Origin of the sequence: Roseibium sp. (genome assembly GCF_965232425.1) — a bacterium.
Taxonomy (GTDB): Bacteria; Pseudomonadota; Alphaproteobacteria; order Rhizobiales; family Stappiaceae; genus Roseibium.
In genome coordinates, this window is the sequence record NZ_OZ246971.1 from 3,980,743 (window position 1) to 4,432,681 (window position 451,939).

At 60.3% G+C, this 451,939-nt stretch carries 414 protein-coding genes, 2 tRNA genes, 2 other RNA genes, 2 pseudogenes and 1 riboswitch (2 of these 421 running past the window's edge); of the genes and pseudogenes, 224 read left to right on the top strand and 196 right to left on the bottom strand.

Annotation, left to right across the window (positions count from 1 at the left end):
* The 4 genes from ychF to ACO08A_RS18120 all read right to left on the bottom strand — a co-directional run.
* Positions 1-311 carry the beginning of a redox-regulated ATPase YchF gene (gene ychF / locus ACO08A_RS18105; RefSeq protein ID WP_422037363.1) on the bottom strand. The gene continues 790 nt to the left of window position 1, outside the view, so 311 of the gene's 1,101 nt are visible here — the first part of the coding sequence; the start codon lies at positions 309-311; its stop codon lies beyond the left edge, outside the window.
* A gap of 141 nt (positions 312-452) precedes the next feature.
* Positions 453-1,472, bottom strand: a complete 1,020-nt coding sequence (locus ACO08A_RS18110; protein ID WP_422037364.1) for a ribonuclease T2 family protein — start codon at positions 1,470-1,472, stop codon at positions 453-455.
* A gap of 136 nt (positions 1,473-1,608) precedes the next feature.
* A complete protein-coding gene (pth, locus tag ACO08A_RS18115) occupies positions 1,609-2,349 on the bottom strand; it encodes an aminoacyl-tRNA hydrolase (protein ID WP_422037365.1) in 741 nt (246 codons plus the stop codon).
* A 104-nt stretch (positions 2,350-2,453) separates the two neighbouring features.
* Positions 2,454-3,095 carry a 50S ribosomal protein L25/general stress protein Ctc gene (locus tag ACO08A_RS18120; protein ID WP_422037366.1) on the bottom strand — a complete coding sequence of 214 codons (642 nt, stop codon included), beginning with the start codon at positions 3,093-3,095 and terminating at the stop codon, positions 2,454-2,456.
* A 528-nt stretch (positions 3,096-3,623) separates the two neighbouring features.
* Here ACO08A_RS18120 and ACO08A_RS18125 point away from each other — a divergent pair.
* Both ACO08A_RS18125 and ACO08A_RS18130 read left to right on the top strand, forming a co-directional pair.
* Positions 3,624-4,196 carry a hypothetical protein gene (locus ACO08A_RS18125; protein WP_422037367.1) on the top strand — a complete coding sequence of 191 codons (573 nt, stop codon included), beginning with the start codon at positions 3,624-3,626 and terminating at the stop codon, positions 4,194-4,196.
* A 178-nt stretch (positions 4,197-4,374) separates the two neighbouring features.
* Positions 4,375-6,375 carry a methyl-accepting chemotaxis protein gene (locus tag ACO08A_RS18130; RefSeq protein ID WP_422037368.1) on the top strand — a complete coding sequence of 667 codons (2,001 nt, stop codon included), beginning with the start codon at positions 4,375-4,377 and terminating at the stop codon, positions 6,373-6,375.
* Positions 6,376-7,018: 643 nt separating this feature from the next.
* On the opposite strand, the gene ACO08A_RS18135 is transcribed toward ACO08A_RS18130, so the two are convergent.
* The 11 genes from ACO08A_RS18135 to lgt all read right to left on the bottom strand — a co-directional run bounded on the left by ACO08A_RS18135 (position 7,019) and on the right by lgt (position 19,117).
* Positions 7,019-8,311, bottom strand: a complete 1,293-nt coding sequence (locus ACO08A_RS18135) for an amidohydrolase family protein (protein WP_422037369.1) — start codon at positions 8,309-8,311, stop codon at positions 7,019-7,021.
* An 11-nt stretch (positions 8,312-8,322) separates the two neighbouring features.
* Entirely contained in the window at positions 8,323-9,267 is a 945-nt protein-coding gene (locus tag ACO08A_RS18140) for an ABC transporter permease (protein WP_422037370.1), read from the bottom strand.
* Positions 9,264-10,346 carry an ABC transporter permease gene (locus ACO08A_RS18145; protein ID WP_422037371.1) on the bottom strand — a complete coding sequence of 361 codons (1,083 nt, stop codon included), beginning with the start codon at positions 10,344-10,346 and terminating at the stop codon, positions 9,264-9,266. The genes ACO08A_RS18140 and ACO08A_RS18145 overlap by 4 nt, the downstream gene beginning before the upstream one ends.
* A complete protein-coding gene (locus tag ACO08A_RS18150) occupies positions 10,343-11,887 on the bottom strand; it encodes an ABC transporter ATP-binding protein (RefSeq protein WP_422037372.1) in 1,545 nt (514 codons plus the stop codon). The genes ACO08A_RS18145 and ACO08A_RS18150 overlap by 4 nt, the downstream gene beginning before the upstream one ends.
* Before the next feature lie 84 nt (positions 11,888-11,971).
* On the bottom strand, positions 11,972-12,979 hold the full coding sequence (locus tag ACO08A_RS18155; protein WP_422037373.1) for a BMP family protein: 1,008 nt from the start codon (positions 12,977-12,979) through the stop codon (positions 11,972-11,974).
* A 387-nt stretch (positions 12,980-13,366) separates the two neighbouring features.
* Positions 13,367-14,299 (bottom strand): ribose-phosphate pyrophosphokinase, encoded by a 933-nt coding sequence (locus ACO08A_RS18160; RefSeq protein ID WP_421979079.1) that lies wholly within the window; start codon positions 14,297-14,299, stop codon positions 13,367-13,369.
* 237 nt (positions 14,300-14,536) lie between these two features.
* Entirely contained in the window at positions 14,537-15,058 is a 522-nt protein-coding gene (locus tag ACO08A_RS18165; RefSeq protein WP_422037374.1) for a hypothetical protein, read from the bottom strand.
* A gap of 91 nt (positions 15,059-15,149) precedes the next feature.
* Positions 15,150-16,307: a M24 family metallopeptidase gene (locus tag ACO08A_RS18170; protein WP_422037375.1), complete on the bottom strand. Its 1,158-nt coding sequence runs from the start codon at positions 16,305-16,307 to the stop codon at positions 15,150-15,152.
* A gap of 29 nt (positions 16,308-16,336) precedes the next feature.
* Positions 16,337-17,104: a peptidoglycan editing factor PgeF gene (pgeF, locus tag ACO08A_RS18175; RefSeq protein ID WP_422037376.1), complete on the bottom strand. Its 768-nt coding sequence runs from the start codon at positions 17,102-17,104 to the stop codon at positions 16,337-16,339.
* Positions 17,105-17,198: 94 nt separating this feature from the next.
* Entirely contained in the window at positions 17,199-18,287 is a 1,089-nt protein-coding gene (locus ACO08A_RS18180; protein WP_422037377.1) for a class I SAM-dependent methyltransferase, read from the bottom strand.
* Positions 18,284-19,117, bottom strand: coding sequence for a prolipoprotein diacylglyceryl transferase (lgt, locus tag ACO08A_RS18185; protein WP_422037378.1), 834 nt, complete (start codon positions 19,115-19,117; stop codon positions 18,284-18,286). The genes ACO08A_RS18180 and lgt overlap by 4 nt, the downstream gene beginning before the upstream one ends.
* A gap of 184 nt (positions 19,118-19,301) precedes the next feature.
* On the opposite strand from lgt, the gene ACO08A_RS18190 reads away from it, so the two are divergent.
* The 5 genes from ACO08A_RS18190 to ACO08A_RS18210 all read left to right on the top strand — a co-directional run bounded on the left by ACO08A_RS18190 (position 19,302) and on the right by ACO08A_RS18210 (position 22,501).
* The gene (locus tag ACO08A_RS18190; protein WP_421979073.1) at positions 19,302-19,568 is read left to right on the top strand and encodes an accessory factor UbiK family protein; all 267 of its coding nucleotides are present in this window, start codon (positions 19,302-19,304) and stop codon (positions 19,566-19,568) included.
* Between the two features lie 346 nt (positions 19,569-19,914).
* Positions 19,915-20,415, top strand: coding sequence for a YbjN domain-containing protein (locus ACO08A_RS18195; protein ID WP_306141401.1), 501 nt, complete (start codon positions 19,915-19,917; stop codon positions 20,413-20,415).
* On the top strand, positions 20,412-21,230 hold the full coding sequence (gene proC / locus ACO08A_RS18200) for a pyrroline-5-carboxylate reductase (RefSeq protein ID WP_422037379.1): 819 nt from the start codon (positions 20,412-20,414) through the stop codon (positions 21,228-21,230). Before ACO08A_RS18195 ends, proC begins: the two co-directional genes overlap by 4 nt.
* 161 nt (positions 21,231-21,391) lie before the next feature.
* Entirely contained in the window at positions 21,392-22,093 is a 702-nt protein-coding gene (locus tag ACO08A_RS18205; RefSeq protein WP_422037380.1) for a TetR/AcrR family transcriptional regulator, read from the top strand.
* 66 nt (positions 22,094-22,159) lie between these two features.
* Positions 22,160-22,501: a tRNA-binding protein gene (locus tag ACO08A_RS18210; protein WP_421979070.1), complete on the top strand. Its 342-nt coding sequence runs from the start codon at positions 22,160-22,162 to the stop codon at positions 22,499-22,501.
* A gap of 18 nt (positions 22,502-22,519) precedes the next feature.
* Here ACO08A_RS18210 and ACO08A_RS18215 read toward each other — a convergent pair whose 3' ends face one another.
* From ACO08A_RS18215 to ACO08A_RS18225, 3 genes are read right to left on the bottom strand one after another with little or no spacing between them, the layout of a single operon-like run.
* The gene (locus tag ACO08A_RS18215; protein WP_422037381.1) at positions 22,520-23,914 is read right to left on the bottom strand and encodes an ATP-binding protein; all 1,395 of its coding nucleotides are present in this window, start codon (positions 23,912-23,914) and stop codon (positions 22,520-22,522) included.
* A 10-nt stretch (positions 23,915-23,924) separates the two neighbouring features.
* Positions 23,925-24,623, bottom strand: coding sequence for a response regulator (locus tag ACO08A_RS18220; protein ID WP_422037382.1), 699 nt, complete (start codon positions 24,621-24,623; stop codon positions 23,925-23,927).
* A gap of 34 nt (positions 24,624-24,657) precedes the next feature.
* The gene (locus ACO08A_RS18225) at positions 24,658-25,215 is read right to left on the bottom strand and encodes a MarR family winged helix-turn-helix transcriptional regulator (protein WP_422041775.1); all 558 of its coding nucleotides are present in this window, start codon (positions 25,213-25,215) and stop codon (positions 24,658-24,660) included.
* Between the two features lie 244 nt (positions 25,216-25,459).
* Between ACO08A_RS18225 and ACO08A_RS18230 the strand changes: the two genes are divergently transcribed.
* Positions 25,460-26,362: a branched-chain amino acid aminotransferase gene (locus ACO08A_RS18230; RefSeq protein WP_422037383.1), complete on the top strand. Its 903-nt coding sequence runs from the start codon at positions 25,460-25,462 to the stop codon at positions 26,360-26,362.
* 52 nt (positions 26,363-26,414) lie between these two features.
* Here ACO08A_RS18230 and ACO08A_RS18235 read toward each other — a convergent pair whose 3' ends face one another.
* The 11 genes from ACO08A_RS18235 to ACO08A_RS18285 form a co-directional block, all read right to left on the bottom strand.
* The gene (locus tag ACO08A_RS18235; protein ID WP_422037384.1) at positions 26,415-27,710 is read right to left on the bottom strand and encodes a multidrug effflux MFS transporter; all 1,296 of its coding nucleotides are present in this window, start codon (positions 27,708-27,710) and stop codon (positions 26,415-26,417) included.
* Positions 27,711-27,816: 106 nt separating this feature from the next.
* A complete protein-coding gene (locus ACO08A_RS18240; protein ID WP_422037385.1) occupies positions 27,817-28,284 on the bottom strand; it encodes a molybdenum cofactor biosynthesis protein MoaE in 468 nt (155 codons plus the stop codon).
* A complete protein-coding gene (gene moaD / locus ACO08A_RS18245) occupies positions 28,281-28,532 on the bottom strand; it encodes a molybdopterin converting factor subunit 1 (protein ID WP_422037386.1) in 252 nt (83 codons plus the stop codon). Before moaD ends, ACO08A_RS18240 begins: the two co-directional genes overlap by 4 nt.
* A gap of 45 nt (positions 28,533-28,577) precedes the next feature.
* Positions 28,578-29,150 (bottom strand): CDP-diacylglycerol--glycerol-3-phosphate 3-phosphatidyltransferase, encoded by a 573-nt coding sequence (gene pgsA, locus ACO08A_RS18250; protein ID WP_422037387.1) that lies wholly within the window; start codon positions 29,148-29,150, stop codon positions 28,578-28,580.
* A gap of 127 nt (positions 29,151-29,277) precedes the next feature.
* Positions 29,278-29,571: an HlyU family transcriptional regulator gene (locus ACO08A_RS18255; RefSeq protein WP_422037388.1), complete on the bottom strand. Its 294-nt coding sequence runs from the start codon at positions 29,569-29,571 to the stop codon at positions 29,278-29,280.
* A gap of 197 nt (positions 29,572-29,768) precedes the next feature.
* On the bottom strand, positions 29,769-31,529 hold the full coding sequence (locus tag ACO08A_RS18260; RefSeq protein ID WP_422037389.1) for a TRAP transporter permease: 1,761 nt from the start codon (positions 31,527-31,529) through the stop codon (positions 29,769-29,771).
* A gap of 112 nt (positions 31,530-31,641) precedes the next feature.
* On the bottom strand, positions 31,642-32,598 hold the full coding sequence (locus ACO08A_RS18265; RefSeq protein WP_422037390.1) for a TAXI family TRAP transporter solute-binding subunit: 957 nt from the start codon (positions 32,596-32,598) through the stop codon (positions 31,642-31,644).
* Between the two features lie 181 nt (positions 32,599-32,779).
* Positions 32,780-33,358: a thymidine kinase gene (locus ACO08A_RS18270; RefSeq protein WP_422037391.1), complete on the bottom strand. Its 579-nt coding sequence runs from the start codon at positions 33,356-33,358 to the stop codon at positions 32,780-32,782.
* A 99-nt stretch (positions 33,359-33,457) separates the two neighbouring features.
* Positions 33,458-34,561: an endonuclease/exonuclease/phosphatase family protein gene (locus tag ACO08A_RS18275; RefSeq protein WP_422037392.1), complete on the bottom strand. Its 1,104-nt coding sequence runs from the start codon at positions 34,559-34,561 to the stop codon at positions 33,458-33,460.
* A gap of 78 nt (positions 34,562-34,639) precedes the next feature.
* Positions 34,640-36,625: an excinuclease ABC subunit UvrC gene (uvrC, locus tag ACO08A_RS18280; protein ID WP_422037393.1), complete on the bottom strand. Its 1,986-nt coding sequence runs from the start codon at positions 36,623-36,625 to the stop codon at positions 34,640-34,642.
* Between the two features lie 68 nt (positions 36,626-36,693).
* A complete protein-coding gene (locus ACO08A_RS18285; RefSeq protein ID WP_422037394.1) occupies positions 36,694-37,707 on the bottom strand; it encodes a calcium/sodium antiporter in 1,014 nt (337 codons plus the stop codon).
* A gap of 345 nt (positions 37,708-38,052) precedes the next feature.
* Between ACO08A_RS18285 and ACO08A_RS18290 the strand changes: the two genes are divergently transcribed.
* The 3 genes from ACO08A_RS18290 (at position 38,053) to ACO08A_RS18300 (ending at position 43,656) form a co-directional block, all read left to right on the top strand.
* On the top strand, positions 38,053-38,721 hold the full coding sequence (locus ACO08A_RS18290; protein WP_319383414.1) for an outer membrane protein: 669 nt from the start codon (positions 38,053-38,055) through the stop codon (positions 38,719-38,721).
* Between the two features lie 183 nt (positions 38,722-38,904).
* Positions 38,905-40,407, top strand: coding sequence for an efflux RND transporter periplasmic adaptor subunit (locus ACO08A_RS18295; RefSeq protein ID WP_422037395.1), 1,503 nt, complete (start codon positions 38,905-38,907; stop codon positions 40,405-40,407).
* A 54-nt stretch (positions 40,408-40,461) separates the two neighbouring features.
* A complete protein-coding gene (locus ACO08A_RS18300; RefSeq protein WP_422037396.1) occupies positions 40,462-43,656 on the top strand; it encodes an efflux RND transporter permease subunit in 3,195 nt (1,064 codons plus the stop codon).
* Between the two features lie 281 nt (positions 43,657-43,937).
* On the opposite strand, the gene ACO08A_RS18305 is transcribed toward ACO08A_RS18300, so the two are convergent.
* From ACO08A_RS18305 to ACO08A_RS18335, 7 genes are all read right to left on the bottom strand, one after another.
* Positions 43,938-44,588, bottom strand: coding sequence for a glutathione S-transferase family protein (locus ACO08A_RS18305; RefSeq protein ID WP_422037397.1), 651 nt, complete (start codon positions 44,586-44,588; stop codon positions 43,938-43,940).
* A gap of 66 nt (positions 44,589-44,654) precedes the next feature.
* The gene (locus ACO08A_RS18310) at positions 44,655-45,305 is read right to left on the bottom strand and encodes a ribonuclease T2 family protein (protein WP_422037398.1); all 651 of its coding nucleotides are present in this window, start codon (positions 45,303-45,305) and stop codon (positions 44,655-44,657) included.
* A 10-nt stretch (positions 45,306-45,315) separates the two neighbouring features.
* Positions 45,316-45,762 (bottom strand): cytoplasmic protein, encoded by a 447-nt coding sequence (locus tag ACO08A_RS18315; protein WP_422037399.1) that lies wholly within the window; start codon positions 45,760-45,762, stop codon positions 45,316-45,318.
* 96 nt (positions 45,763-45,858) lie between these two features.
* Complete coding sequence (locus ACO08A_RS18320; protein ID WP_422037400.1) at positions 45,859-46,707, bottom strand: 23S rRNA (adenine(2030)-N(6))-methyltransferase RlmJ; 849 nt, start codon at positions 46,705-46,707, stop codon at positions 45,859-45,861.
* Positions 46,708-46,731: 24 nt separating this feature from the next.
* Complete coding sequence (locus tag ACO08A_RS18325) at positions 46,732-47,241, bottom strand: GNAT family N-acetyltransferase (protein ID WP_422037401.1); 510 nt, start codon at positions 47,239-47,241, stop codon at positions 46,732-46,734.
* Positions 47,242-47,372: 131 nt separating this feature from the next.
* Complete coding sequence (locus ACO08A_RS18330) at positions 47,373-48,209, bottom strand: cold-shock protein (protein ID WP_422037402.1); 837 nt, start codon at positions 48,207-48,209, stop codon at positions 47,373-47,375.
* A gap of 213 nt (positions 48,210-48,422) precedes the next feature.
* Positions 48,423-49,520 (bottom strand): DUF1176 domain-containing protein, encoded by a 1,098-nt coding sequence (locus tag ACO08A_RS18335; RefSeq protein ID WP_422037403.1) that lies wholly within the window; start codon positions 49,518-49,520, stop codon positions 48,423-48,425.
* Positions 49,521-49,723: 203 nt separating this feature from the next.
* Between ACO08A_RS18335 and ACO08A_RS18340 the strand changes: the two genes are divergently transcribed.
* Positions 49,724-50,362, top strand: a complete 639-nt coding sequence (locus ACO08A_RS18340; protein ID WP_422041776.1) for an MBL fold metallo-hydrolase — start codon at positions 49,724-49,726, stop codon at positions 50,360-50,362.
* A 56-nt stretch (positions 50,363-50,418) separates the two neighbouring features.
* Here ACO08A_RS18340 and ACO08A_RS18345 read toward each other — a convergent pair whose 3' ends face one another.
* The 4 genes from ACO08A_RS18345 to ACO08A_RS18360 form a co-directional block, all read right to left on the bottom strand.
* Complete coding sequence (locus tag ACO08A_RS18345) at positions 50,419-51,360, bottom strand: DUF1402 family protein (protein ID WP_421984511.1); 942 nt, start codon at positions 51,358-51,360, stop codon at positions 50,419-50,421.
* Between the two features lie 305 nt (positions 51,361-51,665).
* The gene (locus ACO08A_RS18350) at positions 51,666-52,016 is read right to left on the bottom strand and encodes a DUF6665 family protein (RefSeq protein ID WP_422037404.1); all 351 of its coding nucleotides are present in this window, start codon (positions 52,014-52,016) and stop codon (positions 51,666-51,668) included.
* 64 nt (positions 52,017-52,080) lie between these two features.
* Positions 52,081-53,421: an MFS transporter gene (locus ACO08A_RS18355; RefSeq protein WP_422037405.1), complete on the bottom strand. Its 1,341-nt coding sequence runs from the start codon at positions 53,419-53,421 to the stop codon at positions 52,081-52,083.
* Positions 53,422-53,447: 26 nt separating this feature from the next.
* Entirely contained in the window at positions 53,448-54,011 is a 564-nt protein-coding gene (locus tag ACO08A_RS18360) for a chalcone isomerase family protein (protein WP_422037406.1), read from the bottom strand.
* Positions 54,012-54,446: 435 nt separating this feature from the next.
* Here ACO08A_RS18360 and clpS point away from each other — a divergent pair, with 435 nt between their 5' ends.
* Complete coding sequence (clpS, locus tag ACO08A_RS18365) at positions 54,447-54,749, top strand: ATP-dependent Clp protease adapter ClpS (RefSeq protein ID WP_319383400.1); 303 nt, start codon at positions 54,447-54,449, stop codon at positions 54,747-54,749.
* Between the two features lie 286 nt (positions 54,750-55,035).
* Here clpS and ACO08A_RS18370 read toward each other — a convergent pair whose 3' ends face one another.
* The gene (locus ACO08A_RS18370) at positions 55,036-57,207 is read right to left on the bottom strand and encodes a cation:dicarboxylate symporter family transporter (protein ID WP_422037408.1); all 2,172 of its coding nucleotides are present in this window, start codon (positions 57,205-57,207) and stop codon (positions 55,036-55,038) included.
* 172 nt (positions 57,208-57,379) lie between these two features.
* The gene (locus ACO08A_RS18375) at positions 57,380-58,873 is read right to left on the bottom strand and encodes a hypothetical protein (protein ID WP_422037409.1); all 1,494 of its coding nucleotides are present in this window, start codon (positions 58,871-58,873) and stop codon (positions 57,380-57,382) included.
* A gap of 530 nt (positions 58,874-59,403) precedes the next feature.
* Between ACO08A_RS18375 and ACO08A_RS18380 the strand changes: the two genes are divergently transcribed.
* Positions 59,404-59,691: a GIY-YIG nuclease family protein gene (locus ACO08A_RS18380; protein ID WP_422037410.1), complete on the top strand. Its 288-nt coding sequence runs from the start codon at positions 59,404-59,406 to the stop codon at positions 59,689-59,691.
* A 204-nt stretch (positions 59,692-59,895) separates the two neighbouring features.
* Here the strand turns inward: ACO08A_RS18380 and ACO08A_RS18385 are convergent, their stop codons facing one another.
* Both ACO08A_RS18385 and ACO08A_RS18390 read right to left on the bottom strand, forming a co-directional pair.
* On the bottom strand, positions 59,896-60,888 hold the full coding sequence (locus ACO08A_RS18385) for an agmatine deiminase family protein (protein ID WP_422037411.1): 993 nt from the start codon (positions 60,886-60,888) through the stop codon (positions 59,896-59,898).
* A gap of 30 nt (positions 60,889-60,918) precedes the next feature.
* Positions 60,919-62,091 (bottom strand): DUF1176 domain-containing protein, encoded by a 1,173-nt coding sequence (locus ACO08A_RS18390; RefSeq protein WP_422037412.1) that lies wholly within the window; start codon positions 62,089-62,091, stop codon positions 60,919-60,921.
* A gap of 178 nt (positions 62,092-62,269) precedes the next feature.
* On the opposite strand from ACO08A_RS18390, the gene ACO08A_RS18395 reads away from it, so the two are divergent.
* Positions 62,270-63,580, top strand: a complete 1,311-nt coding sequence (locus tag ACO08A_RS18395) for an adenylate/guanylate cyclase domain-containing protein (RefSeq protein WP_422037413.1) — start codon at positions 62,270-62,272, stop codon at positions 63,578-63,580.
* 308 nt (positions 63,581-63,888) lie between these two features.
* Here the strand turns inward: ACO08A_RS18395 and ACO08A_RS18400 are convergent, their stop codons facing one another.
* The 6 genes from ACO08A_RS18400 to ACO08A_RS18425 form a co-directional block, all read right to left on the bottom strand.
* Entirely contained in the window at positions 63,889-64,176 is a 288-nt protein-coding gene (locus ACO08A_RS18400) for a GIY-YIG nuclease family protein (protein WP_422037415.1), read from the bottom strand.
* A gap of 406 nt (positions 64,177-64,582) precedes the next feature.
* Positions 64,583-64,870 (bottom strand): GIY-YIG nuclease family protein, encoded by a 288-nt coding sequence (locus ACO08A_RS18405; protein WP_422037416.1) that lies wholly within the window; start codon positions 64,868-64,870, stop codon positions 64,583-64,585.
* Positions 64,871-65,160: 290 nt separating this feature from the next.
* Positions 65,161-68,283, bottom strand: coding sequence for an excinuclease ABC subunit UvrB (gene uvrB, locus ACO08A_RS18410; RefSeq protein WP_422037417.1), 3,123 nt, complete (start codon positions 68,281-68,283; stop codon positions 65,161-65,163).
* 174 nt (positions 68,284-68,457) lie between these two features.
* Complete coding sequence (locus ACO08A_RS18415) at positions 68,458-70,440, bottom strand: TIGR02594 family protein (protein ID WP_422037418.1); 1,983 nt, start codon at positions 70,438-70,440, stop codon at positions 68,458-68,460.
* 45 nt (positions 70,441-70,485) lie between these two features.
* Complete coding sequence (locus tag ACO08A_RS18420; protein ID WP_422037419.1) at positions 70,486-71,826, bottom strand: hypothetical protein; 1,341 nt, start codon at positions 71,824-71,826, stop codon at positions 70,486-70,488.
* A gap of 399 nt (positions 71,827-72,225) precedes the next feature.
* Entirely contained in the window at positions 72,226-73,758 is a 1,533-nt protein-coding gene (locus tag ACO08A_RS18425; RefSeq protein WP_422037420.1) for a diguanylate cyclase domain-containing protein, read from the bottom strand.
* 230 nt (positions 73,759-73,988) lie between these two features.
* Between ACO08A_RS18425 and ACO08A_RS18430 the strand changes: the two genes are divergently transcribed.
* On the top strand, positions 73,989-74,840 hold the full coding sequence (locus tag ACO08A_RS18430; protein WP_422037421.1) for a hypothetical protein: 852 nt from the start codon (positions 73,989-73,991) through the stop codon (positions 74,838-74,840).
* A gap of 11 nt (positions 74,841-74,851) precedes the next feature.
* Here the strand turns inward: ACO08A_RS18430 and betC are convergent, their stop codons facing one another.
* Positions 74,852-76,369 (bottom strand): choline-sulfatase, encoded by a 1,518-nt coding sequence (gene betC / locus ACO08A_RS18435; RefSeq protein WP_422037422.1) that lies wholly within the window; start codon positions 76,367-76,369, stop codon positions 74,852-74,854.
* A gap of 167 nt (positions 76,370-76,536) precedes the next feature.
* Here betC and ACO08A_RS18440 point away from each other — a divergent pair, with 167 nt between their 5' ends.
* Positions 76,537-77,025: a MerR family transcriptional regulator gene (locus ACO08A_RS18440; RefSeq protein ID WP_422037423.1), complete on the top strand. Its 489-nt coding sequence runs from the start codon at positions 76,537-76,539 to the stop codon at positions 77,023-77,025.
* Positions 76,967-77,350 carry a carboxymuconolactone decarboxylase family protein gene (locus ACO08A_RS18445; protein ID WP_422037424.1) on the top strand — a complete coding sequence of 128 codons (384 nt, stop codon included), beginning with the start codon at positions 76,967-76,969 and terminating at the stop codon, positions 77,348-77,350. Before ACO08A_RS18440 ends, ACO08A_RS18445 begins: the two co-directional genes overlap by 59 nt.
* Before the next feature lie 49 nt (positions 77,351-77,399).
* Here the strand turns inward: ACO08A_RS18445 and ACO08A_RS18450 are convergent, their stop codons facing one another.
* Positions 77,400-77,693, bottom strand: coding sequence for a SelT/SelW/SelH family protein (locus ACO08A_RS18450; RefSeq protein WP_422037425.1), 294 nt, complete (start codon positions 77,691-77,693; stop codon positions 77,400-77,402).
* Positions 77,694-77,735: 42 nt separating this feature from the next.
* Between ACO08A_RS18450 and ACO08A_RS18455 the strand changes: the two genes are divergently transcribed.
* Positions 77,736-78,629, top strand: coding sequence for a choline kinase family protein (locus tag ACO08A_RS18455; RefSeq protein ID WP_422037426.1), 894 nt, complete (start codon positions 77,736-77,738; stop codon positions 78,627-78,629).
* On the opposite strand, the gene ACO08A_RS18460 is transcribed toward ACO08A_RS18455, so the two are convergent.
* The 4 genes from ACO08A_RS18460 to ACO08A_RS18475 form a co-directional block, all read right to left on the bottom strand.
* The gene (locus tag ACO08A_RS18460) at positions 78,619-79,581 is read right to left on the bottom strand and encodes a heparan-alpha-glucosaminide N-acetyltransferase (protein WP_422037427.1); all 963 of its coding nucleotides are present in this window, start codon (positions 79,579-79,581) and stop codon (positions 78,619-78,621) included. The genes ACO08A_RS18455 and ACO08A_RS18460 overlap by 11 nt on opposite strands.
* Before the next feature lie 466 nt (positions 79,582-80,047).
* A complete protein-coding gene (locus tag ACO08A_RS18465) occupies positions 80,048-80,458 on the bottom strand; it encodes a DUF3775 domain-containing protein (protein WP_319383382.1) in 411 nt (136 codons plus the stop codon).
* Between the two features lie 520 nt (positions 80,459-80,978).
* The gene (locus ACO08A_RS18470) at positions 80,979-82,619 is read right to left on the bottom strand and encodes a hypothetical protein (protein ID WP_422037428.1); all 1,641 of its coding nucleotides are present in this window, start codon (positions 82,617-82,619) and stop codon (positions 80,979-80,981) included.
* 211 nt (positions 82,620-82,830) lie between these two features.
* Positions 82,831-83,568: a GntR family transcriptional regulator gene (locus ACO08A_RS18475; RefSeq protein WP_422037429.1), complete on the bottom strand. Its 738-nt coding sequence runs from the start codon at positions 83,566-83,568 to the stop codon at positions 82,831-82,833.
* 236 nt (positions 83,569-83,804) lie between these two features.
* On the opposite strand from ACO08A_RS18475, the gene ACO08A_RS18480 reads away from it, so the two are divergent.
* The 9 genes from ACO08A_RS18480 to ACO08A_RS18520 all read left to right on the top strand — a co-directional run bounded on the left by ACO08A_RS18480 (position 83,805) and on the right by ACO08A_RS18520 (position 91,012).
* A complete protein-coding gene (locus tag ACO08A_RS18480) occupies positions 83,805-84,794 on the top strand; it encodes an ABC transporter ATP-binding protein (RefSeq protein ID WP_422037430.1) in 990 nt (329 codons plus the stop codon).
* Between the two features lie 63 nt (positions 84,795-84,857).
* The gene (locus ACO08A_RS18485; RefSeq protein ID WP_306145679.1) at positions 84,858-86,150 is read left to right on the top strand and encodes an ABC transporter substrate-binding protein; all 1,293 of its coding nucleotides are present in this window, start codon (positions 84,858-84,860) and stop codon (positions 86,148-86,150) included.
* Positions 86,150-87,097 (top strand): ABC transporter permease, encoded by a 948-nt coding sequence (locus tag ACO08A_RS18490; RefSeq protein WP_422041777.1) that lies wholly within the window; start codon positions 86,150-86,152, stop codon positions 87,095-87,097. The genes ACO08A_RS18485 and ACO08A_RS18490 overlap by 1 nt, the downstream gene beginning before the upstream one ends.
* Positions 87,098-87,102: 5 nt before the next feature.
* The gene (locus ACO08A_RS18495; RefSeq protein WP_421984327.1) at positions 87,103-87,942 is read left to right on the top strand and encodes an ABC transporter permease; all 840 of its coding nucleotides are present in this window, start codon (positions 87,103-87,105) and stop codon (positions 87,940-87,942) included.
* A gap of 7 nt (positions 87,943-87,949) precedes the next feature.
* Positions 87,950-88,678 carry an aspartate/glutamate racemase family protein gene (locus tag ACO08A_RS18500; protein ID WP_422037431.1) on the top strand — a complete coding sequence of 243 codons (729 nt, stop codon included), beginning with the start codon at positions 87,950-87,952 and terminating at the stop codon, positions 88,676-88,678.
* 109 nt (positions 88,679-88,787) lie between these two features.
* Positions 88,788-89,114, top strand: a complete 327-nt coding sequence (locus tag ACO08A_RS18505; protein WP_422037432.1) for a hypothetical protein — start codon at positions 88,788-88,790, stop codon at positions 89,112-89,114.
* A 113-nt stretch (positions 89,115-89,227) separates the two neighbouring features.
* Positions 89,228-89,755: a L,D-transpeptidase gene (locus ACO08A_RS18510; protein WP_421984509.1), complete on the top strand. Its 528-nt coding sequence runs from the start codon at positions 89,228-89,230 to the stop codon at positions 89,753-89,755.
* Between the two features lie 21 nt (positions 89,756-89,776).
* Positions 89,777-90,454 carry a L,D-transpeptidase gene (locus ACO08A_RS18515; protein WP_422037433.1) on the top strand — a complete coding sequence of 226 codons (678 nt, stop codon included), beginning with the start codon at positions 89,777-89,779 and terminating at the stop codon, positions 90,452-90,454.
* A 57-nt stretch (positions 90,455-90,511) separates the two neighbouring features.
* On the top strand, positions 90,512-91,012 hold the full coding sequence (locus ACO08A_RS18520; RefSeq protein ID WP_422037434.1) for a hypothetical protein: 501 nt from the start codon (positions 90,512-90,514) through the stop codon (positions 91,010-91,012).
* A 37-nt stretch (positions 91,013-91,049) separates the two neighbouring features.
* On the opposite strand, the gene ACO08A_RS18525 is transcribed toward ACO08A_RS18520, so the two are convergent.
* Positions 91,050-92,489: a helix-turn-helix domain-containing protein gene (locus ACO08A_RS18525; RefSeq protein WP_422037435.1), complete on the bottom strand. Its 1,440-nt coding sequence runs from the start codon at positions 92,487-92,489 to the stop codon at positions 91,050-91,052.
* Positions 92,490-92,618: 129 nt separating this feature from the next.
* Here ACO08A_RS18525 and ACO08A_RS18530 point away from each other — a divergent pair, with 129 nt between their 5' ends.
* Positions 92,619-92,924 carry a helix-turn-helix domain-containing protein gene (locus ACO08A_RS18530; RefSeq protein WP_422037436.1) on the top strand — a complete coding sequence of 102 codons (306 nt, stop codon included), beginning with the start codon at positions 92,619-92,621 and terminating at the stop codon, positions 92,922-92,924.
* Between the two features lie 142 nt (positions 92,925-93,066).
* Positions 93,067-93,498, top strand: a complete 432-nt coding sequence (locus ACO08A_RS18535; protein ID WP_422037437.1) for a YqaA family protein — start codon at positions 93,067-93,069, stop codon at positions 93,496-93,498.
* Here the strand turns inward: ACO08A_RS18535 and ACO08A_RS18540 are convergent.
* Together ACO08A_RS18540 and ACO08A_RS18545 are read right to left on the bottom strand one after the other, a co-directional pair.
* Positions 93,495-93,734, bottom strand: a complete 240-nt coding sequence (locus ACO08A_RS18540; protein WP_422037438.1) for a hypothetical protein — start codon at positions 93,732-93,734, stop codon at positions 93,495-93,497. The two genes, ACO08A_RS18535 and ACO08A_RS18540, sit on opposite strands and share 4 nt — an antisense overlap.
* Positions 93,735-93,797: 63 nt before the next feature.
* Positions 93,798-94,025: a hypothetical protein gene (locus tag ACO08A_RS18545; RefSeq protein WP_319383366.1), complete on the bottom strand. Its 228-nt coding sequence runs from the start codon at positions 94,023-94,025 to the stop codon at positions 93,798-93,800.
* 254 nt (positions 94,026-94,279) lie between these two features.
* Here ACO08A_RS18545 and ACO08A_RS18550 point away from each other — a divergent pair, with 254 nt between their 5' ends.
* On the top strand, positions 94,280-95,416 hold the full coding sequence (locus ACO08A_RS18550) for a hypothetical protein (protein ID WP_422037439.1): 1,137 nt from the start codon (positions 94,280-94,282) through the stop codon (positions 95,414-95,416).
* Between the two features lie 133 nt (positions 95,417-95,549).
* Positions 95,550-96,749, top strand: coding sequence for a pyridoxal phosphate-dependent aminotransferase (locus ACO08A_RS18555; RefSeq protein ID WP_422037440.1), 1,200 nt, complete (start codon positions 95,550-95,552; stop codon positions 96,747-96,749).
* 52 nt (positions 96,750-96,801) lie between these two features.
* Here the strand turns inward: ACO08A_RS18555 and ACO08A_RS18560 are convergent, their stop codons facing one another.
* The 4 genes from ACO08A_RS18560 to ACO08A_RS18575 are packed head-to-tail and all read right to left on the bottom strand — an operon-like array spanning position 96,802 to position 101,005.
* Positions 96,802-97,698 carry a hypothetical protein gene (locus ACO08A_RS18560; RefSeq protein ID WP_422037441.1) on the bottom strand — a complete coding sequence of 299 codons (897 nt, stop codon included), beginning with the start codon at positions 97,696-97,698 and terminating at the stop codon, positions 96,802-96,804.
* Positions 97,699-97,717: 19 nt separating this feature from the next.
* Entirely contained in the window at positions 97,718-98,485 is a 768-nt protein-coding gene (locus tag ACO08A_RS18565) for a class I SAM-dependent methyltransferase (protein WP_422037442.1), read from the bottom strand.
* Positions 98,482-100,011 carry a hypothetical protein gene (locus ACO08A_RS18570; protein WP_422037443.1) on the bottom strand — a complete coding sequence of 510 codons (1,530 nt, stop codon included), beginning with the start codon at positions 100,009-100,011 and terminating at the stop codon, positions 98,482-98,484. The genes ACO08A_RS18565 and ACO08A_RS18570 overlap by 4 nt, the downstream gene beginning before the upstream one ends.
* Complete coding sequence (locus tag ACO08A_RS18575) at positions 99,998-101,005, bottom strand: glycosyltransferase family 2 protein (RefSeq protein WP_422037444.1); 1,008 nt, start codon at positions 101,003-101,005, stop codon at positions 99,998-100,000. The genes ACO08A_RS18570 and ACO08A_RS18575 overlap by 14 nt, the downstream gene beginning before the upstream one ends.
* Positions 101,006-101,252: 247 nt before the next feature.
* On the opposite strand from ACO08A_RS18575, the gene ACO08A_RS18580 reads away from it, so the two are divergent.
* The gene (locus ACO08A_RS18580) at positions 101,253-101,858 is read left to right on the top strand and encodes a hypothetical protein (RefSeq protein WP_422037445.1); all 606 of its coding nucleotides are present in this window, start codon (positions 101,253-101,255) and stop codon (positions 101,856-101,858) included.
* Between the two features lie 122 nt (positions 101,859-101,980).
* On the top strand, positions 101,981-102,460 hold the full coding sequence (locus ACO08A_RS18585; RefSeq protein ID WP_422037446.1) for a DUF992 domain-containing protein: 480 nt from the start codon (positions 101,981-101,983) through the stop codon (positions 102,458-102,460).
* Between the two features lie 92 nt (positions 102,461-102,552).
* Here ACO08A_RS18585 and ACO08A_RS18590 read toward each other — a convergent pair whose 3' ends face one another.
* Complete coding sequence (locus ACO08A_RS18590; protein ID WP_422037447.1) at positions 102,553-102,849, bottom strand: hypothetical protein; 297 nt, start codon at positions 102,847-102,849, stop codon at positions 102,553-102,555.
* A 414-nt stretch (positions 102,850-103,263) separates the two neighbouring features.
* Between ACO08A_RS18590 and ACO08A_RS18595 the strand changes: the two genes are divergently transcribed.
* Entirely contained in the window at positions 103,264-105,330 is a 2,067-nt protein-coding gene (locus ACO08A_RS18595) for an elongation factor G (RefSeq protein WP_422037448.1), read from the top strand.
* 112 nt (positions 105,331-105,442) lie between these two features.
* On the opposite strand, the gene ACO08A_RS18600 is transcribed toward ACO08A_RS18595, so the two are convergent.
* Positions 105,443-106,576 (bottom strand): serine hydrolase domain-containing protein, encoded by a 1,134-nt coding sequence (locus ACO08A_RS18600; RefSeq protein WP_422037449.1) that lies wholly within the window; start codon positions 106,574-106,576, stop codon positions 105,443-105,445.
* A 299-nt stretch (positions 106,577-106,875) separates the two neighbouring features.
* Here ACO08A_RS18600 and msrP point away from each other — a divergent pair, with 299 nt between their 5' ends.
* Entirely contained in the window at positions 106,876-107,838 is a 963-nt protein-coding gene (gene msrP, locus ACO08A_RS18605) for a protein-methionine-sulfoxide reductase catalytic subunit MsrP (protein ID WP_422037450.1), read from the top strand.
* Between the two features lie 463 nt (positions 107,839-108,301).
* Here the strand turns inward: msrP and ACO08A_RS18610 are convergent, their stop codons facing one another.
* From ACO08A_RS18610 to ACO08A_RS18620, 3 genes are read right to left on the bottom strand one after another with little or no spacing between them, the layout of a single operon-like run.
* Complete coding sequence (locus ACO08A_RS18610; protein WP_306145653.1) at positions 108,302-109,198, bottom strand: LysR family transcriptional regulator; 897 nt, start codon at positions 109,196-109,198, stop codon at positions 108,302-108,304.
* A gap of 31 nt (positions 109,199-109,229) precedes the next feature.
* Complete coding sequence (gene trxB, locus ACO08A_RS18615; RefSeq protein WP_422037451.1) at positions 109,230-110,198, bottom strand: thioredoxin-disulfide reductase; 969 nt, start codon at positions 110,196-110,198, stop codon at positions 109,230-109,232.
* Between the two features lie 54 nt (positions 110,199-110,252).
* A complete protein-coding gene (locus ACO08A_RS18620) occupies positions 110,253-111,248 on the bottom strand; it encodes a mitochondrial fission ELM1 family protein (RefSeq protein ID WP_422037452.1) in 996 nt (331 codons plus the stop codon).
* Positions 111,249-111,447: 199 nt separating this feature from the next.
* On the opposite strand from ACO08A_RS18620, the gene ACO08A_RS18625 reads away from it, so the two are divergent.
* On the top strand, positions 111,448-111,918 hold the full coding sequence (locus ACO08A_RS18625; protein WP_421984299.1) for an Lrp/AsnC family transcriptional regulator: 471 nt from the start codon (positions 111,448-111,450) through the stop codon (positions 111,916-111,918).
* 12 nt (positions 111,919-111,930) lie between these two features.
* On the opposite strand, the gene ACO08A_RS18630 is transcribed toward ACO08A_RS18625, so the two are convergent.
* The 4 genes from ACO08A_RS18630 to ACO08A_RS18645 form a co-directional block, all read right to left on the bottom strand.
* Complete coding sequence (locus ACO08A_RS18630) at positions 111,931-112,410, bottom strand: hypothetical protein (protein ID WP_422037453.1); 480 nt, start codon at positions 112,408-112,410, stop codon at positions 111,931-111,933.
* Positions 112,411-112,527: 117 nt separating this feature from the next.
* Positions 112,528-113,001, bottom strand: coding sequence for a transcription elongation factor GreA (gene greA, locus ACO08A_RS18635; protein ID WP_420333448.1), 474 nt, complete (start codon positions 112,999-113,001; stop codon positions 112,528-112,530).
* Between the two features lie 128 nt (positions 113,002-113,129).
* On the bottom strand, positions 113,130-116,492 hold the full coding sequence (carB, locus tag ACO08A_RS18640; RefSeq protein WP_422037454.1) for a carbamoyl-phosphate synthase large subunit: 3,363 nt from the start codon (positions 116,490-116,492) through the stop codon (positions 113,130-113,132).
* 172 nt (positions 116,493-116,664) lie between these two features.
* Positions 116,665-116,943 carry a helix-turn-helix domain-containing protein gene (locus tag ACO08A_RS18645; RefSeq protein WP_422037455.1) on the bottom strand — a complete coding sequence of 93 codons (279 nt, stop codon included), beginning with the start codon at positions 116,941-116,943 and terminating at the stop codon, positions 116,665-116,667.
* A 937-nt stretch (positions 116,944-117,880) separates the two neighbouring features.
* Here ACO08A_RS18645 and ACO08A_RS18650 point away from each other — a divergent pair.
* A complete protein-coding gene (locus ACO08A_RS18650) occupies positions 117,881-118,318 on the top strand; it encodes a MerR family transcriptional regulator (RefSeq protein WP_306145645.1) in 438 nt (145 codons plus the stop codon).
* 165 nt (positions 118,319-118,483) lie between these two features.
* Here the strand turns inward: ACO08A_RS18650 and carA are convergent, their stop codons facing one another.
* Complete coding sequence (gene carA, locus ACO08A_RS18655; protein WP_422037456.1) at positions 118,484-119,665, bottom strand: glutamine-hydrolyzing carbamoyl-phosphate synthase small subunit; 1,182 nt, start codon at positions 119,663-119,665, stop codon at positions 118,484-118,486.
* A 246-nt stretch (positions 119,666-119,911) separates the two neighbouring features.
* Between carA and ACO08A_RS18660 the strand changes: the two genes are divergently transcribed.
* From ACO08A_RS18660 to ACO08A_RS18675, 4 genes are all read left to right on the top strand, one after another.
* Positions 119,912-120,415: a GatB/YqeY domain-containing protein gene (locus ACO08A_RS18660; protein ID WP_422041778.1), complete on the top strand. Its 504-nt coding sequence runs from the start codon at positions 119,912-119,914 to the stop codon at positions 120,413-120,415.
* A gap of 212 nt (positions 120,416-120,627) precedes the next feature.
* Positions 120,628-122,556, top strand: a complete 1,929-nt coding sequence (dnaG, locus tag ACO08A_RS18665; protein ID WP_422037457.1) for a DNA primase — start codon at positions 120,628-120,630, stop codon at positions 122,554-122,556.
* 492 nt (positions 122,557-123,048) lie between these two features.
* The gene (gene rpoD, locus ACO08A_RS18670) at positions 123,049-125,046 is read left to right on the top strand and encodes an RNA polymerase sigma factor RpoD (protein WP_422037458.1); all 1,998 of its coding nucleotides are present in this window, start codon (positions 123,049-123,051) and stop codon (positions 125,044-125,046) included.
* 149 nt (positions 125,047-125,195) lie between these two features.
* The gene (locus tag ACO08A_RS18675) at positions 125,196-126,593 is read left to right on the top strand and encodes a DUF930 domain-containing protein (RefSeq protein WP_422037459.1); all 1,398 of its coding nucleotides are present in this window, start codon (positions 125,196-125,198) and stop codon (positions 126,591-126,593) included.
* Positions 126,594-126,610: 17 nt separating this feature from the next.
* Here ACO08A_RS18675 and ACO08A_RS18680 read toward each other — a convergent pair whose 3' ends face one another.
* The 3 genes and pseudogenes from ACO08A_RS18680 to ACO08A_RS18690 form a co-directional block, all read right to left on the bottom strand.
* On the bottom strand, positions 126,611-127,174 hold the full coding sequence (locus ACO08A_RS18680; RefSeq protein ID WP_422037460.1) for a hypothetical protein: 564 nt from the start codon (positions 127,172-127,174) through the stop codon (positions 126,611-126,613).
* 84 nt (positions 127,175-127,258) lie between these two features.
* Positions 127,259-127,999: a M91 family zinc metallopeptidase gene (locus ACO08A_RS18685; protein WP_422041779.1), complete on the bottom strand. Its 741-nt coding sequence runs from the start codon at positions 127,997-127,999 to the stop codon at positions 127,259-127,261.
* Between the two features lie 30 nt (positions 128,000-128,029).
* A pseudogene (locus ACO08A_RS18690) lies at positions 128,030-128,215 on the bottom strand (hypothetical protein); the annotation flags it as partial.
* A 546-nt stretch (positions 128,216-128,761) separates the two neighbouring features.
* On the opposite strand from ACO08A_RS18690, the gene ACO08A_RS18695 reads away from it, so the two are divergent.
* Positions 128,762-129,211, top strand: coding sequence for a ketosteroid isomerase-related protein (locus ACO08A_RS18695; protein ID WP_422037461.1), 450 nt, complete (start codon positions 128,762-128,764; stop codon positions 129,209-129,211).
* Positions 129,212-129,225: 14 nt separating this feature from the next.
* Here ACO08A_RS18695 and ACO08A_RS18700 read toward each other — a convergent pair whose 3' ends face one another.
* The gene (locus ACO08A_RS18700; RefSeq protein WP_422037462.1) at positions 129,226-131,067 is read right to left on the bottom strand and encodes a hypothetical protein; all 1,842 of its coding nucleotides are present in this window, start codon (positions 131,065-131,067) and stop codon (positions 129,226-129,228) included.
* Between the two features lie 554 nt (positions 131,068-131,621).
* Here ACO08A_RS18700 and ACO08A_RS18705 point away from each other — a divergent pair.
* Positions 131,622-132,311, top strand: a complete 690-nt coding sequence (locus ACO08A_RS18705; protein ID WP_422037463.1) for an SDR family NAD(P)-dependent oxidoreductase — start codon at positions 131,622-131,624, stop codon at positions 132,309-132,311.
* Positions 132,312-132,328: 17 nt separating this feature from the next.
* Here the strand turns inward: ACO08A_RS18705 and ACO08A_RS18710 are convergent, their stop codons facing one another.
* Positions 132,329-132,655: an ArsR/SmtB family transcription factor gene (locus ACO08A_RS18710; protein WP_422037464.1), complete on the bottom strand. Its 327-nt coding sequence runs from the start codon at positions 132,653-132,655 to the stop codon at positions 132,329-132,331.
* Between the two features lie 79 nt (positions 132,656-132,734).
* Between ACO08A_RS18710 and ACO08A_RS18715 the strand changes: the two genes are divergently transcribed.
* The gene (locus ACO08A_RS18715) at positions 132,735-133,205 is read left to right on the top strand and encodes a DUF6428 family protein (protein WP_422037465.1); all 471 of its coding nucleotides are present in this window, start codon (positions 132,735-132,737) and stop codon (positions 133,203-133,205) included.
* A gap of 11 nt (positions 133,206-133,216) precedes the next feature.
* Here the strand turns inward: ACO08A_RS18715 and ACO08A_RS18720 are convergent, their stop codons facing one another.
* Positions 133,217-134,125: a LysR family transcriptional regulator gene (locus ACO08A_RS18720; protein WP_422037466.1), complete on the bottom strand. Its 909-nt coding sequence runs from the start codon at positions 134,123-134,125 to the stop codon at positions 133,217-133,219.
* Between the two features lie 124 nt (positions 134,126-134,249).
* Here ACO08A_RS18720 and ACO08A_RS18725 point away from each other — a divergent pair, with 124 nt between their 5' ends.
* The 8 genes from ACO08A_RS18725 to ACO08A_RS18760 all read left to right on the top strand — a co-directional run bounded on the left by ACO08A_RS18725 (position 134,250) and on the right by ACO08A_RS18760 (position 142,331).
* Positions 134,250-134,552 carry a DUF1330 domain-containing protein gene (locus tag ACO08A_RS18725; protein ID WP_422037468.1) on the top strand — a complete coding sequence of 101 codons (303 nt, stop codon included), beginning with the start codon at positions 134,250-134,252 and terminating at the stop codon, positions 134,550-134,552.
* Between the two features lie 112 nt (positions 134,553-134,664).
* Positions 134,665-135,633, top strand: a complete 969-nt coding sequence (locus ACO08A_RS18730; protein WP_422037469.1) for an LLM class oxidoreductase — start codon at positions 134,665-134,667, stop codon at positions 135,631-135,633.
* A gap of 12 nt (positions 135,634-135,645) precedes the next feature.
* Positions 135,646-136,446, top strand: coding sequence for an SDR family NAD(P)-dependent oxidoreductase (locus tag ACO08A_RS18735; RefSeq protein ID WP_422037470.1), 801 nt, complete (start codon positions 135,646-135,648; stop codon positions 136,444-136,446).
* Positions 136,447-136,958: 512 nt separating this feature from the next.
* Positions 136,959-137,825 carry a helix-turn-helix domain-containing protein gene (locus ACO08A_RS18740; RefSeq protein WP_422037471.1) on the top strand — a complete coding sequence of 289 codons (867 nt, stop codon included), beginning with the start codon at positions 136,959-136,961 and terminating at the stop codon, positions 137,823-137,825.
* 225 nt (positions 137,826-138,050) lie between these two features.
* Positions 138,051-139,853 (top strand): caspase family protein, encoded by a 1,803-nt coding sequence (locus ACO08A_RS18745; RefSeq protein WP_422037472.1) that lies wholly within the window; start codon positions 138,051-138,053, stop codon positions 139,851-139,853.
* A 183-nt stretch (positions 139,854-140,036) separates the two neighbouring features.
* Positions 140,037-140,333, top strand: coding sequence for an ArsR/SmtB family transcription factor (locus ACO08A_RS18750; protein WP_422037473.1), 297 nt, complete (start codon positions 140,037-140,039; stop codon positions 140,331-140,333).
* 23 nt (positions 140,334-140,356) lie between these two features.
* Positions 140,357-141,472 (top strand): permease, encoded by a 1,116-nt coding sequence (locus ACO08A_RS18755; protein ID WP_422037474.1) that lies wholly within the window; start codon positions 140,357-140,359, stop codon positions 141,470-141,472.
* A gap of 10 nt (positions 141,473-141,482) precedes the next feature.
* Complete coding sequence (locus ACO08A_RS18760; RefSeq protein ID WP_422037475.1) at positions 141,483-142,331, top strand: transglutaminase-like domain-containing protein; 849 nt, start codon at positions 141,483-141,485, stop codon at positions 142,329-142,331.
* 4 nt (positions 142,332-142,335) lie between these two features.
* Here ACO08A_RS18760 and ACO08A_RS18765 read toward each other — a convergent pair whose 3' ends face one another.
* From ACO08A_RS18765 to ACO08A_RS18795, 7 genes are all read right to left on the bottom strand, one after another.
* Positions 142,336-143,028 carry a dimethylsulfonioproprionate lyase family protein gene (locus tag ACO08A_RS18765; RefSeq protein ID WP_422037477.1) on the bottom strand — a complete coding sequence of 231 codons (693 nt, stop codon included), beginning with the start codon at positions 143,026-143,028 and terminating at the stop codon, positions 142,336-142,338.
* Between the two features lie 214 nt (positions 143,029-143,242).
* Positions 143,243-143,629: a RidA family protein gene (locus tag ACO08A_RS18770; protein ID WP_306145621.1), complete on the bottom strand. Its 387-nt coding sequence runs from the start codon at positions 143,627-143,629 to the stop codon at positions 143,243-143,245.
* A gap of 62 nt (positions 143,630-143,691) precedes the next feature.
* On the bottom strand, positions 143,692-144,750 hold the full coding sequence (locus ACO08A_RS18775; RefSeq protein WP_422037478.1) for a D-TA family PLP-dependent enzyme: 1,059 nt from the start codon (positions 144,748-144,750) through the stop codon (positions 143,692-143,694).
* The gene (locus ACO08A_RS18780; protein ID WP_422037479.1) at positions 144,747-146,213 is read right to left on the bottom strand and encodes a M81 family metallopeptidase; all 1,467 of its coding nucleotides are present in this window, start codon (positions 146,211-146,213) and stop codon (positions 144,747-144,749) included. Before ACO08A_RS18780 ends, ACO08A_RS18775 begins: the two co-directional genes overlap by 4 nt.
* Positions 146,214-146,282: 69 nt before the next feature.
* Positions 146,283-147,329 carry a DctP family TRAP transporter solute-binding subunit gene (locus tag ACO08A_RS18785; RefSeq protein ID WP_422037480.1) on the bottom strand — a complete coding sequence of 349 codons (1,047 nt, stop codon included), beginning with the start codon at positions 147,327-147,329 and terminating at the stop codon, positions 146,283-146,285.
* A gap of 27 nt (positions 147,330-147,356) precedes the next feature.
* Complete coding sequence (locus ACO08A_RS18790) at positions 147,357-148,643, bottom strand: TRAP transporter large permease (RefSeq protein WP_422037482.1); 1,287 nt, start codon at positions 148,641-148,643, stop codon at positions 147,357-147,359.
* Entirely contained in the window at positions 148,640-149,143 is a 504-nt protein-coding gene (locus ACO08A_RS18795) for a TRAP transporter small permease (protein WP_422037483.1), read from the bottom strand. Before ACO08A_RS18795 ends, ACO08A_RS18790 begins: the two co-directional genes overlap by 4 nt.
* 164 nt (positions 149,144-149,307) lie before the next feature.
* Here ACO08A_RS18795 and ACO08A_RS18800 point away from each other — a divergent pair, with 164 nt between their 5' ends.
* Positions 149,308-150,222 carry a MurR/RpiR family transcriptional regulator gene (locus ACO08A_RS18800; protein ID WP_422037484.1) on the top strand — a complete coding sequence of 305 codons (915 nt, stop codon included), beginning with the start codon at positions 149,308-149,310 and terminating at the stop codon, positions 150,220-150,222.
* Between the two features lie 44 nt (positions 150,223-150,266).
* On the opposite strand, the gene ACO08A_RS18805 is transcribed toward ACO08A_RS18800, so the two are convergent.
* Positions 150,267-150,989 (bottom strand): NAD(P)-binding domain-containing protein, encoded by a 723-nt coding sequence (locus tag ACO08A_RS18805; RefSeq protein WP_422037485.1) that lies wholly within the window; start codon positions 150,987-150,989, stop codon positions 150,267-150,269.
* Between the two features lie 536 nt (positions 150,990-151,525).
* On the opposite strand from ACO08A_RS18805, the gene ACO08A_RS18810 reads away from it, so the two are divergent.
* Complete coding sequence (locus tag ACO08A_RS18810) at positions 151,526-152,623, top strand: NAD(P)/FAD-dependent oxidoreductase (RefSeq protein ID WP_422037486.1); 1,098 nt, start codon at positions 151,526-151,528, stop codon at positions 152,621-152,623.
* Positions 152,624-152,729: 106 nt separating this feature from the next.
* Here ACO08A_RS18810 and ACO08A_RS18815 read toward each other — a convergent pair whose 3' ends face one another.
* Positions 152,730-153,644 (bottom strand): OmpA family protein, encoded by a 915-nt coding sequence (locus ACO08A_RS18815; RefSeq protein ID WP_422037487.1) that lies wholly within the window; start codon positions 153,642-153,644, stop codon positions 152,730-152,732.
* Between the two features lie 102 nt (positions 153,645-153,746).
* Positions 153,747-154,775: a hypothetical protein gene (locus ACO08A_RS18820; protein ID WP_422037488.1), complete on the bottom strand. Its 1,029-nt coding sequence runs from the start codon at positions 154,773-154,775 to the stop codon at positions 153,747-153,749.
* Positions 154,776-154,972: 197 nt separating this feature from the next.
* Here ACO08A_RS18820 and ACO08A_RS18825 point away from each other — a divergent pair, with 197 nt between their 5' ends.
* From ACO08A_RS18825 to ACO08A_RS18850, 6 genes are all read left to right on the top strand, one after another.
* Positions 154,973-158,095: an AAA family ATPase gene (locus tag ACO08A_RS18825; protein ID WP_422037489.1), complete on the top strand. Its 3,123-nt coding sequence runs from the start codon at positions 154,973-154,975 to the stop codon at positions 158,093-158,095.
* A gap of 90 nt (positions 158,096-158,185) precedes the next feature.
* Positions 158,186-158,412: riboswitch (cobalamin riboswitch) on the top strand.
* 202 nt (positions 158,413-158,614) lie between these two features.
* Complete coding sequence (locus ACO08A_RS18830) at positions 158,615-158,752, top strand: hypothetical protein (RefSeq protein ID WP_422037490.1); 138 nt, start codon at positions 158,615-158,617, stop codon at positions 158,750-158,752.
* Positions 158,752-159,510 carry a metal ABC transporter ATP-binding protein gene (locus tag ACO08A_RS18835; RefSeq protein ID WP_422037491.1) on the top strand — a complete coding sequence of 253 codons (759 nt, stop codon included), beginning with the start codon at positions 158,752-158,754 and terminating at the stop codon, positions 159,508-159,510. Before ACO08A_RS18830 ends, ACO08A_RS18835 begins: the two co-directional genes overlap by 1 nt.
* On the top strand, positions 159,503-160,405 hold the full coding sequence (locus ACO08A_RS18840; RefSeq protein ID WP_422037492.1) for a metal ABC transporter permease: 903 nt from the start codon (positions 159,503-159,505) through the stop codon (positions 160,403-160,405). Before ACO08A_RS18835 ends, ACO08A_RS18840 begins: the two co-directional genes overlap by 8 nt.
* Positions 160,402-161,295, top strand: coding sequence for a metal ABC transporter solute-binding protein, Zn/Mn family (locus tag ACO08A_RS18845; RefSeq protein WP_422037493.1), 894 nt, complete (start codon positions 160,402-160,404; stop codon positions 161,293-161,295). The genes ACO08A_RS18840 and ACO08A_RS18845 overlap by 4 nt, the downstream gene beginning before the upstream one ends.
* 406 nt (positions 161,296-161,701) lie before the next feature.
* On the top strand, positions 161,702-162,937 hold the full coding sequence (locus ACO08A_RS18850) for an MFS transporter (RefSeq protein WP_422037494.1): 1,236 nt from the start codon (positions 161,702-161,704) through the stop codon (positions 162,935-162,937).
* A 37-nt stretch (positions 162,938-162,974) separates the two neighbouring features.
* Here the strand turns inward: ACO08A_RS18850 and speE are convergent, their stop codons facing one another.
* Both speE and speD read right to left on the bottom strand, forming a co-directional pair.
* Positions 162,975-163,847, bottom strand: coding sequence for a polyamine aminopropyltransferase (speE, locus tag ACO08A_RS18855; RefSeq protein WP_422037495.1), 873 nt, complete (start codon positions 163,845-163,847; stop codon positions 162,975-162,977).
* Positions 163,844-164,401 carry an adenosylmethionine decarboxylase gene (speD, locus tag ACO08A_RS18860; RefSeq protein WP_319383304.1) on the bottom strand — a complete coding sequence of 186 codons (558 nt, stop codon included), beginning with the start codon at positions 164,399-164,401 and terminating at the stop codon, positions 163,844-163,846. The genes speE and speD overlap by 4 nt, the downstream gene beginning before the upstream one ends.
* A 183-nt stretch (positions 164,402-164,584) precedes the next feature.
* Between speD and ACO08A_RS18865 the strand changes: the two genes are divergently transcribed.
* Positions 164,585-165,172: a GNAT family N-acetyltransferase gene (locus ACO08A_RS18865; RefSeq protein WP_422037496.1), complete on the top strand. Its 588-nt coding sequence runs from the start codon at positions 164,585-164,587 to the stop codon at positions 165,170-165,172.
* Between the two features lie 42 nt (positions 165,173-165,214).
* On the opposite strand, the gene ACO08A_RS18870 is transcribed toward ACO08A_RS18865, so the two are convergent.
* Together ACO08A_RS18870 and ACO08A_RS18875 are read right to left on the bottom strand one after the other, a co-directional pair.
* Complete coding sequence (locus ACO08A_RS18870; RefSeq protein WP_422037497.1) at positions 165,215-165,976, bottom strand: SIMPL domain-containing protein; 762 nt, start codon at positions 165,974-165,976, stop codon at positions 165,215-165,217.
* 147 nt (positions 165,977-166,123) lie between these two features.
* The gene (locus ACO08A_RS18875; protein WP_422037498.1) at positions 166,124-167,170 is read right to left on the bottom strand and encodes an AI-2E family transporter; all 1,047 of its coding nucleotides are present in this window, start codon (positions 167,168-167,170) and stop codon (positions 166,124-166,126) included.
* 846 nt (positions 167,171-168,016) lie between these two features.
* Between ACO08A_RS18875 and ACO08A_RS18880 the strand changes: the two genes are divergently transcribed.
* A tRNA-Ile gene (locus ACO08A_RS18880) sits at positions 168,017-168,093 on the top strand.
* A gap of 650 nt (positions 168,094-168,743) precedes the next feature.
* On the opposite strand, the gene ACO08A_RS18885 is transcribed toward ACO08A_RS18880, so the two are convergent.
* Positions 168,744-173,876 (bottom strand): RecQ family ATP-dependent DNA helicase, encoded by a 5,133-nt coding sequence (locus ACO08A_RS18885; RefSeq protein ID WP_422037499.1) that lies wholly within the window; start codon positions 173,874-173,876, stop codon positions 168,744-168,746.
* 772 nt (positions 173,877-174,648) lie between these two features.
* Here ACO08A_RS18885 and ACO08A_RS18890 point away from each other — a divergent pair.
* On the top strand, positions 174,649-175,290 hold the full coding sequence (locus ACO08A_RS18890) for a hypothetical protein (RefSeq protein ID WP_422037500.1): 642 nt from the start codon (positions 174,649-174,651) through the stop codon (positions 175,288-175,290).
* A 48-nt stretch (positions 175,291-175,338) separates the two neighbouring features.
* A pseudogene (locus tag ACO08A_RS18895) lies at positions 175,339-175,576 on the top strand (integrase core domain-containing protein); the annotation flags it as partial.
* A gap of 261 nt (positions 175,577-175,837) precedes the next feature.
* Here the strand turns inward: ACO08A_RS18895 and ACO08A_RS18900 are convergent.
* Together ACO08A_RS18900 and ACO08A_RS18905 are read right to left on the bottom strand one after the other, a co-directional pair.
* Positions 175,838-177,154: a hypothetical protein gene (locus ACO08A_RS18900; protein ID WP_422037501.1), complete on the bottom strand. Its 1,317-nt coding sequence runs from the start codon at positions 177,152-177,154 to the stop codon at positions 175,838-175,840.
* A gap of 1,132 nt (positions 177,155-178,286) precedes the next feature.
* Positions 178,287-179,192: a LysR family transcriptional regulator gene (locus ACO08A_RS18905; RefSeq protein ID WP_422037502.1), complete on the bottom strand. Its 906-nt coding sequence runs from the start codon at positions 179,190-179,192 to the stop codon at positions 178,287-178,289.
* A 126-nt stretch (positions 179,193-179,318) separates the two neighbouring features.
* On the opposite strand from ACO08A_RS18905, the gene ACO08A_RS18910 reads away from it, so the two are divergent.
* The 4 genes from ACO08A_RS18910 (at position 179,319) to ACO08A_RS18925 (ending at position 184,523) form a co-directional block, all read left to right on the top strand.
* On the top strand, positions 179,319-180,191 hold the full coding sequence (locus tag ACO08A_RS18910; protein ID WP_422037503.1) for a DUF4437 domain-containing protein: 873 nt from the start codon (positions 179,319-179,321) through the stop codon (positions 180,189-180,191).
* A gap of 106 nt (positions 180,192-180,297) precedes the next feature.
* A complete protein-coding gene (locus tag ACO08A_RS18915) occupies positions 180,298-181,662 on the top strand; it encodes an adenylate/guanylate cyclase domain-containing protein (RefSeq protein ID WP_422037504.1) in 1,365 nt (454 codons plus the stop codon).
* Between the two features lie 152 nt (positions 181,663-181,814).
* Entirely contained in the window at positions 181,815-183,638 is a 1,824-nt protein-coding gene (locus ACO08A_RS18920; RefSeq protein WP_422037505.1) for an AMP-binding protein, read from the top strand.
* 3 nt (positions 183,639-183,641) lie between these two features.
* Positions 183,642-184,523 carry a bile acid:sodium symporter family protein gene (locus ACO08A_RS18925; protein ID WP_422037506.1) on the top strand — a complete coding sequence of 294 codons (882 nt, stop codon included), beginning with the start codon at positions 183,642-183,644 and terminating at the stop codon, positions 184,521-184,523.
* Positions 184,524-184,589: 66 nt separating this feature from the next.
* Here ACO08A_RS18925 and ACO08A_RS18930 read toward each other — a convergent pair whose 3' ends face one another.
* From ACO08A_RS18930 to ACO08A_RS18940, 3 genes are all read right to left on the bottom strand, one after another.
* Positions 184,590-187,760 (bottom strand): hypothetical protein, encoded by a 3,171-nt coding sequence (locus ACO08A_RS18930; protein WP_422037507.1) that lies wholly within the window; start codon positions 187,758-187,760, stop codon positions 184,590-184,592.
* Between the two features lie 51 nt (positions 187,761-187,811).
* A complete protein-coding gene (locus ACO08A_RS18935; RefSeq protein ID WP_422037508.1) occupies positions 187,812-188,294 on the bottom strand; it encodes a toxin-activating lysine-acyltransferase in 483 nt (160 codons plus the stop codon).
* 645 nt (positions 188,295-188,939) lie between these two features.
* Positions 188,940-190,103, bottom strand: a complete 1,164-nt coding sequence (locus ACO08A_RS18940; protein WP_422037509.1) for a M20 aminoacylase family protein — start codon at positions 190,101-190,103, stop codon at positions 188,940-188,942.
* Positions 190,104-190,378: 275 nt separating this feature from the next.
* On the opposite strand from ACO08A_RS18940, the gene ACO08A_RS18945 reads away from it, so the two are divergent.
* From ACO08A_RS18945 to ACO08A_RS18955, 3 genes are read left to right on the top strand one after another with little or no spacing between them, the layout of a single operon-like run.
* A complete protein-coding gene (locus tag ACO08A_RS18945) occupies positions 190,379-191,035 on the top strand; it encodes a TetR family transcriptional regulator C-terminal domain-containing protein (protein ID WP_422037511.1) in 657 nt (218 codons plus the stop codon).
* 2 nt (positions 191,036-191,037) lie between these two features.
* Complete coding sequence (locus tag ACO08A_RS18950; RefSeq protein WP_422037512.1) at positions 191,038-192,237, top strand: pyridoxal phosphate-dependent aminotransferase; 1,200 nt, start codon at positions 191,038-191,040, stop codon at positions 192,235-192,237.
* Positions 192,225-193,838: a 5-guanidino-2-oxopentanoate decarboxylase gene (locus ACO08A_RS18955; protein ID WP_422037513.1), complete on the top strand. Its 1,614-nt coding sequence runs from the start codon at positions 192,225-192,227 to the stop codon at positions 193,836-193,838. Before ACO08A_RS18950 ends, ACO08A_RS18955 begins: the two co-directional genes overlap by 13 nt.
* A gap of 100 nt (positions 193,839-193,938) precedes the next feature.
* On the opposite strand, the gene ACO08A_RS18960 is transcribed toward ACO08A_RS18955, so the two are convergent.
* Complete coding sequence (locus ACO08A_RS18960) at positions 193,939-195,537, bottom strand: GMC family oxidoreductase (RefSeq protein WP_422037514.1); 1,599 nt, start codon at positions 195,535-195,537, stop codon at positions 193,939-193,941.
* A gap of 177 nt (positions 195,538-195,714) precedes the next feature.
* On the opposite strand from ACO08A_RS18960, the gene ACO08A_RS18965 reads away from it, so the two are divergent.
* The 7 genes from ACO08A_RS18965 (at position 195,715) to ACO08A_RS18995 (ending at position 203,535) form a co-directional block, all read left to right on the top strand.
* Entirely contained in the window at positions 195,715-196,878 is a 1,164-nt protein-coding gene (locus ACO08A_RS18965; RefSeq protein ID WP_422037515.1) for a TRAP transporter substrate-binding protein, read from the top strand.
* Positions 196,879-196,970: 92 nt separating this feature from the next.
* Positions 196,971-197,639, top strand: coding sequence for a TRAP transporter small permease (locus ACO08A_RS18970; RefSeq protein WP_422037516.1), 669 nt, complete (start codon positions 196,971-196,973; stop codon positions 197,637-197,639).
* Positions 197,639-198,997, top strand: a complete 1,359-nt coding sequence (locus tag ACO08A_RS18975; RefSeq protein WP_422037517.1) for a TRAP transporter large permease — start codon at positions 197,639-197,641, stop codon at positions 198,995-198,997. The genes ACO08A_RS18970 and ACO08A_RS18975 overlap by 1 nt, the downstream gene beginning before the upstream one ends.
* Positions 198,998-199,006: 9 nt before the next feature.
* Positions 199,007-199,786 (top strand): IclR family transcriptional regulator, encoded by a 780-nt coding sequence (locus tag ACO08A_RS18980; protein ID WP_422037519.1) that lies wholly within the window; start codon positions 199,007-199,009, stop codon positions 199,784-199,786.
* Positions 199,787-200,364: 578 nt separating this feature from the next.
* A complete protein-coding gene (locus tag ACO08A_RS18985) occupies positions 200,365-201,012 on the top strand; it encodes a glycine-rich domain-containing protein (protein ID WP_422037520.1) in 648 nt (215 codons plus the stop codon).
* Positions 201,013-201,415: 403 nt separating this feature from the next.
* The gene (locus ACO08A_RS18990) at positions 201,416-202,351 is read left to right on the top strand and encodes an alpha/beta hydrolase (protein ID WP_422037521.1); all 936 of its coding nucleotides are present in this window, start codon (positions 201,416-201,418) and stop codon (positions 202,349-202,351) included.
* Positions 202,352-202,530: 179 nt separating this feature from the next.
* On the top strand, positions 202,531-203,535 hold the full coding sequence (locus tag ACO08A_RS18995) for an AraC family transcriptional regulator ligand-binding domain-containing protein (RefSeq protein WP_422037522.1): 1,005 nt from the start codon (positions 202,531-202,533) through the stop codon (positions 203,533-203,535).
* 82 nt (positions 203,536-203,617) lie between these two features.
* On the opposite strand, the gene ACO08A_RS19000 is transcribed toward ACO08A_RS18995, so the two are convergent.
* Both ACO08A_RS19000 and ACO08A_RS19005 read right to left on the bottom strand, forming a co-directional pair.
* Positions 203,618-204,526 carry an isocitrate lyase/PEP mutase family protein gene (locus ACO08A_RS19000; protein ID WP_422037523.1) on the bottom strand — a complete coding sequence of 303 codons (909 nt, stop codon included), beginning with the start codon at positions 204,524-204,526 and terminating at the stop codon, positions 203,618-203,620.
* A gap of 64 nt (positions 204,527-204,590) precedes the next feature.
* Entirely contained in the window at positions 204,591-205,265 is a 675-nt protein-coding gene (locus ACO08A_RS19005; RefSeq protein ID WP_422037525.1) for an IclR family transcriptional regulator, read from the bottom strand.
* Between the two features lie 89 nt (positions 205,266-205,354).
* On the opposite strand from ACO08A_RS19005, the gene acnA reads away from it, so the two are divergent.
* From acnA to rraA, 3 genes are read left to right on the top strand one after another with little or no spacing between them, the layout of a single operon-like run.
* Entirely contained in the window at positions 205,355-207,934 is a 2,580-nt protein-coding gene (gene acnA / locus ACO08A_RS19010) for an aconitate hydratase AcnA (RefSeq protein ID WP_422037526.1), read from the top strand.
* Positions 207,934-209,088: a PrpF domain-containing protein gene (locus ACO08A_RS19015; RefSeq protein ID WP_422037527.1), complete on the top strand. Its 1,155-nt coding sequence runs from the start codon at positions 207,934-207,936 to the stop codon at positions 209,086-209,088. The genes acnA and ACO08A_RS19015 overlap by 1 nt, the downstream gene beginning before the upstream one ends.
* Entirely contained in the window at positions 209,085-209,585 is a 501-nt protein-coding gene (rraA, locus tag ACO08A_RS19020) for a ribonuclease E activity regulator RraA (RefSeq protein ID WP_422037528.1), read from the top strand. Before ACO08A_RS19015 ends, rraA begins: the two co-directional genes overlap by 4 nt.
* A 169-nt stretch (positions 209,586-209,754) precedes the next feature.
* On the opposite strand, the gene ACO08A_RS19025 is transcribed toward rraA, so the two are convergent.
* The 4 genes from ACO08A_RS19025 to ACO08A_RS19040 form a co-directional block, all read right to left on the bottom strand.
* Positions 209,755-210,213: a type II toxin-antitoxin system PemK/MazF family toxin gene (locus tag ACO08A_RS19025; RefSeq protein WP_422037529.1), complete on the bottom strand. Its 459-nt coding sequence runs from the start codon at positions 210,211-210,213 to the stop codon at positions 209,755-209,757.
* Positions 210,214-210,348: 135 nt separating this feature from the next.
* Positions 210,349-211,389 (bottom strand): ABC transporter substrate-binding protein, encoded by a 1,041-nt coding sequence (locus tag ACO08A_RS19030; RefSeq protein ID WP_422037530.1) that lies wholly within the window; start codon positions 211,387-211,389, stop codon positions 210,349-210,351.
* A complete protein-coding gene (locus ACO08A_RS19035; protein WP_422037531.1) occupies positions 211,359-212,744 on the bottom strand; it encodes a sensor histidine kinase N-terminal domain-containing protein in 1,386 nt (461 codons plus the stop codon). Before ACO08A_RS19035 ends, ACO08A_RS19030 begins: the two co-directional genes overlap by 31 nt.
* Positions 212,741-213,406 (bottom strand): response regulator transcription factor, encoded by a 666-nt coding sequence (locus ACO08A_RS19040; protein WP_319383244.1) that lies wholly within the window; start codon positions 213,404-213,406, stop codon positions 212,741-212,743. The genes ACO08A_RS19035 and ACO08A_RS19040 overlap by 4 nt, the downstream gene beginning before the upstream one ends.
* A 114-nt stretch (positions 213,407-213,520) precedes the next feature.
* On the opposite strand from ACO08A_RS19040, the gene ACO08A_RS19045 reads away from it, so the two are divergent.
* The 5 genes from ACO08A_RS19045 to ACO08A_RS19065 all read left to right on the top strand — a co-directional run bounded on the left by ACO08A_RS19045 (position 213,521) and on the right by ACO08A_RS19065 (position 218,635).
* Positions 213,521-214,501, top strand: coding sequence for a tripartite tricarboxylate transporter substrate binding protein (locus ACO08A_RS19045; protein WP_422037532.1), 981 nt, complete (start codon positions 213,521-213,523; stop codon positions 214,499-214,501).
* Positions 214,502-214,585: 84 nt separating this feature from the next.
* Positions 214,586-215,077 (top strand): tripartite tricarboxylate transporter TctB family protein, encoded by a 492-nt coding sequence (locus tag ACO08A_RS19050; RefSeq protein ID WP_422037533.1) that lies wholly within the window; start codon positions 214,586-214,588, stop codon positions 215,075-215,077.
* A gap of 1 nt (position 215,078) precedes the next feature.
* Positions 215,079-216,602: a tripartite tricarboxylate transporter permease gene (locus ACO08A_RS19055; protein ID WP_421984217.1), complete on the top strand. Its 1,524-nt coding sequence runs from the start codon at positions 215,079-215,081 to the stop codon at positions 216,600-216,602.
* Between the two features lie 27 nt (positions 216,603-216,629).
* Positions 216,630-217,823 carry a CaiB/BaiF CoA transferase family protein gene (locus ACO08A_RS19060; RefSeq protein WP_422037534.1) on the top strand — a complete coding sequence of 398 codons (1,194 nt, stop codon included), beginning with the start codon at positions 216,630-216,632 and terminating at the stop codon, positions 217,821-217,823.
* Positions 217,820-218,635, top strand: a complete 816-nt coding sequence (locus ACO08A_RS19065) for a citryl-CoA lyase (protein WP_422037535.1) — start codon at positions 217,820-217,822, stop codon at positions 218,633-218,635. Before ACO08A_RS19060 ends, ACO08A_RS19065 begins: the two co-directional genes overlap by 4 nt.
* A 30-nt stretch (positions 218,636-218,665) precedes the next feature.
* Here ACO08A_RS19065 and ACO08A_RS19070 read toward each other — a convergent pair whose 3' ends face one another.
* Positions 218,666-219,718 carry a LacI family DNA-binding transcriptional regulator gene (locus ACO08A_RS19070; RefSeq protein WP_422037536.1) on the bottom strand — a complete coding sequence of 351 codons (1,053 nt, stop codon included), beginning with the start codon at positions 219,716-219,718 and terminating at the stop codon, positions 218,666-218,668.
* 155 nt (positions 219,719-219,873) lie between these two features.
* On the opposite strand from ACO08A_RS19070, the gene ACO08A_RS19075 reads away from it, so the two are divergent.
* The 11 genes from ACO08A_RS19075 to ACO08A_RS19125 all read left to right on the top strand — a co-directional run bounded on the left by ACO08A_RS19075 (position 219,874) and on the right by ACO08A_RS19125 (position 229,316).
* Positions 219,874-220,053, top strand: coding sequence for a hypothetical protein (locus ACO08A_RS19075; protein WP_421984213.1), 180 nt, complete (start codon positions 219,874-219,876; stop codon positions 220,051-220,053).
* Between the two features lie 31 nt (positions 220,054-220,084).
* Positions 220,085-221,227, top strand: a complete 1,143-nt coding sequence (locus ACO08A_RS19080; protein WP_422037537.1) for a TRAP transporter substrate-binding protein — start codon at positions 220,085-220,087, stop codon at positions 221,225-221,227.
* A gap of 111 nt (positions 221,228-221,338) precedes the next feature.
* The gene (locus ACO08A_RS19085) at positions 221,339-221,854 is read left to right on the top strand and encodes a TRAP transporter small permease (protein ID WP_319383235.1); all 516 of its coding nucleotides are present in this window, start codon (positions 221,339-221,341) and stop codon (positions 221,852-221,854) included.
* 11 nt (positions 221,855-221,865) lie between these two features.
* Complete coding sequence (locus ACO08A_RS19090) at positions 221,866-223,197, top strand: TRAP transporter large permease (protein ID WP_422037539.1); 1,332 nt, start codon at positions 221,866-221,868, stop codon at positions 223,195-223,197.
* Positions 223,198-223,204: 7 nt separating this feature from the next.
* Positions 223,205-224,518 carry a histidinol dehydrogenase gene (gene hisD, locus ACO08A_RS19095; RefSeq protein WP_422037540.1) on the top strand — a complete coding sequence of 438 codons (1,314 nt, stop codon included), beginning with the start codon at positions 223,205-223,207 and terminating at the stop codon, positions 224,516-224,518.
* A 4-nt stretch (positions 224,519-224,522) separates the two neighbouring features.
* Complete coding sequence (locus ACO08A_RS19100; RefSeq protein ID WP_422037541.1) at positions 224,523-225,275, top strand: SDR family NAD(P)-dependent oxidoreductase; 753 nt, start codon at positions 224,523-224,525, stop codon at positions 225,273-225,275.
* Positions 225,272-226,267: a zinc-dependent alcohol dehydrogenase gene (locus ACO08A_RS19105; protein WP_422037542.1), complete on the top strand. Its 996-nt coding sequence runs from the start codon at positions 225,272-225,274 to the stop codon at positions 226,265-226,267. The genes ACO08A_RS19100 and ACO08A_RS19105 overlap by 4 nt, the downstream gene beginning before the upstream one ends.
* A gap of 10 nt (positions 226,268-226,277) precedes the next feature.
* Complete coding sequence (locus ACO08A_RS19110; protein WP_421984207.1) at positions 226,278-226,568, top strand: UxaA family hydrolase; 291 nt, start codon at positions 226,278-226,280, stop codon at positions 226,566-226,568.
* Positions 226,569-226,580: 12 nt separating this feature from the next.
* On the top strand, positions 226,581-227,762 hold the full coding sequence (locus ACO08A_RS19115; RefSeq protein ID WP_421984206.1) for a UxaA family hydrolase: 1,182 nt from the start codon (positions 226,581-226,583) through the stop codon (positions 227,760-227,762).
* 48 nt (positions 227,763-227,810) lie between these two features.
* The gene (locus ACO08A_RS19120) at positions 227,811-228,824 is read left to right on the top strand and encodes an Ldh family oxidoreductase (RefSeq protein ID WP_422037543.1); all 1,014 of its coding nucleotides are present in this window, start codon (positions 227,811-227,813) and stop codon (positions 228,822-228,824) included.
* 72 nt (positions 228,825-228,896) lie between these two features.
* On the top strand, positions 228,897-229,316 hold the full coding sequence (locus ACO08A_RS19125; RefSeq protein WP_422037544.1) for a universal stress protein: 420 nt from the start codon (positions 228,897-228,899) through the stop codon (positions 229,314-229,316).
* A gap of 25 nt (positions 229,317-229,341) precedes the next feature.
* Here the strand turns inward: ACO08A_RS19125 and ACO08A_RS19130 are convergent, their stop codons facing one another.
* The 3 genes from ACO08A_RS19130 to ACO08A_RS19140 are packed head-to-tail and all read right to left on the bottom strand — an operon-like array spanning position 229,342 to position 231,777.
* Complete coding sequence (locus ACO08A_RS19130) at positions 229,342-230,268, bottom strand: hypothetical protein (protein ID WP_422037545.1); 927 nt, start codon at positions 230,266-230,268, stop codon at positions 229,342-229,344.
* A 4-nt stretch (positions 230,269-230,272) separates the two neighbouring features.
* A complete protein-coding gene (locus ACO08A_RS19135) occupies positions 230,273-230,707 on the bottom strand; it encodes a hypothetical protein (protein WP_422037546.1) in 435 nt (144 codons plus the stop codon).
* A complete protein-coding gene (locus tag ACO08A_RS19140) occupies positions 230,704-231,777 on the bottom strand; it encodes a glycosyltransferase (protein ID WP_422037547.1) in 1,074 nt (357 codons plus the stop codon). Before ACO08A_RS19140 ends, ACO08A_RS19135 begins: the two co-directional genes overlap by 4 nt.
* 150 nt (positions 231,778-231,927) lie before the next feature.
* Between ACO08A_RS19140 and ACO08A_RS19145 the strand changes: the two genes are divergently transcribed.
* The 4 genes from ACO08A_RS19145 to ACO08A_RS19160 are packed head-to-tail and all read left to right on the top strand — an operon-like array spanning position 231,928 to position 237,926.
* Positions 231,928-232,221, top strand: a complete 294-nt coding sequence (locus ACO08A_RS19145) for a hypothetical protein (RefSeq protein WP_422037548.1) — start codon at positions 231,928-231,930, stop codon at positions 232,219-232,221.
* Positions 232,222-232,230: 9 nt separating this feature from the next.
* Complete coding sequence (locus ACO08A_RS19150) at positions 232,231-235,146, top strand: caspase family protein (protein ID WP_422037549.1); 2,916 nt, start codon at positions 232,231-232,233, stop codon at positions 235,144-235,146.
* An 18-nt stretch (positions 235,147-235,164) separates the two neighbouring features.
* Positions 235,165-235,626: a hypothetical protein gene (locus ACO08A_RS19155; protein ID WP_421984198.1), complete on the top strand. Its 462-nt coding sequence runs from the start codon at positions 235,165-235,167 to the stop codon at positions 235,624-235,626.
* 14 nt (positions 235,627-235,640) lie between these two features.
* A complete protein-coding gene (locus ACO08A_RS19160) occupies positions 235,641-237,926 on the top strand; it encodes a glycosyltransferase (protein WP_422037550.1) in 2,286 nt (761 codons plus the stop codon).
* A gap of 81 nt (positions 237,927-238,007) precedes the next feature.
* Here the strand turns inward: ACO08A_RS19160 and ACO08A_RS19165 are convergent, their stop codons facing one another.
* Both ACO08A_RS19165 and ACO08A_RS19170 read right to left on the bottom strand, forming a co-directional pair.
* On the bottom strand, positions 238,008-238,682 hold the full coding sequence (locus ACO08A_RS19165; RefSeq protein WP_422037551.1) for a VPLPA-CTERM sorting domain-containing protein: 675 nt from the start codon (positions 238,680-238,682) through the stop codon (positions 238,008-238,010).
* A 254-nt stretch (positions 238,683-238,936) separates the two neighbouring features.
* A complete protein-coding gene (locus ACO08A_RS19170) occupies positions 238,937-239,482 on the bottom strand; it encodes a TlpA family protein disulfide reductase (protein WP_422037552.1) in 546 nt (181 codons plus the stop codon).
* Positions 239,483-240,338: 856 nt separating this feature from the next.
* Between ACO08A_RS19170 and ACO08A_RS19175 the strand changes: the two genes are divergently transcribed.
* The 5 genes from ACO08A_RS19175 to ACO08A_RS19195 all read left to right on the top strand — a co-directional run bounded on the left by ACO08A_RS19175 (position 240,339) and on the right by ACO08A_RS19195 (position 246,320).
* The gene (locus tag ACO08A_RS19175; RefSeq protein WP_420333343.1) at positions 240,339-240,599 is read left to right on the top strand and encodes a DUF4212 domain-containing protein; all 261 of its coding nucleotides are present in this window, start codon (positions 240,339-240,341) and stop codon (positions 240,597-240,599) included.
* Positions 240,600-240,610: 11 nt separating this feature from the next.
* The gene (locus ACO08A_RS19180) at positions 240,611-242,398 is read left to right on the top strand and encodes a sodium:solute symporter family protein (protein WP_421984194.1); all 1,788 of its coding nucleotides are present in this window, start codon (positions 240,611-240,613) and stop codon (positions 242,396-242,398) included.
* A 103-nt stretch (positions 242,399-242,501) separates the two neighbouring features.
* Complete coding sequence (locus ACO08A_RS19185) at positions 242,502-244,331, top strand: DUF294 nucleotidyltransferase-like domain-containing protein (protein WP_422037553.1); 1,830 nt, start codon at positions 242,502-242,504, stop codon at positions 244,329-244,331.
* Between the two features lie 55 nt (positions 244,332-244,386).
* Positions 244,387-244,908 (top strand): hypothetical protein, encoded by a 522-nt coding sequence (locus tag ACO08A_RS19190; protein WP_422037554.1) that lies wholly within the window; start codon positions 244,387-244,389, stop codon positions 244,906-244,908.
* 5 nt (positions 244,909-244,913) lie between these two features.
* A complete protein-coding gene (locus ACO08A_RS19195) occupies positions 244,914-246,320 on the top strand; it encodes an exonuclease domain-containing protein (RefSeq protein ID WP_422037555.1) in 1,407 nt (468 codons plus the stop codon).
* A gap of 20 nt (positions 246,321-246,340) precedes the next feature.
* Here ACO08A_RS19195 and ACO08A_RS19200 read toward each other — a convergent pair whose 3' ends face one another.
* Positions 246,341-247,597: a hypothetical protein gene (locus tag ACO08A_RS19200; protein WP_422037556.1), complete on the bottom strand. Its 1,257-nt coding sequence runs from the start codon at positions 247,595-247,597 to the stop codon at positions 246,341-246,343.
* Between the two features lie 271 nt (positions 247,598-247,868).
* The gene (locus tag ACO08A_RS19205; protein ID WP_421984188.1) at positions 247,869-248,180 is read right to left on the bottom strand and encodes a hypothetical protein; all 312 of its coding nucleotides are present in this window, start codon (positions 248,178-248,180) and stop codon (positions 247,869-247,871) included.
* Positions 248,181-248,674: 494 nt separating this feature from the next.
* Between ACO08A_RS19205 and ACO08A_RS19210 the strand changes: the two genes are divergently transcribed.
* Positions 248,675-249,154, top strand: coding sequence for an RNA polymerase sigma factor (locus ACO08A_RS19210; RefSeq protein WP_422037557.1), 480 nt, complete (start codon positions 248,675-248,677; stop codon positions 249,152-249,154).
* A gap of 32 nt (positions 249,155-249,186) precedes the next feature.
* Here ACO08A_RS19210 and ACO08A_RS19215 read toward each other — a convergent pair whose 3' ends face one another.
* The 10 genes from ACO08A_RS19215 to ACO08A_RS19260 form a co-directional block, all read right to left on the bottom strand.
* Entirely contained in the window at positions 249,187-250,125 is a 939-nt protein-coding gene (locus ACO08A_RS19215) for a 3-keto-5-aminohexanoate cleavage protein (RefSeq protein WP_422037558.1), read from the bottom strand.
* Positions 250,126-250,127: 2 nt separating this feature from the next.
* A complete protein-coding gene (locus ACO08A_RS19220) occupies positions 250,128-251,156 on the bottom strand; it encodes a branched-chain amino acid ABC transporter permease (protein WP_422037559.1) in 1,029 nt (342 codons plus the stop codon).
* Positions 251,156-252,019 (bottom strand): branched-chain amino acid ABC transporter permease, encoded by an 864-nt coding sequence (locus ACO08A_RS19225; protein WP_422037560.1) that lies wholly within the window; start codon positions 252,017-252,019, stop codon positions 251,156-251,158. The genes ACO08A_RS19220 and ACO08A_RS19225 overlap by 1 nt, the downstream gene beginning before the upstream one ends.
* 92 nt (positions 252,020-252,111) lie before the next feature.
* Entirely contained in the window at positions 252,112-252,816 is a 705-nt protein-coding gene (locus ACO08A_RS19230) for an ABC transporter ATP-binding protein (protein ID WP_422037561.1), read from the bottom strand.
* The gene (locus ACO08A_RS19235; RefSeq protein WP_422037562.1) at positions 252,809-253,537 is read right to left on the bottom strand and encodes an ABC transporter ATP-binding protein; all 729 of its coding nucleotides are present in this window, start codon (positions 253,535-253,537) and stop codon (positions 252,809-252,811) included. Before ACO08A_RS19235 ends, ACO08A_RS19230 begins: the two co-directional genes overlap by 8 nt.
* A 68-nt stretch (positions 253,538-253,605) precedes the next feature.
* Positions 253,606-254,892, bottom strand: a complete 1,287-nt coding sequence (locus tag ACO08A_RS19240; RefSeq protein ID WP_422037563.1) for an ABC transporter substrate-binding protein — start codon at positions 254,890-254,892, stop codon at positions 253,606-253,608.
* Between the two features lie 42 nt (positions 254,893-254,934).
* Positions 254,935-255,858 (bottom strand): 3-hydroxyacyl-CoA dehydrogenase family protein, encoded by a 924-nt coding sequence (locus tag ACO08A_RS19245; protein WP_422037564.1) that lies wholly within the window; start codon positions 255,856-255,858, stop codon positions 254,935-254,937.
* Between the two features lie 3 nt (positions 255,859-255,861).
* Positions 255,862-256,662: an SDR family NAD(P)-dependent oxidoreductase gene (locus tag ACO08A_RS19250; protein ID WP_422037565.1), complete on the bottom strand. Its 801-nt coding sequence runs from the start codon at positions 256,660-256,662 to the stop codon at positions 255,862-255,864.
* Entirely contained in the window at positions 256,662-257,009 is a 348-nt protein-coding gene (locus ACO08A_RS19255; RefSeq protein ID WP_422037566.1) for a cupin domain-containing protein, read from the bottom strand. The genes ACO08A_RS19250 and ACO08A_RS19255 overlap by 1 nt, the downstream gene beginning before the upstream one ends.
* A 62-nt stretch (positions 257,010-257,071) precedes the next feature.
* On the bottom strand, positions 257,072-257,911 hold the full coding sequence (locus ACO08A_RS19260; protein ID WP_421984176.1) for a cyclase family protein: 840 nt from the start codon (positions 257,909-257,911) through the stop codon (positions 257,072-257,074).
* Positions 257,912-258,088: 177 nt separating this feature from the next.
* Here ACO08A_RS19260 and ACO08A_RS19265 point away from each other — a divergent pair, with 177 nt between their 5' ends.
* Positions 258,089-258,844 carry an IclR family transcriptional regulator gene (locus tag ACO08A_RS19265; protein WP_422037567.1) on the top strand — a complete coding sequence of 252 codons (756 nt, stop codon included), beginning with the start codon at positions 258,089-258,091 and terminating at the stop codon, positions 258,842-258,844.
* Between the two features lie 43 nt (positions 258,845-258,887).
* Here ACO08A_RS19265 and ACO08A_RS19270 read toward each other — a convergent pair whose 3' ends face one another.
* Positions 258,888-259,211 carry a hypothetical protein gene (locus ACO08A_RS19270; RefSeq protein WP_422037568.1) on the bottom strand — a complete coding sequence of 108 codons (324 nt, stop codon included), beginning with the start codon at positions 259,209-259,211 and terminating at the stop codon, positions 258,888-258,890.
* A 154-nt stretch (positions 259,212-259,365) separates the two neighbouring features.
* Positions 259,366-260,091: a LexA family protein gene (locus ACO08A_RS19275; RefSeq protein ID WP_422037569.1), complete on the bottom strand. Its 726-nt coding sequence runs from the start codon at positions 260,089-260,091 to the stop codon at positions 259,366-259,368.
* A gap of 498 nt (positions 260,092-260,589) precedes the next feature.
* Between ACO08A_RS19275 and ACO08A_RS19280 the strand changes: the two genes are divergently transcribed.
* The 4 genes from ACO08A_RS19280 (at position 260,590) to ACO08A_RS19295 (ending at position 262,294) form a co-directional block, all read left to right on the top strand.
* Complete coding sequence (locus ACO08A_RS19280) at positions 260,590-261,012, top strand: hypothetical protein (protein ID WP_422037570.1); 423 nt, start codon at positions 260,590-260,592, stop codon at positions 261,010-261,012.
* 162 nt (positions 261,013-261,174) lie between these two features.
* Positions 261,175-261,354 carry a ribosome modulation factor gene (locus ACO08A_RS19285; protein ID WP_422037571.1) on the top strand — a complete coding sequence of 60 codons (180 nt, stop codon included), beginning with the start codon at positions 261,175-261,177 and terminating at the stop codon, positions 261,352-261,354.
* Positions 261,355-261,454: 100 nt separating this feature from the next.
* Complete coding sequence (locus tag ACO08A_RS19290) at positions 261,455-261,829, top strand: DUF6362 family protein (protein ID WP_422037572.1); 375 nt, start codon at positions 261,455-261,457, stop codon at positions 261,827-261,829.
* 96 nt (positions 261,830-261,925) lie between these two features.
* On the top strand, positions 261,926-262,294 hold the full coding sequence (locus ACO08A_RS19295; protein WP_422037573.1) for a hypothetical protein: 369 nt from the start codon (positions 261,926-261,928) through the stop codon (positions 262,292-262,294).
* Between the two features lie 80 nt (positions 262,295-262,374).
* Here the strand turns inward: ACO08A_RS19295 and ACO08A_RS19300 are convergent, their stop codons facing one another.
* Positions 262,375-263,223: a LysR family transcriptional regulator gene (locus ACO08A_RS19300; protein ID WP_422037574.1), complete on the bottom strand. Its 849-nt coding sequence runs from the start codon at positions 263,221-263,223 to the stop codon at positions 262,375-262,377.
* A 117-nt stretch (positions 263,224-263,340) separates the two neighbouring features.
* Between ACO08A_RS19300 and ACO08A_RS19305 the strand changes: the two genes are divergently transcribed.
* The 14 genes from ACO08A_RS19305 to ACO08A_RS19370 all read left to right on the top strand — a co-directional run bounded on the left by ACO08A_RS19305 (position 263,341) and on the right by ACO08A_RS19370 (position 275,081).
* Positions 263,341-263,940, top strand: a complete 600-nt coding sequence (locus ACO08A_RS19305) for an amino acid synthesis family protein (RefSeq protein ID WP_422037575.1) — start codon at positions 263,341-263,343, stop codon at positions 263,938-263,940.
* The gene (locus tag ACO08A_RS19310; protein ID WP_422037576.1) at positions 263,912-264,691 is read left to right on the top strand and encodes an alpha/beta fold hydrolase; all 780 of its coding nucleotides are present in this window, start codon (positions 263,912-263,914) and stop codon (positions 264,689-264,691) included. The genes ACO08A_RS19305 and ACO08A_RS19310 overlap by 29 nt, the downstream gene beginning before the upstream one ends.
* Positions 264,688-265,611 carry a flavin reductase family protein gene (locus ACO08A_RS19315; RefSeq protein ID WP_422037577.1) on the top strand — a complete coding sequence of 308 codons (924 nt, stop codon included), beginning with the start codon at positions 264,688-264,690 and terminating at the stop codon, positions 265,609-265,611. The genes ACO08A_RS19310 and ACO08A_RS19315 overlap by 4 nt, the downstream gene beginning before the upstream one ends.
* Before the next feature lie 2 nt (positions 265,612-265,613).
* A complete protein-coding gene (locus tag ACO08A_RS19320; protein WP_422037578.1) occupies positions 265,614-266,648 on the top strand; it encodes an LLM class flavin-dependent oxidoreductase in 1,035 nt (344 codons plus the stop codon).
* 9 nt (positions 266,649-266,657) lie between these two features.
* The gene (locus ACO08A_RS19325; RefSeq protein WP_422037579.1) at positions 266,658-268,127 is read left to right on the top strand and encodes an aldehyde dehydrogenase; all 1,470 of its coding nucleotides are present in this window, start codon (positions 266,658-266,660) and stop codon (positions 268,125-268,127) included.
* A gap of 128 nt (positions 268,128-268,255) precedes the next feature.
* Entirely contained in the window at positions 268,256-268,936 is a 681-nt protein-coding gene (locus ACO08A_RS19330; protein WP_422037580.1) for a GntR family transcriptional regulator, read from the top strand.
* Between the two features lie 26 nt (positions 268,937-268,962).
* Positions 268,963-269,979: an ABC transporter substrate-binding protein gene (locus tag ACO08A_RS19335; protein WP_422037582.1), complete on the top strand. Its 1,017-nt coding sequence runs from the start codon at positions 268,963-268,965 to the stop codon at positions 269,977-269,979.
* 81 nt (positions 269,980-270,060) lie between these two features.
* A complete protein-coding gene (locus ACO08A_RS19340) occupies positions 270,061-270,828 on the top strand; it encodes an ABC transporter ATP-binding protein (RefSeq protein WP_422041780.1) in 768 nt (255 codons plus the stop codon).
* On the top strand, positions 270,821-271,645 hold the full coding sequence (locus ACO08A_RS19345) for an ABC transporter permease (RefSeq protein ID WP_422037583.1): 825 nt from the start codon (positions 270,821-270,823) through the stop codon (positions 271,643-271,645). Before ACO08A_RS19340 ends, ACO08A_RS19345 begins: the two co-directional genes overlap by 8 nt.
* Before the next feature lie 425 nt (positions 271,646-272,070).
* The gene (locus ACO08A_RS19350; protein ID WP_422037584.1) at positions 272,071-272,643 is read left to right on the top strand and encodes a hypothetical protein; all 573 of its coding nucleotides are present in this window, start codon (positions 272,071-272,073) and stop codon (positions 272,641-272,643) included.
* A gap of 210 nt (positions 272,644-272,853) precedes the next feature.
* Complete coding sequence (locus tag ACO08A_RS19355) at positions 272,854-273,111, top strand: hypothetical protein (protein WP_422037585.1); 258 nt, start codon at positions 272,854-272,856, stop codon at positions 273,109-273,111.
* A 6-nt stretch (positions 273,112-273,117) separates the two neighbouring features.
* Entirely contained in the window at positions 273,118-273,759 is a 642-nt protein-coding gene (locus ACO08A_RS19360) for a hypothetical protein (RefSeq protein WP_422037586.1), read from the top strand.
* A 91-nt stretch (positions 273,760-273,850) separates the two neighbouring features.
* Positions 273,851-274,327 carry a hypothetical protein gene (locus tag ACO08A_RS19365; protein ID WP_422037587.1) on the top strand — a complete coding sequence of 159 codons (477 nt, stop codon included), beginning with the start codon at positions 273,851-273,853 and terminating at the stop codon, positions 274,325-274,327.
* 91 nt (positions 274,328-274,418) lie between these two features.
* Entirely contained in the window at positions 274,419-275,081 is a 663-nt protein-coding gene (locus ACO08A_RS19370) for a hypothetical protein (protein WP_422037588.1), read from the top strand.
* On the opposite strand, the gene ACO08A_RS19375 is transcribed toward ACO08A_RS19370, so the two are convergent.
* Positions 275,024-275,929: a hypothetical protein gene (locus ACO08A_RS19375; protein WP_422037589.1), complete on the bottom strand. Its 906-nt coding sequence runs from the start codon at positions 275,927-275,929 to the stop codon at positions 275,024-275,026. The two genes, ACO08A_RS19370 and ACO08A_RS19375, sit on opposite strands and share 58 nt — an antisense overlap.
* 267 nt (positions 275,930-276,196) lie before the next feature.
* On the opposite strand from ACO08A_RS19375, the gene ACO08A_RS19380 reads away from it, so the two are divergent.
* Entirely contained in the window at positions 276,197-276,814 is a 618-nt protein-coding gene (locus tag ACO08A_RS19380; protein WP_422037590.1) for a sulfotransferase family 2 domain-containing protein, read from the top strand.
* A 179-nt stretch (positions 276,815-276,993) separates the two neighbouring features.
* Here the strand turns inward: ACO08A_RS19380 and ACO08A_RS19385 are convergent, their stop codons facing one another.
* The gene (locus ACO08A_RS19385) at positions 276,994-278,940 is read right to left on the bottom strand and encodes a multiheme c-type cytochrome (protein ID WP_422037591.1); all 1,947 of its coding nucleotides are present in this window, start codon (positions 278,938-278,940) and stop codon (positions 276,994-276,996) included.
* Between the two features lie 199 nt (positions 278,941-279,139).
* Positions 279,140-280,087 (bottom strand): GlxA family transcriptional regulator, encoded by a 948-nt coding sequence (locus tag ACO08A_RS19390; protein ID WP_422037592.1) that lies wholly within the window; start codon positions 280,085-280,087, stop codon positions 279,140-279,142.
* 77 nt (positions 280,088-280,164) lie between these two features.
* Here ACO08A_RS19390 and ACO08A_RS19395 point away from each other — a divergent pair, with 77 nt between their 5' ends.
* From ACO08A_RS19395 to ACO08A_RS19425, 7 genes are all read left to right on the top strand, one after another.
* On the top strand, positions 280,165-281,325 hold the full coding sequence (locus ACO08A_RS19395; RefSeq protein WP_422037593.1) for an acyl-CoA dehydrogenase family protein: 1,161 nt from the start codon (positions 280,165-280,167) through the stop codon (positions 281,323-281,325).
* A gap of 3 nt (positions 281,326-281,328) precedes the next feature.
* On the top strand, positions 281,329-283,365 hold the full coding sequence (locus ACO08A_RS19400; protein ID WP_422037594.1) for an acetate--CoA ligase family protein: 2,037 nt from the start codon (positions 281,329-281,331) through the stop codon (positions 283,363-283,365).
* Positions 283,358-284,140 carry a carnitinyl-CoA dehydratase gene (locus tag ACO08A_RS19405; protein WP_422037595.1) on the top strand — a complete coding sequence of 261 codons (783 nt, stop codon included), beginning with the start codon at positions 283,358-283,360 and terminating at the stop codon, positions 284,138-284,140. The genes ACO08A_RS19400 and ACO08A_RS19405 overlap by 8 nt, the downstream gene beginning before the upstream one ends.
* Positions 284,141-284,150: 10 nt before the next feature.
* Positions 284,151-285,062, top strand: coding sequence for a 3-keto-5-aminohexanoate cleavage protein (locus ACO08A_RS19410; protein ID WP_421984147.1), 912 nt, complete (start codon positions 284,151-284,153; stop codon positions 285,060-285,062).
* The gene (locus ACO08A_RS19415; RefSeq protein WP_422037596.1) at positions 285,059-286,477 is read left to right on the top strand and encodes a carnitine 3-dehydrogenase; all 1,419 of its coding nucleotides are present in this window, start codon (positions 285,059-285,061) and stop codon (positions 286,475-286,477) included. Before ACO08A_RS19410 ends, ACO08A_RS19415 begins: the two co-directional genes overlap by 4 nt.
* Before the next feature lie 173 nt (positions 286,478-286,650).
* Positions 286,651-287,247, top strand: coding sequence for an FMN-dependent NADH-azoreductase (locus ACO08A_RS19420; protein ID WP_422037597.1), 597 nt, complete (start codon positions 286,651-286,653; stop codon positions 287,245-287,247).
* A 749-nt stretch (positions 287,248-287,996) separates the two neighbouring features.
* On the top strand, positions 287,997-289,142 hold the full coding sequence (locus ACO08A_RS19425) for a DUF2336 domain-containing protein (RefSeq protein WP_422037598.1): 1,146 nt from the start codon (positions 287,997-287,999) through the stop codon (positions 289,140-289,142).
* A gap of 12 nt (positions 289,143-289,154) precedes the next feature.
* Here ACO08A_RS19425 and ACO08A_RS19430 read toward each other — a convergent pair whose 3' ends face one another.
* The gene (locus ACO08A_RS19430; protein ID WP_422037599.1) at positions 289,155-289,781 is read right to left on the bottom strand and encodes a LysE family translocator; all 627 of its coding nucleotides are present in this window, start codon (positions 289,779-289,781) and stop codon (positions 289,155-289,157) included.
* A gap of 88 nt (positions 289,782-289,869) precedes the next feature.
* Here ACO08A_RS19430 and ACO08A_RS19435 point away from each other — a divergent pair, with 88 nt between their 5' ends.
* A complete protein-coding gene (locus tag ACO08A_RS19435) occupies positions 289,870-290,631 on the top strand; it encodes an extensin family protein (protein WP_422037600.1) in 762 nt (253 codons plus the stop codon).
* A gap of 247 nt (positions 290,632-290,878) precedes the next feature.
* Here ACO08A_RS19435 and ACO08A_RS19440 read toward each other — a convergent pair whose 3' ends face one another.
* Positions 290,879-291,001, bottom strand: coding sequence for a BA14K family protein (locus tag ACO08A_RS19440; RefSeq protein ID WP_422037601.1), 123 nt, complete (start codon positions 290,999-291,001; stop codon positions 290,879-290,881).
* An 869-nt stretch (positions 291,002-291,870) separates the two neighbouring features.
* Between ACO08A_RS19440 and ACO08A_RS19445 the strand changes: the two genes are divergently transcribed.
* From ACO08A_RS19445 to ACO08A_RS19455, 3 genes are read left to right on the top strand one after another with little or no spacing between them, the layout of a single operon-like run.
* Positions 291,871-293,505, top strand: a complete 1,635-nt coding sequence (locus ACO08A_RS19445) for a recombinase family protein (protein ID WP_422037602.1) — start codon at positions 291,871-291,873, stop codon at positions 293,503-293,505.
* Between the two features lie 32 nt (positions 293,506-293,537).
* Positions 293,538-294,341 carry a hypothetical protein gene (locus tag ACO08A_RS19450; RefSeq protein WP_422037603.1) on the top strand — a complete coding sequence of 268 codons (804 nt, stop codon included), beginning with the start codon at positions 293,538-293,540 and terminating at the stop codon, positions 294,339-294,341.
* A gap of 33 nt (positions 294,342-294,374) precedes the next feature.
* Entirely contained in the window at positions 294,375-294,902 is a 528-nt protein-coding gene (locus tag ACO08A_RS19455; RefSeq protein WP_422037604.1) for a hypothetical protein, read from the top strand.
* A gap of 325 nt (positions 294,903-295,227) precedes the next feature.
* Here ACO08A_RS19455 and ACO08A_RS19460 read toward each other — a convergent pair whose 3' ends face one another.
* On the bottom strand, positions 295,228-295,956 hold the full coding sequence (locus tag ACO08A_RS19460; RefSeq protein WP_422037605.1) for a hypothetical protein: 729 nt from the start codon (positions 295,954-295,956) through the stop codon (positions 295,228-295,230).
* Between the two features lie 59 nt (positions 295,957-296,015).
* On the bottom strand, positions 296,016-296,591 hold the full coding sequence (locus ACO08A_RS19465) for a helix-turn-helix domain-containing protein (RefSeq protein WP_422037606.1): 576 nt from the start codon (positions 296,589-296,591) through the stop codon (positions 296,016-296,018).
* 571 nt (positions 296,592-297,162) lie between these two features.
* Here ACO08A_RS19465 and ACO08A_RS19470 point away from each other — a divergent pair.
* The 4 genes from ACO08A_RS19470 to ACO08A_RS19485 all read left to right on the top strand — a co-directional run bounded on the left by ACO08A_RS19470 (position 297,163) and on the right by ACO08A_RS19485 (position 300,852).
* A complete protein-coding gene (locus tag ACO08A_RS19470; protein WP_422037607.1) occupies positions 297,163-299,265 on the top strand; it encodes an alkyl/aryl-sulfatase in 2,103 nt (700 codons plus the stop codon).
* A 360-nt stretch (positions 299,266-299,625) separates the two neighbouring features.
* Complete coding sequence (locus ACO08A_RS19475; protein WP_422037608.1) at positions 299,626-299,913, top strand: hypothetical protein; 288 nt, start codon at positions 299,626-299,628, stop codon at positions 299,911-299,913.
* 20 nt (positions 299,914-299,933) lie between these two features.
* Positions 299,934-300,185, top strand: coding sequence for a hypothetical protein (locus ACO08A_RS19480; RefSeq protein ID WP_422037609.1), 252 nt, complete (start codon positions 299,934-299,936; stop codon positions 300,183-300,185).
* 73 nt (positions 300,186-300,258) lie between these two features.
* Positions 300,259-300,852, top strand: coding sequence for a hypothetical protein (locus tag ACO08A_RS19485; protein WP_422037610.1), 594 nt, complete (start codon positions 300,259-300,261; stop codon positions 300,850-300,852).
* Positions 300,853-301,542: 690 nt separating this feature from the next.
* Here ACO08A_RS19485 and ACO08A_RS19490 read toward each other — a convergent pair.
* A complete protein-coding gene (locus ACO08A_RS19490; protein WP_422037611.1) occupies positions 301,543-302,130 on the bottom strand; it encodes a hypothetical protein in 588 nt (195 codons plus the stop codon).
* Positions 302,131-302,368: 238 nt separating this feature from the next.
* Between ACO08A_RS19490 and ACO08A_RS19495 the strand changes: the two genes are divergently transcribed.
* Positions 302,369-302,746: a Rap1a/Tai family immunity protein gene (locus ACO08A_RS19495; protein ID WP_422037612.1), complete on the top strand. Its 378-nt coding sequence runs from the start codon at positions 302,369-302,371 to the stop codon at positions 302,744-302,746.
* A 424-nt stretch (positions 302,747-303,170) separates the two neighbouring features.
* On the opposite strand, the gene ACO08A_RS19500 is transcribed toward ACO08A_RS19495, so the two are convergent.
* The gene (locus ACO08A_RS19500) at positions 303,171-303,554 is read right to left on the bottom strand and encodes a BA14K family protein (RefSeq protein WP_422037613.1); all 384 of its coding nucleotides are present in this window, start codon (positions 303,552-303,554) and stop codon (positions 303,171-303,173) included.
* Positions 303,555-303,735: 181 nt separating this feature from the next.
* Here ACO08A_RS19500 and ACO08A_RS19505 point away from each other — a divergent pair, with 181 nt between their 5' ends.
* Both ACO08A_RS19505 and ACO08A_RS19510 read left to right on the top strand, forming a co-directional pair.
* On the top strand, positions 303,736-304,512 hold the full coding sequence (locus ACO08A_RS19505) for a HugZ family protein (protein WP_422037614.1): 777 nt from the start codon (positions 303,736-303,738) through the stop codon (positions 304,510-304,512).
* A gap of 562 nt (positions 304,513-305,074) precedes the next feature.
* The gene (locus tag ACO08A_RS19510; RefSeq protein ID WP_422037615.1) at positions 305,075-305,719 is read left to right on the top strand and encodes a DUF1062 domain-containing protein; all 645 of its coding nucleotides are present in this window, start codon (positions 305,075-305,077) and stop codon (positions 305,717-305,719) included.
* A 55-nt stretch (positions 305,720-305,774) separates the two neighbouring features.
* On the opposite strand, the gene ACO08A_RS19515 is transcribed toward ACO08A_RS19510, so the two are convergent.
* From ACO08A_RS19515 to ACO08A_RS19525, 3 genes are all read right to left on the bottom strand, one after another.
* Positions 305,775-307,532: a methyl-accepting chemotaxis protein gene (locus tag ACO08A_RS19515; RefSeq protein WP_422037616.1), complete on the bottom strand. Its 1,758-nt coding sequence runs from the start codon at positions 307,530-307,532 to the stop codon at positions 305,775-305,777.
* A gap of 217 nt (positions 307,533-307,749) precedes the next feature.
* Positions 307,750-311,334 (bottom strand): hydantoinase B/oxoprolinase family protein, encoded by a 3,585-nt coding sequence (locus tag ACO08A_RS19520; protein WP_422037617.1) that lies wholly within the window; start codon positions 311,332-311,334, stop codon positions 307,750-307,752.
* A 165-nt stretch (positions 311,335-311,499) separates the two neighbouring features.
* The gene (locus ACO08A_RS19525) at positions 311,500-312,996 is read right to left on the bottom strand and encodes a glycosyltransferase family 39 protein (protein ID WP_422037618.1); all 1,497 of its coding nucleotides are present in this window, start codon (positions 312,994-312,996) and stop codon (positions 311,500-311,502) included.
* A gap of 223 nt (positions 312,997-313,219) precedes the next feature.
* On the opposite strand from ACO08A_RS19525, the gene ACO08A_RS19530 reads away from it, so the two are divergent.
* From ACO08A_RS19530 to arsH, 7 genes are all read left to right on the top strand, one after another.
* Positions 313,220-314,215 carry a TRAP transporter substrate-binding protein gene (locus ACO08A_RS19530; protein ID WP_422037619.1) on the top strand — a complete coding sequence of 332 codons (996 nt, stop codon included), beginning with the start codon at positions 313,220-313,222 and terminating at the stop codon, positions 314,213-314,215.
* A 76-nt stretch (positions 314,216-314,291) separates the two neighbouring features.
* On the top strand, positions 314,292-314,849 hold the full coding sequence (locus ACO08A_RS19535) for a TRAP transporter small permease (RefSeq protein WP_422037620.1): 558 nt from the start codon (positions 314,292-314,294) through the stop codon (positions 314,847-314,849).
* Positions 314,849-316,153, top strand: a complete 1,305-nt coding sequence (locus ACO08A_RS19540) for a TRAP transporter large permease (RefSeq protein ID WP_422041781.1) — start codon at positions 314,849-314,851, stop codon at positions 316,151-316,153. The genes ACO08A_RS19535 and ACO08A_RS19540 overlap by 1 nt, the downstream gene beginning before the upstream one ends.
* A 104-nt stretch (positions 316,154-316,257) precedes the next feature.
* Entirely contained in the window at positions 316,258-316,716 is a 459-nt protein-coding gene (locus ACO08A_RS19545) for a winged helix DNA-binding protein (protein WP_319387692.1), read from the top strand.
* 65 nt (positions 316,717-316,781) lie between these two features.
* The gene (locus ACO08A_RS19550) at positions 316,782-317,120 is read left to right on the top strand and encodes an ArsR/SmtB family transcription factor (RefSeq protein ID WP_422037621.1); all 339 of its coding nucleotides are present in this window, start codon (positions 316,782-316,784) and stop codon (positions 317,118-317,120) included.
* 13 nt (positions 317,121-317,133) lie between these two features.
* Positions 317,134-317,547, top strand: a complete 414-nt coding sequence (gene arsC / locus ACO08A_RS19555; RefSeq protein ID WP_421984131.1) for an arsenate reductase (glutaredoxin) — start codon at positions 317,134-317,136, stop codon at positions 317,545-317,547.
* The gene (arsH, locus tag ACO08A_RS19560) at positions 317,540-318,280 is read left to right on the top strand and encodes an arsenical resistance protein ArsH (RefSeq protein ID WP_421984130.1); all 741 of its coding nucleotides are present in this window, start codon (positions 317,540-317,542) and stop codon (positions 318,278-318,280) included. The genes arsC and arsH overlap by 8 nt, the downstream gene beginning before the upstream one ends.
* A 54-nt stretch (positions 318,281-318,334) precedes the next feature.
* Here arsH and ACO08A_RS19565 read toward each other — a convergent pair whose 3' ends face one another.
* Positions 318,335-320,416, bottom strand: a complete 2,082-nt coding sequence (locus ACO08A_RS19565) for a putative bifunctional diguanylate cyclase/phosphodiesterase (protein ID WP_422037622.1) — start codon at positions 320,414-320,416, stop codon at positions 318,335-318,337.
* 350 nt (positions 320,417-320,766) lie between these two features.
* On the opposite strand from ACO08A_RS19565, the gene ACO08A_RS19570 reads away from it, so the two are divergent.
* The 3 genes from ACO08A_RS19570 (at position 320,767) to ACO08A_RS19580 (ending at position 323,345) form a co-directional block, all read left to right on the top strand.
* Positions 320,767-321,459, top strand: coding sequence for a J domain-containing protein (locus ACO08A_RS19570; protein ID WP_306142996.1), 693 nt, complete (start codon positions 320,767-320,769; stop codon positions 321,457-321,459).
* On the top strand, positions 321,456-322,220 hold the full coding sequence (locus ACO08A_RS19575; protein ID WP_422037623.1) for an N-acetylmuramoyl-L-alanine amidase: 765 nt from the start codon (positions 321,456-321,458) through the stop codon (positions 322,218-322,220). The genes ACO08A_RS19570 and ACO08A_RS19575 overlap by 4 nt, the downstream gene beginning before the upstream one ends.
* A 480-nt stretch (positions 322,221-322,700) precedes the next feature.
* A complete protein-coding gene (locus tag ACO08A_RS19580; RefSeq protein ID WP_422041782.1) occupies positions 322,701-323,345 on the top strand; it encodes a transglycosylase SLT domain-containing protein in 645 nt (214 codons plus the stop codon).
* 91 nt (positions 323,346-323,436) lie between these two features.
* Here the strand turns inward: ACO08A_RS19580 and ACO08A_RS19585 are convergent, their stop codons facing one another.
* A complete protein-coding gene (locus ACO08A_RS19585) occupies positions 323,437-324,111 on the bottom strand; it encodes a pyridoxamine 5'-phosphate oxidase family protein (RefSeq protein WP_422037624.1) in 675 nt (224 codons plus the stop codon).
* 81 nt (positions 324,112-324,192) lie between these two features.
* Here ACO08A_RS19585 and ACO08A_RS19590 point away from each other — a divergent pair, with 81 nt between their 5' ends.
* Entirely contained in the window at positions 324,193-325,662 is a 1,470-nt protein-coding gene (locus ACO08A_RS19590; protein WP_422037625.1) for a PLP-dependent aminotransferase family protein, read from the top strand.
* 24 nt (positions 325,663-325,686) lie between these two features.
* Here the strand turns inward: ACO08A_RS19590 and ACO08A_RS19595 are convergent, their stop codons facing one another.
* The 4 genes from ACO08A_RS19595 to ACO08A_RS19610 all read right to left on the bottom strand — a co-directional run bounded on the left by ACO08A_RS19595 (position 325,687) and on the right by ACO08A_RS19610 (position 328,309).
* A complete protein-coding gene (locus ACO08A_RS19595) occupies positions 325,687-326,337 on the bottom strand; it encodes a 3-oxoacid CoA-transferase subunit B (RefSeq protein WP_422037626.1) in 651 nt (216 codons plus the stop codon).
* A complete protein-coding gene (locus tag ACO08A_RS19600) occupies positions 326,327-326,989 on the bottom strand; it encodes a CoA transferase subunit A (RefSeq protein ID WP_422037627.1) in 663 nt (220 codons plus the stop codon). Before ACO08A_RS19600 ends, ACO08A_RS19595 begins: the two co-directional genes overlap by 11 nt.
* Before the next feature lie 116 nt (positions 326,990-327,105).
* Positions 327,106-327,690, bottom strand: coding sequence for a TetR/AcrR family transcriptional regulator (locus ACO08A_RS19605; RefSeq protein WP_422037628.1), 585 nt, complete (start codon positions 327,688-327,690; stop codon positions 327,106-327,108).
* Positions 327,691-327,742: 52 nt separating this feature from the next.
* Positions 327,743-328,309, bottom strand: coding sequence for a carboxymuconolactone decarboxylase family protein (locus ACO08A_RS19610; protein ID WP_422037629.1), 567 nt, complete (start codon positions 328,307-328,309; stop codon positions 327,743-327,745).
* A 394-nt stretch (positions 328,310-328,703) separates the two neighbouring features.
* Between ACO08A_RS19610 and rnpB the strand changes: the two genes are divergently transcribed.
* An RNA gene (gene rnpB / locus ACO08A_RS19615) (RNase P RNA component class A) lies at positions 328,704-329,100 on the top strand.
* Between the two features lie 6 nt (positions 329,101-329,106).
* Here the strand turns inward: rnpB and ACO08A_RS19620 are convergent.
* Positions 329,107-330,594: a flavin-containing monooxygenase gene (locus ACO08A_RS19620; protein WP_422037630.1), complete on the bottom strand. Its 1,488-nt coding sequence runs from the start codon at positions 330,592-330,594 to the stop codon at positions 329,107-329,109.
* A 31-nt stretch (positions 330,595-330,625) separates the two neighbouring features.
* Positions 330,626-331,072, bottom strand: a complete 447-nt coding sequence (locus ACO08A_RS19625; RefSeq protein ID WP_422037631.1) for a cupin domain-containing protein — start codon at positions 331,070-331,072, stop codon at positions 330,626-330,628.
* Positions 331,073-331,234: 162 nt separating this feature from the next.
* On the opposite strand from ACO08A_RS19625, the gene ACO08A_RS19630 reads away from it, so the two are divergent.
* From ACO08A_RS19630 to ACO08A_RS19745, 24 genes are all read left to right on the top strand, one after another.
* Complete coding sequence (locus ACO08A_RS19630) at positions 331,235-332,230, top strand: helix-turn-helix domain-containing protein (RefSeq protein WP_422037632.1); 996 nt, start codon at positions 331,235-331,237, stop codon at positions 332,228-332,230.
* 233 nt (positions 332,231-332,463) lie between these two features.
* A complete protein-coding gene (locus tag ACO08A_RS19635) occupies positions 332,464-335,511 on the top strand; it encodes a hypothetical protein (protein ID WP_422037633.1) in 3,048 nt (1,015 codons plus the stop codon).
* Between the two features lie 449 nt (positions 335,512-335,960).
* The gene (locus ACO08A_RS19640; RefSeq protein ID WP_422037634.1) at positions 335,961-336,428 is read left to right on the top strand and encodes a division/cell wall cluster transcriptional repressor MraZ; all 468 of its coding nucleotides are present in this window, start codon (positions 335,961-335,963) and stop codon (positions 336,426-336,428) included.
* Positions 336,425-337,465 (top strand): 16S rRNA (cytosine(1402)-N(4))-methyltransferase RsmH, encoded by a 1,041-nt coding sequence (gene rsmH, locus ACO08A_RS19645; RefSeq protein WP_422037635.1) that lies wholly within the window; start codon positions 336,425-336,427, stop codon positions 337,463-337,465. The genes ACO08A_RS19640 and rsmH overlap by 4 nt, the downstream gene beginning before the upstream one ends.
* 2 nt (positions 337,466-337,467) lie before the next feature.
* The gene (gene ftsL / locus ACO08A_RS19650) at positions 337,468-337,824 is read left to right on the top strand and encodes a cell division protein FtsL (RefSeq protein WP_319383137.1); all 357 of its coding nucleotides are present in this window, start codon (positions 337,468-337,470) and stop codon (positions 337,822-337,824) included.
* A gap of 9 nt (positions 337,825-337,833) precedes the next feature.
* Entirely contained in the window at positions 337,834-339,546 is a 1,713-nt protein-coding gene (locus tag ACO08A_RS19655) for a peptidoglycan D,D-transpeptidase FtsI family protein (RefSeq protein WP_421984116.1), read from the top strand.
* A gap of 93 nt (positions 339,547-339,639) precedes the next feature.
* A complete protein-coding gene (locus tag ACO08A_RS19660; RefSeq protein ID WP_422037636.1) occupies positions 339,640-341,109 on the top strand; it encodes a UDP-N-acetylmuramoyl-L-alanyl-D-glutamate--2,6-diaminopimelate ligase in 1,470 nt (489 codons plus the stop codon).
* Positions 341,106-342,536, top strand: a complete 1,431-nt coding sequence (locus tag ACO08A_RS19665) for a UDP-N-acetylmuramoylalanyl-D-glutamyl-2,6-diaminopimelate--D-alanyl-D-alanine ligase (RefSeq protein WP_422037637.1) — start codon at positions 341,106-341,108, stop codon at positions 342,534-342,536. The genes ACO08A_RS19660 and ACO08A_RS19665 overlap by 4 nt, the downstream gene beginning before the upstream one ends.
* Positions 342,537-342,546: 10 nt before the next feature.
* Complete coding sequence (mraY, locus tag ACO08A_RS19670) at positions 342,547-343,632, top strand: phospho-N-acetylmuramoyl-pentapeptide-transferase (protein WP_421984113.1); 1,086 nt, start codon at positions 342,547-342,549, stop codon at positions 343,630-343,632.
* A 5-nt stretch (positions 343,633-343,637) separates the two neighbouring features.
* On the top strand, positions 343,638-345,038 hold the full coding sequence (gene murD, locus ACO08A_RS19675) for a UDP-N-acetylmuramoyl-L-alanine--D-glutamate ligase (protein WP_422037638.1): 1,401 nt from the start codon (positions 343,638-343,640) through the stop codon (positions 345,036-345,038).
* Positions 345,038-346,195, top strand: coding sequence for a putative lipid II flippase FtsW (gene ftsW / locus ACO08A_RS19680; protein WP_421984111.1), 1,158 nt, complete (start codon positions 345,038-345,040; stop codon positions 346,193-346,195). Before murD ends, ftsW begins: the two co-directional genes overlap by 1 nt.
* Positions 346,196-346,213: 18 nt before the next feature.
* A complete protein-coding gene (murG, locus tag ACO08A_RS19685; RefSeq protein ID WP_422037639.1) occupies positions 346,214-347,320 on the top strand; it encodes an undecaprenyldiphospho-muramoylpentapeptide beta-N-acetylglucosaminyltransferase in 1,107 nt (368 codons plus the stop codon).
* Positions 347,317-348,717, top strand: coding sequence for a UDP-N-acetylmuramate--L-alanine ligase (gene murC / locus ACO08A_RS19690; RefSeq protein ID WP_422037640.1), 1,401 nt, complete (start codon positions 347,317-347,319; stop codon positions 348,715-348,717). The genes murG and murC overlap by 4 nt, the downstream gene beginning before the upstream one ends.
* Positions 348,718-348,726: 9 nt before the next feature.
* On the top strand, positions 348,727-349,698 hold the full coding sequence (gene murB, locus ACO08A_RS19695) for a UDP-N-acetylmuramate dehydrogenase (protein ID WP_422037641.1): 972 nt from the start codon (positions 348,727-348,729) through the stop codon (positions 349,696-349,698).
* Positions 349,699-350,625, top strand: a complete 927-nt coding sequence (locus tag ACO08A_RS19700; RefSeq protein ID WP_422037642.1) for a D-alanine--D-alanine ligase — start codon at positions 349,699-349,701, stop codon at positions 350,623-350,625.
* A 209-nt stretch (positions 350,626-350,834) separates the two neighbouring features.
* Positions 350,835-351,527: a cell division protein FtsQ/DivIB gene (locus tag ACO08A_RS19705; protein WP_421984106.1), complete on the top strand. Its 693-nt coding sequence runs from the start codon at positions 350,835-350,837 to the stop codon at positions 351,525-351,527.
* A complete protein-coding gene (ftsA, locus tag ACO08A_RS19710; RefSeq protein WP_421984105.1) occupies positions 351,524-352,846 on the top strand; it encodes a cell division protein FtsA in 1,323 nt (440 codons plus the stop codon). The genes ACO08A_RS19705 and ftsA overlap by 4 nt, the downstream gene beginning before the upstream one ends.
* A 115-nt stretch (positions 352,847-352,961) precedes the next feature.
* Positions 352,962-354,749: a cell division protein FtsZ gene (gene ftsZ, locus ACO08A_RS19715; protein WP_422037643.1), complete on the top strand. Its 1,788-nt coding sequence runs from the start codon at positions 352,962-352,964 to the stop codon at positions 354,747-354,749.
* 254 nt (positions 354,750-355,003) lie between these two features.
* Entirely contained in the window at positions 355,004-355,948 is a 945-nt protein-coding gene (gene lpxC / locus ACO08A_RS19720) for a UDP-3-O-acyl-N-acetylglucosamine deacetylase (RefSeq protein WP_422037644.1), read from the top strand.
* 258 nt (positions 355,949-356,206) lie between these two features.
* Positions 356,207-357,019 carry an outer membrane protein assembly factor BamD gene (locus ACO08A_RS19725; protein ID WP_421984102.1) on the top strand — a complete coding sequence of 271 codons (813 nt, stop codon included), beginning with the start codon at positions 356,207-356,209 and terminating at the stop codon, positions 357,017-357,019.
* Between the two features lie 69 nt (positions 357,020-357,088).
* Entirely contained in the window at positions 357,089-358,756 is a 1,668-nt protein-coding gene (recN, locus tag ACO08A_RS19730; RefSeq protein WP_422037645.1) for a DNA repair protein RecN, read from the top strand.
* An 8-nt stretch (positions 358,757-358,764) separates the two neighbouring features.
* Complete coding sequence (gene ligA, locus ACO08A_RS19735) at positions 358,765-360,933, top strand: NAD-dependent DNA ligase LigA (protein WP_422037646.1); 2,169 nt, start codon at positions 358,765-358,767, stop codon at positions 360,931-360,933.
* Positions 360,934-361,249: 316 nt separating this feature from the next.
* On the top strand, positions 361,250-363,322 hold the full coding sequence (locus tag ACO08A_RS19740; RefSeq protein ID WP_422037647.1) for a methyl-accepting chemotaxis protein: 2,073 nt from the start codon (positions 361,250-361,252) through the stop codon (positions 363,320-363,322).
* A gap of 638 nt (positions 363,323-363,960) precedes the next feature.
* A complete protein-coding gene (locus ACO08A_RS19745) occupies positions 363,961-366,396 on the top strand; it encodes an ATP-dependent helicase (protein ID WP_422037648.1) in 2,436 nt (811 codons plus the stop codon).
* A gap of 24 nt (positions 366,397-366,420) precedes the next feature.
* On the opposite strand, the gene ACO08A_RS19750 is transcribed toward ACO08A_RS19745, so the two are convergent.
* Positions 366,421-366,987, bottom strand: coding sequence for a tetratricopeptide repeat protein (locus ACO08A_RS19750; protein WP_422037650.1), 567 nt, complete (start codon positions 366,985-366,987; stop codon positions 366,421-366,423).
* A 132-nt stretch (positions 366,988-367,119) separates the two neighbouring features.
* Here ACO08A_RS19750 and ACO08A_RS19755 point away from each other — a divergent pair, with 132 nt between their 5' ends.
* The gene (locus ACO08A_RS19755; RefSeq protein WP_422037651.1) at positions 367,120-368,010 is read left to right on the top strand and encodes a 50S ribosomal protein L11 methyltransferase; all 891 of its coding nucleotides are present in this window, start codon (positions 367,120-367,122) and stop codon (positions 368,008-368,010) included.
* Positions 368,011-368,103: 93 nt separating this feature from the next.
* Here ACO08A_RS19755 and ACO08A_RS19760 read toward each other — a convergent pair whose 3' ends face one another.
* A complete protein-coding gene (locus tag ACO08A_RS19760) occupies positions 368,104-368,307 on the bottom strand; it encodes a hypothetical protein (RefSeq protein ID WP_422037652.1) in 204 nt (67 codons plus the stop codon).
* A 247-nt stretch (positions 368,308-368,554) separates the two neighbouring features.
* On the opposite strand from ACO08A_RS19760, the gene ACO08A_RS19765 reads away from it, so the two are divergent.
* A complete protein-coding gene (locus ACO08A_RS19765; RefSeq protein ID WP_422041783.1) occupies positions 368,555-370,369 on the top strand; it encodes an aminopeptidase P family protein in 1,815 nt (604 codons plus the stop codon).
* Between the two features lie 232 nt (positions 370,370-370,601).
* On the opposite strand, the gene ACO08A_RS19770 is transcribed toward ACO08A_RS19765, so the two are convergent.
* Both ACO08A_RS19770 and ACO08A_RS19775 read right to left on the bottom strand, forming a co-directional pair.
* Complete coding sequence (locus ACO08A_RS19770; protein ID WP_422037653.1) at positions 370,602-372,245, bottom strand: chloride channel protein; 1,644 nt, start codon at positions 372,243-372,245, stop codon at positions 370,602-370,604.
* Between the two features lie 113 nt (positions 372,246-372,358).
* The gene (locus tag ACO08A_RS19775; protein ID WP_422037654.1) at positions 372,359-372,856 is read right to left on the bottom strand and encodes a thioesterase family protein; all 498 of its coding nucleotides are present in this window, start codon (positions 372,854-372,856) and stop codon (positions 372,359-372,361) included.
* A 159-nt stretch (positions 372,857-373,015) separates the two neighbouring features.
* On the opposite strand from ACO08A_RS19775, the gene ACO08A_RS19780 reads away from it, so the two are divergent.
* Both ACO08A_RS19780 and ACO08A_RS19785 read left to right on the top strand, forming a co-directional pair.
* Positions 373,016-374,410, top strand: coding sequence for an FAD-binding oxidoreductase (locus tag ACO08A_RS19780; RefSeq protein WP_422041784.1), 1,395 nt, complete (start codon positions 373,016-373,018; stop codon positions 374,408-374,410).
* Between the two features lie 178 nt (positions 374,411-374,588).
* Positions 374,589-378,407, top strand: a complete 3,819-nt coding sequence (locus ACO08A_RS19785) for an AsmA family protein (RefSeq protein ID WP_422037655.1) — start codon at positions 374,589-374,591, stop codon at positions 378,405-378,407.
* Between the two features lie 16 nt (positions 378,408-378,423).
* Here ACO08A_RS19785 and ACO08A_RS19790 read toward each other — a convergent pair whose 3' ends face one another.
* The 4 genes from ACO08A_RS19790 to ssrA all read right to left on the bottom strand — a co-directional run bounded on the left by ACO08A_RS19790 (position 378,424) and on the right by ssrA (position 379,989).
* Positions 378,424-378,636 (bottom strand): ribbon-helix-helix domain-containing protein, encoded by a 213-nt coding sequence (locus tag ACO08A_RS19790; protein ID WP_422037656.1) that lies wholly within the window; start codon positions 378,634-378,636, stop codon positions 378,424-378,426.
* A 5-nt stretch (positions 378,637-378,641) separates the two neighbouring features.
* Positions 378,642-378,839 (bottom strand): DUF4169 family protein, encoded by a 198-nt coding sequence (locus ACO08A_RS19795; RefSeq protein ID WP_422037657.1) that lies wholly within the window; start codon positions 378,837-378,839, stop codon positions 378,642-378,644.
* 15 nt (positions 378,840-378,854) lie between these two features.
* Positions 378,855-379,433, bottom strand: a complete 579-nt coding sequence (locus tag ACO08A_RS19800) for an SspB family protein (protein ID WP_422037658.1) — start codon at positions 379,431-379,433, stop codon at positions 378,855-378,857.
* Positions 379,434-379,617: 184 nt separating this feature from the next.
* Positions 379,618-379,989: a transfer-messenger RNA gene (gene ssrA / locus ACO08A_RS19805) on the bottom strand.
* 159 nt (positions 379,990-380,148) lie between these two features.
* Between ssrA and ACO08A_RS19810 the strand changes: the two genes are divergently transcribed.
* Entirely contained in the window at positions 380,149-380,943 is a 795-nt protein-coding gene (locus tag ACO08A_RS19810) for a thymidylate synthase (RefSeq protein WP_422037659.1), read from the top strand.
* Between the two features lie 593 nt (positions 380,944-381,536).
* Here ACO08A_RS19810 and ACO08A_RS19815 read toward each other — a convergent pair.
* Positions 381,537-382,904, bottom strand: coding sequence for a multicopper oxidase family protein (locus ACO08A_RS19815; protein WP_422037660.1), 1,368 nt, complete (start codon positions 382,902-382,904; stop codon positions 381,537-381,539).
* A gap of 189 nt (positions 382,905-383,093) precedes the next feature.
* Here ACO08A_RS19815 and ACO08A_RS19820 point away from each other — a divergent pair, with 189 nt between their 5' ends.
* Complete coding sequence (locus ACO08A_RS19820) at positions 383,094-384,167, top strand: serine hydrolase domain-containing protein (protein ID WP_422037661.1); 1,074 nt, start codon at positions 383,094-383,096, stop codon at positions 384,165-384,167.
* A 204-nt stretch (positions 384,168-384,371) separates the two neighbouring features.
* Here ACO08A_RS19820 and ACO08A_RS19825 read toward each other — a convergent pair whose 3' ends face one another.
* A complete protein-coding gene (locus tag ACO08A_RS19825) occupies positions 384,372-385,052 on the bottom strand; it encodes a DUF2461 domain-containing protein (protein ID WP_422037662.1) in 681 nt (226 codons plus the stop codon).
* On the bottom strand, positions 385,052-385,423 hold the full coding sequence (locus ACO08A_RS19830) for a TfoX/Sxy family protein (RefSeq protein WP_422037663.1): 372 nt from the start codon (positions 385,421-385,423) through the stop codon (positions 385,052-385,054). The genes ACO08A_RS19825 and ACO08A_RS19830 overlap by 1 nt, the downstream gene beginning before the upstream one ends.
* Positions 385,424-385,578: 155 nt before the next feature.
* Here ACO08A_RS19830 and ACO08A_RS19835 point away from each other — a divergent pair, with 155 nt between their 5' ends.
* The 6 genes from ACO08A_RS19835 (at position 385,579) to ACO08A_RS19860 (ending at position 390,732) form a co-directional block, all read left to right on the top strand.
* Entirely contained in the window at positions 385,579-386,100 is a 522-nt protein-coding gene (locus ACO08A_RS19835; protein ID WP_422037664.1) for a dihydrofolate reductase, read from the top strand.
* 8 nt (positions 386,101-386,108) lie between these two features.
* Entirely contained in the window at positions 386,109-386,585 is a 477-nt protein-coding gene (locus ACO08A_RS19840; RefSeq protein WP_422037665.1) for a GNAT family N-acetyltransferase, read from the top strand.
* A 211-nt stretch (positions 386,586-386,796) separates the two neighbouring features.
* A complete protein-coding gene (gene hflK, locus ACO08A_RS19845; protein ID WP_422037666.1) occupies positions 386,797-387,993 on the top strand; it encodes an FtsH protease activity modulator HflK in 1,197 nt (398 codons plus the stop codon).
* A gap of 2 nt (positions 387,994-387,995) precedes the next feature.
* Positions 387,996-388,931 carry a protease modulator HflC gene (gene hflC, locus ACO08A_RS19850; protein WP_422037667.1) on the top strand — a complete coding sequence of 312 codons (936 nt, stop codon included), beginning with the start codon at positions 387,996-387,998 and terminating at the stop codon, positions 388,929-388,931.
* Positions 388,928-389,113, top strand: a complete 186-nt coding sequence (locus ACO08A_RS19855; RefSeq protein WP_421984076.1) for a DUF2065 domain-containing protein — start codon at positions 388,928-388,930, stop codon at positions 389,111-389,113. The genes hflC and ACO08A_RS19855 overlap by 4 nt, the downstream gene beginning before the upstream one ends.
* Before the next feature lie 128 nt (positions 389,114-389,241).
* Positions 389,242-390,732, top strand: coding sequence for a Do family serine endopeptidase (locus tag ACO08A_RS19860; protein ID WP_422037668.1), 1,491 nt, complete (start codon positions 389,242-389,244; stop codon positions 390,730-390,732).
* A 90-nt stretch (positions 390,733-390,822) separates the two neighbouring features.
* Here ACO08A_RS19860 and serB read toward each other — a convergent pair whose 3' ends face one another.
* Positions 390,823-391,722 (bottom strand): phosphoserine phosphatase SerB, encoded by a 900-nt coding sequence (serB, locus tag ACO08A_RS19865; protein ID WP_422037669.1) that lies wholly within the window; start codon positions 391,720-391,722, stop codon positions 390,823-390,825.
* Between serB and miaA the strand changes: the two genes are divergently transcribed.
* The 3 genes from miaA (at position 391,721) to ACO08A_RS19880 (ending at position 394,045) form a co-directional block, all read left to right on the top strand.
* The gene (gene miaA / locus ACO08A_RS19870; protein ID WP_422037670.1) at positions 391,721-392,671 is read left to right on the top strand and encodes a tRNA (adenosine(37)-N6)-dimethylallyltransferase MiaA; all 951 of its coding nucleotides are present in this window, start codon (positions 391,721-391,723) and stop codon (positions 392,669-392,671) included. The two genes, serB and miaA, sit on opposite strands and share 2 nt — an antisense overlap.
* 213 nt (positions 392,672-392,884) lie before the next feature.
* Positions 392,885-393,427 (top strand): GNAT family N-acetyltransferase, encoded by a 543-nt coding sequence (locus ACO08A_RS19875; RefSeq protein ID WP_422037671.1) that lies wholly within the window; start codon positions 392,885-392,887, stop codon positions 393,425-393,427.
* 93 nt (positions 393,428-393,520) lie between these two features.
* Positions 393,521-394,045, top strand: coding sequence for a GNAT family N-acetyltransferase (locus tag ACO08A_RS19880; protein WP_422037672.1), 525 nt, complete (start codon positions 393,521-393,523; stop codon positions 394,043-394,045).
* Positions 394,046-394,130: 85 nt separating this feature from the next.
* On the opposite strand, the gene ACO08A_RS19885 is transcribed toward ACO08A_RS19880, so the two are convergent.
* Positions 394,131-394,706, bottom strand: a complete 576-nt coding sequence (locus tag ACO08A_RS19885) for a TetR/AcrR family transcriptional regulator (RefSeq protein ID WP_422037673.1) — start codon at positions 394,704-394,706, stop codon at positions 394,131-394,133.
* A 121-nt stretch (positions 394,707-394,827) separates the two neighbouring features.
* On the opposite strand from ACO08A_RS19885, the gene ACO08A_RS19890 reads away from it, so the two are divergent.
* Both ACO08A_RS19890 and ACO08A_RS19895 read left to right on the top strand, forming a co-directional pair.
* Complete coding sequence (locus ACO08A_RS19890; RefSeq protein WP_422037674.1) at positions 394,828-395,244, top strand: 4-oxalocrotonate tautomerase; 417 nt, start codon at positions 394,828-394,830, stop codon at positions 395,242-395,244.
* 33 nt (positions 395,245-395,277) lie between these two features.
* Positions 395,278-395,748, top strand: coding sequence for a hypothetical protein (locus ACO08A_RS19895; protein ID WP_422037675.1), 471 nt, complete (start codon positions 395,278-395,280; stop codon positions 395,746-395,748).
* Between the two features lie 154 nt (positions 395,749-395,902).
* Here the strand turns inward: ACO08A_RS19895 and ACO08A_RS19900 are convergent, their stop codons facing one another.
* Positions 395,903-397,459, bottom strand: coding sequence for a 2-isopropylmalate synthase (locus ACO08A_RS19900; RefSeq protein WP_422037676.1), 1,557 nt, complete (start codon positions 397,457-397,459; stop codon positions 395,903-395,905).
* Between the two features lie 486 nt (positions 397,460-397,945).
* On the opposite strand from ACO08A_RS19900, the gene ACO08A_RS19905 reads away from it, so the two are divergent.
* Entirely contained in the window at positions 397,946-398,812 is an 867-nt protein-coding gene (locus ACO08A_RS19905; RefSeq protein WP_422037677.1) for a delta-class carbonic anhydrase, read from the top strand.
* A gap of 388 nt (positions 398,813-399,200) precedes the next feature.
* Positions 399,201-399,335 (top strand): hypothetical protein, encoded by a 135-nt coding sequence (locus tag ACO08A_RS19910; RefSeq protein WP_421984065.1) that lies wholly within the window; start codon positions 399,201-399,203, stop codon positions 399,333-399,335.
* 531 nt (positions 399,336-399,866) lie between these two features.
* On the opposite strand, the gene ACO08A_RS19915 is transcribed toward ACO08A_RS19910, so the two are convergent.
* From ACO08A_RS19915 to ACO08A_RS19930, 4 genes are all read right to left on the bottom strand, one after another.
* Positions 399,867-400,259, bottom strand: coding sequence for a hypothetical protein (locus ACO08A_RS19915; protein WP_422037678.1), 393 nt, complete (start codon positions 400,257-400,259; stop codon positions 399,867-399,869).
* A 334-nt stretch (positions 400,260-400,593) separates the two neighbouring features.
* Entirely contained in the window at positions 400,594-401,307 is a 714-nt protein-coding gene (locus ACO08A_RS19920; RefSeq protein ID WP_422037679.1) for a DUF899 domain-containing protein, read from the bottom strand.
* Positions 401,308-401,330: 23 nt separating this feature from the next.
* Positions 401,331-401,822, bottom strand: coding sequence for an SRPBCC family protein (locus ACO08A_RS19925; RefSeq protein WP_422037680.1), 492 nt, complete (start codon positions 401,820-401,822; stop codon positions 401,331-401,333).
* Positions 401,819-402,142 (bottom strand): ArsR/SmtB family transcription factor, encoded by a 324-nt coding sequence (locus tag ACO08A_RS19930; protein WP_422041785.1) that lies wholly within the window; start codon positions 402,140-402,142, stop codon positions 401,819-401,821. The genes ACO08A_RS19925 and ACO08A_RS19930 overlap by 4 nt, the downstream gene beginning before the upstream one ends.
* A gap of 152 nt (positions 402,143-402,294) precedes the next feature.
* Between ACO08A_RS19930 and ACO08A_RS19935 the strand changes: the two genes are divergently transcribed.
* Together ACO08A_RS19935 and ACO08A_RS19940 are read left to right on the top strand one after the other, a co-directional pair.
* Positions 402,295-402,945, top strand: a complete 651-nt coding sequence (locus ACO08A_RS19935) for a glutathione S-transferase family protein (RefSeq protein WP_422037681.1) — start codon at positions 402,295-402,297, stop codon at positions 402,943-402,945.
* Positions 402,946-403,081: 136 nt separating this feature from the next.
* On the top strand, positions 403,082-404,008 hold the full coding sequence (locus ACO08A_RS19940; RefSeq protein ID WP_422037682.1) for a DMT family transporter: 927 nt from the start codon (positions 403,082-403,084) through the stop codon (positions 404,006-404,008).
* 9 nt (positions 404,009-404,017) lie between these two features.
* Here the strand turns inward: ACO08A_RS19940 and ACO08A_RS19945 are convergent, their stop codons facing one another.
* The 3 genes from ACO08A_RS19945 to ACO08A_RS19955 form a co-directional block, all read right to left on the bottom strand.
* Positions 404,018-404,929 (bottom strand): PhzF family phenazine biosynthesis protein, encoded by a 912-nt coding sequence (locus ACO08A_RS19945; RefSeq protein WP_422037683.1) that lies wholly within the window; start codon positions 404,927-404,929, stop codon positions 404,018-404,020.
* Positions 404,930-405,255: 326 nt separating this feature from the next.
* Positions 405,256-406,407, bottom strand: coding sequence for a GNAT family N-acetyltransferase (locus tag ACO08A_RS19950; protein WP_422037684.1), 1,152 nt, complete (start codon positions 406,405-406,407; stop codon positions 405,256-405,258).
* 202 nt (positions 406,408-406,609) lie between these two features.
* Complete coding sequence (locus tag ACO08A_RS19955; protein WP_422037686.1) at positions 406,610-407,512, bottom strand: pirin family protein; 903 nt, start codon at positions 407,510-407,512, stop codon at positions 406,610-406,612.
* A 391-nt stretch (positions 407,513-407,903) separates the two neighbouring features.
* On the opposite strand from ACO08A_RS19955, the gene ACO08A_RS19960 reads away from it, so the two are divergent.
* The 5 genes from ACO08A_RS19960 to ACO08A_RS19980 all read left to right on the top strand — a co-directional run bounded on the left by ACO08A_RS19960 (position 407,904) and on the right by ACO08A_RS19980 (position 411,934).
* A complete protein-coding gene (locus tag ACO08A_RS19960) occupies positions 407,904-408,554 on the top strand; it encodes a pyridoxamine 5'-phosphate oxidase family protein (RefSeq protein WP_422037687.1) in 651 nt (216 codons plus the stop codon).
* A 241-nt stretch (positions 408,555-408,795) separates the two neighbouring features.
* Positions 408,796-409,719, top strand: coding sequence for an ABC transporter ATP-binding protein (locus ACO08A_RS19965; RefSeq protein WP_422037689.1), 924 nt, complete (start codon positions 408,796-408,798; stop codon positions 409,717-409,719).
* A 6-nt stretch (positions 409,720-409,725) separates the two neighbouring features.
* A complete protein-coding gene (locus ACO08A_RS19970) occupies positions 409,726-410,196 on the top strand; it encodes a GNAT family N-acetyltransferase (protein ID WP_422037690.1) in 471 nt (156 codons plus the stop codon).
* A 45-nt stretch (positions 410,197-410,241) separates the two neighbouring features.
* Positions 410,242-411,003, top strand: a complete 762-nt coding sequence (locus tag ACO08A_RS19975; protein WP_422037691.1) for an ABC transporter permease — start codon at positions 410,242-410,244, stop codon at positions 411,001-411,003.
* Between the two features lie 31 nt (positions 411,004-411,034).
* Positions 411,035-411,934 (top strand): D-alanyl-D-alanine carboxypeptidase family protein, encoded by a 900-nt coding sequence (locus ACO08A_RS19980; protein WP_422037692.1) that lies wholly within the window; start codon positions 411,035-411,037, stop codon positions 411,932-411,934.
* A gap of 21 nt (positions 411,935-411,955) precedes the next feature.
* Here ACO08A_RS19980 and ACO08A_RS19985 read toward each other — a convergent pair whose 3' ends face one another.
* Entirely contained in the window at positions 411,956-413,113 is a 1,158-nt protein-coding gene (locus ACO08A_RS19985; protein WP_422037693.1) for a GGDEF domain-containing protein, read from the bottom strand.
* Positions 413,114-413,566: 453 nt separating this feature from the next.
* Here ACO08A_RS19985 and ACO08A_RS19990 point away from each other — a divergent pair, with 453 nt between their 5' ends.
* Complete coding sequence (locus ACO08A_RS19990) at positions 413,567-414,874, top strand: tetratricopeptide repeat protein (RefSeq protein WP_422037694.1); 1,308 nt, start codon at positions 413,567-413,569, stop codon at positions 414,872-414,874.
* A 12-nt stretch (positions 414,875-414,886) separates the two neighbouring features.
* On the opposite strand, the gene ilvC is transcribed toward ACO08A_RS19990, so the two are convergent.
* The gene (gene ilvC, locus ACO08A_RS19995) at positions 414,887-415,906 is read right to left on the bottom strand and encodes a ketol-acid reductoisomerase (protein ID WP_421984047.1); all 1,020 of its coding nucleotides are present in this window, start codon (positions 415,904-415,906) and stop codon (positions 414,887-414,889) included.
* Between the two features lie 102 nt (positions 415,907-416,008).
* Positions 416,009-416,659, bottom strand: coding sequence for a TetR/AcrR family transcriptional regulator (locus ACO08A_RS20000; protein WP_422037695.1), 651 nt, complete (start codon positions 416,657-416,659; stop codon positions 416,009-416,011).
* A 715-nt stretch (positions 416,660-417,374) separates the two neighbouring features.
* Between ACO08A_RS20000 and ACO08A_RS20005 the strand changes: the two genes are divergently transcribed.
* The gene (locus ACO08A_RS20005) at positions 417,375-417,965 is read left to right on the top strand and encodes a DJ-1/PfpI family protein (RefSeq protein ID WP_422037696.1); all 591 of its coding nucleotides are present in this window, start codon (positions 417,375-417,377) and stop codon (positions 417,963-417,965) included.
* A gap of 758 nt (positions 417,966-418,723) precedes the next feature.
* A complete protein-coding gene (locus ACO08A_RS20010) occupies positions 418,724-419,074 on the top strand; it encodes a ribbon-helix-helix domain-containing protein (protein ID WP_422037697.1) in 351 nt (116 codons plus the stop codon).
* Positions 419,075-419,079: 5 nt separating this feature from the next.
* Here ACO08A_RS20010 and ACO08A_RS20015 read toward each other — a convergent pair whose 3' ends face one another.
* The 4 genes from ACO08A_RS20015 to gatC form a co-directional block, all read right to left on the bottom strand.
* Entirely contained in the window at positions 419,080-420,177 is a 1,098-nt protein-coding gene (locus tag ACO08A_RS20015) for an NAD(P)/FAD-dependent oxidoreductase (protein WP_422037698.1), read from the bottom strand.
* Positions 420,178-420,333: 156 nt separating this feature from the next.
* Positions 420,334-421,818: an Asp-tRNA(Asn)/Glu-tRNA(Gln) amidotransferase subunit GatA gene (gene gatA / locus ACO08A_RS20020; RefSeq protein WP_422037699.1), complete on the bottom strand. Its 1,485-nt coding sequence runs from the start codon at positions 421,816-421,818 to the stop codon at positions 420,334-420,336.
* The gene (locus tag ACO08A_RS20025; protein WP_422037700.1) at positions 421,815-422,303 is read right to left on the bottom strand and encodes a GNAT family N-acetyltransferase; all 489 of its coding nucleotides are present in this window, start codon (positions 422,301-422,303) and stop codon (positions 421,815-421,817) included. Before ACO08A_RS20025 ends, gatA begins: the two co-directional genes overlap by 4 nt.
* Before the next feature lie 13 nt (positions 422,304-422,316).
* Positions 422,317-422,604, bottom strand: coding sequence for an Asp-tRNA(Asn)/Glu-tRNA(Gln) amidotransferase subunit GatC (gatC, locus tag ACO08A_RS20030; protein WP_306142900.1), 288 nt, complete (start codon positions 422,602-422,604; stop codon positions 422,317-422,319).
* Between the two features lie 206 nt (positions 422,605-422,810).
* Between gatC and ACO08A_RS20035 the strand changes: the two genes are divergently transcribed.
* The 3 genes from ACO08A_RS20035 to ACO08A_RS20045 all read left to right on the top strand — a co-directional run bounded on the left by ACO08A_RS20035 (position 422,811) and on the right by ACO08A_RS20045 (position 425,036).
* On the top strand, positions 422,811-423,410 hold the full coding sequence (locus tag ACO08A_RS20035) for a TetR/AcrR family transcriptional regulator (RefSeq protein ID WP_422037701.1): 600 nt from the start codon (positions 422,811-422,813) through the stop codon (positions 423,408-423,410).
* A 151-nt stretch (positions 423,411-423,561) separates the two neighbouring features.
* Entirely contained in the window at positions 423,562-424,056 is a 495-nt protein-coding gene (locus ACO08A_RS20040; RefSeq protein ID WP_421984037.1) for a YHS domain-containing (seleno)protein, read from the top strand.
* A 182-nt stretch (positions 424,057-424,238) separates the two neighbouring features.
* Entirely contained in the window at positions 424,239-425,036 is a 798-nt protein-coding gene (locus tag ACO08A_RS20045) for a siderophore-interacting protein (protein ID WP_422037702.1), read from the top strand.
* 36 nt (positions 425,037-425,072) lie between these two features.
* On the opposite strand, the gene ACO08A_RS20050 is transcribed toward ACO08A_RS20045, so the two are convergent.
* On the bottom strand, positions 425,073-425,507 hold the full coding sequence (locus ACO08A_RS20050) for a DUF805 domain-containing protein (protein ID WP_422037703.1): 435 nt from the start codon (positions 425,505-425,507) through the stop codon (positions 425,073-425,075).
* 194 nt (positions 425,508-425,701) lie between these two features.
* On the opposite strand from ACO08A_RS20050, the gene ACO08A_RS20055 reads away from it, so the two are divergent.
* On the top strand, positions 425,702-426,052 hold the full coding sequence (locus ACO08A_RS20055; RefSeq protein WP_422037704.1) for a DUF3291 domain-containing protein: 351 nt from the start codon (positions 425,702-425,704) through the stop codon (positions 426,050-426,052).
* Between the two features lie 106 nt (positions 426,053-426,158).
* Positions 426,159-426,770: an MliC family protein gene (locus ACO08A_RS20060; RefSeq protein ID WP_422037705.1), complete on the top strand. Its 612-nt coding sequence runs from the start codon at positions 426,159-426,161 to the stop codon at positions 426,768-426,770.
* Positions 426,771-426,836: 66 nt separating this feature from the next.
* Here the strand turns inward: ACO08A_RS20060 and ACO08A_RS20065 are convergent, their stop codons facing one another.
* The gene (locus ACO08A_RS20065) at positions 426,837-427,316 is read right to left on the bottom strand and encodes an ester cyclase (protein ID WP_422037706.1); all 480 of its coding nucleotides are present in this window, start codon (positions 427,314-427,316) and stop codon (positions 426,837-426,839) included.
* A gap of 89 nt (positions 427,317-427,405) precedes the next feature.
* Here ACO08A_RS20065 and ACO08A_RS20070 point away from each other — a divergent pair, with 89 nt between their 5' ends.
* Positions 427,406-428,293, top strand: a complete 888-nt coding sequence (locus tag ACO08A_RS20070) for a LysR family transcriptional regulator (RefSeq protein ID WP_422037707.1) — start codon at positions 427,406-427,408, stop codon at positions 428,291-428,293.
* A 5-nt stretch (positions 428,294-428,298) separates the two neighbouring features.
* On the opposite strand, the gene ACO08A_RS20075 is transcribed toward ACO08A_RS20070, so the two are convergent.
* The 6 genes from ACO08A_RS20075 to ACO08A_RS20100 all read right to left on the bottom strand — a co-directional run bounded on the left by ACO08A_RS20075 (position 428,299) and on the right by ACO08A_RS20100 (position 432,147).
* A complete protein-coding gene (locus ACO08A_RS20075) occupies positions 428,299-428,922 on the bottom strand; it encodes a LysE family translocator (RefSeq protein WP_422037708.1) in 624 nt (207 codons plus the stop codon).
* A 53-nt stretch (positions 428,923-428,975) separates the two neighbouring features.
* On the bottom strand, positions 428,976-429,560 hold the full coding sequence (locus ACO08A_RS20080; RefSeq protein WP_422037709.1) for an HD domain-containing protein: 585 nt from the start codon (positions 429,558-429,560) through the stop codon (positions 428,976-428,978).
* Positions 429,561-430,310: a pyridoxine 5'-phosphate synthase gene (locus ACO08A_RS20085; protein WP_422037710.1), complete on the bottom strand. Its 750-nt coding sequence runs from the start codon at positions 430,308-430,310 to the stop codon at positions 429,561-429,563.
* A gap of 199 nt (positions 430,311-430,509) precedes the next feature.
* Positions 430,510-430,995: a hypothetical protein gene (locus ACO08A_RS20090; protein WP_422037711.1), complete on the bottom strand. Its 486-nt coding sequence runs from the start codon at positions 430,993-430,995 to the stop codon at positions 430,510-430,512.
* Between the two features lie 134 nt (positions 430,996-431,129).
* The gene (locus ACO08A_RS20095) at positions 431,130-431,747 is read right to left on the bottom strand and encodes a DUF4166 domain-containing protein (RefSeq protein WP_422037712.1); all 618 of its coding nucleotides are present in this window, start codon (positions 431,745-431,747) and stop codon (positions 431,130-431,132) included.
* On the bottom strand, positions 431,740-432,147 hold the full coding sequence (locus ACO08A_RS20100) for a thiol-disulfide oxidoreductase DCC family protein (RefSeq protein ID WP_422037713.1): 408 nt from the start codon (positions 432,145-432,147) through the stop codon (positions 431,740-431,742). Before ACO08A_RS20100 ends, ACO08A_RS20095 begins: the two co-directional genes overlap by 8 nt.
* A 222-nt stretch (positions 432,148-432,369) precedes the next feature.
* Between ACO08A_RS20100 and ACO08A_RS20105 the strand changes: the two genes are divergently transcribed.
* Both ACO08A_RS20105 and ACO08A_RS20110 read left to right on the top strand, forming a co-directional pair.
* Entirely contained in the window at positions 432,370-433,584 is a 1,215-nt protein-coding gene (locus ACO08A_RS20105; protein ID WP_422037714.1) for a GTP-binding protein, read from the top strand.
* Positions 433,581-434,204: a DUF1826 domain-containing protein gene (locus ACO08A_RS20110; protein WP_422037715.1), complete on the top strand. Its 624-nt coding sequence runs from the start codon at positions 433,581-433,583 to the stop codon at positions 434,202-434,204. The genes ACO08A_RS20105 and ACO08A_RS20110 overlap by 4 nt, the downstream gene beginning before the upstream one ends.
* Positions 434,205-434,232: 28 nt before the next feature.
* Here ACO08A_RS20110 and ACO08A_RS20115 read toward each other — a convergent pair whose 3' ends face one another.
* The gene (locus tag ACO08A_RS20115) at positions 434,233-435,042 is read right to left on the bottom strand and encodes a hypothetical protein (protein WP_422037716.1); all 810 of its coding nucleotides are present in this window, start codon (positions 435,040-435,042) and stop codon (positions 434,233-434,235) included.
* A gap of 386 nt (positions 435,043-435,428) precedes the next feature.
* Here ACO08A_RS20115 and ACO08A_RS20120 point away from each other — a divergent pair, with 386 nt between their 5' ends.
* The 3 genes from ACO08A_RS20120 to ACO08A_RS20130 all read left to right on the top strand — a co-directional run bounded on the left by ACO08A_RS20120 (position 435,429) and on the right by ACO08A_RS20130 (position 438,036).
* A complete protein-coding gene (locus ACO08A_RS20120; protein WP_422037717.1) occupies positions 435,429-435,935 on the top strand; it encodes a hypothetical protein in 507 nt (168 codons plus the stop codon).
* 268 nt (positions 435,936-436,203) lie between these two features.
* On the top strand, positions 436,204-437,538 hold the full coding sequence (locus ACO08A_RS20125; protein WP_422037718.1) for an MFS transporter: 1,335 nt from the start codon (positions 436,204-436,206) through the stop codon (positions 437,536-437,538).
* Positions 437,539-437,595: 57 nt separating this feature from the next.
* The gene (locus ACO08A_RS20130; protein ID WP_422037719.1) at positions 437,596-438,036 is read left to right on the top strand and encodes a hypothetical protein; all 441 of its coding nucleotides are present in this window, start codon (positions 437,596-437,598) and stop codon (positions 438,034-438,036) included.
* A gap of 22 nt (positions 438,037-438,058) precedes the next feature.
* Here the strand turns inward: ACO08A_RS20130 and ACO08A_RS20135 are convergent, their stop codons facing one another.
* From ACO08A_RS20135 to ACO08A_RS20160, 6 genes are all read right to left on the bottom strand, one after another.
* A complete protein-coding gene (locus ACO08A_RS20135) occupies positions 438,059-438,370 on the bottom strand; it encodes a DMT family transporter (protein ID WP_421984022.1) in 312 nt (103 codons plus the stop codon).
* 178 nt (positions 438,371-438,548) lie between these two features.
* Complete coding sequence (locus ACO08A_RS20140) at positions 438,549-439,601, bottom strand: hypothetical protein (RefSeq protein ID WP_422037720.1); 1,053 nt, start codon at positions 439,599-439,601, stop codon at positions 438,549-438,551.
* A 241-nt stretch (positions 439,602-439,842) separates the two neighbouring features.
* Entirely contained in the window at positions 439,843-441,087 is a 1,245-nt protein-coding gene (serA, locus tag ACO08A_RS20145) for a phosphoglycerate dehydrogenase (RefSeq protein WP_422037721.1), read from the bottom strand.
* A 213-nt stretch (positions 441,088-441,300) separates the two neighbouring features.
* The gene (locus tag ACO08A_RS20150; protein WP_422037722.1) at positions 441,301-442,107 is read right to left on the bottom strand and encodes an arylamine N-acetyltransferase family protein; all 807 of its coding nucleotides are present in this window, start codon (positions 442,105-442,107) and stop codon (positions 441,301-441,303) included.
* A gap of 426 nt (positions 442,108-442,533) precedes the next feature.
* The gene (gene ilvN / locus ACO08A_RS20155) at positions 442,534-443,106 is read right to left on the bottom strand and encodes an acetolactate synthase small subunit (RefSeq protein ID WP_319383040.1); all 573 of its coding nucleotides are present in this window, start codon (positions 443,104-443,106) and stop codon (positions 442,534-442,536) included.
* A gap of 25 nt (positions 443,107-443,131) precedes the next feature.
* Positions 443,132-444,907 (bottom strand): acetolactate synthase 3 large subunit, encoded by a 1,776-nt coding sequence (locus tag ACO08A_RS20160; protein WP_422037723.1) that lies wholly within the window; start codon positions 444,905-444,907, stop codon positions 443,132-443,134.
* 609 nt (positions 444,908-445,516) lie between these two features.
* On the opposite strand from ACO08A_RS20160, the gene ACO08A_RS20165 reads away from it, so the two are divergent.
* Positions 445,517-445,592: transfer RNA gene (locus ACO08A_RS20165), tRNA-Lys, on the top strand.
* 38 nt (positions 445,593-445,630) lie between these two features.
* On the opposite strand, the gene ACO08A_RS20170 is transcribed toward ACO08A_RS20165, so the two are convergent.
* The 3 genes from ACO08A_RS20170 to ACO08A_RS20180 form a co-directional block, all read right to left on the bottom strand.
* Positions 445,631-446,563: a cobalamin B12-binding domain-containing protein gene (locus tag ACO08A_RS20170; protein WP_422037724.1), complete on the bottom strand. Its 933-nt coding sequence runs from the start codon at positions 446,561-446,563 to the stop codon at positions 445,631-445,633.
* Positions 446,564-446,689: 126 nt separating this feature from the next.
* The gene (gene dxs / locus ACO08A_RS20175) at positions 446,690-448,585 is read right to left on the bottom strand and encodes a 1-deoxy-D-xylulose-5-phosphate synthase (protein WP_422037725.1); all 1,896 of its coding nucleotides are present in this window, start codon (positions 448,583-448,585) and stop codon (positions 446,690-446,692) included.
* A 220-nt stretch (positions 448,586-448,805) separates the two neighbouring features.
* On the bottom strand, positions 448,806-449,192 hold the full coding sequence (locus ACO08A_RS20180) for a c-type cytochrome (RefSeq protein ID WP_422037726.1): 387 nt from the start codon (positions 449,190-449,192) through the stop codon (positions 448,806-448,808).
* A 172-nt stretch (positions 449,193-449,364) separates the two neighbouring features.
* Between ACO08A_RS20180 and ACO08A_RS20185 the strand changes: the two genes are divergently transcribed.
* Complete coding sequence (locus tag ACO08A_RS20185; RefSeq protein ID WP_422037727.1) at positions 449,365-449,811, top strand: TspO/MBR family protein; 447 nt, start codon at positions 449,365-449,367, stop codon at positions 449,809-449,811.
* On the opposite strand, the gene ACO08A_RS20190 is transcribed toward ACO08A_RS20185, so the two are convergent.
* The 3 genes in view from ACO08A_RS20190 to ACO08A_RS20200 are tightly spaced (at most 44 nt apart) and all read right to left on the bottom strand, a layout consistent with a single transcriptional unit that may run on beyond the window.
* Positions 449,742-450,077: a hypothetical protein gene (locus tag ACO08A_RS20190; protein ID WP_422037728.1), complete on the bottom strand. Its 336-nt coding sequence runs from the start codon at positions 450,075-450,077 to the stop codon at positions 449,742-449,744. The two genes, ACO08A_RS20185 and ACO08A_RS20190, sit on opposite strands and share 70 nt — an antisense overlap.
* Positions 450,074-451,279, bottom strand: coding sequence for a geranylgeranyl diphosphate reductase (locus ACO08A_RS20195; RefSeq protein ID WP_422037729.1), 1,206 nt, complete (start codon positions 451,277-451,279; stop codon positions 450,074-450,076). The genes ACO08A_RS20190 and ACO08A_RS20195 overlap by 4 nt, the downstream gene beginning before the upstream one ends.
* 44 nt (positions 451,280-451,323) lie before the next feature.
* Positions 451,324-451,939, bottom strand: partial view of a BCD family MFS transporter gene (locus ACO08A_RS20200; protein ID WP_422037730.1) — the 3' portion only. It continues 755 nt past the right edge of the window; only the last 616 of its 1,371 coding nucleotides appear in the window; the start codon falls outside the window, past its right edge; the stop codon is at positions 451,324-451,326.

The window sequence follows — 451,939 nt, forward strand, 5'->3', positions numbered from 1 at the left end:
ACGTGCGCGATGGCGTCGACTTCGCGGATATTGGCGAGAAACTGGTTGCCGAGGCCCTCACCCTTGGACGCGCCGCGCACGAGGCCGGCAATATCGACGAAGGTGATCCGGGTGGGGATGACTTCCTTCGACTGGGCAATGCCGCGGATGGCGTCCAGCCGTGCGTCCGGTACGGCGACCTCGCCCGTATTCGGCTCGATGGTGCAGAACGGATAGTTGGCGGCCTGGGCCGCGGCGGTTTTTGTAAGCGCGTTGAAAAGCGTGGACTTGCCGACATTCGGCAGTCCGACAATGCCGCACTGGAATCCCATGGGAGATCGCTTTCGGTTCGTTTTTTGAAACTGTCGCCGCGCTACATGCCCGAGCGGGCCGGGCAGGTCAAGACTTGCTGCCAGTGAGGCTCCCAAATCGGCCGGTTTGCGGTCTCAGACGGAGAAAATCGGGGTGGTTCATCACTGCAGGCCGGCCGGGTCGACGATACCGCGCTTGCATCCGGCACCGGTCGGCGCCGCCGCGCGCATCAGTTCGCCAAGGTCCGAGGCCGGGGTGATCGTTCCGCCGAGGCTGATCCAGATCTCGTTGATCAGGGTCCTGCCGGCATCCGGCGTGCACTTGATCTGGACCCGTTCGCCGCTTCCGCTTCCGAAACTTGCGTCGAACGCGGCCCGGATCTCGGCTCCGGTGATCTCCTGGCCGACATTGTTGATGAAAAGATCGCCGACGGCGCTGTCGTTGACCAGTCCGGTCAGATACAGCGTGTCGTCGTAGTATTCGTCGGCACCGCCTTTGCCGAAATAGCAGGTGCCGTGCTTGATCCATTCATGGTGGTGCAGAAAGCTTGCGAAACCCGGCATGGCGGCCTGAAGCGCGTCGGCTGTTTCCGTATCGATTTGCGGCGCGGGCAGGCGGTGCCAGTTTCCCGGCGTGTCGAGGTTCCTGACGGAGGCCGGCACACCGCAATAGTCGTTGCCCCGCGGCTGGGGCCAAAGTCCGTGGATCGACAACTGTCGTGTCGTGTGGGGCAGGTTGCCGTCGTTCAGGTCCCGGCATTCTTGCTTGCCCGGCCGGGTCTCGCAGAAGGCGGGCTGCCAGCTCAGGGTCAGGAGGTTGTCGGTCGATTCCGTGCCGTTCGGCTCCAGCACCACCTCGTCGTCGTCATCTTCGTCTGCGCCGGTGTGCGTATCTGCCCGGACCGCATGAACGCCGCAATCGGTACTTACCCAGCGCGACGTCGCCACGGGCGCGCCCGGTATCTCGACCTGAAAGAAGTCGCCGCCCTCCTTGTTGATGCCGCGCATCGTGTAAGCCATGTGAGGGCGCGTGGTGATGTCGCCCGGATTCGTCTGCCGGTTCTTGCTGTGAAAGGCCTCGCAGGTTTTCTCGGCGATGAAGTATCCCTCCAGCTTGACAAAGGCCAGGGCAGGGCTTGACCACGAGAATGAAATCAATGCAAGAAACAGGATCCGAGACATGGCATCTCCCCCGATGCGCGCCAAGTAACACCCTGATTTTGCGTGGTTGTCATGGCCATTTTGTGACGCGAATCACATTTTTTATTCTCGTATTGGTTGTATTGCAAATCCGGAAAAACGGCGTCTGTCGCGGGTCTCAGCTGCCGCCAAGCAGCTTTTTCAGCATCTCGGCCATCGGCCCCGATTTGGGCAGTTCAGCCGGCTTTCCCTGCCGCGCCTGCCTGATGTGGCTCTCGCCCTTGGGCTTCTGGGTTTTCGCGGAAGTGTCAGAAGATTTACCGGTCTTGTCCTTCCGCTGGGCCTTTTCCGGTTCCAGCGCCAGGGTGAGCTTGTTGGCAAACTGGCTGTCCTTGCCCTCGGCGAGGAGAGCCGCTTGGTCAGCGATGTTGGAAAGGAGCGGTTCGAGCCAGTCCCTGTCTGCCTTTGCGAAGTCGCCGAGCACATAGTTCGAGACGAGCTTCTTGTCGCCCGGGTGGCCGATGCCAAGACGCAGCCTGCGATAGTCCGCACCGATATGGGCCGTGAGGGATCTCAGACCGTTGTGGCCCCCGTGACCGCCACCTTTCTTCATCCGGAATTTCGCGGGCGGCAAATCGAGTTCGTCGTAGAGGACAACGATGTCTTCCGGTTCGATCTTGTAGAAGCGCATAGCTTCGCCGACTGCACGGCCGGATTCGTTCATGTAGGTCGACGGCTTCAGCAACAGCACCTTCTCCGAGCCCAGGCGGCCCTCGGAAACCTGGCCCTGGAAACGCGCGCGCCATGGCTGGAAGCCGGAATGGCGGCGATGGATCTCGTCGACGGCCATGAAACCGATATTGTGCCGGTGCCCGGCGTATTTGGCTCCCGGATTGCCAAGTCCGACGATCAGTTTCATCTCGCACCTGCACCATCATGGCTGAAACGAAAAGGCAGCCGAAAACGGCTGCCAGGGCAGGGAGGCGGCGTCCGCCTCCCGTCGTGTCAAATCGAAGCGGAGACTTACTCGCTTGCTTCTTCTTCCGTGGCGACTTCCTCTTCAGAAGCTTCGCCTTCGGTTTCGTCTTCTTCCTGAACGCCGGCCGGCGCAGCGATCGTCGCGATGGTGAAGTCGCGGTCGGTGATCGTCGGCTGACAACCTTCGGGAAGTTCAACAGCCGAGATGTGCAGGCTGTCGCCCGGCTCTGCATTTGCCAGGTCAAGCTGGAGCGCTTCCGGAATGGAGTCGGCCGGAACCGTCATTTCAACGGTGTGGCGAACAATGTTCAGAACGCCACCCTTCTTGAGGCCCGGGCAGATTTCTTCGTTGAGGAACTGGACCGGAATTTCGACCGTGAGTGTCGCACCTTTTGCGACGCGCAGGAAATCGACGTGCAGGACATCGTCGCGCACCGGGTGCAGCTGATAGTCCTTCGCGATGACCTGGTGCTTTTCACCATCGACATCGATGATACCGATCTGCGCGGTGAAACCACCCTTGTGAAGGGTAAGGGTGGTTTCCTTCACCGGAATGGTGATCGGCATTGCAGGTTTCTTGTCGCCGTAGATCACGGCAGGTAGAAGGCCTTCGCGACGCAGTGCCCGTGCGGCCCCCTTGCCCACCCGGTCCCGTGCCGACGCCTTCAGCTCATAGCTGGCAGCCATGGCAAACTCCTTGAGTGTATGGTAGCGGACCGGCGAACCACCGTATCGACATGACCTGAGTTGTTCGGGATCGGTCCAGATGCGCCTCCTCCAGGGGTGCAGGCGCGAGCGCGCGTATAGCGGAAAAGCCTGCGCGATGCAACAGTCGGTGCCAAATCTGTGCCCGCGGCGACCGATTTTTCCGGCGATGTCCGGTCCGGCCGGATTCGGACATTCACCAGCAGCGGGATGGCTTCGCGTCATACGGGTATCTCCCGGGCGACCTTTCGCAGCGCAAATTCCTAGCGAACTGCTTTTGAAGCGGAAATTGGTTTCTTGTCCAGTGTTTTGAACTTTATCCTTCATTCTCAGATTGCATTTTTCAATCAAAAATAGAGTAGAGTGAAAAATATATTCGTTTAGTATATTAGTATTTTTCTCGGTTCTCGACTTAACATTTTGTTATTTTAAGCATTAAGTTCTTCATATACTGAATTTTAATCTGCTGAAGTCATGCTTTTCCCGGGTTGAAAACCTTGGGAGAGCAAAATGAAAAATCTCGTCTACACTACAACTGCACTTTGCTTCTTGTTTGCCGGTACAGCGACCGCAAATGAATTCGAAAGCGAACTGAAAACGCTGGCTGCAGGAAAGATCGCGGAGATCGCCACCTCCAGCGAAGTCATCGACGCCGTCCGCGCCCAGAACGGCGAAACGGCTGCCTTCGACCAGGCCAAGATCGATGAACTCGATAAAACCTGGCGCGCGGAAGCAGAGGCTGTCGACCAGCCCATGATCGATACGGTGCTTGAGCGCCCGCTGTCGACCTTCCTGGCTGATGTCCAGGAAAGCAGCGATGGTCTCTTCACTGAGATTTTCGTCATGGACGGCAAGGGCCTGAATGTCGGCCAGAGCGACGTCACCTCCGACTACTGGCAGGGCGACGAAGCGAAGTGGCAGGACACCTATTCCAACGGCAAGGGCGCCGTGCACATCAGTGAACTGGAAGAAGACGACAGCACGCAGACCCTTCAGAGCCAGGTCAGCGTTACGGTCGTCGACCCGGACAGCGGCGAAGCAATCGGCGCCGTCACCTTCGGTGTGAACGTCGAAAACCTCTGATCTACACACATGCGGGAAGGCAGCGCCTTCCCGCGAGACTTTGGAGAATTCCGTGAAGGTTGCGGCAAAACTTCCAGCGCTTGTCCTAGGGATAGCGCTTCTGTGTTCTGCGGGCGTCGGCATCGCAAGTTACGTTTCAAGCGCAAACACCGTCAAAGGACAGGCAGAACAGCGATTGATGGCATTGGCCGAGAGCCGCCGGGACAGCCTGCTGGAACTTTATCACGGGAAACAGAGAACAATCGAAGGGCATGTCCAGGGCAAGACGCTCAGGGCGGCCTACAGTGCTTTTGATGCCGCCTGGGCCAAGTACAAGGACAAGGCGTCCGCAACGCTCACGAAGATCTATGTGACGGACAACCCGCACCCGGTCGAAGAGCGGGACCAGCTGGTCAAGGCCGGGCGCAAGCCCTATGACAAGGCCCATGCCAAGCATCACACGCCGCTCCGCGACTTTGCGGACGCGAACAATTTTCCCGACCTGTTGCTCGTCAATCTCAATGGCGACGTCATCTACAGCGCGCGCAAGCTGGATGACTTCGGTGTGAACGTTCAGGCCGAAGCCTGGCAGACCACACCCCTGGCCGACGCCTACAAGACGATCGTCGTTGACGGCAACGAGGCGGTGGTTGCCTATGATCCGGAGCACTATCCGGGACGGAACAACGAGGCCACCGGATTTCTGGCCGCCCCGATCTCGGTCGGCAGCAAGACGATCGGCATGGTGGTCTACGAAGCGCCGACGGCCGAAGTCACGACATTGCTCGGCAAGTTTGCGGGCCTGGGAGACACCGGTGAGACCCTGCTCCTAAACGGGGATGGTCTCGCGATGAACGACAGCCTGCGCACGGCTGAGGTCTCCGAACTGCTCAGCGACAAGTTCAACGCGCCGGAAATCGCCGCCTCGATGGGAGGCGGGAACACCTTCACGCGCCTGCCGGACTTCAACGGGCAGGACGTCTTTGCAGCGATCGTTCCGGTCACCGCGTTCGGCCAGAATTATGCCGTCGTTGTCGTGCAGGCAGCCAGCGAGGTTCTGGCACCGCTGACGACGCTGCAGATCTGGATTTTCGCAAGCGCGATCGTCTGTGCACTGATCGCCGGACTGTTCGGCCTGGTCACGGCCAGGGGACTATCGGGGCGTATCACCGGTCTCAGTGATGTCATGAACAAGCTGGCCGGCGGCGACACGAGCGTCGATGTGCCGGCACAGGCGGCGCGCGACGAGATCGCCGAGATGGCCGCCTCGGTCCATATTTTCCGCGAAAATGCCCTCGAACGCGAGCGGCTGGAGCAGGAACAGCAGGAGACATCCGTCGAGCAGGCCCGGCAATCGGATGCGGTTGCCAGCCTGATTTCAGACTTCAGATCCGAAGTCACGCAGATGCTCGATGCCGTCTACAGCAACAGCGAGCAGATGCGAACCGCTGCAGAAGAACTCAACGGCGTTGCGGATGAGACAGCCGGTGAAGCCTCCAATGCGTCCAGCGCCTCGGAAGCGGCTTCAACCAACGTTCAGACCGTGGCCTCTGCTTCGGAAGAACTGTCGGCATCCATTCAGGAAATCCGCCGTCAGGTCCAGTCGACGACCGATATCGTGCAAAGCGCGACCGAGGCCGCGGTGCATACAAACACCAAGATCGAAGGTCTTGCGGAAGCGGCGCAGCGGATCGGCGATGTCGTTAACCTGATTTCGGCAATCGCGGAACAGACCAACCTTCTGGCGCTCAACGCCACGATCGAGGCCGCGCGGGCCGGTGAAGCCGGCCGCGGGTTCGCCGTCGTCGCCTCCGAGGTCAAGGAGCTTGCCACGCAGACGGCTAAGGCCACGGAAGAGATCGAGGGGCAGATCACCGAGGTCCAGGCGGCGACCAAGGAAGCCGTCTCCGCAATCGCCGGGATCACCGAGACGATGAGCCAGGTGGACGAATACACCGGCACGATCGCCGCGGCGGTCGAGCAGCAGGGCGCTGCGACGAACGAGATTTCCGGCAACGTCCAGGATGCTGCGAAAGGTACGCAGGAGGTCGCGCAGACCATCATCACGATCTCCGAAAAGGCCCAGGTGACCAGTTCTTCGGCAGGACAGGTGTTGAACGCATCCACGGACGTCAACGCCCGCACCACGGACCTGCGCGAGACCGTCGACCGTTTCCTCAAGGCAGTGGCGGCTGCCTGAGGCGGAACGGCGATACAGGCTTGCCTTGATGCGACAAAAAACAGGCCCCGGCGCTGCGCCGGGGCCTTTTTCATTTGATTGACGTTGCCGGGCGCAGCGCACGCCTGCATCAATTCGCAGGGCATGCCATGGCTCGACCCGCTCTCTTCCGGTTCAGCAAACACTGTCGAACATCTGTCTTGTAGAACGGAGAGAAATTTCTTCCTGTGCCAAGTCGGGATGCGAAATCGATTTCCGGATTTGTCATCCCGGTTTGCCGCGCAGCGGCAAGACCGGGATCCAGTATTCCGTGTTGCCGAAGAGCAATGTAAAACGGAGAAATGAGGGGGTACTGGGTTCCGGCCTTCCGCTGCGCTTCAGCCGGAATGACCAGTGCCTTGGCAGGGGATCGCCTCACCAGATCCAATTCGGGTAAAGCCGGGCGGAATTGGGTTCGGCTGAGGCATGGATTGCCGGATCAGGTCCGGCAATGACCGCGGCGGATCTTTTGCGCAACAGCGGCGTTGGTTTCCAGTTCCACCTCATCCTGAGGTGCGGAGCGAAGCGGAGCCTCGAAGGATGATGCGGTGTACTCGGCGCGCGGAGCGCTTCCTTCGAAACGGACCTTGCGGTCCCTTCTCAGGATGTGGAGCGCGTGCGAATATCAACCCTCGTTCGGTGCGTAGCTGCTTGGGTCGACTGCCGCGGGGCGGTCCGCAAGGAACAGGTCGGCCCTGCGCTCGGGCGTTGAGGCAATGATCCGGCCGCCCTTGATTACCTTGAGCCGGGTTGCCTTCAGGCGGATCGCCTCAATCGTGTCGCGTGCCTGCAGCACCACGAAATCGGCCTTGCATCCCCTGTCCAGCCCGTACCCGTCCAATCCCATTGCCTTTGCCGGATGCGAGGTGACACAGTCATAGGTGTAGCGGATGTCGTCACGGCTGGTCATCTGGGCAACATGCAGGCCCATGGAGGCAACCTCGAGCATGTCTCCCGAGCCCATGGAGTACCAGGGGTCCATCACGCAGTCGTGGCCGAAGGAGACGTTGACGCCATAGGCGCGCAACTCCGGTACACGGGTCTGGCCGCGCCGTTTGGGATAGGTGTCGTGGCGGCCCTGAAGGGTGATGTTGATCAGCGGATTGGCGATTGCGTGCACCCCGGCCTCGGCAATCAGCGGCAGAAGCTTGGAAACGTAGTAGTTATCCATCGAGTGCATGGAGGTGAGATGAGATCCGGCGACGCGTCCCTCAAGCCCGAGCCGCTGCGTCTGGTATGCGAGCGTTTCGATGTGGCGCGACATCGGATCATCAGTTTCGTCGCAATGCATGTCGACCATCAGGCCGCGGTCGGCGGCGATTTCGCACAACCTGGCAACCGACCTGGCGCCATCGTCCATGGTGCGCTCGAAATGCGGGATGCCGCCGACGATGTCGACACCCATGTCGAGCGCCGTCAGCAGGTTCTTTTCCGCGTTCGGTGACCTGTAGAGGCCATCCTGCGGAAAGGCGACCAGTTGCAGATCGATGTAGTCGCGGACTTTCTCGCGGACCTCCAGTAGGCCTTTGACACCCGTCAGGCGGTCGTCGCAGACATCCACATGGGTGCGGATGGCGAGCAGCCCCTGCGCAACGGCGAGGTCGCAGTACTTCAGGGCCCGCTCGACAACGGCCTCGACCGTGAGGATCTCCTTGAGTTCTCCCCAGAGCGCAATGCCTTCCAGCAGCGTGCCGCTGCGGTTCATGCGCGGCAGGCCGAGCGAGAGCGTCGCGTCCATGTGAAAATGGCTGTCGATGAAGGGCGGTGAAACAAGTTTTCCCGCGGCATCGATGATGTCGCCGGCATCGGCATCGATCCCGGCCTCGACAGCTTCGATGCGGCCGTTTCTGCAGGCGATGTCGATCCCCGTTCGACCGTCGGGCAGGTTGGCGTTCTTTACCAGAAGATCAAGACTCATGGGCTCTTACCTCAGCGTTGGCCCCGGAAATAGGGAACCAGCAGTGCGCGCGGATAGTCGGCACGTCTTGCCACCACGATCAGCGCCGCGATCGAAAGAATGTACGGCATCATCAGGAAAATCTGGCCGGGGATGAAGCTGCCGACTTCGGTCTGGAGCCGCACCTGGAAGGCATCGAACGCGCCGAAGAGCAGGGCGCCGATCAACGCCTTGCCGGGACGCCACGAAGCGAAGACCGTGAGCGCGATGCAGATCCAGCCGCGGCCGTTGACCATGCCGAAGAAAAACGCATCGAAAGCGGACATCGTCAGGAAAGCGCCGCCGAGGGCCATGATCGCCGACCCGGCGACAACGGTGCCCATGCGCACGGCGTAGACGGACAGCCCCTGGGATTCGACTGCGGCCGGGTTGTCGCCAACGGCCTGGATCGCCAGGCCAAGCGGAGTTCTGTAGAGCACATAGGCCGTCGCGAGCACCAGGAACAGGGCTAGAAAGGTCAGTGGCGTCTGCTGAAACAGGGCCGGACCGATGAACGGCAACTCGCTCAGAACCGGAACGTCCAGCGGCTGGAAGGCGTCGATCCTTGGCGGAGAAGAGACATCGGGCAGCGCCGTCCGGTAGATGAAGTAGCTCAGGGACGTGGCAAACAGCGTCACACCGATGCCCGAGACGTGCTGGGAAAGCCCCAGCGGCACGGTCAGGATCGCGTGGATCAGCCCGAAGACCGCGCCGGCAAACGCGGCGACCAGAACGCCGCCCCAAAGGCCGGCCCCGAGCCAGACCGCCATCCATCCGGCCATGGCGCCAGCGGTGAAAATCCCCTCGATGCCGAGATTGAGCACGCCTGCGCGCTCGCAGATCAGGGCTCCGATTACGCCGAAGATCAGCGGTGTGGCAATGCGCAGGGCCGCGGCCCAGAAATTGGCGGAGAAAAGAATGTCGATGATTTCGATCATCGTCCGGCCTCCCTGGCAGCGGGCGCGCTGATGAACTTCACCTTGAAGCGCAGGAACAGGCCGGAGACGAGGACACACAGGAGCGCCATGGCGACGATCAGATCCGCAAGATAGTTGGACACGCCGGTGGCGCGCGACATGGAATCCGCGCCGACAAAGATACTGGCGATGAAAAGGGCAGCGAAGACGACGCCGATGGGGGACAGGCCGGCCAGCATGGCGACAACGATACCGGAATAGCCGAAACCGGGCGACAGGTCGGCGGTGAGATAGCCTTTCAGTCCGGCGACTTCTCCGACACCGGCAATGCCGGCCAGCGCGCCCGAGAGAAGGCCGACGCGAATGAACGTGGCGGTGACCGGAATGCCCGCGTGGCGGGCCGCGGCCGCGTTTTCGCCGACGGCGCGGATCTCGAACCCCCAGACCGTTCGCTTCAAAATAAAATAGACACCGAGCGAGGCGGCCAGCGCAAGAACGAGGCCCCAGTGAATGCGCATGCGTTCCAGAAGCTTGGGCAGGGCGGCTTCATCGAGGATCGGTTCCGACTGCGGCCAGCCCATTCCCATGGGGTCCTGCATCGGGCCTTCCAGCATCATCTGCACGAAGAGCAGGACGATAAAGTTCAACAGGAGGGTGGTGACAACCTCGTCCACGCCCAGACGGGTCTTCAACAGGGTGGGGCCGAGCATCAGCAGGCCGCCCGCGAGGGCACCTGCCAGGACCACCATCGGTATGAGAACGAAAGCCGGAGCGGAAATGGCACCGGTGCCGACGGCGACGGCGGCCAGCGCCCCGATGTACAACTGACCTTCGGCGCCGATGTTCCAGAGCTTGGCCCGAAAGGCAACCGCCGCCGCGAGCCCGGTCAGGATCAGTGGTGTCGCGCGCGTGAGCATTTCGGTAAAGGCGAAAAGGGACCCGAAGGCACCCTTGACCATGAGGCCATAGGCTTCGAAAACCGATAGCCCGGCAAACAGCATTGGAATGGCGGCCAGCACCAGCGCGGCGACGGCTGCGGCCAGGGAGACGCCAAGCATGCGGGAAACGGACGCCGGCGGGCGGGGTTCAAACCGGATCATGCTGCTTCTCCACTCTGGCCGGCCATGCGTAATCCGAGCGTCCCGCGATCCAGGTCTTCGGTCGGGTCTGCCGCCGACAGTCTGCCCCGGTGCATGACGGCGATCCTGTCGGACAGGCGCATCAGTTCATCGAGATCCTCGGAGATCAGGATCACGCCTGCACCGCGGTCGCGCGCGGCCAGAAGGCGCTTGTGAACGTCAGAGGTCGCGCCGACATCCAGGCCACGGGACGGCTGCGCTGCGAGGACCACCTGCGGCTCAGGATCAAGGGTCCGTGCGAGCACGATTTTCTGGATGTTGCCGCCGGAAAGGAGCCGCGCCTGGCTGTCTTCTCCCTGGCAACGAATGTCATAAGCCGCTATCAGCCGCCTTGCGGTTTCGCGCATGGCCGAAAACCGCAGCAGACCGTAGCGCTGGTTCTGCGGTTTCCGGATGGCTTCGATGGCAAGGTTTTCCGAAACGCTCATGGCCCCGACGATGCCGTCGTGATGGCGGTCTTCGGGGATGCGGGCAAGACCCGCGTCGATCATCTTGCGCGCACTGGCACCGGTTTCGTCCGATCCAGCGAGGATCATCGTTCCCGATGTCGGGGCCTGCAGGCCCGAGATGACACGGGCGAGCATGGTCTGGCCATTGCCCGAAACGCCTGCGATTCCAAGGATTTCGCCCGCGTTCAGCGTGAGATCCACACCATGAAGGGCATCGCGCCCGCCGCCTGCCGAAACGCCATCGAGAGCGAGCAGGGGGGCTCCCGGTGTGCCTTTGCTGCGGACTGTTTCCACGATCTCGTGTCCGACCATGAGTTCCGCCAGCTTGCGCAGATCGCACTCGGCAGTGGCAAGATCGGCGACCTTGCGTCCGCCCCGCAGCACGGCAACGCGATGGGACGAGGCGATCACCTCGGCGAGCTTGTGGGATATGAAAATGATTGCCAGCCCGTCCGCCGCGAGCTTTTTCAGGGTCGCGAACAGGGTGTCGGATTCCTGCGGCGTGAGCACGGCGGTCGGCTCATCCAGAACGAGAACCCGGGCGTCGCGGTAAAGCGCCTTGAGAATTTCCACCCGCTGCTTTTCGCCGACGGACAGTTGCGAGATCCTGGCGTCCAGCGGAACGCTCAGTCCCGAGCGCGTGATCAGGTCTTCAAGCTTCTTGCGGGCCGGTTTTCGCGCCGAAGTTGCCGCCGTAAGCTTCTCGGTTCCGAGCACAATGTTGTCCAAGGCGCTGAGGTTCTCGGCCAGCGTGAAGTGCTGATGCACCATGCCGATGCCGGCTTCAAGCGCCGCGTGCGGCGATCCGGCTTCCAATTCGATCAGTCCCGTGCCGGGCGCGGCGACATAGACCTGGCCCTCGTCAGCGACATAGTGCCCGAAGAGGATGTTCATCAGGGTTGTCTTGCCGGCACCGTTTTCGCCCAGAAGGGCCAGAATTTCACCCCTTGCGAGGTCGAGCGACACGTCGCCGTTTGCCGTGAGATCGCCAAAACGCTTGGTGATGCCGTCCAGCCTGAGGACGGTCTCCGCCGCTTGCGTGGGTTCCGTCATGCGGAGCTCCGGAATTTGGTTTGTCGGCCGCAAGTGCGGCTTGGGCAGGAGATGCCGGCGGCAGGACGCCGCCGGCAGAGGGCGTTACATGGTCGATTTCGGTTCGCTGTCATTCACGTTGACGCGGAAGAGGCCATCCAGGATTTCCTGTTCCTTCTCCTTTGCGGCCGCAACGGCGGCCGGATCGGCCAGGCTTTCATCCACGATGAAGCTGCCGCCGCCGTAGGACATGAAGCTGAACGGGCCGTAGTCGGCGGGCTCAAAGCTGCCGTCGACGACCGCGGTCACGGCACGATCGATGGTCGGCTCCATGTGCCAGAGCGCGGAAGACAGGATCGTGCCGGGATAGTCCGCGGAGGTGTCGATCACGTTGCCGATCGCCAGGATTTCCTTTTCCTTGGCCGCGTCGGATACGCCGAAGCGCTCGGCGTAGAGAATGTCGGCACCCTTGTCGATCATGGCGAAGGCCGCTTCCTTGGCCTTGGGCGGGTCGTACCAGGAGTTGATGAAGGTCACGAGGAACTTCACGTCCGGATTGACGGCGGTGGCGCCATCCATGAAGGCGTGCATCAGACGATTGACTTCCGGAATGGCATAGCCCCCGACCATGCCGATCACGTTCGACTTGGTGCTGGCACCGGCAATCATGCCGGACAGGTAGCTGGGTTCGTGGATCCAGTTGTCGAAGACGGCAAAATTCGGTTTGGCGGGGCCGAAGGAAGAGCCCATGAGAAAGGCCGTGTCCGGATATTCCGCGGCAACCTTGCGCGCGGCACGTTCCACCGCGAAGGCTTCCCCGACCACGAGGTCCATGCCCTGTTCGGCATATTCGCGCATCACGCGTTCATAGTCGGTGTTGGCGACGTTTTCGGAGAAGGTGTAGGTGATTTCACCCCGCTCCTGCGCCGCCTTCAGGGCCTTGTCGATACGGCTGACCCATTGCTGTTCCACCGGCACCGTGTAGATCGCAGCCACCTTGATCGGATCGGCGGCCAACACACCGGCAGACGGCAGGGCGACAGTGGCTGTGACGGCCAATGCAGCCGACAACAGGGCCCTGCGGACCCTGGAAAATTGTTTTGATACGAGCATTGGAATCCCCTGGAAGTATTTTTAGCCCGAAAAGTTGATCACAAAATATGCGTGCTCACAAGCTGTGCACGCGGTCTCAGAGTGAATTTTTTGATCATTTGGGAAAATTTTGGGGCCGCAGGGTCAGCCCGTAGTGCAGTTGGCGCAGCCCGTGTTGTGGAGCAGACAAAAAAACGCCGGTCGGACCGGCGTTTTCAAGACGTCTTTGCCTAGGGTACGGACCCATAAATGAAGCCATTTTGCCGTCCTCCGGATTTGGCCGTTTTGGCCATCTGCCGCGTCGCGAAAGGCTTGAAAATGAACCACATTTCCTGCGCTTTCGCTCCTCGCAGCTGGTCAAAACGATCCAAACCAAATTGACTTCACTTATGTGTCCGTACCCTAGCCTCAGCTGAACAGGCTTGAGACCGATTTTTCCAGTGCCGTCCGGTTGATTGCCTCGCCGATGAGGGGCGCAATCGAGATCGTGCGAATGTTGGCGGCGGCGGTGATCGCTGCCGTGGGCTCGATCGAGTTGGTGATCACGAGCTCTTTCAGCTTCGACGACGTCACCCGGGCAACGGCGCCGCCCGACAGCACGCCGTGCGTGATGTAGGCCGTCACGGATTCCGCGCCCTGGGACAGCAACGCCTCGGCCGCGTTGCAGAGCGTGCCGCCGCTGTCGACGATGTCGTCGACCAGGATGCAGTCATAGCCCTTTACTTCCCCGATGATGTTCATGACTTCCGATTCCCCGGGCTTGTCGCGGCGCTTGTCGACGATGGAGAGCGGGGCATCGATCCGTTTCGCAAGCGCACGCGCGCGCACGACGCCGCCGACATCGGGCGACACGACCATCACGTTGTCGGTCGCGTAGCGCTCCTTGATGTCCCGGGTCATGACGGGGGCTGCAAAGAGGTTGTCCGTCGGTATATCGAAAAAACCCTGGATCTGTCCTGCGTGGAGATCCAGGGTCAAAACGCGGTCCGCACCTGCGTTGGTGATCAGGTTGGCCACCAGTTTCGCCGAGATCGGTGTGCGACCCGATGCGCGGCGATCCTGGCGCGCATAGCCGAAATAGGGGATAACCGCGGTGATGCGTCTGGCTGAGGAACGGCGCAGCGCATCAATGATGATGAGCAACTCCATCAGGTGATCGTTTGCCGGGTAGCTGGTCGGTTGCACGACGAAGACATCCTCGCCACGCACGTTTTCCTGGATTTCTACGAAGATTTCCTGGTCGGCGAAGCGCCTGACCTGGCATTTGGCGAGAGGCACATCCAGGTAATTGGAGATTTCCTCAGCCAGGGCTCGGTTCGAATTGCCCGCGACGATCTTCATGAGCCGCAAGTCCTTCTGGTGCGACGGCGCGAATAAGGACTGTCATATCCCGCAAACACGCTGAAAAGGCCTATGTCGTGTCGAGTGCCGGGTGCCGCAGGTTGTGTTCAGGCGACCCCCGGCAGGCGGCGGCGTTGTAACAACCAAGCAACCGGACCACAACAGGTGATAGGCCCTCTCACGTTGTTTTTTTGAAATTTTGTGACGCAAAACCACGGTTATCCGGCTAAGCGATCATTATCGGTTGAGCCAGGCCTCGATTTCCACCATCGAGCGCGCCGCGATTCGAGACAGGGTCGATGAATTGACGGACTGCCAGGGATCTCCCGATGCGCCTCCGGTCGATTCGGTTCCAGAGATGCGTTTCAGGCGGCTGCCGTTTGCGTCAACGATATCGAACACGTAGAACACGGTTCCGTTGGACGGCTGACCGGTGGCGGCAAGGTATCCGTTTACCCGATAGGTCGCGGCCGCCCCGACACGCCTGACGAGCGTGATGTTCTGCCGGCGCGCTTCCCTGCCGATATATTCCGACAATTCATCGGCAATGTTACCCGGGGCGCCGGTAAACGGTTCGAACGCAAAGGTAACGCCGGTTTCCGCGTCGGCCTGTCCGGCGATGGAAGGCTGCGAGACAGGCCCTGAAATCGGTGACGGTGTCTGCGGAGAGGACTGGCACGCGGCGAGAAAGCCGAGAAGCAAGAGAGCCGCCGCCGCCCGCAAAACGGAATAGGAGTTCTGGCTGGAAATTGAGAGCATGAAGGGGTCCGGCTCCAGATGTCTGCGTCATTCCGATCCAGGACCGGCCGGACAGATGCTCCGTCCGGCCGATTCCCGTGTCGCACTTGGTTTATCCCGACTTTACCGGCAGGTCGAGTGGCAGAGTGGATAAGCACTCCGGCGCTCCTTCCGTGGTGAGGTAGGTCTGTCCGAGCGTCATCGCGGTATCGGTGATCGAATCCATCAGGATCATGTGCATGAAAATCACCATGTTCGGTTTGACCGGGGCCGGATTGGAGCGGTAGGCCATGGGCGTGTCCATCCAGCTCGGGGTGAAACGGGCGCCGAGCGAGTAGCCGCACGCGTTCAGCCGGTGCTGCATCATGCCGTGGGCATCCATGCGCTCCGCATGGGCATCGAAAATGTCACCGAAGGTCTTTCCCGGCACCAACTGGGTTTCCACCGCTGCCAGGGCCTCACGCGTGGCCAGATACATCTCCTGATGCCTGTCTGAAGCTGTGCCGACGATGATCGTCCGCATGGCAGCGGCGTGGTAGTGCCGATAGCTTCCGGCCCACTCGAGCGTGATCTGGTCGCGCTCGTCAAGGACCCGCCGGCCGGACTTGTAGCGGCACAAAAGCGCGTCGTGTCCGGAGCCGATGATGAACTCGTTGCCCGGATAGTCGCCGCCGCCCTCGAAGATTGCCCCCTGCATGGCCGACAGAACCTTGCCTTCGTCGGCTCCGGGACGAATTTCGTCCATGGCCGCGTGAAACGCCTTGTCCGTCAGCTCCGCCGCCTTGCGGACATAGACGATTTCCTCCGGGCTCTTGACCGAGCGCAGGTCCGGTATCAGCGCCGACGCGTCGCGCAGGTCGGCGAAACTGGTCAGCTCGGCATTGATCTGCAGCGCGATCTTGCCGGTCATGCCGTGCGTGTCGTATTCGATCCCGATCCTGCTGCCGAGAAGATCCATGTCGAACAGCATCTCCTTGAGTTGCAGCACGGGGCTGGCGGAGCCGCGGTCAATCCAGATCCGTATGTCGGATATGTTGGAGGTATGGCGCGCCTGACGCTGATCAGCCGAGCGCGTCAACAGGACCTTTTCCCCGTCCTTGGTCACGACGAGGCATTGGAAGAAACAGAAGCCGAACGTGTCGTAGCCCGTCAGCCAATACATGCTTTCCTGTGCAAACAGCAGCATGGCGTCGAGTTTCTCGGCGTCCATGGCGGCTTTCAGTTCGGTAAAGCGGCGCTCGAATTCAGCGTCTGAAAAGTGCAGTGCCATGGTCGTCCTCACATTCACTAAACTGGCCGTCAGGGCTCAAGGGAAATCGCGCTGATCTGGCGGCCGTAATCCGGCTCGCCGCGATGGGTTGTCCGTCTGTAGGAAAAGAAACGGTCTTCGTCGCAATAGGTGCAGAGTTCAAGGTCGATGACCTTGCCCAGGCCGGTCTCGCGCAGACGATCGGTGATGAATGCGGGGAGATCGAACATATAGTGCCCGTCGCGTTCGGACGGCGTGAAATAGACCTCGTTGCGGGCCGCATCACTGACGAAGCGGTCGTGAAACTCCGGCCCGACTTCATAGGATCGGCGCGAAATCGTCGGGCCAAGTACCGCAACCGTGTTTTCGCGCGATGCCCCGCGTGCCTCCATCGCCGCGACCGTGTTCTGAAGAATGCCCGTGAGCGCGCCTTTCCAGCCCGAATGGGCCGCGCCGACAACGCCGGCGCCCGGGTCCGCGAAGAGGATCGGCCCACAATCGGCCGTCAGGATGCCGATCGCCAGCCCCGGTTTGTCGGTGACGAGCGCATCCGCCTTCTTGTGATGGCCATCTTCCCAGGGCCCTTCGACCGTCAGCACGTCGGACGAGTGGATCTGATAGGGTGACAGGAGGCGGTCCGCCGACACGCTCAGCGCATCGGCGACCCGGCCGCGGTTCCGGAGCACCGTATAGCGTGCATCTTCGGAGCCGAGGCCGACATTCAGGCTTTCGTAAATACCGGTCGAAACGCCGCCCTCCCGCGTGAAAAAGCCGTGGCGGATCCCGTCAAGGTTCAGTGCTTCTGCTTCGATCTTCATTAATTGCCCCAAAAAGACGCGCGCGGCTGACCTGCCCGGACATCGCGCCCCTGGTCTGCTTCGATTCGTGTCCGACCTCTGATCCTTGGTTGCTTCATGGGACACTGTCAAATGGCGGAAAGGGTGCCGGCGTGCTCGAAAGGGCCAGCACCTTGAAGAGATCACCCATCTGCGCCGGTGCGGCAAGACGCTCGACCGCGTCGCGAATGGCCTCCTGTTCTTCGTGCGTCTTTCCGGTGCCGAGAGACCCGGCCCGTTCCAGAAGCCCCGACCGCAGCAGGAATTCGCCCTGGGTCAGGAAAGCGTGCGATGCGGCTCCGCCCCTGAGCGCAGCGCCTGCCAGGGCTTCGAAATTCACGTGGGCGGTCAGGTCGGCCTCGCCAGGGTGCGCCAGGACATCGTCGTAGGCGTGACGATAAAGTGCCTGCAATGTGTCGCCGGTCGCGGATTTCAGATAGCCGTAGTCGATGATGATCGCAGCGCCGCCGTCGCGCGCGAGCCTGTGTCCCAGCCCTTCGGCGATCGAATTTGCGCCCGGTTGGGTTTCAAGGATCGTCCCGGGTGGCGCGTTCCGGAAATCCGCCGGTATGTCGCTGTCCGGGATCCGTGCCGTTCCGGCGCCGAATGCGAGTTCGCCCCCTGCGTCCAGCCCGACAACGCGCGCCTGCCAGCCGTCGGGTGTCCTGACAAACTGATGGATCGGGAGCGCGTCGAAGAACTCGTTCGCGACCAGTATGAAAGGTCCCTCCGGTATGTCCTCGACAGCATCGTGAAAGGCCGGTTCCAGGGGCGCACCGGCAAGCGTGGCCTGCTGGATTTTCCTGAGACGCGGGCTTGTCTCGACCAGAGCGAGCTGCGCGGCGGCGACGAAGCCCGGACGAAGCGATGCCGTCCGCAACAGATCGGCCATCAGCGTGCCGCGTCCAGGACCCAGCTCCACCAGATTGAACGCCTCCGGTTCGCCGAGCGCCTGGAATGCGGCGACGCAGGCGGCGCCGACCAGTTCGCCGAACATCTGGCTGACCTCGGGAGCGGTGATGAAGTCGCCTTCGCTGCCGAACGGTTCCCGCGTCCTGTAGTAGCCCCGGTCCGGATCGCCGAGGCACTGGGCCATGTAATGCGCCACCGGAAGCGGGCCTTCAGTGGCAATGCGGGCCTTGATTTTCTCCTTGAGCTCCGTCAAGCCGCGGCGTCCTTCAAGGGGCGGCGTGACGCCCAGATCATGAGCGCGAGCCCGGCGAGTATCATCGGCAACGACAAGAGGATACCCATCGTCAGGAAGCCCGACAGATATCCGATATGGGCGTCGGGTACGCGGTAGAACTCGGCGATCGAGCGGCCGATGCCGTATCCGAATGCGAACGCGCCGGCAAGAAAACCCGGTTTTTTCAGCAACTGAAAGCGGTGGCTGAGGACGCGCAGGGCCAAAAACAGGATAACCCCCTCAAGGGCCGCCTCGTAGAGCTGGCTGGGATGCCTCGGTTCGGGGCCGGCGCCCGGAAACACGAATGCCCAGGGGACATCGGTCGGCCGTCCCCATAGTTCGGCGTTGATGAAATTGGCGACGCGCCCGAAGAAGAGGCCGATCGGCGCGGCGCATCCGGCCAGGTCGAACAGCGTCCAGACGGGCAATCCCCTGCGCCAGGCGAACAGGATCATCGCAATCACGGTTCCCGCAAAGCCGCCATGGAACGACATGCCACCGGACCAGACCGCAAAGGCCTCGCCGGGGTTGGAGAGGTAATAGGCCGGATTGTAGAACAGCACGTAGCCGAGGCGTCCGCCGATGATGATACCGAGCGTTCCCCAGAGAACGAAATCGTCGAGTTCCAGGGGAGAGGGCCGCTTCGCACCGTTCCAGAGCCGGTCATTCAGGGCAAGAGCACGCATGTAGCGCCAGGCGAGAATGATGCCGACGATGTAGGCCAGCGCGTACCAGCGGAGCGCGAAGGGGCCGACTTCGATGATCACCGGGTCGATTGCCGGAAACGGCAGGACGAAAACTGCTGGCACGTGAGGTCCTTCCTGGCGGAGTGTCGCTTGCGCGCATTCGGGCAAACGCTTGCGCTATCTTTCCCTGTTCGTCAAGCACGTAGCCCGCCGGGTGACGGGTGGTGCGACGGAAATGGTTCTTGAACTTGCCGCGTTTCACCCATACCTCTTTGGTGTTGAACTTTTCTTGTACAAGGAGGGTCAGATGACCCAGGGCCCGAACCGCCTACTCGATGATTTTGCCAAGCTGATGACGGATGCCGCCGGCGTCGCACAGGGTGCACGACGCGAGGTGGAAACCGCCTTTCGGGCACAGGCCGAGCGTTTCCTGTCCGATATGGACATGGTTTCCCGTGAGGAGCATGAAGCCGTCAAGGAGATGGCGGTGCGTGCACTCGACCGGATCGAAGAGCTCGAATCACGGCTTGCCAAACTGGAAGGTGGCGACGCAACGGGAAGTGGAGACGCCTGAACAGGTTCGTTGACGCCGAATTGAGCGGTTTCTGTTGATTGTTGATGACAGAAATACGACCAAAAAAGTTGGCGGGAATGCAGAGATTTTGGGCAGTCTGATCAGAATTTCTCCAAATTCTTCCACAAGTTTCAGCTTTTTCGTCCGAATTGGTGTGTATCCATTAAATCATTCCTGATCCTATACTCGATGTAACAGGGATTCGTCGGAGCAAGACGGAACCGGTTCGATCTTAACGGGCCACCAAAGGACGCGTTTTGCTCCTCCGGCATGGGACATTTCCCGGCGGCCCGCCCGGTTATCCTGATCGGGTTCCCGGCCTCCGGCTCGGAAGGGGAGAAGGCACATGAGCCTCATCGAGATCGAATTCGAGCGACCTGGCAATCCCGTTGACACCATCGAAACCGTTGCCGCGCTGAACGACTGGGCGTTCGAGCGCTCGGACGATGACGAAATCACAATCTCCCTTGGAGGCAGCTGGTGCGACTACCATGTCTCCTTTTCCTGGATGGAAGAGGTGGAAGCCCTGCATCTGGCGTGTGCGTTCGACCTCAAGGTGACAGAACCGCGAAAGACGGAAGTCCTGCGTCTTCTGGCGCTCGTCAACGAACAGCTCTGGATGGGCCATTTCGACCTCTGGCACAAAGAAAACGTGATCATGTTCAGGCAATCGCTGCTCCTGAGCGGTGGCGCCGAGGCGTCTTCCGCACAGATCGAGGGAATGCTGACAAACGCGCTTGAGAATTGCGAGCGCTTCTATCAGGCATTCCAGTTTGTCGTGTGGGCCGGACATTCCGCCACGGAGGCAATGAACTCGGCCTTGTTCGAGACCGCAGGAGAAGCATGAGTTTTTCAAAAGAGCGGCCCTTTCTTCTTGTCGGCGCCGGCAAGATGGGCGGGGCCATGCTGTCCGGATGGATGGCGGAAGGCATCGATCCGTCCGCCATCGTCGTTTGCGACCCAGGCCTGTCGGACGAGATGGATGCCCTGCTGACACGGCACGGTATCCGGCACGTGGCGGCGGTCCCGGATGATCTTCACGCAGGGATCGTTCTGGTCGCGGTCAAACCCCAGATGATGGACACCGTGTTGCCGGGCATCAGACCGGCGGTTGCGTCCGACACGCTGATCATGTCTGTGGCCGCGGGCACGCCCGTTTCCAAATTCCTGTCTGTTTTCGGCGATGTGCCGGTTTGCCGGTGCATGCCGAATACGCCGGCGATGGTCAAACGCGGCATCACGGCGGTCTATCCGACCGGACTGGTCAGCGAACGTCAGAAAGACGCCGTCGCGCAGCTGCTGTCAGCCGTCGGGAAAGTCGTCTGGCTCGACGCGGAAGACCAGATTGATCTCGTGACCGGCGTCAGCGGGTCGGGACCGGCCTATGTCTTCTATCTGGCGGAAGCGCTCAGCAAAGCCGGTCAGGATGCCGGATTGCCGGAGGACATTGCACATGAACTGGCGATTGCGACCGTCAGCGGTGCGGGCGAGTTGCTGCATCAGTCGGGCGAACATCCCTCCGTCCTGCGGCAGAACGTGACAAGCCCGAACGGAACGACGGCAGCGGCGCTCGATGTTCTCATGCATGAAGAGGGCCTTCAGCCCGTTCTGAGCGAGGCCGTTGCAGCCGCGGTGAAACGGGCACGGGAACTGGCCGGCTGAGGCAGGTTTTCTCGCGTCGCCCCTGGGAGCGAGCCGGAGACGGCTGCGCCCGAATTGCAGTCGGATTATGCGAAAATTCGTGAACTGCGGCAGTGCGCCACCCTTTTCGGCGCACCCGCGATCTCCTATCTTCCCATTCAAGAGCCAAGGGAGATTGCTCCATGACAACCGCGAAGACGAAGCAAAAGATCCTCCAGACGTTTTTGGATCTTCTCTCAGATCATCCCTACGAGGACGTCTCCCTGCCGCTGGTCGCGGAAAAGGCGAAGATAAAACTGTCAGACATGCGGGGCGCTTACGGTTCGAAACTGGATCTCGTTGCGGCCTTTGCCGAGAGTGTCGACAAGACGGTGCTGGATGAGCGTGACGAGGACATGCATGACCAGCCGCCCCGGGACCGGCTATTCGACGTGCTCATGTCGCGCATCGATGCACTGGACGGGCACAAGGATGCGGTGAGAGCCCTTCACAGGGCGGCGCGCAAGGATCCGGCGCTGGCACTGGATTTCAACCGTCTGGAAGTCCGCTCCCAGAAATGGATGCTGATCGCGGCCGGGATCGACGTGTCCGGCTTGAAGGCGGGCATCGTCGCACAGGGCTTGTCGGTCGCCTTCGCGCGCGTCGTCGGGGTCTGGCTGGACGAAGACGACGAAGGCATGCCCCGGACCATGGCGCGACTGGACAAGGAACTGGACAGCGGCTCCGCTTTCATGAAGCGCTTGAACGGTATCGAGGGTTTCGCCAAGGGCATGCGCTCGTTCCTCAGGAAGGCCTCTGCCGGCCGGCGCGGACGGCGCAGACAGTCGCAGGATGACGGGGATCACGAGCCGGATTATTCCAGTGAGGAACCGGCCGGCGCCTGACGCGATTTGTGCTTGCAGCGCTGGCTGCCAGCCGTCATGGTCGCCCCTGAAAGCAAGGGGTAGACCATGAGCACTGAAATCAGTTTCGACGATTTTCTGAAGGTGGATGTCCGGGTCGGCCGGATCGTCGAAGCGGAAGAGTTTCCCGAGGCCCGCAAGCCTGCCTACAAGATGCGGATCGACTTCGGCCCGGACATCGGCATCAAGAAGACGTCGGCCCAGATCACGAAACACTACACGCCCGAAACGCTGGCCGGAAAGCTGGTCATGGCGGTGGTCAATTTTCCGCCCCGCCAGATCGGACCGGTCATGTCGGAGGTCCTGACGCTCGGCGTGCCGGATGAGGATGGCGAGGTCGTCCTGCTCGCGCCTGACAAGGACGTGCCGGTCGGCGGACGGCTTTACTGATAGTGGCGCAATGCGGCCTCAGGCCGGAATCCTGAGCCGCGCTCTCAGGCCGCCGAGCGGGCTGTCTTCCAGATAAAGATCTCCGCCGTGTGAGCGGGCGACGTCGCGGGCGATGGCCAGACCGAGGCCGCTGCCGGATTCGTCCTGGTTTCTGGCCAGGTCAAGGCGGTGGAAGGCGCGAAACGCAAGTTCCCGGTCGTCTTCGGGAATACCCGGCCCGTCGTCGTCGACCGTGATCGTGAGCCAATCCCTTTCGATCGAACCTGCCACTTCGACCCGGTTTCCGTATTTGCAGCCGTTGGTTACAAGGTTCGACAGGCACCGTTTCAGCGACAGCCGCTTGACCTGCGCATCCGTCGGCCCCTCGAAATGCGTGGTTACCAGAAGACCGGAGATCTCGGCTTCTTCCTCCAATTCCTCCAGCAGCAGACTGATATCCGTCGTCTGCGCTTCCTCGTCTCCATCACCACTTGCGAAGGCGAGATAATCCTCCAGCATGTGGCTCATCTCGTCGACATCCTTCCGCATCGCTTCGCTCTCAGGCGATTCAGACAGGAAGGCGAGCTGCAGCCTGAGACGCGTCAGGATGGTTCTCAGATCGTGGCTGACGCCGGCCAGCATGGTGGTGCGCTGTTCGATCTGCCGCTCGATGCGCCGCCGCATGTCGATGAAGGCAACGCTCGCGCGGCGGACTTCGCGCGCACCGCTTGCCCGGAAATTCTCCACCGGGCGGCCTTTGCCGAATGCTTCCGACGCATCGGCGAGCCGGATGATCGGTCTGATCTGGTTCCTGAGGAACAGCAGGGCAATGATCAGGAGAACCAGCGATGTGGTAAACATCCAGACCAGAAAGATGTGTGAGTTCGATGCAAAGGTCTGGCTGCGCCGCGTGAACACCCGCAGGATCGAATCCTTGAGCTGGATCCGGATTTCGACGAAGCGTGAACGGCCGACGGTATCGATCCAGAATGGCTTGCGTATCTTCTGGCTGATCGCGCGGCTGAGTTCCTGATCGATGACGTCGAAAAACGGCTTTGGCGCTGGCGGCGGCAACGGTTCGAGCGGCAGGATCGTCGTCGACATTCCGAGCGCGCTGGAGGCGAGTTGCTCGATCTTCGCATGATCAGGGTCCTGCGGATAGTTTTCCAGAACATAAACCATTGCGGCGATCTCGCGGACGACCGCTTCCGACATGCGTTTGGTGACGAGCTGGTAGTGCCGTTCCATGAAAACGAACACCAGCACCGACTGAAGAATGACGATCGGGGCGACAATGATCAGAAAGGTCCGCGTATAGAGGCCCTTCGGCATGAGCCGGTACAACAGCCGGGACACGGACCGGTAGCCGCGCAGAAGCGGCCTGAAAAACGCCGATTTGGAAAGTTTGCGGAACAGGATCTCTGTGTTGGCCATCGGGACCTGTTCAATCGCAGGCCAGACGGTAGCCGATGCCGCGAACTGTCTGCAGATAGATCGGATTGCCCGGATCGGTTTCTATCTTGCGGCGCAGCCTGTTGATCTGCACGTCCACGGTGCGCTCGCCGAGACCGCTCTCACCGCCGACGATCTTGTGGCGCGGCACCGTGGCACCCGGCTGTTCGGCGAAAATCGAAAGGATCTGTTTTTCGCGGTCCGTCAGCCGCACAACTGCGTCCCCGTTTTTGAGTTCGCCGCGTGAACTGTTGAAGCAAAACGGGCCAAAACGGATTTCCTCGCTCACGATGGCAGGCTGACTGTTCCCCCTTCTGAGGATCGCCGCCATCCGGAGCATCAGTTCGCGCGGCTCGAAGGGTTTCGGCAGATAGTCGTCGACACCGGCTTCCAGGCCGGCAATCCGGTCGGTCGCCTCGGACCTTGCCGTCAGCATCAGGATCGGCACTTCCGACTCTTCGCGCAGGGATGCCGCCAGCTCGAGGCCGGTTTCGCCCGGCATCATCACATCCAGAATGATCAGGTCGAATTCCAGTCCGGACAGACACTTCCTGGCGTCGGCGGAATTGGCGGCCGTGGAGACGCGATAGCCGTTCTCCTTCAGCAGCCTGGAAAGCAGATCCCGGATGCGCTTGTCGTCATCAACAAGAAGGATGTGGTTGGCGTTGTCGTCGGGCACCTGGACTTTCATGTCGGCGGCTGGTTCCTTTTGCTATCGGCGGCTTTCAGTCCTTGAGAGGAAAAGGGCTTCTGACGAGCTTCAGAATGTCTGCATGGGCGTCGGGGTCGATCATCTGCAGCAGAAACCGCCGGACGATCTCCTCGCTGCCATCAGGCAATCCAATTAGGGCGCGTTCAAGGCGTTCCTGCTGCAGGCGCGCGAGTTTCTCGGCAAGCGTGTGCCCACGTTCCGTCGTGTAGAGCAGACGCTGGCGGCGATCGTTCAAACCTTCGCGCTGCTCGATGATGCCGGCGTCAACGAGCTGTTTGAGAACCCGTCCGAGGCTTTGCTTCGTAATGCGCAGAATGCCTAGAAGATCCGTCACCATGATGCCGGGATTGCGTTCCACGAAATGCAGCACGCGGTGATGCGCACGGCCAAATTCGAATTTCGCCAGCACGTCGTCCGGATCCCCCGTAAAGTCCTTGTAGGCGAAGAACAGAAGTTCAATCAGATCGTAGGGCAACGCGTCCTCAGACGGGCTGACGTCCGCTCCTGACACGGTACCCTCCTGGCCGGCCAGGCCCGGGGAAACAGCAGTTTTGAAATTTACGTCAGTCATATTGACATAATTCTGGTCGATTGTTACTTGTCTGCAGCCGCGCGCGAAATGATCGGTCTCAAAGATGCATTTTTGGGCATCCGTCGACAAGCGAATCCGTTCAACGCCGCTGCGGTCATCAGGATACCGATAGTTCGCGTGCTGTGCAAAAGTTACAGCAGCAAAACGGGCGCAAGTCTTTGGCGTTATTCGCGTCTGTTGAAAGAAATCAATAATCGCTCTTTGAGCGGCCGGGAGAAGAAACATGGCGGGAGCGCCTTTTGATCAGCTCAGTGGTGACATCTGGTATGATGGAGAATTCGTGCCCTGGTCGGATGCGAAACTCCATATTCTCAGTCACGGGCTGCACTACGGCAGCAGTGTATTCGAAGGTGAGAGGGCCTATGGCGGGCGGATCTTCAAATCCGAGGAACATACCGAACGCCTGCTGGACTCCGCCCGGACGCTTGGTTTCGAGATCCCCTGGACGGCCGACCAGATCAATGCTGCCAAGGAAGAGACCCTGGCGCGCATGAAGCTGACGGATGCCTATATCCGCCCGGTTGCCTGGCGCGGCAGCGAGATGATGGGTATTTCCGCGCAGAACAACACGATCCACCTGGCCATTGCGGCCTGGGAATGGCCCAGCTATTTCAAGCCCGAAGAACGGCTCAAGGGCATCCGGCTCGACATGGCCCAGTACCGGCGCCCCGACCCGGCAACGGCGCCTTTCAGGGCGAAGGCCGCAGGCCTCTACATGATCTGCACGGTTTCAAAACACGCTGCCGAAGCGAAGGGTTATACCGATGCCCTGATGCTGGACTGGCGGGGACAGGTTGCCGAATGCACCGGAGCGAACGTGTTTTTCATCAAGGACGGCAAGATCCACACGCCGATCCCGGATTGTTTCCTCGACGGGATCACCCGCCGTACAGTTATCGACCTGGCACGGGACCGCGGTATCGAAGTCATCGAGCGCGTGATCATGCCCGAGGAAATTCCGGGGTTCGAACAGTGCTTCGTCACCGGAACGGCCGCAGAGGTCACGCCGGTCTCGGAAATTGCCGGTACGACATTCGAAGTCGGTGAAATCATCGAGACGCTGATGAAGGACTACGATGCGGCCGTGAGAGCCGACGCGCCTGCACTCCAGGCGGCAACCGGCTGAGGGACGCCGGACTTTCGAGCGTCAAGAAGGCGGGCCGCTCAGCCCGCCTTTTTCATTGTCTGGCGTCATGAAGGGCGTGGAACATGCGGCCCTTTTCGGCAAACAGGACGCAGGCGATGGCAGCCAGGCCGTAGACGGCAAAGGCCAGCCCAAGCGGCTCGGTCGTTCCGTCGAACAGTTGTCCCATGACATGTCCCAGAAGGGCGCCGCCCAGCGTCGTGATGAACCCGATCACGGAGGCGGCCGTGCCGGCAATCTTGCCGAGCGGTTCCATGGCCATCGCGTTGAAGTTCGCACCGACAAAGCCGAAGCACATCATGACGATCGTCGTCAGAATGAAAAACGAGGCCAGGCTTTCAAGACCGAGTGCCGAAACGGCGAAGATCGAGAAGCCGAACAGCGTATAGACGATCAGGGCCGCGTGCGAGAGACGCCGCATTCCCATCGCTTCGACAAGCTGCGCATTGGTGAAAGAGGAGATTGCCATCGCGATCGCAATCGATGCGAACACGACGGGAAAAAGGTTTCCAAGCCCGAAAATGTCCACGAAGATCTGCTGCGACATGGCGAGAAACGCGAAGAGCCCGGCAAAGACGAAGGCGGTCGCGACCGCATATCCGACACACACGCGCGTGGTGATGGCCGTCCCGTAGGCATTTGAGATCTCGGAAATCTCGACCGGGCGGCGGCGATCGGGGGCCAACGTCTCGGGCATGCGCAGCATCGACCAGACAAGAACCGCCAGACCTGCAAACAGCAGGAACGCGAAGATCCAGTGCCAGCCGGCGAGCAGCAGCACCACCTGTCCCACGGAAGGTGCAATCACCGGGACGGCCATGAACACCATCATGACCAGCGACATCACCTTGCCCATGCTGCGTCCCGTATAGCAGTCACGGACGACCGACAGTGCGGCGACGCGCGCACCTGCGCAGCCGACACCCTGTAATACGCGGGCGATCAGCAGTGTTTGAAGGTCCGATGCAAAAATGGCCCCGACGCTGGCGAGGCTGTAAAGGGCCAGCCCGCCGATGAGCACCTTGCGGCGGCCAAGGGCATCCGTCAGCGGTCCGAAAAACAGCTGGGCGCCGCCAAACCCGGCCAGGTAGGTGGTCAGTATCAGCTGGCGATTGTTTTCCTCGATGATGTCGAGCGCGTCTCCGATTGCCGGAAGCGCCGGCAGCATCACATCGATCGCCATCGCATTGAGCGCCATGATCATGGCGATGATCGCGACAAATTCGGCGAAGGGAATGCCCGGTTCCCGCAGGACCTCGCCGGTTGGCCGCGAAGCGCCGGCGGACGAGTCAGCAACGGCAGCATCGGAATGCTCGATGTCGGTTTTCACTTTGTCGGAACCAGTTCAAAGATTTGGCCGCTGACAGGCCGCCGCTGAAAATTGAAACGGCACGGCTGTCGGGCTGAGAGACGGTCAGTCTATGCTGTCGAAACGCTCAGGTCCAGCGTGCAGCGTCCTTGTCGTCACACTCCCTGGCTTCGACCCAGCCGCTCGCATCGCCGGCGACGAGGTGTTCCTTTTTCCAGAAAGGCGCACGTGTCTTTAGGTAATCCATAAGGAAGTCAGCGGCCTCGAAGGCCGCGCGGCGGTGCGAGGAGGCGGCGATCACGAGAACAATGTTGTCTCCGGGCGGTATCTTGCCGAAGCGGTGTATGACGGTGAGGCCCGTCAGGGGCCAGCGTTCAATCGCCTGCTCACAAATGCGGGTCAGCTCGGCTTCCGCCATGCCGGGGTAGTGCTCAAGCTCAAGAGCGCTCAAGGTCCCGGCCTCGTCGCGGCAGAGCCCCGTGAACGTCACGAGCGCTCCGACGTCCTTGCGGCCGGACGTAAGCCGCAGGGCTTCGTCCTGGGCGCTGAAATCGTCGGCCTGAACCACAATCCTCGGCGTGACCGGCATGTTCATCCACCCGTCATCGGCGGAAAGAAGGCAACTTCACGGGCGCTGCCGAGTTCCGCATCCGTCTCCACATGCTCCTGGTCAAGCGCGACCCGGATTGCGTCTTCTTCCTCGAAAGCGGAGGCGTGATACTCGTCGATCCCCTTGAGATGCAAAATCAGATCGGCAACGGTTTGCACGTCAGCCGGAAGGTCCAGGGTTTCTTCTTCCTTGCCGACACGTTCCCGCACCCAGGCAAAATAGCGAATGTTCATGCGACCTCTTACTGCGCAGCCTTTGCGGCAATTGAAATCACCGGCCTACTCGGTGATGAGATGACCGATGCCAGCCCGGAAATAGTCGTACCCGGTATATAGCGTAAGTGTGGCAGCGAGCCAAAGCGCGATCAGCCCGGTCAACGTCGTGTAGGGGAAGATGGTATCGCCGGCCGGCCCGGCAAGCAAAAAGGCGATGGCGATGAGCTGGACCGTCGTCTTCCACTTGGCGAGCTTTGTCACCGGAACGCTGACCTGCAGCTCGGCCAGAAACTCCCTCAGGCCGGAGACCAGGATTTCGCGGCACAAGATGATGATCGCAGCCACCAGCGACCAGCCTCCGATCGTGCCGTCCGCAGCAAGCATCAGGAGCGAAACGGAAACGAGCAGCTTGTCGGCGATCGGATCGAGCATGCGCCCGAGAGCGGATTGCTGCTGCCAGGCGCGGGCAAGGTAACCGTCGAAGAAATCCGTGATCGCGGCCACGATGAATATGCCGAGCGCGATCCAGCGCGGGGTCGTTCCCTCGAAGTAAAAACAGAACGCGACCGCCGGCACAGCCAGAATGCGCCCATAGGTCAAAAGGTTGGGCAGGCTAAGGGCTACGTTACGTTTCATGTCGGCTTTCAATTCAGGGACAGTCCGGGCCACCGCGACGGCACAATTCGGTTCGTGCGCCGGTCAGCCAATTCAGTCAGATCCGGTTCGCACATTGCCTTCGATTAGCATTTCTGCGCTGCTTGCCTCAATCGAATATTCGGTCACCCTGCTGATCGATCATCATTTTCGCCTTGCGGATCATCTCGTTGGCGGCATCGGCTTCGCCCGGCAGCACGTCAGCGCGTATGAACCGGTGCGATTTGGTTTCTTCGCCAACCTGCTTTTCGATCCGGCCGGCGACCTGCCACTGGCCGCCTGAGGACTGCGGCTCAGCGATGATCTGAAAGCCTTCGTGGTCAACGATGGTGGCTTTTGCCGAGCTCTTGGCCTGCCCCCCTTCGGACGACCCGAAAAGGGATTTGAACATTTTGCCGAGCATAACGCCCACTCCTTACTGTTTGTTCCCTTTTAGGGGGAGCGGCAGAGGGCATCAAGGGGGACAGCTTTACGATTTCGTCATGCGCGGAATGTCACCTGTTCACGTGCCCTGCTAGGGCGCGGGTCATGCGCCCCGTTTTCCCTGCAAGCCGCCGGGCCGGAGGGGCCCCGGTGACCTGATGCGTGGCGACGGAGATCTCAGGTCAGCAGCAGAGACCCGAAGATGATCGCCATGCCGGCGCTGCCCGCAAGAATCCGATACGCGGGATTGCGAAATCCGATGATCGCGTAGGAGATCAGTGCCAGTCCCAGCCCAATCTGAAGAGCGGCCAGAAGCGCGCCCAGCGGATTGCCTTCAAGCCGGATGAGTTCCGGGTTGGCGATCATGGCGAGCGGAATGATGTAGAGGCCAATCCCGAGCGCCATCGCGGTGAGTGCCACTTTCAGCCAGTTCTCGTTGATCATGCCCGCGGCGATGAAGACCGCACCGCAAACTGGCGGTGTGATTGTCGAAAGCAGGGCGAACCAGAAAACGAAGAGGTGCGCCTGCAGGGGTTCCAGACCCAGCTGAATGAGCGCCGGGCCGGCAACGGAAACGCAGATCACGTAGGCGGCGGTGGTCGGCACTTCCATTCCCAGAACCATGCAGGCAAGCGCGGTGAGGAACAGGGACGGCCAGAGCAGCCCGCCGGAACCGGATAGGATCAGCGAGGTGATTTTCACGCCAAGTCCGGTGATCGACAGGACACCGATGATGATCGATGCACAGACGATGATGGCGGCGATCATCGACACCTGCCGCGCCGAGCTGACCAGGGCCTTTTCGACCCGGGCGAGGCCATCCTTGAGCGAGCCGAGCCCCCTGGCGTTGAAAAACAGCAGCAGAAAGCTGGCGAGGATCGCCATCGACGCGGCGTATTGCGGGGTGAACCGGATCCAGAACATGCCAACAAGCAGCACCGTGAAGGGGATCAGGAAAAAGCAGGAGGTGATGAAGACATCCCGGCCCGAGGGCTGGTCCTTTTCGTCCAGCCCGGCGAGGTCGTGATGGCTGGCGTAAGCGTTGACGCCGATCCAGACCGCGAGAAAATACAAGATGGCTGGCAGAAGCGCCGCGGCCATGATGGATGTGTAGGGAACGCCGGTCAGCTCGACCATCACGAAGGCACCGGCCCCCATCAAGGGCGGCATGATCTGGCCGCCGGACGAGGCGACGGCTTCGACGGCTGCAGCGAGGCGCTTGGGATAGCCGAGCCGTGTCATGGCGGGCAAGGTGATCGCGCCTGTCGAGGCGACATTCGCCGAGGCCGAGCCGGATATCGAACCGAAGAGCGCGGAAGACAGGACCGAGACCTTGGCGGCCCCGCCCTTCAGGCGTCCCGCGGCAGCCGAAGCGATGTTCATGAAGCCCTGACCAGCTTCACCGGCGTTCAGGACCGCACCGAAGATCACGAAGATCGCGACCACGTTCACCGACACGCCCGTCAGGCTGCCCCAAATGCCGCCTTCGGCGATGGTCAATGTTCCCAGGAAACTTGCGATCGGGGTTCCGGAGTGGCCGAATTCGCCGGGTATATGCTGCCCGAACAGGCCGTAGAGCAGGGCCAGCAACGCCACGAGCGGAAGCGGCCAGCCGATCGCCCGCCGCGCTGCTTCGAGGACGACGACAAGCAGCAGGGCGGCAATCGCGAACTGAAGATCGCCTTCCAGAAAGCCGTACTGATCCGAGAGGCTGTCATGCGACACCGCCACCCAGATGCAGGCACCGACCCCCAGCACGCTCAGGACGATGCCGCTCACCCTTGAAAGCATGCCCTGTCTGGCTGCGATCAGGATCCACGGAAGCGCAAAGGCGAGGTGGAGCGGGCGGCTCACGAGGTTGGGAACAAGGCCCGAAAAGATCAAGGCGAGGTGAAACGCAACAAGACCGAGCGCTGCTGCGATGATCAATGGTCTCAAGACAGTGTTCCCGGTGGAGGCAACATGCGCACGTAGAACCGGCGCGGCGGTGAGGCAGGAAGGCTGGGCTTCTGCGCGCGGGCGCGCAGAAGCTATGTGCAAAGGCGGGAAGTTACTGCTGCTCGGGCGTCAGCTCAAACCCGGCTTCCTGATAGTAGCGCAGGGCACCGGGATGGATCTTGCCGGTGATGTTGCCCATGAGGCCCTTGTCGACACCGTTCCACCAGGGAGCGGCGTTGCCCATGTCGGCCTTCTGCTCCCAGAAGGTTTTTGTCAGCTCGTAGGCCGCGTCGTCATCCATTGCGGTGGTGGTATAGGCCACGACCGGAAGTGAGGTGGTGACGATATCCTCGGTCTGTCCTGCATAGGTGCCGGCGGGAATGACGAGCTTTGTCCTTTTGGTCTGAGTGATCTGGTCGTCGTTCAGGGAGATGACGTTCACACCTGTTGATGCGGCGGCCTCGATCACGTTCGGTGCCGGGAAGGACCCGGCTGTGACGAAACCGTCGATCTGGCCGTTTTTCAGGGCCGCGACGGCATTGGAAAGTTCAACCTCGGCGAGGTCCACCTTGCCTTCAAGGCCGAACAGCTTGAGATATTTCTCGCCTTCGCGTGCCCCGAAGGAGCCCTTGCCGAGAAGGATGGTCTTGCCCTCCATGCCCGCGAAATCGGTCACGCCGCTGCCTTCGGACATGACGAAATGCATGGTGAGCGAGGGGATCGGGAACAGCGCCCGGATCTCGTCGAACTTGGGGTCCGACTTGCCCTCGAACATGGCCTTGCCGCCCTGGGCAAGTTTCACGAGCACGGGCGGTGTCGTGAACACGTAGTCGCCGCCGCGGGCTCTCACTTCCATGACGTTCTGGACCGAGCCCTGGCTCTCTTCCACCGTGACGATGATGTCGCCATCGGTGCCAGCCTTCATCGCTTCGGCGATCTGCACGGCCATCTGGTAATAGGAAGACGTCGACTTGGCGGATTTGTAGGTGATGCGGGTCTCGGCCGAGGCAAGGCTGGACGCCAGTCCCATCGAGGCTGCAAGCGCAAGTGACAACAAGGTCTTTTTCATGGATTTCCTCCCTTTGAAGTATGTCTTTGATTTTGGCCGGCCGGCCGGCCGCCATTGATTGAAAATCTGGATCGTCTGACGGACCCCTGTCCCGATCTTTTTATGCCTCACGCTAGGTCACATCAAGGGCGGAGCGGCTGCGCTGGCCCGAAGTGTTTCCTGCACCGGCATTCCCCGTACCCTAGGCCAGTTCCCTGCGGCTCCAGTGTTTGCGGCAGAGGGAGACATAAGTTTCGTTGCCGCCGATCACGACCTGCTCGCCTTCTTCGACGATCCGGCCGTTGCCGTCGAGACGGGCAACCATTGTTGCCTTGCGGCCGCACCAGCAGATCGTCTTGATTTCCTTGAGGTTGTCAGCCACGGCCAGCAAGGTGGCGCTGCCGGGAAAGAGTTTTCCCTGAAAATCGGTGCGCAGACCGAAGCACATCACGGGAATTCGCAACTGGTCGGCGACGCTGGCCAGCTGCCAGACCTGTTCTTCGGTCAGAAACTGCGCCTCATCGACAAGGACGGCGTCGACAGGGGTCTTGGCGTGCGCCTGTTCCACGTGCCGGAGGACATTGTCCTCGGCAGTGAAGATGTCGGCATCCGCGGCCAGACCGATCCGGGAGGCGATCCGTCCCTTGCCGCCCCGATCGTCAAAGGCGGCGATCATGAGGAGGGCGTTCATGCCGCGTTCCTCATAGTTATAGGCGGCCTGCAGCAGGACGGTGGATTTGCCGGCATTCATGGAAGAGTAGTTGAAATAGAGCTTGGCCATTCAGATTGTCTGAGAATCGGTTTGAAGTTCTCCGCAGTGTTCCCAATCCGCGTGGCGGGCTCAAATACTTTTGCCCTGAAGTCACAGGGAATGGCAGGATCAGTTTTTTGCGGGCAGTTCAATTTCAATGATGAGCGGCAGGTGATCGGAGCCGACATGCGGTCCGGTCGATACGCTGCGCACCTTGATGTCATCCGACACGGCAAACTGGTCGACGGGAGCTCCCAGGATCCAGCGAAGGCGATGGTCGAAAAAGAACCGCGTCGTTCTTGGCCATCCTCCGGGGTAGGCGGTCCCGAGATTGTTTTCGGCGAGAGTTTTCTGAAAGCGCGTGGACCAGGGCGCACTGTTCCAGTCGCCGATGACGAGCAGGGGACCGGTATTCTTGTACCGGAGGTCCCGGATGGACTTGTCGACCTCTGCAAAGTACCGCCTCTTGTTCTGCCAACGCGTATTGTCCCGGGGACTGTCAGGGTGGACCGAGACCAAGTTCAATTGCCGGTCTCCCATGTCCAGTGTGGCCTCGAGAATTTCGCGGTCGGCTTCGTAGATGACGCTGGCGCCCTCATGCAGGTCGCCGCGCACGATCTTCGACGTGGTTTGAAGAACCGGAAACCTTGAGTAGACGACCAGGCTTTCAGCCGATCCGACGGAAAGGAACTCCGGGAAACCGTTCTCCCCGGTGCTTCCGACAGGCAGTTCAAACCGCTCCCAGCGACGCTCCTGCAGCCACCACATCACCTCCTGTAACACGATGATGTCGGGTTTCTCGCGTTCCAGAAAACGTGTCAGTCTCCGGTCACCCAGAAACAGGCGTTCGACGTTGATGGAGATGACTTTCAGGGTTAGCCCGTTTCCGGAAGGTATCCGGGTCTCGACCGTGTTCTCAAGGGTCCGTATCGCGGTTAACGCGGTCAGGCCCGCGAATGCGACCAGGGCAAGCCCGAACATCAGCCGATAGGTCCGGGCGAACCGGTGCGGCAACAGAAGGCCGAGTGCAGCCGCGGCGCATCCCAGGAGCCCGGCGGCAAGAAATTGCCTCAAGAAGAAGCTCATGTTGTCCGTGAACCAGAAGTCCGGAGCGACAAAGGCGGAAATGCCGAGTGCACTGAAGACCAATGCCCCGAGCGACCCGCACCAGCAGATCAAGGACGCCAGAGCAGGAAGAACGGACCGGCGTCGTTTGGAATTTAGAGAAGACATTCTGTTGTCGGGCCCCTGGCGCGCGCGCGGCTTGCCGCATCGATGGTTCTGCCGGTGAATAGGTCCGCGAACCTGTGGTCACTCATGAAAATGATCGTAGACCAGTTTCGCAATCGCTTCCGAGATTCCAGGCACTGACGCCAGGTCGTCCACACCTGCCTTCGAGACGGCCTTGGCCGTGCCGAAATGCTGGAGAAGCGCCTTCTTGCGGGTCGGGCCGATCCCGGCGATCTCGTCGAGCGGGTTCCTTGCGATATCCTTTTTCCGCCGCGCCCGGTGGCTGCCGATGGCAAAACGGTGGGCCTCGTCTCGAAGGCGCTGCACGAAGTAAAGCACCGGATCGCGCTCCGGCAGCATGAAAGACTGTTTTCCGGGGATGAAAAACTTCTCGCGCCCGGCATCGCGGTCCGGGCCCTTCGCGATCCCGACAAGGGGGACGTCCGTTATGCCGAGCTCCTCCAACGTCTCCCGGGCCGCGTTCAATTGTCCAAGTCCGCCGTCGATCAGAACCAGATCAGGCCAATCCGGCATATCGGCGGTGCTTTCGGGAACATCTGCTTCCGTTCCGGTGTCGACATTCGGGGCCAGGACATCGGCGCCCGGACTTTGCCGGCGGCCACTTTCTTTCAGGAGGCGCGAAAACCGGCGCGTTAGAACCTCGCGCATCATGCCGTAGTCGTCGCCAGGAACGAGATCTTCGGACTTGATGTTGAATTTGCGGTACTGGCCCTTTGCAAAGCCCTCCGCGCCCGCAACGATCATGCCGCCGACCGCATTGGTGCCCATGATGTGGGAGTTGTCGTAGACCTCGACGCGCCGTGGCGGAGCGCCCAGTTCGAACGCTTCCGCGACACCCCTGAGCAGACGGGCCTGACTTGAGGTTTCGGCCAGGCGCCGACCCAGCGCTTCGCGCGCATTCGTCAGCGCATGATCGACCAGTTCCTTCTTTTCGCCGCGCTTGGGAACGGCAACCTCCACCTTGCGGGCGGTCCGCTCGCTCAGGGCTTCCGCCAGCAGGTCCTGCTCGGCAAGTCCGTGCGACAGGAGGATCTGCTTCGGGGCCGGTTTGTCGTCGTAGAACTGGGCAAGAAAACTCTCCAGCACCTCCGCTTCGCCGAACGTCTTGTCGGCCTTCGGAAAATAGGCCCGGTTTCCCCAGTTCTGACCGGTCCTGAAGAAGAAGACCTGGACGCAGGACTGTCCGCCTTCCTGGTGAATGGCGAAGACGTCCGCCTCCTGGACGGACTGCGGGTTGATTCCCTGGTGCGCCTGGACGTGGGACAGGGCGGACAGCCTGTCCCGGTAAATCGCCGCGCGCTCGAATTCCAGGTCGGCGGAGGCGGCTTCCATCTGTTCGGCAAGCTGTTTCTTGATCAGCTGGCTGCGCCCGGACAGGAAGGCCTTTGCCTCCGAGACAAGCCCAGCGTAGTCCTGCGGGTCGATCTCCCCTGTGCAGGGTCCGGCGCATCGCTTGATCTGATACTGCAGGCAGGGCCGGGACCTGTTCTCGTAATAGCTGTCCGAACAGGTGCGGATCAGGAAGGCCTTCTGAAGTGCGTTGATTGTCCGGTCCACCGCGCCGGCGGAAGCAAACGGGCCGAAGTAGTCGCCCTTGCGTTTCCGAGCGCCCCTATGCTTGACGATCGCCGCCGCCTCGTGGTCACCCGTCACAAGGATATAGGGGAACGACTTGTCGTCCCTGAGAAGAACATTGAACCGCGGCCGGAGCCGTTTGATCAGGTTGGCTTCCAGGAGGAGGGCTTCGGGTTCCGTCTTGGTGACCACGAATTCCATTGCCGCCGTCGACAGGATCATCCGCATGATCCGGTTGGACTGCCCCTGAAGGCGGGTGTAGCTGGTGACCCTTTTTTTCAGGCTTCTGGCCTTGCCGACGTAGAGGACCTCGCCGTTTTCGTCCAGCATCCGGTAGACGCCGGGACCGTTGGGCAAGCGCTTCACTTCATTGGCGATAACCTCCACGCCCTTTTTCGTGCGGGCGGGGTCTTCCGTGGCCGTGTCGCCGTCAGCTTCTGGAGAATCGGATCTGTCCTGCATAACAGACATTTAAGCGTCATCGGCTCATTGGGAAAGAGGTATTCCCATGCCGTTCGTGCCGGTTCCTGCCGGAAATGTCAGCTGGCGTGGCCGAGCATGTACACCGTGGTAATATAGAGGCCGTAGGCGGCCGTCATGGCCAGGCCGGAGATCTTGCCCAGACAGATGCGGAATGCGGCGAGCACGGCCAGAAGCACCGCACAGGCGAGCATCACCCAGACATCGAGTTTGAGAACCTCGGCCGGGACGTCGATCGGGACCACAACTGCCGTGATGCCGATGATTGCAAGCAGGTTGAAGATGTTCGAACCGATGACATTGCCAATCGCGACGGCGCCGTGCTGGCGAATGGCGGCCATGACCGTTGTCGCGAGTTCTGGAAGCGATGTTCCGAGCGCGATGACCGTCAGACCGATCACGGCTTCGCTGACGCCCCAGTGGGACGCGATGTCGGTTGCGCCGGTAATGGTGAAATGCGCACCCAAAGGCAGTCCGACGAGACCGAGAACGATGTAGACCAGCGCGATCCAGACGGAATCCGGAACGTCCTCGACGTCGTCCAGCGTATCGTCGTCGTCGATCTCCGCGTCGGCGACGGCAGCGCCTGCCGATGCGGCCGAAATCGTCTTCTGTTTCATTCGATGGCGGCGGGCGGTGATCGTGGAGGCGGTCAGAAAAATCGCCAGAAGGACCAGAAGCACGATCCCGGCGAGTAGCCCGATCGGCGTGAAAAAGCACAGACCGATGAAGACGACAGTGACGGCAACCATGAACATGGCGTTGCGTGTCGCGCCGTCTTCTCCGCACGGTGTGGCGGCAATGAGCGCCGGCATTCCGAGAACAAGCAGAACATTGGCAATGTTCGACCCGACCACGTTGCCGATCGCGATGCCGCCGGCGTCTTCCATCGCGGCCTTGAGGGAGATGACCAGTTCCGGTGCCGATGTGCCGAATGCGACGATGGTCAAGCCAATGACCAGATTCGGAATTCCCAGCCGCTGAGCGATACCCACAGAGCCCCTGACCAAGACATCGCCGGCAATAATCAGCACAACCAATCCGCCAGCGAGGCTAATATAGTCAAACAGCATCTACGAGTTCCGGTTCGGGTTTTTGTGGTCTGCGCGCACGGTTTCGGAGGGAGCGCGCAAATCACTTGGGCGCCTTATACGCAATAGATTGGTATGGGGAAACCCGGGGACAAGCATCTTTGTTCCGGTTTCATTGCAAATTGCAACTCGCTTAACGTGACGTTCACCTTGACAGAATGTTGCCCCGATTTGTCATCAAAACTCCCAAATCTAAATCCTGATCCGCCACAAACGCTCCCCATATGTCCCTACCGGGGGAGTGAGGGCGCGGCATAACCGTCCCTCTTGCCTGGTCAAGGAACTTGGCCAGCTCAGTATGGATAGTATGGATCTGGAGTATCATTCATGAAACGTCTTGCGCTTGCAGGCCTGGCAGTGACTGCCGCAACAGTGGGAACCGCCCCGGTTCTGGCGGCGGACCTTCCCCAGGCTCCGGCCCCTGCCTATGAGGCGGTTCCGGCTCAGCAGCAGAGCATCGACTGGACCGGCATTTATGTCGGCGGCAATCTCGGCTGGTCATTCGGCAGTTTCGACAACCGGTTTGGCGGCACCAATCTCGATACCGATGCAAACGGTGTCGCGGGCGGTCTTTATACCGGCTACAACTACCAGGTCACGCCCAACGTCGTGGTCGGCGCGGAAGCGGACTTCACCCTGTCCGATCTGGAAGACACAAAGACCGCGGGCGGCGTGTCGCTCAAGTCCAAGTCGGACTGGAACTCGAACATCCGCGCCCGGATCGGTTACGCGTTCGACCGGTATCTGGTCTACGGGGCAGGTGGTCTCGCACTGGCGGACCTTGAGGTCTCCGGCAACGGCGACAAGGACAGCAAGACTGCTGTCGGCTGGACCCTCGGTGTCGGCGGTGAAGCGGCAATTACCAACAACGTGACCGCACGTCTCGACTATGCCTACCAGGATTTTGGCGATCAGGATTTCAACCTGAACGGGACAGGCGTGACGTCTGACTTCAGCAATCAGCTCGTGCGCTTCGGTGTCGGATACAAGTTCTGACATCCGCCACATCGGACTACAAAAAAGACCGGTCCCGGAAGGGACCGGTTTTTTTGTTACAAGTGGATACAAGCTTTTACGAAATTTGCCCCAAGTCCATGGTAAAACAGGGTCCCCGCGCCATATTGGGTGTCAGGATGGTGCCCCTGGCAGGCTGGCGGGACGGTTTGAGTGGAGAGGTGAATGCGGTTTTTGATGCGCGGACTTGTCGGTCTGGCATTGATGGCGATCATGGCGGGCTTCGCAGGTTTCGGAGCCTACAGGTTGTATGGCGCGATGACGGTCGAGGAGACCGCACGCGAGCGCCCGGCGCGTGAGCGCAGCTATACCGTCAATGTCGCGCAGCTTACCCCGCAGTCGATCAGCCCTGTGACGATCGCCTATGGCGAAATAGAGAGCTGGCGAACGCTGCAGCTCCGGGCAAGCTCGGAGGGGCGCCTCGTCGATGTCGCGAGCAAGTTCAGGGACGGCGCCGCCGTGGCAGAGGGCGAACTGCTGCTCAGGATCGATCCGGCGAACGCGGAGTTCCAGTTTCTCGACGCCGAAGCCGCACTTGCGGATGCCGAAGCGCAAAAGGCCGAGGCCGAAGAAGCCATCGTCGTCGCCGAACAGGAACTGGAAGCGGCGCGCCGTCAGCTGGACCTGCGCAAACAGGCGCTGGAGCGGCAATCCCAGCTCAAGGACAAGGGTTACTCGACCGCTGTTCAGGTCGAAACGGAAGAACTGGCGGTCGCTTCGCTGGAACAGTCGCTGCACAACAGGCTGCAATCGGTCATCACCGCGCGCCGGCGGGTGGAGCGCATGGACCTGACGGTTCAACGCGCCACGCTGGCCCTCGAGGATGCGGAGCGTGTGCTGCAGGAAACCACGCTGACTGCGCCGTTCTACGGGTATCTTGCGGAGGTGGATGCCACGCTTGGCCGCCGCGTCAGCCCGTCGGAAACCCTGGCGATGCTGATCGATCCCACGGCCCTGGAAGTGCAGTTCTCGCTGTCGACCGCGGAGTTTTCGCGTCTGCTCGATCAAAGCGGAAAGCTGGTCAAGGCACCCGTCACGGTCACGCTTCAGCTCGGCGGGAGATCCGTCGAGGTTCCCGGACGCATCGACAGGGCCGCCGCGATCGTCTCTGAAGGCGAAGCCGGAAGGACATTGTTCGCCGCGCTCGAGATCGAGGCCGGGACGGTTCTGCGGCCGGGAGATTTCGTCAAGGTGGCGGTCGAGGAGCCGGAACTTGCCAACGTTGTTGCAGTTCCCGCAGCAGCCGTGACGGAGGACGGCCGCCTTCTCATCGTTACGGAAGACGAACGCATTGACGAAATCGCGACGCGCGTCCTGCGGCGCATGGGAAACGAAGTGCTGCTGGCGGATGTTCCGTTCGGGACAGACTATGTGCGTGAACGCCTTCCGCAACTCGGCAAGGGCCTGAAAGTGTCGCCGCGGCGCGGCGACGATGGCAAACCTGAGAGAGACGCGCCGGTCACGGCAAGCGCGCCGGAAGGTGCAGGCCAGCCTGCCGGCGACCTCGTTGCCCTTGAGCCGGAAAGGCGCGCGGCGCTGATCGCGCAACTGACGAACTCGAACATGCCCGAAAACCGAAAGGCGCGGCTGCTTGCGCTTTTGAACGAGCCCATGGTGCCCAAGGATCTGGTGGACCGGCTGGAACAGCGGCAGGGCCGCAAGGGTTAGGATCCAAGGGCAGGCCGGCGGTGCTTTTCCGCCCGCCGAGACTGGAGTGATTGAATGCGTTCTCCCGGCGGACCGCGATTTGCATCGTTTCTGGATTACATGGTGCGCCACCGGACGGCGGCGAACCTGCTTCTGGCCTTGATGCTTCTGGCAGGGATCGCAGCCGGATCCCAAATCAGGACCCAGTTCTTTCCCGATTTCGTGCGCGAGGAAGTCGATGTCGACATCTCCTGGCCGGGGGCCGGTCCGGATGATCTCGACCGCTCGGTGGTCGAGATCCTCGGCCCGCAGCTCCTGGCCATCAACGGCGTGGACGAGGCGACTTCGGTGTCGCGCGAAGGCCGCGCGTCTATCAATCTCGAATTCGAAGACGGCTGGGACATGGGCCAGGCGACGGACGAGGTCAAGGCCGCCGTCGACCAGGCGCGATCTAGCCTGCCCGAAGGGATCGAGGAACCTGTCGTCAGCCGGGGCGTCTACAGAGACCGCGTAACGGATGTCGTGATCTACGGTCCCGTGGATATCGATCAGCTTGCACGGTTTGCCGAAGATCTGCAGACGGTGCTGTTCCGCGGTGGTGTCACCCGGGTGTCGATCCAGGGACTGGCAAATCCGATCATCCGGATCAACGTGGGTGAGGGCATGCTGGTCCGGCACGACCTGACCTTGCGCGACGTTGCCGATGTTGTCGCTGCGGAAATGGAAACGACGCCGGCGGGAGACGTCAGCGGCAGCGGCGCGCGGCTCAGGACAGGGCAGACCCGCCGCAGTGAACAGGAACTGGGGGAAATCGTCCTCAAGGCCCCGAGCCAGGGCGAAAAGCTGCAACTGCGTTCCGTGGCGGATATTGTCACCGAGGGTGTTGAAAGCGGCCGGGCCTATTATCACCGGGGCATGCCTGCCGTCGTCCTGCGGGTTGACCGGAGTGCCCAGGGAGACACGATTTCGATCCAGCGGTCGGTGGAGCGCATCACCGCCGAATTTCAAAAGACATTGCCCGAAGGCGTCGTGGTTCAGCTGACGCGAACGCGGTCGCAGAACATCATCGACCGGATGAACATCCTGATCGAAAACGGACTGTTCGGGCTCGGGCTGGTTCTTGCCTTTCTGTTCCTGTTCCTGTCCGCTCGCACGGCGTTCTGGGTCGCGGCGGGAATTCCCGTCGCCATGTTTGCGACCATCGGCCTGATGTACGCCTTCGGGCTGACGCTCAACATGGTTTCGGTCTTCGCGCTGATCATATGCCTCGGCATCGTCGTCGATGATGCCATCGTGGTTGGGGAACACGCGGATTCGCTCCACCGGCGCGGATATCCGCCGGCGGAAGCCGCAAGTCTCGCCGCGCGGCGCATGACCGCTCCGGTCTTCACGGCGTCGATAACGACCCTGATCGCGTTTGTCGGCCTGATCGCGATCGGCGGACGTTTCGGGACACTGATTGCCGACATACCGTTCACGGTGGCCGTGGTGCTGATCGCCAGTCTGGTGGAATGCTTCCTGATCCTGCCCGCGCATATGAACCACGCCTTGTCGGCCAGCAAGAAACAGCGCTGGTACGACATGCCGAACCGGGTCTTCAATCGCGGGTTCGTGTGGTTCAGGGAACGGGTCTTCCGCAGGTTCATCGACTGGATCCTGACGGTGCGCTATCCGGCGCTCGGCTTCGCGTTCATGGTGCTGCTGTTGTCCGTCTCGCTTTTTGTCGACGGCAGCGTCCGGTGGCGCTTCTTCAATGCGCCGGAACGCTCAGTGGTGTCCGCCAGCATCGCCATGATGCCGGGCGCGGACCGGGATGATACCAAGGCGATGATCGCGGAAATGGAGCGGGCGCTCGATGTCGTCAATCAGCGTTACGGAGAAGAATACGGCGATGAGCCGGTCCAGTTCGCGCTGTCGACCGTTGGCGGAACCGCCGGGCGGGGCCTGAGCGGCGCGGACAGCAAGGACGTCGACCAGCTGGGCGGGATTTCCATAGAACTGATCGACCCGGACCTGCGTCCCTATTCGGCGTTCAAATTCATTGGCGAGTGGCGCAAGGAAATCAAGCGGCCGCCGTTGCTTGAAACCCTGGCCCTGCGCGGTGAGCGCTCGGGTCCGGGCGGCGATGCGATCGATGTCCGGCTTTACGGAACGTCGACGGAGAACCTGAAGGCGGCGGCGGAAAGCCTGAAACAGGCGCTTGCCCCGCTTGAAGGTGTGAGCGCCCTTGAAGATACATTGGCCTATGACAAGCCGGAACTCAGCCTCAGCCTGACGCCCAAGGGGGAAGCCCTCGGCTTCAGCACCGACGATGTTGCGCGGATCCTGCGCAATCGCCTCGAGGGGATCGAGGTTGCGGAATTCCCGGTTGGCCGCCGCACCGCCAAGGTAAAGGTTCTGATGCCGGACGAGGAGACGGACGCCTCGTTCCTCTATTCCACGCGCATTCGCACCGAGGCAGGAACCTATGTCTCCCTGAGCGAGATCGTGCAGGCCGACAGCAGTTACGGGTTCGCGTCCATCAGACGAAGCGATGGGTTGCGGACCCTGACAGTCAGCGGTGATGTTTCCGAAGACGACCCGGAAGCGGCTGCCCGGGTGACCGCCTTCCTGGAAAACGAGCTGCTGCCGCAACTGGCTGCAGAGTTCGATGTCGAGAGCGAGATGGCGGGCCTGGCTGAACAGGAGAGATCCTTCCTGTCAGACGCGATGGTCGGTTTTGCGCTTTGCCTGGCCGGCATCTACCTGGTGCTGTGCTGGATTTTCGAATCCTGGACGCGGCCCCTGATGATCATGATCATCATTCCGTTCGGCTCGATCGGAATGCTGTGGGGGCACTATATTCACGGAGTGCCGCTGTCGATGTTCTCGGTCGTCGGCTTCATCGGCATGTCGGGGATCATCATCAACGACAGTATCGTGCTGGTGACCACGATCGATGAATATGCGCGCAACCATCCGTTCCGGCAGGCGCTCATCAACGGGGTCTGCGATCGTCTGCGCGCCGTCGTCCTGACGACTGCAACCACCGTATTCGGTCTGGCACCGCTGCTTTTTGAAACCAGCCGGCAGGCACAATTCCTGAAACCGACGGTGATCACCCTCTCTTACGGATTGGGGGTCGGCCTGTTCCTGGTGATCCTGCTCGTTCCGGCACTGCTCGCGGTTCAGAGGGACTTCGGCCAGTCGGTTTCAAGCGGACGCCGCCTGCTCAAAGCAAAGGGACGCCGTCCGCTGCAGGGAAAACACGGCGAAACGCCGACGCCTTAAGCCGATCTCGAAACCGGCCTAGGGTACGGACCCATAAATGAAGCCAATTTGGCGGCAGAAATGGCAAAATCTCGCAACGAAGCGTGCGCAGAGCGGGCCTTTGCCCGGTCAAGCGCGGTGACGCTGCGAGGTAAAGCCATTTGCCGTCCTTCGGATTTGGCCGTTTTGGCCATCTGCTGCGTCGCGAAAGGCTTGAAAATGAACCCACCACGGCGCGCAATCCGCCTCCTCAGCGGGCAAAGGAGATTCGGTCAAACGATGCACACTTATCGCCCGATGCTCTAGCGAAGCTCAACGGCAGCATTGTCCGGTACGGGTGCAGCCGGCTGACGCGTGTCGGCAAAGGCAGGCACGGCGGCCTCAAAGGCGGTCAGCCAGGCAACGAGCGCGGGGTGGTTTTCCCTCCAGCCATCGCCAAACCGCATGTCGAGATACCCGAGCGCGCAGGCCAGTGTCAGCATGGCCGCGTTGACGTCATCGGCGGTTGCCGGAGCCGTCGGGGTGTTCGTTTCGAAGTGGGCAAGTCCACGGTCCACTTTCGAGCCCTGGTATGCGTCCCAGGCCGGATCCCGATAGTTGGGCTGCTTGAAACGCTTTTCATACACACGCAGCAAAGCGGCATCCATGATGCCATCGGCGAGGGCCTGATCGCGCAGGACGGCGAAACGGGCTTCACCTTCCGGAAACAGTCTGTTGCCGCCGGCCAGGAAGTCCAGATACTCCAGGATAACGGCGCTGTCGTAGAGGACGTCGCCGTTCTCAAGAACCAGGGCGGGGATCTTGCCGAGCGGGTTCTGTCCCCGAAGACTGTCGGCCGGATCGGCGGTGTTGGCTTCGATGACTTCGATCCGGTCTTTCAGGCCGAGCATCGCCGCTGCGATCTTGACCTTGCGTCCAAAGGGGGAGGGGGGCGATGAGCGAAGTTTCATCATGAAGTTACTCCTGATACTGGGACGGGTCGGCACCTGAGGGGTGTGACGCCCTGAGAAGATCTTTTGCTATCGGCCGGGCGGTGGCACGGACAGGCTGTCGGCGCGGCAGCCACGGCGGTCGACATTCGGGCAGGACCGGAATTCGAGGTTCTTGGTCAGACAGATCCGTATTTCGTCGAATTCGCCACGGGAGCAGGTGACCGCCATGGCGCTTTCGTCAAGGCCCGGATTTGCCAGACGAAAGGCCTTCTCCACTGTCTGGGGAGACGCCTTGCCCCGCTTCTGCAGTTTCGTGAACGCACCTGGTATCGAAATCTTTTCAAAGGCGCGGCGGGTCAGGTCGAAATAGTCCTCCGGATCGAGACCGGAACAGGTTCCGTGCTTGCGCCACTGATGAAAGACCAGCCCGTGACTGGGCATGATGTCCTCCATGCCGACCGCGATACGCCTGTCGATCCGCTTCGGGCCCCGGCAAGTCTGGGGATAGCCGCGCTCATATTGCGGCCAAAGACCATGCACGATGAAGCGAAAGGGATCGCGAACGTCGCATTGATGCGGGTTGGCGTCCGCGCCTTCCTGTTTGCAGTGGGTCGGTGACCATGACAGGGAAAGCACATAGAAATCGAAGTCGCCGGGCTCATCGGCAAGGCTTGCCGTCGACGCCAGAACCCAAATCAGAAAAGCCGTCAGGCCGGCCGCCCGGCTCAAAAGAGCCATGACGTTCGGCTCACTGTGGCTTTGTGGTTCTGCAGTGCGACCCGTAGACACGCCACTTGTCGAGTTCGGACAGGCAGGTTTCCACGTTCCAGCTCACACCGACAAAACCGGCATGTTCCTCGATCAGGTAATGCAGGTGCTGGTGGGAGCCATCGGACATGTTGGCTGTTCCGGTGCAGTGGCGGCGTGCCAGCGGGCTGACCTCGTTCACCTTGAAGGCGATTTCGGTGATCTCCTCGATGCCGACGATCTTCCTGCCCTCGTAGTAGTCTGCGTAAGCACGCGCCACAGATCTGCGAACGGCCTTCTGCACCGAGTTGGCCGTGCATTCCGGCAAACGGTTCTTGCCGCTCAAGGAGAGGTAGGCGCGGTTTTCTTCCGCGACCGAGGGAACGGTGAGGAAGGCGCAGACAGCAAGACTGGACAGGATCAATCGGGCGAAACGGGCGATGTGCACGGCATGGTCTCCGAGAGGCAAACAGTGTGACAGACGATGGGGGAGGGAAGCCCCAAGGTCAAGGACTTGGTGCGCCAAAAGGACCAGAATATGCAGTTATTCGCCAATCAGTTGGGTCACGTCCCACCCTGAGCCGGGTCCCTGGTGCAGAACGTCATTGAACCAGGGCAGGAGTGTCCGCATCTCATCGGCGAGCGTAAACGGGGGATTGATGAGCGTCATTCCGGAGCCGAGCATCCTCGTATCGGGTCCGCTCTTGCCGGCCCGCAGTTCGATTGAAAGCAGATCCCGCACGCCGGACGCGGCAAATGCGTCGTGCATGCGCCCGATCGATCGGATGTCCTTCAACGGGTACCAGAGCGCATAGGTTCCGCCGGTCCATTTTTTCCAGGCCTTGAGAACCGCACCGGTCATTCGCTCAAATTCGTCGGTGACCTCGAAGGCGGGGTCGATCAGCACAAAGCCCCTTTTTTCCTTAGGCGGCAGGAAGCTGCCCATGGCCAGCCATCCGTCCAGATGAATGGTCTTGACCTGGAAGTCGCCGGCAAAAAGATCCGACAGGGTTCTGAAATCGTCCGGGTGAAGCTCGGTGAGCGTCAGCCTGTCGGATTTGCGCATCAGGCACCGCGCCAGGACGGGTGAGCCCGGGTAAGTCTCCAGTTGATCACCCGGGTTCAGATCCCGAACCACTTCCAGCCAAGGGCGAAGCAGGGGCTCGACCGCGTCCGGCATATCCGCCTGCAGCACCTTGGCGATGCCCTGCTGCCATTCTCCCGTCTTGCTCGTTTCCTCCGAGGTCAGATCGTATTGGCCGATACCCGCATGCGTGTCCAGCATCCGGAACGGTTTGTCCTTGCGTTGAAAATAGGTGATCAGCCGGGCAAGCACCGCATGCTTGAGCACGTCGCCGATGTTTCCCGCGTGATAGGCATGTCTGTAGTTCATGTCGCTATTCCGGCCAGAAGAGGGTCATCGCGCAGGTTCAGGATCGCGCCGCATGTAAATGACGGATGTCGCACCGTTGTCCGCCCTGCCGATCTCCTCGAAACCCAGCCCGGCGTGAAATCGCAGCGAGCCGGGATTTGGCGGGCGTTCGTTGACCTCGCAGGTGAAACAGCGGTCCGTCCCCCGCATGTGCTCAAAAAGCGTGGAATAAAGCGCGTCACCAATCTTCTTCCCGCGCTGGGTGTCATCGACGAAAATCCGGTCGGTGTAGGCGAACCGCTCGTACCTGTCGCTGAGCCAGCGGTAGTTCGGGCTCGCGTAGTCCGCGCCTTCGCCGAAGCAGAGGAGCATGCCGACCGGTGTGTCCTCGGCAAGTGCGACAAGACACAGAAGCGACTGGCCTATCAGGTCGAGCATTTCTTCGGCGCCGAGTTCGTTGACCGCCGGTACGGCCGCGTTGTTGAGCGATAGCAGAGCGCCGAGATCGCCGGGTTCGAACGGACGGATCGTTGCGGGAGAAACTGTCTGGGTCATGGCAAATGCATCCGGGCAGGCCCGACCTGCCGTTTTCGCGGTCTGCCCTCATGGAATGTTGGTACGTGCGGAAAAAGAACGAGCGCAGCCAAGCTGCGCTCGTTCACTACAGTATTGCCGGCCATGTGGCCTTATTCTTCTTCGGGCGATCCCGTTTCGGGTGCGGCGTCCTCGGCTTCTCCTGCCTCGGCACCTTCTTCAATCACCTGCAGGTTTACCGCCTTCGGGCCCTTGCCGCGACGATCCGGCTCGGTTTCGAAGGAGATGCGCTGACCGCTGTCAAGCGTCGCGAGCCCCGAACGTTCCACCGCCGAGATATGCACGAACACATCCGCTTCGCCTTCATCAGGCGTGATGAAGCCAAAGCCCTTGTCCGTCTTGAAGAACTTCACGGTTCCGCTCTGACGCGGACCGCGTTCCACGGGCGGTCCGTCCCGCCGGGGAGGACGTCCCTGACGAAACCCGTCGCCGTCGCCGCCGTCACGCCCGCCATAACCGCCGCGACCACCACCGCCGCCGTAGCCGCCGTCGCGTCCGCCGCCGCCGTAACCGCCGCGTCCGCCGCCGCCATAGCCGCCGTCACGTCCACCGCCACCGCCGTAGCCGCCGCCATCGCGTCCGCCACCGCCATAGCCACCGTCGCGTCCGCCGCCGCCATAACCGCCGCGGCCACCGCCGCCGCCATATCCGCCATCCCGGCCGCCGCCGCCATCGCCGTATCCGCCACGGCCGCCGCCATAGCCGCCGTCACGACCGCCACCGTAGCCGCCGTCCCTGTTGTTGTCGCGGCCGTAGCCGCCACCAAAATCATTGTCGCGGCCGCCACGATAGCCGCCATCGCGGCCACCACCATAGTCACCGCCGTAGTCGCCGCCGCCAAAATCGCTGCCGAAGTCCTGCGGACCGCCAAACTCGCGCTTGCCGCCGCGTCGACCACGCGAACGCCGGTCCGAATCGCCGTCGTGCATTACTGAATCACCTTAATTTCCGTGCCCCTCCGGCACATACCAGCCAATCTCACCCGCCTTCACGGTCGAGTCACTTCTCGGGGCGCACCTGGTGCGCCTGTTCAACACTCTGGGATCGGGCTGAAACACCTTTGCCGCATCCCTCACCAGCCGCTGCGGCACCATCATAAGGGCGTGAGGCATGAAATCGCAAGAAATTCCTTGGTCGGCGGGCTAATCGGCCGAGTTTTTTAAAGGCCAGGTGCTTGACCAATTGGACAAGTCAGGTTCCGTACCGTCACATGTCTTTCGTGTCGCTTCTTCCATCAGAACAAGGCCGGTGCCGTTCCAGAACCATCTGTTCCAGAGGCCGCATTCGCCGACACCCGATCCCTTGAAATAGCTGACGAGTTGCTGATCCGCCGGGACCCACCTTGCGTTGTAGATCAGGTCAGAGGCGATCGGTCCCTTTTCCGACATGCGGGCAACATGGATCTGCCGGGCGGCACCGTCCTTGCCCGACAGCACGGCGACATAAGGGCTGTTGTAGGGGGTCGGGGCACCGCAGGGGATAATATAGAGGGACGCACTTTCCGCGAGCGGGACGCGCACCGCGTTCAGGCTTGCGAAGATGGTGGGATCGATCGCCGAGCAAAGCCGGTTGGCCGACCAGATGGCTGCGACCTCGGGCGGAAGCTGATCGGCGCTCAGGATCGGCAGGGCGTGCGGTGCATCCTTGGCGGGATTGGTCCCCGGCGAGACGATGGCCGCTTCCGTTCCCGTGCGATCCTGGCGGTTGTCCAGCCAGAGCAGGCTGGATTTCAGACCCTGAAGCGGTACCGGTACGGATGTCGGGTCGGTGCTTTCGCCTGCCGGCAAATGCACGGTCAGAACCTTTCCCTTCTGCATTGCGTCCAGAAGGGTCACCGAGGCCGGGCCGGCCGGATACCAGAAACCGTCGCCTCCAAGGGGCCGGAAACCGGTTGGAGGCGTGATCGCAGACTGCATTTCGCGCAATTGCTCAATGGGCAATTCCTCGATCGTCGACCCGTCGACGTCGAAGCGCAGCATGCCTTCCTGCGGCAGTTGCGTGTTCGTTGTCAGCCGGACGAGGGGTTGCGCCTCGGCCTGCCAGTCGCGGACAATGCGCACGTCCACCCAGACAGACTGGCTGCGTGTGAAGGTCGACGCAAAGCAGGCACCGGTATTGCCGCAATCCACAGTCCATCCCTCGAAGCTCGGCGCCGTGCGGCCGGGCTGTGCAGAGGTTGCGGTTGAACTCAGAAAGCTGATCGCCGCAATCGTCAGGAAAGTTTGCAATCTTCGCGTCATTCTATCCGGTTACCCGATTTTGATTGCCATCTTCTCAGAGGCTTTTACTTCTTGTACGAAATGCAGGCCGCAAGGTGAAGCCGATAAGGTACATTAAGTCGGCGCGGGCTCCGATTGTCCCGCATTTGTTGCCGTGTCATGCACGGGTGTTTCAAAAGGAGACAGGTGTGTCGGAAGAAACCAACAGCAGCGAAACGGACGACATGCCACCGATCCAGGTCATGGTCGTACCGGTGACGCCGTTTCAGCAAAACTGTTCCATCATCTGGGATCCGCAGACCATGCGTGGAACGGTTGTCGATCCGGGTGGCGATGTCGAACATATCCAGGAGGCGATCCGCAAGCACGACGTGAACGTTGAAAAGATCGTGCTCACGCACGGTCATATCGATCACATCGGCGGCGCCGCCGATCTTGCCGCTGCTCTCGGCGTTCCGGTCGAAGGGCCGCACGAAGCGGACAAGCCGCTCATAGAACGCGTGGCGGATCAGGCGGCGCAGTTCGGCGTGCCGGAGGCCAAGCCCGTTTCCCCCGACCGGTGGATGGAGGAGGGAGACGAGGTCGAGATCGCAGGGCGTACGTTCGAGGTCCTGCACTGCCCCGGCCATTCGCCCGGTCACCTTGTTTTTTTCGACAGGGAACTGCAGTTCGCGATTTCAGGGGACGTCCTGTTCGCGGGGTCCATCGGCCGGACGGATCTGCCGCTTGCGGATCACGCAACGCTGATCAGTTCCATTCACGAGAAGCTGCTTCCCCTCGGCGATGACGTGTCCTTCCTGCCCGGACACGGACAGGCATCGACACTCGGTCACGAACGTCAGACGAACCCGTTCCTCACCTGAGTTGCGGCAGGTTGACGGTGTTTACCTGAAAATTGCGAGTGGCCTGACGCGCTTGTTCACAGCAGAGCGCGCAGGTCGTCGATCCGGTCGTTGACCAGCCATCCGTAGTAGTTCTCGCGTGGCCATGACCGCCCGGTGCGGCGGAATTTTGCGGCACGGCTCCAGGGATCGCCGAGATTGTAGAGGGTCGCCGTGAGGCCGGGGTTCTTGGAAATGTCCACCTTGCCGACGGATTTGTAGGCTGCAATGGAGTCCTGGATGATCGCGGCCATGTAGTGCAGCGAGATGTTCGGATCCATTGTCGCCTTGTAGACCGCGTCGGAATTGGACGCCTTGAGCTTGCGGAAATTGCTCTGGCGCGACACGCGATCCGTCATTTTCAGAACGGTGAGCGGGCTCAGCTGTCCAAGCCCGAAACTCTGGCCGGCGTAGAGTGGCTGGAAGAAGGCTTCGTTGAAATTCTTCTTGGGATAGCGGACACCATCAACCCGTTTGCCGCGGAACTTGCTGTTCCAGACATTTTCATAACAGGACCAGCGGCGGTCGCTGCTTTTCTGGATGTGCTCCTTGCGGCACCGTTCGAATTGCGGCCGCTCGACGAACTTGTCGACGTGTTCGCCGTTGAGTTCGAAATCGAAGTTGATGCCGGCATAGGCCAGCGCCTTGACGTAATAGGACTGGGCGCTGTCCAGCGTGTCGTAGTTGTAGGTGTGCTCTCCGACGATTGCGCCGATGATGTGGATCGGATCAATGTTGTACTTGCGTGCGACGCGCTTGATCGATCCCATGAGACGCCGGTCGCGCTTCAGGACGGCCAGCACCTTGTTGAACTTGGCATCGTAGCTGGATTTCGCAGACGAGGTGCGGCGCGCGGATGCATACGGGATCTTCGGCTGGTTCTTGTACCTGTTGCCTTCGGGTACCGTGCGCACGGACTGGGCGTGGGCGGATTGCGTCAAACCGATTGTCGGCACGGCCGGGGCGAGCAAGAGGCCCAGAGCAACAAGGCCGGTCAATAAATTCGGAAAAACGCTCAAGGGGCCAGTCTTTCTGCACATATTAATCGCTCTGCGCTAGGCATTTTTGTTTAATGCGGAGCCGGGCAGGCCCCGGACGCCAGTCAACTTGCATGGATTTACATAGTTCAAACTATGCGCCGGTAAATAACACACATATCGATAACCACCCGTAAAAAACATTGCTATGGCGTAGATGCAACATCTTCCTATCGTAAGGGCAGTCCAATCAACAAAGAAGTGATCGCGATCACGCGCAAGATGTCCCGATGGAACAGGTCCTGACCCTACCGTAGAATGCGGTCTTTCATAATACTTGCCGGACCCATGCAAAGCCGCACTGCTCTGGGAACATTCAGGTGATCGTTGAATTCCCGGTGGCGCCGCAGACCGCAGAGTTCCCGCTGGATCGTCACATGCCAGAGTGCTTCACCGGCCTGGGCCAGCCGCTCTCGTTTGAGGTCCTCGGTCGCGTCCGGGTCGTCGTTCGCCTCGCTCAGCTGGGCCAGAGCCTTCTCAAGCTTCTTTGTCAGGCGGGAAAGTGTCGAGGCCTTCTCGCTGAAAATTTCCTGTTCCAGCGCAGCCGCCAGCGGATCTTGATCCGGGGTTTTGGTGAATTGAGGCGGTCGAACTGACATGATCGGTCCCCGAAATCGTCCGGATCGTGATGGAAACTATTGTTTGCGTATTGCGTATTGCGGATCAGGCGGATCGCCGGGCTTTCAGGTCGTTTTCAAAAAGCAGCAATCCACCGAGTGCCGCCAGCTTGAACACACACGGCAACCCGGCGTAGGTCACGCTTAGCACGAAATTCAGCTGGGGTGTCATTGCAATGTTCGGATGATATCCGAACAAGCCGAGCATCGGCAGCGCAAGACCGGTTGCGACCGCGAGCGCCGACTTGGACAGAAACGCCATGACCGAAAACAGGCGTGAGGCCTGCTGCTGCTTGCCATCCGCTTCGATATGGTCGGCGAGAATGGCGGGAGGCAATGCGAGATCGGCGCCGAGCGCCAGTCCGGACAGGGCGCACACCACTGCGTAGGCGGCAAGATCCCCCTCCTGAAGGAGCGCTGCCCAGCAGAAAGTGAAAATCGCGGCTGCGAGGGAGAACTGCCACGCGCGCAGTTTGCCGAATTTGCGGGCGGCAGCTGTCCAGATCGGCATCGACAGCGCGCCGGACAGAAAATAGGTCAGCAGGAAGAGCCCGGTGTAGCTTTCTGCACCGAGACGATCGCGAATGAAGAACAGCACCAGCACCGCCGGTATGGCGCTCGCGAATGTGTTCAGGAACACCAGGCCGAAGAAGATCGCCCGCCAGCGGTTTTTCATCAGGGAAGTCCAGCTTTCCTGCTTCTCCCGTCGCGCTGGCAGGTCGAGCGGTGTTGCATGCATCCAGCGCACCAGAAGCCAGAGCGCAATGCAAAGCAGCGGAAGATATCCGAGCGACAGCCAGTGAAAGGCCCTGGAGGGTCCCACGATCTGTGTGAGGACGGGCGGTGTGACGGCGGCGACCAGCAGTCCGAAGAGCCCGATCGCCTCCCGGCTCGCCGTGACCCTTGTGCGCTGCGCCGATGTCGTGTGCCACAACCCGCCCAGGGCCTGAAAATTGATGGAGACGACGGAAAACCCGGTGGTGCAGATGAAAACCGACGCAGCAAACCACAGCACCGGAAAAGCCCCGGCCGGATGAAACAGCATCCAGAAACCGATGCCCAGCATGACGGCGCCGAGCGCCAGGATCAACGCGCGTGCGCTGTGGAACCGGTCACTGAGATCGCCGATGATCGGGTCCTGGATCGCATCCACCAGCCGAAGTGCGAGCAGGACAGACCCGAGCGTTGCCAAGGGCAGCTGCATCGTGACCGCATAAAAGTCCGGGGCATGCAGGTAGATCGGCAATCCGACGAAGGCGAGCGGAAACGCCATGGTGCCATAGGCAACGAGGCTTTTGACGCTCAGTCTTTTCGACGCGGGAAGCGATGCATCTGAAAGACCGGTATCAATGCGGTCCGAAGGCACGTGTCTTTCGTCAACGGACACTGCAACCGGGTCCTATCGCCTGCTGCTCAAGAACCCGCCCCGACCAGGCGTGCCCGCAGCTGCGGGTTGCGGGTCTTGTTGCCGAGCCAGATCGAAAAGAACCTCTTGGTGAACGCGGGGTCGCTGATCGTCCCGAGTTTGCGCCCGCCCAGGTAAAACACGGTGCTGCCATTTGCGGTCCTGACACCCGTGATGGCCTGTCCTGCCGAAACGTTCGGAAAGATCGCGCTCATCTGTTTTTCCCACGATGCCAACTGTGCCGCGGACGCGCCGCCCTGGCGCTTCATCTCCTTCACGGAGCTTTCCGTGATCGTCTTGCCCTTGAAATTGCGCAGGTATTTCAGCTTGAGCGCGAAGGGGCCGGATGCACTGTAGACACCGTTGGGTGCATAAAGTTCGGCATCGAAGACCTTGAAGCCGAGATAGGTCATACGCCCCTTGCCGACGAGTTCCGCCGAGGGAACGGTCCGTGCCGCCGGGCCGATGTCTGCCGCAGCAGGTGACGTTGCCAATCCGGCGAACGCGAGGAAGAAGCACAGGAACGAAAGAACGGGCCAGTTCAGACCGGCCGACATGATGCGCGAAGTCACGGGACAACCCTCCGGGTAGTTGATGCACTTACCACGGCCTCAATACGCAGGGGGCGGGAGGTCGGATTTCCGTTTTTTGCCGCAAAGTCATCAGCAGGGTTCAAACGCATGCACGCCAGGCGAAACTCAGGCCCGCAAACCCGATTTCCGCGCGGGCCATGTTCCCTTTGATGGTGCGATGCATTATAATCATTTCAATGATCAGTTCGGCTGACTCATGGGCGCTGCTTTGGCGCCGGTGTCGCGCCGGTGATCGAACCTGCCGGGAGAGACCCGGTTCAGCTTCTAACGTATCGGTGAATGGTTCCCCGCGTTTCGGGAAACAGGCGCCATTTCTGGGTTCGGATGCGTGGCCGGCGGGGCCGTGCGTTTGCAACTCAGCCAATTCGATCCTGCTTCCGTCTGCTGAACGGAGCACAAGTTTGGACCAGTGTCATGAGCGACTCCGATCTGAAACCGAAACTGAAGCAGAAGACAAAGGTCCAGAAACCGAAACTCTACAAGGTCATTCTGCTCAATGACGACTTCACCCCACGCGAATTCGTCGTGCTGATCCTGAAGGCCGAGTTCCGCCTTGATGTCTCCCAGGCCGAGGTCGTCATGATGACTGCCCATCAGAAAGGCGCTTGCGTCGTCTCCGTCTATCCGAAGGATGTTGCCGAGACCAAGGCGACACGGGCAATCGATGCCGCCAGCCAGCTGGGCTATCCGCTGCAATTCACCGTCGAGCCGGAGTGAAACGGCTTCCAAAGCAAGCTCTGGGGAACGGACTCATAAATGATGTCAATTTGGTTTGGATCGTTTTGACCAACTGCGAGGAGCGGAAGCGCAGGAAATGTGGTTCATTTTCAAGCCTTTCGCGACGCGGCAGATGGCCAAAACGACCAAATCCGAAGGACGGCAAAATGGCTTTACCTCGCGGCGTCGCCGCGCTTGACCGGGCATAAAGCCCGCTCTGCGCACACTTCCTCGCGAGATTTTGCCATTTCTGCTGCCAAATCGGCTTCATTTATGGGTCCGTACCCTAGTCGGTCGTTACCGTGTTCACCGGGCTTATCCAGCGCCGGTGCATGTCCTGAATGACACCGGCCTTGCGTGACAGGTCCATCCAGTAGTCGAAATAGGCAGCCAGGCCCGGAGAGGATGGCGGCATCAGGTAGGCGAACAGGAAACGGCTTGCCGTGTTTTCCGGGACAACGGCCGAATAGCCGTCAAGCGATATGGCCAGTGCGCGGGCCTGCTCGCGCGTCCAAAGGGCTGCATCGACGTCCTCAAGCTCCTGCAACTTGCTGTAGTCCGGTAGGACGCGCAGCTTGGCGGAGGGAAATGTTCGCTTGGCAAGCGGGATCAACACCGGATCGTCGAAAACGGCGATGGTCAGATCCTTGTTCTGTGAAATCACCGATTTCGACTTGAACTCGTCGACGCGATCGCTTTTGACAATGAGCGCGAGCGGACTTTCGAAATAGGGTTCACTGACGGTCAACGTGTTGAGGCGTTCGTCGGTGATATAAAGTCCGCCGACCGCGATGTCGAATTTTTGCTGCTTGAGATCGTCCGCAAGGTTCTGCCAGTCATAGGGGATGAATTCCAGACGGACATTCATGCTCTGCGCGAACCGGTACATCAGTTCGACATCGTAGCCGACCAGCCTGCCGTCATTGTTCCGGTAGGCAAACGGCATGACATTCGGGTTGATGCCGACGCGCAGGACGCTTGTGGTCTCGATCCGGTCGATCGTGTTGCGCGCAGACAATTCTTCAGTTTCCGGTACCGCCGTTTCCGGCGGTGTTTCAGTCTCCGCCGCCGGTTCAACGGTCGCAAGCCGGTTTGCGTCGCTCAGCTGCTGGACGTAGTCCGGAAGGCCGGCTGCCTTGTAGCTGACTTCCGAATGCAGCGGCACATGGGTTCCACCCAGACTGCCGATGGCCCAGATGCCGGCAAACGCCGCTCCGGAAACGGCCAGTGTCACGACAAGCGCGCGCGGATTGAACCGGACCTTGCCATGAAAGACGAAGGTGATGGCGGTCGCGACAAACGCGAACGCGGACACGGATGTGATCACCTGGCCGTACCGGGTGATAGCCATCGTCTCCACGTAAAGGTCCGTTGTTCCGGCAGGCAGGCCGAGCCAGTCTGCCATGAAAGTAACGGCGCCGATTGAGGACGTGGGCGAGCCGATGCTGGAAATCAGGGTCACGAACGGCAGTTCCAGCAGCTGCTGTTTTTCGATCGGCAGGTAATAGTAGTACGCAGCGTAGACGAGAAAGACCAGAATGAAGAAATTTCCGATCTGCGCCAGCGGGTAGCTGACGGACAGCGTTGTTTCGATGATTTCCTTCTGTTGCTGTTCCTCGCCCTCGTTCTCATTCAGTTTCCTGGCGAATTTCTGCGTGGCCTGCTGGATCAGCGGCAGCGAAGCCACAGACAGGGACGTGACAACGGCGACCATGAAGGCGTCGCGCAGACCGGACATTATTTCGCGGTAGGTGAGCGGCAGGAACACGGTCAACAGCATCGGGAAGACCCACAAGGCAAGCACCAGCGAGCTCAGCATCACGACGGCGATGTAGATCGATAGCGCGGCAAAGCCTGTCAGGCTGACGGAACCGATGGATTCCGCGAACAGGGCGCACACGCCCACCGGTGCGAGGTAGACAATCCAGCCCCATATGCGCACGCAGGCATTGCGGATGATCGTCAGCATGTCCAAGAGTGGTGTCGGCTTGACGCTGTGCTGGATCGCGATGCCGAAGATCACGCCCATCAGCACGACCGAGGGGATGTAGTTCTGGCTGAGGGCCTCGAAGAAATTGTCCGGTATGAGCAGTTCGACGAGGGAGACCGCGGAGCCCTTTTCGTCCGGCAAGCTTGCCGAGAAGTCGACAACGGTCGCGGTGCCGACAAGCGGGACAGTGGAGGCTGCCACGATCAGGAACGCGAAAGTCACGCCCCAAAGCAGCAGGTAGACAGGCCAGCTCTTTCGAAACAGCGTCAGCGCGGTCGCCGGCGAGAGACGGCCGAGGCCGAGAAGCAGCGAGGAAATCAGATAGGGAAGCACCACCACTTCCATAAGCCGGATATAGGCATCGCCGAAAGGCTGCAGGAAAGCCGTCAGTGCCGGGCTGAAGGAGCCGATGCTGATCCCGAGTGCGCCGCCGATCAGCACGAGCAAAGGCAGCAGCTTGCTATTCACAAAGAGCGCTCCTCACCCAGAATGGCTTGACGGCGTTTCGCACAGAAACCATCGCACATGCTCATCTTTGCATGAGCACAGCCGATGGTTTCCTCTTCGTGATCTTGCAGGATAATCAACCGCTTGAAAAGCGGGCAGGTCGTGCCGTCCGGCCGGCCTGCCCCCGGATCAATCAATCGCGCAGTTTGACGATCTTGTCGTCGCCGCCGCCCGGTGCGTCGTCGTCCGGACCGTCCGTTTCCGCCACCACGGTTTCGTCGACGTCGATCTCGACCGTCTCCGTTTCCGGCTCAAGCGGCTCGGTGATGCCCAGATCGGCGGCGGGATCGTAGCTCTCCGTCAGGCCGAGTTCCTCGGCCGGACCCTTTCCTTCCATGGCCATCTGGTAGTTCGCGATCACGGATTTCAGCTGGACGATCTGCTCGTTGGCCGTGTCCACCTGGATCTTGTAGCGCTGCAGACGCTTGTTCTCGTCCACCAGGTCTTCCAGATTGTCGGCGAATTTCTGGTTCTGGCTGCGCTGGTGGTTCAGGTCGGTGAGCGCCGAATTGTAACGCAGATTGACTTCGCGCAGCTTGGCCGACGTCGCCATCAGCTCGTTGCGGTCCTTCTCGTGGTTCTTCTGCGCACTGTCGAGGAGATGCTCAACCTCCTGCATGCGCTTGAGGATATCGCGGCCGCGCTCTTTCAGGGCAGAGTTCTCACGGGCCATTTCCTGGAGCGACTGCGCACCGACCCTGCGCTGGGACGAGAGATTCTCGATTTCCGCGTTCAGCGCATAGACTTCATTGTCATGCTTGCGCTGCTCCTCCTCCAGGCGCGTCTTCGCATAGATCAGCTCCTGGTTGGCGACGTCCAGGTGTGACTTCAGGTCGATGTTGTCGTTCCTGAATTCGATCAGTTCGCGCTTGGCGGATTCCAGCTCGCTGGTTGCCTGGTTGTTCTTGCGGATCTCGTCTTCCAGGAGCTTCGCACTCTCGGCAAGGTTCTGCTGGAGTTCCTTTTCCCGATGCTTGACGGCTTCCAGGTCCTCCTTGAGGCTATCTGCATGACGCTCCAGCGTCTCGTGCTTGGCGAGCAGGTCGTTGTACTTGCCGCTGATGTCGGCAATCTGGGTGTTCGCCTCCACCAGCTTTGCGCTCTGCAGGCGGTACTCCTCGTTGACCTTCTTGTTGTTGTCGCGGATCGACACGATGTCGTTGCGTGCGGTCTCGAGCGCCGTGCGCGTTTCGGTGGCGCGCTTGCGCAGGGAATGCACCTCCGCCTGGGCGTCCTCGAGCTGGGTCGTCAGCGACCGCACCTTGTGTTCGGCGTCCAGAAGATCGGTGGAGATCTTGGCATTTTCGGATTTCAGGCGGACTTCGGTCTCCACGCTGTGGCGCGAGGCCTCGATGTATTCCGACATCATGCGGATGCTGGTCTGGCTTTCGGAAGCGAAGGCCGCCATCTGGTCGAACATCTGGTTGAGCCCGCCGACACGCGACTTCAGGCCGTCCAGATGGTTCATCTTTTCCTGCATCTTGAGCGCGAAGGGAGACAGCTTTTCCACGTTGCCGGTCTGATCCGGCGTTTCCGATGTCTCTGGTGTGACTGTTGCCTCGTTCTGGCTCTCGGCCCGCTGCTCCTGCCCGCTGCCCGGGCGCGGGGACTTCGAGAAAATGCCCATTCCTGTCTCCTGAATTTCCCGCCGGCGCCGCTCCGGTGGAATTTACGCACTCTTTACTCTTTCTTAACTCATGTGTCGTGGGCGTTTCAACGACTCAGACGGTTTGGCAAACAGAATATATCGGCAGGCGGAATCCCAAAAAGCGAAATGTCCCCGGCAACCCGCGAGGTTTAAACCTATGGTTAAAAATTCACCACTGCCCGGTTGTGTTTTCAGAGGAAAGGCACTGGAAGAACTGCTGATGCGGATGGCGAAAAGAGACTGCTTGGTGGGATTTGTGTGTCCTGGTTTTGTCTGTGCGCTATCGCGAAATTTTGTTTGAGGCTTCGCTTTCGCTCAGGCTGATGTCTGGATTCCAGATCAGCGTGCAGCGCTGCTGCACTTGTCTGGAATGACGGTGTTTTCATCCCTTACCCGTCATTCCGGACAAGCACAGCCTCGCTGTGCGCAGATCCGGAATCCAGAGGTATTTCTGCCGCAGGCAGTCAGCAGCACTTGAACAAATCATCTTTACACGTAAAAGTAGTAAAATGCCTGCGCACGTCTACATGCTCGCCTCGAGCCGGAACGGCACGCTCTATCTGGGGGTGACGTCAAATCTCAGTCGCAGATTGTTCGAGCACCAGAACGGCCTGCTTGATGGCTTTTCGAAGCGCTACAAAGTCACGCGCCTTGTCTATGCCGAAGAGCATGAACGGGTGGATGATGCGATCGCGCGGGAAAAGCAGCTCAAGGGCTGGCGACGTGCGTGGAAGATCGCGTTGATCGAAGAAAACAATCCGGAGTGGAGCGATCTGAGCGAAGGCGGGCTTTTCTGAGGCTTGTTCTTTGGTTCGGACTTCGCTTTCGCTCAGGCTGATGTCTGGATTCCGGATCTGGCCATGCAGCTACGCTGCAGACCGTCCGGAATGACGAGCTGGGGGTAACCTGGCAACTTCAACCACCGTCATTCCGGACAAGTGCAGCAGCGCTGCGCGCCGATCCGGAATCCAGACATATTCCTGCCTTAGGCAGTCCTTTTCTCAAAGTTCCGGCTGATCGTTGGTGACGCAGTGAATGCCGCCGCCGCCGTCGGCGATTGACCAGGCGTCGACGAGATGAACCTCGCGGCCGGGAAAGTAGCGCTGGAGTTCCTGTCTCAAGGTGGCGTCAAGGTCTTCGTCACGTTCGCTCATGGCGACGATGTAGCCGTCGCCGACCAGCCAGTTCACGTCGCCGGGATACCATTCGACGTTGAAGCCGAGGGTCTGGAGATCTTCGGCAAGCCGCGTTTCGGTGTCTTCACCCGTGTCGGCAATTGCAACCGTGGTCGGGTTGATGAAGCGTGCGGAGCCGTCGATATGGCCCGTGGTGATGTCGTCCGTGTGATGGCCGTAGGACCAGATGATCTCCGTCAGGCCAAGGGCCTCTTTGAGGATCCGCTCGTGGTCTTCCTTGCCGAGGCCCGGATTGCGCTGGTCCTGACAGTCCCAGTTGAGAAGGGCGATGCCCGCGCCGTTGACCTCGAGATTGCCTTTTTCCAGGACGTAGTCCGTGAGGTCGGCCACCTCCAAGTCGAGCAACGCACCGAGGCGGAGCGGAACCCGGTCGTCCTTGCGATAGGTGGCGCCCGTGGTGCCGTCCCAGCCGGTGAAGGCCCAGTTCTGGATGGTGAGCGTTTCGCCGTCGGTCACATAGATCGGCCCGTTGTCGCGCATCCAGGCATTGTCGATCGGGACGATGTGCCAGGTCACGTTCGCGACGCTGACGCCGCGGTTCATGAGGAAACCTGCGGCGGCCTGCTGTTCCTTTTCCGAGTTGGCGAGCAGGTGCACGCTTTCGTGCTTCTGCACCGCCTGGATGATGTTGGCAAAGGCGGGGCGCATCTGCTTTTCGTACCGGCCGGGCCACTGCATCCAGATGGCCGCCTGCGGTTCCCACTCCGCCGGCACCCGCGGGGACGCCGCCTCAGCCACGGACACAACCAGCAGGCCTGTCAGTGCTGCTCCGAATAGAGGCAATTTGCGTATCGGCATTCGTTTCCCGTTTCCTTGCCAGCTGTCCGGTCAATTGCCCATCTCGTCGATGGTCCAGCTCAGTGGCCAGCCCTCCGCCGGACCGGTCACCCCGTCGCAATTCGACTTCTCCAGGTATTCGAAAAGCTCGTAGTCGCCGCTTTCGGCCATCATTTCGTGCCGTTCGAAGGCCCCGCAATCATAGTTGGGCGAATAGTAGGTCGTGCCGGTGACCTGGCCCGTGTCCGGGTCGAAAAAGAGATTGTTGACCAGCGCATGATTAGGCTGGTTGAAGCCCGGCGGGGTCTCGAATTCCTTCCACTCGTCGAGGGACGGATTGAAGGGAATGTGGATCGCCATGAAATAGGGCACGTTGGCATCGGCCATGGTGCAGGGCACGACCCAGGTCTCCACGTCGCCCTCGGCATAGAATTGCGCGCCATAGGCGGGCAGGGTTTCGTCCAGCCGGCAATCCAGCGTTCGGTAACCCATCATCTGGACCGACTCGGGCAGTTCATCGACCGTGTAGACAAGGCCGCGCGCTCCCGACGACAGGTCCTGCGATGGCATGACTGGCGGCGGCAGGTCGTTCGCGGGCTGCGGCGGTGCGGCAGCAGCCTGCGTTTCCTTGGGTGCGGCGCTGGGCTCTGTTTTGGCAGACGCGACGGCAACGGAGCCATCCGCCGGCAGGCCGCCCCAGGCAACGGCCGCATCGAGGCGGCCGATCCGGCCCTGTTCCCGGTCCATTGCCAGCAGCGCATGGGTGAGGCCGGAGAGCTTGACCCAATAAGTGAGCGTTCCGGCTGATCCGCCATAGTCGATCTGGATCTGGGCGTCTTCGCCCAGGCGCAGCTTTTCAATGAGATCACGGTGGGCATCGCCGCCGAAGGTCATCTCGTTGCCGGTGTAGATCTTCGAGGCCGTGCCGAAATAGCCGTAATTGTCTTCGTCCAGGCTTTCGATCTCGATGCGCGCGCGCATGCCGACATCCAGCTTCGTCGTCGGACGCAGGGTCACAAAAACGTCGCTGCCGGGTTTGGCGCCACGCTCCACTTTCAGCCGGAAGGCCTCGTCGTTTGAGCTTTCGCCCTCCGTCTCCGCAATGCAGTAATTCTTGTCGTTGCAGCGCACCGACCAGTCGCCGAATGTTGTGCGGGCCAGTTCCGCCGTCGCCGGGCCGGTGAAGGCCAGTAAGGCAAAGGCGCTGATAAAAAGTCTCGTCACGAAATCCCCCGGGCCGAAGCGCGTTGTTTCAGGCGCTTCCACGGGTATCATGGAATGGTGTCGGAATTCCTTATGCCCGGCGGGAGATGCGATGAAGCCGAAAGCAAGGGACGACGGATGCGCGTGACCGTCCTATATGTGTCTTTCGGACCGTTTGCCGCCAAAGGACCTCCTGCCGTTGACCTCTTCTGCAACCGCACAGCCGACCAACGCGCCCGAACCCGGCGAAGATCGCCTGCAACAGGCGGAACGGCGGGGGCTGCGGCTGGCGATCATCTGCCGGACAATTGCCGTCGGCGCGGCTTTCCTTTGGGTCGGCGGAACCTGGGCCTTGACAGGCTTTTATCCCAATCCGTGGATCTTTGTCGGGCTCGGCGCGTTCACCGCGATCGGCATCGGGCACGCGAGCCTTATCGGCACGCGCTTCGACCGCTGGTGGATGAAATACGCGATCTATTTTGTCGACGCGATCGGGATCTGCATGACCTTCGCGTTCTTCCCGATCAGCCGGAGCGGCGACGTGCCCCAGATCCTCGCCTTCCGCGCCTACGGCATCTACTACCTGTTTCCGCTGGTTGCCATGGCGACGCTGTCGCTGTCGCCGCGCCTTGTCCTGTGGACGGGCGCGGCCGTTGTCGCCGGCTGGTGGGCGGCCTTCCTGATCGTCGTGTCCGGCATGGAGCGCACGCTCTCCTGGGGTGATCTCACGCCGGGGGCCGGCTTCGACGCCTATGTCGGGGTGTTCCTGTCGCCCGATTTCATCGGCAACGGCAATCGGGTGGAGGAGACCGGGTTCCTGTTCATCGCGACGGGCATCCTGGCGCTTGCCGTTGTCCGGGCAAGGCGGGTGTTCCGGGCGCAGGTGAGGGCGCAGGCGGAGCGGGAACAGGTTGCGGCAACGCTCGGGCGTTACGTGCCCGAAGCCGTTGCCCGCCGCCTGATCGACGATCCGAACGCGCTCACCCCGCAGGAGCGGCACGCAGCGATCCTGGTGATGGATATCGCCGGTTTCACCGCCTACACCGCCAGCCGCGCACCGGGCGAGGTGATCGACCACCTCAACGGGTTTCTCGCCGGCTGCGCCGAGGTGATATCCCGCCTTGACGGCGTCGTCATCCAGTTCACCGGCGACGGCCTGATGGCCTCCTTCGGCACGCCGATCGACAGTGACGCACCGGAAAGTGCAGCGATCACCGCGAGCCAAGGACTTCTCGGCGAAGCGCAGGCCTCCGGCTTTGCCATCCGCATCGGCCTTGCCGCCGGCACGGTCGCCTCGGGCAGCATCGGCTCCTCCAGCCGCCAGGCCTTCACCGTCTACGGCGACACCGTCAACCGCGCCGCTCGCCTGGAGGCCCACGGCAAGGTGCTCGGCAGGGCGGTGCTGATGGACGCGGCGGTGGCCGGACACGCCGGTGCCGGGCTGGAACGCTTCGACGGGCAGGAACTGAAGGGGCTTGCCGGCAAAGTGGACGTGTTCGCGCAGGGGTGAGGGCTGCTCCACTCTCCACGCCGCGCCGGCCCTGAGCCGGGGCCCGTTCGCCCTGCCACACACTCCGTGCCGCGCCGGCCTTGAGCCGGGGCCTGTTTGCACTGATTGCGGGAGGTCCCGGATCGAGTCCGGGACGGCGTTTGTTGTTGGGTGGCGCTCCCCGACAACCGTCATTCCGGATCAGCACGCAGCTTGGCTGCGCTCGTCCGGAATGACGGTGGTGTAGCTGCAGAACCGCCTCTCAACTCACCTCAGTGGTCATCCCCGACTTGATCGGGGATCCACCAAAGCCAACCGCGACCAGAAGACTACCGGTTCAGATCTTCATAAAGATCGCGCCAATCCGGATTGTGCTTCTCGATTGTCTGTACCTTCCAGGCGCGAGGCCAGCGCTTCAGACGTTTTTCGCGGGCGATGGCTGCGTCGGGCGTGTCGCAGGTCTCGTAGTAAACCAGCCGGGTCACTCCATATCGCCGGGTGAACGCGCTGCCGGCCTTCTCCCTGTGTTCGTAAACCCGCCGCGCCAGGTCATTGGTGACGCCGGTGTAAAGCGTTCCGTGCCGGCGGCTGGCGAGAATGTAGACGTAATACGCCATGACCAGTTGTTGCGTGGATTGGATCCCCGATCAAGTCGGGGATGACCGTGTTTTGGTGGTCACCACCTTGCCAATCGACAGTGCGGCGTTGTGTTCGGAGCTCGCTCTGCTCGCGCTGACATCCGGGTTCCGGATCAGCACGCAGCTTGGCTGCGCTTGTCCGGAATGACGGGAGGCAGGGGCAGGAGCTGACCGGGATCGCGGGCAAGGTGGACGCCTTTGCGCCCGGGTGACGGCTGCCACACGTTCCGTGCCGCCCCGGCCTTGAGCCGGGGCCTGTTTGCGTTGACTTTGGGAGGTCCCGGATCAGGTCCGGGACGGCGTCTGTCGTTGGGGCGCGAGTTCAACCTCAGCCGTCATCCCCGACTTGATCGGGGATCCACCAAAGCCAACCGCGACCAGAAGACTACCGGTTCAGCTCTTCGTAAAGATCGCGCCAATCCGGATTGTGTTTCTCAATCGCCTGTACCTTCCAGGCGCGAGGCCAGCGCTTCAGACGTTTCTCGCGGGCGATGGCTGCGTCGGGCGTGTCGCAGGTCTCGTAGTAAACCAGCCGGGTCACTCCATATCGCCGGGTGAACGCGCTTCCGGCCTTCTCCCTGTGTTCGTAAACCCGCCGCGCCAGGTCATTGGTGACGCCGGTGTAAAGTGTTCCGTGCCGGCGGCTGGCGAGAATGTAGACGTAAAACGCCATAGCCAGTTGTTGCGTGGATTGGATCCCCGATCAAGTCGGGGATGACCGTGTTTTGGTGGTCACCACCTTGCAATTCGACAGTGATATTGTGTTTGGAGCTCGCTTTGCTCGCGATGATATCTGGGTTCCGGATCAGTACGCAGCTCCGCTGCGCTTGTCCGGAAAGACGGGAGCGTGCTTGTGAGCAGCTTGTCCGGAAAGACAGTGAAGCAAGGTATTCCCTCGACTTACCACTGAAGTCATCCCCGACTTGATCGGGGATCCACTCGTTTCCAGAGCGCTTGAGACAATCACCGCCCCGGCCACCCGCTCTTCTTCGGTCTGCCGCGCCGTTTCTTTTCCTCCGCCGGGTCTTCGTAGGACCCGACCCCGATCTTGCCGCGGCGGACCGGTTTGACCGGGTCGTCGGAGCCGAGGGGGACTTCGGTGCGGCCGACGGTCATTTCGTCGAGGGTGTTCTTGCGGACCTTGGCGCTGGGGGCGGGGAGGGCGGCTTTCTGTTTGGCGGCGCGGGCGCGGTCCCTCGCGGTTTCCTTCTTCTTGCCGCTGGCGCCTTCCTTGGTACCGCCGGCGCCGAACTTGCGGTCGCCGCGGAAGCCGCCGGTGCGGTCGTCGACGTCGGACTGGCGGGCCATGGCGTCGTCGGCCACCGCCAGCTCGGTTTCCTGCAAGCGCTTGATCTCGTCGCGCAGGCGCGCGGCCGTCTCGAAGTCGAGATCGGCGGCCGCATCGCGCATCTGCTTTTCCAGGTCCTCGATATGGGCGGCGAGGTTGTGGCCGACCAGCGAGCCTTCCTCGGCAAAACCCGCGTCCACCGTGACGTGGTCCTGCTCGTAGACGCTGTCGAGAATGTCGGCGATGTTACGCTTGACGCTTTCCGGCGTGATGCCGTGCTCTTCGTTGTAACCGAGCTGTTTCTCGCGGCGGCGGGTGGTCTCCGCGATCGCCCGTTCCATCGAGCCGGTCATGTTGTCGGCGTAAAGGATCACCTTGCCGTCGACATTGCGGGCCGCGCGGCCAATGGTCTGGATCAGCGAGGTTTCGGACCTGAGGAAGCCTTCCTTGTCCGCGTCCAGAATGGCGACCAGCGCACATTCGGGAATGTCGAGACCTTCGCGCAGGAGGTTGATGCCGACCAGCACGTCGAAGGCACCGAGGCGCAGGTCGCGGATGATCTCGATCCGCTCCAGCGTGTCGATGTCGGAGTGCATGTAGCGCACGCGCACGCCGTTCTCATGGAGATATTCTGTCAGGTCCTCGGCCATGCGCTTGGTCAGCGTGGTGACCAGCGTGCGGTAACCCTTCTGGGCGACCTCGCGCACCTCGCCGAGGAGATCGTCCACCTGGGTGGAGGCCGGGCGGATGTCGATCACCGGATCGACGAGGCCCGTCGGGCGGATCACCTGTTCGGCGAAGACGCCGCCGGACTGCTCCATCTCCCAGGAGCCAGGCGTCGCCGAGACGGCGACCGATTGCGGCCGCATGGCATTCCATTCCTCGAAGCGCAGCGGCCGGTTGTCCATGCAGGACGGCAGGCGGAAGCCGTATTCGGCCAGCGTCGCCTTGCGGCGGAAGTCGCCCCGGTACATGGCGCCGATCTGCGGAATGGTGACGTGGCTTTCGTCGGCGAAGACGATGGCGTTGTCGGGCAGGTATTCGAACAGCGTGGGGGGCGGTTCGCCGGGCTTGCGGCCCGTCAGGTAGCGCGAATAGTTCTCGATGCCCGCGCAGGAGCCGGTCGCCTCCAGCATTTCCAGGTCGAACATGGTGCGCTGTTCCAGGCGCTGGGCTTCCAGCAGGCGGCCATGGGTGTTCAGCTCCTCCAGCCGGTGCTTGAGCTCCTCCTTGATCGACTTGATCGCCTGGTTCAGCGTCGGCTTGGGCGTGACATAGTGCGAGTTGGCGTAGATCTTGACGCTTTTCAGCTCGCCCGACTTCTTGCCCGTGAGCGGATCGAACTCGGTGATCGACTCGATCTCGTCGCCGAACAGGGAAATGCGCCACGCGCGGTCCTCGTAGTGGGCCGGGAACAGCTCGATCGTGTCGCCGCGCACGCGGAAGGCGCCGCGCTGGAAGGCGGCATCGTTGCGCTTGTACTGCAGGGCGACCAGATCGGCGATGAGCTGGCGCTGGTCGATGCGCTCGCCAACCTCGATGGCGAAGGTCATGGCCGTGTAGGTCTCGACCGAACCGATACCGTAGATGCAGGACACCGAGGCGACGATGATGACGTCGTCGCGCTCCAGCAGGGCGCGGGTGGCCGAGTGGCGCATCCGGTCGATCTGCTCGTTGATCGAGCTTTCCTTCTCGATATAGGTGTCCGTGCGCGGAACATAAGCTTCCGGCTGGTAGTAGTCGTAGTAGGAGACGAAATACTCGACCGCGTTGTCCGGAAAGAAGGTCTTGAACTCGCCGTAGAGCTGAGCGGCGAGGGTCTTGTTGGGCGCGAGGACGAGCGCAGGGCGCTGGGTGCGGGAAATCACCTGCGCCATGGTGTAGGTCTTGCCCGAGCCGGTGACACCGAGCAGCACCTGGGTCTGCTCGCCGGTCTCCATGCCCTCGACCAGTTCGGCAATTGCAGTCGGCTGGTCGCCCCGAGGTTCATATTCCGATTTGAGGACGATCTCGACGCCGCCCTCGGACTTGGCCGGACGGTCCGGCCGGTGCGGCACCCACAATTCACCGTTCTTGTGCAACGGGTTGCCGGATTCGATCAGGGCCGACAGGGCCTCCACCGTCGCGGTTGCGCCCTGGTTGCCGCCGAGATCGCCGTAGCGGCCATCCGCCGCCGACTTCTTCTTGTTGTCCTTCTTGTGCTGCTTGAGCTTTGCCTCGAGCTGCTCGGCCTCCTCCAGCGATATGTCGAGACCGGCGACCGGGTTCAGGCCACCGGCGGCCCGTTCCCGGGCACTGTCGGCTTTTCCTATGGAGGTGCCGCGCGCGGATTTGGTCGGCTTTGGCTTTTTTTCGCTCACGGCCCGTCGTGCTTTCGCACTGGCCTCCGCGGGGGCGGCCTGACCGGCCGGCGCGCGTTCACGCTTGCCTTCGCTCTGCTCCGGATACTTCCCCCTGGCCTTCGCGCCCTTGGGCGACAGCTTCGCCTTGCGGCCCTCCTGAACGTCCTTGGCGACCGCGCCGTCGCCGCCTGCGCGTTCCCGCTCGCGCGACGAGGTGCGTGCGGTGCGGCTTATCGTGCCCGGCGCGCCGGGGGCCAGGTCCTGCGGCGCTGCCGGGTCCCTGATCTTGGATTTCGCTGTCGGTGCGGGCTTGTCGGCCTCTTCGGCAATCTCGGCGGCCCAGTCGCTGATGGAGCCGGAGAGCGGTGCACCGGACAGGGGTTTCTGCGGAGCTTCGCCGAAGCCTTCGGGCGCGGCGGTGTCTTCGGAACGGGATTTGGAGGAACGCTTCTGCATGGCTGCAATATGGTCCGGTTCCGCGCGCGTGGAAAGGGGTCGGTGGTCACTTCAGGCGGGTTTTCCGGACTTCCTGTCAGTCTCCTGACACAAGGGTGTCAGGAGCGGGGAAGCGGCGGCACAGGCCAGGACACACTTGAAGGCCCACTGCGCCGGTTTTCCAAACGAAACCTGTCAGATCCGGGGAGGTGTGGAGCCGCCGCCGAAGGCATTGGACAGGAGTGCAAAATACTGGCTGCCCTTGACGCCGTTGGCATCGGAACCGTCGACGCCTTTCAGCATCTTGCGCGCGCCGCCCGCGCCGAGCAGGTGGGATGCGGCCAGAATGCCGGCAAGGGAGGCCTTGTCTGCATTGTCGATCAGGGATTCCATGACTTTTTTGGTTTCGCGGTTGTTCAGCAGACTGCGGTAGTTCCTGCGGGTGTAGGCGACCATTTCCAGGTCCTGGCAGTTGTTCTTGTTTTCCAGCCAGTCGAGACGCGTGGCCACGTCCTTCTTGCCGAGCCACCAGCGGTCCTCGGCGAGCAGGCGCGTGGTCGCGCCGCTCCTGACGTAGTCGCCATCGATCAGCGCCAGCGCGCCGAACTGCCAGCGCCCGGCAAACCCGATCGAGTTGACGGCCGCGTAATTGTTGGTGGATTCGCGCAGACCCAGAACGTCGGTGTACTTGCTCCAGTCGGCCTTGGTGAAGGGCCCGAGCGTGCCGTCGCCGAAATTCGGGTCCTCGGTGCCGGGGCCGCTGCTCTGGGACGGCTCCGCATCGAAGCCCAGCAGCATCCGGATCGCCACAACCTGCCGCTTGTCGAACTTAGACACCTTGACGCTGTCGCTCTGGTTGCCGCCAAGCAGGGAAACCTTGTCGCCATCGGCTTCGACGAAGAAGCCGACATGGCCGGACGAGTCGGTCGTGCCGCTTCTCGGCCTGAGCACGACGACGGAGCCGACCGGGATGGCCGCCTTTTCCCAGGCGCCCACCGGGACTTCGACATCACCCCAGGTCTTCCAGCTGGCGGCCCGCGCCGCCGTCGCCTTGGCCACGGATTTCGCCGCGATGTCAGATCCCGAATTGGCGAGGCACCAGGCGACAAACGCGCCGCACCAGGGGTCTTCGCGGTTGGTCGAATAGTCCGTCGCCTTGAAGTATTTCAGCACGTCCGGGTTCGGCGGGGTGCCGGTCTCCTTGACACCCTTCACCATTTCCTCGCGTGCCTTGACGTACCAGGGCAGCTTGTCGACCGTCATGTAGATGAGGTCTTCCGGTGTCAGTTCGCGGACAAGCGTGAAGGAGCGTTTCAGGGCCGCATCGAAAACGGCGAAGATCTTGTCGTCGACTTGCTCGAGCGAGTGATCGTCTGCCTCCGTGCCGAAGAATTTCCGGTAGCGCTTCAAAATGGACGGTGCCTCGGCCGGGTTCGCGGCCGTCAGCATCGGGATGAACTTGGTATCCGGTGCGCTGTCCAGCTTGTCGATATAAGCGACCGCCAGATCCTTGCCGCAGGCCATGCACAGGAAAAGCTCGATCGTCGTCGGCATCCACGGTCCGCTCGCGGCCGTGGTGTCGTCTGTCGAAAAGTGCTCGCTGAGCGCTTTCGTCGCCTTGAAGGTCCGGTAGCCGAAGCCGTAGCACTGGAACACCGGCACATCGATGTCCCGCTCGATATAGCCCGCTTCATTCCAGGGACTGTCGACAAAGCTCTTCCACTCGGCCGCGGTCAGCGCAAAGGGGCCGTGGCGCTCGACGCCGTCCACGGTCTCGACCGTGTTCTGCGGGACGGAGTCGGTTTTCGTGCCCGTGTGCGCGAGCGCGTAGGCGATCAGGAAGTCGCGGTTGATGCCGTAACCGTCCGTCTCGGCCGCCTTGTTGATCACCCGCGCGGCGAGCGTGCAGTTCTTGACGAAGGACCAGGGATCCAGCGGTTCGGGTTCCGGCGGATCAATCGGTTCCACGTCCGTCGCGCGGACCCAGCCTTCCTCGTCGCCGCCCGTGAACTCGGCTTCCACCTTGAACCAGGTCTTGGTGTCGTCTTCCTCTATGGCTTTCAATGGCACATCCGGCACGAGATCGACACGTTGCAGCTTGTCATCGATGGTCAGAGGATCCGATGGCACGTGCGGATAGAGGAAGACACCTCCACCTGTTTTGGCCCTGTGATACATGGCAGTTCCCCAGGCGCTGTGCGTATCGAAAAAACGCCTGTCGGGTCAGTCCGATACCAGAGAATAAAAAACCGGCGTGACTTCGTCCTTGGAGACGCCGTTAATTGAAAAGTCCACGCTTTCGAACGCGTCCGAGTCCTTGAGGGCTACGATCAATTCCCTGATTTCGTTCACCCTGGTCTTGCTCGTGTCGGCCGACCCTGACTTTTCCAGCACACTCTGCACGAATTTCGCCTCTGCAGCCGCATCGTCGGCGAACCGGAACCGCTCGTAGTAATTCTTGTAGTTGGCCGTATTGCACGCGTTGTTTCTCGCAGCGTCAAGAATAGCCGGTCCTCTCCTGCCATTCAATTCGGCGCTGATGTCGCCGCCCCGGAAGGAGTTCTGCGACCAGAGCAGAATCCCGGCGCGGGTCTTGTCGCCGAAGTTGCTGGCAGGTGACGAAATGCACAGAAACTGCTGAATTGCGGTCAGGTCCTCTGCCTGCAACTGTTGCTCCCAGGGCGTCGCAGCCCCGCTGATCCGCCGCTCCTCCGGCAGATCAGGGTCGACCGTGACCGGTGCACGGGCGGTGAACGTCCGCTCCACGCCACCGCCGGCGGCGCCGATGGTCAGGCCGCTCTGCGGCGACCAGTTGATGGAATTCTCCGGTGTCGGTGCAATCCCGCTCGAGCCAAGCGTCGAGTAGTTGTTGATGTTGGCCTCGATCGCGAAGGGCAGGCACAGGCGCAGGTAGGATCTGAGCACGAATTCGGCCTGCGGCCGGTTGGTGACCTGGATCCGGTTGGTCCGGAAGTCCGCCCTGAACTTCCGGCGGGTGTTCAGCACGATAGAGTTGACCGTGGAGGATTCCACTTCCAGCAGCAGGCGGCTGTGGTAGTTCTCGACACTCTTGGAAATGAGGTCGAAGGCGAGGCCGGCAACCGTCAGGGCGGTCGCGGAAGCGTCGGCGACGCCCATGATGCCCGTCGTGGCCGCGCGGATTGATCCGATCTGGCTCTGGATCGGTCCCCTGGAGCGCTTCTGATTGTCCAGCCACTGCAGATAGGCATCGCAGCGGCGGTCAATGTCGTTCATGCCCTGCGCGACGACGATCAGCCACTTGGGATCGTTGATCGGGTGAAGATGGCATGTGCTCGACGCGTAGGACGACACGCTGGCCGCCAGGCCCGCCTGCTGGCAGAGATAGGCAAAATACCGGTTCTGCAGGTTGCTGGTCGTGGCGATGTCGGCTTCTGATGTCGCCAGGTTGGAACCGATGCCTTCCGTGAGATAGTTCGTGCCCGCAGGTCCGCAGCTCGCAACGAGCAGCGCTGCGAAGATGCCGATAATCGGGCGCAAAAAATCCCGGTGCCCGCGCGAACGCGAACTCCTGCGGGTCAGCATACGACCACTCCGTAAATACGCTGGAATACCATCGCGCCCGGTTGCGGACGCGTCACTGGGCCAACTATCCCGACAGCGTCTTCATGTTGTCAATTGTTTGTTAACCAATTGCGGAGCGGGTTTGTCCGCCCCGTGTGCGCGAGCGGCCAGGTGAAGCCGCCGGGCTGGTGTCGCAAGGGTATAAATTCCTGAAGTAACGGTGTTTTCCAGCAATGTTTCGGGAAAGCGGACTGGTGCGGATTGCCGAAGCGTCAATCAGATTATGTGTGGACACTTCCACGCAACAACGGCGTTCAGCGGGCCGGCAACCTGTCACTCTTACCGATCCGGCATGATTCCGCCGAATCGTCCAAACCGCGCGGCGTCCTGTTTGATTGGCCGGGCCGCGCCACCGGATTTTTACCCGGCTGCACGGCGCGTACCGCCGGTTCCATCGGTTTGAACCACCGGGTTCTGGCGGTAGAGATCCTCGATGCACACCGACATGTTGCGCCCGTTTTCCTTGGCGAAGTAGAGCGCCTGGTCGGCGAGCGCCAGGAGGTGGGAGGCGGTGTCGGCATGTTTGGGAGCCGATGCCCAGCCGATGCTGACACCGATCTGTGCCAGACCGCCGGATACGGGAATGGGCTGGGCGATGGCTTCGATCAGGGTGTCGGAGAGCCAGCGCATGCGGTTGTCGTCGACCGGGCCGCGCAAGAGGGCCATGAATTCGTCGCCGCCGGTTCTTGCAATCAGCGCATGGCCGGACAGGACCTTGCGCAGCCGGTGGGCAACCTGGCGGATGACCATGTCACCGGCTTCGTGACCGTACGTGTCGTTGACCGCCTTGAACCGGTCGAGATCGATGGCCATGACCGCGCAGGGGGTCTCGTGACAGGTCTCGATCGCGCGGTCGAAGACGGCGTGGAAACGCGGCCGGTTGGCAAGGCCGGTCATCAGGTCATGGGTCGCCATGCGCCGGTTGAGGGTTTCGCTGTCCTCCAGTGCCTTTGACTTCTGCGCCAGCTTGCGCGCGAACACGATGCCGACGGCAACGAACATCAGGACCAGAAGCGCCGCGATCGGGCCGATTGTGTTCCGGATCTTGCTGCCGGGCGCCGCACTCGTCCACTCGAAATAGCCGATCGGCCGGTGGCCGTGCACGGCAACCGGCACGCTGGCGGCGTGATGGTCGCTGCCGGCGACATAGGTGAAATCCTGCAGCAGCAGCGTTTCGCCGATTTCGGCAAGAAACGCCTCCTCGATCAGGGCGACCGACACGATCACACCCGGAGGGCCGTCGGGCAGGGACAGGCTCGCCGTTTCCGGGACGATGGCCATGGCGCTGACAAGGGCCGGTTTTCCGTCCACATCGCGCACATCGGTGGCGTAGATCGGCGCAAGTTCGCCCTTTTCGACGTATTTCACCTTGTAGCCGTCGGCCGAGGGGCGGCGGACGGTCTGGTAGCCGATGCGGGCCTTGGCGATGAGATCGCGGGTGGCGTCGAGAACCTCCCGGCCGGCGATGGGCGGGACGATCTCGTCCTCCGCCGCGACCAGGATGGCCTTGTTGCGGCCATCTACGATCAGGGTCCAGTCATGGTGGAAGTCGAGCCACATCTGGCGTGCGATTTCGTGGGCAAACGCATCGTCGATGCGGTCGTCGATCTGCACTTCGCGTGCCGTCTTGTCGTTGACGGCGATGAAGGTCTGGTGCCGGGCTTCCAGCTCGAGACTGTGTTCCAGTGCCTCGGTCACCAGGGCGCGCTCATGGCGCAGGGCCAGCTGGTCGGCCCGGTGGGTGGTGCTGATGAAGAGATAGACCATGGCAAAGACACCGCCAGCCAGAAGCAGGGCAATCGACGCATAGGCGAAATGGCGCAGCCGGACGGTCTGTGCTGCCTCTGCCGCTGCCGCCGGCGCGGTGCCGTTTGACGTCTTGTCCCGTTTCATAAAGCGCATGCCCCCACAATGCCGAAACCTTGTCTTCAGTGGCAAAGCGTTGCACGGGGCGGGTGAAAATCAGGTTTTCAAGCGGGCGACCGGGCGGGGTTTTGACGGTTTGGGTTAACGGACGGTGAGCAGGACCGGACAGATTTTAGGCAATCGGGCCGGTCTTTGCATCGCATGCCCGCGTCGCGTAGGCTTGGTGGTGATTTGGCCTGATCCGGGAGACTTCGCGCATGCAACTTGATCGCAGAGATTTTGTGAGCCTTGCCGCAGCGGGCGGGTTGGGACTGCTCCTGCCGGGCGCATCTTCCGCACGCGCCGCGGCACCGGGATCCGCGCAGTTTCTCGAGCATTTTGCCGGGGAGGGCGCGTTGGCGCTCGATCCCCTCCCACTGGTCACGGACAGCCGTTTCAACGGCGGTCTCAGATATGACGACACGCGGGCATCCTATCCGGACGGGGTGTCGGTCTGCGTCCAGCCGGCCTGCCGCGTCGAGGATGCCGTGAAGGCCGGCAAACCGGGTGTTCTCGCGCTGTTCCACATTGCGGTTCTCAATCTTCCGGCGAGCGCCGGGCCGCGCGAAGCGATCGGTCAACTCATGCGGTTTGCGGTCGAAACCGTGAACCTCGATCCGGAGAAATTCGTCTTCGTCTCGACCGAGATGTTCGCGCCGCACTTTGCAAGCGATCCCCTGTTGCAGAAGGGACGGTTCGTGAAACGGGACCTTGAAGAAGCCCGGGCCGCGGGTGACGGGTCGGGGTTTTTCTCGCCGGACGGACATCCGGACACGGATGGCTTCAACTCCGTGAGTATCCACTATCCGATGGGGGACGGGGCGGAGGAAGCGCTCGCCTATCCCCTCTCCGGTTTCCTGGAAATCGGCGAGGTCAGCCTCGCGGAGGCCGGGTCGGGACCGGCAGGCACCGTCGGCGGCGGGTTCGGCCTGGAGCGCCTTGCGCTTGCCACGGGCAGCCCGGCCCCCGACTATACGGAGAGCCGGGTGAGGCTGATTGACCTTGTGCAACAGGAAGCGGCAGCCACCGGCACGGCGCTTCCGGAGGGGCTCAAGGCGTTTGCTGACTAGGTGCGAAGTGGCTATTCCCCTCTCGGAAATCTCTGTCCTTCCTCGACCTCGTTGAGGTCCATGTGGTTGCGCATGTAGCGTTCTGACGCCTTTTGCAGGGGCTGGTGGTCCCAGGGGAAATAGGCGCCGTTGCGCAGGGCCTCGTAGACGATCCAGCGCCGGGCCTGGGACTGGCGCACGTCCGCGTCGTAGGCGGCCATGTCCCAGCGGGCGCGGACGGCATCGGCAAAACGGGCGCTTGCGTCCACATGGGCGGGATCGCCGGCAAGGTTCGTGAGCTCATAGGGATCGTCTGCCAGGTTGAAGAGCTGGGGCGGGTCGAGCTCGCAGTGAATGTATTTCCAGTCGCCTTCCCGGATGCCGACCAGCGGCGCGTAGGAGGCTTCTGCCGCATACTCCATGAGGACAGGCGAGGTTCGGTCCGTGCCACCTGCCAGCGGCACGAGGCTTTCGCCGTCCGTCCAGGGCATGATCTCGCTCATGTCGATGCCGGCGAGATCGCACAGGGTCGGCAGCACATCCAGCGTGCTCACCGGCGCGGTGATGCGGGCGGGGGCCAGATCCGCGTCGGCGACCATCAGGGGCACACGCGAGGAGCCTTCGAAGAAGGTCATCTTGAACCAGAGCCCGCGCTCGCCGAGCATGTCGCCGTGGTCGGACACGAACAGGATGGTCGTGTCGTCGGCCAGATGCATGGCTTCCAGGGCATGCAGGATCTCGCCGATCTTGTCGTCGAGATAGGAGATGTTGGCGAAATAGGCGCGTCTCGACCTGCGGATGTCGTCTTCGCCGATATCGAAACTGCGCCAGTCGTTGGCATCGAAGATGCGCTGCGAATGCGGATCGTGCTCTTCGTATGCCTTCGCGGGGACCTGTGGCGTCAGGTACGCGCAGTCTTCATAAAGGTCCCAGTATTTCTTGCGGGCGACATAGGGATCGTGCGGATGGGTGAAGCTCACGGTCAGGCAGAAGGGGCGATCGTATTTGCCGCGGCCGTAGTCGTAGATCTTGCGGATGGCCTGGAAGGCGACGTCGTCGTCATATTCCATCTGGTTGGAGATCTCGGCGACACCCGCACCGGTCACCGATCCCATGTTGTGATACCACCAGTCGATGCGTTCACCCGGTTTGCGGTAATCCGGCGTCCAGCCGAAATCGGCGGGATAGATGTCCGTGGTCAGGCGCTCCTCGAAGCCGTGCATCTGATCCGGGCCGACGAAATGCATCTTGCCCGAAAGGCACGTCGTGTAACCGGCCCGGCGCAGGTGATGGGCGTAAGTCGGAATATCGGATGCGAACTCGGCCGCGTTGTCGTAAACACCGGTCCGGCGCGGCAATTGACCGGACATGAAACTCGCCCGGCCCGGGGCACAGAGCGGCGATGCCGTATAGGTGTTCTGAAACCGCACCGAGCGCTCGGCAAGTTTCTTCAGGTTGGGGGCGTGCAGGAATTCGGCCGGGCCGTCGGGAAACAGGGTGCCGTTCAGCTGATCTACCATCAGGATCAGAATGTTCTTGCGAGACGTCATGGCATTTCCCCGTGGCCGGATCTGTAACTGGCGGAAGCGTAGCTTTTTCTTGATTGGGCGATCAATCAAAAACGCGGATGCTTGTTGCAGAATTCCGACATCCGGGTCTTGACCTGGAGCGCACTCCAACCTGTAAGTGGGTGAGATCGTTCTGTTCGGAGACTGTCATGCGGATTGGTGATCTTGCTGAAAAGTCGGGACTTTCCACCGACACCCTGCGTTACTACGAGAAGATCGGCCTTTTGCCGAAACCGTTGCGCGATGCGGGCGGGCGGCGTATCTATGACGAGACGATCCTCAGATGGATCGACTTTCTCGCCAGGCTCAAATCCACCGGAATGGGGATCAGCAAGCGGCAGCAATATGCCGCGCTGCGCGCCAAGGGGGCAGCGTCCCTGACTGCGCGCAGGGCCATGCTTGAAGAACACCGGCAGAAAGTGTCGGACGACATTGCCGCGCTCACCGACATGCTGACTGTGCTGGACGAAAAAATCGATCTCTACCAGAGGATGGAAGCAGGCGAGCCTGTCGATCCCGCCTTTGAAAGCTGTGCCCGGACCGAACACGGGTCACCGCCAGGTTTGAAAGGCCGCACCGATGACAAACGCACTGGACAAGGGTCGTGCAGTGACCCGGCGACTGAACCCCGAACTTGAATCCGTCCTTGACGACAGATACGGCGCCCTTGTTCCGGACTTTGCCGAAAGCCTGATCGAGTGGGCCTATGGCCGTCACTATGCGCGGCCGGGGCTGGATCTGAAGACGCGGCAACTGTGCACGATCGCCGCGCTGACGGCCCTCGGGGGGCAGACCGGTCCGCAGCTGAAGGTCAATATCGAACACACGCTGGCCGCCGGGGCCGGGCGCGGGGAAATCGTCGAAGCGATCTGGCAGATGGCCGTCTATGGCGGCCTGCCGGCGGCGATCAACGGGCTCAATGCGGCAAAAGCGGTTTTCGAGGCCCAGGACACGTCCCGTTAGCGCCGGCAGAGCAGACGATTTCGCGCGAGCCGGCTGGTGAACGCCCGGATCAGGGGGGGTCCCGGTCGACATGTCCCAGGTCCCTGTCCGGCCAAAGGCGGTCGCGAAGACGCTGCTTCAAGACCTTTGCCTCCGGGAACCCGCCGTCCGGGACCCTGTCCCAGATCATGTGTCCGTCGCAGGTAATCTGAAAGATGCCGCCAGTGCCCGGAACCAGCGTGACGGCCCCGGTCTCTTCGGAAAACGTCGTGAGGATTTCCTGCGCCATCCACGCGCTGCGCAGCAGCCAATTGCATTGGCGGCAATAGGTGATGATGATATGGGGCGAGGGGACGTCCGTCATGGCGTCTGTCTTTCCACGTGAGCTAACGAAATACGCCCGCTTTTGCCACAACCAGGTTCTCCGACGCCAGACATTCAGGACGCCTTCGCGGCGCATCCGGAGCTTCGCACCATTTGCGGCGCTGTTCTGGGCGCGGTGTCCCAGGCCGGATTGAGTAACCGGGTCTACCGGCTGGACGCGGAGCGCGGGGTCTTTTTCCTCCGTCTTCCGCGCGCGGAGACCGCCGGCATGGTGAACCGGGACGACGAGGCGGAAAACATCAGGTGCGCCGCGGATCTCGGTGTTGCCCTCGGGCCGCTCTTTTGCAACCCGGCCAGCGGGATACTTCTGACCCGTGCGATTGAAAACGTCGGCGCGCCGCCCGAGGTTCTGTGTGGGCATCTCGGTGACGCGCTGGGACAGCTTCATGCGTCGGGAAAGGTGTTTCGGGGAAGACTAGATCCCGGGCAGGTGATCGCCGCCCAGAAAACGGCACTTGGGTCCGGAGGGCAAACGGAGGCGGATGTTGCCCTCCTGGAACGGGCCCTTCGTGAGCTGCAGCCGCATGAGCGGAGCGGACCCGCCCGCCTTGCGGTGCCAAGCCACGGTGACCCGTCTCCCGGAAATTGCCTGATGGCGCCCGGCCGGCTGTGGCTGATCGACTGGGAATATTCGGCCATGGCGGAGCCTGCCTGGGACCTTGCCTACGCGAGCCTGGAACACGGGTTTTCACCTGCGCAGGAAGCCCGTTTTCTGGAGGCTTACCGGCACCGCGCGGGAGACCGGCTGTGTCCGTCAGAGCGGGACCTGGAGATCATGAAGGCCAAATGCGACGTGGTCTCGGCGCTCTGGGGGCTGGAGCAACGTCTCAAGGGCAGCGACAAGACGGACTTTCTCGCCTTTGCAAATGCCCGGCGGGACAGGGCGCTTGCCGCGGTCCGCAAAGTCACTGGCTGACGGGCGGGCGCAGCTCCGGGTCCGCAAGGCACACGAGATACTGATCGTTCATGCGGGTTCGCAGCGACTGGTCGGCCGGTTCGACGACAAGAAGATCCCAGGTGCCGTCCGCTTTCAGATGCTCAAGGGTGCATGTGCAGGCGGCCGTACAGATTTCGGATGTGCCGAGAGTGTCCCGGCAGGCGCTCGCACAGTTGCTGATGAAGGCATCACCGGCGCGGTCGAGCTCCGGTCCGAGCGAAGCAGCGAGCCAGACGAGGCCGTAGAGAACCGGCTGGTGCAGCAGGTAGATCGAAAGCGAATGCCGTCCCAGGAACGTTGTCGAACGCCCGATCGTTCCGGAAAAGGAGAAACGGCCCAAACGTGCCCAGGCCCCGAACTGCCGAAAGGCCCTGGAAAGAGCGAGGCCCGTCAGGGTGACGCCGGCCCAAGGCGCCAGTGGCACATAGTCCACGCTGCCGAATTCCGGTGTTCCCAGACCCGTCCAAAGCCAGATTTGACCGTCGAAGGCGGGGGAGCTTGCCCACAAGGGCAGCGTCAGCAGGAAAACGCCGGCAGTGAGCGCGATCCAGAACGGACGGCCGACAAAGGGAAGCGCAACCAGGCTGGCGGCGGCGATGCAGTGCAGGATGCCGAAGCGGACGAAACTGCCGGCGAAGGTGAAATAGGTGACCAGTGTCACGCAAGCAGCGGCTGCGGCGATCAGGAAAAACCTGCGCCAGAAGGAGCGCCACCGGATCGTCTCGTGATGGGCGAGATCAAGGCTCACTCCGGCCAGAAAAAGAAAGCTTCCCGCAATCGTTCCGGCAAAGGTTTTCCAGCCGTGCCCCTCCGCGACCGGCCAGTCAACGAACCCGAACCAGTAAAGATCCCAAGAGAAGTGGTAGATCACCATGGCGATGACCGCGAGGCCGCGGGCAACATCGAGCACGGCCAAGCGTTTGATCGCCATCAAGAGGCTTTCTGAAAAAGGACTGCCGACATTCCCCGATCGCTACAGGATCAGACGGGCATTCTCAAGATGTCGGGGTTATGCGCTGCTGAACGCGACAACCAAGGTCGTTATCAAAGCTGTCGCGGCGATCATTGCGCCGACATACGGCCACGGAGACGGGCGATGCACCGTAAACACATCGCGGTTCGCCGGGTCTTGCAGCATTGCCCTCAACTCCCATGTCCCACCATGAACTTGGGCGAGAGTGAGGCAATTTGGCGCGAGCGAAAAGCCCAGAAATGACTCCCGGGCATGTTTTCCCAAGAAAAACACCGGGTTGTGGACCACCCGGCGATGCCTTTCTTGCCGCTTTGGGTTCATAAGCTTCTGAAATAAATGAGAGATGCGGATTTCGGAAAAAGCCGGTGCGCACCTTTTACAGGAGCGGCCCTGTTCGCATGAGGCTCTGAAACGCGGGACCGCGTCACAGATCCAGAGCGTCGAGGCCCGCTTCAAGGTAGTCCGCCAGCAAGGGCATGCCCAGCAGGTACTTCGCCGTCGATCCGACCGCGCGCTCCCTGGCCTCTTCGACGGCCTGATCAAAATCTTCGGCGTCGAAGTCACCGCGGCCCACCCAGGCAAGGGCGACAAGTCCGGCGGCCTCGTCGACGTTGAGGTCCTCGATCAGTTCACGCAGTTCGGTGTCGGAAAGGTCCGTGCTTTCCTCCTCCGCGAGACCGTCGTGATTGTGACCTTCCTCAAGCGTGTCCGCATCGAATTCAACTTCGCCGTCATGCCCGTCCTCGAAGGTGTCGCGCATCGAAGACGCGGCGGCGCGCGCCTTCTGCACGAACATGCGGATCGTGTCTGCTGAGAGTGTGAGGTTGATGTCCATGGCTGCCTCCGACAAACCCGTCTTTTCTTTATCAATCCACTTTGTGTCGTTGGCAATGGTCATGTCACGAATTCCTTGTTTCGCTCCCATCCGGGATGAGGGACGTTACCCCCAGGGTTATCCACGGAATCCCGAGCTGTGTTAACGGCAAACAAGTTAAGTCACGCGAACTTTCATTCCCGGACGCCGGTGCTCTTGCGGCGGGTTTCCTCACTTGCTTTACTTGGCAGGCAAATACACGCCTGTCCTTGACCGGGATCAACGCTCGCTGCAAAGCGCCCGTGGAGGCCATTCCACGGACATCAGCGATCTCAGGGGCAGGCGATCCTTTTCCGGGGGCGGACCGGGCACGCGGTCCGGTTTCCAGACGAAAGTCGGGAGCCGGACCGTTTTCCTTTGGATTTTCATTGTTTTGCAGGCGATCCGCGGCGATTTCGCCCGGACGGCAAAACGTTCATGTCAAGCGCCCGCCTTTCCCGGCGGGCGCGTTTGAACGTGTTTGCCGAAGCGGATGCGCGCGTCAGGCCGCCTTCGCACGGCTCCGGCAATAACAGGAGGCGTGGACGGGAACGGTCGCGCGCGCCGCGGCCTTGTCCAGCAACAGCTTCACGTGCGTGGCCTCCGTCAGCGCGCCGCGTCTCACCAGGCATTCATGCAGGCCGTGCAGGCTCCAGATGTTCTGGGGATGCTGACAGGCCCTTGCGAGCGTATCATCAAGGCCGAGATCGGCGCGGTAGACGCCTTCGGCCTCCTCGAAGCGGCCGTCTTCCAGCAACAATGCCCCGAGGGCGTGACGGGTCGGCTGCATCCATCCCCAGGGTTCGTCGTACATGAGATTGTCATCGAGTTCGACGGACCGGCGCAGGTGTTCAAGGCCCTCGTCCCTATGGCCCGACTTGAAGGCAAGTTCGCCGTCCATCATGGCTTCGCCGATGGCAAGAACATCGTCTGCGGTGTTGTTGAAGACCATGCGGCTTTCCTGCACCGCGCGGCGCGCGGCAAGGGCGCGTTCCCGTTCGGCCGCCGCGTCTTCAAGACGGCCCAGATTGGCAAGCGCGACCACGCGTGCCTGCAGGATCGCTGCGGTGGTGTAACTGTAGAGTTCCGCATCGCCGGGAAGCGGTTCGTCCAGAATGTCCTGCCACTGACCGAACCGGACCATGACGTGTATCTTCTTGCCGTAAAAGGACTCGAACAGGTCGGGGAAGAAACGCACGACCTCGTCGGGCAGCATGCGCATCAGTTCTTCCGATGCCGCAAGAGCCTTGTCCGGCTGGCCGAGGAACATGGCGCCGTAAGCCTCGAAATGTACGTTGTGGATCCGGTAGAGCGTGTAGAAATTCTGCGGTCCGGCGACCTCTTCGTATTTGCGGTCGACTTCGGCAGCCCGGTGGTTGCGCCAGACGACATTCTGATAGTCACCACACAGGACGTCGATATGCGTTGCCATGTGGCAGAGATGTCCGCTGTCCGGCACCAGGTCGACGAGACGGTCGCCGTGTTTCAGCGCCTTTTCCGGGGTTGGTGACATTTCCATGAGATGGATGTACATGTGCAGGAGGCCCGGATGGTCCCAGGCATCCCTACGGTCTTCAAAGACCCGTTCCAGTGCGGCCTGGGCCTCCAGCGTCGAAGCCCCTTCGGCGGGTTTTCCCTCTTTCAGGTCCCAGAGCTGCCAGGGCGACCGGTTCATCAGCGCTTCGGCAAACACAGTCACGACATCGAGATCGTCGCCGTGCGTCGCATGAACGATCCGCATGGCATCTGAAAAGGCATCGTGCCAGGGAAGGTAATCCTCGACCTCCGGATCCTCCGGAAAGCGCTTGCCGATTGCCTCGATCAGCGCCGTTTCAACCGGTTGCAGACTGTCTTTGAGCGCCAGTCCTGCTGTCACGGTTTCCCGGGCCTTCTGCAACATGGAAACGCGTTCATCGGGTTCGAAGAATTCCCAGGGCTTGTTGTAGTTCGGCCCGATGGCATAGGCCAAACCCCAGTAGGCCATTCCGCAGCCGGGGTCGCTGGCAAGCGCCTTTTCGAAACAGACGGCCGCTGCTTCATGGTTGTAGCCGTAAAGCCAGATCAAGCCGTTGTCGAACTGGCGCTGGGCCTCCGGAGACTGTGTGGTGATCTTTCTTGAATAGGTCCCGAGATCAAAGTCCATATCGCTCCCCCCGACGTTCTACGGTGTTGGTTGCCTTAAGGCGGCACCGGCTTGTTCATCAGCTCCATTCAGACGCTATAGTGCCGTTAGGTCAAGTTACGAATGCGAGCCGGGGCCGGGCCCCTATCCGGAGGAATTTCCGCAAGATCGTCCGCCCGTCAGCACGGACCGGGAGTGCAATCAAAAGCGAACCGGAAACCGGAACACCGCGTCAATCCGATTTCAAAGCGTCGGCCAGCGACGACTTCGGGTCCTGCTTTTCGCGCAGGTCCAGCCCCGAGTGCAGGTCGATGATGTGGCTTTTCTGGATTTCCTCAGCCGCAGGACCGTCCTTCTCCGAGAAGGCCTTCATCAGGGCATGATGCGCGTGGCTTTCGCAGGTCGTGTCCGCACGGCGCCAGTAGAGGGCGATGATCAGCGAGGACCGAGAGATCAGAGATCGCACCATCTGGGACAGAACCTGCTGGTCAGCTATGTCCGCAATCGCGATGTGAAAGGCACCAGACAGGGCAAGGGCCTTGCCCTTGTCACCCGAAGCGAGCGCGGCATGTTCAGCGTCCAGGTGCTTCTTGAGCTTCTTGAGATCGGACGCTGTCATCGCGTCAGCGGCGAGGCGTGCGATCCGCGGTTCGATCAGCGCGCGCGCCTCGAAGACCTCCTGGGCCTCGCGGATGCCGGGGCGTGAAACGAAGGCACCCCGGTTCCTTGCAATCGTCACGAGCCCGGAATGGGCCAGCGCCTGCAGGGCGGCCCGCACGACGGTGCGGCTGGCCCCGTAGATGTCTCCCACCTCATCTTCCGACAGCTTCATGCCCGGCGCGAGACGGTGCTCCAGGATCGCGTTGTGCAGGTTGAGGCAGATGTCGAGCGTCCGGCCCGGAGGCAACTGGAAGGTCTCGTGCGTGGCTGCGGCACCTAATCCGTCCGGTGCTGTTATCGATCGGGCCATGCTGTCGTCATCACGTGTCTGTTTCGTATTCGTTTATATCTCTTGATGTGCTCAATCGCAAACAAGATCGTATACAATTTTTCATCATACTGTATTTATTTTGACCAATTCTTGTGCACTTTTGTGAAGCCCCTGCACAGATTTTTTTCAAGAATCGCTGAATTCAGCCATTTTCCCAGTTTGGCACGGCTCGTGCAAATACGACAACGATTTCGTCGAATTCGCAAGTGTGCCGCATGACAAATACCGAAGACCTTGAACTCGTCGCGACGACCAAGCGTTATGGTGACACCATCGCCGTCGATGCGATCAATCACCGGTTTCAGGCCGCGACCTATTCCTGCCTGCTGGGGCCGTCCGGATGCGGCAAGTCCTCGACCCTGCGCATGATCGCGGGTCATGAGCATGTCAGCGATGGTGACATCCTGCTCGGTTCCAGCAACATCACGGATCTGCCGCCCGCCAAACGCGGGACGGCGATGATGTTCCAGAACTACGCGCTGTTTCCGCATCTGAGCGTGGTCGACAATGTCGCGTTCTCGCTGAAAATGCGCGGGGTCGACAAGGCAACGCGGCGGGCGCGGGCGCTGGAACGCCTTGATCTCGTGGACATGGCCGACTACGCGCAGCGTCTGCCCGCCCAGCTTTCCGGCGGTCAGCAGCAGCGGGTCGCGCTCGCACGGGCGCTGATCACCGAGCCGTCGGTGCTGCTGCTGGACGAGCCACTGTCGGCCCTCGACCCCTTTCTCAGGGTCCGGATGCGGCTGGAGCTCAAGAAGCTGCAGCGCGATCTCGGCATCTCCTTCATTCACGTGACCCATTCGCAGGACGAAGCCCTGGCGCTCGCCGACGAGATCATCGTTATGAACGGCGGCATCATCGAGCAGGCGGGGCCACCCAAGGATGTCTTCAATGCACCGCTGACCGAGTTTGTTGCCCGCTTCATCGGCGGCCACAACGTGCTGCGCATGGAAAGCGGCCCGGTCGCCATCAGGGCCGACCGCCTCAAGCTCATGAAATCCGATGGGGACAGCTCCGGCTACGCGGCCAGCGTGAGAGACGTCGAATATCTCGGGTCCTCGGTCAATGTCGCGCTCGCGGTTCCCGAAATCGGCGAGCTGACGGTGGCGCTGCCGGACCAGGTCTTCTTCAACGATCCGATTGAAATTGGCGCGACTGTCTTCCTGTCCTGGAAGCCTGAGGACGCGCACAATCTGGCGGCCTAAGGCGCCGCTGCAATGCCCCGGTCAAAGGGGCCGAAACCTCCAAGGGGATGAGGAGTAGCAGTCATGAAGAACACGACAGACAGGAAGGGCTTGAGCCGCCGCAGCGTATTGAAGGGCGGCGCGGCGGCTGCGGGCGCTGCACTCGGATCGGGAGCCGTCACCGGTTTTCCGACCATCTGGGCACAGAACATCAAGGACGTGACGCTGCGCCAGTTCGGCACCGGCGTTTCCAACCTGAATGAAGTCGCGGCCAAGGTGAAGGAAGATCTCGGTTTCACGCTCGAGATGACCGCGCTGGACAGTGACAGCGTTACGCAGCGTGCAGCGACCCAGCCCAAGTCGTTCGATATCGCCGACATCGAGTACTGGATCTGCAAGAAGGTCTGGGGTGCGGGCAACCTGCAGCCGATGGACACGTCCAAGATCAAGAATTACGACAAGATCGTCGGCATCTTCAAAAGCGGTAAGCTGACGCCGGAATCCACCATCGCTCAGGGCACCGCGCCGCACACCGTCGGCTTCGTCGACGGACCGGACAGCAAGACATTCGCCCCTGAAGAGACGGGCTGGATGACGCTGATCCCGACGATCTACAACGCCGATACGCTGGGCATCCGGCCCGACCTGATCGGCCGCCCGATCGAAAGCTGGACCGAGCTGCTGAACCCGGAATTCAAGGGCAAGGCCTCCATTCTGGACATTTCCTCGATCGGCATCATGGATGCGGCGATGGTGTGTGAAGCCATGGGCGAGATCAACTATGGCGACAAGGGCAACATGACCAAGGAAGAGATCGACCAGACCATGGCGATCTTCACCGAGGCCAAGAAGAATGGCCAGTTCCGTGCCTTCTGGAAGAGCTTCGACGAGAGCGTCAACCTGATGGCGTCCGGCGAAGTGGTGATCCAGTCCATGTGGTCACCGGCCATCACGGCGGTCCGTTCCAAGGGCATTCCGTGCGTCTACCAGCCCCTGAAAGAGGGCTATCGCTCCTGGGGCGGCGGCATCGGACTGTCGAAGAACCTCTCCGGTCTCGAACTGGATGCGGCCTATGAATACATCAACTGGTATCTCGACGGCTGGGTCGGCGGTTTCCTGATGCGGCAGGGTTACTATTCCGCCGTTCCGGAAACCTCGAAGAACTACATGAGCGAAAACGAGTGGGGCTTCTGGTTCGAAGGCAAGCCGGCCACGGAGGATATCGTCAACCCGTTCGGCGACGTGATGGAAAAAGCGGGCTCGGTCCGCGACGGCGGTGCGTTCCTGGAGCGCATGGGCGCCGTTGCCTGCTGGAACGCCGTCATGGACGAAAACCAGTACATGGTTCGCAAGTGGAACGAGTTCATCGCAGCATGATGACGTCGCAAGTTGCTCCCTGCCCGGCGGATAGCCGGGCAGGGGCGGAAACTGCCAACCGAAATGAAACCGGAAAGGCGCGCAGGTTCGACCCGTCGCGGCAGGCCGAGCGAGTCAGCTGGCTGCTGTCGATCCCGCTTGTGTGCATTCTCGGGTTCTTTCTGCTCCTGCCGATCGCGATCATCGTGGTCGTCAGTTTCTGGAACTACAACGAGTGGTCGTTCTTTCCCGATTTCGTTCTGGACAATTATGCCTTTCACCTGACATCGCCGGTGACCTGGGCAACCTATCTGAAGACGCTGAAATTCATGGTGCTGACCTGGATATTCTGCGCGGCCATCGGTTTCACGATCGCCTATTTCCTTGCCTTTCACGTTCACACGCTGCCGATGCAGGTGGCGCTCTTCCTGCTTTGCACGATCCCGTTCTGGACCTCGAACATCATCCGCATGATTTCGTGGATCCCGTTTCTGGGCCGCAACGGCATCGCCAATTCGACGCTGATCCAGATCGGCGTGATCGATGAACCCCTGGAGTGGCTGCTCTATTCGGACTTCGCCGTCGTCCTGGCCTTCGTCCATCTCTACGCGCTGTTCATGGTGGTGCCGATCTTCAACACCATGATGCGGATCGACAAGTCCCTGATCGAGGCCGCGCGCGACGCGGGCGCGAACGGATTTCAGATCCTTACCAACGTCATTCTGCCACTCGCCAAGCCGGGCGTCATGATCGGCTCGATTTTCGTCGTCACGCTGGTGATGGGCGATTTCATCACGGTGCGGCACATGTCCGGTGGCCAGAGCGCCTCGGTCGGGCGGATCATTTCCAATGAGATTTCGCTGCTTCAATACCCGGCCGCTGCCGCGTCTTCCGTCGTGCTCCTGTGCACGGTGCTGCTGATGATCGGCATCATGATGCGCTTCGTCGACATCAGAAAGGAGCTCTGAGAAAGATGGATAGACGTGGCCGTTCCTTCTATTTCCTGGCTGCTTTTTTCGCGCTGTTCCTGCTGTTCCTCTATGGGCCGGTCGTGACCATCGGCATTCTGTCCTTCCAGGGACCGCAGGGTGGACTGACCTTTCCGATGAACGGCGTCTCGCTGCACTGGTTCTTCGATCTCTTCGAGGAACAGGCGGTCGGCGACATCTGGGGGTCGTTCCGCCGGTCCTTCGCGCTCGGGCTGATGGTCATGTGCGTGACCGTCGTGGTCGCGGTGATGGGCGGCATGGCCTTCCGGAACCGGTTCCGCGGATCGAGCCTGCTGTTCTACGTGATCGTTGCCAGCCTGATCATTCCGTCGATCCTTGTCTCGCTCGGTGTCGGCCTGATCTTCAACATTCTGGACTGGGAGGTGCACTGGTCGACGTCGGGTTTCGGATCCCAGCTCACCTGGACGCTGCCGTTCGGGCTGCTGATCATGTTCGCGGTCTTCAACCGGTTCGACAAGTCCTACGAGGAGGCCGCGCGCGATCTTGGTGCCAGCCCGTGGCAGACCGTCAGATATGTCGTTCTGCCGATCATCGCACCGATGCTGATCGGGGTGGCCCTGTTCGGTTTCACGCTGTCCTATGACGAGTTCGCCCGGACATTGCTGACCGCGGGTTCCTACAACACGCTGCCGCTTGAAATCTACGGCATGACCACGAATGTGACGTCGCCGGTCCTTTATGCGCTCGGAACTTTGACCACCCTGTTCTCGCTCCTGATCATCGGCACGTTCCTGACCGTGCTGGCGCTGCTGCGACGGCGGCAGGCGCGGCAGGGCTCGGATGCGGGCAAGGGGCTGGTGTGAGGCAGGCATGACCCCGGCAGGCAGACAGATCCTGATCATCAACCCGAACACCACGGTCGCCATGACCGAAAAGATCGGGGAGGCCGCACGCGCCGCTGCGGACCCGGGTACCCGGATTACGGCCATCAATCCGGTGTACGGTCCGGCAGCCATCCAGGGGGCGGACGATGGCGCCGCGGCTCTCCCCGGCCTTTTTTCCCTCGTCGACGAGGTTCTGGACGGCGCGGGGCAGTATGACGCGCTGATCATCGCCTGTTTCGACGACACCGGGCTCTGGACGCTGAAGGAAAAACTCGACATGCCGGTCATCGGCATCGGCGAAGCCGCCTATCACACGGCGGCCCTGCTGGCTTCCCGTTTTTCCGTGGTTACCACCCTGTCGGTCTCCGTCCCGGTTCTTGAAGAAAACCTGGACAGGAACGGCCTCAGGACGCGCTGCGGCAGGGTGCGCGCCTCGGAGGTGCCGGTGCTGGAGCTTGAAGAGGCGAGTCCCTCCGCCATTGACAAGATCCGGGTTGAGATAAAGGCTGCGCTCCACGAAGACGAGGCGGGGGCGATTGCCCTTGGATGCGCCGGGATGGCCGATCTGGCGCATGCCCTGAGCGCCGAGTTCGGCATTCCCGTCGTCGATGGCGTTGCCGCAGCCGTGCGGCTGGCGGAAGTCGCGCTCGACATCGCCCGGCGCGACGTGCGTGAACCAGGAACGCGGGATACCAAGCTGGATTTCGGCACCTGATCGTCCGCCCGCATGACATGAGGTTTCTTGCTCGTGCAGCCGGCAGCTTCACAAGAGTGTGAAGTCACGTGTCTAGGTTTCGTTAACCCGGTTCGGTAAATTGTTGTGCATGTTCCGGGTTTTACTCATCATCGGTCTTCTGGTCGCTGGCGTGCAGCAAGGATTTGCGCGCGGCGCCGCAGATGTGTCCAAAGACGATCTCCAGACGATCGTCTCGATGGACCAGGCGGTGGCCGAGCTCATGGCAAGCGAGCCGGATGAAGAGCAATCGGTCGCCGAGACGAAACCCTCCTTCTGCAAGAACTCGGAGTGCAAGGCCGTCATGGCGTCTGCATCTGCGGTTTCGCTTTCGGGACAGGATCATCCGGACTGGATCGCGCCGGGGCACCAGGCCTCCGTGCAGAAGAGGCTGGAACCCAAACCGCCCAATTCCTGATCAGCCGACTTTCCCGGCGGACCTCCGGTCCGCCTGAATGCTATTGGAAATCAGGAGATATCCTCGTGTTGAACAAACGAGATCTGTTGCTTGGCGGTGCCGCTTCCCTTGTGATGGCCGTGCCGGGCGCCGCAAACGCGCATCACACCGCGAAATACAAGAATTTCAAACTGGATCCGAAATACGCACCGCAGCGCGTTTTCCTGTCGATGAGCTATGCGCCGGGCACCATTGTCGTCGACCCCAGGAACCACTTCCTCTATCTGACGGAACGCTGGGGACGTGCGCGCCGCTACGGTGTGGGTGTCGGCAAGGCGGGGCTGGCCTTCAAGGGCAGGGCGACCGTCGACCGCAAGGCCGAGTGGCCGCGCTGGACCCCGACCAAGAACATGATCCGCCGGGAGCCGCAGAAATATGCGCGCTATGCGGACGGTGTGCCGGGTGGCGTCAACAATCCGCTCGGAGCGCGTGCGCTCTATCTCTACAAGAACGGGCGTGACACCTACTACCGGATCCACGGCACCACGCAGCCCTGGTCCATCGGCCGTTCTGTCTCGAACGGGTGTATCCGCATGATCAACGATCATGTCATCGATCTCTATGCCCGCGTTCCGCTCGGGACACAGGTCGTGGTTCTCTAGCGCGATCCGGATACGACATCGATGACAAACCACGTGACACGGCGTCAGGTCCTGTCCGGTGGCCTCGGTATGGCCGCCCTGACCCTTGCCGGATGTTCGACGACGACGAGCCGCGCACCAGTGCCCGTGCAGCCGCAGCCGCAGGTGGATGCGTCCTTCCTGCAGAACTACGGACCGCGCCCGCAGGAGGAATTTCCGCTTCCCGGGATTGATCCAAGGGTGCTTGCACCCGAGTTCCGGCGGCAGCGGGTGGCTTACAGGACCGATGAGGAGCCTGGAACGGTCGTCGTCGACACCCGCAGCTTCTACCTCTATCTCGTTGAACCGAGCGGCACCGCGATGCGCTACGGCGTCGGTCTGGGCCGTCAGGGGTTCGAGTGGTCGGGGCGTGCGCGGATTGCCTGGAAACGGCCCTGGCCGACCTGGACACCGCCGGAAGAGATGATCGCCCGTGAACCGCACCTGGAACCTTACAGCGCGGAAAACGGCGGTATGCAGCCGGGGTTGGGCAATCCTCTCGGGGCCCGGGCTCTCTACATCTTCCAGGGCAAGGTCGACACGCTCTACCGCCTGCACGGCACCAACGAACCGGCTTCGATCGGCAAGGCGGTATCCTCGGGCTGCGTGCGCCTCATCAATCAGGATGTCATCGATCTCTACGACCGGGTCCGTTCGGGCGCGTCCATCGTGGTGGTTTGAACATGTCACGCGCGGGCCGGAAAAAGTCCGCAGCGCGTGCAGTCAATCGGGTGACTTATGAAGAAACAACGGAAATCCTCAAGACCGAAGGACAGAAAGTCCCGGCACAACACGGAACAGCAGCAGGCAAACGGTGTCTCACCGGAACGCAGGAAATTCCTGCGCCTGGGACGGAACATCGGCATCGCTGCCGTGCTCCTCGGCGGGACCGGTTACGTGTTCGCGCAGAACTTCGCGAGCATGCGCCATGAGCATGACCTCACGCGGGTCGGGAACGGTCGGCCGACGGTCGTGCAGATCCACGATCCGCAATGCTCCCTGTGCCGCTCGCTGCAGGCCGACACGCGCAAGGCGCTCGACATGTTCGAGGACGGAGAGCTCGACTACGTGGTTGCCAATATCCGGACCGCAAAGGGCAAGACCTTTCAGAACCGGTACGGCGTTCCGCATGTCACGCTGCTGCTCTTCGACGGCAAGGGTGACCTGCAGGAGGTCCTGCAGGGGCAGCGGGGAGCGTATGAGCTGCGCAACCATTTTCAGGCACTGCTGGACGGGTAAGGTGCAACGGGACGTGCCAGACCGAGGTGGAGAGACGCTACCCGGTGGCCTTGACGCGGTAGGGGACGATGCCGCGTTGCGCCGGATCGATCAGCGGTTCCTTGTCGATGGCCGGGAAGGCGCGCTGGTCGCAATCGTCGCGCGGGCAGATGCGGCAGTTCACCCCGATGGGTTCGGGCGTTGAAACGTCATTGACGGCCAATCCGTCGGCATAGACGATCGCATCGGCGTATTTGAGCTCGCAGCCGATCCCGAGCGCGTATCTTCGCTCGCCGGTGCGGTAGTCGGTCTGGTGTTTGGTGATGCTGGTCGCGATGCAGAGATATTCGATGCCGTCCGGCATCTGCGCGATCTGCGCGGTGAACTTGTTCGAGTTCTGCTCGAAGGCCTGATGCACATTCCAGCGCGGGCACGAGCCGCCGAACCGGGCGAACTGGAAGCGGGTCGCGCTGTGCCGTTTGACGACATTTCCGGCGCGATCGATCTTCACGAAGTAGAACGGCAGTCCGTTTGCACCGGGGCGCTGAAGCGTCGACAACCTGTGGCAAACCGTTTCGATGCTGGCGTCCATCCGGTTCGACAGAAGCTGAATGTCATGCCGGCATTCCGTCGCTGTGCGCAGGAAGTCGTCATAGGGAAGAAGTAGGGCTCCGGCAAAGTAGTTGCGCAGAGCCAGCGTCGCGATCCCCTGCGCGGAACCCGTCCTGAAGTTTGCGCGTTTGACCTCTTCCGCGATCAGGTCCTTCACGCACAGATCCGCGATCACCGTTCCGAGCAGAAAACTCTTGGTCGACTGAGGCACGGCCCGGTAGATCGCGATTTTCCTCGTGTAGTCCTGATGCCGGATGAGCGTGCCCTGATAGTCGGACACCTGTTCGACGGAGATGTCGAACCGTTTCTTGAGCCAGCCGGTCAGCCGGTCCAGCTTGCTTTCGCACGTGTGCAGGCTGATCTCGTAGGAGAGTTTTTCAGCCGCCCTGTCAATCGCGTCGACATAGTTGTCCGTGTAATGGAAGAAGTCGCGGACTTCGTCATACGCGGACTTGCGCACGCTTGTCGTTGTTTCGTCCGTGCCGCTCATGTGAACGAGGTCGTCTTCCAGAACGTCCCGGTCGTGGTAGCTGCGCAGCGCGCCGTAGAGATCCATGATGGCCTGGGTCACCGCCGGTGCCCTGGAAACGAGTTCCTGGATCTCCTGCCTGCCGACGGAGGACGTGTGAAACTGGGTGTCGGCGAAGACTTCTTCCAGGTCCTGGACGACGCGGTCCATGTCGTTCTTTTCAAACGCAGCAAGGTCGACGCCGAAGATCCGGTTGATCGTCAGAAGGACCGAGGCGGTCACCGGCCTGTTGTTGTTCTCGATCTGATTGACGTAGGCGGTGGACAGACCGATCTTCCGGGCGAATTCTGTCTGCGACAGGCCGAAGTCGGACCTGATCTGCCGAAGCGTGTGACCTGAGTAGAGCTTCTTGTTCATCGCTGGATCCGTCAGTCAATTGCTAAGTTTTAGCTTTATTCTGTATGCTCTTTAACATTTTACAATATAATCACTTTGGGGGAAAGTCGATCCGACAAGAACGGAAACGCACCAAGTTGGACCCTCGCCATGAACGCTCTTTTTTCCATCGACACCCAGAACGCTCCTTCAGCTCAGGTCATGATCGAGCCCATGCGCCGACCGCTGAACCTTGCCGAAAAGCTGACACGCCGGCAGCTGGAAATCCTGCTCATGCTTTGCGAGGGCAAGGTCAACAAGCAGATTGCCTATGATCTCGGCGTCTCGACGGCCACGGTGAAGGTTCATATCCGCAACGCCATCACGCGGCTTGGAGCAAAGAACCGGATGAACGCCGTTGCCATCGTCGCCGCCAACAGCGCCCTGTTCCGAAATTCGGTGCTGGCGGCCGCCTGACCTTCCAAGCCTGAAAAACAACGCCCGGGTGCCGCTTGCGAGCGCCCGGGCTTAAACGGGCCGCTTTGACGGAGCAACCGGACGTTTTCCGCTTTTTGCGGCCTTGAAGGATGTGGCCCGGCGCGTATATGCAAGCCGTGTCATGTACAGCAGTCTTCTCGGTCTCTTCGGCATTTCCTTCCTGGCCGCCACCCTGTTTCCGGTTCAATCCGAACTCGGCCTTTCCGGGCTCATCTATCTGGAAACGGCACCGGTCGCCTTGCTGGTTCTGACGGCAAGCCTCGGCAACACGCTCGGCTCCGTGGTGAACTGGGCGCTCGGGCGCGGCGCGGTCAGTTTCGCCGATGCAAAGTGGTTTCCCGTCAAGCCGGACAAACTGGAAAGGGCAACGGCCTGGTATCGCCGTTACGGCCGCTGGAGCCTGCTGATGAGCTGGGCGCCCCTCATCGGGGATCCGCTGACCCTGGCCGCCGGTGTCCTGAAAGAGAAATTCTGGGTGTTTCTCACCCTGGTCGCCGTCGCGAAAACGGGCCGCTACATTCTCGTCGCGCTGCTGGCAACCCAGTTCGTTTAAGGCGTAACCTGTTTTACTGCCGGCTGCCCGTCGCCGGGCGGCAACGTCTGTTCGATGGCCGGAACGCCGGACTCAATGGCATTTTCTGCGTCCGAGTTGGCCATGGCCGCGGCCACGACGAGCCCGACTGCGAGCGTCATGCCCAGAAAGATTGCCTGCAGCAGCGGCTTTGCATCACGCAGCTCGCTTCGGCGGGAGCGGTTGTCCCGTCGGCCCAGATGTTCTGTTTTCGCCATGGTGAATTAAACCGGTTTTCTTGTTCTTGTTCTTGTTGCCGTCGTTTTTCCAGGGGCCTGACCCTAACCGTTGCGATCAATCGCCTGTCTGAAGTCCTCATAAAGACGCACTCCGAGCAGATGTGTCACGGCCACCATCGCGAGGAAAGCCGAGAGCGGAAGCAGCAGGGAGGGCGCAATAGCGAACGACATCAGCATCAGCAATGCGATCGCCACCATGAAAAGCAGGACGGGGGAAAACCCGGTCTTCCGACCCTTTTCCGGCGCGTGTGATGAAGTCACGAACGGCATGTGAACTCCTGTCATCTTCCAGACTGCATATGAGGGAAAGATTGGGCCCTGAGACGGACCGCAATCGGGCAATCAGCGTGTGTTTTCGTGACGACAATGCGGCAGCCGGATTGCCGTTGGAAAGGCCCGGCTGCCTGCGCCCAATCTGGAACGTTCCAGCATGCCGCCGGTGTTCCTTCGAGCTTTAGTCTTTGTTTGCTTTTTTGTGCGAGGGTCCAAGGCTGGAAAAGCCGGTAAAACAGGTCGGGCACAGAATGACACTCAACGAAGCACAGAACGCTTTGCCGCCACAGTCGCAGGAGTCCGACGCACCGCCGAAAGGCCAGGCGCAACCACCGAAAGTGCAGGGCGAAGCGCCCGCGCTGTCGCTGTCCGGTCTTCAGTTCTTCATTGCCGACATCAACAAGAAGACCATCTTGTGGCACGAAGTCGGCTCGCAGAATTTCGACAGTCAAGTGAAGGATCTGCAGGAAGCTTCGTCCAACGATGCCCTGCGGCATCTGGCACCTGAAGACAAGAAGACGATCCTGAGGCTGGTACAGGGCGCTATCAGGGAAGGGCAAGCCGGACCGTTCGATGTCGGCGGCGGGCCTGACCATCGTATTCCCGGTATTCCCATTGTCGCCTACCGCCAAGACCTGGGAGACGGGCGCATTCTTGCTATCTGCTTTCCGTCCATTGGCGAATCCGATGACAACCCGGGCAAGATCGCTCTCGGAATCGCACCTATCCTCCAGCACTTTGTCGCTTCGTCTTCGCGGATCGTTCTTCTGGTCGACAATTTCGGCTATGTCCGTTTTGCAAGCGACGGTTTCCTCAGAAGTTTCCAGATTGAGGATGTGAGGCTGATCCTCGGGCGCAACGTTGCCCATATCCAGAACCGGGTCGGGCGCACGATCGTGTCGCTGACGCTGGCGGCCCTGACACGGCGTGCGAGCGCGACAGGGCGCGGCAAGTTTCTGCTTGCGGCCAGCGACAGCATCGATCTCAAGTACGACGCGATGTATTTCCGCATGGGCGGAACCGTGGGCGGCGTTCTGTTCTCCGCCGGGCACATCGGCGGCGACGTCAATTTCGCCGAAGTCTTTGAAGTCTGCAGCGCGCCCATGCTGGTCATCAACTCGCAGTCGCGCGCAATCATTGCCGCCAATCACGCTGCCATGAAAACCTACAGTCTGACGTCTGAAAGCCTGGAAGACCGGGCCGTTACGGATGCCCTTTTCGACGACACCGATTTTCAGTCGATGCTCGGAGCCGCAAAGCAGGATTCCGATGTTCCTCTTGCGGTCGAAGTGACGACCAAAAGCGGGAAGAAGAAGAAGCGGTTCAAGTGTAGCCTCATCGACAGCGAGACGGACGAGCCGAAGCTCATTCTGGAAACACGCAGCTGACAGTTTGCACGGAGCGCCGGGCGGCAAAAAAGTTGCTTTGCCGTCTTGGTCCGTGCCGATTGTGTCTTGTCTTCTGACACGCACGGTTCTACGGTCCGCGCGCTGTTAATCCCGTTTCCCCCTGGAGGACATTATGGGCTTTCTTGCTGACGCATTGGCGCGTGTACAACCTTCTGCGACCATCGCTGTCACCAACAAGGCGCGCGAGCTTAAAGCTGCTGGCCGCGATGTGATCGGTCTCGGCGCTGGCGAGCCGGATTTCGACACACCGGAAAACATCAAGACCGCAGCGGTCAAGGCCATCACCGACGGCAAGACCAAATATACCGCCGTGGACGGAATTCCCGAGCTCAAGGCCGCGATCGCCGAGAAGTTCAAGCGGGAAAACGGGCTGACATACGCGACCAACCAGATCACGGTCGGAACCGGTGGCAAGCAGGTGCTCTACAACGCCCTTATTGCGACGATCAATCCGGGCGACGAAGTCATCATCCCGACCCCCTACTGGGTCAGTTATCCCGACATGGTGCTGCTCGCCGGCGGCGAGCCGGTGATCGTCGAAGCGGACAAGTCCACGTTCAAGATCACGCCCGAAGCGCTCGATGCCGCCATCACCTCCCGGACCAAGTGGCTGATCTTCAATTCGCCGTCCAACCCCTCCGGGGCTGCCTACACGGAGGCGGAACTGAAGGCCCTGACCGATGTGCTCATGAAGCATCCGCAGGTCTGGATCATGACCGACGACATGTATGAGCATCTGGTCTATGACGACTTCAAGTTCACGACGCCGGCCCAGGTCGAGCCCGCGCTCTACGATCGTACGCTGACGGTCAACGGCGTTTCCAAGGCCTACGCGATGACCGGCTGGCGGATCGGATATGCCGGCGGACCTGCCGATCTCATCAAGGCGATGGCCAAGGTGCAGTCGCAGTCGACGTCCAATCCCTGTTCGATTGCGCAGTGGGCAGCGGTCGAGGCGCTTTCGGGAACCCAGGACTTCATTCCGAAAAACAACGAGATCTTCAAGGCGCGCCGCGACCTGGTGGTTTCCATGCTGAACCAGGCAAACGGCATCACATGCCCTGTGCCGGAAGGGGCGTTCTACGTCTTCCCGTCCTGCGCCGGCACGATCGGCAAGACCGCGCCTTCCGGCAAAGTTCTTGAAAACGATGCCGATTTCGTCACGGAGCTTCTGGAAACGGAAGGTGTCGCCGTGGTGCACGGGTCGGCCTTCGGCCTCGGGCCGAATTTCCGGATTTCCTACGCGACCTCGACCGAGGCGCTGGAAGAAGCTTGCCAGCGCATCCAGCGGTTCTGCGGCAATCTGAAATAGTTTGCATCCCGGTTGACTGAGATATGGAAGGGGCGGCCTGGGCCGTCCTTTTTCAGTTGTGCGGCGTCTCGCCAAGCGAGGCCCGGCGCGGCAGTTTCAGCCAACTTCCCAGAAACAGGAGCACATCGCCGAGGGTCGTCACGACGCGGAACAGGGCGGTTGCGATCAGAACGGTGTCTTCCTGGTTCAGGAACGACAGGAGCGCGATCAGGGTCGCCTCACGTGTGCCGATGCCGCCGGGTGCGCCGGGCGTCAGATAGCCGACAAGCCAGGCGATGATGCCGGCGCCTGCCAGAACGGCGGCGGGCCCTTCCGCAAGAAGATTGAAAACGGCGGCAAATGTGCCACCCAGGCACAGCATGAACAGCGCGGCTAGAGCGACGGCGGGCAAGGTCCCGGCCGCCGGCAATAAGCGAATGTCCGGCCTGCGAGTTGAAGCGAGCAGCGCAAATGCAATACTGCAGCACAGGATCAGGGCCAGGGCGACCCAGGCGACGCGTGGCAGCCAGGGAAGAAGGTCCGAAAAGAACCCTAGGCATCCCATGCACACGATGGTCACAACAGCCCCGAGGGGGATGACGGCCAGTTCAAGCAGCGTTGCCTTGACGATTGCACCGTCACTGACGGCACTGCCGCGCAGATAAAGGCCCCGGCCGATCAGGTGTGCCACATTTCCGGGAAGATACTTGGCGACCTGAGTCACACAGAAGGATGCATATGTCCGCGATCTGCGTTCCGATGCAAACAGGTTCACGATGCGGTGCCAGCCTTCGGCGAGCAACAGGAGCGACACGGCATAGGGAGCCGAAAGGGTCAGGATCAGCGCAACCTGGTTTGCGCTCGGCCGCCAGCCGGAAATGCCGTTCCAGTGTCGCCGGATTTCAAACGCGACAAAGACCAGCGCGACCAGAAGAAGGAAGCGACCGCCCCAGACAGCAACACTTTTCAATCGCGCGTCCAAGCCGTTTTCACTCCTTGGGGTGTCCGGGCAGCCTTTGAAGAATGGTTGTTTCTTCAGAATAGGGAAGAGACGGGGTCAGGCCCCGGAAGTGCTGCGCCTGAAGCCCGCACGTTCCCATCGCTTCCTGGTAGCGTTGCCGCCCGGAATTGTCGAAAACGATGATGCCGTCCTCGGACAGTTTTTCGACTGCATGCAGCAGGCAAGCGCCGCGCGCGCGGCCGTCGATGACGATCACGTCGAACAGACCGTCTTCCTGCAGGATCGCCTTCGCGTAGCTTTCAAACGAGAGTCCCGCATATCCGGGCTTTTCAGACAGGTAAACAGGATCGGTGCCGGGCGATGCCGGCGTGGCTTCGATGAGCCTATAAGCACCGGTTCCCCCAGGCTTTCCAGAATCCAGACGCTCGCTGACCAGAGCGTGCCAGGATTGGTCGTGCTCGACGCTTTTGACAACACCCGCCCGTTTGGAAAGCCAGACCGTGCTGGCGCCCGACCCGTATTCGAACACGCGCGCTTGCGGGTGTTCTCGCAGAAACGCAGCGATCCTATCGATCGCGCCGTAGGTCCACCAGGGAACGTCCAGTTCGATGAGCCCGTCGATATCATGAATTGCGAAAAGGCTTGTCAGCCAATGGGCCCAGCGTTTTTCCGTGGCCGCCGAATTCAAGCAGCTGATCAGGCCGAGCCGCCGGGCGACCGGGCGTGCGAGACGCACCGTTCCGACATATGCCTGTTTGGCTCCTGGTAGCGGGTTCAGGTTCATTGCAGCCGTCATCCGCCGATCCTGGGGGGTTGGCAAATTCTGGTCGTGTCAGCCTCCGAAAACCCTTTTTTGCCGGTCAGCAACCGGCACTGATCAAGCGTCCAGACCGGTCTGGTTTGTTCATTGACCTGAAAATATCTCAATTGCCCTGCGCTGTTGGCCGAAAACAGAAGCCCCACGATGAAACAGGCGCCGATGCCCCATTTCCAGGCTGTTCGTTCCGGCGAGGCGGCGAATTTCGGCAAGAGCGCGGCGAGACCGATAAGCGCAAAGATGCTCAAGGCCGGCCAGATGTCGACCCGATACCGCAGCGTCACCGTGCCGTAGGAAAGCGTCAGCAACGCGATTGCCAGCCCGCCCGTGACCGGAATTGCCATTTTCCTCCAGGTCGCACCGGGTGCCGTGAACGAATAGCCGGCGAAGACGATCCAGAGCGGCCACAGGAACACGATCCCGACATAGGGCTGTTCGATCTTGATGAAGCCGAGGTCGCCTGCCAGGACCTGCTTCGTGAAAGCGTGGAAGCGTTCGGAGACCGGGTCCAGATAGGTTTTGACCATCGGCGGGTCGAAGGCGTAGACCGCGAAATTGTGCGGAATACGCTTGATGTTGAACTTGCCGTGGGTCTTGAAGGCTTCGGCCCGCTCGCTGTCGGTTTCTTCAAAGCCCCAGAAGACAAAACCGTATTGAACCTCTGCCTTTGCAAAGCTGCCATGGGTCTGGGTGGCGTCGCCGAAGCGGGCCATGTTCAGCCCCAGATAGCCGATGCCGCTCGCACCGAGGATCGCGAAGGCGAGCGCGATGCGAAGCCAATGTTGTCGGAGCGACGTGGCCGTCAGGACGAGCAGGCACAAGGTGCAGGCGAGGTAGAGACCGATCGCAATATTCGGGCGGGCATGAAGAGTGAGGGCGGCCAGCAGCGCGCACGGAATTGCGGTTCGCCAGAACGGCCAGTTGCCGAAACCGACATGGGTCCAGATCAGCACGAAGGCGCCGGTCGCAGCAAAGGCGAGCGCGATCGGTTCATGGTAGAAGGACGTGTTTGCCGCCAGCAGGAAACCGGGGCTGCTGAACCAGATGGCGATGCCGAGCAGCCGGCTGAGCGACACCCCGCTGCTTCCCAGCGGCGCGAGATCCCTTGCACATACCTTGACGAATGCTGCGTGGTAGCACAGCGTTCCCAGGCACGCCCAGGTCCAGATGGAGAGCTGGGCAAGGCCGACACTTTGAAACGGCCAGAACCAGCCGAGCAGGAACCGCGTCAGGAGCGGTCCGACACCGTGATAGAGATAGGCGGTCCCGTCGGCCGTGTAGTGTCCTTCGATCTGGACGACCCGTGCTGGCAGGTCGAGATGACCGGACAAGATGGCGAGATAATATTCGTCATAGATGTTCTGACCCAGAGGGAAGGCACCTGGCCCCTGCAGAACGCCGCTTGCCAGAATGCCGTAGAACACCGTGCCGATGGCGATCAGATCGATCGCCCGGAAAAGCGTGATGTTTTCAGCCGGAGCCGCCGCGGAACTAGACTGTGTCATGGGATTGACCAACAACGCGGAGCGGTTCGCTCAGATCCGATGGCTTGTCTGCAGCGGGCTGTTGTTCAAGACGGCGCACGCGTTCCAGAACAGCCTCTGTCAGACGGCGGTTGGTTGCCAGCGCATCACTCAGGAACGCGATGACGACCGTGATGTAGCCGGCCAGCAGGAACATGCTGCCGAGAACGAGGGACTGCAGCCGCCCTTCGCCGTCACCGATCGAATAGAAATAGAGAAACCGCACGACGGGCAGTAATCCCACCGTGATCATGATCACGCCGGCCCACAGAAACGCGTTCAGGGAGCGGTACATGAAGTAGCTTCGTAGGATCGTGACGATCTGTTTCTTCAGGAAACGGAAGGTGGATCCGGCGAGCCTGGACGGCCGCGTCGTCGGATTTGTCTCGACCGGCACCGACAGGACGGTTAACCCGTGCTGCCCGGCATGGATGAGCGTTTCCGTGGTGTAGCTGAACCGTGTCATCACGTTGATGGAAAAGGCCGCTTCACGCGTATAGGCCCGGAAACCGGACACCGCGTCGCCCACGTCGACACCGGAGAGGTTGCGCACGACGCGCGTTCCCAGTTTCTGCAGCTGACGCTTTAGCCAGGAGAATTCCGGATTGTCACCGGGTTTGCGGTCGCCGACGACGATATCCGCCTGTTTTTCCAGGATCGGTTTGACAAGATCGGGAATGCTGCCGCCGGAATACTGGTTGTCGCCATCGGTATTGACGATGATGTCGGCACCCAGGGCGAGCGCGGATTCAATGCCCTTCTGAAAGCTTCTCGCAAGACCCTTGTTGCGCCCGTTCTGAACAATGTGATCGACACCGCATAACCGGGCGATCTCAACGGTCCGGTCGGTCGATCCGTCGTCGATGATCTGGATTTCAACCTTGCTGATCCCCGGTATCGATCTCGGGATACAGGCAACGACCAGAGCCAGTGTGGCTTCTTCGTTGTAGCAGGGGATTTGGACGATCAGTTTCATGGAAAACGCAAGACTTCAGACTGGTTTACGTTTGTTACGCCGTTGACCAGGTCGTGCGCTTGAAAGGCGGAAGACTTCTGAACAAAAGCTCCCGTTTCCGCAAAAAATGTCCTGACCTTTTCTTCCTGAAAAGTACCGCTTACACTTTAAAAAAATGATAATCCTTGGCTGTTTTAGCGCGGTCGTCGGTGACGAACCAAGATGAAATCGTGTGTTGCCAGGCGAAAAACGCAAGAGGTTTGCGAGAATGAAATCGCATCAGCAACAGTGGCTTCAGGATATCTTTGAAGGCCTGCCCTCCGTCGCGTTTTTACTCGTGTGGCGCCAGAGCGGGGATCTGGAGTTTGCCGGCTGGTGCGGGGCTTTGCTCGCGCTTGTTTCCTTTGTGTTGTTTTTCGTAGTGAAGTCAAAGATGAACCCCGTGTTGCTGGGTGTAAATCTGCATCTCCTCCTGGTGACGCCCCTGATTGTCGGCACTTTCCGTTTGGGTTTCACCGACCTGGGCGCATTCCTCGCCGATCATGCGCACAGTGCCGTTCTGTTGAGCGTTTTCGTGGCAGGGCTGTGCCTGACCGTTTTCACACAACGGGGCTTCATTGGATCAGCAGGATTACCGTCCAAACAGAGACGGCGTTATTCGCTGATGATGCTGGCAGCCTCTGCATCCGGGATGATCTGGGCTCTTTCACGCCCCGAGAGCAGCCTGGTGCCCGTGATTGTTACGCTCACTTTCCTGATCGGCGGACGTAGGTTCTTGCTGGCGCGCCAGGCGGACCATTCAGGACCTTCCGCCGTCGCCGCGCTTGCGGTGCTGCCGGATCGTGAATTGTCCGGCACCGGGATTGAAGCCTGAACACGTCCTGCCGCGCCGCGACGCGTCTGCCCAGATTTTGACGCGAAGCGGTTGCATATCTCGCGCGTTCCCGCCCAACGTTTCATGTGCGCGGGACTTTTTTTGATACGGAGATGATCATAATGCGTTTTTTAAGCACGGCACTTGCCGCCGCTGTTCTGACCTTGGCCACATCGGTGCAGGCCTCCGAGGACACGCCGAAAGTCGAAATAGGGACGCTGAACTGCCTCGTTGAAGGCGAGCACAGTTTCATTGTCGGATCTTCCGCGAAGCTCGGGTGCAGTTTCAAGCCGGTCGACGGCGGCGCTGTCGAATATTACCGGGGCGAGGTGAGGGACTACGGCCTCGACATCGGCAAGACCAAGGAGGCAACCCTCGTCTGGGGTGTGCTGGCCCCGTCCGCGAACCGCAAACCGGGCCTGCTCGCCGGGACCTATGGCGGGCTCACGGCCGGCGCGAGCCTCGGTGCCGGGATCAAAGCCAATGCGTTGCTCGGCGGTTTCGACCGCTCTATCGCTCTCAATCCGTTCAGCCTGGAAAGCCAGACGGGAACCAACCTGACCCTCGGCGTCAGCAAAATGACGCTTGAACAGATCAACTAGCCTCGGTCCGTTTTCCAATGAGTTTGTTCACCGATTGAGGTTCAAACGACTGACGGGCGGGCGTCCCGAACCGGACGCCTGCCGGTCCGTCCCTACCTTTTCTCGATGTCGCAGGGGGCACCCGGGCTGGCGCACGGGTTTGCGAAATTCTCGCGCCTGGCATTCAGGCGGTTGATCTGCTCGGTGCGGTTCAGGCGGTTGGCCTGGTCAATCTGCGTTCGGGTCGAGAAATTGTTCTTCTGATTGTTGAGGTTCTGATTGAGCATCTGCTCGGCCGGAGGCAGGCCTCCGGCGTTGGGCAGGCCGCGGAGCTGGACGTTCTGCGCGGCCAGAGGCTGGATGAAGAAACAACAGAGGAAAGCCAGCAGGAGGCTTTTGCCGACGCGCATCAAGGAAACCTTCGATTTCTGCTGTCATCCCGGCTGAGGGACGACCCTAACATCAGACTACAGGTTAGCGCTTCCTTTGTGCTTTGGGCAACGGTCCAAAAGGCTGTTGTGTCCCGGGTGATTTGGCGCGAGGCACAGGTTTCGGCGACAAACACGGCAAGATCTTGTTTTTGGGCGGTGTTTCGGTGCGGGCAGCGGAATTGCTGCGCTGCGGCGCATAATTCCCTTGCCTTGAGGCGTCATTCGGCGCGACGATATTGGTTCGCCCCAGATCGAATGCCCGATTTGCAGGGCAAAGAGCCATGCAGCCGGAACGGGCAACGATCCTTGAGGGTGCGACGCGGCAGGCCCGCGTCCCTCGTCGGCCATGCCGCGTTGTTACGGGGATATCCCCGAACACACGGGAGGCTCATTATGGCAAACACGATAAACGGAAAAGGATCAGCTGCCGGCAGTACGCCGCGCTGCATCGCCCTCGTCGGTCCTTTCGGCAGCGGAAAGACCAGTCTCTTGGAGGCGTTGCTCGCGCGAACGGACAAGCTTCAACGGCAGGGTACGGTAACCGACGGAAACACTGTCGGCGATGCCTCGCCGGAAGCGCGCGCGCACGGCATGAGCGTTGAAGTGAACATCGCCGAAACGGACTATCTCGGTGACCGGTTCGTATTCGTCGACTGTCCCGGTTCAGTGGAATTCCTGAGCGAAATGGATGGAGCTCTAAGCGGTGTCGACCTCGCCATCGTTGTCGCGGAGGACGACGAGCGCAAGGTTCCGGCCTTGCAGCTCATCCTGAAAGCTCTTGAAGCCCGCGCCATTCCGCGGGTTTTGTTTTTGAACAAGATCGACAAGAGCAGCCGGCGCGTCCGCGATGTGCTGTCCGTGCTGCAGCCGGCCTCCGCCGTGCCGCTGGTCCTGCGGCAGATCCCGATCTGGGAGGACGGTCAAGCGACCGGTTTCATCGACCTCGCGCTGGAACGCGCGCATGTCTATCACGAGAAGGAAGCAAGCACGCAGGTCGACATGTCCGATGAGGACCGGGCGCGCGAACTGGAAGCCAGGTTCACGATGCTGGAGCTTCTGGCCGATCACGACGACGACCTTATGGAAGCGCTTCTGGAGGACATCGCGCCGGACCGCGACCTCGTGTTTTCCGATCTCGTGAAGGAAATGCGCGACGGACTCATCTGCCCGGTGTTCTTCGGGTCGGCCGATCACGGCAACGGTGTCAGCCGTCTCTTGAAGGCGCTGCGCCATGAAGCGCCGGGTGTCGATGTCCTCAAATACCGGACAACGGACAGGGAAACCGGCTCGCTGCTTCAGGTCATCAAGACCATGCATACCCAGCACGGCGGCAAGCTTTCCATTGCGCGGGTGCTGGAGGGCGAGGTGTCGGATGGCGACAGCCTGTTCCGCAACGGCCGCGATGAAGTGAAGGTTTCCGGCCTCTTCTCCATCTTCGGACAGCATGCCAGCAAGACGGCGACGGCAAGCAAGGGTGACCTTGTCGCGCTCGGTCGTCTCGACGACGTGGCAACGGGAGATCTCCTCAGCCATGATCAGGGTGACCTGGTGAGCATGGATTCAGGCGAACGGCGCAGTCCGGTGCTGGCAACCGCCGTTTCGGCAGCGCAGAGGAAGGACGAGGTGCGGCTTTCAACGGCGCTGGCGAAACTGGTCGAGGAAGATCCGTCCCTGTCGATCAGCCAGAACCAGGCGACGGCGGAAACGCTTCTGGAGGGCCAGGGCGAAATGCATCTCAGGGTCGCCCAGGAACGGCTCGCCGGAAAATATGGTCTCGACGTCGCGGTGCACACACCGCATGTGCCCTATGCCGAGACGATAAGAGGCAAGACCAAGGTGCGCGGACGCCACAAGAAACAGTCCGGCGGACACGGCCAGTTCGGAGACGCGGTTCTTGAAATCTCGCCGCTTCCAAGGGGCGAGGGCATTCAGTTCAGTGACACGATCACCGGTGGTGTCGTGCCCAAGCAGTATATCCCGTCGGTCAGGGATGGTGTCCTCGATGCGCTGACACGCGGCACATTCGGCTTTCCCGTGGTGGATGTCGCCGTCTGTCTGACGGATGGCTCCTATCACTCGGTCGACAGCTCGGACCAAGCGTTCAAGATGGCCGGCATTCTGGCGATCCGCGAGGGGCTGCCGGAATGCAAGCCGGTGCTTCTCGAGCCTATCCACAAGGTTGTGGTTGCCTGTCCGAACGATGCCACGGCAAAGGTCAACGCCATCGTTTCCGCGCGGCGCGGCCAGCTTCTGGGGTTTGATGCCAGGCCGAACTGGCCCGGTTGGGACGAGGTGCAGGCGCTGATGCCGGAAGCGGAGATCGGCGATCTGATCGTCGAGCTCAGATCCGCAACCGCCGGGGTCGCCAGCTACACGTCCGAGTTCGACCACATGGCCGAGCTTGCCGGCAAGGCCGCGGAGCAGGCGCTGCAGAAGTCCGGGAAGCAACAGGCGGCCTGAGCCGTCCCTTGCTTCTGAAAAACGCATTCCAGGGAGGGGCCGAAGGTCCCTCCTTGTTCGTCCGGAATTGGATTGGCGGCGAGATCCGTGTCTGCGAGACCGCAGCTGTTGCTCAGTGGGCCGCGTAGACCGCGCGCTCGAACGCGTCGTAGGTTTCCATAAAGGCCGGTTCCACGAAGGGGAGCGACTGGGTCATGATCACGGCGGCGAGGTCCTTGTCCGGGTCAACCCAATAATGGGTGTTGCAGACGCCCGCCCAGCTTTGGGTCCCGGCCGACCGCTTCCCGGGAACATCCGAGGTGTGCAGGGCCGCGATCATGCTGTGAGACGTGTCCTCCGGAAGAACGACATCGGCCGTTATCGGAGAACAGGAAACCATCGTCTGAAACGTCAGGCCGTTCATCTGGTCGCAAAGCATCGTCGCCAGCCCGCTCTCCGACAAAATGCGATTTCCGTCCAGTTGTCCCCCATTCAGGATCATGCGCAGGAACCGCATGTAGTCGTTCGGCGTGGAGTAAAGGGCGTGGCCCATGCCGTAGACTTCCGGTAAGGACGGCGGGGCAATCTCCATTGGCGCGAATTTGCCGTCCTCGCCGCGAATATGGACGTCAGCGAGCCGCTCCTGCAGCCCCTCGGGCTCGAACGCCGTGCTGGTCATGCCCAGTGGCTCGAAGATTTCCTCCTGGCAGAAGACGTCGATGCGCCTGCCGTCGGCTGCCTCAATCATCTGCCCCAGCCAATCGGTGCTCGGGCCATAGCCCCAGCGTGTTCCGGGATCGGAGGTCAGCGGGTAGTGAAGCGAACTCTTCAGCCCGGACAGGATTGTGGGATGGCCGGTCAGTTCCATGTAGCGCGGCACGTCCGTGTTCCAGAACTCGTATTCCATCCCGCTTGTGTGTGTCACCAGGTGCCGCAGGGTGGCGCGGGTTTTCGGGTCGCGCAGTTTCGGGGTGTCGCCGTCAAACCCCTCCAGCACCTTCAGATCGTTCCAGGCGTCCAAGAGGTCGCCGACCGGTGTGTCGAGCGTCAGCTTGCCCCGGTCCACCAGGATGGCGGCGGCGAGGCCGCCGACGGCCTTGGTCATGGAGAAAATACGGAAAACGGTATTTGCATCGACCGCTTTCGAAGCGGTGGCATTGCCGGCCGCATGGGTGGACGTGACCCCATCTGAGTTTGCGGTCATCCCGACAACGAATGGCACCTTCTCCTCATCGACGGCCTTGTTCAGCACGTTCTCGATCGACATATGTGTCCTCCCCGCTCTTGTTGTTTCCCCCACCCCCAAACAATAGACCTATAATCGCCCTGGTTGCCATTGAATTTCCGGTACTACCCTGCCGCAAACGCCCGTGCGGAATGCACCCGCCGTATCCTGAAAGAATTCAGTTCCGCGTCTGGCAGCGAACTGCATGCGAGATCTTTGAATTTCGGCTGGTGCCGCGGTGGTTTTTTTTCCTTCACGATCCTGTTGCTCCCGGTCACTAGGGCGTTATTTGCCTTTGAAGCCCGATTCCGGTTCTTTCTTTGGCAAACAGGAGCCACGACATGAACATCTTGAAGAAGCGCAGCTGGGAACTTCCAGAGCGTGAGGCCACACCGGAGCACGTGTTTTTGAACCGCCGCCAGATCCTGGCCGGTCTCGCAGGGAGCGGGGTCCTCATGGGATCGGGTCTCGGTGTGCGTCCGGCATTCGCGGAGGAAGATCCGAGTGCAGGGCTTTATCCGGTCACCCGCAATCCGGCCTTCAAGCTGGACCGTGATCTCACATCCGAAGACTTTGCCTCGCAATACAACAATTTTTACGAGTTCGGATCGCACAAGCAGATCTGGCCGGCGGCCCAGAAGCTTCAGATCCGTCCCTGGACGGTGACGCTGGACGGTCTGGTCGACAACCCGCAGATCGTCGACATAGACGCGCTTCTTGCCAAGATGCCGCTCGAGGAACGGCTCTACCGCCATCGCTGCGTGGAAGCCTGGTCGATGGCCGTGCCCTGGTCCGGGTTCCCACTGGCCGAGCTGGTGAAACTGGCGGGGCCGCAGGCCGATGCGAAGTATCTCCGGTTCGAAACGTTCCTGGATCCGTCCATTGCCAGCGGCCAGAAACAGAGCTGGTATCCCTGGCCGTATGTCGAAGGGTTGACGCTGGAAGAAGCAACCAACGAACTGGCGTTCATGGCGACTGGCATCTACGGCAAGCCGCTTGCCAAGCAGTTCGGCGCCCCGATCCGGTTGGTCACGCCCTGGAAATACGGCTTCAAATGCATCAAGTCGGTGGTGCGGATATCCTTCACCAAGGAAAGACCCGTCAGTTTCTGGGAAGAAATCCAGCCGAAGGAGTACGGCTTCTGGGCAAACGTCAACCCGGAGGTTCCGCATCGCCGCTGGTCACAGGCGAGCGAGAAGCTGCTCGGTACCGACGAACGCAGGGACACGCTGCTCTATAACGGCTATGAGGAGCAGGTCGCCGGTCTCTACAAGAATCTCGGCGGTGAAAGCCTGTTCATGTGAGCTGGAAGCGCCTCAAATTGTGCGCTGCAAAATCGACTGGACAAAAAAAGAGCCGGGTCTTTAGGGACCCGGCAGTTTATTTTGATTCACTGAAAACAGTGGAATCACCTTCCAGAGGGGAACAGCTGGTCCGGGCATCACTGGGAGGAGGATGTGATCCCCGTGTGACCAACAGTGATGCTTATATGCGGTGCACAAGCTGCATAAACAAGTGGCAGGTGCGCAAATCTGCTATGCGTTTTCTGCAATGCTGGCTCATGCATGCAAATCCAGGCGCGAAAAGTGTTTCTTTACAATCGTTTGTTTAGGCGTCTTGCGGCTAATCAGCTAAATTTATTCGAAATAATCCGATTCAAGTCGCCGATAACCAGGAGTGTACTCGTGGAAAAATCGGTTCCTGATCAAAAAATGTGCTGCCCAAATTATTATCAAGGCAATTCAGTCTTCGTCCCCGGTGGCCGGATCAGTAGACCCACTTCTCGGCGCTGCTGAGCAGGAATTCGCGGAACGCCTTGACGCGCGCGGTGTTCTTCAGCTCCGATGGATAGACAAAATAGGTGTCGAAGGACGGTACCTTGTCTTCCTGTTCGGTGAGGACGGGAACCAGGTTCGTTGCCTGGTCGATGATGTAGTCGGGCAGGATGGCGATGCCGACGCCCGTTTGAACGGCGCGCTTGATCGCCACGAGATTGTTGACCTTCAGGACCGAGCGCCGCGGCTCGTTTGCGGGCCGACCGGCCGAGTCCAGCCAGTTCATGGAGCGCAGGTAGGCCGGCGCCTGTTCACCGAAGGTGATGATCCGGTGGTTGTCGATGTCCTCGATGGAGGAGGGGGAGCCGAACCGCTGGATATATTCGGGGGCCGCGTAGACGTGAAAATGCACCGTGAACAGCTTTCGCTGGATCAGGTCGGGCTGGGTCGGCTGGCGCAGGCGGATGGCAACATCGGCCTCGCGCATGCCAAGGTCCAGTTCGTCGTCATCGAAGATCAGATGCAGATCGACTTCGGGATAAAGCTCGACGAAGCTCTTGATGCGGGACGTCAGCCAGGTCGACCCCAGGCCGACCGTCGTCGTCACGCGCAGGATGCCGGAGGGTTTTTCCTTGCTGTCGGTGAGGCTGGACTGGACGGACTCCAGTTTCATCAGCACGTCGCTTGCCGTGCGGTAGAGAAGTTCGCCCTGTTCGGTCAGCAGCAGACCGCGCGCGTGGCGGTGAAACAGGGGAACCCCCAGATCGAGTTCCAGCGCACTAACCTGCCGGCTGACGGCCGATTGGCTCATGTGCAGCGTGTCGCCCGCATGGGTGAAGCTGCCGGCCTGAGCGGCTGCATGAAAGATGCGCAGTTTGTCCCAATCCATGCGTGCCCCTCCGCAGGACGTTCAGGCAGCCTTACTCGGCTGCCTGCTGTGTGGATGCCGCTTCATGTTCGGCCAGAAACTTCTCCGCTTCAAGGGCGGCCATGCAGCCCATACCGGCGGCGGTGACCGCCTGGCGGTAAATGTCGTCGGTAACGTCACCGGCGGCAAAGACGCCGGGGATCGACGTGCGCGTGGAGTCCGGCGCGGTCTCCAGGTAGCCGTTCGGCTTCAGCTCAAGCTGGTCCTTGAACAGCTCCACGGACGGCGCATGGCCGATCGCGATGAACACACCATCCGTCGGGATCTCCTGCATCTCTCCGGTCCGGGTGTTCTCAAGGCGCACGCCTGTCACGGCTTTCGGCGTGCCGCCGCCCAGGATCTCGTCGACCTGATGGTCCCAGATAACCTCGATCTTCGGGTTCTGGAACAGCCGGTCTTGCAGGATTTTTTCCGCCCTCAGGCTGTCGCGGCGGTGAACGAGCGTCACCTTGGAGGCAAGGTTGGACAGGTACAGCGCCTCTTCGACGGCCGTGTTGCCGCCGCCGACCACGACGACTTCCCGGTTGCGGTAGAAAAAGCCGTCACAGGTTGCGCAGGCGGAAACGCCGGCGCCCATATAGTCCTGCTCGGAGGACAGGCCGAGCCAGCGTGCCTGTGCCCCGGTCGCGATCACCAGCGTGTCGGCGGTGAAGACCGTGCCGCTGTCCGCCTCGAGCCGGAAGGGCCGCTGCGACAGGTCGGCCTTGATGATGGTGTCGTAGATGATCTTGGTGCCGACATTCTCGGCCTGCTTCTGCATCTGCTCCATCAGCCAAGGGCCCATGACGGGATCGGCGAACCCGGGGTAGTTTTCGACATCCGTCGTGATCGTCAGCTGACCGCCCGGCTGAATGCCCGCGACCAGTGTCGGTTCGATCATGGCGCGCGCCGCATATATTGCTGCGGTGTAACCGGCAGGGCCGGATCCGACAATCAGGAGCTTGCTGTGTTCCGTGCTCATGAGACACCTTTTCCTGTCTTCTTGTTGTGCCCGCCCGTCGGGGCCGCCGGCCGTTCAGGTCCCTGTTTCGTGCTTTCGGGATGCGCTGAAGGCTGTCCTGATCCGATCTGCGATTACGGGTGTGGCATCTATCGGCTCGTAGGTAGTTGTTTTTAGCGGGCCTGGGAAGGGGTGAATGACCCCCATGCGCTCCAAAGGCGTCAAAAAGGCGGTGATTTTCCTGTGACCGCCCGATGGATGGAAGACGTGCAGCGGTTTTCCGGTTGCCGTTGCCTCGCCGATCATGTTGGTCGAATCGGCGGTCGCGATGATCGCATCCGCCTTCGCCAGGAAATGTCCGAGCGGATTTGGCGCCTCGCCCGTCCAGAACAGATGCCCGCCGGACTTGGCCAGGCTCGACAGGCCATAGGCCAGCGCCGGCGGTGTGCGGCGCGAGGCGGTGATCATGAAGCCGGCGCCGTCTTCTGACGCCATCGTCCGCAATCCGTTCAAGAGGCGATGCTGGTCTTCTTCGGTGAACGTGTGATGACGGCTGTCACCACCGATCAGAACGGCAACGCGCGGGTGCGCGATCCTGTCGATATCGGGGGTCTTGTCGGCGCGCAGCGCGTCAAGTTTGCGAGCAGAGAAGCGGTGCGGCGAGGTGGGCGTGGTCAGAACGTTCCGGCCGCGCAGGCGGTCATGTTCGGGCACCCAGATCAGATCCGCCGCGTCCGGCCCGGTTCTGGGGTCCTTCAGAAAGACCGTGAAGGTCCGGCCACCGGACTGCCGCTTGATGCGCCGCAGATAGGCAGCGGCGCGCCGGCCGGACGCAATGGCGATGTCGGGGTAGGGCGGTGCGATCGGGCTGCCGGGACGCGATTCCCATTCTCGCGGATCCGTCGGTCCGAACGGAAGCCACCAGGAAAAAGGCGGGCGCGGCGCGACCTTGCGTTCCGTGTAAGGAGCTCCGAGCGCTTCGGCGACACCGACGCATTGGGCGACGTCACCGGCCTTGCCATCGGTGAGCACCCAGACGGATGCGGGAGAGGTCTCCGGCTCATCGTGCATCTAAGGAGAACATCCCCTATCGTAATCTTTCAGAATCGTGCGCAATTTTGTTATAGTCTTGCACAAACGCGCAAATAATCATAACTCGTCACTGGTCGACAAGTTAGCGTGGCGACCCGATTCCGGGCAAGGTGTCCGGTTCGGTCAGCAACACCTATTTGCAGGCGGGTCCGACAGGCGAGACTCAAAGGAGACAGGTTTGAAAGCGCGGCTTGATGCCATTGACTGGCACATCCTGAAAGAACTGCAAGACGACGGCCGGATGACCAATGTGGAACTGGCGCGCCGTGTCGGCATTTCCGCGCCACCCTGCCTGCGCCGCGTCAGAGCGCTCGAGGAAGCGGGTCTCATACAGGGGTACCGGACGCTTCTCGATGAAAAGCAGCTCGGCTACGATGTGACCGCCTTTGCGATGGTGGGCCTGCACAGCCAGACGGAAGCCGACCTGATTGCCTTCGAGGAGACCGTGCAGAACTGGCCGCTGGTCCGGGAGAGCTACATGCTGTCCGGCGAGGTCGATTTTCTGCTGAAATGCGTGTCGCCGGACCTGCAGACGTTCCAGAACTTCGTCATCCGGGACCTGACCGCAGCCCCCAACGTGGACAGCGTGCGCACCGCGCTGACGATCCGGCGCACCAAAGACGAACCGGTTGTTCCGATCGAAACCTGATCGGACGCGGCTTTAGTTGAGAGCTTCCTGCCGCTGTTTCATGCCGTCAAGCTTCCGGTTCAGGCGGGACATCAGCGAAACATCCCGGAGGGCCGTGGCGACCAGCGTGAAGGCGACGCTCAGAAGCGCGCACGTGGTGATGATCGCGATTGGAAGCATCTGATCGTAGTGGTAGGCGTCCAGCGCCTGGTCGATCGGTTCGACACCGGAATAGAGCCGGTTGCGCATCACGTCGCGATAGGCTCCGAACTCGAGCGACCCCTGCTTGATGTAGCGCAGTCCCATGACAAGCAGGATGACCGCCGCCGCGAGGGCAATCAGGTAGCCGAACATCTGCAGCGCAAACGCATAGGCGTTTTCATGACGCCGCTTCACGATGCGCTTGAAAATCTTGCGCTCGCGCGCATCAAGCTTAGAAAAAACATACCAGCGATAGATCCAAAGCGGGATGGCGGCCGCCAAGAGCCACATCCCGATCGCATGAAAGACCATCACCTGACCTCCGACACATTCCGGTCTTCACCTTAACGGCTGACCGGGACGCGTCAAAGGGAAAACGGTCGCGTTCTTTCCGAGCGTCAGACCATATCCGATTGGAATGTCAGAGATTCAGATGAATTTGACGCCGACAATCTCGTAGGACCGGGCCCCGCCGGGGGCGGCCACTTCAACGCTGTCACCGATCGATTTGCCGATCAGGGCGCGGGCGATCGGCGACGAGATCGAGACCTTGTTCTGCTTCACGTCGGATTCCACGTCGCCGACGATCATGTATTTCTTTTCTTCTTCCGTGTCCTCGTCGATCAGGGACACGGTCGCGCCGAACTTGACAATTTCACCGGACAGTTTGGTCACGTCGATGATTTCGGCGCGCGACAGCTTGTCTTCAAGTTCAGCGATGCGGCCTTCGTTCAGGCTCTGCGCTTCCTTTGCCGCATGGTACTCGGCGTTTTCCGACAGATCACCGTGTGCACGTGCTTCCGCAATGGCATCGACGATGCGCGGACGCTCAACCGTGGTACGTTCCTTCAGTTCGTCCTGAAGCATTTTGTAACCGGCAGAGGTCATCGGAACTTTTTCCATTGGTCTCAGACCTTCAGCTTATTGGGTCCCGTGGGCTTATCTTGCCGATTTCGAGGACCGCGTATTTACAAAAACAAACCAAGCCGGGAAAGGCGCGCTTTCCCGGCCGGTCAACGAGTATAATAGCCCTAGCCGAAGTAGGATTGTAAAGGTCTTACTTCAAGGCTCCCCGCCTTGCGGGCGGCAATACCTTTGGCTGCCGCAACGGACCCGGCCAGTGTCGTGTAGTACGGAACCTTGTTCAGGAGCGCGGCCCGCCGCATGGACCGGCTGTCGGCGATCGCCTGTGCACCTTCCGTCGTATTGAAGACGAGCTGCACTTCGCCATTCTTCACGGCATCGACGATGTGTGGCCGGCCTTCAAGCACCTTGTTGATTTTCCTGACAGAAATGCCCTGGTCCTGAAGATATTTCTGGGTGCCGCCCGTTGCGATGATGGCAAAACCGGCCGCCTCCAGGTTCTTCACGGCGTCCACGACGCCTTCCTTGTCGGCGTCGCGCATGGAGACAAACACGGTGCCCTGGTCCGGCACGCCGGTGCCGCTGCCGATCTGCGCCTTCGCAAAGGCCGTGCCGAACGCGGTGTCGAGGCCCATGACTTCCCCTGTGGACCGCATTTCCGGTCCCAGGATCGTGTCGACTCCGGGGAAACGCGCAAACGGGAAGACCGCTTCCTTGACCGCGATGTGGTCCACATTCGGTTCAGCCAGTCCGAAGGATGCCAGGCTCTCGCCGGCCATGACCCGGCTGGCGATTTTCGCGATCGGCGCGCCGATGGTCTTGGCGACGAAGGGCACGGTCCGCGAGGCGCGCGGGTTGACTTCCAGTACATAGATCTCGCCATCCTTGATGGCGTACTGAACGTTCATGAGACCGCCCACTTCAAGGGCCAGAGCCAGCGCGGTTGTCTGACGCTTGAGTTCGTCGATCAGGTCGTCTGAAAGAGAGAAGGGCGGCAGGGAGCAAGCACTGTCGCCGGAGTGAATGCCGGCTTCCTCGATGTGTTCCATGATGCCGCAGACAAAGACGTCCTTGCCGTCGCAAAGCGCATCCACGTCAACCTCGATCGCGCCTTCCAGGTACCGGTCGAACAGCAGCGGGTTGGTGCCGAGAACCGTGTTGATCTGGCCGGTCTTGTCATTGGGATACTTGGCGCGAACTTCCGCCGGCACAAGCTCCGGCAGCGTGCCGAGCAGGTAGGAATTGAGGGCTTCCTCGTCGCGGATGATCTGCATCGCCCGTCCGCCCAGGACGTAGGACGGACGCACCACCAGGGGGAGGCCGAGCTGGCCGGCGATCAGCCTGCCCTGCTCAACAGAGTAAGCGATGCCGTTTTCCGGCTGTTTCAGACCGAGCTTGATCAGGAGTTTCTGGAACCTGTCACGATCTTCCGCAAGGTCGATCATGTCCGGCGCCGTTCCCAGGATCGGCACGTCCGCCTTGACGAGCGCCTGCGCCAGCTTCAGCGGCGTTTGTCCACCAAACTGGACGATCACCCCATGGAGCGTGCCGTTCTCCTTTTCCTTGCGGATGATCTCCAGCACGTCTTCCGGTGTGAGCGGTTCGAAATAGAGCCGGTCCGAGGTGTCGTAGTCCGTCGAGACGGTTTCCGGGTTGCAGTTGACCATGATGGTCTCGTAGCCCGCATCGTCGAGCGCGAAGGCCGCATGGCAGCAGCAATAGTCAAACTCGATGCCCTGGCCGATCCGGTTCGGGCCGCCGCCGAGAATGACGACCTTCTTCCGGTCCGACGGGTCTGCTTCGCAGGCCGGTGCGCCCATGAACGGCGCTTCGTAGGTGGAGTACATATAGGCGGTCGGAGAGGCGAACTCGGCCGCGCATGTGTCGATCCGCTTGTAGACCGGGTGAACGCCCAGCTCATCGCGCAACTTCACCACGTCGTTGGCGTCGAGACCGGCAAGGCTTGCAAGCCTTGCGTCCGAAAAACCCATGGCCTTCAGCTTGCGCAGGTTGGAGGCGTCCTGCGGCAGTCCGATGTTCCTGACCTTGGCCTCCATTGCCAGAATGTCGGCAATCTGTTCCAGGAACCAGGTGTTGATGCCGCTCGCTTGGTAGATTTCCTCGATCGACATGCCGAGCCGCATGGCCTGCGCGACATTCAGGAGCCGCGTCGGTGTTGCGTTTGATACCGCAGCGCGCAGGGCGTTCCTGTCGTCGCCCTGGTCGAGGCCTGGAATGTCGGTCTCGTCAAAGCCGTTCAAACCCGTTTCAAGGCCGCGGAGCGCTTTCTGGAGGCTTTCGTTGAAGGTCCGCCCTATAGCCATGACCTCGCCCACCGATTTCATGGCGGTCGTCAGGTTTGACTCCGAACCGGGGAACTTCTCGAAGGCAAAGCGGGGGATCTTGGTGACGACATAGTCGATTGTCGGCTCGAAGGAGGCCGGTGTCGCACCGCCGGTAATGTCGTTTTCCAGCTCGTCGAGCGTGTATCCGACAGCAAGTTTCGCGGCGATCTTGGCGATCGGAAACCCGGTCGCCTTGGAGGCGAGGGCCGAGGACCGCGAGACGCGCGGGTTCATTTCGATGACGACGAGCCGGCCGTTGTCGGGGTTGACGGCAAACTGCACGTTCGAGCCGCCTGTCTCCACGCCGATCTCGCGCAGGACCGCGATCGAGGCGTCCCGCATGATCTGGTATTCCTTGTCCGTCAGTGTCAGCGCAGGAGCCACGGTAATGCTGTCGCCGGTGTGAACACCCATCGGATCGACGTTCTCGATCGAGCAGATGATGATGCAGTTGTCCGCCTTGTCGCGAACCACTTCCATCTCATACTCTTTCCAGCCAAGAAGGCTCTCGTCGATCAGGACCTGCCCCACCGGAGAGGCGTCGATGCCGGAGCGCACGATCGTCTCGTACTCTTCCCGGTTATAGGCGACGCCGCCGCCTGTGCCGCCGAGCGTGAATGCGGGGCGGATAATCGCCGGCAGGCCGATTTCGTCGAGCGCACGCATGGCTTCCAGGTAACCGGCGTTGCGGTCGTATCCGGTGATCCGGCCGTCCTCACTCCGAATGGCAGGAGAGGACGCGATGCAGGCGCGCGGGTTCTCCAGGCCGATGGAGTCCATCGCAGCGCGGAATTTCTCGCGGTCTTCCGCCTTTTCGATGACGTCGCCGCGGGCGCCGATCATTTCCACGCCGAATTCTTCCAGAACACCCATCTGTTCCAGATCAAGTGCGCAGTTGAGGGCAGTCTGACCGCCCATCGTCGGCAGCAGGGCGTCCGGCCGTTCCTTTTCGATAATCCGGGCCACCAGTTCCGGGGTGATCGGTTCGATATAGGTCGCATCCGCCAGGTCCGGGTCGGTCATGATGGTCGCCGGATTCGAGTTGACCAGAATGATGCGATAGCCTTCTTCGCGCAGTGCCTTGCAGGCCTGGGTGCCCGAGTAGTCGAATTCGCAGGCCTGTCCGATGACGATCGGACCGGCGCCAATAATCAGGATCGAAGATATATCTGTGCGTTTAGGCATCTCGGCTCGCAGCTCGCAGCGGCCAGTCCGATCAGCGCTTGCGCTCTCCGGTCTGGCTCGGTCTGACGGTAAGTGTCAATGTTGGCTGAGCGCGTCTTATAGGGAAAAGCGCATCGCTAGGAAACCCCGGGCCGGCCACATCAGGTCGTTTTCCGGAACGAAAATTGCCCAATCAGTCCGCATCCGGCAGATCGGGGCCGAGCGGTGTTGTCGACAGGCCGTCAAAATCGCCGATTCCTTCCGACAGGGCATAACATGCCAGACGTATCGATTTGGGTATTTCCACCGGCCGGCCGTCGCGATTGCCCTTTTCGTAATACTGGATCATTCGTTTCTTGAGGCCCAACCGCTCCGCGGCATCCTTCTGCTTCAGTCCGAGCGCACGTCTCCAATGGCGGAACTGTTGCGGTGTCATGCCCGACGCGGCGGTTTTTGTTTTGTTTTCGGCCATATTTCGATTGTTCCAAAGGCAATAGTTTCGCGTGAGCGCATTGCGGGCCACACGCCGACCGACCTCAGAAAAATAACCTGGATTGCACTTTGTCAATCAAGAAGTGCACAATGTGCTCTTTTTTGTCTTTCTGGGAAGGATGTTCGCAGTAAAGGGGCTGTCACCGCTGGGTTTGTCTCAAATCCCGAAGGTCTCGTTGGGCACCGCAAGCGCCGTTTTTCAGTTGCCTGGATACCAGGGCATCGTGATTGGCAGTCGTCGTCAAGGAAAGTTGTCCACAGGCGCATTTTTCACCAACGTAAATTCGCGAAAAAATACCGATCTGTATTAAATTGCGACAGTAATCGCGCTAAGGAAGTGATTGTGGTCCCGGCGCATTCAGGGTTGTTCTTTTCCTTTGCTACTTCATCACGATGAATCTCCTACATACCATCTAAAATTGATTTGGTGACCAAAACAAAAAAGCATGGCAAAGCAAGGAAAACTAAGTAGTTTTCCATCCTCTTCCTGCCGCGACGTAAATAAGCGTGAACAGGAATTCGCAGTTATAGAAAACGTGATTTATTCATGTCAGATTATCGATAATTAATATTGATGTAACTATCGAAGTTTGGCGCTGTGAATAACGTTTGTCGGTGCACTAGTCTTTCTATAATTGGTCACGTTTTGTTTTTTTGTAATCTGAAACCTATGTTAAAAATTACCAATAATTCTGATTTTTACCTAGATTTTAACTATCGAACAGGTGTATTAGTCTAGGCTGTAAGTCGTGGCCGTCAAAAGGCTTAGGCTTCGTGCCGTGTGCAATGGCAATAATCGAGCGACCGTTGTCGACACGCTAGTGGGACCTGACGCGCCGGAGGTGGGACCGGCAAATCGGGAGCGTGGAAAACAAGGGTGGAACTCGAAACAAAAGAAAAAGATCGGGCTAAACATTATGAACAATGTCGCTACCACCATGGTCATTGTTCCGGACATAGCCGGTCCGGACAACGAACTGGTCCTTGAAGATCGCTCCCTCGCGATCTCTGAAATGTCTGAGCGCTTCAACGTGACGCTCAGAACCTTGCGCTTCTACGAAGAAAAGGGGCTCCTGAACCCTGTTCGCAAAGGCGCGCGCCGCTTCTACGGCACCCGGGATGTCTCCAGGATGCGCGTGATTGCCCAGGCGAAGAAGATCGGTCTGACGCTTGCCGAGATCCGGCGCGTGATCAAGCTGGTCGAAAGCAGCGCAAGCAAGCAGGATCAATTCCGCGAATTGCAGGAAATCTGCAAGGGGCAGCAGGAAATTCTTGTCGAACAGAAGCAGATGCTTGATGAGCAGGTTGCCGAAGTCGAGCAGATCCTGTCCGCGTTCGACGAACTGATCGCCTAAGCTCGCAGGAAATAATGCAGGAACCCCGGTTCGCGGAGCGGACCGGGGTGTTTGCTATTGCGCAAGCGAAACGCTGCCTGAACACGGGCCGCGGCAGTCGCTCTGCGTGTCTTGAGTCATGATCGCGCTGTGCGAAGGTGACCGGTTGAAGGTGAACGGATGGCGTCAGGCCGTCCTGGACGCCTGCATCAGGTCGGTGAACCGCTTGAACAGATAGTGGCTGTCGCGTGGTCCAGGTGATGCCTCGGGGTGGTACTGGACGGAGAACACCGGCTTGTCCTTGATGGCCAGTCCGCAGTTCGACCCGTCGAACAGCGAGACGTGCGTCTGTTCCACATTGTCCGGGAGGCTTTCGGCATCCACCGCAAAGCCGTGGTTCATCGAGGTTATCTCCACCTTGCCGGTGGTGTGATCGAACACGGGGTGATTGGCTCCGTGGTGGCCCTGGTGCATCTTGACGGTGTTGCCGCCCAGTGCGAGCGCCAGCATCTGATGACCGAGACAGATGCCGAATGTCGGCACGCCCTTTTCAACCACTTCCCTGATCATCTCGACCGAGTATTCGCCTGTCGCCTCCGGATCGCCCGGACCGTTCGACAGAAAGACACCGTCCGGTTCGTGTGCAAGCACGTCGCTCGCGGTGGAGGTTGCAGGCAGAACGGTTACATCGCAGCCGGCTTCCGACAGAAGGCGCAGGATGTTGCGCTTGATGCCGAAATCGATGGCGACAACCTTGAAGTCGCCTGCCTTCGCCTCGCCGTAGCCTTCATTCCATTTCCACGTCGTCTGAGACCAGGGATGGGTTTGCGTTGTCGACGCGTCCTTTGCGAGGTCCATGCCGACCAGTCCGGACCATTCCGCCGCGGCTGTCTTGAGCGCCGCGAGGTCGAAGCGTCCGTCCGGCGCATGCGCGATCACCCCGTTCGGAACACCTTTCTCGCGGATCAGAGCGGTCAGGGCGCGCGTGTCGACGCCGCAGATGCCGATCAGGTTTCGCGATTTCAGCCACGCGTCGAGATGTCTGGCCGACCGGTAGTTGGCCGGGTCCGTGATCGATGCCGCAAGGACAACGCCGCGAATGCCGCTCGATGCCGCCATGTTGACCGTTTCGATGTCCTCGTCATTCGCACCGACATTTCCTATATGCGGAAAAGTGAAAGTGATGATCTGACCCGAATAGGACGGGTCAGTCAGGATCTCCTGATAGCCGGTCATCGCGGTATTAAAGCAAATCTCACCAACGGCTTGGCCGGTGGCACCGAGACCCTGACCCTCAATCACGCTGCCGTCTGAAAGCACAAGCAGGGCGGTCGCCGGGGTCTCAGACCATGCGTCTGCAGTCGTCATGTCTTGTATCCAAAGTCTGTTGGTGACATCATGCGCTGCAGGATAGGCGTCTACGGCAGGCAAAGTTGCGTGCTCAAAGCCGTCTGCATCAAGCGCGGGACTCTATGGGAAGCGACCGGGATCGTCAATATTGATCCTTTGAAAAAAGATCGTTAAAATTCAATAGCTTGGCTGAGTGTTGTGGAAGGGCGCCAATCCGCCCGTTGGCTCAGTGCGGCAGGGATAGGGTGAACCATGCGCGACGAATTGCGCGAAAGAATCGGCTCTGCGCTGAAATTGGCGCAGGAGGACGGCGACAAGCGCAGATGCGCGACGCTTCGCCTGATCCAGACGGCAGTCAAGGACAGAGAGGCGGCCGCGCGCGACAACGGCAAGGACGGTGTCGGTGAAACGGAAGTCGTCGAAATCCTTCAGAAAATGGTCCGGCAGCGGGAAACCTCCGCGGAAGAATTCGAGACCAGCGGACAGCTTGATCTTGCCGAGCAGGAACGTGTCGAGCAGGACATCATCCGCGAGTTTCTCCCCGTTCAGTTAAGCGACGAGGAAATCCGCTCGTTGTGCGAGGAGACCGTCAAGGACATCGACGCACACGGGCTTCGCGATATCGGCCGCTGCATGAGCGCCTTGAAGAGCCGCTATCCGGGAAAAATGGATTTTGTGCAGGCCTCCTGCTTCGTGAAGGAAATGCTGCGCAGCGAGGCGAACGGATATCACGCATCCAAAAGCGCCGATGATGTCGCCGAGAGCTGAGGTTCCTGCCGACAGCCCGCACGCCTGTTCCTGCAACTGCGGGACCTGACAGTTTTCAAACGGCCATCAACAGGTTGCGCGAATGTGGGCATTGCCGTGTCATGGCACTGGCGCTGCCTGGAAACTCATTCTATCTTTGCTGACCGGTCCGGTAGTGGATGCCTCGACTGCCGGAAGCCCCCAGGCAAACAGCTGATCGTTCGTATTTGCACATGCGTTTTGAACCGCGTCTACTTGATGAAATCCGCGCCCGGCTGACACTGTCGGACATTGTTGCCCGGCGGGTGACCTGGGACCGCCGCAAAACGCAGCCCGGCAAGGGTGACTATTGGGCCTGCTGCCCGTTTCATCAGGAAAAGAGCCCCAGCTTCCACGTCGACGACAGGCGTAATCGCTACAAGTGCTTCGGCTGCGGTGCCTCGGGCGATCACTTTACCTTTCTGTGCGAAACTGAAGGGCTGAGTTTTCCGGAATCCGTGGAGCGTCTCGCGGAGCAGGCGGGTGTTGCCTTGCCTGCGCCGGATCCGCAGGCCGCGCGGCGCGAGAAGAAGCGGGCCGGGCTTGCGGATATCTGCGAGATGGCGGCACAGTTTTTCCAGAACGAGTATGCCGGGCCGCGTGGTGAGCAGGCCAGGGCCTATACCGCGAAGCGGGGGCTGGCCCCGGAGACGCTTCGCGAATTCCGCTTCGGCTTCGCGCCGGACAACCGCGATGCGCTCAAGTCCTACCTGGCCGGACGGGAGATCCCGGAAGCCGCCATGGTGGAAGCGGGTCTTGTCATCCGTCCGGATGACGGGCGACCCGCCTACGACCGGTTCCGGGGGCGTTTGATGATCCCGATCCAGGATGATCGCGGCCGGGTCGTCGCGTTCGGCGGACGTACGCTGTTGCCGGACGGGCAGCCGAAATATCTCAACTCGCCGGAAACGCCGCTCTTTCACAAGGGCGTCATGCTGTTCAACGCGCATCGCGCCCGCGAGCCTGCCTTCAAATCCCAGGAAGCGGTCGTGGTGGAGGGGTATCTGGATGCCATCGCGCTCTGGCAGGCGGGCATTCGGCATGTCGTCGCGTCTCTCGGCACCGCATTCACGGAAGACCAGGTTGTCCGGCTGTGGAAATTCGCGCCCGAGCCTGTGATCTGCTTCGACGGTGATGCGGCCGGTGTCTCCGCTGCCCATCGGGCGATCGACCGGATTTTCCCGGTCCTGCGAAGCGGGTACTCGTTCCAGTTCTGCTTTCTGCCGGATGGCATGGATCCCGATGACCTTGTCAAGGAAAAGGGTCTGGACGGGTTCCGGCAGGAGGTGGGCAAGGCCCAGGCGCTCTTCGACGCCGTCTGGGAACGCGAGATTTCGGTCTCGCGGATCGACACGCCCGAACGAAAGGCCGCGCTTGAAAAACGGTTCGATGATCTGATCGGCACCATCCGCGATGAACGCGTGAGACGGCGCTATCAGCTCGACCTCAAGTTCAAGCTGTCGAACCTGTTTTTCGAACAGGCGCGGCAGAGCCGCCGGGACGGCAAGACGGCGACCGACGCTCCCGTCGGTCTCGGTTTCGTGCGCGAACGGGTGGCGACCAGCAATGCGTTCGGTACGGAGCGGCTGGTTCTCGGCCTGTGCATGCGGTTTCCGCATCTGCTCGACCGGAATTTCGAACGCTTCTCCGGATTGCCGTTCACGAACGATCTGCATCTTCAGCTCAGGGATGTCCTGTGCCGGATCGTCGACGACCTGGAAGCATCGCCGATCGCCCAGCTGACCAGTTCCTTCGACGCGCCCCTGCGAGAGGTCATGAACGAAATGATGCTGGAGACGATTGGCCTGCAGGAGCAGCGCATGGCGGAGTTCTCCGCTCTGAACCACCGGTTTCCTCTGTTGAAATCCAATCCGCCCGAGGATTTTGTCGAAGCGGCGTATCTGCATTTCCTGGACCAGCTTGAACTGAATGCGCTTGAAGAGGAGCTTTCCGGTGAGCTGGAGACAGCGGACGAACAGCTGGACGAACATTCCTGGGCGCGCATTCAAGCCCTGACGCAGGACCTGAGCCGCAGGCGGGAAGAATGTGCACGTGACGAGGCGGATCTCGCCGAACGGGCGAAAAAGATCAGGACGGCACCGCCGGTGGCGGCGGCGCCATAACGGCAACGGTCGGCGGTCGCGCATGTGCCGCCGACGCGCCGAGACGAGCGTGAGTGCCGGTCCGGGTTTCCCGAATGCGTCGCCAAACGTGTGCGAGACACCAAAAAACTGCATTTTCCGATTGACCGATGACGAATCACACTTGCGAATCGTGCGCACCGAGCTAAATAGGGGTTTTGCAGCATTCAAGCGCCGGAGCCCAAGCCTGCCCGCGGCCAATAGTCTAAAAACGCTGCAGACCCGTTTGAAAACCGCTTCGGCATGCGCATCCGCGTGTGCCTCAACAAAGGCCGTGTGCTTCATTGATGACAAGAAATATCAATGTCGAAATGCGCACGGTTAATTGGGACTTAAGGGACACGGCTTACAAACCGAACATGACTGATTCCTTCAGACGCCGCCGCAGGCACTGCCGGCGCGCAAAGGGCAAGTCGGTTTGAAACCGGAAATAGAGCGCGGCGCGACCACGACGGTCGCGAACTGGAGCACAATATGGTAGCCAAAGCGACGCAAGCAGACGAAACGCAGGAAGCAAGCACGGACGGCCCGGACGGCCCGCTTCTTGATTTGTCGGATGCCGCCGTCAAGAAGATGATCAAGGCCGCGAAAAAGCGCGGCTATGTCACTTATGACGAGCTGAACGAGGTCCTGCCCTCCGAACAGGTTTCTTCCGAAAAGATCGAAGACACGATGTCGATGCTGTCCGACATGGGCATCAACGTGATCGATTCCGACGAAGCGGAAGACGGTCCTGAAGAAGTTGATGGCGGTGAACTGGCCACGACGACCACCACGGCAGTCGCCAAGACCACCAACACAAAGGAGCCGGCAGACAGGACCGACGACCCGGTGCGCATGTATCTGCGTGAAATGGGGTCCGTGGAGCTTCTGTCGCGCGAAGGCGAGATCGCGATTGCCAAGCGCATCGAGGCCGGCCGCGAGGCCATGATCGCGGGTCTTTGCGAAAGCCCGCTGACCTTCCAGGCGATTATCATCTGGCGCGACGAACTCAACGAAGCCCAGGTTCTGCTGCGCGATATCATCGATCTCGAAGCGACCTATGCCGGTCCGGATGCAAAGGCCGGTCCGCAGGTGGCAAATGACGATGTCGCTCCGACCGAATCCCGCGAGGAGAAGCCTGCCGAGAGCGCTTCGGAGGACACGGAAAACGAGAATGCGGAAGGCGAGAGCGAAGAAGAGGATGACGACGAGTTCGAATCCAACGTTTCCCTGTCCGCCATGGAAGCCGAGCTGAAGCCCGGCGTCCTGGAGACCTTCGACAACATCGCCGACAACTACAAGAAACTGCGCCGCCTGCAGGACCAGCTTGTCGAGAACAAGCTGGCCAACAAGACCCTGTCACCGAGCCAGGAGCGCCGCTACAAAAAGCTGAAAGAAGACATCATTGTCGACGTGAAGAGCCTGTCGCTCAACCAGAACCGTATCGATGCTCTCGTTGCCCAGCTCTACGACATCAACAAGCGCCTCATGGGTTATGAAGGCCGCCTGCTGCGTCTCGCCGATAGCTACAATGTCGACCGGACCGACTTCCTGAAACAGTATCAGGGCGCCGAACTGGACCCGAACTGGCTTCGCAAGGTTGCCAACCTGTCGACGCGCGGCTGGAAGAACTTCATCGCCAAGGAAAAAGAGACCGTGCGCGAGCTGCGTCAGGAGATCCAGACGCTTGCGACCGAAACCGGCCTTGAGATCACCGAATTCCGCCGCATCGTGGCCATGGTGCAAAAAGGCGAGCGCGAGGCACGCATCGCCAAGAAGGAGATGGTCGAGGCGAACCTGCGTCTCGTGATCTCGATCGCCAAGAAATACACCAATCGCGGCCTTCAGTTTCTGGATCTCATCCAGGAGGGCAACATCGGCCTGATGAAGGCGGTCGACAAATTCGAGTACCGGCGCGGCTACAAGTTCTCCACCTACGCAACCTGGTGGATCCGGCAGGCCATCACTCGGTCCATCGCGGACCAGGCGCGCACCATCCGAATTCCGGTGCACATGATCGAGACGATCAACAAGATCGTGCGCACATCGCGCCAGATGCTGCACGAGATCGGCCGCGAACCGACCCCGGAAGAGCTGGCCGAGAAGCTGCAGATGCCGCTGGAGAAGGTCCGCAAGGTCCTGAAAATCGCGAAGGAACCGATTTCGCTGGAAACACCCATCGGCGACGAGGAAGATTCCCATCTCGGCGATTTCATCGAGGACAAGAACGCGGTTCTGCCGATCGATGCGGCCATCCAGTCGAACCTGCGCGAAACAACCACACGGGTTCTTGCCTCGCTGACGCCGCGCGAGGAGCGCGTGCTCAGAATGCGTTTCGGCATCGGCATGAACACCGACCACACGCTGGAAGAGGTCGGGCAGCAGTTCTCGGTGACCCGCGAACGTATCCGCCAGATCGAAGCGAAAGCGCTGCGCAAGCTCAAGCATCCGAGCCGGTCCCGCAAACTGCGCTCCTTCCTGGACAGCTAAGACGCTGGCCAGTTCGAGTGAATTGTGAAAAGCCCGGCTTCGATGCCGGGTTTTTTGTTTACGACGCGGACCCTTCTTGAAGAAATGGTGATCGCGGAATTTCGGTCGAGGGCGCCTTTTTGGCCATAATCGCAGATATGAACCGTCCGATGATCGAGACGGCCAAAGACGACCGGCAGACATTTACCTGGGGACTCGCAACGTCGCTTGTCCTTCACGGAACTCTTGCGCTCGTCCTCCTGGGCGGCATTTCAGGCTATGTGACCGAGCCCGGTCAGGACCCCGTCGAGGTGGAGATCATCACGCTGCCCGCCCCGGCGGACGACGACGCCTCCGCAGAAGCACCTGCAGAAGACCAGCCCCAAAGCGAGGAGCAACCGGAAGAACAGGACGAGCAGGAAGAAAATCTCCCGCCCGAGCCGGCGCCCGAGCAGGAGGAAACCGAAGAGGCAGAAGTGGAAGAGCTGCCTCCCGAACCGGCGCCTGCCCCGGAAGAAGAAGAGACGGAGCAAGACCAGCCTCCACCGTCCATTCAGGAGGCTGTCCAGGAGTTTGCCGAGGAAGAGCCCGAACAGCAGGAAACGGAACTTCAGCCGCTGCAGGACCCCATGGAGGAAGAGGTCGCGGAGACGGAAGACACGCAGGAAGCCGAAGCGGCGGAAGCCCTGGATGAGGCGCAGGAGATCGCAGACGCGGGCACCGGAGACGACGATGTTGCAGAGGACGTCGCCGAGCAAGTCAACGAGGACGTGGTGACCTCCGAACCGGCTGACGAACCGGTCACTGAAGAGGAGGTTGCCGAGGCCGATACAGCCGAGGCGGATGTTCCGGAAGAAGAGCAACCGGAACAAGACGTGCCTGAAGAAGAGATCGCGGCTGCAGAAGAAACCACTCCGGAAACGCCGTCGGAGACCGAGATTGAAGACGACTTCGACCCCCTTGCCGGTCCGGTCATCGAAACGGAAACGGATGTCACGCCCGAACCGCAGCCGAAGCCGGTGGAACTGGCCGAGGCCGGAACGGAGGCTGCTTCAGATGTCGGCAATGCAGACGAGATCGCACCCGATGACTTCGGCACGGTGGGGCCGATTGTCAGCGCGGCCCCGCCTGCACCGAAACCGGCACGCCAGGTTGCCCGTGCCACGCCGTCTGCTTCCTCGTCGGCGTCATCGTCTGCCGGAACCGTGCGCCGTCCGGGCCACATTCAGGCACGGCAGATCTATTCCGCCAACAACCCGCGTATCACGGCGAGGATGCGCGGGCTCACGGAGGGAGAGCGGCTGAGCCTGCTCTGCATGACCGAACTCGACGCGCAATTGACGGCGGTGAGCCCCGTGCCACCCGAAGCACTGCCACGCGCGCGCGCGAGGGGAGGAACTGTGCTCGAATACCAACGCGTGGCGTTTCGCAGCCTCGGGCGCTGGTTTGACATTGCTTTCCGGTGCGAGACAAACGCGGGTGTCACGCGGGTCGAGCGGTTCAGCTTCAAGATCGGCGAGGAAATACCCCGCTCACAGTGGCTCGCGCGCGGCTTGTCCGGCTTTTGATCCGAATAGTCGTCTCATCAGTCAACACCGGTCACCGGCAGAAACGCGGCGCCTGTGTTGGTGACGTCGATTTCTGCATCAAGTACCGTCTGATACTGGAGACCATAGCCGTAATCGGCCTTGAAATAGGCGGGGCCGAAGTCCGGCGCGGGTGTGAGCGTTGCCTCGTCCGGTTTCAGGTCCCGTGCGCTGATGACGCCGATCTGGACCACGATCCGGCGCGCGGCGAACGGGTTCTCCCCAAGCCGATAGCTGTTATAGGGGTGGAACGCGACCGCCGGGTTTGGAAAGACGATCTCGCCTGCAAGGCTTTCTCCGGGTGCGAGGCGTCTGTAGTAGGGCTTTTCCGTGCTTTCGACCTTCATGCCCTCCGGGATCTTCAACAGGAGTTTGCCGACGTAGAGCGTCCCGTCATCTGTCGGAATGACATAGGCGGTCTTCGGGTCGACCGTCAGATTGCCGTCTGCGGCGGGTTTGTAAACCAGATCGGCAACGTAGATATCCGCCTGATCGGTGTTGGTGATCTGGTAGGCCAGGGCAAACGAAGCGGCGGTGATCGCCTTGATGGAAACAGTCAACATGCGCAGGCTCCTGCCGGAATGGTCTTGGATAATATCCTGTAGGTAAAACAGCTTGACCGGCACGATGCGCCAGTTTGACCGCTGTTAGTAGTAAGGTCTCTGGTGCTCTTCGTCATTCTTGCCGATTTCCAGATCATCAAAATCCTTCCGGATGTTGTTTTCCGTCAGTTCCTTGTCTTCGTATTCCCCGAGCCCGACCGTCTGCAGTTCATACCCGGGTGCCTTGTGCTTCTTGCCGTCCTTGCCCGTGTACTCGACTTCCTTGCGTCCGTCCGTCGTGCCGTTGCCATCATGGTAGGAGTGGATCAGCTCGTGTCCCAGGCCGATTGCCGGGTCCCTGGTTTTCCAGTCCTCGGAATTCAGCTTGTCGCGGTCGGGATTGAACTTGACCGTGCTGTCCGTGCCCGGACCCGGCTTGTCGTTGGTCGTGTCGTAAAGCCCGTCTTTCCAGTTTTTCGCGGTCTCCGTGTTGCCCTTGCCGGGGCCGGCCTCGACGATCGTCGTTGTCTTGTTGCTGGAGTCGAGCTCCTGCAACAGTTTCATACCGGTCGGTGACTGGGCCAGCCGGTCCAGTGCCGCCAGCGTCTTCTCCTTGAATTCATCCGAGCCCTTGATCTTGATGGAGGACTTGCCTTCCTTGATCTTGTCCATCAGCGCGTTGCGCCTCAGATCTGCAATCTGCTTCGGCGACAGGCCGGCAGCTGCACCGCCGGCGCCGCCGGCACCAGCGCCGGACGCGCCTGCCATGCCGATCAGTACCCTTGGATAGCCGGTGGTGAGCGCACCCGCTTTCAGCGTGAGGTCCGTCATGCGTGCTGCCGGCATTTTTTCCACCAGCACATTGAAGGCCCCTGTGATGATGGGATCGCCGCCGAACGGAGGTGGCGGGCCTGCGCAAACACACATATCCTTCACGCGGGCTTGCGGAAACATGCCTGTCAGGACAGTCCAGGCTCCCTTCCACGCGATCGGAAGAGGTGTCCCCGCGCACATCGGACAGGAATGAAAATCGACAATAATGCGTGAGGCAGGAAACTTCATTGTCAAACCAGCTCTTTAATAATCATGCCGAAAGTGTCAGCTGATTGCCCGTTTTCGTCAATGTCGCTACGTCACACTTTTGCGGATTGGGGCTACCAGGCGCATTCGCATATGCGCAGGCCTTGCTTCCCAGCAGGCCTTTAGGGTTGCGCGGACGTTGCAAACGCGCAGATGTCTTGCCTTTGCGCTGCGCTGCTGTCCGGTTTGAAAAATGCATTCGAACTTATGCCTCTGAGATAGCAGTGCAATTCCGATCGGTGCCAAGTCGGGATACGGTATTTCCCGGGATTTGTCGTCCCGGTTTGCCGCAGCTGCGGCAAGACCGGGAACCAGTATTCCCTTTGACGAGAGGCTAAGAGAAGAAGGAGAAACAAGTGGCTACTGGCTTCCGGCCTTCCGCTGCGCTTCAGCCGGAATGACAAGTTCATTGACCGGGGGGCGCCCCAATAGATCGTTACCGGGTCAAACCGGACAACAGTGCTTGCGCTCGATTCACGTCGCGGGCAAACTCGCCGGTGCGTTGCAATCCAACATGTGCGAGACGACATGCCAAACAAGCAATCCCGCTTTTTGATCGACACTTACTTCGCTGCCTTCAATGCCGGTGACACAAAGAAAATGGAGAGCCTTGTCGCCGAAGATCTGGTGCACGATGTCAATCAGGGAGAGCGGCGTGTCGGCAAGGACAAGTTCTGGTCCTTCAACGTGCACATGACGCGCTGCTACAAGGAGCGCCTTTCGGACATCGTTCTCTTCGTCAACGAAGACGGCACGCGTGCAGCAGCGGAGTTCATCGTGCACGGCACCTATATCGCCACCGACGAGGGCCTGCCGGCGGCCAACGGGCAGACCTACGATCTTCCGGCGGGAAGCTTCTTTGAAATCAGTGACGGCAAGATTGCCCGCATCACCACCTACTACAATCTCCAGACCTGGATCGACCAGGTTCAGAGCCCTGAAGAAGGCGGCATCAGCGACACGTCCGGCGATAGCTGAGACCCCGGTTCTGCCTACTCCCTGATCTCGATCGAGAGGTCGGTCAGTCCGGCAAGGCGCCAGACACGATCATCCTCGATCATTTCGACGCGCGCCTGCAAGTCGAGTTCCCTCAAGTGCAAATAGCCCCAGTGCTGACCGACGGCTTCGGCTGACCACCGGGCGAGTGCCGAGAAACCGCGGCCTGCATCAAGTGGACGTATTTCGCTTATGGCGACGTCGTTTATGTCGCCCACGCGTGCGGTGATCCCGCCCGGCAATTCGACGCGATTGGCCCGTTCCAGTTCCGTGAAAACGATGGGTGCCAACCCCTGGTGGACGAATTTCGACAGCTCCGCTTCAAGCTGGTTCTCGTTGATTTCATAAAACGACGCATTTGCGTTGGCGAAAACGGACTTGATTGCGGTTTCCGCCTCGTTTTCGCCCGGCAAGGTGGCAAACGGATTGGGCAGTGTCGCGATGAACCGATCCGTCGTAACGGCAGCACCCGCCGCAAAAATGAGGGCTGCGGCAAACCCTATTCCCTTTGCCCATCTGCTGGCCTTGAGAGCGAAGGCAACCGCGTTCAGGGCAAATACGGCAAGCACGATTGTAAGCAAGGGAAGTTTCAGGGACCGTTCGTCCGTGACAGGCACCGTGTTGACGCCGGGCTCTTCAAACCTCAAGAGACGGTTGGTCCATGTGTGCGAAGGATAGGTGACGCCAAACTCGGCGGGAAACGGTCCGATCGGGTCTATGGATGTCACCGGCACGGTTTCGATGCGGTCGCTGAAGAGTTGCCAGATTGTCGTGACTTCCTCAGGCATCTGACCGACCGGATAGGAAAGCGTCACACCCAGGACTGCAGTTGCCGGGTCCAGATTCCGGTCGTCTTCAATAACCTCGATGCCCGCCAGGGAAAGATCCAGGAAATCAGTCCTGACGCTTGCCGGGTTGACAGGTGCTCCATCGATGATGACCGGGTTCTTGTCTTCGAAAAAACGGCTGGTTGCATCCAGTACATTCTTTCGTCCGCCATCGGTAATCGGCGCATTTCTATCTAAGCCAAGGTTTGTCCAATCTTCCAGATCTCGCAGCCTGATCACGATCTCATGCCTGACCTCGCGCGGTTCGACATAAATGAATGACATGATCGGCCAACGATGGTGGCGCGCCAGGTTCGGGTTCTCGAATGCGGAAACCCAAGGGTCGTCCCAGTTGATCGTGAGAGTTGCAGGTCCGATGAGCTCTCGGAAGTCGATGACGGGAACGCTCTCCTGATAGACGATAAAACCCAACTCAAGCAGAGGATTACCGTCAGCATCCAAGGGTGGAACAAACGTCAGTGTTTTCGGTTTCTGGTCAAAGAAATAGTCGAGTTCAGCATGGAGCACGCGGACCTCATCGGGCGGCTCGGGCGCCTTTTGTCGGGTAAGCGGATGGACGATGCCCTTAACGGGAGAGGAGCGATCCTTTCGCGGCCTGGGTTCTGAAAACCGCAGTGTCGCGGAAAGATCGATCGTGCCGTCGGCGATCACCTGGAGTTTCTCCCGGGCGAACCGTTCCATTCTCTGTTCGATCGGTTCGGGTTCTATTCCCCGCTCATTCAACATGTTTTCCGGCAGCAATTCCGCGACGTTTTCCAGGCTGTCTTCGGAAAGTTGAAGAACGATATGAACCCGATCTTCGCGCACAAAGATTTCGGCGATATTCGGTAACTTTTCAGCGGCGGTGAGATTGATCCAGTCGGCAACTGCCAGACCGGTGCCCATGAGGGTGAGGAAAACCGCAAGGAGCATCGAGCGCGCCGCGCCGCAGCGCCGGCGACAGGTGAACAGTTGTTTCCAGCTGCTGATCATCGCGGCAACCCGCGACAAGACAGGACACTCCTTGATGATACGGAACGGAGCGGGTTACATGCCTGGGTCGAAACCCGTTGCGGTATAAAAAACCATAATAAAGTCAGAGTCATAAATGCCTCCCCGGGCATGCACCGTCATTTTTGAATTCTGTCCGGTTGTCCTGCAAAGGGCCCGGCTTCTTTCTGCTTCGAAGACCCTATTTCCTATGCATCCCGTTCGGTTTCTGCCTTTGCGTTCACCCGCAATTCGGGGTTCAGTAAGGTAAAAAAATGCTCGAAATGCTTTTTCCGGTCAGAAGCAATATTGAACGGTATTAGAATTTCTGGTCCGAGGTCAATTTAGCGGTGAAATCTGCCGAAGTGCACCTGTCATATTTCCATGCGTTCGAGGAGCCGAGTCTCGCGACGCTCCTTGCCTTGCAAGCGCCATGTGGCTGGCACGGTCCGCGAAGCTTCCAATGGTTGTCGCTGACAACCGACTTGTGCGGGCAATGAACACGGGCTCTTGACTGGGCAACGAGCGGCCGCAGCCCCAAGTAAGGGCCGAGGTCGGAGTGAAGGAGCAGGTTCATGGCAAAGAGTGTGTTGATTGTTGGCGCCGGAAAAGGGTTGAGCGCGTCCTTGGCGCGTGTCTTTTCTCAGGACGGTTATCAAGTTCGCCTGGCGGCGCGCAAGCCTGACAAGCTGGAAGGGCTTTGCCGGGAGACCGGCGCACGGGCGCACGCCTGCGATGCCACAAGTCAAGCCGGCGTCACGCAGCTTTTTGAGACGCTCGACGCCGAGGGGACGACCCCGGACGTTGTCGTCTACAATGCCAGCGGTCGAACAAAGGGTCCGATAGAGCAGCTTGATCCCGAAAAGGTGCGTGCCGCTCTCGACGTGACTGTCTGGGGGGCCTTCCTGGTCGCGCACGAAGCGGCGAAACGGATGGTCCCGAAAAAGACAGGCACGATGCTGTTCACGGGTGCCTCCGCGGGCATCAAGGGATTTCCGCAATCAGCCGCGTTCGCGATGGGTAAATTTGCGCTCAGGGGGCTCTGCCAGTCGTTGGCCCGAGAGCTGCATCCGAAGAACATTCACGTGGTCCATTTTGTCATTGACGGCGCCATTCACAGCGGCGAGCGCGGCGCGCCCTACAATGATCCGGAAACAACACTGAACCCTGACGAGATTGCCCGGACCTATCTGGACATGACCCGTCAGCACCGGAGCATCTGGACCAACGAAATTGAACTGCGCCCGCATGTCGAGCGTTTCTAGGCTGGCCTGCCTGCCGGTCAGCAACCGCCCCCCGGCAGGCAACACGCCCTGACGGTTGCGTTGTTGTTGCAGCAGTCCTCCAGCAGGTAGCGCATCAGGGCACCGACTGTCGTGAAGTCGATCCGGTATGTGATCCGACGTGCCTGCCTGCTTGAGGTCACGAGACCTGCTTCCGACATGTTGGACAGATGAAACGACGTTCTGGATGGCGTTGCGTCAACGGCCTCCGCGATGTCGCCGGCCGTCAGCCCGCTGCTGCCGGCCTCAACGAGCCGCTTGAGAATACGCAGCCGCGTCGCGCTGGAGATCGATGCAAAAGCGGCGAGGGCGTCGGTTTCATTCATATTTCAAACTTTCTTGAAATGTTAGTTGATTTGTGGTTGAACCATATTTCAACTTTTTTTGAAATGAAAGGTTTACGCCATGACACCCCTGTCGCTTTTGAACGCCTTGCGGCAAATGCCTGCCGATCTGCCCCTGGTCTTCCGGACCGGTGAGGGCGCCATCGGCGAGGGATATCACGTGACCGAGTTGAAACGCGCCGACGTCAACAGCATCGACTGTGGCGGCCGCCTTGCTTCGTGGACCGAGGCTGCCTTGCAATTGCTCGACGGGCGGGGCGGCAATCACATGAAACTCGGGAAGTTCAACGCGATCCTCGAGCAGAGCATTGCCAGGGTGAAGGGTCTCGGCGAAAGCCCGTTGCTGGTGGAATTTGCTCATGAAAACAGGGGTATGCGGATCTACGACCTAGCTGTGCCGGTCCTTGATGACGGCGCGGTGTCGATTCACTTGAGCGAGGTCCGGGCAAATTGCAAACCAGCGCTCGAGCACACGCGGCGCGCGGATGCTCCTGCTTGCTGCGGTTCTGATGCATCTGCCTGCTGCGGCTGACGGCATCCCTGTCAGCCGGCGCTCCAGGCAGGCGCCTTGCCGATCTTTTCGAGCAGAAAGTCGATGAAGACCCTGACCTTCGCCGTCAGGACGTTCGATTTCGGATAGACGAGCCAGAGCACCGACTGGTCGTCCACCTCGAAATCGGGCAGCACCCTGACCAATGTTCCCGATTTCAGGTCGGCATGGATGTTCCAGAGGGAATTCATCGAAATGCCGGCGCCGGCGATCGTCGCCAGCTTCAACGAGCGGCCGTCGTCCATGACCAGACGGCTCGCGGACGCGCGCGGGTCGAAGTATTCCGTCGCCGGTCCCGGCCCGGTCAAGGGTTTCGGCGTCAGGTCCTGAAAGGCGATGAGCTGGTGTTTCAGCAGGTCCGCGGGTGTGTCCGGGTGTCCGCAACGGTCCAGATAGTCAGGTGACGCACACAGAATGCGGGTGTCGTCTGCGAGTTTGCGGTATTTCAGGCTGCTGTCTTCAAGCGCGGAGTTGCGCAGAGCCAGATCATAGCTGCCTTCAATCAGGTCAAATCGCGTGTCGGAAAGCTTCAGGTCGAGTTTGATTTCCGGGTATCGCGCAAGGAACTCCGGCAACAACGGAACAATGTAGAGCTGTGCAAACGTGCTCGAGGCGGCAAAGCGCAGAAGGCCGCTGACCTGCGGACTGGAAAGTCCAAGTGCCGCTCTGGCGGCATCTTCCTGGGCGATGATCTCGCGGGCAAAGGGCAGAAACTCGGCGCCTTCGACGGACAGGGACACTTTTCGCGTCGAGCGGTGCATCAGATCCGAGCCGAGACTTTGCTCCAGTTTGGCCAGACGGTTGCTCGCGACGGCAGGCGGCATGCCGAGTTCGCGTCCAGCTGCGCTGATGTTCAGTTTTTCAGCGGCCAGAACAAAAAGCCGAAGGCTGCCGGTGTCCATGCAATTATATCCCTAATCCGAATTATGTACTCTAAAATTGCCTGTTTATGCTGAATTTCAAGAGCTTTATCTGTGGGGCAGGGCTGCGGGACGCGCAGTCCAGGCAAATCGAGGATCAATTGAAATGGCATATTATTCCGTGCTTGCCGTGACACCTACGGCGGAAGACTGGATTCCCGGCTATATCGGTCCGGCGAACAGGCTGGTTGCCCAGCATGGCGGCAAATATCTGGCGCGGACGGCGTCTCATGAGCAGGTCGAGGGGGCGGCGGATGAAGCCGCACTGCGCATCGTGATCGAGTGGCCGTCCAGGGAGGCTGCGATGGATTTCATGAAGGATGCGGAGTATGCACCTTTTCTGAAGGCCCGTACCGAAGGGTCGAAAAGCTTCCACTTCCTGATCGAAGGGAAAGACGACCTGGCCTGAGGGCAGGGGAAGAAGAAACCGTCCCGCGATGACGTGGGACGGCTGGGTTACAGTCAAGGGTCATCTCGAAGCATGCGGAAGCCTTCCAGACTTCGGGAGCAGCGAGGCCAAAATGCTCAATCGTCTGGATCGGACCGGTTTTGAACAGATCAACCGGTCATACAACACCGTCTTCAGGCCTGACCGGCTGTCTATCGGACTGGTCGTGCCGCTCGAGAATTACGGCATGGGCGCGGTTCCCGCGATGGCGCGGCATCTCGAGCGTGTCCGACTTGCGGAAGAACGCGGGTTTTCGTCCGTCTGGCTGCGGGACGTTCCTTTCAATGTGCCGTCCTTCGGTGATGCCGGACAGATCTACGATCCGTTCGTCTATCTCGGCTATCTTGCAGCGGGAACGGAACGGATCGGCTTGGGTGTCGCCAGCATCATTCTGCCGTTGCGCCATCCGGCACATGTCGCCAAAGCTGCTGCGAGCGCCGATGTCCTTTCGGGCGGTCGTCTTCTGCTTGGTGTTGCCTCCGGAGACCGGCCCGAGGAGTACCCTGCGCTGAACATGTCTTTCGAGGACAGGGGCGTGCGCTTCCGGGAGAGTTTCTCCTATATCAGGAAGATGGCCGACAGCAGGCCGCAATTCACGAACGCGCACGGGACACCGGAGCCCGGCATGGACATGCTGCCGAAGCCGGCAGCCGGCAAACTGCCGATGCTGATTGCAGGCGGCAGTCAGCAAGCCCCGGACTGGATTGCCGCGAACGGCGATGGCTGGATGACCTACCCGCGCAACATGCAGGCGCAGGAGCAGGTTATCCGGGACTACCGGCAGAAGGTGAAGGCGCTTGACGCCTGCGACAAGCCGGTCATGCAGCCGCTCTATGTTGATCTTGCCGCGGAACCGGACGCAGCACCGCGCCCGATCCATCTGGGCTTCCGGTCCGGTGTCAATCATCTGCGCGCCTATCTGAAGACGCTCGAGGCGATTGGCGTCAATCACGTCGCTCTCAATCTGCGCTTCAACGAGGCGGATATCGAAACAACCCTGAAACGGCTTTCCGATGAAGTCATCACCGACTTCGCGGTTTAAGGACACACAGACATGAGCAAAAAAATACTGGTCACGGGGTCCACGGACGGGATCGGCCTCGAAACAGCCAAGGCGCTGCGCGAACAGGGGCACACCGTGCTTCTGCACGGGCGCAATCCGCAAAAGCTCCTCGCCGCCAGAGATGCGGCCCTGGCGATCGCCGGCGGTGGCGAGGTGGAGACTTTCCAGGCCGATTTTTCAAGGCTCGATGAGGTTGCACGGCTCGCTGCCGAGGTTGCCGAGCGGCATGGGAAGCTCGACGTCCTGATCAATAATGCCGGCATCCTGCGCAGCCGAACCGAAGTGACGGAAGACGGTCTCGACATCCGCTTTGTCGTCAACCTGCTGGCGCCCGTTCTCCTGACAAACCGCCTTCTGTCGCTGATGGATGCCGACAGCCGGGTGGTCAATCTGTCATCTGCGGCACAGGCGCCTGTCAATCCAGACGCACTTGCCGGCAAGGTGCGCCTGTCTGCCATGGACGCCTATGCACAAAGCAAACTGGGCCTGACGATGTGGTCACGGCACCTGGCGGCGCAGCTCGGTGCAGGCGGACCCGTCATCGTTGCCGTCAACCCGGGTTCGCTGCTCGCCAGCAAGATGGTCAAGGAAGGCTTCGGAGTGGCCGGTAACGATCTTTCGATTGGTGTCGACATCCTGCTGCGGGCCGCGCTCTCGGAGGAGTTTGCATCCGCCAGCGGGAAGTATTTCGACAATGACAGCGGCCGATTTTCAAATCCGCATCCGGACGCGCTGAATGAACGCAAGGCCGACGACCTCGTGCGCGCGGTCGAGGGGATGATTTCCGTCTGACCGGAGCATGTCCGGTCTGCTGCGACCGTGCCGCGCCCACCCACCGGACGGGCAATTCCCGGAAGCACGAAAGCGGCCCGCCGGGCCGCTTTTCGTTTCGGATCCCGGGGAAACCGGTCATGGCGCCAGGCCCCTTTGATGCGAAACGGTGCTCAATGCCAAAAGTAAAAGCGGGGAGGTTTGTGGCATTCTGCAATATTCGATGCCAGATGTGTTAGTTAATTGCGTCAGTAAAAATGACAATAATTTAGATTTTTCGATGCATTTGCGTTTCTCTGATTGTTAAAAGTCTCAGTAATGATAAATTGAATTCGGATTAAGTGCGCCAAGATAAGAGAGGATCGGGCCGAATGGCGTGGTGGTTTCTGCCGGAGCTGGCTATAGAAAAGAACGCCAACTTCAACCTCTTCACGGCAAACAACATTGAAGACTGACTTGAACTCCTTGGGCAAGGAGGTGGCGCGATAAACCTGGCGCAGCTGGGTGACGGGCCATGCAGAACCAGGGTGCAGATGCTTGACTTCGGCAGATTGTTCATCCTGGTCGAAGAGCATAGCCATGTTGTTGAAATCGACGGCAACATTCCCCCAAACTCCTTCCTGTTCACGTTCGGCCTGGGTCCCAGATCGTCGTTGATCGTCGATGGAACGGATACAGGGTCGCAGATCCTCAGGATCTCTCCATCCAACGCGGATTGTTTCGAGGTTTTTCGGCCCGGTGAAGCAGTGGCTCTGATTGGTGTCGACGCAGACGCGCTCCTGAGTCATGAAGCGCTCATTCCCGAGGTTGCGGACTGGCTTGGAACCCGCGGACGCCGAAGCGAATTCGTAAGATCGGCACCTCTCACCGAGCGCTTGCGACAGGACACGAGAGTCCTGATCGAGTGTGCCAGCGCGATGCAGGACAAGGGGCATCAGCCGTTGTTGGGGGATCTGGCAATCGCGAGCCTTGCAAACGCCTTGTCTTTCGAGTGGTTGTCTCCGCGCCACCCGGATTTTCTGACACGGTCGCGTTCGTTCGAGCGGTTCGTATCGGCGCGCGATGCACTGCTCGTTCATATGCAGCCTGGCCTCGCCCCCGACACGTATCAATCGCTCAAGACGCTGAGTTCGAGGCGAACGCTCGAAAACGTCTTCAAGACCAATGTCAACATGGGCCCGGCGACATACGCCCGGATCATGAGACTGAACAGCGCGCGACAAAAGCTTCTCGACGGAAGCCGCGTCAACGACAGCATTGGCGACATCGCCGCCGAGGAAGGCTTCTGGGAGTGGAGCCGGTTCAGCAAATACTATCACAAGCTATTCGGCGAACTGCCATCCGAGACACGCGGAAGCCGGTTTCCCAAGGACATGAGGCGCGCCTCTTCGCGGAAGTAGAGCTGCGTGGACCGCATCGCTCGCGCCCGGTGTGGCAACGGCGGATCGCGCCCGGGCCCATCCAATTGTCCCGGCAAACGCAAGTGAATGCGCATACGCCTGAAGACCCGTGCGCTTGCCGGCTGGATCCGACCCCTCGAGGGACGCCTCTGGCGCTCGAAAATTGACCTTTGTTCCAAGCCCACTCTATCCTGCGGGAATGTGTTGCAGTTTAGGGTTTTCAAGTTGCGCTTCCTGTTTGTTCTTTTTCTGGTGCTTGCCACGCCGTCATGGGCTGAAAAACGCGTCGCCTTTCTTGTCGGCAATTCGAACTATGAACATGCACCGCCGCTCGCAAACCCGATCCGCGACACGATCCTGATTGCAGAAACGCTCACCGGACTGGGTTTCGAAGTCACGCAGCGGAGCGACTTGAATCGCGAACAGATCGGACGGGAACTGTCCGCCTTCCTTCGCCGCACCAGCGATGCCGACGTCACGCTGTTCTACTTCGCAGGGCATGGCATGCAATACGAGGGCAAGAACTACCTGATCGGAACGAATGCCGAGCTGCAGTCCGAATTCGATATCGACGGGGAGGCCCTGCAACTCGACAAGATCGTGCGGCTGCTGGAGCGAAACTCCCGGGCTGCGCTCGTGTTCGTGGACGCGTGCCGCAACAATCCCCTGGCAGATCGCTTCTACGCGGAGAACTTTTCCGAGACCCGGGCCGCGGTCAACAGGGGATTGGCGGCGCTGCAAAGCTCGTTTCAGGGCAGCATGATCACGTTCTCCGCCAGTCCCGGGCAAGTGGCCTATGACGGGAAAGGCGAGAACTCCCCGTTCGCCCTTGCGCTCGCGCGGCACTTCCCGACCGAAAACCTCGAAGTTCTCAGTCTGATGAAACGGGTGATCAGGGACGTGAAGGTCGACACTGACGACCGCCAGATCCCCATGGTCACGAACGATCTGACGGATGAAATCTACCTGAAACTCGGTGAAGGCGGGACAGGCAATGCCTTGCTGCTGCAGCAGGAACAGGCCTTGTTTGATGCCGCGTCAGACATCAACAGCCTGCGCGCCTGGAACATCTTCCTGGAACGCTACCCGAACGGTTTGATGCGGGAGATGGCGCTTGCCGCGCAGGAAGCCCTCCAGGCCGAGCAGATTGCAGCCGGGGCAGGGGTCGCGGTCGCAGACCTCGGTCCGCAAACTGTCGAACAGGACGCGGCCGAGGATATCGAAACACGACTGGGTCTGTCTTCGCAGGACAACAGAAAGGTCCAGGCTGCGCTGAACGATCTGGGGTACAATGCCGGTCCAGTGGACGGCGTCATGGGCAGCCGTACGCGGCGCGCCATCGCCAACTACCAGCAGGCGCTCGGGATACCGTCGACCGGCGTGGTTTCGCAAGGCACGGCCGAAGCCCTTGGTCTGTCGCTTTCGGGAACGGAAACATCCGAACAGCCGGTGGTGTCGTCACGCGATGCGCGCCGGTACGATCCCGACCTGATCGCCAAGGTGGAAAGCGACAAGCGGCTCCTCAAGGCGCTTGATGTGCTTGCCGGCAAGGAGGTGATCTACGGGTTCTTCGAGGGACGTGTCTACATCGCGATTCTGAATTGGAGCCACATGGCCTGGGACAAGGCTGTGGCTCTTTCCGAACGTGCCGGCGGCCATCTGGTCACGATTACCTCGAGACGGGAAAACGACTTTGTCTACGACCTTATCCGGGGGGATGACCGCTTGTGGATCAAGGGGACCGTCGGCACCAGGCTGTCGGAGGCGATCGGACCGAACATCGGCCTGTACCAGAAACCCGGATCGCGCGAGCCTGCAGGCGGCTGGGTCTGGGTCACGGGTGAGCCACTCGCATATACGAACTGGAAGGGATCGAACCCGGACAATTATGCCAACCGCGAGCACCATGCCATCTTCTACAATAATGCCCCCTATGGCGGGCCGTCCGCGCGGGTTGAGCCCGCCCCTGTGTGGAACGACATAGGTCAAAGCGGCGGAGTGCGGTCGTTTATCATCGAAATCGAGTAGCCGCTGCGCGCGCAAGTCGCGCCTGAAGGCAGGCCGAATGCAACGGTCCCCGGTGTGCCGTCTCTCGCCATCCGGCTTGCCCACTTAGCCATGCGCGCGTGATCCCGAAGATCAAGGCTCGATGCACTTGACATGCTCATTAGAACTATATAACTAGAAATATAGTTATATTGGGTGGCGAAGATGGATCTTGAAGAAGTTGCTCAGGGGTTTGCGGCGCTTGGCTCGGAAGCCAGGCTGCAGGTGGTGCTGACGCTGGTGAAGGCGGGCCGGACCGGATTGACCGTCGGGGATATCCAGACCCGGACCGGCATGGCCGCGTCGACGCTCGCGCATCACCTGAAGTTTCTGTCGTCCGCCGGGCTGGTTCTTCAGGAAAAGGAAGGCCGGTCGGTCGTCAATCGTGCGGCGTTCGACCATCTGGAAGGGCTCGCCGGATACATCCTCAAGGAATGCTGCGTGGATGAGGGCGCGCGCTAGCGCCCACGACAAGGATTAGGCAGATGTCGGACACGATCGATCGCATGGAACTTGACGAGGGCGGCGGGGCAACGCGTTGCTGCGGACCGAAATCCGACGGCGGTGCGCCGCCGAAACCGAGATGGAGCTGGAAGTCGTTTCCGGGCAGGCAGTACATCTTCTCGACCTGGACGGTCGTCATTGGCGGACCGCTGCTGGTCCTGCTGCTTGACCAGGCGCAGTTCGTTCCGTTCGTCACCTTCGCCGTCAAGGCTTTCCTCGGCACGCTGCCCTATATCGCCTTCGCCGTTGCCCTGATCGCGTGGCTGAAGGCGGCGGGCGCCGAGTCTTATGTGGCGCGCGCCTTCGAGGGGCGCGAGACGCAGGCCATCGTGCTGGCCGCTCTCTTCGGCGGGCTGGCGCCGTTCTGCTCGTGCGAGGTCATTCCGTTCATTGCAGGGTTGCTGGCCGTCGGTGCACCCCTGTCGGCCATCATGGCATTCTGGCTGTCGTCGCCGCTGATCGATCCGCCGACGCTGCTGATCACGGCGGGTGCACTCGGCTGGTCATTTGCCATCGGCAAGGCGATTTTTGCCGTTGCTCTCGGGCTCTTCGGCGGCTTTCTCGTCGCCATGCTCCTGAAGACGGGGGCCTTCGCCAACCCGGTCAAGATCGGTTCTTCCGCAAGCGGCTGCGGTTGCGGCGCATCCCCGCTGACGGGGCGTCCCGTCTGGAAGTTCTGGAGCGAGGCGGAGCGCACGCAGAAATTTGGCTCCGAGCTCAAGGCAAATGCCTTCTTCCTGGTGAAATGGCTGGCGCTTGCCTATGTGCTTGAAGCCGCACTGGTCACTTATGTTCCGGCCAACCTGATTGCAGGTGTTGTCGGCGGTGAAGGCATCGGCTCCATTGCGATCTCGGCCCTGGTCGGCATGCCCGCCTATCTCAACAGCTATGTCGCCCCGCCGCTGCTGGCGGGCCTCATGGAACAGGGCATGAGCGCAGGGGCTGCCATGGCCTTCATGATCGCCGGTGCGGTCAGCTCGATCCCCGCCATGGCTGCCGTCTGGTCGCTGGTCAAGCCGCAGGTCTTTGCAACCTATCTCGGGCTCGGCTTTGCCGGAGCGGTCCTTTCCGGCCTGGTCTTCCAACTTGCCATCTGAGGACGCCAGGATGCAGACGCACGTTTCGGTCACGGTCGCCCCGCACGGCGATGCGCATCGCAAGTTTCTGGTTCCGGTCGGCCTGCCGACCCCGCACCAGATGCCGGTTCACTTCGAAGTGACGGGCGGAACATTCTCCCTGACCGGCGAGACAACGACAGGGCAGATCGTTGCGGTCGTCGCCCCGGAACCCGGGCAGAAAGTGGAAATCCGTTACAGCTTCGCGGAAGGCGGGCCCGGCTACCCGGACAGCATCTTCACACCGCACCGGAACAAGTTCACGCAGGCGGCCGAAGCACTCGTCTTCGACGCAATCAACATTGCCGAGGCGCAGCCGGACGGGCACGCAGCGATCCAGGCGCTGGTGAATTCCTGCGCGGAAAAATTCCGTTACGGGCATGCGGATGTGCGCTTCAACGATGGCTGCGAAGAGGTGCCGTATCTCTCCTGCGGCCTGACCGAAGGGTCCTGTGTCGACATCAACACCTATCTGATCGCGTCCCTGCGGGCCGCGGGCTTTGAAGCGGGTTACCTGACCGGCTATTTTTTCCCGCAGGAGAAGAACGGATGCTGTGAAGACGCGCATTGCTGGGTGGTCACGCGGCACAATGGGGTCGTGCTGGAATGGGATATTGCCCATCACCTGAAGATGGGAACGCGTGAGGTGTGCTGCGGTCTCAATCCGAAACCCGGCGACCGGGTGGCACTCGCCCATTCCATGGGGCTGAGTTTTCCAACGCTCGGCATCGAATGCGAGAAACTGATCAGCGAACCGGGCTGGATGTCGGACGACGGCCGTCTTCAACCCGCCAAGCTCACGATCAGCCGCGTGATCCAGGAAGGTGCCGCGGCCGCGTGACGGCTTATTTGCGTTTCCGGCTGAACACCATCTTCTGGCTGGCGAGCTTGTCCTGGGGTCCCGTCCAGGCATAGGCGAGAAGGGCCGGCTCCAGCTTCGACACCGTGATCCGGTGCGTGTGTTCGGGCGGATTGAAGATCATCGACCCGGGCGCATAGACGCCCTGATGATTTTCCGAAACGGCACCTGACAGGCAGATGTAGCTTTCCGAAATACCGCTATGCGCATGCGAGGGATAAACGCAACCAGGTGCAAACAGCACGAGGCCGAGGATAACCTCGGTTGTCAGAACCGGTCCGTTGGGACCGCACAGTTCCGCATAGGCGTAACTCTTGCTGAGCCCGCGCGGAACCTTTTCATAGCCGTATTGCCAGGCCAACTGGCCCTGGACGCTCTCGATCGCCCGGATCAGGGGCGCCGTTCTCTCGAGCCGGCCTTCGTCCAGCGCCCGTTTCAGATGCGCCGTGACCGGTTTTTGGGCAGGTTCGCCGAACTCTATCACCGTTTTTGTCTTGCTGACGCGGCTGATGGCCTCGCGAACGGAGCGCTGGTGCGAGCGTATCTTGTCGCTGCCCCCTGAGGAGAGAAAGCGGTAGGCTTCGTAGAATTCACGCAGCAGATAGCCCCAGTCCGGGTAGTTGGACAGGTGGTCCACCTGCTCAAGGGGCTCGCCCGATGTTTTGTCTTCTTCCAGCACGCTTCCGCCTCTTTGCCGAATTTCGGATGCTGCGCGGGACATAGCACCGATGCAGCGGAAATCAACAAGCAGATTCCGCGCCAACCGAAGAATGCCAGCAACCAGAGGCCGCAAGGTGCCGGAGGCGCCGGCGTCAGCAGCGCCCGGGCGCAGCTGAGCGCCCTGGGCCGTTGCTCCGAACAGGGCGATTAGATGGGGCGATTAGATGGGGCGATCAGAGGGGCTTGTAGGCAACCACGTCGATTTCGATCTTGGCGTCGACCATCAATTGCGACTTCACCGTTGAGCGTGCAGGCGCACCGTTCGGAAAATAACTGGCATAGATCTTGTTGAAGGTCCAGAAATCCCGCGTGTCGTCCAGCCAGACATTGACCTTGGCGACATCTTCGAGCGTGCAGCCTGCCTTTGCCAGAACGGCGACGACATTGTCCATCGTGCGCCGCGTCTGGGCCTCGATCCCGCCGGGCTCGATCTCGCCGTTTTCCTTCATGGCCACCTGGCCCGAGATGAAAACGAAATCGCCCGCCCTAACGGCAGGGGAAAAGGGCAGGTTCTGTCCGCCGGCTCCGGTGCGTTCCACGCCGATGCGTTCAATAGGCATTCAAATCTCCATTGTCGTGATGTTCGAAAAGACGGTTGAGTTCCAACGAAAGGACCTCTGAGTCACCAGACCTGTCCGCGTGCCGCGACAGGCATCGATCCGGCGAGATCAGGACCGCGCACGCCCTCCACCCGGTCGAGCATGTTGGCGACCACACAGGCATGATTGGGCACGATCCGCAGTCTTTCGCCAACCTTCAGGTTGATGGCGCCATCGGAGACGATGCGCCCGTGTTCCTCACTGAGCTGATCGATTGCCAGGTCGTCGCGGCCGAGCACATGACCGTGGCCCAGTTGACCGAAGAGGTCCGTCGTCAGCACCTTCGAGCCGGCGTCGACGATCGCGTGGGTCGGGGAGGGTACGGAAACGACGGTCGCCAGCACCGTGAGAGCGCAATCCTGCCAGCCACAAGCGCCGTGCGCCACGAGCGAGCGGTCGTTGTACACATACGTGCCGATCCGGTGTTCCGTCACCGGCCCGTCGCCATGCGTCCGCCACATGTCGGGAGAGCCGCCGGAGGAAACCACCTTCACCTCAAGTCCCTCGGCTTCGATCAGGGTTTTCGCTTCGTTCAGCCAGGACTCGGCTTCTTCCATCCGTCCGACGGGAGGAAAGGTCATCAGGCCGCCGAACGTCAGCCCCGCCAGGGTGCCGATCAGGCGGGCGAGATCTGCGGCCGCGGCCGGAGAGGCGACGCCGCACCGGTCCGCGCCGGTGTTGCATTCAACAAGCACGGTCAGCGGCTCGGAAGCGTCCGCGAAGGCGCGGCTGAGACCGCCCGCCACGACATCATTGTCCGCAACAACGGACAGCCGGACCTTTTCTGAGAGGGCGCGCAGGCGTGCCGTCTTGGTGTCCCCAAGGATGTTGTAGGTGATCAGGACATCGTCGATGCCGCCCTCGGCCACCATGGCCTCGGCTTCGCTGACCTTCTGGCAGGTGATGCCGACCGCGCCCTGCTCGACCTGGTATTTGGCGAGGCTCGGCAACTTGTGCGTCTTGATATGCGGGCGCAGCCTCAGGCCGTTGCGGTCGCAATGGGCCTGGTACTTGCGGATATTGGCCTCGGCTATGTTCAGGTCCACCAGGACGCAAGGTGTGTCGAGGGTCGGGAAAATCATGCGAGTTCCTCGTGATGGGGATTGTCTGCCATCGGCCATATCTCGCGTTTCAAACGGGTGTAGGCGGTCCGGCACGGATCACTAGGATAAGGCCCATCGACGGCAGCATAAAGAATTTCTCCCGCGATAGGTGCAAACGCGCCATGGAAATGATTGGTCGACTTGACGATCAGGATCCGTTTTGCCTCCGGATCGATGCCGAGATTTGTGAACAGATCGGGCGAGAAAGCCTGGGCCCGGTTGGTATTGAGAACGATATCCAGATCCCCGATCCGGATCGCCGCGCTGTTTCCGAGCGGAACGACGGAAGCACCAAAGCTCTGGACGGCGTTTTCCACCAGCCGGGTCACGCGGACCCGTGCGTCGACCGGCTGCCCCGCATGGGCCGACGTCTTGCCGCCGAACCTGAGATCGAACTCGGCGCCTTCACCGGCGGCGAAACAGAGCCGCACCGCCATGGGATCCCAGATCGTGCCCAGCGCGACACCCTTCAGGTCGAGGCCGAGAACATGCTGCAGAAGGATTGTGCTGTCGCCGGCGACACCGCCGCCGGGATTGTCCCAGACATCCGCGATGACGACAGGGGCATGAGGGCTCTTGTCCGCGCGCGTCAAGGCCTCGACCGGCGGGAGAAATTCTGGGGCTGCCCGGCCCCGGAACCCGAAGAGTTCCATCCCGAGATCCCGCGCCAGCCGCGTGCCGCGCGCCGGAACTCCATTGGTTGTCACGATGATCTTCGCGCCAAGATCGGGCGAGTCTCCGGCCATGAAACCGTGGATGACGGAAGCTGATAGGACCTCGCCCGAGCGTTCGAGCGACTTCAGCCTGTCGATGAAGCTGCGCATCGGCTCAAGGCTGGTGGGCAGGACGTCGATCATGCGCACGTCGAAAACACTGATGACGGGCGAGATTTCGCCGCGTGCCGCTCGCAGTGTCAGCTCCACACAGGTTTCACCGGTTTCGACAAAATCCGTGTGCGGAAATTCCTTGAAGACAGTGATGATATCGGCATGTGCCGTGCGTTTTTCGCTCAGGTGGCTGTGCGGGTCGAACGTGACTCCGATCCGGCAGCCGGGTCCGGCGATCTCCCGCGCCGCTTCGAGGAGATCGCCTTCGCAATCGACACAGCCGTCGGCAATCATCGCCCCATGCAGACCGAAGATCACGGCGTCGAGCGGCAGCGCCGCCCTCAACTGGTCGAGAACCTCGGCGCGCAGACGCTGCCATGTCGGCCCGCTGACGAGACCGCCGGGCTCGGCCCATGTAGCGGTGCCCTCGATCAGCTCGATCTCACCGCGCGCGGCGCGCTTGCGCAGAGCCGGGAAAACCGCACTGCAGAGCGTCGGTGTTTCCGGATGCTCGCCGGGCCGTGCGTAGAAACTCTGTTCAAAGTCCGAAAAGTCCGTGCGCAACGGCGAAAAAGTGTTGGTCTCGGTTGCGACGGACGCACAAAAAACGCGCATGAATACCCCGGTCAGAATGAAAAGGCGGCGAGGGGAGCCGCAGCTCCCCCCGCCAGGGAGGACCCTTGGCTAGTTCAGGTAACTGCTGCCGTTGGCGGCTTCCACTTCGCTCTTGAAGAGGGTCAGCAATTCGGTCGCCTTGGCATCGAGGTTTTCCGCGACATGGGTCTCGAAGGCCGGCTGTGTTGCATCCGCCATGGCCTTGCGCTGGTCATCGGTCAGGGCGGTCACCTCGATCTTGTCCATGAGGCCGGCAAGACCCCGGTCGGACGCCTCGATGATGCGCGACAGGCCCCGGCTGGCGGCAACGCAGTTTTCCGCGGCAACCCGCAAGGTGTTCTGTTCCGCTTCGCTCAGTCCTTCGAAAAACGCGCGGTTGACCATGAAGGTATAGGGCGAGAACAGGTGGTTGGTCAGCGTCATGTATTTCTGGACTTCAGCGAAATTCGCGAAGGAAATGATCGGCACAGGATTCATCTGCCCGTCGATCACGCCGGTCTGAAGTCCGGAATAGACTTCGCCCCAGCTCAGAGGGTAGGCCTCGGCGCCAAGAGCCTGGACGATCGTCTGGTGCGAGGGCAGCGTCATCGTGCGGATACGGATGCCGTCGAAATCGTCCAGATCCGCGATGGGGCGCTGGGAATTCGTTACGGCGAAGAAGCCGCCCGTGTCGGGAAAACCGAGCACGACAACATCGCCGAGCGTTTCCTCGATGTCGGCTGCCAGCGCTTCGCCGAAGGCGCCGTCGAAGACGGAATAAGTGGACGCATTGTTGGCGAAGGCGAAGGGAAGGTTCAGAACGTCGATGCGCGGATAGTAGCTGGCAAGCGCGCCGGTAGATGTCAAGGTCGCTTGGATGACCCCGTTGCGCACCTGATCGACATGCTCGGCCGCTGAGCCCAGCTGGTTGGAACCGAAGACCTCGACGGTGACGCTGCCATTGGTGTCGGCGGTGACGATGTTGGAAAAGACCGCCGTGCAGGCGTGCGCCGGGTTTTCGAACGGGTCGGTTTTGTTGTCATGTCCGAAGCGGATGACGCCGCCTTCGGCCAGTGCGGTGGTTGCGGTCAGTGCGAGCACGGCGCCTGCAATGACGCCCTTCTTCAAAGTCTTCATGATTACCTCCTCAGTTGAAGACGTGGCCTATTGGGCAAATCCGAAGGCGCGCGGCAGAAACAGCGCCGCGTCCTCCCAGAATGCGAACAGGAACAGGATGGTGACTTCGGCGATCAGGAACGGCGTCAGCTTGACTGCGATCCGCTCCAGCTTTTCTCCCGTTACGGAAGACAGGACAAACAGGCAGGCCCCGACCGGCGGTGTCATCAGCGAGATGTTCAGCGCCAGGACGAAGATGATGCCGGCATGGATCGGTTCCAGACCGATCTGCTCGGTCAGCGGGACGAGAACCGGGGCCAGAATGATGAGGATGGCGGTGATGTCCATCACCATGCCGACGACCAGCAGGATCGCGATGATGATGGCGATAACCGCGTAGGGGTTTTCGGAGATGCCCAGAACCGTTCCGGCCAGCATCTGCGGGATGCGCTCGAAGCTCATCCACCAGCCGAGAATGCCGGCAAAGGCGATGATCACGAAAATGACGCCGGTAATGCGCGCCGTGCGCACCAGCATGGAATAGAAGTCCCGTGCGTTGAGCGTCCGGTAGACGAAAATGCCGATGAACATGGCATAGGCAACCGCGATCGATGCGGCTTCCGTCGGCGTGACAACGCCGCCGAGAATGCCGCCCAGAATAATGATCGGCATCAAGAGGGCGGTGAGAGACGACACGAAGGTGTCCCAGACCTCGCGCAGGGAGGCGCCCCGCGCGGCCTTGGGCAGGTTCTCGCGTTTCCCGCCGACGACGATCACGCCCATGCAGACAAGGCAAATGACGAGGCCCGGCAGGATGCCGGCGGCGAACAGGCCGCCGATGGAAACGCCCATGAGCGATCCGTAGACCACCATGAGTCCTGACGGTGGAATCGTCGGGCCGATGATCGAGCCCGCGGCGGTGACGGCGCAGGCGTAGTCGCGCGCATAGCCCTCTTTCTCCATGGCGGGGACGAGCGTGCGGCCAAAGGCGGCGGCATCGGCGGTTGCCGAACCGGTCAGGCCCGCAAAGAAGACGGAGGCGAGCATGTTGGTGTGGGCAAGGCCGCCGCGAAAGCGTCCGACCAGAACCTGCGCCAGTTTCACGAGGCGGTCGGTGATGCCGATGCCGTTCATGATCTCACCGGCCAGAATGAAGAACGGCATGGCCAGAAACGGGAAGATGTTCAGCCCGTTGAAGATCTTGCTCGGCCCTATGGCCAGGAAGTTGGGTCCGCCGCCCATGTCGATCAGTCCGACGACGCCCGCGAGACCGATGGCGAAACCGATCGGCATGCCGAACAGGATCAGGAGAACGAAAGTCACGGCGACGATCATGCGCTCACCTCCACGGATGCGTCGAGCTGAAGACCCTGGTCGCGCAACAGGACCAGGACAAGCTGAACGATCGCCAGGAAGGCAGACGCAGGCACGGCCCAGAAGAAAGGTTCGAGCGTTGCACCGAAGATCATCGCCTGCCGGGAAGCGCCGCTCTGGGCAAAGCCGACACCAAACCAGAGCACATAGGCAAAGAGTGCGATTGCGAGCAGGTCGATCACGATGAGCACCGCACGCCGAACGGGAAAGGGCAGCTTCATCAGGAACGATGTCAGGCCGATATGTTCGCGGCGGGCGATGCCGGACGAAACGGCCAGGAGCGCGGCCCAGATCATCAGGTACCGGGCGAGCGTTTCCGGCCAGGGCAACTGCCAGTGAAACCAGTAGCGGTCGATGACACCGATCCAGACGTCGAGGACGAGCGCCAGCATCAGGAGGGCGACGACCGCTTCGATCAGCCGGTTCAGCGTGCCACCGATTCTTGCTGCAAGGATTTTCAACTTTGCCCCTCCCGCATGAAACTCCGTTAGATAATTTCGTCGGAATGAGCCATGAGTCAAGCAAAAATTGTCACTTAATTACAAAATTACCCCTAACATACGCCTGCTACGTGCGAATATTGACCGAAATTTGTAACCGAGTTACAGAATGGGGGCGAGGTATCATGCAGGCACGATTGAAAATAGACGAAGGACTGGGACATGCGGCTGTCGACGTGATTTCCAATCTGAGGAAATCCGACGGTCAACTCTCGGCCAGGGAACAGAAGGTCGCCGACTTCGTGTCGGCGAACCTGGAGCGCATCAGCGCGATGACCATCGCCGAGGTGGCCAAGGCATGTGACGTCAGCACGCCGACAGTGGTGCGGTTCTGCCGGACGATGGGCTGTGACGGGTTCCGGGAATTCAAGATCAGGCTGGCGCAGAACCTGGCGGTCAGCCTGCAATATCTCGACGTCGGCGAGCGGCCGGAAACGGAGACGAGTTCCGGATTTCTCGACCAGGTGATCGGGGCCCTTTCCGCCTCCTTGAACGTCATGCGCAAGCAACTAGACGGGGAGGTGTTCGAAACCGCAAAAGACCATATCGCCGGTGCCGGCACGGTGCTTGTTGGCGGTGTCGGCGGCGGTTCCTCCATGCTGGCGCAGGAGGCCTCGAACAGGTTCTTCCGGCTCGGCGTTTCCGCGATTGCCGTCTCTGACAGCTATCTCCTGCAGATGCGGGCTGCGACCCTGTCCAAATCGGATGTCATCCTGCTGATTTCCTCCAGCGGCGAGGCGGATGAAATCGTCAGCGCCGCTGAAATTGCCGCCGGCTACGGTGCCGCCACGCTGGCGATCACCAAGTCGGGCAGCACGCTTGCGCGCTCCGTCGACTGTGCCTTGCAAATCGATCTTCCCGAAGATCCGGACATCTACAAACCGACGGCATCCCGCTACGCCTACCTGGTCATCATCGACGCTCTTGCGATGGCCGTTGCCCAAATGAGATCCGACCACACGACGGAGAACCTGCGGCGCATTCGGGCTTCGCTAACGGCCTATCACGGCCGGACGGGGCCTCAGCCACTGGGGGATTAGGGGGCGGACTCCAGGGTGCAACGCATGCCCGCACCGGCATCCGTTTACTCCAGGGTGGTCAGCCCGGCCTTCAAGTTCTCACCCATTCCACTCGCCTCCATGTGCTGCCGCAGGCGCTGGTTATAGCCTCCAGGGGCGTTCAAGGCCTCGATCAACGGTCCGCACTCGCTGTCCGCCAGACTCGACGCAACGAGTTCTCTCAGAAAAGCCTCACCCTGTTTCTTGTCGGTAACCCGTTCTCCCAGCCAGTCTGCCGCGTCACTGACCATCCGGGCCACCGGTGACAGCACCGCCTGGGCGCACAGATAGGCGGCCATCTCGTCGGCGCTTGCCAGTGCAAATATCTGGTTCCGATTTCCAAAAATTTCAGTCACCAGGTTAGCGTCACCCTGCATCATCACCGGCGTTTCGCCGTTCGCGATGGCGGGAAACGGCATCATGAGCGCGACTGCGCTTGCCGGGCGCACCAGCGCGTCGGCCTGCTGAAGTGTGGCGCCAGCCATGAAGGTGATCACTCTTTGACCTTCGTGAAACGTCAATGGCCCCAGAACCTCGGGTGCGACGTCAGCCATCAGGCCGAGAAAAATCACGTCACTTGCATCAATCACCCCCTGATTGCCGGCGATGGTGACGTTCTCATAGGCATCTGCCAGCAAACGGGCGCGGCTTGCGCTGCGTTCCGATACGGTGATCTGGTGTCCGTCCCCGGCGATGCCATGCACGACCGCACTTGCGATCGTTCCACAACCAAGCACTCCAATCCGCATGTCGGCACTCCCTCTGTTTGGCCGCGTTCCGGAACTCTGCTTCTCCGGTCCGTTTGGGTCTCCTCCCAGCGTAAGGCAGTTGGTTGTCAGACAACAGTTTTCGTGCCGTGTTCTCACCGATCCGATGCTTTCTGCCAAAGTGATCAGCCGAGGCATCGAAGCAGAACCAAAGGCTTTTGCCGACCGGCATCTTCCGTGTCCTTTCGACTGATACACCGTGCCGCGATGCGCCCTGCCGCCGTGCTCCAGACTGTTCTCTGAAATTGGGCGGTCACGGACCCATGGTTGGATCCATGCTGCGAAACTGATTCCGGAATTGCGGCTAACTGTCTGTGTTAAATGTCTGATTTATTCCACGGGTCTTTAAAGTCGCGCTTGAACTTGTGACCTGGGCTCATGTGATTTGTGAGCGGCTTAATCAAGCGATTCACGGCGTCCGCGCGCGCATGACCGGTATGCAGGCAGAGCGTCAATTGATCCCTTGCTTCCCTTTGCGCGCGGAGTAATCTGCTGAACCAAACCGCAGGAACCACTTCATGACAATACTTGTCGTCGGCGCCGGAATTTCCGGCCTTTCCACTGCCTGGGCGCTCACCAAGCGGGGCGTCCCGGTCACGCTGCTCGAGCAGGGACCGATCCCCAATCCGCTGTCTGCTTCGGGCGACCAGCACCGCATCATCCGCCGGGCCTATGGTGGCCAGGGTGGATACCAACGCCGGATCGGGGACGCCTACGCGGCCTGGGACGAAATGTGGGAAGACCTCGACGACAAGCACCTTGTCGACACCGGTTTCATGGTGATGTCGCAGTCGGAAGATGATGGCGGCGAGGACTACCGGAAAGGGCTTGTCGCGGGCGGCTATCCTTTCGAGGATCTGACGCCCGCCGAGACCGCTGACCGGTTTCCGTTCGTCGACCCAGCGACCATTCGCTACGGGCTGGTCAGTGACGAAGGCGGCGTTCTTCTGTGCCAGAGAATTGCCTCGGATCTTCGCGACTGGCTGCGTGCGAAGGGAGTAGATGTGCGCGAGAACGCCGAAGTCACAGCGGTCGATCCCGCGGCTGGTTCGGTGACGCTCGCCAATGGTCAGGTGTTGCGAGGCGATCATGTCATCGTCACCGCCGGAGCTTGGACGCTCGGCCTGTTTCCGCAGCTCGCTTTGAAGCTGACGACCTATCGGACGGCGGTCGTCTACCTAACGCCTCCGCAGGATCTCGTCGAAGCCTGGGAACGCGCGCCTGCGATCCTTGATCCGGGTGGCCCTGTCGACGGCTACATTCTGCCGCCGGTCGCCGGGACGGGGCTCAAGTTCGGTGCCGGCATTCACAAGTACAAGGCTGACCCGAACCAGGACCGCGTTCCGAAAGCAGAGGAGGGGGAAACCTTGCGCGACTATTTCTCCCCGCCGTTTTCGCGTATCGGGGAATACCGTGTCGACGACGTCGTGACCTGCGCCTACACGTTCACGGCCGACGAGCATTTCTTTGCAATGACCGAGGACAGGGCAACCATCGTGTCGGCCTGCTCCGGTCATGGCTACAAGTTCGGCGCTGTCGTCGGGCAGAAGCTTGCGGACGGGATCGCCTCAAGGGACATGGCTTCGGCGCAGACCTGGCTGGAAGCGCGGGACTGACGATCCCGGTTTTCGGCGCGGCGATTGCCCGCAGGATTGAGCGCGCTCCAAAGCGCTGACCGTCGGCTCCCTGCACTTGAAGCAGGAATACAGCTGTCTTTCAACGCTACCCGATGACGATTTCCACCCGACGGTTTCGTGCGCGCCCTTCTCGCGTCCTGTTGTCGGCAATCGGTTCCCGTTCTCCCTTGGCGATCACCCTGTAACGGATGGCGTTCGGCGCACCGGCCCTGACAAACCAGTCCTTCACGGCATCGGCACGTCGTCTGGACAGATCCAGGTTGTAGGCGTCTGCGCCGCTTGAATCGGCATGACCTTCGATTTCAACATGCGGCACGGTGCGCCGTTCAATCTCGTAGATCAGGTTATGCAGCTGGTGTTCAGCGTCGCGCTTGATGGCTGCGCTGTCAAATCCGAACAGCACGTCGGCCTCCAGCGTGACGCGCTTTGGCGGCGCCGGCGGGGCCGGGGGCGGGGGCGTGTCGGGAATGAACGGTATGGGACCCGGCCAGACGTGGGGGTCCGGTGTGTCGGGAAGAACCTCCGGTTCGACCTCAAGATACTGGATCAACACCTTTCCCCAGTGCCGGTCGATGCCGACGTTGGCGGTCGTGCTGCTTGGGTTGAAGACGTTCGGACCGAACTGTGCGGAATAGATCTTGAAGTCGAAAAGAGCCGCGCCATAGGGATTGTGGCCGGTCGAAATTTTCAACCAGACAGCGCCGATGTTCGCAACGCCGTTCGATGCAGACGCGGTTCGCATGATCGCCGACTTTCTGTCGATGTCTTCAAAGCTCGTCGGCTTTGCACTGCGAACAGCCTTGAAGCCGGGCTTCATCGTGTCGGAGAGGGAAATGGGCGCGAGTGAACCTCCGCCTCCGGCGCCGACAAACCACATGTTGGCGAGCGTTCCAGATTCCAGATTGCGCAATTTGAACTGGATCACGCCACCGGTTATCCATTGGCCGCCACTGGCACTCCTTTTGATGGCGACTTCCCACTTTGAAGACACAACAGGCATCGGAATCATCCTTGAAAAAGCGAATAAAATAGGAAGTGCAGCCGGCCCGTCGGGGCGCTGCATTGTTGCGCATGCTTGCAGTCCAAAGGCTGCGAGTGGCGGTCAGGCGGTTTTCCTCCGGACAACCTTGCGGCCCGCGAGCAGGGCGACACCGCTGCAAAGCAGGAAGACCCCGGCGGGCAACGGCACTTCCGAGATCGGCGCCGGCGTGTACTCCACATAGTTTGCCTGGGAAAAGGCAGTCTCCATCCCGATGCTCTGTCCGGCCTCGATCGTCACCAGGAAAATGACGCGATGAAAGAAACTGTACATCGCTTCGTTGAAGCCACCGTCACCAATGGCAGTCGTGCTGGCGGAAAACAGCAGCCCGGCAATCCCGTCGCCCGAGTTGAAGACACCGCCGGCAACGGTCGTGCCGGCACCGGTTTCAGTGGTTTCTTCCGTGTCAGCTGTTGTGACCGTCGTGAGATTGCCATCGGACAGGCCGGAAAAGATGATGCTCTGCATTGCGCTTGTGCGCGCCAGTCCGTCGTCTCCCGAATACCGGGCAAGCAGATCTCCGCCGATTTCGGCGCGGATCGGGATGACAATCTCCGCGTCGGTCGTGTTCTCGAACGTGGTCAGGCGGGAAATGCCAAATGTTGATTCCGCTTCTGCCGGCGCGGGTGACGAGGTGATGCGGAGCTGGGCGAGACCGTCTCGATCAATTGTCTGGCGTCCGATCGCAAACGCTGCAACGTCCGCGCCCTGGTCCTGAGAAATGGCGCTTTCAACGTTCCACTGTGCATCGGCGAATTCCGTCGGATCAGCCCGGTTTGTGCGCAGTTGGCGATTGCTGACAAACGGGATTTCCGGTTCGCAACCTGAGCATCCAACCTGGGTCGTGGTCTGGTCGATCGCCGTGACGGCGTCAGGAGCATTGATCTGACTGTTGATCGTTGTTGAAAAATCTGGACCGCTCACGCTGGACGTGATGCCGTCGGGCGATTGGCCGTCAAAGGGCAAATTCCCCATGATGACGAAGTCATACTCCATTTGCAGGAAGCTCAAGGCCTGGACCGGGGTGGCCTGGGCGGGTGAAGCAAGACCGATTGCGAGGGTCGCAAGGGCTAAAGCTGCAAACACTTTCATCTGAAAACTCCTTAAAGCAATTGTCCCGGTTTAAATGAAACACCGGGGCAATCCGGAGCCTATGTGTCGGAGCGCCCAAAAGTCCTGAGCAAGTTCTGACGAAATCCTGACGCTGTGGTGACCTTAGGGAAATCAGGTCTGGAAGATTGCTTGTCAATTCTGCTAATCTTTGCCGACGGGCAACATGGCGAGCATGCGTGATTTACCGATTTGAGCAGTTTGAACTGGACGAAGGCAGACAGGAGCTCAGGCGGGCCGGGGACCTTGTTTCCATCACGCCCAAGGCCTTCGGTGTTCTGACTTACCTGTTGAAAAACGGCGACCGGCTGGTCTCAAAATCCGAACTGATGGATGCCTTCTGGAGCCGCAATGTTTCGGAAGCCGCGCTTCAGAAAACAATCTCCCTGCTCCGCAAGTCTCTGGATGAAGACGAGGCTGAAACACCCATCCTGAAGACCGTGCATGGACGCGGTTTTCGTATCGTCGTGGACGTGACGAGGCAGGAGACGGACACCGGGACCGACACTTCCGTTGAAACGGCGGGAGTGGCGGAACAGCGTCTCGTCGCCGTGCTCTGCTTGAAGATTTCGGGTCCGGAGGGCCGCCAACCTCAACCGGAAGCGATCGATTCGTGCCTGCGCAAGGCCCGTCTGCAGGTGGAAAGCTATCAGGGCAAACTGCTGCACATGATGGTGAACCAGTTCACCGCTTCGTTCGGTGTCGCGCCCGATTTTGAAGACGGTGCGCGAAGAGCGGCCCATTGCGCATGGCAGCTTTCCCGGTCGGCCGAGATCAGGGCAATTCGCTCTGCCGGCGGCCACGTGAGCCTCGGGATAGATGTGGGTCCGATGCCCTTGAGCGGAGATGAAAACGCGTGGCAGGCACCGAGCACGCTCGAAATCGGTGCGGTGGCCCTGGCCGACGCGGATCCGCGGGATGCGGTCCTCATTTCCGAAACGGCCTTCCAGCAATTGCGCGACGAGGTGGACGTTTCTTCTGACGGCGATCGTTACGCGCTCACGGATATTGCCGTCCTGAGCACCGGTATTCCCGCGCGTCCGAGCAAAAACCCGACCGGCTTTGTCGGCCGCGCTGCCGAACTCGCCTTCCTGAACAGCTGTTTCAAGGAAGCGAGTACCGGGAGTTTCCGGGCAACGGCCCTGTCCGGGCCCGCGGGCATCGGCAAGTCGCGCCTGACAAGCGAATTCCTGAAATCGCTCGGTGACGGAGACGCCCGCATCTGCTTGGCCAATTGCTCTGCGCACATGACGAATTCGGCGCTTGCACCCATCCGGCAGATCTGTTCGGCCTTGTTGCAGGCGGGCGCGGAGGGACTTGCAACGGACCCGGTCGACGCGGCGTTGCTGGCGCTCCTGATCGATGAAGACGCCCAGCCTTCGCCCGTGCTGGAAGGCATGAGCGACAGACAGAGAAACGCGCGGACGCTTGCACTGATCCAGCAGGTCCTTCGCCTGGCGAGCGAGGAACACCCGCTTCTGATCGTCTTTGAAGATGTTCACTGGCTGGACGCCACCTCCCGGGCGACGCTCGGCGCGCTGCTTCGCAAGGGTGGGGTACCGCGCGTATTCCTGCTGATGACGACGCGGCCCACCGAAGATCCGCCGCTTCCAGACTCGGTCCTGAACCTGTCACCGCTCGGCGCAGAAGACAGTCTGCTGCTGATCCGCGCCGTGCCCGGAAATGACAGCATCAGCGACGACGATGCAGCGGTTCTTTCTTCGCGTGCATCGGGCAATCCGTTCTTTCTGGAAGAGCTGGTTCTGGCAGCAAGGTCGGGGGCGGCCGTTGACCTGAAGCTGCCCAACACCGTTCAGGCGGTGATGGAAGTCCGGATCGGCGCACTGGCTCCGGCGCAAAGAACCGTGCTTTACGTGATGGCGATCGCCGGCGAGGTAAGTGCGCCTCAGTTGCTTGCGCTGCTTACTCGACGTGATGAGGCCGCGCTGGAAGATGACCTCGTCAGTCTCGTCCAACTGGGCTTTCTTTTCGAAGACGATGCCGGGTTCACCTTTCGCCACGTGCTGTTGAGCGACACGGCCTATGCCATGGTCGCGCAGCAGGATCGCCGGCGTCTTCACGGCGAGATTGCGCGCTATCTGGAGACCTCGGACGATCCAAGCCGTGACGAGACTAAGGCATGGCATCACCAGGAGGCCGGAAACACGGCGATTGCGATCGGCTACTGGACCAAGGCGAGTTATGCCGCCATCCACCGCTCCGCACGCCCGGAAGCGATTTCGTTCGCCAGGTCCGGCCTTGCCCAGATCGACCCGGAGGGCGCGTCCCACCAGGAAGCCGAGTTGCGATTGCGGCTCGCGCTGGCCACCGCACTCATGGCCGTGAGAGGATATGGTGCACCCGAGGTCGGCGATGAACTCGAGCGCGCGCTCGTTCTCAGCACCATGGCGGGATCGGAGAAGGCAAAAGTCAGGGTTTTGATGGGCCTCTGGGTCAACACCTGGGTTGCCGGGAAACTGGAGACGTCGCTTAAGCACGCAACGGAGCTTCTGCAGTGGGCCGAACAGTCCGGAGATCCGTCGCTGCGTCTTCAGGCGCACGCGGCAACCGGCGAAGTCCTGACACATCTCGGGCGCCTGGACGAGGCGGGACAGCACCTCAAGAACGGGCTCGACCATGCCTCTGACGTCGCCGCCAAGACGATCACGGACCAGAACTCGGCCGTTACCTGCGCTGCCTATGCGGCCTGGGTTGCCGGCCTGCAGGGCCGAAAGGACGACTTGCTCAGGCACGTCGAAACATCGCGCAAACTGAGCCTGGTTCGCGAGAACCTGTTTTCGGAGGCCATCCACTTTGCGCTTTGCGCAGAGGTCTTCATGTTCCTCAATGACGTTGAAAAGACATCCGAACTGGCGCGCCAGGCGATTTCAGTCAGCCGGGAGCACGGGTTCCCGTTCTGGCTTGCCTCCGGACTGGTTCTCGAAGGCTGGGCCCTCGGCATGGCGGGCAGGTTCGATGCGGCCTTTCCGGCAATCGAGGAGGGGATCAGTGTCTTCCAACGCACCGGGGCCGGTGTGCAATTCACCAACTGGTTCGGCCTGAAAGCGGAAACCCACCTTCGGGCCGGCGAGGTGCGGGCCGGCATAGAGGAAGGCGAGAAAGCCCTGGCGATCGCGGACGGGAATCAGGACAGCTGGTTCGCGCCGCGCGTTCACTCCGTGCTGGCAGCCCTCTATTCCAGGCAGGGCGATCCGCAAAAGGCCGCTTTCCACACCGAACAGGCATCCAGCCTGAAAGAGACCCGCAAGCTGGCCGATGCTTTCGTCCGGATTTCGCTTTGAAATCCCGTTTCGGCGCGAAGAAGCGGATCAGGTGAAATACGTGGAGCAGGCTTCAGGCACAAATACGTGTTGATTATTTCAGGCCGAGAAAATAGGTTTGCGGGTGATGGTTCTTGCGGAATGAAAACGGCCGCAAGATGAAAAGGGAACACGGTGAGGAAGAGCCGAAAGGGCGCCAAATCCGTGACTGCCCCCGCAACTGTGAGCGGTGAGCGACCCCGGTGAACGCCACTGGGCCGGTGTGATCAACGGCCCGGGAAGGAACGGGAAAGCTTGGACCCGCGAGTCAGGAGACCTGCCATCGCAATCTTAACTTGACCGGGCGGGGTGTCCCGGTGGGAGACGTCCATGTGCAAAGCGGTGCTGCCGTTCAAAAATGTGGTTCTGCCAGATCCCCGTCCAATCGGAGGGGGCGATGCGCCAGACCACTCGACCAACCCAATCGCGGGATTGTCACGCCAGACCTAGGGTCGCCGCAAGGCGGACGCTGATCGTTGCATCACGCTCCGGAGCGAACTGATGGCGCGGTCCCATGCCCACGGCAATAGCCGGGACGGCCGGCCATCATGCCTGACCGAAATGAGCGTCGCGGCCCTGGCTGCGGGCGCGATCGTGTCGTCAGGCCTTTTCTGGCTTCTGATCCTGGCGGTGCTTTGATGGCGGCTGTCCTGGAATTGCGCAACCTTGCGCTGGGCTATCCCGGACTCACGCTGTTCAGGCACCTCTCCCTGGACGTTGAGGCCGGAACGACGCTTGCCGTTCTGGGCGCGAACGGGTCGGGCAAGAGTACCTTCGTCAAGATGCTGCTCGGTCTGACGGACCCGCTTGCCGGGCGCCTGACCTGGCCGTCCGGCCGGCCGGACGAGATCGGCTACCTGGCGCAACTGACGGAGTTCGACCGGCGCTTTCCCATTCGCGTGCGCGATCTCGCCGCGATGGGCGCGTGGCGCGGTTTCGGCTTGTGGTCGGGTCTCGGGCGGCGTGGCCGCGACCGGGTGGATGCGGCCCTGGACGAGGCTGGAATTCTCGAATTGTCCGACCGTTCGCTCCACACGCTTTCCGGCGGGCAATTGCAGCGGGCCCTGTTCGCCCGCGTGATCCTGCAGGACGCACCCCTGATCCTGCTCGACGAGCCCTTTGCGGCGGTCGACCAGAGCACCGAGGCACACCTTCTGTCGATCATTCAGCGGTGGCGCGGGGAAGGCCGGGCCGTGGTCCTCGTTGTTCATGATCTTTCCTCCGTTCTCGATCATTGCAGCCACGCACTGCTGCTGGGCAACGGAACCGCAACGCATGGCCGCGTTGCCGAGGTCCTGACACCGGATCGGCTCGTGGCGCAGGGGTACCTGTCGCAAAGCCAGGCGTCCTGGATGTTCAGGGGCCCCCCTGATCAAGGGGAGCGTGCCCATGCTTGAGCTGTTTGCCGAAATGTGGAGCTTTGCCTTCATGCGGCGCGCCTTCGTGGCGACAACGGTGCTGTCCGCGTCCGTTGCGCCAATCGGCGCGTTTCTCGTCCTGCGGCGCCTGTCCCTTGCCGGTGAAGCCATGGCCCACGCGATCACGCCGGGCATCGTCATCGGGTTCGTGGCGACCGGGTTGTCCGTGATGTCCCTGCTCGTTGGCGGTCTGGTCGCGGGCGTCGGCGTTGCCATCCTCACGGCGCTGCTTGCGCGCAAGACCATCCTGCGCAGCGATGCCAGCCTCGCCTCGCTCTACCTCATTGCGCTTGCTGTCGGGATCTTCATCCTGTCTGCGGCCGGGTCCGCGGTGCCGCTCAAGAGTTTCCTGTTCGGCTCGATCCTCGGGATCGACGACGCGTCCATGATGCTGGTCGGCGGTGTCGCCACCGTGACGCTGGCCGCGTTTGCCGTGCTTCTCAGGCCGCTGATCGTCAGCACCTGTGATCCGGTCTTCTTCGAGGCACAGACACGGCGGCCCTGGCTCGTGGACCAGGGGTTCATGCTGCTGCTGGTGCTGAACCTGCTTGCTGCATTCAAGACACTCGGGACACTGATGGCTGTCGGCCTGATGATCCTGCCCGCGACGGCTGCCCGCTATTGGGCCAGCACGATCACGGGCCAGCTTGTGCTCGGTTTTCTGTTTGCCCTGGCGAGTTGCTGGATCGGCCTGACCCTGTCGTATCTCTTTCCCGAAACCCCGTCCGGCCCGGCAATCGTGCTTGTTGCCGGAGGCTTTTTCGTATTTTCGGCCCTGTTCGGGCCGCTCGGCTTCGGCGGCCGGTTCCGCAAACCTTCGCCCGGAAAAAAGACGTCTGTCGAACAAACCTATACTGAAAAGAGGACCCAATGACTCTCCTGAAATCCCTGGCAGCCGGTTTCCTGGCGACATCTCTGATCGCCGCCGCAGTGCCTGCCGGTGCACATGACGACGTCAAGATCGTCGCCAGCTTCTCGATCCTCGGAGACATGGTGGAACAGGTGGTTGGTGAGCATGCCGAAGTCACCACCATCGTCGGCCCGGATGCCGACGCGCACGTCTATCAGCCCTCGGTCGCCGACGCGCGCGCAGTGGCCGAAGCCGATGTCATTTTCGTCAACGGTCTCGGCTTCGAGACCTGGTCAGACACGCTTATTTCCGAATCCGGTACCGAGGCCACCGTTCACATTGCCACCGAGGGCGTGACGCCGGTGAAGGTTGGCGGCGAGACAGATCCGCATGCATGGAATTCCCTCTCGAACGGGGTCCTCTACGTACGCAACATTGCCGACGCCATGTCCGAGGCCATGCCGGACCACGCCGACGATTTCAAGGCAAACGCCGACGCCTACATTGCCAAGCTCAAGGCCCTCGATACGGAGACGCGTGCACGCCTAGCCGCGCTGCCGGAAGACCGCCGCACGGTCGTCACCGCACATGATGCGTTCGGTTATCTTGCCGATGCCTATGGTCTGACCTTCCTTGCCCCGGTCGGCATCGACACGGAAGCGGAACCGTCCGCGCGCGATCTCGCGGCTCTGATTGCGCAGCTGAAGGAAGAGGGCGCGGCAGCGCTGTTCGTCGAGAACATCACCAGCCCGGCGCTGGTGCAGCAGATCTCGGACGAAACGGGTATCGCGATCGGCGGTCGGCTTTACTCCGACGCCTTGTCAGAGCGCGGCGGACCCGCCACCGGCTACCTTGCCATGTTCCAGCACAATCTCGGCACGTTGCTCGACGCACTTGGAGACGGCAGCAGCTGAGATTACGCGACAGGTGGACAGGGGCGGTTCGCATCGCCCCGGTCCGCTGCGCGGGCTTGCCGGCACTCCGGCTGTCCGGTCCTGATGTCACAGACCCTGCTGTGCTTTGACCGGGTTCCGATCCAGGCCGAGTTCACGTTTTTCAGGAAAATTTTTCCGCGGAATATTCTAGTACTTTATTACCTTCGCGTGTGTGATCGATTGTAAATCCAAATAATTTTGAGATTTAAATCACACTTTTTCAGAATTTCCGTAACTCCTCTCGCGGAGCTGTTTTTTCGCAATACTTCGGACACATATCTAATCGTAGCCCGGTTGGGTGTGCGCGTGGCGTGTTTTTGGTTCCGTGCGTGCGAGGCCGTTTTTCAGAATTCATACAGTTCCAGATTTCATTAGGGATGTTGTCATGAGGGGCTACCTGTTTGTCATGGTCGGTGCGTGGGTCATTTCAATCACCTACGGCGTTCGTTTCGCCTTCGGTCAATTCCTGCCCGCAATCCAGCGTGAATTCCGGCTCGATCATGACGACACGGCCCTGCTTGCCTGCAGCGTCTATGCCGGAACATGTGCCGCCTTGCTGGTTGCGGCGTTTGTGACCGAGAGGTGGGGCGCGCGCGTGACGGTGATGGCGGCGATGGTGTTTGCGGCGTTGGGTGCGCTGACCGTCAGCCTGGCGCAGTCACAGGCTTATCTGCTCGCGTCGCTTTCCTTCATCGGCATCGGGTCCGGACTTTCCATGCCCCCGCTGGTTGCCGGGGTCAGCGTCCTGTGCCGCCGGTACAAGGAGCGCGCGGTCAGCATCATCAACGCGGGCACGGGCGCCGGGATCGTCGCGGCAAGCTTCACCGCGCTCCAGTTCGTGGACACATGGCGCACGTGTTTTCTCGTTTTCGCGCTGATTTCCGTGGCGCTCTCACTCGCCGCGTTTTTTTCCGTGCCGAGACGGCCGGTCGCCAACGCGCGATCCGGTTCCTTCGGAGAGGTTTTCAAGTCGCCAGGCCTGCATCAGGCTGCCTCGAGTGCCCTGCTCTTCGGCATGGTCAGCGCAGCGATCTGGACCGGTGGCGGGCTCAGCCTCGTCGGTCTGGCCGACTGGAGCGCTGCGGAGATCAGCCTGTTCTGGATTGCGCTCGGGCTTGCCGGGCTTCTGGGTGGGCTGTGCGGGGATCTCGTCGCGAAGCTGTCGCTTGCCGAGATGCATTCAATCTCCTTTGTCGGGCTTGGCGCGTCCGCGCTTCTTTTGACCATGGCCGAGCACTCCGCCACCCTTGCCATTTTCGCCGCGTGCCTGTTCGGGATCTTCTACATGACCGGCACGGCAATGTACCTGATCTGGGCCGGACGGATTTCCCGCAACCACGCGCCGACGGTGGTCGCGGTGCTGTTCTTCATGCTGCCCGTCGGGCAGATTGTCGGGTCGGCGATCTTCGGCCAGTTGGCAGGCCACTTCGATTACGACCATGTGCTCGTCGTCTTCACGCTGATGTCGAGCTGCTTCATCCTGATCCAGGTGATTTCCAGGATCGACTTGCCTTCGGGATATAGCGCCAGGGATGCCGATGCCATGCCGGTCGCGGCCGGCGGTGTGCCGAAAGCAACTGCGGAAGAGCCCGGCGACACGCGTTGGCAGGATGCCGTGTGACCATCAGGACCCCCGCTTCTCCCGGCCGACCTCTTCCTCAGGCCCTTTTGCGGCCTTCCTCAACGGCGTCCAGAATGAACCTGGGCAGGGCGAAGGCGGCGGCATGGACGTCCGGCGTATAGTAGCGGGTGTCGAAACCGGCCGCATTGAACCGCTCTTCCAGCACCGTTGCCGCCTGCCGGCGCAAGTCGGGATTGTCCGTCGCCCAGCCGAGCGTCATGTGGCCGCCGAAATAGGTCGGGATCGCCGCGATATAGGCAGCTGCGTCCCGGAAGATGCGGGAGAAGCGCTCCACGCTCGTCACAAGTTCATCGCGCTGCAGGAACGGCACGCCGTTCTGCGTCACCAGGATACCGCCGGGTGTCAGCATGCGGTGAACATTGCGGTAGAACTCTTCGGAAAAGAGGACCGCGCCGGGTCCGTGGGGATCGGTGCTGTCAACGATCACGACGTCGAATGTCCGCTCCGTTTCCGCCGCGAACTTCATGCCGTCGGCAATGACGAGTTCGAAGCGCGGATCGTCGAGCACACCGGTGTTGAAGTCCGCGAAGTGTTCCTTCGAGAACTCCACAACGGAGGCGTCGATTTCCACCTGTACCAGCCTCTCGACCGTCCGGTGCTTGAGCACCTCCTCGGCGAGACCGCAGTCGCCGCCGCCGACAATGAGGACGTTCCGCGCTGTACCGTGGGCGATGATCGGCACGTGGGACATCATCTCGTGATAGATGAATTCGTCCGCCGTGGTGACCTGGGTCACCCCGTCCAGCATCAGGATCTTGCCGAAGACCGGGTTGGAAAAGAGCACCAGATCCTGGTGCTCCGTCTTTTCCTGGTAGAGGATGCGGTCGCAGCCGTAGCTGACCTGAACCCCTGGATAGAGGGTTTCGTTGAAGACCAGGCCGTCGCTCATTCTGCCGCTTCCAGCGTGTGCGGCTTCGACAGCTGGTTGGCGACTTCGCGTCCGCGCAGCAATTCGGACACCGCGGTCTTGCCCGGATTGAAGGCGTTGCGCAGCACATCGACGCATTTTTCAGGCTGGGCATCGCCGCACATGAAAACGTCGAACGCTGCGTAACCGGCCTCGGGCCAGGTGTGCACTGAAATGTGGCTTTCCGCGAGCACGGCGACACCGGACACACCGGTCGGTTCGAACGGGTGCAGGTGGATGTGCAAGAGAGTCGCGCCTGCTTCCTCGACGCAGGCCCGCAAGGCCTGTTCGACATGCGGCAGGTCATCGAGCCTCTCGGCGTCGTATAGATCAATGATCAGATGCGCACCAGCGCAGTGGATCCCTTCCTTCTGAATGAAGTGATCCAGGCGGTCATCGGCGTAAACGCCAGCGGCCGCGTTAGAAACGTTTTCTTCCTTCTGGGTGGTGCTTCTTGGCTCGGCAACGCTGATCGCGTCTTCTGCTACACGAGCCTCCAAGTCCATCCCCAGTTCGAAGAGGGCGTTGCTTTCCATGTCGCTCTCCCAAACCAGCAGATGTCCCCGGTATTTTCCGGACGGCACTCCATACAGAAAAGAGTGTTTAATCTCAATGGGAAATCTGCAAAATTCGAGTACCGTTTTTGCACTGCAAACGGGAATGGCCGGATCATGTGACAAGGATCCGGAAAATCATGCCGACATTTGAGAGGGTTAGGTGTGCCGCTCGAAATCAGAACCTTAACGGGCGACGCCCTGAAAAATGCACTCGCGGATCTCGCCCGGCTGCGAATATCCGTCTTCCACGATTGGCCGTATCTTTACGACGGGTCGATGGACTACGAGGAGAAATACCTGCAGCGCTACGCGGAGACGGAGGGTGCCGTGATCGTCGGGGCCTATGACGGGGCAAAGCTGGTGGGGGCCGCGACCGGCGAGCCGCTCGGCGACGAATACGAGGCGTTCCAGAAGCCGCTCCGCGAGCGCGGCTATGATCCCCGGAAGATCTTCTATCTTGCCGAATCCGTGCTTGACCCGGCCTATCGTGGGCAGGGTGTCGGCCACCGTTTCTTCGACGAGCGCGAGGCGCATGCCACGAGGCTCGGTTTCGGCGAGGCGATGTTCTGCGGTGTCATCCGGCCGGAAGATCACCCGATGCGCCCGGCGGACTACCGGCCGCTGGACCCGTTCTGGAAGAAGCGCGGCTACGAGAAACTGGACGGGGTCATCGTCACCTTTCCCTGGCAGGATATCGGCGACACGGCCGAGACCGAAAAACCGATGCAGGTCTGGTACCGCAAGTTCTGACCCGGCCCCGTCAACAGGGGCCGGGGGGACAGGGCGGACGCGTTATTTCAACGCCCACATGATGGTGACATTGGCACCGATGGTTTCCTCGCCTGCCTCGATCGGTACGGATTCGGGGCTGGCTGCCATCATGGCGCTGGCGCGCATCATCTGGGGACGCGGTACCTGCGTGCCGGTCTCGGTAATCGACACGATCTCGCCGAGTTCGACGCCGGCGGCGCTTGCGAAGATCTCCGCCTTGTGGCGTGCGGCCTCGACCGCCTTCTTGCGCGCCTCGTCGAGCTTTTCGGCCGGATCGCTGACATCGAACCGGATGCCGTCGACGGAATTCGCGCCACTGTCGACAACCAGGCTCAGGATATCGCCGAGCTTGGCGATGTCGCGGATGTTGACCTCGACGCCGTTGCGGACCTCATAGCCGGTGATGTTGGGCTGGCGGTTCGAGCCGTCAGTGATGCGCTCGTAGCGCGGATAGATGCCGAAACCGCGGGTCTGGATGTCCTTCGCCTCGATGCCGGCACCCTTGATGGCGTCGATCACCTTTGCGATCGCCGCCGAGTTTTCCGACAACGCATCGGCCGCGGTTTTGCCGGTGGTGGCGACATTGGTCGTGATCACCGCCATGTCGGGGGCAACGGTGACCGTGCCTCTGCCATCCATGGTGATCGTACCGGTGGACGGCACGGTTTCCTGTGCGGAGGAGGGAACGGTGGCTGACAGCGCCAGGGCGAGCCCCACCGCAAGGGCGAAGCCATGCACGAAAGCCAGTCTTTTGCCGCGCAGGACGGCGATGAAACCTGTCATTGAATGATCCTTTCAGGCTGTATTTCACTTGTGCGTGAACATGGGTGGCCATTGCGGCGCGGATAAGGCTTGCCGGTTCAGCTTCCGTTCATTTTCAAGGGCTTGGCCGGGGCGCGGCGGTGCTCGCGAACCGAAAGAGCGGAAATCCTATTTCGCCAGGCCGACGTCGCCGGTCTCCGACAGGAGCACGGCGATCGGGCGGGAGCTTTCGAACCGGGCGCAGACAATCACGATCATCACGGTGAGCGGGACGCAAAGGACCATGCCGACAATGCCCCAGATCGCACCCCAGAAGGCGAGCGAGAGCATGATGACGAGGCCGGAGAGGTTGAGGTTGGAGCCCATCAGCTTCGGTTCGATGAGATTGCCGATGGCGAACTGTATCAGTCCGAGGCCGGTGGCAATGGCAAAGAAGGGGCCGAGAGTGTCGTAATAGACGACGGCAAGAAGGCTCGGGAAGATGACGCCGATGAGCGAGCCGATCGTCGGAATGTAGTTCAACAGGAAGGCGATGAAACCGAAGAGCGCGGCGTAGGGCAGACCGATCAGGATCAGGACGAGGCTGGTAAGCGCGCCGGTCGCGACCGAAACGGCGGTCTTGATGGAGAAATAGTGCATGATCGACCGGTTGATTTCCGCCCGGATCGCGAAGGCGGACTGGGCGCGCTCGGGCGATGCGAACAGGCGTTCGAATTTCCGGTCGAAGGTGGACTGCTCCAGCACCAGGAAGAGCACATAGATAAAGACGAGGCTGGCGGAACCGGCCAGCGTGGTGACCAGGCTGGCCCCGGCGGTCACCATGCGCGGGACGACGCTGTCCGGCAGCAGGTCTTTCAGTTCGATCGGATCGTTCAGATCGAAATGGGACGAGAACTGGTCGAAGATTTCCTCAAGGCGCCGCTGGTAGGTGGGCGCGTCCTGGGCGAGCTGGGCCAGGTTGACCGTGACGATGTCAAGCACGACCGTGCTGGCGGCGAAGATTGCCAGCAGCGCGAAGGTGAAGGCGACGAAGCCGGGCAGGCGCCAGGGTCCGATCGGGATCTTCTGGAACGCGTGGGCGAGCGAATTGATCATGTACCAGACGATGAGGGCGATGACGAAGGGAAGCAGCAGCGAGCGCCCGACGACCAGCAGCCAGCCGATCATGCAGACGAGAAGAACCGTCAGCGTTGCGGTCAGAAGGGGGCTTCGCATATCGGCTCCGGCTTTGGTTCCATAGGCGGGTTCGTCAGCTGTTCGTGCCAGTCTAGACCTGAAGCCTTAAGGGAACGGAACTAATTCTGCCTTTCGCTAAGACTGCCGGTGTGCCGGTTCCCTCCTCGGCGCGGGTTTCTTGAGGCAAAGTGGATAGGAGCCCGGGTCAGGGGCCGAGAAAGCCGATACTTGTGCAGAGAAATTTCCAGCGAACCGGGCTCTCCGGCCCCGGGTCTCACTTCGTTCGCCCGGGGTGACGAAGGAGAGTGCAGATGTTCCTCCACCGTCATTCCAGCAAATGAGGCGACGCGGAACGCCGATCCGGAACCGGTGCCAGGCTTGATCGGATATCCAGAAAATCGCGCGAGCGAAGCAACACTCTTGTCGACACCATCAGATTGAGCCGCGCCTTTGGCGCGAAAAAATCTGGTTTCCGGATCGGCGCGCAGCTTCCGCTGCACTTGTCCGGAATGACGACCGGGGGAATGCATTTGCCCCCTCCTTCGTCACCCCGGACGCAGCTCAGCGGAGATCCGGCGCCGGAGGGGCACGCTTTCGCCGGATCAAATGGCAACACCGGCCGGTCCCTGACATCGCGCTCCCGGCTCGCGTGGTGCCTGGCCGGAAGGACGCGTTCATTGACTGGGGATTGCCTCAAGAGGTTCCATTCGGCGAGAGCAGACGGCAGTCGGTCAGACCCGTCTTTCCGCCGGGACCAGTGGGGCGCGCCATGTCCCGTCTTTCCAAGGCCTTTTCGGGTTTGACCGCGCAAAGCACTTGCCCCGCCGGTTCGCCGTGGTATAGGGACTGTGTGCCCCGCAACCAGTCAGATGATTGCCGGGCCGTGGGCCTGTAGCTCAATTGGTTAGAGCCGTCCGCTCATAACGGATTGGTTGGGGGTTCGAGTCCCTCCGGGCCCACCATTTTCTCTAAAAAGCGGTTGAAATAAAAAAGGCTAATCATTTCTGTTGATTAGATTGGATAGTGTTGAGTAGTTTCAACGCTAGTCAAGAGCGCTCCGATGGCGCAGGTTTACAAACGCGGCAGTAACTGCGGCTTCCAAAAAGTCGTTCCGAGAGACCTTCGGGCGATTGTGGGTAACACAAAACCCAACACAGCTTAAAGACCGATAGCCAAAGGCAAGCGACGGTTGCCGGTCAGGGGCCCGATATCTTCTACGAGGATGAGTTCCACCGCCTCCGTTCATTGGATTCGCAAGCCGCCACGAAAGCTCAAATCCGCTTAGCCGATCTTGGAGACGTCCTCGAGGAGTCCGTCCATGCCGCCTCCGGCTCTCAAGAGGCGATAACGGCTTTAGCCAAACTCGCGTCAAAGCTAATCGATACGCATGAGGATCGGGTTATCGACGGGCGCGCTTCCTTCAAGGCGATTGGCGACCAAGGGCTCTGAGAAAAATTCCCCGACCCGGAGGAGCGCCGCGCGAAGGTCCGCGTCTTGCAAAAGTACCTCGACAAGATGGGCGAACATCAACTCGAAGCTGAATTGAGACGCAGCGTACCTGATAACTCGATACCCCGGGAGATCATCTTTTCTCGAAGAGCATCCGCTTCCTTTAGGGTTTACGACTAGGGTTCAGACTCATTGCTTCAAACACGATTTCCGGAACGACAACTTCCCATTTGTCCTGCCGGAGCGTGTGATGGAAGGACGCGTCGGAGTCGTCTTTGCGTCTTTCGAGGATCGCGGAGATTTCCGCCCGCGCGAACCTTTTATTGTCAGGCAACGCAAAACTCCTTGCCATGCGGCCCACGCTGTCGCCATTTGCGTCTTTCAGGTGCCAACGGTCCTTCTCGAAAACCAGCGTGACCGGGTCGCCGGCGGACGCGGAAGCAATGGCTGCATTCACGGGATGGTTTTCGCGGTACCTCCCGGCAAAGGAGAGGTCGACGGTACTCAGATCGGCGGACTGGAAAAACCGCCTCGGTCCGGGGAGCGCCGACAGATCGGGAACAACCGACCGGCAGATGATCGCGTCTGACCGCGTGGGCAGGTATTCATGATTGTCATTGCTCATGACGATCAGGTTGCGGCGTGCGCGTGTCATCGCGACGTAAAAGAGCCGTCTCGGCGCATCGCCATCTTCTGCACGTGAGGGGCGTTCCCAGCCACCGTCCAGAATGACGACATCGTCGAATTCCAGCCCCTTGGCGCTGTGAGCTGTCAGAAGCTTGAGCCCGCGCTGCTCCCCACGGGTTTCCCGCGACCATTCCGCAAGCCATTCAACAACATCGTCAGATGGCAGGCGCCGGTCTCCAATTTCCCGCGCGAGCAAATCCAGCCCCGCATCGATCCGGTCAGTCCACCGTGAGTTGGGAATGGATGTCAAAGTCTCGCGGAGATCAGTCACTGTGAAAAGCCGGCTCCGCTCTTCCTTTATCGCGCTCAGAAAAGCCTGCATTTCCCGGATCCGCCAGAGACCGGGACCGCGTTCATTCGCAAACTCGACCGGGATATCGAGAGCATCCGCGAAGTCCCGGACGGGAGCCAGTTTGCGCCAGTCCCGCGAGACGATCGCAGCACGCGACCAGGTCCAGTCCGGAATAAGTTGGGACAGACGCTGGAGCTCATTCAGCGCCGCAAGCGCCTGGGCATCGTTGCCGCTTGGGCACTCGAGGATCTGGACGCGGCCTTGCGCGACGGGATCGAGTGCCGACATTTGGCCCCCCATCGGTTCTTTGCGGCGCGCCTTGTCGACAACAATGTCATGGCCGGTTTTCATCCTGTCCGTGGAGCCCTCGATCACGGCGTTGGCGGCGGAAATGATGTTGCCTGTGGACCTGTAGTTATCGGTCAGAAAAACGGGTTTGGCCGTATAGTCTTCCTCGAACTGCCGGATGTGTCTCACGGAGGCGCCGTTAAAGGAATAGATGTTCTGGTCGTCGTCGCCCACGGCGAACAGGCTGATGCGAAGATCCGGGTCATCGAGGCTCCGTCCGGCCACGGCTGCAATGAGCGCGTATTCTTCCGGCCCGACGTCCTGGTATTCATCGACCAGAAGCCAGCGATACCCTTGCACCAGGGTGTCTCTCAACGCCTCGGCAGCAACCTTGTCCAGTCCGTCGCCCCGCAGCAGATGAACAGCATCCATCAGAAGCGTGTCGAAGTCCGGGGTCTCGGCACTTGCCCGGCCGGTGAAGCTCGCGCCGACGAGGCGCATTGCCAGCGCGTGAATGGTTGAAACGGTCACAAAGCGTGCCTCGTCACCGATCAGGCTGCGGAGCCGCTCCCGGATCTCGGCAGCGGCGTGGCGATTATAGGCAAGTACAAGGATCCCCTCCGGATCTTCCCGTTTGATTTTAACGAGATAGGCGATCCGGTGCACCAGGACACGTGTTTTGCCGGAACCGGGTCCGGCGAGCACGAGGACGTTCGTCTGCTCGCGATCGTCGCGAACGATTTTCTCCTGCGTTGAGTTCCCCAGCGCGTCGACGATAGCGGACCAGGCCTGGGTCGTTGCCTGACGCCTGAACTCAACGCCCCGCCCCGGCATCCACCGTTTCATGAACCGTTCTTGTTCAAGCTCGAAATAGTCGTCCGCAAGCCGTCTGGCCTCGTCCATGTGTTCAAGGCCTTTTTCGGCATAGGCGGCCATGACATGTGTCTGGATGGTCTGCTCGGTATAGTGCTCCTCGAGAGGGGCAAAATCCTGGACGGTAAAGTTGCCCCCGTCTTTATTGAGATGGATCGTGATTGCAGGGCGGAAGACGGAAAGACCTTTGCCGAGCGTGATCACCTGCTGTTCGTGAAGCCAGAGGAGGCCGCGATCCATGAGCTTGCTCGGATCCTTCACCGAGCTTCGAAGCAGCGCGTCGCTTGTGATTGACGCAAGCAAGGCTCCGAGTGTTGTCTCCACCGGAACGTCTTTTCCGCGAACGTGTAGCGGTACTTTTCCAATCAGATGGGAAAGCAGTCTTTCTGCGCCGAGCCTTCGGATTTCTGCGGTCTGTTCCACGATCGACCATGAACGCTGCAAACGAACGAACAGGCTGCCCCGCGCCGCCTTGCGTACGTGAATGTTGCCGCGTCCCCCCTCCATATCGCGGCCATCCTGCGCGATGCCTCTCAGAAGCGTCTCGATGATGTCCGGGCGCACCCAGGTGTAACCCGCTTCGCGCAGGGTCTGGCTTGTGACCGCGAGATTGAATGGCGTTGCCTCGCCATCGTCCGCGTCCGGTGCCTCTTCCCTCAACATGGAGATCAGGTCTGCTTCGAGTTGCGAAGCCGCCTTGAACCGGGCGCGCGAAGCGTTTTCGACCCCTGCATGTACGAAGATCGTGATATTCGTGTCGTCTTTGGCAATGCCCAGAGCCTCAAGATCGGCAAGCGCTCTGCGAAGTGCTGGGGCTGTCAATCCGCTCACGCCTGCGAGCACGTCGGTCGAGATCCCTTCCTCGGAAGGAGCGTTGATCAGATGTTCGACAATGCTCAAGAGCTGCCTTCGGCGCTCATTTGTCATGTCGGCACGCAGGAGAATTTTCTTTGCGTCCTTGAGATCGGTTACCAGAAGAGACGCCGGAAAAACCTGAACGCGGTTTTCCTCGCGCACCAGGAGCTTTGCCTCTTCGAGCCAGGCAACCGCTGTTTTTACGCGGGTATCATCGGTTGCGCTATCGCGCTCGAATTCCTGCTCTTTCTCTTCCTTTACGATCTCTCCCGCGGTGGCGACAACTTCGCCGGTCTTCCGGGTTCGGACGTCGAGCCGTCGAAGCGCCTTCAGGATTGCTCCTATTTCATGGCGCGCCAGGCGCGAGCGCGCGCTCAGACGGAACTGCCGGTCAACGTCTTCCGTGTTGAAGAGGAGGACACACTGAGCCGGGTCGCGATCCCGCCCGGCGCGCCCCGCTTCCTGCAGATAGTTCTCAAGGGAGCCGGGCACATCCCCATGAACGACGAGACGTATGTCCGGCTTGTCAATGCCCATTCCAAAGGCGTTTGTTGCAGCAATGACGCGCAGTTCACCAACCCTGAACGCTTCTTGAATGTCCCGCTTTTCTTCAGGGCTGAGACCGGCATGGTATCGTTCTGCGGCAAGCCCCTGCTGCTTTAGAAATTCGGCAACCCGTTCCGTCGAGCTTCGCGTGGCGCAGTAGACGACAGCTCCGGACGCCCCGGTCGATGGCAGATGATCTTCCAGCGTATCAAGGATGTCGGTCATCTTCGTTGATTGCTGTGTCGGCAACACCTCGAAGCTTAGGTTGGTTCGCGATGCGCCGCCATCGTGCACTGTGAGCTCCAGACCGAGCCGCTCCTTGAAGTGCTCGCTGATATCTCGAACGACGTCCGGCTTTGCCGTCGCAGTCAGGCAGAGGACGCGCGTGTCCTCTCCGCCGCCCCGTTCCTTGATGAAGCGGCCGATGTAGCGGTAATCCGGTCGAAAATCGTGGCCCCATTTCGAAATGCAATGGGCTTCGTCGAGGACCCATAGACCGACCTCGCGCTGATCGAGGACAGACCGGACGGAGATGCTCCGCAGCTGTTCCGGGGAGATCAGCAACATGGACGCATCGCCCATGCGCACCTTGTCCAGCGCATCCTGCCGTTCCGGCAAGGAAAGCAGTCCATTGACCGTGACGGCGGAAGAGATGCCCGCGCGCGCCAGGCCCTGTACCTGGTCCGCCATGAGCGCTACGAGCGGTGAGATGACCACCGTGAGCGCGCCTGTCTTGTCAAACCGGGAGAGCGCCGGGATCTGATAGCAGACGGACTTGCCGGTGCCCGTTGGGAGAATGCCGAGCAGGCTCTCACCCTGCATTGCGCTTTCAACGATGCGCTCTTGCAGCGGCCGGCCGAATTCATCCATCGGTTCCGGGCGGAAGGCGTCGAAACCGAACCATCGCTTCAGGGCAAGTCTGGGATCGTGATGGATGCGGCAATAGTCACATGCCGGCTTGCCGCAATTGCTGTCCCTCAAGGTCTGGACAAGACGCGAGGCTTCACGAAACTGGGCGCGCACCCAGGGCGGCATGACGGAGTCGCCTCCTGCAACGGAAATCCACGAAAGGGCGTATGCCATCGGCCAGGCGAGGCTGGTGTCCTCGAGCCGAATGAGAGTGCGTTCGACCATCTCCGAGCATGCGGCAGAACCGAGCAGGCGACGAATTGCGTTTTCGGCCTCGTCCTGGCTCGGGACCCGTGCCTTGCGGACATGGGAGAAGACGTGATCAAAACCACCACAGCGCGGCTCGCGGCAGCACAAATAGTGATACGCGGTCAAAGCATCAGGCGACTTTTCATTGAGCCTTTCAAATTCTGCAAGCTGGTTTTCAAGCACCTCGAAAACAAGCTGCGCGTCAAACTCCGGGTTGTTCACGTGACCCGTCTGAAGCCGTCCATCCTGATAGTGTTTGACGAGGTGGTGATAGGGATTTCGCGGAAAAGCCAAAGGGTTGAGCCAAAGCGTATCGATCGGGGCCTCCGCCATTTCCGCGAAGGAGGGTGAGGCCGCCGCAAGGTGCGGCAGGTCATGTTGCAGAATGTTGTGCCCGATGACATGCCCATAGCCCCGGCAAAAGCCATCGAGCTTTTTCAGTGCCTCTGCCACCGCCCCCTCTGCAACAAGGTTCGGCACACCGGGGTCCTGCACAACAGCTGCGAATGCAAAAATCCTGGCTGTTGTCGGATCGACCTCAAGGTCGATTGAAACAGCGTGCGCCAGAAGGTCGGACCGGGTTTTTTTGGCGTCCATTTTCATGCAGCGATCGACAGATAGCTCTTTTCAAGTCTCTGAATGCAAAGCATTTTCAACTTTAAGTTTGACAGGTAGCAAACAAGTTAGTCCAGAGTAATTAACCGATCGTCTCCCGGTGAATCAGTAGTTTTTACAAGGTAATCGCAAGCAGAGTCTCGCGAGACGCCTCAAGGCCAAGCTGAGGCTCTCAATGAAATCGGCAGTTCATATGCATCTAAGTACAGGAATCAGGAAGTTTTTTGCAAAAGCAGCAAGCAAAAGGTCAACGGCGTTCCTATGTTGCAAATATATGCAAATGAAGGAAAGTGATGCTCAGCGCGATACTATACGCGGCCACGTTGGCCGCGCCGGAAACAATGCCGGCACAATTCCATCAGGCGCCGGCACTGGTTCACCAGATCAAGAAACGCAATCGCCGCGGCGGGAGTTCCTCCGATCAACGAAAGCGCAGGTCAAACGCGCCTTACTATGTCGGGTTGCTCCTGATTATCGGGGATAAGGAATACTCGTGCGACAACGGCACGCGTCCCGTGCTTCTGAACAATGGCCAGGTGGTTTGCTTCGGGAACTAGGCCAAGCATGAGAAACTTTCTGGCAGCGAATCTCCACAAGCACTTAGGGAAAGGTTCTTAATTTTTACGTAGCTTGGTTTCTGTTGCTCTTTGAGGCGTGTCATTCAAAAAATCGCATAACACCAGCTAGACCTATTTTGGACTGCACACGCTCAATAGGTTGGAAGAATCAACTAAAAAAGGAGACTACGCTCAAAATGGTAGGTAGGAACAATATATTTGCGATCGATTTCGATGCGGTTGTCCAAACCATCAAGGAGGCCAATGAAAACTTGAAAAGCAGACATGAAGAGTTGATGGCAGCCCGCGACAGGATGCCAGCTACACTTCAGTCTGACGTCGACGCGTCGAAAGCAAAAAAGTTTGCTGAGCAGCTCAAAACGCACACATCCAATTGCAGGTCGACGCGACTATTGGACACCAAACCGTTGCGGGAATTGGTTAATCGGGTGGAGAGCTTCTTCAAAGAAATGGAGAGAGAAGCAAAATCGGCTCAAAAAGAGGTAATAAATGCCCTCGGACATCTTGCACGTAGCGAACAATCTTTTGCGACTGATGATGGTGTGTCAATCGCGCCCAACAAGCCTTTTCTAGTCAACGATGAAACAGGAGAAATTCTTGGTAACACTTCTCCTGCGATCGAAAGACGCTCTGTGACAGCAGAGGAAATCAAAATGTCTTGGGAAATAGATGCAGTAAACGCCACATTAATCGACTTGGAGACGCTACGACCGTACCTCACTGAGACCGCTCTTCTAAATGCCGCGCGCAAGCACCTCAAAAAGAACGGCCCGCACAGCTTGCAAGGAGCGTCATACAGACAAGTTGCTGTGCTTTAGTTTCTGAACCAGTTCACAAACGATGCTTTTTGCTGCGCTCCCAACTGTCTCGCACCGGGAAAACCGATGTAAAATGGTTTTGTCGAGAGCTTCAACGGGCCGACTTCGGAATGAATGTCTCAACGAACATCTTTTCCGCAGCTACCGACACGCCCGGGACATCATTGAAGACCGGAGAATCGATTGCAATCTGAACGGACCGCATACGAGCCTTGCCGGGCTCACGCCCCTTGAATTTGCAGCCCAATCCAACAAAGATCACATCGTGAACAGAGCTAACTTTTAAATGCGGACAAAATGGGGAGCAGGGCAGGAAAAGTGGGAAGCGGCGTGGACCGAAGGGACTAGTGTAGCTAATGCAACCGGACCACAGACTTGGGGCGATCAAGCGCCTTCCCAAACCGTGGTAAGTTCTTTGTGAAATGTGAGATCAAGGTCTACTGATCTTAGAAACTTCGTCGCCACCTTTACAAATTCGCTGCAAAACGCGACATTGATCGGACTCGTGCAGAGGTTGTAGTCTGCAACGATACCCTGGACATACATCTTAGAATTTTACCGATAGACCCACTTTCAATAAATCCACCGGAACCAAAGTGTTGTCTAGTCTGCCATTTACGTACTCTGCAGTAATACCGAAATTCTCCTTTTCTCCGATGACAAACGTAACACCGGTCTCAAACCGATAAAAACTGTCTAACGTACCACTGAATCCGTGCAGCCACTTATAACGGGCAAACAGCTGTAGCTTCTGCAACGGATTGTCCGAACTGCCGAAAATTAACTTGTTTGCATCGAACCAGTCGAATGTTACTCCCGCAAACACACCGGCATGAAAATAGGTGTTGTCTTCGTCAAACTCAGGGTTGCCGCCGTTTTTGATCGCGTTTGAGTAAACCATTTCACCACCGACTCTTGTATAAAAGGCGAATGATCGGTTGAAAAAGTAATGGCCGCCTCGAAGCGAGTCGAATATTGCCCCTGATCCGATTCTTGGAATCGGACTGTAGATCAACCGGCCTGATATTACTTCTGTGCGACCAGAAAACGTGTCGTCAACCGTATAATCGCCGACGATGGACATCTCATTCTCTAAACGGCTACTACTAATTTCTGCGTTCAAAATAAGTCCAGATGAATATGATACAGTGTTACTATCAGCACTGGCAGATGACCTGAAATTATCCAATTGACCGTAGAACACCAATTGACCTTTCAAGTGGTCGTTAATGCGACCTTTCAGCGCCAAGCCGACTGCCACGTCAGACTGGAATGTGGCGTCATTGCCTTCGAAATCTCGACTGAAAGCAAAAATTGCTGGAACTGCCCTGGGTCCGATGTCGTTTACAAGGTCGCTTACTTCTCCACGAACGCGCATCGTTGCCTCGACACGAAACTCTTCGTCTTGATCCTTGGAGGGATCGTCAGGCGGGGCAACTTGTATGTTGTTGCAAACCACACTAATCAAGCGATCCTTAGGATAGAGAAGTGCTGCGCTTTCGTATTCAAGCTCCGGGTTTTGTAAACGTTCTTCCGCGGTCGCCTGCCTTGAAAAAACAACTTGATAACGCAATACCTCCAGATTTTCGAAAAGATCTTCGATATCGTCTTTATTCTCGTTAAACACACGAGTTCGATTTATTCTTTCGATCGAGTATGACCCATCTGGTGCACCAATTACCTCGACACTACCGCTGGCCAGCATTTTGCCTACCAGTATTTTCGTAATCTTCTCTGGATCAAGATACCAGTTTCCGTCATCCGATCGCGTGCAAAGCCTAGTCTGATCAGTTTGATCGAACGATTGTGCTGTAGAATCGCCAGCTACTATTAAGAAAGATAGTAAGAAAAAAAGTCGTAGCATGGTAATTGCTCCTAGCCTCCCAATCTACTTTGCCAAAATAATCCTATTAACTAAAAACGCTCGGAACTTCCCCAATTTCACTGAGTGATGATCATCAATCTCACGATTTTTTACTGAGAGTTTTGGATAAGTATATTTGAGATCTGCAACTATCCGGCTCCCTCTTGCCCGCCACTGGGAGCTACTCAGATTGTGTGGATCGTCACTCGGAACCCAACTCAATCGGCAAAGTGGGCCAATTGCCATTTCTCGACATATCGCTGCCCTAACGTGCTTGCTGATCGTCGCTGAGGACAGCTGCCGTAGAACGGTAACCTGGTTTCTTTTTGTAGGCATCTTCACACACTTATCATTTAGGTAGTGTGTTAACTATAAACGTATTCAAGGTTGCGTCAATTTATTGCAACTGAAAGGTGTGGAAATAATAGAGACGGCACCTACCTACGTAAGTTACCCAAAGTTTTTGAACAAGGATGCAGCACAAATTTGCCCCGACTACAGATGATCTCATGGCTGCAATCCTAGATACACCTAAGCAGAGCAATCGCATCGGATAGACTGGGGCAAACTGGAAACATTCTGTCTCAATTGTTCAAATCCCGCAGATGAGCTGGCAAGATTTGAACCTCTTGTGCGTCTCCAGCAGGAAGATCACCGTTGATAATGCCAATGTGTTGGCTTTGTGTTCGACAAGCAGAATGCTTGGGTATGCACCTAGAGTCCGCTATCGCTGCTTGAAACCACTGTCTGTCCGAGGCAAAGATCGGACTTTTTTGGGTGGGGGACGATCACACAACTGGCAGGCGGAACAGCGCAAGTTCTGTACAAACAATCTCAACTACAAACGCTTGTAAGTTTTGCTGCGCCGGGAAAACTGGATGCTCAATCTGTAGAAGGACCATGCGCACGCCGGCTGTGGATCGACGCTCATGCCAATCTGAATTATTGCCCACACATCGGCACCTATTTCAGAACACCGACCAGTCGCCTGACCTTCAACCGCTGAAAAACCTCATTAGAAAGCATAGCCGGGCGCAGAGTTTTGCGGGATACCCGTGAGGTAACTTATTGATTTGCAACGGGTTCAATTCAAATAGTCTAAATAGATCAGCCTAGCGATCGCGGCTTAGATCTATTCCCCGCACAAGGCCGGAACCTTCCTGAACTTCGTCTCCAGAAAGTCGGTGAACGCGCGCACGCGGGCGGGGGGCAGACGGGAGGGCGGGCGGACGGAGAAGACCTGCCAGAACGGGGCGGCGGTGTAGTCCTCCAGAACCGGTACAAGGGTTCCGGCGGCCAAGTGTCCGGCGATCTCCCAGGTGCATTTGCGCGCAATGCCAAGTCCTGAAAGCGCGGCTTCCGTGATCGCCTCGGCGCTGGTTGAGGAAAAATTGCCGTTGGTCCTGACATCGTGCAGCGAGCCGTCGGGCGCGCTCAGCGACCAGGTGCGCATGTCCTCGCGGGCAAGGCAGTTGTGCTGTTTCAGGTCGTCCAGGGCGGACGGCATGCCGTTTGTTTCAAGATAGGAGGGCGCGGCGACAAGGATCCGCGGGCTCACGGCCAGCTTGCGCGCCTTGAGCGTCGAAGGCGCCAGCGCGCCGATGCGGATCGCCATATCGAAACCCTGTTCCACGATATCGATGACGCTGTCGCTCATGGCGAGCTGGAGCGACACGCCGGGGTGACTGTCGAGGAACTCCGTCACGTGCGGGGCAATGTGCAGGCGGCCGAAGGAGGCCGAACAGGCAATGCGGAGCTCGCCCTTGATATCCCGCGGATCGGGCCGGATATCCGCAAGCGCCTCTTCGACATCGCCGAGTATGCGTTTGGCATGCGCCAGGAAAATCTCGCCGTCCGTCGACAGGGACACCGCCCGGGTGGTGCGGTGAAACAGCTGCGTCCCGACCGCGGCCTCCAGGGATTGCAGGCGCTGGGTCGCCGCCGTTGCGGACAGGCCGAACTCCGCGCCGGCCTTGCCGATCGCGCCGAGCGCGGCCACGCGCACGAACAGTTCCAGCGATTTCAGGTCGAGAGACATTCTTTGATTTTTCCAAATAGTAAATTTGATATCCGCTCGATTATTAGCGAAAAGCGAAGCTTATTTAAAGGGCGAGACAGACAGAACAGCGCCTCGCGCGCCGCGCCAAGACCCGGGAGTTTCAAGATGCGCCTCTCCAGCCTCGCCCTTGCCTTGTCAACCGTCGTTGCGCTTGCCGCCTGGCCGGCGGCATCCCAGAACCCGCAAGCCCCGGGCACTGTGGAAGTGGTGCCGAGTGCGGACGTCACCTTCCAGCCTTTGAACCCGGCGCGCGGCGATGCCAGCCCGCAGGCGGGCGTCTTGTGGGGTGACATCCGCGAAGACGTTCCGACCGGAACCCTCATCCGGTTCAAGCCGGGCTTCAGCTCGCCGCCGCATATTCACAACATCACCTACCGGGCGGTCGTGATCAGCGGTGCAGTTCACAATGACGACCCGGCCGCCGAACCCATGTGGATGGGGCCGGGCTCGTTCTGGACCCAGCCCGCCGGGGCGACCCACATCACCGCCGCGCGCGAGGATGCCGGACTGTCGACTGCCTTCCTGGAGATCCAGGAGGGGCCGTATCTCGTTCAGCCCAAGGACCGGGCCTTCGCCAATGGCGAGTTTCCGGTGAATGTCGCGGCCGGTAACATTGTCTGGATCGACGCGGCGGATGTCGCCTGGGTCGACGCGCCGGGGGCAGCCGAAGGCGCGGACCGGCCGAAAATGGCATTCCTTTGGGGGGATCCGTCAAACACCGGGAAAAACGGCACCTTTCTGAAACTGCCGGCCGGGTTCGAAGGTACGATTGCCGGCAGCGGTGCCTTGCTGCGGGCCGTCGTCATCAGCGGTGCCGCGAGCCATCGGGTGCCCGGTGCATCGGAAGCCACGCCGCTCGACCCGGGCAGCTATTTCGGCTCCGGGTCCGCAACCGTGCACGACGTGACCTGCAGCGGGCCGGAGGCGTGCGTTTTCTACATGAGCGCCGAGGGCAAATACGACGTTTCGCGCTCCTGAGGGGAAGCGTCGTTCACATGCTTGACGCGGGACGCCGGCCCCAGGCTGCGCGTCCCGCGCTCTTTTATCGCCGATATCGCAGCGGGGGCCGCGAAGGGACTGACAGATGTGGTTTTTTCCAGCCGCGCGCCCTCCGATGACGTCCCGATCCGTGAGCGACGCCATCGCGCGCGAGGAGGCGTCCGGGCTCGCCTATGTCTTCTGGGGGCGGAGCGCGGTTCTCCTGATCCTGGCTGCCTGGGTGTCGCTTACGCTCCCCTTCGAGCGCGCGCAGCTCTATCTTGCCGCGATCACGGCCTTCGCGGTTCTGGGCACCGTGCCTTATGCACTACGGCACCGGTCTGCGGCGCATACGTGGCTGCTCCCGGGCTTCGTCCTGCTGGATGCGGCGGCGCTCAGCTTCGTTCTGATTGTGCCGACCCCGTTCGATTTCGAGGGCTGGACGCAGCAGATGAACCTCAGGACGCCGGCATTCCTGTATCTCGGGGTGTTCGTGGTCAGCATGGCGCTCAGTTACAAGCCCGCGCTGGTCATCTGGACGGGGCTGGCGGCAGCGGCCACCTGGACGCTCGGCTACCTGTGGGTCGCGACCCGTCCGGACGCGATCCCGTTCACCTCCGGCGACGTGCTTGACGAGGGTATGGGGGCGGCGGCGGCGCTTGCTAAGGTGCTTGATCCGAATGCCGTCGGTCTTGCGCGGCTCTCCAACCAGGTGGTGTTTCTGGTGCTGATTTCCGTCATTCTCACCATCGTGGTGGTGCGCTCGCGGGCGCTGGTGCGCCGGCAGGTGGCGGCGGAAGCGCAGCGGGCCATGCTGTCGCGCTACTTTTCTCCCAACATCGTGCGCGAGTTCGCCGAAGGCCGCTGGCAGCCGGACGAGCCCGGCAACCGGCCCGTGGCGGTGCTGTTCGCGGACATGGTCGACTTCACCTCGATTTCCGAAAAACTGCCGCCGCAGGACCTGATCGCGCTTCTGCGCGCCTTTCACGGCCGTCTGGCAAAGGTCGCCTTCGAGCAGGACGGAACGATCGACAAGTTCATCGGCGATGCGGTGATGGTGCATTTCGGCACCCCGCGCACCCGGCCGGACGACGCCGCGCGGGCGCTCAGATGCGCGGCAAAGATGGCGGACGCGATCCGCGCCTGGAACGCGGACCGGCAGCAGGCCGGCGATCCGCCGGTCGGCGCCGGTATCGGCGTTCACTACGGTCACGCGGTGGTCGGCAATATCGGCGACGATCACAAGCTGGAATACACCGTTCTCGGCGACACGGTGAACGTCGCCAGCCGCCTGGAACATCTCACCCGCGAGACCGGCACGGATGTCGTCGTCAGCGACGACCTGATCGAAGCGGTCCGGGCAAGCGGTGCCGACCCGCACGCGATCGCGCCCGGACTGCAGAACGCGGGCAGATTCGATATTCGCGGGCGGCGGGAAGGGGTGGAGGTCTGGACGCTGGGGGGAGGGTGAGGGGAGTGTCTCATTACGCTTCGCGTCTATCCACCCTACCCATCTTCTCCCACCGACCTACCTACGATCTCCAGACCACCCGCTGCATCCGGGCGCCTCATCGCACACCTGCGCACAGGTTTCGCAGTGGACCTGTGAACAGGTGAAACTGGGTGTCGCGTCGGGGTGGGGGTGCGGTTAAGCTGGCTCACGACGAGACGGGGACGAGACTGGCGGCGCAAGGGGGCGAGACGGGTGGTGGCCTGGAGGAGAGCGTGACGACAGACGAGCGGCCATGGACCGCGTTTTACGGGCCGGAGATGCGGGCGGATATCGATGAGGCGTCCTACCGGACGATCCCCGACCTGATCCGCTCGGCTTCGGGCACGTTCGGACCGGCGCCGGCGTTCACCACCGTGATGCATAACGGTATGAACGGCACGCTCACCTTCGAGCAGGTGGACGAGATGTCCGACGCCTTTGCCGTCTACCTGCGCGAGGTGGCGGGGCTGGTGAAGGGGGACCGGGTGGCGGTGCAGCTGCCCAACGGGCTGACCTTTCCCGTCGCAGCCTTCGGCATTCTGAAGGCAGGCTGCGTCCTGGTGAATGTCAATCCGCTCTATACAGCGGAGGAAATGGCGCGCCAGTTCCAGGATGCCGAGCCCAAGGCCCTCGTGATCGTCGACATGTTCGCCGACAAGATCCCGGCAGCGACGCGCGGCCATCCGATCCCCAACATCATCGTCACGCGGGTGGCGGAGTTTTTTCCCGTCCTGCCGCGCGGTATCATCGGCCTGGTGCAGAAATACTGGGACCGGTCCGTGCAGCCGATCGATGTCTCGCATATCCGCTTTCCGGACGCGCTTGACGCGGGGCGCACGCAGCTTGGCAGCAAGCGCATCGAGGTCGAGGCCTATCACCAGCAGGTCGCGCCCGAGGACACCGCCTGCCTGCAATATACCGGCGGCACGACCGGCATTGCCAAGGGCGCGATGCTCAGCCACCGGAATCTCATTGTCAACATGGAGCAGACGCTGGAGATGATCCCTGCCTTCGAGCGGGGCAAGGAGGTCGCGCTGACGGCGTTGCCGATGTATCACATCTTCGCTTTCACGTTGAATTTGCTGGCGTTTTACTGGATCGGCGGGCGCAACATCCTGATCCCAAATCCAAGACCCTTGAGCAATCTGAAAAGAGCCTTCGAGAATTACAGGATCACCTGGATGAGTGGGGTGAACACGCTTTTCAACGGGCTCAACAACGAGCTCTGGTTCCGCGACAGCCCGCCGAAATACCTGAAATTTGCCTCTGCCGGCGGCATGGCGCTGCAGAGCGAGGTGGCGGCGCGCTGGGAAGAGGTGACACAAAGACCTGTTGTGCAGGGCTACGGGCTGACGGAGACCTCGCCGGTGCTCTCCTTCAACCCGATCGGCAAGGCACGGGACGGGGCGATCGGCATCCCGCTGCCGTCGACGCTGATGCGCTGCGAGGATGATGACGGCAATGTCGTGCCAACGGGCGAGCGCGGCGAGATCACGGTCAGGGGACCGCAGGTCATGTCCGGCTACTGGAACAAGCCGGAGGAAACGGACGGCGTCTTTCGCGACGGCTGGTTCCTGACCGGCGATATCGGCGTCATGGACGAAGACGGTTATTTCACCATTGTCGACCGGAAGAAGGACATGGTTGTCGTCTCCGGCTTCAATGTCTATCCGAACGAGGTCGAGGACTGCCTGACGTCCCATCCGGGGATTTTCGAGGCGGCGGTGATCGGCGTTCCGGACGAGACGACCGGGGAGGCGGTCAAAGCCTTCGTCGTCCTGACCGACAAGAGCCTGTCCCAAGCCGATATCCGCGCCTTCTGCAAGACACACCTGACGGCCTACAAGGTGCCCAAGGACGTGACCGTGCGCGAGCAGCTGCCGAAATCGATTGTCGGGAAGATCCTTCGAAAAGACCTGCGCGCGGAAGAGCTGCGCACCAGCGAGGCGGAGTGAGCCATGGTCGGACCCCTGGAACAGGCCCTGCTGGCGGCGATGATCTTCGTCATCATGCTGGGCATGGGCGCGTCGCTGACGCCCCGTGATTTCCTGCTGGCGCTGCGCCGGCCCTACGGGCTCGGCATCGGGGTGGTGTCGCAGTTCGGCTTCATGCCGCTGATCGGTTTCCTGATGACGATTGCGCTTGCGTTGCCGGCGCCGATCGCGATCGGCCTCCTGATCGTCTCGTGCATGCCGGGCGGGACGACGTCGAACATCTTCACCTATTTCTCCAAGGGGAACCTGGCGCTGTCGGTCCTGATGACGGTGACCTCGACCGTGTTCGGCGTGGTTCTCATTCCGCTGGTGCTTTTGATCTATGCCTCGGCGCTCGATCTGGAGATCCCGCGCGAGAACATCATCGCGACGCTGGTGATCCTGCTCGTGCCGGTTGCCATCGGCATGACCCTCAGGCGGGTGAATGCGAATGCGGGTGCGGTGACGGAGTTCTTCGGGTCGGTGCTGGCGCTGGTCTTCATCGCGTTCATCGCGATTTCCTGGATCCCGCGCAACTGGCAGTTCCTGATGACGACCGCGCCGTCGACCTATTTCGTCGCGATCATGCTCGGGGTTTTCGGCATCACCATCGGCTACATGTTCGCGCGGGCGCTCAAGCTGCATCCGCGTAATGCGCGCACCGTGGCGCTGGAAACCGGGATCCAGAACGCGCCGCTCGGCATCGCCATCATCGTGCTCACCTTTCCGGGCGAACAGCAGCAGCCGATCATGGCGGTCGGCGCGCTCTATTCGCTGTTCATCGTGATCACGTCGACACTGGTGACGCTGATCTTCCGCAGGGCCAATACGGCGGCGGAACAGAAAATGGCCGACAGCCTGCTGTAAACGGAAAAATAAAGCCACGCTGCGCGGGCAGCGTGGCTTGCAGTCTTCGTCAGTCAATGTTGAGGATCAGAGGAAGCTGAACTCGTCCGGAACTTCCGGGGTCTGGAAGGCGAAGACGCTTTCGGCGAGATCGCCCGCCGTGCCGATTGCTCCGCCGACCAGCGGCAGGCTGGAGCCGGCATCGACGATGGTGTCCATCCAGCCATCGAAGGCGGCCGCGAAAGCCTGTTCGGTCGTGCTTTCCTCGCTGAACGCTCCGAAATATCCGTCGAAGTCGATCAGGCCGGCATCCGGGTCGTCAAAGCTGGTTTCGAAGTCGTCGAGCGCCTCGATGCCGGTGTCGCCGGAGCGGTCCGCCCAGGTGAAGACGAACAGTCCGTCGTCGAAGGCCGCGCCGATATCGATGTCCTGCGTGCCGTTTTCGCCGACGATGCGGAGCGTTTCCACCTTGGTGGCTTCCTCGTGCATGTTCTTGATGCGGACGCTGCCGCCGTCACCCTCGATCACCAGGTCCTTGCCGCCTTCGACGAAGAACCTCAGGCTGCTGGCATCCATGTCACCGGCATTGCGCAGTTCCAGAACATCCGAGCCGCCGCCGCCGCCGGAGATGGCGTCCAGCTTGTCGCTGGCAAATCCGACGAAGTCGCCGAGTTCGCGGGCCGCGTCGAGGCCGGCCTCGTCGACATCCATCTCACCGGTGGACCCGAAGGTGAAGAGATAGGTGTCGTCGCCCTTGCCGCCGACCGCATCCCCGCCAGCTTCGCCGCCGGTCAGGAAGTCGTTGCCGTCGCCGCCGAAATACTGTGTGCTGGAATAGTCGAGGATCGAGGCGATCGTGTCGTGAATGCCTTCGACCGCTTCCTTGGCCTCGTCGACCACCTCGCCGACCGCTTCGACAATGTCGTCCAGCGGGTTCACCGCATCGAGGAAGTCCTTGACCTCGTCGACCTTGCCGTTGAGATCGGACAACGTGTCGGAGACCGACAGGTCGAGGGGCAGCAGGGACGAGGCATCGGAGCCGTCACCCGAACCGAAGTCCGGCAGCTGCGGGAAGACGGCCGACCAGAACAGGTCGGAGAATGCGCCGGTATCGATCAGCCAGTCGCCGCCGTCCTGACCAAAGACGAAGTTGGTCTTTTCGCCGGTCATCATCATCAGGTCGTCGCCGGTGCCGCCGAAGGAGAAGTTGAAGGAACCGCCGCCGAGGAAGATGTCGTTGCCTTCCTGGCCCATCTGGAAGCCGAGGTTGCCGCCGGTGTTGAAGAGGTCGCCGCCGTCACCGCCGAACTGCAGGTTCAGCGAAGGTGCGTTTTCCAGCATCTTGTCCTTGAGGCTCTGCTTCTTCGTGTCGTCGGATTCGGTGGAGGTCGTTTCGGTCTCGGTCGTGGTGGTGTCCGTCTCCCCGGTGTCCTCTTCCTCGCCATCCTTGTTCTCGTTCACCTTTTCGGTGATCTTGTCCTTGAAATGATCTAGGAAAGCCTTGAACGGGTCGGCTTCGCCGTCGCCGCCGCGGGTGATCATGAAGTCGGTCGCATCGCCGCCGAACTGCAGCTGGACGCCGGCATCCTTGCCGCGTTCCAGGGCGATCATGACGTCGGTGTCGCCGCCGCCTTCCTGGACGTTGACGCGGCCGAGGCCGATCATCAGGTCGGTGCCGTCGCCGCCGGACTGCAGGTTGCCCTTGCCGCCGCCGAGAAGAACGTCGGTGCCGCCGCCGCCGGCCTGGATGTTGCCCTTGCCGGCTCCGATCGCAATGTCGGTTTCCGAACCGCCGAGCTGGATGTTGAGTTCACCACCGGCCAGCATGACGTTGGTGCCGTCGGTTCCCGTGGAGTTGGCGTACTCGGCCAGCTTGTCCTTGGCCGCGTCGAGATCGAAACCGGCTAGGTTGACGCCGTCCGGGATGGTCGACCAGAGCTCCGCACCGAACTGGACGTTGCCCTTTCCGGCGCCGATCAACCAGTCGTTACCGGTGCCGCCGATCTGGATGTTGGCACCGCCGCCGGCAACGAGGATGTCGGCGTCGTTGCCGCCATACTGGATGTTGGTGCTGCCGACCGCGACGGCCAGATCCTCACCATCACCACCGACCTGGACGTTCAGGCTGCCGACGGCGAACATCTTGTCCTTGCCGTCTTCGCCGAGTTGCACGTTGGTCTGACCGGCGGCCAGCAGCAGGTCATCGCCATTGCCGCCGGACTGGATGTTGAGGTTGCCGATGCCGACCATGGTGTCGTCGCCTTCGCCGCCCCACTGAAGGTTGGCGTTGGAGACGGCAACCATCGTGTCGTTGCCCGCTTCACCGCTCTGGCTGGTCGCCAGCAGGGCGCTTGCGATCATCTTGTCGTTGCCGGTGCCGCCGAACATGACGTTGACGCCACCGGCGCTGACCATGTGATCGTCGCCCGCGTCGCCGAAGACGGTGTTGACGCCGCCGACCGCGGTGATCGTGTCGTTGCCTTCATTGCCCCTGAGGACGTTGGTGCCGCCAATGCCCTTGATGTTGTCGTCGCCGGTGCCGCCATGAACATTGTTGACGCCGCCGATGGCCTCGATCGTGTCGTTGCCGCTTTCGCCGTAGATGTTATTGAGGGCGCCGCGACCCTTGATCACGTCATTGCCGCTGCCGCCGCGCATGTTGTTGACTGCGCCCCAGCCTTCAAGATAGTCGTTGCCGCTGCCGCCATACATGTCGTTATGCGCACCGTAACCGTAGAGCTTGTCGTTGTGCGCACCGCCGTCCATCTTGTTGGACGCGCCATAGCCGTAGAGCTTGTCGTCGTGGTTGCCGCCATACATCTCGTTGCGGGCACCGTGTCCGTAGATCCGGTCGTTGTGATCACCGCCGCTCATGTAGTTATAGGCGCCGGTGCCTTTCATGTAGTCGTGGCCGGAGCCGCCCCACATCTTGTTCTTCGCGCCGTAGCCGTACATGGAATCGTTGCCCGATCCACCGGACATGGAGTTGTAGGCACCGTAACCGTACATGCGGTCATGACCGGAGCCGCCATAAAGGTAGTTGGAGGCGCCCCATGCCTTGATGAGGTCGTTGCCCGAACCACCGTCCAGCTTGTTCCAGGCGCCATAACCGTAAACCGTGTCGTTGCCCGATCCGCCGAGCAAGTGGCTCTTGGCGGCATAACCGTAAAGCTTGTCGTTGCCGCTGCCGGCATTCTTGTAAACGCTGATGCCGTAGAGCTTATAGGTCTGATGAATTGATCTCGATGAACTTCCCATGGGTCGAATTCCTTGTCCAAGCTATTGTTAAAAAGAGTTATTTTCTAAAAATCAGGCTGCGATCCGGGAGGAGGGTGCAACCTTTTCGCCGTCGGCGGTCAGGCCGGCGAATTGCACGATGCGGCGTGTGTCGCCTTCCGGGGAGCGACGCACGGCCTTGAAGGCGATGCCGGGGAAAATTGTCCGGACCAGATCCCGCGACGCGGCGAAACCGTCACCGAAGGGCGCGACGAGATCCATGACCACGGGCCGGTCTCCGCAAGCCCAGTCCTCCGGGGCCAGGGGCTCGTCCTCTTCCAGAACGGCGTGCTCCGTCCGTTCGTCGAGATAGGCCCATGTCGCGAGGGCAACCGCCACACCGCTGCGGCGCCAGGTCCTAAACTGGCCCAATCGCATCGGCGGAAGGATCAGCGCACCGAACTGGTCGATGCTGCGGGACCGGTAGAGGTCGCAGTGGGCCATCAGCGCGAGACTCTCACCAAGCAGGGTGAAGTCGGGAAGACCGTATTCCTGGGTATCAACATTCTCGTTCATTGTTCGTCCCTCTTGCCTGTGCGCGGCAGGTATTAAGAAAAGGCCGCACGTATCCGTTCCGGCGGTCGTCAACGACCGGCGGTCTCTGTTCGGGAGGCGGGTTTTCCGAAGCCCGCATCCAAGTCAAACCACACGCAAAACTGCAGCGACCTTCAGCCGCTGAATTCGTCTGTCAGGCCGCAGCCGCGGCCTGGAAAATTCTTGGGGGAATGCCGGACGGTTGGTCCGGTTAGTTAACTCTGAGCCCCCGTCACGTGCCGGTCAGCTCCATGAGCCTTCGCCTCGTGACAAGGTGACCTTGGGTCATTTTTGGTTAATCTGTAGTGACGTGCGTCACTAAAGAATTATTATCTATTTCTGTAAGCGTGATTCAAATCACAAAGTAATAATATAAGATAAATATTGTGATTACGATCACTTTTAAATATTAGATTTGATTTTCTGCTTTGTGATCTCAATCACTTTTTCATTATTATTTATAATTTGCGATAAATATTCAATTTTATTTATGATTCCGGCAGGGGTGTCCAGTTTTTCATCAGGTGTCATCGGGTCCTGTCAGTCTGAATGCTCGAAAGAAACGGGATTGCAGCCGTTGCGCGGCGGGTTCGCGAGAGAAGGGGGCATTGTACCGGCGATACGGGCTTACTTCTGCGCCAGGAAGTCCTCGGCAAGTTCCGTCCAGAACGCGGCTCCAATCGGCAGGGCGTCGTCGTTGAAATCATATTGCGGGTGATGCAGCGGCGGGTCGTTTTCCGTCCTGGCCGTGCCGAGAAGGAAGTAGCAACCGGGTCTTTCTTGCAGAAAATAGGAAAAATCCTCGCTGCCCATAATCGGATGCTGCATGTCGTGGACCTTGTCCGCACCGGCAAACCGCTCCGCGAAAGCGCGGACGTAGTCGGTTTCGGCCTTCGGATTGATCAATGGCGGATAGAAGCGCTCATAGTCGATCTCGACATGCATGCCGTAGCTTGCGGCCTGGCCCTCAGCGACGGTGCGGACACGGTCTTCCAGGTTGTCGCGGATGTCCGGATCGAGCGCACGCACGGTCAGGCACATTTCGGCACGCTCGGGAATGACGTTGCTGGCATTGCCGCCATGGAATGTGCCGACGGTAATGACAGCCGGCTGCGATGCCTGCGTGTTACGGGATATGATGGTCTGAAGCGCCATGATGATGCTCGCGCCACACACGATCGGGTCCGCTGCCAGATGCGGCTCGGCGCCGTGCCCACCCTTGCCGACGATGGTGATCCTGCATTCATCGGCAGCCGCCATCATTTCCCCCTCCCTGAAAGCGAAACTTCCGAACGGCAACGAGGGTTCGTTGTGGAGCCCGAAAACGGCGTCGCAAGGAAACCGGTCGAAGAGACCGTCCTCCATCATCAGTTTCGCGCCGCCGAAGTTTTCCTCCGCCGGCTGGAAAATCAGATGAACGGTGCCATTGAATTGCCGCCTTTCGGCAAGCAGCGCCGCGGCCCCAAGCAGCATCGTCGTATGGCCGTCATGGCCGCAGGCATGCATGCAGCCGGGGTGCGTGCTGGCATGGTCCGCGCCGGTTTGTTCCTCGATCGGCAAGGCGTCGAAATCGGCCCGGATGCCGATGCTCCGTTTGCCGTCGCCATTACGCAAGGTCGCGACGATCCCTGTTTTTGCCAGACCGCGGGTCACGTCGTATCCGAGCCTGGTGAGCTCTGCCGCAACGAAATCGGATGTCTTGAATTCCGACAGGCCGATTTCGGGGATGGCATGGAGGCGGCGCCGCATCGTGACAAGGCCCGGGTCGCTGTTCAGGGTGTGAAGGGTCATGTTTGTCTACTGCGAATTGGATTTGGTCTTTCGGGTGGGGCATGTGTTTCGCTGGCATCACCAAGCGGCCGCGATCAGGACGATGTGCAGTTTTGCACTTGCCTGCTTGTTATTCAAGCGTATAATAACTCAATCAACCTCAACCGGACTTTCATTCCAGAGGACGTTTTGCTCATGTCGCACGACGGTGCGCAGGTATTCAGGGCGCCAGGCGCGCCGGCCGCTTCGAATGCACACGTTCTAATGCGCCAGTACTGCCGTGGGCGCCTGTTTCCATGAGCCGCCGTGCGTTTCACCGTGCCAGCGAGGCTGACCGGCGCAGGGATCTCATTGCCGCGACCCTGGACTGCATCGCCGAAAGCGGTCTGGAAAACGCGACCGTGCGTGAAATTGCGGCCCGCGCCGGCGTGACGCAGGGACTTATACGCCACTATTTCGTCAGCAAGGATCAGATGCTTCATGCGGCCTACCGGGATCTGATGGCCGGCCTGATCGGTGGCGTCATGGAGGCTGCCGAGGGTGTTCATCCGACAGCGCGTGGCAGGTTGCGCGCCTTCATCGTCGCCAATCTGAGCACACCTGTCGCCGATGCCAAACGGCTTTCCCTTTGGGCGGCGTTCATCAGCCGCGTCCGCGTCGATCCCGTGTTCGCGCAAATCCACCTGGAAAGCTACACGGCGTTTCGCTCGGTGCTGGAAGACCTCGTGACCGATGTGCTGAAGGAGGCGGAGCGCGATTTTGATCCGGCCGGCTGCCGCGAGCTTGCCATTGCCATCAACGGTCTGATCGACGGTCTCTGGCTCGAGGGCACCCTGGCGGGTGAACTCTTTGCCGACACGCCTCTGTCCGACATTGCGATCCGCGCCGTCGAAGCCCTGCTGGGCGGAGTGAGCCTGGATGCAAACACTTCTCCTCCAATCCGAAAGAGCTGACCATGCGATACGCGTCGATAACCGACCGTCTGGCCCACCTGGGTTCGGGCAAATGGGCTGTCCACCTGAAGGCGCGCGAGATGGCGTCCAAAGGAATTCCCGTCATCGAACTGACGATCGGTGAGCCGGATATTCCGCCCGACGAGGCTCTGCTCGACGAGGCCAGTCGGGCCATGAAGGCAGGGCGCACGCGCTATTCGAACGGGCGCGGCGAGCCGCGTGTCGTTGAAGCCCTCGTGGAAAAGTACGGACGAAGACAGGCGGGTGTCGGGGAGGGCAATATCCTGTGTTTTCCAGGCACCCAAACCGCACTTTTTGCCGTCATGCTCGGTCTCGTGGAGGGCGGCGACGCGGTGCTCGTCTGCGATCCGCTCTATGCGACCTACGAAGGCGTGATCGCTGCGACAGGGGCTGCGATGGTGCCCGTGCCTCTGCGCGCGGAGAAGGGGTTTCATCTTCAGGCCGATGATCTCGAACAGGCCGTGACGCCTGAAAGCCGGGTTCTGCTCCTGAACACGCCGCATAATCCGACCGGGGCAACGCTGACACGGGACGAACTTGCAGCTATCGGCGAGGTTTGCCTTCGGCATGATCTCTGGATTGTCTGCGACGAGGTCTATGAAGACCTGATTTTCAACGGAGACTTTGCGTCGCCGTTCGACCTGCCGGACCTGACGGACCGTACGATCGTCGTCTCTTCGATTTCGAAATCCCACGCGGCGCCGGGCTTTCGTTCGGGATGGGCGGTTGGACCGGAGGAGTTCTGCACGCGGCTTCTGGCGGTTTCAGAAACCATGCTGTTCGGCGGGCAGCCGTTCATCGCCGACATGACGGCCAAGGCCCTCACGGAGGAATTCGACACGGCCGAGCGCATGCGTGCGCTTTATGCGCAGCGGGCGGCGCTGATCATGGATCGCCTTGGCGGGCACACCGCCTTGCGGCCGATGATGCCGGAAGCGGGCATGTTCCTGCTGATCGACGTCGGTGCGAGCGGACTGGACGGAACCGGTTTCGCGGACCGGCTGCTCGAGGAAGCAGGGGTCGCCGTGATGCCCGGTGCTTCTTTCGGCGATCAGGCGGCCGGCTACATTCGCCTGTCCCTGACCGTGCCGGACGAGATTCTTGCAGAAGCAGTGGACCGGATCGCGGCGTTTGCCGACAAGCTGGAAAAAGATGAGGGCACGCATAAATGGGCGTCGTGACAAGAACGGTCGGCGAGGCGCTGATCGACATTCTGGAAGCCAATGGTGTCGACGTCGTCTTCGGCATCCCGGGCGTTCATACCGTGGAACTTTACCGGGGGCTCGCGGCTTCGAATATCCGGCACATCACGCCGCGCCACGAGCAAGGTGCCGGCTTCATGGCGGACGGCTATGCGCGCATGACCGGAAAACCGGGTGTCGCGCTGCTGATCACCGGCCCGGGCGTGACCAACGCGATCACGGCGATGGCACAGGCCTACCAAGACTCCGTGCCGATGCTGGTGATCTCCGGCGTCAATGCGCGGGCGAGCCTTGGGCACGGCGAAGGCTGGTTGCATGAATTGCCCGATCAAAGGGCGACGATGGCAAGCGTTTCGCGAATGACGCACACGCTGCACGAGCCGCGTGATCTGCCGGCGGTCATGGAGCGCGCCTTCACGGTGATGCAGGGCCGCAGGCCCGGACCTGTGCATATCGAGATCCCGACCGATGTCATGGACAGGTCCATCGACCTGGAAGCGTCTGAGGCAACGAAACTGAGCGGACCGCGCGCATCTGCCTCGGACATCGCTGCGCTCGCGGAAAAATGCCGGCGCGCGCAAGCACCCGTGATCCTGTGCGGAGGCGGGGCGGTCGCCTCGGCGCAGCAAATCGCGGCGTTTGCCCAGCGCCTCGACGCGCCCGTCGTCACCACGGTCAACGCCCGGGGGCTGCTTGCAGGCGATCCTCTTTCCGTCCCCGCGAGCCCGAGCCTTGCGGCCGTGCGCGCGCTTCTCGCGGCGTCCGACACCGTGATCGCACTCGGAACGCAGATGGGACCGACGGACTACGACATGTATTCCGATGGAGGGTTCCCGGTGCTGAAAGATCTTGTGCGGGTCGATATCGATCCCGATCAGCTCACGCGCGGTCCGTCTGCGTCGCTGCGTATTCTTTCGAGCGTCAAATCGCTGCTGGATGATCTTCTGCCGGAACTCGATGAGCACGACGCGGACAGAGACGGTGCCGCGCGGGCGCGGACGTGCCGGGAGGCGGTTCTGTCTGGCCTCACCCCGAAGATGCGGACCGAAATCGGCGTGCTTGAAACGATCCGGGACGCGCTGCCGGGCTGCGTCATCGTCGGTGATTCCACCCAGGCGATCTATTCGGGCAATCTCTATTTCGAAGCCGGGCGCCCGAAGGGCTGGTTCAACGCGGCGACCGGCTTCGGTGCGCTCGGATACGGACCGCCGTCCGCCATTGGTGCAAGTCTCGGAGAGCCGGATACGCCGGTCGTCTGCCTCGTCGGAGACGGCGGGTTCCAGTTCTCGCTTGCCGAAATCGGCTCGGCGAAAGACTGCGGGGCGAACGTCCTTTTTCTCGTCTGGAACAATGACGGGTACGGCGAGATTGGCACCTACATGATCGAGTGCGGGATCGAGCCGGAAGGCGTGACGCCATCCGCCCCCGATTTCCTGAAGATCGCCGAAGCCTATGATGTTCCCGCCGTGAGGCTGAGCGACGTTGACGAGCTTGCCCCGGCGCTGCGGCGGTTTGCGGACGGGAAAGGCCCCGGCCTGATCGAAATCCACGAGACGAACACGCGCGGCGCGACGGCGTAGTCACCTGAATTTGAAGTTCGCTTCTAAGACCGCCGAAGCCACGACGCGAACTTCAGATTCACCCACCAGGCCGTCGCCTCACACGAACAGTCCCGCCATCTCAGGCAGCATTTGCGCGGATCAGGTCCGATGCCTTTTCGCCGATCATGATGGCGGGGGCGTTGGTGTTCCCCGACACGATTTCGGGCATGATGGAGCAGTCGGCGACGCGCAGACCGTCGATGCCGTGCACTTTCAGCTGCGGATCGACCACCGCGCCGGCATCCGTCCCCATCTTGCAGGTCCCTGTCGGATGATAGATGGAAACGCTGTTCTGGCGCGCCCAGTCGAGCGTCCCGTCGTAGTCCTCCATGTCGAGGGTTGCCGTTGGGCGGAACTCCTCGGCGATCTTGGATGTGAGCGGCGCATGGCGGGCGATCTTGCGGGCGATCTTGACGCCGTCGACAATCGTCCGGCAGTCGGTTTCAGTCGACAGGTATTTGGGAATGATCTTCGGGTAGCTGCGCGGGTCCGGACCGGAAAGGCGGATCTCGCCGCGGCTTTCGGGGCGCAGCTGACACACCGACATGGTGAAGGCCGAGAACGGATGCACGCCTTCACCGGGCGAATCAGCCGACCAGGGCTGGACGTGGAACTGAATATCAGGTGTTTCCAGCTCCGGCCGGGTCTTCAGGAACCCCGTTGCAAGACTTGCCGCCATTGTCATCGGGCCGGCCCGGAAGAGCGCGTATTTCAATGCGATCCGCGCCTGGTTGAACAGGCTGCGCACTTCGTCGTTGAGTGTCGGTTCGTTGCATTTGAAGACAAGCCTCGCCTGCAAATGGTCCTGAAGGCCCTGACCGACGCCGGAGAGTTCGTGCACCGGTTCAATGCCGTTCTGGCGCAGCTGTTCCGGATCGCCGATGCCGGACAGCATCAGCACCTGGGGTGAGTTGATGGCGCCGCCGGAGAGAACGACTTCCCGCCGCACCGTGATCGTCTGTTCGGTCCCAGACCTGTCCCGGTAGGTGATCCCGGTGACCTTCCTGCCATCCAGGTTGATCCGGCTGACGAGCGCATGGGTGATGATCTGCAGGTTCTCGCGTGCGCGTGCCGGCTTCAGGAATGCCACCGCGGAACTGCAGCGGCGGCCGTTCTTCGTGGTCAGCTGAAAATAGCCGACGCCTTCCTGGGTCGCGCCGTTGTAGTCCGGGTTGAAGGGATACCCCGCCGTCTGCGCCGCTGCGACCCAGGCGTCGCAGATCGGCCGCTGGATGCGCATGTTGGAAACGGAGAGTGGGCCGCCAGTTCCGTGGAACTCGTCGGCACCGCGTTCCTGGTCCTCCGAGCGCTTGAACAGCGGCAGGACGTCGTCCCAGCTCCAGCCTTCGTTGCCCATCTGGCGCCAGCGGTCATAGTCCTCTTTCTGGCCGCGCACGTAAAGAAGGCCGTTCAGGGAAGACGATCCTCCAAGCACCTTGCCGCGGGGCCAGTCGATCGACCGGCCATTCAGTCCCGGATCGGGCTCCGTCTTGTAGCACCAGTCCACCGACGGATTGTGCATGGTCTTGAAATATCCGACCGGAATGTGGATCCACGGGTTTATGTCCCGGCCACCCGCCTCCAGCAGGACAACCTTGTTGGAGGGATTTTCGCTAAGACGATTGGCGATAACGCAACCGGACGAACCGGCCCCGATTACGACGAAATCTGCCTCCATTTTTGGTCTCCCAATTATTTCTTTGAAAAAAGCCTATGCAAAAAGGACAAAATAAACTAGCCTTTTTTGAAACAAAACGTCTCAAAAATTGCGAACTGGGAGGAAGCAATGAGTGTGGTAAATAAACTAAGCAGGATTTCTCGGCGCGATTTGTTCCGCGTTGCAGGTACTTACGGGATGAGCTCGACGCTGCTTGCAGCGGGTACCTTCGGCGGTGCAATGAGCCTTGCCAACCTCGCCTCGGCGGCAGAATCAACCTACGACAAGCGCTTTTCCAAGCCGGCCAAGCATACGCTGAAGTTCGGCGCGGCGGGCTTCAATGCCCGGAACCTGTTGATCGAACGGGCCGGCGCACTCGAATTTGCGCGGGATCTGGAAGCACGCACGGACGGTGAAATCCGTATCGAGTTCATCGGCGACAACCAGATCTGCGGTCAGCTTTCCTGCGTGGAAAAAACCCAGCAGGGCATCATCGACATCTATGCCGCGTCGACACAGAACTCGGCCGGCGGCGCGCCCTATCTCAACGTCCTGGATTATGCGTTCATGTTCCCGGGCCGGGCATCGCAGTACTATTTCCTCTACAGCCCGGAATCACAGAAGATCCTGCGTGATCCGCTTGAGAAGCGCCACGGCCTGAAGTTCCTGTTCAGCCACTGCGAGCTGCGCGGTATCCAGCTCGGCCTTGGTTGGGAAGACCGCCCGACGGTCACGAAGCTCGAGCAACTGTTCGGCACCAAGAACCGCGTGACCGGTACCCAGCTTGGCCGTATCGCCATGAAGGCGCTGAACCTGAACCCGGTTCCGGTTGCCTGGGAAGAAACGCTCGACGGCCTGAAGCAGGGCCTGATCGACGGCGCCGAGACCTGGGCGAGTGCCGTGGCCTACGCCAACATGTCACCCGTTGTCAGCCAGTCGGTCGACCTCAAGTTCTTCTGCGGCACCGAGCACACGTCGATGTCGGCGAGCGTTTTCGACAGCCTTGAAGGCAATCTGCAGGACGCTGTCATGGAATCCGCCTACTGGGCACAGGCACACGTGCAGGCGGCCAACGAAGCCGCACTCGTAAAAACGGTCGGTTTCTCCGATCCGCAGCTTCCGGGCACGATCTTCGTCGAAAACAACGTGCGTCCGGCGTTCCTGCCGGAGAGCGAGATCAAGCTTGCGGAAGAAATGTGCTCGCCCGAGTTCCAGCCGCAGCTGTGGCAGGAATGGCGCGATCGTCTGAACGGCTGGGCCGGTGGCATCGACACCTACCAGGAGATCTACGACATCGCACGCCGCATTCCGGCCGACATGAAGCCTGAGAACGTCGAACCACGGCGTTGGTGGAAAGGCTGATTACCCTTTAAGCTGACCGGGCTGGCGCGTCCAATACGCGCCAGCCCTATTCGTCTTCAGATCGGGAAAACCGGCGGAACAGGGAGGGGCAGATGGCAATCTGGTCGGATCTTGGCGCGATCCTGAGCGCTTTTGCATCGCAAGACAGTTGGGAAATCCGCAACGCATTGAAATCGGAGGCCGCCTGGGTTCTGGGTGCCTTTGTGACTTTGGTCGGCGGCCTGCTCATCGTTCTCATCTATCGGCTCGTGCCCTTTCTCGACCGGCATCTGGAGCGCACCATCATGGTGTGGAGCTATCTGGCGATTGCCTTCATCATCTTCTGGGGTGTGATCGACCGGTTCGTGTTTGCAAACCAGCAACCCTGGTCCACCACCATTCCGCCGCTGCTTTTCATGATCATGACATGGTTCGGAGCGGCCTTTAACGTGCGCCTGCGCACGCATCTCAGTTTCTCCGAATTCAGATCGGTGATGCCGCGATGGGGACAGATGGCGTGCCTCTGCCTTGATGCCGTCCTCTGGTTCATCTTCGCCGTCATCGTTCTGGTAACGACCCTCAGGCTGACGGCGCTTTCCGCCTCGAATTTCCAGATCGTGCTGGGGACCGACAACGTCATGCAGTGGTGGTTCCTGCTCACCGCGCCGCTGTCCTTCCTGCTTCTTGCGGCAAGGGTGCTTGAAAACCTCTTCGATGACATCCGCAACTGGCGCACCAACCAGCCGCTGATCAAGCAGGCCGTGATCGGGGAGGACACCTGATGACCGATGCAACATGGGTAACCCTGATTTCCATAGGCGTCACGATCCTGTTCATGATCGGCGTCCCGGTTCTGCTGGTCATCGCCTACTGGGTGATCGGCTGCTCTTTCGTTCTCGGCCTGACACTCGACAATCTCGGTGCAGAGCTTCTGAACGTTTTCAACAAGGGCTTCGCGCTCCTGGCGATGCCGCTTTTCATCCTGACCGGCGACCTTATCAACCGTTCCGGAATTGCCCGACGATTATCGGATTTCGCCTATGCCGTTCTCGGCTGGCTCAGGGGCGGGCTGGCAATGGCCTCGCTCGGTGCCTGCGGGCTGTTCGCGGCGATCTCGGGATCGAACTCCGCGACGACCGCGACCATCGGGTCGATGCTTCATCCGGAAATGGTCAAGGGCGGTTATGACGAGCGCTTCTCGGCGGCAACGGCCGCGGCCGGCGGCACGGTCGGGATCATCATTCCGCCGTCGATCATCTTCATCGTCTACGGCTTCCTGATGAACCTGCCGATTTCCGATCTTTTCGTCGCGGGCATCATTCCCGGATCGCTGATGGTCATCGGCATGCAGGTAGCCTGCTGGATCATCTGCCGCCTCAACGGCTGGGGGTTCCTGATCCCGTTCCAGCTGAACCGCATCCTGAAAACCGCCTTCGGAGCGTGGCTCGGGTTCTTTGCCATCGGGCTGGTGCTGTGGGGCATCTACACGGGCAAGTTCTCGCCGACCGAGGCGGCAGGCGTGACCGTCGGCTTCTGCATGCTCGCCGGTTTCATCAGCTACCCGCTGAACAAGATCCTCGGCAAACGCGGCGAGCGGCCGGTTAACGAAAAAAGCTACGCGGAGATGTTCGTGGTTCAGGGCTTCACGGTCAGGGAGGTTCCGTCCATCGTGATCCGCTCGGCCCAGATCACGGGGATCCTCGCACCGCTCATCGCCATATCGGTCGTGATGCAGCAGATCCTGTCACTCCTGGGAGCGCAGGCGACGATCGGCGATTTCGTGACGTCGATGGGCGGGTACCACGCCGTTCTGTTCACATCGATGATCATCGTGTTCGTGTCGGGCATGGTTCTGGAGAGCCTTCCGGTCACGATCATCCTGGCGCCCATCCTGGCTCCGATCGCGGCATCGGTCGGGGTGGATCCCATCCACTTCTCCGTGATCTTCCTTGTCGGTGCATCCATCGGTTTCATTACGCCGCCTTACGGGCTCAACCTTTATGTGGCGTCCGGCGTCACGGGAGTTCCCTATTTCCGGTTACTTCGCTATACGGTGCCTTACCTAGTCGCCCTGATCAGTGTCTGGATCGTCGTGTCCCTGACCCCTGAACTGGCGTTGATGCTGCTGCCGAACCGATGATTGCCGAAGATGTCAGACGACCACGAAACAGAAGAAGCAGGAAAAATACCGACGAACCTGCGTTTGCTGGTCATTCTGGAGGAGGTCGCGAGAGCCGGGGTTCCGGTCGCCCCCTCGACTCTTTGCGAGCTGGTCGGATTGCCGAAGCCGACCGTTCACCGGCTGCTTCATACCGCCGAAACCGAGGGGTTCCTGCAACGCAGCCTTGACGGGCGGTCCTATGGTCCGGGCAAACGGATGCGAAAGCTGTCGACGAACACGCTGTCGTCGCAGCGCATCCGGACCGAGCGCCTCCGGGTGATGCGGGATCTTGCCTCGGAGGTGGGCGAGACCTGTAACCTTGCAGCACCCGGCCGTGACGGCATGGTCTATCTGGACCGCGTCGAGACGCATTGGCCGCTGCGCATTCAGCTGCCGATCGGTACACAGGTGCCGTTTCACAGCACCGCCAGCGGGAAGATGTATCTCTCGACACTGCCGGGGTCGGTTCTCGACCGGCTCCTGTCTTCTGTGGAGCTGGAGCGGCGGACAGAGCAGACGCTGGTCGAACCCGAGGCGCTGAAACGCGAGCTGGCGGATACGAAGACGCGCGGGTTTTCGGTCGACAACGAGGAATTCATGGACGGCATGACGGCCGTTGCCGTTGCGATCCGCGATGACAGGGGGCGCCTGATGACGACATTGTCGATTCACGCGCCGAGACAGCGGCACAACATCGAAAGCCTGATCACCCAGTTGCCGAAGCTTCAGGATGCCGCATCAAGGCTCGAACAGATCGTGCTGGAGTAAAAGCTCTTTTGCCACCGCTGCCTTCTGTCCTCTTTAACAAGAAGGCAGTCTAGGGTCAGGACCCATTAATTAGGTTGAATTGGCGCAGCAAACGGCAATGAGCTGCAAGGAAAAGCGCGACAAGCGGGCTTTCTGCCCGGTTGAGCGGTTTGACGAAGCAGACCGAAGCCGTTTTTGCGTCCCGCAGGGATAGGGTGAATTTGCCCGGCAACATCGTTGCAAATCGTTGGAAACCGGACGGTTTCCTGCAGCTTTGCGCCTCGTATCCGAACAAATTCATCCCTACCAATTCATCCAAATTAATGAGTCCTGACCCTAGGGTTCTGACCCATGAATTCCGACCCGGTCGAATCGGGTCACTTGTGGACGTGCATTCAAGCCGCAGCGAAGGCCGGCATTGAGCCCAAAGCAGCGCCGGATATTTTCTGCTCCAGATCCAAAAGCACCAGACAGTTTGGTTTGACTGGAAACACATCTCCAGTCGCTGCTTCGCGTGTGGGTTTCGACGTGTGTCACATACCTGTTACATTTGCGCGCTAATCGAAAAGTGTAGAAAAGAGAAAACATAGGAGGCTCCGATGACCTCTCTGAATACTCAGCTATGGGAGCTGATCAAGACGCACAAGATGCCTGATGATGCTGCAGGTACGCCATTTATCAAACAACTGATGGTCGAAAACCGCATCTCTCTCGATACAGCAACTGTGGCGATCGCCGAATATCTAAAGTTCATGTATCTTTGCGCCACACGACCAGAGCGCAACGTCCCCTCAAAAGCAGTCGATTTGGTTTGGCATCTGCACATGCAGCACAGCCGCGACTATTGGGACATTTTCTGCAAAAAACTGGGCAAACCGGTCCACCACAACCCCGGCGCCAAAGGCCCGGAACACTTGGATGACTACAAAGCCACCATTAATGCGTACAAAGACTTGTTTGGAACACCCCCAAAAGGAATTTGGAAGCTGAACGATAAAGTTGGAGTTTTCGTCGCTCTGATCTTCTCGGCTGTGTTCGTTTGCATCGGTGTAAATTCGATCGCTCATGGCGGCAATCTCTTGTTTTGGGTGTTTTGGCTTTGCATCTCGAGCCTGATATTTGCAACCACGCTCAATTACCTGACCACCAAAGGTGAGTTCACGTTGATTTTCGAGTCCGGTGACCCTTTCTCCGACAAGGATGCAGGCGACTGTGGCTCGGGAGATGGCGGCGGCTGCGGAGATTAAAACGTCACACGCCCGAACTTTTCACAGTTGTTCTGGAACATATTGCAGCCGTGGAACGTGCGCCTTGTCCGCACTGCGGGCATTCGTGGACCAGCTCCGAATGTCGCCTCGGGGCCACCTTTTGGATCAATCAATCCTACAGATCTAATCGGCAGCGTACCGTTTCTCGAGATTGTCGTAGAAGTCCTTGTGGACTGAATCCTGGCGGACTTCGAAGCTTGCGACGAGGTCTCCTTCATCCATGCGGCCGCTTCCCGATCTTTCTCCTCAAGAGCTGCGTTGGCTAAGCCCGCTCTGGCAGATCAGATTTTGGCGCGTTCTGCGAATAGTTTGGCGGCATCGGCGGAACCAAGGTTGTTATCCAGTTCGAGACAGAGGCCAATACCAACTGAGGAATTCAATCATGACACTTTCTGCCGGCAAAAACGCTGTCACTTTCAAGTCTTTCGGCGTGGATTTGGCGGGCGATCTCTACCTTCCCGAAGGTTTTGATGCGACAAAAAAATACAAGGCTATCGTGGGGGCCAGCCCGTTCCCTCAGGTCAAAGACCAGATCCCCGCAACCTATGGGCCGGAAATGGCCGCACGCGGCTTCATCTATCTCGGGTTCGACTACCTCGGCATGGGCGACAGCCCCGCGCTGCCGGGTGAATTCAAGCAATCGCGCTACAATTTCCGGCTGATCGAAAACACGTGGGACGCGGTGTCCTATCTGGGCACGCTGCCTTTCGTTAAGACGATCTACGGCCTTGGTGTCTGTCAGGGTGGCCAGACCATCGCGTCGGCAGCGGTAACCGACCACCGCATCAAGAAAATCGCCATGGTGTCGGGAATGATGGCCTCGGACGCGTTCCAGTGGACTGACCGCGAGATGGCAAATCAGATTATCGATGCTGCAAATGCCTCGATGCAGAAACAATATGAGACCGGTGAACCAGACTACGTTGCCCCCTTCGGCCTGAACGACGAGATGTCCCGGCAGGATTTCATTGATCTGGGTATCAATCCGATGGCAGGGGAAACCTATGACTACTACGGTCGTGATGGCGCCAAGGGTCCGGTTGCGGTTCCCAACTACACCAACATGCATATCGGCGATCAGCCAATGCAGTCGCTGTTCTCAATTTGTGAAGCCTATGCAGACAAGATTACGCAGCCATCTCTGACCGTCTATGGCACAAATGCCGTCACGGCGATCTGCTCGACTGCCTTCATTGAGAAGCTGACCAACGAGCATGAAGAGCTGGCTTTTGACGAGTTCTCACACGTGGATTTCTACTACAAGCCTGAAGCCGTGAAAGCATCGACTGACGCTGTGGCCGAGTTCTTCAACCGATAAGGCTATTGGGTTAGAGGTCATTACCCTATGACCTCTGCCTACCCCGGCTCGGTACTGACCGGGCGGCTTGGTATCGGCTTCGTGGCAAGCAGGCCTGGAAGCAGTATGCGCGATCTAGGATAGCTCTGGCGTGGTTTGCGGGCGTATTTGTGCTTTGATTGATCAGACAAGGCTGAAGAATGAGTCAGAACATGACGCGAGATCGAGTGAAATGCACCGACGAGTTCTGGAATGCTGCCGAAGCGATCGGACTCAAACGTTCCGCTATCCTCAGTGAAGCCAGGCTCCCGATCGCGTTAGGTGCGAACGGGGCAGTCATGTCCATCGATCAGGCATTTGAGCTGTGGCGAGCCATCGAAGTATTGGGTGGGCGGGACGCCGCGCATGATCTCGCCGTTCAGACGAACACCGGGGCATTGCCTCCCAACTTCATCGTTCTTTTCCATGCAAAGGACTTTGGGGACGCGATATACCGAATGGCGCGATACAAGGCACTCTCGGCACCAGAGGTCTTCGAGCTGACCGATGCTGGTGGTGAGTTCAGTATTTCCTTGTCGTTCCCAACGGCCAAGACGCCTATCCCAGAAGGGCATATCGACGCGACCTTCGTGTTCTTTGTCAACATGGCCAGGATTTGTACGGGAACAAAAGTCACGCCCAAGAGGATCGAGTTTACCCGAGGTCGCAGCCAGAAACTGCAAGACTGGTATGACTGTCCGATCAAATGGAATACGCGCAAGGCCCGCCTTGTGTTCCGTCGCAGCGATCTCGATCTGCCATTCATTCAGTACAACCGGGAACTCCTCGAAATGCTGGACACGGCTCTAGAGAACCGTCTGGCAGAAAACTCGAAAGGCCAGAGTTCATACAGTCAGCAAGTACGCTGGCATCTTCACCGTCGACTGACGGGCGGGAAACCGAACCTGGCAAACATAGCTGAGGACATGGCGGTCAGCGAACGATCCTTGCAACGGCGCCTTCGCGAAGAAGGCTACAGCTTTCAAACAATCCTGTCGGAAACGCGAAGAGAGCTGGCCAAAGAGTATCTGTCACAGCCGAACCTGGAGTTTTCAGAAATTGCCTTCCTTTTGGCGTACGAGGATCAGGGGTCGTTCTTTCGCGCCTTCCAAAAGTGGGAAAACCAGACACCCACCGAATGGCGCGAAGCAAACAGGGCCAGCTGAGGCCATGGTTTGATAGAGCTGCCTTTCATGCAACATGAAGAATACGGAAATTTGGGCCCGAGCGGGCGATCGACCTAACGTACTAATCGGCAGCGTACCGTTTCTCGAGATCGTCGTAGAAGTCCTTGTGGACTGAATTCTGGCGGACTTCGAAGCTTGCGACGAGGTCGCCTTCATCCATGCGGCCGTCCGATTTCAGCACTGCCAGAGCTTCATGCATGCCCTTGAGGGCTCCCTGGAGTGCGACGTTGGCGTAGAGCACCAGTCCGAAACCCATGCCATCGAGATCGGAGAAATCCAGGATCGGCGTCTTGCCGCCCACGACGAGGTTGATGAGCTGCGGAGTGCCGGAGAGCCTTTCGGGGATCGCGCGAATGTTCTCAAGGCTGCGCGGTGCTTCGATGAAGGTGATGTCCGCGCCATCTTCGATGAAGGCCTCGGCGCGTTCGATCGCGGCGTCGAAGCCGTGTGTCGCGCAGGCGTCCGTGCGTGCGACGATCTGGAAGTTCGGGTCGATGCGCGCGTCAGCCGCTGCCTTGATCCGGCTGCGCGCTTCTGCAAGGTCGACAACGTCCTTGCCCGAAAAATGGCCGCAGCGTTTCGGATTGACCTGATCCTCCAGCTGGATGGCGCTGGCCCCGGCGCGCTCAAGGGTGCGCACGGTGTGGGTGACGTTGAGCGCGTTGCCGAAGCCGGTGTCCGCATCGACAACGATCGGAAGGTTGGTGACGTTGCGGATCGCCGACGCGTGCTGCGCGATTTCGGGCAGCGAAATGAACCCGAGGTCGGGCATGCCGAGATAGGTGTTGGTAAGGCCTGCACCGGAAATATAGACCGCCTCGAACCCGAGTCCGTCAATGACCCGTGCGGCCAAGGCATTGGCTGCCCCCGGCATCAGGACGGCGCCGCCACGCGCGAGGCGTTCCCGAAACGCCTTGTTGATTTCGTGGTTCATCATCTTCGCGAACTCCGGTTGGGGTGCCTTGTGCATCTGACTAATCCGAGCCTTGTTGATTAGCAAGCAGCGCCGGGAGGCGTTCTGTCAGGTGAAACATTCAGTCTGCCGTCATGAGGCTCTTGGCGAGGCTCTCAAGAAGGGGGATGGCGCTGGCGCGCGCGTCTTCGTCGAACCGGGTGGCGAGACCCGAAACCGTGAGCGCTCCGGCAAGCTCGCCGGTGCTTTTGAAAACCGGTGTGGAGACGGAGGAGATGTTGGGATTGGTCTGACCCACCGTGCTGACAGTTCCGTTCCTGTTGAAGAGACCGAGATCGCCGACATCGTCTCCGGAGAAGTGACGCAGCACGAGGCCGGACGCGCCGGTCGAGAGCTTCAGCCGCATGCCTTCCTCGACATGGAAACGAAGCAAATTAGGAGAATTTTCCCTGTATAAACAAACACGTTCATTGCCGACACGCACGTAAAACGAGGCCGTTTCACCGGTCGCTTCGGCCAGGATCCGAAGCGAGGGAGCGACATGTTCCCGCCTGGTGAAATCCCGCCGGAAGATCAGGCCGAGACGCCAGACACTCGGACCGACACTGTAACGGCCGTCGTCGTCGCGCTGGATGAACCCGTAGATCTGCATGGAGTTCGTCAGGCGCAGGATCGTGCTTTTGTGCAGGCCTGTTTCCTCGGCGATCTCCGCCAGGGTCATGGTGGGCTTCTGGGTCGAAAAGGCGCTGAGGATGGAGAGTGCCCTTTCCACGGATTCGGTGCGATTTGCGGCCATGAGCGTTCTGTCAGGTGAAACGATGTGAGAAGCACCTTGCTGCAATCCCCACGGACTGTCTAGCTTTGTATCAACCGAGGAGAGGCAAAGTGCGTACCCATCCGATCGCGAATTCATCATTTCAGGCGGCAGATTACCGGGGCATTCTGGGTGACAGATACCGGAGCCTGCCGTATTCCCTGCGGCTCCTGGCCGAAAACGCCGCGCGTCATTCTCCAGAGGGCGCAGCGGCGTTCGAGGTGCTCGCGCGCAACGGCGTTGCGGTGCCGTTCCGGCCGGCAAGGCTGTTGCTGCATGACATGTTGGGCATCCCGGCGCTGATCGACATCATGGCGATGCGCAACCTGCTGGAAGAGCAGGGCGGTGATCCCCTCAGCGTTGACATGAGCCTGCCCGTCGATCTCGTGATCGATCACTCCATGTCGATCAACCACTGGGCGGACAGGTTCGCCCTGCAAAAGAACATGGACCGCGAATTCGAAGTCAACCGCGAACGCTTCGCCTTTCTGAAAGCCTGCGAAACCCGGTTCCCGCGCCTGCGTGTCATGCCGCCGGGCGGCGGCATCTGCCACCAGGTGAACCTTGAATATCTCGGACAGACCGTGTTGCCCTCGAACGAGGACGCGGGTCTTCTCATTCCCGATTCCTGTCTGGGAACGGACAGCCACACGCCGATGATCAACGCGCTCGGCATCATGGGATGGGGCGTCGGCGGGCTGGAAGCGGAGGCCGTGCTGTTCGGCGAGACGACACCCGTCAACGTTCCGCGCGTGATCGGTCTCGAGATCAGCGGTGCTCCGTCGGACGACATCATGGCGACCGATATTGCGCTGGTGATCGCGGAACGGCTGCGCGCGCTCGGTGTCGTCGACACGTTCGTCGAGCTCTTCGGTCCCGGATACGGAACGCTCAGCGTCGCGGACCGCGCGACCATCGCCAACATGGCGCCCGAATACGGATCGACGATGGTGTTCTGTCCGGTCGACGAACGCACGACGGCCTATCTGCGTGACACGGGGCGCGGTGAGGCGGCCGGCAACACGGAGATCTACTGCAAGGCGCAGGACCTGTGGGTCACAGGCGCTGATCCGGCGATCGAATATGACGAGGTGGTCCGGCTCGATCTCGGCAGCATCGGCCGGTCGGTGTCCGGCCCGTCGCGCCCCGAGCAGCGTATCGATCTGGCAAAGGCCAGCGACCGGCTGAGGCTTGAGGGGGAAACTGACCGGCGTGTCGGCGTACCGGACAAGGAGCACGACATCGGCGACGGCGACGTGATCATTGCCGCGATCACGAGCTGCACCAACACGGCCAATCCGCGCAACATGGTCACGGCGGCCCTGATGGCGCGCAATGCCGTTGCCCGCGGTTTGAAAGTTCCGCCTCACGTGAAGACATCGCTCGCACCCGGTTCCAGGGTGGTTGCCGGATATCTTGAAAAGAGCGGGCTGCAGACCTCGCTGGACGCACTCGGGTTCGAAGTGGCCGCGTTTTCCTGTTCGACCTGCAACGGCATGTCCGGACCGCTGGATCCGGCGCATGAAACCGCCATCAAGGAAAACGATATCAAGGGGATCGCGGTTCTGTCGGGCAACCGGAACTTTGCCGGGCGCATCCATCCGCTTGCCTCCCGCAACATGATCGCTTCGCCGCCGCTCGTGGTCGCCTATGCGCTGATGGGAACGATCCTCAAGGACATCACGACGGAACCGCTCGGTACCGACCAGAGCGGCAATGCGGTGATGCTGTCGGATCTCTGGCCGAACGCCGATGAAGTGACGGAGATCGTCAAGACCTTCGTGACACCGGAGGAATTCAGCACGAACTACGCGGCGATCAGCGACGTGAACACGCACTGGAATGCCCTTGAGGCCGGGCAGGGAACCTATGAATGGGTGCCGTCCAGCTACATCTCGTTTCCTCCCTTCGTGCGCGAGATCGACGCCAGGACGCCGCCCCTCAGCAACCTGAAAGGATTGCGGCCGCTGGTCATACTCGGTGACAGCGTCACCACGGACCACATATCGCCCTCCGGGATCATCACACCGGAATCGGAAGCCGGACAGTTCCTGCAGAAGCTGGGCGTTTCGCCGCGCGACTTCAACTCCTTCGGCACCCGGCGCGGCTGTTCGGATGTCGTGGTGCGTTCGACCTATGCCAATTACAGGCTGCGCAACGAGATGACGCCGGACAAGGAAGGGTCCTGGACCCGGATCGAGCCCGAGGGCCATGTCATCTCGATCTACAAGGCGATCGAGACCTATCTCGAGCGGGAGCAGAAACTCGTCGTGATCGGCGGCAAGGAGTATGGCTGCGGATCGTCACGCGACACGGCGGCGAAAGCGCCATGGCTCGCGGGCGTCCGGGCGGTGATCGTGGAAAGTTTTGAGCGTATCCACCGGTCCAATCTGGTCAATATGGGGATCGCGCCGCTCTGTTTCCCGAAGGGTGTTACGCGGCATACGCTCGGGCTGGACGGCAGCGAAACCTATGACATCGACTTCGATGCGGACCTGACCGGCGCCATGCTGACGGTGCACCGCAAGGACGGCAGCTACGACATGACACCGCTGGATCTGCGTCTCTACAATGACGGTGAACGCGCAACCTTTGCCGAAGGCGGTCTCCTGCCGCGCGCGTTCCGCAACTTTCTTCAAGGAGCAGCCTGATGCCGAACCGCTTGCGTGCTGCCTTCTATCGCGGCGGAACATCCAAGGCGGTCGTTTTCAACGGCAAGGACCTGCCGGACGGCCAGGCCGTCCGGGACCGGATCTTCCTGCATGTGCTCGGCAGCCCCGATGCCTATGGCCGTCAATTGAACGGGATGGGCGGCGGACTGTCGTCGCTGTCCAAGGTGGTGATCGTCAGGCCGTCCGATCGTGACGATGCCGATGTCGACTACACATTCGTGCAGATCGCGGTGGACGAGCCATTGGCGGATTACGGGTCGGCCTGCGGCAACATGGCGAGCTGTGTCGGTCCCTTCGCGGTCGATGAGGGCATGATCGATCTTGAGCCCACGCAGACCGATGCGCTTGTCCGTATCTATGACACGAACACCCGGCGCATCTACCACAGCCGCTTCCCGGTCGCGGATAGCAAGGCAGTTGAAGAGGGCGATGTTTCCATACCGGGTGTTTCGGGAACCGGGGCTCCGGTCGTTCTGGAGTTCCTGACACCGGGCGGTGCCGCGACCGGCCACCTGTTGCCGACCGGCAATGCGGTCGACACGTTGAAAGTCGAAGGACTTGGACCGATAAAGGCCTCGCTCATCGATGCCGCCAATCCCGTCGTCTATGTGCGTGCGGCCGATCTCGGCAAGACGGCAACGGAACAGCCGGGCGACCTTGACGGTGACACGGACCTGATGTCGCGCATCGAGGCTGTCCGCCGGGCGGGAGCCGTCGCGATGGGCATGGCAGCGACGCCAGAAGAGGTGAAACGCTCCAATCCCAAGGTGGCCATGCTCGGGCCGGCGTCTCAATTCACTTCGCTTGACGGAGCGCGCCATGACACGGCATCTCATGACCTCAACGTGCGTCTCGTCTCCATGGGCAATTTCCACCGGGCCATCACGCTGACCGGCGGGATGTGCACGGCGGTTGCAGCGCAGGTGCCCGGCTCCCTGGTTCAGGAAACCGCCGGGATCGAGGGCAAGGATCTTCGGGTCGGAACCCCGTCGGGCGTGCTGACGGTCACGGCCGATGTTCGCAGCGCTTCCGGCGGAACCGAGGCGGTGAGCGCCGGGACTTTCCGCACACAGCGGCGCCTCATGGAGGGGGCGGTGCTGTATCCTGCCAAACTCCTGGAGGAACCTTCGTGAACACCACTGTGACATTTCATCCGACATGCGACCTCAACGATGCCCATCCGGACAAGGTGCGCCTCGTCCAGTTGCCGTTTCGCGACTTCGGCCGGAAACGTTTCTTTGCCGGCAGGATCCGGACCGCGGTGATGGTCGAGGACACCAAGCTCGTGCAGGAAGAGCTGTTCTCGGCCGAAGGCGATGGTGGGGTGATCGTCCTGGACGGCGGCGGCTCGATGCGCACGGCTCTGCTCGGCGACAGGATGGCCGACCGGCTCATCAACAACGGCTGGGCCGGGATCGTGATCAACGGCGCTGTCCGGGATGCGCAAATGCTGGCTGGTCTCGATCTCGGGATCAAGGCGCTTGGAACCAGCCCGGTCAGATCCGCGAAAGCGGGAACCGGGGCCATCGATGTGCCCGTTGCCTTCGGGAGCGTTCTCATCGAACCGGGCATGTTCATCTATTGCGACGCCGACGGGGTGCTTGTCACGGACGAACCGCTCACGCTCTAGATCCAGAGCCTAAGCAGATAGCTTCCAGCGGTTTGGCAAGGGGGTAAATATTCCGCCAAAAAGCCAAAGGCGACCAAAAGGCCGCCTTGGTAGTTAGTGCCCGTAAGGGCGACAGAGACGTTTCCACGCCCTGCGTATGTACCCAGAATAGGTACAATGTCCCGAATTTTCAAGAATTTTCCTTTGGGAGGGACGGCAACCATTCCAGAAGCTTTTCAAGAACCAATCTAAATTCTTCTTGGGGCAGTTTAGGAACTACACCTGAATGCGGCACTAATCTGCTCACAGCCAGCGTGCTAATTTTATCACAAACAGCCCATGACTCTCTTCCGTCGATGGATGTTTTTAGTTTAACAGCCCACTTGTTTTCATTCTGTGGAGTCGTTGAACAAGGAATTACAGTTACGGCTCCATGCAACGTACGAATTCTTGAAACAACTATGACAGGCCGTCTTTTCCAAAACTCTGGCAACTGCGCATCGCGCGGAAAATCACACCAGTACATATTTCTGATTTTGGGAGCGGCCTTTATTTTCGGCGCTACTTTAGGCGGGCTCTGATGTTCATTACTCATCATTCCTTGTAGCAGATTTTCGGCAATTTTTGATTTTGTTTTATTTTTATACAATTAATGAGTGTAAATTCGTCTTGTGGCTGTTCTAAGAGTAATATCACATACAAAACACATGCAATTTGTTCCGGTCCGGCGAGTTCTGGTTCGGGTCGTCAGCCGGGCAAGCTCCCGCGCTTAAGAAATCTGAGCTCATGGCTGCACCATGGCGTTCAGCCAGGCGCGGATGAAGGTTCTGCGCTTGAGCTGATCCAGGTAGACCAGCAGTCCCGGCCCGAGCCGGATCGGCCGGAAGGCGGCCTCCCGTTGCAGGACGGCCGGGTCAATCGACGGCAACCCGGTCAGGTCTTCGATGAGCTTACGGTTTTCGACCGAGACGAGGAAATCGATGAACTGGCCGGCCAAATCGGTATCCCGGGCAGTCTTCGGGATCAGAACCGTGCGCAGCATTACAGTCGTGAAATCCTTGAACTGGAGGATATCCAGGTCCGGATGCTCTTCCAGGCGCGCGGCCGCGTAGCTGCCGAGAACGTTGTAGGCCAGCGCCAACTGGCCATCGACGACGTCCCCGATCATCTGGCTGGAACAGCAATAGAGCCTGGCATTCAGTCTCCCCATGACTTCGGCCATGCGCCAGAGCGATTCCGATTGCCGGGAATCCTGAGTTGCGAAGAGATACCCGGCACCGCTTTCGCGGATGTCGTAGGTGCCGACCCGGCCGTTGAACCTGTCGGGGTTTTCGCGCAGAAGCGCGATCAGCTCGTCCCGGTTGGTGGGCTGTGGAAGGCCTTCAAAGGCTTCCCGCGAATAGACCAGAACCGCGGGCTCCTGCGTGAAGGCAAACAGCCGGTCCCGCCACTTCGCCCAGGCGGGCAGGGATCCGGTTTCCGCGGAAACATGCCGCTCGGCAAAGCCGTCATTGACGAGCTTCGTCTGCAGGTCCATGGCGGAAGAGATGGCGATGTCGAATTCAGCACCTTCGTCGAAAAGGGCCTTCATGAGCTCGCTGCTCGACGCGGTGACATAGCGCACACGGATTGTCGGGTTGCGCTCCTGAAAGGCGTCGACAAGGGGGGAGAAGATGTCTAGGTCGGCCGTTGAAATGATGTTCAGCGTTGCCGACGGATTGTCGACGTCGAACAGACGTTCCTCTTCGGCGACGAATGCATGCGCCGTGGTCGCCAGCAGGATCAGGCCTGCGATCAGGCCGAAGGCAAGGTGATGGAGGCGCACGTTCCTCTCCCTTCCGGATTGTCGGTCAATGCCAGCGTTCCGCCGTGCGCCCGCACGACTTCGTCCACGATCGTCAGGCCGAGTCCCGATCCGATGATGTCCTTTACGTTGTCTCCCCGTCCGAAGCGCTGCGTCAAGTGCTGCCGGTCGCCGTCACCAAGTCCCCTGCCTTCGTCCAGCACATCGACCTGAACGGTGGTTGCGGCTTCCGATATCTCGACCTTGATCCGGCTGTCCTCGGGCGAATATTTCACTGCATTGTCGAGCAGATTGCGCAGGGCGTTCTGCAGAAGGATGGGATCCCCTTCCACCGAACTTGTGGTATCGGAACCGGAACAGGTGATGCGGATGTCCTTCAGATCCGCGGTCGGGCTGATCGACCGGATCACGTCCTGGGCCAGATCCTTCATGTTCAGACGTTCCTTTTCCAGGTTGTCGGAGCGCAGTGCCACCATGGCGTGATCGAGAAGCTGACCGGCGGAACGCGAGCTTTCGTCCGCAGCGCGGATGACTTCGCGCAGGATCTGCTTGTTCTCCGGCTTGCGCACGCTGCGCATGGCGATTTCGGACTGTGTCCGCACGGTTGCCAGCGGCGTGCGGACGTGGTGGGCGGCTTCGGCAATGAAGTCTTCCGTCCGGGCGAGTGACGCGCTCAGGCGGGCCATGAAGGTGTTGAGCGACTGGAGCAGGGGAACCAGCTCCGTCGGCGCGGATGTCTCCACCGGACTGAGATCCTGCGGGCCGCGGCGCTCGACGGACTGCGCAAGCCGGTTGAGCGGGCGCATGGCATTGTTGGTGGCAAACCAGCTGAGCGCGCCCGACAGCAGGAAGAAGCCGACGCCGGCCGCCGCCGCCGCGATGGAGATCTGCAGCGAAACGGCTGCGAGCCCCAGGCGCGTCTGGGCGACCAGAACCGTCAGGATCACGGTTTCGTCGCCCACAGTGAGACGCCGCGGAAGCGCGGCAACGCGCACTTCGTCACTTTTGTAGACCGTGGTTGTAAAGACCGGCGCGCCGACTTCCGATGCGGCTGGCGGCATGGGCAGGTCATCATAGCCGGTCACCGTCAGATCGTCCGCCGTGACGCGGTAGAACACCCGTTCCTCTGCGATCGAGCCGAGCATGGAGAGCGCGGAATAGGGGACGTCCACGAGGATCTGGCCCCGTTCGGCCCGGGCCGCCTCCGAAATCGCCGTGGCGGAGGCGATCAGAATATTGTCCTGCGTCGTTTCTGCGGCCTGCTGGGCCAGGGCGCGCACGGTGAAGTAAAGCGCGACGGAGAGAATTGCCGCCACCAGAAGAAGCTGAAGCAGAAGGCGTCTGCGAAGGGAACCACGCGCGCGGACAGTCGTCATGTGGCGGTCATCCGGTAGCCGACGCCGCGCACGGTCTCGATCCTGACGCGACCGCCCTGCAACTTCTTGCGGACCCGGCCGACATAGACCTCGATCGCATTTTCCGAAACGTCCTCGTCATAGGAAAACAGCCGGTCGACCAGATGCGATTTTGAAAAGATCATGTCCGGTGCGGAGAAGAAGACTTCCAGAAGGCGCAGTTCGCGGTTCCTAAGATCAGAGACCTCTCCAGCGACAGCGACGGTCCCTGCCAAGGGATCGAAAACCACGTCCTCGAAGGTCTTCTGGTTACGGGCCGCCCCCTGACGGCGCCGGAGCACGGCGCGGCACCTGGCTTCCAGTTCGGAAAAATCGAACGGCTTTGTGATGTAGTCGTCGGCACCGAGGTCAAGCATGCGAACGCGGTCGGACACTTCCGAGCGCGCGGTCAGGACGATCACCGGCGTGTCATTGTCGCCCGTGCGGTGGGTCTCGAGAAATGTTCTGCCGTCCCCGTCCGGGAGCATGATGTCGAGCAGAATCAGTTCGTAAGCCGTCGAGGCCAGACAGTCCGCAGCGGTCTCCAGGTCAGGCGCGTGATCGACCACATGCCCGTCCAGACTCAGCCGATCAACAATGGCTTTTGCCAGTTTTTCGTTGTCCTCGATCAGCAGGAAGCGCATGTTTTCAGCCGTTTGCCAATGTTTTTGATGACGTGACAGGTTCCTGTCAGCTTTCCCACTTCTTTTGTGGTTTGCAAGAGGCTCGTGAAGCCTCTGCGTGTCTGGGAGGATATTATGACACTTATGAAGATGACCCGCCGGGTCGTTCTGGCGGCTGCTGCCGCGTCTCTTTCATTCGCAACTCCGACCTTCGCCGACGAAGTCGTCGACAGCATCCACTTCCTGATCCCGGGCGGAGCAGGCGGCGGCTGGGACGGAACCGCGCGCGGAACGGGCGAAGCCCTGACCAAAGCCGGTCTTGTCGGCTCCGCATCCTATGAAAACATGTCCGGCGGCGGTGGCGGCAAGGCCATCGGCTACCTGATCGAAAACGCCGACAGCAACCACGGCACGCTCATGGTCAACTCGACCCCGATCGTGATCCGTTCGCTGACGGGCGTGTTCCCGCAGAACTTCCGCGACCTGACCCTGGTAGCCGGCACGATCGGTGACTACGCGGCACTCGTGGTGCCTGCGGACAGCGCGATCCAGGACGTCAACGGTCTGATCGAAGCCTTCAAGGCTGACCCTGCAGGAACCGCAGTTGGCGGCGGCTCCGTTCCGGGCGGCATGGACCACCTCGTTGCGGCGATGGTTTTCCAGGCAGCCGGTGCTGATCCGGTCGCGCTGAAATACGTTCCGTATGACGGTGGCGGCAAGACAATGGCCGGCCTTCTCTCCGGTGAAGTCCAGGCTGTTTCCACCGGCTTCTCCGAAGCTGTTGAACTGGCCAAGGCCGGTGAAGTCCGCATCATCGGCGTGACGGCGCCCGAGCGCGTGGACGCCTATGCCGATGCACCGACCATGGTGGAGCAGGGCAACGACACGACCTTCGTCAACTGGCGCGGTTTCTTCGCAGCACCCGGACTGCCGGCTGACAAGCTGGCTGCCTACCAGGCTGCGATCGCCAAGATGTATGACACCCCGGAGTGGGAAGAAGTCCGTGCACGTAACGGCTGGGTCAACATCCACAACCCGGGCGACGATTTCCGCACCTTCCTGGAAGGGCAGGAGCAGGTGATCGGCGATCTGATGAAGCAGCTCGGCTTCCTCTAAGTCCCGGCTCAAGCCGACATGACGACAAGCGCGTCCGGGTTCTCCCGGACGCGTCAACCAATCAAGAAATCCTGGGGGGGAACGATGGCGCTCGACCGCTGGCTGGCCCTAGTCATCCTGCTGATCTGTCTGGCCTATGGCTATGCAGCCTATTTCACCATGGACGCGCTGCTGCCGCCGATCATGAAGCGCAGTCCGATCTGGCCATCGAGCTTTCCAAAGGTTCTGGTGATCGGGGGCATCCTGTTGTCCCTGTCCGTCCTGTTGGGCCTGGAGAAGTCTCCCGAAAAGAAAGACGCCGCGGATATCAACCTGTCGCGTCTGCATGAATACAAGGTCGGCCAGGCGGTGCTGCTGCTTGCGCTGATGGTCGCCTACGCGCTACTGCTGCGGCCGCTCGGCTTTCTTGCGTCCACCTTCCTGTTCCTGACGGTCGGCAGCTTCATCCTCGGTGAGCGCCGCTACGTCATGATGGGGCTCGTTGCCGCCATCGCGGCCGGCACGGTCTGGTATCTGGTGGACGTGGTGCTCGGGATCTTCCTGAGTCCTTTCCCATTTTTCGTGAGCGGGGGCTGAGATGCTTGAAGGACTTCTGACAGGCCTCTCAACGGCCTTTACTTTCACGAACATCCTGATGGTGGTCGGCGGCTGCCTGATCGGCACCTTCATCGGCATGCTGCCCGGGCTTGGCCCGATGTCGATCATCGCCATCATGATCCCCGTCGCGATCACGATCGGCGATCCGTCCGCGGCGCTGATCCTGCTGGCCGGTGTCTATTACGGTGCCGTTTTCGGAGGCTCGACATCGTCGATCCTGATCAACGCACCGGGTGTTGCCTCGACGGTCGCAACCTCGTTCGACGGCTATCCGCTGGCGCGCAAGGGCCAGGCCGGCAAGGCACTGACGGTTGCGGCGATCGCCTCGTTCTCGGGGGGCACGATCGGCGCCATTCTGCTGATGGTGTTCGCGCCCGCGCTCGCCTCGGTCGCGCTGCTGTTCCATTCGTCCGAATATTTCGCGCTCATGGTCGTCGGCCTGTCGGCGATTGCCGCCTTTGCCGGAACAGGCCAGGTGGGCAAGGCGCTGTTGATGACGTTCCTCGGGCTGATGATGGCCACCGTCGGGGAGGGCGTCTTGTTCAATGCGCCGCGCTTCACAATGGGCGTCATGGACCTGCAGTCGGGCTTCGGCTTCATCACGCTGGCCATGGCAATGTTCGCGCTGCCGGAAGCCATCTTCCTCGTGCTTGACCCGAACCGCTCCAAGACCGGGGACGGCAGCGACGGCGGCAAGATCAAGAACCTGCGCATCACCGGAGAAGAAGCCCGCAGCATCACGCCGGTCATCGGCCGCCAGTCGCTGCAGGGTTTCTTCATCGGCGTCCTGCCTGGTGCGGGTGCGACAATCGCATCGTTCCTCGGCTATGCGGTGGAACGCAACATCGCCTCCAAGGAAGAGCAGGAGCAGTTCGGCAAGGGCTCGGTCAAGGGCATTGCCGCGCCGGAAAGCGCCAACAACGCTGCCTGTACGGGGTCCTTCGTGCCGCTTCTGACACTGGGTATTCCCGGCTCGGGTACGACTGCGATCCTGCTTGGGGCGCTGATCGCGCTCAATGTCAGTCCCGGTCCGCGCCTGATGGTCGACGAGCCGCAGATCTTCTGGGCGGTGATCATTTCCATGTATCTCGGCAACCTGGTTCTCCTGATCCTGAACCTGCCGCTGATCCCCTATATTGCGAAAGTGCTTGCAGTTCCGCGCAATTACCTGATCCCGTTCATCCTGTTCTTTACGCTGATGGGCGCCTATATCGGGCAGAACAATGCCACGGAACTCCTGATCCTCGTCGGGTTCGGGATCTGCGCGACGCTGTTCCGGTTCGCGGACTACCCGCTGGCACCGCTGCTGATCGGGTTCATTCTCGGACCGCTGCTTGAGAACAACTTCTCCCGCGCCATGCAGCTTTATGACGGTGTGGGCTTCGTCTGGGAACGGCCGATGACGCTCGGATTGCTGATCCTTGCCGTCGTGCTGGTGGTCCTGCCGGGATACCGCGCCAGACGCGCACGGCTGCGCGCCGAAGGCGTCGCCGACGGCGATTGAGGGTGGCCGGATCAAGGAACGCGCCAGGTGTCGAAACCGCTTGAAGGGATCAGGGTTCTTGACCTGACAAACGTGCTCGCCGGCCCCTTTTGCTGCCACCACCTGGCGCATCTGGGGGCGGAGGTGATCAAGGTCGAGGCTGCCGGCCGGGGCGACCTGGCGCGCAAACTCGGGGCCGATCCGGAGCTGAACGACAAGGGCATGGGCGTTTCGTTTCTCGCCCAGAATGCCGGCAAAAAATCCGTTACGGTCAATCTCAAGCACCCGAAGGGCAGGGCGCTGTTCCTGAAGCTCGTCGGAACTGCGGATGTGCTGGTGGAAAATTTCCGTCCCGGCGTGATGGACCGGCTCGGGGTCGGCTACGAAACGCTGAAAGCGGAAAACCCGCAGCTTGTCTATTGCGCGATTTCCGGGTTCGGCCAGGACGGGCCCTGGGTCCACCGACCGGCCTACGACCAGATCATCCAGGGTGCGTCCGGGGTCATGTCGATCACCGGTGACAGTGACAGCGCTCCGCTCCGGGTCGGGTACCCGGTCGCGGACACGGTCGGCGGGATCACGGCGGCATTTGCCATTTCCGCCGCCCTGAACGCCAGGCCCAGGGGCAGCTTCATCGACGTGTCGATGCTGGAATCCGTTCTGGCGACGATGGGCTGGGTGGTGTCGAATTATCTCAATGCCGGCGTCGAGCCGGCAGCCAGCGGCAACGAGAACGTCACGTCCGCACCGTCGGGTGCGTTCGTGGCCGGCAACGGTCTCCTCAACATTGCCGCGAACAAGGACGAGCAATGGGTGCTGCTCACGGATCATCTGGGCCTGAGTGAACTGCGCGCGCGGCCCGACTATGCAACGCGGGAAGATCGCAAACGGAACCGGCTCGCGCTCAAGGCGGAACTGGAAACGGTCCTCAAAACCCGGCCTGCGCGGGACTGGGCAAAGGAGCTCAATCGCATCGGCGTGCCGTCAGGCGCGGTGCTGACGGTTCCCGAAGTGCTTGCGATGCCTCAGGTCGCGGATCGCGGTTTCCTGGGGAGCTACGAAAACGTCCCCGGTGTGGGGCGCGACATCACGGTCACGAGAACCGGGATCAAGCTCGATGGCGCGGCACCCAAAGTCGATGCTCCGCCGCCGCTGCTCGGTGAGCACAATGGCGAAATCTGGCGGGAACTCGGCGTTTCCGACGAAGAGCTGACCGAGCTTCAGAAAGACGGTGCGATATGAGTTCATCGGGTAAGGACGTCTCCGACTGGTGGTCGACGGAGATCATCGACATGGTGCCGGGTCAGATCCGGTTTCGGGGTCACCCGATTGAAAAGCTGATCGGCACGGTCTCGTTTCCGCAGATGATCTGGCTGATGACGCGCGGCGACCTGCCGGATGCCGGGCAGGCAAGGCTGCTCGAGTGTGCGCTGGTCGCGGCGGTCGACCACGGGCCGCAAGCGCCGTCGATCGCTGCCGCTCGCATGGCGGTCACGTGCGGGCTCGGCCTGAACGGCGCCATGGCGTCGGCGGTCAACATGCTCGACGATGTTCATGGCGGGGCCGGTGAGCAGGCCGTGGAACTCTACACGTCAATCGACAAGGCGGCTGAAGGCGGGCTGGCGCTGGAAGACGCGGCAGCGCAGGAGATCGATCGCTGGCAGGCCGAGCGGAGCCGGTTTGTTCCCGGCTTCGGGCACAGGTTCCACAAGCCGGAGGATCCGCGCGCACCGAGGCTGCTCGGGCTCGTTGATGCGGCAGCCGGCGAAGGGACGGTCAGCGGGCGGTTTGCCGCGATCGGACGCGCCGTTCAGGAGATCCTCAACACGCGCAAGGGCAAGCCGGTTCCGATGAACATCGATGGCGCCACGGCGGTCGTTTACGCGGAACTCGGGTTTGCGCCACAACTCGCCCGCGGCCTGTTCTGCCTGTCCCGCTCTGTCGGCGTGCTTGCCCATGCCTGGGAGCAGATGCAGCAGGGCGGCCGGAACAAGGGGCCGACGCCTCCCGACTATCGCTGGACATACACGGGTCCGAACCCGATCGAGGACTGAGGCCGAGGGTCGAATCTCGGCGCCTTACCGCTATCGTCTCGAGGGGCCTTTTTGCGGCGCCGGTCCAAGCGTGTTCCGGCGGCAGATCGTGGTCGGGAGTTCCACGCTTTCCGGAGGTTTGCCGTTGATCGCGCTGATGAGCGCGCGTGCCGCGCATTGACCCATGCGCCGATGGGGGACGTGAACGGTGGTCAGCGGGACCGGCGCGACGCTGGCCAGCTCGATGTCGTCGAAACCGGTGATGGAGACATCATCCGGAATACTCATGTTCAAGGCGGTGGCTGCGCGGAGTGCACCCACTGCCAAAACGTCGTTGCCGCACATGACGGCGGTCGGCCGTACGTCCCGGGACATGAGGCTGCGAAAGGCCATGTCGCCCTTTTCGATCGAATACTGGGTCTCCTGGACGATCAGCTCGGACGGGTTGAGACCCGCCTCTGCCATGGCATCGCGTATGCCACTGACACGGTCGCGGGCCCTGTCATTCGCTTCGGTATCGGCCGAGATGCAGCCGATCACGGTGTGACCGTTCCTTATCACCAGCTCAGCGAGGGAGCGCATTGCGAGCCGGTTGTTGAAGCCCACCGACAGGTGTTGTTTGTCCGGATTGGACGCCCAGGTCAGCACCGTCGGTATGTTGCGTTTTGCCAGATAGTTGTAGATCTGCGGATTGCGCTGATAACCGATCAGGAGCAGGGCATCCGCGCCCCGGACCGTCAATGTCTTGATCTGTTCTTCCTCAAGATCCTGACGGTAGGAGGAGGAGGCGACGAGCAGCGTACAGCCGTTCTGCTGGAGCTCTTCCTGGAAGGCCTGAATGCCGCGCGCGAAGATGGCGTTTTCCATCGTGGGAATGATTGCACCGATCGTGTTGGTCCGGCCAGCCGCGAGCGCGCGGGCACTGTAATTCGGCGAATATCCCAGCTGATCGACCGCATCCATGACGATTTTCAGTGTCTTCTTGGTGACCCTGTCCGGCGTGTTGAGACACCTGGAAACCGTCGCTGTCGAGACACCGGCCGTTGCCGCGACGTCAGCGAGCGTCGGCACTTCTCCTGTCAGTGAATTCGAGATTTCTTTCATCTGTCCAGTTGAGCGTTGAAACGCGGCAAGTGTCAAAGGTTGGGACTCCCTTACATGCATTTTCATTTTCAGAGAACGCTTTTTTGTGCTTGCAAATAAAAATGTAAGCGCTTACATTTTTGAAAGCCGGGTTATCTGATCGTTGGGAGGTGATCATGCTTTTGGCTTTGGCGGCCGTCCTGTTTGCCGCTTTCGTGATCAATGTTTCGATCGGTTCAATTGGTGGAACGCCGTTGCTTGGCAATGTCGGCGAGATGATCTTGCTGTTTGCCGTGTCCATTTCGTTCACCGCAGCAGTCCTGAAGAGAGAAGCAAAGAAAAGAACCGGCGAATAACGCACCTTTTTGGAATTTTTGGGAGGAAAACATGAAGAAAACAGAAGATCTCGCTTCGCATGAGCGCCGCAATTTCCTGAAGCTTGCCAGTGCCGGCGGTTTCACGGCGGCGGTCGTCGCGGGCGCAGCAGGTGTGCTTTGGTCGGATGAGGCAGTGGCGCAGACTGCTCAGGAAGAGCGGGCCCGCGAGCAGGCCGCCGACCACATCATGACACTTGCCACGGCCTACGTTCTGGGCGCGTCGCGCAGCTATCCGATCATGCAGCTCGACCTCAAGGAAAACATCCAGAACGCGACGAACGGAAAGGTCTACGTCAAGCTTGCTCCGGGCGGACAGCTGGGTGCCGGCGGCGCTCTGGCGCAGGCCGTTCAGGGCGGTACGATCCAGGCTGCGCAGCATTCCCTGTCGAATTTCGCTCCGTTCGCGTCGGCTGTCGACCTGATCAACATGCCGTATTTCTGCGGTTCGAACCAGCGCTTCACCAACCTCGTGACGTCCGAAGCCTGGAAAAAGGAAGTGCATCCGAAGATCGAAGCCTCCGGCTTCAAGGCGCTGTTCTACGTCGTTATCGATCCGCGCGTTGTCGCCGTGCGCAAGGGCGGCAACAAGGTGATCACACCCGCTGACCTTTCGGGCGTGAAGTTCCGTGTTCCCGGTTCCGCGATGCTGCAGCAGTATTACCGCATGGTCGGCGCAAACCCGACACCGGTTGCCTGGGGCGAAACGCCGTCCGCGATCAAGCAGGGTGTTGCCGATGCGCTCGACCCGTCCGTCGGTGCTCTCTACGTCTTCGGCTTCAAGGACATCCTGAGCCACGTAACGTTCACGCAGGCGGTGCCGGACAGTCAGGTCTATTCCATGAACCTGGAGTGGTTCAATTCGCTGCCGGCGGATGTCCAGGAAGGCATCGAATTCGCGGGTGAGATTTCCGCTCAGCAGAACCTTGCCAAGGTTCCGGCGGCGCGCGCCTATGCGATGTCCGAACTGGTGAAGTCGGGCGTGGAATTCCACTCTCTGTCGGAAGACCAGCTCGCCGAGTGGCAGGCAGCCGGCGGATACCAGCGCGAGGAATGGGATCAGTTCAAGGTCGAACTGGCTGGTTCCATGGAGGCCTTCGGCCGCCTGGAAGAAGCCGCCAACACGATGGGCCGTTACTACGTCCACGACGCGTAAGATCGCGTCGATCGGCCAGCGCCCATGGCGCTGGCCAGATCCCTTTTCAAACATCACCACGCCCGATGACCGCATCAGACCTTTCTGATGGGAACGGCAGAGGAGTGCCCCATGTCGAATGTACTTCAAGCCCTGGACCGGAACGGCGAGCGCTGGCTCCTGCTGGTCTTCTACGTGATGCTTGTGCTGACCATGTTCATTGAAGTGGTCCGGCGTGAGGTCTTCGCCTACTCGTCCATCTGGGGTGAGGAAATCGTCCGGTATTCGTTCATCTACCTCGCCTGGATCGGTGCCGCAGCCGCAGTCAAGGAGCGTGGGCACATCCGCATCGACGTGATCATGCAATATGTCAGCCCGCGGGTGAAAGCGGTGCTCTACATATTCGGCGATCTCGTCATGGCCTTCGTTGCCGTCATCGCCTTCTACTGGTCTCTCGAGACGGTTCTCGTCTCCGCCAAGTTCGGCTCGGTGACCCATGGCCTGCGGATTTCCCAGGTCTGGTTCCTGTCCGCCGTTCCCTTCGGCTTCGCCCTGGTCCTGTTCCGCCTGGCCCAGTCCCTCCTGCGTGACATCAAAGACTTTCGTGACGGACGTCCCGTCTACGAAGGCGACAAACTGTTCGACTGAGGGAGACAGCCATGCTTTGGAATCAACTTCAGCAACAGACCGTCGAACTGGGATGGGATTTTTACGGCCCGGTTCTGATCTTCGTTGTCCTGGTCGCGCTCGCCGTTCCGGTCTGGGCCGCGATTGGCGCAGCCGCCATCGCAATGCTCATGATCTCGGGCGCGCTGCCGCTGTCGCTGGTCGGTGAAAGCCTGTTTCACGGGATCGACCATTTCGCGCTGACCGCCGTGCCGCTGTTCATCCTGACCGGTGACGTGCTCGTGCGCACCGGCCTCAGCCGCAAATTCCTCGATGTGGCGGAAGCGCTGACCTGCTGGGCAAAGGGCGGTTTCGGCTCCGCGACCGTTCTGGTATGCGGCATGTTCTCCGCGATTTCCGGCTCCGATGCCGCCGGTGCGGCAGCCGTCGGCCGGATGACCATCGAACGCCTGGTGGAAAGCGGCTATCCGCGTCCCTATGCCTGTGCTCTGGTCGCGGCCGGTGCGTGTACCGGCATCCTGATCCCGCCGTCGATCGCCTATATCATCATCGGTCTCGTGCTTGGAATTTCGGCATCGACGCTTTTCCTCGCCGCGCTGATCCCCGGCATTGCCATTCTCGTCTCCATCCTCGTGACCAACATCGTCATGAACCGCATCTATGCCTATGAGGGCGGCGGGTTGATGACCTTCAGCGAATGGGCCGCGAATCTCGGCAAGGCGCTCAAGTCCGGCTGGTACGCGTTCATCGTTCCGGGCGTGATCTTCTACGGCATCTTTTCCGGCCGCCTGACACCGACCGAAGCGGGTGCCGTCGCGGTCATGATCACGATCGGCATGGGGTTCCTCCTGGGCACGCTGAAGCTGTCGGACTTTCCGGCCATGCTGGTCAGCTCGGCCAAGGTGAACGGCGTTATCGTTCCGATCATCGCCTTTTCTCTGCCGCTTGCTCAGGCGCTCGCCATTCTCGGGGTCCCGCAAGGGTTCGTTTACGCGGTCACGTCGCTGACCAATGAGCCGGCGCTGCTGATCCTGCTGATGATCCTGATCCTGATTGCGGCGGGCTGCGTCATGGAGACCACGCCGAACATCGTGATCCTGGCGCCGATCCTGAAGCCGCTTGCCGATAATATCGGCATGAACGAAATCCAGTTCTGTATCATGATGATCACCGCACTCGGTGTGGGCTTCATCACGCCGCCGCTCGGTCTCAACCTGTTCGTGGTGTCGGGCCTGACCGGCGAGTCGATCCTGAAGATCGCGGCGAAGGCTGTTCCGTTCGTCTTCTTCATGCTGCTCGTGACGCTGCTGATCGCCTATGTGCCGGCGCTCTCCACCACGCTGCTACCAGACATTTACAAGTAGGTTCACCATGACTGTTGAATATCTGAAAAAAGCGGTCCTTACGTCGAAGACCGACGCCTCCGAAACCACCAAGATCGTGCAGGAAATCCTGGATACGATCGAGGCCGGCGGAGATGCAGCGGCGCTCGACTACGCGGCCAGGTTCGACAAGTATGACGGCGACATTCTCCTGGACGATGCTGCGATCGCGGAAGCGGCGGCGAAGGTTCCGGAAAAACTGAAGCGGGACATCGAGTTCGCCCATGCCAACGTGAAGCGGTTCGCGGAGGCCCAGAAGGAGACCTGCCAGGATATCGAGGTCGAAGTGATCCCGGGCCTGATTGCCGGCCAGAAGAGCATCCCCGTCGAAACGGCGGGCTGCTACATTCCCGGTGGCCGCTACAGTCATATCGCCAGCGCGATCATGACGGTGACGACGGCCAAGGTCGCGGGCTGCAAGAACATCATCGCCTGTTCGCCGCCGCGGCCCGGTATCGGCATCAACCCGGCCATCATCCACGCGGCCAAGGTGTGCGGCGCGGACAAGATCCTCGCCATGGGCGGGGTCCAGGGTGTCGCGGCCATGACATTCGGCCTGTTCGGCCTGCCCAAGGCGAACATTCTGGTCGGGCCGGGCAACCAGTTCGTTGCAGAAGCCAAGAGAATTTTATTCGGCCGTGTCGGCATCGACATGATCGCCGGACCGACGGACAGCCTGATCCTGGCCGACGGCAGCGCCGATGCAATGGTGGTGGCCGCGGATCTCGTCGGACAGGCGGAGCATGGCTACAACTCACCCGTCTGGCTGGTGACCGACACGCGGTCCCTGGCTGAAGAGGTCATGGCGTTGGTGCCGAAGCTCATCGATGATCTTCCCGAAGTGAACCGGGACAACGCAACGGCCGCCTGGCGGGATTACGCGGAAGTCATCCTGTGCGACACGCGCGAGGAAATGGCGGCCACGTCCGATGCCTATGCGCCGGAACACCTGACGGTTCAGGCCGAGGATCTCGACTGGTGGCTCGACCGGCTGTCCTGCTACGGCTCGCTTTTCCTTGGCGAGGAAACGACCGTTGCCTTCGGCGACAAGGCGTCGGGCACGAACCATGTGCTGCCGACCTCCGGAGCGGCCAGCTATACCGGCGGGCTTTCGGTCCACAAATACATGAAGATCGTGACGTGGCAGCGCGCCACGCGTGACGGCGCCAAGCCGATCGCGGAGGCAACGGCGCGGATTTCCCGTCTTGAAGGCATGGAGGGCCATGCGCGTACGGCTGATATTCGGCTAAAGAAGTACTTCCCGCAAGAAACGTTCGACCTGACAGCGGATCCGGGAGCCTGACCCCATGTCGAACCTGTTTGACGTCTCCGGCAAGGTGGCCTGTGTCACCGGTGCCAGCTCCGGTCTCGGCCGGCGCGCAGCGACCGCGCTCGCGCGGGCCGGAGCGTCCGTGGTGGGGGTCGCGAGGCGGTCGGTGGATCTGGAGGACTGGAGACGGGAAGCCGGCGGACAGACGGCAGCGGTCACGGCGGATCTTTCCGACCGCGACGGCCTTGCAAAGCTGGCCGCAAACATTGCCGGTCCTTTCGGACCGCCGCAGATCCTGGTGCATGCTGCCGGCATAAATACGCGTGAGACTGCCGACGAGGTCACGCCCGAGGGCTGGGACATAACGCTGTCGCTCAATCTGACGGTGCCGTTTTTCCTGAGTCAGGCCTTCGTGCCGGCGATGCGCGAAAAGCGCTGGGGCCGGATCGTGACCTTTGCATCCCTGCAGACGACGCGCGCCTTTCCGGGAGGCATTGCCTACGGTGCATCGAAGGGTGGCATCGGCCAGCTCACGCGCGCCATGGCCGAGGCGTGGTCGAAGGACGGGATCAACGCCAATGCCATCGGTCCAGGGTTCTTCCCGACGGAACTGACAGCAGCCGTTTTCGGCGACGATGAACGGGCGCAGCGCAATGCCGCGCAAACATGTATCGGGCGAAACGGTGCGCTGGAGGACATGGACGGGCCGTTGCTGTTTCTTTGTTCCGACGCCTCTGCTTATGTGACCGGCCAGGTGTTGATGGTCGATGGAGGTTTCACGGCAAAATGAAAGCGCTAGTTTACACAGGGCCGGAGAACCAGGCCTACATGGAGGTTGCCGATCCGGCTCCGACGGACGGTGAGGTGCTGATCCGGGTGGCTCACACCGGCATCTGCGGTTCGGACATGCATGCCTTTCTCGGGCATGACGAGCGCCGCCCCGCACCGCTCATTCTCGGCCACGAAGTCGCGGGCACGGTGGTATCCGGCACCCAGAGCGGGCGGCGCGTCACCGTGAACCCGCTGGTGAGCTGCGGCGTCTGCGAGGCGTGCCTGGCGGGACGGGACAACCTGTGCGCCAACCGCCAGATCATTTCGATGCCGCCGCGCGAAGGCGGCTTTGCCGACTACCTCGCGATGCCGGAAAGCAATCTCGTGACCGTGCCGGATCATGTCACGGACGCACAGGCCGCGCTTGCCGAACCGATTGCCTGCGGCTGGCACGCGGTCCGGCTGGCAATAAAGGCGCTCGCCGGTGATCCTCAAAACGCACGTGCACTGGCGATCGGTGGCGGGGCCATCGGACTGGGCGCCGCGCTCTGTCTCAAGGCGCAGGGCATCGAGAATGTGAAGCTGGTGGAGCCGAATGCGGAACGGGCGCGGTTTCTGACGACGACCTGTGGCATGGATGTCCTGAGCCCGGACGCGGCGGAGGCGAGCGGCCTCTACGACATCGTGGTGGACGGCGTTGGATATCCTGCCACCCGTGCCACGGCATCGGCCTGCGTCAAGCCCGGCGGCGTCATCGCCCATATCGGCCTCGGTTCCGCCGAAGGCGGGCTTGACATAAGACGGATCACGCTTCAGGAAATTCAGTTCATCGGCACGTACACCTATACCGCACAAGACTTCCGCGACGCCGCAGCAGCCATGTTCGATGGTCGGCTCGGCGCACTCGACTGGGTTGAAAGCCGTCCGCTGTCGGAAGGCCTCCGCGCCTTCACCGATCTGCGCGCCGGACATGTAGCGGTTCCGAAGATATTACTGACACCAGACGCTTAAGGAGACATTCATGTCTGAAATTCCCCACCTTCTCGTCCACGAACACGCCGACAATGTCGGTGTGGTCGTCGTGGAGGGCCTGACCGCCGGTACGGACATGCTGTGCTGTGTCACGCACGACAATTCCACGTTCAGACTGACCGCGGGTGCGGACGTGCCGATCGGACACAAGATTGCCCTCAAGGATCTGAACGACGGCGATACGGCCATCAAGTACGGCGAGGATATCGGCAAGATCATTGCCGACATTCCGAAGGGCGGCCACGTCCATACGCACAACTGCAAAACCAAGCGCTGGTAAGGAGCCGTGTCCATGTCTTCCAAGTACTCAAACATCACGGTGAAAGCGTTCCGGCGTGAAAACGGCAGGGTCGGTGTGCGCAACCACGTCGTCATCCTTCCGGTTGACGATATCTCGAACGCGGCCTGTGAAGCGGTCGCCAACAACGTGAAGGGGACGCTTGCGATCCCGCATGCCTATGGCCGCCTGCAATTCGGCGAGGATCTGGAGCTGCACTTCAGAACCATGATCGGCACCGGCGCGAACCCGAATGTCGCCGCCGTCGTCGTGATCGGCATCGAACCCGGCTGGACCAAACGGATTGCAGACGGGATCCGGGAAACGGGCAAACCGGTTGCCGAGTTTTCGATCGAGCAGAACGGCGATTTCGAAACCATCCGCGCGGCGTCCTGGAAAGCGAAGGAATTCGTGCACTGGTCGACCGAGCTGCAGCGCGAGGAGTGCTCGATCTCCGACATCTGGGTTTCCACGAAATGCGGCGAGAGCGACACCACTACGGGCCTCGGCTCCTGCCCGACCGTCGGCAACATGTATGACAAGCTGCTGCCGGAAGGCATCACCGGCTTCTTCGGCGAAACCTCCGAAATCACCGGTGCCGAGCACATCTGCCAGAAACGCGCGATCAACGAGGAGGTTGGCGAGCGCTGGTACAAGATGTGGAAAGCCTATCAGGATGACGTGATTTTCGCGCACCAGACCGATGACCTGTCCGACAGCCAGCCGACAAAGGGCAATATCGAGGGCGGTCTGACCACGATCGAGGAAAAGGCGCTCGGCAATCTGGAGAAGATCGGCCGTACGTCGCAGTACATCGACATCCTGGAGCCCGCGGAAGCGCCGAAGTCCGGCAAAGGCCTCTATTTCATGGATTCTTCTTCCGCAGCGGCGGAATGCGTGACGCTGATGGCGGCCGGCGGGGCGGTGATCCACACCTTCCCGACAGGGCAGGGCAATGTGGTCGGCAATCCGATCGTGCCGGTCATCAAGATCACCGCCAACCCGCGCACCGTGCGGACCATGAGCGAACATGTCGACGTGGATGTTTCCGGCATTCTCAGGCGTGAGATGACGATCGATGAGGCGGGCGATGAGCTGATCGACATGATCCGCCGCACGGCCAACGGCCGGAACACGGCCGCTGAAGCGCTGGGTCACAGGGAATTCTCCATGACCAAGCTCTACCGCAGCGCCTGATGACAGTCAGCAGGCGGCCGGGAATCCGGCCGCCTGCAACGGAAAGGAATGCGCGTGGAACCGAGCAATCGACTTAGTCTTGACGAGGCGACCAGCCTGATACAATCGGCCTTTGCCGGTGTCGGTGTCTCGGATGACGTCGCCCTATGCGTTGCAAGGGCGCTGGTCGCTGCGGAAGCGGAAGGACAGGTAGGGCACGGTTTCTCCCGCGTCGAAGACTACGCGGCGCAAGTTCGAACCGGCAAGATCAGGGCGAATGCGGTTGTCGAGATAAACCAGATAGGAACGGGCAGTCTTCTGGCGGATGCCGGTTTCGGCTTTGCCTATCCGGCCCTGGAGCAGATAATCGACAAGGGCATCGAGCTGGCGCCGTCCTGCGGTTGCGTCACCATGGGTGTCACGCGTTCGCACCACTGCGGTGCCCTGTCGGTGCAGGTCGAAAAGCTCGCGCGTGAGGGTCTTGTCGCCATCATGGTAGCCAACACCCCGGCTGCAATGGCGCCTTTCGGAGCCAAGCAAGCCGTGTTCGGCACCAACCCGATCGCGTTCGCGGCACCTCGTGCCGGCCGCGTTCCGCTTGTGATGGATCTGTCGCTTTCCCGAGTCGCGCGCGGCAAGGTGATGAGCGCGCACAAGGCCGGCAAGCCGATCCCGGAAGGCTGGGCATTGGACGCGGACGGCAATCCGACGACCGATGCGGAGAAGGCGCTGGGTGGAACGATGCTGCCGATCGGCGAGGCGAAAGGAACGGCTCTCGCCCTCATGGTGGAGATCCTGGCGTCGGTGATGACCGGCGCGTCGTTCAGTTCACAGGCGACGTCCTTCTTCAAGGCAGACGGCCCGTCCCCGGGTGTCGGCCAGTTCCTGATTGCCATGAAACCGCAGGACAGCCATTTCACGGGCCGCCTCGAGGAGTTGCTCAGCGCAATTGAAACGCTGGAGGGCGCGCGCCTGCCGGGCAGCCGGCGGTCGTCCGCGATCCGGGCGGCGGCAGAAAACGGGATCGACGTCCCAGTCCGCTATATCGACGCGTTGCGGAAGCTGGCTGAAGGCGGAGCCTGACCGGGAGCAGATCCGCCGGAACCCCGTCGGATTGATCCGGACAAAAGAGGAAAACGGAGGCACGATACTCGCATGTACAGACACATCCTCATTCCGGTCGCGCTCGATCATGAAACGCTGGTCGACCGGAAACTTGAAATCGCGCGACACCTTCTGGCCGAAGATGGCCAGATCACGCTGCTGACCGTGTTGGAGAATATTCCTGGCTTCGTCTCCGAGTTTGTCGACCTCAAGATCGACAACCATCTGACCCAGAAAGTCGAGGACCGGCTCAAGGCGGCGGCCGGCTCGGACGTACGCATCAACTGCAAGGTCGTCACCGGAAAACCAGGCGTACAGATCGCGGCATATGCCGACACGGAGCGCGTGGATCTCATCCTGGTCGGCTCCCATCATCCGTCTGCCCAGGATTACTTTCTGGGGTCCACCGCGTCGCGGGTCGTCCGCAGAGCGGGATGCTCGGTGTTCGTTGTCAGGGACGGCGACTGCTAGGCCATAACCGCGTTGCAGCACGCCGTCAGACAGTCACCGTCATCCCGAAGGCGCGCTGCAGGCGATATGTCGACTTGATGAAGCGGGACGCTGCCGCATCGAGATCTGCAATCTCCAGCTTCAGGTTCTCCTTCAGCCGGTTGCCCAGTTCCACCGTGCCTTCGCGCCTGACGTCCGGGTCCCGCCACTTCGGCAGGATCTCGTTTTGCCAGAAGGTCTCGATCCAGGTGTAGTCGGCAACGTGAACGTGATCAAAGTCATCAAGTGCCGTCATGACACAGCCAAGACGCGCTCCAAGGATGGCCCAGTCCCCGTTCGGCGTATCGAGGCCGACGCTGCACCACACCCTGAGGCGCTCATGGTTGGCCGCACCGATATGCTGCAGCAGGGCTTCGCTCTTCGGAAGATCGGGCCAGGCCTCGTAGGCGAGCACACCGTCGGCGAGATTGAATTTCACGCCCTCGCGAAAACCGCCCCGGAACGCCTGGAACGGCGTTGCCGTCATGTGAACCTCCGACAGGATCCGGTTGGCCTGGAAGTAAGGCGTCGTCCAGCAGAAGTCGACGGCGGCCTCCCGGCGCCGGGCGTTTTCGTGTGACCTCAGTGTCACCAGCGTTTCGCGTGGCCAGATCTTCACGCCGCCATTGCCATATTCCAGAGCGTTCAACACGTTTCTTGCGCTGAAGGAAAAGACGGCGCCCCGATCCCTCGGCGACACATCAAATGTTCCGGAGAAGAAAAGATCGTCGATCAGGAAGTTGTCGGCATCGATCGTGATGACGTGATCGCTCCGGCTTATTTCACCTGCCTGCCGGTGTGCCGCATCAAAACCCATCACACCGTGCACGCGTTGCGCGTGCGGAAGGATTTCCAGAACCCGCGCGTAGTGCACATCGGCGTTCGGCTCGTCAATGCTTAGGAAAACCGCATCGCATGTCGACAGATCGAGCACCGTGTCACCAGTCCTGGCCGTTGCCGAGATGAACGATGGCTTCCGGCCGCCACTTTTCGATCAAGAGGTCCTTGCGCCTGACGAAATAGGCGCGCCAATCGAGATCGGGCTGCAGCAGGGAACCTGCGGTGACATTCGGAAGGCAATCGTAGGCAAGGCCGGCCTTTTGAAGTGGCACCATGTCGGTCAGATCCACGATGATTACAGGCAGCATGCCCTGGTCTTTCGCGCCCCTGGTGGCCGCGGGCAACAGCGGTTCGATGTCTTCCCACTCGAGACCGCAGAGATTCACAAGCATGATCGACAAGGCGCTGTCCGGTCGCACGATACCGTCGATGACGGGACTGTCGCTGTTGAACGGCCAGGCGGCCTCGCCTGCGTCCAGCTTCCGGGTTTCGCCCTTGCCGCCCCAGTTTATCTGAAAAGAGATATCCTTCATCCGGCTCCAAGCCTGCTCACTGGTGATGTGGTAAGCGATGTCAGCACATCCTGCCAGGTCGCCGCCAGCATTTTCCGGTTGCGGGCCGCCGCAGACGCCGCTGCGGCCCGTCCACGGATTTCCCAGGACGCCGGGTCTTCTTCCAGAGCGCCTTTCAAGGCGTGGGCAAGATCGCCGTCTTCGTAGATCAGGCCGGACGTCGGAGGGTCAATGACGTCCCGAAGCCCCGGCGTGTCCGGTCCGAGAACCGCGCGCGCGTGCGTTGCCGCCAGAATTGCCGAACCGGAGGTCAGCGACGCCCGGTAGGGCAGCACGACAAAGTCGGCGGCCGCGTGCAGTTTGCCGACATCAGCCTGGCTTGCGAACCCTTCCTTCAGCATCAGGCGGTGATCATCGGGCAAATCTAGATCGTAGTTGCTCGCCAGTTCGCCGGCAAAGATCAAACGGTCGTCCGGGCCGGCTGTCGCGAGGAAGGCTTCCGCGAGCTCCACCGGCTGTTTGTACGGCGCGATGCGTCCGGGCGCCAGCACAATCCTGCGCGCCCCGGACAGTCCCAGATCGTCGCGCGCAGAGACGCGCGGAAAGACCGGGTAGGCGCCGTCGTAGTTGTGATGGGCGATGACACGGACCTTGGCTTCGGGCAAAGCCATCTCCGCCCGCGCTGCCGTCAGCGCGTGGAGCGAATGAAGATGAAGTATGTCGGCCAACTCGCACAGACCGGCCTGGAGGTCTGCATTTGCGGCATTTTTTTCCGCGTCGTGCGGGGCGAGGTTGTGAAGTGTCCAGACCACCTTGCCGCCAGCTGCGCGGAACCGGCTTAAGCCGTCCAGGAAGTCTTCAACGGATTTCGGTGCGCCGGCCCCCATGAGCACGGCATGTTCCCAATGCAAATGGAACAGATGCGGCCTGTCCGGCGCTTCTGCCTGCAGGTTCAGTGCATCCGCGATTGGCCCCGGCTCTGCGCGGAAGGCCGGTTCAAGACTTTCATAAAGCAGCGTCTGGTAGGGGTTGGTCCCCCTGTAGTCGGGAAAAAACGTTATCCGCTGTGAGGTTAGGTGTCGGGCAGTCATCACGGTTGCTGTTCTGTGCGGCAAGGGCCGCCGGGTCAGTGACCATAGGGCGATGTCAAACTCGTCAGTGTTTGACTTGACACCTTATCCGGGGTCGCTTCTAATCTTTTGCATATTTTTTTTAATGTCAAAAATTCGGGTGAAGGCAGCATGCCACGTTGGGTTCTCGGAAAAGTCCTGGCCTTGCTGAGCGTTCTCGGCATTCCGCTGAGCAACGCTGCGGCGCAGAATTCCGCACAGTTCGACTCGCCGGCTGCCGCACGTGCCTATTTGCGCGCAAATCCCGACGGACCACAGGCCAATGCGGCATTTCTGGCGCTGGTGGAATTTCGCCTGATGCGGGAAAACCCCGGTTTGTCGAGAGACGAAATCATGTCGATTTTCAACCGGAACGCATCCGCTTCTACCGGAGCGCGTCGGGCTCCGTCGCCAGGCCTCTATTGAGACAAAAACATGCGTTGGCCAATTCGGGTTTTGTTCAAGTCAACCGGAGCCATTGCGATTGCTGCGGTGGTTTTTCTTGCGCCTGCCAGGGCGCAGACAACTGATGCTCTTGCCGGGTCCACGTCCCGCGTCGCCCTTGTCATCGGCAATTCGGCCTATCAGTCGGTTGCGCCGCTCCCCAACCCGGTCAACGATGCGGAACTGGTGGCTGAAAAACTCTGGGAAGCCGGGTTCGAGGTCATTGAGACGCTCGATGGCGACCGCGAGAAAATGCTCGCCGATCTTGCAACGTTCCGCAGCCGCCTCCGGGAAGGCAGCGAGGCGCTGTTCTACTATGCCGGACACGGCGTTCAGATCGGTGGCCGCAACTACCTTCTGCCTGTCTCCGTCGCACCGAGGTCCGTTGAAGAACTGATCGAGCAGTCGATCGATGCGCAGCTTTTCGTGGACATCATGTCCAACTCCGGCGCCAAGCTGAACATCGTGCTGCTGGATGCTTGCCGCAACAACCCCTTCGGTGAGATCACGGACGCGGAATCGGAGACGATCGCATCGCGTGCGATCAGTCTCGGAGCCTCACGCGAAGAGGTCTCACGTGGCCTGGAACAGCTGTCGGAATCCAGTCGCGGCGGGCTTGCGGAAATGACGGCAGGCGACACGGAAACCGTGATCAGCTTCGCGACAGCGCCCGGGTCGGTTGCCTATGACGGCGAGGGCCGGCACAGCCCCTATACCCAGGCGATAGCCGACAACATCAGCGAGCCGGGGCTCGAGATCATCGATCTTTTTCGGCGAATTCGTGGCAGCGTGCGCGAAAACACGGCTGGGGAACAGATCACCTGGACGACGAGCACGCTCGAAAGCCGCTTCTATTTCATCCCGCTCGTCGACGATCTGCGCGCCGCGACGACGGGCATGTCCATTGCCTCCGACACGCTGGGCGGGCTGCCGCCACGCCGTATTATCGACCGGACATTCTGGCGTTCCATCCGGGACAGCGACCGGGCGGAAGCCTTCACCTCCTATATCCGGACGATGCCGCGGGGAGCCTTCGTTGAAGACGCGAAAGAGCAGCTCAGGCAACTGGGCGGCGATCCCGACAGTATTCTGGTTTCCGACACGGCACTCCCGGACACCGCTCCCGTGCGGGCCGGGATTTCCGGTGACAATGGCCGCAACGACATCATTTCGGCGCTGGACAGCGCGCGCCTGAACGTGCCGATCGGGGTTGGCGAGAAACGGCTCGACACCAAGGCCGGTGAAAATGGCTGGGTCTATGTCGAAAGCGCCTCCCGCCTCGGTGTCGTCACGGAGAGCTCCGGAAAAGCGCTGCACGGCGGCACGGTCCACTGGCTATCCGACACGAACGAACTGGCTTACACACCCCAGGTCGGTTCCAATGGTGGCCGCGACGCGTTCCGAAGTCTTGCCCTGGGAGACGAGGGCAACACTGCTCCGATCGAGGCACAGCTCGATGTCTACGTGGACGCGTGCGATATTCTGGCCGGCAATCCCTATGACAGCCAGCGCGTCACAGCAGGAACGCGGCAGTTCATCATCGACCGCAATTTCGATGCCGCCATCGAGGTGTGTGAAATCGCCGTTGCGAATTATCCCGACGTCGAGCGGTTCTGGGCACAGCTTGCACGTGCCTATCGTTCGGCAGGAGACTATGAAAAGGCAATCGAGTGGCAGCAGAAGGCCGTTGATGCCGGTTATGCTTCCGCCATGGTGTATCTCGGACAGATGTATCTCGACGCCCAGGCGGTGCCGCAGGACTATGCGCGGGCGAAGGAACTCTTCGAGGAAGCGGCGGAACGCGGCGAAACGGCCGCCTATACCGCGCTTGCCTATATCCACCGCGCCGGTGTCGGCGTTTCGCAGGACTACGCTCAGGCGTTGGAATTCTACCTGGAAGGCGCGGATCTCGGGAATGACTGGGCGATGACCAATATTGCCGAGTTCTACCAGAAGGGGATCGGCGTCGAAAAGGACCCGAACGAGGCAGTCACCTGGTACACGGCCGCCGCGAAAAGCGGCGAATTGACCGCACAGACGCGCCTGGCGCGGATGTACCAGATCGGAGACGGTATTCCGAAGGACTTCGAACAGGCGCGTTTCTGGTTCGAAACGGCTGCGGGACGGGGCGTGCCGAATGCGCTGACGCGGCTCGGGATCATGTATGAAAACGGGCAAGGGCTCGACAAGGACGTGGAGGCAGCCGTGCGGCTGTTTACCCGGGCTGCACGTGAGGACGACGCGGAGGCCTATTTCCGGCTTGGCCGGGTATATGCGTCCAAGCATCCGCTGTTCGACGACCCGGAACGGGCTGCGGTGCTTTTCGAACGCGCAATCGCGGGCGGTGTTTTCGGTGCGGAACGCGGTCTGGCACGTCTCCTTTTTGAAGGGCGTGGCGTTGAAAAGGACGTGCCGCGCGCCCGCGAACTGTTCGCTGCAGAAGCGGAAAAGAACCCCTGGGCAGCGCGTGACGCCGGAAGGGCATGGGCGTCAGCGGACGGAGTTGAACCCGACCTGGCCGAAGCTGCCCGCTGGTTCCGGGTCGCCGCCGAGGGCGGTGTTCCCTGGGCGGCACTTGATCTGGCTCGCCTGTCGGAAACCGGACGCGGCGTTCCCCAAGACAGGCAGGCCGCGCTGATCTGGTATGCTACGGCGCTGGGACTCAGCGACAATGCAAATCTGGCCGAGACGGTTGCCAAGAACACGGCATCTTATGGCCGGGAAGAATTTGTCGCAGCGGCACAATCGATGCTGTCGGAACTCGGTGTATTGTCCGGGCCGGCCGACGGGCAACTGGGTCCGGCAACGCGCCGGGCCCTGAATGAAGCCTTCACGTCACGCGGTCTGACACCGCCCGGCGATGAAATCACCCTCGATGTGCTGTCGAGACTGACACGAATGGATTGAGAGACAGGCGGGATTCCAATGGTCAAAAGCATTGCAGCTCTAATCGTCCTGACGGTGTTCCTGACAGGCTGTGTCAGTTCCTCAGTCAACCGTCCCGACGTCTCCATCGAAGAGGAAGTCGCCCGTCTGAAAAAGCAGGGATTCCGACAGGTTACACGGACGTCGGATGGAACGCGCATCCTTCGCTACAGCGGCCGGATAACCTCCGCGGTCGAGTGCAGGAGAAGCTCGAACAGTTTCGCCCCCATTCCTTCCAGGCGCAGAACCGCAGACGGGCAGACGCAAACCGTCACGCTTGATGCCTACCTGCAACTGTCGCCCGGATCAGACGGGGTGTTGAGGAGTTCGGGGCGCGACGGCATCTACATCGTGACGATCAAAACGCGTGGCCGCGGCGGAAATACGTCGCTGACCGGCATCAAATTCGGGCCACGCGGCCAGGCCTCTTTCAGGTCGGGCCTGACATGCCGCGCTGCTTGACCGGACAGTCGTAATTGTCACGGTCTTCCGCCTTACGGCTTGATATATGTGTTCTGGCCGATATCCGCATAGGGGATGCCGCAGCACCTTGCCACGCGGCGATGATCGAGGGACTGGCCGATGCGGGATACCGGGTCGGTGTTCTTCCTGTCGCACCTGCCGAAATCAAGGCGGATCCCTACTCAATCGACGCTACGTGGCGCAGGCTGTTTGCGGATGGCTCCGTGAATCGGCTCGCACCCGGCGTGCGCGCCGAATGCGCACTTGCGCTCGGGCTCGATGCCCGGCTGTTTGCATTGCCGATCGGCAACGTGTGTTCGATCACGGCAGACCAGCGTATCGTGACACTCGAGCGGCCGGCCGATTTCGCGTCGAAGACACAAGGAGAACTTGAGCGCGTCGCCGAACACGCCGGGGAAGTGCTCGGCGGACCGGTGGTCTGGGCCCCCACAACACGGGTTTGCAGGGATGCCTTATCCTGCTGCGCGCCACATTGGCCGACAACCGGTGTCGACTGGCTGCCGACCGTGCCTCCCACGGGTGTTGTGCGCAGGGAAGGGGTCGAGCGTGCCCGGCCCACGGTTGGAATGGGTCACTATGCGCGTGCGCGGTCCGGACCCTGGATGCTGTCCGTGGAGGCAGGGGCACGCGCGTTCCGCGCCGCCAATGTTCAATGGCGGCTGCTTGCGCCCCCGCAGGCCGAGCGCCCTCCGTGGCCGCAGCCGGCACCCGTTGAAGTGTGGCCGGACGATCAAATCGGGTTTTGCGAGTTTCTCGGAAAGGTCGATATCCTTGCGCATGACGGTCATGCGGCGGATGACCCGTGTCCGGTGGACGTTCTTTATGCGCTGCGCAGCGGTGTCGTTCCCTTTCTCGAACCCGAGTACAGATCCGTTTTTGCCGGAACAGCGATTTACGGACGTCCTTCCGAGACCGCCCAACGCGCGCTGGAATTTCACGAAAATCCGTCTCTGGGCGCCGACCTGCGGGCAAGTGGAAAGGAACTGGTCGAGAAGCTGTTCCTGCCGCAGGCCGCAGTTTCCAGAATACGGAAGCTTATCGGCAAACCTCGCGACAATCCTTATGCACCGGCCGTTCACTCAGCGCGCCCAAGACGGGTGCTATTCTATTCGACCAACGGGATCGGTCTGGGGCACCTGACGCGCCAGCTCGCCATCGCGCAGCGCCTGCCTTCCCGCCTTGCACCGGTTTTTGTAAGCCACTCCAAGGCCGTCGATATTGTCCATGCCCATGGATATGCGGGCGAGCATCTGCCGTATCATTCGGCTTATGGAGAGCGCAAGGAACACTGGGACGTGGCGCTTTCGGATGCCTTGACCGCAGCCCTGGACTTCTACCGCCCAAGCGCCCTGGTCTTCGACGGCAACGTTCCGTTCCTGGGGCTCATGAGGGCGATGGAGAGCTGCCCCGATGTGGCCAGGGTCTGGGTCCGGCGCGCCTTCTGGGGACCGAACCGGGATCTGGACGCCCTGGAACGCGGCACGGCATTCGACCTTGTCGTGGAACCGGGTGAACTGGCCTGGGCACGCGATGACGGTCCAACCGTGGGCTACAGGCATGAGGCCCTGCCGGTGCCGCCCGTGAGGCTTCTGGACGGGAACCAGCTTCTGGACCGGCAGGCCGCCTGCGCGCAGCTCGGTCTGGATCCTGGGCGCTTGAACGTACTTGTTGCGCTGGGCTCGGGCAACAACACGGATACCGGGCGCATGACGGCCCGGACGCTTGCCCATCTTCACGGACGCGCTGACGTCGGGACGGCCGTCGCCGAATGGCGCATCGCGGGTGAGACATCCGATCTTCCGGCGGGTGTCCAGCGGCTTACGGAATATCCGTTTGGCAAGTTTTTGAGCGCATTCGACTTTGCCGTTGCCGCCGCGGGCTACAACACGTTCACCGAACACATGGCGGAAGGGCTTCCGACTGTCTGGGTGCCGAACGAGCATGCGCAGCAGGACAGGCAGATACTCCGGGCGCGCTTTGCCGTGGCCCAGGGGCTTGGCGACATGGTGCGGCACAGAGCCGACTTTGGCCTCAAGGGCGCGCTCGACCGGATGCTTGATCCGGAACACCGCGCGACGATGCGTTCCGCACATGCGGGTATCGGACAACACCTTGCGGGGAACGGCGCGGTCGCGGCGGCTGAGGCGATCGCCAGTCTGTGCGAGACCGTGGTGGTGCGGGAAGCTGCCGGGCTTGAAGCGGGGGAACCGGACGGTGCCGTATCTACGACCCTCGATATGGAAATCACGGACGCGCCGCACGACCGCATCCCGTCCTGACATCCTTTCTCGTTTGAAACGAAAAACCGGGCCGATTGGCCCGGTTTTACCTGAATTGCCTGATCAGCAGCAAAGCTCTCGTCAGGCAGCCTTGCGCTTGCGCATCCGCATTCCTGCGAGGACGGCAAGGCCAACCGGGAGAAGCGCCATGCCCGCGGGCAGTGGTACAGCGGTGAGCTTGAGGTTGAAATCGCAAGTCGAATTGGTGCCGCATGGTGACCCCGGACCACCATTCGAACCCTTCGTAAAGAACCATCCGGACATGCCGAAATCCGTGTTCTTATCGTTGGCACCCTGGCCGTACTGAAATGTATATTTTCCGTATGCCAGAGGTTTCATGATGAGATTGTAGGTTTCGCTAATGCCGTTGATACCGGAGAGCGTCGACGACATCAGAAGGTCCATATAGGTCCACGTGGTTTGATCGCCATATTGCGTCCCCTTTGCGTGCGGGGCGTTTGTAATGGCCATCTGCTGCGTCCAATTCCGAAAGTTTCCGAAATCGAGACTGACCTGATAACCCGCAGACAATGGATTGCCCCCCAAGGTCGCGGTCCCGGTCAGTTTGCCGGTTCCGTTGTCATAACGCACGAACTTAGCGCCGCCCAGGAAGTGATATTGGCTGCCATTCATATAAAGGCTGTGGTTGCCGGAATTGTAACTCATCACGTCGTACTTTTCGACAACGGTCATAGCCGATGCAACCGAGACGCTGAAAATCAGGGTGAATGCACCCAGCAAAACGCTGCGCAGCATGGGGGGACTCCTCTTATCGCAATATCTAAACGCAATATTTTATTTGCATTAACAATAAATTTACCAGCTTTCCGGCGTTAGTCAACGCAATAGATGCCGTGAGGGCAGATACTCCAATGTGTTGCAACCAATACACACCCATTCCGCGAAATGATGGTTTCATTTGCGCATGCCGACTTTCTCACAACGGACTTGCAGACAGTCGCATTGATCACGCTTCAACCAGTGCTTCTCGGAAAGTGACCTGACTCGTTTTACAATCCCGGGATCGCTGACAATTGGTCCAAGGTTTCCTGGCTATCCCATTTCGCAGGTCCGACCATGCGTCCGATCTCGCGCCCGTCGGGGTCGATCAGGATCGTCGTCGGTATTCCGAAAACATTGAGTGTCCGCATGGTGTTCTGTGACGGGTCCAGGTAGACGGGCAGATCCGTCAACTTGTGGAGACGGTAGAAGCTCTCGATGTTACCGGCCCTGGTCGTGTCGATGGAAATCGGCAACACGCGAATGTTCTGGTTTCCGAGATTGCGCGTGAGCTGATCGAGTGCGGGCATTTCCTCCCGGCAAGGTTCGCACCAGGTGGCCCAGACATTGACGACCAGATAGGCTCCTTCGAAATCTCTCAGGGTCACAGGATTGCCCGCAGCATCAAAAAAAGCCGTTTCAGGAATCTCTCTCGGTGTCTCAAGCAGAGTGAAGCGGCCCGGGGGCAGGTCGCTGCTGAAGAGCAGCGGATAGACATTCGCGACGATGACGAAGCTGCCAATGAGTATCAGGAAAGTCGTGAGCGATGAACGCATGAAAGAAACTCTGGTTGCGTGCGACGTCCAGCCGGCAGGAGTTCTCCAGCATTCCATAGCGCCTCGTTTGAGATATTCAGGTTCGGTCCGGCAGTCGACCGCTGATGTGATCAAAAAAGTGTGTGCCGTTTCAATGCAATTCATCCAGATCACACGGACACCGGCACGCTGAGCGCCTGTCCCGGCTTTTCCTTCCCCTGCCGCATGGTTCTAGCCGGTGATGCTGTCGCCGCTCACGTTCCGCCACCACGAAGTAGCAGATTGCTTTTTGCTGCAGTGCATTATCAATTGGTTGAATACGTGACCTCATGGTGCCGGCGAACACGCCGTTTTCGGCAAGCACTCCGGTTCAACGCAACGTGCGGCGTCTTTTCCGTTCTCTCAAAACGGGAGAATTCTGCGGTTTTAAGCATTTAGACCTAAGTATTAATCCGTCAGAACAATAGTGTTCATACGTATGATTATACCTAAGTCGCGTAATTCCTAAGTAGTGTTGTAACGAAAGAAAGCGCTGCTAGTGTCCGGATCTCAATTCTGATCGATTCAGTCTTGCTCATCAAAGTTGTTTCTGGAATGCAAAGCCTTGTGAGGCAGGTTTTGCAGAATTTTGAAGCAATTTTTGAGTATAGTTTCTGGTTTGTCTTGTCAGGATTTGGTGATTGCTCGGTTTATGGAACCCTCGGCCAATTCCTGCTGCAAACGGATCAAGAATTTTCCCCGCCTCATGCTCAGGTTCCGCTTTCGTTTTGTGCGATGCGGGAATTTCTGTCGGAAGTCGAAACAAATCGAAGGAGAAGCAGGGCGCCGCTGACACAACCGGCCCCGGCTTGCAGCAGGACGAAGTGGAGGAGACGCCATGTCCGAAAACTCATCCAACAACGGATACTGGTCCGCGAACATGCGGATCATATCGATCAGCCTCGTCATATGGGCGCTGGTCTCTTTCGGGTTCGGCATTCTGCTGCGCCCTCTCTTGAGCGGGATTTCCGTCGGCGGGACGGATCTGGGCTTCTGGTTCGCCCAGCAAGGCTCAATCCTTGTCTTTCTCGCGATCATTTTCTTCTACGCGTTCTGGATGAACAAGGTCGATCGCGAACACGGTGTCGACGAAGAATAGGGGCCTGACAAATGGATCAGTTTACTATCAACCTGCTGTTCGTAGGCGGCTCCTTCGCGCTCTACATCGGCATCGCGATCTGGGCCCGCGCGGGCTCGACCTCGGAATTCTACGCCGCCGGACGCGGGGTGCACCCGGTCACCAATGGCATGGCGACCGCGGCTGACTGGATGTCGGCGGCCTCGTTCATCTCCATGGCGGGCCTGATCGCCTTCACCGGCTATGACAACAGCTCCTTCCTGATGGGCTGGACCGGCGGCTATGTGCTGCTGGCGCTGCTGCTCGCGCCTTACCTGCGCAAGTTCGGCAAGTTCACCGTTTCGGAGTTCATCGGTGACCGCTTTTACAGCCAGACCGCGCGGATCGTGGCCGTTGTCTGCCTGATTGTGGCCTCGACGACCTACGTGATCGGTCAGATGACCGGCGTTGGTGTCGCCTTCGGGCGCTTCCTCGAGGTCGACAACACAACCGGTCTCCTGATCGGCGCCTGCGTCGTCTTCGCCTATGCCGTCTTTGGCGGCATGAAGGGCGTGACCTATACGCAAGTTGCGCAATATGTGGTTCTGATCACCGCATACACCATCCCTGCGATCTTCATTTCGCTTCAGCTGACGGGCAACCCGATCCCGGGTCTCGGCCTGTTCGGAAATGACGTTGCCAGCGGCGTTCCGCTGCTGACGAAGCTGGACCAGGTGGTGACGGAACTCGGGTTCAACTCCTACACCGCGCACCATTCCAATACGCTGAACATGGTTCTGTTCACGCTGTCGCTGATGATCGGCACAGCCGGTCTGCCGCACGTGATCATGCGGTTCTTCACCGTGCCGAAGGTTTCCGACGCACGCTGGTCAGCGGGCTGGACGCTGGTGTTCATCGCGATGCTCTACCTGACCGCTCCGGCCGTCGGTGCCATGGCGCGCCTCAACATCACGGAAATGATGTGGCCGAATGGCGGGATCAATGGCGGTGCCGTTGCAGTCGAGACCATTGCCGAAGATCCGAAATATGACTGGATGGATACCTGGCAGAAGACGGGTCTTCTCGACTGGGAAGACAAGAACGGCGACGGCAAGATCCAGTATTACAACGACAAGAATGCCGAGATGCAGACCCTGGCCGCCGAAAAAGGCTGGGAAGGCAACGAGCTGACGAAGTTCAATCGCGACATTCTCGTTCTTGCAAATCCGGAGATCGCGAACCTGCCGAGCTGGGTCATCGGCCTGGTGGCAGCAGGCGGTCTTGCCGCGGCGCTGTCGACGGCTGCCGGATTGTTGCTGGCCATATCTTCGGCGGTCAGTCATGACCTGATCAAGGGCGCCTTCAATCCGCAGATCTCGGAGAAGGGGGAGCTCCTGTCGGCGAGGATAGCGATGGCGGTCGCCATTGTCGTGGCAACCTATCTGGGGCTGAATCCGCCGGGATTTGCCGCACAAACCGTGGCACTCGCCTTCGGACTGGCGGCGGCATCGATCTTCCCGGCGCTGATGATGGGGATCTTCTCGACCCGCATCAACAACACCGGTGCCGTTGCCGGCATGCTGGCAGGCCTGATCGTGACGCTGGTCTACATCTTCCTGCACAAGGGCTGGTTCTTCATCCCGGGCACCAACACCTTCACGGATGCCGATCCGCTGCTCGGCCCGATCAAGTCGACGTCCTTCGGGGCAATCGGCGCGGCTGTGAACTTCCTGGTCGCCTATGTCGTATCCGGCATGAGCAAGGAAACGCCGCAGGCGATCAAGGAACTGGTCGAGAGCGTCCGCATCCCACGCGGTGCCGGCGTCGCGCAGGACCACTGATCGCATCGCCCGGCGGCTGGTTTCCGGCCGCCTGGCCCAATATGATCCCGTCCTGCCCGGTCATGCGCCGGGCAGGACTTGTGTTCAAGACGAGGCGGTTCGAATGTCCTTGAGCGTTGGCCAGATTTCGGCGTTCCTGAAATCGCTGCACCCCTATGACGCGCTTTCACACGACGTGCTGGAGAAACTTGCGGAGCGTTTCCAGGTCCGTCACGTCGACCCCGATGCCCATATCTACAAGTTCGGTGAACAACTGCCCGGTCTTTTCGTCATTTACGAGGGCGGGGTGAAGATCCGCGATGAAAACAGTGTCGTCGTCAGTCACCTGGTTCACAGGAACACATTCGGCGAGCGTGGGCTTCTGAAAGACGGAGCTGCAGCCACGTCCGCGCAGGCGGACGAAGCGTCCGTCCTCCTGATGCTGCCACCTGCCGATTTCCGCAAGCTCATGGACGAACAGCAGGTCGTCGCCCGATTCTTCGACCGGGCGCGCAAGGCAAGCGTCCGCAGCAAAGACCTTGCCACGACACAGGCAGAAACGCTGATGGCACGCAACCCGGTCACTTGTGCACCGGATGCATCGGTCCAGGAGGCGGCCAGAAAAATGCGCGACTTGCACATTTCCTCGCTGTGCGTGACGGACCGGCAAGAAACACTGCTTGGTATCGTGACCACGCGGGACCTGACGGGAAAGGTTCTTGCCGAAGGTCTGCCCGGAACAACCCGAATTGCCGACGTCATGACGAAAGAGCCGATGGCGTTGGCGCCTTCGGCGATCGGCACCGATATCCTGCACCTGATGATGGAGCGACGGATCGGGCACATTCCGATTGTCGAAGCCGGCCGTCTCGCTGGAATGGTGACGCAGACCGATCTGACGCGCTTCCAGGCGATCAGTTCGGCCGACATGGTCGGCCAGATCACACGCGCGGCGACAGCCGAGGACATGGCCGCGGTGACTGCTCACATCCCGCGATTGCTGCTTCAACTGGTGGCCTCAGGCAGTCCGCACGAGGTGGTCACGCGGCTGATCACAGACATCGCCGACACGGTTACGCGCCGCCTGCTTGCTCTGGCGGAGGAGAAGCTGGGTCCGCCCCCCGTGCCCTATCTCTGGCTTGCCTGCGGCTCCCAGGGGCGCCAGGAACAGACGGGCGTGAGCGACCAGGACAATTGCCTGTTTCTTGATGATGCGGTAAGTGACAGCGACAGGGACGGCTATTTTGCGAATCTCGCCCGTTTCGTCTGCGATGGCCTGAACACGTGCGGCTACGTCTATTGCCCGGGTGACATGATGGCGACGAACCCGCGCTGGTGCCAGCCGGTTGGTGTCTGGAAAAGCTATTTCGAGGGCTGGATCCGGAAACCAGACCCGGAAGCGCAGATGCTGAGTTCAGTGATGTTCGACCTGCGCGCCATCGGCGGCCGCAAGGAGCTCTTTGAAAACCTCCAGGAAGAAACGCTCAAGGCCGCGGCCTCGAATTCGATCTTCGTGGCGCACATGGTCAGCAATTCGCTCAAGCACCATCCACCTCTCAACCTTCTGCGCGGCCTGGCCACGATACGTTCCGGTGAGAACAAGAATGCGCTCGATACCAAGCTGAACGGCGTGGTGCCGATCGTCGACCTTGCGCGTATCTATGCGCTGCAGGGGCAGATCACGGCGGTGAATACCAAGGCGCGGCTGCTGGAGGCGCGCGCGAGCGGCCGGCTCAGCCAGTCAGGGGGCAGCGATCTGCTGGACGCCTACGATTTGATTGCGGAAACCCGTTTGCTGCATCAGGCCGGTCTGATCAAGCTCGGTCAGAAGCCGGACAACTTCCTGCAACCATCGTCTTTGTCGGATTTTGAGCGAAGTCATTTGCGGGACGCGTTTGTCGTGGTCAAAACGATGCAGTCCTCAATTGGGCACGGTCGCGGAATGCTGGGCTAAGAAACAGCAGAAGCGGAATGGATGGGTGGACGCAGACCCGTCCGGGAGGAAAGAAATGTTTGTCGAGCTGATTGCAGCCTTTGTCGCCGCCATTGCGGCAGCCGGTGTTGTCATGCTGGTCAACCGCTTGCTGGGCGGCCGCCTGCCGCGCTGGTTTGCGCCGGTGGCGGCCGGTGCCGCGATGATCGTCACCACGATCGCCAACGAATACGGCTGGTTCTCGCGGACGAAGGAAGCCTTGCCCGAGGGCATCGTGATTGCCCAGACAATCGAAAACAGAGCGTTCTACAGGCCCTGGACCTATGTGCAGCCCTTCGTGGAGCGGTTCGTCGCGGTCGATGTCGGAACCATTCGCACGCATCCGGACCGGCCGGGCGAACGTCTAGGGGAGACCTACTTCTTCGGCAGATGGTCGCCCGTCAACAAGCTCACCGTTCTGGCGGATTGCGCAGGCAGCCGACGGGCTGCACTGGCCGATGCCGTCGTGTTCGAACAGGGCGGTGCCGTGTCCGGCGCGGACTGGATCCACGTGCCCGAAGACGACCCGATCGTTTCAACTATCTGCGGAGCGGAATGATGCTGATGTCGCTCAGTCTGAGATTGCGGACCTTTCTGCTGTTTTTCGGGTCCGCAGCCGTGTGTTCGGTTCTTGTCGTGCTGTCGCACTATTTCGCCTTCAACAGGCTCGACGAAGGCGGAGCGGTGTCCGCTTTTCTCATCTCGGGTTCATTATCGGCCTTCGCCATTCTCGCCGTGACGACGAGGGTCTGGCTGCTGTTCGACGAAAACGTCGCCAAGCCGATCGATCATCTCGCGGCCACGATCCGGACGCGCGCGCATGCCGGCGTCGATGCGCTGGTGGACCTGCACGGATCGCGGTTCCTCGGAGATCTCGGGCCTGCCATTCAGGCCGTGACAGGGAAGCTTTCCAGGGTTTCGGCGGAAACCGATGACATGGTCGCAAGTGAAACCGCGCGGATCATGGCGGAAAAAGCTCATCTTTCCATGCTTCTGACCGAAATTCCGGTCGCCATCATCCTGGTCAGTCCAAACCACCGGATCATGCTCTATGACGGGCAGGCGGCCGATGTGCTGGCACAGGTGCATGTGCCGCGCCTCAGCGCTTCGGTGTTCGACTATTTCAACGAAGAAGAACTGCTCGCCGCTCAGGCCAAACTCTCCGAAGGGCGCTCGGAGGTTGTTGCCAAGGTCGCCGGCAGTCAGGGAAAACTGAGTTTCGAGCTTCGCCTGAAGAAACTCAAGAAAGTGCCGGGCTACATGATCCTGGTGGACGGAACCAAGGCGCAGATTGAGCCGGATGCGGAGCGTCCGCTGATCTATGACTTCGATCTCACTGAACAGGTCAGCGAACGGGAGATCGAAAACACGCCGCTACAGGATCTGCAATTCGTCGTCTTCGACACGGAAACTACCGGCCTGATGCCTAACAAGGACGAAATTGTCCAGATCGGCGCCGTTCGTGTGGTCAGGGGGCGGATCGTCCCCGGCGAGATGGTGGACCAACTGGTCAATCCCGGGTGTGCCATACCGCCGGCTTCCACGAAGGTTCACCGGATCACCGACGATATGGTCGCAGATGCTCCGGATGCAGGCACAGCCGTGACCCAGTTCCACGGGTTCGCCCGCGACTGCGTCATGGTCGCGCATAATGCGCCCTTCGACATGGCGTTTTTGAACCGACACGCACGCTTGTGTGATCTCTCCTGGGATCACCCGATGCTCGACACGGTTCTGCTGTCCGCTGTCCTGTTCGGCGAGACGGAGGGACATTCGCTGGATGCCCTGTGCGCGCGGCTCGACATCACGATTGCGCCTGAGCACCGGCACACGGCACTCGGAGACGCCCAGGCGACGGCCGAAGCGCTGTGCAAGATGCTGCCGATCCTGTCGTCGCGCGGTTACAGGACATTCGGCGAGGTCATTCAGCAAACCCGCAAACACGGCAGGCTGCTGAAGGACCTGAACTGACCCGCAGCCATCACAAAGCTCTAGTCGAAGACGTGGCCGTGCTGATAACGCTCGTCCTTGCCGGCGGCCTCGGTCAGGGCGGCGACGTTCGATTTGGTGAAGAAGCCGTCGAAGGCCTTGCAGCGCTCGATATATTCCGTGATGAGCAGCGTGTGTTTCGAGTGCTTGGAAAAGATCTGCTTCAGATCGGGTGAATCCTTGCACTCGCCCACGACATGGGCAAGGAACGGGATGCCCTGCTGCCCGAGCAGGCCGACAACATAGTCGACGTTCTTCTGGTTCGAAGGATGGTCGCCGTCCAGGATTTCAACCGCCATGTGGTGCATCCTGCGCCCGTAGTTGCGGACGAAGTCTTCCGTCGGCATGGGCAGGTTTTCAAAGGAATTGACGAAGGACGGCGTGTTGTTGGCCGTGAACACCTTTGCCGGCGACTGCTTGTCGTCGCTGACGATCGGACACCGGTTCACGTTGGTGGAGGAGTTCATGTCGGAGATGTTGTAGGCGCCCCAGAAATAATAGGGAACCATTGTCTGAAACTCGAGGATCGCATCCTCGCGCTCACCGGCCAGGATGCGTGTCGCCATGTGGTCGTAGCCAAGCATCAGATCGTTCAGGCCGTGTTTTTCGGCAAAGGCAATGCCGTCCTGCAGCAGCGCGATTTCTGCGTCGGTCAATGTGACCCGTTCCCCGAGCGCCAGGCTTTCCGGATCGTTGAAATCGTGGCCGGAATAGCCGATCCGGTTGCCGGTAAAATCGGAAGGCGTCGAGAACACGATACCCATCGATGTATAGAAGGCGTTCTCCGTATCACCCGGATAGTCGAAGCGGATGCTCTGCGCTTCCAGTGTTTTCAGCAGTTCTGCGGTGTCGGGACAATGAAACACTTCGCCGACATAGCGGGTATTGGGCTTCTGGCGCGACAGCGGATAAAGCACGTTGAGGCGCTTGATATAGTCCTCGTAGGCACCCGAAAGCGGTTCCATCAGGATGACCGCAGGAAACTCCGGCTTGTTGTGGAGGACATGAAACTTGTGGGTGCCGGAAATGTAGCTGGAATGATACCGGTTCGGCGTCATCCGGTGCAGTTCGGCCATGGTGGCAACCCCGTCGCCCGCCTCGACCTGAATGACCACCGCTTTCATCCGCCCGACGAGATCGTTCACGCCGGTCTTCGCCCGGCGGTCATAAATCTTCGGCAGGTATTCCTCGAAGAATTCCGAATTCCTCTTGTCACCCTTGGGTTGGTAATCGGAATAGTCGAATGGCAGCGCGTCCATGATGCTCAGGTCCCCGGTGAATCACGATCGCCTTATTGGCGCTTTCATTAGGCCGGATCACCCTTTGCCCGTCAATCGATTGCAGATGACCGTTTTGCAACGTATCGGTCAATGACGTTTAGAGCACTTTCCGAAGTTTTCAAAACAGAAAGGCCACGCGCGATGCGTGGCCCTTTTCTGTCGACAGGTTCCCGGTTCCGGGACCGTCACTCGTTGTTCGCTGATCTCAGCTGATGCGGACAGTCAGGCCGTTCGCATTCAGGCAATTGGATCAGCGCAGCGCGCGCGCGTTGTCGGCTTGCAGGCGACGGACGGAGACCGGCTGATTGCCGTTCAGATCGCCATAAGCCTGGTCGGCGTAGTCGGCAAAAATGCGGGCGTCAGGCTGCTTTGCGCGGTTCGTGGAGCGGCTGAGCTGGCTGTTGTTGATGTTCTGCTGGTTGCTGGTGAAAAACACCGGCTCGGAACCGTTGGAGTCGCCATAAAGACCGCCGAAGTCGATTGCGCTTGCCGTGCCGACAAATGCGCCGGATACGAATACTGCCGCGATGACGGACGAAATGATTTTCTTGCTGGTACGCATGGGAATGTTCCTTTCGTATGTTGTGTCCAGTGGAGGTGCTGGCGTTTGGCCCGTGTCTGCACCTCGGTTACAGCATATGAACGTTCAGGGTGCGTATAGGTTCCAAAAAAATTAGAAAAAATCATACGCTTTATAATATACATGGAAAAATGAGATATTTTTTTGAGGAGAAATTTATAATTTTCTGGATTATTTAGTGATATTCATCACATATCAACTTCAACGTTACTTATTAATATTTGTGTTCGGTGTCTTTCGATTGGCCGATTTGCGGCACTCAGGGCAACCATGGCCCGAAATTCCGGTTTCGTTTCCACGTGTTAGACATCTTGGTTTTTTGGGGATCACTACAAGTAACTTTTGCGTGGCTGCATGTGTCCGGTGGAATTGGCGCACGGACTATCAACTCGCCATGAACTTCCTTTGAAGCATCTAAAACAAGATCCCGCTCAACATTAGATGCAGGTCATCGAAACAGACGCAGGGAGGGCTAGATGACCCGATTTGAAGACAGCTTTGCAACAGACCTGCAATCCGAAATTCCGCACCTGTGGCGTTTTGCCAGATCCATCTCCACTTCGTCCGAAGCGGCCGATGACCTGATGCAGACAGCCCTGGAGCGTGCCTTGCGCAACCGGCGCCAATATGTGCACGGTACGAAACTCAGGAGCTGGCTTTTCGCCATCGCCCGGAATGCACAGCTGGATGAGTTCCGCAAGGTCGAGCGCCGGGGCCACCATGTTCCGATCGAGGAATGGTATGAGCAGGCCACCGCAGCGCCGGCGCAGGAAAAACATGTCGAGCTTGGCGATGTCGCCAAGAGCCTTGAAAACCTGCGGCCGGAAGAACGCGACGTTCTGGAGCTCTGCGTGTTTTCGGGCCTGTCGCATGACCAGATCGCCAGCCAGATGGGTGTCGCCATCGGCACCGTGAAGAGCCGGCTATCACGGGCGCGCCAGGCACTTGCCGCCTAACGGCCTGCAGGTAACCGCGTTGCGTCCTTCGCCTAGAACGCGACGCGGTCTCCGCCCTTGAGGTCCAGCATTTCGCGTGCCTCGTCCGGGGTTGCCACTTCGCAGCCAAGGTCCTCGACAATGCGCCGGATCTTTGTGACCTGTTCCGCGTTGGATGTGGCGAGCCGGCCACGGGCAATCATCAGACTGTCTTCCAGCCCGACGCGCAGGTTGCCGCCCATCTGGCTGGCAGTCGTGGCGAAGGGCATCTGGGCGCCGCCCGCCCCGAGGACAGACCATTGATAGTCGTCGCCGAACAGGCGGTCCGCGGTTCTCTTCATGAAGACAAGATTGTCGATATCCGGTCCGATGCCGCCCAGGATGCCGAAGATGAACTGAATGAAGACGGGTGCCTTGAAGAGGCCCGCGTCCATGCAGAATTTCAGATTGTAGAGGTGCCCGACGTCGTAGCATTCGTGCTCGAACTTGACGCCGTGCGATCCGCCGAGTTCGTTTGCGACGTAGCGGATATCGGCAAATGTGTTGCGGAAAATGTAGCCTTCGGAATTGCGGATGTAGTCTTCTTCCCAGTCGTACTTGAAGTCCTTGATCCGGTCGGCGATCGGATGGAACGAGAAGTTCATCGATCCCATATTGAGCGAACACATTTCCGGAGACGCCCACTTGGCCGGGGCGATCCGTTCTTCCATGGTGTTCACCAGGCTGCCGCCTGTCGAGACATTCACAACTGCATCGGTCGCCTGCTTGATCACCGGCAGAAAGGCCTTGAAGTGATCAGGGGCGATGGAGACGGAGCCGTTTTCCGGATTGCGGGCGTGCAGGTGGAGGATCGACGCTCCCGCCTTGGCCGCTTCGATGGCCTGATCAGCAATGTCTTCGGCGGTGAAGGGGAGCGCGTCCGACATGGTCGGGGTATGGATGGCACCCGTCACGGCGCAGGTGATGATTGTCTTTTTGCGTTTGCGAGCCATCTCTACGTCCTGTCTTTCTGATTGTCGTCCACGACCCGCCGCGACAGCGGGAAAAGTTCCAGACCGGTCCTGTCCCTGACGAAGCCCCAGATCCCCCTTGGCGCTTTCAACATGACCACGATGGCGACAAGCCCCAACAGCAGCAGGTAGGTCGTGCCCAGGTCGGCGAGGGTCTCGCGCAGCAGGAAGAAAACGATGACACCGATGATCGGTCCTTCGAGCGTGCCGATGCCGCCAATGACGACGATGAAAATCACGAAGGCGGTCCAGTCGTTCACGCTGAAGGCGGCGTCCGGCGAAATCCGAAGTTTCTGAAGGAAGATCAGGGCGCCTGTCGAGGCGGTGAGGCCCGCCGTCACAACATAGACGATGAACTTGTGCCGCCAGATGTCGATGCCGAAACTGTTGGAGGCGACTTCGCTGTCCCTGATGGCGGTGAGCGCAAGACCGTTTCGCGACCTGAGCAGAAGGTAGATCACGGCCAGGACGAGAACGGCCATGCCGAGGGCGAGCCAGTAGGTCGTTGCCTCGCGCATGGACCGGCTGGAGGCCATGGAACGCACGATCGCGACCGGGAGGCTGGTGCCGGACCCGCCACCGAGCGCGGAAATCTGCGCGAAGCTGAGCCGGAACACTTCCGCGATCACCCAGGTGCCGATGGCAAAATAGGCCCCGCGCAACCGGAAGATCAGGAAGGCGACGGGGACGGCGACCAGTGCGCCGAGAAGCCCGGCGATCGGGATTGCCGCCAGCGGTGACAGACCTGCAAAGATCGCCAGCGCAAACAGCATGTAGCCTCCGAAGCCGACAAACGCCTGCTGGCCCACCGAAACAAGACCGGCATATCCGGCAAGCAGGTTCCAGAGGCAGGCGAGGGAGAGGTAGAGAAAGATCTCGCTCAGGAGCCGCATGTCGGCACGGCCCGCCCACCAGGGCGCGGCGACCAGGGCAGCGAGGACCAGGAGACCGGCGAGCGCAGCGGCGCGGCTTGCGGGCGACGATCTTGATATGGTGTAGGTTGCCGATGTCATCAGTCAATCCGTGGGAACAGGCCGCGCGGTCTCACCGCGAGAACGATCAGGAAGGCAATGTGACCGGCCAGCAGCTGCCAGCCGGGATTGATCTGCGCGCCGATATTCTGGCTGACGCCGAGAATGATGCCGCCGATCAGGGTGCCCCAGAGATTACCCAGTCCGCCGATGATGACGGCCTCGAAGCCGAAGATGAGCCGGCCCGGTCCGATCGACGGATCGAAACTGGTGCGAATACCGAGAAAGACGCCCGCGATACCGACGACGGCGAGGGACAGCGCCATGGCGAGGCCGAACACGTGGGCCTTGTTGAGCCCCATCAACTGGGCAATGTCCTGCTTGTCCGAGACCGCCCGGAAGGCGCGGCCCAGGGCCGAGCGGTAGAAGATCCACTGCAGGGCCGCAATAACGGCAACGGCGACCAGGAACATGAGCAGCGGCAGCACGCCGATATTGAGATCACCCGGAAGGGCAAGGCTGGCGGTTTCGATTGCGCCGGCGTTCATTTTCTGCGGATCGGCGCTGTAGATCTCAAGGAGGCCGTTCTGGATGATCACGGACAGGCCAAACGTGACCAGCAGCGGGGGCAGGATATCATCACCGAGGGTCTGATTGAGGACACCGCGCTGGAGCACGTAGCCAAGAAGGGCCATGAGCGGCACGACAATGACGAGGGCGAGCAAAGGGCTTATCCCAAGCGTGGTCGTGGTGGTGAGGGCAAGGAAGGCCGCGAGAACGATGAAGTCGCCATGTGCGATGTTGACCAGGCGCATGACACCAAAAATCAGCGACAGGCCGGCGGCGAACAGCGCGTAGAGACCGCCCAGCAGCACGCCCTGCAAGATGGCGTTTATCCATTCCATCCAAGTGCCTTTCCGCGGTTTTTGAAACCGTCCGTTCCGATCTTTGGGAGTGTGCGCTTCCGGCGCGGTTGTCTGGGGTAGCCGCTCATTGTCTACACCCCGAAATAGGCAGCGCTGATCTGTTCGCGGGTCAGTTCGTCGGAACGTCCCTCAAGCGAGATCCTGCCTTCCTGCATGCAATAGACACGGCCCGCGACGCTCAGCGCCTTGGCAATGTCCTGTTCAACGATGACAGCGCTCATGCCCTGACCGATGATGCCGGGCAGGGCGTCGTAGATCGACTTGATGATGATCGGCGCAAGACCCAGGCTGATCTCGTCGAACAGAATGAGTTCCGGGTTGGACATGAGGGCGCGCCCGATGGCCACCATCTGTTGCTGCCCGCCGGATAGCGACGTTGCCTGGACCAGTCGTCTTTCCTTCAGGACAGGGAAAAGCGCATAGACCTTTTCCAGGTCCCACGCGCCCTTGCGGCCCATCTGTCCCCCTATGACGAGGTTTTCCTCCACGGAGAGAGACTGAAACAGCTGCCTTCCCTCCGGCACCATGGCGATGCCCGTCCTGGCCACCTGATCAGCGCGCATCGCCCCGATCCGGGCACCATTGAACGTGACCATGTCCGGCTGATTGGTCAAAAGGCCGGTGATGGAGCGCATCAACGTCGTCTTGCCGGCGCCGTTCGCACCGATGATCGCGACGACCTCGCCGCGCCGAACATGGATGTCGACGTCGAACAAGGCCTGAAAGTCACCGTAGTGGGCCGTGAGCGCCTGGGTGGCGAGAAGGGCGTCAGCCATCGGCGTCCACTCCCATGTAGATTTCCTGCACTTCCCGGCTTGCCATCGTTTCCTTCGGGTTGCCCTCGGCGATTTTCCGACCGAAATCGATCACGATCAGCCGGTCCACCACAGACAGGAGGGCGTGAACGATATGCTCGATCCAGATGATGGAAATTCCGGTCGCCCGGATCGTGTTGATGGTTTCGACCAGCGAATGACATTCGTTCTCGGTCAGGCCGCCGGCAATCTCGTCCAGCAGCAGCAGTTTCGGCTGAGCGCAAAGCGCACGGGCCAGTTCCAGTCTCTTGCGTCCGAGCAGCGTAAGCGAACCGGAGACATCATTGGCCTTGTCGATCAGACCCGTGAGCTGCAGCATCTCCAAACAGTGCCGATCAGCCTTTTGCGCCGGCAGTTTGGCGCCGTGCGTTGCCGCGACCAGCACGTTTTCGAAGACCGTCATGCCAGAAAACGGCTGCGGGATCTGGAACGAACGGGCAATGCCCTCCCTGCATCTGCGCGCGGCCGAGTGGCGCGTGATGTCTTCACCGCTGAAGAAAATCTGCCCGCTGTCGGCCCGGACCGTCCCCGTGATCAGGTTGAACATGGAGGTCTTGCCGGCACCATTCGGCCCGATGACGCCAAGGGCTTCGCCCGCGTCGAGCCGATAGGACAGATGATCGGCGACGGTGATCGCGCCATAGGACTTGGACAGGTCCTTGAGTTCGAGAACTGGGGCCATCGGCATCTCTTCCGGGGTGAGAAAGTCCGGGGGGCGCACGGCGGGTCAAGCCGTGCGCCGTCGGGGCATTACGCCAGCAGTTTCAGCTTGCCGGTTGTGGGGATCTCCGGCGCGCTGTGATTGGACGTAATGACCAGTTCCATGCCGTTGGCACCCTTCTGCCACTGGCCGGCGACGAGCGGTGTCTTGGAAACGTTCTTCACGGGGCCGAAGCCCCAGTTGACGTGTCCGACCACGGTCGGCAGATCCGTTGCCTGAATGGCTTCCAGGATCGCATTCGGGTCTTCAAGGTCGGCGGTGCGCCTGATGACATCGGTCGTCACCTCGAAGAGCGCATGCTTGAAGCCGATCGGCTGGGTCCAGGGGCGTCCGGAAGCGGCGACATAGCCGTCGGCCAGCTGTTTCGCGCTCTCACCCGTCAGCGATGAAGAGAACGGATGTTCCGGTGTCCACCAGATTTCCGAGGTCAGGCCGTCGCCGCGATCACCGAGGGATTCAATGACTGACGGGAACAGGAGCGCCTTGCCTATGGTGACCACCTTGGGCTGAAAGCCCTGTTGCGCCGACTGGGACCAGAACGTTGCAAAGTCGGGAGGGATCATGTTGCCGGTGACAATCTCGCATCCGGCCTCCTTGAACGCCGAAATCTGCGTTGAAAAATCGTCGGTCAACGGCTGGTAGCGGCCCGGATCGGTCAGTTCGAAACCGCTGCCGACAAGAGCCGGCGGGAAGCCGACCTTGTCGTCGCCCCAGGCATTTCCGTCCGCATCGTTGGGAAACAGTCCGCCCACCTTCCGCTCGACACCGGCTTCCTCCCACAAGGCCAGGAACGCCTTGATGACGTCTTCCAGGCCCCAGAAGAAGTGATAGGTGTAGTCGAAGCCCTGGGCCGGATCGCCGTTGCGGCCGAAGAAATAGGGCTGCCACGGGCAATCGGTGGTGATGCAGGGGACTTCGTTGAGTTCCGCCTGATCGGAAATCGGGTTCGTGGTGTCGGGTGTCGAGGCGCCGACGAGAATGTCGACCTCATCGCTCAGGATCAGTTCCGATGCGACTTCGGCCGCCCGGTTCGGATTGGACTGGCTGTCCTTGGAGATGATCTCGACCTTGTAGGACTTGTTGTTGTTCTCAACACCGCCGGCGAGTGCCTTCTGAATTCCGGCAAGAACATAGTCGTCCGCTTCGGCGAACCCGGCGAGAGGACCGGTGCGGGGGCTGACATGACCGATCCTGATGACCGGGTCGGCTGCATATGCCCTCGTCCTGGTCAGGATTGCGGGTGCTGCCAGTCCTGCCGTTGCACCGGCAATGAAGCCGCGGCGTGTGATACCGAATTTCTTTCCAATGAGCGTCATCGTCTATCCTCCCAGATGCGCTTTACATGGCCGCAGGCCGTCTCACCCCAAGATGGCGTCCAGCTTGCGCAAGTGCGTTGAGACACGCTGGCGGAGCTGGTCCGCTTCCTCCGGCGTCCAACTCCGAAAACCTTCACCGGACTTCATTCCAAGCTTTCCTGCCTCCACAAGATCGCGCAGGTAAGGCGAAGGTGCCGGCCGATTGTCGAGATCGGCCAAAACGTTTTCATGGATGTCGAGTGTCAGATCCGTTCCGACCAGATCCGCGTTCGCCAGCGGACCCAGCACGGACAGGCGCCTGCCAAAACTCGTGTTGACCACGGTGTCGACGTCGGCGGCGGTGCAAACACCCTTTTCAACGAGATTGATCGCCTCGCGCCACATGGCGTGCTGCAGCCGGTTACCGATGAACCCGGCGACATCCTTTTCGACGCGCACCGGTGTCTTGCCGACAGAGGCAAGCAGGTCCATCGTCGAAGTCAACGCCTCATCGGAGGTCCATTCGGTCCGGATGACCTCGACCAGCGGGATCATGTGGGGTGGGTTCCACCAGTGGGTTCCGAGCGCCCGTGACCGCTCGCCGAGATCCGACATGATGGTCGTGATCGGGATCACCGATGTATTGGACGCAAAGATGCAACCTGCCGGCGCGTGGCGTTCGGCGTCGGCAAAAAGAGCGCGCTTCAGCTCCGGTTTTTCAGGCGCGGCCTCGAAGACGAAGTCGGCATCAACGACGCTGCCGGCCAGATCCGGGACAGGTGCGATGCGGGCCAGCGATGCCGCGGTTTCGCCGTCGTCGGCTCCGAGCGCAGCCAGGCTCGCGCGCACGCGTTCGTGCAAGGTGTCCAGACTGGCCGGGAAGGCGTCGTAGACCCGGACCTCGTGACCTGCACGCGCAAAGGTAAGCGCGATGCCATGGCCCATCAGACCTGCTCCAAGGACAGCGATGTTTCTGCTTTCGCCCATCACCTAACCCGCCGTGTAGCCGCCATCGGCATAAAGAATGTGTCCGGTGTAGAAGTCGGACGCTTTCGAGGACAGGAACAGGAGCGGACCGATCAGGTCTTCCGGCTCGCCGAGACGCCCTTTCGGCACACGCGCCAGAAAGCCGTCCCGGAACCCCTTTGCAAGTTCGTCATCCTCGAACATCCAGGATGTCAGGGGCGAGCGGAACACGGTGGGTGCAATGGCATTGACAGTGATTTTGTCAGCGCCCAGTTCACAGCCGAGGGCCTTGGTAATGCCGTCGACCGCCGCCTTGGACGCGCAGTAGGCGGTATACCCCGCCGGATGTCCAAGAAGACCGCGCGCGGAGGAGACCAGCACGATCTTGCCGCCGCTGGGCTGGTTCATCATCTGCGCGGTCGCGGCGCGGGCGAGCAGCCAGGACTGCGTGACATTCGCTTCCATGACATTGGAGAAGTCTTCCGGTGCCATGTCGTTGATCTTGGCGACCTTGTTCATGCCGGATGCGACGACGAGAATGTCCAGGGAACCGTGGTGCCTGACGCAGTTCTCGACCATCTCTTCGCAGGTTGCAGCATCGGCGGGACGCTTGTTCACCGTTTCGACGGCAGCGCCTTTCGCGCGGCACTCTTCGGCAACTTTCTCAAGAGCTTCCCTGTTTCCGGCCGCCAGGATGAGATCGCAGCCAGCGCCCGCGAGCGCATTTGCCGCGACCGCGCCAAATGCGCCCGTCGCACCGGTGACAAGTGCGACCTTGCCCTTGATGTCGAACAGTTCGAGCGGATGGGTCCAGACGTCAGCCATCAGATTGCCTCCGGCGGGTAGGGAATGACGACAAGCATGGTGCAGACGTGGTTCGACCGGTTTTCGATCGTGCGCACCTCGTTCGGCGCAATCGTGCAGCTGTCGTATTTCTTCAAGACAGTGGTCGCCCCGCCGCTCTCCACGGTCATTTCGCCGTCCAGAACGACATAGACCTTCTCGAACGGGGTTGAATCGGGTCCTGCGCCGCCTCCGGGCAGAAACTGGCTCAGGCCGATCCACTGGTTTTCCGGACCGCCGTCTTCAAAGCCCTGCAGGCGCAGGCCGACGACACCACGGTGATTGGGTGCTTCATAGGGCTGCGCGTCTTCAAAACGCTTCACATGCATCGCTTCCTCCCAGACGCGGCATACCGGACCGCCGTCAGGCGGCGGTCCCGGATTTCAGGTGATCAGAAGTCTTCGCCGGCCTCGATGCGGTATTGCTGGCCGCGGTCGATCATGGCAACGAGACGAATGATGCAGCCGTCGCCCCGATCCCAGTTCCAGGGGAAGAACGCGAAGGTGCAGCGCTTGCCGGTGACCGCATCAAGGTCTCCACCGACATTCTCGATCCCCAGGATGCCGTTGGAAAAGAGCGTGTTGTGGACCGGTTCCCATTCGGGGAAGTCGTCTTTCCAATCGCGCCCGCCGGACCACTCAAGGTACTCCGCTTCCAGATGCGGCAGGATCGGGCCGTTGCGCTGGGGACCAATCGCGGTTGCCAGCGGGTGATCGTTGGCCTGGGTATCATGGCCGACGACCTTGACGCCCTTTTCGACCATCCAGTCGGCCGCGGACGGCACGAGGCCGGGGCAGTAGGCGAAATAGTCGCCGTCTTCATATTGCTTGTGCCAGCCGGTGTTGATGATCAGAACATCGTTCTTGCGAATGGCGTGGCCGCAGGCCTTTTCGAGATCGTCGGCCGTGATCTGCTCCCATTTCTGTTTCGGGACGGAAACAACAAGACCTGATCCGAAGAAGTGGGGCAGGGGCACCTCGTCGATGAAAGGCGTGCCCTGGACCACGTGCGCCGGCGCATCGATATGCGTCGTGACGTGCATCGTTGTCGTGATCGTCTGCGAGAGCACTCCGGACTTTGCCATGTAGTGCTTCCGGTCGATCTGGACGTCTGCGAAATAGGGCCAGTTCGGACACTGGAAGCCGTAGCGGTGGGACAGGTTGTAGAATTCCACGCCCATATCATTGTTCAGATTGTCCTGAAACTCGATGCCGCGAATAGTCACTGACATATGTGTTCCTCCCGTCAGTCAGTGTATCACTGTATTGCTAAACGGTACAGATGCATCGTAATGTGGTCAAGTAGGAATCTCGACACGGCAATATTTTTGCCCTATATGCTGCGGCTAGCGTTGCGCAAATGAGGCGAATCCGGGGTCGGTGTAAGAGGGCGAAAAATGGTTCTGACGATGGAAACTGAGAAAAAGGTCCAGTCAAATCAGGGCGTTCAGGTCATATCGCGCGCTGCTGAAATTCTCCGTGTCCTGAAAAACGACAACAGTGGCCTCAGCCTTGGGCAGATTGCTGAGCGCGTACAACTGCCCCGTTCTACGGTACAGCGGATCGTCAACGCTCTGCTGTCCGAGCGCCTTGTGATGTCGTCCTCGGCCGAGGGAGGCCTTCGCCTCGGTTCCGAAATCCAGTCGCTTGCTGCTGCCGGGCGGGTGAACATGACGGAACTGGTTCATCCGGTGCTGACCGATCTGGCAAAGCGCACGAAGGAGACCGTCGACCTTGCGGTATTCCGCGACGATCACATGGTTTTTCTGGACCAGGTCGTCGGCACGCATCGCCTGCGGACGGTTTCGGCGGTCGGGGAAGTGTTTCCAATGACCGACACGGCGAACGGGAAGGCTGCGCTGTCCCTGTTTGAAGATGACCGCGTCGTCGCGATCGCCAGCCGGGAGCTGAAGGGAAGCGGCGAGAGCCAGCGGCCCTTGTCCGATTTTCTGAGAGAGATCGAGGACATCAGGGAAACGGGAATCGCCTGGGATCTGGATGAGCACACGAAGGGGATTTCAGCGACGGGTTTCGCCTTTCAGGATCCGGTCGGGCTGACCTATGCCATCTCCGTGCCAGTGCCCACGCATCGATTCACCGGTCTGAAGGAAAGTCTGGCGGAGCAACTGTCGGAAGCGCGCGCGGCGGTGCTCAAGCTGGTCTGAACAGGCCGATCCCGCGGCATTGAGTGCGCGAAGTTGACAGGTGTTACGCGGCGACTCGGGCGGTTATTCCGGCCCGCCGGCACTCAACGCGGTCCGCTTCATAATCCGACCAGTCTTCCAGAGCGCAATCCGTCAGGTCTTCGTGAACAGGGAAGGCTTTGCGCATCACGTCTTCGGTGATGTCGTTGCACCAGCCCTCGATCGGGTTGAATTCCAGGACGGCCCTGACCTGTTCGAGTTGCCCGGACCGGATGTCTTCGACAAGCTTGTGTCTGCGCATGTCTGCCAACTCGACCTCGGGTGTGTAAAGGCAATTCTCAATCTCGCAGATGACCGAGAACATGGACGTGTCCAGATTTGGTCTCATCTAGTTCCTCCCTCAAAACTAATTTCAATTTATACGTATTTTGCGTACAAATCAAGAAGGATTTCTTCAGGCGTACGCTTCTGCGTACGAATTAGGTCGAGGCCGAGAGGGTATATACGCCGTGTTTCCGGCAGGTCTTCAGGGCATTGCCGCGTCACAGGGGCTTAAAGACCATGACGATTTTCGCCTTGATCTTGACTTCGGTGTGGTCGGCGTCGCCTTCGCGGTAGGCAATCGTGTCCTGGAACCTCGGGTCGTCCGATTCCGGCATCAGTTCGGACTGTCCGTTCACGTTGATGAGGCGCTTGGCCGTGCGCTCGATGGTCATGCCTTCGTCCCTTGACCGCTCGACGAGGACGAGGTCATTTTCCTTCAGTTCAATGCCGGCGGCGAGGTAGTCGACGCACAACAGAAGATCGCCGTTGCCGGCAATCCTGTTGAGGGATTCCCCGCGCACCCTGACAACAAACTGGGCTTGTGCCGGAAAGCGTACGTCGTAGGATATTGTTGATTCAAAAGAATTCTCCGACTCGAAAAGTGCCGCTTCCATCCACAGGCCGGCGGCGACCTCACCGACAATCGGTACGCCGGAATTGGGCAATTCCGGGAGCTTCTTCTGAATCTCGGCAACGGAGCCGTCAGCCAGTGCGAGGATCTCGTCGCGGGTGATGGCAGGATCGCCCTTGCCGGGCAAGACCGCGAGAAGCTTGCTGATGAAGTTTGCGGGGAGGCCTTTTTCCGGATAGTCGGCGGAGAAATAGCGCTGGATCGAAGAGGCTTGCGAATATCCCATCTCTCTCGCGATTGCCCGCAGGGAGAGGCCGGACCTTTCCTTCAGCAGCTGAAGCTTGTCTCGGAGCGTTGTTTCGGATTGGTCCATGTTGCCGGTGCCGTCATGTCTGCCAAGTTGATTTCTCTTTTAGCGTATGAAATCTGCGTTGACAAGCATACGCAAAATACGTACATATTGCGAATGCGCCGCAGATGCGCGGATAACGGTCGGTTCGGAACTTGAAAGGGTGGATTTGGTGGACGTGCTCAAGGATCAAATCGAGGAAGCAAGAGACCGGGTGGCTCGCTTCCGACTGCGCGCTGAAAGGCCGAGCGCGCGTCTGGAGGACGAGTATGCGTTGGAGAAGGCGAGGACGCGGTTGCTGACACTCGAGCTGAAAAGCGCGAGATCGCAGATCAAGTCCAATGAGGACGTAGCGAAACGAACTCGGGGCCGAAATGCAGAACGCGGCCAACGTACGCTCTGTGAAGCCAGGGCCAGCAACGCAATGAGAACAAAGCATAAACATTTACGTCTTGGGACGCGCGAACGGGCGGAGGCGTCCTTTGCGGCTCTCCAGAAAGAGAAGACTGAAACTTCGGAGGAATGCTGATGGTATCTGGGGCGCATCTGGACAGGCTTGCAGCCGAGTTCGGCATCCATTTCGTGGCTCCGGCCAGGCGCATTGGCGGGATAAACCAGTGCAAGGCCCGCCGTACCTGTCAGGCGCTGCTCAAAAAACACGGGCCGGGGCATCTGCGTCTCGTTTTCGGATTGATCAATACGCCCGTCAACCGCGGCAACTGGTCGTCGCAAGTTCTGTCTGCCGTTTCCTGGCTGGTGTTGAACAAACCCGACCTCGTCGCACATCCAGCTTTCGTGGCGCAATTCGACCTGCTGAGGCTCGATGAGATGCTGCAACGCGCCAAGGATATCAATCCGGCAGCCCCAACAATTACTTTAGCTGTCCTTCTCGCGCACGAGTTGGACACATCTGTATCTGCAATTATGCCGGGGAAAGCAGCGTGAGGGTGCTTGTTATGAGGGCTGAGTTGACTACGCTCGCGGCAGCAATCAGTGAGTGTATAGAAAAACTAAGGCAATGCACGTCATTCTTGTGGTGCGGATCGGGGCGGAAACTCAGGCAGGGCGACTTAGTCGGGCAAAAATCAACGATCCTTGGTGGGGCAAATGGGTGTTTATCAGACAAAGGCGCAGGTTCATGCATTCGAGCGGGGCTTCCAGGCCTATGGAAAGGGAAAGTCTCAATCCGACAATCCCTATCCGCGCGAAGCCGACTATTTCACCTTGTGGACGCAGGGTTTCCAAGAGGCACAGGAGCAGGACAGCGATACGGAGCACCGAGCCTAAGACTGGTTTTACGGTTTCAGCGTGACCGGTTTTTCTCCGTTGCTGCGACGGACCGACTATCGGCGCTGCCTTGCTGCGGGCCCTGGACGGGAGCGCAGAGATGAGCGGTTGCCCGGAGAGCAAGGAGATCATGTCGCGATTGGTCGAGGCGATGACCGTCGTTGCCTGCACCGCGAAAGGCGACGGTCCGAAGTCCATCCTGTCTGCATGGCCCGATTTCCGGCGCAAGGTCGCTCATAGGAAGCGAACGTTCGGACCCCGGCAGATATCGAGAGCGGAAGAGGCGCTGACGTGGTTCGCTCTTGTTGATGATCCGGACAGCAGGCGCGCCTTGCAATTCGAGGTGATGTGCAAGGCAGGCGGTGGCCCCTTCAGCCGGACATGTGAAAAATACGGCTGGAAGAGATCCACCGTGACAAGCCGGAATCGGGTGGTCCTGAAACAGATTGCCCGGAAACTCGGGGATGCCACCTGACCGGTTCGGACAGAAGGCCCAGGGTGCAAGTTTTGATTGCCGTAAGGTAAGTCGCCATTTCTGATTTCAGGGCGATTCACGGCATGATAGAAGGGTTTGAAACTCAAGCCGGAGGGGCGAATGCGGACTACACCAATCCTCACACTCATTTTTGCGTCGATGTTTTTTGTGCCGGCCGTCTCGGCCGAAACGCTTTCCCAGAAACAGATAAAGAGTGAACTGATCGGAAAGAAACTCTCATATAGCGGTCCATTCTCAGGGAAAATCACCTACCGCCCGGGAGGCGGTTTTGTCTATTCCGCCGGGAACGGACAGAATCTTACGGGCCGTTGGCATTTCAAGGGCAACAAGCTTTGCACCAAATTCGACAACAACTTCCGCGGTGGACGGGTAAGTTGTTTCACATTCGAAAAAACGGGACAGCGCACCTATGTGACCAGTCTCGGATACAAGGTGCGCAGGTAAGGTTTCCGTCAGCGCATTCAGTTCCCAGCGCCCCGCCATATCTAAGTACTGCCGCTATTTGACAGTTTGAGGCTCTCGTTTCAGCCTGCACCGACAGATCCGACGATCCAGTTCCTGAACGCGACCGCTGCTTCCGTCTTCGATTTGATGGAGAGGTAGTAGTTTTCGTTGGCCGTCAGAGAGGCTGCGTGCGCGGGTTCGATCAGGTTCTGCTTTCGCGGTGAAATGGCCAGGTGTTCGTGAACGAGACAGACGCCGTTGCCGTGAATGGCCATCTGCAGCGCAGGTCCATAGGAATCCACAAGAAGGCCTGGCGGGCGCGGTGACATGCCGGCGGCGAGTGCCCAGGGTTTCCAGCCGTCCGACGTTCCGACTGCCTCAATAAGGGGCAGGCGTTCGAAGTCTCCCGCCAGAGCCGGAGATTTCAGGGCAACCAGCTTGTCGGTGCCCAGAAGTTCGGCGTCGGAACCGGCCTGTTTGCGGGATCCGAAGCGGATTTCAACGTCGGCGGCGGTCTGTGTGAATTCGTCGGGCCAGACAGCCCCGATCAGTCGGAGAACGACATCGGGATGTCTTTCGGTGAATTCCGGAAGTCTGGGGGCAATGACCCACTGGATGACACTGATCGAAGCGGAAACGGTCAGATGGTCTGACGCCTGGTCGGCGGCGAAAGCTGCGGTGGCTCCGGTCAGGGTGGCCAGTGCCGTGTCCACCTGGGGCAGCAAACGGCGGCCATGATCCGTAAGGGCGAGGCCGCGCGCCTTGCGGTCGAACAGCAAAACACCGAGACGCATTTCCAGCGATTTGACCTGCTGGCTGACCGCTGACTGGGTCATTCCGATTTCGTCGGCCGCTGCCGTGAAACTCAGGTTTCTCGCTGCGGCCTCGAACGCGCGAAACCAGTTCAGTGGAGGCAACACCGGCGCCATGATCAAGTTACCTATTAGTGTGACTAATACCTGAGACTGAAAATCATTCGTTTGTCCGGAAAGTCAAGGCGCTCGATACTGGCGCAGCACGTCGGGGAGGGGATTGCGGAGGACGGAATGGATCCTGAGATCAGGAAAATCGTGACCTTTGACGAAGAAGTCTTCATCGAAGGCTTCAGAAAGGCGGATGTGCCGTGGCGCATGTTCGCAGTTGCAGCCGTGGTGCAAAATCCGTGGGCCGGCCGTTATGTAGAGGATCTGCGTCCGGAAATCCGGAGTTTCGGTCCGATCCTCGGTGAGCTCATGACCGAGAGGATGATCAAGCTTGCGGGGAGCGGCGCAGCGATCGAAGCCTACGGCAAAGCCGCTGTCGTCGGGCTTGACGGTGAGGTGGAACATGCGTCCGGCCTGATCCACACCCTGCGGTTCGGCAATCACTACCGGCAGGCGGTCGGCGCGAAGTCCTACCTGGCCTTCACAAACACCCGCGGTCCTGCCAATGCTCCGATCATGGTGCCGTTGATGGACAAGAACGACGCCGGCCGCCGGTCACACTATCTGACCATTCAGTTTGCCATTGCCGATGCACCGCGCACCGACGAGATCGTCGTCGTCCTTGGCGGCGCAACAAGCGGCCGGCCTTTTCACCGGATCGGCGACAGGTATCAGGATCTGGAAGAGATGGGCCATGACCTGGACAACCCGGCCGCGGTCTGACGTCAACGGCCTTGCCGTCTCCTCATCCGGCACGGGGCCGCGCATGGTGCTGATCCACGGCGTCGGACTTCGGGCCGAGGCCTGGAACGGGCAATCCGCCGCCCTGTCCGCGCGTTTCGAAGTCCTGGTCCCCGACCTCCCGGGTCATGGAGACAGCGCCGCAACACCTGCCTCGTCCGGATTGCAGGGTTTCGGTGACCGCATCGCGCGCCTGCTCGATCGGCCTTCCGTGGTCGTCGGCCACTCCATGGGGGCGATGATCGCGCTGGATCTCGCCTGCCGATACCCGGACCAGGTGAAAGGTGTCGCGGCCCTGAATGCGATATTCCGACGAAGTCCGGCTGCCCGATCCGCGGTCCGGGAACGGGCTGCGACGCTGTGCGGAACCAGCGCCGCCGATCCGTCATCGACGCTCGCCCGCTGGTTCGGTGAGCGTTTGAGCCCGGAGCGTACTGCCTGCCATCATTGGCTCAGCAACATGGACCCGGACGGCTACAAGGCCGCCTACACCGTTTTTGCGAGCGAAGACGGTCCGGCAGATGAGACCCTCAGAAAACTGTCTTGCCCTGCGCTTTTCATGACCGGAGGCCGTGAACCGAATTCCACTCCCGCCATGAGCCGCGCAATGGCTGCCCTTGCACCAGAGGGCAGGGCGGAGATTGTCGCAGATGCGGCGCACATGATGCCCATGACGCATCCCGAGGAGGTCAACCGGGCCTTGCTTGATTTTGCAGAGAGGTGCCAGGAATGAGCGAGATCGAACCACGCGAGCTCAGAGATGCTTTCGGGCGGTTCATGACCGGCGTCACGGTCGTCACGTGCCTGGATGAAACCGGCCGGCCCGTCGGGTTTACGGCGAACTCGTTTTCCTCTGTGTCGCTGAGCCCACCGTTGTTGCTGGTCTGCCCGGGAAAATTCCTTTCCAGTTTCAAGACTTTCAGCGCCTGCACGAGTTTCGCGGTCAGCATATTGAGCGAGGGGCAGGAGGACATTGCCAATGTATTCGCCGGGTACAAGGGCGACCGGTTTGCACGCGTCGACCATGCCATCAACACTTCGGGGGTTCCGGTCATCGACGGCGCTGTCGCCTCCTTCTCCTGCCGGACCCATCAGGTCATGCCGGCCGGCGACCACGTGATCCTGATCGGTGAGGTTACGGCGTTTTCGCAGAGCGAGGGGCGTGGGCTCGGTTACGCGGGTGGCCGGTTCTTCAGTCTCGGCCTGGAACACAAGGCGCGCGATCCCGGTGCCAGAAAGAACATCTGCGGCGCCCTTGTCGAGGCCGACGGTGGCGTCCTCCTGAAGTCATCATCGGAAGGATACAGTTTGCCGGAATGTGTGGCGCCGGACCGAACGTCGCTCAGGGACTGCCTGCGCAGCGAGTTGCAGAAACTCGGTATGGACGTCGAACTCGGGCCTGTCTTTTCGGTCTTCGACGACCAGAACCAAGGCACTCACTTTGCCTACCTCTTGGCACGGGCTGCAAACGTGGATGCGGCGGCGGGCTATGAATGCATCCCATTTTCCGAATTGAGCGGTCTCCGTTTCAGTTCGCCTGCGACCGCACGCATGGTGGCGCGGTTCGCGGAAGAGGCGCGGACGCGCAACTTCAATCTCTATCTCGGCAACGCGGTCTCAGGAGAGACGCACCGGCTTCAGGAAAGGGCCTGATCATGGAGTTTTCCCTTTTTGCGCACATGGAACGGCTTTCTCCGAACGAACCGCACGCCAGGCTCTACGAGGACTTTCTGGGCCTTTGCAAAATGGCGGATGAGGGCGGGATGCGCGCGATCTGGACCGGTGAACATCACGGTATGGAATTCACCATCGCGCCCAACCCGTTTCTGTCGCTGGTCGACCTGGCGCATCACACGAAAAATGTCCGTCTCGGCACCGGCACGATCGTTGCTCCGTTCTGGCATCCGATCAAGCTCGCGGGCGAGGCGGCGGCCGCAGACCTGATGACCGGCGGGCGGATCGAACTGGGGATCGCCCGGGGCGCTTATTCCTACGAGTACGAGCGGATGATGCCGGGGATGGACGCGTGGGAAGCGGGGCAGAGGATGCGCGAAACGACACCGCTCCTGCGGAAGCTCTGGCAGGGCGACCATGCACATGATGGCGAATTTTTCGCGTTTCCTGCGTCCACCGCGTCGCCGAAACCGGTCCAGGAAGACGGCCCCCCAATCTGGATCGCAGCCAGGGATCCGAACAGTCACGAATTCGGAGTGCATAACGGTTTCAATATCCAGGTCACCCCGCTTTGGCAGGGTCATGCTGAAGTGGAAACCCTGATGGGGCGGTTCAATGATGCCTGCGCCACGCATGAAGGACCACGGCCGAAGATCATGCTGCTGCACCACACATATGTCGGTGCAGACAGCGATGATGTGCACCGCGCGACGCAGGAACTCTCCCGGTTCTATTGCTACTTCGGTGCGTGGTTTCAGAACAAGCGTCCCGTCTCGCAGGGACTGATTGCCGAGCTTTCGGAAGAGGAAATCACCGGGAACCAGATGATGGCGCCGGAGAACCTCGCCCGGGACCTGACGATCGGCACGGCCGATGAGGTCATCGACCGGCTCAAACGCTATGAGGATCTCGGCTATGATGAGTTTTCGTTCTGGATCGACAGCGGCATGAGTGCGGAAAGGAAACGCGCTTCGCTTGGCCGGTTCATCGATGATGTCATGCCGGCTTTCAGCTGAGGGAAGAAGATGCAGCACTATCAGCTTTTTATCGACGGTGCCTGGACAGAAGGCAGCGCCGGACAGGTGATGTCCTCGCAGAACCCGGCGACCGGCGCGGACTGGGCGACCTTTGCCTGTGCTTCGCCTGAAGATGTAGACCGGGCGGTGACCGCTGCCCGGCGTGCACTTGAAGACCCGTCGTGGCGGGACATGACCCAGACCGCGCGGGGCAAACTGCTTTACCGGCTGGCAGAGCTGATCGAAGCCAACGCGGCGCAGCTTGGGGAGATCGAGACAAAGGACAGCGGCAAACTGCTCGCAGAAACCGCCAGCCAGACCAAATATGTCGGCGACTATTATCGATACTATGCGGGACTGGCAGACAAGATCGAAGGTCAGGTTCTTCCGATAGACAAGCCGGACATGCATGTCTTCACACAGCGTGCGCCCATCGGTGTCGTTGCGGCGATCGTTCCGTGGAATGCCCAGATGTTCCTGACGGCGACAAAACTCGGTCCCGCGCTTGCGGCGGGATGCGCCGTTGTCCTGAAGGCTTCGGAGATCGCTCCAGCGCCGATGCTGGAATTCGCACGGCTGGTCGATGAAGCCGGGTTTCCTGCCGGGGTCGTATCGGTGATCACAGGTGATGCAGAGAACTGCGCGATTCCCCTGACGCGGCACCAGGATGTCGACCGGATCGCGTTTACCGGCGGGCCTGAAACGGCGCGGCACGTGGTGCGCAATTCAGCTGAGAACTTTGCGGTCACGACGCTCGAACTTGGCGGCAAGTCTCCGATCATCGTCTTTGAGGATGCGGATCTGGAAGGTGCTGCCAATGGACTGATTGCAGGCAATTTCGGTGCATCGGGGCAAAGTTGCGTTGCCGGGACACGCGGCCTGGTGCAGCGGTCTGTTTTCGAAGAGCTTGGAAGGCGAGTTGCGGAGAAATCCAAGGGCATCGTTGTCGGCGATCCGCTGGAGGCGGCGACGCATGTCGGTCCGCTTTGCACAGCAGCCCAGGTCGAGCGGATCAAGGCGACACTGTCGACCGCGAAGGGGCAGGGCGCGCGGATCCGTTTCGGCGGCGAGGCTCTCGACCGGCCGGGCAACTACATGGCTCCGACACTGGTGGAATGCGCGACCCCGGAGACAGCGACACTGCATGTCGAGATGTTCGGCCCGGTGATGTCGTTGTTGCCTTTCGATACGGAGGAGGAAGCGATCGCGCTTGCAAATGAAACGCCTTACGGCCTCGGGTCAGGCGTCTTCACGCAGAATGTCGCGCGTGCCCATCGCGTTTCTGCGCGGTTGAGGGCCGGGATCTGCTGGGTGAACACCTACCGCGCCGTGTCCCCGATCGCGCCCTTCGGCGGGTTCAACCAGTCCGGCTATGGACGGGAAGCGGGCCTCGAGGCCATCCTTGACTACACACGCACAAAGACCACCTGGATCAACATGTCGGACGCCCCGATGAGCAATCCCTTCGTCATGCGCTGAACCGCTGTCCTTTCTGTCGAAACCGTAATTTGCAATGCCCGTCGTTACGGTGTCATGTGCTGTTGCACTTGACACCGCTTTGTCGATTATTGGAAAAATATCCAACTTTTTTCAAATAAGGGCACAGAATGCTTTTCGGTGGACGCAGCAAGGATGACGAGACGGTCGTGGCAATGCTTGCGTCCGCCATTCGCCGCGACATCTCGTTCGGTGTTCTGCCCCCGGACGAAAAGCTCAAGATAGAAGCGTTGCGCCAGTCCTATGGCGGGTCCAATCATTCGATGCGCGAAACCTTGCGGATGCTGGCGGCGGAAGGATTGGTCGAGGCGACCAGTCAGCGCGGGTTCCGGGTCATGTCGGCGACGCAGGAAGATCTGGAAGACATTCTGCTGATGCGGCTTCAGACCGAAAAACTGGGATTAAAGCGGGCCATGGCGCGCGGCGATGTCACCTGGGAATCCAGGGTGGTCGCCATGTTCCACGCGCTCGGCCGCGCGGAAGCGGCCGTTCAGACTCAACCTGACGACATGACGGCACTGGAGTGGGACGAGGCCTGCCGCGCGGTGTCGGAAACGCTTGTGTCCGCCTGCGGCTCACGTCGGCTCATTCAGATGGCTGGAAAATTCTACAATCAGTCGCGGCGGTTCCGTCTTGCGCTCCTGCGCGAAGGGCGGATCGATTTTGCAGCGCGGGCGCAGCGGATGGAAAAGTTGCAAAAGGCCGTACTCGGCCGAGACGAGGATACAGCTCTCATCCTACTTGAAGACGATATCCGCGCCGACCTCGGCGCAAGACAAAAAACAGCTTGAACGGAACAAAACGGGAGGACCGGAATATGAGATTCAACAGACGCCAGACCCTCGGCCTTATGGGGGGCGCCGCCGCAACAACGCTGGCCGCACCCGCGATTGCGCAGAACAGGAAGATCGTGGTGGGCGCGCTGCGCTTCACGTCGCATTCCGGCAGCTTCATTGCAGTTGAACGCGGTTACTTCGCCGATGCCGGGCTCGACGTGGAACTGAAGTTCTTTCAGGCTGCCCAGCCGATGGCCGTCGCCATCGCCTCCGGTGACGTGGACTACGCCGTGACAGCCGTGTCGGGCGGGTTGATTTCGCTGGCCGACAAGGGCGCGATCAAAGTGATCGGCGGTGCTCTCAGCGAAGAGAAAGGCATTGACGGGCAGAAGATCCTGGCGTCGGACGCGGCCTACAAGACGGGGCTGACGTCGCCCGCACAACTCGGCGGCAAGACATTCGGCATGTCCACGGCCGGTTCTTCCTTCCATTACATGGGCTCGAAGGTTGCAAAGGCCGAAGGCGTCGAGATGTCGTTCAAGCCGCTGCAGAAGGTCGGAGCGATCATCGGGGCGCTCAAATCAGGCCAGATCGATGCCTGGTCGATCGTGCCGCATATCGCCAAACCGCTTGCCGGCTCCGGGGCCGTTCATATCATTGGCGACATTTCGGACTATCTTCCGGGCTACCAGGTGACGACCGTCTTCACCTCGGCCAAGAATGCCGCCGACGAACGCGGTCAGACCGAGGACTTCCTGTCCGGGTTCGGCAAGGGCGTCAGCGATTACAATTCCACGATGATCGACAAGGCCGGCGGCGAAGACGGCGTGAACGAGATGGTCGATCTGATCCACAAATACGTTTACACCGACCGTCCCCGCGAAAAGGCGGCGCCGTCCATCATCAACGGGACGATGCGCATCAACGAGGGATCGCGTCTGAACATTGCCTCGCTCAAGGATCAGCTGGAATGGTTCCAGTCCGAAGACCTCGTCGGCAAGGATATCACCCTCGACACCCTTGTGGACGGCAGCTACGTGGAAACCTACGAAGGCTAAGTCTCAAGGCGGAACGGCGATTAGAAGCGGAGGTCGCCGTCCCGTTTTTTCCGGGTCCTTTCAGGCGGTTCACACATGGGCATGGATATCAGACTGGACGGCATCAGCCATTCCTATGGCGAAACGGAAGTGCTGCGCGACATCTCGCTGGACATCCCGACGGGTCAGATCGTCTGCCTTGTCGGACCGTCCGGGTGCGGGAAGTCGACGCTCTTGCGGCTGATCGGCGGCCTCGAACGCCCGGGCAGCGGGCGTGTGCTGCAGCTTGGTGCACCACCCGCCGACAGCCTCAATCCGCTGACCTTCGTGTTCCAGGACTTCGCCCTGCTGCCCTGGCGGACCGTGACAGGCAACATCTCGCTGGTCCTGGAAGATCACGGCATTCGGGGCAAACGGTCCAAGGCAATCATCGATGATGTCCTGAACCGCACGAAACTTGCCGATTTCGCGGATGCGCTGCCGAAGCAGTTGTCCGGTGGCATGAAACAGAGGGTTGCCATCGCGCGCGCACTGGCGGTCAACCCGGCAGTTATGCTGATGGACGAACCCCTGTCGGCGCTTGACGCGCAGACCCGTGAATTGCTGATGGACGATCTGGTGGCGCTCTGGACCCGCCAGCCGTTCACCGCGGTCTATGTCACCCATAATCTGGCCGAGGCGGTGCGGCTCGGGCACACGATCGTGGTGCTGTCGCGACGGCCCGGTCAGATCCGCGAGATCGTCCGCATCGACACACCTATCGGCGAGCGTCGCGCCGGGGATCCGGTCTGCCAGACCAAGCACGACCTGCTTTGGGAACTCATGCGCGAAGAGGCCCGCGCTGCGGACGAGGAACTGATCGATGGCTGAAACAGAGGCCGTGAGCCGCCAGGAGGACGACAAGCCGATCGAGGTCCGGTTCCGCGGTGGCGGCTTTGCGCCCAGATCGCTTCGCTGGGTTGGCGTTGCCGTATTCGTTGTCCTGATCGGCCTGATCCAGTGGGGCACGCAGACCGGCTGGATTTCCGCCCTGACCCTGCCCAAGCCGACCGACGTGCTGGCGACTTTCGTCCAGCTCTGGGAGAGCGGCCTTCTCTTCAAACACTTGCAACCCTCCCTGACACGGCTGGTAATCGGTGCGGCGCTAGGGGCGAGCACGGGGATCGCGATCGGGGTTCTGATCGGACTGTTTTCCTATGTCAGGGCAGGGCTGGTGCCGCTGGTCGCCGCGATTTTTCCGATCCCGAAGATCGCGCTCCTTCCTCTGTTCGTGATCTGGTTCGGCATCGATGAAGGATCGAAATACGCGTTGATCGCCTTCGGCACCTTCACACCAACGGTGGTGGCGACCTACGGCGCGGTCGACAATGTCGACCGGTCGCTGATCCGCATGGGCCAGAGTTTCGGTCTTTCCTGGTCCTCGATCGTGCGCAAGATCGTGCTGCCCGGCGCCATGCCGGGTATTCTCTCCGGACTGCGCATCAGCCTCGCGATCGCGATCATCCTGCTCGTTGCAGCTGAAATGCTCGGCGCCGAATACGGCATCGGGGCGTATATCCTCGAGGCCGGTTCGCTCTACGATCTGGAGCGGTTGTTCGCCGGCGTCGTTATCCTGTCGCTCCTGGGTGTTCTCGTGAGTGCGCTTATCGGCCTCCTGGAAAAGCGGCTGCTGGGCTGGCGGGTCTAGGGTCAGGACTCATTAATCTGGCTGAATTTGTAGGGATGAATTTGTTCGGATACGAGGCGCAAAGCTGCAGGAAACCCGCTTGTCGCGCTTTTCCTTGCAGCTCATCGCCGTTTGCTGCGCCAATTCAACCAAATGAATGAGTCCTGACCCTAGAAAAAGCTCCGTGAGCGCCCAACCTGGAAACCGGTTCAAGCTCCTGACTGCAAATCCACTTTCAATGTGTGTGGTCTGAACCGGTGTTTCAGACGCGGGCGCTTGATGGACGTCTCGTCAAAACGGGGCTAGAACGCTCTTCATCACGGTACATTGGGAAAGTACGGCTGGTGCCGCGGCATGCGACAAAGCCGGATCATCAACGCCGTGCCTGCGAGCGCATACGCGCATGTCAGAGATCGGATCCTTGCGCTTCGCGGAGGTTTGCTCTCATGCCGCCAAACATTCCGCCGAATTCACCAGCACTTCAGGAGGGTATCATCCGAACCCCGAAAGACGACGCCCCATCGCCGGCAATCGCGCCACAATGCGAGCCACCCGAAGACCGGAAGTGGCCGACACGGGAACGGCGGCAAGAAGTGTTCTCGGCTCTTTGCGCACATATCGGGGCCGGCTTTTCGCTCGAAAGCTTTCCCGATGCGGACCGGAAGACGATCCGTTACTACGCGGAGCAGTTTCCTGAGGACTTCCCGCGCGAGAAGCTCGAGGAAGCCGCGCGGCGTGGATTGCTGGAATGGGAAAAGATCGGCAAGGACGGGGTCCGTGGTGACCTCGCAAAGTTCAATGCGAGCGCCTGGGCCTTTAACATGAAGAACCGGGCAGGCTGGCGCGACAGGGCGGAAGTCGAAGCATGGAGTGTGCTGAGCAGTCCGGAAGAGATGTCGCGGATCGAAAAGTTCAAGCCACGCAGTGCCGAGGAAATCGCACTGGGTGTGATGGCGCTGCTGACACGCGAGAGGTCACGGAAGACCGAGGAGTGCGGCCAGGCCACAGATGGATCCTAGTGCGGTGAATTTGAAGTTCGCATCATTGCTGCAGCAGTCTGCGAAGCGAACTTCAAATTCGTAAACCGCACTAGAAACATAGACTTACTCGTCACCTTCTTGAATCTGACGTTCGTTCGAAGCCCGCTGCAAAACGGGTCAAATTTCAGAATCAGGTGACTGGTCACATGCGCGCGCTCAAGACGCGCGCTTTTTTCATGAGGAAGACGAATGACAGAAACTGTCGAAATTCAAGCAGCAAATACGGATTGGGCGGAAGCTGCGAACGGTCTGGCAAATGTCATGATCGCAACGAACGGACGCGATGCTGTCAAGGTTCACGTGGGTGCGTCAGAGCCGGGACCGGATGGTGCTGCCGTCGAAGTCGACCGGAACACTCCCCTCACATTGTCGAACCTGACCGGCACGGACAAGGTCTATGTCAGAGGTGTGGTCAACGACGCGGCTGTGATCGTTATTCGCGGCTGACCGGGCATGTTCATATTGCAGGGCCGGGAAGGCCTGACGCGCCGCTGGACCCGGGGGCTCCGGTTCGGTGGCGCAGGTGGAAACGTTCAGGCATCAACGCTGGCGACGGAGGGTATGACGGTCACGGAAGTCTGGGAGGACCGCATCACGGACTACAAGGGTGCGTCGAGCAAGACAGCCTTGTCCGGCCGGGTTTACCTGTCGATCGCCGCGAGTGATGCAGGAATTATCGCGGAGGCCGGCGGTAACGGTGTCGGATTCGTCTTCTATGCCCATGAGGGACAGCTTTACCTGCAGCACGGCGACGGGGACACGTTCGGGGACGCCACAAATCGCATCGAGATCAGCGCGCCCATTCCGGCCGGTGCCGAGGTTCTTGAGTTCTCCTGTGGTGGCACCGGTTTCTTCGGCTCGAACACTGGCAAAGCCGCGCTCTATGCTGACGGAGTTCTGATCGCTTCCAAGATTTCCACCACGCATACGGAAAGCCAGGCCGGCGGCAGCAACAGCGGCGGCCTTGGTGATGTCCATGCAGGCAATGTCGCCAGAAACCGCGGCGAGTGGAACAGCGCGGGGCCTGGGGCCTATACCGGAACGATTACACAAGGCCTGATCTATGCCGATCAGGTAACGGCGGACCTGGTTTGATCGCGCAGTGTTTGTTTTCCCGCATGAACCGGTCTGATCTTTCTTCGACAGAAGCAGACGACATTTTTTTCGCACGGCGGTGGCAGAGAGAATGACGACGGCCCTCAGGACACTGATAGACCGGATCGAGGACATGGCTGCGCCGGAGCGCGTGACCTTGCAGAAATACCTGGACGAAGCCGACGTCCTGCGTCAGTTCGAAGTCTGGCAACCACAGGCCGGACCACAGACCGAAGGATATTTCTCGGAGGCGGATCTCACGCTCTACGGCGGCGCGGCCGGTGGCGGCAAGACGGACCTGATCGCAGGCCTCGCACTGTTCGCTCATCACAAGGCGGCGATTTTCCGGCAATCGTTGAAATCGCTCAAAGGTCTGATCGAGCGCATGAACACGCTCATGGGAGCGGCCGGGCTCGGCAAGATTTCCGGGACAGCTGCGCACGGATATCGCTTTCGCCGAAGACCGGCAAGACAAAGTCTACTACCTGAAAGGCATCGACGAAACGAAAGATCTGGCGGTCGATACCGTCTCCCGTTCGCCGAAAAGGATCGACCAGGTTTTCGATGACTTTGTTGACCTCGTGGCAACTGCAGCGTTGCCACGATCTGTCAAGGAGCAGTCGATACAGGTCGCTCGGTGGGAATTGCTCGAGGCCTGGGTGCAAGCTCATCCCCCCGACGTCCAGATCGCTGAACTTTCAGATCTGCAGGCGCGCCAGCTGGATGGCGCGAAGACGGTCGCCTTCCAGGACGACCCGGCATCGGAATTCGCTGTGCGTGCCGGGGCTCTGCCGGAAGACAGTAGATATCGGCTGCTGGCGAGCGCGCTCAAGAAAAAAACGGAAAGTGCGCTTGTCGAACAAGCCGACATTGTCGAGCGCATTGACAGCGAGCATGGACAGGTCGACCCGCTCGCGTTCAGCGGCAACGCATCGTTGAATGCCGAAACGCGCGTCCGGCTTTTGAGCCGGTACCTGGATGCCGAGGACGCTCATTCGCGCAACGTATCCGCCGTGGAGTGGCTTGCAGCCGCAGACATGAGCGATCCATTTCAGGCCTCGGTCCGCGGTCTTGCGAACGATGCCTTTGCATTCCTGAAAGGAGACACTACGGATTCCGCCCGTGTGATACGCGGAATTGTCATCGCCAAGGGCATGCTCCCTCCAAATGCGGCCAAAGTTCTGGTCGGAAATCTGACGGGTGAAAACCCCGAAGAGGTAGCAAAGGCGTTCAATACGCTTTCCGTTCTGGGAAATGACGCTCTTCAGGACAGCGTTGCCGGTGCAGATGGGCGTTCGGCATGGCCGGCATTCTCGCCATGACCGGCCGGAATCTGGCTGTTTTCATCCTGCGTGCATCCCGTGATCCGGTGGGGTCGGGAAAGCAGTTGCTGGACTTGTGGCTCGGGACGCCGGGGAAGAAATAGACACCTGAAGAGAGCCCCTCGACCGGCTGGATTCAGTTCGGCATTAAGACGGCCGCCGGGCACCTCTATGGCGGAGAAGATTGTTATCGCGGAGAAACGCTCCATCTCTTCCGCAAGTTTCCCATATGTGTTTTCCAGTTCGGACCTGCGCTCATGGTTCCGCCACGAACTTTCTCTTTCCTTAAACTCGGGAAACCGCATTTCACAGTTCAGGAAATGTCCCAGCTGATCGCAAATCGAGCCGTCGCTCAGCGCTTCATAGCGTACTGCGCAGAGCGCAAACTTCTGAGGCTGCATCCATGCGCGAAACTGCTTTTCCATCAACAGGACATCGCGCTCGAACAGATTTTCGTGGTCATCGGCAAACGGCGAATGTGCGTGGACATAGTGCTGTTTGCCGGGTCCTGCAAACGCCTTGAAAGATGAGACTGCCGCATTCATCGGGTTGCCGTACATGAATACGACCTTCACGTCCGCGGGCAGCGAGCGTGGCGGAAAATCGTGCGTCTTGTAAACATTTCCGTTCGCGAAGTCTGTCCCGTTGATCGTCACAACGAAACCCGGTGCCTTGGAATAGTATTTGTTCGAGTTTACGACAGCGTCACGCACAAGTGTCGTTCCACATCGCCCTATTCCGGCAATCAAAATCGGAGGTTTAAACCGAACAGCGATTTTCCGACGAATTTTCTTAAACAACGGGCTCTGCTCACTGACGATTTTGTTTCCAAGTACGTAAGTGAGCAATCTATTGAGGTTCTTGATAAAGGCGTTATGCAGTAAGCGCAGCGATTATCCGAATATAAATTCTTTTGTAAATCGATCAAACCAGCACGCTCAAAATTTTCAGCGTAGAGCTGGATGGTTTTCGCAAATGACATAACGCACAGGCCAGCCAACTATTTAACTTGAATTGCTCCGGTTTGTTCTGGCTGCGCCGAACCTCAACTGTTTTATAGAAAATTATAGTTGTGAACTCGGGTCGAAACGTATTTTCGTGCCAATGGAATGTATATGATATCTGTTGCAAAAAATTTTATATTTATTCATGTGCCAAAAACTGCAGGGAATAGCATACAAGATGCATTGCGTGACTTTTCCGAAGACGAGATTGTAATCAATAGCCGAACGCAAGATGGCATCGATAGATTTGGAGTTAAAAATCCTAATTACCAGAATCTGTCGAAACACTCCCGAATGAGAGAATATTATAACGCCCTTGGTAAGCAGATTGAGAATTATTACATATTTACTAGCATCCGAAATCCTTTTGACAAATTGGTAAGTTTATACTTTTCCCCACATAGGACGACTGTCGAATGGTCCGAAAAATCCTTTGTTCAATTGGTCAAGAAAGCGCCAACGCTCGAAGACTTTCTAACAGTAGAGAGAGGTATATTTTTTCGACGTTCATTCGGAAAGGAATTGGTAAGCAAATTTCTGCGCTTTGAGAGAATGTCAGAAGATTTCTTGTCGCTTTGCGAAGATTTGAATATTAAAAATGTTAAATTAAATCACAGAAATAAATCAGATTTTCGCTTAGATTACAGGAGTTGCTATGATAGAAAACTTAAGGAATTCGTAGAAATGAAGCATAAATTTGAAATTGAACTTGGAGACTATGAGTTTTAGGGTCGGAGTTTAGCGGTTCTGGAATGAAGGATTTAGTATTCTACATAAGAATTACACGGCGAATTGGAAGGTCGTAATTTAGTTTGGCGATCTTACTTCTAATTGCGTTTGCAAAAAGAATTTCATTTTCGGAATTAGTAAGTAGTGGGTTCGTTCATAGGCGAAAAGTTCACAAAACCCTACCTGAAATACTGATTTTTCAACGCCAGAAGGTCTTCGTTGTCCGGGTTGAGAACCAGTCCCTTTTGCAGGGCGAACTCAGCAGCTGCCAGGTCTTGCTGTGCCAGATGAATCCGGACGAGAAAAATCCAGGCCTCCACGAGTTGGGGGTCCAGCCGGGTCACTTCCTCGAAGGCGGACGCTGCGGCGCGGGGATTGCGCATCGCCAGAGCGGTGCCACCGAGGCTCATGTGCGTTTCAGGAAAATCGGATTTCGCTGCAAGAGATTGTTGCCATTCGCGCGAAGCTGTCCGGGCCGCAGGCGAGGCATGCGCGGACGATGGTCCGGGCGGAAGCGTCAATAGCTGTCGCGCTGCCGCGATCCGGACGGCTCTTGCAGGATCTTCCAGTGCACGAAGGATATTCCCGTTCGCAATTTCTGCCGGAGCGTTGCGCTGTGTTGCGACAGCGGCACTTCGCACCAACGGCTCCGGATCGTCCAGCAGGTTCCCGGCGCGCTCTGCGAGCGCCGGATCCGGATCTCGCATCAAAAGGTCGAGCGCCGTCGCGCGAACGATTGCCGGATAGGTGGGCTGATTCGCAATCGCCAGGAGGTTATCACCGATGCCGGTGGTTCCCTCACGAGCGGAGGAGAAGACCTCGCCGAAATGGGGCTTCCGATGCCGACCGTCGGGAAAGCGCGTTTTCAGGATCTCCGCCGCCCATTCGGCCGGCTTGTCCTGATGGCAGTCGGTGCAGGCATTCGGAGTTCCGATCCTGGAGGAAACATCAGGCCTCGGAACCCGGAACGAGTGATCTCGCCGGCCATCGATACCCATATAGGTGCGTTCGATCATGTGGCAGCTGATGCACTGCGCGCCTTCGGATCCCGTTTCGTGGAAGTGATGCGCCTCGTCGTCATAGTCTTTCAAGGTTAGGCTCGGGAAATTGCTGTTGCCGGCAGGCGAGTGACACTGCGTGCACATGGCGTTGCCGTCTGCCCTCAGTTCAGCGCTGTGCGGTTCATGGCAGTCCGAACACCGCACACCTGCCTGATGCATTTTTGACTGCAGAAACGAACCGTAGACATAGACCTCGTCGAGGATCTGCCCGTCCGGATGGTAGAGACCTTCTCTCAGAAGCGCCAAACGGTAGGCATCGTGAAAGGGCGTGCCCGGAAAGGGGCTTGATGCCTGAAACGGTTCGCGGCGCGCATGGCACGTGGCGCATTGCTGTATCTCTGTTTGTGCATGATCGTCGGAAAATTCGACGAGCAATCCCTTTTCATTGACGCGCGAAAACGCGCTCTCGCCCGGCGTTTCCGGTTTTGCCCAGGCCACGTGCGCTTCGCCCGGTCCGTGGCATGCTTCACAACCCACACCGATTTCACTCCACGCGCTCTGATATTGCCGGTCGCGCAGGCTGTAGTTCTTCCGGAAATCCGTTGAATGGCATTCCGCGCAGCGAGCGTTCCAATTCTTGTAAGGACCGCTCCAGTGAAATCCGTCTTCCGGCGGCAATTCCTGCGACGGGTAGAGATGGTACCACTCCTTCCTGACCTGATCCCAAACGACATCGAAAGACTGTAACCGCCCCGGCTCCGTTTCAATCAGGTATTGCTGAAGCGGCGCAATCCCCCCGACGCCAGCGACCTTGAATGTCGTTGTGCCATCCCGGAAATCGTCAGTCTCGATGAAAAACGCGCCGTCCTGTTTAAAGAACCTGCTCGTACGGCCGTCATGGACGAACTCGGCGTTTTCAAAGTCGCCGTCGACGGTTTCCTCTGAGGGTTCTGTCCAAGCCAGAGCGTGATGTGACTTTTGCCACGATTTCACCTCGGCTTCGTGGCAATCCGCGCATATCCCGGTGCCGACGAATTGCGGAACCTTGTCGTCCTGTGCATGTCCTGTGCCGGCGAGCCCGACGAGGGTCAGGAGAATTGCCACGCTGCGCATGATTGCCGACATACTTGTTTATCCCGGTCTGACCGTTGCTCAATTCAGCACAAAGCGCGTGTCAATGGATGATGTTTGACCAATACCCTGCCTGCTCGCTCTCAGGCATCGGGTATCGTCACGCCCATTTTGTCAAGATGCGCTCCCGGACATTCCGCCTTAGAAGCGGTGCGCGTTCGACCCTCTCCGAGGCTTGGCGCAACGCGGTTGTTCAAGATGTGCGCCGGTAATGCCCAGGCGGATGCCCGAATTCCTGACGAAAGGCCCTTATCATCGCGCTCGTGTTCCGGTAGCCGCACCGTTCGGAAATTTCCGCTATGCTCAACCGGGTCAACTCCACTTGCCGGCGCGCCTCGCGCAAACGAATTCCCCTGTATACGGAAAGTGGTGTGGTCTTCATTTCGTCGCGAAACCGCTTTTCCAGGGACCTCTGGTCGGAGCGGAGCTGTCTTGCCAGTTCGGGGATGGTCAAAGGCTGTTCCAGATTTCGGCGCATGAGTGCCGTCGCGCTGCGAACAAGCGCATCGGCCGACCAGCGTTGCAGCGGGTCCCGCATGTCCAGTTTGTCTCCGTGCATGAACAGCGCCGCAATTTCCAGCGCGAACATCGGACTGTGTTCCCGGCGTATCAGTTCCAGGGTGAGTTCAAACGTGGTCGAAGCGCCGCCGCATGTTGCGAGACCGCCATCAATGACAAACCTGTCCTCCACCGCCATGACATCGGGAAACGCTTCCATGAAGCTTGTGTATTCATCCCAGTGGATCGTTGCCTTGCGGCCATCCAGCAGTCCGGCCTTTGCCAGGAGCCATGCGCCTGTGTCCATCCCGGCAACCGTAGCATAGCGCCGGTGTGCGGCGCGCAGTAACTGGCTCGTCTTCGGGTTTGACAAGTCGCCATAGCCGTAGCTCGGCATGATGAAAAGGTAGTCGCCGCGCTGGTCCGCACCGGCCAACGGCCTGGTCTCGACCGGTAAGCCGCTGGACGAGGTTACCTTTCCGCCCGGCAGGCTGAAATGCTCCCAGACATAGAGTTTTTGACGCGCGATCGTGTTGGCGGCGCGAAAGGGCTCGATTGCGTTCGCCAGACAGTGGTTTGAGAAATTGTCGAACAGCAGAACATGGATCGACCGGCACTGGGACAATTTGTTTGAACTCTGCATAGTTTTCTACCAAAACTGCATATCAAGTTTTCGCCTGTTGTCTCACCTTTCATCACGGGTGACAACAGGAGGACGAGATGCATTTTGGTTTGAGCGACGAGCAGAACATGATCGTTTCGACGGTGCGCTCCTTCGTCGAAAATCAAATCTATCCTCATGAAACGCTTGTCGAAAAGACCGGGCAGGTTCCGTTGGAACTCGGCGAGGAGATCAAGCGCAAGTGCCTCGATCTTGGGTTCTATGCCTGCAATTTTCCCGAGGAAGTCGGCGGTGCCGGTTTGAGCCATCTGGACTTTACGCTTGTGGAGCGGGAACTCGGCCGTGGTTCCATGGCGCTGACGCATTTTTTCGGGCGGCCGCAGAACATTCTGATGGCCTGTACGGGCGAGCAGCGGGAGCGTTACCTGCTGCCGGCTGTGCGCGGCGAGAAGATGGATGCCCTGGCGATGACGGAACCGGATGCCGGCTCCGATGTCAGAGGCATGAAGTGTCAGGCGGTCCGGGACGGCGGCGACTGGGTGGTGTCCGGGTCGAAGCACTTCATTTCCGGTGCCGAACATGCGGATTTCTTCATCGTATTTGTCGCGACCGGTGTCGATGAAACGCCGAAGGGGCCGAAAAAGCGGATCACCTGTTTCCTTGTCGATCGCGGTACGCCCGGTTTTGAAGTACGGGAAGGCTACAATTCCGTCAGTCACCGGGGCTACAAGAACTACATTCTCTATTTCGACGGGTGCCGGCTTCCCGATGCACAGGTTCTCGGAGAAGTGGACGGCGGCTTTGCCGTGATGAATGAATGGCTCTACGCGACCCGGCTGACGGTTGCGGCGATGAGCGTCGGACGCGCGCGCCGCTGCTTCGATCATGCACTTTCCTATGCGGCGGAGCGAGAACAATTCGGCCAGGCCATCGCGAAGTTCCAGGGCGTGAGTTTTCAGATTGCGGACATGATCACCGAAATCGATGCGGCTGACTGGCTCACGCTTGCCGGTGCGTGGCGGCTCGATCAGCACTTGCCTGCCAACAGGGAAATTGCCAGCGCCAAGCTCTATGCCACGGAAATGCTTGCAAGGGTCACGGACGCGACCTTGCAGATCCATGGCGGCATGGGCCTGATGGATGACTTTCCGATCGAACGCTTCTGGCGCGACGCACGCGTGGAACGGATCTGGGACGGTACCAGTGAAATCCAGCGCCACATCATCAGCCGCGATCTCTTCAGACCGCTCGGAGCCTAAGCGATGCAGGGCCTCGAGAAGCTTTTGCGCCCCAAGACCGTCGCTGTTATCGGCGGCGGGTTCTGGTGCACGAACGTCGTGGCCGAATGCCGGAAGCTCGGGTTTGACGGCCAGGTTTGTGTTGTACACCCGACCAGGGCGGAGATCGCCGGATGCCCGGCCGTGCAATCGATCGAGGAGTTGCCATTTGTTCCGGATGCAGCTTTCGTAGGTGTTAACCGGCACACGACGGTCGGGGTCGTTCAATCCCTGTCGAGGATGGGGGCAGGCGGGGCAGTCTGCTTCGCGTCCGGATTTCGCGAAGCAGCTGCCGAACTAGCTGACGGTGAAACACTGCAGGATGCCCTGATCGCGGCTGCCGGTGACATGCCGATCCTGGGACCGAACTGCTACGGGTTCATCAATGCGCTGGACGGGGCAGCGCTCTGGCCGGACCAACACGGATTGCGGCCAGCAGAAAACGGCGTTGCGATACTGACACAGTCGTCCAACATCGCGCTGAACCTCACGATGCAAGCACGCGGGCTCCCGGTCGCTTATCTTGTTACTGCGGGAAACCAGGCGCAACGCGGGCTATCCGCAGTGGCAGATGCCTTGCTTGACGACGAGCGGGTGACCGCCATCGGTTTGCATATCGAGGGCCTTGATGACCTGTCCGAATTCGTGCGGTTTGCGCGCCGGGCGCACGAAGCCGGCAAACCTGTTGTTGTTTTGAAGATCGGCCGTTCGGAGCAGGCGCGCGCTGCGACCATTTCACATACGGCGTCGCTTGCCGGCAGCGCTGCCGGAGCAAGTGCCTTGCTTGCGAAGCTCGGGATCGCCGAGGTTAAAAGTCTTTCCGTTTTCCTGGAAACGCTCAAGCTGGTCCAAGCAGTTGGGCCGCTTTCAGGCAACAAGATTGTTTCGATGTCCTGCTCCGGCGGAGAGGCGAGCCTGATCGCCGATTCAGCCCTCGATCTGCCTGTCGCCTTTCCGGCGCTCAGTTCCTCCCAAAAAGACGAATTGCAGGGTTTGCTCGGCCCCAAAGTCGCCCTGGCGAACCCCTTGGACTACCACACTTACATCTGGGGCGACACGGAGGCGATGAGCTCCGTGTTCGCCGCGATGCTTGATGGGGAGGCGTCCTTCGGTATCGTTGTTCTCGACTTTCCGCGTGGCGACAGATGCTCGGCCGACGAATGGCTCAAGGTCATAGATGCGGTGGAAGTGGCAAAAACCAGAAGCGGCAAACCCATGGGAATACTCAGCTCCCTGCCTGAGACGATGCCGGAAGATACTGCGGCTGATCTGCTGGCGCGCGGGATCGTTCCGATGATCGGCATGGACGACGGGCTCGCGGCTCTGGCGGCTGTCGCGACAGCAGGCCGCACCCGAAGGGCAGGCGCGGTGCACATTCCCGCCGTGCCGGCACTGTCGGTCGAGTTCGGCGAGGACAGGTCCAAGGGAATTCTTCAAAAGCACGGCGTGCGCGTGCCTGAGAGTGGTTTGGCAAACAGTCCGGAAGACGCGGTCGCGGTGGCCGAGAAGATCGGGTTCCCGGTTGTTCTGAAAGGAACCGGCGTTGCGCACAAGACCGAAGCCGGTGCCGTTGCACTTCGGCTGACTTGCGCAACAGAGGTTCTGGGGGCAGGCGCTAAAATGACGTCTGATACGTTTCTTGTTGAGGAAATGGTCAGTGATGTTGTTGCAGAGATGCTTGTCGGTGTTGTTCGGGACGAGGCCCACGGGCATGTTTTGACACTTGCCGCGGGCGGCGTCCTGACGGAGCTTCTTCAGGACTCGGTTTCCCTCGTGATGCCGGTCTCCCGGCAAGAGGTGGATGATGCGTTGGGCACTCTCAGGATCGCACGTCTCCTTGACGGTTATCGTGGCAAGCCGGCGTGTGATCGCGAGGCAATCGTCGACGCCGTGATGGCAGTGCAATCCTTTGTCCTGTCGGGGCCGGTCGATGAGGTGGAAATCAATCCGCTGCTTTGCGGCGAAAACTTTGCAATCGCGGCAGATGCGCTGATCAGAGGTGAGGAAATGAGCAATGGATAGCCCGCTGAAAATCCGAAAGGAAGACCAGATCCTCGAGGTTGTCCTCGACCGGCCCAAGGCCAATGCGATCGATCTCAAGACGAGCCGGCTGATGGGGGACGTCTTCACGGATTTTCGTGACGATCCGGACTTGCGCGTCGCAATCATCACCGGAGCCGGGGAAAAGTTCTTCTGCCCCGGCTGGGACCTGAAGGCGGCCGCTGACGGTGACGCGGTCGACGGTGACTACGGAAAAGGCGGGTTCGGTGGCCTGCAGGAATTGCGCGGCCTCAACAAACCCGTCATTGCGGCGGTCAACGGCATCTGCTGTGGTGGCGGACTGGAACTGGCATTGTCGGCGGATATCATCCTTGCAGCGGATCATGCGGAGTTCGCGTTGCCGGAAATCCGTTCCGGGACTGTGGCCGATGCTGCCAGCATCAAGCTGCCAAAACGCATCCCCTACCATATCGCGATGGAAATGCTGCTGACCGGGCGCTGGATCGATACGCAGGAAGCGGCGCGCTGGGGGATGATCAATCATGTTCATCCCGCCGGTCAGCTCATGCAGGAGGCGTGGACACTTGCCAGGTTGCTGGCGTCGGGACCGCCGCTGGTCTATGCCGCGATCAAGGAAGTTGTCAGGGAAGCGGAGGCGCTGACCTTCCAGGATGCCATGAATCGCATCACCAAGAGCCAGTTCGAAACCGTCGAGACGCTCTATCGTTCCGAAGACCAGCTTGAAGGTGCCAGGGCCTTTGCAGAAAAACGAGATCCGGTCTGGAAGGGCCGCTAGGAGACGAACAATGCCGCTACAAATGAACCGGAATGTTTTCATCACCTGTGCCGTTACCGGCTCCGGGTCGACACAGGACAAGTCACCGCACGTTCCGCGCAGCCCAAAGGAGATTGCCGACAGTGCGATCGATGCGGCAAGGGCGGGTGCCGCGGTCGTTCATTGCCATGTCCGGGATCCGGAAACCGGAGCACCTTCGAGGCGCCTGGAGCTTTACAGGGAGGTGACGGACCGCATCCGGGCGGCGGACGTGGACGTTGTGCTAAACCTGACCGCCGGTATGGGCGGGGATATCGTTTTCGGATCAACCGAAGCGCCTCTTCCGGTCAACGCAGCCGGAACCGACATGATCGGCGCGACCGAGCGCATGGCTCATATTGCCGAGTGTCTCCCGGAAATCTGTACGCTCGATTGCGGGACCATGAATTTCGCTGAGGCGGACTATGTCATGACCAACACGCCCGGCATGTTGAGGGCGATGGGATCCATGATGACCGAACTCGGTGTCAAACCGGAAATCGAGGCGTTCGACACCGGGCATCTGTGGTTCGCCAAACAGCTGGTCAGCGAAGGCACCCTTGCATCCCCCGCGCTTGTTCAATTGTGCATGGGCGTTCCCTGGGGTGCGCCGAACGACCTGAACACCCTCATGGCGATGGTGAATGCCATTCCGTCCGACTGGGCCTGGTCCGCCTTCAGCCTGGGCCGGGATCAGATGCCATACGCTGCTGCTGCCGTTTTGGCCGGCGGGAACGTTCGTGTCGGTCTGGAAGACAATCTTTTCCTGGAAAAGGGCGTTCTTGCGACCAACGCGCAACTGGTCGAAAAGTCCGTGAAGATCATCGAAGGAATGGGAGCGAAGATCATGGGACCTGAGGAGGTTCGTTCCCTTCTCGGGCTGACGAAGAGGGCTCCAAGATGAAGGCCTGCATTGTCGGCGGCGGCGTGATCGGTGGCGGCTGGGCGGCCCGATTTCTGTTGAACGGCTGGGACGTTGCGGTCTACGACCCCGACCCCGAGGCCGAGCGCAAGATAAACGAGGTTCTGGGCAACGCGCGCAGAAGCCTTCCGTCTCTCTACGACTGGTTGCTGCCACCGGAAGGGAAGCTGACATTTCAAGATAGCCTTGCCGGCGCCGTCGAGAATGTCGACTGGATACAGGAAAGCATCCCGGAGCGGCTTGAGCTCAAGCACAAGGTGCTTGGTGAGATTGGCGACCTGGCGCCGGAAAGCGCCATCATCGGTTCATCGACCTCCGGTTTCAAGCCTTCGGAACTTAACAGCGCGGGTGCGCGCGCGATCGTCGCCCACCCCTTCAACCCGGTCTACCTGCTTCCGCTCGTGGAACTGGTGGGCGATGGCGGGACAACAGCCAAGGCTGCCGGCATCTTGCGCGATCTGGGCATGTTTCCGCTTGTCCTGCGCAAGGAGATAGATGCGCATATCGCCGACCGGTTGCTGGAGGCGGTCTGGCGCGAGAGCCTCTGGCTCGTCAAGGACGGTGTTGCGACCACCGAGGAAATCGATGAAGCCATTCGCATGGCCTTCGGCATCCGTTGGGCTCAAATGGGCATGTTCGAGACATACAGGATTGCCGGCGGCGAGGCGGGCATGAAGCACTTCATGGCCCAGTTCGGCCCCGCATTGGAATGGCCCTGGACAAAGCTGATGGATGTTCCCGAATTTACGGAGGAACTGGTGGATCTCATTGCCGGGCAATCCGATGCCCAGTCAGGTCACATGAGCATTCGCGAACTTGAACGCAAGCGCGACGATAATCTTGTCGGGATGATGCGTGCCCTGAAGAAGACGGGCAGCGGAGCCGGTGGTGTGATCAACCGGCATGAAGCCTCGTTGTCCGCTCATGTAGACCCGGTCTTGCCGGTCACCGGCAGCAGGCACATTCCGCAAAGCTGGGTGGATTACAACGGCCACATGAACGAGACCCACTACCTTGAAGCGGGTGCGGCCGCCACGGACCGGTTCATGGAGATGATCGGCGCCGATGCAGACTACATCGCGTCCGGACGCAGCTATTTCACCGTGGAAACGCATATTCGCCACCTCGACGAGATGCTGGCTGGCGAGCGTCTCATCGTGACGACGCAAGTGTTGCAGGGCGAGGGCAAGAAGCTGCATCTGTTCCACTTCCTGAGGAAGTCGGACGGCACGCTGGTCGCGACCGTCGAAACGTTCCTGCTTCACGTCGACCTCAAAACGCGGGGAAGCTCCCTGCCGGGCGACCAGGTTGCCGAAAAGCTGGGGCAATATGCCGAGACACACGCGCGGATGGAGATGCCGGAAGGCGCGCAACGGTATGTCGCGCAACGCGGCTAGGTGCCGACCGGCCCAGGCGACGCCTACCGTCCCGACATGGGGTTCCGTAAATCGCAAGCGATCACGGAAAACAGACTGTTCACCAAAATGGGCCTAGTTATACGTTTTTCCTCTTATTATCTCCTGATCGGGAACAAACCGCTTGGTCTGTCTTGAACAGGAGAACGAACGTGATGAACGACGCCAACACCATTCTTCATATCGACGCTTCCGCCCGCAAAACCAACTCGGTGACACGGGAACTGACCAGTGCTCTGGTCGCCCGCCTGACCGAAAAAAACCCGAACGCCACGGTTCTCGCCCGCGACGTTTCCACGGGGCTGCCGTTCCTCGATGAGGAATGGGTCGGGGCGAATTTCACCGATCCATCCCAGAGAAATGCGGAACAACAGGCGAAGCTGTCCTTTTCCGATACCCTTGTCGATGAACTGAAATCCGCCGACACGATTGTCATCGGAACGCCCATCTACAATTTTTCGGTTCCGGCGGCGCTCAAAGCCTGGATTGACCAGATTGCGCGCGCACGCGAAACCTTCAAGTACACGGAGAACGGTCCTGTCGGTCTGCTTGAGGGCAAGAAGGCCTATGTGCTTGTTGCATCCGGAGGAACAAAGGTGGGCTCCGAGATCGACTTCGCGGTCACGTATCTGAAGCACGTGCTTGGTTTCGTCGGAATCAAGGATGTCACGATCATAGCCGCAGACCAGTTGATGGCGGATCCGTCCAAGAGAGAGGACGCCCTGGCGCAAACGCTCGCACTTGCAGCGTGACCCAGCCCCGACAGAGGGGCATGTGGACAAAATGCCGCGATGCCGTCTCATTCAATGAGATTTCTGCACTCATTAATTGCAGGTGAAGGCGTTTCGCTAAAATGTTCACGCCAATCGGTTACTCCGTCGCGTCGGACTTGATGCCCGACGCGAACGTCGAAATTGACAAGCGAACACCGACAGTCGACGCCGGCCGACACCTTCTGGTGCGGCGGGCTCGAATGTCAGTTACTGTCAAAATTGTCTATCAACACATTTCCGAGTTTCGCTCTAAGGCGTTGTTTTTACTCGTTTCCTGCTGCCGGATCAAATGATCCCGACAACAATTGCAGCTAGAAAAACAAATGCTGCTACAAAGGCAATCCTGTTCAGGTTCCGCGCTAGAGTCATCTGTCCGCTCCCGATTACCTCACGTTGACCCGATAATCTTAGGCGAGTGAATCGACGAAACGAAGCAAAAAAGATGCTGCATTGCGGCGGAGGCTTCACACCAATAGATTGTGTTTTTGGCCAATCCTCTCCTTAACGCCTTGATAACGAACGACTAGATGTCAAAAAAATGAGACATTGTTTGCTTGTGAGCGTCAGATCTTTTTTGATTTCGCCAATCGCCTTGACAGCCTGTTATCGATATCAACTCCGGTGCAGGCGTTGGCAAACCCTGTTCGGCACGAGGATGAACCAGTAGCGTCCTGTTAAGAAGCTTCTGCTATGGTCCGTAAAGGCGTGTCGTGCGCTTCGGAGAAGCAATGATCAATCTGTCGAAACTTGCGGAGCTGGCAAAGGATTCCAGTGCCACCGGGCGCAAAGGCCTCATCGGTGCGCTGACGGACATGTTTGTCGGCGCCGGCAAGGACCGGGACGAGCAGATCAGCCTCCTCTTCGGCGACATCGTCCTGAAGGTTCTCGGGCAGCTTGAAGAAGAAACCCGCATGATCCTTGCCAAAAGGGTGTGTCATGAGAACGACGCGCCTAATGAGTTGATGGTGAAACTGGCCAATGACTCCATTTCCGTCGCCGCACCGGTCCTTGAAAACAGTCCGGCGCTGACCAGCGAGGACCTTGTCGATATCGCGTCAAACGCGTCGATGGCGCACCTGGGTGCGATCGCCGGCAGGAAGACCGTCGACAAGGCTGTCACCACGGTGCTCGTCGATCGCGGTGACAGCAGGGTCCTGAAGCGGGTTGCCGAGAACGAAGGCGCGGAATTTGCTGAATCATCCTTCCTGAAACTTGTCGAAAAAGCCCGCTCCGACGAGTCCATTCAATCTGCGCTGGTCAATCGTCCGGACTTGCCTGAGGAAGCCGCGCATGCCCTGCTGCCGTTCCTCACGGATGCATTGAAGGAGCGGATCACCGCACTCGGTGCCGACAACACGCTGGTGAACCTTCTGGCGCAGCGGGCCGCAACGGAGGTGGCCGCACGCGCCCACAAGCTGGACGACGCGCGCGAAGAATCAAATGCCCTCATCAACGACGTCCTGGGCAACAAGACCCGGATCGACGATGCGGTGACGTCCTTCGCCCGCGCGGACAGGACGGCCGAATTGGGAATGCTGCTGGCCAGGGTCAGCGATTTGCCGCCGGCAGCGGTTTCGCAACTGCTGTTCAGTGCGAGCGACAAGCCGCTCATCATCCTGTGCAGGGCCAACGGCGTCACGGCCGAGGCCTACAAGGATATCCTGACCATGCGCGCGCGCCGGCTGCGCATCGGTGGTCTTGAATTGAACGCGGCAATCCAGCGCTACGCCGCGCTCAGCGAGGAAGGCGCCAAGCGCTCCCTGGAAACGCTGAAGAAGTCCGGGGCCTCGTTCGGCCTGAAGACCGAAGAAGCGGCAAGAAAACGGCCCAAGCCGAAGGTCAAGCGCGCAACGGCGTTTGCGTCCAGCCGCTAGAGCGATTCACCCCTAACCGGTCGATCTTTGCAGTGTCGCCGTCATGGCCGCTGCCGATATCAGAAACCCGCCGCCGATCCTGTTGACCAGGCGCAGCAGGGACGGGCTCCTGAGCTTCTGACCGATCGCCGCCGCAGCGAACGCATAGACAGCCGCGTTCAGGATACCCAGCACGACAAATGTCGTTCCAAGCAGAAAAAGCTGCGGCGCCACGGACGCCTGCGGTGCGATGAAGTGCGGCAGAAACGCCATGAAGAAAACGATGCCCTTCGGGTTCAGGGATGTCACGACATAGGCATGCCAGAAGATCTTTCGTGCGGAAATATGTTCCATCTGCTGCACGTTCTGAACGGCGGGGCGGCTGCGCCACATCTTGATCCCAAGCCAGACCAGATAGGCGGCGCCGACCCATTTGAGAACCGAGAACGCCGTCGCGGAGGCCGCCAGGATAGCTCCAAGACCCAGCAGGGACACCGCCGCGGCGGTCGCATCGCCGAGCCCGACCCCGAGAACACTTGCAAAGGCCGAGCGTCGCCCCTGGGTCAGTGCGTAGCTGACCACGAGCATGATCGTTGGTCCGGGGATCGCGAGGACGATGAGGGTTGCCACCACATAGGCGGAAAAGAGTTCAAGTGTCATGCGGGTGTCTCGACATTCGAAAGGCGCTGAGGGATGCTGACCGGCAGTCAGCCACATTTGAATCATGCCTGCAAGTCAAGAGGGGCGAATGCACAAGAGACTGCGCTTCGGGTTTTCGGCAACTGTCTTTTTGATCTTCTCTTTGGTTCTTGCGTTCGCCGCCGAACCCGTCCCGGCACCCAAGCCGCTTGCAGAAACAAGCAAGACTGAGCCCGGGAACGCGATCGCCTCGCCCATGCCGAAGCCGAAGCCCGTACAGCCCCCTGAGGCGGTCAGCCCGCACGTGAAAGACGCTGCGGCCTGCGACTTGCCGGGCATGGACTTCGAGAGCCTTCCCCCGGTTCGCGGCGAGTTCTCCGGGGACGCCGGCTGCGGCATCGAAAGCCCGGTGAGGCTGACGAGCATCCAGCGCGAAGGTGCGCAGGTGGCGCTTAAAGGGGCGGTAACGGTGTCCTGCGCATTTGCGCAGACCTTCTCCGAATGGCTTCAGAGCGACGTGCTGCCGGCAGCCGAAAAGCATTTCGATGGCGGTATCAAGTCGATCGCCACGGGACCGGGCTATCAATGCCGCCGGCGCAACAACCAGCCGGACGGCAAACTGTCCGAGCATGCGCTGGGCAAGGCGGTTGATATCTCCGGCTTTGCGATGAAGGAGGGGGCCTCCGTTTCAGTGGAGACGGACTGGGGCAAGGACACGCCGGCAGGCCGCTTTCTGACCGACATCCAGAAGAGTGCCTGCGCGCGGTTCACGACCGTGCTCAGTCCGGAAGGCGATGAATTCCACAAGTCCCACCTGCATGTCGACATCGGCTGCCACGGCAAGACCTGCACCTATCTGATCTGTCAGTGAGTGGTGTTTTTAATAGGGCGGCCACAGTGCCCATCTCGGGTCCGCGCGGATTGTCATCCGAACGAACCCTGTGTGGTATCAGAGGCTTGGGCACTGTGACCAAACGGTTGACCTGTTGTGAGGGCCTGACGAACGTGCAGGAAGCACTCGCGGTCAAAGAAATCTTCAAAAAAAAGCGGCAGCAGGCGGAGGTCAGTTCGGCTGACGGGGTGCCTGCTGCCGGAAGGTGCGGGGCGAACTCGGAAAGTTACTGGCAGAAACGCTGCTCGCCCCGATAGGTGGTGTAGGTGCCGGTCGAGGGATTGAACGACCGGAATTTCGAGGAGCAATACTGGTACCAGGCCGGGCTCCAAGAATGTTCAGTTGACATAAGTTTACGGTGAGAGCGGCGTCTGTATGTAGTGGTATTGGAGAGGAGGGGCTCTATGTGTTGTGGGCGCGATCTGTGTCGTGTGTTTGCTTCTTCTTCCGTGTCCCAATTTGAGACAGACACTCTCCGATATCGCACTGCAAGTCTCTGCCAGTCACTTCAAGCCGCTTCAAGACACTCGCAGTCACCTACATCGTCGCTCGGCTTGGCGAAGACACCAGCCGTTCACCCGAGCCGAGGCTGACACTCATTCCTGTAAGTGCACTCATAGACACCGACAGTGAGCAGACAGGGTTCGAGAGAGCGTGACAGTGTCCAGTAAGACGCGAGGTCAACAGACCGAGCATCATCCTCAATCAATATCCATCCCTATCATAAGTCCAATGCACAGGACTGTCCGCGATCCGGATCTTACGTATCGCTTCCAGAGTTCCAGACACTTGAACAAGTGATGGACGCAGATCGACTCCGAAGCTGGACACTTCGTGCTGAGACAAAATGAGATTGGATGTTGTTGTCTCTCTTATGGTCGTTTCCAAAAGTCCATGACGCTCGCCTTCCGTTTGGGGGACGGAAGACGGCTACGGTATGGGGAATTGGAAGGGGTCTTAAGTCCACTGTTGGGGCACTCCAAGTACACTCACAGGACCGGTGTCTTTCTCTCTCGTTTTATTTCTCAATGTTTTAAGAGAGACCCTCTGAGCCCTGCAGTTTTCCTAGGGTTTTTTGGGTGTTGTCGCACTCCGACTGCGACAAGCGTTGTCTGACCACCATCTGTCTGGCCTCCAAACGCACTTTCCAACCTTGAATTTTGTTGTCTGTACAGTCATATCTATTACCATTGGTAACATTCATTGGTGAGCCGTTCGATGTTCGACACCTCCATTTTCCACGGTCGCAAGGCCATTTCCTATCAGCGCTGGTCCACGACCAAGCAAGATGGCGGGGACAGCCAAGACCGCCAGGACAGCACAGCTCAGGAGTTCTGTCGTCGCCATAAACTGGAGCTGATCGATACGATCCGTGACCAAGGTGTTTCTGCATTCAAGGGCAGCAACGTGAAGGCGCAGCTCGGCAGGTTGATCGAGTCCTATCAGACAGGGGAAATCTCAAAGGACGTTGTCTTGATTATCGACGACTACTCCCGTCTCACACGCATGGACGCCAGTGACGCGCAGCTGCTGTTCCTCAACCTCATCGTCTCCGGAATTACCCTTGGCATCGCGAAGCACGACACCTTCATCAACAAACAGATTTACGACGCCAACACCACAATCCCTCTGACCACCCTTGTCGGTCTATCGGCGGCGAACCAAGAGAGCCAACAGAAGTCATGGGCGGTTAAGCAGACCTATGTGGCTCGAGCAAAGCGCCTTGCAGCCGGTGAGAAGATCAAGCTTGCATCGTTGCCCTTCTGGATTCACCGGGAGACCTATCAGGTTCTCGAAGAGCACCGACCGACCCTTGAGCGTCTGATTGATCTGATCCGCTCTGGCAACTCCTATTTGAACACCTCCCGCATACTGAACGACGAGGGTGTCTCTCCCCCCAAGGGTAAGATGTGGCGTCAAAGCTCCGTACAATCGATCATGAACAACCCCGCGCTCTACGGTGCCTCCAAGTTCGGTGAAGGTGTGCACGAAGGCATCTTCGAGCCGTTGATGGAAAAGACCCAGTGGCAGCTTGTTCACGAACAGAACAAGGGAAGGCGACGCGCACCCCGGTCGGTGTCCGGTAGCATCCCCAACCTGTTCCCCTCCATGCTTCGATGCGGCAAGTGTGGCGGTCCGATGAGCATCCACGCCACCCAAAGGGACGGGCGGTCCTATCAGTACTTCAGATGCTTCGACAGCAAGGCACTGCCGAGAGAAGAGAGGTGCGGAAACAAGACCATCAAAGTTGAGGCCTTCGAGCTGAGCATGCTGAACAGTCTTGTGGTCGAGCTAGAGAAGGAGCGGGACACCACACCTGTCGTCGACAACCGAGAGCGTGACATCAAGCGTCTCACCAAGGACGTTGAAGAGATTGAAAGGAAACTGGATGTCGCGATGGATCGGGCGGTGTCTGCCGGTTCAGAGGCCCTTCGTGACCGCTATGAGAAGACGATTGAAGAACTAGATGGTCGGTTGCGGGGGCTGAACAAACAGCTGACTGAACTCAAGCTGAGCAAACCCGTCTCTCAGGAGCTCGATGGCGACGATCTCGAGCAAATGTTCTCAACCATGTACGAGGACCGGAAAAACAACCGGCAAGTCCTTCAAGCTCGGTTGTCCCGCATCATCGATAACGTCTACCTGACGCTTGGTTCCTATCAGGACGTCATCGGAGACGTTGGAATGAGCGTGAAGGGCTTCAAGGGTCTTGCAGACGTCACACTGAAGGACGGTTCGAAGTTCGAAGTTGAGCTGAAGAACCTTTCAGGTAACGCAGAGATGGTCGTCGCGGATGGTGGTGAAGAAGTGTCCAAACCGTTCGTCTATGAGCCAAAAGCGGCGACAGACTGAGCTTCAAGCTCCTGCCAGCGGGTGATGATCTTGTGACGGAGCGGGATCGAATATCCAGACACGAGGGTCAGACAGAGATCCTTCGGGAGAAGATACTCGGTTCTGCTCAAGGTTACGACGCGCAATCTGATCCGGCACCGACGGGCTTCAGCTTCGAACCCGCTCCGAAGGCCTTTGACGGTGTCACCGATTGCATGTGGTCTCCCTCCATGAACACGTGGGTGGACCCCGACACGTACGGTGGCAGCGATCTTGTCCCGCACCCAGGTGTAACCGACGAGACCACAAAGCCTCGAAAGGTTCCTGAGGAGATCCAGCAAGAACTTGAAGAGCGTCACGAAGCCGATGAAGGCGAAGACGAACTGGACGACCACCTGACTGAGGGCGCAAGTCTCGGTGAAGAAGCCGAAGACATTGTCGAAGCGCTGGGTGACAGTCCGATTGCCGACGAGTTGGACGAACTACTCGACGAAGATCGGGATCGCATCGAAGCACTGGACGACATCCAACTAGGTCTTCGTGTCGGTGACGTCGACAACGCCATTGATGTTATTCAGGATCAGCTTGGTGTCTCCAAAGAGGCTGCTCACGAGACCTATGAGAGCGTCCGGTTTTCGGCAATGGAAAGTCTTGGAGATCAAATTGGCGAAGCTCAAGCCGCATCGCTCTTCGCTTACGCGGATTCCGACAATACTGCTCGACAGCTGGCGCTCGACTATGCCCTCGGCAAGCTCGATGGCCCTTTTATGGAGAAGGCCTATGCCGCTTGGTACGCCAAGAAGATGGGTGACACCTCCACCAACCGCAAGGCAACAAAGAAGCGCAAGTACCGCTAATCAACTGCCACAACAAGAAAAGGAAATGATCCAATGGCCAATTCCAAAGGCTCCCAAACCCTCGACATCCAATCTCTGTCCCAGGTTGATCCTCGCATTCTCGAAGACGCTTTGAAGAACTCCCGAGAAAACGAACGGGTGATTGAACTTGAAGCTGAAGTCGCTCGGCTCAAGGCTGAGAACGATCAGCTGTTGAGCGACGTGAAGAAACACCGTGCTGACGAGAAAAGGGCGCAAGACGCTGTCCGTGATGCTGCCGGTGTACTTCAGGACTACGTCAAGAAAATGAACCCGGTTCCAAGGCGCTATGGTGGCGACCCGACCTCAAACAGCGTGAACCAGTTCGGCACCAATACGCAGGTGAAGATCCGACGAGTTGCCCAGGAGAAGGGTGTTCCGGCAGAAGATATCGTCGCTGCCTACAAAGCCGGAACGTTTGACCTTGACAAAGAGATCGAAGATATCACCGGAAACAAGGCTCCGGTGAAACGGTCCCGGTCTGCGACATCGGTAGAGGTCGGCGCCGTAATTGCGCAAGTTCAGGGCAACATGCCAGCCTGAAACAAGTTCTATCGCGAAGGAGCTAAGGGCGACCGCCATTCTGCGTCGGAGAGGTCGTGTCTCATGTTTAGGGCTCCTTTTCGGATCTTGAAACACGTCAACTCACCGACTTCAATGTCTGCTTTGCCTCCAATCAATGCTCTATGGTTTGTTAGGTCGAACAACCGCTTCGAGCCGATCCAAGACCTTTGGCGAGATGCATTGAACTCGAAACTCGGACGGGAAAAGTCATTCGCTGAAACCTCAATCAATGGCTGCTATGTGTAGGGAGTATGATTTCTCAAAGGTCGGTTTTTTTAAGGTGCTTTGGTAAAAACGAAACGCCCTAGAAACGAATGTTTGGATCATCTTTCGGCATCGTTAGAATATCGGGAACCCGACAATGAGCCTCCATCCAAGCTCTTTTGTGCGGGCAAACCCAAGCCATAACATCAAGAACGTTCTGGTAATCCTGTTCCAGATGACGTTCGAAAACCGGCTCATGATGCGCAATCCGATTCCGGAAGGTACGAAGGTAGTCCAGCGGTGTGTGTGCGCCTGTCCGGTTCAGCGATGTTGCGTGCGGAAACGCGTTGCGAAGCGCCGGTCGCCAGAGTGTCATTTCATAGTTCGCCCGTCCGGTGGGATTTAGCCGACCACCACGGCCAAGCAACGACACCCAAAATCCAAAGGACAGCCCTGCTATGACATGAGGCGGATCAACTGCATAGCTATTGCGTTGCAGATCGCTCTTTGTCTGCGCTACCTTCGACTGCGCTCGCCTATCAAGGCCAGTCGCCGGATTATCGTACCAGTATGCCCCATAGGCTACTGTAAGATTGGAGTGCATCGAGTTGCGGACAGCTACTTCAAGTGCTTGAAGTGGTCCATAGAACGCTGCACTTACAGCCGTGTTCCATGTATATAGCTGCGCGGCCAGTTGTTTGTCGCCTCCCGCGGCGCACAAATACGTTGCAAAGCGTTCGGGTGAAAGCGTCGCTTCAAGTTCGGCTAGAGCGTCCGCACTGTATGCGTACCCCTTGACATCTACGTCCGTATCCTGCATTTTACTCACGTTCGCCCCGGATCCGCCTCTGCCCTAGGTATGCGCCCGGGGCTCAGCATTTGTAGGGCCTACCCCTCTTTGGTACTGCCTGCCGCTTGCTTTGAACGTCGCTTGTAGCCACGCTTGGAAACCGCCTTACGTTCTTCCTTTGCATCGTCGTCGACTTCGCGAAACTCGGGCTCAAGTTCTTTCAGACGCTTAACCAAACCCGTCAGGTCGTAGATGTTCGTCTGCTTTCCTCCATGCGCAGCCAATCGTTCGATGCGTTGCACCAATCCAGCTTGCTCCAGCTCCGCAATGTAGCGACGCACTTGCCGCTCACTCAGGCTCAGGCGTTCTGCGAGCCGTTTGACGCCGGGATGCGGCTTTCTGGCCTCATCCCACCAAAAATCGCATAGTTGTATCAAAACTGCCAACTGTGTTGGGTTCAGTCCCAGTCTTTGTTGTGCCCGGAGAAGAAGCGAGGGTACGATGCAGAAGCCCAGATCAATAACCTTCTTGCCCCACTTCCGCTCCGAAGACATGCCAGCCTTCGAATTCTGTGGGCGAAGCCGGACAACCTTTTGGTCGCTGCCGTCTTGTTGTTTCTCAGTCATGGCGATAACCTTTCCTTGAATTGGAATATCGCATTGAAAAAACTGCATTTCAATATCACACCACCGGACATGTGTGTCCGAATTGACCGGTCGTCGGTATCCGCTGCCTGCGGACTGGGGTGTCCGGTAAAGAAGCACGATTCACCTAGCACCCGAGAAACTGCACGAACGAGTATATGTTAGGTGCGGACATTCGTGTCACGAGGGACCTCTATGAATGCACCACCTATCCCTGCAGATAGACAGAAGATTGAAATGCTGGCCTTCCTGGACCTGCGCTGAGGGGTCATGCCGGTCAAAGTCGGCCGCAACAATCAGTCGCCGCTAGATTTGGTGGAGCCGCAGAAAAAAGCTAGAGACAGTCATTGGTCTTGTCTTGCATGAGCGTCCGCAATGGGCCGTGAGTTCCATGTAGGAAAAGGTCTACTAGGTCCGCATTCCGGGAGTTGGTCGAAGGTGCGGCGAAGGTCTGGAGTGAGCCCAAACAAGACACTCGAATTGGAGCTTAATGGACAAACGTATCCACGTTCGTAGCCTTTGTTCAACATCAAAGCCTTCTATCCCGAGGTCGCGTAAAGTCAGCAACACATTTCATTTAATAAAAGCCGGGAGGAACGAAATGACTACCAGACGAGACGTATTGAAAGCCATTCCCACAGTCGGAACCGCATTTGCCGTTTCCGGAAGCGTTTTGCTCGATGAAGCCGCGGCCCAGACGCAAGAAGCGGCACCGCTTGAGGGCCATTTCCATCCCAAGGGTAAGGCACCTTCCGAACACACGCTGAAGGTATTGGACGAGGCCCGCCGAACCCTGCCGTTTTCCGACACGGAAGATTTTGAAGAGCAGCAACGCGGCCTGATTGCCGAAATGCCTGACAAGAAGATTATGGCCGACGCGGGCCACGTGGCTTGGGACAAGGAACGCTTTGATTTCCTGAACACCGACACTGATTTCGACAGCATTCACCCGTCGATGCAGCGCATTTCTCGCCTGAACCAGAACTACGGTCTTTATGAAGTGATCCCGGGCATCTACCAAGTGCGCGGCTTTGATTTGTCTGACGTGTCCTTTGTTCGGGGCAAGACCGGCTGGATCGTGATCGACCCGTTAGTATCTGCCGAGCCTGCGCGGGCAGCGCTCGCACTGTTACGCGAGCATGTCGGGGGCGATTTACCAGTCACGGCCGTGATTTACTCGCACAGTCACGGCGACCATTGGGGCGGCGTGCGCGGTGTTGTCGACGAAGCTGATGTCCGCGCCGGCAAGGTCGAGATCATTGCGCCACGCGACTTCATGGAACACACGATTTCTGAGAACGTCTATGCCGGTAACGCTATGAACCGGCGACTTTTCTACCAATATGGTCTGTTGCTCCCGGCCAGCCCGCACGGCTATGCCGGTCAGGGGCTGGGACAAGGCGTCTCCGCCGGTCAGGTCGGCCTGATCGCACCGACACGCATTGTAGAAGACGATATCGAGGAGTTCGAGGTCGACGGGGTGCGGATGATCTTTCAGAACACCCCGGGAACCGAAGCACCATCTAACATGAACACGTATTTGCCGGACATGAAAGCGCTATGGATGGCGGAGAACGTCACCGCGACGGTTCACAACATCTACACGTTGCGCGGTGCGCCGGTGCGGGACCCGTTACGTTGGTCGAAATACATTTCACGGGCTCTGCACCTTTATGGGGAAGAGGCCGAGGTGATGTTCTATTCGCACCATTGGCCGCGCTGGGGCAACGACCGAATTCAGTCAATCCTGCGCGACCAGCGTGATGTATACGCCAATATGAACAATCAGGTGCTGCATTTCGTGAACAAGGGCGTGACGATCAATCAGATCCACAACGTCTATGAGTTCCCCAAAGGACTGCAGGATAAATGGCACTGTCGCGGCTATCATGGCTCGGCAGCCCACAACAGTCGCGGTGTTGTGCAACGCTATATCGGGTTCTGGGATTGCAACCCGGCTACGCTGATCCCGCTGTCGCCGGAGGACAGCGCGCCGCTCTACGTTGAGATGATGGGTGGGTCGGACGCGATCATCGCGCGCGGGGCCGAATTGCATGACAAGGGCGACTACATGCTGGCAACCGAGATCCTCAACAAGCTGGTTCAGGCCGAGCCACGCAACATGGCGGCGCGAAACCTGCTGGCGGATGTCTACGAACAGCTTGGCTACCAGCAGGAAAACCCGGGCCTGCGCAATTCGTTCCTGTCCGGCGCCTTTGAATTACGGACTGGCATTCCGGAGGGGGACATACCGGATACCTCCAGCCCGGACGTAATCCGTGCCATGTCAACCGAGTTGTTCCTCAACTTCCTCGCCATCAAGATGGACGGTCGCAAGGTCGATGGGCACGAATTTACCATGAACCTCATAACTCCGGACAATGGGGAGAAATTCCTCGTTGAACTGCGCAACAGCACGTTGACCAATGTCGAAGGGTTTATCTCTGGTACGCCGGACGTGACACTAACCATCAATCGCCTAGACTTGGAGCCGGTCATGGCTGGGGAGAAAACGCTGGATGCGCAGATCGCGGACGGGGTTGCAACGCTCGATGGCGACCCGACTATCTTGGGCGTATTGGCGCAGGCGATGGTCGATTTCGATCCTTTCTTCGAAGTTCTACCGGGGACACGTGATCCGCATCATGTCGAAGCCCATTCTGATGCATTTGAAGCCGTGACAGGGCTACCGGCTATCGAGTGAACGTCTGAAGGGTCAAATGAGAACAAGGTATGGGCGGCAAAACCGCGCATACCAAACGCGCGTTCCTGCAAGGTTGTAGATGTCTGTTTCGTCCGCACAGCTGACCTTCACCGTCTATGGATCGCTTCAGGGTCTTCATGCAACAGCAGACATCGGCGCTCGCTCGTTTATGCGGACACGCCCAAACCTGACCACCAACAGTGACGCATGACTCAGGATCGCCCCTTCAAGGTTTAACCCGATGAGCTTCGCCCCACGTAGCATCGCTTCTGCGCCATCCCCGGCATTCAGTCCGCTGACCGTCCACGAACACAAACCGTGTCGAAACCCTCGGAGGATTGCTCTCCCGGGGACGCTTAGATGAGTCAAAATAGAAAGATCAATCTGATGCCCAAAGCTACTGTTGAACTGCTCATCGAGCTGGACAAACAACTTCAAGCTTCCCTGATCGAGAAGCTTCAGGACGACAACGAGGCGACCAACGCGGCCTACTTTCGAGAGGCTGTGAAGTATCTCAGGTGGGCCGGTGTCATCGCCGACAACAGAGGAACCGGAAACGGAAAGACACCTCTGCCATCCCGTGAAGAGGCCGTGAGCCTCCTGTCGTCTTTCCGGAAATCTCTCGGAAGCCAAGACGACGACATCTAAAAAGTACAAGGATTTCAATCATGCGACTTACTGAAAACGCGCCGGTCAAAGTTGAACGCGGCATCTACTTCTTTTCCTCGATTGGTGCTGGCACCGCTGCCGTCGAGATTAGCGTTTACGGACGGCCCTTCGAGGCTCTTCAAGACGCCGAAGGTGCCAATGCCACCTTCCAGAATGACAATGGTCCGCTGAAGTTGCCTGAGTGTCAGCTCCGGTACACGGGTGCGAACTGCGAAGTAGCACTTGCCCCTGTCGCCTCAGATCGACGCTGACAAATACCCTCATATAGCCCTGCATGGTCCCCGTGGATCGTGTGGGGCTTTTTTTCTCACTCATGGATAAGGAATGACTGACAACACGAGCATCACGCAGGAGCGCTTGAAGACGCTCGTAGACTATGACCCGGCAACCGGTGTCTTCACATGGAGGTCTGGACGCAATACCGGAAAACAAGCTGGGTCAAAAGCCAAAGGGAACAATACCGCCAAAATCGGAGTCGAGGGTCGTCTTGTATCTCAGACGAAGGCAGCGTGGCTATTCATGACGGGGGAGTGGATCGACCAGTCCGTCTACATGAAGAACGGCAACCGGAACGATCTTGCCTGGAACAACCTGACTCTTGAGAGGCCGTCTCGCGTCGGTCAGAGATCGACGGCAAGGACTTGCAGGAAGCCGAAGCAGCGCCTGAATCCGAAAGAGAACTGGAAGCGTATCATGAGGAATCGTTTCGAGACCGACGAAGAGTTCGAAGTCCTCTGGCAAAAGCACTTGAAGGCGCAGGAGGAACTTGAAGCGCATCGCCGGAAGCACTGGAGGGCCTACAAGTTCATGTTCACGGAGGAAGAGATCGAGCAGTTTAAGGCGCTGAAGGAATACGAGTGCGAGGCGGTCGAGGGCCTCGTCCAGCCCCTCGAATGTCTGACAATAGTGCGGAACTGAGTTATCCAAGGAAAAAATGGCTATTAACAGAAAAATGCGATCTCGGCCTGATTTCCGGTCGAGATCGCTCGTTCTGGCTGCGAAAGTTTACCGCTCACTCAATGGAACGTTGCATTCACAAATGAGATCGTAAATGATCTCGGTGATCCTTCCGGCTTCTTTGTGACTGTTGTCATTCAAGGGGCCGTCCGTGATCTGTTGGAGCTGGCGGATGTACGCGGGGAGGCTAAACCAGTGTGCTTCCGCTTGCTCCAGTCTCCCGAAAAGATCGTCCGAGTCCGTCAGATCTGGCGGGGTGTTGTCGTTGGCCGGTGTTAGGTCAAATGACAACTGGACCTCCTTGGTCCGTGGGTCGTATTCCAATCGTTTTTTCGCCTTCTACTGTTAACGTGCGCCGGTCGATCTCATACGCAAGACTGCTGATCGGACGACGTGATTCGAGTCTGACTCTGATTCGTTGCCCTGGCTAGGTGAAAACGGGGTTATGCCCGTTCTTCGCCAATCCTGTTGACGACGCATTTTTTCACGATGCCCAGGAACCAGACCCTCAACCTGATCACCGTCGCCTTCGCCAAGGAGCGGGGCTGGAGGCTGATCATCGACTGCCTTCGGTGCGCTTACAGCGAGGTCAACAGCTTCGAACCGTTCGGAGACCGGGAACGATCATCGGTTTGCGCAGTGGCCGCATGCTCAGGGTGCTGCTGGCGTTGAGGAGAGCGCGGCAAACACTCCTACCAGTTCAATCACTAGGTAAATGAAAGATGCGAAACCCAGGACCAAGAGTGCCCCAACGACTACATACAACCATCTAGGAAACCGTCGGTTCACTATTAGCGGTATGAGTTTCCCAGTCGCTTCATTCGAGCGGACGCTCAGGATACTCGGCGTTTCTCCATGCAACATCAGCACATTGAGTGAGATTTGCTCACGGGGTGCAATGCTACCGAACTTGACAATGAATCTCCCATTGGGATTCACACTGGTTTCAAACTGCCTCTGTGGCCAGACTTCAAAGTTCTTGGGAATGTAATTGAACGTCACTTCAACGTCTGTCGCGACACCTCTCCCGTTGTTTGAGAGAAGGTGGTAGTTGGTGCAGATGGCAATATGGTCTGCTTCCTCTTCACTTGTTTGCTCAAGTGTAACCTTGTGCATGAAGCCGTGAGTTAAGCCCCAGACAAGTTTCACCTTCGGCTGCAAGAAATACTGCGCAATTGCCAGCACAATGGCCAAGCCGAAGGAGACAAACTGAGCGCCGTATTGTCCGAAAAGCTCCATGAATCAAAACCTCAACGGGAGAACATTCTTAGGATTCGCAGAGTAGAGTTCTGGTTGTATTGTGTAAATGCAGCAACGCGGCGGCGGTGGTGACATCCACCGGCATTCGGAACTGGTCATGGCTGCGCTGTGGCGGCACGAAGCTGGAGACAAGGCCGAATTACCCGGCATTCGGTGAGGCCAAGGCACATCTGGTGGGCCTTCAGGAGACTGGAAGGGGCAAAGAGTGAGGCTGATAATGAAAATGGATATGAAGATGTTTTGGGGTGCACTGGTGGCGATGACGCTCACAATATCGCTCGTTGTGATTGAGCCTGCAGCAGCCGAGAAAGAAGGTGGTTTCTTTTATTCTGGCAATGACTTCCGTGAGATTTGCGATGGTGACATCACCGACTACTGTCTTGGGTTTGTTGCAGGCGCTGTCGATACGACCCGCGCGCTGAGGTCAGAAGAGCAAAAGTCCAAAGGTTTGGTGGGGTGCATACCTATCGGAGTTGAGCTTCAACAGCTGTATAGCATTGTTATCAGGGAGTTTGAGGAACATCCTGAGGAACTCCATTATCCTGCGAGCTACCTATTGCTCCGGAGCATCGCGGAAGCCTTCCCCTGCAACTGACACACCCCGGATGTTTTGGGAAACACGTGACGATCATCACAGCTGTTCCCGCCCGGTCCCGTATCCTGTGATCATTCCAAATCGGTGGAGTGGAGGATCTCGACGTGAAAGCCCTTGTTCTCGCATTGGCACTTGCAGTCACTGCAGTGCTCTCACCGGTTCCGTTCGGTGCACTCGACGCCCACGCCTGTGATCCAAGTATCATGCAGTGCTGAGAGCCCGGTTGTTTTCAGAAAAAATCTGTTAGCACTCTTATATATACACACATACCCAGATCCCCCCGTACCCCCTATAGAGCCCTTGCAGAGTAACGGGCGGCCCTAAAGGGCGGCCACAGTGCCTTTTGGGTAGTTACGGATTCAGCATCCGTTGTAACCCGTTGTGGTTCAAGGGCAATTGCAGGCACTGTGACCAAACTTGTGACTTAATACCGGTCAGCACATGTCCCGTTCATATGGTATATTGTACACGGGGGGCTCCAAGGCTGGTATCCGACTGCACCGTGCACCTGACCCGGGTAAGGGGCAGGCGGGTAGTAGGTTGCCGGCGGCGGGGGCGGCGGTCCTGCATAGGCCGGGCGGTTGGCCGCGCCGAGCAGGATGGCACCTGCCGCAAGGCCGATGACGCCGGCAGCGACGGCTGCGCCGACATTGTTGTTGTTTCTGTGGCGTTTATGGTTGTGGTGGTAGCCGCCGTGATGGTGGCCCTGCCAGCCCCGTTTCGGGCCGGCCTCGGCCGTTGCAATTGTCGGAACGAGAAGGGCGCCGGACAGGGCGACGGCAATCAGGCGTTTGCTCAAGGTTTTCATCGGTTTCTTCTCCAGGTGCCTGCGCCTTTTTGTGTCCGGCGCCGTATCTGATGAACGGACATTCGCATACCGGCCCTGAACGGGTTCTGAGATGCCCGTTCATCTTGCGTTCAGGTTCGCGCTATGGTGTTTCTTGCCGTGCAGGGGAGCAGCCGGCTGTCCGCAAACCGAGGAGACAGGTGTGAACACGCGCAACGACAATGCCAAGGAACCGATGTCGCCCATCCGCGAAACCGACGACCAGTCGCGCCGCCTGGCGAAGGACCTGGTCCGGACCGCGCGCTTCGGTGCGTTGGCGGCAATCGAGGCGGGCACCGGTCATCCGCTCGCCAGCCGCGTCGCGCTCGCGACCGATCTCGACGGAACGCCCATCATCCTCACGAGCACCCTGTCGGGCCACACATCCGCGATCCTTGAAACCCCGGACTGTTCGCTGCTGGTCGGGGAGCCGGGCAAGGGCGATCCGCTCGCCCATGCAAGGATCACCCTGTTTTGCTCTGCGGTGCGCACCGCGCGGGAAAGCGAGACGCACAAACGCCTGAGGCGGCGCTATCTCGCGCGCCATCCCAAGGCTGAGCTTTACGCCGATTTCGGCGATTTCGCCTTTTTCAGGCTGGAGCTCAAGCGGGCGAGCCTGAACGGCGGTTTCGGCAAGGCGTTTGAACTGCAGCAGGCAGATCTGCTGACGGCGCTCGGCGATGAGAAGAGCTGGCAGGCGATGGAGGAAGGTGCGGTCGAGCACATGAATGACGACCACGCGGATGCGATCAAGCTCTACGCGGAGGTGCTGTGCAAGGGCGAGGCGTCCAATTGGCGCCTGTCCGGTCTTGATCCGGAAGGACTGGATCTTGTTGCGGGCGACAGGATCGAGCGGTTCTGGTTCGAGACTGCGCTCGAAAGGCCCGAAGACCTGCGCAAGGTCCTGGTCGACCTCGCCAAGCAGGCGCGCGACGTCTAGGGTACGGACTCATAAATGAAGTCAATTTGGTTTGGATCGTTTTGACCAGCTGCGAGAAGCGGAAGCGCAGGAAATGTGGTTCATTTTCAAGCCTTTCGCGACGCGGCAGATGGCCAAAGCGACCAAATCCGAAGGACGGCAAAATGGCTTTACCTCGCAGCGTCACCGCGCTTGACCGGGCATAAAGCCCGCTCTGAGCACGCTTCCTCGCGAGATTTTGCCATTTCTGCCGCCAAATCGGCTTCATTTATGGGTCCGTACCCTAGGGCCTTGTTCCGGCCGGCGGCATCAGCTAGAAAAAACCTTCGTTTCAATCAGGACGATTATCTTGCCTACGCTCTGACCGGTCTTCGTATCCGCTTGTCGCTCTCAAGAGCGACGTTCTGACTTGTTCGTCATGCGGCGGATCGGGACCGGTGTGGCTTGGCCCTGCCGTATTGATTTTCCGATACGTCCACTCAACTGAATTCCCCTGACAGCCAGACCGATGTCTGCCGGTGCTTCTGCCTGCGGGCTCCCGACTGACCGGTGACGGACTTCCTTCAAAGGGAAGACCGACGGAATGTCATTGCCTCTTTATGTCCAGTGGAAAATCCTGGGCGCAGACACCCTGCATATCGAACGCCACTGCGCCGGCTGTGGCCGCAACACGCCTTTCGTGTCAACGGAAAAGTTCCGGCTGAATGCCAACGGAAACCGTCTCGATGCCTGGCTGGTCTATGCCTGTCCCGCCTGCGGCAATCGCTGGAACCGCACGCTGTTTGAGCGCCGCCCTGTCCGCTCGCTGCCACAGGCGACGATCGAGGCCCTTCAGGAAAACGATGCCGGGTTCGCCCGCGCTTTTGCGGTGCAGCCGCCAAGGCGAACCGATGGTTTCCGGCGCGGCACGGCTGGCCCCTTCAGGATCGAGAAGAACATCCTGTCCCTTGCAAGGTCGGTCGACGACACCCTGGACCTGGTCCTGCTGAACCCGGCGAACCTGCATGTCCGGCTCGACCGCGTGCTTGCCGAGGGATTGGCGGTGTCCAGAGCGACGGTGCACAAGCTTGCGGCTACCGGCGTCTTTCGTTCGCCGTTGATGGCGAGGAAAGTGCTCAGGCAAGCGATCCGCGAACGAAGCGTGCTCGAAATGCGCGGTCTGAACCAGCATGTGCTTCCTGACCTGCATGAGAGACTGCTCCGGCAAGGCCAGACTCAGGGTGAATGACATTGCCATGCGCCTTTGGCCGGACCTGTGGTTCCGGCCAGTGCATCGTCCGATGTCAGGCGGCGCGCAGATGACCGAGAAAATCGGCGAGCCCGTTCCGGATGGTCGCGATCTGCGCCGCCACGTCGTCGACCCCGTCTGCAACGTCCTTCGCCCGTGAGCCGGACAGCTGTGCGGCCTGGTTCACTTCGATAATGTTCCGCGAGATGTCCGCACTCCCATGGGCGACTTCAGTCGCGTTTTTCGCGATTTCAGAGGTCACGGCGTTCTGTTCCTCGATCGCGGAGGCAATACCGGAAATCTGTTCCCTGATCGCGCTGACGGACGCGACCACCTTGTGGATGGCCTCCGAGCATGTCGCGGCACCGGATTGAACGCCGGTCAGTTGCGTCCCGATCTGGTCGGTCGCCTGTCCTGTCTGAGTGGCAAGCGCCTTCACTTCAGAGGCGACCACCGCGAACCCCTTGCCGGCTTCACCGGCGCGGGCAGCCTCGATGGTTGCGTTCAGGGCCAGCAGGTTGGTCTGGTCGGCAATGTCGCTGATCAGCTTGAGGACCTCGGTGATTTCTTCTGCGGCAGAGGAAAGATGTCCAACAGTCTCGTTGGAAGTCTGTGCCTCGTCGGTGGTTTGCGACGTGGAACTGCTGGCCAGCGTGACCTGGCGGCTGATTTCCTGAATGGAGCTTGCGAGTTCCTCCGACGCCGAGGCGACGGATTGCACACAAGCGGTTGATTCTTCGGCAGCCGCTGCCACGGTGTTGGACCGGTCCACGGTTTCGTCACTGTTGCGGGTGAGTTCGTGCGCACCTTCGGTCAGGTCCTTCAGAACCAGCACCACCGCCTCGCAACTTGCCATGAGCTGGCCTTCCAGTTCATCGGCAAGCCGCAGGCGCGTGTCGCGCCGGTCCGCTTCCGCCTGGATCTCTTCCTCGCGGGCCTGTTCCTGCAGGCGTTTCATCTCGATCATGTTGATCCGGAAGGCCTCGAATGCCTCCGCCACCTGGCCGATTTCATCGCGAGAGCGCACACGCACATTGACCTCGGTGTTGCCCCTGGCGAGTTCGGAAAGGCCGCCCGACACTTCTTTCAACGGTTTGGAAATCACGAAACGCGCAAACAGGATCGATCCCACGATGCAAAAAAGGAACGTTACCACAGACACGATCGTGATCTGTTCAAGTGCCTGTTTTTCATGTTCTTCCGCCGCAACTGCGGCTGCGAGGGTGAACCGTTCGATCTCTTCCAGAAGCGCGATAAGTTCATGGTCGAGCCGCTCCTGTTCTTCTTCCAGGGTCACGAGAAGGGTATTGGCGGCCTCAAAATCGTCGATCTCGACGAGATGCATGATCTCGTCGACGTGGTCCTTGTACTGGGCGTATTCCGTCTCGATGCGCTTCAGCTGGCGAACCGCCATGGCAAATTCCTTTTGCTCGGCTTCCGAGCTGCTGTTCGCCAGTGCGTATTCGGCAAGTTTTTCCGCTTTCAGGATTTCGTCGGCGACCTGGAGCTCGAGCTTTTGAAGCCGCACCTTCATCGCCTTGAAACCTGCCTTTTCGGTCTCGGAGCGGACACCGGCAACCCGCATCATGCGTTCGACCAGCGCCGCCTGCTCCAACTGATGATTGGTCACGTGGCTGATGGCTTCGGTAAGGGGAATGTCCTTCTCGGCAATGTTGGCGAGTTCCCTGCCGATAAGGTTCATCTGAAAGATCGAAACAGCGGACACGACAACCAGACCGATGCACAGGAATGCAATCAGAGCGAGAATCTTGGCGGCAACCGAATGTGAAACCGGATTTGGCAGTCGTAGCATGTTTGTCTCGCAATTCGTCTGAATTACCTGAAAACGTGACGTAATTTATTTATTTTAGGCGATTGCCCGTTGAAGATTCGGTTAAATCTTTTCCCTCAGGACTTAGTTGTAAATTTCGCTTATTGATAGAAATAGCGACTGCCAAGTTGACCTGCAAAAAAGAAAGCCGCTCTCCAAGAGAGCGGCTTGCCGGACACCTTTGGTGTGTTTTGGACGGTCAGGGTTGACCCCAGCCGCCTGCAGTCGGGGTAATCACAGTCACGGCTTCGCCGGGTTCAAGCACGGTCTGGTCACACCCCTCCAGCACCTCGATGCCACCATCGAGACGGCGCACTTCCGTTCGCCCAAGTTCCCCGTCTTCGCCGCCGTTCATGCCCTTGGGTCTGATGCTCCTGTGCGACGACAGGATGGCGCAGTCCATTTTTTCCATGAAACGCAAGGTCCGGCGCGTGCCGTCACCGGCAGACCATTGCCCCTTGCCGCCGGAGCCCTTGCGGATGTGAAAGTCCTCTAGCAGGACAGGGAAGCGGAACTCGAGCACTTCCGGGTCGGTCAGGCGCGAATTGGTCATGTGGGTATGCACGCCATCGGTTCCGTTGAAACCGGGCCCGGCCGGAGACCCGGAGCAGATGGTTTCGTAATACTGGTAGGTGTCGTTGCCGAATGTCAGGTTGTTCATCGTTCCCTGGGCATTGGCCATTGCACCGAGCGCGGCGAACACTGCATTGGTGACGTGCTGCGAGGTCTCGACGTTTCCGGCGACCACGGCGGCCGGATAAGAGGGGCGCAACATGCAATCATCAGGAATGACGATATTGATCGGCTTGAGGCAGCCCGCATTCATCGGAATGTCGCCTTCCACCATGACGCGGAAGCAATAGAGGATCGCGGCGCGCGTCACCGGTTCGGGCGCATTGAAGTTGTTCAGCTTCATGCCCGATGTGCCGGTGAAATCGACGGTCGCCTCGCGCCTGTCCTTGTCGACGGAGATCCTCACCTTGATAACGGATCCCTGGTCGGTGGGATATTCGTACTCGGACTCCTTCAGCGCCTCGATGACGCGCCGGACGCTTTCCTCGGCATTGTCCTGAACGTGGCCCATATAGGCCTGGACGACATCCAGGCCGAAATGGGCGACCATCTTGCGCAGTTCCTGGATGCCCTTCTCGTTGGCGGCGATCTGGGCCGAGAGATCGGCAACATTCTGATGCGGGTTGCGCGCCGGGTAGGCGTGGCTGGTCAACAGGTCCACCAGTTCACTCTCGCAGAACCGGCCCTCGTCGACGATCTTGAAGTTGTCGAAAAGCACGCCTTCCTCGTCGACATTGGTGGCGCGCGGGGTCATCGAGCCCGGGGCCGAGCCGCCGACATCCGCATGGTGACCGCGCGAGGCGGACCAGAACAGGATCTCCTTGCCGTCGTCATCGAAAACCGGCGACACGACGGTGATGTCGGGCAGGTGCGTGCCACCGTTATACGGGGCATTCAGCGCGAAGACATCGCCGGGTTTGATGTTGCCCCTGTTCAGCTTGATGATCGTTTCGACCGACCGGTCCATGGAACCCAAGTGCACAGGCATGTGCGGCGCGTTCGCGACCAGGGCACCGTCTGCGTTGAAGACGGCGCAGGAAAAGTCCAGCCGTTCCTTGATGTTGACGGAATAGGCGGTGTTCTGAAGCGTAACACCCATCTGCTCGGCAATGGACATGAACAGGTTGTTGAACACTTCCAGCATCACCGGATCGGCATGGGTGCCGACGGCGCTCGCCCTCTTGAGCGGGACGACACGTTTCAGGATGACATGGTCCTTGGAATTGACCTCTGCCTGCCAGCCGTCCTCGACTGCAATTGTTGCGTGGGGTTCCATGATGACCGCCGGTCCCGTGACCCGCGTGCCGGGTTTCAGGACGTTTCGCCTGTAAATGCCCGCGTCGTGCCACGTGCCTTCCGAATAAAGGCGCGTCGTTTCAGTTGCCTGCGGGCTGTCCGAGGAGAGGCTGAGGTCCGGTTCGACCAGCCCGGCGCCACCGCCCGCCGTTTCGACCTCAAGCGCTTCGACGACGATCGGCTTGTTGTCGTAGGCGAAGCCGAATTGCTTCTTGTGGGCTTCTTCGAAGGCGGCCCGCATTTCGGACACGCCGTCGAGCAGGACGGGCAGGGGCGTGTCCGTCCCGTCGTAGCGCAAGTGGGCCGTCGCGATGGAGCGGCGGGCCCCAGCCGCGACCGCCTGCCGCTCGAGTTCGGCTTCCGTCTGCGTTGCCAGTTCTTCCTTCAGCGCCGCCAGTTCCGGCAGCAGGTCTTCCGTCAGCGTCTTGACCACCGCTTTCTGCCGGTCGGCGCGAATATCGGCGAGCCCCATGCCATAGGCGGAGAGGATTCCGGAGAAGGGATGCAGGATGACGGTGGTCATGCCGAGGCTGTCGGCGACCCGGCATCCGGTCTGACCGCCGGCCCCGCCGAAGCAGGTGAGGGCGTATTCGGTGACGTCATAACCGCGCTGAACAGAAATTTTCTTGATCGCATTGGCCATGTTCTCGACTGCGATCTTGAGGAACCCGTCCGCGACTTCCTCCGCCGTGCGGCCATCTCCGATCTCGGCGGCAAGCGCTTCGAACTTCTCCCTGACCGTATCTCCGTCGAGCGGCTGATCCTGGTTGGGGCCGAAGATCTTCGGAAAGAAGGCGGGCGCGAGTTTTCCGGTCATGAGATTGGCATCGGTGACCGTCAGCGGGCCTCCGCGCCGGTAACAGGCGGGGCCGGGGTTGGCGCCTGCCGAATCCGGACCGACCTGAAATCGGCCATCGGTGTAGTGCAGGATCGAACCGCCCCCGGCTGCCACCGTGTGGATCATCATCATGGGCGCGCGCATGCGCACGCCGGCCACTTCCGTTTCGAAGGCGCGTTCGTAGTCGCCTTCGAAGTGGCAGACATCCGTTGATGTGCCACCCATATCGAAGCCGATGATCTTTTCGTATCCGGCCATGCGGGACGTCTCGACGGCGCCGACGACACCGCCTGCCGGGCCCGACAGGATGGCGTCCTTACCCTGGAACAGGTCCGCAGCGGTCAATCCGCCGGAAGACTGCATGAACATGAGCCGCGGACCTTCGCCGAGCTCCGCCTGAACCTGGTCCACGTAACGGCGCAGGATCGGCGACAGGTAAGCGTCCACGATCGTGGTGTCACCACGCCCGACCAGCTTCATCAGCGGCGAAACCTCGTGGGAAACGGAAATCTGCGGGAATCCTATCTCTTCGGCGATTTTCCTGAGCGTCTTTTCGTGCGCCGGGTAGGCGTAGGCGTGCATCAGCACGATGGCGATGGAGCGTATCCCCGCGTCCCAGGCTGCCTGCATTTCGGTACGGGCCTGTGCTTCATCGAGCGCTGTCTCCAAGGTGCCGTCGGCACGCACACGCTCGGTGATTTCGTGGACACGCTCGTATAGCAGTTCCGGCTTGACGATTTCCTTGGCGAAAATCTTCGGCCTGGCCTGGTATCCGATTTCAAGTGCATCGCGGAACCCGCGCGTTATGAACAGCGCCGTGCGCTCGCCCTTGCGTTCCAGCAGGGCGTTGGTTGCCACCGTGGTGCCCATCTTGACCGTTGCCACCTTGTCGGAGGGTATGGGCGCGCCCTTTTCCACACCGAGCAGCTCGCGGATGCCCTGGATCGCGGCGTCACGATAGGCTTCCGGGTTTTCCGACAGCACTTTGTGGGGGTGCAGCGTTCCGTCAGGCGAGCGGCCGACAATATCCGTGAAGGTGCCGCCCCGGTCGATCCAAAAGTCCCACTTCGCTGTCATTTTCTTTCCTCTGGTGTTTCGAGCTGTCATCTGCGCGGCGTGTCAGCTTCGGCATGGCGTGATTTCTAGGTCAGTGGTTTTATGTTGACATTTTATCGATAAATTGTCGATGATAATTTTCTGAATTTGTTGTCATGAATGCAAAACTTCAGAGACATCAGTGTTCTAGTTGTCCTTTTTCGGTGCGGCTCCCCTGGTTTTGTCCGTCTGGTTCCTGAAGAGAGACAGGCCGCTGGCGCCCCAGCCAAAGGTGCGAGCGACAGGTTCATCTTCACGCGCATCAAACGCCTGTTTGGCGGCTTCCAGCTCTTGCGGGTTGGTGTGTACCACAAGCAGCCAGTCGTTGCCTGTCTCTGAAGGGGAGGAACGCCTCGCGATGTCTTCCGGTGTGTCCGCAATCGCAAAGCTGTCCGGTGCCCGCAGGTAGTAGTCCAGCGCGGGCGCTGCGAACCCCTTGAACAGGGTGAGCCGGTCATTCGGGGAACGTTCCGAAAGATAGGCCTGCGTTATGCCGCGCCAGTCCGGCCGGACTTTCTGGGTCAGGCTGAACCTGAGTTCGGGAAACGTGAGGACGAGCGCGCCTGCGACGAGTGCCGCAGGCGCGAATCTCGGGGAGAGGCGTTCCGCGCCGGCGGCAGCCAGCAACAAGAGGCCCGGCCAGGATGCGATGAGATAGCGGTCGAACAGGACCGGCTGCACAAACAACGAATAGAGATAGGCAAGCAGCGCGGGGCCGAACGTATAGGCGAAGCATATCGCCAGAACGCGGGCGCTGGCGGGTGAGGGCGGTGCCTGCGCTTGTCCCGGCAGGGTGGCCGGCACCGCCGCGAAGGCGGCAAGGCAGATCAGCAACCAGAAGAGAACCAGAGATCCGGTGATGCCGAAAACCATTGACGTCAGGAAGGGGATATCGGGAAAGGCGATCCAGAAACCGGCTTCGGCGACGGAACTCGCGCGGATTGCAAGAAGGTAGAGCCAGGGTAGAAAAGCGATGGTGCTGACGCCCATCGCCAGGCAGGCGCGAAGGGCGTTCGAGCGGCGGACGGGCCGGCGGGAGACCAGGTCGCACACGGTGAGGAAGGCACAGACGGTTCCGACCGATGCGAAAGCCAGGAGCGCATAAACGTGGCTGTAAAGAAAAAGAGCGCCCGAGACCGCGAGCAGGGTGAGCCAGAGCGCGGACGGGTTTCTCAGAACCTTCAGGGTCGCAAGCAGGAAGGCGAGACCGCATGCCGCCAGAAGCGCGTACATGCGGGCCTCGGTTGAGTACCAGATGTGGAAGGGTGACAGGGTGAGCAGCGTCGCCGCGGTCAGGCCGGTGATCCGTCCAGCCAGTAATTTGCCGATCAGATAGGTCAGCAAAACCGCGACGACGCCCAGGACGGCCGACGGCAGGCGCAGTGCCGTTTCGCTGTCACCGATGACCGGTATCGTCAGCCAGAGAATCATGTTGTGGAGCGGCGGGTAGTTGTCGGTCGCGACCGAGGCAAGGAGAGCCGCCAGGGAACCGTTCGACTGGCTCCAGCTGACAGCCTCGTCGTACCAGAGGCTTGTCCTGTCCAGATCATGCAGCCGAAGCGCGGCAGCCGCGGCAAGGACAACGACAAGAAGCAAAGTACTCGCGATCCTCATAGAGCGGCTCTCGGCGGTCGTCTGCAGCACTTTTTTGTTCTCCCCCAATGAATTAGCGACGCTATCCAATTCGTCTCAAAGAAGAAAGACGGTTCTCTCACTGACTTTTCGATGATAATTTATCGATAAAACGTTGATGTTTTGAGTTTTTGAGTCTAGCCTTGCGGCAGATGCGCTTTTTAGAGGTGTTGAGAACAAGGCACCGGAAACAGCATCAGGCCGGGATGGGTCCGGCTTCCAAGAGGAGAATTTCATGCTGCATTCACGTATTTTGAACAAAGCCGGCGCGCGTCTGGCGACCGCTGCCGTGTTCGGTCTTGCCGGTCTTGCCATGGCATCTGCCGAAACCAAGTGGGACATGCCGACGCCTTATGGCGACAGCAACTTCCACACTCAGAACATTGCGGCGTTTGCCGACGACGTCAAAGCGAAGACCGATGGATCCGTGACGATCACGGTTCATTCCGCGGGGTCCCTCTTCAAGCATCCGGAAATCAAGAATTCCGTCCGCAAGGGCCTGGCGCCGATCGGTGAAGTGCTGGTCTCCCGTCTTGCCAATGAAGATGCAGTCTTCGGTGTGGATTCCGTTCCGTTCCTGGCGCCGTCCTACGACAAGGCATGGAAACTCTATCAGGCGTCCAAGCCGGGCCTGGAAGAAAAGCTGGACGAACAGGGTTTGCAGCTGCTGTTTGCCGTGCCGTGGCCGCCGCAGGGCATCTATGCCAAGAAGGAAGTCACCAGCGGCGGGGACCTGAAGGGTCTCAAGTTCCGTGCCTACAATGCCGCCACCGAGCGCCTTGCGCAGCTTGCCGGTGCCGTGCCGACCCAGGTTGAAGTTCCCGATATCGCGACCGCGTTTTCCACCGGGCGGGTGGAAGCCATGATCACGTCGCCGTCCACCGGCGCGAACTCCAAGGCATGGGACTTCCTGACTCACTACCACGACACACAGGCCTGGCTGCCCAAGAACATGGTGATCGTCAACAAGCGGGCGTTCGATGGTCTGAGCGACGCCGAAAAGGCCGCCATTCTTGAAGCTGCCGAACTTGCCGAAAAGCGCGGCTGGGAAGCGTCGAAGGTCGAAACAAAAACCAAGACCAACGTTCTCATCGAAAACGGCATCAAGGTCGTTCAGCCGAGCAAGCAGCTGATCAAGGATCTTGCGGCGATCGGCGAAACCATGGCTGCCGAGTGGCAGGACAACGCCGGTGAAGCCGGTGCTGCCGTCATCGAAGCTTACAAAAACTAAAACAAACAGCGCGAACGCCGGGCTCGAATGCCCGGCGTTTTCATATGACAAGCTGCTTATCCGGTAGGGGAAACCGATGCGCAAGGCTTTGAATTCGCTTTATCAGGCGTCAACGGCTCTGGCTGCCTGCTGCCTCGTAGTGATCGCCAGTCTCGTGGTGTTCCAGGTGTTGGGAAGACTGTTCGACGGGGCAAGGAAGCTCTTCGGCCTCGAGCCGTGGGGACTGCAGGTGCCATCGCTTGCGGAAATTGCCGGATTTCTTCTGGTCGGGGCCTCGTTTCTGGCGCTGGCCGGGACGCTGCGCAACAGCGATCACATCCGTGTCTCGATCCTGCTTCAGGCCGTTCCGTCCGGGATCTCCCGTTTTCTGAATGTCTGGGCCATTGCCGTGGCATTTGCGCTGGCGTCCTACTTCACCTGGCATGCCGGATGGCTGGCCTTTGACAGCTACAGCTACAACGAAACCTCCTACGGCATCATTCCCATACCGCTCGTCTATCCGCAGACCGTGATGACACTCGGGCTGGCGGTGTTCTCGGTGTCACTGTTCGACGATCTCGTGCAGATCCTGGCCGGACATCGCCCGAGCTTTGAAACCGTCGTCAAGGACGACCCAATCGAGGGGAGCGAATGATGGACCTCTCCCTGATCGCACTGTTTCTCGGCCTTGGAATGCTGGCGGCGCTGGCAACCGGGATCTGGGTCGCCGTTGCTCTCCTCGGTGTGGCGCTGGCCGCGATGCTGGCGCTGGTCTCCGTCCCGGCCGGGCCGGTCATGGCAACGACCATCTGGGGAGCGGCGAACTCCTGGGACCTGACGGCGTTGCCGATGTTCATCTGGATGGGTGAGATCCTGTTCCGCTCCCGTCTGTCCGAGGATATGTTCGCCGGATTGTCGCCGTGGATGCGCAATCTGCCGGGCCGGCTTCTGCACGTGAACATTCTCGGCTGCGGCATCTTCGCGGCCGTTTCCGGGTCTTCCGCCGCAACAACGGCCACGATCGGCCGCATGTCCTTGCCCGAGCTGAAGCAGCGCGGCTACGACGAGCGGATCGCCATCGGCACGCTTGCCGGGTCCGGAACACTGGGGCTCTTGATCCCGCCGTCGATCATCCTGATCGTCTACGGGGCGGCGACGGAGCAATCCATCGCCCGCCTGTTCGTGGCCGGTGTTCTGCCGGGCGCAATGCTCTGTGTTCTCTTCATGGGTTACGTGGCCGTCTGGTCTTTGCTGAACCGTTCGAAAATGCCGCCCAGGGAAAACACCATTCCTTTATTGGAGCGCCTGAAGGCGACGCGGCGCCTTTTCCCGGTCATCGGCCTGATTGCCGGCGTGATCGGCTCGATCTATGCGGGACTTGCGTCTCCGACCGAGGCGGCCGCAATCGGCGTGACCCTGTCGCTGCTTCTGTCCTGGGGCTCGGGTACGCTCACCCGCGCGAGCTTCGTCGACGCCCTTGCTGGCGCAACACGCACCTCCTGCATGATTGCCTTCATTCTGGCGGGTGCTGCCTTTCTGACGGTTGCCATGGGATATACCGGGATCCCGCGCGAACTGGCATCCTGGATCGGAGCGATGGAACTGTCGCCCTATGCGCTCCTGATCGCACTGACGCTGTTCTTCGTTGTCCTGGGCTGCTTTCTGGACGGCATTTCCGTCGTGGTGCTGACCACTTCGGTGATCCTGCCCATGGTGGAACAGGCCGGGCTCGATCTCATCTGGTTCGGCATCTATCTGGTTCTGGTCGTCGAAATGAGCCAGATTACTCCGCCGGTCGGCTTCAATCTGTTCGTGCTGCAGGGCATGACGGGCCGGAACATATTCTCGGTCGCGCGCATGGCGCTGCCATTCTTCCTGTTGATGATCCTGGCCGTGGTGCTGATTGTTGCCTTCCCGGGCTTGGCTCTTTGGCTTCCGCAGTCGATGCTGAGCAACTGATGATGCCTTAGGGAGAGGTCAAGACAGTGTCGGCAAAGTCTGAAAGCAAGAGTGAAAGTCCAATCGGACCTGTCGTATCGGCTGCGCATCTTGCGTCCGGGGCAATGCCGGCACTCTCTGAAATCGAGTTTGCCGTCACCATGATGGTGAACGCCTATCACCGCTGGATGGTCCGCTGCATCGCGGCGAGCGGCTCGGAAGGGCTCGGCCCGCTCGATGTCCTTGTCCTGCATACGGTCAATCATCGCGGGCGCGCAAAGACACTTTCCGATATCTGCCTGGTCCTGAATATCGAAGACACGCACACCGTGACCTACGCCATGAAGAAACTGCAGAAGGCCGGCCTGATCTCGTCCGGCCGCCGCGGCAAGGAGAAAACGGCCGAGATCACCGCGGCCGGCGAAACGGCTTGTCTTGAATACAGGCGTTTGCGCGAGGCATTGCTGGTCGAACCGATGAAGGCGCTGGGCCTCGACGAAAACGAGTTGTCCCGCTTGGCCGCGACATTGCGGCTGGTGTCCGGAAATTATGACCAGGCCGCACGCGCTGCAGCAGCCATGTGATTTTCAGATATCAGCAGTGCTATTTTCGCTATTCTATATTACAAAATTTCTTGTAGTATCGAAATATGGAGCAGACAAAGGCCATATCCGCGCTCGCGGCTCTCGCGCAGGAGGATCGTCTCGCCGCATTCAGATTGCTGGTGAGCGCAGGACCTGACGGGCTGCCTTCAGGCACGATCGCGGAAAAGCTCGACGTTCAGCCGACACGCATGTCCTTTCACCTGACGACGCTCGAACGGGCAGGGCTGCTGAGCGCGCAGCGGGAAGGCCGCCATATCCGCTATGCGGTCGATTTCGGTCAGATGAGACATCTTCTGGCTTTCCTCATGGAAGACTGCTGCGCAAACAATCCCGAGATTTGCGGGCTTGCCGATATCAAGCCGCCGCGATCCAGTTCCCTTTGACAGGACCTTAAAGATGACGATCACGATCTATCACAACCCGAAATGCGGAACGTCCCGAAACACGCTTGCCATGATCCGCGAGGCCGGCGTCGAACCGGAGGTCATTGAATATCTGAAGACACCGCCAAGCCGGGAAAGGCTCGTCGACCTGATCTCGAAGATGGAGATTTCGGTCCGTGAACTTCTGCGCCAGAAGGGAACGCCCTACGACGAACTCGGTCTCGGCGAGGAAAAATGGACGGACGATCAGCTGATCGACTTCATGATGGAGCATCCGATCCTGATCAACCGGCCGATTGTCGTGAGCGACAAGGGTGTCCGGCTCTGCCGTCCGTCCGAAAAGGTCATGGACCTGCTGCCCACAGATATCGGAACCTTCACCAAGGAGGACGGCCAGGTTGTCGGGACCGGGGCGGCAAATGAGTGAGACGGACATGAAGCTGGATGACCTGCCCAATCTGAGCAGCGGAGATTTTCGTCCGGTCTCGCAGGACTTGCTCGACCAGAACGATACGCCGACCCATCCCGTCCGCGTTCTCCTGCTCTACGGTTCCTTGCGGGAGCGGTCTTACAGCCGTTTTCTGGCACAGGAAGCGGAGCGGCTGCTGACGGCATTCGGTGCGGAAACGAGAATATTCGACCCGTCGGGACTTCCGTTGCCCGATGATGCCGATCCCGATCATCCCAAGGTCCGGGAACTCAGGGATCTCAGCATCTGGTCGGAGGCCCAGGTCTGGTGCTCGCCGGAACGCCACGGAGCCATGACGGGAATTCTCAAGACGCAGATCGACTGGATCCCGCTCAGCACGGGCGCGGTGCGGCCGACCCAGGGGAAAACCCTTGCCCTGATGCAGGTCTCCGGAGGTTCGCAGTCCTTCAACGCGCTCAACCAGATGCGCGTTCTCGGCCGCTGGATGCGGATGGTGACGATCCCCAACCAGTCTTCCGTCCCCAAGGCCTATCTCGAATTTGACGATGACGGTCGCATGAAACCATCGCCGCTTTACGACCGTGTTGTCGACGTGGTGGAGGAACTCATGAAATTCACGCTGCTCGTGCGTGGACGCTCGGACTATCTCGTCGACCGGTACTCCGAACGCAAGGCGGAAAGTTTGGCGAATGATGCGGTCGCGCGGGCGGCCCAGGGTGCCGTTCTCTGATCAGGCGACGTCAGTCGCCGGGCCGGGCATCCGGTCGGGTTTCACCTGACGGCCTCAGCCGGTGACGCTTTCCGCCTTGTCGGACTCCGGGGTGTCGGAGATCGTGGCGTATTGGGCCAGGGACGGTGACAGCGTGATCTTCGGGGCTTCGGGTGCCTTTTTCCGCTGTTGCGGGAACCAGAAGCCGCCGTCCTCGTTGTGCGGGAAGACCGGGAAGTCGGACTCGTGCCGCTTGACGCTGTCCGGCTTGCCGAACATGTAACCCTGGACGAGGTCGCACCCGGCGGCGCTCAGGAGAACGGCCTGTTCTTCCGTTTCCACGCCTTCCGCCGTGATCGTGACATTCAAGGAGCGGCCAAGCCCCACAATGGATGTGACGATCGCGTCGGTGCTGGGGTCTTTGCCGAGGTTCTGGACAAAGGTCTGGTCGATCTTGATCTTGTCGAAGGGGAACAGGCTGAGATAGCTGAGCGAGGAATAACCGGTCCCGAAGTCGTCCATGGCGATCGACACACCCATGTCGTGGATCTGCCGGAGCGTCTCGATCACGGCTTCCGTATTCGATATCAGCAGGCTCTCGGTGATTTCGATTTCCAGGCGGCTCGGATCCAGTCCCGAATTGTGGAGTGCCTGGGCAACCCGTTTCTGGGTCTCCCCGGCGACGAACTGGGCGGCGGAGACGTTGACGGCAACGCGCCGGTCCAGGTCTTCCCACAGCATCGCTTCGCGGCACGCATTGTTGAGCACCCAGGTGCCGATCTCGTCGATCAGGCCGCAGTCTTCCGCAATGGGAATGAACAGATCGGGTCTGATTTCGCCCTTGCTCGGATGCTCCCAGCGCACCAGGGCCTCGTATCCGCGCAATGTGCCGTCGCGCAGGGCGTATTGCGGCTGATAGAGGAGCTTGAACTGATCGAGTTTCAGTGCCTTGACCAGCCCGTTCTCGACTTCCTTGCGCTTCTGCGCTTCCGCATCCAGTCCGGGTGTATACCAGGAGAAGGTCGACCGGCCGCTGTGCTTGGCGTTGTAGAGGGCAAGGTCCGCGCAATGCAGAAGGCGCGACACGCGCCAAGAGCCGTCGGTTGCGCGCGCGATCCCGATGGAAAGAGACAGCTTGATTTCGTTGCCGTCGATAATGCACGGAGCGGTCGTTGCCGCAATCATGTCCGCCGCCAGCCGCGTCATGCGGGCCGGATCGGAGACGGAGGTCATCAGGACCGCAAACTCATCGCCGGACAAACGCGCGACGAGATGCTTGTGAAAAACGGTCTGCAGCCTTTCCCCGACAACCTGCAGAAAGACATCGCCAATGCCGTGACCGTGCGTGTCGTTGATTTCCTTGAACTTGTCGACATCGATCAGCATGACGCCGACATTGGAGGCCTTGGCCTGAGCCAGGCGCAGCGCCTCTGCCAGCTTGGCATTGAACACGGCCCGATTCGGCAGGCCTGTCAGGGTGTCGTGGTGTGCGAGATACTGAAAATTGCTGTTGGTGCGCACCTGATCATAGAACCGCATCCACAACAGGATCGCCGCGAACGCGAATGAAATCAGGCAGAGCACGCCGATCGCGGCGCTGATCGACCAGATCAGGCCCGACAGGCTTTTCAGAATTCCGGACTGGGTTACCAGTAGGACAAGACTGGGGGATCCGCCCTGGGATTTGTCGGGATTGAAAACGACAATGGCGTTGGAACCGAAGGCACCGAACCAGGTCATGTCCGGTACAACGGTCAGGGGGCGGTCGGAGTTGAAGGCCGCCCAGGCGTGGTTCAATGTCCGGACCGAGGTCAGCTTGTTTTCCGCCAGCCAGTCAATTTGTGCAAATCTCGGCAGGCCGGAGGTGTCGTTGACGTCCTTGGACGGATAAACGAGACTCGTGTCCAGGATGGTCGAGTCCACATATTTGTGTTCCAGAACCTTCCGGATTTCCGCGATTGTCCGAGACGATACCGGTGACTGGGACAGTGTTTCGCTGGAGAGCGAGGGGCGCAGTCCCTGCAATTCCTGAAGCGGATGTTTCTGCGTCTCGACGGCATGGGACGCGAGGATGCTCTGGATGTCGGATTTCTGGTGGATGTAGTCCTGCTCGAGACCTCCGACCAGCAGCCAATGGGTCAGCAGTCGATTGCTCACATAGACGCCCAACGCCAGCGTCAAAACCAGCGTCATGGACACGAAAAATATGACAATGTTGCTTCTAACGAGTGGAATTGCCATCCGGCGCAGTACCGTCACACGAACACATATCTGACCAATTTAAGCGGAAATCCTTTAACCATCATGAATCCTCGGAAGAAGTCCTTAGTGATTTTTTCGCGGGTGGCCTTGCGCCCGATCCGGACCGTTTTTGAGGAATGTTCCGTTTCGCGGGAGGTCACTCCTAGTCAAAGACGGCGACTGCCGATAAGACTCGAGACCGGAATTGATTCCGGGCGGAGCAGGCGCGCTGCCGTTTCGCGGTTTGAGCAGATCAGGAGCTTTTGGTGAGCGTCTGGAGCAGCATCGGCAGTATCGTGAGTGCTATCGGAACCGGTGGTGCACAAGTTGTCGATCGGCTTGTTCAGCTTGTGCTGGCACGTCCGGAAGGCACAAGCAGCGTCGGCTTTACCGTGGCAATGATCGCCCTCAGCGCAAAAATGGCGAAGGCGGATGGGGTCGTCACGACCGACGAAATCATCGCGTTTCGCGAACTCTTCGAAGTCCCCCCGAAAGAGGAACGCAACGTCACGCGTCTATTCAATCTGGCGCAGGAAGATGTTGCGGGATTTGAAGTCTACGCCAAGAAACTCGCGGACCTCTTCCCGTATGACCGCAAAACCCTGCTCGATATCCTTGACGGGCTTTTCCACATCGCCAAGGCGGACGGCGTCGTTCACGAGAGCGAGGTCGGCTATCTCTCCCGTGTGGCGTCCGTCTTTGGCCTCGATGAGCGCGAGTTTTCGAAAGTTCTTGCAAGACACGTTCGCAAGGACGGAAACCCCTATGAAGTTCTGGGGCTCGGGCCGGAGGCAAGCGATACGGAACTCAAGGCGCACTATCGCCGCGAAGTGCAGGAAACCCATCCTGACAGGCTGATGGCAAGAGGCGTTCCAGAAGAATTCGTCAGGATCGCAAACGACCGGCTGGCTGCCCTCAACGACGCCTGGGCAAAGATCCGCGCGGAAAGGGGCATATGAGCGTAGACACGGATACCGGCGTGGCGGCACGCGTTCATCCTTCGCCCAATCACGGCGAGCGGGCGCCCGGCGCCCCGATCGACATGCTCATCCTCCACTATACGGGGATGCAAAGCGCCGAAGAGGCGCTGCAAAGGCTGTGTGATCCGCGTGCGGAAGTTTCCGCGCATTATCTGGTGCACGAAGACGGTGAAATTCTTCAGTGTGTTCCCGAAGCAAGGCGTGCTTGGCACGCGGGCAGGAGTTTCTGGAAGGGGGAGACGGATGTGAACTCCCGTTCCATCGGAATAGAAATCGTCAATCCGGGTCACGAGTTCGGCTACCGAGCGTTTCCGGACGTCCAGATTGAAGCCGTTGCTGCCCTGGCGAAGGATGTCTGCAGCCGTCACGACATCCTGCCCTGGATGGTGCTCGGTCATTCGGATATTGCACCGGACCGGAAGGAAGACCCCGGCGAGCTATTTCCCTGGAAACGTCTGGCCGAGGCCGGCGCCGGGCTCCATGTCGAGCCGCATCCGATCGTCGCGGGGCTGCTCATGCAGGAAGGGGACCGGGGTCAGCCCGTCGAGGCCTTGCAATCCATGCTCGGGCTCTACGGATATGATATCGACATCAACGGCACCTTCGATGCGAAGACGCGCCATGCAGTGATGGCGTTTCAGCGCCACTTCCGACCGGAAAAGCTTGATGGCGTGGCCGATCATTCGACAATAGAAACGCTTACTTCGCTCCTGCGGAAACTTCCGTCGTTTTCCGTCTAGTCCCCAATTTGGCGTGAGCGCCGCGGACAAAATCAGACGTTGTATTTGTTAGCCTTTCATCCTTTCAACTTCAATTTTGCGTCGTCCGAAGGCTTTTTTGCATCGCAGCAAATCGGGTGAATTTTTTTCACGTGTCACAGATTTTCTCTTCAGCGCCGGTAAAATGCCGGAAACCGGGCAAGGTTTGGTCACAAACCGGTCGAGCCGACAAATTCGAGCCAGTTTTCCGGTAAAATTCTGAAATAATCTGACATAAATCGTGATTTTCCTGCGCTCATTTTTGTCCAAACGGTCCGGCAATTCTCCGCCCCGAATTCAACCGCAACAAAAACCAAAAGGGCTGGACGCATGTTACGGTCATTTACGAAACTCACTGGGGCGCTTTGTCTTTTCGCCTTCGCAACATCAACCGTAGCGCCGTATGCGATGGCTGCCAGTTCGGGGGCGGATCCGATCCTGCATGTGATCGATCCGGAAAAGATGAAGCAGAACGCGGAGAAGATCGCGGCACGCGAAGAAGTCGGATCAGGCTCCAAGCCCATCCTGCACGTGATCGAAGCGGACAAGGACACTACGAAGAAGAAAGCCGAGACCGCGGCACCGAAAAAATCGTCGACGGCAAAGGCAAAGACGTCTGCCAAGACCAACGTCAAGAAGGCCACGCAGACCAAGTCCAAAACACGGACCACGAATGCAAAGGCCAAAGGTTCTCAGGCCAAAAACGTTCAGGCGAAGAGCACATCGGCCAAGAAAGATGACTTCTCCAGGCTGATCCGCAAGGCTGCTGCCAAGCACGGTGTCCCGGTCAAGATCGCCAAAGCCGTCGTGGAAGTCGAAAGCAACTTCAACCCGCGTGCACGCGGTCGCGCCGGTGAAGTCGGTCTCATGCAGATCAAGCCGGCAACCGCGCGGGGCATCGGCTACCGCGGTTCCACCAAAGCACTCTACGATCCGGAAACGAACATCGAATGGGGCATGAAATACCTGGCCGGTGCGCACCAGCGCGCCAATGGCGACCTGTGCGGCACGATCCTTCGCTATAATGCCGGTCACTATGCCAAGCGCATGAACCCGGTCAGCCGCAAGTATTGCAGCAAGGTCAAGCGCATCATGTCATCCAGCTGATTGTGACAGGGCGGTCACGTTCAGTCAGGGAAAGCCTGGCTCTCCCGTGGGCAACATCGAACCCCGCTGCGTTGCAGCGGGGTTTTTCCGTTCAGGCGAATTTGCGCCGGGCTGCCGGGATCGAGGCCGGCACAGGCGTGCCGTCAGGCACGTCATAGGCATCAAACGGCTGCCCCAGCGCGGTGGTTACGGGCACAACGCCGGCCCAGAGATCGGTGCCGAGATCTTCCTTGTCGTCGACAGGGCCGCCAGTCCGCACCTTGGTGCTGACCTCTTCGATATCAAGAACCAGCACGCCGGTCGCCTTGTGTTCCTTCGCCGACATCGCACGGCATTCGTCCCAGCGGCCCGGAAGCATGTGATCGGTAATGGCAGCCAGCGCCTCGATCTGTTCTTCCTTTCCCTCCACCAGACGCGCAGTGCCATGGACGATCGCACAGCGGTAGTTCATCGAATGATGGAAGGCCGAGCGGGCCACGACGAGACCGTCGAGCAGCGTCACGGTCAGGCTCGCCGGGACGCCTTTTGCGTTGTTCTTGATGATGCGCGTGGCGCTGGCTCCGTGAATGTAGAGACGGTCGCCGATCCGGGCGTAGACCATGGGTATGACCATCGGCCGGTCTTCATGAATGAAACCGCAATGGGCGACGAGGCCGGCATCCAGGATTTCATAGGCAAGTGCCCGATCATAACTGCCCCGGTTCATTTGCCGGATCTTGGCGTAACGCGGCTTGTCCGCGGCTTGCCGCCTTTCCAGTGTGGACATGGTCTGCTCCAGGTTGGGTGGATCTTGTAATCCCCGGTTTCCCCGATAAACTGGATTTTCAAAAGATCCGGTTTTTGAAAAATGAAAGAACCAGTTTTTCCTGAAGGCATCCTGTCACTCGACCGGTCCGGGCCGATCCCCCTGTCGGAACAGATCTACCGCGGCTTTCGCGATGCCGTGCGCGCCGGACTGCTCGCCAAAGGCGCGAAGCTGCCGTCGACACGGCGGCTTGCGTCCTCCCTGGACGTTGCGCGCAACACGGTGAATGCCGCCTACGAACTGCTGCAGGCCGAAGGCGTCATCACGCTGAGGGCGGGGGCCGCGCCCCGGATTACCGAGGATCTCCCGCCGGAGGGACGCTACGGGCCTCAAGCCGGCTCCGGGGTTGCGCTCGATCTTTCGGCCCGGGGCCTGCACATGGCGGCAAACGTGCGCGGCGACGGCTGGGCGACCCGGCATGGAGCACTTCAGCCCGGGTCCCCTGCGCTGGACTGTTTTCCCTATGAGGAGTGGGCGCGGCACCTGCGCCGTGCCGCGCGCATGGAACGCGGACCGGATCTGCAATACAGAAACTATTCAGGTGTTCCGGCCCTGAAGGAACAGTTGGCACGTCACCTTGCGGCAGAACGCGGCGTGCGTGCCCGCCCGGACCAGATCCTCGTGACAAGTTCGATGCAGGCAAGCCTGTCGCTGCTGTCGATGGCGCTGTCCGAGCCCGGTGACAACGCATGGCTGGAAGAACCGGGCTATCTGGGTGCCAGGACCGCGTTTCATGTCGCCGGGCTGAACGTGCACCCGCTGCCGGTCGACCACATGGGCGCCGACGTTGATCGTCTCCTGTCCTCCGGTGCGAAGCCCCGCCTGATCTACGTGACGCCGTCGCACCAGTATCCCCTCGGAACCCGCATGCCCCTCGGGCGGCGGTTGTCCCTGCTCGAGGCGACGCGGTCTGCCGGTGCGGTCATCCTGGAAGACGACTATGACAGTGAATTCCTGTTCGAAGGCAGACCCGTCGCGGCGCTATACGGTCTCGCGGAGGAGGGGCAGGTAATCTATCTCGGCACCTTTTCAAAAAGCCTCCTGCCGGGTTTACGGCTGTCTTTTTGCGTGGTGCCGTCAAGCCTCGCGCAGCCGTTGCAGCAACTGATGCGCAACATGGGCTGCGCGGCAAGCGTTCAGGTCCAGGTCGCGCTGGCGCAATTCATCGACAGCGGCGCCTATCAGAAACACCTGAAGCGCATCCGCAGGATCTACGAGGAGCGCGGAACACTGCTTGTCAAAACGTTGAAGGAACGCCTCGGCAACCGGGTCGCCGTCGACGTGCCGAACGGCAATGTTCAGGTTGCCATGCTGTTCCGGGAACCGGTCGACGATGTCGCCTTCGCCCAGGCCATGCAGGAGCGCGGATTTTCGGTTTCTCCCCTGAGCAACTGCTATCAGGGCGAGGTCAGACAGCCGGGCCTCATCATCGGCTTCGCCGACGCAACGCCGCGCCAGATCCAGGACGGTGTGAACGCCATCGGCGACCTGATGGAGGAATTACCTGTCTGATCGCGGCCCGCTTTTCGCAGCCAGTTAGAGACGCATTTTCGGCACGTCGCCCCGCACGATCAGGCTGGCCTCCGTCGACGAGATGATGTCGTCGATGCTTGTATCGGGGCCTGTTTCCTTCAGAACCAGACCGTCCTCCGTTGGTTCGATGACGGCCATTTCGGTCACGATCAGGCTCACCCGGCGCTTGGCGGTCAGCGGGAGTGTACATTCACGCAGAATTTTCGGCTTGCCCCTTGCCGTGTGGACCATCGCGACGATCACGTGTTTCGCGCCGGCAACAAGATCCATGGCGCCGCCCATGCCGGGAACCATCTTGCCCGGCACCATCCAGTTGGCAAGATAGCCACGCTCGTCGACCTGCAGCCCGCCCAGAACCGTCATGTCCAGGTGTCCGCCGCGGATCAGTCCGAAACTCATCGCGCTGTCGATCGAGGCAGCGCCGGGAACGGCGGTCACGAAACCGCCGCCCGCGTCAGTCAGATCGGGATCCTCCATGCCTTCCGGAGGGCGGGAGCCGAGGCCGATGACGCCGTTTTCCGCCTGGAAGAAGACATGCACCTCCTTGGGCAGATAATGGGCCACCATGGACGGCAGGCCGATGCCGAGATTGACAAGCGAATCCGGCTCGATTTCCTGTGCCACGCGCCGCGCGATGATTTCCTTAGCTTCCATCGGGCTGTCTCTCCAGAAGATGATCGACAAGAACACCGGGTGTTTTCACACTGTCGGGCGAGATCACGCCGACCGGCACGATCGTTTGCGGTTCGGCGATGACGGCGTTCCCGGCTAGGGCCATGATCGGATTGAAATTGTGTGCCGTGAGCGAATATTCCAGATTGCCGACATAGTCGGCCTGATGCGCTGCGATCAACGCAAAATCTGCGTGGATCGGTTCTTCCAGCAGAAACTTCTGTCCCTTCACGGTGACGATCTGTTTGCCGTCCTCGACCAGCGTACCGAGGCCGGTGGGCGTCAGGATGCCGCCGAGACCGACGCCTGCCGCGCGGATCCGTTCCACGAGTGTGCCCTGTGGGACCAGGTCGACGTCGATTTCACCGGAGATCATTTTCTGCTGGGTTTCCGGATTGAGCCCGATATGAGACGCAACGACCCGGGAAAGAGCGCCTGCCGTGACAAGTTTTCCGATGCCGCGGCCGGGCATCGCCGTATCATTGGCAACGACCGTCAGGTCTCTCGTTCCCCGTGCGACGATGGCATCGATGAGCCGGTGCGGGGAGCCAACCCCCATAAATCCGCCGATCAACAAGGTTGATCCGTCCGGGATGAGCTCGGCGGCCTGGGCCGCCTTGATGGCCTGTTTCATTGAGCGCGTCCTCGCAGTTCAATCCGTGCTGCGAAGGTTAGCGTCTGCCGCGGCTCATGAGAAATGAATATTGTGCGACGCAGAAACATTGCGGAACCGGCGCGTGCGTGCGCTCGTCAGGCTGCGGTCCTTTCGATGCAGTCCGCGGCATGGTGCGCAGCTGCCAGGATCTTGTCCCCGTCCTGGCCGTTGCGCGCCAACGCGTTCAGCCCCAGCAGGCACGCGAGCGCAAATGCGGTGAGCTCCTGCGCCGCAGCTTCGTCCTGAATGCCTTTCTCGCCCGCAATCACGCCGTGGATCCTGTGTTCGAGCATCTTCATGCGCTCGCGAACAGGGTTGGTGCCGTCACCGCGCTGCCCGGGCACTGCTGCCGAAGACGTCAGCAACAGGCAGCCGCGCGGCGTGTTTTGCGTCATGAAGATGCCGACATGGCGCACGAGCGCGGCCACCGCCTTCAAAGGCTCCTCTTCGCGGTCCATCCGGTTCAAACCCAGCGCGGTGGCCTCATTCCAGTATTTCTCAAGGACGGCATTGAAAACATCGTCCTTGCAGCCGAACGCAGCATAGAAGCTGCCGCGCTTGATCCCGGCTGCTTCCTGCAGATCATCCACGGAGGTTCCCTGGTATCCCTTCGTCCAGAACACGTCGACGAAGGCGTTGAGGGCTTTGTCGGTGTCAAATGTTTTCGGTCGTCCGGCCATCTTTCCTCTGTCTGCGACGGGCTCCGGCAGCGTGCCGCCGGAGCCCGTTCGTTCATTCTGCGGCGGCCACTGCCGGCTGCCATTCGAATTTCCGGAATGGGGCATCAACAGGTGTGTCGGCCAAGTGGTTCACGTAATTTGACATGACTTTCTGGGCAACGCCAAGAATGATGTCGAGGACCTGCTGTTTTGTATAACCCGCCGCCAGGAACGTGTTGACGTCGGCATCGGAGACGACGCCGCGCTGACGGACGACCTTCAGCGTGAACTGCCGCAGCGCCTCGAGCCTGTCGTCTTCGAGCGGAGCCGCGTTTCTCAGGGCTTCGATGACACCATCATTGACCTTCTGCATGTGCGCGATGGCGGTATGGGCCGGCACGCAGTAATGACACGCATGTTCCACGTTGATCGTCATCCAGACCACGGTCTGCTCGACGACCGACAGGCTTGTCTGCTGAAAAAGTTCATGAAGTTTCTGGTAGGCCTCAAGGTGCTGGGGCGACTCGGCCATCACGGCGTGCAGGTTCGGTATCATGCCGAACGCCTCGAGCGAGTTGTCCAGAAGCGGACGGCTGCCTTCCGGGGCCGTTTCCTGCGTGTGAAGCGTAAATTCCGTCATCTCAGATCTCCATTTTCTGGGTGGTCAGCACCCGTGATGCCAATCTCTTGCAATCGGCATATGGGTATTCTGTACTTAGTAGTCAAAAATAAAGTCTGATAGCAAAACTGCGGAAATCTGCGCTTTTGGGACCCGTTCACCCAAACGTGAAAACTTGGTTCACCGAAGCGGAAATCTGATGCGCGTGCGTGAATCACCGCCCGGCAGCCCCCGGAAGTCCCCCAGGACGCTCTGTGCAACCGAAACCGGCTGACGGTGCGGGCGCGCGTCCGGTCCGGGAGCGCCCGGTCAGATCCCGGAAATCCGGGCGAACGATCCGGATCGTTCGTCAAAGGGGAGATTTGGCAGGCGCTGTTGCTTGACCTTCAACCGAAAGCCACTTAAGCCGCTAGCGCCAGTCGGCCGGACAGCCGCTGCCGCAAGCGCCGAAAGGCCGCGGGAGAGGAAAGTCCGGGCTCCATGGAAACACGGTGCCGGGTAACGCCCGGCGAGGGCAACCTCAGGGAAAGTGCCACAGAAAGCAAACCGCCCCGGCTCGCCGGGGTAAGGGTGAAAGGGTGGAGTAAGAGCCCACCGCGCTGCTGGTAACAGTGGCGGCACGGTAAACCCCACCGGGAGCAAGACCGAATAGGGACAGCGCGGGCCGGGAGAAATCCCGGAACAGGCCGGTTTCCAGGCCTGCTGTCCGGGTTGGTTGCGAGAGGTGCCCGGCAACGGGCATCCCAGATGAATGGCTGTCGCGTCCGTCGATACGGGCCATACAGAACCCGGCTTACAGGCCGGCTGGCATTTCCATTTCAACCCGCCGCATATTGCGGTGCGCTTGCCAGAAATTCACCGTAGGCGTCCGCGTTCGGGTAGGAGAATTGTTCTGCCAACGGGTTGGACCGTTTTGTCTTCCCGGCACCCATGTCCGAAAGCAGCTCGTCGAAATGCCGGAAGTGGAAGGGTGCGGAGCACAAGCCGCCATAGACCTTGGCGGCCGGGCGTTCCTTGCGCCGCCATTCGAGCATCTCCTCGATGTTCCGTGTCATGTCCGCTGCGCTGGGCTGTTTCGCCAGTTTGCCGTCCGCAAATCGCACAAGCCAGTTCGCGATCATTTCCGCGGAGAGGATGGTGCAGAAACTGGAATTGAAACCGACGAAACCCATGTCGGGCAGTTCGGGGTTCACGGCCAGCCTGTAGACGCGGTACTGACCATCCGGTTCGATCAGCTTGTCCTGAAAATCCTGCGCGAGAAAGGGAACACCGAGTTTCCAGCCGACCGCGAGGATCGACAGATCGCAAGGCACCGTGTCTCCGTTCGTCAGGACGACCTTGTCGGTCTCGTAGCGTTCAATGGTTCCCCTGACCGGACGGATCGATCCGTCGTTGAAACCCTCGAACAGGCCCGGCGTAACGATGGGCAGCGAACAGGACGCATCCTTCTCGATCGGTGCGTCGGGCACCATGTCCCATTTCTTAAGTCCGAGCTGCAGCTTGAGCAGCGTCTCGAGACCCCGGAAGTTGGCCCAGATCAGAGGCTTGAAAGCGGCAAAGAGGGCCTTTCCGGCAGGGGAGCGCCCCCATGCGTTGAACTGCTGTTCCTGTGCGCGCATGTAGAGGAGCCGTTTGAAATTGATACCGCCGACGAAATAGGGCACCCGCCAGACCGGCTCCCGATAGACCAGCGTGACCGAGCGCGCACCGCTGGCGGCGGCGTTGACGGCAATGTCCGTCGCGGATTTGGATCCTCCGAGGACGACGACATCCTTGTCTTTCGCCGTTGCCGGGTCGGTGTATTCAGAGCTGTGAATGACGCTGCGGCCCGTGGCTTCGAACGCCTCCTGACCGGGATGCGTGATGATGTTCTTGTCCGAAAACTGTCCCGTGCAGACGGCGACGAAATCAAAGTCCTGCGTCCGCACCTTGTCGCCGGCCTCAAGCGTGAGTGTCCAGCCGGGTTCGCCGTCCTTCCTGCGATCCATGGAGCGCACATTCGTGTTCAGCTGAAACAGTCGAGCCAGCTTGTGCTTGTCGGCGTAGCTATGAAGGTAGGCATGTACCTGAGGCCCCTTGGGCCATTCCGGATAATCGTCCGGCATGGCAAGATCGGTGTACCGGTAGAGATCCTTCGGCGACTGGGTTTGAACGCCCGGATAGGACCGGGACAGTTCCCAGACACCACCGAAATCGTGGCTGCGCTCAAAGCCGAAGACCCGGTGGCCGCGCTCATCGAACGCCTTGGCCGCGGCAAGGCCGCTCACGCCGCCGCCGATGATCGCGACGTTCTTGCGTTTGGTCATGTCACATTCCTCCTGTCGCCTTTGGGCCTGCTCAAGCCTGATCCGGCGGGGGGAGGAAATCGACTTCGTGCAGGGCCGACAACCTGACGAGCTCCTGCGGGTCCGTGACACCGTTCAGGGCGATGAAAAGGTCGAACAGCTTGCGCGCCGGTGCGACACCGAAAACGCAGGTTGCGGTCTTGCCGGACCGATTGAAAATCCCGTGCGCCTCTCCCATCGGCATGCGTACCGTGTCACCGGCCTGTGCCACATGTGTCCTGCCGCCCATTTCAACTTCGAGCTCGCCCTCCAGCATGACGATCCATTCGTCCTGGGTCGGGTGGACATGCGGCGGGACGAAGCTTTCCGCCGGAACCACGGCGTGCCAGATGAAGGCGTTGGCGCTATGGAGTTTCGGTTTGTAGGTTTGACCGACAACATTCCAGCTGATGTCGTCGAGGCCCGCGTCCGCGGATGTGATTCCGGCTCCGTTGTGCATTCTGTTCCCCTCCGTGAAGCAGTGTATTGGTGAGGGAAATGCTACCTGCGGCCTCCGGAATGCTTTATCCAGATTGCGAAAAAATCCGACCAGGTGCAGTCATTCGCCGCCTTGACGAGAGCGAATGCTTGAACGGACCGGAGCCACGCGGCATGATCTGTCATGCTCCGATCCGCGCCCAGACCGCCGCTCAGTGATTTCAGGTGCTTCGACACGCTCGATGTCGACGAAGCCCGGGAAATCGTCGCGCGCAATTTCTGCAGCCACAGGCTTGAGCGGATGTCAGCCGCGGATCGCTTCAACGCCTGCCAGAACAGGGTCGACGGCAAACATGTTTCGCTGAACTACATCCGTTATGGGGCGGACGTGACCATCGACCCGGGCGAACTGTCCGATTTCTTTCTGATCCAGATACCGATTGCCGGTATTGCGGACGTGCGCAATGGTACCCGGTCGGTCCAGTCGACGACGTCCATGGGCGTGGTCCTGAATCCGGACCGGCACACCACGATGCGCTGGCATGCCGGGTGCGAACAGGTTCTGGTACAGATCGAAAGATCCTACGTCGCGGAGATTGCCACCCGCATGACAGGTCTTGGCGTGAACACGATCCGTTTCGATCCAGGTCTCGACTTGAAACGTGCTGCGGTCTCAGTGTGGGCAAAACGCCTGCGCGGTCTTTTCGGAGCCGCGGCGTCCGGGCAGGTTTTCCGCCAACCGGATGATCCCCGGCAGCAGCAGCTTGAAGAAGCGCTTGTGACTTCGTTGCTGGACGCCCAGACGAGCACTGTGTCCCACATCGTTGGCGATCGCATCACGGGTGCCACTCCGGCTATTCTGAAGAGGGCAGTGGCCTTTATTAACGACAGGTTCGATCAGGATATAAGCCTGCTGGATATCTGTTCCTTTGCCGGGACGACCCCCCGCAATCTGCAGATGGTGTTCAAGCGCGAGTTCGGATGCAGCCCGATGGAGAAACTGCAGGACATCCGCCTGAAGTTCGCGCGGCACCTGTTGCTATTGAGCAGCGGCAATCTTTCGGTTTCGGAGATCGCCGAAAGGTCTGGACAACGGCATGCGGGACGGTTCTCCCAGGCCTACAAGGCACGGTATGGGGAGACACCCAGGGACACCTTGCGCCGCCGCCGGTTCTGCTGACGCTCCCGTCCCATCCGCGGGGTCCGTCTTTCGGAGAGAAAATTCTCGAATTGATGGAAGAATTTTTCATCTTGAGTGTTTTATGTATTCAGCAAAATATTTTTCGCCTGATTATGTATAAAATGTGACTCGGTGAACACTTTATCGCCTTGAACATTTAATGTTTTGTCCATGTTGCTATCTTTCTTCGTGCCTAATCTTGATTCGGTTCAATCAATACAGGTGGGAGAAAGATGGAAGGCACGTTCGAGGATTTTCTGGCGGCGCTGCTTGCCTTTGAGTCGGGCTGGGACAGGGACCGCTACAATTCCGGCATCATTCAGGACTGGCAACTGGACGAATGGGCCGGGGGCGGCGTCGAGACCCGGTTTCCGCAATATACCAGCTGGTCGCAGCTCACGGATGCCGAATGGGAGGCAATGGCGTACCAGTCGATGAACTCGCTCGGGTTCGTCGGGTTCCAGTTCGGCGAGGCGCTGCTGATCGATCTCGGCTACTACGATGACACCGTCTTTTACGGCAACGGGGCAGCCACCAACACCTGGGACGGGACGTGGACGGGCAAGAACGGCGTCACATCGCTCGAAGACTTCATGACGAAGGAGGCTCAAGACGTCGCGATCCAGGAAGCCTTCGGCTACAATCTGCAGGTTCTGGAGACACAGCTTTCCGGCAGCGGTCAGTCCCTGAGCGATTTCATTGGCCAGACAGCCAGCTATGTCCAGAACGGCGTGACCGTCACCGTGGAGCTGACACTGACCGGTATTCTCGCGGCGGCGCACTTACGCGGCGCGTGGGGCACAGCGTCCCTGCTTCAGGGCGGAGCCGTCAGTACGGACGAATACGGCACTTCCATCCTGCAATATATCGATCAATTCGGTGGTTATTCTTCGCCTTCGATCGCCGAGATGATCTCCTTCTATGAAGATCGGCTCACCGGTGACGAAGGGCTCGGCACACCCGGGGAAACGCCCGGCGGCACGCCCGGTACCGGTTCCCCGGGAGGCAACGGTGAAGCCGGTGTTTCTGAGACCGACGCCAACGTCGTCATTACCTGGGCCTGGGGACAGGACGAGGTTGTCACCGGGTTCGACCCGGCAGCCGATACGATCTTCATTGACTGGATCGGGGCCGCGGATCTCGTGGTTTCCGAAACGGCCCAGGGTGTCGTCTTCGCGGTACCCTCCAACAGCCAGACGACGACACTTGAAGGCGTTCAGCTGAGCGAGCTGAGCAGCGCGAATTTCACGATCCTGGATGCGACGGCGGCGGCAGAGGTTCTGGCCCTGGTGGGCGACGGCTCCGGTGTGCCCGATACGCCGGTTACGCCGGATGACCCAGACGAACCGGAGACACCGGATGAACCGGACGATCCGGGTGCGCCTGATGAGCCGGACACACCGGACGAACCGGATGCTCCCGATACGCCTGTGCCGCCGGCAACACCCGACAGCTGGAACGGCACGGCAGGTGTGAGCGCCACTACGGCAAGTGTGGTGATTACCTGGGCCTGGGGAACGAACCGGAGCCTTGCGGATTTCGACCCTGAAACCGACACGATCTTCATCGACTGGTTCGCTCCCGAGGCGATCGAGATGACGGAAAACGGCGGCAACACGGTCTTCACGATGGCATCCAACAACCAGACGCTGACCCTCGAAGGCGTTGTGCCGGGTGATCTTTCTCCCGGCAACTTCACCATCATGAGCGCGGCGACCGGCCAGGAAATCCTCTCGCAGGTCGGTGGCAGTCCCGCTGGCCCCTCCGGCCCGGACGATCCCGTTGACCCGGATCCGGCAGACCCGGTCGATCCCGGAACGCCGGACGGGCCCCAGATGATCATGATCATGCCGGGCAGCCCGTCACGCGTGATTGACAGCTTCAATCCGGCCACCGACATGATCCACCTGGAAGCGGGCATCATAGCGGAACGGCTCGAGTTCGCGGACTATCCGTCGACGATTGCAGATGTTTCTGCCGGTCTGACAGTGCGTGTTCTGACGCCGACCGGAGAAATCGCCAGCGAGACGGTTCTTGTCGGCATCGACGCTTCGGACCTCACCATGAACAACTTCATGGTTGCCGAGGAATCCGCCCTGAACGAAGTCGCAACGCTGCTCGGACAATCGGTTGAAACACCCGACACGGGCGGCTTCGACGTGGTCTACGACACGGACGGCTCCAATCCGCCGGTTCCCTCCGGCGCAAGCGCGCTGGGCGGCGTCAAATGGCCTGCTGATTTCGGTGCGGACGACATTGTCGGCTTCGATCCGGCAGCGGACGAGATCGATTTCGGCAACGCCTCGGTTCATGGCCTCATCCTGACGATGACGCCTGCGGGCGAGCCGGTGATCGACAATCCCTGGGGTCCGGACATGCAGATCCTTCAGGGCGTTCAGCTTTCCGAGCTGTCGATCGAGAATTTCGGCATTGTCGGCAACGAGCATCTGCGGCAGGACCTTGGCGGCATCCTTTCCTGGGAGGCAAATATCGGGCCGCGTGACAGTGATACCGTTTACCTTCGCTCGCACGAATACGGTGTCAGCGAAGTGATAGACGGGTTTGATCCGGCGACGCAGAAGATCAGCTTTCTCTACTTCGGGACGCGCGAGCGTCTGAGCGTGGAGGACACCCCGGAAGGACTGGTGATCAGTTCGCTGCCAAGCGGCCAGAGTTTCGTTTTCACGGGCGTTTCAAAATCCGATCTCATACCCGGCCTTGTCGAGTTCCATCATGACCAGGTGATGGAAGACAACCTGGAAGCGCCTTTCGGCTTCGATCAGAACGATGTGACGCTGGTGTCGCGGAGCGCGCTCCTGACCCCGGACGCGCCTGCAGGCGCAACAACGGACGGTCATCAGGTGAGGGACGGCGTTGGCGTTGTCTCCGAGCCCGCGCCGCCGGATACACCCGATGGCCCGGATCAGCCGGTCGTGCCAGCGGCCGGTGACGATGACATCGTTCTCCAGGACGGCGCGGATACGGTGCTGGTGACCTGGGACTGGGGCCGGAAGTTCGCCGTCAAGGCCTTTAATCCGGCGGAGGACAGTCTGAATTTCAGCGGTCTTGGCGGGTCTGACATTTCCATCTCGGAAGCCGCCGACGGGCTTCAGATCACGGTCGAGAACAATGGCGGTCACAGCCTGCTTCTGGAAGGGGTCCAGGCGGAAGATCTGTCGCTCGCCAATCTGACCGCTGCCGGCTGGAACACCGTTGTCACGGATCAGGGCGGCGTTGCCAACCAGCTCGAAAACCTCGGCAACACCGATTTGCTCAGCTGATCCGGACAGGTGCCGTAGCAGTGAAAACGCCGCGCGATTGCGCGGCGTTCTTGTTCTCCACAGGTCATTCACAAAGGCCGTTTCGGGCGGCAGTTTTTGCCGGGTTGCGGGAGTGCGGAACGTAAAACCTCCGTAATCCTGCGAATCTGATTCTTTAATTCTGTCAAGGCTTCATTAAGCATGTTTCGATTAACGTCATGCGATGGGGTCGTGAGCGATCAAATCCAGCCAGAATCCATGAGATTCCATTGACTGCCCATGTTTTCCCATGGTATCCCATAATGACCCAGAACGGGGGATGCGGGCCCATATAAACGCGGTCCGGGGCATAAATTGACGGCTCGGCAGGAGCCGGTTTTGCAAATTGCATGTCCTTGGTCGCCTTGACCGTTTCTTTCGAAGGGTGATTTGGGGATTTCGACAGGTGGGGACCTGTCTGAAGGGGATTTATGGCCGGATTTGTTTCTCACTTTACCAACCGGCTGGATGCCAAGGGGCGCGTGTCGATCCCGGCACCCTTCCGGTCGGTCTTGGCGAGAGATGGATTTGAGGGGCTGTACTGCATCACTTCCGCACATTGCGATGCCGTCGATGCCGGCGGAAACGATCTGCTGGCGGAGATCAGCAAACGCTCCGAGGCATTCGCCAAGCTGTCACCCGACCATGACGCTCTGGCGGTCGCCCTTTTCGGTGCAAGCGAAAACCCGAAAATCGATGGCGATGGCCGCGTGACGATTTCCGAAATGATCAAGGAGCATACCGGGATCACCGATCAGGTCACTTTCGTCGGGTTGAATTACAAGTTTCAGATCTGGGAGCCGGAAAAGTTTCGCGAGTACCGCGCTGAGGCCCAAAGACGTGCGCTCGCGATGCTGTCGGGGCAAAGCCCCGCGCCTTCACAGGGAGAGCCGTCATGATGGCGCTCGGCGACAGAGACGCTGCTTCTGCCGCTGGCGGACCCGAGCGCCACGTGCCGGTTCTCCTGAGTGAAGTTCTGGAGTGGCTCGATCCGAAGCCCGGTGAAGTGATCGTCGACGGGACATTCGGGGCCGGCGGATATTCCCGTGCCATTTTGGCGAAAGGCGCGCGGGTGGTCGGTGTCGATCGGGATCCTGACGCAATTTCCGCGGGGCGGGCACTGGAGGACGAGGCGCAGGGTGCGCTGATGCTCGTGTCCGGCCAGTTTTCCGACCTTGAAGATCATGCGCGCAGCTGCGGTTTCGATGCCGTCGACGGCGTGGTTCTCGATCTGGGGGTCTCGTCGATGCAGCTGGATGAAGCCGAGCGCGGGTTTTCCTTCCTGCGCGATGGTCCGCTGGACATGCGCATGGAGCAGGCGGGCCCGTCGGCGGCCGACGTCGTCAATGATCTGCCGGTCAGGGACCTTATCCGCATCATAGGGCTTCTGGGCGAGGAAAAACGGGCGACGTCCGTCGCGCATGCCATCGACAGCGCACGCAAGGAAAAGCGGTTCGACAGAACGCTTGAGTTGGCGAACCTCGTCGAAAAGGTTCTCGGGCGCTCTCCCAAGAAGGCTCAGATCCATCCCGCGACACGCACGTTCCAGGCTCTTCGGATCTATGTGAACGGTGAACTGCACCAGGCGGCCGAAGCGCTGGGCGCGGCGGAGCGCATCCTGCGCCCGGGCGGGCGTCTCGTGCTGGTGAGTTTCCATTCGCTGGAAGACCGGATCGTCAAGCGGTTCTTCCAGGATCGGACCAGAACGCGCGGCGGCGGGTCGCGCCACATGCCGGAGGAGGAAGTTCCCCCGGCGACGTTCGAGCTTCTGACGCGCAAGGCGGTCGAGGCGAAGGCGGAAGAAACGGCAGGCAATCCGAGGGCGCGCTCGGCGAAACTGAGGGCAGGGCGGCGCACCGGCGCACCTGCGCGCGACCTGGATATTCACGCGGCGGGTGTCCCGCGGCTTGCAGAATTTCACGGTCTGGGGGGCTGACCATGGTACGCACGCTGAACATCCTGTTCATTCTCGCCGTCGTGATCGGCGCTGCGACCGTCTACGACATGAAGCTCGCGGCGACCAAGTCTGCGGCGAAGGTCGCGGATCTGCAGCGGCAGATCGATGAGGAGCGCAACGCGATCCGCAACCTCAAGGCGGAATGGAGCCTCCTGAACAAGCCCGACCGCCTCCAGGGCCTCGTCGAACGCTACAACACCTATCTCGAACTGGATGCTCTTGACGTGAAACAGATCGTTGGCCCCGAAGAGCTTCCTGCGCGCCCGGTCATGCTCGAGCCGATCGGCGGCTCCAACCAGATGGGCGGTTATGCCGGTTCATCTGCGGCGATTCAGTAGGGGGCTCCGATGACGATCGTAAGCGAACCGGCAAGCTTTCTTCAGGTCAGGCGCTCCAGCCCGAGGAGCGCACGTGGCTCGGTGTCCTCCAGCGCCGTGCGGTCGCGTGTCATCGTCGCGATGATGGCTTTTGCCTGCGTCTATGCCGCCATCGCGGGACGGCTCGTTCACCTGGCCCAGATGGAGGAAGCGCCGTCACGCGCCTGGATTTCCGCGCAGGATTCGGTGTCCGCTTCCCGGCCGGACCTGATCGACCGGAACGGGGAAATCCTTGCAACCGATATCAAGACCGCTTCGCTCTACGCGGAGCCGCGCCGGATCATTGACGTCGACGAAGCTGTCGAGGGCCTGATCCGGGCGCTTCCGGAGCTTGACGAACAGGTGGTGCGGCGGCGCTTGGAGAGCGGCGCCGGGTTTGTCTGGCTGAAGCGTGAAATGACCCCGCAAAAGGCCGATGAGGTTCACAATCTCGGCCTGCCCGGTATCGGTTTCCTGTCCGAAAACCAGAGGTTCTACCCGGGAGGTCCGACAGCGGGACACATCGTCGGGTCCGTGAATGTCGACAACCAGGGCCTCGCCGGCATCGAAAAGCATATCGATGACGAGTGGCTGGCCGATCTGCAGTCGCTGGGATTTGCGTCGGACAAGTCGATGGAGCCTGTCAGGCTTTCCGTGGATCTGCGCGTGCAGCACGTTGTGCGCGACGAACTGGTCAAGGCAATGGAGCGCTACCGCGCGATTGCAGCGGCCGGCATTGTCCTGGACGCCAAGACGGGCGAAGTGGTCGCCATGTCCTCCTTGCCGGACTACGATCCGAACGATCGCGCGCAGGCCCTTGAGCGGGACCGCCTGAACCGGGCGACCGGGGGCGTTTTCGAGATGGGCTCCGTGTTCAAGGCGTTCACAACCGCGATGGCGCTCGATTCCGGAGCCGTTTCCATCAACGACAGCTTCGATGCGACGCGCCCGATTCGTGCCGCAGGACGGACAATTTCCGATTTCCACGGGAAAAACCGGATCCTGTCGGTGCCCGAGATTTTCATTTATTCGTCCAATATCGGCACCGCCAAGATGATGCTGGCGACCGGGGTTTCGCGGCAGAAGGAATTCCTCGAGCGGCTTCACCTGACAAAGCGGTTGAGCACGGAACTGCCCGAAAACGCAGCGCCGCTGCTGCCGCCGAAGTGGAACGAACTGGCGGCGATGACCATCTCCTTCGGTCATGGTCTGTCGGTCACTCCGATGCAGACGGCAGTCGCCGCCGCTGCGGTTGTCAACGGTGGCAAGCTGCTGCCACCGACCTTCTTGCCGCGGTCGCAAGAGCAGGCGCAAGCTGTTGGAAAACAGGTCATTTCTCCGGATGTGAGCCGCATGATGCGGTACCTGTTCCGGTTGAATGTTCTCAACGGATCGGGCCGCCGCGCCGATGTTCCCGGATATACAGTCGGCGGCAAGACCGGGACCGCGGAAAAGATTGAAAACGGCCGTTATGTCAGCAACAAGCGGCGGAACTCGTTCCTCTCCGCCTTTCCGATGGATGACCCGAGATACGTTGTTCTCGTGGTGATTGACGAACCCAAACCCGAGCGCAAGGGCATCGGGGCGACCGCGGGACTGAACGCGGCGCCGACGGTCGGCGCGATCGTGAGACGTTCAGCGCCGATGCTCGGCGTGATGCCGCGCTTCGGCAAGGGGGATGAACCGATTGAGATTTCCTATTAAGGAGACATAGACAGCCAGGTGCCGGCGGGGTCGCAGCCGTTTACCGGTGCCAGGGCTTTCAAGGACGACGCACAAACCGAACGATCAGGCGCAATGGATCTTGAATATCTTGCCGACGGCATTCCCTTGCCGGTTCAGGCAAACGGTCTTGAAATAACGGGACTGACAGCTGACAGCAGGTCTGCGCAGCCAGGATACCTGTTTGCCGCCTTCAGGGGCACGGCGGTCGACGGGACCCGTTTCGTCCCAAGCGCGGTTCAGGCCGGCGCGGTCGCGGTCCTGTGTGCCAGTGACGCTGCGGATGCCGTCAAGGCTCAGCTTCCCGATGAAATTGCCGTCATCGCGGTCGACGAACCCCGAAGGGTCTTCGCCCGTCTTGCGGCCAAGTTCCACAGCAGGCAGCCGGACGTGATCGTTGCGGTCACGGGCACCGCGGGCAAAACCTCGGTTGCGCATTTCGTGCGTCAGATCTTCCAGGCTGCAGGCCATCCGGCGGCCAGCCTTGGAACGCTCGGTATCGTCAAGGCCGACGGCGTGACCTACGGCGGCCTGACCACGCCGGATCCCGTCGCGCTCCACAAGGAACTGAGCGAGCTGGAAGCGGAAGGGATCAACCATGCGGCCCTGGAAGCCTCGTCCCACGGATTGGATCAGTACAGACTGGATGGTGTACGCCTGACGGCTGCCGCCTTCACCAATCTCGGCCGGGATCACATGGACTACCATCCCAGCATCGAGGACTATCTGCGCGCCAAGCTCCGGCTCTTTGCAGATCTGCTGCCTGCGGGCGGAACGGTGGTTGTCGATCCGGGCGAAAAATATGCCGACCGGGTCATCGATGTCGCCAGCCAACGCGGATTGCCGGTTTTCGAGGTCGGAGAAACGGGGCGCGATCTGAAATTGACCGGTCTCAGGACCGAAGGCGCGGGTCAGGAACTCACGCTGCAGACGGATCGCGGCGAATACAGGGTCACGCTGCCCCTGATCGGGCGTTTCCAGGTTTCCAATGCCCTGATTGCGGCCGGGCTCGCCATTGCCGCGGGCACGGACATGGGTCTGGTGCTGCGGTCCCTTGAAAATCTCAAGGGCGCTCCGGGGCGGCTGGAACTGGCCGGCAGGACAGAGGCCGGCGGACTTGTCTTTGTCGACTATGCACACAAGCCGGATGCGCTCGACAATGCGCTTGCCGCACTCCGGCCGATCGCGACCGGCAAGCTTGCCGTCGTCATAGGTGCCGGAGGAGACCGGGATCCCGGCAAGCGCAAGCTCATGGGCGAGGCGGCTGCACGCCACTCGGATCTGGTCATTGTAACGGATGACAACCCGCGATCTGAGGATCCGGCATCCATTCGCGAGGCGGTCATGTCCGGTGCACCGGACGCGCTTGAGATTGGCGACCGGATGGAAGCGATTGCCGAAGGCGTTCGCGGGCTTCAAGCCGGCGATATCCTGTGTGTTGCCGGAAAGGGCCACGAAACCGGCCAGATTGTTGGCGACACAGTGATTCCCTTTTCCGATCACGACGCCGTGCAGCGTGCGATAAGCCTTCAAGGAGCACCATGAGCGACCCTCTCTGGAAACTGGATGCATTTGCCGAGGCTGCTGGCGGCCGTGTCAAGGGTGAGGCCGACGCGGAGATTACGGGGATTTCGATCGACAGCCGGTCGCTGGAACCGGGCGATGCTTTCGTTGCGATCAGGGGAGAGCGCTTCGACGGGCACGACTATGTTGCAGCCGCGCTGGAGGCCGGTGCGAGCATTGCGATCGTTGCCGAAAGCAAACTTTCGGACCTGCCAGAGGACGGACGATACCTGGTTGTCGGCGATCCGCTGGAGGCCATGCGCCGGATCGGGGTAGCTGCGCGTGCGCGCACAAGCGCCCGGATCATCGCGGTCACCGGTTCCGTCGGCAAGACGGGCACCAAGGAAGCGCTCCGGCTGACGCTGGAGCAGTCCGGCAAGGTGCACGCGTCCGTCGCGTCTTTCAACAATCACTGGGGTGTGCCTCTGACGCTTGCGCGCATGCCGGCCGACACCGAATACGGCGTCTTCGAAATCGGCATGAACCACCACGGCGAGATCACGCCGCTGGTCAAGATGGTTCGGCCGCACGTCGCGATCATCACGACGGTTCAGCCGGTTCACCTGGAATTCTTCGATTCGGTTGAAAAGATCGCGCAGGCCAAGGCCGAGATCTTCGAGGGACTGGAACCAGACGGCGTGGCGATCCTCAACAAAGACAATCGCCAGTACGATCTCCTGCGCTTTCTTGCCACCACCGCCGGCGTCGCGAGAGTTCAGACGTTCGGGCTTGACCCGAACGCGGACAGCCATGTGGAGAATGTCGTCAGCTATGCGGGTGGATCGAGCGTCGATGCTTCCATTCTCGGCATCGAAATCACCTACAAGGTCGGTGCGCCCGGCAAACATGTCGTGAAAAACAGCCTGGCGGTCCTGACCGCTGTTCAAGACGTCGGCGCGGACCTGGCCCGGGCAGGGCTGGCCCTCGACAGTATGAAGCCGCCAAGGGGGCGCGGCGAAGTCAGCCGCCTCGTGGCGCCGGGTGGCGCATTCGACCTCGTGGACGAGAGCTACAACGCCAATCCCGCCTCCATGCGTGCGGCCATTTCGGTGATCGGCGAGACACCGGTCACGCGCCCCGGCCGCAGGATTGCGGTGATCGGCGACATGCGCGAACTGGGGCCGGAGGCGGACCGGCTGCACGCGGAGCTGCTGGAGCCGATAACCGAGGCGCAGATCGACGCGGTCTACTGCGCAGGTCCGCATATGCACGCGCTCTGGGAGCGGTTGCCGCAACAGCTGCGGTCGCACTACAGCGAAGACGCAAAAGATCTGGAAGACGTCATTTTGAGGGACGTCCGTCCCGGCGATGTCGTTATGATCAAGGGATCACTCGGGACCCGCATGGGCCCGCTTGTGGAGGCCCTGAAAAAGGAATACCCGCCTGCGGATGACACCGCGGCGGCATAAGGGATAGCTGATGTTTTATTTTTTGGGGCAGTTTGCGGAGCAGATTTCGGCGTTGAACGTGTTCAGATACATCACGTTCCGCACGGGCGGTGCGATCATGACCGCACTGTTTTTTGTTTTCCTGTTCGGGCCGAAGATCATTTCAAGCCTGCGCATCCGTCAGGGCCATGGCCAGCCGATCCGGGCCGACGGACCTGAAAGCCACCTTCTCACGAAGCAGGGCACGCCGACGATGGGCGGACTGATGATCATGTCGGGCGCGATGGTCGCGGCGCTGCTGTGGTCGGACCTGTCCAACCCCTATGTCTGGGTCGTGATCGGTGTGACGCTCGGTTTCGGCGGGATCGGCTTTTATGACGACTACCTGAAAGTGACGAAATCCTCCCATACCGGGTTTGGCGGCAAGGCGCGCCTCGGGCTGGAATTCCTGATTGCGGCGCTCGCGGCCTATGCGGTGACGATCCTCGACACGTCCGAGTATTCCGAGGCGATCACCTTTCCGTTCCTGAAGGACTTCACGCTCAATCTCGGCCTCATTTTCATCCCCTTCGCCGCCTTTGTCATGGTCGGGGCCGGGAATGCCGTCAACCTGACCGACGGCCTCGACGGGCTTGCGATCGTCCCGGTCATGATCGCCTGTGCGTCGTTCGGACTAATTGCCTATCTGTCAGGCAACGCGGTTTTTGCGAACTACCTGCAGATCCACCATGTCTCGGGAACCGGCGAACTCGCCGTCATCTGCGGCGCGGTGATCGGTGCGGGGCTCGGTTTTCTCTGGTTCAATGCGCCACCGGCCGCGATTTTCATGGGTGACACCGGGTCGCTGGCGCTCGGCGGCATGATCGGCGCGATCGCCGTTGCCACCAAGCACGAAATCGTCCTTGCGATCATAGGCGGCCTGTTCGTGCTGGAAGCCGTCTCGGTGATCGTGCAGGTGATTTCCTTCAAGCTGACGGGAAAAAGGGTGTTCCGAATGGCCCCGATCCATCACCATTTCGAAATGATGGGATGGACGGAAAGCCAGGTGGTGATCCGGTTCTGGATCATTGCCGTAGTCCTTGCCCTGCTCGGCCTTGCCACGCTGAAGCTGAGGTAGGCCGCATGATCCCCGTCACGACATTTCAGGGCAGGAAGGTCGCGCTGTTCGGACTTGGCGGGTCCGGCCTTGCGACCGCGCGTGCCCTGAAAGCGGGCGGGGCGGAGGTCGTGTGTCACGATGATAACGAGGCGCGGGTTCGACAGGCGGCTGACGAGGGTCTTTCAACGCTGGATCTGCGCGCGCTTGACTGGGACGGCATCGCCGCGCTGGTGCTGTCGCCCGGCGTACCGCTCACGCATCCGGTGCCGCACTGGACCGTCGATCTCGCACGCGAGGCCGCTGTGGAGATCATCGGAGACGTGGAACTGTTCTGCCGGGAGCGGCGCAGACAATGCCTTTCCGCTCCGTTCATCGCGATCACCGGAACGAACGGCAAGTCGACAACCACCGCGCTCATCGCGCATCTGCTCCAGGAACTCGGGCTTGATGTTCAGGTGGGCGGAAATATCGGAACGCCGGTTCTTGAGCTGCAGCCACCCGTGCCCGGGCGCCACTACGTCGTCGAGTGCTCGTCCTACCAGATCGATCTGTCGCCGACACTTGACCCGAGTATCGGCGTGCACATGAACCTGTCGCCGGATCATCTCGACCGGCACGGCACCATGGAAAACTATGCCGCGATCAAGGAAAGGCTCGTGGCCGGGTCCAAGCTGGCGATCATCGGTGTCGACGATCGCCTGTCTTCCCAGATCGCGGACCGGCTCGAACTCGCACACAAGCCGGTGTGCAGGATAGCCGGGGAGCGGGAGCTGACGGAAGGTATCTATGCGTCGCACGGGTTCCTGATCGAAGCGCACAGCGGAACGCAGCGCCAGGTTGCCCTGCTGGGCGGGGTCGACAGTCTGCGCGGAGACCACAACGGCCAGAATGCCGCCGCCTCGTTTGCGGCCCTGCGTGCCCTGGAGCAGCCATCCGAGAAAATTGCCGCCGCGCTCACCACCTTCCCGGGGCTGCATCATCGCATGGAGATTGTCGCAAAACGCGGGCGCGTGCTGTTCGTCAACGATTCCAAGGCGACCAACGCGGACGCCGCGGCCCGGGCCCTGTCCAGCTTCGAGCGGATCTACTGGATCGCGGGCGGACGCGCCAAGGAAGGCGGGATCTCGTCGCTGGACGAATATTTTCCGAGGATCGCCAAAACGTTCCTCATCGGGGAAGCGGCGGAAGACTTCGCCAAGGTGCTGGAGGGCCGTGTCCCGTTCCAGATCAGCGGAACATTGCCGCAGGCCGTTTTGGACGCAGCAGGCGAAGCGGCGGAGGACGGGGCGGAGGAAATCGCAATTCTCCTTTCGCCGGCCTGTGCGAGTTTCGATCAATACCCGAATTTTGAACTGCGCGGCGCGGCCTTCGTGGGCGCGGTGCGTGCCCTGCCGGGCGCTGGAAACTCGCAGGAGGTCGCATAATGGTATCTCGCGCGGATCGCAGCAAATTCGCCGAATGGCTCTGGACCGTCGATCACTACCTGCTCGCCGCCTTCGGCCTGCTGATGGTGGGTGGAGTGGTCCTGTCGTTTGCGGCCAGCCCTCCGGTTGCCGAACGGCTCGGGATCGACACCCTCTATTTCGTCAAGCGGCAGGCGCTGTTTCTCATTCCGGCGGTTGCGATCATGCTGGCCGGGTCGCTCATGCCGCCGCGCATGGTTAGGCGGGCCGCGCTGATCCTGTTCGTGGTGTCGCTCGTTCTTCTGATTGCGACGCTGTTCCTCGGGTTTGAAGCCAAGGGCGCGCGGCGCTGGATCTATATCGCGGGCTTTTCCCTGCAGCCGTCGGAGTTTCTCAAACCCGCCTTCGTTGTGCTGATTGCGTTTCTCCTGTCCGAAAGCGGGCGCCGGCGCGAGGTTCCCGGCGTGCTGTTCGCCTTCGTTCTGTTTGCCGTTTGCGCAGCACTGCTGATCGCCCAGCCGGACTTCGGTCAGACCATGCTGCTCGGACTGGTCTGGGCCGGGCTGTTCTTCCTGAACGGGATTTCCTGGCTGATCATCGTGGCACTTGGCCTGATCGGCGTGCTCGGTCTGTTTGCGGCCTATGCATTCCTGCCGCACGTGACAAACCGCGTCGACAGGTTTCTGGATCCGAGTTCCGGGGACACCTTCCAGGTCGACACCGCGATGGATTCGTTTCTGGCGGGCGGATGGTTCGGCCGCGGGCCGGGCGAGGGCACCGTCAAACGCATTCTTCCCGACAGCCATACCGATTTCATCTTCGCCGTTGTCGGCGAGGAGTTCGGCGTGATCGTGTGTCTGCTCGTGGTTGCGGTGTTCGCGTTCGTTGTGCTGCGGGGCCTGAGCCACGCAAGCCGGGACCAGGACGCTTTCAGCCGGCTTGCCACTGCCGGACTTGTCGTGCTTTTCGGCCTGCAGGCGACGATCAATCTGGCGGTGAACCTACACCTCATGCCGTCCAAGGGCATGACGCTGCCCTTCATTTCCTACGGTGGTTCGTCGCTGCTGTCTTCGGCGATGACGGCGGGTGCCATCCTCGCACTGACGCGCAGGAGACCCCGGCCATCGCGTTCCGAAGTCGTAACTGTCAGCCGGCTTTCGCCTTCGTCGTTGATGTAACCCAAGTTGCCACGAGACATGAGCAAAACAGTCCTTCTTACCGCCGGAGGCACGGGCGGCCACCTGTTTCCGGCGCAGGCCCTTGCCTCCGAGCTTGAAAGGCGCGGCTGGGCGGTTGAACTGGCGACCGACGAGCGTGCCGACAAATACGGCACGGCTTTTCCGGCGCGCGCGGTTCACATCATTGCCTCGGAAACCATCCGGGGCCGAAACCCGGTCGCGCTTGCGAAAACCGGGCTCAATCTGCTTCTGGGCACGCTCCAGGCGCGCTCCGTCATCAAGTCACTCAAACCGGATGTCGTCGCCGGTTTCGGCGGCTATCCGACCTTTCCGCCGATGTACGCAGCCCGCCTGACGGGTACGCCGTCGATCCTGCATGAAGCCAATGGTGTCATGGGGCGTGCCAACAAGATGCTGGCCAAGGGCGTCACCGCGATTGCGACGAGCGTTCCGCTGGAGAACTTGCCGGGCGATCTTGCCGCAAAGCAGGTCCAGACCGGCAACCCGGTCCGCGATGCCGTTCTGGAGGCCGCAAACCAACCCTACACGGCTCCAGAAGCGGAAGGGGAGTTCAAGCTTCTGGTTTTCGGCGGGTCGCAGGGCGCGCGGTTCTTCTCCGACCTGCTGCCGCCTGCCGTCGAGCAACTGCCCGAAGACCTCAGAAACCGGCTGTCCATCGTGCAGCAATGTAGGCCGGAAGACATGGACCGGGTGCAGAAAGTCTACGACACGCTCGGGATCAGGGCCGAATGCGCCTCGTTCTTTCAGGACATGCCCAGGCGTATTGCAGATTCCCATCTTGTCCTGTGCAGGTCAGGAGCGTCATCGGTCAGCGAACTCAGTGTGCTCGGCCGGCCTTCGATCCTCGTGCCTCTGCCCGGTGCCATCGACCAGGATCAGGCCGCCAATGCCAAGGTTCTGGAACAGGCCGGCGGTGCCTGGCCGATCCGTCAGTCGGAGCTGAGTCCGGAACGACTAGCCGAGGAACTTACCAAACTCATACACGCGCCCGGCCTGCTCACCGAAGCGGCCGCGAACGCGCTCAAGGTCGCGAAACCCGATGCGGTCAGCCGCCTGGCTGATCTGGTCGAACGGGTGGCGGCAAACAAGGGAGAACGGCCATGAAGATGCCGCACGATATCGGACCGGTCCACTTTGTCGGGATCGGTGGCATCGGCATGAGCGGAATTGCCGAGGTGCTCAAGACGCTGGGATACCAGGTGCAGGGCTCGGACATGGCGGAAAACGCCAATGTCCAGCGTCTGCGCTCCCACGGCATAGCGGTCGAGGTCGGGCACCGCGCCGAGAACATCGGCGATGCCGAAGTCCTCGTGGTCTCCTCAGCGATCAAGAAGGACAATCCGGAGCTGATCGCCGCGCGCGAAAAACTCATTCCCGTCGTGCGGCGCGCCGAGATGCTGGCCGAACTGATGCGCTTCAAACAGGCCATTGCCGTCGGTGGCACGCACGGAAAGACAACGACCACATCCATGGTCGCGGCCCTCCTCGATGCGGGCAATTTCGACCCGACCGTGATCAACGGCGGCATCATCAACGCCTATGGGACGAACGCCCGAATGGGCGCGGGCGACTGGATGGTCGTCGAAGCCGACGAGAGCGACGGCACGTTCGTGAAGCTGCCCGCAGACATCGCGATCGTGACCAATATCGACCCGGAACATCTCGATCATTACGGTGATTTCGACGGGGTCAGGGCCGCCTTCCGGCAATTCATCGAGAATGTCCCCTTCTACGGTTTCGCCGTCATGTGCCTCGATCACCCAGAAGTCCAGACCATGATCGGCACGATCGAGGACCGGCGCGTGGTGACCTACGGCACCAACCCGCAGGCAGACGTGCGCTACACGGACGTTTCCATGGATGGCGGCAAGGCGACATTCTCCGTATCGATCCGCGACCGGCGAACGGAGGAGGTGGTCGAACTGACGGATCTGGTCCTGCCGATGCCGGGTCTGCACAATGTCTCGAACGCGACTGCGGCGATCGCCGTTGCCTCGCAGCTTGGCGTCGGGCCGGACGATCTCAAGAAAGGCATTTCGGAATTCGGCGGTGTGAAGCGGCGCTTCACGCATACCGGCACGGTCGATGGCGTGCAGATCTTCGACGATTACGGGCACCACCCGGTCGAGATCAAGGCTGTTCTTCATGCCGCGCGGGAATCCACAAGCGGCAAGGTGATCGCGGTGATGCAGCCGCACAGGTTCACCCGGCTGCAAAGTCTCTTCGATGACTTTTCCAACTGCTTCAACGACGCGGATGCGGTGATCATCACACCGGTTTACGCAGCCGGAGAGCAACCCATCGAGGGAGCCTTCCATACCGACCTGGTGTCGGGCATGAAAACCCGCGGCCATCGCAATGTTCGGTCGATTGAAGGTCCGGAGGAACTGCCCGAGGCGGTCAAGGAGCTCGCGGAACCGGGCGATTTTGTTGTCTGCCTGGGTGCAGGAAACATCACGCAGTGGGCCTATGCACTGCCCAAGCAGCTCGAAGAGCTTTAGGGGATTTCCATGCGTTTTCCCGATCTTCTGGAGATCCATCCGAGCCTGGGCGAGGGCGTGCGCGGCAAATTCACCTCCAACCAGCCCATGTCGGCTGTGACCTGGTTCCGGACAGGCGGCCCGGCCCAACTCATGTTTCAGCCTGCCGACGAAGACGATCTTGCCACCTTCCTTGCCGGACTTCCCAAGGACATCCCGATCCTGCCCGTCGGGCTCGGGTCCAACCTTCTGATCCGTGACGGCGGCCTTGAGGGCGTCGTCATCCGGTTGAGCGCCAAGGGCTTCGGGGCGATCGAGCAGGTCGGCGAGACCCGTCTGAGGGCGGGGGCAGCGGTGCCGGACAAGCGCCTGTCCGAAGCGGCCGCGAAAGCCGGGCTCGGCGGTTTTGCCTTCTATACCGGCATTCCCGGCGGACTCGGTGGTGCGCTGCGCATGAACGCGGGCGCGCACGGCACGGAAACCCGCGACCGCATGGTGGAGCTGACCGCGATCGACCGTGACGGCAACAGGCATGTCCTGTCGAATGCCGACATGGGCTATGCCTACCGGCATTCCACCGCATCACGGGATCTCATCTTCACGTCGGCCGTCTTCGAGGGCGTTCCCCAGGATGAGGCGTCCGTTCGCCAGGAAATGGCCGATGTCGTCGACCACCGGGAAAAAGCCCAGCCGATCCGCGAAAAGACCGGCGGCTCGACATTCAAGAACCCGCCCGGAACATCTGCCTGGAAGGAAGTCGATGCGGCGGGCTGCAGGGGGCTTCGCGTCGGCGGGGCGCAGATGTCCGAAATGCATTGCAACTTCATGATCAACACGGGGTCGGCGACGGGTCACGACCTGGAACTGCTCGGCGAAACCGTGAGGGCGCGCGTGCTGCAACACAGCGGCATCCGCCTTGAATGGGAAATCAAGCGTCTCGGCCTGTTCGGAGATACCGGCGTGGTCGAACCGTTTCTAGGACCGGAAGGGGAGGCTGCGTAGATGGCCAAGAAGCACGTTGCCGTTCTCATGGGCGGGTGGGTCAATGAACGCCCGGTCAGTCTGACCAGCGGCCGGGAATGCGCCGATGCGCTTGAAGAGGCCGGCTACCAGGTCTCCCGGATCGATGTCGACCGGAATATTTCGCAAGTTCTCCAGAAACTGAAACCGGATGTCGCCTTCAACGCGCTGCACGGACCCTTCGGCGAGGATGGCTGCGTACAGGGAATTTTAGAGTTTCTTAACATTCCCTACACGCACTCGGGCGTCATGGCATCGGCCCTCGCGATGCACAAGATCAAGGCGAAAGCGGTGATGCAGGCCGCCGGTGTGCCGGTCACGGAAGACATAATCGTCAACCGTCACAACATCTTGCGCGAACACCCTATGAAGCCGCCTTACGTGCTTAAGCCGATCAATGAGGGATCCAGCTTCGGAGTCCTGATTGTCAAGGAAGATCAAGAGTTTCCGCCGCAGGAGCTGAGCCGGCAGGACTGGCCCTACCCGGATGTTCTCATGTGCGAAAAGTTCATCGACGGAAGGGAACTGACCTGTGCCGTCATGGATGACAAGGCCCTGGGTGTGATCGACATCGTGCCGATGGGTCACAGCTTCTACGATTACGACGCAAAATATGTTGAAGGCGGATCAAAACACATTCTTCCTGCAAAAATTTCACCGATTGTTTACCAAACCATAGAGACACTAGCGGTTAAGGCGCATCAGGCCCTGGGATGCCGCGGTGTTTCGCGTGCCGATTTTCGATTCGACGAGCGCGAAGACGGATCCGGGACCCTGATCTGCCTAGAAGTGAACACACAGCCAGGCATGACGCCAACCTCTCTTGTGCCGGAAATGGCGGCCCACAAGGGGATGAGTTTCAAGGATCTGGTCAGTTGGATGGTTGAGGACGCGAGTTGCTGTCGCTAGGTCGCAAATGGAATAGGGAAACGCTGACACCGCTTGAAGCCGAACTGGCTCCGCGCGGCCGTGGTGTTTCGCGTTTGCACAGGCAGCCTGTCTGGCGCTCCGCAGGGCGGCTGGCCGAGCTCCCCAGGTGGACGGGATCTGCAGCTGCGCTGGGTTTCTTAACCTTAACAATTGGTTATGGAATAGTCATAGGTGGACATGGCCGGGTCGTGTCCGATGCGCTCCTGTCGGCGGCCGGCTTCGGTATCGAGGCCGTCAAGCTGTCCGGACAGCGCGAAATCAACGAGTTCCAGATCCTGGAAGCGCTGGAAATTCATGAAGGCACATCGCTTGCCCTCTTTGATGCGGTCGGAGCGCGCGAACGGCTCAACGCGATGGCCTGGGTCAAGAACGCGTCCGTCATGAAGCTCTATCCGAGCACGCTTCAGATCAAGATCGAGGAGCGGGTGCCCTATGCACTCTGGCAGCGCGGCGACCTCGTTTCGATCGTCAATCAGGCTGGCGACGTGATCACGGATGATGTCGACGGCCGCTATGCCAATCTTCTGCTGGTCGTCAATCACGGCGCACAGCGCAGGGCTTCTGAAATCAATTCGGCGCTGGAAGCGGTGCCTGCGCTGCGCCCGCGCGTGCGCGCGGCATTCCTCGTCAGCGACAGGCGCTGGGATCTGCAGCTGGAGAACGGCATTTCGATCCGTCTGCCGGAGCAGAACTATCAGGCGGCCCTGGCCGACCTTGTCGAAATGGATGAAGACAGCGGTCTGCTCTCCCGTGACATCGTTGCCATCGACATGCGTCTTGCCGACAGGGTGACCGTGCGGCTGTCCGACGAGGCCGCAGAACAGCGCAAGATCATGACGGGCGGCCGCAACCGTTCGGGCAAGAAGGAGCAGGACACATGAGCCGCTCCGACAAGAACCTTTACCTGCCGAAGATGCGTCCGCTGCCGACGCGGCGTTCCGTGATCATGTCGGTCCTGGATGTCGGCTCGACCAAGATCTGCTGCCTGATCGCGAAGCTCGTGCCGCAGGATGAGAAATCCGTGCTGTCCAGCCGGTCCCACAAGGTCGAGGTGCTCGGCTACGGCTACCAGCGTTCGCGCGGGATCAAGTCGGGCGTCGTCGTCGACATGGACGCAGCCGAGCAGGCGATCCGGCTCGCGGTCGACAGCGCCGAGCGGATGGCCGGCGTCACGGTTGAATCGCTGATTGCCAATATCAGCTGCGGACGGCTGCAGAGCGAGGTCTACAGCGCCGGTGTGCCGCTGGCGGGCGAGAGCGTTTCGGAAGCCGACATTCAAAGGGTCCTTTCAGCGGGTTCCAGTCACTCCGTCACCGAAGGACGGGCGGTGACGCATGCCTTGCCGATATCCTATTCCCTCGATGGCAGCCGCGGCATCCGCGATCCGCGCGGCATGATGGGGCACAAGCTCGGTGTCGACATGCAGGTCGTGACCGCCGAAGTGCCCCCGGTCCGCAATCTCGAACTGTGCATCAACCGCGGGCATCTTCACGTGGAGACCATGGTCGCGACACCGTTTGCCAGCGGCCTGTCGACGCTAGTCGATGATGAAGCCGAACTCGGCGTGGCCTGTATCGACATGGGCGGCGGAACGACAACCCTGTCCGTCTTTGTCGAAGGGCACATGGTGCATCTCGATGCGATCGCGGTTGGCGGCAATCATGTCACAACCGATATCGCGCGGGCGTTCGCAACCCGGCTGCAGGACGCAGAGCGCCTGAAGACACTCTACGGATCGCCGCTGGCCTCCAGTTCGGACGAGCGCGATCTACTGACGGTGCCGCCGCTTGAAAGCGACAACGAACTGCCCAATCAAATCCCCCGCTCGGCGCTGACCCGTGTCATCCGGCCGCGCGTGGAAGAAATCCTTGAACTCGTGAGGGATCGGTTGACCGCGTCCGGCTTTGCAGGCCGGGTTGGCAAACAGATCGTCCTGACAGGGGGTGCCAGTCAGCTCACGGGTCTTGGAGAGGTTGCGCGTCACATTCTGGGGCGCAACGTCCGTCTTGGCCGGCCATTAGGCGTCGCCGGTCTTCCCGAGGCTGCCAAAGGGCCGGCTTTTGCCGCCGCTGTCGGCCTCTTGATTTATCCGCAGGTCGCCCAGATCGAACAGTTCGAGCACAAGAACCGTCGAACCGGGTGGAGCGGACAATCTGGTTACCTGGCCCGCGTGGGCCAGTGGATCAGGGAAAGCTTCTGACGACATGAGCCAAGAAGACGACAGCCACGAATTGGAGCTGCCAGGCATGGCAGCTGAAGTTAGGGAAGAAGAGGGGTCTCCCGTACCGGGGGAGCCAATGGGTCGCGAGGATAATATGACCATCAACCTTAAGATGCCCGACATTCAGGAGCTGAAACCGCGCATTACGGTTTTCGGCGTCGGCGGCGCGGGCGGAAACGCCGTCAATAACATGATCACAGCCGGCCTCCAGGGCTGCGACTTCGTCGTAGCCAACACGGACGCCCAGGCGCTGGCAATGAACCACTCGGACCGCCTGGTCCAGATGGGTGTGGCCGTTACCGAAGGTCTCGGTGCCGGATCGCAGCCGGAAGTCGGTTCGGCCGCGGCCGAGGAAGTGATCGACGAAATCAACGATCACCTTTCCGGATCACACATGGTGTTCATCACCGCCGGCATGGGCGGGGGCACCGGCACCGGCGCAGCCCCGGTGATTGCACGCGCGGCGCGCGAGCAAGGCATCCTGACCGTCGGCGTCGTCACCAAGCCGTTCCAGTTCGAAGGCGCGCGCCGCATGCGCATCGCCGATACCGGCATTGACGAATTGCAGCGCAACGTCGACACGCTCATCGTCATTCCGAACCAGAACCTGTTCCGGATCGCCAATGCGCAGACCACGTTTGCCGACGCATTTGCCATGGCCGACCAGGTTCTCTACTCGGGCGTCGCCTGCATCACCGACCTGATGGTCAAGGAAGGTCTCATCAACCTCGACTTTGCCGATGTCCGCTCGGTCATGCGCGGCATGGGCAAGGCGATGATGGGCACCGGCGAGGCGAGCGGTGAAAAACGCGCTCAGCAGGCGGCCGAGGCAGCCATCGCGAACCCGCTGCTGGACGAATCGTCCATGAAGGGTGCGAAAGGCCTGCTGATCTCGATCACGGGCGGCAACGACCTGACCCTGTTCGAAGTCGACGAGGCAGCAACGCGGATCCGCGAGGAAGTCGATTCCGACGCCAACATCATTCTCGGTGCGACATTCGACGAGACGCTGGACGGCATCATTCGCGTGTCCGTGGTGGCAACGGGGATCGACAAGGAAGCGGGTTTCGAAGCCGCACCCTTTCCCTCGCCGGCCGAGCAGGCTCTGAAAACCGATATGCCGGCCGTCGTGCGCAGCACGGAACCGGCTCAGGCCAAGCTTGCTCCGGCAGCGGAAAAATCCGGTGCCCAGACGGCCGCCGCGCAGGCGGTTGCCAATCTTGAAAAAGAGCTCGCCATTCCGGAGCCCGCTCCGGTTGCCGTCGCAAGCGATCCGGATGTCCAGATCAAGCGGGTCAAGCCGGCCAGTGCTTCCATGACGGCGAAAAGCCCGATGATCGACATCGAGGAAGAAACGCCGACCTCGGTCGTTGAGGACGCACCGGTGAGCCAGCCGTACATCCCGCCGGTGGCGGAAGAGCACAGCCCGGCGCCGCGCATGCCGCGGGTCGAGGACTTCCCGCCGATTGCGCAGCGTGAGATCCGCGCACAGCAGGCTCCGGCTGCAGCACCGCAATCGGAACCCGCCGCGCAGCAGGCCGAACCGGCACCTGCCGCACAGGCTCCGGTTTCCCAGCACGATACCGGTGAGGAATTCGGTGACGATGAGCGCCGCCCGATGGGTCTCCTGCGCCGTCTTGCCAGTGGCCTTGGCCGCCGGGAAGACGAGGAAGAGCACGAGGCGGAAGCGCCCGTTGTCCGCAAGGCACCGCAGCTCCAGCCTGCTCCGATGTCCGCGCCGCGCGCACCCCAGGCACGGACATCCGCGACCGGCGCGGCCGGGCAACTTGACGAAACCGGCCGGGCAGCGCCCAAGCCGGTGAGTGCCGCGGATGACGATCAGTTGGAAATTCCGGCGTTCCTGCGCCGCCAGGCCAACTGATTCGTTCGCGATCTTCTTCCCTGATCGCAGCGGCTCGGAACCCATGTTCCGAGCCGCTTCCGTAAGGTAAGAAATTTCCCTTTTAATTCAGTAATTTGCGCGCCTGTGAATCGTTACAAACCGTAATAAAGCTTTATTTCGCTCTGCAAGGGATCGCGACTATCTTCGCGGCCAACTGGTGATCGTTAATAGCCCGTATGTGCATTGGGGCAAATTTTGGGCTTCGCGTTCGCAAACCGGAAGGGTTGGGGTATATGACCACACATGTTGACCGACAGACGACGCTGGCCGAGCAGGTGACACTGACCGGCATCGGCGTTCATTCCGGCAAGCCGGCGTCGATCACACTTGTGCCTGCGGATGCCGGGACCGGCATCGTCTTCTCGCGGACCGATCAGGACGGTGCCACCGAGGTGCGCGCAATGTGGGACCAGGTGACCGCAACGGCCCTGTGCACGGTGCTGGGCGATCCCACACAGGATGGCATATCCACCGTCGAACATCTCATGGCCGCCCTCTTCGGCATGGGCGTGGACAACGTGATCGTCGAAATCGATGGGCCCGAGATGCCGATCATGGACGGCAGCAGCGCCGTCTTCGTCGAAGCAATCGAACAGGTCGGTCTGAAGAAACTCGACCGTGGCCGCCGCTACCTGAAGATCAACAAGAAAGTGCGAGTCGACAACGGCAGCGCCTGGTGCGAGCTGCATCCGCACGAGGGCACGAAATTCGATATCACGATCGATTTCGAAACACCCGTGATCGGACGGCAGCAGTATGTATCCGAAATGACGCCGGCCGTGTTCCGCGACGACCTGTCCCGTGCACGGACCTTCGGCAACGTCAAGGACGTGGAACAGCTCTGGAAAATGGGCTTCGCCCTCGGATCCTCGCTGGACAATTCGGTTGCCATCTCCGAGGACAAGGTGCTCAATCCGGAAGGTACGCGCTGGCCGGACGAGTTTGCCCGGCACAAGGCGCTGGACGCAGTCGGGGACTTGGCTCTTGCCGGCCTGCCCATTCTCGGCATGTACCGGTCCTACAAGGGCGGTCACAAGATGAACCACTCCATTCTGGTCAAGCTGTTCGAAGACCCGAGTGCATTCGAAATCGTCGAAGCGCCGGCCTTTCGCCAGGTTGGCCAGGTCAGCAAGGGCGGGCTGGCAGCCGCTGCGGCTTTCGGACCGGACGTTTCCTGATCAATCCCGTCATGTCGGGTTCAACAATTTGCCGAATTCTTCGGATTTCACTGCAATTTGGGCATGTTGCCATAAAAATGCTCAAAAAAACCGTCAGATGGCCTGCAAGGGCGTGACGGGGACCGGTAAAGTCCGGTAAACACTCCTGTCAGTTAAATCAGGCCGGAAATCTTGCCCGGCCACAGGGGCCGGAGACGGTTCGGGAGTTTGGGTGTGAACGGAATTGGACTTGTTTCTGGTTCGAGCAGGACCTTGAGCATGAAAACATTTTTGAGATTGGCCGTTCTCACGACGCCCATCCTGCTGGCTGCCTGCAGCGGCAAGGAAGATCTTGACGAGCTTGCGCTCAACGACACGCCGCCCGAAGTGCTGTTCAACGAGGGGCTGGCCTTGCGTGCCCAGGGCAAGCTACGCGATTCAACGACCAAGTTCGAAGAGATCGACAAGCTCTACCCCTATTCCGAATACTCCAAGAAATCCTTGGTCAACCTTGCCTTCCTGAATTATTCGCGCGGCAAGTATCCGGAAACCGTGACGGCGGCCCGGCGCTTCGTGACGCTCTATCCCGGAGACGAGGATTCGGCCTATATGCTCTACCTCGCCGGACAGAGCTATTACCGCCAGATGCCGGACATCACGCGCGACCAGGCCGTGACGCGAAAGGCCGCGGGTGCGTTCACCGAACTTGTCCAGCGTTTCCCTGAGTCCGAATACGCGCCCGATGCGGAAGAAAAGCTCCGCATCGTCGAGGATCAGCTTGCCGGCAAGGAAATGCAGGTTGGCCGCTACTATCTGAAGCGCCGTAATTACGTTGCTGCCATCAACCGCTTCCGTGCGGTGGTTGTCGAGTTTCAGACGACGCGGCACGTGGAAGAAGCGCTGTTCCGCCTGACCGAAGCGTATTACGCTCTCGGCGTTGTCAACGAGTCCCAGACGGCTGCCGCGGTCCTAGGTCACAACTATCCGGATACGCAGTGGTACAAGGACGCCTATTCTCTTCTGAACAAGGGCGGATACCAGCCATCTGAAGATTCTGGCAGCTGGATTAGCCGCGCATTCAGGAGTATCTAACGGGTTCTGGAAAGACGACTCGGTCCTCCTATATGGTGGACCGCAACTTAGTCCGGGGAGCTCGCCTTTATGCTGGTCACGCTGTCTATTCGTGACATCGTTCTCATTGACCGTCTCGATCTGGATTTTGCCGCCGGCATGTCGGTTCTGACCGGTGAAACCGGCGCCGGCAAATCGATCCTGCTTGATTCCCTGTCACTTGCACTTGGCGCCCGCGGCGATGCGGATCTCGTGCGTGAAGGGGCCACACAAGGACAGGTGACCGCGGTCTTTGACGTGAACGGACAGCATCCGGTCCGGACCTTTCTGCGCGCCAACGATGTCGACGACGATGGCGACGTGATCCTCAGGCGCATCCAGACTTCCGACGGACGCACGCGGGCCTTCGTCAACGATCAGCCGGTCAGTGCCGGGTTGCTGCGGCAGGCAGGCGGCCTGCTGGTCGAGATCCACGGCCAGCATGACGACCGGGCGCTTGTCGACCCGGAGAGCCATCGCGCCCTGATCGACGAGTTCGGCGGATTGACCGGGGACGCGGAAAAGGTTGCCTCCGCGCATGGCGCGTTCAAGAGCGCGGAAAAGGCAGTGATCGAGCACGAACGGCGGATCGAGACCGCACGCAGCGAGGCGGACTATCTGAGATCCTCGGCAGACGAACTCGGCACCTTGAAGCCGCAACCGGGCGAGGAAGAAGACCTGGCTGCGCGGCGCACCGACATGATGCAGGTGGAAAAGATCGCCGGAGATCTCAACGAGGCCTTTGAAACCCTGAACGGGTCCGCTTCGCCGATCCCCGAACTCGCCAGCCTTCTGAGGCGGCTTGAACGGAAATCGGATCAGGTACCACAGCTGCTTGCGCAGCCGGTCAAAACGCTGGCGGAGGCACTCGACCAGCTTGAGGAAACGCGCAGCGGACTGGAAAGCGCGCTGCGCGAGACGGAGTTCGATCCGCGCGAGCTGGAAAGCGTCGAGGAGCGGCTGTTCGCGCTGAGGTCGGCGTCCCGCAAGTACTCCGTTCCCGTCGACGAGCTCGAGGCGCTGTGTCAGCGCATGTCTGCGGATCTTGCCGATCTGGATGCAGGTGAGGACAAACTGTCGGCGCTTGTCGAAGCTGCGGAAAAGGCACGGGCTGCCTACGACCGCGCGGCCGCGTCCCTGTCCGCCAAGCGGGTGAAGGCGGCAAAGGCCCTGGAAAAGGCGGTCGAGGTTGAACTGCCCGACCTGAAACTGGAGCGCGCCCGGTTCATTGTCGAAATGTCCACCGATCCCGAGATGCGTGCGCGCACCGGCATCGACCAGCTTGAATTTCACGTTCAGACAAACCCCGGAACACGCGCCGGGCCGATGATGAAAGTCGCGTCGGGCGGGGAACTCTCCCGCTTCCTGCTGGCGCTCAAGGTCTCGCTGGCCGACAAGGGCTCCGCGCCGACACTTGTCTTCGATGAAATCGACACCGGCGTCGGTGGCGCCGTCGCGGAGGCAATCGGGGTCCGGCTTGCGCGCCTTGCCGGCAATGTCCAGGTCCTGACCGTCACGCATGCGCCACAAGTGGCCGCGCGGGCCGGCGGGCACTTTCTTATCGCCAAGGAAGCGACGCAGCCGGATCGCGTGGCAACCCGCGTCAAGCAGATTGACGCGGATCATCGCAGCGAGGAAATTGCCCGCATGCTTGCGGGCAGCGTGATTACCGAGGAAGCCCGGGCGGCCGCGCGCAGGCTTCTGACCGCAGCCGAATAGGGGCCCGCATGAGTGAAAACGCGACCGGTGCCGGGGACGCGAAAACCATCCGCGTCGAGGATCTGACCGCCGACCAGGCCCGGCAGGAACTGCAGCGCCTCGCCGGAGAGATCGCCGAGAACGACAGGCTCTATCACCAGGACGATGCGCCGGTGATTTCCGATGCCGACTATGATGCGCTGCGCCGCCGTAACCTTGCGATAGAGGAACGCTTTCCCGATCTTGTTCTGAGCGAAGGCCCGTCCACGCAAGTCGGCGCGGCGCCGGCTTCCGGCTTCGGCAAGATCTCGCATGTCGTGCCGATGCTGTCGCTGGACAACGCCTTCAGCGACGACGATGTGCGGGATTTTGTCGGGCGCGTGCGCCGCTTCCTGAAATTCGATCCGCTCATGGGCGCTCTGGCCGTTACGGCCGAACCGAAGATCGACGGCCTGTCCCTGTCCCTGCGTTACGAGGACGGTGAACTGGTCTACGCCGCGACGCGTGGTGACGGCACAACGGGCGAGAATGTCACGGCGAATGCCAGAACGATCAAGGACATACCCGAAAAACTTCAGGGGAAGATTCCGGCCGTGGTCGAGATCCGCGGCGAGGTCTACATGGCACACAGGGATTTTCAGGACCTGAATGCGCGCATGGAGGCAAATGGCGGCAAGGTCTTCGCCAATCCGCGCAACGCGGCCGCGGGATCGCTTCGGCAGCTGAAGTCCGAAATCACCGCATCGCGGCCGCTCAGGTTCTTCGCCTATGCCTGGGGCGAGATGAGCGAAATGCCGTCCGATACCCAAGCCGGCATGGTGGAATGCTTCACCTCGTGGGGCTTCAAGACCAATCCGCTGATGAAACGCTGCGAGACCGTGGAGGAACTGCTGGAGGTCTATCACGGGATCGAGGAGAACCGGGCCGGGCTCGACTATGACATCGACGGTGTCGTCTACAAGGTCGACCGGCTGGACCTGCAGGAACGCCTCGGCTTCGTCTCAAGGTCGCCGCGTTGGGCGATCGCGCACAAGTTTCCGGCCGAGCAGGCCTATACCGTTCTCAACGACATCGAGATCCAGGTGGGCCGGACCGGTGCCCTGACACCGGTTGCCAAGCTTGAGCCGATCACGGTCGGCGGGGTTGTTGTCTCCAACGCGACGCTTCACAACGAGGATTACATCAAGGGCATCGGCCAGGACGGAGAACCGATCCGCGACGGCAAGGATATCCGTGTTGGTGATACGGTGAAGATCCAGCGGGCCGGCGACGTCATTCCCCAGATCGTCGATGTCGATCTCGACAAACGCCCGGCGGATGCCGTCGCCTTCGAGTTTCCGACCGTCTGTCCGGCCTGCGGCAGTCATGCCGTGCGCGAGGAGAACGAAAAGACGGGGCGCCGCGACGCGGTGCGCCGCTGCACGGGCGGGCTGATCTGCCCGGCGCAGGCAACGGAGAAGCTGAAGCATTTCGTCTCCCGCAACGCGTTCGACATCGAAGGGTTCGGCGACAAGCAGGTCGATGCCTTCTACAAGGACGGCCTGGTGATGGCACCTGCCGATATCTTCACGCTCGAGGAGCGTGACAGGCGCGCGCTGACCAAGCTGCGAAACCGGGAAGGGTGGGGGGCTCTTTCGGCTAAGAACCTGTTCGAGGCGATCACGGCGCGCCGCAACATCGAGCTTCACCGCTTCATCTTTGCGCTCGGGATACGTCATGTCGGTGAAGGCAACGCCAAGCTGCTCGCCCGTGCCTATGGCTCCTGGGCCGCTTTCTATGACGCAATGACGGCTGCGCATGATCCTGAAGGCGATGCCTGGGCGGACCTCAACGATATCGACGGGATCGGCCACATCGTGGCGGAGGCTCTGGTCGAATTCTTTGCCGAGGAACACAATCGCGGACAGCTGGATGCGCTTCTGGCCGAGGTGACGCCGCAGGAAGCGGAGAAGATCGACGCGTCCGGGTCACCCGTTGCCGGCAAGACGGTTGTCTTCACCGGGTCCCTCGAACGGATGACACGCGACGAGGCCAAGGCGATGGCGGAACGCCTCGGCGCCAAGGTGTCCGGTTCGGTATCGAAGAAGACCGATCTGGTCGTTGCCGGTCCCGGTGCCGGATCCAAACTGAAAAAGGCCCAGGATCTTCAGGTCGAGGTGATTTCGGAGGATGGCTGGTTCGACCTGGTGGGGGCGTGAACCTGCGCCTCGGGGGGCCTGGCCGCACGAAAATTGACGTAGGTCCGTTTGGAACGGGTGCAGTCGCGTCCGGTTCCCCAATACCGTGCGGGATCGAATCTGTCATTTCTTCGCGGTCGGTCTTTGTGTGCCGGGTTCTCTTGCTTGTCAAATTTGACAGTCCTATAAAAATTAGCTTTACCACCTGAAATTGATAAAGTTGGCATTTTACGAAATTAGTGTCGCAATCGGTCAAGTTTGTTTCTGACGTTAAGTAACAAGTAATGCCCCCCCGGCAGTTTGGAGGAAAGATCTCTGCTCCTGAGGGGACTCACAAATGAAACGTATCAAGCTGCAGATCGCTATGCTTGCGGGTGTGCCGATGCTGGCGGTTATCGGCTTCGCCGCCTTCAGTGTTTACGACAAGTCCGTCCAGCTTTCCCATCATTCCTACATGCAACCCATGACGCGGATCGCCGAAGACGCCGGCAATCTCGTGCACGAGCTGCAAAAGGAACGCGGCATGAGCGTCGGGCTGATCAAGTCCGACTACGCGCAGGGCGCTCGGGAAAAGCTCGATGCGCAGCGGCCCAAGACGGATGCGGCCCTGAAAACGTTTGACGAGCATCTTGCAGCGCTTGATCTGAACAACGAAGCGATGCTGACAAGTCTACAGGATGTTGCTCTCGAAGTTCACAAGACGGCCAATTATCGCAAGGCCGTTGATGCGAAAGAGTTCAAGGTCGGCGATGTCCTGAAGAACTACACCCACAAGGTGCACGAGCTGATCCACGTGATCGGCGTGACGACCGAGGCGAGCCCGTCCCAGAAGATCACCGCGGAGCTTCTGCCCTACCTGACAATCGTGGAAGCGATGGAATCCGGAGGTCTGGAGCGTGCCAACGGCGCCGGTCTGCTCAACGAGTTCAACCTGACAGGCGAGGTAAACCTCGGAACGTTCAAGAAAGTTGTTACGCATTACGGCGGCGAAGCGGCCTTCTTGAAGGAGTTCCAGTCGATCGCATCCAACGAGCAAAAGGCCCGCTTCAAGGAGATGGTCAAGGGGGCGGATGTCGAGCAGGCTCTTGCCTGGCGCGAGCTGATCCACAGTCTGCCGGAAACCAAGGATTCCCAGGGGCTCGAAGGCGGCGTCTGGTTTGCCATGGCAACCAAGCGGCTGAACCTGATGAAGCAGTTCTCGGACGAACTGATCCACCGGGCGGAAGCCGCGTCCGATGCGGAGAGCGCACAGCTCAATTCGGAGATTTTCTGGCTGACATCGATCGCCGTCGGTCTGACCGCTATCGGTCTCGCCATCGTCATTTTCCAGGTGCTGACAATCACGCGGACACTGAGCCGCCAGCGCGATGCAATCTCCGCGCTCGCCGAGGGCAACCTCGATGTCGACGTTTCCGACACGGACCGGCCGGACGAAATCGGCGACATCGCCAGGGCATCGGAAGTCTTCCGTGACAAGCTCATCCATCAGAAGGAGCTGGAAGAGGAGGCCGAGGCCGGCCGAATCCTGCGGGCGCAGCGCCGGGCCCAGCTGGAAAACGCCATTCATCACTTTGAAGCGTCGGTTTCCGCCATCCAGACCCAGCTTGCATCGGAAACCGAGGGCGTCAGCAGCAACGCCCAGGACATGGTGCAGATCGCGCTTCACGCAGACGAAAGCGCACGTGCGGCCAATTCGGCAACCGAGGAAGCAACGACCAACGTCCAGACGGTCGCCTCGGCCGCCGCCGAGCTGTCGGCCTCCATCAGCGAGATTTCGCGTCAAGCCTCCTCGGCAACCGAGATATCCTCCGTGGCCGCGGAAACGGCTGTTGCCGCGGACAAGGACATTTCGCTCCTGGCGGAAACCGCCGACAAGATCGGCGAAGTCGTCGAGATCATCCGCGCGATTGCCGAACAGACCAACCTCCTTGCCCTGAACGCGACCATCGAGGCGGCGCGGGCCGGTGAGGCGGGCAAGGGTTTTGCGGTTGTCGCGGCAGAGGTGAAGGAGCTCTCCACCCAGACGGCCAAGGCGACCGACGAGATCGCCAGCCAGATCTCTGGTGTCCAGAGCTCGACGCAGAAGTCCGTTGCCGCGATCCGCTCGATCGTCGAAAAGATCGAGGAAGTCCGGTCCGTCAGCGAGACCATCGCGGTCTCGGTCGACGAACAGAATGCCGCGACCAGCGAGATCACCCAAAGCATCACCTTCGCCTCCGACGGCGCCAAGGCGGCTGCGACCAACGTCTCCGGGGTTTCCGGATCGATCGACCAGACCCGGCAGAAGTCGGAGACGCTGAGCGTCTCTGCCGAGCAACTCGGGCAGGTGGCCTCGAGCCTCTCCGAGGCGGTGAACACGTTCCTCGAAGAGGTCCGCGACGAAGACGAACGCGGCGAAGAGGCAGCCTAAGCCTCCCGCGGTTCCGATCCAGCATTCCAAGATCCCGGCTCGCCCTTCCAGGGTGGGCCGGGATTTTTTGTCAGGGCTTGCTGTTCTGCTGGCGGAGTTCGGGTGCAAAGACCTCATCTTGAGGAAGCACGCCGGTGCTGTCTCGAAGGATGGGCTGCACGGACAGAGAGCGTTGCCGATCCTTCGAGACGGGCCTCTCGGCCCTCCTCAGGATGAGGCTGTCATTCCAGAGATCGGGTCCGAAGATTGCAGCTGCTTTACACCCGTATCTGTCATCCCGGTTTGCCGCGAAGCGGCAAGACAGGGAGCCAGTAACCCCGGGTGTTGGTTAGATCCGCAGGCGCTTGCGACTACTGGATCCCTGCCGGAGTTTACGCTCGCGAAAGCGGGTGCAGGGATGACAGGATTTGACGTTGTCGAACGCTATGCAAAACAACAGTCTTGTGCGTCTTGCTGCAAAGCTTTACGGGAGTTGCACTTCGCGGCAAGGTCGGCAGTTTCCTCCACACCGGCACCTTTCCTTGTCCCCATCTATTGATGTTTTCCTGCCTCGCCAGAAACATTTTGTTGCTATATTGTTCTTCAGGGCCGGAACACGGCAAACTTGACGGTCTCTTGTGGAACTGGACCAGCGCATCATGGCAGACCCGGGCGGGTACGACGATTCCTTTGATGATCCTTTTCAGCCGGCCGAGCCGCGCCGGGGCGCAGAGCCCGTGCCGCCGCGTGCGTCCGGGGGAATTGCCGCCAGGGCGATGGCCGCGCGGCAGGCGCCCGACTACTTCACCGGGCTGAATCCGGAGCAAAGGCTTGCCGTCGAGACAACCGAGGGGCCGGTTCTCGTACTCGCCGGTGCCGGAACGGGCAAGACCCGGGTGCTGACAACCCGGATCGCCCATATCCTGGCGACGCGGCGTGCCCGGCAATCGGAAATCCTCGCGGTCACCTTCACCAACAAGGCCGCGCGCGAAATGAAGGAGCGCATCTCCGGCTTCGTCGGCGGCAACGTCGAAGGCATGGCCTGGCTCGGCACGTTCCACTCGATCTGCGTGAAGATCCTGCGCAAGCATGCCGAACTTGTCGGACTGAAATCGAGCTTTTCCATTCTCGATACAGACGATCAGATCCGGCTGATCAAGCAGATCATCCAGGCGGAAGGCCTGGACGACAAGCGCTGGACGGCGAAGACCTTCGCCGGGATGCTGGACGGCTGGAAGAACCGGGCGTTGACGCCGGACCAGATTCCCGAAGGCGAGGCCCGCGCCTTTGCCAATGGCAGGGGACGCCGTCTTTACGAAGAATACCAGGAGCGGCTGTCGATCCTGAACGCTGCGGATTTCGGCGATCTGCTCCTGCATGTGATCACGCTGTTCAAGACCCAGCCCGACGTTCTGAAGGAATATCAGCGCCGGTTCCGCTACATGCTCGTGGACGAGTATCAGGACACCAACATTGCCCAGTACCTGTGGCTGCGCCTGCTGGCGCAAGGCAATCCGAATGTGTGCTGTGTCGGCGACGACGACCAGTCGATCTATGGCTGGCGCGGCGCGGAGGTCGACAACATCCTGCGGTTCGAGCATGACTTCAAGGGCGCGACGGTGGTCCGGCTGGAGCGGAACTACCGCTCGACCAGTCACATTCTGGCCGCCGCTTCGCAGCTGATTTCGCACAATGAGGGGCGGCTCGGCAAAACCCTGTTCACCGATTTTCATGAGCCGGACCATGACCTGGTTTCGGTCGCGTCCGTCTGGGACTCGGAAGAAGAGGCACGGACGATCGGCGACGAGATCGAGGCGCTGCAAGGCAAGGGACACACGCTCAACCAGATGGCGGTGCTTGTCCGGGCCTCCTTCCAGATGCGCGAATTCGAGGACCGGTTCATCACGCTGGGTCTCAACTACCGGGTGATCGGCGGTCCGCGCTTTTACGAACGCATGGAAATCCGCGACGCGCTTGCCTATTTCCGCTGTGTCACGCAGCCGGCCTTCGACCCTGCCTTCGAGCGGATCGTCAACACCCCGAAGCGGGGTCTGGGAGACGCCACTCTGAAGCTCGTCCACGGGCTGGCTCGCGCGGAGGGCATTCCCCTGATGCAGGCCGCGCAGCAGCTCATCGATACCGAGGAGCTGAAACCGAAGCCGCGCAATGCGCTCAAGACCGTTCTCGACAATTTCGACCGCTGGCGCCGTCAGCTCGACCAGCTCAAACACACCGAGCTTGCGGAAATCATTCTCGACGAGAGCGGCTACACGGAAATGTGGCGTCTCGACCGGTCTGCCGAAGCGCCGGGCCGGCTCGACAACCTGAAGGAACTGATCCGCTCGATGGAAGAGTTTGAATCCATGGCGGGTTTCCTGGAACACATTTCGCTCGTGATGGACCGGGACAGCGCGGATGCCAATGACGCTGTGTCGATCATGACGCTGCACTCGGCCAAGGGCCTGGAATTCGATACGGTCTTCCTCCCCGGGTGGGAGGAGGGGCTGTTTCCGCACCAAAGGTCTCTGGACGAAAGCGGCCGGGCCGGACTTGAGGAGGAGCGGCGGCTTGCCTATGTCGGCATCACGCGGGCAAAGCAGCGCGCGAAGCTCTATTTCGCCTCCAACCGCAGAATCCACGGATTGTGGCAATCGACCGTGCCGTCGCGTTTTCTCGATGAGTTGCCGCCGGACCATGTCGAGATTGCCGAACCTTCTTCGAGCTATGGCGGCTATGCCGGGGGCGGCTACGGACCCTCGCGCTTTGACAGCAACGATCCGTTCGAGCGCGGCAGCTATTCGACCCCCGGCTGGCAGCGTGCGCAGCGGGCAAGGCAATCGGATGACGGGTTTTCGGAAGGCGGCAGGGGCTACAAGTCCGCCCGCATGAAACGGCAGGGGCCTCTCACGATCGAGGGGGAGCTGGTCGCCAAGTCCGTCAGCGAGACACCGTCGGAGTACTCACTCGGCGAACGCGTGTTCCACATCAAGTTCGGCTATGGCGCGATCACCTCGATCGAGGGCAACAAGCTCACGATCGATTTCGAGAAGGCCGGCGTCAAAAAGGTGATCGACAGCTTCGTCGAACGGCACTGAGGCCGGACAATTCCGGCCAACCCCTTAGAGATCAACACCCTTCGGTTTGATCAGAAGCGCGCGTTCCTTAAGGTATGGATGCACATTGACAGCGTCTCGTAGTGTTTTCTGGGCGAGTTCGGCGCGGCCCTGGGTGATGTAGATCATCGCCTGGCCTGAAAGCGCGCCAAAGTGCCGGGGCTCAAGTTCCAGGACACGCTTGATATCCGCCAGGCTGGCTTCGTAGTCACCCTGCAGGAACAGGATGAAAGCCCGCTGGTTCCAACCCTCGGGATATTCCGGTGCCTCGGCCACCACCTTGTCGAGGACTTCGCGTGCGCCTTGATAGTTGTATTCACCGCGCATGCGCATGGCGCTTTCGACCTGCTCGCGCAGTTCAGAGGTGGGTGCCGCGTCGATCCAGGCTTCCCAGATCTCGGTCTCGATCAGCCTTGCTTCCTTCTCGTTCGGCGCGTTTTTCAACGCTTCGAACAGGTCATCGTTGGACGTGTCCGCGCGGACACCGCCCGAGACCGCAGCAATGCACAAAAGCAGAACTGCAAACAGCTGTCCTGCCCGAAGCGTTGAAATTTTCAGCCATTTCCCGATCATCACACACCTCCGCTCCCCGGAATCATGGCGCAGTTCGCGAATTTGACCAGTCAATTGTTTTTGACGCTGGCGTGTTTCCACCTGCAAGGCTATACCGCACGCCTCGACAAAATCATCTTGGCAGACACCGGCATGAAAACCATCCGCGTTCAGATCGTGGCTGAAGAACTTGAAGCGAAACGGATTTCGGAGATCCTCGCGCAGGCCTTCGAAGACGAAGGCAACCCGGTCACGATTTACGAGGCTTCCGAGGACGGCAAGTTCTGGTCAGCCGAAATCCTGTTGTTCGACATGGAAGCCGACGCGGCGAGGGAACTGGTTCTCGACCGGGTCGGCAGCGATGCGTTTGCGGCACCGGTCGAGGCAGAGGAACTGCCGGATATCAACTGGGTGGAAAAGAGCCTGGAGGGCCTGAAGCCCGTGCGCGCGGGACGGTTTCTGGTGCACGGCAGCCATGACCGGGACAAGGTGCCGCCGGGCGCGATCGGTCTTGAAATCGAGGCGGCGCTCGCCTTCGGGACGGGTCACCACGGCACCACTGCCGGGTGCCTTGAGGAAATCGACCGGCTGCTGTCGTTGCGTGAATATGATCGCATTCTGGATCTCGGCACCGGGACGGGGGTCCTGGCAATCGCCGCTGCGCTCAAGGCCAGACAGACGGTGCTGGCAACCGATATCGACCCGGTCGCGACCAGAACCGCCCTGGAGAATGCCAGGCTGAATGAGGCCGGGCATCTGGTATCCGGCTTTACGGCAAACGGGGTCGAGGACCGGCGGTTCGGCGAATACGGGCCGTTTGACCTTGTGATTGCCAACATACTGGCGCGGCCGCTCATGCGCATGTCGAAATCCATCGGCGAGCAGATGACCCGGACCGCGACGCTGGTTCTGTCCGGCCTTCGGATTGAAGACGGTCCGCGCATCCTGTCCGCGTATCGCTGCCAGGGCTTCGTTCTGGATCGCCGGCGCGAGAAAGGCGGCTGGCTGACACTGACCCTTGTCAGGGGACGAAAGCAGGCCTGACGACCAGCGTGAGATGGAAAAAACAAAAGGGTCTGCCGATCGATCGGCAGACCCTTTTCGTGTGCACAGTGCTTTGTTAAGCGCCTGAGCCCCTTAGAACGGGTTGGTCAGGGACCCTTCACGTTCCAGCTGCTTGCGGTCGTAGCCGTGCGCTGCGAGCGTTGCGTCGTCGAGGGACAGCAGGTAGCCGTTGACATAGCGGCGCGCCTGGCTGGACCGGGCTTCGACCATGCGGTCGAAAGCGCGACGGACAAAGCTGCTGCCGGTACGGGTCGAAGTCGTGGTTGCGATAGTCATCGTGATCATTCCCATTTGAAGTTCAAGAGCTTCCCTAGGGAGAAACGTCTTTATTCGTTGTTGTTCCCTATATGCAGTCTGCCGGCTTGTTCAGGTAGGCCTCCAAATGCATGACAGGCTTGCATATTTCGCATATGCGAGAAGAAATGCCGCGTTGCACAAGGGATTTGCGAGCCGATTGTAAAGGCACGCATTCTGAAAAATATCCGGGTTGATCCCGGTTGAGGGGCACACTACCGTGCCGGGCATGTTTCAGTCCTTCGACGATCTCAGTGATCCCTCCTGCGGAGCGCCGCATGCAGCGCTTCTCAGGGCCGAACTTGCCCGCCTCGGTCTCGACGGCTTTCTCATCCCGCGCGCGGATGCGCATCAGGGCGAATACGTTCCGCCGAACGACTGCCGCTTGCAGTGGCTGACGGGATTCACCGGTTCGGCCGGTGTTGCAGCGGTCCTGGGCGACGCTGCCGCGATCTTCGTGGACGGACGCTACACCATCCAGGTGCGCGATCAGGTCGACCTTGATGTCTTTGCAGCCCGTCATCTTATCAATGAGCCGGTTTCCGAGTGGCTGAAGGACAATTTGCGGCCCGGACAGAAGCTCGGCATCGACGCGATGCTGCACACGGTTCGCGAGGTGCGCCGGCTGCGGTCCGTGTGCGAGGACGCGGGCGCGGAACTTGTCACGCTGAATGAAAATCCTGTCGATGCGGTCTGGGAAGACCGGCCCGCAGCCCCGGTCGGACAAGTGTCGCTATATCCGCTGGAGCTGGCCGGCAAGGCATCCGGAGACAAGATCTCGGAAATACAGGCCGTTCTCAACGACAAGAAAGCCGATGCCTGCGTTCTGACACAGCCCGATTCCATTGCCTGGCTGTTCAACATCCGTGGGTCCGACGTCGATCATACGCCTTTGCCTCTGTCCTTCGCGACCGTGCCGGCGTCCGGCAAGCCGTCGCTGTTCATCGACGGCCGGAAACTGTCCAATTCCGTCCGGGATGCGCTTTCCGAGCTCACCGACCTCTCCGAACCTGGGGCGTTCCACAAGGGCCTGAGTGACCTCGGCAAGGCCGGTGCAAAGGTCATGATCGATCCGGCGCTTGCCGGTATCGGGATCGCCGACGCGATCACGGAGGCCGGCGGCAGCCTGATCGAGGCGCAGGACCCGGTCCTGTTGCCGAAAGCGGTCAAAAACGAAACGGAACTTCAGGGCGCGCGAAATGCGCATCTCCGTGACGCCGCTGCCTATGTCGGATTTCTGTGCTGGTTCGACGAGGCGGCACCGAAAGGTGACCTCGACGAGATCCAGGTCGCGGAAAAGCTGGAGGAATTCCGGCGCGCAACCGGTGTCCTGAAGGACATTTCCTTCGACACGATCTCGGCGGCGGCCTCCAACGGCGCGATCTGTCACTACCGTGTCAGCCGCTCGAGCAACCTGAAGGTTCCCGTCGGCAAGCCGTTCCTGATCGATTCTGGCGGTCAATACGAGGACGGGACCACCGACATCACCCGAACGCTTGCGGTCGGCGACGTCAATGCAGACATGAAAAGGCACTTCACGCTTGTCCTGAAGGGGCATATCGCAATCTCGACGGCGCGTTTTCCGGAGGGTACGAGCGGCGCGCAACTCGATACGCTCGCCAGGATCGATCTCTGGAAGGCCGGTCTCGACTTCGATCACGGCACCGGACATGGTGTCGGGGCCTATCTCGGCGTCCATGAGGGACCGCAGCGTATCGCCAAGACCGGCACCGTGCCCTTGAAACCCGGAATGATCCTTTCCAACGAGCCGGGCTATTACCCGGCAGGCGAATACGGTATCCGCATCGAGAACCTGGAGATCGTTACCGAAGCCGGGGATATTGCCGGTGGTGAGCGGCCGATGCTCGGCTTTGAAACGATCACGCTCGTGCCGATGGACCTCCGCCTTGTTGATGTGTCTCTTCTGACGGGCGCCGAGCGCGACTGGCTGAACCGCTATCATGCCCGCGTACGGGAAGAGATCGGTCCGCTTGTCGGCGCGAAGGAACGCGTCTGGCTGGAAAATGCGACAGAGGCGATCTGAGCCGTTTAACCGTCTGGTCCGTTTGCCGGACCTCACGCCGTTCGCCCGCAGAGGCGATGATGGGTGCAACAAACCCTGAACCAACCGCAAATCCGGTCACCTCTCCCTGTGGGAGAGGTCGGCCTGCAAGGCCGGGTGAGGGAACAGATCCATAAATGCTTCTCAGACGTTTGCCCCCTCACCCTGACCCTCTCCCGAGGGGAGAGGGGAACCGGGGAAGTGCAAACCACGGTCAGTGATGTTCTTCCTTGGTGGCCTTGATGAGGGCGGCGTTGAAGTAGCGCAGGCCCCGGACGTGCCGGGCGAGGCCGATGACTTCGGTCGCGTCCCCGTGGCGGACGACGGGCAGGGTTGCCTTGCCGCAGGAATCGAAGCTTTTCAGAGCACTCTCCAGCGTGTCCGTGTCATGCAGATACGGGCCGTCTTCGCCCGGGTTGAACACCCGGTCTTCTTCCGTATCGGGCGGCGGATCCATGAAGTCGCGCACCTTCACGGTTTCGCTTAGGAACTGGTGCGCACCTTCATTGACGAAACAGCCGCGCATGCCGAGTTGCCAGTGGAAATAGGACTTGCCATGGACAGCCTGCGTCAAACCGGTCGCGATCGAAACGGAGAGCAGAAGGGCGATCGAAAGCGCATACCCGCCGGTCAGCTCAAAGACGATCACCGTGGTCGAAAACGGAGCGCCGAGAACGGCAGCCGCCACGGCGCCCATCCCGAGAATGGCATAGAGGCCATGACTGGACGCCATCTCTGGAAACACCGAGGCCGCAATCAGGCCGAACGCGCCCCCCGTCATCGCCCCGAGATAGAGGGAGGGCGAGAAAATGCCGCCGCCAAAGCGCGATGCCAGCGTGATGGCGGTTGCCGCTGTCTTGACCACCAGGAGCGTGAGCATCGTGTTGATCGTCAGTTCCTGCTTCAAGGCAAGATCGGTTGCCTCGTATCCGACGCCGAGAATTTCGGGATAGAAGACGCCGATGGCGCCGACCGCAAGACCGCCGATGACCGGCCTCAACCACAACGGCATGGTGATGTTCCGCGCGGTCCAGTCGCTTCCGATCAGCGCAAACTGAAAGATGATGGCAACCGCTGCACAGGTGAGGCCGAGAAGCGCAAAGGCGGGGATCTCGAGATAGGACGTAATGGTGTATTGCGGAATTTCGAATGCGGCCACATTGCCGAACCAGAGCCGCGAGAGAAGCGTCCCGACGACCGACGCCAGAACGATGGGGACGAAGGCGGACACCGCATAGTGGGCCAGCACCACTTCGTGGGCAAACAGGACACCTGCGATCGGGGCGTTGAACGACGCTGAGACGCCGCTGGCAACGGCGCAGGCGAGCAGCATGCGGCGCGCGGAATCCGGCAGGTTGAAGAACTGGCACACTGCGGTGCCAAGGGTCGCGCCCAGGTGCACGACCGGGCCTTCACGGCCTGCACTGGCGCCTCCGCCAAGGGAAATGGCGGTCACCAGCGCAGACCACAGGCCGGCCTTGAGCGGCAGGCCGCGGCCGCCATAGGCGCGTGCCTCGATGACGTCGGCAACGCCGCCTGCGCGCTGGTACGGGTGATACTTGTGCAGGATCCAGCCGACCACCGCGCCGGCGACAACCGGCGCCAAAAGGATGTAATACCAGGGCTGCTGGAGCGCCGCGTGTATGGTGAACTCCGTGGTCGTCCTCAGCCACGGCCACTGGATGAGCCCGATGGCCGTTCTGAACGCAATTGCCGCGAGAGCCACCAGGGCCCCCACCAGGATCGCCAGCAGCCAGACGAGCGGCAGCTTGTTTGCCCTGAACTGGCGCACGTTGGGCGTGATCCAGCTGATAAGGATTTCCGGTAGTTGACCCGCAGTTTCAATTATTTTGCGCATAAGTAGGGCCGGGAAAATGATCGCATTGCCTATCGGCATCCATTCTGCCCGAGTCGGCGTTAAAGAACAGGTCTACTTGCGCTTCAAACGGCGAAAATCACCCTAATTTGTACTCATGTCGCCTTTTTCACGATCTCGATGCGCCTGCCGGCTCTTTCCGGTCTTCGGAGCGCGGCCTGGGCGCCGGCAAGCGCGGCCAGATTGGCGCGTATGTCCTCGGGCCAGGGAGCGACCTTGCGGGCCGCCATGTCGACGTGCAGGCTCATCTGTTCCGATGTTGCCGAGAGCCAGTCTTCGTCGGCGTGGCGCAGCTCCTGGAAGAAATGGGCCCGCTTGGAATCGAAATCGAGCAGCTGAAGGGTTCCGACAACCGGCATCCCGGCGCTGAGTTCGCGGAGGTAGCACACGTGAACCTCGGCGGTGAAAAACGACGCTCCGCGTTCCTTCAGATATCCCGGTCCCATCCCCAACCTTTCGAAGACCTGGTCGACGGCGGTATCGAACAGAACGTTGTAGTAAGCCATGTTGAGATGGCCGTTATAGTCGATCCAGTCATCCTTCACCGTCATCACGGCACTCCTGACCAGCCCGTCACCCCAATCTGCGGTCATTCGGCTCTCCTTTGCGAATGCGTGGCAACGCTCTGCGGCAAAAGCCGGATTTGGCTTTGACCTTTTTGTGTTCCGCTAACATATTCACACCTGACACGGGGGCCAAGGTCCGGCCCGCAGGAAGGATGACGGTCAGCGATGGCGATCGAAGCAAATGTGATGCACTCAGACGACCCGAGCGGAAGCGTTGCGGGCGTGATCGACAAACTGAAGGCCCGGTTCACGGACCGTTGTGCCACCTCGCAGGCGCTCCGGGAGCAGCACGGTCACACGACGACCTGGCTCGAGAACCAGCCGCCGGACGCCGTGGTTTTCGCGGAAACGACGGAAGAGGTTGCCGAAACGGTCAAGATCTGCGCGGCGGCCAACGTGCCGGTCATCCCTTTCGGAACGGGCACCTCGCTGGAAGGTCACGTGAATGCGCCTGAAGGCGGAATATCAATTGATCTCAGCAGGATGAATAATGTTCTTGAAGTGAATTCGGAAGATCTCGACTGCCGTGTCGAGGCCGGTGTCACGCGCAAGCAGCTCAACAGCTATATCAGGGATACCGGGCTCTTCTTCCCGATCGATCCGGGCGCCGACGCCAGTCTGGGCGGCATGGCGGCAACACGGGCATCGGGAACCAACGCGGTCCGTTACGGGACCATGAAGGATGCGGTGCTCGCGCTCACCGTGGTTACCGCAGACGGCAACATCATCCGCACGGGCGGCCGTGCGCGGAAGTCGTCGGCCGGGTATGACCTGACGCGGCTGTTCGTGGGCAGCGAGGGAACGCTGGGGGTCATCACCGAACTGACCCTGCGCCTGCACGGTCAACCGGAAGCGATCTCGGGCGGGGTCTGCCCGTTTCCCGATGTCCAGTCCGCCTGCCAGGCGGTCATCATGACAATCCAGATGGGGTTGCCGGTCGCGCGTATCGAGTTGCTCGACAGCATGCAGGTGCGGGCCTGCAATTCCTATTCGAAGCTGGACCTTGCGGAAACTCCGACGCTGTTTCTTGAATTTCACGGCTCGGAGGCCGGCGTGAACGAACAGTCGGAAACCTTCTCCGCCATTGCGGAGGAATTCGGCGGCGGCCCCTTCAATTGGGCGACAGCGGCAGAAGACCGTTCGAAACTCTGGGCAGCCCGGCATGATGCCTACTGGTCAGGCCGCGGGCTCAGGCCGGAGGCGCAGGTTGTCGCGACGGATGTTTGCGTACCGATTTCCCGGCTTGCCGAATGTGTCACCCAGACTGCTGCCGACATCGAGGCCGAAGGGCTTCTCGCGCCCATTGTCGGACATGTAGGCGACGGCAACTTCCACGTACAGGTGCTGGTGGATCCGGAGAATCCGGATGAGATGAAGACGTGCGAGGCCTTCATTGAACGTCTTGCCATCCGCGCGCTCGACATGGAAGGGACCTGCACGGGCGAGCATGGTGTCGGCCAGGGCAAGCAGAAATTCATGAAACGTGAGCATGGAGACGCACTTGAACTGATGCAGTCCATCAAGGAGGCGCTCGATCCGCACAATTTGATGAATCCGGGCAAGATCCTGCCGCAGTCATGATATTGTATCGAATCAGTTCAATAAGCTCGTTTTAACCGCGATGGTTTATGTGTAAGGGGGTCATTGCAGCTTTCCGGCCGGCTGTTTGCGAAAGAGGAAAGGTGCAAAAGGTGTCCCGCGCTGGGGCCGGTGACTTTGGTGAGCAAGGAGACAAGGCCTGAACTCCGTTTACATCACGTTGGGAATTTCCGTCATTCTGGTGCTCGTGGCAGCGCTGGTAGGGCCGTTTTTTATTGACTGGACTGTTTACCGATCCACGTTCGAAACCTATGCGGAGCGTGCGCTCGGACACAAGGTCACGGTGCTCGGGGAGGCGGATCTGCGCCTTCTGCCCGCACCGTCGCTCAGTTTTTCCGATGTGCGCGTCGGCGAAGCCGAGGACCCGCTCCTCGTCGTGTCGCAATTCAACGTCCGCATCGAGTTGCCGCCGCTTCTGAAAGGGGAAATCCGGGTCATCGACATGGAGCTTGACAGGCCCCATCTGGCCCTCTCGCTCGATGAAAGCGGCCGGCTGGACTGGCTGACCGCGCGCACGTCGGATGGCGCGCTGGCCAACCTTCCGCCCGAAGACGTTGCCTTTGAAAAAATCACCATTCGCGACGGTGCGCTTTCCATTGTCGATGCCCGGTCCGGAGAGACCCACCGGATCGACGACGGCAATCTTGCCGTCAGTGCCCGGTCTCTTGCCGGACCTTTCAAGGCAACCGGCAGCCTGACGCTCGAAGGCGCGCCGTATAACCTGACCATCGCCACGGGCCGCGCCCAGGAGGACCTCGGGATCCGGATCAAGGGCGAACTGACGCCGATCGACTGGGCGGTCAACTTCGCTTTTGACGGGATGCTGCAGCAGACAGACGCAGCCCCGGCGTTCGACGGTACCTTCAACATCGCTTCCATCGTGCTCGACGAAGACACCGGCAAGAGCTGGTCGTCCGAAGGCCGCTTCACGGCGGATATCGCCGAGGTGGCCGTGCCCGAATTCGAGTTCAGATACGGACCGGAGGACAGGCGTCTCAGTGTCAGCGGCAGCGCCGACCTGGTCTATGCCGGTGACAAGCGATTTGAGGTTCGGGCGCGGTCAAAGCAGGTGGATCTCGACCGCCTCCTTGGCGGCGGCCCCCAGGACCCCGTGGAGATCAATTCAGCGGGTGGGCAGCTGATCTCCGCGCTGCGCGCCGTGCCCCTGCCGCCCATTGACGGCGCGATCTCGCTCGATGTGCCCGCGGTTGTTGCAGGTGGCGGTATTATCCAGAATGTTAGGCTCGACCTGGAAACGATGCTGGGCGGCTGGCGGGTTGCGCGGCTTGCCGGCCGTTTGCCCGGGCGGACCCTGGTCGCGACCCAGGGAGATCTCGGTCTTGAACCGGCAATGAGCTACCGCGGGGCCCTGTCCATAAGTTCCGATCAGCCCGGTTCCTTCCTGGGCTGGTGGCGGCAGAAAGAGGGCAGCGCCTCCGCCATGGAGCCGATTGCGCTTGAGGGACGGCTGAATCTTCTTCCGGAAGGGGCCGCGCTCAACAATCTGCGGCTTACGCTTGCCGGGTCGGAAGCACGGGGCGGTCTTGCCTACCGCAAGCCGCGAAGCGGGGCCGACGAGTTTTCGCTGAACCTGGAGGCGGACCGGCTGGATCTCGACGCGATCGAGAATATCGCTGCCATCATGCGTCCCCAGGCGGATGCCGACGGCGCATCCGACAACGCGCCCGAGCTGAATGTTTCGGTGCGTCTGCGTGCCAAGGAAGTCGTCGCGCGCGGGGTTGACGGCAAGGGACTGGCCCTGGAAGCAGACTATGCAGACGGAGGGGTCCGGATCGACCGGCTCTTCGCAGAGGATCTTGCGGGCGCGCGCCTGGACGTGACGGGGGCAATTCAAAACCTCTTTTCCGCTCCTGAAGGTGCCATCGCCGGTGAACTGGAGGCACGGGACCTGTCCGGCCTGGTCGCACTGGCGGGAAGCGTGTTTCCGGAAAGCGTCCTTGCGGGCCGCCTGGAGAAGGCAGCAAGTAGCCTGGTGCCGGCTAATTTCCAGGGTGAGCTCAAAGCCGCGGCGCGTGGCGGCGAGACGGATATGACACTCACGCTCGACGGCTTCGCCGGTGGCGCGGAAGCCGCTTTCAGTGCCGGGTTGAAGGGGCGTGTCGACGACTGGCGTGATGCCGAACTGCAGCTTTCGGTCGGGCTCAGGGGACCGGATGGCGGCAAGCTGCTGCAGCAACTGGGTTTCGATATCGTCCCCTTGAACGAAAATGACGGCGGACGGCTATACGTGATCGCGTCAGGCGTTCCATCGGAAAAGCTGACCGTTGAAGTCGATGCCACGATCGGGACGTCCGAGCTGTCGGCGGACGGCGCCCTGGTCATGGCGCGCAACGCCGACACGGAGTTTGACGCCGCTGTCACGGCGAAGACCGATGACCTGGCACCGCTTGCCTTGATGGCCGGCCGGGTTCTGCCTGTCATGACGGGAACCCTCCCGGCCGAAATCTCCTTCAATCTCGCGGGGCGCGGGAGCGAGCTTGAGATCAGCGATGCGACGGGGACCGTCGGCGAAACCGCATTCGAGGGCGCTCTGGCCGGTGACCTTGAACCGGCGCCGGGCGAACGCAATCGCCGTTTCAGCGGACGTCTTGCGGCAAGTCAGGCGGACCTGCCTGGCCTGACCGAACTGGTTCTGGGCCCCGATCAGTGGTTTGCCGCCGGTGACGGTTCCAGCATCTGGCCAACCGTACCGTTCGGCGCACCCCTTCTGGACCGGCTCGACGTGACGCTTCAGTTCGAAGCGGACCGCCTGTTGCTGGATGAGGAGACTGAAATCTCCAACCCGCGCGCCGAGATGCGGCTCTCGCCGACACTGCTGCGCCTCGATGGCTTGAGCGGTGCGTTTGCGGGAGGCGGTCTGACCGGGAGCCTGTCGGTCCAGCGCTCGGACGCGGAGGCAGCATTCTCCGGGCGGGTGAAGCTCGACCGCGCGGATATCCGCCAACTGGTCTGGAGACCGGACAACCGGGCGGTCGCCTCCGGCACGCTGGATCTGTTTCTTGAGTTCGAAGGGGCAGGGCGGTCGATTTCCGCGATCGTTTCAGGTCTCAACGGTGGCGGTACGTTCTCAATGGAGGCGGGCGATTTCCGCGGTCTCAATCCGCAGGCCTTTCCGCTTGTCACGCGTGCGGCCGATGCGGGGCTCGAGCTTCAGGACGACCGGATCAAGGAAGTCTTCGTCAACCACATGAGCGCAGGCAGCCTGCCCTTCGACCGCGTCGACGGCACACTGACCCTTGTTGGCGGACGGCTGAGTGCACGCAATGTCGTGGTGGATTCCGCCCGGGCGGAAATCTTCGGCTCGGGCGAGGTCGATCTCAGATCTTACGATCTCGATGCTGATTTCTCGCTGAAGATCGATCCGGGAGAGGATGCGGTCACCGGCGCCGAACCCCAGGTCGGGCTGCTGTTCGAGGGGCCTGTCGATGCGCCGGAGCGGCGCGTCGATATCGCACCGTTCACCGCCTATCTGACCCTCCGCGCCTTCGAGCAGGAGGTTGAGCGTGTGGAGAAACTCCAGGCGGAGATCCTGGAGCGGGACCGGCTGGTGCGCGAACTGAAACGTCAGAGACAGGCGAGCGACCGGCGCGTGCGCGAAGCAGAGGCGGCAGCACTTGCAGCCGAAGAACTGGAACGGCTCCGGCTCGAAGAAGAGGCACGGGCGCTTGAAGAGCAATCTGAACAGCGGATCGAAGAGGAGGCTGGCCAGCCGAGCGATCCCGCTCCCTTGCCGAGACAGCAGAGCAACCTGCAACAGGACGGGGATGACGGAGCTTTCGCGGAGCGGATCCGGGCGCTTCTGGGAGACGACGGCCCGCAGACAACGCAGTCCGTCCCCACCACGGCGCCGCCTTCCAAGCCGGGCAGCAATCTGCCGCCGCTCGATCCGCCGGTTTCGATTGAAGACCTGATCACACAGGACGTCGGCGCACCGCTTGTGTTGCCTGGGGCTCAGTAGGCCGGAAGAACTTCCTTCAAGTCGCTCTCAGTTGCCGGAGAACCCAAAGCCTGACGGCTGAAGAAAGCGGATCCTCGGGATCGCGGCTGTCGTCTATTTCGGCGATCAGGCTTGCGAGCGACCGTTTGTCGGCTTTGATGTGGGCATCAACGACGTCCCAGAATTCGGGTTCGAGGGCCAGGCTTGTGCGGTGACCGTGAAGGGTCAGGGACCGTTTGAAAAGCGGCATCAGGTTCAGGTGCTGTCGTCGCCGGAAGGGGAAAGCCGGTGACCGTCGACCTTCTTTTCCAGTTCGTCGCGCCGTCTGCGCGCGGCGTCCCGCTCAGCCTTTGTCCGGCCGAATTTGCGGCGATTGTCCTCGGCTTCCCTGTCCCTGGTCTCGCGCTGCTTCCGCTTGCGAGCCTGGCGCAGATTGACGATTTTCGCGCTCATTCGGGTCTCCGATCGTCAGGTCTTTTTCCGGAAAGCATCAAGGGACACGACTTCTCCGCCGCCATCACCCTCGGGTGCCTTGGCGGCCGGTTTCTCGGCATCGTCCTTTTCCGGTGGTGAGGCATCGGCCTCCTTGACGTCACCGGTTCCCCCGGTCGCGCTTTCGGACTGTTCCTGTTCAGCCTTTGCGAGTTCCTCTACGGCTTCGAGCAGTTCCTCTGGCAATTCCTCGGCTGTCTTGCCGGGATCAAATTCAAGCGCAAACTGGACGGATGGGTCAAAGAACCCCTTGATCGCCGAAAACGGAACCAGAAGCTTCTCCGGCACGCCGCCGAAGGAGAGACCGACTTCAAAGGCATGTTCGCCGATCGCCAGATCCCAGAACTGGTGCTGCAGCACGATGGTCATTTCCTGCGGATAGCGTTCCTTCAGTCTCTGGGAGATGCGGACGCCCGGCGCATTCGTGTCGAAGGCGATGTAGAAATGATGCTCGCCCGGCAGTCCGGTGCGCCCGACCTCGGCCAGGATCTTCTTGACTGCGCCCCTGAGCGCGTCCTGGATCAAAATATCGTATCGCAGAAGGTCTTCAGACATCAGTTCTCGTCGAATCTTGCTTTGATTTGGTGCCTTATAACCCACATTGACGGCCCGGCGCCAAAAAGAAAAGCCAATTTTCCAAGTGATACCGGAATAATGCGTCTTTCCTGAGAAGGCCAAGTCAATGCATGCATAAAGCCGCGATTTGCGGGCTTTGCCTCAGGTTTTCAGGTATCGGAAAAGTGAAGGCTTCTGTTGCCAGGTGCCTTCGAACCCCGCCTGCCGGTGCTAATCCAGCAGGGCTTTAAAGGACTACCGGCACTGCATTACGCAGCGACAGCGTTGTCCATAGCATAGTTGTCGTTTGCAACTATTAAGACAGCCCGATAACGGTGGTACAATGCCGAGCAAAAGCACAGTCTTTACGCCCTCGTCGATCCTATTTCGCCCCCGCCGAAACCCACGTGACTTCCGGTGGAATGCCCCGTGGGCTTGGGTGGAGGCGCCGGGTACCGCCCCCGGGTCCGATAGGTTTATTGCACTGACAGTTTATTGCCATAGCTGGCGAACCAGCCTGCCTGATATAAGTGTTTCAGCCCTGAATTGAAAGTGGTTTTGCGCTTGCGGCGACGTTTCGCAGGTCCCGCCCGGTGCGTATCGTCCACAGCCTCGCCCCCGGGATCTGGGGAAAGTGCGGGCCAGGGGATGTGTTTTTCGCAGAATCTGCGAAGTTAGCCCTGTCCACTCAAATCCGCGTCCGAAAGGCGTTGCCGTGCAGCAATATCTCGACCTCCTGACGAAAATTCTGGATGAGGGCGTCGACAGGGGTGATCGCACCGGAATAGGCACACGGTCGGTCTTCGGGTACCAGATGCGGTTTGATCTCGCCGACGGTTTTCCCGTGGTCACGACCAAGAAGCTGCACCTCAGGTCGATTATTCACGAATTGCTCTGGTTTCTCGCGGGCGATACCAACATTCGCTATCTCAACGAGAACGGTGTGAAGATCTGGGATGACTGGGCGGACGACAACGGCGAACTCGGACCCGTCTACGGCTACCAGTGGCGGTCATGGCCCGCGCCGGACGGCCGCTCGATCGACCAGATCGAGAAACTGCTTGAGATGATCCGCACCAGCCCGGAAAGCCGGCGGCTGATCGTGTCGGCCTGGAACCCGGCACTGGTCGACGAGATGGCGCTGCCGCCGTGCCACTCCCTGTTCCAGTTCTATGTCGCGGAGGGCAAGCTCTCCTGCCAGCTCTATCAGCGGTCCGCGGACGTGTTCCTCGGTGTCCCCTTCAACATTGCGTCCTACGCTCTCCTGACCATGATGGTGGCACAGGTCACCGGCCTGAAACCGGGTGATTTCGTGCACACGCTCGGCGATGCGCACCTTTATTCCAACCATTTCGATCAGGCACGCGAGCAACTCACCCGCACTCCACGTGCCCTGCCGCAGATGAAGATCAATCCGGACGTCTCGGATCTGTTCGCATTCAAGTTCGAGGATTTCGAACTGGTCGGTTACGATCCGCACCCGCATATCGCGGCACCGATCGCGGTGTGATGGGTTCGACGCCTTTTTCCGAATTCTCCTGATTTCGACCACCGGGGGTGCCGGGTCCCGGCCTTGATGCTTGTGCAGCAAACCTGGACAAAAGGCTGGGCGTAGCCGTCATTCCGGACAAGTGCAGCGTGCGCTGCGCGCCCATCCGGAAACCAGATGTATTTCGCGCCGAAGGCGCGGCTTATTCCTGTCGTATCTTCAAGAGTGTTCGCTTCGCTCACGCAGATTTCTGGATTCCAGATCAGCGTTCGGCATCACCTCACTTGTCTGGAATGACGGCTGGGGAACGTCACACCCCATCGCCACACCGTGCGAACACTGTGAGATCTCAGGCTGAACAGCAGTGGATCACACCTGACGAAGACGGCCCATTTGAGCTCATTCCGAGAACGGGCCCAATCGTATTCACATAAGTTGATGACAAATCGGGGAAAAGTTCGCATCCAGGCTTGGCGACGGCCGGCACAATGACGCTTTCTCAACGACGCTGACACATCTCGGCGCTCGGCGCTCGGCGGATGTTTGCGGCTCGTGAAACCACAGCCGGTTCACAAAAGCAGAATTCGCGCCTCTGCGTCTACAGCACTGGCCGTTCACACCACCTCGAACCAGGTCATCATGCCCGAGGCCGCGTGGCCGAGCATGTGGCAGTGGATCAGCCACTTGCCGGGATTGTCGGCGACGAAGGCGATCTTGACCGTCTCTTGAGGCTGCGACGTGAAGGTGTCGCGCCAGTCCTGGTGGTCCAGCGGTTCTCCGTCCCTTTCCAGCAGGCGGAAGTGATGCCCGTGGATATGCATCGCGTGCGGAAAGCCGGTGTCGTTCCGGCTTTCCAGAACGATCGTCTCGCCGCGCCTTGCATTGAACATCGGCTCGCCCTGCATGCCGGCGACCCCGTTGAAGGTCCAGAACTGACCGTCCTGAACCATCTTGCGCACCTCGTCTTCCGACCGGTCCTCCATCAGGGCGCGCATTCCGCCCATGGCACCGCCCTGCATGACGAGCGGCAGCTCCAGCGCATCGGCAAGATCCGGTTCCGGCAGCCGGTTGACCGGGGGAAGCGTGAGCGGACCGTCCCGGCCATCTCCGTCAGAAACCTGGAAGTTGGCGAATGCGAAGGGCTGTCCGGTCATCATTTCGAGAGGAAAAGTTCCGGGTTCCGTTGGCTGCACGGCAAGATCCATGCGCTGTGCCGGGGCCAGCTGTACAATCCCCGGGACCTCCCGCGGTTCGCTCAAGGTCTGGCCGTCCAGCGCGATCAGCTTCGCGCCCATGCGCTCCGGGGCAAGGTCGAGGATCCGCGAGGCGGACACGTTGATGAGGCGCAACCTGTGCCAGCGGCCCTTTTGCAACGGAATATCCGGCAGGGAAACGCCGTTGACCGTCAGCCAGTTTCCCAGGCGTCCCGCATGCGAGAAGTCATGCCGCGCGCCAAAGCTGGCCGTGTCGAGTACACCGTTCTCGTCCAGGCGCCAGTCGCTCAGCACAAGATTGATGTCGGTGTCACCGGAGAAGAGGTCGTCGTGGTCCTCGACGACGAGTGGCCCGGAGAGCCCGCGCGGAACCTGGTTCCAGCTCATGTTGTGGGCGTGGTACCAGTAGGTTCCGGCGTCCGGTGCAACAAAATCGTAATCGAAGCTTTCGCCAGGCTGAACGGCCGGTTGCGTAACGCCTGCCACGCCATCCATCGCATTGTCGATGCGGATGCCGTGCCAGTGGATCGAGGTCGGTTCGTCCAGCTCGTTGATGAAGCGGACCTTGACCCGTTCCCCCTGTTTCACCCGGATTTCCGGTCCCGGCAGGCGATCGTTGTAGAGCCACAGCGGAGAAGCGCCGCCCTTGTCGCCATAAAGGCGCGCTTCGCCTTCCGCGGCTCTCAGCTCAAGGAAATCGTCCGATGTCTTTGCAAGTGTCAGCTTCGGAAAAGCTGCAATCGCGCTGCCCGCCAGCGTGGTTTTCAAGAATGACCTGCGATCCAAATCCGTCTCCGGCTTGCCTGATCAGGGAGAAGTTCGTGTGGTGATATGATGTTTCCAGCAGCTGGAAGGTCAAGTCCGGGAGACTGATTAGACGTCAGACGCAAAAATGCGCGCTTTCTTGTGTACACTCTCGGTTGCGCTCACCGGCATCTTCCCATCAGGACAAAGCTCATGACCTCTCCCGACGCCGCAATCTCCCTGTCGCCTCACGCGATTGCCGCCGAAAACCGCGGATTCGATCCGATGATTGGCCGCAAGCTGGTCGCCGGTGTGGAATCGGGCCTCTTGCGGCACCTGCATGTCGTGCTTGCCGAGCGGGGTGGCGAGACCATTCTGGAAAGCTACGGGAACGGACCGGACGAGGATTGGGGCCGGCCGATCGGTGACGTGGACTTCGGACCCGACACGCTGCACGACCTCAGGTCGATCACCAAGAGCCTGGTTAGCCTGCTCTACGGCATCGCGCTGGAGAAGGGGCTTGTGCCGCGCATCGACACGCCGATCCTGAGCGAATTTGCCGACTATCCGGACCTTTCCTCGGACCCGGCCCGGATGGAACGGACCATCGAGCATGCGCTGACGATGAGCCTTGGCATGGAATGGGACGAGACGAAGCCCTATACGGACCCGGAAAACAGCGAAATCGCGATGGAGCTCGCCCCGGATCGCTACCGTTACATACTGGAGAGAAATCTCGTGTCGGAGCCGGGAATGCGCTGGATCTACAGCGGCGGTGCCACGGCCCTGGTCGGCAGGATCATCGAAAAGGGGACAGGGCAAACGCTGCCGGATTTCGCAAAAGATGTCCTGTTCGATCCGCTCGGCATCAAGACCTTCAAGTGGTCAGCGGGCAAGGATGGCACGCACTCGTCCGCTTCGGGTGTCCGGCTGACCGCGCCCGATCTTCTGAAAATCGGCCGTCTCGTGCTCAACGATGGCGTCTGGGACGGGCGCAGCCTTGTCCCCGAGGCCTGGCTCCGGGCGTCGCTCCGTCCTGTTCTGGCAACCGGTGAAGGCGTTGACTACGGCTATTTCTGGTTTTGCGGAAAGGCTCAGAACGCGGCACTTGGCGGCCCGGTGCCCTGGTTCGGCGGTTTCGGCAATGGCGGCCAGCGGCTGTTCGTCTGCCCGAAGGCCGACGTCGCGGCGGTGATCTATTCCGGCAACTACAACAACTGGATGGCCTGGATCCCGCCCACCAGGGTCTGGCTGGAAATCATCCTTGCCAACCTGCACAAGGCTTGACGCGCGTGCAGGTTCTGGGTTCTGCCGAGCGTGCAGCCCATCCTTCGAGACGCCGCTGAAGCGGCTCCTCAGGATGAGGTCGGTTTTTTTGGATTTTGGAGGTGCCGAAAACCACGACCTCATCCTGAGGAGGACCATCAGGTCCGTCTCGAAGGATGGGCCACGCGTGAGGTCGCGTCAGCAAGGCCGCTGGCCTCCGCTTGCTCACGCGGTCCTGGACAGATCCAGGAGCCAGCTCCAGAAAGCCAGTGTGGGTTTCCATGTGTCGACGAGGAAGGTTGCGGTCTTGTCGCCCGTCGCCGGAGCCGTGTCCGTGATCGTTGTCCAGACGGCAAGGCCCTTATGGCGGGCGAGGTCGGTGTGCGCATGGTCTTTCGGAAATCCGCGCGGAGCTTTGGCGAGATCCGGTGTGGACCTTTCGAACCCGTTTGCCTCCAGCGCTGACAGGAGGCCGGCAATTTCGCCGCCGCCGCCGCTTTCAAGGGCCTGGAGATAGGAGCCGAGAGCTGCCTTGGAGAACGCCATGCAGCCGGTTCCGAGGCGGATGTGGCCGGGTTCGAAGGAAACGAAAAAGCTTGGCGGTTGGGCATCCCTGCCTTCGAAGGCCTTGCCCTTCGGCCAGAAAGCCATCCGGATGTGTGCGTTGTAAGGGGTCTTGTCTTTTGAAAACCTCAGATCCCGGTTGATCCGGAACTGCTTGGAGGCGGTTTCAAGACCGGTCAGCGCGGACAGCCGCTCGGCGAGATCGGCGCGCAGGGCATCGGCGGGTTTCTTGACGACCCGCTGATAGTCCGGCTTGTGGGCGTCGAACCATTCCTTCGAATTGTTGGCCTTCAGATCGGCCAGAAACGCAAATGTCTCGGGCGAAAAACCTTGTGACGGCATCAGGCTCTCCTCCCGGCGGGCTTCTGTTTCGGTTTGGGAGCCTTGGCGGGCAACGAGCAGACATAGGCGCGCGCCATGTCGACCCAGATCTTCAGGTCCTTGTCGCTTTCAATGCCATCCGGTTCGACCTTGATGAAACCGGGCATCGGCCGTCCGGCCGGTCTGCAGGGGGAGGCATGCGGCCTGGCCAGGGCTTCTGCTTCCTGCTCCTTGCCCACACGCGCCATCAGTCCACGCTTTGATGCGCACACAAGCATGTTGCCGTTGACCATGAAGCAGGTCGAGCCGAACATCCTTTTCTGTTCGACTTTCTCGTCCGGGATCAGGGCCCGGGTGCGCTCGATCAATACGGTTTCCATCAGTTCTGACATTTGAAGTTTCCTGTCCTGCCGGGTTTCTCGCCGAGGACGCGCGCGGACCGTGAAATCCGACAGGCCCTGGAAAACAGTGTGCGAAAAACTCTCCGCATGCCGCGTTTTATGCTAGGAGGCGCACTTCGAAAAGGAAACGGGATTCGGAGACCCACTTGCCTGACCTGGTTCTCATTGCCGCCGTTGCCCGCAACGGCGTCATCGGCGCGGACAACGACATGCCCTGGCAGCTGTCGTCCGACCTGAAGCATTTCAAGCGCCTCACGCTCGGAAAACCGGTGATCATGGGGCGCAAGACTTTTCTGTCCTTTGGCGGGCGTCCCTTGCCGGGGCGTCCCCACGTGGTGATCTCGCGCGATCCAGACTACGCACCCGAGGACGTCGACACGGCGACATCCTGGCCGATGGCGCTTGAAACGGCCGAGAGGCTTGCCGGTGATCTTGGCGTGGACGAGATCTTCTGCATTGGTGGCGGCCAGATCTACGCACAGGCGATCGGCAAGGCGGCCCGTCTGGAGATAACCGAAGTCGACGCGGAACCGGACGGTGACACGCGTTTCCCGTCAATAGACCCCGCGGCCTGGGAAGAGGTGAACCGGGTCCCGGGAGACCGGACGGAAAGAGACAGTGCCGGCTTCACCTTCGTGACCTATCGCCGCATATCCGGCGCGAACTGAGTATCACAATGGAATTCGAAACGACCCAAAGCGCAAGATGGTGCCGGTTGCAGCAGATGTCGCCGCTCGATGTGCATGATCTGCTCAAGCTCCGGCAGGATGTCTTTGTCATCGAACAGACCTCGCTTTACCAGGACATTGACGGCAAGGATCCGGAGGCGCTGCATCTGCTCGTACGTGACAGGTCCTCCAACGCGCTGATCGGGACCGTTCGTGTCACGGAAGATGTTCAAGCCGGAACGGCGAGGATCGGTCGTGTCGTCATCGCGCCGTCGGCGCGGGGAACGGGACTCGGCCGGAAACTGATGCTTGCGGGGATCGAAAAAGTCGAGGAAATCCTGCCCTCGGGTGTCATCGATCTGTCTGCGCAGGCGCATCTGGAGAGCTTCTACCGGTCGCTGGGCTTTGAGACCGTTTCGGTGGAATATCTCGAAGACGGCATTCCGCATGTCGACATGACCCGCAGGTGCGGCGCGGGCAATTAACCCTTCGGCCAGATCTTTCGGCAGCAACGACTTGACACCGCCACAATTGCGCACCACCTGCGGCACGGGAAAACACATGGGTTTTACGCGGAAAGTATGCCGATCTTCGCATTGAAAGCATCCGGTAACCTCCCTATAACCAACGGTGAGTCAGAACGGGTGAAAGCCCATGTCCGGCGGCTGACGCCGGAGTTCACAGAAGGAAGTCTTGATGCCTTGGAGCAATCAGTCAGGCGGCGGTGGCCCCTGGAAGGGTGGCGGAAACAATGGCGGCCCATGGGGCGGCGGCGGCGGCGGTAACAACAACGGACCCTGGGGCGGTGGCCCGAACCGGGGTGGAGGCGGCGGTGGCAACCCGCCGGACCTTGAAGAACTGCTGAAAAAGACCCAGGACCGCATGAAGACCGTTCTGCCCGGCGGCGGCGGTGGCGGCATCGGTTTCGCAGGCGTCCTGATCGTGATCGGCATCGGCATTGTCGGCTGGCTGGCCACGGGCATCTACACGGTCGACGAAGGCGAGCGCGGTGTCGAGCTGGTTCTCGGCGACGTTGTCGGGATTACCTCTCCGGGTCTGAACTACAATCTTCCTTACCCGATTGGCGACGTCTACAAGCCTGCAGTCGAACTCCAGCGTGAAACCACGGTCGGCGTGGACGAGACATTCTCGACGTCCGGTGCGGTGCGCGCACGCGACATCCCGGAAGAAAGCCTGATGCTGACAGGCGATGAAAACATCGTCGACGTGGGCTTCAAGGTGCTGTGGCGTGTCAAGAACACGACCGACGGGATCACCGACTATCTCTTCAACATCCAGGAACCGGCAGCCACGGTGAAAGCGGTCGCGGAAAGCGCGATGCGTGAAGTCGTCGGTGGGTCCAACATCGATGCGATCCTGACCGAAAACCGCGTCTCGATCCAGAACGACGTCGCCACACTGATGCAGACGACGCTCGACTCCTATCGCGCCGGTGTCGAGATTGCCGAAGTGCAGATGCAGAGGGTTGACCCGCCGGCGCAGGTTATCGAGGCGTTCCGTGACGTTCAGGCTGCCCGGGCCGACCAGGAGCGTATCCGCAACGAAGCGGAAGCATACGCGAACAGGATCGTGCCGGAAGCGCGCGGTCAGGCCGCGCGCGTTCTGGAACAGGCAAACGGTTACAAGGACCAGACCATCGCGGAAGCAACCGGTCAGTCGCAGCGTTTCAGCAAGATCTACGAGGAATACCAGAAGGCTCCCGACGTGACGCGTGAACGTCTCTATCTGGAGACCCTGGAGAAGGTCCTCGGATCCAACAACAAGATCATCATCGACAGCGATACTTCAGGCTCCGGCGTTCTGCCGTTCCTGCCGCTGAACGAGTTGAACAGAGGCGGCAGCGCGCCCGCCACGCGGACAGGAGGTAACTGATCATGCGTAGCGGTATTCTCGTAATTGTTCTCGCCGTCGTTGCCGTTGTCGGTTACCTCTCGGTTTATGTGGTCAATCCGACCCAGCAGGCGCTTGTCCTGCGCTTCGGTCAGATCACGGAAGCTCCGAAGACCGAGCCCGGTCTCTATTTCAAGATCCCGTTCGTTCAGAACGTTGTCTATCTGGACAAGCGTATCCTGAACCTGAACATGCCGCCGCTTGAGCCGATTTCCTCGGATAAGAAGCGGCTGATCGTGGATGCGTTCGCGCGCTACCGGATCTCCGACCCGGTTCTGTTCTACCAGCGTGTTCAGAACGTGCTGACGGCCAACCGGCGTCTGTCGACACTGCTGCAGTCCACGCTGCGTTCGGAAGTCGGCCGGACCAGCTTCGTGGCGCTGGTGCGCGACGACCGCTCCGGCGTGATGGACAACATCCGCCGCGACGTCAGTGCCAATGCTGAGGAACTCGGCATCGAGGTGATTGACGTGAAGATCCGCCGGGCGGACCTTCCCGATGCCAACTCGCAGGCGATTTATGCCCGCATGCAGACGGAACGTCAGCGGGAAGCGACGGAAATCCGCGCACAGGGTGAAGAGCAATCCCGCCGTATCCGTTCGCGTGCCGATCGTGATGCGACGGTCATCGAAGCTGAAGCCAACCGCGATGCGGAAATCATTCGCGGTGACGGCGATGCGGAACGGAACCGGATCTTCGCGGAAGCCTTTGGTGCCGATCCGGAGTTCTTCGCCTTCTACCGGTCCATGCAGGCCTATGAAGCCGGCTTGCAGTCAGGTGACACCAGCCTCGTGCTGTCTCCCGATTCCAGCTTCTTCCGGTTCTTCAAGGACCCGACGGGCGTGAACGCACCGGCTGGAAGCGGTGACGACGGCGGGACAGGGATCTCGACCCGGTCGCCCTCACTCGCCGCGCAATGAATGACTTTGTAACCGCGCTTGGCCTGGTTCTGGTTATCGAAGGCGTTCTTTATGCGCTCATGCCCGGCGGCATGAAGAGCATGATGCGGAGCGCTCTGGAAACATCGGATCAGACCTTGCGCGTTGCAGGCATTGTCGTGGCCGTTCTGGGCCTCATATTTGTGTGGATCATACGCGGATAACGAAAAGTTTCCGGGCGGGAGGGGCAAAAATCTCCCGCCCGTTCTATATTCTGGACTAAACGTCGTTAGAAGTTCCGGCTGTCTTCATTGTCAGGCAGCTGTACCGGAAGGGATGAGGAGAAAGCCCTATGGCTCCAAATTTTGTTCGCCGTCGCATGTCCCGGATCGCGTTTGCCGCGGCGGGCCTCGTGCTTGGCGGAATGATCGCGTTTCAGCCCGTTCAGACCGCGCAGGCGCAGGGACCGGTGTCGGTCGCGGACCTCGCGGAGAATCTCGCGGACGCGGTCGTCAACATCTCCACCGCCCAGACCGTACAGGGTCGCAGGTCGGTGCCTATGCCGCAGGTGCCGGACGGATCTCCGTTCCAGGAGTTCTTCGAGGAATTCTTCAATCGGCAGAACCGGGACAACGAACAGGCGCCGCGCCGGGTGCAGTCGCTCGGCTCCGGGTTCGTGATCGACGGGACCGAAGGCATCATCATCACCAACAATCACGTGATCGAAGGCGCCGACGAAATCACCGCCAACTTCAATGACGGCACCGCGCTGCGGGCAGAAATCATCGGAACGGACGAGAAGACCGATCTGGCCGTGCTGAAGGTCGAACCGGAAACCCCGTTGAAAGCCGTCGATTTCGGCAATTCCGACACGATCCGCGTCGGTGACTGGGTGATGGCGATCGGCAACCCGTTCGGCCTCGGCGGTACAGTGACCGTCGGGATCGTTTCCGCACGGAACCGGGATATCAATTCCGGCCCTTACGACAACTTCATCCAGACCGATGCCTCCATCAACCGCGGCAACTCGGGTGGTCCGCTGTTCGACATGCAGGGCAACGTGATCGGCATCAACACCGCGATCATTTCGCCGTCCGGCGGTTCCATCGGGATCGGCTTCGCCATCCCGGCGAAGACCGCCATGCGCGTCATCGACCAGTTGCGCGAGTTCGGTGAAACGAGGCGCGGCTGGCTGGGTGTCCGCATTCAGGAAGTCACCGACGAAATCGCCGAGAGCCTGGCCATGAACGAGGCAATGGGGGCGCTGGTGGCCGGTGTCACCGAGGACGGTCCCGCGGCAAAGGCGAAGATCGAGGCCGGTGACGTCATCATCAAGTTTGACGGCAATGAAGTTGAGGAAATGCGTGAACTGCCGCGCATGGTGGCTGAGACCGCGATCGGCAAGGAAGTCGAGGTCGTCGTCCTGCGCAAGGGCGAGGAAGTCACGATCAACGTGATCCTCGAGCGCTTGGAAGAAAGCACGCCGACACAGGCAAGCGTGACGGAAGACGAAGAGCCGGCCGAGGAACCTGCAGCGAAAAGCGAGGTTCTGGGAATGATGCTGGCCGAGTTGGACGACACGCTGCGCGAGCAGTTTTCCATTGATGCCGATGTAACCGGTGTTGTGGTGACCGAAGTTCTGCCAGACACGTCGGCTGCCGAAAAACGGATTACCGCGGGCGATGTGATCAAGGAAGTCGCGCAGGAACCGGTCGAAACACCGGCTGACGTAGCGTCGGAGATCGGCAAGCTGAAGGATGACGGACGGCGTTCCGCTCTGCTGCTTCTGTCAAATCCCACGGGTGACGTTCGTTTCGTACCGGTGCGGATCGAAGACGAATAGAGCCTGACGGTTTTGGAAAAAAAGGGCGTCCGCTGTGGCGCCCTTTTTGGTTCCGGCACTTGCCACCACGCAAGCGTGGATCCGGTTTGTTCAGCTGAGAACGAAGTCCTTTTCCGCATAGCCTTGCAGGTACAGGAGCGCGGTCAGGTCACCGTGGTCCACCCGGAAATCGGCGGCCTCGGCGACGGCGGGTTTGGCGCGATAGGCAACGCCGGCACCGGCGCGCTCGATCATCGCGAGATCGTTTGCCCCGTCACCAACCGCGAGCGTCTCGCTGAATTCGATGGCCTTGTCGGCAACAAGTTCTTCCAGGCGTTCACGCTTGGCATCGCGTCCGAGAATGGGTTCGGCGACCTTACCGGTCAGTTTGCCGTTTTCCTCAAGGAGCGTGTTTGCCTGGTTCTCGTCGAAGCCGATCATGGCGGCAACGGACCTGGTAAAGTGAGTGAAGCCGCCTGACACGAGTGCACAATAAGCGCCGTTTGCCTTCATCGTCTGAACCAGCGTCCGGCCACCGGGCATCAGCACGATCCTGTTGCTGAGCACGGTATCGATCGCGGAAACGGAGAGGCCTGCAAGCAGGCCGACCCTTTCACGCAAGGCAGGCTCGAAATCGATTTCGCCCCGCATGGCGCGCTCGGTGATCCCGGAAATCTTCTCTTTCAGCCCGAGCTCCGCCGCCAATTCGTCGATGCATTCCTGACGGATCATGGTGGAATCCATGTCGGCGATCAAAAGGCGCTTGCGGCGATCCCTTTCTGGCTGCACAAAGACGTCGACCGGCGCCGCGCCGATGACAGTTCGTATCCTGGATGAGGCGGCGGCAATCGCGGTTGCGTCGGCAGCCTCAAAGCGGATGTCGGCTGCGACACCGGGGCTCAGGACCGTCTCGGCAGTTGTCTGTCCCAGAGCCTCCGAGACCCGGCGGACAAGATCCTGATCGACAGCCGGGGCCGTCGGGGTAGACACCAAAGTGGCAACAAAAGACATGGACGCATCCCTGGAACGCAAAAGCAAGCAGCCTGGCAACGGCCGCGCCATCCTGATAGCCGGACCGACCGCGAGCGGCAAGTCCGCTTTCGCGCTCAAAGTCGCGGCGGGGTGCAATGGCGTGATTGTCAATGCGGATTCCATGCAGCTCTATGAAGATCTGCGCGTTGTGAGCGCCCGTCCGAGCGCGGAAGAAGAGAAGATGTCGCCACATCGGCTCTACGGCATCCTGCCGGCGTCGACGGCTTTCTCGACCGGGGCCTGGCTGCGTCTTGCGGCGGAGGAGATCACCGGTCTGAGAGCCGAAGGCAAGGTGCCCGTTGTCGTCGGCGGAACCGGGCTTTACTTCAAGGGACTGACCGAAGGCTTCGCCGATATGCCCGAGATACCCGAGGCAGTTCGCCGGGACGCGCGTGCACTTGGTGATCGCGAAGGCGTGGAAGGATTGCGCAATGCCCTGGTACGGGAAGGGGACCGGGAGGCTGCGGCGGTACTCAACGACCCACAGCGCCTTTCCAGGGCGCTGGAGGTGATCGTCGCGACCGGCAAACCGCTGAGCGCGTGGCAGGTGTCCGCGCAGACAGCGCCGTTTCTTGCCACGGACGAATGCGTCAGGGTTGTTCTGGCACCACCGCGCCCCTGGCTGCATGAGCGCATCGAGCAGCGTGCCCGCCTCATGCTGAGCGATGAGGGAATCGGTGAAGTCAGAACGCTTCTGGCGAAAGGATTGTCACCGGAATTGCCCGCCATGCGGGCGATCGGCGTGGGTGAGATTCGAGACTTCCTGTCCGGAGAGACGGGTTTTGAAGAAACCGTCCACAGGCTCACTGTTGCGACGCGGCAATACGCCAAGCGTCAGGAAACCTGGTTCCGCAACCAGATGCCGGACTGGCAACGAGTTGATCCGTCGCAGGGAATCGGGGCAGATGAGATCATTGCACAGCCATAATTTCACCTAGTCAACTTAAAGGCGGTGCGCTGCAGCATGGAGTTTTACGGTAACCTGTTGGGAATACGCATATATTTTTGCCGTTTTTGACCTTATACTTTTGTATGCCTTCGAGTTGGCACAATTCAGGGTTAAGCGTCCGGCACTCGTTTCCGGAAGTTTCTTCGCCCCGGCAGGAAACCGCCTGACAAGATCTGATCTCAGAGGAGGACCATGGTGCAGACGATTATTCTCGAATGCGGCTCAGTGCGGCTTGTTCCCTTCTCCCCGTCCGATATTAATCTCGTCAAAAACCTTCGCTCCGACCTCTTTGGTAATCGTTATACGGAATTCTCGACAGGTTCCCTGTCCGCCGACGCGGCCGAACTTGTCCGTTCCGCGCTTCAGAACCAGGCTGAACTCGGGTTTGCCAAGTGGAAAGCCGTTGCCGAGGATGGGCGTTTCCTTGGATGGGCGGGCTTCACGCCGGTCAGCGAAACTTCCGAGATCAGTCTGAACTATTGCCTTTCCAACGAGATTCTCGATCAGGACGGCACGATCGCAAAACGGCTCTGTACGGCATTGACCGGCTGGTTCTTCGAAAACACCTATTTCTCGCATCTCGTTGCAGTCGTGCGGACCGACAATAGGGCTATGCGCGACGTGGTGCAGGATGTCGGCTTCAATCATCGTGAAAGCAAGAAGATCGAAGGCATGCAGGCCGATGTCTTCCAGCTCTTCAGCCCGTCGATGCAGTCCTACCTCATGAGCGCCTGACGGATCGCGAAAGCTTGCCGGCCGCGATCTGGCATTCCTCAGCGATAGCGCGCTTTGTCCGCATGCGCTCCACCTTCTTCCGGACCAACTGCCTTGTCAGACTTGATTCTTGAAACGAAGCGTCTCCGGCTGGAACCGTTCGAGGAGGCGGATTTTCCGTCTCTGCTCGAACACCATTCCGATCCGGACGTGAACCGGTACCATTCACCCGGCCCGCGGCCGATGACCGGCGACGAAGTGAAGAGCCGGCTGCTCGAATTCATCGACCGAAATGACGGCTCGGGCTTTGGCCGGCGCAAGCTGACCACACGCACGGGCGAATATGTCGGCCGCGCCGGCATAGACTGGATGAGCGATCCCGACGGGCATGAACTTGCCTACAGCCTCAAACGCTCCGCCTGGGGCAAAGGTTATGCCTCGGAAATTGCCGGAGCGCTGACGCGCTGGTTCTTCGAAAACCCGGACAACAGCTTCCTGATCGCCTATGCGCATGCTGATCACCAGGCGTCGCAGCACGTGATGAAAAAGACCGGTTTCAGGCACTGGTTCGACAGGGAAAAACACGGTGTTCCGTGCTCGTTCTACCGGATCAAGCGGGTTGATCTGGGGCCCTGTTGAACAAGCGTTTGAAAGCTGAAGTGGTTCCTGATTGAAACGCTTCGTTCGAGCTCGGGATGTCCGGCACCTGTGATCTGCAATCGTCTTACCCTGCAATGGCGAGTGCTGCACGGCGTGCGGCATCGGCAACGGCTTGCGCCGATTTCTCGTCTGCCATGGCCCGGGCCGTCGTGAGGGCTCCGATGAGAATACTCAAGAAAGCCCATGCCTTTTGAAGGCGTTCCGCCTCGTTGCTACCCTCCAATCCGCTGCCAACGAGCCGCGCGATCGTCTGCATTTTTTCCTCATAGAGTTCGCGGGTTTCAACGCCTGACCTGACAACATCGGGCGACAGGGCGGTCATGGCACAGCCGCAGGCGAGATCCTTGCGATGAGCGCTCCCCAGATAGTAGTGCACAAAGGCTTCCGGCCAGTCCTTTCCAAAGCGGTTCTGATAGTCCGGAACAGCCTCGATCACTTCATCGAGACCCAGCTTAAGTGCCGCCAGAAAAGCACCATCCTTCGATCCCAGGTGAGCATAGAACGCCCCGGAGGTGGCCCCGGCTTCATTTGCAATCCCGTCGACACCAACACCCGCAAAACCCTTGGCGCGAAAGGAACGGCTTGCTGCCGCTATCAGAGCCTTCTGGGTCTCGGCTTTTCTAGCTTGTTGTTTTGCCATCGTTTCTCTCATTTAAAATAGCGATCGTTATATAACATTGACAAAATAACGATCGTTACATAAATAGGTTCTGTCGAGAAATATAACGAACGTTATATTAATGAGAAGAAAGGAAACGATCATGCCGCTTGCATTGAGCTACACGGAAGGTGTGCTGACCCCGGAGGCAGGTTTGCGCGCGGGGCGAAGGATCACCGAGGCCTTCCTGAAATGGCACGGCCTTGCAGACAACAATGCGATGTCTTCAAACGTCACCATGCAGATCCAGTCCCTTCCGAAAACGGGCGCCTTGTCCGGCGGTAAGCCCGTCGAAGCAGTCTGGCTGGAGTGCAAAACGCCGTCTTTCGCTTTTGCGGATCGTGAAGTCCAGGTGGGTTTTTTCAAGGAAGCGACGGAAATCATCTCTGATGAGGCGCGAGGCAATGTGCCCCACGAGCGCATTTTTTCCAACGTCGTGCACACCGTGGACGGGACCTGGAACTTCGACGGCAAGGCCATGACCAACGCACAACTGAACGCGGAGATCGCCCGGGGTTGATCCCCCGGCGGCATAGAGCAGGAAACCATTGATATGAAACTTGTACGCAAATCCCTGGCGACCGTGGGCCTGATCCTGTTGGCGTCGACCGCTCAGGCCGAGGAGTGCCTGGATATGGGCGGTGTGGCGATTCCGAACTTCTTCTCTGAAGGGAGGGGGCAGCCCGTGATCATATCCGCGACCCTGATGGGCACGGTGACAAATGCCGCGGGCAAGATCCTGTCGCAGCGCGTCACGGAAACAGGTCTGGAAATGGAGCTGGAGCATTACTTCGGCCGGTCGGACGGCGGCGCCATTTTTACCAAGGACACCGGTGTCTTGACAGAGGTTCCTGGAAGGCCGGGCCGCTACATGATCGAAATCACGTATGAGGTTCAAGAGGACATGGGCCGGGGAACACTCGCCGACTATAGCGGCACCTTCAAGAGCTATGGCCTCGTCGATCTGAGAGATCCCTACGATCTTCAGGGGCTTGTGCGGTACTCAGGCAAGCTCTGCAAATAGACAAAAAAAGGCAAGGCATCGGCTTCGCCGGACAGGACAATTGTCTTCAGCGCGCCCGAGCTGATGCGGACCCTTTCACCTTGACAAAAACCGCCCCGGTCCCTGGACCGGGGCGGTTTGACTTGATGTTGCTGGCAGTGCCGCGCGTTAAGCCTCAAACAGCCTGCAGCGCTCCGGGGTTGCCGGTCTGCTGACGCAAAGCCAGCTTGTTCATGGCGGAGACATAGGCCCGGGCGGAGGCGACCAGGGTGTCGGTGTCCGCACCCTTGCCGGTGGCGATCCGGCCCTCGGCTTCCAGCCGCACGGAGACTTCCGCCTGCGCGTCGGTTCCTTCCGTGACCGCATGGACCTGATAGAGCGACAGCGTCGCCTCGTGGGGAACGATCGCCTTGATTGCATTGAACGTCGCGTCCACGGGACCGTCGCCGGTGGCTTCCTTGGTGATGTGCTGACCGTTGACATCCATGGTCAGGATCGCCTTCTGAGGACCGCCGGTGCCGGCAATCACCGTCAGGGCAATCACCTTGGTGCTTTCGCCCAGGATGTTGATTTCATCCTCGACCAGCGCCTCGATGTCCTCGTCATAGACATGCTTCTTGCGGTCGGCGAGATCCTTGAAGCGTCGGAAGGCGTCTTGCAGGGCGTTGTCGCCCAGTTCGAAGCCCAACTCGCGCAACTTGTCGCGGAATGCATGGCGGCCGGAATGCTTGCCCATGACCAGCGACGTTGCTTTGACGCCGACATCCTCCGGACGCATGATTTCGTAGGTTTCAGCGTTTTTCAGCATGCCGTCCTGGTGAATGCCGCTCTCGTGGGCAAAGGCGTTCTTGCCGACGATCGCCTTGTTGTACTGGACGGCAAAACCCGATGCACCGGCAACCATCTTCGATGCGCGCACCATGAACTGCGGGTCGATCTGGGTGGTGTAGCGCAGGATGTCGCCGCGGGTGCGGATCGCCATTACGATCTCTTCCAGCGCTGCATTGCCGGCCCGCTCGCCCAGTCCGTTGATGGTGCATTCGATCTGCCGCGCACCGCCGGCGACGCCGGCCAGGGAGTTTGCGACCGCCAGGCCCAGATCATCGTGACAATGGACGGAGAAGACGGCCTGATCGCTGTTCGGCACACGCTCACGGATCTCGACGAACATGGCCTTGTATTCGTCCGGCGTGGCGTAGCCGACCGTATCGGGCAGGTTGATCGTCGTCGCGCCGCACTTGATGGCGGCTTCCACACAGCGGCACAGGTAATCGATCGGCGTGCGGGTGGCATCCATGGCCGACCATTCGACGTCGTCGATCAGGTTGCGGGAGCGGGTCACCGTGTCGGTGATGATGTCCATCACCTCGTCCTGCGACTTGTTCATCTGGAACTTCAGATGGATCGGTGAGGTAGACACGAAGGTGTGGATGCGGCCCTTGTTGGCATGCTTGACGGCTTCGCCGCACCGGTCGATATCGGCATGGATGGCGCGGGCCAGACCCGCGATCACCGAGTTCTTGGACCGCTTGGCGATTTCGCTCACGGCTTCGAAGTCGCCGTTCGAGGCGATCGGAAACCCGGCTTCGATGATGTCCACGCCCATGTCGTCGAGGATCTCTGCGATCTGCAGCTTTTCCTCCAGCGTCATGGAGGCGCCCGGCGACTGCTCGCCATCGCGCAAGGTGGTGTCGAAGATGCGGATATGGTCCGTCTCTTGGGTGGCAGTCATGTCATTTCGTCCCTGGCTTGGATCGGCGGTTCCAAATGGCTTTTGCAGGTTTGAACACGGGCGCGATCCGGAATTCGTAAGGCGGTGATTTGAAGTCTCTCCCCTAAGTGCCCGTTCCGCTCGTTCAAAACACGGATCAGCCGACGCTCAGGGGCATCTAAGAAGGAGGAGATCGCCAAGTAGAATGAGGCCGCCGCGCTCTTTCAGCGCGTCGAAGCTAGAACCGGTGATGTCGCGTGGCGCGATCATGGGTCTTAACGGGGCCTTCGGTCGTTACAGCGTTTCAGCCACCCAGCCTGACGGAAAAGCGTGAGCAGGTGGTTAACGGGATCGTTCTTACGGCAGGTCGAAGCCGGTTGCAAGACGTTATGGGTATTTGAAGGTCGAGGCCTTCATTTCAGCGGCGGCTTTGCAACTTGAAGATTGGAATTTTCGTCACTGGCACTTATAACTATGTTCGTGTGGGGGACATTGAAAGGTGTCCTTATGAAAACATCCCATGCCACGGCGGCGGCACTTGTTTGCGCGTGCGCCATCACCAGCGGTGCAACAGCTTCCGAAGGCGGCAGCGCCGCAGCTTCCAACGAGGTCATCGCGCATCAGCGACAGGCACTGGCCGAAAAAACCAGCGGTGCCGGGTTCGGACCCCAGTCTCCACGCGACATCGGTGCCGTTGACGGGGCCAATCCGAGACTGTTCGTTGCCGCGCCGCCCAGGGCGCATATGAATCTCTGTAACATTCACTTTCACGAAAGCGCGGAACACCGGGGCGGCGAATTCACGACCTATGCCGGCAACGGCGACGGACACGGCTACGGGACCGGTTACAAGTACAACGGCGCCCTCACCGATGCCGAACTTGAACCGCTTGACTACAAGGTCGGGTCCAGTGATCACGGCGATCTGGAGCCGGGCGACACGATCGAGGTTCACTATGTCTTCACGACCGCAAAGGTCGATCCGGGTCCGACACTTGGCTCCTGCCTGAGCGAAGCGGTCAACAACCCGCAACTGCGCGTCGAGGCGCAGGTTTATGTCCTGGTCAACGATGATCAGGCACTCGACTTCGTCAAGCTCACCCGGGTGGGCGTCGTGGGCGGTTTTCATCAGGCGCCGAACATTCCGACCGACACGGGGGCGCCTGTGCAGTACGCCGGGTCAACAACAGGACCGGGGTACAACGAAAAAGGATCCCCCTTCCAGGTGACCTGGAGCGTGAGGCCGAAGGTCGCCAAAGTGTCCATCGCCTCCGTGGACTACTGGCTGAGCGGAAACATCTTCAACGAGGAATACGCGCATGGTGTCAGGAACCTCGTGCGCAATCCGGACCTGCTCAGCGTCATAGAAAAATAGTCCGTGCCCTAGGCATGGCGGCTTCGCTTTCAGGAGCGAAGCCGATGTCTTTTTGAGCGCGATCTTCCCCCCATGCTGCCGTCTTCCGATGCGGCAGAACCGGATCTTTTCAAAGAGGCCTGGCAGGTTTTCTGTCATGAACACGATCGGCTGTCCTTGCCGACCGGAACGGGAGCCTTGCACGAAAAATGCAGCCGGGAGAGCATTCCCGAAATGCGCGGGCCCCGCATGCATGCCGGCGGTGCAAAAGCCCGGCAGCTTTCTTCCTGTTAACGGTTTCTTTGGCTGACTCATTGATAAAATTTAATGAATTTCATTAACCGTCAAATATTGAATTTCTTGCTTAGGTGCACTATGTGCGCTATTGTTGGACACAAGGAGGAATAAAATGAATTTACACACAGCACATTGCCTGCTTGTCCGCGACGGCTTGACCTATAATCGGTCGCGTCTCAGCTGGCTCCCATCGAAGCTCTATCGCTCGTTCCGCGATGCCAACAAGTACCTGCGTGGAGCGCGTTAGTTTCGGTCTTCGTGATCTGAGCCTAGGCTCAAGAAAAAAGCCCGCCGGTTTGGCGGGCTTTTCTGTTTCTCTCCAACGATGACCTGCCCACGAAACTGTCGGGACCCGGTTCGGTGTCCGGTTGGCCGGCTATGCCTGAATATCTACGCTCTCGCCAAGACCCGGCGGTGGAGCCGCCGGAGTGCCGGACGCTGTGGACGCCTCGCTTTCGGACGTCTCGGTTTGACCCGGCGCGGTCGGGTTCGATGTATAAGCTTCCGATTTCAGTGCTTGTGTGCTGGCCGGTACTGCACCTGCTGGTCCAACATCCATGACCTTCTCCTTTTGTCCATCCCATACCATTGGATCATGATAAGGTGGCCGGGGAAGCTTAACGGGCACTGAAGCACTTCACCCGCATTACAAGACGTGAAGTCGAGTTCAGATCAGTTGATTGCCAGCACGCTGTACACAGGTCGAATTCTGATCAAGTGCTCCCGGCGCGGCGATCTGTTTTTCAGATTGTCCCACCAGACCTTTTTGTACAAATGGCTAGCGATCGTCGCACGAGTGGGTGCTTTCGATGTGGCAAGACTTGAGCATGAGGATGTGCCGGCCTCTCACGCCGCCCCAGCCATCTCCCGCGACAACATGAACACATAAACCGGGGTCAGGTTCGATGTCCTTCAAGTCGTCGATTTCACACTCCACGGAGAGCATCGCGCGCTCCGTTGTCAGATCGAAGACATGAACGCCGGGTTGCTTGGGCAATTCCATCGAATTGTAGTGAAAACAAAATCCCTTCACGTCTCGCTTGACGATCGCGTTAACATCGTTCCAGCCGTTGTACGTGCGCAAGCACTTGAAATCATGACTGATGTCATCCGCGAGAATGGGAGTGGATGCGAGAAGCAGCAGCGATGTCGCCAAAATATAAGTCTTCATGCGAAGTCGTTCAAAACAGTGTCCGGTGCCTCCTTGCTCTTTTGAGCAAGCCAAATTCGTTCATTGTCGAGCGTTCCCCAAAAGCAGGGTTCGGCATTCGAAAGCAAGCAACGCTTCAATTCAATAAACGGCTAATTTGCAGTCTCTGGGGTGCCACCACCCGCCAAAGCGTACGCGACTTCCGGTCTCAGGCCAACCGGCAGGGCTGATTTCGCAGTCCCGGGCCGGGCTCGCGGCTCGACGGTTGCCTGTCTCCGGCGGAACAGCGGCCGCGGCCAAGCGCGGCCCGCTATCTTCGATACCCGGAACGCGCGGAGTGGTTTCGGAAGCCGACCTAGGCATCCCCGCGATACATGTCCCGCCGGCGCACCCATGCCTGGGGGTAGGGCAGATCGTCTTCCTGCCGTCCCATCGGGGTCAGGTCCAGGATGTTGTAGGCCATGTTGAGAATGTCGAGACCCCGGCCATAAGTGGAATAGCTGTGGCCGACGCGGCCGTCGTCGAGCTTCAGGAAGGTGCTGACGCCGGGCAGCTCTTCGGAATGCACCGTGTCGTTGCCGCTGTAATTGTAACCCCGGCCGGTCGGGTCCTTCTTGTCGGGGAAGGTGACGCCGAAATCGACCCCGAAGCCATTTCCTGCCGTGGAGACCCAGTCAAAGCTCCAGCCCATGCGGGACTTGTAGGCGCGGAGCGTTTCCAGCGGCGCATTCGAAACGGCGATCAGTCTCGTTCCGCGGGCAGCCAGATGCGTGTCGAGGCGGTCGTAGTTGTCTGCCCAGAAGGAGCAGCTCGGACAGCCCTCCTGCCAGGTTTCCCCGAACATGAAATGATAGACGGCAAGCTGCGGGTGTGGTCCGAACAGGTCCGCGAGGGATTTCCGGCCGTCTTCCGTATCGAAGACATAGTCCTTCTCCACCAGAACAAGCGGCAATTCCCTTCGGGCAGCGGACAGCGCGTCGCGTTCCCTAGTGAAGGACTTTTCCTTTTCAAGCAGAGCCTTGCGCGCGGCGAGCCAGTCCTGCCGGTTGACGAATTGCGGATGTGTCATGTCTTTCTCCTCGGGAATGGACGCTACGCGATCGTGATCTCGGCAAGCCGTCTGAAGCAGCCGTCCCAGCCACCACCGACGCCGCGCCGTGCATCTTCGGTCTTGATCGCCTCGTGGCGCAGCTTCACTTCGGTTGCCTTGCCGGCCTCGGTGAACGTGATCGCAACCTGAGAGGTGTCGGTCGCTTCCCGCGTTCCGTCGGCGAATTCCTGGACGTGGCGCCAGCTGAATTCGAGCCTTTTTGGTGCGTCTATGGCGAGATACTCGCCCTCGAAGTGGATCTGCTTTTCCTGTGTTTTTTCAATGACGAATCGCCATCTGCCGCCGACCTTGAGATCGATGTCGACCGAGACGAGGCCGCCTGATTTCGGCACAAACCAGCTCTGCACCTCATCGGGTTCGGTGAAGGCGCGGAACACGCGCGCAGGCGCGGCCCGGAACAGGCCTTCCACAATGACAGGCTCCTGGCCGGGTTCCGATTTGAGAAATTGCTTGTCGATCTCCTGAACGCTCATGTGTCGTTCTCCTCTTTGGCAAGATGGCGGGCGAGGGCGTCGAACCGATCGATCCAGAAGGATTCGTACTTGCTCAACCAGTCAACGGCTTCCTTGATGGGGGCTCCGCGCAGACGGCAGTGCCGCGTGCGGCCGCGCTTTTCGATATCGACAAGGCCGGCATCGGACAGGACCCTGAGATGTTTGGACACGGCCGTCAGCGACATGTCGAAGGGAGCGGCAAGGTCTGACAATGTCGTCTCGCCATCTGCAAGGCGCGCGACGATCGCGCGTCTTGTTCCATCGCTCAATGCCGAAAATGTCGCGTCCAGTTGGGCCATTTGCTGCACAGTCATAAAGTGAACCTTTTGGTTGACTATCACTGAATTCCATTATAGTCAACTAAATGGTTGAGTAAAGTCACCCCAGGGGTGAGGAGCTCGACATCGCCGGCGGGATGATCCTGGGTCCGGCGCACACAGGAGCTGAAATCATGGAACTCTATCTGACCGATCTGTCCCCCAATTGCCGGCGTGTTCTGGCTGCAATCCATCATCTCGGGCTGGAGGGCGAAACCGAGATTCAAAACTTCAATCTGTTTGCCGGGGAGCACCAGACCGAGGCGTTCAAGGCCATCAACCCGAATGTGAAAGTGCCCGTTCTCGTCGACGGTGATCTCAAGCTCTGGGAAGCCAATCCGATCATGATTTATCTGTCGGACAGGCAGAATGCGGAGACGTTCTGCCCGTCGAACAATGCGCTGCGTATCGAAGTGCTTCGCTGGATGTCCTGGGAAGTGCAGCATTTCAATCGTGCGCTTGGCGAGATCGTCTGGGAAACCGTCGCCAAACAGGTGTTCGGTCTGGGGCCCGTCGATGAAGAGAAAGTTGCGTCCGGACAGGAAAATTTCCGCCGTTTCGCGGCCGTTCTGGAAGGTCATCTGGCTGACCGCGAATTCATTCTGGGAGACACGCCGACGGTTGCCGACTTCGCCGTCGGAAGCCACTCGGCCCTGGCGCTCCATCCGCGGTCCCAAGTGCCCCTGCTTGAGTTTCCCAGGGTCCTGGCCTGGCTGGAACGCATGGAAGCTCTGCCGGCTTGGCAGAAGACGGCACCACAGGCACCGGCAGAGGCTGCGGAGTAACTTTTGCGGTCCTGGAAAAACAGTCTGGCGGCAGGACACCCGTTGCCGCCAGACTGCCCGGAACACAGCTTTCGCTCCCGCAAACATCTGCAAGCCGGTTTGCCGCGCCTCTGGCAAGGCGCTACCATGGCTCTCGATGACGAGACCTTATGCAATCGCCTTGTGTTTTGGATTTATTGCCGCCTTTTTGATGGGCGCCAACTCCGTGATCGTGAGGTATCTGACGGGCGATCTGCATGGACTTCAGATCGCTGTCTTCCGCCTGTGGATCGCCTGCTTCGTCATTTTCGTCATGCTGAAACTGTCCGGCCGGCGGCTGAACCTGTTCCGGCTGGACCGTTTCACGCTGCTTGCCAGCACCGGGTTCACGCTGAACTACATCACCTTTCATATCGGTCTTGAGCATACCAGCGCCACGAACGCGATGGTTCTGGAAAACACGGCACCTTTCTTCGTGCTGCTGTTCCTGGTGATCGCCGGTGTTGAACGGGTGCGATGGTTCGACGTGCTTGCGACCTGTCTGGCCCTGGCCGGGGTTTACCTCACCGTGCGCCACGATTTCGACGCGGGAGCGGGAGAGAGCCTCATCGGCGATTTCTGGGAGCTCGGTGCGGGTATATCCTGGGCGATATTCATTGTCGGAAGCGCGCGGGCGGTCAAGCAGACCCGCTCGACCATGGACCGTATGGAAGTCCTGTTGAAGATACTCCTGCCAAGCGCCGCCGTGTTGTCGCCCAGCCTGCTGTTCTATCCTCTGGAGGCAAGCGCGACGGATGCGTTCCTGCTCGTCCTGCTCGGCGTCCTGTCCACGGCATTCGGATATTATCTCTGGTACGAGGCGATGGCGACCGTTTCGACCGTAACGGCGGCGTTGCTCGCCGTCCTTTCGGTGGTCTTCACCTTCGCGATTGCCTATGTGGCGCTCGGTGAAGAAATGACCCCGGATATCCTGATCGGAGGCGCGCTCATCATCACCGGCGTCGTGCTGCCAGGGATCCTGAACGCGAGAGAGCAGCGGAAAGCCAGCGAGACCCAGCCTGCAGTCGGCAGCGAAGCGGATTGACCGGTTTCGTCAGACGAACAGCTCACCCCTGGCCACGAGGGTCGCCTGACCGCCGATGCGAACGGCGTGCATGCCGCCATGCTCGATATCGATCTCAAGATCGATCAGCGAAGGCCGCCCCATTTCGAAGCCCTGTTCGATACGGATGTGGTGCGTGCCTTCCGTCAGGCCGTCATAGAAATTGACGACGCCGGCAAAGGCCGCGGCTGCCGAACCTGTTGCCGGGTCTTCGGGAATGCCCATGTCCGGGGCAAACAGCCGCGCATGAAAGGCGCTGTCATGCGAGCGGGTTTCACGGCAGTAGATATAGGCGTGGTTGTGGTCATTCTTGCCGAAGCCGGCCTTCCACATGGCGCTGACCGGCTTTGCCCTGGACAGGGCATCCAGGTCGCGCACCGGCACGAAGTTGAAGGGCGGACCGACCTGAAAGCGCGACGGCGCATGGTTTTCAAAGCCGATATCGGTCGGCTCGAGATCGAGGGCTGCAGCGATGAGTTCGATATTGTGCGTCGGTCCGGCCGGTTCCGGCAGGCTGGGCACGTCGAATTCGGCGAAGCCGGCTGCGTTCTGCTTCAGGATGACGGCGCAGCGCACAGCGCCGATTTTCTGTTTCAGAACAACGACCGCATCCTGTTCGCCGTCAACCTCGCCAAAGCGTTCGGTCGCCAGCAGGATCGCGGTGCCGATGGTCGGATGTCCCGCGAAAGGGAGTTCCATTTTCGGGGTGAAGATCCGCATGCTGGCGGTCTGGCCCGGGTTTTCGGGCGGAAACACGAACACTGTCTCGGAGAGATTGAACTCACCTGCGATCTTCTGCATCTGCGCGTCGCTCAGATCTTCGCTATCCAAAACCACCGCAAGCGGATTTCCTGCCAGAAGTGTGTTTGTGAAGACATCCAAGATCGCGTAGCGGCGGCCCATATTCTGTTCTCCCTGGAGAATAACCTGACCCCTCATACCGGGGTGAGCGGACTTTTGCATTTCTAGCCGGGTCCCGCCAGTCCCTACAGCGTGTTCTTGGTGAACAAACCCTTGACGGTTCACCGGGGGGCTCCGGTCCGGACCCTAGTCACCTGAATCTGAAGTACGACTCAGTTTGCAGCGAGCTTCGAACGAACTTCAGATTCAAGAAGGTGACTAGCAAGTCTATATTTCTGGTGCGGTTTACGAATTTGAACTTCGCTTCGGAGACTGCTGCAGCAATGATGCGAACTTCAAATTCACCGCACCGGTCTCCAGGCCCCGGGTCACCGCAACAGAGTGTCTGCAATTTCGCGGGCGAACGACACAATCGCCGGGTCTTCAAGATCGGCGCGCGAACGTATGATGCGAATATCTGACAATTCCTGCTCGGCCGATGCGGCCGAATGCGCCAGGATGCTGCCGCGAAGATCACTGGCATCCACGCCGCAGTCGAACACGCGTGCGATGGAAATGCGCGGTCCATCAAAGGCGGCCAGCAATTCGGCGCGCTGCAGTGTTTCACCGCGCAGTCCAGTCTCTTCTTCCAGTTCCCGGTCAATTGCCTGGATCACGTCCACCTTGCGGTCCGGCGTGACGTCGCTCAGATCGAGATTGCCTCCCGGCGGATAAATCATTCCCGCGGTTGCCGTATGGGGCGCCATGACACCGTAAAGCAGCGCACCGCACCGGCTTCGGATGATGGCCGAACCAAACAGGTTGAAAGCAGCGGCATCAGGTGCGCCCCAGTCCCGCCAAGCAAGGTGCGCCGCGTAGGAGCTTTCCGAACAACAGCCTTCAAAGACCCCGTTTTGAAACGAAAATTCCGTCAGTTTCAGCGTCCGGCCGTTCCACAGGAGCGAGATCCGTTTCCGTGCCTCCTCAAAATGGGCCGCAATTTCATTCTCGTTTTCAGTCTCGAAACGCCAGGGCCGGTCGATGACCGTCAAATCGACACGCGAGAGGGCGTGCACACATGCGGGGAGCCGTTTTTCCATGAGAGGAATGTCGTGTCCGGGCGACATTTCGCTCGGGCGGGTGCCGAAGATGCGAAACCCGTGTTTTTCGTAAAAGGCGCCGGCATGGGCATCCGATTCCAGGCGGAGTCGGGTGCGCCTGTCCTGACGGGCAATGTCCTCGGCGCGTTTCAGCAAAAGACTACCGATTCCCTTTTTATGCATCGGCGGATCGACGAACAGGTAATCGACAAGGAGTGTGTCTTCGTCTTCCGGGATCACGCCTGAAAAGGCGACTGGACCGCTTTCGTTTTCGGCGACGGTTATCCGGATTGATCGGATCGTGGCATCACGAATGCCCCAGGCTTCCCGGAATTCCGCCATTTTGTCTTCCGGGTATCCCCAGGAAGCCTTTGCGCGGTGAAGAATACCGGTCAGGGCAGGGGCGTCGGCCGGGATGGCAGGTCTGAGTTTAAGAGGCATGAGGCTCCGGCAGGTAGAATGCCGCACAGGCCTAACCGGAGATTGTGAAGGTTGCAAGGCAGCGCCACGTCCAGGAAAGCGATGTGCCGCCGAACCTGGCAGGTCGTCAGCGATCCCGTCAGCTTCACCCGGAACAGATCAAGCGGGATAACTCAGCTCTCTCGGTCCCTGCCTTTGCGCGGAGATGCAGACGGCCCGGATCTCACTTGATGAACGTGCCGTTCTGCAGTTCCGTCACCGCCTGCACCAGTTCGTCGCGCGTGTTCATGACGATCGGACCATGCCAGGCGACCGGTTCCTTTATCGGCGCGCCGGACACCAGAAGGAAACGGATGCCTTCGTCACCCGCCTGCACCACGATCTCGTCCCCGGTTCCGAAGATCACGAGTGTCCGGTCACCGGTCTGATCCCGGATCTTGAGTTCCTCACCGCCGAATTCCTTTTCGGTCAGGACACCGAATGGATCGGAGGCCCCTTCAAATGTGCCGGATCCTTCGAAGACATAGGCGAAAGTCTGCTTGTAGGTGTCGACCTTGAAGCGTTTCTTCCGGCCGGCCGGTACGTGTATGTCCAGGTACTGGGGTTCCGCCGCGATGCCGTCGACCGGGCCACTCTTGCCCCAGAACTCGCCGCAGATGATCCGCGCGGAGGTGCCGTCGTCGTCCGTGACAACGGGGATCTCGTTGGCGGTGACATCCTGGTAGCGCGGTTCCGTCATTTTCAGCGAGGAGGGCAGGTTTGCCCAGAGTTGAAAACCGTGCATGCGGCCTGCGGCATCTCCCTTGGGCATTTCCTGGTGCATGATGCCGCGTCCGGCGGTCATCCACTGGACATCACCGGCGCCAAGATCTCCCTTGTTGCCCAGGCTGTCTCCATGTTCCACCGTGCCTGCGAGGACGTAGGTTATCGTCTCGATGCCGCGATGCGGGTGCCATGGAAAGCCCGCCAGGTAATCTTCCGGGCGGTTGTTGCGGAAATCGTCGAGCAGCAGGAACGGGTCCAGCATTTCAGGATCCTGAAAACCGAACACGCGCTCGAGTTTGACGCCGGCACCCTCGAGTGTCGGCTGCGTGGATCCAATGTGAGTTACCGGACGGACGGACATGGATTGCGTTCCTGCTTCGGACGGGCTTGCTGAAAGCCCGCCAATCGGTTGCTTGTTCAATTGCAAGATAGCGCGGATCCGCCGGAAACCCAGCCGCCTGGCGCAAGACGCAGTGTTTCCGATGTGGAAACAATGCCGGGCTTTCCTGTTCCGGATCTGTCCCGGTGTGGCCGACGTCGAAGGGCCGTCTGCAAAAATCCGGGGCAGGGCACACCCGCGTTGACAGCTGCACAAAGTGAGAGGTACGTACCTCAGATACATTTCCTGCAGCCGACCACAGTTGACCGAGGCGAGGCCTGCAGGGCGAGAGAGCGGTTCGGGGGAAGACGGCATCCGGTCATTGGTTCGTGCCGGTCAGGTTCTGCAATGCGTATCGTGGCGAGGTGAGGAAATGACGGCGTTCGATCTCAAACCGGAATATCTGATCAGGGACGAGGCAGCTCTGAGGGGACTGTTTCCACCGACACACGAACTGGCGAAGAAAAAGTGCCTGACGATCCTCGACAGGCATGCCCGCGACTTCATCGAACGGTCGCCGTTCGTCTGTCTTGGAACGCAGAATGCGGACGGCAAGGCGGATGTCAGTCCGCGCGGCGATCCGCCCGGGTTCGTGAAGGTTCTCGATGATCAAACGCTTGTCCTTCCCGACCGTCCCGGAAACAACCGTCTCGACAGCCTGGTCAATATCGTCACCAATCCAAGCGTCGGACTGCTGTTCATCATTCCCGGATTTGACGACACCCTGCGCGTCAACGGGCAGGCGACGCTTGTCGTTGATCCCGAATTGCTGGAGGCAATGAGCGTCAAGGGCCGCAGTCCGACAGTCGCGATCCACGTTCGGGTAACCAGCGTGTTCATGCATTGTGCAAAAGCGTTCCGCCGGTCGCATTTGTGGGATCCGAAAAGGTTCCAGGACCGCAGCGACATGCCCTCCCTGATGAGAATCATCACGGACCAGGCAGCCGAAACACCTGCGAGCGACGAGGAACTGAGCGCGTTGGACGAGAAGCTGGAAGAGAGCTACCGCAAGACGCTTTACTAGGGTCAGGACCGGTACGCCGGAGAGGGGCGTTGCACTTTCGCGCAATTTCCCGGCGTCAGGCTGAAACCGGCCAGGCATGGCAGAGTTATCGCTGTCTGCACCTCCCGACCTCTTCCACGCGGTTCCATCGGCGATATACCGCGGCACCTTGCATCTTGCAGCCATCCGGCCCACATGTTGCTATACCCTCTCATGCGGCCTTCTGGTCAAACCTTCAATCATCGTGTCAGCTCAGGTCTTCATGGCGCCCATTCTTTCTGTCCGCGATCTGGAAAAGACCTATGAAGGCGGTTTCCAGGCCTTGAAATCGGTGTCGCTGGATATCCGCGAAGGCGAGGTGTTTGCACTCCTGGGCCCAAATGGCGCGGGCAAGACCACCCTGATCAGCACGATTTGCGGCCTCGTGCGCCCGACATCGGGAAGCATCACTGTCGGCGGTCACGATGCGATCGCGGATTTTCGGGCCGCACGGCGTCTTATCGGGCTGGTGCCCCAGGAAATGCCGACGGCACCGTTCGAGATTGTCGGCGACACGGTTGCCTTCAGCCGCGGCTTGTTCGGCCTGCCGCCCAACCGTGAATTCGTGGAGAGCATTCTCAAGGATCTCACGCTCTGGGACAAACGCAACAATCCCATCATGGCGCTTTCCGGCGGCATGAAGCGCCGGCTCCTTGTCGCCAAGGCGCTTGCGCACGAGCCCAAGGTTCTGTTTCTCGATGAACCGACCGCCGGCGTCGATGTCGAGCTGCGTCACGACATGTGGCGCATCGTGACCGAGTTGAAGGAAAAAGGCGTCACGATCATCCTGACGACCCACTACATTGAGGAAGCCGAGGAGATGGCGGACAGGGTCGGTGTCATCAACAAGGGCGAGATTGTCCTGGTTGAGGGCAAGGCGGAGCTGATGCGCAAGCTCGGGCGCAAACTCCTGACCCTCAATCTGACTGAACCACTGGAAACGGTGCCCGACAGTCTTGCGCGGCACAACCTCGAAATTGCCGATGCCGGCTGCAAGCTGGTCTATACCTACGACACGCACGCGGAAAGAACCGGCATTACTGCACTTTTGAAGGATCTGGCGGATGCCGGGGTCCGGTTCCAGGATCTGCAGACCGACCAGTCGTCTCTGGAAGACATTTTCGTGGACCTTGTGAAGAAGAGTTGAGCCGACATGACGAGGGACTTTTCCATCCGATCCGCACAGCTGGCCGACAGGGACGCCCTGACGGAGCTTTGCATGCGCTCCAAGCAGTCGAACGGCTATGACGATGCTTTCATGCACGCCTGCATCGACGAATTGCGGGTGCGCGACAGCTGGATATCGGACGACGATTTCTGGGTTGCCGAGGCCGCCGACGGATCGCTGGTCGGCTGTATCCGGCTGTCCCGCGACCAGTCATCCGGCGGCGAACTTGAAACCTGCTTCGTTGCACCGGACTGCAAGGGCGCAGGCGTCGGCCGGGCTCTGTTCGAGACGCTTGAGAGCCGGGCCAGAACAATCGGGCTCAGACATATCGAACTCGATGCCGACCCGTTTGCCGAAGCTTTCTACGCGCGCATGGGGTTTGCGACGACCGGCCGCTCGCCCTCCGGATCGATTCCTGGAAGGACGTTGCCGAGAATGAGAATGGACCTCGTTTGAAAACCGGCCAGGTCAAAGGCAGGGACTGTTGAAAAAGGGGAGCGCATGAATCTGGGCGCAGTCAAGTCGATCTACATTTCCGAGATGGCGCGCACGAAACGCACGCTGATGCAAAGCGTGGTCTCGCCCGTCATCTCGACCGTGCTCTACTTCGTCGTGTTCGGTGCGGCGATCGGGTCGCGGATCTCGGAAGTCGACGGGGTCAGCTACGGAGCTTTCATCGTGCCGGGGCTGATCATGCTGTCGCTGATGACACAGAGCCTGTCGAACGCATCGTTCGGCATTTACTTTCCGCGTTTCACCGGCACGATATTCGAGGTCCTGTCCGCACCGGTTTCCTATCTGGAAATCACCATCGCCTATGTCGGAGCGGCGGCAACGAAGTCGATCATCGTGGGGCTGATCATCCTGATTACGGCGAACTTCTTCGTCGATATCCAGATCCAGCACCCCGTCTGGATGGCAACTTTCTTCATTCTGACGGCTGTCACCTTTGCGCTGCTCGGCTTCATCATCGGCATCTGGGCCGACAATTTCGAGAAGCTGCAATTCGTGCCGCTTCTGATCGTGACACCGCTCGCCTTTCTCGGCGGCAGCTTCTATTCCATCAACATGCTGCCTGAGATCTGGCAAAAAGTGACACTGGTCAATCCCGTCGTTTATCTGATATCGGGTTTCCGCTGGAGCTTTTACGGCCAGGCGGATGTCAGTCTGTGGTTGTCGCTGGTTGCGACCATGGTCTTTCTGTTCGTGTCTCTGGCGATCGTTCACTGGATTTTCAAGACCGGGTACCGGTTGAAGGCCTGAATTCAGGGCCGGGACAAGAGTGAGACCGCATATGTTTCAAGGGCTCAAACTGACCGGAAAAGTCGGCGCGGTTCTTCTCGCCCTGCTGCTTGCCGCCTGTCAGACCGCGCAAGCGCCTTCACCGTCGGCATCGTCAGGCGCCCCTGCTACGAGCACAGCCGCTCAAACCGCGTCTCTGCCGGCCGTCGGGTATGCGCCCGCGACCGCACAGGAACGCGGGTTTTCAGCTCTGGTCCTCGACGCCTCGACGGGTGAACAGCTCTACGCCGTCGATGCGGATGCAGCACGGTTCCCGGCTTCGCTCACCAAGATGATGACGCTCTACCTGTTGTTCGAAGCCGTCGCGGAGGGACGCTACAGCCTGTCTTCTCCGCTGACCGTCAGCGAGAACGCGGCTTCGCAGCCGCCTGCAAAGATCGGTCTGAAGGCAGGAACGACAATAACCGTTCAGCGGGCCGCCCGCGCGCTGTCCGTCAGGTCCGCAAACGATGTCGGCGTTGCCGTTGCGGAGAACCTTGCCGGCAGTGAAGCAGCTTTTGCCCGCCAGATGACACAACAAGCACGCGCGCTTGGGCTTTCGCGAACCCGGTTCGAGAACGCAACGGGTTTGCCGGATCCCGGCCAGGTCACCACCGCGCGGGACATGGCGAAGCTCGGCCTGGCGCTCAAACGCCGGTTTCCGCAATACGCGAGTTATTACCGGGCGAAGTCCTTCACCTATAATGGCAGGACGTTCAAGGCCACGAACAACCTCCTGGGAAAGGTCTCCGGTGTGAACGGCCTGAAGACCGGCTATATTCGCATGTCGGGATACAATCTGGTGGCGACCGCGCAGCGTGGCGGCAAGCAGCTGATTGTCGTGGTGATGGGCGGGAAAAGCGAAAGCGCCCGCGACAAGGAGGTCACGCGGCTGATCGAGGCCTATTCGTGAAGCACGTCAATCCGTCCGTTGTCAGGAAGCTGCCGTCAGCTCTCCGGCAAAGGTGACGCAATTGCGCCCGTTTTTCTTCGAGCGGTAGAGGCTCTCATCGACGGCCTGCAGCAGGTCTTCCATCGCCAGTTCGTTGCCGGTGCCGTGGTAGATGCCGGTTGACGCCGTGATCCTGAAATTATCGGGTGCGAAGTCGAACTCGATCCGGGATATCAGCTGACGGAGGCGATCGGCGACCTTGGCCGCGTTTTCACGGGAGATGTCGGGCAAGAGAACGGCGAATTCCTCACCGCCCAGGCGCGCAAAGCAATCGTCTTTCCGCAGTTGCGCCTTGACGGCAGCCACGATTTTCACCAGCGCCTGGTCACCGGACAGATGTCCGAAGTTGTCATTCACATACTTGAAATGATCCAGATCGAAGTTGAGCAGGCCGAAGGTCTTCTCTGCCGGGCCATGCAGCACGTCTTCCAGGCGGGCCTGGAACTCCCGGCGATTGTACGCCCCTGTCAATGGATCCCGTCTTGCGGCCTCCCTGTGCCGCTGGGCCACCTGTTCGAACGAAAGGGCCGTCGAGAATGCGCCCGTCAGGCTGACGAACAGCATTGCGCTCATCAGGTGCAGACCCTGCATCGTATCGTTGATCATGCCGGGTCCGGCCGGACCCTCGCCGACGACACCGTGGAACACCCGCAGTCCGCCGACAGCGCCGAGAAAGAAGAACGCGAGCACGAGGCCGATGACGGAGATCAGACCGTGGAAATTTTTCGACGTGTAGGCGACGATGGTGGCGATACACAAGACCGTGAAGATGAAGTTGCCGCCAACATAGGCGAGCGTGGCGTCCGACAGCAGATAAGCAATCACTCCGACGATCAGATAGGCCGCGGCCGGCGCGAATGCGTCGCTCAGCCTGTTCGGCAGTCTGGCGAGGACGCGTGCGGCATAAAGATGAAATCCAAAACCAAGCAGCAGCAGCGTGTTCGGAAGAATGTACGCAACGATCCGGGGAAGGACATTTTCAAAGGCAAAGCAGACGAGGGCGAGCACGAGAATGGCGTTTGCAGCCGCCCAGCTGCGCCAGTGCACGCTCGGCGTCACCCGAAGCGACATCGCTTGAAAGGATATGGCGAAAATCAGCAACAAGAGCAGATTTGCCGAAAAAAGCGTCAATAAATCCATGCAGACGCACTCCACGCGCTACTCGTCGAAAACGACCAATTGAGGCAGCCTACGTTGTAATGTTTTTAGATGCTGTTAGGGCTGGTTAATAGATTTTCATCAAATTGTAGGCTTGTGGATTTTAATAAAAACATATCCACTGGAATGGGTGCAGACCCCCAATCAGACACGCCCGAATTAAGAATTCCTGAATTCGATCCCCGAAACTCGGCCCTTTCGCGCATTTTGTGAAAATTTTTCGAAAAAATCGAAAAGTCTCGGCCAAGTGGTGATGGCAAGACGGGAAATCAGGAGTCGGACCAAGGGACTGTGCCGTTTTGTTGTTTCCTTACGTCATCTGTTAAGGTCTGGACCGCTCTATGCGTCCATGGAAGTTTGGCAAGTGCAGGCGGATTTGTTTGTAGATTCCCGTCAGGCGAATGAACTGGAGTTAGTCAAACAGGTTGCGGTTTGTTGAAGCGTATTTTTCTCTATTGGATACCCAGTGCACTGATCGCGGCTTTGGTTGTTCTGTTCGTGGTGACCGATCCGCGCGTGCTCGAGATGTCCGCCAACGCCGGAAGCGCGACCGCCGCCAGGTGGCTTGGCGAACACTACAACGACCGTGAGAAAAAAGAGCGCTACGATCCGGAAAAGGCGCTGCACTGGTTCGAGCGGGCCGCGGAGCTCGGCAGCGTTGATGCGCTTTGCGAAATCGGAGATTTGCATCTTTACGCGTCGATCGAGGGACATACCTACAAGACGGCCCACGACTATTACCGACAGGCTGCAGAGGGCGGTCACATCGGCGCGATGCATCAATTGGCAGTCTTGCTCGAGTTCGGTATTGGGACAGACAAGGATCTTGCTGATGCGGAACGCTGGTTCAGGAAAGTGATCGAGCTGGGCAACGAATCCACCGAGCTCAACCTCACGCTGCTTTATTTCGCTCATCCGGAGGATTTCGGTGCCGAGAAGGTTTCCGGTTCCATTGAAGACATAAAACGTCTTGCCGGCGAAGGCGACTTCTATGCGATGTATGCGCTTGCCGGCGCCCATATGGTGGGAGAACCGGTGCCCAAGGATGTCGACAAGGGTCTTTCGATCTATTTCGAGCTGGCTGAGAAGGAGCCTTATTTTGCGCACGAGACACTCGGTGAAATCTATCTTGCGGGCGAGAGCGTGGAACCGGACTACGAGAAAGCACTGGGCCATTTCCGCAAGGCGATAAAGGCGGGAAACACCAGTGTTCACTATCACCTTGCCGAAATGCGTGAGTACGGGCTCGGTGTTGAACAGGACTATTCAAAGGCCGCTTACCACTACAGCAAATCTATCGACGCGAAGCACTTTGGCGGGCTGACCAACCTCGGCATCCTTCATCGCGACGGCACGGGTGTCGAACGTAACCATGAGGAGGCGATCCGGCTTTTCAGGCGGGCCGAGGAGCTGGAAATCTGGGGCGGTGCCGCGAATATCGGCTGGATGCAGTTGCACGGCCTGGGCCTGCCGAAAGATGCCTCCGAAGGACTTGCGCTGATCGAGGCGGCAGCGGCCGGGGAAGACGCCTATGGAGCCTATTATCTGGCAAAGCTGCTGGAAGAAGGAGAGATCGTTGCCCAGGACAAAGAGCGGGCACTGGCGCTCTACGGGATTGCCGCCAAACGCGGTTTCTTCCCGGCTAGAGAGGCTGTGAAACACCTGGAGGCGGCACCGAAGGACTGTTCCGTGCTACAAGAAGAAAAAGCCGGGCGTCGTTGCCCGGCCTTTCCGTATCGTTGATCGGCTGAACGCCTAGTTCTTGGTCTTGTCGACCAGCGCGTTGGACTTGATCCACGGCATCATGCCGCGCAGTTTCTCGCCGACTTCCTCGATCTGGTGACCGTCGTTAAGGCGGCGGGTCGCCTTGAACTTGGCAGCGCCGGCACGGTATTCCTGCATCCACTCGGAGGTGAACTTGCCGGTCTGGATGTCTTTCAGGACGCGCTTCATCTCCGCCTTGGTTTCGTCGGTGACGATGCGCGGGCCGGTGACGTACTCACCCCATTCAGCCGTGTTGGAGATGGAGTAATTCATGTTGGCAATGCCGCCTTCGTAGATCAGGTCGACGATCAGCTTCACTTCGTGCAGGCACTCGAAATAGGCCATTTCGGGCGCGTAACCGGCTTCCACGAGGGTTTCGAACCCGGCGCGGATCAGTTCGACCAGACCGCCGCACAGAACCGCCTGTTCACCGAAGAGGTCGGTTTCGCACTCTTCCTGGAAGGTGGTTTCGATGATGCCGGACCGGCCGCCGCCGACGCCGCTGGCGTAGGAAAGACCCAGATCAAGCGCGTTGCCGGAGGCGTCCTGGTGAACGGCGACAAGGCACGGCACGCCGCCGCCTTTTTCGTATTCGCCGCGCACGGTGTGGCCCGGACCCTTCGGTGCGACCATCAGAACGTCGACGGAAGACTTCGGCTCGATCAGGCCGAAATGGACGTTGAGGCCGTGCGCGAAGGCGATCGCAGCGCCGTCGCGGATGTTGCCGGCAATGTGGTCCTTGTAGATGTCCGCCTGCAGTTCGTCGGGCGTTGCCATCATCATCAGGTCAGCCCAGGCGGCCGCCTCGGCGACGGTCATGACCTTGAAGCCGTCGGCTTCAGCCTTCAGCGCGGTGGTGGAGCCTTCGCGCAGGGCAACGGCGATGTCCGGCACGCCGCTGTCCTTCAGGTTCATGGCATGGGCGCGGCCCTGCGAGCCGTAGCCGATGATGGCGACTTTCTTGGACTTGATCAGATTGATATCTGCGTCACGATCGTAATAAACGCGCATGGGTTCCTTTCTCCCGTTTGCATTCTCGTTATTCATGTTTGGAGCCGGAGTTGATGTCCGGTCTTCGTTGGCTGGTGGTCTCCAGTCGGCCGGCAGCCGGGGTCAGGCCCCGAACAGCCGGTAAAAGCGGTCAACGGCGTTTTGCGCCTGGGATGCCAGGTCCTGTTCGGCCGCGCTTGCGTTCTCGCCGAGAAGAAGCCGGATGTGAACGTCGCGGATGGCAAGGCCATAGAGCACCTGGTAGGCCTCTTCGGCATCGTCGAATTTCAAAAGCCCGTGGCGGCGTCCGCTTTCCAGCATGGTGCGTGCACGCGCCGAGATCATGTGCTTGCCGCGCACGAGAAGCAGGTGGCCGAGCCGGTTGGAATTGGTGTTGGACTGGCCGATGGACAGACGGTTGAGGGCGAGCGAGGTCTCTGAAAAGAGCACGCCCAGCAAGGCTTCCACGAAGGCCATGACATGGGCGCGGAAGGTCGCCGCATCGGCCGTCGCACCGGCTTCGGAGGGGAACTGAACCTGGCTTGCCTGGTAGGCAACGACAGCGGCCAGCAGGCCGTCGCGATCCCCGAACCACTTGTAGAGACTTTCCTTCGAACAGCTTGCGGTGCGCGCAAGACCGGCGGTCGTCAGCGCCTTTTCACCGCCTTCCACCAGAAGCGTCAGGGCATGCTGCAGCACCACCTGCTGGCGCGGCGAAAACTCGGGTGCAGCGTCCGGGCGGGAGGTGGCGATGTCATATGCGGCAGCGGGCATGTGCTTGGTCTTGGCTCGAAGAAAGTGATGATTTGCACGGAACCGTACGGTACGGTTCGGAGGGGGTTATGGCATTGCCGAAAAGGCGGGTCAAGGGTGAAATGAGAAATTTCGGAGGGTCGGGGGAGAGGGATGGTCTTCCATCCGGCGAACATCCTTCGAAACGGACCTGGCGGTCCTCGTCAGGATGAGGCTTTGGGTCTGGCCAGGTCTGTTCGGGCGGCTCCCACCGACGTCATCCCGGACTTCATCCGGGATCCAATCCACCTTGCAGCCGATGCGTGTGCCGGGGTCAGGCGTGAACGGTTGCGTCATGTTTCCGAAACACCGGCTCTGGAAACGAGTGGATCCCGGATCTCCGCTGCGCTGCGTCCGGGATGACGGTGGAGGGGCGTGTGACCAACAGTTCACACAGTCCTCATCCTGAGGAGCGCGTTAGCGCGTCTCGAAGGATGGGCCACGCACACATGCCTGCCGCATATCCTTAAAGGCGGACCTGGCGGTCCTTCCCAGGATGAGGCTTTGGGTCTGTTTAGATCTGTTCGGACCACAGCCACCGGTGTCATCCCGGACGTGATCCGGGGCAGGAAATGCCTGCGCTTTCCCCGCGACAAGTCAGAAAAACTGCTCTGTAGTACCCGCCTAATACCCGTGTCCGTTCTTTGCCTGCTAGCTTTCGCTCACATTGGTTTTCAGGACTCCGGGAGGATATGAGATGAGTGCCAAGATCCTTATGATCACGGGAGATTTCACCGAGGATTACGAAACGATGGTGCCGTTCCAGGCACTTCTTGCGATGGGGTATGAAGTCGATGCCGTTTGCCCCGGCAAAAAGGCAGGCGAGGCGGTGGCGACCTGTATTCACGACTTCGAAGGCGACCAGACCTACACCGAAAAGCGCGGCCATAATTTCACGCTGAACGCGACCTTCGCCGATATCGACGTTACCAGTTATGACGCGTTGGTGATCCCGGGCGGACGCGCGCCAGAATACCTCAGGCTCGATGCCGACGTGATTGCCGCCGTCAGCCACTTCATGCGCGCCGACAAGCCGGTTGCTGCGATCTGTCACGGAGCCCAGATCCTGACGGCAGCCAGGGTGATCGGGGGACGCACCGTGTCGGCCTATCCCGCCTGCCGTCCGGAAGTGGAGCTGGCCGGTGCCACCTATGCCGACATTGCCGTTGACGCGGCAGTGACCGACGGCAATCTCGTGACCGCCCCGGCCTGGCCGGCGCACCCGGCCTGGCTGGCGCAGTTCAACGCGGTGCTTGGCGGCACTGCAGCCGGGTCGCTCGCGGCCTGATCGGGTCATGTTCAACATGCAATGCCCGGAACGGCTGCCCATCCTTCGAGACGGACCCTCCGGTCCTCCTCAGGATGAGGCTCTGGGTCTGGTCAGGTCTGTTCGGGCGGCTCCCACCGGCGTCATCCCGGACTTGATCCGGGATCCAATCCACCTTACAGCCGATGCGTGTGCCGGGGTCAGGCGTGAACGGTTGCGTCATGTTTCCGAAACACCGGCTCTGGAAACGAGTGGATCCCGGATCTCCGCTGCGCTTCGTCCGGGATGACGGCGGAGGGGCGTGTGACCGGCAGCGCAAACTCACCTCATCCTGAGGAGCGCGCTAGTGGGTCTCGAAGGATGGGCCACGTACACATGCCTGGCGCGCATCCTTCGAGACGGACCTGGCGGTCCTCCTCAGGATGAGGCTCAGGGTCTGGTTGGGTCTGTTCGGACCACACCCACTGGCGTCATCCCGGACTTGATCCGGGATCCAATCCACGTTGCAGCGGATGCGCGAGCCGGGGCGGGGGTAAACGGTGGCGTCATGCTTCCGAAACTCCGGCTCTGGAAATTAGTGGATCCCGGATCTCCGCTGCGCTGCGTCCGGGATGACCGTGGAGGGGTTCGTGCAATTCGGCCGATGTCTGCCAAACCAAAACGTGTCTGGCAAAATTACGTTGTTCCTAGCATGTTGCAACGGGACGTTTGTTTAGTTCGACAGAGATCGGGTCGTCTAGCGGGCGGTAGGACGTGCCGAACAGGAAAGGGAGGACGCCATGTGCAAACTCTTCATCGAAGCTGATCCCGCGCTTTGGGAGAGCAGCACGAAGTCGTTGCGCATTGACGGCATGGTGACGTCCGTGCGGCTGGAAACGTTCTTCTGGAATGTTCTGGACGAGATCGCGGCGCGCGACGGCATGAATGTCGTTCAGCTGATCACCCGGCTGCACCATGAAAGCATCGATGCCGGGCATGACCTTGGAAACTTCACGAGCTTCCTGCGGGTCTGCTGCGGCCGCTACCTTGCGCTTCAGCTGTCAGGCGACGTTCCGACCGACACGCGGTTGCCGATTTCGACGCTCGATGCGGACGAGATCCTGGAGGCGGAAAGCACGCGGGTGCACTAAGGGCGCTAGCTCAGCCGTTCCAGAACCTCATTGCCGATCGCAAGAGACGACGTGAGGCCCGGGGACTCAATGCCGTAAAGGGCGACAAGCCCTTCCTGTCCGTGGGTTTCGGGCCCGTCGATGCGGAAATCGGCTGCCGGTTCGCCGGGGCCGACGATCTTGGGGCGGATGCCGCAATAGTCCGGGACGAGGGAATTGTCAGGAAGGCCGGGCCAGTAAGTGCGGATCGCGGCATAGAATTTCTCGCCGCGCGCCGGATCGACGTCGTAGTTGATATTCTCGATCCACTCCACATCCGGCCCGAAGCGGGCCTGCCCCTGAAGATCGAGGGTGATGTGGACGCCTGAGCCGCCGGGTTCGGGAACGGGATAGACCAGCCGTGACAGGGGCGCCTTGCCCTGCAGTTTGAAGTAGTTTCCCTTGGCGAGGTAAGCCTTGGGCGGGTTTGCACCCGGCACCTCAGCCATCAGCCCGGGCGCCGCATGTCCGGCCGAGACGATGAGTTCCCGGCAGGTGAGGGGCATGCTGTCACCGTCAGCGCTTGTCACGCGAAGCTTGTAGCCCTCCGCTGCCTGCTCGATCCGGTCGACGCGGCTGCCGAGCACCACCTGGCCGCCGTTGGCTTCCAGATGTCCCTGCAGCGCGAGCATGTAGGCGTGGCTGTCGATGATACCGGTTGAGGGCGAATAAAGCGCGCTGATGCAGTCAAGCGCAGGCTCGATTTCCTTCAGCTTCCTTGCATCGTAGACTTCAAGGTCGTGCAGGTCCGTTGCTTCGGCCTGGGCATGAAGACGTTCCAGCTCCGGCAACTGGCTATCAACGGAGGCGACGATCAGCTTGCCCGTCTTCTTGTAGGCGATGCCGTTGTCGTCACAGAACTGATAGAGAAGATGTTTGCCGGGAAGGCAGAGCTTTGCCTTGAGACTGCCCGGGGGATAGTAGATCCCGGCATGAATGACTTCGGAGTTGCGGGCGCTCGTTTCCGATCCGATCAGCCCGTGACGCTCCAGAACCATGACTTCCCGCCCTGCAATCGCGAGCGCTCTCGCAATGGCGAGGCCGACAACGCCTGCTCCGATGACGACGGTTTCAATGTCATGCATTCAGGTCACCCATGATGAGCGCGATTGGAAAAGGACAGGGGTTCATACCCCCTTGGCTGCCCCGGCCTTGAGCCGGGGCCTCGTCTGTGTGCTGCGGCATCCTGGTCCCGGCTCAGGTCCGGTACGGCGCAAAGGCCGCCAGTTTTGCGGATAGGCTCAGCCCCACCACTTTTGCGGTTCGAAGGACCCAGCGGCATCCTCGATGACCTGGCCTACCTGGAAGAGTGTCGCCTCATCAAAGGGCTTGCCGATGAGCTGCAGCCCAAGCGGCAGACCATCCTTGTCTAGGCCGGCGGGAACCGAAATGCCCGGCAGGCCGGCCATGTTCACGGTCACGGTGAAAATGTCGTTCAGATACATCTTGACCGGATCGGCATGCAGTTCCCGGTCCGCGACACCAAAGGCAGCGGACGGCGTGGCCGGGGTAAGGATCGCGTCGACGCCGTTTTGCCAGGCGAGATCGAAGTCCCGCTTGATCAGCGTGCGCACCTTCTGGGCCTTCAGGTAGTAGGCGTCGTAGTAACCTGCGGAGAGGACATAGGTGCCGATGAGGACGCGGCGCTTGACCTCGTCTCCGAAGCCTTCCGCACGGGTGTTCTCGTACATCTCGACAATGTCCTTGCCCGGCACGCGCAGGCCGTAGCGGACGCCGTCATAGCGGGCAAGGTTGGAGGACGCCTCCGCCGGGGCAACGATGTAATAGGCGGGCAGGGCATATTTGGTGTGCGGCATGGAAATCTCGACGATCTCCGCACCGGAATCCTTCAGCCATGCGATGCCCTTCTGCCAGAGGTCCTCGATCTCGGCGGGCATGCCGTCCAGGCGATATTCTGCGGGAATGCCGATCTTCAGACCCTTGACCGACTTGCCGATGGCGGCTTCGTAGTCGGGAACCTCGATATCGACGGAGGTCGTGTCCTTCGGGTCGACGGATGCCATGGACTTCAGAAGGATCGCGCTGTCGCGCACCGTGTGGGCGATCGGTCCGGCCTGATCGAGCGAGGAGGCGAAGGCGACGATGCCCCAGCGCGAGCAGCGGCCGTAGGTCGGCTTGATGCCGACGGTGCCGGTGAAGGCAGCGGGCTGGCGGATCGAGCCGCCGGTGTCGGTTGCGGTTGCGCCCATGCACAGGCGCGCTGCGACGGCCGTTGCCGAGCCACCGGACGACCCGCCCGGGACCAGATCCTGGTTGGAGTCGTTCTTGCGCCACGGGTTGATCACGTCGCCGTAGTAGGACGTCTCGTTGGAGGAGCCCATGGCGAACTCGTCCATGTTGAGCTTGCCCAACATGACCGCGCCGTCGGACCACAGATTGGTGGTGACGGTGGATTCGTAGGCGGGCTTGAAACTGTCGAGGATGTGGCTGCAGGCCTGGGTGTGCACGCCCTTCGTCGCGAACAGATCCTTGATGCCGAGCGGAATGCCTTCCAGCGCGCCGCCTTCGCCCCTGGCGAGCTTCTCGTCGGAGGCCCTGGCCATGTCGCGGGCCTTGTCCGGCGTTACCGCAACATAGGCGTTGAGCTGCGCATTGGCCGCTTGGATGTTCGACAGGAACGCATCGGTCAGTTCAAGCGACGAATAGTCCTTGTTCTTCAGGCCTTCGCGGGCCTCGGCAATGGTCAGTTTGGTCAGGTCGGTCATTTGTGTGTCTCTTGGCTGGCCGCGAGCGGCCGGGAATAGAAAACGGAATAGGGGCTGTCCGGGTAGTCCAGGACCGGGCCGCAGCGGGTGAAGCCGGCGCGCTCGTAAATGCGCCACGCGGCAGGGTGGCGGTCACCGGTTTCCAGGACAAGCGAGGCGTAGCCTTCGCGCTCGGCGAGCGTGACGATCTGTTCAAGGATCCTGCTGCCGATACCATGTCCCTGATAGGCGGGACGGGTGTACATGCGCTTGACCTCGGCGATGCCGCCGCCGTGGCGGTGAAGCGCACCGCAGGCGGCTGCGTTCCCATCAACGCGGGCAACAAAAACCGTTGTCGCTGCGCCGGCCATGTCTTCAGGCGTCATGTGATAGCACGCCTCGGGCGGTGACAGCGTCAGAAGCAGTTCGTTCAGTTCACCGATCATCGCACCCATGTCATTCGACATGGGGGTTTCGACGGCGATGACCGGTTCGGACTGCGTCATCCGGGCAGGGTCCTTATTCGACGACTTTAGGCACCATGAAGAAGTTGTCTTCCGAGGCCGGTGCGTTGAGGGTGATGTCGCCGGCCTTGTTGCCGTCGGTGATGCCGTCCACGCGCTTTTTCATGGTCTGCTCGACAACCGAGGTCATCGGCTCGACACCGTCGATGTTCACTTCGTCGAGTTGCTCGACGAACCCGAGGATCGCATTGAGCTCGCCCGTCATGCGCGTGGCATCGTCTTCACTTACCTTGATGCGCGCAAGGCGCGCGACACGTTTCACCGTCTCGGTATCTACTGACATCTGGTCCTCGTCTTGACTGGCGCTGCGCGCGCCGGACACTGCTGGCCGCCAGCGGCCTCACGCCGCCCGGCCTATTTCATGTGACCTGCTTCTAGACCGTATTTCCGGCAAGCGGGACGAAAAATGCCGTGGCTCTGGCAAAAAAAACCTATATACGGTACCAATTGGAACCGAAAATATTCGCCGGACATGAACTCAGGATCCCCATGGCACAGCAACAGGGGCGGGGCCGCCCCAGGGAGAGCCGCCTCAGCGCCCGGCTTCTTGCCGTCGCGTTTGCCGAAGTGGCGTCTAAAGGGATCGATGCGGCGACGATCGCGGCGATCTCCGAGGCGGCCGGAACCAGCAAACAGGCCATCTACAGACGATACCGGACAAAGGATCAGCTGGTCGCGGCGGCGGTCCGCAACCGGATCGCTTTGATTGAGCCCGTGGCCCCGCTGCGGAGTTCCGTTGCCGACGACCTCAGGCGGTATCTCGGGCATCTGGCGGTCGTTTTCCGGAAAGATCCCTTCGCAGCGGTTTTTCGAGCGCTGCTTGCCCATAGGCAGACCCCGGAATTCTCTGCCGTCCTGGACGTTGTGGAGGCGGATCAGCGCCTTGCCCTTCGGCAGATCCTTATTGCAACGCCGTTTGAGACAGATATGGAAATACGGATCGATCTGCTTCTGGGCTTCGTCTATTTCAGGTTTGTTTTCGCCGATGCCGACGTTCCGCAAGATGCTATCGACAGGGCGATTTTCCTGGCGCTCGGTCTGGTCGCACCGCGTGATCCGCCGCCTCTTTCCGGTCAGCCGGGAACCTGAGGTGACGTCAAGTCACAAAATCTGGCGCCTTGCGCTCGTCTCTGTGATCAAAGGTTATTGGCCATTTACCGCGTCAAGCCACATGTTTGCACCAGCACGGTGCGAAAACGCGCCGCGCGCAATGCCTTCTCTTACACTCGTGGGGACGTCCATGCCGCTTTACACCTCCAAATCCGTCCTGCTGGGCCTGACAGCCCTGTTCTCGGCAGCCGCTTTCACGGCATCCGCCGACGAAATCACCACCTTCACCAAGGGCGGCGCTGCCATCGGCGGCACCGACCCGGTCGCCTATTTCACCGAAGGCAAGCCCGTTGCCGGCTCGGATGAATTCACGTTCGAATATGACGAGGTGACCTGGAAATTCTCTTCCGCCGAGAACCGCGACAAGTTCGCCGCCGACCCTGCGAAATTCGCTCCGCAATATGGCGGCTTCTGCGCGTTCGGTGCGGCCATGGGCTTCAAGGTTCCGGTGGTGCCGGAAGCCTGGTCGATCGTTGACGGCAAGCTCTACCTGAACAACTCCATGAAGGTTCAGGAACGTTTCGAACAGGATGTTCCAGGTCACATCAAGAATGCGACGCTCAACTGGGAAATCATCAAGGACAAGAAGCCGGAAGAGTTGAAAGAGCCGATCATCCGGAACTGATTGTTCCGAATATCAACTTGCCATTATCTCCCAATTCCTTACAGCCCGCCTTTCGGCGGGCTTTTTTTTACGGGAAATCCGCGCGTTACGCTGTGTTTCACGCAAGCGAACAATGCCCCTCTTCAAATCGGGTCCAAGGTCGATTAAATCTTGAAGAAGAAATTCATGTTTGGAGATTTTCCGTGCTCAAGCGACTAAAGCGGCGTCCGCGCATCCTGACCGTTCAATCAACCCGTCAGCTCAGCCCGCATCTGCTTCGTGTGACATTCGCCGGTCCCGAGCTGGAAGGTTTTCCGCTCAAGCATGAGGGCGCGAACTGCAAGCTTGTCCTGCCGCGCGATGGAGAAAGCCGCGCGGACTTCGAGGCGTATTTCGCGCCGGACGGACCGGAGGAAAAGGTGCATCCCGTCAGGACGTACACCGTGCGATCCCACAGGCCTGACAAGCTGGAGCTCGACATCGATTTCGTTGTACATGGCGACGAAGGCCCGGCAACGCGCTGGGCACAAGCTGCAAAACCCGGGTCCTATCTTGGATTTTTCGGTCCGAGCCAGACGAAAATCGCCGAGTTCTATGCGGACTGGTACCTTCTGGCGGCTGATCTTTCCGCCATGCCGATTGTCGAGGCGACGCTCGAGGCCATGCCGGACGAGGCAAGGGGAGTGGCCGTTTTTGAAGTGCCGTCCGCAGAAGACATTCGCGACATCAAGGCACCTAAGGGAATCGACATCACCTGGCTCATCCACGAGGACCCGCATGTGCCGTCAACGGCGCAGGTGGCGTTCGTCAAGTCGATCGACTGGCGCAGCGGTGTGTTGCAGACCTGCATTGCCGGCGAAAGCTCCGTCATCCGGTCGCTGCGGGACTATCTTCACAACGACCGTAAGGTGCCGAAAAAGGACACCTATATCTCCGGCTACTGGAAGATCGGTCTTGTCGAGGACGAGCATCAGAAGATGAAACGTGCGGAAGCGGCCTGACCCCGGTCGCAAGCCCTGACTTGTGGACGCAATTGCTCAGACGGCGCTGCGGTTTCGGCGTCCGAATTCTTTCGGTGGCGGAGATGGCACGCGAGGTTGCGGCGCGGGCCGGACAGGCGGCGGCGCCGCGGGGACAAAGCAGTCCTCCGGCAAATGAGACCTGTCGGATCTGAACCGGCCGGGCGATTTCTCAATGCCGCAAAAGTAAAACATCAGGGCGGTTCCGATGCTGGGCAGGAAGAAACTCAGATACAGAATACCCGGCCGGCTGGAATCGCGAAGCCTGTTCAGGCACGTGCACAGGTTCATGTACATTATCATGATGACCAGTACCGCGAGACCGACGCCCCCCGTCGAAAAATGAAACGTCGCGATCAGACCGCCGATCGCCAGACAGAAAATCGCAATCTGAGACAACCACCAATGGATCCGGCCGATCTTGCCGTGGCACGGATTGACAAGCGCTAACATCGCATACTCCAAACAGCATCCGACCTAAACTACAGATTGTAAAAACGGACTTAACTCCCGCTGTAAAGTTGTTCGGAATTGCCGCAAGGCGGTGTGCCTTGGCGAAGCTTCTTTCAAAGGTCCGACTGCCGGAAGCGTTCCCGCCAATCCGTCCGTTCAGGGGCTGCGTAACCCTTCATAACCGGAGGTTCGAAATGGCTCGCTATCACGTATCCGTCACGGGACTGCGTCTGAAAAGCTGGTTCCATGTTGTCTCGTTCTGGCGCCACGCCATGCCGAGCTATAACCAGGCCAGGGAAGCCGAAGGCAATGTCCTGACGGACGTGCTCAAGCGCAAGGGTGTGCATCACACGCTGACGGTCTGGGAGAGCGAGACGGCCATGAAGCGCTTTCTCTATCGCGGCGCGCACAGGAAGGCGATCATGACCTTTCCCCGGATTGCGACGGGAACCACCTGGAGCTATGGAGCAGACGAAATTCCGTCATGGCCGCAGGCGCTGGCCGAGCTCGAAAAACACGGACGGACCTATACAGCGCGGGGATAGCACATCGGCGTTGCCTGAGGGGCCTGTCCTCCGGTGCTGGACATCCTGACAATTGACCGCAAGAACACACGTGCGATGATGCCGGTCAACCGGAGGAGATTTGCAAATGCACCGCCTGCCATTCTGGGAAACCGTTCTTGCCGCCCTCGTCCTCTCTACGGGCGTATCGTCTGCTGCCGATCCGGCCTTTGATTGCGCAAAGGCGGAGAGTTCGGCGGAGGAACTGATCTGCTCCAACGACGACCTAGCAAAGCTCGACCGGTCGCTGGCCGATGTTTACGGCGAGGCGGTCAAGGCGATCGGAACGTTCGCGGACAAGGACAGCGCGCTCAAGGAGTTCAAGGCCTATCAGCGCGGATGGATCAAGGGCCGCGACGAGTGCTGGAAAGCGGATGACGAACTGGACTGCATCAAGTCGGAATACGAATACCGGATTGCCGAAATCACGGCCAAATACGGTCTGATCGAGGGACAGAAACCGGTCTTCTACATGTGCAATGACAACCCGGCAGACGAGATCGTTGCAACCTATTTCCCGACAACGCCGCCGTCCGCGCGACTGGAGCGCGGCGACAGCACTGAAATTGTTGTCGAGGGACCGACAGGATCGGGCGCGCGCTACCAGGGAAATTTCGGCATCACGTTCTGGATCAAGGGTGATGAGGCCATGGTCGAGTGGCCGCAGGGCACCTCCTTCGATTGCAAGGTGCGCAGCTGAAAATCACATGATCGTGGGAGTGGTGATCGCGCTGCGGCAAGCGCGGCCACAAGGTGATCTCATCGATCAGTCGGCTTTCAGCTGCCGGATCGCGGTGGCCCACTCCTCCACGTGGTATGACTTCACGATCTTGCCGTTTTCAACCGTGTGGATGTCGATCGACATGATTTCGAAGCTCTTTCCCGTGGCCGGATCGATCCCGAAGAACGGAGCTTGCGGCGTGCCGGTGGCCTTGCCGCGCACGATGTAGCGGTTGCCGTCCTGCAGGATTTCCTGGGGTTCCCACTTCAGGTCGGGAATGATCGCGCCAAAACCCTTCAGCGTCTTGTGGAAACCTTCCGCGCCTGCACCGCCGCGCGGGGTGGGAACCGATACCCAGTCATCGGAAACGACGGACCGCACCTGGTCCGTGGTCACATCGGCCGGTGTCGTCAGGAGGTCTGAATAGAATGACTTGACGACGTCCAGGTCGTCGGCGGCGGCTGCGCCGGACAGGAGCGCGACAAGCCCCGCGGCAAGTGCTGACGTCAAAGTGGTTTTGAACATGTGGTGCATCCTTGTTGTGAGAATGCTTGCAATCTCGGTGCAATCGCCATTATTCGGTAGTGCAGTAAAACAGAAAAGACTATTCGACCATGCCGAACAAAAGTGGTTTGCCGTCCGCACAGACCCTGCGCCGAATGACCTATTTCGCGGCGATCGCGGAAGCGGGCTCCATTCGCGGTGCTGCCGAGCAGCTCGGTCTTTCGGTTCCGGTTGTCTCCGAAGCGCTGTCCGACCTTGAAGAAGAACTCGGTGTGACGCTGGCCGTCCGCACGACACGCAAGCTGGAACTGACGCAGACGGGGTCCGGGTTTTACGCTGCGGTGACCGGCATGTTGTCGGCTGCACGCGAAGCGATCGACACCGTTGCGCAGGACCGGCCGGTTTCCGGGAAAATCGCGATAACGCTCCCGGTCGAACTGGCGGCGCACTGGCTGCCGGAGCGCATCGCCTCATTCCAGCGGCAACACCGCGCTGTCGAGTTCAGGATCGAGGCCAACGACGAGGTGTCCGAATTGAAGGGAAGTGCCTTCGACATGGCTGTGCGCGCCGCCTATGTGACGCCGGCAAAGACCGAGCCGGGCTTTGAGACCCTGCCACTGGTTGCCATTGCCAGCACCATGCCGGACATGCGCAGCGACGCGCAGTGCAAGCGGATAATCGGTGTTCCGTTTCTCAAGGCCCATGGCGTTGAGAGGATCGATATCGCGGATGCAGACAGCGGCCGGTTGTTTGAGCTTGCCTACGAAAAGGCCATCGAGATCAATAACCGCGATGCGGCCATCGCCATGGCGCGAAAGGGGCTGGGGTTTGCACTTGTCACAGAAGCCGCCGTACGTGACGACCTGGACGCCGGGAGATTGCTTAACGTCCTGCCCGGCGCAGATTTTGGACATGTCTCCCTGCGTTGCCTGCTGCGCGACCGTCTGCCGTCACCAGCGGCAGAGGCCTTCCGGGATTTTCTTCTAGGGACGGATTAGACGACCTATCGGCTTGCCGTCGCCAGGGCGGAGCCGAAGCCGACAAACAGTCCGCCCGTGATGCGCCGGACCCATCTGGCGCGCTTCGCCGACGTCAGGAACCGGCGCAGGTGCCCGCCGGCAAAGGCGATGAAGGCATGGTTGGCGAAACACAGGATTGCGTAGGTAAAGGACAGAATGCTGATCTCCACCAGGTCGATCCGGCCGGAGCGCATGAATTGCGGGAAGAGGGCGGTGATCACAAGGATCGCCTTCGGGTTGGTGACCGAGACCAGCAAGGCCTCGAGGAACAGCTTCCAGCTGCTTTTGCCGATCGCCTGGCTGGTGTCGGTGACGTGAAAGCCCGACTTGTCGCGCCAGATCTTCAGGCCGAGATAGATCAGGTAGGTCGCGCCAATGAATTTCAGCACCGTGAAGGCCAGTGCGGAGGTTGCCATCAGCGCGCCGAAGCCGAAGGCCACCGCGTAGCCGATAATGACGAGACCCGCGGCATTGCCGGTCGCCGACGCGAGCGTCGCATTCCGTCCGAACCGCAGCGTGTTGCTGATGGCGAGCATCACTCCAGGACCGGGGCTGACGGCAGGCAACAGGGAAACGGCGATGAAAACAAGCCAGAGTTCAAACGACATTATGGACTTCCTCTATCAGGCGGGACCGCGTGAAGCGGCAATCGAGGAGCGGATCAAGGCAGCAGATGACCTGCCTTTGCAGCTTGATCCAGGAGGCTCTGGGCATAGTCCCAGAGGCGGGGAAACGGGCGCAGTCTTGCTTCCTTGGTTTGGCGCAAGTCTGCGGCGGAAATCGGTGCATGAGTGGGGTCGTCAATGCCGGATGCGAACACCAGAACCATCGGATGCAGGGCATCCATGGCGTTGGCGAACCGCGCTTCGTCGGTCTCGTTGGCTTCGAATTCGAGCCAGAGTTTCTTGAACTCGGTCCCCTGAGGCTCCGGGAGCAAGGCGAACAGACGCTCTGCAGCGGCCTTCTCCCGCGCCTTGACCTCCGAGATGCTGCTCTCGTCCACCCAATGGTCGCCTGCATCGATTTCGACAAGGTCATGGACGGTCAGGAGCTTGACGACATGGTGAATGTCGGTGCCGTCCGGGGCATGATCGGCGAATGTCAGCGTCTGCAGGATCACGTGCCAGCAGTGCTCCGCCGTGCCTTCCCGTCGGGTGCCGCTGGCCAATTGATTGAGCCGGACGACTTCCTTCAGCTTGTCGGCTTCCAGCAGAAAGGAGACCTGACGCTCAAGCGTATCGGGCATTCAGATTTCACCCATCGCCTTGCGGAATCGGTTGACGCTTTCGGCAAATCCGTAAATCAGCGCATCGGCGGTAAAGCCGTGTCCGATGGACATTTCCCGGATGAAGGGCGCCCTGGCGATGAGGGCAGGGATATTGTCCACGGTCAGATCGTGGCCGGCATTGACGCCAAGGCCGCATTCGCGGGCGGCTGATGCGGTCAGAGCGATGCGTTCCAGTTCCGTCTCCGCCGTGGTTTTGTCGTCATAGCAGGCGCCATACGGGCCGGTGTATATCTCGATCCGTTCAGCGCCGACGCGCGCGGCGTGCTCGGGAGTGGCCGGGTCCGGGTCGCAGAACAGCGAAACGCTGATCGCCCATTCCTTCGAGGCTGCGATCGCCGTCTCAAGGAGGCCGGTATCTCCGGCAAAATCCCAACCGTGATCGGAGGTTGTCTGCTCCGGATCATCCGGAACGAACAGGACCTGTTCCGGCCGGGCTTCTTCCACCAGGCGCATGAAGTCCTCCGACGGATAGCCTTCCAGGCACAGTTCCTTGTTCGGGAACCTGTCCTCGATCAGTTCGGCAAGATCGAAAACGTCCCCTTTCCGGATATGCCGCTCGTCGGGGCGCGGGTGCACCGTGATGCCTTTTGCACCGGCTTCCATCGCAATCGCTGCAAGTCCCGTCACGCTTGGCCACGGCAGATCCCGCCGGTTGCGCAGCATGGCGATGGCGTTGACATTGACGGACAGGCGGGAGACGGCGGACATGACTGAAGTTCCGGTTGAAACGGTTCACATTCTGATTCAGGAAGTTGGGTCGAGAATGCAGAATTGTTGCAAAAGCCATTGAAGTCAAACGGGAAATTGTCTCTAGAGACAATGTAGATGGCACATGCCATCCGCAGCAGCACCAAAGCCGGACGCGATTGGGAGATGCTGGCCCGGGCAGGCATGCTGCGCCGCCTACTTATTCGAAGACGTCTGGAGCAAGCCTCCCTTCCTGAAAAACGCGCTGACGGAGAAAGCGCAAATGCAGATGGATCACTAGAAAACAGCCGAGCCAAACCGCAAAGGACTTGGCATGCACAAACAGGGACAATGCCAGGACTGCACCGACAACCGTGCCCTCGAGAGGGGACAGAAAAGTGCCGACGATTGCACCGGCCATGGCAGGCGACAAAACCGCCGCAATCAACGCGACGACCCATCCGTCGCGGCCAGGACGTCCGAACCAGCCGGACAGCAACAGACCGGGGACAATGCCACCAGCACCGGCAAGGGCCGCAACAATCATCGGTGCGATGTTCGGGTCTTCTTCGTTGCTGCCAAAGCCGAGTTGATGCGCCAGCGTGAAAGCAACCAGAAACCCTGCGGCAGCAATTTCCAGAAAAATGAAGAAGCGGAACCTGTCCCGCTTGAGCCACTTTGTCGGCATTGAAGGATCTGTCGGCATGAGACCTCCCGTAGAGAATTGGGGCTTTCCATGGATAGGTCCTGTTTCAGGTGCTGGTGCGAAGATCTTCTGCATTTTCCGTGCAGGTGCTTTTTGGCACCGCCTTGAGGCGTTGTTGCCCGGAAAGGGGTCGCTCAAGCCCGCGTGCCATCGGCGCTGTCCACCTGGCTCAGACGCCCCTGGTAGCGCACCAGGTCTCCGATACCAGGCAAGGAAACCCGGACATCGAAATGAAAGCGGTCGTCTGTCTCGAACTCGCCGGCCTCGCTGACCGGAAGGACCGCCTTTGGCAGCGGGACGCCCAGTATCCTGCCGTGCGTAACGGGAAACTCCAGCCGGTCATCCACCAGGTGCAGGTCGATATCGAAGGCCATGACACCGAAGCGTTCGGTGATATGGCCGCGTTCCGTATTGTCCCGCAGGTACAGGACGGAGGTGAACGACTTGCCGCCAAAATCGCGGCACCAGAATTCCGTGTCGCCGCGGCGTTCGATCGTCACGGAAACCGGGATGTCGTCGGCTTCCGGCGGAAACCCGACAAGGCGGCAGATCAGGTTACCGATCGCCGATCTTCCGCGTGTGACCCTGGCACGTCCCTGCCATGTGCTTCTGTCCGTGACTGTGTGAAGATCACGCACGGCACGCGGCAGGTCGCCGAAATGTGCTCCGAGCGCGCGCTGGAACAGGCAGGGCGGATTGTCCGCATCATCGAATGGTCTCATGTCGACAGCCGTCTTGGTCCCGTCAGTCAATCAACCGGTCCTTCAATTCGCTCGACGGAAGAGGGCAGGACCTTTTGCCGAAGGCATACCGGTTTCGCGCGATCCGGTCATAGGCCCAGTTCGCCAGGGAATCCGGCAACAGGTTCACAACAGCAAGAAAGGACCATGGCCGGCCAAGGCTTTTCATGGACGCGGCGAAAGAGGCCATTTTCGTGTAGGCACGGCCATTGAAGATGACGATGTTCGTCTCGAGCGCGTCCGGATCGAGGCCATGCTTTTCATAAAGGCTCCGCCCGAGGCCGGACCGGGCGCTCACGAACCGGAACCCTGCCTTTCTGTCATGTTTTGCCATGAAGCGTGCAAAGCCGGAGCAGAAGATGCAATCGGCATCGAAAACGATCAGATTGGTGTCGTTTGAAACGTTCGCCAAGCAATGCGCTCCAATTGCGATCCCTTTCGGGGATCTTTGACAGACTGGCGCATTCGGGACCTTCGATCCAGCCGCGTTTCGTCGCAGACGTCGTGCATTGCTTTTTCCACCGCGCGTCCATGCAGTTTTCCACGCCCGGCAAAGGAGGCTTGTAAGAGATCGAAATCTGGCTATGTTGTCCGGTAATGTTATTACATTACCGATATCGAGCCAGGAGCTTCCATGCCAGATACCCGTTTGCCGGTCACCGTTCTCTCCGGATTTCTCGGAGCGGGAAAGACCACCTTGCTCAACCGCGTGCTCAACAACCGGGACAATCTCAAGGTCGCCGTCATCGTGAATGACATGTCCGAAGTCAATATCGACGCTGACCTCGTCAGATCCGGCGGGGCGGAGCTGAGCCACACGGACGAAACGCTTGTCGAAATGTCGAACGGCTGCATCTGCTGCACCTTGCGGGACGATCTTCTGCAAGAGGTTCGCCGGTTGTCGCAGGAGGGCAAGTTCGACTACCTGCTGATCGAATCCACGGGGATCTCCGAACCACTTCCCGTTGCCGCAACCTTCGACTTCCGCGATGAGAACGGGCAGAGCCTTTCGGATGTTGCGCGTCTCGATACCATGGTCACGGTCGTGGATGCGGTCAATCTGCTCAAGGACTTCTCGAGCCACGACTTCCTGCATGACCGGGGCGAAACGCTGGGCGAAGAAGACGAACGCACGCTCGTTCATCTTCTGACCGACCAGATCGAATTCTCCGACGTCGTTGTTCTCAACAAGGTCAGTGCGGCCTCGCCGGGTCAGGTGGACGCGGCGCGGAAGATCATCCGCAGCCTGAACGGGGATGCCAAAATTCTCGAGACGGACTTCAGCGAAGTCGCGCCGGGTGAAATTCTGAACACCGGGCTGTTCGATTTCGAAAAAGCGCATGAACATCCGATGTGGGCCAAGGAGCTCTATGGCTTTGCCGACCATGTCCCGGAGACCGAGGAGTACGGAGTCGCCTCCTTCGTTTATCGGGCGCGGCGGCCGTTCAATCCGGAGAAGATCCACTCATTTCTCAATGGAGCCTTGCCCGGTGTGATCCGGGCCAAGGGCCACTTCTGGATCGGCAGCCGTCCGGAATGGGTTCTGGAGTTTTCGCTGGCAGGCGCTCTGTCCGGGGTCGCTCCGATCGGGACCTGGTGGGCTTCGGTGCCGCCGAACCGCTGGCCGCAGGACGAACGCGCGATCGAATATGCAAGGTCGCACTGGATCGAGCCTTTCGGGGACCGGCGTCAGGAGATCGTGTTTATTGGGGCCGGCATCGACTGGCCGGCGCTGAAGTGCCAACTCGATGATTGCCTCATCGCCGAAGAGGAGGGCAACGATCTGAGCCGGTTCAAAAACCTCCCGGATCCGTTCCCCGTCTACCGCATGGCGGAGAAAGCGGCATGAGCCTGGCGCAAACGCGGTATCAGCCGCAGGTCTTCGCACGCGATGTGCTGATGGGGCGGGAACCGGACATCCTTGAGGACATCAACAAGGCCGGCGTCGCAGCGGCGATCTGGACACGCAGTTGCAGCCCAGACTTTCAGGACTGGATCGACGCACTGCCCATGGAGCAACTGCCGGAGCTGCGCACGGTGGTTCCCGTTCAACTTGCCGAGGCGGCCGCAATTGCGGCCTGCGAACAGACCCGGCTTCCCCCGTCACCGGAACGCGACATGCTGACGGGCGATGTCGGCGCACTGGCGCTTATCCTTTCCAAGGCACTTGATGTGCTGCAGGTCAGGATCCGCTTCGATGTTTCCGACGAAGTCATGTGTCCGAAGTTCCACGTCGACAATGTACCAGCACGCCTGCTGTGCACCTATCGCGGCGCCGGGACGGAATATGTTCCGGCCGGATCGGAGAACGATGCCCGGCGCATTGACCAGCTCAGACGCGGTGCCGTCGGACTGTTCCGCGGCGGCGCTTGGCCCGGGGACGAACACACCGGACTGCTGCACCGCTCACCCGATCCGGCCGCCGGTACGGGAGCCCGTTTGCTTCTGGTCATCGACCCGGTGGCGTAAGCCCGGGCGTCACGGCTGGTCGGCACCTCTACTTGGTCATCCGGCCGCCGCTCAGGGCCTCAGGGTCGGCGCAGCCGATGATGGCATATTCGCCTGCGCTGAGGCCCATGCGAGCACAGACGGCCTCGGACGGGGAATTGCCCGGTTCCACACCGGTCATGAAATTGCCGAAGCCGAATTTCTCGTGCATTTCGAGAACCGCATGTGCCCCGAGGATCAGCGAAAGATGACGGCCGCGACGCGTCGGGTCCGTTGCGAGCATTCCCCACCAGGCCTGATGTGCAAGCGTCGGATGATCTTCATGCGCAAAGGCGCAAGACGCTGCGCAGGATACGGCCTTCTCTTCCCGGTCAAGCGCCATCAGGCAGATTGCAGGCCTCAGGAGACCGCGGAGCACCTCGCCACTTGGCGGCAGAACACCGCAACCGAGTGCAAGTTCGGCCATTGACGCCATGACAGGATCGGACGTCGATGCATCGACTTTCACGAGACGAAGACCATCGGGCAGGGAAAAGGCGTTCAGCACATCCCGCGCTGCGCTCAAGACGGGTGAGGCGCCTTCCCACTTTGCGTAGTGCATCGGAACGAGCCCGCGTTCTTGCAACGCGGTCTCGACCGCGTGCGTATCCGCAAGGGGAACGGCCGCGTAATTCGAGTTGCCCTGAACCTTTGCAAGTGCGGCAAGCTTGTCAATGTCGCCGTCATGCGGCGTCACAAGCCCGACCGTGCGGCCGTAGTAGCTGTACCTGGGATCCTTCGCGAGCAACTCGGCCATCCCGCGCCCGCGTTTCAGAACGGCCCGCTGATCCTCATTTCCGAAAAATTCTTCACTGTGCATCCTGCAAGTCCGTAACGCTGCGCGTCGTTGTTCGTTCAGAGTTGTCCGATCCGGGCTGGATGTCCAAGGCAAAATGTATCGATCGGGCAGTGGTGTTCCGCTCGGAACAAAATGGCGAAAATCATTGCTTGCCACGGTGTAGCGATGATCACCATCTTTCGGCGAACTATAATCAAGTAGTATGAGGTCGGTGGGCAAGGGTGGTATGTGTTCATGGGCCGATTTCATGCGTGCCTGACCGCGTAACATGCTCGTAATTATCACCAAAGAAAACATAATTATTATTAATTCTTGAGCGTCCAGTATTTCATTGAAATAGATCGTTCTAATTCTCAACTTCAGTGTTGTGATCGAGAAATATACATGGACAACACTCGGAGTAGATGATGAACAAACTCAGCAAATTCGCGACCGCTGCCCTTGCAGCATCAGCCATCGGTATTGGTGGAGCACATGCATCGGAAGCCTGTAACGGGTTCACGGTGACGGCTCCCCTGGACGACTCCCGCGTGGTAGCGGTCCTGTCCGATGACGGTTCGGACCTCACGGCGGGTGACCGCCGCATCGGGTTCAGTCCGCTTCTCGACAAGATCGGCAATGCGGTCGGTACCGTTGACTGGCAAACCCAGGTGCTGGCCGGTTCTGTCGACAGCAAAGCACGGTTGTCGTCGGATGTCGTGCTGAATTTTCGAGAAGGATCGCTGTTTGCCCGGTCCGGGGTCTTCACCAGCGACGGCAAGGTCGTGAACGCCGGCACGCGCACTGTCTCCGACGACCAGGTGCGCCATATCGTCGGCGGAACAGGTGCATTTGCCGGTGCCCGCGGCGACATCACCTTCACGATGCAGGAAAATGGCGATGCCGTTTTCAATGTCCAGGTGACCTGCATTTGAACCGAAGCTTCGGGCGGCCCGCTCCTTACTCCTTTGGAAGAGGCGGGCCGGCCCGGGTTTTGAAATTATCGGTTTCACGACCTCAAGCGGCTCAGATGAAAATCCGCACGCACGACTTACGGACGCGGCAAGGCACTTCCATTTTACTAAATGTGATTTAATTAATTGGAAGCTGTGTTCCAAATTCACCTTGGTGTCGTCCTGCGTTGCCAAGGGATAGCCCGCAGCACCCTGTCTGTTTCGGCAGGTTGCGTCTCTGGGCTCCGCATTGAAATGCCCTGACCCGGGGCAGGGTGAAAAAACGGAAGATCTCGGCGCGCAGGCGCAAAGACAGGTGGCCGAAGCGATGGCGAAGACGTTTTCCAGGAAATCAATTGTCGCGACCACAAGCGGTAACGTGCTGGAATGGTATGACTTTACGGTCTACGGATTTCTCGCTCCCGTTATCGGACGGATCTTCTTCCCGGAAGGTGACCATCTGGCTGCGATCCTGTCCGCCTTTGCCGTTCTGGCAGTGGGCTACGCCGTCCGGCCAATAGGCAGCGTGATTTTCGGTCATATCGGCGATCGCATGGGGCGCAAGCCGGCATTGCTGATCTCCGTGGTGATCATGGGGGTGGGCTCTCTGGCGATTGCCTTGCTGCCCACTTACGAGGAGGTGGGCATAACAGCGGCCATCCTTCTCGTTGCGATAAGGGTCCTGCAAGGCCTGTCCGTTGCCGGTGAATTCACCGCGTCCGGTGTCATGACCATCGAGCAGTCGCCGGAAGACAAGAAATCCCGGAATGGCGCCTTCGTGCTTTGTGCCATGCTGCTCGGATGCGTTCTGGGCGCTGCCGTTCCGGCGTTGCTGTCCTCGCTGCTGACAAGCGAGGAGATTGCCGCGTGGGGTTGGCGAATCCCCTTTGTCCTCGGTGCAGGCATTGCACTGCTCAGCGCGGTGCTGCGCAGGGACCTGACCGAAAGCCTTGCGGTCGAACAAAAGGAAAAGTCGGGGATGTCGCCGATCGTGGAAACGGTCCGCAAGCACGTCGGTCTTGTTGTGCAGATCGTCATCCTGCTGATCCCGACCGCGATCGTCTATTTCATCATTTTCGTCTATGCGGCATCCTACCTGACGGACGAAATGCACCTGTCATCCGCGCGTGCGCTCGATTTCACGACGATCAACCTTCTGATCATGGCAATGGCGGCCCCGGTCTTCGGTATCCTGGCAGGACGATACGGATTGCGTGCCATCATGCTGACGGCAACCGTGGCGTTTATCCTGTTCGCGTGGCCACTCTGGAGCCTCATGCACAACACATCGCCCAGCCTGATTTTTGCGGGTCAGCTCGGCTTGTCGCTGCTCAACAGTGTCGGATGGGCGCTCAGCGTGACCATGCTGACGCTGATCTCTCCGCCCGGATTGAAATGCAGCACGGTCGGCCTTGGATACAACACCTGCATGGCGCTTTTCGGCGGCACGACGCCCATGATCGCAACCTATCTGGTCAGCCGCACCGGTGACGACTTTGCGCCGATCTACTACGCGATCGCGACGGCCGTCTTGTCCCTGTTCGTAATCTGGCGGCTTCCCGTGCTCCGGGCAAGGTGGGACTGATGCTTCGCACGGGGCAGGTGTCTGGACTTTCCTGCGCGCGGCGCTAGGTCATCAGACATGCTTGACCAGATATTGCGCGCCTTCGTCCTTCTTTTGCTGACCACGTCGTCGGCTTTTGCCTGGGAAGCCAGGCTGGGCCAGATATGCGAGTTGATCCACGATGGCAACACGGCGTCCGTGCGGGTCACCTTTGATCCGGCGATCTCCGAATACGCAATTGCCATTACGCCAAAAGGGGCCTGGAAACAGGGCCCACTTTTCGCGATGCGGTTCGACGGGCCGCGCGGGCTGACCATCACAACCGACCGGCACGTTCTTTCAGGGGGAGGCGCGACCCTGACCGTCACCGACAGCGGCTTCGGAAATGTTCTGAACGGACTTGAGTTCAATCACACCGCAACGGCGCTGCTTGGTGACCAGTCGGTCGCCGTGCCGCTCGCCGGAGCTGCCCCGGCCGTACATGAGTTTCGGGCCTGCGCCGCCGGCCTGAACGTTTGATCGGCATGGCCTGATTGCCGTTTCAGGCCAGTTTCATCGTCACGATCCCCGCGACAATCAGCAGGGCGGCAACGGCGCGCTGGAGGCTGACTGCCTCGCCCAGAAACCAGAAACCGACCACAAAGGCGCCGACGGCGCCGATGCCTGTCCAGATCATGTAGCTGGTTCCGAGCGGAAGTGTCCGCATGGACAGGGACAAGAGCCCGAATGAGGCCACCATCGCAGCGAGCATGACGAGGGTTGGGGCGAGGCGCGTGAAACCCTGCGATTCCTTCATCGCAAAGGCCCAGACGATTTCAAGAAGACCGGCGGCAAACAGGAATATCCATGCCATGGCTATTCTCCATTGCGGGCCGTCCCGATTGGCTGAAAGGTTCTGGAGGTCGTCCCCCATCCGTCAGATGGGGGTGCGCCTGGCCGATGCAAATGAAACATCGGTAAGCTTCGCCGGAGCGCTCTGTCCGGTGCGGTTGCTGCACGCTGACGCCGAAGACCGCGATGGCGTGCCGAGATTACACCCGGTTGAGCGGCAAAGCCGGATCAGGGCCTGCAGACAGCCGGTGCCTCAAGCGAGTATCCATCGATGCAGCTGGAGTGCTCATGCGGATAGCCATCGAAATCAGACCAGGTGAATTGGCGGACCGGATTTCGTTTCTGGGATATTTCGCGTTTCCGGTCCAGCACATCCCGATCTTGAAGGCGGAGCCGCGCGTCCCGACGATCCGTTTTCCGCGCGCCAAGGCGTCTTCCGGCACGGTGAGGGTCAGGGGTTTTGGAGGCGCTGCATTGAAATGCAGGGCATGCGGCAGACTGCAGACAGGGCACCACGCGTCAAAGTCCGCCGTACCATAAGGTTCGCCGATTACCTTGAGGCCGATGTCGGAGGCTTCCAGGAGGCGCTTCAGGGGCTTGCGCGCAACGAACGTGCCGAGAACACCGGCCCCGGCCAGACTGCGCCCGAAGCGCAGCATCAAGAGATCATCACCAAGCCCCTGATCGGGGAGAACAAGCAAACGCAATCCGATCGTGAGATCACGTTCCCATGGTCTCTTCGGGACATTCCTGGGTGCAGGCGTCAGATCGGCCTCAAAGCGATCTTCCAGGAGAGCGAAGCCGCGGGCGTAATTTCTGAGATAAAGTTGTGCAAAGCCTTCGACCGCACGGGACCAGGTAGATCCCCGGCCTTGTTCGTGCGCATGCTGAACGAGCGCAATGGCGTCATCGTATCGCTTCAGGTTCTTGAGATCGTCCGCGATGGCCGCGATGTCCATGGGCTGCGAATGCGGCCTTGCGCGGCGAACCGACAGCGCGTCCTCATAGCGGCGCATCCCGCTCAGGGCATTGGCCTGCGCGCGCACATACTGGGAATTGCAAGGGGCCTGGCGATGCGCCGTGTCGAAGGCCTGTTTCGCATCTTCGTATCGTTTCGACCTGGAAAGAAAAGTTCCCAGATCGTACCACTCGGCCGCCGATCCGCCCTGAAGACGCAGCTTGCGAGCAAGCGCATTTGCGGCGCGCCTCGAATTGATCGGAATGACGTCTTCCGACGAAGACCGGCTTTGCATGCGTTTCGGCCCCTCTTCCTGCGGTCTGCAGGGTAGCCGAATTTCATGTCGCTTTGCCAGGGGAGGCTCACGTGCGATGCCCGTGGCAGGCTGATCTTTAGAGCCTCACGGAGGGCGGGGGCGGTGCAAAGGCGCGGCGCAATGCGCGCGCCGGATCCTCAAACAAAGGAAATGCTGCCCACCGAATTCAATCCAGCGCCGCGGCATTTTGATAGGATTGCGCGATGAGAGGCCTCCGCCGTCACACCCGGTTGAGCAGTCTGGCGCGGATCGTGTTCGGCAGGGTGCGGATTTCCTCCAGGATGCGCACAGGGTCCTCGACGGGGCTGTCGACATCCAGAACCACGTAGCCGATATCGAGATGCGACTGCATGAACTGGGCGTGGATGTTCAGGTTGTGCCGTGTGAACAGGTCGTTCAGGGTGCGCATCGCGCCCGGGGCGTTGTGGTGGACCTGAATGAAGCGGGTCGCGTCCGTGCCCTTTGGCAGCTGCACCTGCGGGAACGCGACGGCGCCGATGGTCGAGCCGACATCGGAGTATTCGACGAGCCGCTTGGAGACCTCTTCACCGATCCGGGCCTGCGCTTCTTCGGTCGAACCGCCGACATGCGGTGTCAGGATGACATTGTCGATGCCGCGCAGAGGCGAGATGAACTCGTCCTTGTTGGATTTCGGTTCCACCGGGAAAACGTCGATGGCGGCACCTGCCAGATGGCCGGACCTGAGCGCTTCGGCCAGAGCGTCGATTTCGATGACCTTGCCGCGCGCGTTGTTGATCAGAAACGCGCCCTTTTTCATCTTGGCAATCTGTTCTGCGCGGAACATGTTGCGGGTTTCCGGCGTGTCGGGAACGTGCAGTGACACGACATCGGCCTGCGCCAGCAGGGCATCCAGACTGTCCGCCGGCGTCACGTTGCCGTGCTGCAGCTTGTCGACCATGTCGAAATACAGGACGCGCATGCCCATGGCTTCGGCCAGGTTCGAAAGCTGCGTGCCGATATTGCCGTAGCCGACGATACCAAGGGTCTTGCCGCGTATTTCGTGTGACCCGGCCGCGCTTTTCAGCCAGCGGCCCTCGTGGGCGGCTGCCGATTTCGTGAAGACACCGCGCATCAGCATGACGATTTCGGCAATCGTCAGTTCCGCAACCGAGCGCGTGTTGGAGAAGGGGGCGTTGAAGACCGGAATACCCCGGTTCAGCGTTCCGGCCAGATCGACCTGGTTGGTGCCGACGGAAAAACAGCCCACCGCCACGAGGCTCTTGGCAGCTTCCAGGACCTCTTCCGTCACCTGTGTCCTTGAACGGATGCCAAGGATCTGCACGTCCTGCAGCTTTTCGATCAGGGCATCCTGCTCCAGCGCGCCGGGCAGCACTTCCACGTTGCTGTAGCCCGCCTTTTCGAGAACGGTACGGGCAGTTGGCGATATCCCCTCCAGCAGAAGCCAGCGGATATGGTTTTTCGGCCGGGACAGACCGTGGATCATGGGCTTGAAGCCTTATTCTGAATTCGGAATGCTTTCAGCGCCTGAAAGGCGGGAAGCGCCGGTGTCGTATACGCGTTGATCCGTGTCGCGTCTAGGGTACGGCGGTTCGGAACTTGTCTGTTTCGGCCATCCTGCACAGACTGTTTGCCACGCTAGCCGCATTGGTGCGTGCAGGGCGCAAATTGGCCGTCTTTCTTCCGGTTCAAAAAGAGGTCAGAACAGTGTCTTCAACCTGCTTGCGACAGCTTCGATGGTCGCATCGTCGTAATCGAGCCTCAGGTCGGTTTTCATGAAGTCTTTCAGCTCCGACACGTCCCGGATCTGCCACTCGCGGCTTTCGCCTCCCTCCACGCAGCGGGCACGTCCGTTCAGAAAACTGAAGAATCCTGTCTTGGTAAGCCGGTAGAATTTCAGGTTGCCCGCAAAGGACTGCATGGGCGAAAGGGCGCAGACGAAGTTGGCTGCCTCGATATCCTCGTCACGAACGTCGACACGGTCGAAGCCGTAGAGCGGAAACCAGCCGGTGTCCGTCTTTCTTTCCAGGACGTGTTCTCCGGAGGCGTCTTCAAAGCGGATGCGGTAGACCTGGTCGCGGATCGGTTGTTCTTCATCCAGTGAGATTCGCAAGGGCTCTGCCGGCGCCTGACCGCCAAAGCCGGCATCGACCAGCCATTCGTCGCCGTCAAGCGGGACGACAAAGGCCAGGTGCGTTCGAGCCCCCCCTTGCACTTCGCCCATGCGCACGCGCGCCAGCACCCGGCGGTTTGGAAAACCGAGCGCATCAAGCGCCTGGCCAAGCAGGGTGTTGACCTCGAAACAATAGCCGCCGCATCTGGCAAGCACGAGCTTCTGCCAGAGGCGCGCCGTATCAAGGTCCGGCACCTGTCCTGAGAAAGGCACGACGTTTTCAAACGGAATTGCACTGATCTGCGCTGTCTGAAGTTTTTTGAGCCCGTTGAGATCCGCCTGGCAGTTCTTGAGGCCGATGCGGTCGAGGTAGGTGGCAAGGTCAAAGGGCATGACGGTATCCAGGCAAGTGAAAAGGCCTGACGGATGTAGGGAATTGGCTGGCGCAGGTAAAGGGGCAGGGTGCAATGACGGCGTCGTGCAAGGGTTATCTCAGGTCCCGGAGCAAGTCCGGGACGGCGCAGTGGTTTGCGGACCTGCAATCGTCACCCGGGACACAGCGAGCGGCAACGTGGATTGGGTCCTCGCTCAGGTCGGGGAAAGTTCTTGGGGGCGAGGCGCATGGACCGAAAACCTCATCCTGAGGAGCGCGCAAGCGCGTCTTGAAGGATGGGCTACGTGTTCGGTTTTGCCGCCTGTCCTTCGAAACAAGCCTTCGGCCTTCCTCGGGATGAGGTCGATGCGTATTTCGGGTTTACAACAAAAGACCCGCCGCGAGGCAGCGGCGGGTCCTGAGACTCTGTGAAGACTGGCCTGGCCTTACAGGCCTTCCGGACCCCGCTGCACGGCGGCGACACCGGTGCGGGAAACCTCGACGAGGCCGAGCGGTTTCATGATCGCGATGAACTGCTCGATCTTCGACGTCCGTCCCGTGATTTCAAAGACGAAATGTTCTGTCGTCGCATCGATGACGGTCGCCCGGAACGCATCACCCAGCCGCAGTGCTTCCAGACGCTTGTCACCGTCGCCGGCCACCTTGATAAGGGCAAGTTCCCGCTCGAGCGGCTTGTCTTGGCTGGCGCGGCGCGCGCGCACGGTGAGATCGGTCACCCGGTGAACGGGCACCAGTCTGTCGAGCTGGTGACGGATCTGCTCGATGATCATCGGCGTGCCCGTGGTCACGATGGTGATCCGCGACAGGTGCCGTTCATGTTCGGTCTCCGACACCGTCAGGCTGTCGATGTTGTAACCGCGCCCGGAAAACAGGCCGATCACGCGGGCAAGCACGCCCGGTTCGTTGTCGACGAGAAGCGATAGGGTGTGGGTCTCTATCTCGTTGCTGACTTCCGCCAGGAAATAAGCGGAAGGCGCATCCACATTCTGTGCGTTCATTTCAATATGTCCTTCTGGCCCGGCATCAAACGAGCGATTTGCCTTCGGCGCTGATTGCATTGGCGACCGCCTCGTCATTGGCTTCGTCCGGCAGCAGCATTTCATTGTGGGCCTTGCCCGAGGGGATCATCGGGAAACAGTTGGCAAGGTTCGCCACCCGGCAGTCGAACAGAACCGGCCTGTCGACGGAAATCATCTCCTCGATCGCCCCGTCCAGGTCACCCGGCTTTTCGACACGGATGCCGACGCCGCCATAGGCTTCGGCCAGTTTGACGAAATCGGGCAGGCTGTCGGTGTAGGAATGGGAGAGGCGGTTGCCGTGCAGCAACTGCTGCCACTGGCGGACCATGCCCATATATTGGTTGTTGAGGATGAAGACCTTGACCGGCAGGCCGAACTGGACCGCTGTCGACATCTCCTGGATGTTCATCAGGATGGACGCATCGCCGGCAATGTCGACGCACAGCGCATCGCGGTGCGCGACCTGCGCGCCAATGGCTGCCGGCAGGCCGTAGCCCATCGTGCCGAGACCACCGGAGGTCAGCCAGCGATTGGGTTCCTCGAAGCCGTAGAACTGTGCCGCCCACATCTGATGCTGACCGACCTCGGTCGAGACGAAGGTCTTGCGGTGCTTGGTCAGTTCATAAAGCCGCTGGATCGCGTATTGCGGCATGATGACGTCGGAGTTCGGCTTGTAGGCCAGCGAGTTGCGGGCGCGCCAGGCGTCGATCTGCTGCCACCACGCCTTCATTCCGGAAGCATCCGCTTTCAGCGAGGATGACCGCCAGATGCGAACCAGGTCTTCCAGAACATGTCCGACATCGCCGATGATCGGCAGGTCGACATTGATGGTCTTGTTGATCGAGGACGGATCGATGTCGACATGGATCTTGCGCGAATTGGGAGAGAACGCGTCGGTCCGGCCGGTGATGCGGTCATCGAAGCGCGCGCCGATGCAGACCATCAGGTCACAATCGTGCATGGCCATGTTGGCCTCGAAGGTGCCGTGCATGCCCAGCATGCCGAGCCAGTTCTCGCCGGAGGCCGGATAGGCGCCGAGACCCATCAGCGTGGAGGTGATCGGAAAGCCGGTCAGGGAGACCAGTTCGCGCAGCAGCTGGCATGCATGCGGGCCGGAATTGATCACGCCGCCGCCGGTATAAAGGACCGGCTTCTTGGCTGCCGCCATCATTTCCGCTGCCTGGCGGATCGAGGCCGCGTCGCCCTTGACCTGCGGCCGGTAGCTCTTGTGCGCGGCTGCCGGGTTCGGCGTCGGGCCCTGGTAGGTGCCGGTCGCGAACTGGACGTCCTTCGGAATGTCGACGACGACCGGGCCCGGACGGCCAGAGGTTGCCACATAGAAGGCCTCGTGGAGGACGCGGGGCAGGTCCTCGACATCACGCACCAGCCAGTTGTGCTTGGTGCAGGGGCGGGTGATGCCGACCGTGTCGCATTCCTGGAAGGCGTCGTTGCCGATCAGGTGTGTCGGCACCTGGCCCGAGATGCACACGAGCGGGATGGAATCGAGCATCGCGTCCGTCAGGGCGGTAACCATGTTGGTGGCACCGGGGCCGGAGGTGACCAGGGCGACACCGGGCTTTCCGGTGGATCGTGCATAGCCCTCGGCCGCATGTCCGGCGCCCTGTTCGTGGCGCACGAGGATGTGCTCCAGGCCTTCCTGCTGAATGATCTCGTCGTAAATGGGAAGCACAGCACCACCCGGGTAGCCGAAGATGGTATCAACTCCCTGGTCTTTCAGCGCCTGTATGACCATTTCGGCGCCGGTCATTTCCCGTGTCATTGTCTCGTCCTTGCATATCGCGGCCCGGTTTCGGGCCATGGCTCATTTACGAATTCTGTCCGTTTTCCGCCCTGCGGCATCGAAGATACGGGAGGAGGGCAGCGCGATGAGGAGGCGGGTACAAAAAAAGGCCCCTCGGGGAGCCTTGGTCGCGCGCCATCCTGTCCAAGCGGGTCTTATCCCGCCCTGGAGGCGCGCTTTCCTACCACTACTAGAATGAGCGACATCATCATGTCGTCCCGGTCCTTCGATACTGCAGGTCGTGAAGACCTTTACTTGTTACGGTTTCAAAAGCAAGCATTTCCGTCCCTGCTTTCGAAACTGCGCCAGGACCGTCCGTCCTTGACGCGGCGCACACTAGTGAGACGGTTCGAACCGGTCAAGCCTTAAATTCGATTATTGCGTGAAAGATGCGCAATGTTTTTGAATGTTTCTCGAAAGCCACCCTCAACCGGCCATTTCGGCCGCCGGAACAGGGCCTTGGGCGGGGTATCAAAAACGTCATGGCACGAATGAGCGAAAAATGTCACACTGGTTGTTGCAAGCGGCTGGCCGGTCCTATATACCGCGCTCTCCGCACGCGCCGTATCCAATGCGGCCGGCCTTGATGGGTGTGTAGCTCAGTTGGTAGAGCAGCTGACTCTTAATCAGCGGGTCCACGGTTCGAGTCCGTGCTCACCCACCATTCTCATTTTTCACCTCGTGGTTCTTTCGCCGAGACCGTCAACGAGCAACGTAGTCCGCCAGATGCATGACTTCGAGGGCCGAGCGTGCGATGACGTCGGCGCCCGTGTTCTGGAACTCTTCGGGCCGGGTGACAACAGCCGCGCCGCCCAGTGCGATTTTCACATCCCGTGTCGCCGCCTCCGACCGGCAGCGCTCGATTGCGTCCTTGCAGTCCGCCGTTTCCTCAATCTGTCCGATCGACAGACCCAGAAGATGATAGGGGCGTGAGGAGAGGCGCATGAACAAGGTGTCGCCGATCTCCATGTCGGCACCGCCATCAACGATCCAGCCCATATCGCGAAAACACATTCTGACCAGCGTGACGCCGAGCGTATGCTTGGTGCCGTGCGAGCGGGCGAGCAGAACTCTTTTCGCCGAAGGATGCGGGTTGACCAGTTGGGCGCCGGCATGGGTCGCGTGGTTGACGATCGTGTTCAATCGTGTGGATGCGACAGCGACCTGCATGAAGTCGGTTTCATCGTTGCACCAATAAGTGCCGAGCTGCGTCGCAACCGGGCAAAACAGATGAATTGCCAGGGTCTGCATCGGGATGTTGGCCTGGAGCAGCTCTTCGATGATTTCCCGGTGATGTCTGGGGTCGGGGTCGATCAGGGACTTGAGAAATCTCTCGCGGAACGAAATCGCCTTGTCGGCGGCGGGAAGCTGGCGCGCCTTTTCGTCCATCTCGGGATGCAGGCGGAAATCGAGATCCGTTTCTGAAATGAGCGGCGTTGCCTGACCGTTGACGTTTGGATGCAGGTTGTTGACGAGGCCGGAAACACGCTCGCGAATAGCTTGCTCCAGGATCGAGAGATCCTGTGAGTTCAGCTGGTTCTTTTCGTCTGCCTTTGACGGCTGGCCATTGTCGGCGATCGATGGCGACACGTTGTTCCCGGTCGCTGCGTTCTCACCGTTTTCCTTGTAGGCCAATTCCCCCCTCCCGAAAGCTCGGCCCAGGCGGTCAGGCGCTCCTCCACTCATTCCAACCCTACACCACGTGACCCGACCAGCATATTCCGTAGCGTACGCTTGCCTGGAAAAACCAAATCCGAACTTTCAACGATCCTCGGCACGATGCGCCAGTTGAACGTAGTTTTCCCGGTTGCCCGGAATTGCATGTAAACGCCGTGTATCTGCGGGCTTTCGCGACAACGCGTTCCGCACCGTCTCAGCGATTTGCGCCGCGTTCAAACCCGCTTCGTCATACATTTCCCGAGGTGCGGCTTGGGCGATGAACCGGTCCGGAAGGGTCATGGTCCGGATGTCGCAGCGGCCATCGAGCATGCCCTTCGCGGCCAGGAAATGTAGCACCAGAGCGCCAAATCCGCCGGTGGCCCCTTCCTCAATCGTCACGAGAAGCTCATGACTGGAAAAGAGGTCCAGGATCAGATCCTGGTCAAGCGGCTTGGCAAATCTTGCATCCGCCACTGTCGCGGAAATTCCCTCTGCCTCCAGCTGCGCGCGTGCTTGCCTGCATTCGGAAAGCCTTGCGCCGAAGGACAGGAGTGCGACGCCGTTTCCTTGTTCGACAATCCTGCCCTTTCCGATCGGAAGGGGAACGGCCTTGTCCGGCATTTCGAGGCCGATGCCTTCCCCACGCGGATACCGGAACGCAATCGGACCCGCGTCATGGCCGGCAGCCGTTGCGACCATATGGGTGAGCTCGACCTCGTCGCTCGCTGCCATGACGGTGAAATTGGGCAAGTTCGCAAGATAGCCGACATCGAATGCGCCAGCGTGTGTCGGTCCGTCCGCGCCCACCAGGCCGGCCCTGTCGATCGCGAAGCGGACGGGCAGGTTTTGAAGTGCAATATCGTGGACGACCTGGTCGTATCCCCGTTGCAGGAAGGTCGAATAGATGGCGCAGAACGGGCGCATGCCTCGTGCGGCAAGTCCGCCGGCAAACGTAACGGCATGCTGTTCGGCGATGCCGACATCAAAGGTGCGTTCGGGGAACTGCTTTGCAAAGGTGTCAACGCCCGTACCGGCCGCCATGGCAGCCGTGATCGCAACAATCCGGTCATCGCTTTTCGCCTCTTCAACAAGCGCATTTGCAAACACCTTGGTGTAACTCGGTGCCTTGGCCTTTGCCTTGGACTGTTTTCCGGACGAAATATCGAATTTGGAAACGCCGTGGTACTTGTCGTGCGAGGTTTCGGCAAAGCTGTAGCCGGCGCCCTTGCGCGTGACGGCATGAAGCAGGACCGGGCCGGTGCTCTCGCGCTTGAGTTTTCGCAATACCGCAACCAGCTCCTTGACATCGTGCCCGTCCACGGGCCCGTGATATTGAAACCCCATGTGTTCAAAGAGACTGCGCTCCCTTGCGAGCGCGTCGGTCCGGGACGCCAGATCGTTGAGGTGATCGGAGACGGCACCGGTCGGTGGTGATATCGACATGTTGTTGTCGTTCAGAATAACGAACATCCGCCGGTTGAGATCTCCGGCATTGTTGAGGCCTTCATAGGCCATGCCTGCGGTCAGTGCGCCATCTCCAACAACGCAGATCACATCTTCGGACCCGCCGGCGAGATCACGGGCGACCGCGAAGCCGAGACCGGCCGATACCGATGTCGAGGAGTGTGCTGCCCCAAAGGGATCATATGGACTTTCGCTGCGTCTGGTGAACCCGGAGAGCCCATCTCTCTTGCGCAACGTGCGCATGCGGTCTCGCCGGCCTGTGAGAACCTTGTGAGGGTAACACTGGTGACTGACGTCCCAGATCAGCGTGTCCCTGGGCGTGTCGAAGACGGCGTGTATGGCGACTGTAAGTTCGACCACACCGAGGCTGGAACCAAGATGTCCACCCGTTTCCGAAACAACCGAGATAACTTCGGTTCTGAGCTCGTCCGCGAGCGCGGCCAGCTCATCAGTCGTCATGTGTCTTAAATGTTGCGGGTATTGGACCTGGTCCAGCAATGGCGTTGCAGCGACTCTCCTGGATATGAAGCTCATATCGTTTCCTCCCGCGCCTGTCGCCATCCCGTCGGCACCGTTCTGCTCTTGCATCCGGTCGCGATCGAGGCGTCGGGACGGAGCAGTTTGGTTTCACCGGTGGACGGCTCAGCTGTCGCCTATTCTTGACGACCTTGGCGAAAGTGTAAACTTTTTTTTACACTTTCTGCCTCAAAAATGTGCGATCCGGCAGACCGGAAAATGCGTGCCGCCCCGCAGATTATTCGGAGGGGCTGTATTGTTTGAGGTAGGCGATGATGTCGGCGATCTCTTCGTCTTTCCTGAGGCCCGCGAATGCCATCCTGGTGCCTTTCACCATCTCGCGGGGTTTGGCGAGATAGACTGTCAGCAATTCCTCGTCCCAGACCTTGCCGTCGCCAAACTCAATCATTGCGTTGGAGTATTTGAAGCCGTCGATTGTGCCGGGTTGCCGTCCGATCAGACCCTGAAGGGAAGGACCAACCCTGTTTTGATCAGAATCCACCACATGGCACGCCTTGCACTTGCGAAAGACTTTCTCTCCAGCCGCAGGATCGCCTTCCGCAGCAGCCACATTGAACGTCGTTGCTGCGAACAAAGTCGCCAGGATCGCAATTGTTGATTTCATGATCTGCTCCCTCCAGGAATGATTTCTGTGTTTTTTCGACGGTTGGTTACGTCGCGTGATCCGATTGAGATCAGTCTGTGTGTTCCGTGCGGCCCACCGATCCGCTGTTGTTTCGCAAGAGCGATAGGACATATGCTGCGCCCTGTTGTTTTGTTGACGTCAGGGGCCTTGAATGGTTGCAGCGACTTTTGCATTGCTTGTTTTCCTTGCTGCGATGAGCGGCGCTGTGTTCAAACCAGGTCCCTGGTACGACACGTTGCGAAAACCCTCCTGGACCCCGCCCAAATGGGCTTTCCCGACAGTCTGGTCGGTTCTCTATGTCATGATCGCCTACGCCGGATGGGACATATGGACCAAGGCCGGCTGGTCGTTCGCACTCTTGTTGTGGGCCGCGCAGCTGATATTGAACGGCTGCTGGTCCTGGATCTTTTTCGGATTGAAGCGCATGGATCTGGCGCTGTTCGAACTGGGCCTGCTCTGGCTCGCCATCGCGGGTTTCATCCTCGCGGCCTGGCCGATTTCCACGCTCGCGTCGCTCCTGTTTGTTCCCTACCTCCTCTGGGTCAGCACAGCGGGATTGCTCAATTTTTCGGTGTTGCGGCTCAATGCGGCGGATTGATCCTTCAAGCGACCAGCGACGTCGAGCAGGTGTGCAAAGAGTGAAAAAGTAAGGAAGACAAGCACCCAGCCGAGCGCGTCGCCGCGGAGCGCCAAGGCCAGTGCAGCCAGAAGGAAGGTTCCGGCAAGTGCGCCGCCTGCCAGAGCCCTGAAACGCGCCTTCGGCCTGCTCGACAGGAGGCTGAGAAGCAGGGTTTCCAGCCAGAGGATCGCGATGGCTGCGAAGGCCAACCATCCCGTTTCGAGCCAGGCGTACAGCACACTCATTTCTGACCTGCCGGGATGCGAAGCAGTTGGCCGAGATCCTTGAAGAAAACGCGCAGGTGCGCGAGCGGATCACGCCGAACGAGTTTCTTGTTCAGGTAGGATTCCCAGGTCAAGCGCTGAACGTCCGGGTCGGCGCACATGGTCACGAAGCGCTCCCGGAAGCGATCGCTCCGGTACCAGACGACTTGCATGATCCCGAGAATGAAGAAGATCCGGCCATGATCCTTCATGAAGCGCTTGCGGACCTGGCGAAGTTTCAACGCCTTGCCGGTGGCAAGGCAGGACGCAACGGCCTCCGCGCTCAGTTGACCGCACAGCATGGCGTAGTAGATACCTTCGCCTGAGGACGGTGCAACGGTGCCTGCCGCGTCGCCGATCAGCAGAACATTTCTGCCGTTGTCCCATCGCCGCATGGGTTTGAGAGGCAAGGGAGCGCCTTCGCGGCGAATGACACGCTGTCCGTCGAGCATCGATGCCTTGCGAAGCTCCGCCGTCGCGGAGCGCAGATTGTGGCCTTTGACGGCGGACCCGGTTCCGACGGATGTGTGCTCACCGTGCGGGAACACCCAGCCATAAAAGTCCGGTGAGATCCGGCCGTCATAGACGACGTCGCACCGGTCACTGCGAAACCCGGCGGACGTGGTGTCTTCTGGGCTTTCGATGATTTCGTGATATGCGAACACGTAAGGCGGCTTCTTGCTCTTGGGGAACATGAAGCGTCGAACGGCGGAATTTGCACCATCTGCGCCAATCACGTATCTCGCGGAATGCGTGACCTTTGCCGACGCGGTCTCGCACTTTGTCGGTTCGACGGTGAGTGACAGAACGCCATCGCCGCTTTCCTGCATGTCTACCAGTTTGCCGGTCAGCCGTGTCGCGCCTGCGTCTGCCGCGCGTTCACGCAGATACGGATCGAAAGTCGCCCGGTCCACCATGCCGACAAAGCCGATATCGCCGATCCGCATTTCCACCGATTTGCCGGAAGGGGCAATGACCCGGGCCGCATTCGCCTTTGAGACGAGCATGTCCCGGGAAATCGAGAAGTCCTTCAGCGCGCGCGAGGGGATCGCACCGCCGCACGGCTTGATCCGGTTGTCGGGATCCACAAGCAGAACGGAATAGCCCGAAACTGCAAGCGCTTCGGCAGCGATTGCACCGCTCGGACCACCGCCGATAACCGCGACGTCGAATATGGTATCCATTGCCTGACCTCCCAGATTTGCTTCAGTACAGTGCGGTTTCCGGTCTATTCGGCGGGCACAACAGCCGGTGACGTGTCCCGGTCGATTTCGGCCCGGGGCGCCTGTCGGACACCGATGCGCAGCGCAACTAGCGCCGACATCAGGAAGAGCACTGCTTCCAGCGCAAATACGAGTGTGAAGGCTGTCGCATCGTTGCCTGTGAACCATCGTCCCAGCGTCAAGACGATCGTGCCGGCAACACCACCCAGGCCGAACGATACAGCCTGAGCCGCTCCCCAGACGCCCATGCGCACGCCCTCGTTGGAGGTTTTGCCGGAGCCTGCAAGCACCATCATCGTACCGACTGCGGCGACCGCGAAGGCGCCGTTCATGAAGCCGAGAGCGAAGATGTTCGCTTCCAGCGGCCAGGCCGGTGCGAAGGATGCGGAGATTGACAGGAAGGCGAGCGCAACACCGGAGCCGAGACAGCCGGAAACGATGAAAAACTTGATGAGACCGGGCTTGCGCTTCGAAAACAAACCGCCTGCAATACCCACGAGTGCCATCCCGAAGAAGACGCCGCCGTGCTGGGTTCCCGAGAGTTTGGTCGTTTCGCCGGGTGTCATCGCGAACAGGAGACCCGCATAGGGTTCCAGAATGAGATCCTGTGTGGAGTAGGCG

What these genes read in the sequence shown, in the direction of transcription:
- ACO08A_RS18110 (WP_422037364.1), bottom strand. Translation starts at nt 1,472, where the DNA reads ATGTCTCGGATCCTGTTTCTTGCATTGATTTCATTCTCGTGGTCAAGC.
- pth (WP_422037365.1), bottom strand. Translation starts at nt 2,349, where the DNA reads ATGAAACTGATCGTCGGACTTGGCAATCCGGGAGCCAAATACGCCGGG.
- ACO08A_RS18120 (WP_422037366.1), bottom strand. Translation starts at nt 3,095, where the DNA reads ATGGCTGCCAGCTATGAGCTGAAGGCGTCGGCACGGGACCGGGTGGGC.
- ACO08A_RS18125 (WP_422037367.1), top strand. Translation starts at nt 3,624, where the DNA reads ATGAAAAATCTCGTCTACACTACAACTGCACTTTGCTTCTTGTTTGCC.
- ACO08A_RS18130 (WP_422037368.1), top strand. Translation starts at nt 4,375, where the DNA reads ATGGCATTGGCCGAGAGCCGCCGGGACAGCCTGCTGGAACTTTATCAC.
- ACO08A_RS18135 (WP_422037369.1), bottom strand. Translation starts at nt 8,311, where the DNA reads ATGAGTCTTGATCTTCTGGTAAAGAACGCCAACCTGCCCGACGGTCGA.
- ACO08A_RS18140 (WP_422037370.1), bottom strand. Translation starts at nt 9,267, where the DNA reads ATGATCGAAATCATCGACATTCTTTTCTCCGCCAATTTCTGGGCCGCG.
- ACO08A_RS18145 (WP_422037371.1), bottom strand. Translation starts at nt 10,346, where the DNA reads ATGATCCGGTTTGAACCCCGCCCGCCGGCGTCCGTTTCCCGCATGCTT.
- ACO08A_RS18150 (WP_422037372.1), bottom strand. Translation starts at nt 11,887, where the DNA reads ATGACGGAACCCACGCAAGCGGCGGAGACCGTCCTCAGGCTGGACGGC.
- ACO08A_RS18155 (WP_422037373.1), bottom strand. Translation starts at nt 12,979, where the DNA reads ATGCTCGTATCAAAACAATTTTCCAGGGTCCGCAGGGCCCTGTTGTCG.
- ACO08A_RS18160 (WP_421979079.1), bottom strand. Translation starts at nt 14,299, where the DNA reads ATGAAGATCGTCGCGGGCAATTCGAACCGAGCCCTGGCTGAGGAAATC.
- ACO08A_RS18165 (WP_422037374.1), bottom strand. Translation starts at nt 15,058, where the DNA reads ATGCTCTCAATTTCCAGCCAGAACTCCTATTCCGTTTTGCGGGCGGCG.
- ACO08A_RS18170 (WP_422037375.1), bottom strand. Translation starts at nt 16,307, where the DNA reads ATGGCACTGCACTTTTCAGACGCTGAATTCGAGCGCCGCTTTACCGAA.
- pgeF (WP_422037376.1), bottom strand. Translation starts at nt 17,104, where the DNA reads ATGAAGATCGAAGCAGAAGCACTGAACCTTGACGGGATCCGCCACGGC.
- ACO08A_RS18190 (WP_421979073.1), top strand. Translation starts at nt 19,302, where the DNA reads ATGACCCAGGGCCCGAACCGCCTACTCGATGATTTTGCCAAGCTGATG.
- ACO08A_RS18195 (WP_306141401.1), top strand. Translation starts at nt 19,915, where the DNA reads ATGAGCCTCATCGAGATCGAATTCGAGCGACCTGGCAATCCCGTTGAC.
- proC (WP_422037379.1), top strand. Translation starts at nt 20,412, where the DNA reads ATGAGTTTTTCAAAAGAGCGGCCCTTTCTTCTTGTCGGCGCCGGCAAG.
- ACO08A_RS18205 (WP_422037380.1), top strand. Translation starts at nt 21,392, where the DNA reads ATGACAACCGCGAAGACGAAGCAAAAGATCCTCCAGACGTTTTTGGAT.
- ACO08A_RS18210 (WP_421979070.1), top strand. Translation starts at nt 22,160, where the DNA reads ATGAGCACTGAAATCAGTTTCGACGATTTTCTGAAGGTGGATGTCCGG.
- ACO08A_RS18215 (WP_422037381.1), bottom strand. Translation starts at nt 23,914, where the DNA reads ATGGCCAACACAGAGATCCTGTTCCGCAAACTTTCCAAATCGGCGTTT.
- ACO08A_RS18220 (WP_422037382.1), bottom strand. Translation starts at nt 24,623, where the DNA reads ATGAAAGTCCAGGTGCCCGACGACAACGCCAACCACATCCTTCTTGTT.
- ACO08A_RS18225 (WP_422041775.1), bottom strand. Translation starts at nt 25,215, where the DNA reads ATGACTGACGTAAATTTCAAAACTGCTGTTTCCCCGGGCCTGGCCGGC.
- ACO08A_RS18230 (WP_422037383.1), top strand. Translation starts at nt 25,460, where the DNA reads ATGGCGGGAGCGCCTTTTGATCAGCTCAGTGGTGACATCTGGTATGAT.
- ACO08A_RS18240 (WP_422037385.1), bottom strand. Translation starts at nt 28,284, where the DNA reads ATGAACATGCCGGTCACGCCGAGGATTGTGGTTCAGGCCGACGATTTC.
- moaD (WP_422037386.1), bottom strand. Translation starts at nt 28,532, where the DNA reads ATGAACATTCGCTATTTTGCCTGGGTGCGGGAACGTGTCGGCAAGGAA.
- pgsA (WP_422037387.1), bottom strand. Translation starts at nt 29,150, where the DNA reads ATGAAACGTAACGTAGCCCTTAGCCTGCCCAACCTTTTGACCTATGGG.
- ACO08A_RS18255 (WP_422037388.1), bottom strand. Translation starts at nt 29,571, where the DNA reads ATGCTCGGCAAAATGTTCAAATCCCTTTTCGGGTCGTCCGAAGGGGGG.
- ACO08A_RS18265 (WP_422037390.1), bottom strand. Translation starts at nt 32,598, where the DNA reads ATGAAAAAGACCTTGTTGTCACTTGCGCTTGCAGCCTCGATGGGACTG.
- ACO08A_RS18270 (WP_422037391.1), bottom strand. Translation starts at nt 33,358, where the DNA reads ATGGCCAAGCTCTATTTCAACTACTCTTCCATGAATGCCGGCAAATCC.
- ACO08A_RS18275 (WP_422037392.1), bottom strand. Translation starts at nt 34,561, where the DNA reads ATGTCTTCTCTAAATTCCAAACGACGCCGGTCCGTTCTTCCTGCTCTG.
- uvrC (WP_422037393.1), bottom strand. Translation starts at nt 36,625, where the DNA reads ATGTCTGTTATGCAGGACAGATCCGATTCTCCAGAAGCTGACGGCGAC.
- ACO08A_RS18285 (WP_422037394.1), bottom strand. Translation starts at nt 37,707, where the DNA reads ATGCTGTTTGACTATATTAGCCTCGCTGGCGGATTGGTTGTGCTGATT.
- ACO08A_RS18290 (WP_319383414.1), top strand. Translation starts at nt 38,053, where the DNA reads ATGAAACGTCTTGCGCTTGCAGGCCTGGCAGTGACTGCCGCAACAGTG.
- ACO08A_RS18295 (WP_422037395.1), top strand. Translation starts at nt 38,905, where the DNA reads ATGCGGTTTTTGATGCGCGGACTTGTCGGTCTGGCATTGATGGCGATC.
- ACO08A_RS18300 (WP_422037396.1), top strand. Translation starts at nt 40,462, where the DNA reads ATGCGTTCTCCCGGCGGACCGCGATTTGCATCGTTTCTGGATTACATG.
- ACO08A_RS18305 (WP_422037397.1), bottom strand. Translation starts at nt 44,588, where the DNA reads ATGATGAAACTTCGCTCATCGCCCCCCTCCCCCTTTGGACGCAAGGTC.
- ACO08A_RS18310 (WP_422037398.1), bottom strand. Translation starts at nt 45,305, where the DNA reads ATGGCTCTTTTGAGCCGGGCGGCCGGCCTGACGGCTTTTCTGATTTGG.
- ACO08A_RS18320 (WP_422037400.1), bottom strand. Translation starts at nt 46,707, where the DNA reads ATGAACTACAGACATGCCTATCACGCGGGAAACATCGGCGACGTGCTC.
- ACO08A_RS18325 (WP_422037401.1), bottom strand. Translation starts at nt 47,241, where the DNA reads ATGACCCAGACAGTTTCTCCCGCAACGATCCGTCCGTTCGAACCCGGC.
- ACO08A_RS18330 (WP_422037402.1), bottom strand. Translation starts at nt 48,209, where the DNA reads ATGCACGACGGCGATTCGGACCGGCGTTCGCGTGGTCGACGCGGCGGC.
- ACO08A_RS18335 (WP_422037403.1), bottom strand. Translation starts at nt 49,520, where the DNA reads ATGACGCGAAGATTGCAAACTTTCCTGACGATTGCGGCGATCAGCTTT.
- ACO08A_RS18340 (WP_422041776.1), top strand. Translation starts at nt 49,724, where the DNA reads ATGCCACCGATCCAGGTCATGGTCGTACCGGTGACGCCGTTTCAGCAA.
- ACO08A_RS18350 (WP_422037404.1), bottom strand. Translation starts at nt 52,016, where the DNA reads ATGTCAGTTCGACCGCCTCAATTCACCAAAACCCCGGATCAAGATCCG.
- clpS (WP_319383400.1), top strand. Translation starts at nt 54,447, where the DNA reads ATGAGCGACTCCGATCTGAAACCGAAACTGAAGCAGAAGACAAAGGTC.
- ACO08A_RS18375 (WP_422037409.1), bottom strand. Translation starts at nt 58,873, where the DNA reads ATGGGCATTTTCTCGAAGTCCCCGCGCCCGGGCAGCGGGCAGGAGCAG.
- ACO08A_RS18380 (WP_422037410.1), top strand. Translation starts at nt 59,404, where the DNA reads ATGCCTGCGCACGTCTACATGCTCGCCTCGAGCCGGAACGGCACGCTC.
- ACO08A_RS18385 (WP_422037411.1), bottom strand. Translation starts at nt 60,888, where the DNA reads ATGCCGATACGCAAATTGCCTCTATTCGGAGCAGCACTGACAGGCCTG.
- ACO08A_RS18400 (WP_422037415.1), bottom strand. Translation starts at nt 64,176, where the DNA reads ATGGCGTATTACGTCTACATTCTCGCCAGCCGCCGGCACGGAACGCTT.
- ACO08A_RS18405 (WP_422037416.1), bottom strand. Translation starts at nt 64,870, where the DNA reads ATGGCGTTTTACGTCTACATTCTCGCCAGCCGCCGGCACGGAACACTT.
- uvrB (WP_422037417.1), bottom strand. Translation starts at nt 68,283, where the DNA reads ATGCAGAAGCGTTCCTCCAAATCCCGTTCCGAAGACACCGCCGCGCCC.
- ACO08A_RS18415 (WP_422037418.1), bottom strand. Translation starts at nt 70,440, where the DNA reads ATGTATCACAGGGCCAAAACAGGTGGAGGTGTCTTCCTCTATCCGCAC.
- ACO08A_RS18420 (WP_422037419.1), bottom strand. Translation starts at nt 71,826, where the DNA reads ATGCTGACCCGCAGGAGTTCGCGTTCGCGCGGGCACCGGGATTTTTTG.
- ACO08A_RS18425 (WP_422037420.1), bottom strand. Translation starts at nt 73,758, where the DNA reads ATGAAACGGGACAAGACGTCAAACGGCACCGCGCCGGCGGCAGCGGCA.
- ACO08A_RS18430 (WP_422037421.1), top strand. Translation starts at nt 73,989, where the DNA reads ATGCAACTTGATCGCAGAGATTTTGTGAGCCTTGCCGCAGCGGGCGGG.
- betC (WP_422037422.1), bottom strand. Translation starts at nt 76,369, where the DNA reads ATGACGTCTCGCAAGAACATTCTGATCCTGATGGTAGATCAGCTGAAC.
- ACO08A_RS18440 (WP_422037423.1), top strand. Translation starts at nt 76,537, where the DNA reads ATGCGGATTGGTGATCTTGCTGAAAAGTCGGGACTTTCCACCGACACC.
- ACO08A_RS18445 (WP_422037424.1), top strand. Translation starts at nt 76,967, where the DNA reads ATGACAAACGCACTGGACAAGGGTCGTGCAGTGACCCGGCGACTGAAC.
- ACO08A_RS18450 (WP_422037425.1), bottom strand. Translation starts at nt 77,693, where the DNA reads ATGACGGACGTCCCCTCGCCCCATATCATCATCACCTATTGCCGCCAA.
- ACO08A_RS18460 (WP_422037427.1), bottom strand. Translation starts at nt 79,581, where the DNA reads ATGGCGATCAAACGCTTGGCCGTGCTCGATGTTGCCCGCGGCCTCGCG.
- ACO08A_RS18465 (WP_319383382.1), bottom strand. Translation starts at nt 80,458, where the DNA reads ATGGACATCAACCTCACACTCTCAGCAGACACGATCCGCATGTTCGTG.
- ACO08A_RS18470 (WP_422037428.1), bottom strand. Translation starts at nt 82,619, where the DNA reads ATGGACTTTGATCTCGGGACCTATTCAAGAAAGATCACCACACAGTCT.
- ACO08A_RS18475 (WP_422037429.1), bottom strand. Translation starts at nt 83,568, where the DNA reads ATGGCCCGATCGATAACAGCACCGGACGGATTAGGTGCCGCAGCCACG.
- ACO08A_RS18480 (WP_422037430.1), top strand. Translation starts at nt 83,805, where the DNA reads ATGACAAATACCGAAGACCTTGAACTCGTCGCGACGACCAAGCGTTAT.
- ACO08A_RS18485 (WP_306145679.1), top strand. Translation starts at nt 84,858, where the DNA reads ATGAAGAACACGACAGACAGGAAGGGCTTGAGCCGCCGCAGCGTATTG.
- ACO08A_RS18490 (WP_422041777.1), top strand. Translation starts at nt 86,150, where the DNA reads ATGACGTCGCAAGTTGCTCCCTGCCCGGCGGATAGCCGGGCAGGGGCG.
- ACO08A_RS18495 (WP_421984327.1), top strand. Translation starts at nt 87,103, where the DNA reads ATGGATAGACGTGGCCGTTCCTTCTATTTCCTGGCTGCTTTTTTCGCG.
- ACO08A_RS18500 (WP_422037431.1), top strand. Translation starts at nt 87,950, where the DNA reads ATGACCCCGGCAGGCAGACAGATCCTGATCATCAACCCGAACACCACG.
- ACO08A_RS18505 (WP_422037432.1), top strand. Translation starts at nt 88,788, where the DNA reads ATGTTCCGGGTTTTACTCATCATCGGTCTTCTGGTCGCTGGCGTGCAG.
- ACO08A_RS18510 (WP_421984509.1), top strand. Translation starts at nt 89,228, where the DNA reads ATGGCCGTGCCGGGCGCCGCAAACGCGCATCACACCGCGAAATACAAG.
- ACO08A_RS18515 (WP_422037433.1), top strand. Translation starts at nt 89,777, where the DNA reads ATGACAAACCACGTGACACGGCGTCAGGTCCTGTCCGGTGGCCTCGGT.
- ACO08A_RS18520 (WP_422037434.1), top strand. Translation starts at nt 90,512, where the DNA reads ATGAAGAAACAACGGAAATCCTCAAGACCGAAGGACAGAAAGTCCCGG.
- ACO08A_RS18525 (WP_422037435.1), bottom strand. Translation starts at nt 92,489, where the DNA reads ATGAACAAGAAGCTCTACTCAGGTCACACGCTTCGGCAGATCAGGTCC.
- ACO08A_RS18530 (WP_422037436.1), top strand. Translation starts at nt 92,619, where the DNA reads ATGAACGCTCTTTTTTCCATCGACACCCAGAACGCTCCTTCAGCTCAG.
- ACO08A_RS18535 (WP_422037437.1), top strand. Translation starts at nt 93,067, where the DNA reads ATGTACAGCAGTCTTCTCGGTCTCTTCGGCATTTCCTTCCTGGCCGCC.
- ACO08A_RS18540 (WP_422037438.1), bottom strand. Translation starts at nt 93,734, where the DNA reads ATGGCGAAAACAGAACATCTGGGCCGACGGGACAACCGCTCCCGCCGA.
- ACO08A_RS18545 (WP_319383366.1), bottom strand. Translation starts at nt 94,025, where the DNA reads ATGCCGTTCGTGACTTCATCACACGCGCCGGAAAAGGGTCGGAAGACC.
- ACO08A_RS18550 (WP_422037439.1), top strand. Translation starts at nt 94,280, where the DNA reads ATGACACTCAACGAAGCACAGAACGCTTTGCCGCCACAGTCGCAGGAG.
- ACO08A_RS18555 (WP_422037440.1), top strand. Translation starts at nt 95,550, where the DNA reads ATGGGCTTTCTTGCTGACGCATTGGCGCGTGTACAACCTTCTGCGACC.
- ACO08A_RS18565 (WP_422037442.1), bottom strand. Translation starts at nt 98,485, where the DNA reads ATGACGGCTGCAATGAACCTGAACCCGCTACCAGGAGCCAAACAGGCA.
- ACO08A_RS18570 (WP_422037443.1), bottom strand. Translation starts at nt 100,011, where the DNA reads ATGACACAGTCTAGTTCCGCGGCGGCTCCGGCTGAAAACATCACGCTT.
- ACO08A_RS18575 (WP_422037444.1), bottom strand. Translation starts at nt 101,005, where the DNA reads ATGAAACTGATCGTCCAAATCCCCTGCTACAACGAAGAAGCCACACTG.
- ACO08A_RS18580 (WP_422037445.1), top strand. Translation starts at nt 101,253, where the DNA reads ATGAAATCGCATCAGCAACAGTGGCTTCAGGATATCTTTGAAGGCCTG.
- ACO08A_RS18585 (WP_422037446.1), top strand. Translation starts at nt 101,981, where the DNA reads ATGCGTTTTTTAAGCACGGCACTTGCCGCCGCTGTTCTGACCTTGGCC.
- ACO08A_RS18590 (WP_422037447.1), bottom strand. Translation starts at nt 102,849, where the DNA reads ATGCGCGTCGGCAAAAGCCTCCTGCTGGCTTTCCTCTGTTGTTTCTTC.
- ACO08A_RS18595 (WP_422037448.1), top strand. Translation starts at nt 103,264, where the DNA reads ATGGCAAACACGATAAACGGAAAAGGATCAGCTGCCGGCAGTACGCCG.
- ACO08A_RS18600 (WP_422037449.1), bottom strand. Translation starts at nt 106,576, where the DNA reads ATGTCGATCGAGAACGTGCTGAACAAGGCCGTCGATGAGGAGAAGGTG.
- msrP (WP_422037450.1), top strand. Translation starts at nt 106,876, where the DNA reads ATGAACATCTTGAAGAAGCGCAGCTGGGAACTTCCAGAGCGTGAGGCC.
- ACO08A_RS18610 (WP_306145653.1), bottom strand. Translation starts at nt 109,198, where the DNA reads ATGGATTGGGACAAACTGCGCATCTTTCATGCAGCCGCTCAGGCCGGC.
- trxB (WP_422037451.1), bottom strand. Translation starts at nt 110,198, where the DNA reads ATGAGCACGGAACACAGCAAGCTCCTGATTGTCGGATCCGGCCCTGCC.
- ACO08A_RS18620 (WP_422037452.1), bottom strand. Translation starts at nt 111,248, where the DNA reads ATGCACGATGAGCCGGAGACCTCTCCCGCATCCGTCTGGGTGCTCACC.
- ACO08A_RS18630 (WP_422037453.1), bottom strand. Translation starts at nt 112,410, where the DNA reads ATGGTCTTTCATGCGATCGGGATGTGGCTCTTGGCGGCCGCCATCCCG.
- greA (WP_420333448.1), bottom strand. Translation starts at nt 113,001, where the DNA reads ATGGAAAAAGTTCCGATGACCTCTGCCGGTTACAAAATGCTTCAGGAC.
- carB (WP_422037454.1), bottom strand. Translation starts at nt 116,492, where the DNA reads ATGCCTAAACGCACAGATATATCTTCGATCCTGATTATTGGCGCCGGT.
- ACO08A_RS18645 (WP_422037455.1), bottom strand. Translation starts at nt 116,943, where the DNA reads ATGGCCGAAAACAAAACAAAAACCGCCGCGTCGGGCATGACACCGCAA.
- ACO08A_RS18650 (WP_306145645.1), top strand. Translation starts at nt 117,881, where the DNA reads ATGAACAATGTCGCTACCACCATGGTCATTGTTCCGGACATAGCCGGT.
- carA (WP_422037456.1), bottom strand. Translation starts at nt 119,665, where the DNA reads ATGACGACTGCAGACGCATGGTCTGAGACCCCGGCGACCGCCCTGCTT.
- dnaG (WP_422037457.1), top strand. Translation starts at nt 120,628, where the DNA reads ATGCGTTTTGAACCGCGTCTACTTGATGAAATCCGCGCCCGGCTGACA.
- rpoD (WP_422037458.1), top strand. Translation starts at nt 123,049, where the DNA reads ATGGTAGCCAAAGCGACGCAAGCAGACGAAACGCAGGAAGCAAGCACG.
- ACO08A_RS18675 (WP_422037459.1), top strand. Translation starts at nt 125,196, where the DNA reads ATGATCGAGACGGCCAAAGACGACCGGCAGACATTTACCTGGGGACTC.
- ACO08A_RS18680 (WP_422037460.1), bottom strand. Translation starts at nt 127,174, where the DNA reads ATGTTGACTGTTTCCATCAAGGCGATCACCGCCGCTTCGTTTGCCCTG.
- ACO08A_RS18685 (WP_422041779.1), bottom strand. Translation starts at nt 127,999, where the DNA reads ATGCCGGCAGCACGCATGACGGACCTCACGCTGAAAGCGGGTGCGCTC.
- ACO08A_RS18695 (WP_422037461.1), top strand. Translation starts at nt 128,762, where the DNA reads ATGCCAAACAAGCAATCCCGCTTTTTGATCGACACTTACTTCGCTGCC.
- ACO08A_RS18705 (WP_422037463.1), top strand. Translation starts at nt 131,622, where the DNA reads ATGGCAAAGAGTGTGTTGATTGTTGGCGCCGGAAAAGGGTTGAGCGCG.
- ACO08A_RS18710 (WP_422037464.1), bottom strand. Translation starts at nt 132,655, where the DNA reads ATGAATGAAACCGACGCCCTCGCCGCTTTTGCATCGATCTCCAGCGCG.
- ACO08A_RS18715 (WP_422037465.1), top strand. Translation starts at nt 132,735, where the DNA reads ATGACACCCCTGTCGCTTTTGAACGCCTTGCGGCAAATGCCTGCCGAT.
- ACO08A_RS18720 (WP_422037466.1), bottom strand. Translation starts at nt 134,125, where the DNA reads ATGGACACCGGCAGCCTTCGGCTTTTTGTTCTGGCCGCTGAAAAACTG.
- ACO08A_RS18725 (WP_422037468.1), top strand. Translation starts at nt 134,250, where the DNA reads ATGGCATATTATTCCGTGCTTGCCGTGACACCTACGGCGGAAGACTGG.
- ACO08A_RS18730 (WP_422037469.1), top strand. Translation starts at nt 134,665, where the DNA reads ATGCTCAATCGTCTGGATCGGACCGGTTTTGAACAGATCAACCGGTCA.
- ACO08A_RS18735 (WP_422037470.1), top strand. Translation starts at nt 135,646, where the DNA reads ATGAGCAAAAAAATACTGGTCACGGGGTCCACGGACGGGATCGGCCTC.
- ACO08A_RS18740 (WP_422037471.1), top strand. Translation starts at nt 136,959, where the DNA reads ATGCTTGACTTCGGCAGATTGTTCATCCTGGTCGAAGAGCATAGCCAT.
- ACO08A_RS18750 (WP_422037473.1), top strand. Translation starts at nt 140,037, where the DNA reads ATGGATCTTGAAGAAGTTGCTCAGGGGTTTGCGGCGCTTGGCTCGGAA.
- ACO08A_RS18755 (WP_422037474.1), top strand. Translation starts at nt 140,357, where the DNA reads ATGTCGGACACGATCGATCGCATGGAACTTGACGAGGGCGGCGGGGCA.
- ACO08A_RS18760 (WP_422037475.1), top strand. Translation starts at nt 141,483, where the DNA reads ATGCAGACGCACGTTTCGGTCACGGTCGCCCCGCACGGCGATGCGCAT.
- ACO08A_RS18770 (WP_306145621.1), bottom strand. Translation starts at nt 143,629, where the DNA reads ATGCCTATTGAACGCATCGGCGTGGAACGCACCGGAGCCGGCGGACAG.
- ACO08A_RS18775 (WP_422037478.1), bottom strand. Translation starts at nt 144,750, where the DNA reads ATGATTTTCCCGACCCTCGACACACCTTGCGTCCTGGTGGACCTGAAC.
- ACO08A_RS18780 (WP_422037479.1), bottom strand. Translation starts at nt 146,213, where the DNA reads ATGCGCGTTTTTTGTGCGTCCGTCGCAACCGAGACCAACACTTTTTCG.
- ACO08A_RS18785 (WP_422037480.1), bottom strand. Translation starts at nt 147,329, where the DNA reads ATGAAGACTTTGAAGAAGGGCGTCATTGCAGGCGCCGTGCTCGCACTG.
- ACO08A_RS18790 (WP_422037482.1), bottom strand. Translation starts at nt 148,643, where the DNA reads ATGATCGTCGCCGTGACTTTCGTTCTCCTGATCCTGTTCGGCATGCCG.
- ACO08A_RS18800 (WP_422037484.1), top strand. Translation starts at nt 149,308, where the DNA reads ATGCAGGCACGATTGAAAATAGACGAAGGACTGGGACATGCGGCTGTC.
- ACO08A_RS18805 (WP_422037485.1), bottom strand. Translation starts at nt 150,989, where the DNA reads ATGCGGATTGGAGTGCTTGGTTGTGGAACGATCGCAAGTGCGGTCGTG.
- ACO08A_RS18810 (WP_422037486.1), top strand. Translation starts at nt 151,526, where the DNA reads ATGACAATACTTGTCGTCGGCGCCGGAATTTCCGGCCTTTCCACTGCC.
- ACO08A_RS18815 (WP_422037487.1), bottom strand. Translation starts at nt 153,644, where the DNA reads ATGCCTGTTGTGTCTTCAAAGTGGGAAGTCGCCATCAAAAGGAGTGCC.
- ACO08A_RS18820 (WP_422037488.1), bottom strand. Translation starts at nt 154,775, where the DNA reads ATGAAAGTGTTTGCAGCTTTAGCCCTTGCGACCCTCGCAATCGGTCTT.
- ACO08A_RS18830 (WP_422037490.1), top strand. Translation starts at nt 158,615, where the DNA reads ATGGCGCGGTCCCATGCCCACGGCAATAGCCGGGACGGCCGGCCATCA.
- ACO08A_RS18835 (WP_422037491.1), top strand. Translation starts at nt 158,752, where the DNA reads ATGGCGGCTGTCCTGGAATTGCGCAACCTTGCGCTGGGCTATCCCGGA.
- ACO08A_RS18840 (WP_422037492.1), top strand. Translation starts at nt 159,503, where the DNA reads ATGCTTGAGCTGTTTGCCGAAATGTGGAGCTTTGCCTTCATGCGGCGC.
- ACO08A_RS18845 (WP_422037493.1), top strand. Translation starts at nt 160,402, where the DNA reads ATGACTCTCCTGAAATCCCTGGCAGCCGGTTTCCTGGCGACATCTCTG.
- ACO08A_RS18850 (WP_422037494.1), top strand. Translation starts at nt 161,702, where the DNA reads ATGAGGGGCTACCTGTTTGTCATGGTCGGTGCGTGGGTCATTTCAATC.
- speE (WP_422037495.1), bottom strand. Translation starts at nt 163,847, where the DNA reads ATGAGCGACGGCCTGGTCTTCAACGAAACCCTCTATCCAGGGGTTCAG.
- speD (WP_319383304.1), bottom strand. Translation starts at nt 164,401, where the DNA reads ATGGAAAGCAACGCCCTCTTCGAACTGGGGATGGACTTGGAGGCTCGT.
- ACO08A_RS18870 (WP_422037497.1), bottom strand. Translation starts at nt 165,976, where the DNA reads ATGACAGGTTTCATCGCCGTCCTGCGCGGCAAAAGACTGGCTTTCGTG.
- ACO08A_RS18875 (WP_422037498.1), bottom strand. Translation starts at nt 167,170, where the DNA reads ATGCGAAGCCCCCTTCTGACCGCAACGCTGACGGTTCTTCTCGTCTGC.
- ACO08A_RS18885 (WP_422037499.1), bottom strand. Translation starts at nt 173,876, where the DNA reads ATGGACGCCAAAAAAACCCGGTCCGACCTTCTGGCGCACGCTGTTTCA.
- ACO08A_RS18890 (WP_422037500.1), top strand. Translation starts at nt 174,649, where the DNA reads ATGGTAGGTAGGAACAATATATTTGCGATCGATTTCGATGCGGTTGTC.
- ACO08A_RS18900 (WP_422037501.1), bottom strand. Translation starts at nt 177,154, where the DNA reads ATGCTACGACTTTTTTTCTTACTATCTTTCTTAATAGTAGCTGGCGAT.
- ACO08A_RS18905 (WP_422037502.1), bottom strand. Translation starts at nt 179,192, where the DNA reads ATGTCTCTCGACCTGAAATCGCTGGAACTGTTCGTGCGCGTGGCCGCG.
- ACO08A_RS18910 (WP_422037503.1), top strand. Translation starts at nt 179,319, where the DNA reads ATGCGCCTCTCCAGCCTCGCCCTTGCCTTGTCAACCGTCGTTGCGCTT.
- ACO08A_RS18915 (WP_422037504.1), top strand. Translation starts at nt 180,298, where the DNA reads ATGTGGTTTTTTCCAGCCGCGCGCCCTCCGATGACGTCCCGATCCGTG.
- ACO08A_RS18925 (WP_422037506.1), top strand. Translation starts at nt 183,642, where the DNA reads ATGGTCGGACCCCTGGAACAGGCCCTGCTGGCGGCGATGATCTTCGTC.
- ACO08A_RS18930 (WP_422037507.1), bottom strand. Translation starts at nt 187,760, where the DNA reads ATGGGAAGTTCATCGAGATCAATTCATCAGACCTATAAGCTCTACGGC.
- ACO08A_RS18935 (WP_422037508.1), bottom strand. Translation starts at nt 188,294, where the DNA reads ATGAACGAGAATGTTGATACCCAGGAATACGGTCTTCCCGACTTCACC.
- ACO08A_RS18940 (WP_422037509.1), bottom strand. Translation starts at nt 190,103, where the DNA reads ATGACCCTTCACACCCTGAACAGCGACCCGGGCCTTGTCACGATGCGG.
- ACO08A_RS18945 (WP_422037511.1), top strand. Translation starts at nt 190,379, where the DNA reads ATGAGCCGCCGTGCGTTTCACCGTGCCAGCGAGGCTGACCGGCGCAGG.
- ACO08A_RS18950 (WP_422037512.1), top strand. Translation starts at nt 191,038, where the DNA reads ATGCGATACGCGTCGATAACCGACCGTCTGGCCCACCTGGGTTCGGGC.
- ACO08A_RS18955 (WP_422037513.1), top strand. Translation starts at nt 192,225, where the DNA reads ATGGGCGTCGTGACAAGAACGGTCGGCGAGGCGCTGATCGACATTCTG.
- ACO08A_RS18960 (WP_422037514.1), bottom strand. Translation starts at nt 195,537, where the DNA reads ATGGAGGCAGATTTCGTCGTAATCGGGGCCGGTTCGTCCGGTTGCGTT.
- ACO08A_RS18965 (WP_422037515.1), top strand. Translation starts at nt 195,715, where the DNA reads ATGAGCTCGACGCTGCTTGCAGCGGGTACCTTCGGCGGTGCAATGAGC.
- ACO08A_RS18970 (WP_422037516.1), top strand. Translation starts at nt 196,971, where the DNA reads ATGGCAATCTGGTCGGATCTTGGCGCGATCCTGAGCGCTTTTGCATCG.
- ACO08A_RS18975 (WP_422037517.1), top strand. Translation starts at nt 197,639, where the DNA reads ATGACCGATGCAACATGGGTAACCCTGATTTCCATAGGCGTCACGATC.
- ACO08A_RS18980 (WP_422037519.1), top strand. Translation starts at nt 199,007, where the DNA reads ATGTCAGACGACCACGAAACAGAAGAAGCAGGAAAAATACCGACGAAC.
- ACO08A_RS18985 (WP_422037520.1), top strand. Translation starts at nt 200,365, where the DNA reads ATGACCTCTCTGAATACTCAGCTATGGGAGCTGATCAAGACGCACAAG.
- ACO08A_RS18990 (WP_422037521.1), top strand. Translation starts at nt 201,416, where the DNA reads ATGACACTTTCTGCCGGCAAAAACGCTGTCACTTTCAAGTCTTTCGGC.
- ACO08A_RS18995 (WP_422037522.1), top strand. Translation starts at nt 202,531, where the DNA reads ATGAGTCAGAACATGACGCGAGATCGAGTGAAATGCACCGACGAGTTC.
- ACO08A_RS19000 (WP_422037523.1), bottom strand. Translation starts at nt 204,526, where the DNA reads ATGCACAAGGCACCCCAACCGGAGTTCGCGAAGATGATGAACCACGAA.
- ACO08A_RS19005 (WP_422037525.1), bottom strand. Translation starts at nt 205,265, where the DNA reads ATGGCCGCAAATCGCACCGAATCCGTGGAAAGGGCACTCTCCATCCTC.
- ACO08A_RS19015 (WP_422037527.1), top strand. Translation starts at nt 207,934, where the DNA reads ATGCCGAACCGCTTGCGTGCTGCCTTCTATCGCGGCGGAACATCCAAG.
- ACO08A_RS19035 (WP_422037531.1), bottom strand. Translation starts at nt 212,744, where the DNA reads ATGACGACTGTCCGCGCGCGTGGTTCCCTTCGCAGACGCCTTCTGCTT.
- ACO08A_RS19040 (WP_319383244.1), bottom strand. Translation starts at nt 213,406, where the DNA reads ATGCGCTTCCTGCTGATCGAGGACAACGAAAAACTGGCAAAAGCCATT.
- ACO08A_RS19045 (WP_422037532.1), top strand. Translation starts at nt 213,521, where the DNA reads ATGACACTTATGAAGATGACCCGCCGGGTCGTTCTGGCGGCTGCTGCC.
- ACO08A_RS19050 (WP_422037533.1), top strand. Translation starts at nt 214,586, where the DNA reads ATGGCGCTCGACCGCTGGCTGGCCCTAGTCATCCTGCTGATCTGTCTG.
- ACO08A_RS19055 (WP_421984217.1), top strand. Translation starts at nt 215,079, where the DNA reads ATGCTTGAAGGACTTCTGACAGGCCTCTCAACGGCCTTTACTTTCACG.
- ACO08A_RS19065 (WP_422037535.1), top strand. Translation starts at nt 217,820, where the DNA reads ATGAGTTCATCGGGTAAGGACGTCTCCGACTGGTGGTCGACGGAGATC.
- ACO08A_RS19070 (WP_422037536.1), bottom strand. Translation starts at nt 219,718, where the DNA reads ATGAAAGAAATCTCGAATTCACTGACAGGAGAAGTGCCGACGCTCGCT.
- ACO08A_RS19075 (WP_421984213.1), top strand. Translation starts at nt 219,874, where the DNA reads ATGCTTTTGGCTTTGGCGGCCGTCCTGTTTGCCGCTTTCGTGATCAAT.
- ACO08A_RS19080 (WP_422037537.1), top strand. Translation starts at nt 220,085, where the DNA reads ATGAAGAAAACAGAAGATCTCGCTTCGCATGAGCGCCGCAATTTCCTG.
- ACO08A_RS19085 (WP_319383235.1), top strand. Translation starts at nt 221,339, where the DNA reads ATGTCGAATGTACTTCAAGCCCTGGACCGGAACGGCGAGCGCTGGCTC.
- ACO08A_RS19090 (WP_422037539.1), top strand. Translation starts at nt 221,866, where the DNA reads ATGCTTTGGAATCAACTTCAGCAACAGACCGTCGAACTGGGATGGGAT.
- hisD (WP_422037540.1), top strand. Translation starts at nt 223,205, where the DNA reads ATGACTGTTGAATATCTGAAAAAAGCGGTCCTTACGTCGAAGACCGAC.
- ACO08A_RS19100 (WP_422037541.1), top strand. Translation starts at nt 224,523, where the DNA reads ATGTCGAACCTGTTTGACGTCTCCGGCAAGGTGGCCTGTGTCACCGGT.
- ACO08A_RS19105 (WP_422037542.1), top strand. Translation starts at nt 225,272, where the DNA reads ATGAAAGCGCTAGTTTACACAGGGCCGGAGAACCAGGCCTACATGGAG.
- ACO08A_RS19110 (WP_421984207.1), top strand. Translation starts at nt 226,278, where the DNA reads ATGTCTGAAATTCCCCACCTTCTCGTCCACGAACACGCCGACAATGTC.
- ACO08A_RS19115 (WP_421984206.1), top strand. Translation starts at nt 226,581, where the DNA reads ATGTCTTCCAAGTACTCAAACATCACGGTGAAAGCGTTCCGGCGTGAA.
- ACO08A_RS19120 (WP_422037543.1), top strand. Translation starts at nt 227,811, where the DNA reads ATGCGCGTGGAACCGAGCAATCGACTTAGTCTTGACGAGGCGACCAGC.
- ACO08A_RS19125 (WP_422037544.1), top strand. Translation starts at nt 228,897, where the DNA reads ATGTACAGACACATCCTCATTCCGGTCGCGCTCGATCATGAAACGCTG.
- ACO08A_RS19135 (WP_422037546.1), bottom strand. Translation starts at nt 230,707, where the DNA reads ATGAAGGATATCTCTTTTCAGATAAACTGGGGCGGCAAGGGCGAAACC.
- ACO08A_RS19140 (WP_422037547.1), bottom strand. Translation starts at nt 231,777, where the DNA reads ATGACTGCCCGACACCTAACCTCACAGCGGATAACGTTTTTTCCCGAC.
- ACO08A_RS19145 (WP_422037548.1), top strand. Translation starts at nt 231,928, where the DNA reads ATGCCACGTTGGGTTCTCGGAAAAGTCCTGGCCTTGCTGAGCGTTCTC.
- ACO08A_RS19150 (WP_422037549.1), top strand. Translation starts at nt 232,231, where the DNA reads ATGCGTTGGCCAATTCGGGTTTTGTTCAAGTCAACCGGAGCCATTGCG.
- ACO08A_RS19155 (WP_421984198.1), top strand. Translation starts at nt 235,165, where the DNA reads ATGGTCAAAAGCATTGCAGCTCTAATCGTCCTGACGGTGTTCCTGACA.
- ACO08A_RS19165 (WP_422037551.1), bottom strand. Translation starts at nt 238,682, where the DNA reads ATGCTGCGCAGCGTTTTGCTGGGTGCATTCACCCTGATTTTCAGCGTC.
- ACO08A_RS19170 (WP_422037552.1), bottom strand. Translation starts at nt 239,482, where the DNA reads ATGCGTTCATCGCTCACGACTTTCCTGATACTCATTGGCAGCTTCGTC.
- ACO08A_RS19175 (WP_420333343.1), top strand. Translation starts at nt 240,339, where the DNA reads ATGTCCGAAAACTCATCCAACAACGGATACTGGTCCGCGAACATGCGG.
- ACO08A_RS19180 (WP_421984194.1), top strand. Translation starts at nt 240,611, where the DNA reads ATGGATCAGTTTACTATCAACCTGCTGTTCGTAGGCGGCTCCTTCGCG.
- ACO08A_RS19185 (WP_422037553.1), top strand. Translation starts at nt 242,502, where the DNA reads ATGTCCTTGAGCGTTGGCCAGATTTCGGCGTTCCTGAAATCGCTGCAC.
- ACO08A_RS19190 (WP_422037554.1), top strand. Translation starts at nt 244,387, where the DNA reads ATGTTTGTCGAGCTGATTGCAGCCTTTGTCGCCGCCATTGCGGCAGCC.
- ACO08A_RS19195 (WP_422037555.1), top strand. Translation starts at nt 244,914, where the DNA reads ATGTCGCTCAGTCTGAGATTGCGGACCTTTCTGCTGTTTTTCGGGTCC.
- ACO08A_RS19200 (WP_422037556.1), bottom strand. Translation starts at nt 247,597, where the DNA reads ATGGACGCGCTGCCATTCGACTATTCCGATTACCAACCCAAGGGTGAC.
- ACO08A_RS19205 (WP_421984188.1), bottom strand. Translation starts at nt 248,180, where the DNA reads ATGCGTACCAGCAAGAAAATCATTTCGTCCGTCATCGCGGCAGTATTC.
- ACO08A_RS19210 (WP_422037557.1), top strand. Translation starts at nt 248,675, where the DNA reads ATGACCCGATTTGAAGACAGCTTTGCAACAGACCTGCAATCCGAAATT.
- ACO08A_RS19215 (WP_422037558.1), bottom strand. Translation starts at nt 250,125, where the DNA reads ATGGCTCGCAAACGCAAAAAGACAATCATCACCTGCGCCGTGACGGGT.
- ACO08A_RS19220 (WP_422037559.1), bottom strand. Translation starts at nt 251,156, where the DNA reads ATGACATCGGCAACCTACACCATATCAAGATCGTCGCCCGCAAGCCGC.
- ACO08A_RS19225 (WP_422037560.1), bottom strand. Translation starts at nt 252,019, where the DNA reads ATGGAATGGATAAACGCCATCTTGCAGGGCGTGCTGCTGGGCGGTCTC.
- ACO08A_RS19230 (WP_422037561.1), bottom strand. Translation starts at nt 252,816, where the DNA reads ATGGCTGACGCCCTTCTCGCCACCCAGGCGCTCACGGCCCACTACGGT.
- ACO08A_RS19235 (WP_422037562.1), bottom strand. Translation starts at nt 253,537, where the DNA reads ATGGCCCCAGTTCTCGAACTCAAGGACCTGTCCAAGTCCTATGGCGCG.
- ACO08A_RS19240 (WP_422037563.1), bottom strand. Translation starts at nt 254,892, where the DNA reads ATGACGCTCATTGGAAAGAAATTCGGTATCACACGCCGCGGCTTCATT.
- ACO08A_RS19245 (WP_422037564.1), bottom strand. Translation starts at nt 255,858, where the DNA reads ATGGGCGAAAGCAGAAACATCGCTGTCCTTGGAGCAGGTCTGATGGGC.
- ACO08A_RS19250 (WP_422037565.1), bottom strand. Translation starts at nt 256,662, where the DNA reads ATGGCTGACGTCTGGACCCATCCGCTCGAACTGTTCGACATCAAGGGC.
- ACO08A_RS19255 (WP_422037566.1), bottom strand. Translation starts at nt 257,009, where the DNA reads ATGCATGTGAAGCGTTTTGAAGACGCGCAGCCCTATGAAGCACCCAAT.
- ACO08A_RS19260 (WP_421984176.1), bottom strand. Translation starts at nt 257,911, where the DNA reads ATGTCAGTGACTATTCGCGGCATCGAGTTTCAGGACAATCTGAACAAT.
- ACO08A_RS19265 (WP_422037567.1), top strand. Translation starts at nt 258,089, where the DNA reads ATGGAAACTGAGAAAAAGGTCCAGTCAAATCAGGGCGTTCAGGTCATA.
- ACO08A_RS19270 (WP_422037568.1), bottom strand. Translation starts at nt 259,211, where the DNA reads ATGAGACCAAATCTGGACACGTCCATGTTCTCGGTCATCTGCGAGATT.
- ACO08A_RS19275 (WP_422037569.1), bottom strand. Translation starts at nt 260,091, where the DNA reads ATGGACCAATCCGAAACAACGCTCCGAGACAAGCTTCAGCTGCTGAAG.
- ACO08A_RS19280 (WP_422037570.1), top strand. Translation starts at nt 260,590, where the DNA reads ATGCTGATGGTATCTGGGGCGCATCTGGACAGGCTTGCAGCCGAGTTC.
- ACO08A_RS19285 (WP_422037571.1), top strand. Translation starts at nt 261,175, where the DNA reads ATGGGTGTTTATCAGACAAAGGCGCAGGTTCATGCATTCGAGCGGGGC.
- ACO08A_RS19290 (WP_422037572.1), top strand. Translation starts at nt 261,455, where the DNA reads ATGAGCGGTTGCCCGGAGAGCAAGGAGATCATGTCGCGATTGGTCGAG.
- ACO08A_RS19300 (WP_422037574.1), bottom strand. Translation starts at nt 263,223, where the DNA reads ATGGCGCCGGTGTTGCCTCCACTGAACTGGTTTCGCGCGTTCGAGGCC.
- ACO08A_RS19305 (WP_422037575.1), top strand. Translation starts at nt 263,341, where the DNA reads ATGGATCCTGAGATCAGGAAAATCGTGACCTTTGACGAAGAAGTCTTC.
- ACO08A_RS19310 (WP_422037576.1), top strand. Translation starts at nt 263,912, where the DNA reads ATGACCTGGACAACCCGGCCGCGGTCTGACGTCAACGGCCTTGCCGTC.
- ACO08A_RS19315 (WP_422037577.1), top strand. Translation starts at nt 264,688, where the DNA reads ATGAGCGAGATCGAACCACGCGAGCTCAGAGATGCTTTCGGGCGGTTC.
- ACO08A_RS19320 (WP_422037578.1), top strand. Translation starts at nt 265,614, where the DNA reads ATGGAGTTTTCCCTTTTTGCGCACATGGAACGGCTTTCTCCGAACGAA.
- ACO08A_RS19325 (WP_422037579.1), top strand. Translation starts at nt 266,658, where the DNA reads ATGCAGCACTATCAGCTTTTTATCGACGGTGCCTGGACAGAAGGCAGC.
- ACO08A_RS19330 (WP_422037580.1), top strand. Translation starts at nt 268,256, where the DNA reads ATGCTTTTCGGTGGACGCAGCAAGGATGACGAGACGGTCGTGGCAATG.
- ACO08A_RS19335 (WP_422037582.1), top strand. Translation starts at nt 268,963, where the DNA reads ATGAGATTCAACAGACGCCAGACCCTCGGCCTTATGGGGGGCGCCGCC.
- ACO08A_RS19340 (WP_422041780.1), top strand. Translation starts at nt 270,061, where the DNA reads ATGGATATCAGACTGGACGGCATCAGCCATTCCTATGGCGAAACGGAA.
- ACO08A_RS19345 (WP_422037583.1), top strand. Translation starts at nt 270,821, where the DNA reads ATGGCTGAAACAGAGGCCGTGAGCCGCCAGGAGGACGACAAGCCGATC.
- ACO08A_RS19350 (WP_422037584.1), top strand. Translation starts at nt 272,071, where the DNA reads ATGCCGCCAAACATTCCGCCGAATTCACCAGCACTTCAGGAGGGTATC.
- ACO08A_RS19355 (WP_422037585.1), top strand. Translation starts at nt 272,854, where the DNA reads ATGACAGAAACTGTCGAAATTCAAGCAGCAAATACGGATTGGGCGGAA.
- ACO08A_RS19360 (WP_422037586.1), top strand. Translation starts at nt 273,118, where the DNA reads ATGTTCATATTGCAGGGCCGGGAAGGCCTGACGCGCCGCTGGACCCGG.
- ACO08A_RS19365 (WP_422037587.1), top strand. Translation starts at nt 273,851, where the DNA reads ATGACGACGGCCCTCAGGACACTGATAGACCGGATCGAGGACATGGCT.
- ACO08A_RS19380 (WP_422037590.1), top strand. Translation starts at nt 276,197, where the DNA reads ATGATATCTGTTGCAAAAAATTTTATATTTATTCATGTGCCAAAAACT.
- ACO08A_RS19385 (WP_422037591.1), bottom strand. Translation starts at nt 278,940, where the DNA reads ATGTCGGCAATCATGCGCAGCGTGGCAATTCTCCTGACCCTCGTCGGG.
- ACO08A_RS19390 (WP_422037592.1), bottom strand. Translation starts at nt 280,087, where the DNA reads ATGCAGAGTTCAAACAAATTGTCCCAGTGCCGGTCGATCCATGTTCTG.
- ACO08A_RS19395 (WP_422037593.1), top strand. Translation starts at nt 280,165, where the DNA reads ATGCATTTTGGTTTGAGCGACGAGCAGAACATGATCGTTTCGACGGTG.
- ACO08A_RS19400 (WP_422037594.1), top strand. Translation starts at nt 281,329, where the DNA reads ATGCAGGGCCTCGAGAAGCTTTTGCGCCCCAAGACCGTCGCTGTTATC.
- ACO08A_RS19405 (WP_422037595.1), top strand. Translation starts at nt 283,358, where the DNA reads ATGGATAGCCCGCTGAAAATCCGAAAGGAAGACCAGATCCTCGAGGTT.
- ACO08A_RS19410 (WP_421984147.1), top strand. Translation starts at nt 284,151, where the DNA reads ATGCCGCTACAAATGAACCGGAATGTTTTCATCACCTGTGCCGTTACC.
- ACO08A_RS19415 (WP_422037596.1), top strand. Translation starts at nt 285,059, where the DNA reads ATGAAGGCCTGCATTGTCGGCGGCGGCGTGATCGGTGGCGGCTGGGCG.
- ACO08A_RS19420 (WP_422037597.1), top strand. Translation starts at nt 286,651, where the DNA reads ATGAACGACGCCAACACCATTCTTCATATCGACGCTTCCGCCCGCAAA.
- ACO08A_RS19425 (WP_422037598.1), top strand. Translation starts at nt 287,997, where the DNA reads ATGATCAATCTGTCGAAACTTGCGGAGCTGGCAAAGGATTCCAGTGCC.
- ACO08A_RS19430 (WP_422037599.1), bottom strand. Translation starts at nt 289,781, where the DNA reads ATGACACTTGAACTCTTTTCCGCCTATGTGGTGGCAACCCTCATCGTC.
- ACO08A_RS19435 (WP_422037600.1), top strand. Translation starts at nt 289,870, where the DNA reads ATGCACAAGAGACTGCGCTTCGGGTTTTCGGCAACTGTCTTTTTGATC.
- ACO08A_RS19440 (WP_422037601.1), bottom strand. Translation starts at nt 291,001, where the DNA reads ATGTCAACTGAACATTCTTGGAGCCCGGCCTGGTACCAGTATTGCTCC.
- ACO08A_RS19445 (WP_422037602.1), top strand. Translation starts at nt 291,871, where the DNA reads ATGTTCGACACCTCCATTTTCCACGGTCGCAAGGCCATTTCCTATCAG.
- ACO08A_RS19455 (WP_422037604.1), top strand. Translation starts at nt 294,375, where the DNA reads ATGGCCAATTCCAAAGGCTCCCAAACCCTCGACATCCAATCTCTGTCC.
- ACO08A_RS19465 (WP_422037606.1), bottom strand. Translation starts at nt 296,591, where the DNA reads ATGCAGTTTTTTCAATGCGATATTCCAATTCAAGGAAAGGTTATCGCC.
- ACO08A_RS19470 (WP_422037607.1), top strand. Translation starts at nt 297,163, where the DNA reads ATGACTACCAGACGAGACGTATTGAAAGCCATTCCCACAGTCGGAACC.
- ACO08A_RS19475 (WP_422037608.1), top strand. Translation starts at nt 299,626, where the DNA reads ATGAGTCAAAATAGAAAGATCAATCTGATGCCCAAAGCTACTGTTGAA.
- ACO08A_RS19480 (WP_422037609.1), top strand. Translation starts at nt 299,934, where the DNA reads ATGCGACTTACTGAAAACGCGCCGGTCAAAGTTGAACGCGGCATCTAC.
- ACO08A_RS19485 (WP_422037610.1), top strand. Translation starts at nt 300,259, where the DNA reads ATGACTGACAACACGAGCATCACGCAGGAGCGCTTGAAGACGCTCGTA.
- ACO08A_RS19490 (WP_422037611.1), bottom strand. Translation starts at nt 302,130, where the DNA reads ATGGAGCTTTTCGGACAATACGGCGCTCAGTTTGTCTCCTTCGGCTTG.
- ACO08A_RS19495 (WP_422037612.1), top strand. Translation starts at nt 302,369, where the DNA reads ATGAAAATGGATATGAAGATGTTTTGGGGTGCACTGGTGGCGATGACG.
- ACO08A_RS19500 (WP_422037613.1), bottom strand. Translation starts at nt 303,554, where the DNA reads ATGAAAACCTTGAGCAAACGCCTGATTGCCGTCGCCCTGTCCGGCGCC.
- ACO08A_RS19510 (WP_422037615.1), top strand. Translation starts at nt 305,075, where the DNA reads ATGTCATTGCCTCTTTATGTCCAGTGGAAAATCCTGGGCGCAGACACC.
- ACO08A_RS19515 (WP_422037616.1), bottom strand. Translation starts at nt 307,532, where the DNA reads ATGCTACGACTGCCAAATCCGGTTTCACATTCGGTTGCCGCCAAGATT.
- ACO08A_RS19520 (WP_422037617.1), bottom strand. Translation starts at nt 311,334, where the DNA reads ATGACAGCGAAGTGGGACTTTTGGATCGACCGGGGCGGCACCTTCACG.
- ACO08A_RS19530 (WP_422037619.1), top strand. Translation starts at nt 313,220, where the DNA reads ATGCTGCATTCACGTATTTTGAACAAAGCCGGCGCGCGTCTGGCGACC.
- ACO08A_RS19535 (WP_422037620.1), top strand. Translation starts at nt 314,292, where the DNA reads ATGCGCAAGGCTTTGAATTCGCTTTATCAGGCGTCAACGGCTCTGGCT.
- ACO08A_RS19540 (WP_422041781.1), top strand. Translation starts at nt 314,849, where the DNA reads ATGGACCTCTCCCTGATCGCACTGTTTCTCGGCCTTGGAATGCTGGCG.
- ACO08A_RS19545 (WP_319387692.1), top strand. Translation starts at nt 316,258, where the DNA reads ATGCCGGCACTCTCTGAAATCGAGTTTGCCGTCACCATGATGGTGAAC.
- ACO08A_RS19550 (WP_422037621.1), top strand. Translation starts at nt 316,782, where the DNA reads ATGGAGCAGACAAAGGCCATATCCGCGCTCGCGGCTCTCGCGCAGGAG.
- arsC (WP_421984131.1), top strand. Translation starts at nt 317,134, where the DNA reads ATGACGATCACGATCTATCACAACCCGAAATGCGGAACGTCCCGAAAC.
- arsH (WP_421984130.1), top strand. Translation starts at nt 317,540, where the DNA reads ATGAGTGAGACGGACATGAAGCTGGATGACCTGCCCAATCTGAGCAGC.
- ACO08A_RS19575 (WP_422037623.1), top strand. Translation starts at nt 321,456, where the DNA reads ATGAGCGTAGACACGGATACCGGCGTGGCGGCACGCGTTCATCCTTCG.
- ACO08A_RS19580 (WP_422041782.1), top strand. Translation starts at nt 322,701, where the DNA reads ATGAAGCAGAACGCGGAGAAGATCGCGGCACGCGAAGAAGTCGGATCA.
- ACO08A_RS19585 (WP_422037624.1), bottom strand. Translation starts at nt 324,111, where the DNA reads ATGTCCACACTGGAAAGGCGGCAAGCCGCGGACAAGCCGCGTTACGCC.
- ACO08A_RS19590 (WP_422037625.1), top strand. Translation starts at nt 324,193, where the DNA reads ATGAAAGAACCAGTTTTTCCTGAAGGCATCCTGTCACTCGACCGGTCC.
- ACO08A_RS19595 (WP_422037626.1), bottom strand. Translation starts at nt 326,337, where the DNA reads ATGGAAGCTAAGGAAATCATCGCGCGGCGCGTGGCACAGGAAATCGAG.
- ACO08A_RS19600 (WP_422037627.1), bottom strand. Translation starts at nt 326,989, where the DNA reads ATGAAACAGGCCATCAAGGCGGCCCAGGCCGCCGAGCTCATCCCGGAC.
- ACO08A_RS19605 (WP_422037628.1), bottom strand. Translation starts at nt 327,690, where the DNA reads ATGGCCGGACGACCGAAAACATTTGACACCGACAAAGCCCTCAACGCC.
- ACO08A_RS19610 (WP_422037629.1), bottom strand. Translation starts at nt 328,309, where the DNA reads ATGACGGAATTTACGCTTCACACGCAGGAAACGGCCCCGGAAGGCAGC.
- ACO08A_RS19620 (WP_422037630.1), bottom strand. Translation starts at nt 330,594, where the DNA reads ATGACCAAACGCAAGAACGTCGCGATCATCGGCGGCGGCGTGAGCGGC.
- ACO08A_RS19625 (WP_422037631.1), bottom strand. Translation starts at nt 331,072, where the DNA reads ATGCACAACGGAGCCGGAATCACATCCGCGGACGCGGGCCTCGACGAC.
- ACO08A_RS19630 (WP_422037632.1), top strand. Translation starts at nt 331,235, where the DNA reads ATGCTCCGATCCGCGCCCAGACCGCCGCTCAGTGATTTCAGGTGCTTC.
- ACO08A_RS19635 (WP_422037633.1), top strand. Translation starts at nt 332,464, where the DNA reads ATGGAAGGCACGTTCGAGGATTTTCTGGCGGCGCTGCTTGCCTTTGAG.
- ACO08A_RS19640 (WP_422037634.1), top strand. Translation starts at nt 335,961, where the DNA reads ATGGCCGGATTTGTTTCTCACTTTACCAACCGGCTGGATGCCAAGGGG.
- rsmH (WP_422037635.1), top strand. Translation starts at nt 336,425, where the DNA reads ATGATGGCGCTCGGCGACAGAGACGCTGCTTCTGCCGCTGGCGGACCC.
- ftsL (WP_319383137.1), top strand. Translation starts at nt 337,468, where the DNA reads ATGGTACGCACGCTGAACATCCTGTTCATTCTCGCCGTCGTGATCGGC.
- ACO08A_RS19655 (WP_421984116.1), top strand. Translation starts at nt 337,834, where the DNA reads ATGACGATCGTAAGCGAACCGGCAAGCTTTCTTCAGGTCAGGCGCTCC.
- ACO08A_RS19660 (WP_422037636.1), top strand. Translation starts at nt 339,640, where the DNA reads ATGGATCTTGAATATCTTGCCGACGGCATTCCCTTGCCGGTTCAGGCA.
- ACO08A_RS19665 (WP_422037637.1), top strand. Translation starts at nt 341,106, where the DNA reads ATGAGCGACCCTCTCTGGAAACTGGATGCATTTGCCGAGGCTGCTGGC.
- mraY (WP_421984113.1), top strand. Translation starts at nt 342,547, where the DNA reads ATGTTTTATTTTTTGGGGCAGTTTGCGGAGCAGATTTCGGCGTTGAAC.
- murD (WP_422037638.1), top strand. Translation starts at nt 343,638, where the DNA reads ATGATCCCCGTCACGACATTTCAGGGCAGGAAGGTCGCGCTGTTCGGA.
- ftsW (WP_421984111.1), top strand. Translation starts at nt 345,038, where the DNA reads ATGGTATCTCGCGCGGATCGCAGCAAATTCGCCGAATGGCTCTGGACC.
- murG (WP_422037639.1), top strand. Translation starts at nt 346,214, where the DNA reads ATGAGCAAAACAGTCCTTCTTACCGCCGGAGGCACGGGCGGCCACCTG.
- murC (WP_422037640.1), top strand. Translation starts at nt 347,317, where the DNA reads ATGAAGATGCCGCACGATATCGGACCGGTCCACTTTGTCGGGATCGGT.
- murB (WP_422037641.1), top strand. Translation starts at nt 348,727, where the DNA reads ATGCGTTTTCCCGATCTTCTGGAGATCCATCCGAGCCTGGGCGAGGGC.
- ACO08A_RS19700 (WP_422037642.1), top strand. Translation starts at nt 349,699, where the DNA reads ATGGCCAAGAAGCACGTTGCCGTTCTCATGGGCGGGTGGGTCAATGAA.
- ftsA (WP_421984105.1), top strand. Translation starts at nt 351,524, where the DNA reads ATGAGCCGCTCCGACAAGAACCTTTACCTGCCGAAGATGCGTCCGCTG.
- ftsZ (WP_422037643.1), top strand. Translation starts at nt 352,962, where the DNA reads ATGACCATCAACCTTAAGATGCCCGACATTCAGGAGCTGAAACCGCGC.
- lpxC (WP_422037644.1), top strand. Translation starts at nt 355,004, where the DNA reads ATGACCACACATGTTGACCGACAGACGACGCTGGCCGAGCAGGTGACA.
- ACO08A_RS19725 (WP_421984102.1), top strand. Translation starts at nt 356,207, where the DNA reads ATGAAAACATTTTTGAGATTGGCCGTTCTCACGACGCCCATCCTGCTG.
- recN (WP_422037645.1), top strand. Translation starts at nt 357,089, where the DNA reads ATGCTGGTCACGCTGTCTATTCGTGACATCGTTCTCATTGACCGTCTC.
- ligA (WP_422037646.1), top strand. Translation starts at nt 358,765, where the DNA reads ATGAGTGAAAACGCGACCGGTGCCGGGGACGCGAAAACCATCCGCGTC.
- ACO08A_RS19740 (WP_422037647.1), top strand. Translation starts at nt 361,250, where the DNA reads ATGAAACGTATCAAGCTGCAGATCGCTATGCTTGCGGGTGTGCCGATG.
- ACO08A_RS19745 (WP_422037648.1), top strand. Translation starts at nt 363,961, where the DNA reads ATGGCAGACCCGGGCGGGTACGACGATTCCTTTGATGATCCTTTTCAG.
- ACO08A_RS19750 (WP_422037650.1), bottom strand. Translation starts at nt 366,987, where the DNA reads ATGATCGGGAAATGGCTGAAAATTTCAACGCTTCGGGCAGGACAGCTG.
- ACO08A_RS19755 (WP_422037651.1), top strand. Translation starts at nt 367,120, where the DNA reads ATGAAAACCATCCGCGTTCAGATCGTGGCTGAAGAACTTGAAGCGAAA.
- ACO08A_RS19760 (WP_422037652.1), bottom strand. Translation starts at nt 368,307, where the DNA reads ATGACTATCGCAACCACGACTTCGACCCGTACCGGCAGCAGCTTTGTC.
- ACO08A_RS19765 (WP_422041783.1), top strand. Translation starts at nt 368,555, where the DNA reads ATGTTTCAGTCCTTCGACGATCTCAGTGATCCCTCCTGCGGAGCGCCG.
- ACO08A_RS19770 (WP_422037653.1), bottom strand. Translation starts at nt 372,245, where the DNA reads ATGCGCAAAATAATTGAAACTGCGGGTCAACTACCGGAAATCCTTATC.
- ACO08A_RS19775 (WP_422037654.1), bottom strand. Translation starts at nt 372,856, where the DNA reads ATGACCGCAGATTGGGGTGACGGGCTGGTCAGGAGTGCCGTGATGACG.
- ACO08A_RS19780 (WP_422041784.1), top strand. Translation starts at nt 373,016, where the DNA reads ATGCACTCAGACGACCCGAGCGGAAGCGTTGCGGGCGTGATCGACAAA.
- ACO08A_RS19790 (WP_422037656.1), bottom strand. Translation starts at nt 378,636, where the DNA reads ATGCCGCTTTTCAAACGGTCCCTGACCCTTCACGGTCACCGCACAAGC.
- ACO08A_RS19795 (WP_422037657.1), bottom strand. Translation starts at nt 378,839, where the DNA reads ATGAGCGCGAAAATCGTCAATCTGCGCCAGGCTCGCAAGCGGAAGCAG.
- ACO08A_RS19800 (WP_422037658.1), bottom strand. Translation starts at nt 379,433, where the DNA reads ATGTCTGAAGACCTTCTGCGATACGATATTTTGATCCAGGACGCGCTC.
- ACO08A_RS19820 (WP_422037661.1), top strand. Translation starts at nt 383,094, where the DNA reads ATGACCTCTCCCGACGCCGCAATCTCCCTGTCGCCTCACGCGATTGCC.
- ACO08A_RS19825 (WP_422037662.1), bottom strand. Translation starts at nt 385,052, where the DNA reads ATGCCGTCACAAGGTTTTTCGCCCGAGACATTTGCGTTTCTGGCCGAT.
- ACO08A_RS19830 (WP_422037663.1), bottom strand. Translation starts at nt 385,423, where the DNA reads ATGTCAGAACTGATGGAAACCGTATTGATCGAGCGCACCCGGGCCCTG.
- ACO08A_RS19840 (WP_422037665.1), top strand. Translation starts at nt 386,109, where the DNA reads ATGGAATTCGAAACGACCCAAAGCGCAAGATGGTGCCGGTTGCAGCAG.
- hflK (WP_422037666.1), top strand. Translation starts at nt 386,797, where the DNA reads ATGCCTTGGAGCAATCAGTCAGGCGGCGGTGGCCCCTGGAAGGGTGGC.
- hflC (WP_422037667.1), top strand. Translation starts at nt 387,996, where the DNA reads ATGCGTAGCGGTATTCTCGTAATTGTTCTCGCCGTCGTTGCCGTTGTC.
- ACO08A_RS19855 (WP_421984076.1), top strand. Translation starts at nt 388,928, where the DNA reads ATGAATGACTTTGTAACCGCGCTTGGCCTGGTTCTGGTTATCGAAGGC.
- ACO08A_RS19860 (WP_422037668.1), top strand. Translation starts at nt 389,242, where the DNA reads ATGGCTCCAAATTTTGTTCGCCGTCGCATGTCCCGGATCGCGTTTGCC.
- miaA (WP_422037670.1), top strand. Translation starts at nt 391,721, where the DNA reads ATGGACGCATCCCTGGAACGCAAAAGCAAGCAGCCTGGCAACGGCCGC.
- serB (WP_422037669.1), bottom strand. Translation starts at nt 391,722, where the DNA reads ATGTCTTTTGTTGCCACTTTGGTGTCTACCCCGACGGCCCCGGCTGTC.
- ACO08A_RS19875 (WP_422037671.1), top strand. Translation starts at nt 392,885, where the DNA reads ATGGTGCAGACGATTATTCTCGAATGCGGCTCAGTGCGGCTTGTTCCC.
- ACO08A_RS19885 (WP_422037673.1), bottom strand. Translation starts at nt 394,706, where the DNA reads ATGGCAAAACAACAAGCTAGAAAAGCCGAGACCCAGAAGGCTCTGATA.
- ACO08A_RS19890 (WP_422037674.1), top strand. Translation starts at nt 394,828, where the DNA reads ATGCCGCTTGCATTGAGCTACACGGAAGGTGTGCTGACCCCGGAGGCA.
- ACO08A_RS19895 (WP_422037675.1), top strand. Translation starts at nt 395,278, where the DNA reads ATGAAACTTGTACGCAAATCCCTGGCGACCGTGGGCCTGATCCTGTTG.
- ACO08A_RS19900 (WP_422037676.1), bottom strand. Translation starts at nt 397,459, where the DNA reads ATGACTGCCACCCAAGAGACGGACCATATCCGCATCTTCGACACCACC.
- ACO08A_RS19905 (WP_422037677.1), top strand. Translation starts at nt 397,946, where the DNA reads ATGAAAACATCCCATGCCACGGCGGCGGCACTTGTTTGCGCGTGCGCC.
- ACO08A_RS19910 (WP_421984065.1), top strand. Translation starts at nt 399,201, where the DNA reads ATGAATTTACACACAGCACATTGCCTGCTTGTCCGCGACGGCTTGACC.
- ACO08A_RS19915 (WP_422037678.1), bottom strand. Translation starts at nt 400,259, where the DNA reads ATGAAGACTTATATTTTGGCGACATCGCTGCTGCTTCTCGCATCCACT.
- ACO08A_RS19920 (WP_422037679.1), bottom strand. Translation starts at nt 401,307, where the DNA reads ATGACACATCCGCAATTCGTCAACCGGCAGGACTGGCTCGCCGCGCGC.
- ACO08A_RS19925 (WP_422037680.1), bottom strand. Translation starts at nt 401,822, where the DNA reads ATGAGCGTTCAGGAGATCGACAAGCAATTTCTCAAATCGGAACCCGGC.
- ACO08A_RS19930 (WP_422041785.1), bottom strand. Translation starts at nt 402,142, where the DNA reads ATGGCCCAACTGGACGCGACATTTTCGGCATTGAGCGATGGAACAAGA.
- ACO08A_RS19935 (WP_422037681.1), top strand. Translation starts at nt 402,295, where the DNA reads ATGGAACTCTATCTGACCGATCTGTCCCCCAATTGCCGGCGTGTTCTG.
- ACO08A_RS19940 (WP_422037682.1), top strand. Translation starts at nt 403,082, where the DNA reads ATGACGAGACCTTATGCAATCGCCTTGTGTTTTGGATTTATTGCCGCC.
- ACO08A_RS19945 (WP_422037683.1), bottom strand. Translation starts at nt 404,929, where the DNA reads ATGGGCCGCCGCTACGCGATCTTGGATGTCTTCACAAACACACTTCTG.
- ACO08A_RS19950 (WP_422037684.1), bottom strand. Translation starts at nt 406,407, where the DNA reads ATGCCTCTTAAACTCAGACCTGCCATCCCGGCCGACGCCCCTGCCCTG.
- ACO08A_RS19955 (WP_422037686.1), bottom strand. Translation starts at nt 407,512, where the DNA reads ATGTCCGTCCGTCCGGTAACTCACATTGGATCCACGCAGCCGACACTC.
- ACO08A_RS19960 (WP_422037687.1), top strand. Translation starts at nt 407,904, where the DNA reads ATGACGGCGTTCGATCTCAAACCGGAATATCTGATCAGGGACGAGGCA.
- ACO08A_RS19965 (WP_422037689.1), top strand. Translation starts at nt 408,796, where the DNA reads ATGGCGCCCATTCTTTCTGTCCGCGATCTGGAAAAGACCTATGAAGGC.
- ACO08A_RS19970 (WP_422037690.1), top strand. Translation starts at nt 409,726, where the DNA reads ATGACGAGGGACTTTTCCATCCGATCCGCACAGCTGGCCGACAGGGAC.
- ACO08A_RS19975 (WP_422037691.1), top strand. Translation starts at nt 410,242, where the DNA reads ATGAATCTGGGCGCAGTCAAGTCGATCTACATTTCCGAGATGGCGCGC.
- ACO08A_RS19980 (WP_422037692.1), top strand. Translation starts at nt 411,035, where the DNA reads ATGTTTCAAGGGCTCAAACTGACCGGAAAAGTCGGCGCGGTTCTTCTC.
- ACO08A_RS19985 (WP_422037693.1), bottom strand. Translation starts at nt 413,113, where the DNA reads ATGGATTTATTGACGCTTTTTTCGGCAAATCTGCTCTTGTTGCTGATT.
- ilvC (WP_421984047.1), bottom strand. Translation starts at nt 415,906, where the DNA reads ATGCGCGTTTATTACGATCGTGACGCAGATATCAATCTGATCAAGTCC.
- ACO08A_RS20000 (WP_422037695.1), bottom strand. Translation starts at nt 416,659, where the DNA reads ATGCCCGCTGCCGCATATGACATCGCCACCTCCCGCCCGGACGCTGCA.
- ACO08A_RS20005 (WP_422037696.1), top strand. Translation starts at nt 417,375, where the DNA reads ATGAGTGCCAAGATCCTTATGATCACGGGAGATTTCACCGAGGATTAC.
- ACO08A_RS20010 (WP_422037697.1), top strand. Translation starts at nt 418,724, where the DNA reads ATGTGCAAACTCTTCATCGAAGCTGATCCCGCGCTTTGGGAGAGCAGC.
- ACO08A_RS20015 (WP_422037698.1), bottom strand. Translation starts at nt 420,177, where the DNA reads ATGCATGACATTGAAACCGTCGTCATCGGAGCAGGCGTTGTCGGCCTC.
- gatA (WP_422037699.1), bottom strand. Translation starts at nt 421,818, where the DNA reads ATGACCGACCTGACCAAACTGACCATTGCCGAGGCCCGCGAAGGCCTG.
- ACO08A_RS20025 (WP_422037700.1), bottom strand. Translation starts at nt 422,303, where the DNA reads ATGACGCAGTCCGAACCGGTCATCGCCGTCGAAACCCCCATGTCGAAT.
- gatC (WP_306142900.1), bottom strand. Translation starts at nt 422,604, where the DNA reads ATGTCAGTAGATACCGAGACGGTGAAACGTGTCGCGCGCCTTGCGCGC.
- ACO08A_RS20035 (WP_422037701.1), top strand. Translation starts at nt 422,811, where the DNA reads ATGGCACAGCAACAGGGGCGGGGCCGCCCCAGGGAGAGCCGCCTCAGC.
- ACO08A_RS20040 (WP_421984037.1), top strand. Translation starts at nt 423,562, where the DNA reads ATGCCGCTTTACACCTCCAAATCCGTCCTGCTGGGCCTGACAGCCCTG.
- ACO08A_RS20050 (WP_422037703.1), bottom strand. Translation starts at nt 425,507, where the DNA reads ATGTTAGCGCTTGTCAATCCGTGCCACGGCAAGATCGGCCGGATCCAT.
- ACO08A_RS20055 (WP_422037704.1), top strand. Translation starts at nt 425,702, where the DNA reads ATGGCTCGCTATCACGTATCCGTCACGGGACTGCGTCTGAAAAGCTGG.
- ACO08A_RS20060 (WP_422037705.1), top strand. Translation starts at nt 426,159, where the DNA reads ATGCACCGCCTGCCATTCTGGGAAACCGTTCTTGCCGCCCTCGTCCTC.
- ACO08A_RS20065 (WP_422037706.1), bottom strand. Translation starts at nt 427,316, where the DNA reads ATGTTCAAAACCACTTTGACGTCAGCACTTGCCGCGGGGCTTGTCGCG.
- ACO08A_RS20070 (WP_422037707.1), top strand. Translation starts at nt 427,406, where the DNA reads ATGCCGAACAAAAGTGGTTTGCCGTCCGCACAGACCCTGCGCCGAATG.
- ACO08A_RS20075 (WP_422037708.1), bottom strand. Translation starts at nt 428,922, where the DNA reads ATGTCGTTTGAACTCTGGCTTGTTTTCATCGCCGTTTCCCTGTTGCCT.
- ACO08A_RS20080 (WP_422037709.1), bottom strand. Translation starts at nt 429,560, where the DNA reads ATGCCCGATACGCTTGAGCGTCAGGTCTCCTTTCTGCTGGAAGCCGAC.
- ACO08A_RS20085 (WP_422037710.1), bottom strand. Translation starts at nt 430,310, where the DNA reads ATGTCCGCCGTCTCCCGCCTGTCCGTCAATGTCAACGCCATCGCCATG.
- ACO08A_RS20090 (WP_422037711.1), bottom strand. Translation starts at nt 430,995, where the DNA reads ATGCCGACAGATCCTTCAATGCCGACAAAGTGGCTCAAGCGGGACAGG.
- ACO08A_RS20105 (WP_422037714.1), top strand. Translation starts at nt 432,370, where the DNA reads ATGCCAGATACCCGTTTGCCGGTCACCGTTCTCTCCGGATTTCTCGGA.
- ACO08A_RS20110 (WP_422037715.1), top strand. Translation starts at nt 433,581, where the DNA reads ATGAGCCTGGCGCAAACGCGGTATCAGCCGCAGGTCTTCGCACGCGAT.
- ACO08A_RS20115 (WP_422037716.1), bottom strand. Translation starts at nt 435,042, where the DNA reads ATGCACAGTGAAGAATTTTTCGGAAATGAGGATCAGCGGGCCGTTCTG.
- ACO08A_RS20120 (WP_422037717.1), top strand. Translation starts at nt 435,429, where the DNA reads ATGAACAAACTCAGCAAATTCGCGACCGCTGCCCTTGCAGCATCAGCC.
- ACO08A_RS20130 (WP_422037719.1), top strand. Translation starts at nt 437,596, where the DNA reads ATGCTTGACCAGATATTGCGCGCCTTCGTCCTTCTTTTGCTGACCACG.
- ACO08A_RS20135 (WP_421984022.1), bottom strand. Translation starts at nt 438,370, where the DNA reads ATGGCATGGATATTCCTGTTTGCCGCCGGTCTTCTTGAAATCGTCTGG.
- ACO08A_RS20140 (WP_422037720.1), bottom strand. Translation starts at nt 439,601, where the DNA reads ATGCAAAGCCGGTCTTCGTCGGAAGACGTCATTCCGATCAATTCGAGG.
- serA (WP_422037721.1), bottom strand. Translation starts at nt 441,087, where the DNA reads ATGATCCACGGTCTGTCCCGGCCGAAAAACCATATCCGCTGGCTTCTG.
- ACO08A_RS20150 (WP_422037722.1), bottom strand. Translation starts at nt 442,107, where the DNA reads ATGCCCTTTGACCTTGCCACCTACCTCGACCGCATCGGCCTCAAGAAC.
- ilvN (WP_319383040.1), bottom strand. Translation starts at nt 443,106, where the DNA reads ATGAACGCACAGAATGTGGATGCGCCTTCCGCTTATTTCCTGGCGGAA.
- ACO08A_RS20160 (WP_422037723.1), bottom strand. Translation starts at nt 444,907, where the DNA reads ATGACACGGGAAATGACCGGCGCCGAAATGGTCATACAGGCGCTGAAA.
- dxs (WP_422037725.1), bottom strand. Translation starts at nt 448,585, where the DNA reads ATGAGCTTCATATCCAGGAGAGTCGCTGCAACGCCATTGCTGGACCAG.
- ACO08A_RS20180 (WP_422037726.1), bottom strand. Translation starts at nt 449,192, where the DNA reads ATGAAATCAACAATTGCGATCCTGGCGACTTTGTTCGCAGCAACGACG.
- ACO08A_RS20185 (WP_422037727.1), top strand. Translation starts at nt 449,365, where the DNA reads ATGGTTGCAGCGACTTTTGCATTGCTTGTTTTCCTTGCTGCGATGAGC.
- ACO08A_RS20190 (WP_422037728.1), bottom strand. Translation starts at nt 450,077, where the DNA reads ATGAGTGTGCTGTACGCCTGGCTCGAAACGGGATGGTTGGCCTTCGCA.
- ACO08A_RS20195 (WP_422037729.1), bottom strand. Translation starts at nt 451,279, where the DNA reads ATGGATACCATATTCGACGTCGCGGTTATCGGCGGTGGTCCGAGCGGT.